This is a genomic window from Streptomyces sp. ICC4 (assembly GCF_003287915.1).
In the GTDB taxonomy this organism is placed as follows: domain Bacteria; phylum Actinomycetota; class Actinomycetes; order Streptomycetales; family Streptomycetaceae; genus Streptomyces; species Streptomyces tritrimontium.
The window spans coordinates 2,407,646-2,862,489 of record NZ_CP030286.1 but is presented as its reverse complement, the minus strand read 5'-3'; the positions used below and the strand labels follow the sequence as shown (position 1 = coordinate 2,862,489).

At 71.3% G+C, this 454,844-nt stretch carries 404 protein-coding genes, 2 tRNA genes and 24 pseudogenes (2 of these 430 running past the window's edge); 225 read left to right on the top strand and 205 right to left on the bottom strand.

Translation table 11 applies throughout. The annotated features are described in order from the left end of the window. The 7 genes and pseudogenes from DRB89_RS13310 to DRB89_RS13280 all read right to left on the bottom strand — a co-directional run. Positions 1–929, bottom strand: the 5' portion of a protein-coding gene (locus DRB89_RS13310; protein ID WP_239516117.1) for an alpha/beta hydrolase. The gene continues 226 nt to the left of window position 1, outside the view; 929 of the gene's 1,155 nt are visible here — the first part of the coding sequence; its start codon is at positions 927–929; its stop codon lies beyond the left edge, outside the window. A 10-nt stretch (positions 930–939) separates the two neighbouring features. Continuing rightward, positions 940–2,097, bottom strand: coding sequence for an alanine racemase (gene alr, locus DRB89_RS13305; protein ID WP_112447843.1), 1,158 nt, complete (start codon positions 2,095–2,097; stop codon positions 940–942). A gap of 121 nt (positions 2,098–2,218) precedes the next feature. Then, the gene (locus tag DRB89_RS13300) at positions 2,219–3,610 is read right to left on the bottom strand and encodes an NAD(P)H-hydrate dehydratase (RefSeq protein ID WP_112447842.1); all 1,392 of its coding nucleotides are present in this window, start codon (positions 3,608–3,610) and stop codon (positions 2,219–2,221) included. A 15-nt stretch (positions 3,611–3,625) separates the two neighbouring features. Then, a complete protein-coding gene (locus DRB89_RS13295) occupies positions 3,626–3,991 on the bottom strand; it encodes a holo-ACP synthase (RefSeq protein ID WP_112447841.1) in 366 nt (121 codons plus the stop codon). A 38-nt stretch (positions 3,992–4,029) separates the two neighbouring features. Next, the gene (glmS, locus tag DRB89_RS13290; protein ID WP_112447840.1) at positions 4,030–5,877 is read right to left on the bottom strand and encodes a glutamine--fructose-6-phosphate transaminase (isomerizing); all 1,848 of its coding nucleotides are present in this window, start codon (positions 5,875–5,877) and stop codon (positions 4,030–4,032) included. A 109-nt stretch (positions 5,878–5,986) separates the two neighbouring features. Beyond that, entirely contained in the window at positions 5,987–6,592 is a 606-nt protein-coding gene (locus DRB89_RS13285) for a hypothetical protein (protein ID WP_112463282.1), read from the bottom strand. Further along, positions 6,591–6,878: pseudogene (locus DRB89_RS13280) on the bottom strand (sugar-binding domain-containing protein); the annotation flags it as partial. The gene DRB89_RS13285 and the pseudogene DRB89_RS13280, both read right to left, overlap by 2 nt. Positions 6,879–6,934: 56 nt before the next feature. Between DRB89_RS13280 and DRB89_RS13275 the strand changes: the two are divergent. After that, a complete protein-coding gene (locus DRB89_RS13275) occupies positions 6,935–8,242 on the top strand; it encodes a hypothetical protein (protein WP_112463281.1) in 1,308 nt (435 codons plus the stop codon). Positions 8,243–8,971: 729 nt separating this feature from the next. Here the strand turns inward: DRB89_RS13275 and DRB89_RS13270 are convergent. After that, a complete protein-coding gene (locus tag DRB89_RS13270; protein ID WP_112448537.1) occupies positions 8,972–9,937 on the bottom strand; it encodes a pirin family protein in 966 nt (321 codons plus the stop codon). 111 nt (positions 9,938–10,048) lie between these two features. Between DRB89_RS13270 and DRB89_RS13265 the strand changes: the two genes are divergently transcribed. The 6 genes from DRB89_RS13265 (at position 10,049) to DRB89_RS13240 (ending at position 14,462) form a co-directional block, all read left to right on the top strand. After that, positions 10,049–10,399 carry a tetratricopeptide repeat protein gene (locus tag DRB89_RS13265; protein ID WP_112448536.1) on the top strand — a complete coding sequence of 117 codons (351 nt, stop codon included), beginning with the start codon at positions 10,049–10,051 and terminating at the stop codon, positions 10,397–10,399. Between the two features lie 160 nt (positions 10,400–10,559). Next, positions 10,560–11,765, top strand: coding sequence for a methyltransferase (locus DRB89_RS13260; RefSeq protein WP_204357703.1), 1,206 nt, complete (start codon positions 10,560–10,562; stop codon positions 11,763–11,765). A 90-nt stretch (positions 11,766–11,855) separates the two neighbouring features. Next, a complete protein-coding gene (locus DRB89_RS13255) occupies positions 11,856–12,620 on the top strand; it encodes a MerR family transcriptional regulator (RefSeq protein ID WP_239516116.1) in 765 nt (254 codons plus the stop codon). Positions 12,621–12,739: 119 nt separating this feature from the next. Then, positions 12,740–13,393, top strand: a complete 654-nt coding sequence (locus tag DRB89_RS13250; protein WP_239516115.1) for a DUF6230 family protein — start codon at positions 12,740–12,742, stop codon at positions 13,391–13,393. Continuing rightward, positions 13,384–13,812: a DUF6114 domain-containing protein gene (locus DRB89_RS13245; RefSeq protein WP_239516114.1), complete on the top strand. Its 429-nt coding sequence runs from the start codon at positions 13,384–13,386 to the stop codon at positions 13,810–13,812. The genes DRB89_RS13250 and DRB89_RS13245 overlap by 10 nt, the downstream gene beginning before the upstream one ends. Further along, a complete protein-coding gene (locus DRB89_RS13240) occupies positions 13,809–14,462 on the top strand; it encodes a hypothetical protein (protein WP_112448535.1) in 654 nt (217 codons plus the stop codon). Before DRB89_RS13245 ends, DRB89_RS13240 begins: the two co-directional genes overlap by 4 nt. 97 nt (positions 14,463–14,559) lie before the next feature. Here the strand turns inward: DRB89_RS13240 and DRB89_RS13235 are convergent, their stop codons facing one another. Then, positions 14,560–17,319, bottom strand: coding sequence for a penicillin acylase family protein (locus tag DRB89_RS13235; RefSeq protein WP_112448534.1), 2,760 nt, complete (start codon positions 17,317–17,319; stop codon positions 14,560–14,562). A 229-nt stretch (positions 17,320–17,548) separates the two neighbouring features. Between DRB89_RS13235 and DRB89_RS13230 the strand changes: the two genes are divergently transcribed. Further along, on the top strand, positions 17,549–17,848 hold the full coding sequence (locus tag DRB89_RS13230) for a DUF2087 domain-containing protein (protein ID WP_112453371.1): 300 nt from the start codon (positions 17,549–17,551) through the stop codon (positions 17,846–17,848). On the opposite strand, the gene DRB89_RS13225 is transcribed toward DRB89_RS13230, so the two are convergent. Together DRB89_RS13225 and DRB89_RS13220 are read right to left on the bottom strand one after the other, a co-directional pair. Further along, positions 17,821–18,585, bottom strand: a complete 765-nt coding sequence (locus DRB89_RS13225) for a phosphodiesterase (protein ID WP_112448533.1) — start codon at positions 18,583–18,585, stop codon at positions 17,821–17,823. The genes DRB89_RS13230 and DRB89_RS13225 overlap by 28 nt on opposite strands. A 76-nt stretch (positions 18,586–18,661) precedes the next feature. After that, positions 18,662–20,305, bottom strand: coding sequence for an MFS transporter (locus DRB89_RS13220; protein ID WP_112453370.1), 1,644 nt, complete (start codon positions 20,303–20,305; stop codon positions 18,662–18,664). A 103-nt stretch (positions 20,306–20,408) separates the two neighbouring features. Here DRB89_RS13220 and DRB89_RS13215 point away from each other — a divergent pair, with 103 nt between their 5' ends. Continuing rightward, the gene (locus tag DRB89_RS13215; protein WP_112448532.1) at positions 20,409–21,290 is read left to right on the top strand and encodes a helix-turn-helix transcriptional regulator; all 882 of its coding nucleotides are present in this window, start codon (positions 20,409–20,411) and stop codon (positions 21,288–21,290) included. A gap of 104 nt (positions 21,291–21,394) precedes the next feature. Here the strand turns inward: DRB89_RS13215 and DRB89_RS13210 are convergent, their stop codons facing one another. Then, on the bottom strand, positions 21,395–22,816 hold the full coding sequence (locus tag DRB89_RS13210; RefSeq protein ID WP_112453369.1) for an MFS transporter: 1,422 nt from the start codon (positions 22,814–22,816) through the stop codon (positions 21,395–21,397). A 222-nt stretch (positions 22,817–23,038) separates the two neighbouring features. Here DRB89_RS13210 and DRB89_RS13205 point away from each other — a divergent pair, with 222 nt between their 5' ends. Continuing rightward, positions 23,039–23,920, top strand: coding sequence for an NAD(P)H-binding protein (locus DRB89_RS13205; RefSeq protein ID WP_112448531.1), 882 nt, complete (start codon positions 23,039–23,041; stop codon positions 23,918–23,920). On the opposite strand, the gene aroB is transcribed toward DRB89_RS13205, so the two are convergent. The 6 genes from aroB to DRB89_RS13175 form a co-directional block, all read right to left on the bottom strand. Further along, positions 23,866–24,981, bottom strand: coding sequence for a 3-dehydroquinate synthase (aroB, locus tag DRB89_RS13200; RefSeq protein WP_112448530.1), 1,116 nt, complete (start codon positions 24,979–24,981; stop codon positions 23,866–23,868). The genes DRB89_RS13205 and aroB overlap by 55 nt on opposite strands. Beyond that, complete coding sequence (gene aroC / locus DRB89_RS13195) at positions 24,978–26,162, bottom strand: chorismate synthase (protein WP_112448529.1); 1,185 nt, start codon at positions 26,160–26,162, stop codon at positions 24,978–24,980. The genes aroB and aroC overlap by 4 nt, the downstream gene beginning before the upstream one ends. Before the next feature lie 83 nt (positions 26,163–26,245). Next, entirely contained in the window at positions 26,246–27,529 is a 1,284-nt protein-coding gene (gene aroA / locus DRB89_RS13190) for a 3-phosphoshikimate 1-carboxyvinyltransferase (protein WP_112448528.1), read from the bottom strand. After that, positions 27,526–29,628, bottom strand: a complete 2,103-nt coding sequence (gene tkt, locus DRB89_RS13185; RefSeq protein WP_112448527.1) for a transketolase — start codon at positions 29,626–29,628, stop codon at positions 27,526–27,528. The genes aroA and tkt overlap by 4 nt, the downstream gene beginning before the upstream one ends. 474 nt (positions 29,629–30,102) lie before the next feature. Further along, positions 30,103–31,266: a transposase gene (locus tag DRB89_RS13180; protein WP_239516113.1), complete on the bottom strand. Its 1,164-nt coding sequence runs from the start codon at positions 31,264–31,266 to the stop codon at positions 30,103–30,105. A gap of 137 nt (positions 31,267–31,403) precedes the next feature. After that, positions 31,404–32,642, bottom strand: coding sequence for a transposase (locus DRB89_RS13175; RefSeq protein WP_112448526.1), 1,239 nt, complete (start codon positions 32,640–32,642; stop codon positions 31,404–31,406). Between the two features lie 187 nt (positions 32,643–32,829). On the opposite strand from DRB89_RS13175, the gene DRB89_RS13170 reads away from it, so the two are divergent. After that, positions 32,830–33,465 (top strand): TetR/AcrR family transcriptional regulator, encoded by a 636-nt coding sequence (locus DRB89_RS13170; protein ID WP_112448525.1) that lies wholly within the window; start codon positions 32,830–32,832, stop codon positions 33,463–33,465. 147 nt (positions 33,466–33,612) lie between these two features. Further along, entirely contained in the window at positions 33,613–34,386 is a 774-nt protein-coding gene (locus DRB89_RS13165; protein WP_112448524.1) for a glucose 1-dehydrogenase, read from the top strand. A 125-nt stretch (positions 34,387–34,511) separates the two neighbouring features. On the opposite strand, the gene DRB89_RS13160 is transcribed toward DRB89_RS13165, so the two are convergent. Beyond that, positions 34,512–35,489, bottom strand: coding sequence for a ScbA/BarX family gamma-butyrolactone biosynthesis protein (locus tag DRB89_RS13160; RefSeq protein WP_112448523.1), 978 nt, complete (start codon positions 35,487–35,489; stop codon positions 34,512–34,514). A 206-nt stretch (positions 35,490–35,695) separates the two neighbouring features. Between DRB89_RS13160 and DRB89_RS13155 the strand changes: the two genes are divergently transcribed. Further along, a complete protein-coding gene (locus tag DRB89_RS13155) occupies positions 35,696–36,421 on the top strand; it encodes a ScbR family autoregulator-binding transcription factor (RefSeq protein WP_112448522.1) in 726 nt (241 codons plus the stop codon). Here DRB89_RS13155 and DRB89_RS13150 read toward each other — a convergent pair. The 4 genes from DRB89_RS13150 to DRB89_RS13135 are packed head-to-tail and all read right to left on the bottom strand — an operon-like array spanning position 36,395 to position 40,490. Next, positions 36,395–37,324 carry a 4'-phosphopantetheinyl transferase superfamily protein gene (locus tag DRB89_RS13150; RefSeq protein ID WP_112448521.1) on the bottom strand — a complete coding sequence of 310 codons (930 nt, stop codon included), beginning with the start codon at positions 37,322–37,324 and terminating at the stop codon, positions 36,395–36,397. The genes DRB89_RS13155 and DRB89_RS13150 overlap by 27 nt on opposite strands. Positions 37,325–37,337: 13 nt before the next feature. Continuing rightward, positions 37,338–37,850, bottom strand: coding sequence for an acyl carrier protein (locus DRB89_RS13145; RefSeq protein WP_112463280.1), 513 nt, complete (start codon positions 37,848–37,850; stop codon positions 37,338–37,340). Continuing rightward, positions 37,840–39,759: an anthranilate synthase family protein gene (locus DRB89_RS13140; RefSeq protein ID WP_112463279.1), complete on the bottom strand. Its 1,920-nt coding sequence runs from the start codon at positions 39,757–39,759 to the stop codon at positions 37,840–37,842. Before DRB89_RS13140 ends, DRB89_RS13145 begins: the two co-directional genes overlap by 11 nt. Before the next feature lie 38 nt (positions 39,760–39,797). Continuing rightward, positions 39,798–40,490, bottom strand: a complete 693-nt coding sequence (locus DRB89_RS13135) for an isochorismatase family protein (protein WP_112448518.1) — start codon at positions 40,488–40,490, stop codon at positions 39,798–39,800. 68 nt (positions 40,491–40,558) lie between these two features. On the opposite strand from DRB89_RS13135, the pseudogene DRB89_RS13130 reads away from it, so the two are divergent. Next, a pseudogene (locus tag DRB89_RS13130) lies at positions 40,559–41,182 on the top strand (LysR substrate-binding domain-containing protein); the annotation flags it as partial. A gap of 276 nt (positions 41,183–41,458) precedes the next feature. On the opposite strand, the gene pepN (DRB89_RS13125) reads toward DRB89_RS13130, so the two are convergent. Next, a complete protein-coding gene (gene pepN / locus DRB89_RS13125; protein WP_112453387.1) occupies positions 41,459–44,059 on the bottom strand; it encodes an aminopeptidase N in 2,601 nt (866 codons plus the stop codon). A gap of 138 nt (positions 44,060–44,197) precedes the next feature. Here pepN (DRB89_RS13125) and DRB89_RS13120 point away from each other — a divergent pair, with 138 nt between their 5' ends. After that, a complete protein-coding gene (locus DRB89_RS13120; protein WP_112453386.1) occupies positions 44,198–44,695 on the top strand; it encodes a DUF1203 domain-containing protein in 498 nt (165 codons plus the stop codon). A 73-nt stretch (positions 44,696–44,768) separates the two neighbouring features. Here the strand turns inward: DRB89_RS13120 and DRB89_RS13115 are convergent, their stop codons facing one another. Next, positions 44,769–45,797, bottom strand: coding sequence for an aspartate-semialdehyde dehydrogenase (locus DRB89_RS13115; protein ID WP_112448604.1), 1,029 nt, complete (start codon positions 45,795–45,797; stop codon positions 44,769–44,771). A gap of 376 nt (positions 45,798–46,173) precedes the next feature. On the opposite strand from DRB89_RS13115, the pseudogene DRB89_RS13110 reads away from it, so the two are divergent. Beyond that, positions 46,174–46,635 (top strand): annotated as a pseudogene (locus DRB89_RS13110) (M28 family peptidase); the annotation flags it as partial. Between the two features lie 112 nt (positions 46,636–46,747). On the opposite strand, the gene DRB89_RS13105 reads toward DRB89_RS13110, so the two are convergent. Together DRB89_RS13105 and DRB89_RS13100 are read right to left on the bottom strand one after the other, a co-directional pair. Next, on the bottom strand, positions 46,748–50,080 hold the full coding sequence (locus tag DRB89_RS13105; protein ID WP_112453385.1) for a S8 family serine peptidase: 3,333 nt from the start codon (positions 50,078–50,080) through the stop codon (positions 46,748–46,750). A 273-nt stretch (positions 50,081–50,353) separates the two neighbouring features. Then, positions 50,354–50,914, bottom strand: a complete 561-nt coding sequence (locus DRB89_RS13100) for a CGNR zinc finger domain-containing protein (protein WP_112448603.1) — start codon at positions 50,912–50,914, stop codon at positions 50,354–50,356. Positions 50,915–51,028: 114 nt separating this feature from the next. Here DRB89_RS13100 and DRB89_RS13095 point away from each other — a divergent pair, with 114 nt between their 5' ends. Further along, positions 51,029–51,487, top strand: a complete 459-nt coding sequence (locus DRB89_RS13095; protein WP_112448602.1) for a VOC family protein — start codon at positions 51,029–51,031, stop codon at positions 51,485–51,487. Next, positions 51,487–52,413, top strand: a complete 927-nt coding sequence (locus DRB89_RS13090) for a pyridoxamine 5'-phosphate oxidase family protein (protein WP_112448601.1) — start codon at positions 51,487–51,489, stop codon at positions 52,411–52,413. The genes DRB89_RS13095 and DRB89_RS13090 overlap by 1 nt, the downstream gene beginning before the upstream one ends. On the opposite strand, the gene DRB89_RS13085 is transcribed toward DRB89_RS13090, so the two are convergent. Together DRB89_RS13085 and pepN (DRB89_RS13080) are read right to left on the bottom strand one after the other, a co-directional pair. Continuing rightward, positions 52,389–53,348, bottom strand: coding sequence for a hypothetical protein (locus DRB89_RS13085; RefSeq protein WP_112448600.1), 960 nt, complete (start codon positions 53,346–53,348; stop codon positions 52,389–52,391). The genes DRB89_RS13090 and DRB89_RS13085 overlap by 25 nt on opposite strands. Positions 53,349–53,535: 187 nt before the next feature. Continuing rightward, positions 53,536–56,100: an aminopeptidase N gene (gene pepN / locus DRB89_RS13080; RefSeq protein WP_112448599.1), complete on the bottom strand. Its 2,565-nt coding sequence runs from the start codon at positions 56,098–56,100 to the stop codon at positions 53,536–53,538. Positions 56,101–56,210: 110 nt separating this feature from the next. On the opposite strand from pepN (DRB89_RS13080), the gene DRB89_RS13075 reads away from it, so the two are divergent. Then, the gene (locus DRB89_RS13075; protein ID WP_112448598.1) at positions 56,211–56,858 is read left to right on the top strand and encodes a DsbA family protein; all 648 of its coding nucleotides are present in this window, start codon (positions 56,211–56,213) and stop codon (positions 56,856–56,858) included. A gap of 15 nt (positions 56,859–56,873) precedes the next feature. On the opposite strand, the gene DRB89_RS13070 is transcribed toward DRB89_RS13075, so the two are convergent. The 5 genes from DRB89_RS13070 to DRB89_RS13050 all read right to left on the bottom strand — a co-directional run bounded on the left by DRB89_RS13070 (position 56,874) and on the right by DRB89_RS13050 (position 63,752). Beyond that, positions 56,874–58,253: a zinc ribbon domain-containing protein gene (locus tag DRB89_RS13070; protein WP_162688563.1), complete on the bottom strand. Its 1,380-nt coding sequence runs from the start codon at positions 58,251–58,253 to the stop codon at positions 56,874–56,876. Beyond that, positions 58,135–58,875 (bottom strand): hypothetical protein, encoded by a 741-nt coding sequence (locus tag DRB89_RS42855; RefSeq protein ID WP_162688562.1) that lies wholly within the window; start codon positions 58,873–58,875, stop codon positions 58,135–58,137. The genes DRB89_RS13070 and DRB89_RS42855 overlap by 119 nt, the downstream gene beginning before the upstream one ends. Positions 58,876–59,867: 992 nt before the next feature. Next, on the bottom strand, positions 59,868–60,524 hold the full coding sequence (locus DRB89_RS13060; protein ID WP_112448595.1) for a superoxide dismutase: 657 nt from the start codon (positions 60,522–60,524) through the stop codon (positions 59,868–59,870). A 194-nt stretch (positions 60,525–60,718) separates the two neighbouring features. Next, complete coding sequence (locus DRB89_RS13055) at positions 60,719–62,152, bottom strand: amino acid permease (RefSeq protein WP_112448594.1); 1,434 nt, start codon at positions 62,150–62,152, stop codon at positions 60,719–60,721. Positions 62,153–62,336: 184 nt separating this feature from the next. Further along, a complete protein-coding gene (locus DRB89_RS13050) occupies positions 62,337–63,752 on the bottom strand; it encodes an amino acid permease (RefSeq protein ID WP_112448593.1) in 1,416 nt (471 codons plus the stop codon). A gap of 284 nt (positions 63,753–64,036) precedes the next feature. Between DRB89_RS13050 and DRB89_RS13045 the strand changes: the two genes are divergently transcribed. Further along, a complete protein-coding gene (locus DRB89_RS13045) occupies positions 64,037–64,618 on the top strand; it encodes a biotin transporter BioY (RefSeq protein ID WP_112448592.1) in 582 nt (193 codons plus the stop codon). A 129-nt stretch (positions 64,619–64,747) separates the two neighbouring features. On the opposite strand, the gene DRB89_RS13040 is transcribed toward DRB89_RS13045, so the two are convergent. After that, entirely contained in the window at positions 64,748–66,187 is a 1,440-nt protein-coding gene (locus DRB89_RS13040) for an amino acid permease (protein ID WP_112448591.1), read from the bottom strand. Positions 66,188–66,406: 219 nt separating this feature from the next. Between DRB89_RS13040 and DRB89_RS13035 the strand changes: the two genes are divergently transcribed. Together DRB89_RS13035 and DRB89_RS13030 are read left to right on the top strand one after the other, a co-directional pair. Then, complete coding sequence (locus DRB89_RS13035) at positions 66,407–66,892, top strand: ribose-5-phosphate isomerase (protein ID WP_112448590.1); 486 nt, start codon at positions 66,407–66,409, stop codon at positions 66,890–66,892. A gap of 67 nt (positions 66,893–66,959) precedes the next feature. Then, positions 66,960–67,766, top strand: coding sequence for a DNA-formamidopyrimidine glycosylase family protein (locus DRB89_RS13030; protein WP_112448589.1), 807 nt, complete (start codon positions 66,960–66,962; stop codon positions 67,764–67,766). A gap of 82 nt (positions 67,767–67,848) precedes the next feature. On the opposite strand, the gene DRB89_RS13025 is transcribed toward DRB89_RS13030, so the two are convergent. Then, a complete protein-coding gene (locus tag DRB89_RS13025) occupies positions 67,849–69,084 on the bottom strand; it encodes a GNAT family N-acetyltransferase (protein ID WP_112448588.1) in 1,236 nt (411 codons plus the stop codon). Positions 69,085–69,200: 116 nt separating this feature from the next. On the opposite strand from DRB89_RS13025, the gene DRB89_RS13020 reads away from it, so the two are divergent. From DRB89_RS13020 to DRB89_RS13010, 3 genes are all read left to right on the top strand, one after another. Further along, positions 69,201–70,340 carry a PP2C family protein-serine/threonine phosphatase gene (locus DRB89_RS13020; RefSeq protein ID WP_112448587.1) on the top strand — a complete coding sequence of 380 codons (1,140 nt, stop codon included), beginning with the start codon at positions 69,201–69,203 and terminating at the stop codon, positions 70,338–70,340. A 163-nt stretch (positions 70,341–70,503) separates the two neighbouring features. Beyond that, entirely contained in the window at positions 70,504–71,331 is an 828-nt protein-coding gene (locus tag DRB89_RS13015) for an ABC transporter ATP-binding protein (protein WP_112448586.1), read from the top strand. Further along, positions 71,331–73,718: an FtsX-like permease family protein gene (locus DRB89_RS13010; protein ID WP_112448585.1), complete on the top strand. Its 2,388-nt coding sequence runs from the start codon at positions 71,331–71,333 to the stop codon at positions 73,716–73,718. Before DRB89_RS13015 ends, DRB89_RS13010 begins: the two co-directional genes overlap by 1 nt. 248 nt (positions 73,719–73,966) lie before the next feature. On the opposite strand, the gene DRB89_RS13005 is transcribed toward DRB89_RS13010, so the two are convergent. After that, entirely contained in the window at positions 73,967–74,440 is a 474-nt protein-coding gene (locus tag DRB89_RS13005) for a DUF4232 domain-containing protein (protein WP_162688561.1), read from the bottom strand. 190 nt (positions 74,441–74,630) lie between these two features. Between DRB89_RS13005 and DRB89_RS13000 the strand changes: the two genes are divergently transcribed. From DRB89_RS13000 to DRB89_RS12980, 5 genes are all read left to right on the top strand, one after another. Beyond that, positions 74,631–74,834: a hypothetical protein gene (locus DRB89_RS13000; RefSeq protein WP_112463277.1), complete on the top strand. Its 204-nt coding sequence runs from the start codon at positions 74,631–74,633 to the stop codon at positions 74,832–74,834. Positions 74,835–74,928: 94 nt separating this feature from the next. Continuing rightward, entirely contained in the window at positions 74,929–76,194 is a 1,266-nt protein-coding gene (locus DRB89_RS12995) for an NAD(P)-binding domain-containing protein (protein ID WP_112451836.1), read from the top strand. 13 nt (positions 76,195–76,207) lie between these two features. Beyond that, on the top strand, positions 76,208–76,498 hold the full coding sequence (locus DRB89_RS12990; protein WP_112451837.1) for a hypothetical protein: 291 nt from the start codon (positions 76,208–76,210) through the stop codon (positions 76,496–76,498). Between the two features lie 14 nt (positions 76,499–76,512). After that, positions 76,513–78,606 (top strand): SpoIIE family protein phosphatase, encoded by a 2,094-nt coding sequence (locus DRB89_RS12985; protein WP_112451838.1) that lies wholly within the window; start codon positions 76,513–76,515, stop codon positions 78,604–78,606. A 67-nt stretch (positions 78,607–78,673) separates the two neighbouring features. Next, positions 78,674–78,853, top strand: coding sequence for a hypothetical protein (locus tag DRB89_RS12980; protein ID WP_112451839.1), 180 nt, complete (start codon positions 78,674–78,676; stop codon positions 78,851–78,853). A 115-nt stretch (positions 78,854–78,968) separates the two neighbouring features. On the opposite strand, the gene DRB89_RS12975 is transcribed toward DRB89_RS12980, so the two are convergent. Then, positions 78,969–79,394, bottom strand: a complete 426-nt coding sequence (locus DRB89_RS12975) for a DUF6299 family protein (protein WP_112451840.1) — start codon at positions 79,392–79,394, stop codon at positions 78,969–78,971. A gap of 186 nt (positions 79,395–79,580) precedes the next feature. Between DRB89_RS12975 and DRB89_RS12970 the strand changes: the two genes are divergently transcribed. From DRB89_RS12970 to DRB89_RS12950, 5 genes and pseudogenes are all read left to right on the top strand, one after another. Next, a complete protein-coding gene (locus tag DRB89_RS12970; protein ID WP_112451841.1) occupies positions 79,581–80,204 on the top strand; it encodes a DUF4352 domain-containing protein in 624 nt (207 codons plus the stop codon). A 57-nt stretch (positions 80,205–80,261) separates the two neighbouring features. Next, positions 80,262–80,756, top strand: a complete 495-nt coding sequence (locus DRB89_RS12965; protein WP_112451842.1) for a DUF5949 family protein — start codon at positions 80,262–80,264, stop codon at positions 80,754–80,756. A gap of 200 nt (positions 80,757–80,956) precedes the next feature. Then, positions 80,957–82,152: pseudogene (locus tag DRB89_RS12960) on the top strand (RNA-guided endonuclease TnpB family protein). Positions 82,153–82,192: 40 nt separating this feature from the next. Further along, positions 82,193–84,274: a serine/threonine-protein kinase gene (locus DRB89_RS12955; RefSeq protein WP_343234846.1), complete on the top strand. Its 2,082-nt coding sequence runs from the start codon at positions 82,193–82,195 to the stop codon at positions 84,272–84,274. A 72-nt stretch (positions 84,275–84,346) separates the two neighbouring features. Next, the gene (locus DRB89_RS12950) at positions 84,347–86,329 is read left to right on the top strand and encodes a serine/threonine-protein kinase (protein WP_112449652.1); all 1,983 of its coding nucleotides are present in this window, start codon (positions 84,347–84,349) and stop codon (positions 86,327–86,329) included. 28 nt (positions 86,330–86,357) lie between these two features. On the opposite strand, the gene DRB89_RS12945 is transcribed toward DRB89_RS12950, so the two are convergent. The 3 genes from DRB89_RS12945 to DRB89_RS42850 form a co-directional block, all read right to left on the bottom strand. Further along, the gene (locus tag DRB89_RS12945; protein WP_112449651.1) at positions 86,358–87,611 is read right to left on the bottom strand and encodes a cytochrome P450; all 1,254 of its coding nucleotides are present in this window, start codon (positions 87,609–87,611) and stop codon (positions 86,358–86,360) included. 112 nt (positions 87,612–87,723) lie between these two features. After that, positions 87,724–88,935: a low temperature requirement protein A gene (locus tag DRB89_RS12940; RefSeq protein ID WP_112449650.1), complete on the bottom strand. Its 1,212-nt coding sequence runs from the start codon at positions 88,933–88,935 to the stop codon at positions 87,724–87,726. A 28-nt stretch (positions 88,936–88,963) separates the two neighbouring features. Further along, on the bottom strand, positions 88,964–89,683 hold the full coding sequence (locus DRB89_RS42850; RefSeq protein ID WP_162688559.1) for a CbiX/SirB N-terminal domain-containing protein: 720 nt from the start codon (positions 89,681–89,683) through the stop codon (positions 88,964–88,966). Between the two features lie 271 nt (positions 89,684–89,954). On the opposite strand from DRB89_RS42850, the gene nirB reads away from it, so the two are divergent. From nirB to DRB89_RS12860, 13 genes are all read left to right on the top strand, one after another. Further along, positions 89,955–92,738 carry a nitrite reductase large subunit NirB gene (nirB, locus tag DRB89_RS12925; RefSeq protein ID WP_112449648.1) on the top strand — a complete coding sequence of 928 codons (2,784 nt, stop codon included), beginning with the start codon at positions 89,955–89,957 and terminating at the stop codon, positions 92,736–92,738. Positions 92,739–92,888: 150 nt separating this feature from the next. Next, complete coding sequence (locus tag DRB89_RS12920; protein ID WP_239516112.1) at positions 92,889–94,310, top strand: MFS transporter; 1,422 nt, start codon at positions 92,889–92,891, stop codon at positions 94,308–94,310. A gap of 520 nt (positions 94,311–94,830) precedes the next feature. Further along, on the top strand, positions 94,831–96,111 hold the full coding sequence (locus tag DRB89_RS12910; protein WP_112449646.1) for an RNA-guided endonuclease TnpB family protein: 1,281 nt from the start codon (positions 94,831–94,833) through the stop codon (positions 96,109–96,111). Further along, positions 95,994–97,121: an anaerobic C4-dicarboxylate transporter gene (locus DRB89_RS12905; RefSeq protein ID WP_275432079.1), complete on the top strand. Its 1,128-nt coding sequence runs from the start codon at positions 95,994–95,996 to the stop codon at positions 97,119–97,121. Before DRB89_RS12910 ends, DRB89_RS12905 begins: the two co-directional genes overlap by 118 nt. 241 nt (positions 97,122–97,362) lie before the next feature. Continuing rightward, positions 97,363–99,633 (top strand): formate C-acetyltransferase, encoded by a 2,271-nt coding sequence (gene pflB / locus DRB89_RS12900; protein WP_112449644.1) that lies wholly within the window; start codon positions 97,363–97,365, stop codon positions 99,631–99,633. A gap of 109 nt (positions 99,634–99,742) precedes the next feature. Then, positions 99,743–100,570: a pyruvate formate-lyase-activating protein gene (gene pflA, locus DRB89_RS12895; protein WP_112449643.1), complete on the top strand. Its 828-nt coding sequence runs from the start codon at positions 99,743–99,745 to the stop codon at positions 100,568–100,570. An 83-nt stretch (positions 100,571–100,653) separates the two neighbouring features. Further along, a complete protein-coding gene (locus tag DRB89_RS12890) occupies positions 100,654–101,748 on the top strand; it encodes an MFS transporter (protein WP_112449642.1) in 1,095 nt (364 codons plus the stop codon). Beyond that, the gene (locus DRB89_RS12885) at positions 101,745–104,075 is read left to right on the top strand and encodes a molybdopterin oxidoreductase family protein (protein ID WP_204357779.1); all 2,331 of its coding nucleotides are present in this window, start codon (positions 101,745–101,747) and stop codon (positions 104,073–104,075) included. Before DRB89_RS12890 ends, DRB89_RS12885 begins: the two co-directional genes overlap by 4 nt. Before the next feature lie 6 nt (positions 104,076–104,081). Continuing rightward, positions 104,082–104,681 carry a 4Fe-4S dicluster domain-containing protein gene (locus tag DRB89_RS12880; RefSeq protein ID WP_112449641.1) on the top strand — a complete coding sequence of 200 codons (600 nt, stop codon included), beginning with the start codon at positions 104,082–104,084 and terminating at the stop codon, positions 104,679–104,681. After that, positions 104,678–105,349, top strand: coding sequence for a Rieske (2Fe-2S) protein (locus tag DRB89_RS12875; protein WP_112449640.1), 672 nt, complete (start codon positions 104,678–104,680; stop codon positions 105,347–105,349). The genes DRB89_RS12880 and DRB89_RS12875 overlap by 4 nt, the downstream gene beginning before the upstream one ends. Further along, the gene (locus DRB89_RS12870; RefSeq protein ID WP_112449639.1) at positions 105,346–105,714 is read left to right on the top strand and encodes a DUF6755 family protein; all 369 of its coding nucleotides are present in this window, start codon (positions 105,346–105,348) and stop codon (positions 105,712–105,714) included. The genes DRB89_RS12875 and DRB89_RS12870 overlap by 4 nt, the downstream gene beginning before the upstream one ends. A gap of 2 nt (positions 105,715–105,716) precedes the next feature. After that, positions 105,717–107,144, top strand: a complete 1,428-nt coding sequence (locus DRB89_RS12865) for a NarK family nitrate/nitrite MFS transporter (protein ID WP_239516111.1) — start codon at positions 105,717–105,719, stop codon at positions 107,142–107,144. Between the two features lie 198 nt (positions 107,145–107,342). After that, entirely contained in the window at positions 107,343–107,534 is a 192-nt protein-coding gene (locus DRB89_RS12860) for a hypothetical protein (protein ID WP_112448267.1), read from the top strand. A gap of 49 nt (positions 107,535–107,583) precedes the next feature. On the opposite strand, the gene mscL is transcribed toward DRB89_RS12860, so the two are convergent. The 4 genes and pseudogenes from mscL to DRB89_RS12840 all read right to left on the bottom strand — a co-directional run bounded on the left by mscL (position 107,584) and on the right by DRB89_RS12840 (position 110,891). Further along, complete coding sequence (gene mscL / locus DRB89_RS12855; protein WP_112448268.1) at positions 107,584–108,087, bottom strand: large conductance mechanosensitive channel protein MscL; 504 nt, start codon at positions 108,085–108,087, stop codon at positions 107,584–107,586. Positions 108,088–108,207: 120 nt separating this feature from the next. Further along, on the bottom strand, positions 108,208–108,639 hold the full coding sequence (locus tag DRB89_RS44440; RefSeq protein ID WP_112448269.1) for a hypothetical protein: 432 nt from the start codon (positions 108,637–108,639) through the stop codon (positions 108,208–108,210). Between the two features lie 83 nt (positions 108,640–108,722). Continuing rightward, a pseudogene (locus DRB89_RS12845) lies at positions 108,723–109,706 on the bottom strand (sulfatase-like hydrolase/transferase); the annotation flags it as partial. A gap of 138 nt (positions 109,707–109,844) precedes the next feature. Then, a complete protein-coding gene (locus DRB89_RS12840; protein ID WP_239516110.1) occupies positions 109,845–110,891 on the bottom strand; it encodes an NAD(P)-dependent alcohol dehydrogenase in 1,047 nt (348 codons plus the stop codon). 223 nt (positions 110,892–111,114) lie between these two features. Between DRB89_RS12840 and DRB89_RS12835 the strand changes: the two genes are divergently transcribed. After that, the gene (locus tag DRB89_RS12835; RefSeq protein WP_112451129.1) at positions 111,115–111,990 is read left to right on the top strand and encodes a helix-turn-helix transcriptional regulator; all 876 of its coding nucleotides are present in this window, start codon (positions 111,115–111,117) and stop codon (positions 111,988–111,990) included. On the opposite strand, the gene DRB89_RS12830 is transcribed toward DRB89_RS12835, so the two are convergent. The 5 genes from DRB89_RS12830 to DRB89_RS12810 form a co-directional block, all read right to left on the bottom strand. Further along, positions 111,973–112,386 carry a GNAT family N-acetyltransferase gene (locus DRB89_RS12830; protein WP_162688557.1) on the bottom strand — a complete coding sequence of 138 codons (414 nt, stop codon included), beginning with the start codon at positions 112,384–112,386 and terminating at the stop codon, positions 111,973–111,975. The genes DRB89_RS12835 and DRB89_RS12830 overlap by 18 nt on opposite strands. A gap of 356 nt (positions 112,387–112,742) precedes the next feature. Beyond that, positions 112,743–113,420 (bottom strand): ABC transporter ATP-binding protein, encoded by a 678-nt coding sequence (locus DRB89_RS12825; RefSeq protein WP_112451127.1) that lies wholly within the window; start codon positions 113,418–113,420, stop codon positions 112,743–112,745. Between the two features lie 80 nt (positions 113,421–113,500). Beyond that, entirely contained in the window at positions 113,501–114,994 is a 1,494-nt protein-coding gene (locus DRB89_RS12820; RefSeq protein WP_112451126.1) for an ABC transporter permease, read from the bottom strand. Positions 114,995–115,152: 158 nt separating this feature from the next. Beyond that, the gene (locus DRB89_RS12815; RefSeq protein ID WP_112451125.1) at positions 115,153–116,430 is read right to left on the bottom strand and encodes an Ig-like domain-containing protein; all 1,278 of its coding nucleotides are present in this window, start codon (positions 116,428–116,430) and stop codon (positions 115,153–115,155) included. Between the two features lie 115 nt (positions 116,431–116,545). Continuing rightward, positions 116,546–116,887, bottom strand: coding sequence for a hypothetical protein (locus tag DRB89_RS12810; protein ID WP_112451124.1), 342 nt, complete (start codon positions 116,885–116,887; stop codon positions 116,546–116,548). A 239-nt stretch (positions 116,888–117,126) separates the two neighbouring features. On the opposite strand from DRB89_RS12810, the gene DRB89_RS12805 reads away from it, so the two are divergent. Next, positions 117,127–117,426: a hypothetical protein gene (locus tag DRB89_RS12805; RefSeq protein WP_112451123.1), complete on the top strand. Its 300-nt coding sequence runs from the start codon at positions 117,127–117,129 to the stop codon at positions 117,424–117,426. Positions 117,427–117,632: 206 nt separating this feature from the next. On the opposite strand, the gene hutH is transcribed toward DRB89_RS12805, so the two are convergent. From hutH to DRB89_RS12780, 5 genes are all read right to left on the bottom strand, one after another. After that, positions 117,633–119,174: a histidine ammonia-lyase gene (gene hutH / locus DRB89_RS12800; RefSeq protein WP_112451122.1), complete on the bottom strand. Its 1,542-nt coding sequence runs from the start codon at positions 119,172–119,174 to the stop codon at positions 117,633–117,635. A 291-nt stretch (positions 119,175–119,465) separates the two neighbouring features. Continuing rightward, on the bottom strand, positions 119,466–120,584 hold the full coding sequence (locus DRB89_RS12795) for a GGDEF domain-containing protein (RefSeq protein WP_204358140.1): 1,119 nt from the start codon (positions 120,582–120,584) through the stop codon (positions 119,466–119,468). Positions 120,585–120,692: 108 nt separating this feature from the next. Then, the gene (locus DRB89_RS12790; RefSeq protein WP_112449891.1) at positions 120,693–121,475 is read right to left on the bottom strand and encodes an enoyl-CoA hydratase-related protein; all 783 of its coding nucleotides are present in this window, start codon (positions 121,473–121,475) and stop codon (positions 120,693–120,695) included. Between the two features lie 26 nt (positions 121,476–121,501). Next, complete coding sequence (locus DRB89_RS12785) at positions 121,502–122,680, bottom strand: adenylate/guanylate cyclase domain-containing protein (RefSeq protein WP_112449892.1); 1,179 nt, start codon at positions 122,678–122,680, stop codon at positions 121,502–121,504. 137 nt (positions 122,681–122,817) lie between these two features. Beyond that, positions 122,818–123,675 carry a biotin--[acetyl-CoA-carboxylase] ligase gene (locus DRB89_RS12780; protein WP_112449893.1) on the bottom strand — a complete coding sequence of 286 codons (858 nt, stop codon included), beginning with the start codon at positions 123,673–123,675 and terminating at the stop codon, positions 122,818–122,820. A gap of 117 nt (positions 123,676–123,792) precedes the next feature. On the opposite strand from DRB89_RS12780, the pseudogene DRB89_RS12775 reads away from it, so the two are divergent. The 5 genes and pseudogenes from DRB89_RS12775 to DRB89_RS12760 all read left to right on the top strand — a co-directional run bounded on the left by DRB89_RS12775 (position 123,793) and on the right by DRB89_RS12760 (position 127,921). After that, positions 123,793–125,023: pseudogene (locus DRB89_RS12775) on the top strand (RNA-guided endonuclease TnpB family protein). A 149-nt stretch (positions 125,024–125,172) separates the two neighbouring features. After that, on the top strand, positions 125,173–126,768 hold the full coding sequence (locus tag DRB89_RS12770) for an acyl-CoA carboxylase subunit beta (RefSeq protein ID WP_112449894.1): 1,596 nt from the start codon (positions 125,173–125,175) through the stop codon (positions 126,766–126,768). A gap of 22 nt (positions 126,769–126,790) precedes the next feature. Further along, positions 126,791–127,000, top strand: a complete 210-nt coding sequence (locus tag DRB89_RS12765; RefSeq protein WP_112449895.1) for an acyl-CoA carboxylase epsilon subunit — start codon at positions 126,791–126,793, stop codon at positions 126,998–127,000. A gap of 95 nt (positions 127,001–127,095) precedes the next feature. Then, positions 127,096–127,230, top strand: a complete 135-nt coding sequence (locus DRB89_RS45950) for a hypothetical protein (RefSeq protein ID WP_275431985.1) — start codon at positions 127,096–127,098, stop codon at positions 127,228–127,230. Positions 127,231–127,291: 61 nt separating this feature from the next. After that, positions 127,292–127,921 (top strand): nucleoside triphosphate pyrophosphatase, encoded by a 630-nt coding sequence (locus DRB89_RS12760; protein ID WP_112449896.1) that lies wholly within the window; start codon positions 127,292–127,294, stop codon positions 127,919–127,921. Here DRB89_RS12760 and DRB89_RS12755 read toward each other — a convergent pair. Continuing rightward, positions 127,902–128,426, bottom strand: a complete 525-nt coding sequence (locus DRB89_RS12755; protein ID WP_239516109.1) for a hypothetical protein — start codon at positions 128,424–128,426, stop codon at positions 127,902–127,904. The two genes, DRB89_RS12760 and DRB89_RS12755, sit on opposite strands and share 20 nt — an antisense overlap. Positions 128,427–128,893: 467 nt before the next feature. On the opposite strand from DRB89_RS12755, the gene DRB89_RS12750 reads away from it, so the two are divergent. Next, entirely contained in the window at positions 128,894–130,648 is a 1,755-nt protein-coding gene (locus tag DRB89_RS12750; protein WP_112449897.1) for a biotin carboxylase N-terminal domain-containing protein, read from the top strand. A gap of 103 nt (positions 130,649–130,751) precedes the next feature. Here DRB89_RS12750 and DRB89_RS12745 read toward each other — a convergent pair whose 3' ends face one another. Both DRB89_RS12745 and DRB89_RS12740 read right to left on the bottom strand, forming a co-directional pair. Beyond that, complete coding sequence (locus DRB89_RS12745) at positions 130,752–131,717, bottom strand: DeoR/GlpR family DNA-binding transcription regulator (protein ID WP_112449898.1); 966 nt, start codon at positions 131,715–131,717, stop codon at positions 130,752–130,754. A 175-nt stretch (positions 131,718–131,892) separates the two neighbouring features. Next, entirely contained in the window at positions 131,893–133,332 is a 1,440-nt protein-coding gene (locus tag DRB89_RS12740) for an NAD(P)H-quinone dehydrogenase (RefSeq protein ID WP_112449899.1), read from the bottom strand. 320 nt (positions 133,333–133,652) lie between these two features. Here DRB89_RS12740 and DRB89_RS12735 point away from each other — a divergent pair, with 320 nt between their 5' ends. The 3 genes from DRB89_RS12735 to DRB89_RS12725 all read left to right on the top strand — a co-directional run bounded on the left by DRB89_RS12735 (position 133,653) and on the right by DRB89_RS12725 (position 136,768). Further along, a complete protein-coding gene (locus DRB89_RS12735; protein ID WP_112449900.1) occupies positions 133,653–134,090 on the top strand; it encodes a gamma-glutamylcyclotransferase in 438 nt (145 codons plus the stop codon). Between the two features lie 170 nt (positions 134,091–134,260). Next, positions 134,261–135,067, top strand: a complete 807-nt coding sequence (locus DRB89_RS12730) for a purine-nucleoside phosphorylase (protein ID WP_112449901.1) — start codon at positions 134,261–134,263, stop codon at positions 135,065–135,067. A 39-nt stretch (positions 135,068–135,106) separates the two neighbouring features. Then, positions 135,107–136,768: a phospho-sugar mutase gene (locus DRB89_RS12725; protein ID WP_112453610.1), complete on the top strand. Its 1,662-nt coding sequence runs from the start codon at positions 135,107–135,109 to the stop codon at positions 136,766–136,768. A 161-nt stretch (positions 136,769–136,929) separates the two neighbouring features. Here the strand turns inward: DRB89_RS12725 and DRB89_RS12720 are convergent, their stop codons facing one another. Both DRB89_RS12720 and DRB89_RS12715 read right to left on the bottom strand, forming a co-directional pair. After that, on the bottom strand, positions 136,930–137,187 hold the full coding sequence (locus DRB89_RS12720) for a 4-oxalocrotonate tautomerase family protein (protein WP_112449902.1): 258 nt from the start codon (positions 137,185–137,187) through the stop codon (positions 136,930–136,932). Between the two features lie 42 nt (positions 137,188–137,229). Beyond that, positions 137,230–138,009, bottom strand: coding sequence for an SDR family oxidoreductase (locus DRB89_RS12715; RefSeq protein ID WP_239516108.1), 780 nt, complete (start codon positions 138,007–138,009; stop codon positions 137,230–137,232). A gap of 127 nt (positions 138,010–138,136) precedes the next feature. On the opposite strand from DRB89_RS12715, the gene DRB89_RS12710 reads away from it, so the two are divergent. Further along, complete coding sequence (locus DRB89_RS12710) at positions 138,137–139,045, top strand: LysR family transcriptional regulator (RefSeq protein WP_112449903.1); 909 nt, start codon at positions 138,137–138,139, stop codon at positions 139,043–139,045. Positions 139,046–139,084: 39 nt separating this feature from the next. On the opposite strand, the gene DRB89_RS12705 is transcribed toward DRB89_RS12710, so the two are convergent. Genes DRB89_RS12705 through afsQ1 form a run of 3 tightly spaced genes read right to left on the bottom strand, consistent with a single transcriptional unit; the run spans position 139,085 to position 141,856 of the window. Beyond that, positions 139,085–139,711, bottom strand: a complete 627-nt coding sequence (locus DRB89_RS12705; RefSeq protein WP_239516107.1) for a hypothetical protein — start codon at positions 139,709–139,711, stop codon at positions 139,085–139,087. Beyond that, positions 139,698–141,182: a HAMP domain-containing sensor histidine kinase gene (locus DRB89_RS12700; protein WP_112449904.1), complete on the bottom strand. Its 1,485-nt coding sequence runs from the start codon at positions 141,180–141,182 to the stop codon at positions 139,698–139,700. The genes DRB89_RS12705 and DRB89_RS12700 overlap by 14 nt, the downstream gene beginning before the upstream one ends. Continuing rightward, a complete protein-coding gene (afsQ1, locus tag DRB89_RS12695) occupies positions 141,179–141,856 on the bottom strand; it encodes a response regulator transcription factor (RefSeq protein WP_204358054.1) in 678 nt (225 codons plus the stop codon). The genes DRB89_RS12700 and afsQ1 overlap by 4 nt, the downstream gene beginning before the upstream one ends. Before the next feature lie 208 nt (positions 141,857–142,064). Between afsQ1 and DRB89_RS12690 the strand changes: the two genes are divergently transcribed. Beyond that, a complete protein-coding gene (locus DRB89_RS12690) occupies positions 142,065–142,772 on the top strand; it encodes a SigE family RNA polymerase sigma factor (protein WP_112463274.1) in 708 nt (235 codons plus the stop codon). A gap of 48 nt (positions 142,773–142,820) precedes the next feature. Here the strand turns inward: DRB89_RS12690 and DRB89_RS42845 are convergent, their stop codons facing one another. The 3 genes from DRB89_RS42845 to DRB89_RS12680 all read right to left on the bottom strand — a co-directional run bounded on the left by DRB89_RS42845 (position 142,821) and on the right by DRB89_RS12680 (position 144,890). Continuing rightward, positions 142,821–143,030, bottom strand: a complete 210-nt coding sequence (locus tag DRB89_RS42845) for a hypothetical protein (RefSeq protein ID WP_162688556.1) — start codon at positions 143,028–143,030, stop codon at positions 142,821–142,823. Positions 143,031–143,186: 156 nt separating this feature from the next. Beyond that, entirely contained in the window at positions 143,187–143,702 is a 516-nt protein-coding gene (locus tag DRB89_RS12685; protein ID WP_112449788.1) for a hypothetical protein, read from the bottom strand. A gap of 81 nt (positions 143,703–143,783) precedes the next feature. Then, positions 143,784–144,890 carry an NAD(P)/FAD-dependent oxidoreductase gene (locus DRB89_RS12680; RefSeq protein WP_112463273.1) on the bottom strand — a complete coding sequence of 369 codons (1,107 nt, stop codon included), beginning with the start codon at positions 144,888–144,890 and terminating at the stop codon, positions 143,784–143,786. Positions 144,891–144,971: 81 nt separating this feature from the next. On the opposite strand from DRB89_RS12680, the gene DRB89_RS12675 reads away from it, so the two are divergent. Next, positions 144,972–145,586 (top strand): TetR/AcrR family transcriptional regulator, encoded by a 615-nt coding sequence (locus DRB89_RS12675; RefSeq protein WP_112463272.1) that lies wholly within the window; start codon positions 144,972–144,974, stop codon positions 145,584–145,586. Then, the gene (locus tag DRB89_RS12670) at positions 145,583–146,563 is read left to right on the top strand and encodes an ADP-ribosylglycohydrolase family protein (protein WP_112448673.1); all 981 of its coding nucleotides are present in this window, start codon (positions 145,583–145,585) and stop codon (positions 146,561–146,563) included. The genes DRB89_RS12675 and DRB89_RS12670 overlap by 4 nt, the downstream gene beginning before the upstream one ends. A 35-nt stretch (positions 146,564–146,598) precedes the next feature. Here DRB89_RS12670 and DRB89_RS12665 read toward each other — a convergent pair whose 3' ends face one another. After that, complete coding sequence (locus DRB89_RS12665) at positions 146,599–147,393, bottom strand: aspartate/glutamate racemase family protein (protein ID WP_162688555.1); 795 nt, start codon at positions 147,391–147,393, stop codon at positions 146,599–146,601. Positions 147,394–147,583: 190 nt separating this feature from the next. On the opposite strand from DRB89_RS12665, the gene DRB89_RS12660 reads away from it, so the two are divergent. The 5 genes from DRB89_RS12660 to DRB89_RS12640 all read left to right on the top strand — a co-directional run bounded on the left by DRB89_RS12660 (position 147,584) and on the right by DRB89_RS12640 (position 153,997). Further along, entirely contained in the window at positions 147,584–148,774 is a 1,191-nt protein-coding gene (locus DRB89_RS12660; protein ID WP_112453401.1) for a glycosyltransferase, read from the top strand. A gap of 255 nt (positions 148,775–149,029) precedes the next feature. After that, positions 149,030–149,605: a DUF6643 family protein gene (locus tag DRB89_RS12655; protein WP_112448672.1), complete on the top strand. Its 576-nt coding sequence runs from the start codon at positions 149,030–149,032 to the stop codon at positions 149,603–149,605. A 96-nt stretch (positions 149,606–149,701) separates the two neighbouring features. Continuing rightward, entirely contained in the window at positions 149,702–150,526 is an 825-nt protein-coding gene (locus DRB89_RS12650; protein ID WP_112448671.1) for an MOSC N-terminal beta barrel domain-containing protein, read from the top strand. 222 nt (positions 150,527–150,748) lie between these two features. Then, positions 150,749–151,348 carry a hypothetical protein gene (locus DRB89_RS12645; RefSeq protein WP_239516106.1) on the top strand — a complete coding sequence of 200 codons (600 nt, stop codon included), beginning with the start codon at positions 150,749–150,751 and terminating at the stop codon, positions 151,346–151,348. Positions 151,349–151,537: 189 nt separating this feature from the next. Continuing rightward, complete coding sequence (locus DRB89_RS12640) at positions 151,538–153,997, top strand: right-handed parallel beta-helix repeat-containing protein (RefSeq protein ID WP_112448670.1); 2,460 nt, start codon at positions 151,538–151,540, stop codon at positions 153,995–153,997. A 45-nt stretch (positions 153,998–154,042) separates the two neighbouring features. On the opposite strand, the gene DRB89_RS12635 is transcribed toward DRB89_RS12640, so the two are convergent. Next, the gene (locus DRB89_RS12635; RefSeq protein ID WP_112448669.1) at positions 154,043–154,645 is read right to left on the bottom strand and encodes a GNAT family N-acetyltransferase; all 603 of its coding nucleotides are present in this window, start codon (positions 154,643–154,645) and stop codon (positions 154,043–154,045) included. 127 nt (positions 154,646–154,772) lie between these two features. Here DRB89_RS12635 and DRB89_RS12630 point away from each other — a divergent pair, with 127 nt between their 5' ends. Next, a complete protein-coding gene (locus DRB89_RS12630; protein WP_112448668.1) occupies positions 154,773–155,261 on the top strand; it encodes an SRPBCC family protein in 489 nt (162 codons plus the stop codon). A gap of 175 nt (positions 155,262–155,436) precedes the next feature. On the opposite strand, the gene DRB89_RS12625 is transcribed toward DRB89_RS12630, so the two are convergent. Both DRB89_RS12625 and DRB89_RS12620 read right to left on the bottom strand, forming a co-directional pair. Further along, positions 155,437–156,108, bottom strand: coding sequence for a hypothetical protein (locus tag DRB89_RS12625; RefSeq protein ID WP_112448667.1), 672 nt, complete (start codon positions 156,106–156,108; stop codon positions 155,437–155,439). 101 nt (positions 156,109–156,209) lie between these two features. Further along, positions 156,210–157,337, bottom strand: coding sequence for a PLP-dependent cysteine synthase family protein (locus DRB89_RS12620; RefSeq protein WP_112448666.1), 1,128 nt, complete (start codon positions 157,335–157,337; stop codon positions 156,210–156,212). Positions 157,338–157,566: 229 nt separating this feature from the next. Here DRB89_RS12620 and DRB89_RS12615 point away from each other — a divergent pair, with 229 nt between their 5' ends. Then, positions 157,567–158,118, top strand: a complete 552-nt coding sequence (locus DRB89_RS12615; RefSeq protein ID WP_112448665.1) for an ATP-binding protein — start codon at positions 157,567–157,569, stop codon at positions 158,116–158,118. Between the two features lie 219 nt (positions 158,119–158,337). On the opposite strand, the gene DRB89_RS12610 is transcribed toward DRB89_RS12615, so the two are convergent. Then, positions 158,338–159,540: an ROK family protein gene (locus DRB89_RS12610; protein ID WP_239516105.1), complete on the bottom strand. Its 1,203-nt coding sequence runs from the start codon at positions 159,538–159,540 to the stop codon at positions 158,338–158,340. A gap of 250 nt (positions 159,541–159,790) precedes the next feature. After that, positions 159,791–160,489, bottom strand: a pseudogene (locus DRB89_RS12605) (alpha-ketoglutarate-dependent dioxygenase AlkB); the annotation flags it as partial. A gap of 37 nt (positions 160,490–160,526) precedes the next feature. Here DRB89_RS12605 and DRB89_RS12600 point away from each other — a divergent pair. Both DRB89_RS12600 and DRB89_RS12595 read left to right on the top strand, forming a co-directional pair. After that, on the top strand, positions 160,527–161,273 hold the full coding sequence (locus tag DRB89_RS12600) for a maleylpyruvate isomerase family mycothiol-dependent enzyme (protein ID WP_112448662.1): 747 nt from the start codon (positions 160,527–160,529) through the stop codon (positions 161,271–161,273). A gap of 56 nt (positions 161,274–161,329) precedes the next feature. Continuing rightward, entirely contained in the window at positions 161,330–161,581 is a 252-nt protein-coding gene (locus DRB89_RS12595) for a DUF6332 family protein (RefSeq protein ID WP_112448661.1), read from the top strand. 75 nt (positions 161,582–161,656) lie between these two features. On the opposite strand, the gene DRB89_RS12590 is transcribed toward DRB89_RS12595, so the two are convergent. Together DRB89_RS12590 and DRB89_RS12585 are read right to left on the bottom strand one after the other, a co-directional pair. Then, entirely contained in the window at positions 161,657–162,658 is a 1,002-nt protein-coding gene (locus tag DRB89_RS12590) for a spherulation-specific family 4 protein (protein ID WP_239516104.1), read from the bottom strand. Positions 162,659–162,804: 146 nt separating this feature from the next. Next, a complete protein-coding gene (locus DRB89_RS12585) occupies positions 162,805–163,503 on the bottom strand; it encodes a TetR/AcrR family transcriptional regulator (protein WP_112448660.1) in 699 nt (232 codons plus the stop codon). A gap of 149 nt (positions 163,504–163,652) precedes the next feature. Between DRB89_RS12585 and DRB89_RS12580 the strand changes: the two genes are divergently transcribed. Next, positions 163,653–164,111, top strand: a complete 459-nt coding sequence (locus tag DRB89_RS12580; RefSeq protein WP_112453398.1) for a nitroreductase/quinone reductase family protein — start codon at positions 163,653–163,655, stop codon at positions 164,109–164,111. 71 nt (positions 164,112–164,182) lie between these two features. On the opposite strand, the gene DRB89_RS12575 is transcribed toward DRB89_RS12580, so the two are convergent. Beyond that, on the bottom strand, positions 164,183–165,442 hold the full coding sequence (locus DRB89_RS12575; RefSeq protein ID WP_343234698.1) for a geranylgeranyl reductase family protein: 1,260 nt from the start codon (positions 165,440–165,442) through the stop codon (positions 164,183–164,185). Between the two features lie 288 nt (positions 165,443–165,730). Between DRB89_RS12575 and DRB89_RS12570 the strand changes: the two genes are divergently transcribed. Both DRB89_RS12570 and DRB89_RS12565 read left to right on the top strand, forming a co-directional pair. After that, the gene (locus tag DRB89_RS12570) at positions 165,731–167,095 is read left to right on the top strand and encodes a dipeptidase (RefSeq protein ID WP_112448659.1); all 1,365 of its coding nucleotides are present in this window, start codon (positions 165,731–165,733) and stop codon (positions 167,093–167,095) included. Between the two features lie 148 nt (positions 167,096–167,243). Further along, positions 167,244–168,014, top strand: coding sequence for an MBL fold metallo-hydrolase (locus DRB89_RS12565; RefSeq protein WP_112453397.1), 771 nt, complete (start codon positions 167,244–167,246; stop codon positions 168,012–168,014). Here DRB89_RS12565 and DRB89_RS12560 read toward each other — a convergent pair. Both DRB89_RS12560 and DRB89_RS12555 read right to left on the bottom strand, forming a co-directional pair. Continuing rightward, positions 168,004–168,453: a hypothetical protein gene (locus DRB89_RS12560; RefSeq protein WP_112448658.1), complete on the bottom strand. Its 450-nt coding sequence runs from the start codon at positions 168,451–168,453 to the stop codon at positions 168,004–168,006. The two genes, DRB89_RS12565 and DRB89_RS12560, sit on opposite strands and share 11 nt — an antisense overlap. Before the next feature lie 37 nt (positions 168,454–168,490). Continuing rightward, positions 168,491–169,540, bottom strand: a complete 1,050-nt coding sequence (locus tag DRB89_RS12555) for an NUDIX hydrolase (RefSeq protein WP_112448657.1) — start codon at positions 169,538–169,540, stop codon at positions 168,491–168,493. A 193-nt stretch (positions 169,541–169,733) separates the two neighbouring features. Between DRB89_RS12555 and DRB89_RS12550 the strand changes: the two genes are divergently transcribed. Then, positions 169,734–170,720 carry a LacI family DNA-binding transcriptional regulator gene (locus DRB89_RS12550; RefSeq protein ID WP_112453396.1) on the top strand — a complete coding sequence of 329 codons (987 nt, stop codon included), beginning with the start codon at positions 169,734–169,736 and terminating at the stop codon, positions 170,718–170,720. 96 nt (positions 170,721–170,816) lie between these two features. Here the strand turns inward: DRB89_RS12550 and DRB89_RS12545 are convergent, their stop codons facing one another. The 5 genes from DRB89_RS12545 to DRB89_RS12525 form a co-directional block, all read right to left on the bottom strand. After that, complete coding sequence (locus tag DRB89_RS12545; RefSeq protein ID WP_112448656.1) at positions 170,817–172,115, bottom strand: aldolase/citrate lyase family protein; 1,299 nt, start codon at positions 172,113–172,115, stop codon at positions 170,817–170,819. Positions 172,116–172,298: 183 nt separating this feature from the next. Then, complete coding sequence (locus DRB89_RS12540; protein WP_112448655.1) at positions 172,299–173,273, bottom strand: electron transfer flavoprotein subunit alpha/FixB family protein; 975 nt, start codon at positions 173,271–173,273, stop codon at positions 172,299–172,301. Positions 173,274–173,364: 91 nt separating this feature from the next. Then, positions 173,365–174,150 carry an electron transfer flavoprotein subunit beta/FixA family protein gene (locus DRB89_RS12535; protein WP_112448654.1) on the bottom strand — a complete coding sequence of 262 codons (786 nt, stop codon included), beginning with the start codon at positions 174,148–174,150 and terminating at the stop codon, positions 173,365–173,367. A 201-nt stretch (positions 174,151–174,351) separates the two neighbouring features. Beyond that, the gene (locus DRB89_RS12530) at positions 174,352–174,897 is read right to left on the bottom strand and encodes a flavin reductase family protein (protein ID WP_112448653.1); all 546 of its coding nucleotides are present in this window, start codon (positions 174,895–174,897) and stop codon (positions 174,352–174,354) included. Between the two features lie 190 nt (positions 174,898–175,087). Next, the gene (locus DRB89_RS12525) at positions 175,088–175,387 is read right to left on the bottom strand and encodes a thioredoxin family protein (RefSeq protein WP_239516773.1); all 300 of its coding nucleotides are present in this window, start codon (positions 175,385–175,387) and stop codon (positions 175,088–175,090) included. Positions 175,388–175,807: 420 nt separating this feature from the next. Here DRB89_RS12525 and DRB89_RS12515 point away from each other — a divergent pair, with 420 nt between their 5' ends. Continuing rightward, positions 175,808–176,530, top strand: coding sequence for a lysophospholipid acyltransferase family protein (locus tag DRB89_RS12515; protein ID WP_112448651.1), 723 nt, complete (start codon positions 175,808–175,810; stop codon positions 176,528–176,530). Between the two features lie 97 nt (positions 176,531–176,627). Here DRB89_RS12515 and DRB89_RS12510 read toward each other — a convergent pair whose 3' ends face one another. Further along, entirely contained in the window at positions 176,628–177,791 is a 1,164-nt protein-coding gene (locus tag DRB89_RS12510) for an alginate lyase family protein (protein WP_239516102.1), read from the bottom strand. Here DRB89_RS12510 and DRB89_RS12505 point away from each other — a divergent pair. The 6 genes and pseudogenes from DRB89_RS12505 to DRB89_RS12480 all read left to right on the top strand — a co-directional run. Beyond that, positions 177,730–178,335: pseudogene (locus DRB89_RS12505) on the top strand (acetate--CoA ligase family protein); the annotation flags it as partial. The gene DRB89_RS12510 and the pseudogene DRB89_RS12505 overlap by 62 nt on opposite strands. Positions 178,336–178,382: 47 nt before the next feature. Next, positions 178,383–178,979 (top strand): DUF5998 family protein, encoded by a 597-nt coding sequence (locus DRB89_RS12500; protein ID WP_112453366.1) that lies wholly within the window; start codon positions 178,383–178,385, stop codon positions 178,977–178,979. Continuing rightward, on the top strand, positions 178,979–180,184 hold the full coding sequence (locus tag DRB89_RS12495; RefSeq protein WP_112448517.1) for a nucleotide pyrophosphatase/phosphodiesterase family protein: 1,206 nt from the start codon (positions 178,979–178,981) through the stop codon (positions 180,182–180,184). The genes DRB89_RS12500 and DRB89_RS12495 overlap by 1 nt, the downstream gene beginning before the upstream one ends. 192 nt (positions 180,185–180,376) lie before the next feature. Continuing rightward, positions 180,377–181,027, top strand: coding sequence for a thymidine kinase (locus DRB89_RS12490; protein WP_112448516.1), 651 nt, complete (start codon positions 180,377–180,379; stop codon positions 181,025–181,027). A gap of 139 nt (positions 181,028–181,166) precedes the next feature. After that, positions 181,167–183,194: a hypothetical protein gene (locus tag DRB89_RS42840; RefSeq protein ID WP_162688554.1), complete on the top strand. Its 2,028-nt coding sequence runs from the start codon at positions 181,167–181,169 to the stop codon at positions 183,192–183,194. A gap of 157 nt (positions 183,195–183,351) precedes the next feature. Continuing rightward, complete coding sequence (locus DRB89_RS12480; protein ID WP_112448514.1) at positions 183,352–183,540, top strand: hypothetical protein; 189 nt, start codon at positions 183,352–183,354, stop codon at positions 183,538–183,540. On the opposite strand, the gene DRB89_RS46325 is transcribed toward DRB89_RS12480, so the two are convergent. Further along, a complete protein-coding gene (locus tag DRB89_RS46325; protein WP_112448513.1) occupies positions 183,517–184,434 on the bottom strand; it encodes a very short patch repair endonuclease in 918 nt (305 codons plus the stop codon). The genes DRB89_RS12480 and DRB89_RS46325 overlap by 24 nt on opposite strands. A gap of 65 nt (positions 184,435–184,499) precedes the next feature. Here DRB89_RS46325 and DRB89_RS12470 point away from each other — a divergent pair, with 65 nt between their 5' ends. The 7 genes from DRB89_RS12470 to DRB89_RS12440 all read left to right on the top strand — a co-directional run bounded on the left by DRB89_RS12470 (position 184,500) and on the right by DRB89_RS12440 (position 196,575). Continuing rightward, positions 184,500–185,771 carry a DNA cytosine methyltransferase gene (locus DRB89_RS12470; protein ID WP_112448512.1) on the top strand — a complete coding sequence of 424 codons (1,272 nt, stop codon included), beginning with the start codon at positions 184,500–184,502 and terminating at the stop codon, positions 185,769–185,771. Between the two features lie 344 nt (positions 185,772–186,115). Further along, a complete protein-coding gene (locus tag DRB89_RS12465) occupies positions 186,116–188,698 on the top strand; it encodes a Z1 domain-containing protein (protein ID WP_112453365.1) in 2,583 nt (860 codons plus the stop codon). After that, a complete protein-coding gene (locus DRB89_RS12460; protein ID WP_112448511.1) occupies positions 188,695–189,708 on the top strand; it encodes a PD-(D/E)XK motif protein in 1,014 nt (337 codons plus the stop codon). The genes DRB89_RS12465 and DRB89_RS12460 overlap by 4 nt, the downstream gene beginning before the upstream one ends. Continuing rightward, on the top strand, positions 189,705–191,570 hold the full coding sequence (locus DRB89_RS12455) for a hypothetical protein (protein ID WP_162688553.1): 1,866 nt from the start codon (positions 189,705–189,707) through the stop codon (positions 191,568–191,570). Before DRB89_RS12460 ends, DRB89_RS12455 begins: the two co-directional genes overlap by 4 nt. After that, the gene (locus tag DRB89_RS12450) at positions 191,567–192,469 is read left to right on the top strand and encodes a hypothetical protein (protein ID WP_112448509.1); all 903 of its coding nucleotides are present in this window, start codon (positions 191,567–191,569) and stop codon (positions 192,467–192,469) included. The genes DRB89_RS12455 and DRB89_RS12450 overlap by 4 nt, the downstream gene beginning before the upstream one ends. After that, positions 192,469–193,242 (top strand): DUF6339 family protein, encoded by a 774-nt coding sequence (locus DRB89_RS12445; protein ID WP_112448508.1) that lies wholly within the window; start codon positions 192,469–192,471, stop codon positions 193,240–193,242. The genes DRB89_RS12450 and DRB89_RS12445 overlap by 1 nt, the downstream gene beginning before the upstream one ends. 372 nt (positions 193,243–193,614) lie before the next feature. Continuing rightward, a complete protein-coding gene (locus DRB89_RS12440) occupies positions 193,615–196,575 on the top strand; it encodes an ATP-dependent DNA helicase (protein ID WP_112448507.1) in 2,961 nt (986 codons plus the stop codon). Between the two features lie 483 nt (positions 196,576–197,058). On the opposite strand, the gene DRB89_RS12430 is transcribed toward DRB89_RS12440, so the two are convergent. The 10 genes from DRB89_RS12430 to DRB89_RS12390 all read right to left on the bottom strand — a co-directional run bounded on the left by DRB89_RS12430 (position 197,059) and on the right by DRB89_RS12390 (position 205,622). Further along, on the bottom strand, positions 197,059–198,354 hold the full coding sequence (locus DRB89_RS12430; RefSeq protein WP_112448506.1) for a serine hydrolase domain-containing protein: 1,296 nt from the start codon (positions 198,352–198,354) through the stop codon (positions 197,059–197,061). Next, a complete protein-coding gene (locus DRB89_RS12425; RefSeq protein ID WP_112448505.1) occupies positions 198,351–199,262 on the bottom strand; it encodes an HEXXH motif-containing putative peptide modification protein in 912 nt (303 codons plus the stop codon). Before DRB89_RS12425 ends, DRB89_RS12430 begins: the two co-directional genes overlap by 4 nt. A gap of 117 nt (positions 199,263–199,379) precedes the next feature. Beyond that, positions 199,380–199,523, bottom strand: coding sequence for a hypothetical protein (locus DRB89_RS43715; protein ID WP_167347301.1), 144 nt, complete (start codon positions 199,521–199,523; stop codon positions 199,380–199,382). Between the two features lie 113 nt (positions 199,524–199,636). Then, complete coding sequence (locus DRB89_RS12420; RefSeq protein WP_112448504.1) at positions 199,637–200,503, bottom strand: protein kinase; 867 nt, start codon at positions 200,501–200,503, stop codon at positions 199,637–199,639. Continuing rightward, positions 200,500–201,147, bottom strand: a complete 648-nt coding sequence (locus DRB89_RS12415; protein WP_112448503.1) for a hypothetical protein — start codon at positions 201,145–201,147, stop codon at positions 200,500–200,502. The genes DRB89_RS12420 and DRB89_RS12415 overlap by 4 nt, the downstream gene beginning before the upstream one ends. A 4-nt stretch (positions 201,148–201,151) precedes the next feature. Beyond that, positions 201,152–201,886, bottom strand: a complete 735-nt coding sequence (locus DRB89_RS12410; protein WP_112448502.1) for a hypothetical protein — start codon at positions 201,884–201,886, stop codon at positions 201,152–201,154. After that, positions 201,883–202,515, bottom strand: a complete 633-nt coding sequence (locus tag DRB89_RS12405; RefSeq protein ID WP_112448501.1) for a hypothetical protein — start codon at positions 202,513–202,515, stop codon at positions 201,883–201,885. The genes DRB89_RS12410 and DRB89_RS12405 overlap by 4 nt, the downstream gene beginning before the upstream one ends. Continuing rightward, positions 202,512–204,398: a radical SAM protein gene (locus DRB89_RS12400; RefSeq protein ID WP_112448500.1), complete on the bottom strand. Its 1,887-nt coding sequence runs from the start codon at positions 204,396–204,398 to the stop codon at positions 202,512–202,514. The genes DRB89_RS12405 and DRB89_RS12400 overlap by 4 nt, the downstream gene beginning before the upstream one ends. Before the next feature lie 39 nt (positions 204,399–204,437). After that, the gene (locus DRB89_RS12395; RefSeq protein ID WP_112448499.1) at positions 204,438–204,872 is read right to left on the bottom strand and encodes an NUDIX domain-containing protein; all 435 of its coding nucleotides are present in this window, start codon (positions 204,870–204,872) and stop codon (positions 204,438–204,440) included. Positions 204,873–205,025: 153 nt separating this feature from the next. Next, complete coding sequence (locus tag DRB89_RS12390; RefSeq protein ID WP_112448498.1) at positions 205,026–205,622, bottom strand: ATP-binding protein; 597 nt, start codon at positions 205,620–205,622, stop codon at positions 205,026–205,028. A 266-nt stretch (positions 205,623–205,888) separates the two neighbouring features. Between DRB89_RS12390 and DRB89_RS12385 the strand changes: the two genes are divergently transcribed. Both DRB89_RS12385 and DRB89_RS12380 read left to right on the top strand, forming a co-directional pair. Next, positions 205,889–207,256, top strand: coding sequence for a hypothetical protein (locus tag DRB89_RS12385; protein ID WP_112453364.1), 1,368 nt, complete (start codon positions 205,889–205,891; stop codon positions 207,254–207,256). 5 nt (positions 207,257–207,261) lie between these two features. Next, positions 207,262–208,092: a DUF1932 domain-containing protein gene (locus DRB89_RS12380; RefSeq protein ID WP_343234697.1), complete on the top strand. Its 831-nt coding sequence runs from the start codon at positions 207,262–207,264 to the stop codon at positions 208,090–208,092. Positions 208,093–208,315: 223 nt separating this feature from the next. Here DRB89_RS12380 and DRB89_RS12375 read toward each other — a convergent pair whose 3' ends face one another. After that, on the bottom strand, positions 208,316–209,770 hold the full coding sequence (locus DRB89_RS12375; RefSeq protein WP_112448496.1) for a NaeI family type II restriction endonuclease: 1,455 nt from the start codon (positions 209,768–209,770) through the stop codon (positions 208,316–208,318). Positions 209,771–210,012: 242 nt separating this feature from the next. Between DRB89_RS12375 and DRB89_RS12370 the strand changes: the two genes are divergently transcribed. The 3 genes from DRB89_RS12370 (at position 210,013) to DRB89_RS12360 (ending at position 211,852) form a co-directional block, all read left to right on the top strand. Further along, positions 210,013–210,300, top strand: a complete 288-nt coding sequence (locus DRB89_RS12370) for a hypothetical protein (protein ID WP_112448495.1) — start codon at positions 210,013–210,015, stop codon at positions 210,298–210,300. Between the two features lie 199 nt (positions 210,301–210,499). Then, positions 210,500–210,955, top strand: a complete 456-nt coding sequence (locus DRB89_RS12365) for a hypothetical protein (protein ID WP_204357702.1) — start codon at positions 210,500–210,502, stop codon at positions 210,953–210,955. Positions 210,956–211,012: 57 nt separating this feature from the next. Then, entirely contained in the window at positions 211,013–211,852 is an 840-nt protein-coding gene (locus tag DRB89_RS12360) for a transposase family protein (protein ID WP_112448493.1), read from the top strand. A gap of 48 nt (positions 211,853–211,900) precedes the next feature. Here the strand turns inward: DRB89_RS12360 and DRB89_RS12355 are convergent, their stop codons facing one another. Next, on the bottom strand, positions 211,901–212,269 hold the full coding sequence (locus DRB89_RS12355; protein WP_112448492.1) for a VOC family protein: 369 nt from the start codon (positions 212,267–212,269) through the stop codon (positions 211,901–211,903). A 661-nt stretch (positions 212,270–212,930) separates the two neighbouring features. Here DRB89_RS12355 and DRB89_RS12350 point away from each other — a divergent pair. From DRB89_RS12350 to DRB89_RS12320, 6 genes and pseudogenes are all read left to right on the top strand, one after another. After that, positions 212,931–213,734 carry an alpha/beta hydrolase gene (locus DRB89_RS12350; RefSeq protein ID WP_112446608.1) on the top strand — a complete coding sequence of 268 codons (804 nt, stop codon included), beginning with the start codon at positions 212,931–212,933 and terminating at the stop codon, positions 213,732–213,734. Then, the gene (locus DRB89_RS12345; protein ID WP_112446609.1) at positions 213,734–215,008 is read left to right on the top strand and encodes a SpoIIE family protein phosphatase; all 1,275 of its coding nucleotides are present in this window, start codon (positions 213,734–213,736) and stop codon (positions 215,006–215,008) included. The genes DRB89_RS12350 and DRB89_RS12345 overlap by 1 nt, the downstream gene beginning before the upstream one ends. After that, positions 215,005–215,331 (top strand): STAS domain-containing protein, encoded by a 327-nt coding sequence (locus DRB89_RS12340; protein WP_112446610.1) that lies wholly within the window; start codon positions 215,005–215,007, stop codon positions 215,329–215,331. The genes DRB89_RS12345 and DRB89_RS12340 overlap by 4 nt, the downstream gene beginning before the upstream one ends. Before the next feature lie 357 nt (positions 215,332–215,688). Then, entirely contained in the window at positions 215,689–216,342 is a 654-nt protein-coding gene (locus tag DRB89_RS12335) for a hypothetical protein (protein WP_112446611.1), read from the top strand. A 72-nt stretch (positions 216,343–216,414) separates the two neighbouring features. Beyond that, entirely contained in the window at positions 216,415–217,677 is a 1,263-nt protein-coding gene (locus DRB89_RS12330; protein WP_112446612.1) for a DUF6357 family protein, read from the top strand. Positions 217,678–218,182: 505 nt separating this feature from the next. Beyond that, a pseudogene (locus DRB89_RS12320) lies at positions 218,183–218,600 on the top strand (transposase); the annotation flags it as partial. Here DRB89_RS12320 and DRB89_RS12315 read toward each other — a convergent pair. The 7 genes from DRB89_RS12315 to DRB89_RS12285 form a co-directional block, all read right to left on the bottom strand. After that, positions 218,597–218,809, bottom strand: a complete 213-nt coding sequence (locus DRB89_RS12315; RefSeq protein ID WP_112446613.1) for a cold-shock protein — start codon at positions 218,807–218,809, stop codon at positions 218,597–218,599. The pseudogene DRB89_RS12320 and the gene DRB89_RS12315 overlap by 4 nt on opposite strands. A gap of 383 nt (positions 218,810–219,192) precedes the next feature. Further along, positions 219,193–219,603, bottom strand: a complete 411-nt coding sequence (locus DRB89_RS46320) for a DUF5655 domain-containing protein (protein WP_343234499.1) — start codon at positions 219,601–219,603, stop codon at positions 219,193–219,195. A 255-nt stretch (positions 219,604–219,858) separates the two neighbouring features. Then, positions 219,859–220,227, bottom strand: a complete 369-nt coding sequence (locus DRB89_RS12305) for a DUF3093 family protein (RefSeq protein ID WP_112446614.1) — start codon at positions 220,225–220,227, stop codon at positions 219,859–219,861. 111 nt (positions 220,228–220,338) lie between these two features. After that, on the bottom strand, positions 220,339–221,019 hold the full coding sequence (locus tag DRB89_RS12300) for a thioredoxin domain-containing protein (protein ID WP_112446615.1): 681 nt from the start codon (positions 221,017–221,019) through the stop codon (positions 220,339–220,341). A 7-nt stretch (positions 221,020–221,026) separates the two neighbouring features. Further along, entirely contained in the window at positions 221,027–223,090 is a 2,064-nt protein-coding gene (locus tag DRB89_RS12295) for a cytochrome c oxidase assembly protein (protein ID WP_112446616.1), read from the bottom strand. Continuing rightward, entirely contained in the window at positions 223,080–223,694 is a 615-nt protein-coding gene (locus DRB89_RS12290) for a copper resistance CopC family protein (RefSeq protein ID WP_112446617.1), read from the bottom strand. Before DRB89_RS12290 ends, DRB89_RS12295 begins: the two co-directional genes overlap by 11 nt. 84 nt (positions 223,695–223,778) lie before the next feature. Continuing rightward, the gene (locus tag DRB89_RS12285) at positions 223,779–224,453 is read right to left on the bottom strand and encodes a hypothetical protein (protein ID WP_112446618.1); all 675 of its coding nucleotides are present in this window, start codon (positions 224,451–224,453) and stop codon (positions 223,779–223,781) included. Between the two features lie 797 nt (positions 224,454–225,250). On the opposite strand from DRB89_RS12285, the gene DRB89_RS12280 reads away from it, so the two are divergent. After that, positions 225,251–228,559 carry a right-handed parallel beta-helix repeat-containing protein gene (locus tag DRB89_RS12280; RefSeq protein ID WP_239516100.1) on the top strand — a complete coding sequence of 1,103 codons (3,309 nt, stop codon included), beginning with the start codon at positions 225,251–225,253 and terminating at the stop codon, positions 228,557–228,559. Positions 228,560–228,648: 89 nt separating this feature from the next. Next, positions 228,649–229,842 (top strand): S8 family serine peptidase, encoded by a 1,194-nt coding sequence (locus DRB89_RS12275; RefSeq protein ID WP_112446620.1) that lies wholly within the window; start codon positions 228,649–228,651, stop codon positions 229,840–229,842. A 48-nt stretch (positions 229,843–229,890) separates the two neighbouring features. Here the strand turns inward: DRB89_RS12275 and eccCa are convergent, their stop codons facing one another. Further along, positions 229,891–233,898, bottom strand: coding sequence for a type VII secretion protein EccCa (eccCa, locus tag DRB89_RS12270; RefSeq protein ID WP_112446621.1), 4,008 nt, complete (start codon positions 233,896–233,898; stop codon positions 229,891–229,893). Positions 233,899–234,089: 191 nt separating this feature from the next. Between eccCa and eccD the strand changes: the two genes are divergently transcribed. The 9 genes from eccD to DRB89_RS12225 all read left to right on the top strand — a co-directional run bounded on the left by eccD (position 234,090) and on the right by DRB89_RS12225 (position 249,238). Beyond that, entirely contained in the window at positions 234,090–235,496 is a 1,407-nt protein-coding gene (gene eccD / locus DRB89_RS12265; protein WP_112446622.1) for a type VII secretion integral membrane protein EccD, read from the top strand. A 13-nt stretch (positions 235,497–235,509) separates the two neighbouring features. Then, the gene (gene eccB, locus DRB89_RS12260; RefSeq protein WP_112446623.1) at positions 235,510–236,991 is read left to right on the top strand and encodes a type VII secretion protein EccB; all 1,482 of its coding nucleotides are present in this window, start codon (positions 235,510–235,512) and stop codon (positions 236,989–236,991) included. A 198-nt stretch (positions 236,992–237,189) separates the two neighbouring features. Next, entirely contained in the window at positions 237,190–237,549 is a 360-nt protein-coding gene (locus DRB89_RS12255) for a hypothetical protein (RefSeq protein WP_112446624.1), read from the top strand. Positions 237,550–237,601: 52 nt separating this feature from the next. Further along, on the top strand, positions 237,602–237,931 hold the full coding sequence (locus tag DRB89_RS12250; protein ID WP_112446625.1) for a WXG100 family type VII secretion target: 330 nt from the start codon (positions 237,602–237,604) through the stop codon (positions 237,929–237,931). A 96-nt stretch (positions 237,932–238,027) separates the two neighbouring features. Beyond that, a complete protein-coding gene (locus DRB89_RS12245) occupies positions 238,028–238,528 on the top strand; it encodes a type VII secretion system-associated protein (RefSeq protein WP_112446626.1) in 501 nt (166 codons plus the stop codon). Between the two features lie 45 nt (positions 238,529–238,573). Then, positions 238,574–241,489, top strand: coding sequence for an AAWKG family protein (locus DRB89_RS12240; protein WP_112446627.1), 2,916 nt, complete (start codon positions 238,574–238,576; stop codon positions 241,487–241,489). 88 nt (positions 241,490–241,577) lie between these two features. Then, positions 241,578–242,081 carry a YbaB/EbfC family nucleoid-associated protein gene (locus DRB89_RS12235; protein ID WP_112446628.1) on the top strand — a complete coding sequence of 168 codons (504 nt, stop codon included), beginning with the start codon at positions 241,578–241,580 and terminating at the stop codon, positions 242,079–242,081. Further along, the gene (locus tag DRB89_RS12230; protein WP_112446629.1) at positions 242,078–242,398 is read left to right on the top strand and encodes a hypothetical protein; all 321 of its coding nucleotides are present in this window, start codon (positions 242,078–242,080) and stop codon (positions 242,396–242,398) included. The genes DRB89_RS12235 and DRB89_RS12230 overlap by 4 nt, the downstream gene beginning before the upstream one ends. A 6-nt stretch (positions 242,399–242,404) precedes the next feature. Then, a complete protein-coding gene (locus tag DRB89_RS12225) occupies positions 242,405–249,238 on the top strand; it encodes a hypothetical protein (RefSeq protein ID WP_112463268.1) in 6,834 nt (2,277 codons plus the stop codon). Positions 249,239–249,295: 57 nt separating this feature from the next. On the opposite strand, the gene alc is transcribed toward DRB89_RS12225, so the two are convergent. Together alc and allB are read right to left on the bottom strand one after the other, a co-directional pair. Beyond that, a complete protein-coding gene (gene alc / locus DRB89_RS12220; protein ID WP_112447897.1) occupies positions 249,296–250,408 on the bottom strand; it encodes an allantoicase in 1,113 nt (370 codons plus the stop codon). Positions 250,409–250,410: 2 nt separating this feature from the next. Beyond that, positions 250,411–251,754: an allantoinase AllB gene (gene allB / locus DRB89_RS12215; RefSeq protein WP_112447896.1), complete on the bottom strand. Its 1,344-nt coding sequence runs from the start codon at positions 251,752–251,754 to the stop codon at positions 250,411–250,413. 327 nt (positions 251,755–252,081) lie between these two features. Here allB and DRB89_RS12210 point away from each other — a divergent pair, with 327 nt between their 5' ends. Further along, on the top strand, positions 252,082–252,885 hold the full coding sequence (locus tag DRB89_RS12210) for an IclR family transcriptional regulator (RefSeq protein ID WP_112447895.1): 804 nt from the start codon (positions 252,082–252,084) through the stop codon (positions 252,883–252,885). A 110-nt stretch (positions 252,886–252,995) separates the two neighbouring features. Here DRB89_RS12210 and DRB89_RS12205 read toward each other — a convergent pair whose 3' ends face one another. Further along, positions 252,996–253,688: an ABC transporter ATP-binding protein gene (locus DRB89_RS12205; RefSeq protein ID WP_112447894.1), complete on the bottom strand. Its 693-nt coding sequence runs from the start codon at positions 253,686–253,688 to the stop codon at positions 252,996–252,998. Further along, on the bottom strand, positions 253,685–254,776 hold the full coding sequence (locus DRB89_RS12200; protein WP_112453293.1) for an ABC transporter permease: 1,092 nt from the start codon (positions 254,774–254,776) through the stop codon (positions 253,685–253,687). The genes DRB89_RS12205 and DRB89_RS12200 overlap by 4 nt, the downstream gene beginning before the upstream one ends. Before the next feature lie 134 nt (positions 254,777–254,910). Here DRB89_RS12200 and DRB89_RS12195 point away from each other — a divergent pair, with 134 nt between their 5' ends. Further along, positions 254,911–256,098 (top strand): sensor histidine kinase, encoded by a 1,188-nt coding sequence (locus DRB89_RS12195; protein ID WP_112447893.1) that lies wholly within the window; start codon positions 254,911–254,913, stop codon positions 256,096–256,098. Further along, positions 256,095–256,730 carry a response regulator transcription factor gene (locus DRB89_RS12190; RefSeq protein WP_112447892.1) on the top strand — a complete coding sequence of 212 codons (636 nt, stop codon included), beginning with the start codon at positions 256,095–256,097 and terminating at the stop codon, positions 256,728–256,730. The genes DRB89_RS12195 and DRB89_RS12190 overlap by 4 nt, the downstream gene beginning before the upstream one ends. A 20-nt stretch (positions 256,731–256,750) precedes the next feature. Here DRB89_RS12190 and DRB89_RS12185 read toward each other — a convergent pair whose 3' ends face one another. Then, on the bottom strand, positions 256,751–258,238 hold the full coding sequence (locus DRB89_RS12185; RefSeq protein ID WP_112447891.1) for a PLP-dependent aminotransferase family protein: 1,488 nt from the start codon (positions 258,236–258,238) through the stop codon (positions 256,751–256,753). A gap of 336 nt (positions 258,239–258,574) precedes the next feature. Between DRB89_RS12185 and DRB89_RS12180 the strand changes: the two genes are divergently transcribed. Together DRB89_RS12180 and aceB are read left to right on the top strand one after the other, a co-directional pair. Continuing rightward, on the top strand, positions 258,575–259,156 hold the full coding sequence (locus tag DRB89_RS12180) for a nucleotidyltransferase family protein (RefSeq protein ID WP_343234696.1): 582 nt from the start codon (positions 258,575–258,577) through the stop codon (positions 259,154–259,156). Between the two features lie 273 nt (positions 259,157–259,429). Continuing rightward, positions 259,430–261,049, top strand: a complete 1,620-nt coding sequence (gene aceB, locus DRB89_RS12175) for a malate synthase A (protein WP_112447889.1) — start codon at positions 259,430–259,432, stop codon at positions 261,047–261,049. A 100-nt stretch (positions 261,050–261,149) separates the two neighbouring features. On the opposite strand, the gene DRB89_RS12170 is transcribed toward aceB, so the two are convergent. Continuing rightward, entirely contained in the window at positions 261,150–263,090 is a 1,941-nt protein-coding gene (locus DRB89_RS12170; RefSeq protein ID WP_239516771.1) for a DUF262 domain-containing protein, read from the bottom strand. Between the two features lie 243 nt (positions 263,091–263,333). On the opposite strand from DRB89_RS12170, the gene DRB89_RS12165 reads away from it, so the two are divergent. Both DRB89_RS12165 and DRB89_RS44430 read left to right on the top strand, forming a co-directional pair. Then, positions 263,334–264,527: a GDSL-type esterase/lipase family protein gene (locus tag DRB89_RS12165; protein ID WP_239516099.1), complete on the top strand. Its 1,194-nt coding sequence runs from the start codon at positions 263,334–263,336 to the stop codon at positions 264,525–264,527. 59 nt (positions 264,528–264,586) lie between these two features. Next, a complete protein-coding gene (locus DRB89_RS44430) occupies positions 264,587–265,555 on the top strand; it encodes an MTH938/NDUFAF3 family protein (RefSeq protein ID WP_239516098.1) in 969 nt (322 codons plus the stop codon). Between the two features lie 39 nt (positions 265,556–265,594). On the opposite strand, the gene DRB89_RS12155 is transcribed toward DRB89_RS44430, so the two are convergent. The 8 genes from DRB89_RS12155 to DRB89_RS12120 all read right to left on the bottom strand — a co-directional run bounded on the left by DRB89_RS12155 (position 265,595) and on the right by DRB89_RS12120 (position 273,853). Next, a complete protein-coding gene (locus tag DRB89_RS12155) occupies positions 265,595–267,586 on the bottom strand; it encodes a hypothetical protein (RefSeq protein ID WP_112463267.1) in 1,992 nt (663 codons plus the stop codon). Positions 267,587–267,846: 260 nt separating this feature from the next. Continuing rightward, on the bottom strand, positions 267,847–269,256 hold the full coding sequence (locus tag DRB89_RS12150; RefSeq protein WP_112447885.1) for a nucleobase:cation symporter-2 family protein: 1,410 nt from the start codon (positions 269,254–269,256) through the stop codon (positions 267,847–267,849). A gap of 376 nt (positions 269,257–269,632) precedes the next feature. After that, the gene (locus DRB89_RS12145) at positions 269,633–271,036 is read right to left on the bottom strand and encodes an 8-oxoguanine deaminase (RefSeq protein ID WP_112447884.1); all 1,404 of its coding nucleotides are present in this window, start codon (positions 271,034–271,036) and stop codon (positions 269,633–269,635) included. A gap of 190 nt (positions 271,037–271,226) precedes the next feature. After that, positions 271,227–272,150 carry a factor-independent urate hydroxylase gene (gene pucL, locus DRB89_RS12140; RefSeq protein ID WP_112447883.1) on the bottom strand — a complete coding sequence of 308 codons (924 nt, stop codon included), beginning with the start codon at positions 272,148–272,150 and terminating at the stop codon, positions 271,227–271,229. 5 nt (positions 272,151–272,155) lie between these two features. Beyond that, positions 272,156–272,545 carry a hydroxyisourate hydrolase gene (gene uraH / locus DRB89_RS12135; RefSeq protein WP_112447882.1) on the bottom strand — a complete coding sequence of 130 codons (390 nt, stop codon included), beginning with the start codon at positions 272,543–272,545 and terminating at the stop codon, positions 272,156–272,158. Positions 272,546–272,553: 8 nt separating this feature from the next. After that, the gene (gene uraD / locus DRB89_RS12130) at positions 272,554–273,069 is read right to left on the bottom strand and encodes a 2-oxo-4-hydroxy-4-carboxy-5-ureidoimidazoline decarboxylase (protein WP_112447881.1); all 516 of its coding nucleotides are present in this window, start codon (positions 273,067–273,069) and stop codon (positions 272,554–272,556) included. A 152-nt stretch (positions 273,070–273,221) separates the two neighbouring features. Continuing rightward, positions 273,222–273,605 carry a helix-turn-helix domain-containing protein gene (locus DRB89_RS12125; RefSeq protein ID WP_112447880.1) on the bottom strand — a complete coding sequence of 128 codons (384 nt, stop codon included), beginning with the start codon at positions 273,603–273,605 and terminating at the stop codon, positions 273,222–273,224. Beyond that, complete coding sequence (locus DRB89_RS12120) at positions 273,602–273,853, bottom strand: thiamine-binding protein (RefSeq protein WP_112447879.1); 252 nt, start codon at positions 273,851–273,853, stop codon at positions 273,602–273,604. The genes DRB89_RS12125 and DRB89_RS12120 overlap by 4 nt, the downstream gene beginning before the upstream one ends. Before the next feature lie 126 nt (positions 273,854–273,979). On the opposite strand from DRB89_RS12120, the gene DRB89_RS12115 reads away from it, so the two are divergent. The 4 genes from DRB89_RS12115 to DRB89_RS12100 all read left to right on the top strand — a co-directional run bounded on the left by DRB89_RS12115 (position 273,980) and on the right by DRB89_RS12100 (position 278,331). Beyond that, entirely contained in the window at positions 273,980–274,813 is an 834-nt protein-coding gene (locus DRB89_RS12115) for a TIM barrel protein (protein WP_112447878.1), read from the top strand. A gap of 74 nt (positions 274,814–274,887) precedes the next feature. Then, on the top strand, positions 274,888–275,787 hold the full coding sequence (locus DRB89_RS12110) for a 2-hydroxy-3-oxopropionate reductase (RefSeq protein WP_112447877.1): 900 nt from the start codon (positions 274,888–274,890) through the stop codon (positions 275,785–275,787). Positions 275,788–276,031: 244 nt separating this feature from the next. Continuing rightward, positions 276,032–277,489 (top strand): catalase, encoded by a 1,458-nt coding sequence (locus tag DRB89_RS12105; protein WP_112453292.1) that lies wholly within the window; start codon positions 276,032–276,034, stop codon positions 277,487–277,489. A 503-nt stretch (positions 277,490–277,992) separates the two neighbouring features. Continuing rightward, the gene (locus DRB89_RS12100) at positions 277,993–278,331 is read left to right on the top strand and encodes a YciI family protein (protein ID WP_112447876.1); all 339 of its coding nucleotides are present in this window, start codon (positions 277,993–277,995) and stop codon (positions 278,329–278,331) included. Between the two features lie 325 nt (positions 278,332–278,656). On the opposite strand, the gene gcl is transcribed toward DRB89_RS12100, so the two are convergent. After that, positions 278,657–280,447 carry a glyoxylate carboligase gene (gene gcl, locus DRB89_RS12095; RefSeq protein WP_112447875.1) on the bottom strand — a complete coding sequence of 597 codons (1,791 nt, stop codon included), beginning with the start codon at positions 280,445–280,447 and terminating at the stop codon, positions 278,657–278,659. A gap of 256 nt (positions 280,448–280,703) precedes the next feature. Here gcl and DRB89_RS12090 point away from each other — a divergent pair, with 256 nt between their 5' ends. Further along, positions 280,704–281,690: a hypothetical protein gene (locus DRB89_RS12090; RefSeq protein WP_112463266.1), complete on the top strand. Its 987-nt coding sequence runs from the start codon at positions 280,704–280,706 to the stop codon at positions 281,688–281,690. A gap of 41 nt (positions 281,691–281,731) precedes the next feature. Further along, on the top strand, positions 281,732–282,226 hold the full coding sequence (locus tag DRB89_RS12085; RefSeq protein ID WP_112447873.1) for a glutathione peroxidase: 495 nt from the start codon (positions 281,732–281,734) through the stop codon (positions 282,224–282,226). A 127-nt stretch (positions 282,227–282,353) separates the two neighbouring features. Here DRB89_RS12085 and DRB89_RS12080 read toward each other — a convergent pair whose 3' ends face one another. Both DRB89_RS12080 and DRB89_RS12075 read right to left on the bottom strand, forming a co-directional pair. Further along, positions 282,354–284,060 carry an AMP-binding protein gene (locus DRB89_RS12080; RefSeq protein WP_112447872.1) on the bottom strand — a complete coding sequence of 569 codons (1,707 nt, stop codon included), beginning with the start codon at positions 284,058–284,060 and terminating at the stop codon, positions 282,354–282,356. A gap of 45 nt (positions 284,061–284,105) precedes the next feature. Next, positions 284,106–284,423 (bottom strand): annotated as a pseudogene (locus DRB89_RS12075) (crosslink repair DNA glycosylase YcaQ family protein); the annotation flags it as partial. 1,029 nt (positions 284,424–285,452) lie between these two features. On the opposite strand from DRB89_RS12075, the gene DRB89_RS12065 reads away from it, so the two are divergent. Further along, positions 285,453–285,824 (top strand): VOC family protein, encoded by a 372-nt coding sequence (locus DRB89_RS12065; protein WP_162688551.1) that lies wholly within the window; start codon positions 285,453–285,455, stop codon positions 285,822–285,824. A 301-nt stretch (positions 285,825–286,125) separates the two neighbouring features. Here DRB89_RS12065 and DRB89_RS12060 read toward each other — a convergent pair whose 3' ends face one another. Further along, positions 286,126–287,904 (bottom strand): hypothetical protein, encoded by a 1,779-nt coding sequence (locus tag DRB89_RS12060; protein ID WP_112448294.1) that lies wholly within the window; start codon positions 287,902–287,904, stop codon positions 286,126–286,128. 546 nt (positions 287,905–288,450) lie between these two features. Between DRB89_RS12060 and DRB89_RS12055 the strand changes: the two genes are divergently transcribed. The 3 genes from DRB89_RS12055 to DRB89_RS12045 all read left to right on the top strand — a co-directional run bounded on the left by DRB89_RS12055 (position 288,451) and on the right by DRB89_RS12045 (position 290,886). Next, on the top strand, positions 288,451–289,131 hold the full coding sequence (locus DRB89_RS12055) for a hypothetical protein (protein ID WP_112448293.1): 681 nt from the start codon (positions 288,451–288,453) through the stop codon (positions 289,129–289,131). 289 nt (positions 289,132–289,420) lie between these two features. Further along, positions 289,421–289,933, top strand: coding sequence for a hypothetical protein (locus DRB89_RS12050; RefSeq protein ID WP_162688550.1), 513 nt, complete (start codon positions 289,421–289,423; stop codon positions 289,931–289,933). 638 nt (positions 289,934–290,571) lie between these two features. Beyond that, a complete protein-coding gene (locus DRB89_RS12045) occupies positions 290,572–290,886 on the top strand; it encodes a hypothetical protein (protein WP_112448291.1) in 315 nt (104 codons plus the stop codon). Between the two features lie 208 nt (positions 290,887–291,094). Here DRB89_RS12045 and DRB89_RS12040 read toward each other — a convergent pair whose 3' ends face one another. The 3 genes from DRB89_RS12040 to DRB89_RS12030 form a co-directional block, all read right to left on the bottom strand. Next, complete coding sequence (locus DRB89_RS12040; protein WP_112448290.1) at positions 291,095–291,502, bottom strand: hypothetical protein; 408 nt, start codon at positions 291,500–291,502, stop codon at positions 291,095–291,097. A 333-nt stretch (positions 291,503–291,835) separates the two neighbouring features. After that, positions 291,836–293,740, bottom strand: coding sequence for a Dyp-type peroxidase (locus DRB89_RS12035; RefSeq protein WP_239516097.1), 1,905 nt, complete (start codon positions 293,738–293,740; stop codon positions 291,836–291,838). Positions 293,741–293,758: 18 nt separating this feature from the next. Beyond that, complete coding sequence (locus DRB89_RS12030; RefSeq protein WP_112448288.1) at positions 293,759–295,624, bottom strand: galactose oxidase early set domain-containing protein; 1,866 nt, start codon at positions 295,622–295,624, stop codon at positions 293,759–293,761. 344 nt (positions 295,625–295,968) lie between these two features. Here DRB89_RS12030 and DRB89_RS12025 point away from each other — a divergent pair, with 344 nt between their 5' ends. After that, a complete protein-coding gene (locus DRB89_RS12025; protein WP_204357689.1) occupies positions 295,969–296,805 on the top strand; it encodes a PhzF family phenazine biosynthesis protein in 837 nt (278 codons plus the stop codon). A gap of 918 nt (positions 296,806–297,723) precedes the next feature. On the opposite strand, the gene DRB89_RS12020 is transcribed toward DRB89_RS12025, so the two are convergent. Further along, positions 297,724–298,224, bottom strand: a complete 501-nt coding sequence (locus tag DRB89_RS12020) for a GNAT family N-acetyltransferase (RefSeq protein WP_112448286.1) — start codon at positions 298,222–298,224, stop codon at positions 297,724–297,726. 88 nt (positions 298,225–298,312) lie between these two features. After that, the gene (locus DRB89_RS12015) at positions 298,313–298,561 is read right to left on the bottom strand and encodes a hypothetical protein (RefSeq protein ID WP_112463265.1); all 249 of its coding nucleotides are present in this window, start codon (positions 298,559–298,561) and stop codon (positions 298,313–298,315) included. Between the two features lie 259 nt (positions 298,562–298,820). On the opposite strand from DRB89_RS12015, the gene DRB89_RS12010 reads away from it, so the two are divergent. Both DRB89_RS12010 and DRB89_RS12005 read left to right on the top strand, forming a co-directional pair. After that, positions 298,821–300,131 carry a recombinase family protein gene (locus DRB89_RS12010; RefSeq protein ID WP_112448285.1) on the top strand — a complete coding sequence of 437 codons (1,311 nt, stop codon included), beginning with the start codon at positions 298,821–298,823 and terminating at the stop codon, positions 300,129–300,131. Positions 300,132–300,166: 35 nt separating this feature from the next. Then, positions 300,167–300,970 (top strand): exodeoxyribonuclease III, encoded by an 804-nt coding sequence (locus tag DRB89_RS12005; protein WP_112448284.1) that lies wholly within the window; start codon positions 300,167–300,169, stop codon positions 300,968–300,970. On the opposite strand, the gene DRB89_RS12000 is transcribed toward DRB89_RS12005, so the two are convergent. Then, positions 300,952–301,623, bottom strand: a complete 672-nt coding sequence (locus tag DRB89_RS12000; RefSeq protein WP_112448283.1) for a MerR family transcriptional regulator — start codon at positions 301,621–301,623, stop codon at positions 300,952–300,954. The two genes, DRB89_RS12005 and DRB89_RS12000, sit on opposite strands and share 19 nt — an antisense overlap. Positions 301,624–301,844: 221 nt before the next feature. On the opposite strand from DRB89_RS12000, the gene DRB89_RS11995 reads away from it, so the two are divergent. The 4 genes from DRB89_RS11995 to DRB89_RS43705 all read left to right on the top strand — a co-directional run bounded on the left by DRB89_RS11995 (position 301,845) and on the right by DRB89_RS43705 (position 305,544). Then, positions 301,845–303,422 carry an NAD(P)/FAD-dependent oxidoreductase gene (locus DRB89_RS11995; protein WP_112453334.1) on the top strand — a complete coding sequence of 526 codons (1,578 nt, stop codon included), beginning with the start codon at positions 301,845–301,847 and terminating at the stop codon, positions 303,420–303,422. Then, entirely contained in the window at positions 303,419–304,408 is a 990-nt protein-coding gene (locus DRB89_RS11990) for an alpha/beta hydrolase (protein ID WP_112448282.1), read from the top strand. Before DRB89_RS11995 ends, DRB89_RS11990 begins: the two co-directional genes overlap by 4 nt. Continuing rightward, positions 304,405–305,289 carry an SDR family oxidoreductase gene (locus DRB89_RS11985; protein WP_112448281.1) on the top strand — a complete coding sequence of 295 codons (885 nt, stop codon included), beginning with the start codon at positions 304,405–304,407 and terminating at the stop codon, positions 305,287–305,289. The genes DRB89_RS11990 and DRB89_RS11985 overlap by 4 nt, the downstream gene beginning before the upstream one ends. Before the next feature lie 78 nt (positions 305,290–305,367). After that, entirely contained in the window at positions 305,368–305,544 is a 177-nt protein-coding gene (locus DRB89_RS43705) for a hypothetical protein (protein ID WP_204357688.1), read from the top strand. A 120-nt stretch (positions 305,545–305,664) separates the two neighbouring features. Here DRB89_RS43705 and DRB89_RS11980 read toward each other — a convergent pair whose 3' ends face one another. Further along, a complete protein-coding gene (locus DRB89_RS11980) occupies positions 305,665–308,970 on the bottom strand; it encodes a S41 family peptidase (RefSeq protein WP_112448280.1) in 3,306 nt (1,101 codons plus the stop codon). Positions 308,971–309,177: 207 nt separating this feature from the next. On the opposite strand from DRB89_RS11980, the gene DRB89_RS11975 reads away from it, so the two are divergent. After that, positions 309,178–309,768, top strand: coding sequence for a TetR/AcrR family transcriptional regulator (locus tag DRB89_RS11975; protein ID WP_112448279.1), 591 nt, complete (start codon positions 309,178–309,180; stop codon positions 309,766–309,768). A gap of 154 nt (positions 309,769–309,922) precedes the next feature. Next, positions 309,923–312,148 carry an MMPL family transporter gene (locus DRB89_RS11970; protein ID WP_112448278.1) on the top strand — a complete coding sequence of 742 codons (2,226 nt, stop codon included), beginning with the start codon at positions 309,923–309,925 and terminating at the stop codon, positions 312,146–312,148. A 126-nt stretch (positions 312,149–312,274) separates the two neighbouring features. Here DRB89_RS11970 and DRB89_RS11965 read toward each other — a convergent pair whose 3' ends face one another. Further along, positions 312,275–312,709 carry an SsgA family sporulation/cell division regulator gene (locus tag DRB89_RS11965; protein ID WP_112448277.1) on the bottom strand — a complete coding sequence of 145 codons (435 nt, stop codon included), beginning with the start codon at positions 312,707–312,709 and terminating at the stop codon, positions 312,275–312,277. A gap of 183 nt (positions 312,710–312,892) precedes the next feature. On the opposite strand from DRB89_RS11965, the gene DRB89_RS11960 reads away from it, so the two are divergent. From DRB89_RS11960 to DRB89_RS11940, 5 genes are all read left to right on the top strand, one after another. Next, positions 312,893–313,957 carry an energy-coupling factor ABC transporter permease gene (locus DRB89_RS11960; RefSeq protein WP_112448276.1) on the top strand — a complete coding sequence of 355 codons (1,065 nt, stop codon included), beginning with the start codon at positions 312,893–312,895 and terminating at the stop codon, positions 313,955–313,957. Position 313,958: 1 nt separating this feature from the next. After that, entirely contained in the window at positions 313,959–314,726 is a 768-nt protein-coding gene (gene cbiQ, locus DRB89_RS11955; RefSeq protein WP_112448275.1) for a cobalt ECF transporter T component CbiQ, read from the top strand. Positions 314,727–314,844: 118 nt separating this feature from the next. After that, positions 314,845–315,606, top strand: a complete 762-nt coding sequence (locus DRB89_RS11950; protein ID WP_112448274.1) for an ABC transporter ATP-binding protein — start codon at positions 314,845–314,847, stop codon at positions 315,604–315,606. A 64-nt stretch (positions 315,607–315,670) separates the two neighbouring features. After that, entirely contained in the window at positions 315,671–316,834 is a 1,164-nt protein-coding gene (locus tag DRB89_RS11945) for a serine hydrolase domain-containing protein (protein ID WP_112448273.1), read from the top strand. Positions 316,835–316,908: 74 nt separating this feature from the next. Next, positions 316,909–317,382 (top strand): YbaK/EbsC family protein, encoded by a 474-nt coding sequence (locus DRB89_RS11940; RefSeq protein WP_112448272.1) that lies wholly within the window; start codon positions 316,909–316,911, stop codon positions 317,380–317,382. A 68-nt stretch (positions 317,383–317,450) separates the two neighbouring features. Here DRB89_RS11940 and DRB89_RS11935 read toward each other — a convergent pair whose 3' ends face one another. The 3 genes and pseudogenes from DRB89_RS11935 to DRB89_RS44425 form a co-directional block, all read right to left on the bottom strand. Beyond that, positions 317,451–319,085 carry a penicillin-binding transpeptidase domain-containing protein gene (locus tag DRB89_RS11935; RefSeq protein ID WP_112448271.1) on the bottom strand — a complete coding sequence of 545 codons (1,635 nt, stop codon included), beginning with the start codon at positions 319,083–319,085 and terminating at the stop codon, positions 317,451–317,453. 166 nt (positions 319,086–319,251) lie between these two features. Beyond that, positions 319,252–320,928 (bottom strand): phospholipid carrier-dependent glycosyltransferase, encoded by a 1,677-nt coding sequence (locus DRB89_RS11930; protein WP_239516770.1) that lies wholly within the window; start codon positions 320,926–320,928, stop codon positions 319,252–319,254. A gap of 198 nt (positions 320,929–321,126) precedes the next feature. Further along, positions 321,127–321,602: pseudogene (locus DRB89_RS44425) on the bottom strand (hypothetical protein); the annotation flags it as partial. 11 nt (positions 321,603–321,613) lie between these two features. On the opposite strand from DRB89_RS44425, the pseudogene DRB89_RS11915 reads away from it, so the two are divergent. Next, a pseudogene (locus tag DRB89_RS11915) lies at positions 321,614–322,222 on the top strand (transposase); the annotation flags it as partial. 235 nt (positions 322,223–322,457) lie between these two features. Here DRB89_RS11915 and DRB89_RS11910 read toward each other — a convergent pair. After that, positions 322,458–322,955, bottom strand: coding sequence for a hypothetical protein (locus tag DRB89_RS11910; protein WP_112448237.1), 498 nt, complete (start codon positions 322,953–322,955; stop codon positions 322,458–322,460). 614 nt (positions 322,956–323,569) lie between these two features. Further along, complete coding sequence (locus tag DRB89_RS11905) at positions 323,570–323,767, bottom strand: hypothetical protein (protein WP_162688548.1); 198 nt, start codon at positions 323,765–323,767, stop codon at positions 323,570–323,572. Between the two features lie 651 nt (positions 323,768–324,418). Here DRB89_RS11905 and DRB89_RS42835 point away from each other — a divergent pair. From DRB89_RS42835 to DRB89_RS11895, 4 genes are all read left to right on the top strand, one after another. After that, positions 324,419–324,808: a hypothetical protein gene (locus tag DRB89_RS42835; protein WP_162688547.1), complete on the top strand. Its 390-nt coding sequence runs from the start codon at positions 324,419–324,421 to the stop codon at positions 324,806–324,808. Positions 324,809–325,008: 200 nt separating this feature from the next. Continuing rightward, positions 325,009–325,428, top strand: a complete 420-nt coding sequence (locus tag DRB89_RS42830; protein WP_162688546.1) for an STAS domain-containing protein — start codon at positions 325,009–325,011, stop codon at positions 325,426–325,428. Then, positions 325,425–325,595: a hypothetical protein gene (locus DRB89_RS42825; protein ID WP_162688545.1), complete on the top strand. Its 171-nt coding sequence runs from the start codon at positions 325,425–325,427 to the stop codon at positions 325,593–325,595. The genes DRB89_RS42830 and DRB89_RS42825 overlap by 4 nt, the downstream gene beginning before the upstream one ends. A 112-nt stretch (positions 325,596–325,707) precedes the next feature. Beyond that, positions 325,708–325,908, top strand: coding sequence for a hypothetical protein (locus DRB89_RS11895; RefSeq protein WP_112448234.1), 201 nt, complete (start codon positions 325,708–325,710; stop codon positions 325,906–325,908). Here DRB89_RS11895 and DRB89_RS11890 read toward each other — a convergent pair. Then, positions 325,905–328,061 carry a SpoIIE family protein phosphatase gene (locus DRB89_RS11890; protein WP_112448233.1) on the bottom strand — a complete coding sequence of 719 codons (2,157 nt, stop codon included), beginning with the start codon at positions 328,059–328,061 and terminating at the stop codon, positions 325,905–325,907. The genes DRB89_RS11895 and DRB89_RS11890 overlap by 4 nt on opposite strands. A gap of 502 nt (positions 328,062–328,563) precedes the next feature. On the opposite strand from DRB89_RS11890, the gene DRB89_RS11880 reads away from it, so the two are divergent. Beyond that, on the top strand, positions 328,564–328,767 hold the full coding sequence (locus DRB89_RS11880; protein WP_053726075.1) for a cold-shock protein: 204 nt from the start codon (positions 328,564–328,566) through the stop codon (positions 328,765–328,767). A gap of 229 nt (positions 328,768–328,996) precedes the next feature. Here DRB89_RS11880 and DRB89_RS11875 read toward each other — a convergent pair whose 3' ends face one another. Continuing rightward, entirely contained in the window at positions 328,997–329,188 is a 192-nt protein-coding gene (locus DRB89_RS11875) for a hypothetical protein (RefSeq protein WP_162688544.1), read from the bottom strand. A 244-nt stretch (positions 329,189–329,432) separates the two neighbouring features. Further along, a complete protein-coding gene (locus DRB89_RS11870; protein ID WP_112448230.1) occupies positions 329,433–329,708 on the bottom strand; it encodes an isoamylase early set domain-containing protein in 276 nt (91 codons plus the stop codon). 204 nt (positions 329,709–329,912) lie between these two features. On the opposite strand from DRB89_RS11870, the gene DRB89_RS11865 reads away from it, so the two are divergent. Next, on the top strand, positions 329,913–330,116 hold the full coding sequence (locus DRB89_RS11865; protein WP_112448229.1) for a hypothetical protein: 204 nt from the start codon (positions 329,913–329,915) through the stop codon (positions 330,114–330,116). Positions 330,117–330,384: 268 nt separating this feature from the next. Further along, complete coding sequence (locus tag DRB89_RS11860; RefSeq protein ID WP_112448228.1) at positions 330,385–330,843, top strand: STAS domain-containing protein; 459 nt, start codon at positions 330,385–330,387, stop codon at positions 330,841–330,843. On the opposite strand, the gene DRB89_RS11855 is transcribed toward DRB89_RS11860, so the two are convergent. Together DRB89_RS11855 and DRB89_RS11850 are read right to left on the bottom strand one after the other, a co-directional pair. Further along, positions 330,834–331,256, bottom strand: coding sequence for an STAS domain-containing protein (locus tag DRB89_RS11855; RefSeq protein ID WP_275435581.1), 423 nt, complete (start codon positions 331,254–331,256; stop codon positions 330,834–330,836). The two genes, DRB89_RS11860 and DRB89_RS11855, sit on opposite strands and share 10 nt — an antisense overlap. Positions 331,257–332,023: 767 nt before the next feature. Further along, positions 332,024–332,449: a hypothetical protein gene (locus DRB89_RS11850; protein WP_239516095.1), complete on the bottom strand. Its 426-nt coding sequence runs from the start codon at positions 332,447–332,449 to the stop codon at positions 332,024–332,026. A 124-nt stretch (positions 332,450–332,573) separates the two neighbouring features. Between DRB89_RS11850 and DRB89_RS44420 the strand changes: the two are divergent. After that, a pseudogene (locus tag DRB89_RS44420) lies at positions 332,574–332,726 on the top strand (DUF6131 family protein); the annotation flags it as partial. 179 nt (positions 332,727–332,905) lie between these two features. On the opposite strand, the gene DRB89_RS11840 reads toward DRB89_RS44420, so the two are convergent. Beyond that, a complete protein-coding gene (locus DRB89_RS11840) occupies positions 332,906–333,256 on the bottom strand; it encodes a hypothetical protein (protein WP_112448224.1) in 351 nt (116 codons plus the stop codon). Between the two features lie 182 nt (positions 333,257–333,438). Further along, a complete protein-coding gene (locus DRB89_RS42820; protein ID WP_162688398.1) occupies positions 333,439–333,684 on the bottom strand; it encodes a hypothetical protein in 246 nt (81 codons plus the stop codon). Between the two features lie 27 nt (positions 333,685–333,711). On the opposite strand from DRB89_RS42820, the pseudogene DRB89_RS11835 reads away from it, so the two are divergent. Continuing rightward, positions 333,712–334,071: pseudogene (locus DRB89_RS11835) on the top strand (Tn3 family transposase); the annotation flags it as partial. 424 nt (positions 334,072–334,495) lie between these two features. On the opposite strand, the gene DRB89_RS11825 reads toward DRB89_RS11835, so the two are convergent. Together DRB89_RS11825 and DRB89_RS11820 are read right to left on the bottom strand one after the other, a co-directional pair. Further along, positions 334,496–335,797 carry an alpha/beta hydrolase domain-containing protein gene (locus DRB89_RS11825; RefSeq protein WP_112448222.1) on the bottom strand — a complete coding sequence of 434 codons (1,302 nt, stop codon included), beginning with the start codon at positions 335,795–335,797 and terminating at the stop codon, positions 334,496–334,498. A 525-nt stretch (positions 335,798–336,322) separates the two neighbouring features. Further along, entirely contained in the window at positions 336,323–336,556 is a 234-nt protein-coding gene (locus DRB89_RS11820) for a hypothetical protein (protein WP_112448221.1), read from the bottom strand. 197 nt (positions 336,557–336,753) lie between these two features. Here DRB89_RS11820 and DRB89_RS11815 point away from each other — a divergent pair, with 197 nt between their 5' ends. Then, the gene (locus tag DRB89_RS11815; protein WP_162688543.1) at positions 336,754–338,016 is read left to right on the top strand and encodes a Vps62-related protein; all 1,263 of its coding nucleotides are present in this window, start codon (positions 336,754–336,756) and stop codon (positions 338,014–338,016) included. A gap of 175 nt (positions 338,017–338,191) precedes the next feature. Here the strand turns inward: DRB89_RS11815 and DRB89_RS42815 are convergent, their stop codons facing one another. Next, positions 338,192–338,332 carry a hypothetical protein gene (locus DRB89_RS42815; protein ID WP_162688397.1) on the bottom strand — a complete coding sequence of 47 codons (141 nt, stop codon included), beginning with the start codon at positions 338,330–338,332 and terminating at the stop codon, positions 338,192–338,194. Then, a pseudogene (locus DRB89_RS11810) lies at positions 338,332–338,591 on the bottom strand (helix-turn-helix domain-containing protein); the annotation flags it as partial. The pseudogene DRB89_RS11810 and the gene DRB89_RS42815, both read right to left, overlap by 1 nt. 447 nt (positions 338,592–339,038) lie before the next feature. Between DRB89_RS11810 and DRB89_RS11805 the strand changes: the two are divergent. Further along, on the top strand, positions 339,039–339,896 hold the full coding sequence (locus DRB89_RS11805; RefSeq protein WP_112448219.1) for a helix-turn-helix transcriptional regulator: 858 nt from the start codon (positions 339,039–339,041) through the stop codon (positions 339,894–339,896). A gap of 304 nt (positions 339,897–340,200) precedes the next feature. After that, positions 340,201–340,605 carry an STAS domain-containing protein gene (locus DRB89_RS11800; RefSeq protein ID WP_112448218.1) on the top strand — a complete coding sequence of 135 codons (405 nt, stop codon included), beginning with the start codon at positions 340,201–340,203 and terminating at the stop codon, positions 340,603–340,605. Between the two features lie 180 nt (positions 340,606–340,785). Here DRB89_RS11800 and DRB89_RS11795 read toward each other — a convergent pair whose 3' ends face one another. Further along, positions 340,786–341,001, bottom strand: coding sequence for a hypothetical protein (locus tag DRB89_RS11795; protein WP_112448217.1), 216 nt, complete (start codon positions 340,999–341,001; stop codon positions 340,786–340,788). 352 nt (positions 341,002–341,353) lie between these two features. On the opposite strand from DRB89_RS11795, the gene DRB89_RS11790 reads away from it, so the two are divergent. Next, positions 341,354–341,872 (top strand): hypothetical protein, encoded by a 519-nt coding sequence (locus DRB89_RS11790; RefSeq protein WP_112448216.1) that lies wholly within the window; start codon positions 341,354–341,356, stop codon positions 341,870–341,872. Positions 341,873–342,402: 530 nt separating this feature from the next. Continuing rightward, positions 342,403–343,110: pseudogene (locus DRB89_RS11785) on the top strand (IS110 family transposase); the annotation flags it as partial. A gap of 67 nt (positions 343,111–343,177) precedes the next feature. On the opposite strand, the pseudogene DRB89_RS11780 reads toward DRB89_RS11785, so the two are convergent. Further along, a pseudogene (locus DRB89_RS11780) lies at positions 343,178–344,566 on the bottom strand (PucR family transcriptional regulator ligand-binding domain-containing protein); the annotation flags it as partial. Between the two features lie 235 nt (positions 344,567–344,801). Here DRB89_RS11780 and DRB89_RS11775 point away from each other — a divergent pair. The 3 genes from DRB89_RS11775 (at position 344,802) to DRB89_RS11765 (ending at position 349,047) form a co-directional block, all read left to right on the top strand. Beyond that, entirely contained in the window at positions 344,802–345,629 is an 828-nt protein-coding gene (locus DRB89_RS11775) for an FAD binding domain-containing protein (protein WP_112448214.1), read from the top strand. Continuing rightward, the gene (locus DRB89_RS11770; protein ID WP_112448213.1) at positions 345,626–348,409 is read left to right on the top strand and encodes a molybdopterin-dependent oxidoreductase; all 2,784 of its coding nucleotides are present in this window, start codon (positions 345,626–345,628) and stop codon (positions 348,407–348,409) included. The genes DRB89_RS11775 and DRB89_RS11770 overlap by 4 nt, the downstream gene beginning before the upstream one ends. A gap of 83 nt (positions 348,410–348,492) precedes the next feature. Then, entirely contained in the window at positions 348,493–349,047 is a 555-nt protein-coding gene (locus DRB89_RS11765; RefSeq protein ID WP_112448212.1) for a molybdopterin-dependent oxidoreductase, read from the top strand. Here DRB89_RS11765 and DRB89_RS11760 read toward each other — a convergent pair. The 4 genes from DRB89_RS11760 to DRB89_RS11750 form a co-directional block, all read right to left on the bottom strand. Further along, a complete protein-coding gene (locus tag DRB89_RS11760) occupies positions 348,973–349,482 on the bottom strand; it encodes a hypothetical protein (protein WP_112448211.1) in 510 nt (169 codons plus the stop codon). The two genes, DRB89_RS11765 and DRB89_RS11760, sit on opposite strands and share 75 nt — an antisense overlap. A 613-nt stretch (positions 349,483–350,095) precedes the next feature. Continuing rightward, positions 350,096–350,230, bottom strand: coding sequence for a hypothetical protein (locus tag DRB89_RS45945; protein WP_275431891.1), 135 nt, complete (start codon positions 350,228–350,230; stop codon positions 350,096–350,098). 72 nt (positions 350,231–350,302) lie between these two features. After that, complete coding sequence (locus DRB89_RS11755) at positions 350,303–350,629, bottom strand: M24 family metallopeptidase (RefSeq protein ID WP_162688542.1); 327 nt, start codon at positions 350,627–350,629, stop codon at positions 350,303–350,305. A 439-nt stretch (positions 350,630–351,068) separates the two neighbouring features. Next, the gene (locus tag DRB89_RS11750; RefSeq protein ID WP_112448209.1) at positions 351,069–351,272 is read right to left on the bottom strand and encodes a cold-shock protein; all 204 of its coding nucleotides are present in this window, start codon (positions 351,270–351,272) and stop codon (positions 351,069–351,071) included. 618 nt (positions 351,273–351,890) lie between these two features. Here DRB89_RS11750 and DRB89_RS11745 point away from each other — a divergent pair. Continuing rightward, entirely contained in the window at positions 351,891–352,682 is a 792-nt protein-coding gene (locus tag DRB89_RS11745) for a hypothetical protein (protein ID WP_162688541.1), read from the top strand. Beyond that, positions 352,672–353,832 carry an XRE family transcriptional regulator gene (locus tag DRB89_RS11740; RefSeq protein ID WP_112448207.1) on the top strand — a complete coding sequence of 387 codons (1,161 nt, stop codon included), beginning with the start codon at positions 352,672–352,674 and terminating at the stop codon, positions 353,830–353,832. Before DRB89_RS11745 ends, DRB89_RS11740 begins: the two co-directional genes overlap by 11 nt. 56 nt (positions 353,833–353,888) lie before the next feature. Here the strand turns inward: DRB89_RS11740 and DRB89_RS11735 are convergent. Continuing rightward, positions 353,889–354,011: pseudogene (locus DRB89_RS11735) on the bottom strand (tRNA (adenosine(37)-N6)-threonylcarbamoyltransferase complex transferase subunit TsaD); the annotation flags it as partial. Positions 354,012–354,844: 833 nt separating this feature from the next. Between DRB89_RS11735 and DRB89_RS11725 the strand changes: the two are divergent. The 4 genes from DRB89_RS11725 (at position 354,845) to DRB89_RS42810 (ending at position 357,301) form a co-directional block, all read left to right on the top strand. Then, the gene (locus DRB89_RS11725; protein ID WP_239516094.1) at positions 354,845–355,615 is read left to right on the top strand and encodes an alkaline phosphatase PhoX; all 771 of its coding nucleotides are present in this window, start codon (positions 354,845–354,847) and stop codon (positions 355,613–355,615) included. Further along, entirely contained in the window at positions 355,549–355,908 is a 360-nt protein-coding gene (locus tag DRB89_RS45940) for a phytase (RefSeq protein WP_275431890.1), read from the top strand. The genes DRB89_RS11725 and DRB89_RS45940 overlap by 67 nt, the downstream gene beginning before the upstream one ends. Continuing rightward, positions 355,905–356,534 carry a phytase gene (locus DRB89_RS45935; protein ID WP_275432073.1) on the top strand — a complete coding sequence of 210 codons (630 nt, stop codon included), beginning with the start codon at positions 355,905–355,907 and terminating at the stop codon, positions 356,532–356,534. Before DRB89_RS45940 ends, DRB89_RS45935 begins: the two co-directional genes overlap by 4 nt. Positions 356,535–356,854: 320 nt before the next feature. Next, positions 356,855–357,301 carry a hypothetical protein gene (locus DRB89_RS42810; RefSeq protein ID WP_162688540.1) on the top strand — a complete coding sequence of 149 codons (447 nt, stop codon included), beginning with the start codon at positions 356,855–356,857 and terminating at the stop codon, positions 357,299–357,301. A 604-nt stretch (positions 357,302–357,905) separates the two neighbouring features. On the opposite strand, the pseudogene DRB89_RS46315 reads toward DRB89_RS42810, so the two are convergent. Next, positions 357,906–358,025, bottom strand: a pseudogene (locus DRB89_RS46315) (IS630 family transposase); the annotation flags it as partial. A 361-nt stretch (positions 358,026–358,386) separates the two neighbouring features. Here DRB89_RS46315 and DRB89_RS11710 point away from each other — a divergent pair. From DRB89_RS11710 to DRB89_RS11695, 4 genes are all read left to right on the top strand, one after another. Further along, positions 358,387–358,608 carry a helix-turn-helix domain-containing protein gene (locus tag DRB89_RS11710; RefSeq protein WP_343234822.1) on the top strand — a complete coding sequence of 74 codons (222 nt, stop codon included), beginning with the start codon at positions 358,387–358,389 and terminating at the stop codon, positions 358,606–358,608. Positions 358,609–358,673: 65 nt separating this feature from the next. Further along, positions 358,674–359,867 carry a site-specific integrase gene (locus tag DRB89_RS11705; protein WP_162688539.1) on the top strand — a complete coding sequence of 398 codons (1,194 nt, stop codon included), beginning with the start codon at positions 358,674–358,676 and terminating at the stop codon, positions 359,865–359,867. A 22-nt stretch (positions 359,868–359,889) separates the two neighbouring features. After that, a complete protein-coding gene (locus tag DRB89_RS11700) occupies positions 359,890–361,062 on the top strand; it encodes an exonuclease SbcCD subunit D (protein WP_112452746.1) in 1,173 nt (390 codons plus the stop codon). Beyond that, complete coding sequence (locus DRB89_RS11695; protein ID WP_112463264.1) at positions 361,059–364,070, top strand: SMC family ATPase; 3,012 nt, start codon at positions 361,059–361,061, stop codon at positions 364,068–364,070. Before DRB89_RS11700 ends, DRB89_RS11695 begins: the two co-directional genes overlap by 4 nt. 87 nt (positions 364,071–364,157) lie before the next feature. On the opposite strand, the gene DRB89_RS11690 is transcribed toward DRB89_RS11695, so the two are convergent. Then, on the bottom strand, positions 364,158–365,891 hold the full coding sequence (locus tag DRB89_RS11690) for a DUF885 domain-containing protein (protein ID WP_112450281.1): 1,734 nt from the start codon (positions 365,889–365,891) through the stop codon (positions 364,158–364,160). A gap of 48 nt (positions 365,892–365,939) precedes the next feature. Beyond that, on the bottom strand, positions 365,940–366,422 hold the full coding sequence (locus DRB89_RS11685) for an Lrp/AsnC family transcriptional regulator (protein WP_112450280.1): 483 nt from the start codon (positions 366,420–366,422) through the stop codon (positions 365,940–365,942). 60 nt (positions 366,423–366,482) lie between these two features. Between DRB89_RS11685 and DRB89_RS11680 the strand changes: the two genes are divergently transcribed. Next, on the top strand, positions 366,483–367,733 hold the full coding sequence (locus tag DRB89_RS11680; protein ID WP_112450279.1) for a PLP-dependent transferase: 1,251 nt from the start codon (positions 366,483–366,485) through the stop codon (positions 367,731–367,733). Here DRB89_RS11680 and DRB89_RS11675 read toward each other — a convergent pair. The 3 genes from DRB89_RS11675 to DRB89_RS11665 all read right to left on the bottom strand — a co-directional run bounded on the left by DRB89_RS11675 (position 367,678) and on the right by DRB89_RS11665 (position 371,912). Next, the gene (locus DRB89_RS11675; RefSeq protein ID WP_112450278.1) at positions 367,678–369,120 is read right to left on the bottom strand and encodes a GNAT family N-acetyltransferase; all 1,443 of its coding nucleotides are present in this window, start codon (positions 369,118–369,120) and stop codon (positions 367,678–367,680) included. The two genes, DRB89_RS11680 and DRB89_RS11675, sit on opposite strands and share 56 nt — an antisense overlap. 212 nt (positions 369,121–369,332) lie before the next feature. Continuing rightward, positions 369,333–370,934, bottom strand: coding sequence for an alkaline phosphatase D family protein (locus DRB89_RS11670; protein ID WP_204357802.1), 1,602 nt, complete (start codon positions 370,932–370,934; stop codon positions 369,333–369,335). Positions 370,935–371,072: 138 nt separating this feature from the next. Continuing rightward, the gene (locus tag DRB89_RS11665) at positions 371,073–371,912 is read right to left on the bottom strand and encodes an alpha/beta fold hydrolase (protein WP_112450277.1); all 840 of its coding nucleotides are present in this window, start codon (positions 371,910–371,912) and stop codon (positions 371,073–371,075) included. Positions 371,913–372,210: 298 nt separating this feature from the next. On the opposite strand from DRB89_RS11665, the gene DRB89_RS11660 reads away from it, so the two are divergent. Continuing rightward, entirely contained in the window at positions 372,211–372,969 is a 759-nt protein-coding gene (locus DRB89_RS11660) for a GntR family transcriptional regulator (RefSeq protein ID WP_112450276.1), read from the top strand. A gap of 125 nt (positions 372,970–373,094) precedes the next feature. Here the strand turns inward: DRB89_RS11660 and DRB89_RS11655 are convergent, their stop codons facing one another. From DRB89_RS11655 to DRB89_RS11645, 3 genes are all read right to left on the bottom strand, one after another. Further along, positions 373,095–374,252, bottom strand: coding sequence for an ROK family transcriptional regulator (locus DRB89_RS11655; RefSeq protein WP_112450275.1), 1,158 nt, complete (start codon positions 374,250–374,252; stop codon positions 373,095–373,097). A 120-nt stretch (positions 374,253–374,372) separates the two neighbouring features. Beyond that, complete coding sequence (locus DRB89_RS11650; protein ID WP_112450274.1) at positions 374,373–375,023, bottom strand: response regulator transcription factor; 651 nt, start codon at positions 375,021–375,023, stop codon at positions 374,373–374,375. Between the two features lie 4 nt (positions 375,024–375,027). Beyond that, complete coding sequence (locus tag DRB89_RS11645; RefSeq protein WP_112450273.1) at positions 375,028–376,227, bottom strand: histidine kinase; 1,200 nt, start codon at positions 376,225–376,227, stop codon at positions 375,028–375,030. Positions 376,228–376,335: 108 nt separating this feature from the next. Here DRB89_RS11645 and DRB89_RS11640 point away from each other — a divergent pair, with 108 nt between their 5' ends. Both DRB89_RS11640 and DRB89_RS11635 read left to right on the top strand, forming a co-directional pair. Then, a complete protein-coding gene (locus tag DRB89_RS11640) occupies positions 376,336–377,247 on the top strand; it encodes an ATP-binding cassette domain-containing protein (protein ID WP_112450272.1) in 912 nt (303 codons plus the stop codon). Between the two features lie 27 nt (positions 377,248–377,274). After that, complete coding sequence (locus DRB89_RS11635) at positions 377,275–378,024, top strand: ABC transporter permease subunit (protein ID WP_112450271.1); 750 nt, start codon at positions 377,275–377,277, stop codon at positions 378,022–378,024. A gap of 21 nt (positions 378,025–378,045) precedes the next feature. Here DRB89_RS11635 and DRB89_RS11630 read toward each other — a convergent pair whose 3' ends face one another. The 6 genes from DRB89_RS11630 to DRB89_RS11605 all read right to left on the bottom strand — a co-directional run bounded on the left by DRB89_RS11630 (position 378,046) and on the right by DRB89_RS11605 (position 384,091). Continuing rightward, positions 378,046–378,696, bottom strand: a complete 651-nt coding sequence (locus DRB89_RS11630; RefSeq protein WP_112450270.1) for an HAD family hydrolase — start codon at positions 378,694–378,696, stop codon at positions 378,046–378,048. Positions 378,697–378,762: 66 nt separating this feature from the next. Continuing rightward, on the bottom strand, positions 378,763–379,329 hold the full coding sequence (gene mug, locus DRB89_RS11625) for a G/U mismatch-specific DNA glycosylase (protein WP_112463854.1): 567 nt from the start codon (positions 379,327–379,329) through the stop codon (positions 378,763–378,765). Next, on the bottom strand, positions 379,326–380,759 hold the full coding sequence (purB, locus tag DRB89_RS11620) for an adenylosuccinate lyase (RefSeq protein WP_112450869.1): 1,434 nt from the start codon (positions 380,757–380,759) through the stop codon (positions 379,326–379,328). The genes mug and purB overlap by 4 nt, the downstream gene beginning before the upstream one ends. Positions 380,760–380,868: 109 nt before the next feature. Next, complete coding sequence (locus tag DRB89_RS11615) at positions 380,869–381,660, bottom strand: SGNH/GDSL hydrolase family protein (RefSeq protein ID WP_112450868.1); 792 nt, start codon at positions 381,658–381,660, stop codon at positions 380,869–380,871. A gap of 74 nt (positions 381,661–381,734) precedes the next feature. Then, on the bottom strand, positions 381,735–382,754 hold the full coding sequence (locus DRB89_RS11610) for a hemolysin family protein (RefSeq protein ID WP_112450867.1): 1,020 nt from the start codon (positions 382,752–382,754) through the stop codon (positions 381,735–381,737). Further along, the gene (locus tag DRB89_RS11605) at positions 382,751–384,091 is read right to left on the bottom strand and encodes a hemolysin family protein (RefSeq protein WP_112450866.1); all 1,341 of its coding nucleotides are present in this window, start codon (positions 384,089–384,091) and stop codon (positions 382,751–382,753) included. Before DRB89_RS11605 ends, DRB89_RS11610 begins: the two co-directional genes overlap by 4 nt. 209 nt (positions 384,092–384,300) lie before the next feature. Between DRB89_RS11605 and DRB89_RS11600 the strand changes: the two genes are divergently transcribed. After that, positions 384,301–384,726 carry a GNAT family N-acetyltransferase gene (locus DRB89_RS11600; protein ID WP_112450865.1) on the top strand — a complete coding sequence of 142 codons (426 nt, stop codon included), beginning with the start codon at positions 384,301–384,303 and terminating at the stop codon, positions 384,724–384,726. 73 nt (positions 384,727–384,799) lie between these two features. Here DRB89_RS11600 and bioD read toward each other — a convergent pair whose 3' ends face one another. From bioD to bioB, 3 genes are read right to left on the bottom strand one after another with little or no spacing between them, the layout of a single operon-like run. Next, positions 384,800–385,537: a dethiobiotin synthase gene (gene bioD / locus DRB89_RS11595; RefSeq protein WP_112450864.1), complete on the bottom strand. Its 738-nt coding sequence runs from the start codon at positions 385,535–385,537 to the stop codon at positions 384,800–384,802. A 1-nt stretch (position 385,538) separates the two neighbouring features. After that, positions 385,539–386,861, bottom strand: a complete 1,323-nt coding sequence (locus tag DRB89_RS11590; protein WP_112450863.1) for an adenosylmethionine--8-amino-7-oxononanoate transaminase — start codon at positions 386,859–386,861, stop codon at positions 385,539–385,541. Beyond that, on the bottom strand, positions 386,854–388,089 hold the full coding sequence (gene bioB, locus DRB89_RS11585; RefSeq protein ID WP_112450862.1) for a biotin synthase BioB: 1,236 nt from the start codon (positions 388,087–388,089) through the stop codon (positions 386,854–386,856). The genes DRB89_RS11590 and bioB overlap by 8 nt, the downstream gene beginning before the upstream one ends. A gap of 154 nt (positions 388,090–388,243) precedes the next feature. Between bioB and DRB89_RS11580 the strand changes: the two genes are divergently transcribed. Continuing rightward, positions 388,244–389,416 (top strand): 8-amino-7-oxononanoate synthase, encoded by a 1,173-nt coding sequence (locus DRB89_RS11580; protein WP_112450861.1) that lies wholly within the window; start codon positions 388,244–388,246, stop codon positions 389,414–389,416. Between the two features lie 43 nt (positions 389,417–389,459). On the opposite strand, the gene DRB89_RS11575 is transcribed toward DRB89_RS11580, so the two are convergent. Then, on the bottom strand, positions 389,460–389,690 hold the full coding sequence (locus DRB89_RS11575) for a DUF397 domain-containing protein (RefSeq protein WP_112450860.1): 231 nt from the start codon (positions 389,688–389,690) through the stop codon (positions 389,460–389,462). A gap of 13 nt (positions 389,691–389,703) precedes the next feature. Next, the gene (locus DRB89_RS11570) at positions 389,704–390,588 is read right to left on the bottom strand and encodes a helix-turn-helix transcriptional regulator (protein WP_112450859.1); all 885 of its coding nucleotides are present in this window, start codon (positions 390,586–390,588) and stop codon (positions 389,704–389,706) included. 198 nt (positions 390,589–390,786) lie between these two features. Here DRB89_RS11570 and DRB89_RS11565 point away from each other — a divergent pair, with 198 nt between their 5' ends. Further along, on the top strand, positions 390,787–391,236 hold the full coding sequence (locus DRB89_RS11565; protein ID WP_112450858.1) for an ATP-binding protein: 450 nt from the start codon (positions 390,787–390,789) through the stop codon (positions 391,234–391,236). Positions 391,237–391,313: 77 nt separating this feature from the next. Here DRB89_RS11565 and DRB89_RS11560 read toward each other — a convergent pair whose 3' ends face one another. Then, positions 391,314–391,703, bottom strand: coding sequence for a VOC family protein (locus tag DRB89_RS11560; RefSeq protein ID WP_112450857.1), 390 nt, complete (start codon positions 391,701–391,703; stop codon positions 391,314–391,316). Positions 391,704–392,006: 303 nt separating this feature from the next. Here DRB89_RS11560 and DRB89_RS11555 point away from each other — a divergent pair, with 303 nt between their 5' ends. The 6 genes and pseudogenes from DRB89_RS11555 to DRB89_RS11530 all read left to right on the top strand — a co-directional run. Further along, entirely contained in the window at positions 392,007–392,309 is a 303-nt protein-coding gene (locus DRB89_RS11555) for an urease subunit gamma (RefSeq protein WP_204357830.1), read from the top strand. Between the two features lie 14 nt (positions 392,310–392,323). Continuing rightward, positions 392,324–392,635, top strand: coding sequence for an urease subunit beta (locus tag DRB89_RS11550; RefSeq protein ID WP_030711524.1), 312 nt, complete (start codon positions 392,324–392,326; stop codon positions 392,633–392,635). Beyond that, positions 392,628–394,349, top strand: coding sequence for an urease subunit alpha (locus DRB89_RS11545; protein ID WP_112450855.1), 1,722 nt, complete (start codon positions 392,628–392,630; stop codon positions 394,347–394,349). The genes DRB89_RS11550 and DRB89_RS11545 overlap by 8 nt, the downstream gene beginning before the upstream one ends. 107 nt (positions 394,350–394,456) lie before the next feature. After that, positions 394,457–395,131: an urease accessory UreF family protein gene (locus DRB89_RS11540; protein WP_112450854.1), complete on the top strand. Its 675-nt coding sequence runs from the start codon at positions 394,457–394,459 to the stop codon at positions 395,129–395,131. A 429-nt stretch (positions 395,132–395,560) separates the two neighbouring features. Beyond that, entirely contained in the window at positions 395,561–395,788 is a 228-nt protein-coding gene (locus tag DRB89_RS11535) for a hypothetical protein (RefSeq protein ID WP_112446718.1), read from the top strand. Between the two features lie 62 nt (positions 395,789–395,850). Continuing rightward, positions 395,851–396,117, top strand: a pseudogene (locus DRB89_RS11530) (molybdopterin-dependent oxidoreductase); the annotation flags it as partial. A 7-nt stretch (positions 396,118–396,124) separates the two neighbouring features. Here the strand turns inward: DRB89_RS11530 and DRB89_RS11525 are convergent. Further along, positions 396,125–396,325, bottom strand: a pseudogene (locus DRB89_RS11525) (TOBE domain-containing protein); the annotation flags it as partial. Between the two features lie 254 nt (positions 396,326–396,579). Between DRB89_RS11525 and DRB89_RS11520 the strand changes: the two are divergent. After that, the gene (locus DRB89_RS11520) at positions 396,580–396,927 is read left to right on the top strand and encodes a DoxX family protein (protein ID WP_112446719.1); all 348 of its coding nucleotides are present in this window, start codon (positions 396,580–396,582) and stop codon (positions 396,925–396,927) included. A gap of 95 nt (positions 396,928–397,022) precedes the next feature. Here the strand turns inward: DRB89_RS11520 and DRB89_RS11515 are convergent, their stop codons facing one another. Further along, positions 397,023–397,835 (bottom strand): VOC family protein, encoded by an 813-nt coding sequence (locus DRB89_RS11515; protein ID WP_112446720.1) that lies wholly within the window; start codon positions 397,833–397,835, stop codon positions 397,023–397,025. 98 nt (positions 397,836–397,933) lie between these two features. Here DRB89_RS11515 and DRB89_RS11510 point away from each other — a divergent pair, with 98 nt between their 5' ends. After that, the gene (locus tag DRB89_RS11510; protein ID WP_112446721.1) at positions 397,934–398,539 is read left to right on the top strand and encodes an HhH-GPD-type base excision DNA repair protein; all 606 of its coding nucleotides are present in this window, start codon (positions 397,934–397,936) and stop codon (positions 398,537–398,539) included. 150 nt (positions 398,540–398,689) lie between these two features. Then, a complete protein-coding gene (locus DRB89_RS11505) occupies positions 398,690–399,166 on the top strand; it encodes a cupin domain-containing protein (protein ID WP_112446722.1) in 477 nt (158 codons plus the stop codon). Here DRB89_RS11505 and opcA read toward each other — a convergent pair. After that, entirely contained in the window at positions 399,112–400,047 is a 936-nt protein-coding gene (opcA, locus tag DRB89_RS11500; protein ID WP_112446723.1) for a glucose-6-phosphate dehydrogenase assembly protein OpcA, read from the bottom strand. The genes DRB89_RS11505 and opcA overlap by 55 nt on opposite strands. Positions 400,048–400,117: 70 nt before the next feature. Then, on the bottom strand, positions 400,118–401,698 hold the full coding sequence (locus DRB89_RS11495) for a helicase HerA-like domain-containing protein (RefSeq protein WP_112446724.1): 1,581 nt from the start codon (positions 401,696–401,698) through the stop codon (positions 400,118–400,120). Positions 401,699–401,786: 88 nt separating this feature from the next. On the opposite strand from DRB89_RS11495, the gene DRB89_RS11490 reads away from it, so the two are divergent. Beyond that, complete coding sequence (locus DRB89_RS11490; protein WP_112446725.1) at positions 401,787–402,083, top strand: type II toxin-antitoxin system VapB family antitoxin; 297 nt, start codon at positions 401,787–401,789, stop codon at positions 402,081–402,083. A gap of 232 nt (positions 402,084–402,315) precedes the next feature. Continuing rightward, complete coding sequence (locus DRB89_RS11485) at positions 402,316–402,969, top strand: LytR C-terminal domain-containing protein (protein WP_112446726.1); 654 nt, start codon at positions 402,316–402,318, stop codon at positions 402,967–402,969. Between the two features lie 123 nt (positions 402,970–403,092). On the opposite strand, the gene upp is transcribed toward DRB89_RS11485, so the two are convergent. Continuing rightward, positions 403,093–403,728, bottom strand: a complete 636-nt coding sequence (upp, locus tag DRB89_RS11480) for a uracil phosphoribosyltransferase (protein WP_112446727.1) — start codon at positions 403,726–403,728, stop codon at positions 403,093–403,095. Positions 403,729–403,953: 225 nt separating this feature from the next. On the opposite strand from upp, the gene DRB89_RS11475 reads away from it, so the two are divergent. The 10 genes from DRB89_RS11475 (at position 403,954) to DRB89_RS42805 (ending at position 410,965) form a co-directional block, all read left to right on the top strand. Continuing rightward, a complete protein-coding gene (locus tag DRB89_RS11475) occupies positions 403,954–404,895 on the top strand; it encodes a universal stress protein (protein WP_239516093.1) in 942 nt (313 codons plus the stop codon). Positions 404,896–405,007: 112 nt separating this feature from the next. Then, positions 405,008–405,181, top strand: coding sequence for a hypothetical protein (locus tag DRB89_RS43700; RefSeq protein ID WP_204357627.1), 174 nt, complete (start codon positions 405,008–405,010; stop codon positions 405,179–405,181). A 217-nt stretch (positions 405,182–405,398) separates the two neighbouring features. Beyond that, positions 405,399–405,968, top strand: a complete 570-nt coding sequence (locus DRB89_RS11470; protein WP_112446728.1) for a hypothetical protein — start codon at positions 405,399–405,401, stop codon at positions 405,966–405,968. A gap of 86 nt (positions 405,969–406,054) precedes the next feature. Beyond that, entirely contained in the window at positions 406,055–406,483 is a 429-nt protein-coding gene (gene tadA / locus DRB89_RS11465; protein WP_239516769.1) for a tRNA adenosine(34) deaminase TadA, read from the top strand. Between the two features lie 67 nt (positions 406,484–406,550). Next, positions 406,551–406,637: transfer RNA gene (locus DRB89_RS11460), tRNA-Ser, on the top strand. Between the two features lie 218 nt (positions 406,638–406,855). Further along, the gene (locus DRB89_RS11455; protein WP_112446730.1) at positions 406,856–407,146 is read left to right on the top strand and encodes a hypothetical protein; all 291 of its coding nucleotides are present in this window, start codon (positions 406,856–406,858) and stop codon (positions 407,144–407,146) included. A gap of 414 nt (positions 407,147–407,560) precedes the next feature. After that, positions 407,561–407,722, top strand: coding sequence for a hypothetical protein (locus DRB89_RS43695; protein ID WP_204357628.1), 162 nt, complete (start codon positions 407,561–407,563; stop codon positions 407,720–407,722). 432 nt (positions 407,723–408,154) lie between these two features. Beyond that, positions 408,155–409,042, top strand: a complete 888-nt coding sequence (locus tag DRB89_RS11450) for an RNA polymerase sigma factor SigF (protein ID WP_112453188.1) — start codon at positions 408,155–408,157, stop codon at positions 409,040–409,042. A gap of 245 nt (positions 409,043–409,287) precedes the next feature. Then, the gene (locus DRB89_RS11445) at positions 409,288–410,142 is read left to right on the top strand and encodes an RNA polymerase sigma factor SigF (protein ID WP_112446731.1); all 855 of its coding nucleotides are present in this window, start codon (positions 409,288–409,290) and stop codon (positions 410,140–410,142) included. 76 nt (positions 410,143–410,218) lie between these two features. Continuing rightward, entirely contained in the window at positions 410,219–410,965 is a 747-nt protein-coding gene (locus DRB89_RS42805; protein ID WP_162688538.1) for a hypothetical protein, read from the top strand. Positions 410,966–411,033: 68 nt separating this feature from the next. Here the strand turns inward: DRB89_RS42805 and DRB89_RS11430 are convergent, their stop codons facing one another. Further along, the gene (locus tag DRB89_RS11430; RefSeq protein ID WP_112446734.1) at positions 411,034–411,273 is read right to left on the bottom strand and encodes a hypothetical protein; all 240 of its coding nucleotides are present in this window, start codon (positions 411,271–411,273) and stop codon (positions 411,034–411,036) included. 122 nt (positions 411,274–411,395) lie between these two features. Here DRB89_RS11430 and DRB89_RS11425 point away from each other — a divergent pair, with 122 nt between their 5' ends. Beyond that, positions 411,396–411,836 (top strand): MarR family winged helix-turn-helix transcriptional regulator, encoded by a 441-nt coding sequence (locus tag DRB89_RS11425; protein ID WP_204357629.1) that lies wholly within the window; start codon positions 411,396–411,398, stop codon positions 411,834–411,836. Between the two features lie 14 nt (positions 411,837–411,850). Beyond that, positions 411,851–413,413 (top strand): annotated as a pseudogene (locus DRB89_RS11420) (MDR family MFS transporter); the annotation flags it as partial. A gap of 52 nt (positions 413,414–413,465) precedes the next feature. On the opposite strand, the pseudogene DRB89_RS11415 reads toward DRB89_RS11420, so the two are convergent. The 11 genes and pseudogenes from DRB89_RS11415 to DRB89_RS42800 all read right to left on the bottom strand — a co-directional run bounded on the left by DRB89_RS11415 (position 413,466) and on the right by DRB89_RS42800 (position 424,601). After that, positions 413,466–414,124 (bottom strand): annotated as a pseudogene (locus DRB89_RS11415) (TetR/AcrR family transcriptional regulator). Between the two features lie 192 nt (positions 414,125–414,316). Beyond that, a complete protein-coding gene (locus DRB89_RS11410) occupies positions 414,317–416,551 on the bottom strand; it encodes a glycosyltransferase family 39 protein (RefSeq protein ID WP_112446737.1) in 2,235 nt (744 codons plus the stop codon). Next, positions 416,551–417,816 carry a glycosyltransferase gene (locus tag DRB89_RS11405; protein ID WP_112446738.1) on the bottom strand — a complete coding sequence of 422 codons (1,266 nt, stop codon included), beginning with the start codon at positions 417,814–417,816 and terminating at the stop codon, positions 416,551–416,553. The genes DRB89_RS11410 and DRB89_RS11405 overlap by 1 nt, the downstream gene beginning before the upstream one ends. Before the next feature lie 25 nt (positions 417,817–417,841). Then, the gene (locus tag DRB89_RS11400) at positions 417,842–419,395 is read right to left on the bottom strand and encodes a HAMP domain-containing sensor histidine kinase (protein ID WP_239516768.1); all 1,554 of its coding nucleotides are present in this window, start codon (positions 419,393–419,395) and stop codon (positions 417,842–417,844) included. A 167-nt stretch (positions 419,396–419,562) separates the two neighbouring features. After that, on the bottom strand, positions 419,563–420,330 hold the full coding sequence (locus tag DRB89_RS11395; RefSeq protein ID WP_112446739.1) for a response regulator transcription factor: 768 nt from the start codon (positions 420,328–420,330) through the stop codon (positions 419,563–419,565). Positions 420,331–420,432: 102 nt separating this feature from the next. Then, positions 420,433–421,314, bottom strand: a complete 882-nt coding sequence (locus tag DRB89_RS11390; protein ID WP_112446740.1) for an amidohydrolase family protein — start codon at positions 421,312–421,314, stop codon at positions 420,433–420,435. After that, complete coding sequence (locus tag DRB89_RS11385) at positions 421,295–421,636, bottom strand: antibiotic biosynthesis monooxygenase (RefSeq protein WP_112446741.1); 342 nt, start codon at positions 421,634–421,636, stop codon at positions 421,295–421,297. The genes DRB89_RS11390 and DRB89_RS11385 overlap by 20 nt, the downstream gene beginning before the upstream one ends. A 113-nt stretch (positions 421,637–421,749) precedes the next feature. Next, positions 421,750–422,655 (bottom strand): DUF2797 domain-containing protein, encoded by a 906-nt coding sequence (locus DRB89_RS11380; protein ID WP_112446742.1) that lies wholly within the window; start codon positions 422,653–422,655, stop codon positions 421,750–421,752. A gap of 154 nt (positions 422,656–422,809) precedes the next feature. Next, positions 422,810–423,175, bottom strand: a complete 366-nt coding sequence (locus DRB89_RS11375; protein WP_112446743.1) for a PH domain-containing protein — start codon at positions 423,173–423,175, stop codon at positions 422,810–422,812. Between the two features lie 218 nt (positions 423,176–423,393). Continuing rightward, on the bottom strand, positions 423,394–423,852 hold the full coding sequence (locus DRB89_RS11370) for a hypothetical protein (protein WP_112446744.1): 459 nt from the start codon (positions 423,850–423,852) through the stop codon (positions 423,394–423,396). Positions 423,853–424,163: 311 nt separating this feature from the next. Then, complete coding sequence (locus DRB89_RS42800; RefSeq protein ID WP_162688537.1) at positions 424,164–424,601, bottom strand: hypothetical protein; 438 nt, start codon at positions 424,599–424,601, stop codon at positions 424,164–424,166. Between the two features lie 1,035 nt (positions 424,602–425,636). Here DRB89_RS42800 and DRB89_RS46310 point away from each other — a divergent pair. Then, positions 425,637–426,176, top strand: coding sequence for a nuclease-related domain-containing protein (locus DRB89_RS46310; RefSeq protein WP_343234503.1), 540 nt, complete (start codon positions 425,637–425,639; stop codon positions 426,174–426,176). Between the two features lie 67 nt (positions 426,177–426,243). Then, on the top strand, positions 426,244–427,038 hold the full coding sequence (locus DRB89_RS11355) for an NUDIX domain-containing protein (protein ID WP_112446747.1): 795 nt from the start codon (positions 426,244–426,246) through the stop codon (positions 427,036–427,038). Here the strand turns inward: DRB89_RS11355 and DRB89_RS11350 are convergent. After that, entirely contained in the window at positions 427,022–428,062 is a 1,041-nt protein-coding gene (locus DRB89_RS11350; RefSeq protein ID WP_204357987.1) for an XRE family transcriptional regulator, read from the bottom strand. The two genes, DRB89_RS11355 and DRB89_RS11350, sit on opposite strands and share 17 nt — an antisense overlap. Positions 428,063–428,487: 425 nt before the next feature. Here DRB89_RS11350 and DRB89_RS11345 point away from each other — a divergent pair, with 425 nt between their 5' ends. The 10 genes and pseudogenes from DRB89_RS11345 to DRB89_RS11300 form a co-directional block, all read left to right on the top strand. Continuing rightward, positions 428,488–428,844: a hypothetical protein gene (locus tag DRB89_RS11345; RefSeq protein WP_112446748.1), complete on the top strand. Its 357-nt coding sequence runs from the start codon at positions 428,488–428,490 to the stop codon at positions 428,842–428,844. 2 nt (positions 428,845–428,846) lie between these two features. Then, a complete protein-coding gene (locus DRB89_RS11340; protein ID WP_112446749.1) occupies positions 428,847–430,202 on the top strand; it encodes an FtsK/SpoIIIE domain-containing protein in 1,356 nt (451 codons plus the stop codon). A gap of 83 nt (positions 430,203–430,285) precedes the next feature. Next, complete coding sequence (locus DRB89_RS11335) at positions 430,286–430,471, top strand: hypothetical protein (protein ID WP_112446750.1); 186 nt, start codon at positions 430,286–430,288, stop codon at positions 430,469–430,471. Positions 430,472–430,542: 71 nt separating this feature from the next. After that, positions 430,543–431,187, top strand: coding sequence for a DUF2637 domain-containing protein (locus DRB89_RS11330; RefSeq protein WP_112446751.1), 645 nt, complete (start codon positions 430,543–430,545; stop codon positions 431,185–431,187). A 9-nt stretch (positions 431,188–431,196) separates the two neighbouring features. Then, positions 431,197–431,391 (top strand): mobile element transfer protein, encoded by a 195-nt coding sequence (locus DRB89_RS11325; protein WP_112446752.1) that lies wholly within the window; start codon positions 431,197–431,199, stop codon positions 431,389–431,391. A gap of 18 nt (positions 431,392–431,409) precedes the next feature. After that, positions 431,410–431,568: a hypothetical protein gene (locus DRB89_RS43690; RefSeq protein ID WP_112446753.1), complete on the top strand. Its 159-nt coding sequence runs from the start codon at positions 431,410–431,412 to the stop codon at positions 431,566–431,568. A 24-nt stretch (positions 431,569–431,592) separates the two neighbouring features. Further along, a complete protein-coding gene (locus DRB89_RS11315) occupies positions 431,593–431,934 on the top strand; it encodes a SpdD-like protein (RefSeq protein ID WP_112446754.1) in 342 nt (113 codons plus the stop codon). 90 nt (positions 431,935–432,024) lie between these two features. Next, on the top strand, positions 432,025–432,207 hold the full coding sequence (locus DRB89_RS11310) for a hypothetical protein (RefSeq protein ID WP_112446755.1): 183 nt from the start codon (positions 432,025–432,027) through the stop codon (positions 432,205–432,207). 5 nt (positions 432,208–432,212) lie between these two features. Beyond that, complete coding sequence (locus DRB89_RS11305; RefSeq protein WP_112446756.1) at positions 432,213–432,536, top strand: hypothetical protein; 324 nt, start codon at positions 432,213–432,215, stop codon at positions 432,534–432,536. 47 nt (positions 432,537–432,583) lie between these two features. After that, positions 432,584–432,889 (top strand): annotated as a pseudogene (locus DRB89_RS11300) (replication initiator); the annotation flags it as partial. A gap of 35 nt (positions 432,890–432,924) precedes the next feature. Here DRB89_RS11300 and DRB89_RS11295 read toward each other — a convergent pair. Further along, entirely contained in the window at positions 432,925–433,506 is a 582-nt protein-coding gene (locus DRB89_RS11295) for a DUF2510 domain-containing protein (protein WP_275435580.1), read from the bottom strand. A gap of 276 nt (positions 433,507–433,782) precedes the next feature. Here DRB89_RS11295 and DRB89_RS11290 point away from each other — a divergent pair, with 276 nt between their 5' ends. Beyond that, positions 433,783–434,262, top strand: coding sequence for an SsgA family sporulation/cell division regulator (locus DRB89_RS11290; RefSeq protein ID WP_112463261.1), 480 nt, complete (start codon positions 433,783–433,785; stop codon positions 434,260–434,262). A 35-nt stretch (positions 434,263–434,297) separates the two neighbouring features. Here the strand turns inward: DRB89_RS11290 and DRB89_RS11285 are convergent, their stop codons facing one another. Further along, complete coding sequence (locus tag DRB89_RS11285; protein ID WP_239516092.1) at positions 434,298–435,704, bottom strand: FAD-linked oxidase C-terminal domain-containing protein; 1,407 nt, start codon at positions 435,702–435,704, stop codon at positions 434,298–434,300. Between the two features lie 96 nt (positions 435,705–435,800). On the opposite strand from DRB89_RS11285, the gene DRB89_RS11280 reads away from it, so the two are divergent. Further along, entirely contained in the window at positions 435,801–437,357 is a 1,557-nt protein-coding gene (locus DRB89_RS11280; protein WP_239516091.1) for a tetratricopeptide repeat protein, read from the top strand. Between the two features lie 43 nt (positions 437,358–437,400). On the opposite strand, the gene hppD is transcribed toward DRB89_RS11280, so the two are convergent. Then, a complete protein-coding gene (gene hppD / locus DRB89_RS11275; RefSeq protein ID WP_112448142.1) occupies positions 437,401–438,552 on the bottom strand; it encodes a 4-hydroxyphenylpyruvate dioxygenase in 1,152 nt (383 codons plus the stop codon). Between the two features lie 133 nt (positions 438,553–438,685). Between hppD and DRB89_RS11270 the strand changes: the two genes are divergently transcribed. The 8 genes from DRB89_RS11270 (at position 438,686) to DRB89_RS11235 (ending at position 445,191) form a co-directional block, all read left to right on the top strand. Continuing rightward, positions 438,686–439,156 carry an Lrp/AsnC family transcriptional regulator gene (locus DRB89_RS11270; protein ID WP_112448141.1) on the top strand — a complete coding sequence of 157 codons (471 nt, stop codon included), beginning with the start codon at positions 438,686–438,688 and terminating at the stop codon, positions 439,154–439,156. Positions 439,157–439,186: 30 nt separating this feature from the next. After that, positions 439,187–439,834, top strand: a complete 648-nt coding sequence (locus DRB89_RS11265; RefSeq protein WP_112463260.1) for an ABC transporter permease — start codon at positions 439,187–439,189, stop codon at positions 439,832–439,834. A gap of 43 nt (positions 439,835–439,877) precedes the next feature. Continuing rightward, positions 439,878–441,119 carry a betaine/proline/choline family ABC transporter ATP-binding protein gene (locus tag DRB89_RS11260; RefSeq protein ID WP_112453319.1) on the top strand — a complete coding sequence of 414 codons (1,242 nt, stop codon included), beginning with the start codon at positions 439,878–439,880 and terminating at the stop codon, positions 441,117–441,119. Further along, positions 441,116–441,982 (top strand): ABC transporter permease, encoded by an 867-nt coding sequence (locus DRB89_RS11255; RefSeq protein ID WP_112448139.1) that lies wholly within the window; start codon positions 441,116–441,118, stop codon positions 441,980–441,982. The genes DRB89_RS11260 and DRB89_RS11255 overlap by 4 nt, the downstream gene beginning before the upstream one ends. After that, a complete protein-coding gene (locus tag DRB89_RS11250; protein WP_112448138.1) occupies positions 441,982–442,959 on the top strand; it encodes a glycine betaine ABC transporter substrate-binding protein in 978 nt (325 codons plus the stop codon). Before DRB89_RS11255 ends, DRB89_RS11250 begins: the two co-directional genes overlap by 1 nt. A 78-nt stretch (positions 442,960–443,037) precedes the next feature. Then, entirely contained in the window at positions 443,038–443,634 is a 597-nt protein-coding gene (locus DRB89_RS11245) for a helix-turn-helix domain-containing protein (RefSeq protein ID WP_112448137.1), read from the top strand. A 37-nt stretch (positions 443,635–443,671) separates the two neighbouring features. Then, the gene (locus DRB89_RS11240) at positions 443,672–443,896 is read left to right on the top strand and encodes a hypothetical protein (protein WP_112448136.1); all 225 of its coding nucleotides are present in this window, start codon (positions 443,672–443,674) and stop codon (positions 443,894–443,896) included. Next, positions 443,893–445,191 (top strand): MFS transporter, encoded by a 1,299-nt coding sequence (locus DRB89_RS11235; RefSeq protein ID WP_112448135.1) that lies wholly within the window; start codon positions 443,893–443,895, stop codon positions 445,189–445,191. The genes DRB89_RS11240 and DRB89_RS11235 overlap by 4 nt, the downstream gene beginning before the upstream one ends. On the opposite strand, the gene DRB89_RS11230 is transcribed toward DRB89_RS11235, so the two are convergent. The 5 genes from DRB89_RS11230 to DRB89_RS11210 all read right to left on the bottom strand — a co-directional run bounded on the left by DRB89_RS11230 (position 445,121) and on the right by DRB89_RS11210 (position 449,759). Then, positions 445,121–445,918: a S16 family serine protease gene (locus DRB89_RS11230; protein ID WP_112448134.1), complete on the bottom strand. Its 798-nt coding sequence runs from the start codon at positions 445,916–445,918 to the stop codon at positions 445,121–445,123. The two genes, DRB89_RS11235 and DRB89_RS11230, sit on opposite strands and share 71 nt — an antisense overlap. Before the next feature lie 137 nt (positions 445,919–446,055). Continuing rightward, the gene (locus DRB89_RS11225; protein ID WP_112448133.1) at positions 446,056–446,697 is read right to left on the bottom strand and encodes a helix-turn-helix domain-containing protein; all 642 of its coding nucleotides are present in this window, start codon (positions 446,695–446,697) and stop codon (positions 446,056–446,058) included. 516 nt (positions 446,698–447,213) lie between these two features. Beyond that, positions 447,214–448,998, bottom strand: a complete 1,785-nt coding sequence (locus DRB89_RS11220; RefSeq protein ID WP_112448132.1) for a DEAD/DEAH box helicase — start codon at positions 448,996–448,998, stop codon at positions 447,214–447,216. Between the two features lie 195 nt (positions 448,999–449,193). Then, on the bottom strand, positions 449,194–449,565 hold the full coding sequence (locus DRB89_RS11215) for a Fic family protein (RefSeq protein WP_112448131.1): 372 nt from the start codon (positions 449,563–449,565) through the stop codon (positions 449,194–449,196). Then, positions 449,562–449,759, bottom strand: coding sequence for an Arc family DNA-binding protein (locus DRB89_RS11210; RefSeq protein ID WP_112448130.1), 198 nt, complete (start codon positions 449,757–449,759; stop codon positions 449,562–449,564). Before DRB89_RS11210 ends, DRB89_RS11215 begins: the two co-directional genes overlap by 4 nt. A 96-nt stretch (positions 449,760–449,855) precedes the next feature. On the opposite strand from DRB89_RS11210, the gene DRB89_RS11205 reads away from it, so the two are divergent. Next, on the top strand, positions 449,856–450,296 hold the full coding sequence (locus DRB89_RS11205) for a hypothetical protein (protein WP_112448129.1): 441 nt from the start codon (positions 449,856–449,858) through the stop codon (positions 450,294–450,296). Here the strand turns inward: DRB89_RS11205 and DRB89_RS11200 are convergent. After that, a complete protein-coding gene (locus DRB89_RS11200) occupies positions 450,286–451,821 on the bottom strand; it encodes an MFS transporter (RefSeq protein ID WP_112448128.1) in 1,536 nt (511 codons plus the stop codon). The two genes, DRB89_RS11205 and DRB89_RS11200, sit on opposite strands and share 11 nt — an antisense overlap. 179 nt (positions 451,822–452,000) lie before the next feature. On the opposite strand from DRB89_RS11200, the gene DRB89_RS11195 reads away from it, so the two are divergent. Then, positions 452,001–452,072, top strand: a tRNA-Cys gene (locus DRB89_RS11195). Positions 452,073–452,224: 152 nt separating this feature from the next. Here DRB89_RS11195 and DRB89_RS11190 read toward each other — a convergent pair. From DRB89_RS11190 to DRB89_RS11175, 4 genes are all read right to left on the bottom strand, one after another. Then, positions 452,225–453,061, bottom strand: a complete 837-nt coding sequence (locus DRB89_RS11190; protein WP_112448127.1) for a hypothetical protein — start codon at positions 453,059–453,061, stop codon at positions 452,225–452,227. Positions 453,062–453,550: 489 nt separating this feature from the next. After that, positions 453,551–453,757 carry a hypothetical protein gene (locus DRB89_RS11185; protein ID WP_112448126.1) on the bottom strand — a complete coding sequence of 69 codons (207 nt, stop codon included), beginning with the start codon at positions 453,755–453,757 and terminating at the stop codon, positions 453,551–453,553. 90 nt (positions 453,758–453,847) lie between these two features. Beyond that, positions 453,848–454,699, bottom strand: coding sequence for a helix-turn-helix transcriptional regulator (locus DRB89_RS11180; protein ID WP_112448125.1), 852 nt, complete (start codon positions 454,697–454,699; stop codon positions 453,848–453,850). Between the two features lie 24 nt (positions 454,700–454,723). Further along, a protein-coding gene (locus DRB89_RS11175) for a DUF6879 family protein (protein ID WP_112448124.1) crosses the window boundary here: on the bottom strand, positions 454,724–454,844 show its 3' end. The gene runs 404 nt beyond the window's last position; only the last 121 of its 525 coding nucleotides appear in the window; its start codon lies beyond the right edge, outside the window — the gene reads right to left on this strand; its stop codon occupies positions 454,724–454,726.

Sequence of the window (454,844 nt, the reverse complement as noted above, 5' to 3'; positions counted from 1 at the left end):
ACGGTGACGGGGATGTCCGCGAACCGCTGGAGGGCGGCCGTCTTGTCGTGCGCCCCGAAGGCCGGATAGAACTCGGCGACCACGTCGATGGGGGTGCCCTCGATCAGCCGCTCGGCGAAGCGGGCCACGCCCGGGTCCACGTCGCGCGAGGCGAAGGAGTACATCTTGACCATGCCGGCGAACAGGTCGGCGGTGGCCCGCCGGCCCTTCTCCACCAGCTCCACCTGGGAGCCGAGCGCCTTGAGCACGCCGGGCAGGATCCTGCGCACCGCACCGAAGCCCACGGACGGCAGCCCGTACGTGACCTCGCCCAGGCGGCCGCTGGAGGTGCCGACCAGCACCACCCCGGCCACCCGGTCGCGGACGAGGTCGGGGAACTGGTCCGCCAGGCCCATGACGGTCATGCCGCCCATCGAGTGACCGACGAGGATCAGCGGGCCCTCGGGGGCGGCGGCCGCGATGACGGCCGCCAGATCGTGGCCGAGCTGCTCGAAGGTCACCGGCTCGCCGTCGGCCTGGGCGAGGCCGCGCGCGCTGCGGCCGTGGCTGCGCTGGTCCCAGTACACGGCGCGCACCAGACCGCGCAGGGCGGCGCGCTGGAAGTGCCAGGAGTCCTGCGCGAGGCAGTAGCCGTGGCAGAACACCACGGTCGGCTGGGCGGGGGCCTTGCGGCGCAGCCGGCGCCGCTTGCCCTCCTCGGGCAGCTCGTCGACCTCGTAGTACAGGGCGGTGCCGTCCTCGGCCCACGCGGTGCCGGGGGCGCCGCGCAGGGAGCCGTAGTCCCCGGTCGCGTCCAGGGCGAGGCGCGCCTTCATGCGCATGCCCCGCCCGACGGTGATCCGTTCGACCGCGACACCGGCCGCCGCGCCCGCGGCTATCACGCCGATGGCGGCGCCGGCCCAGCCGGCCTTGCGCCAGTTCTCGCTCACGCCGCCGTCCTCACCGAGCCGTCGCGGGACATCCGTTGCGGTACACCCGGGGCACTCTGGCCCCGATACGGGTGACGATCTCATACGCGATGGTGTCCGCCGCTCGAGCCCAGTCCTCGGCGGTGGGCTCGCCGTGCGTGCCGTCGCCGAAGATGACCACCTCGTCGCCGGCGCGGACGTGCTCGTCGCCGTGGAGGTCCACGACGAACTGGTCCATGGCGACGCGCCCGGCGGCGTACCGCGTCTTCCCGCCGAGGAGGACGGAGCCGCGGCCGGAGGCGTGGCGCGGGATCCCGTCGGCGTAGCCCGCGGGGATCAGCGCGAGGCGGGTCCGCGCCTCGGTCAGGTAGTGGTGCCCGTAACTGACGCCGTGCCCGGCGGGGACCTCCTTGACCAGGGCCACGAAGGCCTTCAGGGCCATGGCGGGCCGCAGGCCGAGCTGGGCGGAGGTGCCGAGCTCGGGAGCGGGCGAGACGCCGTAGACCGCCAGCCCGCAGCGGACGAGGTCGAAGTGGCTCTCGGGGAGGGTGAGGGTCGCGGGCGAGTTGGCGATGTGCCGGACCTCGGGCTCGACGCCCTCCTTCTCGGCGTACGCGAGCATGTCGCGGAAGGCGGCCAGCTGCGGCGCGATGGAGGGGTGGCCCGGCTCGTCGGCGCAGGCGAAGTGGGACCAGACGCCGGTGACGTGGACGGTTCCCTCGGCCTGGGCGGCGACGGCCGCGCCCACGAGCTCCGCCCAGTCGGCGGGCTGGCAGCCGTTGCGCCCGAGCCCGGTGTCCGCCTTGAGCTGGATCCGGGCGGTCCGCCCGGTGGCGCGGGCGGCGGCCCGTACCTCGTCCAGGGCCCACATGGCGCTGACGGACACGTCCACATCGGCCTCGATGGCCTCCCGCCACGGCCCGCCGGGGGTCCACAGCCAGCACAGGATCCGTCCGTCGATCCCCGCGGCACGCAGCGCGAGCGCCTCGTCGGGCGTGGCGGTCCCGAGCCAGGTGGCGCCGGCCTCCTGGGCGGCCTTGGCGCAGGCCAGGGCTCCGTGCCCGTAGGCATCCGCCTTGACGACGGCCATCAGCTCGGACCGGGGCGCCCGCTCGCGCAGTGCGCGCACGTTCTCCCGTACGGCGTCCAGATCGATCTCGGCGTACACGCGGGTGGGTGTCTCGTTCATCGCCCCCAGTCTCTCAGAGCCCGGCGCCGGGGGCCGTCCACGCCTCCACCCGCGCGGGCCGGGCACGATCCGTACCAGTGCTGTGGCCGGAAAGGCCCGGTGGACCCTTCCGGTCACAGCACTAGCCGCGCAGCACCTCGCGCCAGGCGGACGGCACCGCCTGCGCCACCTGCTGCGCCAGCAGCGGGCCTCCGGTCAGGCGGGCCGCCAGGCCGTGGAGGTACGCCGCCACCGCCCCCGCGTCCGGCCCCGACAGGCCCGCCGCCAGCAGAGAGCCCGCCAGCCCGGACAGCACGTCCCCGCTCCCCGCGGTGGCCAGCCACGGAGTCCCGGTCGGGTTCACCCGGACGGGGCGGCCGCCGCCGGGGGCGACCAGCGTCGTCGACCCCTTCAGCAGGACCGCCGCGCCGTACCGCTCCGCCAGCTCGCGCGCCGCGGCCAGCCGCCCCGACTCCACCGCCTCCCGCGCGACGCCCAGCAGCGCCGCCGCCTCCCCCGCGTGCGGGGTCAGCAGGGTCGGTGCCGTCCGCGCCCTCAGCACCTCGGGGTCCAGTCCGCGCAGCCCGTCCGCGTCCAGCAGGACCGCCACCGGCTCCGCCAGCACCCGGGTGCCGTCCTCGTCTCCCAGCCCCGGCCCGACCACCCACGCCTGGACCCGGCCCGGCCCGATCAGCGTCTCCGGGTAGCGGGCCAGCACGGCGTCCGCGACGGCCGCCGGTCCCACGTAGCGCACCGCGCCCGCGCCGCCCCGCAGCGCGCCCGCCACCGCGAGCACCGCCGCGCCCGGGTAGCGCGCGGACCCGGCGACGATCCCGACCACGCCGCGCCGGTACTTGTCGCTCGTCCGGGTCGGCTCCGGCAGCAGTGCGGCCACGTCCGCGTGCTGCAGGGCCTCGATGTCCGGCGCCGCGGGGAGGGCCAGCCCGATGTCCACCAGGTGCACCGCCCCGGCCAGCCCGGCCCCCGGATCGATCAGCAGCCCCGGCTTGTACGCCCCGAAGGTCACCGTGACATCGGCCCGTACGGCCGCCCCGGCCACCTCCCCGGTGTCCGCGTCCACCCCGCTCGGCAGGTCCACCGCGACCACCACCGCGCCCGCCGGGATCCGCTCCGCCAGCGCGGCCGCGGCCGGCCGCAGCCCGCCCCGGCCGCCGATTCCCACGAGCCCGTCCACGACGAGGTCCGCCCGCGGCGGCACGGCCTCGGCGAGGCGTCCGCCGGCGGCCCGCAGCGCGGCCAGCCCGCCCGCGTGCACCCGCGCCGGATCCATGGCCACCGCGGTGACCCCGGCCCCGCGCCGGGCCAGGCGCGCGCCCGCGTACAGCGCGTCGCCCCCGTTGTCCCCCGGGCCGACGAGCAGCACCACGCGCGCCCCGTACACCCGGGGCAGCAGCCGGGCGCAGACGGCGGCCAGTCCGGCCGCCGCCCGCGCCATCAGGGTGCCTTCGGGTAGCCGGGCCATCAGCTCGCGCTCGGCGGCCCGTACGGTCTCCACGCTGTAAGCAGTACGCATGTCACCAGCGTGCCGTCACCCCTCGGCGATCACCACAGCGGAGGCGATGCCCGCGTCGTGGCTCAGCGAGATGTGCCAGGACCGCACGCCCAGCTCGGCCGCCCGTGCCGCGACCGTCCCGGACACGCGCAGCCGCGGCTGCCCGCTGGCCTCGACGTACACCTCGGCGTCGGTCCACAGCAGTCCGGCGGGCGCGCCGAGCGCCTTGGCGAGCGCCTCCTTGGCCGCGAACCGGGCGGCGAGCGAGGCGGTCCCGCGCCGCTCGCCGCTCGGCAGCGTCAGCTCGGCTTCGACGAACAGCCGTTGCGCCAGGTTCGGCGTCCGCTCCAGCGCGGCGCCGAACCGCTCGATCTCGGCAACGTCGATCCCCACACCGATCATCACGACGACAGACCCACTTCGCTCACTCGCTCACTCGCTCACTCCACGGTCACGGACTTCGCGAGGTTACGCGGCTGGTCCACCTCGTTGCCCCGCGCGGTGGCCAGTTCGCACGCGAAGACCTGCAGCGGCACCGTCGCCACCAGCGGCTGGAGCAGTGTCGGGGTGGCCGGGATGCGGATGAGGTGGTCGGCGTACGGGACCACGGCCTCGTCACCCTCCTCGGCGATGACGATGGTCCGCGCCCCGCGCGCCCGGATCTCCTGGATGTTCGACACGATCTTGTCGTGCAGCACCGAGCGCCCGCGCGGCGACGGCACGACGACCACCACCGGGAGGTCCTTCTCGATGAGCGCGATCGGCCCGTGCTTGAGCTCGCCCGCCGCGAAGCCCTCGGCGTGCATGTACGCCAGCTCCTTGAGCTTGAGCGCGCCCTCCAGCGCCACCGGGTAGCCGACGTGCCGGCCGAGGAACAGCACGGTGTTCTTGTCGGCCAGGGACCGCGCGAGCTCCCGTACCGGCTCCATGGTCTCCAGTACGGTGTCCACGGCCGCGGCGATGTCCGACAGCTCCCGGATCACGGCCTGGATCTCGTCGCCCCACTTCGTGCCCCGGACCTGGCCGAGGTAGAGGGCGACCAGGTAGCAGGCCACCAGCTGCGTCAGGAACGCCTTGGTCGAGGCGACGGCCACCTCGGGTCCGGCGTGCGTGTACAGCACGGCGTCCGACTCGCGCGGGATCGTCGAGCCGTTCGTGTTGCAGACGGCCAGCACCTTGGCGCCCTGCTCGCGCGCGTGGCGCAGCGCCATCAGGGTGTCCATGGTCTCGCCGGACTGCGAGATCGCGATCACCAGCGTCCGCTGGTCGAGGATCGGGTCGCGGTAGCGGAACTCGCTGGCCAGCTCCGTCTCGCACGGGATGCGGGTCCAGTGCTCGATGGCCAGCTTCGCGATCATGGCCGCGTGGTACGCCGTACCGCACGCCACGATCACGACCTTGTCGACCTCGCGGAGCACGGAGTCGGGGATCCGCACCTCGTCGAGGGTCAGCAGGCCGCCCGCGTCGATCCTGCCCAGGAGGGTGTCGGCGACGGCCTTCGGCTGCTCGGCGATCTCCTTGAGCATGAAGTAGTCGTAGCCCCCCTTCTCGGCCGCCGAGGCGTCCCAGTCCACGTGGTACGCCCGCACGTTCGCGGCCGAACCGTCGAAGTTGGTCACCGTGACACCGTCGCGGCGGAGCTCGACGACCTGGTCCTGCCCCAGCTCGATCGCGGACCGCGTGTGGGCGATGAAGGCGGCCACGTCCGAGGCGAGGAAGTTCTCGCCTTCTCCAACGCCCACCACCAGGGGCGAGTTCCGGCGGGCGCCGACCACCACGTCCGGATCGTCCGCGTGCACGGCGACCAGTGTGAAGGCGCCCTGCAGCAGCCGGCAGACCTGCCTCATCGCCTCGGCGAGGTCCCCGGTGGCCGAGAAGCGCTCCGCCAGCAGGTGCGCCACGACCTCGGTGTCCGTCTCGGACTCCAGCCGGTGCCCGCGCTCGGCGAGCTCGGCGCGCAGCGCGGCGAAGTTCTCGATGATCCCGTTGTGCACGACGGCCACGCGCCCCGAATTGTCGAGGTGCGGGTGGGCGTTGACGTCGGTGGGACCGCCATGGGTCGCCCACCGGGTGTGTCCGAGCCCGGTGGAACCGGCGGGCATCGGGTGCCCGACCAGCTCCTTCTCCAGATTGACCAGCTTGCCGGCCTTCTTGACCGAGGCGAGCTCCCCGTCTGCGAGCACGGCGACACCCGCCGAGTCGTAGCCGCGGTACTCCAGCCGCTTGAGTCCGGCAATGACCACATCGAGCGCCGACTGCGCTCCCACGTAACCCACGATTCCGCACATAAGCCGCAGGGTACGCCTCAGTTGGCTCCTCGCCCGGTACCTGAACAAGACGAAAACCCCGCCCCGGCGAATGCGCCGGGGCGGGGTTGACGCACGTACGGGCGAACCGTCAGCCGAGCTTCTTGACCTGCGCGGCCACGACGACCGTCGGCTTGTCCGCGACGCCCGCCAGGCTCGAGGCGGTGTGGGTGGCGAGCGTGTTGCCCTTGCGCACGACGACGGTCTCGGACGTCACCTTCTCGCCCTCCACGTCAGCCTCCAGCGTGAGGGCGATGGCCTCGTCGCCGATGGGGGCGTCGGTGGACGTCACCTTCTCGATCTTGGTGGTCTCGCCCTCCATGGTCAGCGTGAAGCCCCCGGCGCACGCCGTGGCCGCGGCCTTGATCGCGGCGAAGGCCTCCTCCGCACCCTTGCCGTCATACGAGGAGAGGGTGACCGAGGTACGGGTGGCGCCGAGGGCCTCCAGCCCGCTGGCGCCTTCCTTCGGCTTGGCGACGGCCTTGGTCCGCGCCACGCCGAGGGCCTCGCCGACCGTGACCGTGCCCTGCGTCTTGACGACGGGCTGGCACGCGGCCTTGTCGCTGGCGGCGGCGCTGCCGATCGCCACCTCGGTCGACGGGACCGCGGCGAACTGGTGGTCGGCCAGCTCGGCCTGCGTCACGAGCAGGCCGGCCAGCTCGGCGTCCGTCTTCGCCTTCGCGGCCGGGGCCGCCACGCAGGCGGTCGGCGCCCACGGGGGTGCAGCGCTCGGCGAGGTCCCGGCCGAGCCGGCGGACCTACGGGTGAAGGGGGTGGGCCGACAACTCGGCGGCCACACCGGGCGAGGCGTAGTGCGCCCGCTGCACGTAGCTCAGCATGTCGTGGACGGTCGAGATCGCCGGCTCCCAGGACCCGATGGAGACGGCGGCGACCGTCACCTTGTCGAAGTACTCGAAGGCCCGCGCGATGCCCGTCTGGTGGCGCAGCGCGGCCGCCGTGGCCGGGTCGGGCAGCAGCATCGGGGGCCCGCCTCCGTGGTGCGCGTCCCGGTCACGGCGCCGGCCCGCAGGCAGGCGCCGTGACCGGGACGCGCACCACGGAGGCGGGCGGCGCGGCCACCGCGACCGCCGCCTCCACCGCGACCGCCACCGCCACCTCGACCGCGACCGCGACCGCCACCGCCACCGAGGCCGCGGAACCTGCCCCGCAGGCGGCCACGGAGCCGGAGGCAGCGGAACCGCAGGCCCGGCCCGCGGCCCGGCAGCCCGCCTCGGCCGCCGCCGTCCCGACCACCACCGAGGCGGCGGCCGCCACAACGGAAACCGCCACCTCCACCTCCACCAACGCCGAAGCCCGTACCGCGACCGAGTCGGCGGCCGAGACCCGACTCGCCACGACGACCCGCTCGGGCACCTCCGGCACGCGCGCCGCCCTCCTGCCCCCGGGGCGGCCCAACAAGCCGATGATCGCCGCGGCCGTCCTCGGCGGGCTGGTCCTCATCGGGTTGCCGTTCCTCATATCCGGCCCCGACGAGAAGCCCCGCGCCGCTTCCTCCGAGACTCCGGCCGGCAGCCCGCTGAACCCCGACGGCTCCGGCCCCGGGCTCGTACCCGGCGAGCAGCGGGTCTCCGTCCCGAGCCCCCCCGCGGTCGGCGGCGAGCAGCCCGGCGCGGCCCCCGGAACCACGGCCGGCGAGCCTGCGGGCAGCCCCCAGGGCTCCGGCGGCGGGGGCGAGGGCAGCTCCCCGGGAGGCTCGAACCACGCGGCGCCGGCCGGGGAGAGCCGTACGGACACCCCGGTGTCCCAGAACCCCGGACAGGTCCCTTCGAAGGGCTCGCCCGGCGGCAACCCGCCCGCGGCCGTCCCGGAGAACCGGCCCTCGGCCGTCACGTACTCGCACCTGATCGGCCCCGGCTGCGAGACCCCCGGGTTCGCCACCGGCGACTTCTACACCGACGGCAACGAGGGCTGGCGCAAGAGCTGGGACAGCACCAAGTCCTATGGCTGCAGCGGCTTCTATTACAGCCTCCCGATGTCCGGCAGTTCACGCTCGGACGGCATCTGGGCGCAGTGGAAGTTCACGACGGACAAGGTGCAGAAGGGTCGCTGCTCGGTCCAAGTGTTCGTTCCGAACGTGCGCGACCTCTCGTACGTCGGCGGCAGCCCGGCCCACTACACCGTCTACCGCTCGTTCACCCAGAAGTCGGGCGACGAGATCGGATCCTTCACGATCAACCAGCCCGCCTCGCTGGGCCAGTGGGTGTCCGCCGGGACCTTCTCGATCACGGACAACAAGATCTCCGTCGTCCTCGACAACCGCGGCAACGGCGCCGACAACCGCCACGCCGCAGCGGCCCCGGTGCGGGTCAACTGCACCGCGTCCTGAGGAGCCGGGAAGGCCGACAGCACGGGGTCCTCTCTCACCCGGCTACTCCGTGATACCGCATAGTGGTACTCGGTGCTACGCAGTACACGGGGGGATCGGAGAGGGGACCCCGATGGACGACCTGACGGAGATGCCGAAGGGCACGCTTGAGAGCTCGTAACACGATCATGAGTCGGGCTTGACCTCGCTAGGTCAACGAGCAGGTGAGACAGCTGATAAGTCGAGCCCCCCCATAGCCGCAGCCGTGCCCCCACACAGCGCCCGCCCCGCGGTTGGTACGTGGAGTGGCCGCCGGCGGACACTCGCTCATCATGGGACGCCTGTCGGCGTAACCTCCGCGGCTTCAACAACGCGCTTTGTTGACTGCCCACAGCGTCGCGCGCCGGCCTCCATGAGAGATGGGCAGCGACCCGCGGCCTTGAGGGAGAGGCCGCCTGAGGAGCTCGCAGCAGCCAAGGGGGGCCAGGGCCGGGGGGGCAGGGCGTGACCGGTCGCCTGCCGGGAGGCGCGCCCTGACTCCCCCTCGAGAAATCTAACTACTCGTCAGTAGAGTCAGCAAAGGGTCAGCATACGCCCGACCAAGCCTGACCACACCCTGACCCACATGCCACTCCGCTTCAAGATCAAAAAATCCCTCCAGGGTCCGCGCTGACTTCCGTGAGGCCTCTGGAAGCGGAACGACTTAGCAGCCGCCGCCTGCGGACCACCCCCCGATGACATTGACGCAGTTCAGCGCGTTCTCCCCCTAGGCTTCAAGCGAGTTGGCGGGAGTTCAGGCGCGGGGATCGGGGGGCCGTCGTAGCCCTTGACCTCGCCGTAGAGGGTGCCGTTCGTCCAGGCCTCGCGGAACTCCTCGATGTCCGCCTGGCTCCGGCCGATCCAGTTCCAGAACATCACGATCTCCTCCTCGAACGGCTCGCCGCCCAGGAGCATCAGGCTCGCGTCCGAGCTCGCGCGCAGGGGGAGGTCCGGGCGGCCGCAGCCGAGGTAGAGCATCGAGCCCGGGAGGAGCGGGACGCCGTCGACGTGGGCTTCGCCCGACATCGACAGGACCGCGTACTCGAAGTCCGGGTCCAGCGGGAGCCGGGTTTCCGTGCCCGCCGCCAGCGTCAGGTCCGCTCCGACGATCGGGCTGTACGTGGACCCCGGCGAGGTCGCCGAGTCCAGCGTGCCCAGGATGACGGTCGCCGCCAGACCCGGGGCGGTGACCTGCGGGAGCTCCGCGTGGTGCTGGAAGTGCGGGTCCACGTCGCGGTGGGCGTCGGGGAGCGCCACCCACAGCTGCGCGCCGTGCAGGAAGCGGGCGTGCGGGCGCGGGCTCTCCTCCGAGTGGCTGATGCCGCGGCCGGAGGTCATCAGGCCCAGCTCGCGCGGGCGGATCGTCGCCAGGCTGCCGACGCTGTCGCGGTGCAGCACCTCGCCCTCGTGGAGCCAGCTGACGGTCTGCAGACCCGAGTGGGGGTGGGGGGCCACCGCCATGCCGGGCTCGTCGGCGATGTCGTCGGGGCCGTAGTGGTCGACGAAGCACCAGGCGCCGACCATCCGGCGACCCAGGTTCGGCAGGAGACGGCGTACCTCGGTGGACCCACCGAGCTTGACGGTGCGCGGGCTCAGGAGCTCGCGTACGGGCTCGGCCACGACGAAACCGCGGCCGCCGCAGGTGGAGAGAGCGGGCTGGCGATCGAGATTGCTCATACGGCACAACTTAGTCCCGGCGCGGTCGCCGCGGTCAGTGGAATGTTCCTCGGGATCCCCGTGTTGGAGGGGCGGACAGAGCGACAGAGCCTCAACGGCGGAAGGGAACCGATGAACGCGCAGCAGGGCTACCTGGAGCACGGGACCGCGGCCGAGCGCTGGGACCGCGGCCTGCTCTTCTTCGAGGCCAAGGAGTACGCGAACGCCGCCCTGGTCCTGGACGGCGTGGCCGCAGAGGCGCCCGAGCTGCTGGCGCCCCGGCTGCTGCTGGCCCGTGCCTACTACCACTCCGCCCAGCTCTCGCGGGCCGAGCGCGAGCTGCGCGCCATCCTGGAGCGGTGGCCCGTGGAGGACTACGCGCAGCTGATGCTCGGCCGGACCCTGGAGCGCCAGGGCCGGGCCGCGGAGGCGGCGCCGCACCTGCGGATCGCCGCCGCGATGGCCGGGGATTTCCCCGAGTAGGTCCCGGGACGTCCCGGCGGTTCCTCGCCCCGTGGGGGGTCGTACAGCCCCATGCGGCCCCGTCCGGCCCCGTGCGGATGACGGGGTGGCACTCCGTACGCCGCTCCCCGGCCCCGCCCATGCGGGGCCGGGGCGGTCCCTCGGTTAGCCTGGGGGCAATATGAACCGTCTGACCACGCCCTTCGGCTCCTTCGAGCTCGCCCGCTTCCCCGAGGACCCGCGCGACCGGCTCTTCGCATGGGACGCCGCCGACGAGTACCTGCTGCGCCACCTCGAATCCGGTACGGGCGAACGCGGCCCGGTGGATCTGGCCGCCGCCGGCCAGATCACCGTGATCGGGGACCGGTGGGGGGCGCTGACGACGGCGCTGGCCGCCCACCACCCCACGCAGATCACCGACTCCTGCCTGACCCGTTCCGCCACCGCGGCCAACCTGGACCGCAACGGCATCGGGACGAGCAAGAGCACCGTGACGCTGCTGACCACGCAGGACGCGCCGCCGGAGCGGATCGACGTGCTCCTGGTACGGATCCCCAAGAGCCTGGCGCTGCTGGAGGACCAGCTCTACCGGGTGGCCCCGCACGTGCACGCCGGGACCGTCGTCGTGGGCACCGGCATGGTGAAGGAGATCCACACCTCCACGCTGCGCCTCTTCGAGAAGATCCTCGGGCCGACCAAGACCTCGCTGGCGGAGAAGAAGGCCCGGCTGATCTTCTGCACGCCCGGGAACCCCGGCGCCGCGCACCCCACGACCGCCGGGCCGTGGCCCGTGACGTACACGGCGGACCAGGAGGCCGGATCCGGCTCGGGGCTGACCGTCGTCAACCACGCCGGGATCTTCTGCGCCGACCGGCTGGACGTCGGCACGCGCTTCTTCCTCCAGAACATCCCGACCAACACGGACGGGGCCCGGGTCGTCGACCTGGGCTGCGGCAACGGCATCGTCGGCACGGCGGTCGCGGTGGCCGACCCGGACGCCGAGGTCGTCTTCACGGACGAGTCGTACCAGGCGATGGCCTCGGCCGAGGCGACGTACCGGGCGAACGTCAAGGGCAGGCTGGACCGCGCCGAATTCCTCGTCGGCGACGGCGTCGCGATGCTGCCGCCCGGCTCGGTGGACCTGATCCTGTGCAACCCGCCCTTCCACTCCCACCAGGCGACGACGGACGCCACGGCGCTGCGCATGTTCGCGCAGTCGCGCAAGGCGCTGCGGCCGGGCGGCGAGCTGTGGGTGGTCGCCAACCGCCACATGGGCTACCACACCCACCTGCGCCGGCTCTTCGGCAACAGCGAGGTCGCCGCGAGCGAACCGAAGTTCGTGGTGCTGCGGGCGGTCAAGCGGCGCGAGCAGCCCCGCCCCGCGTGATCCGCCGGTACGCCCGCCCCGCGTGACCTGCCGGTACGCCCGTCAGGTAACCCGCCGGTAGGTCCGCCTGTTCGTCCTACACTCGGCCGCGTGAGCAGTCAGGTGGATCAGGACAGGACCTCCGGCGGGCGCTACCGGCGGGAAGACGTGGCCCGCGCGGCCGGCGTCAAGGTGCGCAACCTGCGCTACTACCAGGAGCGCGGGCTGCTGCCGCCGCCGCGCCGGGAGGGCCGGATCGCCTGGTACTCCGACGACCACCTCACCCGACTGCGCCTGATCAGCGACCTGTTGGGGCGCGGCTACACCGTCAACGGCATCGCGGAACTGCTGGCCGCCTGGGAGCAGGGCGGCGGGATATCCCAACTGCTTGGCCTGGAGCGGGAGATGACCCGCGACTGGGAGCAGGAGGAGTCGGTCTCCATGTCCCGGGCCGAGCTGCGCGAGCTCTTCGGCCCGACGGCGTCCCCCGAGGACACCCGGCGGGCGGCCGAGTTGGGCTACGTGACGATCGACGGGGACCTCGTCACCCACCGCAGTCGGCGCCTCCTGGAGGCGACCGAGACGCTGGTGCGCGCGGGCGTGCCGCTCGGCGAGGTCCTGGACGCGGGTGACTTCGTACAGGCGCAGGCGGCCGCGGTCGCGGACCGGTTCGTCGCGCTGTTCCGGCAGCACGTGATCGGCCCGGAGGGGCTGGAACAGCTTTCGGCCACGCGGCTTCGGCACATCACGGAGGCGGTGGCGGCGCTGCGTCCGCTGGCCGGCGGGGTCGTGGCCGCCGAGTTCGCCCGGGCGATGGCCCGGCGGGTCGATGCCGAGGTCGCCGAGCTGCTGCGCACGGAGTCTCCTGAGGCGTAACCGGTCAGTAGGAGTCGGCCGAAAAGGTGCGCTCGAGCAACCTTGCCAACCCCCATTGGCACTCTTACATTCAACTCGTCGGTAACAACGGTGCACAGCCGATCACAAGGGACGATCTCATGGCAGATTCCCCGAAGTTACCCGGACCGCCCGGCGAGGGCGCCGACGCAAGAGCCGGTGGCGCGGGCCGCGTCCGCTGGCGCCGGTTCGCCGTCCTGACCGTCCCCGCCGTGGCCGTGACCGCCGGACTCGGCATCGCCCTCGCGCAGGGCGCGCTGGCCGCCTCCTTCGCGGTGTCGGGACAGCAGTTCAAGGTGTCGGCGAAGAGCCTGGAGGGCGAGGGCTTCGCGCAGTACGGCAGCGTCGACGTCAACGCCCGCGAAGAGCTCATCCCGGTGGCCGTCACCGCCATCAGGGAAGCGAAGCTCAACAGCCTCTGCCAGTCGGTGGTCACCACCCTCCCGATCATCGGCGACATCTCGCTCAACCTCACCGCCGGCCAGAAGACCCCCGTCGAGGCGACCAACCTCTTCGTCGACGCCACCCAGTTGTCCGGCGACGCGGTCTTCACCAACATCGAGATCGGCCGGGACGCCTCCACCCTCGACAAGGGACCGGCCGAAGCGGTGGGCATGCAGGACCTGTTCGCCCAGCAGGCCGACACGGTCAGCATCACCGACCTCCACCAGACGGCCTGGGCCACCAACGCGGGCACCTTCAAGCTCTCCGGTCTGAACATGAGCATCGCCAAGGGCAAGAAGGAATGCTTCTGAGCCGCTGGCGGCGGTGGCGGCGCGGCCGACCGTTCTGGGGCGGGCTCTTCGCCATCCTCGCCGGGGCCGAGATCTGCGCCCTCCCGCTGGCCCCCCTGAAGATCATGCTCCAGCAGGGGGTGGCGGGGATCCCGTCCGTCCTGATGGGCGTCGTCATGATCGTGCTCGGCCTCACCGCCTGGTTCTCGCCGGCCCAGCGCGCTCTGGCCGGCGTCCTCACCACTCTCATCGCCACCGCCGCGCTGGTCCTCTCGAACCTCGGCGGGTTCCTGATCGGCACCCTGCTCGGCATCCTCGGCGGCGGCCTGATGTTCGCCTGGCAGCCGTACGCCGACCGGCGGTCCCCCGCGGTCACCCCCACGACCGCACCCGTCCCCGCTCCCCCAACGCACCACGATCCCCAAGGAGCACAGCCATGAGCCGTACGCGTACCACCCTCGCGCTCGCCGCGGCCACCGCGGCCGGAGCCTTCTGCCTGGCCCCGCTCTCCGCCACCGCCGCGCCGTTACCCCTGGCCGGGTCGACCACCGTCACCCCGGCCGGGCACGCGTTCAAGGCCACGCTCAGTGGCAAGGCCACCCTCAAGGCCGGTTCGGTGACGGTGACTTGTACGGTCTCCGTCTCCACCGGCACGGTGCCGGCCGCACCCGGCAACAACAACCCGGCGGGCCCGGTCTCCTCCCCGATCTCGCCGCCCACCTACAGTTCCTGCACCTCCAGCATCCCGGGCGTGACCCCCACGGTCACCACCAGCGGTGCCTGGACGGTGTCGATGCAGAACGGCTCCCCCATCACCGCCACCATGAAGGTGCCCACGGGCGGGCTCGTCGTGCACACCACCGGGCTCGCGGTCTGCACGGTCACCGCGGCCCCCTCCGGCCCCGCGAACGTCAACGGGACCTGGACGAACGGCGCCCCGCCGAGCCTGACCTTCACCAACGCCTCGGTGCCGGTCACGGTCACCGGCGGGTTCGGCTGCCCGACCAGCGCGACCTCGTCCACCTTCAACGCCGTGTACAAGGTCACCGACACCACCAACCCGGCACAGCAGATCACCGTCGGCCCCTGACGCACCCCCGCACGAAGAGGCCCGCCGGCCCCGGAGCGCTCGCGTTCCGGGACGGGCGGGCCTTCGTGCGGCCGGCGGGCTTTCGTGCGCACGGGCCTCAACGGTGGGCGGGGAACTCCACCACCTGCTGGTAGGTCGGCCGGTTCTGCCAGTTGATCTGCGGGTGGGCCAGGCCGCCCACCGGGCGCTGCACGATCGCGTCCGCGCACCACTGGTTGCCCGCGGCGCAGGTCCCGTCCGCCGGATAGACGGCGGCGGGCGTGGCGGCGGCCGCCTGCTTCAGCGTCGCCGTCATGACGTCCCGGCAGCCGGCGAGCGAGCCGCCGCCGCAGTAGGCCCGGGCCAGCGGTCCGGCCACCGGGCGGCCGAGCACCGTGCGCAGGTCCTTGTCGGCGTAGCTCCACCAGCCGTACTGGAAGGCCGACCCGGCGTGCGAACCGGTGGGCCCGTGGCCCGCGTTGGGTGCCTCGTCCACGGTCAGGGAGGCGCGCAGGGCGTCGTACAGCGGGGCCCCGAGGCCGGGCTTGAACTCGGCCTCGACGAGCAGCGGCCACCAGGCGTCCATGATCCGGACGGCGTCCGCGTGCGCGTACGCCTTCGAACCGGGCGCGGCCTCCTTGCGTTCGGTGCCGGCCGCCTGCCAGGCGGACAGCTTGTCGATCGCGGCGCTCACGGCCGGGTCCGTGGCGGGCGCGCTGCGCAGCACGGCCAGCAGCTCGGGCAGCAGGTTCTCGGCGCGCAGGTCGGTGACGGCGGCGTCCGCCATGGCCTGGGTGAGCTTGGCCCGGGTCACGCCGCCCGCCGCGACGAGCGTCTTGACCCGCTGGTCGATGAGGTCGCCGCGGTGGACGGAGCCCATCCCGAAGCCGGCCGCGGAGTAGTCCTTGGCCTGCTTGTTGTTCCAACTGATGTAGTAGTCCTGCCCGATGGACTGCGGGTGCTCGGCGGGCGGGGTGTAGGAGGCGGTGTTGGCGGCCGGGTCGAAGCCCTGCCACTCGTACTGCCGCTTCGCGTGTACGGGGAGCGCGGCGTCAACGCCGGGCGGCCGGACCGGGTTCAACCCGCTGTTGTAGTAGGCCGCTTCGCGCGAGTCGGCGTAGAACCAGTTGAAGGCGTAGCCAATGCGCCGGGCCGCCTCCTGGAAGGTGCGGGAGTCCTTCACGTAGGAGGGGTCGTTCAGCATCTGGAAGCCGATGATCGAGTCGGCCTCGTGGCGGTAGGTGGAGCGCAGCGCGGTGTAGGCCACGGGCTTGCCCTCGACGGTCGCGCGGTGCGTGACGATGCCGTAGTGCGTGCGCCAGACCTGCATCCGGTAGGAGCCGTTCGGCGTGGAGTCGGCGACGGAGGACTTCCAGGCGTTGGTGTGTTCCAGCTTCTCCATGGGCGTGCAGGTGCCCCGGTAGAGGTAGGAGGTGCTCGCCTTGGTGGGGGCGCCGCCGCCCGGCTCGCACAGTTCGACGGCGAAGGTGTCGGTGATGTCCTGGCCGGCGGAGGTGGCGCTCCAGGCGTAGTCCTGGCCGCGGCCGAGCTGTACGTACATGCTGACGCCGGCGAAGGAGGCGCCGCGCGCGCTGATGCCGGGGCCCTGGAGCTCTTGGAGCATGAGGAGCTGGGGGGCGAGGTAGCCGGTCTGCGGTCCGAAGACGGCGACCGGGTGGCCGCTCGCGGTCTTCGATCCGGAGACGAGCAGGGCGTTGGACATGCTCGACTTCATGAGCTTCGGCGGGTTTGCCGCCGCGGCGGCCGTGGCCGCGCCCGTACGGTCGTACACGAGCTGTTCGGCGGTGACCGAGCCGGCGTCGGGCAGGGCCGCGCCCTGCGGGTTCGCGGGCTTCTGGGCGTAGGGGAAGCTCGAGCCGTCGTGCACGGTGAGCACGGCTTCCGGGTCCTCGCGCTCGCGGAAGGATTCCCAGACGCGGGTGCCCTCCTCCAGGCCGTACTTCTGCTGCGCGGACAGCAGGGAGAGCGCGGCCTGCACCTCGCCGCCTCCGCCGCCGCCGAACAGGCCGCCGACGACGGAGGCGAGGGCGATCAGGTCGGTGAGCTTGAAGGGCTGGATCTCACCGGCGTTGGTGATCGAGTTGATGTGCCCGGTCAGCACGTACTCGCCGGGGAAGTAGCGGCCGTTCTTGGACTGGACGCGGTAGGCGTTGATGCCGTCGATGTAGGCCTGGGCGTCCTCCATCGCGAGCCGCCCGCGCTCGCCCTCGGTGGTCCGGATCCGGTCCACCTGGGCCTGGAGGTCCGCCTCGGTGTACGGGGCCTGCGGCCAGAACTGCTGCTCCAGGCCCTGATTGGCGAGGGCGCCGCCCGCGAAGGGGGTGAGGTCGCCGCGGCCGACGTGCCGGAAGAGGTCCATCTGCCAGAGCCGGTCCTGCCCGGCGGCGTAACCGGCGCCGTAGGAAGTCCCGTAGCGGGTGGTTCCCTTGATGTGGGGGACCCCGGTCTTCTTGTCCCGGGTGATGGTGACGTCGGGGCGCGGGCTGGTGGTGGACTCGACCTGGTTGCCCGGGACGCCGAAGGAGGCATCGTTGAAGAACTCGTTGACCTTGGCGTCGGTGAGGCCGGGGTAGCCGGCCACCAGGGAGTCGTAGCGGGCCAGTTGGTCGGAGGCGTGGGCGGGCATGGTCCCGAACGCCTTGTGCGCGAGGATCTGGGCGAGGGTGGCGTTGCCGCTCTGGCCGGGCGGCAGGATGTCGGCGCACTGCTGTCCGCAGTAGTCGGCGATGGGCAGCGGCACCGGGGTGTCGGACCCGGCGGCCGGCGCGGCCGATGCGGCCGGGGCCAGCAGGGCCGCGCCGAGGGCGATGAGCGCGGCGGCCGCGGCTGCTTTGACGCGGGTGGTGGGGCGTCGCATACGTGCTCCTCCGTGGGGGGCAGGAACCGGTCACGGGGAGGGTACTGGCAGGTGCTACTTCTCAGTAAGATGAATGACCGTCACTTTTTGCCGGAGTGCGGCACGTTGAGGCATGTTGCGGCGGGGTGCGGCATATTGCGGCGGGGCGCCCTGGAGCCCGCCGCGCAGGAAGGCCTCCGGGGCGAAAATCCGTTGCCGAGGGGTGCCGGGGCGGGTGAAGCTCCATGACATGTCACAGAGCTCCGTAGAAACCCGTCCGCACGCACAACGAGGCGTCGGCGACCTCTTCACCGCCGGCGGCCGCCTCGCGGCCATCCCGCGCAAGGCGGCCCGCCGCGAGCAGTTGCTCGTCCACCTCGCCGAGACCCTCTTCGCGGCGGACCGCGAGTACACCGAGCCCGAGGTGAACCGGCTCCTCCTCACCGTCCACGAGGACTGCGCGGCGCTGCGGCGGTACATGGTCATCGCCGGTCACCTCACCCGGACCCGCGACGGCGCCGGCTACCGGCGGGCCACGACCACCCTGTAGTGCGTCGTCAGGCGCCCGTCCCCGCCGATGACGTGGAAGGCCACGGCGGGCGGCTCGTCGAGGTGGATGTACTCGCTGGCGCCGGACGCCGCCTCCCACGGGAGCCGGGTCGTGGACACCACGCCCGGCGCCACGAGCAGCGGCCGGCCCGCGAAGGTGGTCGCCGCGCCCGTGTGGGCGTGCCCGCACAGGAACGCGGTCAGGTGCGGGTGCCGGTCGACGAGCGCCGCCAGCCGCTCCTCGCCGAACTGCCTGATCCCGTCCACGTAGGGGATGTGCAGCGGGACGGGCGGGTGGTGGAAGGCGACCAGCACCGGCACCTCGCGCGGGGTCCCGGCGAGCACCCCGTCGAGCCAGGAAATCGTCGAGTCCTCCAGGTGTCCGCGGTGTTCGCCGGGGACCGACGAATCGCACACCGCGAGCACGAAGCCGTCGCCGCGCAGCACCTGGTCGACCGGGGCCCCTGACGGGCGCTCCTCCCCCAGCAGGCCGCGCCGGAAGGCGGCGCGGTCGTCGTGGTTGCCGGGGCAGGCGACCAGCGGGTGCCGCGAGCCGAGGGCCTTGCGCGCCTCCTCGTACTCCTCCGCGCTCCCGTGGTCCGCGATGTCCCCGCTGACGAGCACCGCGTCGAGGGCGTACGGGAGCTCCTCCAGGTATTCCATGACGGCGCGGGTGCGCTCCGCGGCCCGGCCGCCTCCGTCGAGGTGGACGTCGCTCAGGTGGGCTATGACGATCACGGGTGGTGGCTCCTTCGGTCCGGGCCGCAAAATCTATCGGCTCGCGGCGCCGGACCGGGCTGCGGAGAGGAGCGGTTCAGGCCGTGTTCGTCACCCGGTCGTTCGCGGACTCGCCGTGGATGTCGGAGCCCGGCTTGCCGGACGCCGGCGCGTCGGAGCCCGGCGCGTCGGAGCCCGGCGCGTCGGAGCCCGGCGCATCCGAGCCCGGCGCATCCGAGCCCGGCACGTCCGAGCCCGGCGCCTCGGAGCCCGACGCGTCAGGCGCCGACCTGGGGAGCCAGCGCAGGGCGACCGCTCCGAGTACGGCGTGCAGCAGGCCGGCCACCACCACGACGACGTGCAGGGCGGTGACGAACGCGGACTTCGCGTCCTGGGCCGCTGCCGCCGCGAGGGCCGGGAGCTGGAGGGTCTCGTCGAGGGTGGGAGCGAGGTCCGGGCCCTGGAGGCGGAAGAGCAGGGCGGCGAGGGAACCGAGGATCGCGATGCCGAGGGCGTTGCCGAGCTCGTTGCTGGTCTCGGCGATCGCGCCGGCCGAGCCCGCCCGCTCCGCGGGGACCGCCCCGACGGCGGTGTCCGCGACGACGCTGAAGGAGATGCCGTACCCCACGCCGGCGAGCGCGGTCGAAGCGACGTACCAGCCGATCCCGCCCGTGATCGTGGTGGGGAGCAGCAGCAACAGGCCGCCGGCGATGGAGAAGTGGCAGACGATGAGCGCGGCCCTCTTGCCGATGCGCTCGACGACGGCCGGTGTGACGATGCAGGCCATCGTGAGAACGGCCGCGCCGGGGAGCGCCAGGAGTGCCGCGTGCAGGACGCTCAGGTCCAGTACGGACTGGAGGTAGATGCCCGACAGGAACGCCGTCGCCGACCACGCGGCCAGCGGCAGCAGGCCCGTGATGATCGCGATCGTGAAGACCCGGTCGCGGAAGAGGGAGAAGTCGATCAGCGGGTGTTCGAGGTGCTGTTGGCGCAGGGCGAAGAACGTGAGCACCCCGATGCCGAGGAGCATCGTCGCGATCGCCAGGGCCGACACCCCGTCCGCGGCCAGGTGCTTGATCCCGTAGATCGTGAGCAGCAGGCCTCCGGCGGAGGTGACCACGCTGAGCAGGTCGATGCGGCCCGTCCCGGTCGCCCGGACCTCGCCGAGGAGGACCGGCGCGAACACCAGGAACGCGACGATGACGGGGAGGTTGACGAGGAAGACCGAGCCCCACCAGAACTGCCCGAGGAGGGTGCCGCCGACGATCGGGCCGATGGCGAACCCGGCGGCGAAGGCGGCCGCGAAGATCCCGATGGCCTGCGCCCGGCGCCGGGGGTCGGGGAACAGCTCGCTCAGCACGGCCAGCGCCGAGGGCAGCAGGGTCGCGCCGGCCACACCCATGAGCGCCCGGCAGGCGATGAGGAGTTCCGGGGTCGGCGCGAAGGCCGCTCCGGCGGACCCGAGTCCGAACACGGTCGCGCCGATCATCAGGAGCTTCAGCCGGCCGTAGCGGTCACCGATGCTGCCGAAGGCGACCAGCAGGGAGCCGACGGCGAAGCCGTAGATGTCCAGGATCCACAGTGCCTGGTCCGCGGTGGGTGAGAGGGCTTGGCTGATCCGCGGCATCGCCAGGAACAGGATCGATCCGTCCATGGAGACCAGGAGGACCGGTCCGAGGATCACCGCGAGCCCGAGCCATGCCCGCAGGCCGGGTGCGTTGTGCGCACGCTGTTGAGTCATGTTCTCGACGGTCCGGCACGGCGCGGCCGCCAGCCATCCCCCTGCCGTGGGTACACCCGACAGGTACACCCACGGAGCCGGCCGGCATCCTAGGCTTGGGTTCATGGAGAGCCTCGGAACGTTCCTCAAGAGCCGCCGCGACCGGGTCACTCCGGCTGAGATCGGCCTGCGCACCTACGGCACGTCCCGCCGGGTCCCCGGTCTCAGGCGTGAGGAGCTCGCCCAGCTCGCCGGAGTGAGTGCGGGCTACTACACTCGGCTGGAGCAGGGGCAGGCCGACGCCGCCTCCGAGCAGGTGCTCGACGCGCTCGCCCGGGTGCTCCGGCTCGATCAGGTGGAGACCGTCCACCTGCACAATCTCGCCCGGCAATCCGTGAAGCCCGGTCTGTGCGAACCGCCCCGTGAGGACCCCCACCCGCGCGTCCTCACGCTCCTGGCCTCCCTCGGCGAGGCCACGCCCGCGGTGGTACTCGGCAGGCGGGGAGACGTACTCGCGTGGAACCGCACCGGGCACGCACTCGTCGCCGAGCACATCCCCTACGAGGCACCACGGCACCCGCAGTCGCGTCCGTCGGTCCCGCGGATGTTCTTCCTCGATCCCCACACCCGCGACACGTACCGCAACTGGCCCGAGCTCGCCCGCGTCCACGTCGCCTACCTGCGGCTCACCGCGGGCCGGTACCCCACCGACTCCCGGCTCGCGGGACTGATCGGCGAACTCGCCATGGGCAGCGCCGACTTCGCCACGATGTGGGCCACCGGCGACGTCTCCGACTGCACCGTCGGGGTCATGGACCTGCAGCACCCCACCGTCGGCGCGGTGAACGTGGACTACCAGGTGTGGCTCCAGCCCGACAGCCCCGACCATCGGGTCGAGATCTACACCCCCAACGACCCGGCCTCCGCGGACGCGTTGCGCGTCCTGAACCAGCAGAGCGGCCGGGCCGCAGGGTCGGAGTCGACCGCACGGGCCGGACAGCGCTGAATCCGCGCGCGCTCCTCCCGTACGACGTCCGCGAAGGGGTGCGGCTTCGTACGGGAGGAGCGCGGCAGGTACGGCGGAGTACGGCAGGGAATGCGGGGACGCGCTCAGGACACGGCCTGCTCCTCCCGGCGCGGGAGCTCGGGCTCCCCGTTCCGCTCCTCGCGCGGCAGCCAGCGCAGCGCGAGGAAGCCGAGCGCGAAGGTGAGCGCGGCGGCGACGCCGATCGCCGCGTGCAGGCCGGTGACGAAGGCGTCCTTGGCCTGGGCGGCGGTCTCGCCGGAAAGGCCCGGGGTGGCCAAGGTCGTATCGAGGGTGCCCGCCGTACCGGGGCCGAGGAACCGGAAGAGGAACGCGGCGAGCGAGCCGAGCAGGGAGATGCCGAGCGCGCCGCCCAGCTCGTTGCTCATCTCCGCGATCGCGCCGGCCGAACCGGCCCGCTCCGGGGGCACCGCCGCGACGGCGGTCTCCGCGACCAGGCTGAAGGAGAGCCCGTAGCCGACGCCCGCGATGACGGTGGAGGCGATGTACAGCGCCGCACCGCCGGTGGTCCCGGTGAAGAGCAGCAGCAGGAGCCCGGCTCCGATGAAGAAGTGTGAGGCGATCAGTGCGGCCCGCTTGCCGATCCGCTCGACCACACCGGCCGTGCCGATGCAGGCCGCGGTGAGCACGGCCGCCCCGGGCAGTGCGAGGAACGCCGCGGTCAGCACGCTGAATCCGAGCACCGACTGGAGGTACACACCGCTGAGGTAGCCCGCCGCGGCCCAGGCCACCAGGGAGAGGAGCCCGGTCAGAACGGCGACGGTGAAGACCCGGTCACGGAAGAGTTTGAGGTCGAGCAGCGGCTCCTCTAGCGTGAACTGCCTGCGCACGAACCAGACCAGGATGGCGACGCCCGCGATGCCGGCGGCCGACTGCCCGGCCGAGAACCCCTCCGCCGCGAGGGCCTTGACCGAGTAGACGGCGAGCAGGATGCCGGCCGCCGACTGCGCCACGCTCAGCGCGTCCACTCGGCCGGGCCGGGCCTCGCGGACGTCCTTGAGGAGCTTCGGGGCGAACGTCAGGAAGACCACCACGACCGGGAGGTTGATCAGGAACACCGAACCCCACCAGAAGCGGTCGAGGAGCAGGCCGCCGGCGACCGGTCCGACCGCGAAGCCCGCCGCGAAGGTGGCCGCGAAGATGCCGATCGCCCGGGCGCGCTGCTTCGGGTCGGGGAAGAGGTTGCTGACGATCGCCAGCCCGGAGGGCAGCAGTGTGGCGCCGCCGAGACCCATCAACCCCCTTGAGGCGATGAGGAGTTCCGGGCTGCCGGCCAGCATGGCGCCGGCCGATCCGATGCCGAAGAGCATCGCTCCGCCGAGCAGGAACTTCAGCCGGCCGTGCCGGTCGCCGAGGCTGCCGAACGCGATCAGCAGCGAGGCCACCACGAAGCCGTAGATGTCGACGATCCACAGCGCCTGACCGGCACTTGGGGAGATCGCCCCGTTGATGCTCGGCATCGCGAGGTAGAGCACCGAATTGTCCATCGCCACCAGCCCGACCAGGCTGAGGACGAGGGTGAAGCCGAGCCAGGCCCGGCGGGGTGTGGTGCTGCGCGTGGTCAACGTACTTCCTCCGGGGTGAGTTCCGTCCGAAATCGGGGACACGACTGCTCAACAAAAAGCATAGGGTTCATTATTATCTTCTCGTGGTGGGCGCCCCCCGGACCAGATGTGGCTGGCCGCGGGGCCGGAGATGGGAGAGATGCCTTGCGTATTGCGCTGACAGGCGCGACGGGGACGGTGGGCGGCCAGGTGGCACGCCTCCTCTCCCCGCAGCATCACCTGCGCTGCCTGACCCGCTCCCCGGAGCGGGCGGCCCGCTTACGGGTGCCGGGCCTGGCCGTCGAAGCCGACCTGGACGACCCCTCCTCCCTGACGCGGGCGCTGACCGGGGCGGACGCGCTCCTGGTGGTGACGTTCGACCCGCTTCGGGCCGCTCATGACGAGCACGTCCTCGCCGCCGCCCGCCGGGCCGGGGTCCGACACGTCGTGAAGCTCTCGGCCCTCGCGGTCACCGATCCGCAGGCGCAGGACGCGATCACCCGGTGGCAGCGCGACTGCGAGGAGCGCGTACGCGCGTCCGGGATGTCCTGGACGCTGCTGCGCCCACGCGCCTTCATGTCCAACAGCCTGGGCTGGGCCCAGACCGTGCGCGACGGCGGTGTGGTGCGCACGCTGCACGGCGCTTCCCTGAACTCCTGCGTCGACCCCCGGGACGTGGCCGAGGCGGCGGCCCGTGCCCTGACCTCCCCGGAGTGCGCGGGACGGGCGTACGCGCTGACGGGGCCGAGCCCCGTGTCGGCCCGGCAGCAGGTCGAACAGTTGGGGGCGGTGCTCGGCCGTCCCGTACGGCATGAGGAGTTGGCGGAGTCGGAGGCCCTGGACGCCTGGGGCTCCCGCTTCCCCGCCGCACTCGCGCAAGCACTCCTCGAGAGTGCGAACCGGCAGGCCAAGGGGGCCAAGAGCGGAGTGGGCCACGGGGTGCGCGAAGCGATCGGCCGGGAACCCGGCACCTTCCGGGCGTGGGCGGGGCGTCACATCTCCGCCTTCCGTGTGGGGGAGCCCGAGAAGGCGCAGCCCTCGACGTAGGCGGTGTGCAGGACGGCCGGGTCGGGGCCCTCCAGTACGGCCGGCCTGGCGAGACCGTCGAGGACGATCAGGCGCAGCAGGTCGCCGCGGGACTTCTTGTCGATCCGCATGGCGGCCAGGAGCTCGGGCCACTGGTCACCGCGGTAGGCCACCGGGAGGCCCACCGACTCGAGGACCGCGCGGTGCCGGTCGGCGGTGGCGTCGTCCAGACGTCCTGCGGCGCGGCCGAGTTCGGCGGCGAACACCAGGCCGACGGAGACCGCCGCACCGTGCCGCCAGCGGTAGCCCTCGTTCTGCTCGATGGCGTGGGCCAGGGTGTGCCCGTAGTTGAGGATCTCGCGCCGGCCGGCCTCCTTGAGGTCCTGCGAAACGACTTCCGCCTTGACCCGGATCGCACGCTCGATCAGCTCCGCGGTGTGCTGTCCCGCGGGGGTGCGGGCGGCCTCCGGGTCCGCCTCGACCAGGTCGAGGATGGCCGGGTCGGCGATGAAGCCCGCCTTGATGATCTCGGCGAGGCCGGAGACGTAGTCCTCGACGTCCAGCGACTCCAGCGCCGCCAGGTCGCACAGCACCCCCGCGGGCGGGTGGAAGGCGCCGACGAGGTTCTTGCCCTCGGCGGTGTTGACGCCCGTCTTGCCGCCGACGGCCGCGTCCACCATGGCGAGGACCGTGGTGGGCACCGCGATCCAGCGCACCCCGCGCAGCCAGCCGGCCGCGACGAAACCCGCCAGGTCCGTGGTGGCGCCGCCGCCGATGCCGACGATCACATCGCTGCGGGTGAAGCCGGCCCGCCCCAGGGCCCGCCAGCAGTGGGCGGCGACCTCGACGGTCTTGGCCCCCTCCGCGTTCGGCACCCGGATGGCGACCGCCTCGTATCCCCGGGCGGCGAGATCCTCCCGTACGGCCTCCCCCATCGGGGTCAGCGCCACCGGGTGGATCACCGCGACCCGGTGCGCGGGCCCGACCAACGGGCCCAGTTCACCCATGAGTCGGTGCCCGACCAGGACCTCGTACGGGTCCGTCCCGGCGCTCGCCCCGACGGGGATGCGGACAACGGTCATGCGATCTCCAAGTTGCCCAGGAACCCGTGCACGTTGCGGCGGGTCTCGGCCGTGCTGTCGCCGCCGAACTTCTCCGCCACCGCGTCGGCGAGGACCAGCGCCACCATCGCCTCCGCCACGATCCCGGCGGCGGGCACGGCGCACACGTCCGAGCGCTGGTGGTGGGCGACGGCCGCCTCCCCGGTGCTGACGTCCACGGTGGCCAGAGCGTGCGGAACCGTCGCGATCGGCTTCATCGCGGCCCGTACGCGCAGGAGTTCACCGGTGGACAGTCCGCCCTCGGTGCCGCCGGACCGGCCGGAGGAGCGCCGGATGCCGTCGGCCGTCGGCACGATCTCGTCGTGGGCCCGCGAGCCCGGTACGCGCGCCAGGCCGAAGCCGTCGCCCACCTCGACCCCCTTGATCGCCTGGATGCCCATCAGCGCACCGGCCAGCCGCGCGTCCAGCCTGCGGTCCCAGTGCACGTGCGAGCCGAGGCCGACCGGCACACCGTGGGCGACGACCTCGACGACGCCGCCCAGGGTGTCTCCGTCCCTCTGGGCCCGGTCGATCTCGGCGACCATCGCCCTGCTCGCGTCCCCGTCCAGGCAGCGCACCGGGTCCGCGTCGAGCCGCTCCACGTCGTCCGGCGCGGGCACCAGCCCGTACGGGGCCTTCGCGGCTCCCAGCTCCACCACATGGCTGACGATCTCGATCCCCGCCGTCTCCTTCAGGTACGACCGGGCCACCGCTCCGAGCGCCACCCTCGCCGCGGTCTCCCGCGCGCTGGCGCGCTCCAGCACGGGGCGCGCCTCGTCGAAGCCGTACTTCTGCATCCCCGCGAGGTCGGCGTGGCCCGGACGCGGACGGGTCAGCGCGGCGTTGCGGGCCAGGCCCGCCAGTTCCGCGGGGTCGACCGGGTCGGCCGCCATCACCTGCCGCCACTTCGGCCACTCGGTGTTCCCCACCATGACCGCGACCGGGGAACCCAGCGTGAGCCCGTGCCGCACACCGCCGAGGAAGGTCACTTCGTCCTGCTCGAACTTCATCCGCGCGCCGCGCCCGTGGCCGAGGCGCCGCCGCGTCAGCTCGTCCACCACCATCCGCGTGGTGATCGGCACGCCGGCGGGCAGGCCCTCCAACGTCGCGACGAGTGCGGGGCCGTGCGACTCCCCCGCGGTGAGCCAGCGCAGTCTGCTCATCGTTTCCCTGCTCTCCTCTTGTCCTCATGGCCATGGGCGGTGTGCGGTGTGCGGTGGACGGTGGGGTGGACGGGCCGTTCCCGTCAGCGGCGCTCCGGCACCGCGTAGTGCGGGAAGAGCCGCGCCATCTCCTGGTGGAACCCGGGGAAGGTCTTGGTCACGCAGGACGGGTCGTCGAGTACCAGCGGAACCTGTGCGGCCAGCCCCAGGACGGAGAACGCCATGGCGATCCGGTGGTCCCGGTGGCAGGCGATGCGGGCCGGCCGCAGGGGACCGGGGTGGACGGTGACCGAGTCCTCCGTCTCGTCCACCCGGATTCCGCAGGCGCGCAGGTTCTGCGCCACCGCCGCTATGCGGTCCGACTCCTTGAACCGCGCGTGCCGCACGCCTCGGATGGTCAGCGGCGCGTCGGCGAGCGGGGCGATGGCCGCGAGGGTCATGAAGGTGTCCGAGATGTCACCCATGTCGAGGGTGAAACCGCCGCGCAGCCGACCGGTGCCCGTCACGGTGACGGCGGCATCCGACACCTCCACCTGTGCGCCCATCGTGCGCAGTGCGTCCACGAACCGCAGATCACCCTGGAGGCTCCGCGCGCAGAGACCCATCACCGTCACCCTGTGCTCCGTCGCGGCGGCCGCGGCGAAGACGTACGAGGCGGTGGAGGCATCGGGCTCGATGACGACGGCGGCGGGCCGGTAGCCGCCCGGCCGCACCTCGACCACGCCGTTCTCGGGTTCCCGGACGTCCGCGCCGAAGCGCCGCATCAGGGACAGCGTCATGTCCAGGTAGGGGCGGCTGACGGATCCCCGCAGGTCGGCCCGGACCGGACGCCGCATCAGAGGGGCGGCCATCAGCAGGCCGCTGAGGAACTGACTGCTCATGGAGGAATCCACCCGCAGCTCACCGCCCTCCAGACCGGTGGCCCGTACGGTCAGCGGGAGGCGACCCGGGACGGGGGCCTCCAGATGGGCACCGAGGTCGGCCATGGCCTTCATCAGCGGGCCCAGCGGCCGGGCCCGGAGCTGTTCGGAGCCGTCGAAGGTGAAGGTGCCCTCGCCCGCCGCGCTGAACGGGGGCAGGAAGCGGGCCGCGGTGCCGGCGTCCGCGCACCACACCTCGGCCGTGCCGACGGGGCCGCGGCCGTTGCCGGTCACGTCCCAGAACTGGTCGCTGGGACTGGTCTCGACCCGCACGCCGAGGCTGCCGAGGGCTGCCTTGAAAGCGAGGGTGTCATGGCTGACCAGAGGGGCCCACAGGGTGCTGGTGCCCTTCGCCGCCGCCGCCAGGAGCAGGGCCCTGGTGGTGATGCTCTTGGAGCCGGGGATGCGCGCGGTCAACGGGCGCAGCCGGGAGACTTGCGGCGTCATCGGCGGGCCGCCCTGTCCATGACGGTCTCCACCTCGGCGGCGATCGCCTCGGGGGTGAAGCCGAACTCGCGGAAGAGCAGCGCGCCGTCGGCCGAGGCCCCGAACCGCTCCAGGGACACCACGCGCCCCGCCTCGCCCGCGATGCGGTCCCAGCCCATGCCGATCCCGGCCTCGACCGTCACCCGCGCCCGCACGGCGGGGGGCAGCACCTGGTCCCGGTAGGAGCGGTCCTGCTCCATGAACCATTCCAGGCAGGGCATCGACACCACGCGGGTCGCGATGCCGCGCTCCCGCAGCAGCTCTTGTGCCGCGACCGCGAGGGACACCTCGGAACCGGTGGCCACGATCAGGGCTTGCGGAGCGCCGCCCTCGGCCTCGCGGAAGACGTAACCACCGCGGGAGACGAGTTCGTTGGGCGGGTAGACGGGCAGATCCTGCCGGGACAGCACGAGTCCGTGCGGGGCCGGGTCCGCGCTGTGCCGGCGCAGGATCTCCGCCCAGGCCGCCGCCGTCTCGTTCGCGTCCGCGGGGCGTACGACGTTCAGGCCGGGAATCGCGCGCAGGGAGGCGAGCTGCTCGACCGGCTGGTGGGTGGGGCCGTCTTCGCCGAGCCCGATCGAATCGTGGGTCCACACGTGGGTGACCGGGAGCCGCATCAGCGCGGCGAGCCGCACCGCGGGGCGCATGTAGTCGGAGAAGACCAGGAAGGTGCCTCCGTAGATGCGGGTCGCGCCGTGCAGCGCCACGCCGTTCATCACGGAGGCCATGGCGTGTTCCCTGATCCCGAAGTGCACCGTACGGCCGTACGGATCCGCCTGCGGCAGGGCGTTGCCCACGGGCAGGAAGGAGGAAGTGCTGTCGATCGTGGTGTTGTTGGACCCCGCGAGGTCGGCGGAGCCTCCCCACAGCTCGGGCAACAGCGGTCCCAGCGCGGCGAGTACGGTGCCTGAGGCCTTGCGGGTGGCCATGGTGCTGCCGGGCTCGAAGACGGGGAGCTTGTTCTCCCACCCGGTCGGCGGCTGCCCTTGGGTGATCCGCTCGTGCTCCGCGGCCCGACCGGGGTGGGCCTCGCGCCACCGCGCCAGCTTCCCGGCCCAGGCGGCGTGTGCGGCACGGCCGCGGTCGAGGGCCGTCCGGGTGTGCGCGAGCACCTCCCGCGGTACGTGGAACGAGAGGCCCGGGTCGAGTCCGAGGACCTCCTTGGTGGCGGCGACCTCCTCCGCGCCCAGCGCGGCACCGTGTGCGGCGGCGGTGCCCTGCGCGCGCGGGGCGGGCCAGGCGATGACCGAGCGCGCGGCGATCAGCGAGGGCCGCCCCCGTTCCTCCTTGGCCGCGAGGAACGCCTTCTGCAGGGCACGGGGGTCCAGGTCGCCGTCGGGCTTCGGCTCCACCCGCTGCACGTGCCAGCCGTAGGAGGCGTACCGCTGCGCGACGTCCTCGGAGAAGGCGGTGCTCGTGTCCCCTTCGATCGAGATGTGGTTGTCGTCGTAGAGCACGACCAGGTTGCCGAGCTTCTGGTGTCCGGCCAGCGACGACGCCTCGGCGCACACGCCTTCCTGCAGGTCGCCGTCGCCCGCGATGACCCAGACCGTGTGGTCGAAGGCGGAGGAGCCGGCGGGGGCCCCCGGGTCGTAGAGCCCCCGCTCGTAGCGGGCCGCCATGGCCATGCCCACCGCGTTGGCGACGCCCTGCCCCAGCGGCCCGGTGGTGGTCTCCACACCGGGGGTGTGGCCGCGCTCCGGGTGTCCGGGGGTGAGGCTGCCCCGTCGGCGGAACGCCTTCAGGTCGTCCAGGCTCAGCGGGTAGCCCGCCAGCATCAGCTGGACGTACAGCAGCAGGCTGGCGTGACCGGCCGAGAGCACGAAACGGTCCCGCCCCTCCCAGCCGGGGTCGGCGGGGTCGTGCCGCATGACCTTCTGGAAGAGGACGTACGCGGCCGGGGCGAGGCTCATCGCGGTTCCGGGATGTCCGTGCCCGGCGTGCTGCACCGCGTCCATGGCCAGGGCGCGGGCGGTGTCGACGGCCCGCTGGTCGAGCGCGCTCCAGTCGTCGGGGCGCTGCGCCGGCTGATCCGGTGCGGTCTGCGGTGGTGACTGCATGGGGTCTCGTCCCTACGGATTCGGCGGTCCGGGAGAACCGCGGGCTGGTCATGGGCGCTGCTCGGGGCAGCGCGGTCGAGAGGTGCGTGAGGTGCGTGAGAGGCGTGAGAGGGGTGTTCGGGGGAAGTCCCCTGCCCGGGGCCGGTCCTCGCCGCGGGCCACGCGGCGGCACGCAGCGCGCCCGAAGGGCCCGGCGATGGGGCGGCCCGCAACTGCTTCGGGCCGTTCCCCGGCTGCCCCTCAAAGCTATGGGGCCGACGGTCGCGTCCCAAGCCGGACTTCGACAACCAGTGCTGTGGCCGGGAAGGTTTGCCGGGTCGCGGTGTCCGGTGCGGTGCATCTCCCCCAGCTACCGCCGGGAGGGGCCCCCGGGCGGAGGACCACGCCTCGTACCGGACGTACCGGCGTGGTCCGACAACGCCGCGAGGTGCCGTGCCGGGCGCCGCGACCCGGTAGACCTTTCCGGTCACAGCACTAGCCCGCGATGCGGGGTCTTTGTTGGGGTTGGTCGCCGAGCACGGTGACGGCGTGGGCGATCGAGGCGAGCGTGACGTGCCGGTGCCAGCCGTTGAAGGAACGCCCGGTGAAGTCCCGGATGCCCACCCGGTCCGCGACGCCCGCGGAGTCCTGGGCCACCCTGTCCGTGAGCTGCCTCAGCCTGGCCAGATACTCCAGGGGGACCGTGGTGGAGTTGGACAGCCACAGTTCGGCCGGCCACCGGCCGCCGTACTCGCCCATTCCCATCAGCACCAGCTGTCCGTGTGGCAAACCCCTGGGGTACGACGGGAGTTCGACGCGGACGGCGGCGGCGAGGGACATGCCCTTCACGACGCCCGACAGGGGACGCCTCCCCGGGACCGGCCGCCGCATGTTCACGGCCATGGCCATGATCTGGTGCGCGGTGAGCGTGCTCTGCTCCCGTCCGGCCATGACGCGGTCCGTCACCGTGAGCGGGGTGTCCCCGCCCACCCTCGCCATGAACGGGGCGCGCGTGGTGGCGAGCGGCTCCAGGAGCGGCTCGGGCACCTCCTCCAGGTCGAAGATGACGGGCCGCACCGGCAGCCCCCATCCCCGCACGGTCTCCCGGGACGCCTCGACCGCGCATTCGTGCAGGCTCTCCGCGCCCGTTCCCTCCGGTATCGCCGCCTGGCTGCGCCGGGGATCGTCCACGTGCCACGAAGAGGGGAGCTGTAAGCGCCAGTTGACCGGCACGCTCGCGGATTCCGACGCCGCCCAGACACCGATGGCGCGCTGCGCGTTCAACGTCTGCCCGAGCGCCGGGGAGAAGTGCCGGCCCACCCCCACGGAGTACTGCCCGGCCTTGGGGATGGTCATGGGCCGCACCACCCACGCCCGGGTCGGCAGGGCGGCGTCCAGGGCGTCGGCCAGCGCCCGGCGGATGGGAACCCAGTCCCAGGTGGAGTCGCTGATGAAATGGTGCAGGTTCTGCTCGGACACCTGGCCTCCGAGCAGCTTCGCGATGTTGCGGATCGACTTGCGCCCCTGGATGGTCAGCAGACCGTTCAGATACTGCAGGCCTTTGCGGCGCTGATCGCTCCGGGGCAGTGAAGTGAAGACCCTGGAGGACAGCTCGGCGAGGATCATGTCCCGGGAAGCGGGACGGAGCGGAGCCGGCATGGCGTGACCGGCACGCACAACGGGCGGGTGGTGGTCAATCATCGGCTTCCTCACTGTTGCCCGAGGGCAAGACCCCCGGAGGGATCGGCGGCGGGGTGGCACGGTGTCCGGCTGGGCGGCGGCGGGGAGGGACGCGGTCATGCACCGGCGGGCCACCTCTGCGGCGCGCCCGCGAACCCCAGTTGGCGATAGAGGTAGGTGGCGGAGGCCAGCGTCATGTGGTGGTGCCAGCCGGGGAAGGAACGGCCCTCGAAGTCCAGGAGCCCGAGCTCGGTCTGGACGTCCCAGACCGCCACGTCGGTCAGGGCGGTGCGGTGCGCGATCCCCCGCACGGTGGTGGTCCGTGCGTCGCGGAGCGACGTGACCCAGAACCGGGAGGGCCGCTTCGGGACGGCGGCGACCTCCGCCACGAGCCGTTGGGGCTGGTTGGCGGCCGGCACCGTGGGACGGGGCGGAAGGAGGCGCACCGCGGTCGAGAACATCTGCGCCCGGCCGGGCGGCTCGGACATCGTCCGCCGGCAGTGGGCCGCCACGAAGGCCGCCGCGCCACTGACGGAGACAGCGGCCGGGGACGGGCCGGCCCCGCGGGGCGAGACCGGGATGAGCGGCTGTCCGGGCGCCACCTCGAGGACGAAGTCCCGGCCGCTCCTCGTGAGTTGCGCGGCCACCTGCTGGGCAACCGGGGCGAAGTCACGGCCGAGCACCAGGGGCACGGACTCGGCCACACCCGCGGCGGCGAACTGCTCGACCATCTCCAGTACGAGGGCCCAGGCGGGCCTGGGCGTCACCTCGTCCGGAATCCGCGCCCGACGGCGCCGTTCGGGGTCGTCGCACCAGGCGTCGTCGAGAAGGAGACGCCAGGCGACCGGGATGCTGCACCGGCCGCCGGAGAGGAACAGGCCGATGCCGACCTGACAGTTCACCCGGCGGCCGGTCCCCGGCAGGACGCCCGGACGAAGACCCACCGAATGGCTTCCCCGCTTGCGCAGCAGCACGGGCTTGGCCGTCCACACGGCATCGGGCAGCAGGTCCATGGCGATCCGGGCCAGCTCCACCCGCGCGGGCTCCCATTCCCAGGGGCTGGCGGAGATGAACTGCCGCAGAGCCTGCGGCGCGCTCTCGGGCAGGGCCAGCATCCGGGCCATCCGCCGCACCGTCTTGCGCCCCGGCGTGTCCAGCAGCCCTCGCAGATAGGCGTCCGCCCAGCGGCGCTGGTCGCTGCGGGGCAGATACCCGAAGACCCGCTCCCCGTAGGCGGTCAGGCCCTCCGGTCGCCCTCGCTGCGCGCGCTCCGGTGCGCTGAGCGGTGCGCTGAGCGGTGCGCTGAGCGGTGCGCTGAGCGGTGCGCTGAGGACCGCCGCGACGCGTGCAGACATGACTGGCTCCTTGATCGGTCCTGGCTGGCGGTGGTCGCCAGCCGCAGTAGAAACATAACCATCATTCTTATTCTTTTGAAGACCGAGGATGCCTTCTCGGTGCAAGTTCGTCAACTCGCCGTTGTGGACGGCGGATGAGCCGTGGACCGTATGAGGTCGATCAGCGAACAGAGAGCAGGAGGTCGCATTGGCGCCACACGGAGAAGGAAGGAGGCCGGCGAAACAGCAGGAGAGGTCCCTGCTGACGCGCGGCGCTCTCCTGGATGCCGCCGCACGGGAGATCGACAAGTACGGCTACGGCGGCATGGCCATGCATCGCATCGCAAACGAGGTCGGCGTCACGACGGGCGCGCTGACCTTTCACTTCCCCACGAAGGACCGGCTCCTCGCCGAGCTGATGGAGGTCGGGTTCGCCCGGATCCAGGAGCGGGTGGGCGAGGTGGCCCAACGCCCGGCGGCCCCGCTGCACAGGGCCCGTTCGCTCCTCCTCGCCCTGCTCGAACTGTTGCACCGCGACGTCTTGGCGCGCGCGGCCGTACGGCTCTCCGGAGAGGTCCCGGAAGCCGGAGACTGGTCGGAGTCCTGGTTCCAGCAGGCGCGCGAGATGTTCCGGAGCGCGGGAGAAAGAGGGCAGTTGAGGGAGGGCGTCACGCCGGAGGCGGTGACGGACATGGCCCTGCGCCTGATCACCGGGACGGAGGTGTGCGCCCGCGGCAACGACGCGCGGTCCGAGGGATCCGAGGCCGCCAGGGCCCTGTTCGCCCACCTCTGCGACCTGCTCCTGTACGGCATCTCGGCCATCCGCCCGCCCGGGGCGGGTTAGGGTCGGATCCCGCCCCGGCTCCCCCGGCATCGGCCACCCGCTGGCGAAATCACATAAGAACCATTATTCTTTTCCCTGTCGAGGGGGCCGCGTGACGATCGGCCCCCGAGGGTCAGAAGCGGCAATCCAGGGGGAGGGAAGCTCGACATGACGAGAGACACAGGCTTGCTGCGGGACCGGATCGTGATGATCACGGGGGCGTCCAGCGGAATCGGGGCGGCGGCCGGGCGCGTGTTCGCCGCCGAGGGGGCGACCGTGGTGCTCATGGCACGGCGCGAGGAGCGGCTGCGCGAGCTGGCCGCCGAGATAGCCGCGGCCGGGGGGCGCGCGGTGGTGGCGGCGGCGGATGTGACCCGGGAGGACGAGGTCGAACGGGCCGTCGCCGAAACGGTGTCCCGGTTCGGCCGGCTGGACGGGGCCTTCAACAACGCCGGTTACGCGACGTCCGGCAGCTTGTTGCACGAGACGGACACCGCGGTCTTCGAGCAGATCATGGCCGTGAACGTCCGGGGCGTGTGGAACTGCATGCGCCACCAGATCCCCGCCATGCTCGGCTCCGGCCGCCCGGCGGCGATCGTGAACACCTCCAGCGTGGCAGGGGTGTTGGCTACCGGAGCGTCCTCCGCCTATGTGGCGGCCAAGCACGCGGTCCTCGGGCTGACGCGGGCGGCCGCGGCCGAGTACGGCCTGCGCGGGATCCGGGTGAACGCCCTGGTGGTGGGCAGCACCCGCACCGAGATGATGGACCAGGTGCTCAAGGAGAACCCCTCGCTGGAGGAGGATTTCGTCGGGCGCTCGGTCCAGAAGCGGATGGCCGCACCGGATGAGATCGCGCGTGCCGCCGCCTGGCTGTGCAGCGATCAGGCCTCTTTCGTCACGGGCGTCGCGATGCCGGTCGACGGTGGCTGGACCGCCGCCTGACCTGCCCTCACGGCTCGGCTCACGGCTCGGCTCACGGCTCGGCTCACGGCTCGGCGGCCCGCCCCATCTCCGGGGCGGGCCGCCGTTTTCGTATCAGGCCGGCGGGATGCGACCCGCACGACCCCTCACCGCGGGAACGGGATGACCTCGCCACCGGTACCCACCGGGTCGGCGGGACCGGGGCCCGGCTTCCGGGCGAGCAGCACCGTCGCGGAGAAGCACACGCCACCGTTCTGCCACATCGTGACCACCGCACGCCGGTGGCCGTCCGAGTCGGTCGGCCGCGCCTCGATCCAGCACGGAGCGTCGAGTTCGACGTAGCGGAAGAAGGAGGACTCCAAGGCCGTCACGGACAGCGGGCGCTCGGAGGGAAGCGTCAACGCGGCCTGGCGGGACGCCTCCAGGAGGAGCAGGCCCGGCACGTGATCGAGCGGGTGGTCGAAGAAGAGGGGATCCTTGGTGTCCACCCGCAACCTCCACCGACCGAGCCCCACCACAGGGCTGAGGACGACGTCGCGGAGCCGGGCGCGCCCCAGGGCGGACGGCTCGATGGGGGCGGTGGGTGCGGCCGGCAGGGCGGTGACGGCATCGGGGGCGCCGCGCCCCGCCCGCAGCCGCTGGTAGACGGCCGGCGCCTGCACGGTCAGGCGGGTGGTGCACTCGGCGAGCAACTGCCCGCCCTGCACCACGGATATGAGCAGGGTCAGCGCGGACGCCCGCCCGCCGCGACGGGTCGACTCCAGGCAGGTGACGCGGAGTTCGAGCCCTCCGCTGCGGTCCTTCGGGACCAGGGCCGCGGGAGTCAGTTCGTATCTGAGGGTGTCCCAGAGCAGGTGGTGCCCCAGGGGGACGTCATACGCGCTGTGGCACAGCAGGGGTAAGCACTGGCGCACCGTCTCGGTGAGCAGGAGCGGGTCGAGCGCGGTCTGCCCGGTGGCGTAGTAGCCGTGCACCGCGGGCCAGTGGGCGGAGACGACGAACCCGTCGCTCCCGTCGGACCGCAGACCGGTCAGGAGCACTGAGCCGGGGCGGGCCTTGTGGACGAGCTCCCCCGCAACGAACATGAGGGGCGGAGCGAGGGCGGCTGTGGCGGTGCATGGCATGCGATTTCTCCCCCGGTGAAGACCTACGGGCACGAAGCGCACATGAACGTGCCGCGTCCCCACGCCGAAGTGGTCACATCGAACGAGGGCGGGCACAGAACACGCGGCGGGCGCACACGCCTGGACGGCGAAGCCCGTGAGAGATAAAATAAGGATGATTCTTTTTTTTGTCTAGTCTTTACTGGCTTGCCGAACGGAGCTCAGGCATGGAACGTCCGATGCAGGATCGCGCGCTGCGCACACGCGAGCTGCTCCTACGAGCGGCGGCAGAGGAGTTCGACGCGTCCGGGTACGCCGGCACGGGGCTCAACAAGATCGCGAAGCGCGCCGGGCTGACCGTGGGAGCGCTGTACTTCCACTTCGAGTCGAAGGAAGGCATTGCCAAGGCGGTCATGCAGTCGCAGCCCCAGAGCATCGAGCCGAGTCTCGACACTCAGGGGCTGCAGCGCATCGTGGACATCACACGGGTGTGGTCGCACCAGCTCCTGCAGGACCCGCTGCTGCGCGCCGGCGTGCGTCTCTCCGTGGAACAGGGCAGCTTCGGCGTCCACGACATCACGCCCTATCTGCAGTGGCGGGACATCATGGCGCAGTGTCTCTGTGACGCGCGGGACCGCGGGGAGCTGCTGCCCGGAATCGACCCGATGTGGGTGGCCGAGTTCGTCGTCAGCGCGTGTACCGGCGTGCAGTTGTACGCGCAGCTGGTGAACGGGCGCAAGGACCTGCCGGAGCGCACGGTGGAGATGTGGCGGCTGCTGCTCCCGGGGATCGCCACGCCCGGGACCCTGCCCCGTATCGATCTCTCCCTGCGGCGCGGCGACGAGTCCCACCCGGCGACGCCGTCCACCGTGACGCCGTCCACCGTGACACCCGACACCGCGCCGCCCGACACCGCCGGCGCGGAGTCAGAGGCCGGCGACCGGAACCGGTAGCGCCAGCAGCTCCGGTGCCTCCCGGCTCCAGGGAAAACCGCGGTGCAGCTGGAGAACGGACGACACGCCCGTGCCGGCGAGGAGTGCCACGGCCGCGAGCACTCCGGGCTCCGGCTCCAGCTCCAGGAACCGCCAGGGCAGCGCCCCTTCGGACTCGGGCGGCCTGAATCCCAGGACCCCGCGCTCCTCGTCCAGGGTGAAGGAGAAGCTGTCGAAGGGGAGTCCGAGGCCCAGCCCGCGCGCCTTGGAGTACGCCTCCTTCAGAGTCCACAGCCGCAGGGTCCGGCAGTCCCGGGTGCGGCCGGGCGCGGCCTGTGCCACCCAATCCCGCTCGTCCCGTGCGAAGGTCTCGATGATCGCGTCGAGCCCCTGCTCACCGCGGTCGACCCGCTCCACGTCCACCCCGATCCGGTGACTGCGCACCACGCCGAGCAGGTTGTGGCCCCCGGCATGGGACAGGTTGAAGTCCAACTCCGCACCGCCGCGCGGTAGTCCTGCGGTGGGTGGCCGCAGGAACGGCCGCCCGCGCTCAGAGCGCCAGATCACGGCTTCCGCCTCGGGCAGGCCGCTTTCCAGCGCGAGTACCCGCCGTACGAGCGCATGGGCCACCAGATACTGGCGCCGGTCCCGTTCGAACAGGAACCGGTCTGCGATCTCCTGCTCCTGTGCGTCCAGCCAGTGCCCGGCCAGGGTGACGGCGAGCCCGGGATCGAGCTCGTCGTTGGAGCAGAACCAGAGCTTGATGGGCTCGGTCCGCTCCGGCGCCGTGTCTGCCCCGCCGGACACCGCGACCGCGACCGGGCCGCGACCGGGTGTCCTTCGCCGCTCGGCGAGGAGCCACACGGCCTGCTCGCGCTCCAGGAGTCCGGCCTTGAACCGGGTGATTATCTCTCGTTCGTCCATCGTTGCCGCCCGTTCACGCCTGGTGAGGCAGCCGCGTGAGCGCCTCGTCCACGGAAAGCCGGTCCGCGCGCACCGCGTCGAGGAGCGCCCCCAGTTCTTCGGCGGCCCCCAGTTCTTCGGCGGCCGCCTGGTCGTCGGCGAGCGGTCGGCCGTCGGCGGGCCGGTGGCCGTCGCCGAGCCGTTGGCCGTCGGCCGCGGCCTGGTCGGCGGGGGCCGGCTCGGCGGACGCCACCCCCTGCTCCCTGATCCCCGCTTCGCGTGCCACGGGACCCGCGAAGGCCAGCGGAGTCGGTTGACCGAACAGCGAGGTGGCCTTGAGGGCGGTTCCGTAACGCGTGTTGACCACCGAGACGAACTGCACGGTCGCCACGGATCCGACGCCCAGCGAAACGAACGTCTGCCCGGGATCGATCAGTTCGGGCTTCACCCTGAGCACGTCGGCGAGCAGGTGCGTGACCTCGGCCACCACCGCGGCCGGCGCTTCGTCGGGAGTCGCGGTGGCGAGGGTCTGGTCTTCAACTGACATGGGTGGGCTCCAAAGCGTCCGTGCGGTGTGCGGCGGCCAGGCCCTCGAGGAGCGCGGCGATGACACCGGGGCCGTTCTGGGTCAGCACGGACTCGGCGTGGAACTGCATGGAGGCGAAGCCGTCGGCCAGCAGGCCGTGGACCTCACCGGTCTCGGGATCGCGGCTGACCCGTACCCGCCCGTACGCGTGATGGTCGAACCCGTCCTCCTCGGTGTGGGCGGCGAAGGTGTTGTAGAAGCCCACCCGCGCGCGCCCGCCGAACCAGTCGATCTCGTGCTGGACGCCCTGGTTGGGCACCGGCCTGCGGTGCAGCGGCAGGCCCAGGACGGTGCTGAGCACCTGATGGCTCAGGCACACGGCCAGGAAGGGCCGGCGCTCCGCGAGCAGCCCGGTGACGGCAGCCCGCAGATGGGCGATCTTGGGGTGGTCCACCTCGCGCGGATCGCCCGGTCCGGGGCCCAGGATCACCAGGTCGTGCCCGGCCACTTCGTACGGCTCGTCGAAGCGCCGTACCGTCACCTCGCACCCGAGGGAGCGCACCTGGTGGGCGATCATCTCGGTGAAGGTGTCCTCCGCGTCCACCACCAGGACCCTCTGCCCCGCCAGGGGCTGTTCCTGCCCGGTCTGGCTGCCCGGGTCGCGCAGCCAGAAGTCGGCGATCCGCTCGTTGCGCCCGTCGAGCGCCCTGCGGACCGCGGGGTGGGCGCCGAAGCGGGTGGGCTCGGGTTCGCCCAGTGCCGCGAGCAGCCCCGCGGCCTTGGCCCAGGTCTCGCGCACCTCGGACACGGGGTCCGAGAGGCGCACCAGGGTCGCGCCCGTCCCGATGCTCATCCGCCCCGAGGCGTCGATGTCGGCGGTGCGGATGAGGATCGAGGAATCGAGGGTGCGGCCACCCGCGGCATCGTGGCCGATGAGAGCGGCGATCCCGCTGTAGTAGCCGCGGCCGACGGGCTCGTAACGGTGGATCACCTTGGCCGCGCTCTCCAGCGGGGAGCCGGTGACGGTCGGGGCGAACAGCGTCTCGCGGAGGATGTCGCGGACGTCGCGATCGGTCGTGCCCTCGATGAAGTACTCCGTGTGCGCCAGGCGTGCCATCTCCTTGAGGTACGGGCCGGACAGCCGCGCGCCCGACGGGCAGACACGGCCCATCATCTTCAGCTCCTCGTCGACGACCATGTAGAGCTCATCGGTCTCCTTCTGGTCCTCGAGGAACTCCAGGACGCCGTCCAGGGAGGGGCCGGCCGCGGGATAGCGGTAGGTGCCGCTGATGGGGTTCATGACGGCCACGCCGCCGTGCACGCTGATGTGCCGCTCCGGTGTGGCGCCGACGAACGTGCGTCCGCCCGTGTGCACGAGGAACGTCCAGTACGCACCGGACTCGCGCTCCAGCAGCCGCCGGAAGACGGCCAGGGCCACCTGCCGGGAGAAGTCGGGCAGCTGCGCGACGTAGGAGCGCTTGATGACGAAGTTGGCCCCCTCCCCGGTACCGATCTCGTCCTTGATCACACGGCGCACGATGTCCGCGTACTCCTCGTCCGGGACGTCGAACCGTCCGTCGACGCACTTGACCGGCCCGTCCGGGAGCCGGGACAGGGTCGCGCCGAGCGGCACCGCGGCCTGCTCGCGTACGGCCATGGAGAGCAGCGACTCGCCGTCGGCGCGGGCCCGGAAGCCCCGCTCGGTGATCTGCCCGTACGGGACCATGACCAGCAGGTCGTGTCCCGCACCGGGCGCCGGGTCCTCGGCGAGCGGCAGGTCCTTGAGGGCGGCGACCTCGGTCACCTCGCCGAGGAGGATCTCCAGGGTGTCGGCCCCGGCCTGCTCCGGCCGGTGCAGCAGCGCGAAGTCGTCCGCGCGGCCGTCGAGGATCCGTGCCAGGAGGTCAGGTGTCTCACGTGCTGATGCCATGTTGTTCCTCGTCGGGTCAGGTGCTGTGGAGGGCGTGTTCACCGGGCTGCTCCGGATTCGCCGGGTTCCCCGGGTCCGGCGGGTCCGGCGGGTCCGCCGAGTTCGCCGAGGGCGGTCTTGGTCGTGAGCACCCGGCCGGCGCGCCGTGCGACGTAGTTCAAGGCGAGCCGGTGGTCGTCGGCGGAGAAGTCGGCCACGGCGTCGGCGACCAGGAAGGGCTGGATGTCGTTGGTGTACGCGTCCACGGCGGTCATCAGGACCCCGATGTGCGCGTAGACGCCGCAGACGATCAGCTGGTCGCGCTGGTGGAGGCGCATCCGCTCCAGGAGGTCGGACTGGTGGAAGGCGCTGTACCGCCACTTGGTGAACACCCAGTCCTGCGGGCGCGATTCGAGCCCGGGGACGATCCTGCGGTCCTCCGGTGTCGGGGTCATCCCCGGCCCCCAGAAGTCGCGGAGCAGACCGCGCTGCTCCACGGTCATGCCGCCGGGCTGGGCGGTGTAGGCCACGGGGACGCCCAGCTCGGCGCAGCGGTCCCGCAGGAGGGTGGCGTTGGACACGAGGGAGCCGCCGGGTTCGCCGGTGCGGGGGAACGGCCTGAGGAAGAACTCCTGCATGTCGTGCAGCAGCAGCACGACCCGGGCCGGGTCGGGCACCCAGCCCACCGTGTTGTCGGGGAGGTCCCCTTCCGCCGGCATGGGGTACGGCTCTACGGGGGGTATGTGAGGCACGGGTGATGGCGTCCTTCCGTGGTGAGTCGGTGACGGGATGCTCGGGATGTGGGGCGGGCCCTTATACGGGGGAGGTGCGGATCGGGGCCTTCTCCACCGCCGTGCCGGTGCTGGTGGTCCCCGCGGTGGCCGCCCTGCGGCTCTCGCACCCCGCGGTGGAGGTCCGCGTACGGGAGACCGAGGCGGCCGAGTCCTACGAGCTGCTGTCCGCCGGGGTCGTCGACCTGGCGCTGTCCCTCGCGGCCCACGCACCGACGGCCCGGGACGCCCGCTTCACCCGGACGACCCTGCTGGAGGACCCCCTCGACGTGGCCCTGCCCCCGGACCACCCGCTGGCGGGCGCGGCGGAGCTGCGGCTCGTGGACCTGTCGGGAGACCCGTGGATCTACGGCGGCTCCGGGCCCTGGTCGGAGATCACCCGCACCGCCTGCGAGGCGGCCGGGTTCGTACCCGAACAGGCGCACTCGGCGTCCGGGTGGACCGCGATCCTGGCCATGGTGGAGGCGGGCATGGGCGTGGCCCTGGTCCCCCGGATGGTGGCGAGCCGCGCCTCGGGCGTAGCCGTCCGCGTCCTGTCCCGCGACCGGCCCACCCGACACGTCATCGCGGCCCTGCGGAGCGGCTCGGAAGCCGCCCCGGCACTGGCCCACGTCCTGTCGGCCCTGCGCGCCATCGCCGACGGCCGGCCGTAGCCGTAGCCGTAGCCGTAGCCGCGGGGGCGGGCGGCGGCGGGGCCGCTGCGCGGGGCCGTCCCCTACCCGCCCTTCCACCGTTCCCCGGGCCCCGCCCGGACCCGGTCCTCACACGTCGGACGGGCTGAAGATGCCCTCCGGGCAATCCAGCACCGCGGGGCACGATCAGCCTCGCCGGCGTGTGAGGCGCGGGGGTCCGGGGGCCGGCTCCCGGCAGCGGCGCCGCACCCGCGGGACGACCGCGCTCCCACGGGTGCGGGCAGAGCCCGGGGGCCCTCAGACCCGAGCGGCAGCGGCAGCCGCGTCGGCCGCCTGGGCGGTCAGCGCGCGCTCGACGCCCGCGCGGGACTCCGAGACCAGGCGGCGCAGGGCCGCGTTCGGCTCGGCCGAGGCCAGCCAGGCGTCCGTCGCCGCGAGGGTCTCCGGGGAGACCTGGAGGGACGGGTAGAGCCCCACCGCGATCTGCTGGGCGATCTCGTGGCTGCGGGTCTCCCAGACCTCCTTGACCGCCGAGAAGTACTTCTCCGTGTACGGGGCGAGGAGCTCGCGCTGGTCGGTCTGGACGAAGCCGCCGATCACCGCCTCCTGCACCGCGTTCGGGAGCGAGTCGCCCTCGACGACCGAGGCCCACGCCTCGGCCTTGGCCTCCGCCGTCGGACGCGCCGCCCGGGCGGTCGCCGCGTGGCGCTCGCCCGCCGCCGTCTTGTCCCGCTCCAGCTCGGCCGCGACGGCCGGCTCGTCGGCGGTGCCCGTGGCGACCAGGCGCTCGAGGAACGCCCACCGCAGCTCGGTGTCGACGGCCAGGCCCTTGACCTCCGCCGAGCCGTCCAGCAGCGCCGACAGGTAGGTCAGCTGCTCCTCGGTGCGGGCCGTCGCCGCGAAGGCGCGGGCCCAGGCCAGCTGGTGGTCGCTGCCCGGAGCGGCCGCGCGCAGGTGCTCCAGCGTGGCCTCCGTCCAGACGGCCAGCCCCTGCTCCCGCCACGCCGGGTCGGCGTACAGGTCGACCGCCAGCTTCACCTGGCGGTGCAGCGACTGGACGACGCCGATGTCCGACTCCTTGCCGATGCCCGACAGGACGAGGGCGAGGTAGTCGCGGGTGGCCAGCTCGCCGTCGCGGGTCATGTCCCAGGCCGAGGCCCAGCACAGCGCGCGCGGCAGCGACTCGGTGAAGTCGCCCAGGTGCGCGGTGACGTTCTCCAGCGACACCTCGTCCAGGCGGACCTTGGCGTACGACAGATCGTCGTCGTTGAGCAGCACGACGGCCGGGCGGGTGCGGCCCACGAGCTCCGGTACGGCCGTCAGGCCGCCGTCGATGTCCAGCTCGATCCGGTCGGTGCGCACCAGCTTGCCGTCGGCCAGGTCGTACAGGCCGACCGCGATGCGGTGCGGACGCAGCACCGGCTCGCCCTTGGCGCCGGCCGGCAGCGCCGGGGCCTCCTGGCGGACGGCGAAGGCGGTGATGACACCGTTCGCGTCCGTCTCGATCTCCGGGCGCAGGATGTTGATGCCGGCCGTCTCCAGCCACGCCTTCGACCAGGTGGTCAGGTCGCGGCCGGAGGTCTCCTCCAGCGCGCCCAGCAGGTCGGACAGGCGGGTGTTCCCGTACGCGTGCGCCTTGAAGTACGCCTGCACGCCCTTGAAGAAGGCGTCCATGCCGACGTAGGCGACGAGCTGCTTGAGCACCGAGGCGCCCTTGGCGTACGTGATGCCGTCGAAGTTGACGAGGACGTCGTCCAGGTCACGGATGTCGGCCATGATCGGGTGCGTGGACGGCAGCTGGTCCTGCCGGTACGCCCAGGTCTTCATGGAGTTGGCGAAGGTCGTCCACGCGTGCGGCCACTTCGAGCCCTCGGCGTAGGCCTGGCAGGCGATCGAGGTGTACGTGGCGAACGACTCGTTCAGCCACAGGTCGTTCCACCACTCCATGGTGACCAGGTCGCCGAACCACATGTGCGCGAGCTCGTGCAGGATCGTCTCGGCGCGCACCTCGTACGCCGCGTCCGTCACCTTCGAGCGGAAGACGTACTGGTCGCGGATGGTGACCGCGCCCGCGTTCTCCATCGCGCCCGCGTTGAACTCCGGCACGAAGAGCTGGTCGTACTTCGCGAACGGGTAGTCGTAGGCGAACTTCTCCTGGAACCAGTCGAAGCCCTGCCGGGTCACGTCGAAGATCGCGTCGGCGTCGAGGAACTCGGCGAGCGAGGGCCGGCAGTAGATGCCGAGCGGGACGGACTGTCCGTCCTTGCCCTCGTAGGAGCTGTGCACCGCGTGGTACGGGCCGACGATCAGGGCCGTGATGTACGAGGAGATGCGCGGGGTGGGCTCGAAGCGCCAGACGTTGTCGGCGGAGGCCGCCGCCCCCTGCGGAATGTCGCGTGGGGAGTTCGAGATGACCGTCCAGCCCGCGGGGGCCGTCACGGTGAACTGGAACGCGGCCTTCAGGTCGGGCTGCTCGAAGCTGGCGAAGACCCGCCGCGCGTCCGGAACCTCGAACTGGGTGTACAGGTAGGCCTGCTCGTCGACCGGGTCGACGAAGCGGTGCAGGCCCTCACCGGTGTTGGTGTAGGCGCAGTCGGCGACGACGCGGAGCTCGTTGGCCCCGGCGGCGAGGTGGGCGAGCGCGATCCGGGAGTCCCGGAAGACCGCGGCCACGTCCAGGGCCTTGCCGTTGAGGACGACCTCGTGCACGGCCGGCGCGACCAGGTCGATGAAGGTCTCGGCGCCTGCCTCGGCGGACTGGAAGCGCACGGTGGTCACGGAGGGGTACGTGCCGCCCTCCTGCGCTCCGCTGAGATCGAGCTCGATCTCGTACGAGTCGACACTGAGCAGCTTTGCGCGCTGCTGAGCCTCTTCACGGGTCAGATTCGTGCCAGGCACGCGTTCATCTCCTTCGATGGTGACGGTGCCCGCCATCCTTCCACGCGGGCCGGGTCACCGCGTCGGAGTAATCCACGGGCGAACGCGATGTCCGATTTCCGCCAGCTTCGGCGGGTGCGGTCGCGCACCGTGGACTCCATGACCGCTCACACCGCGCTCCCCATCGCCCCGCCCGCCCTCGCCTCCCTGCGCGTCCTCGACGATGCGGGGCGGCCCTGTCTGCCGTACGAGGACACCGAGGGCGGCGCCCCCCTCCGCTGCTGCCTGCGCCGCAGTGCCCCCGGCGAACGGATCGCCCTCGTCTCCTACGCCCCGCTGCGCCGCTGGGCCGAGGAGACGGGCGCCGACCCCGGCGCCTACGACGAGCAGGGCCCGGTCTTCGTGCACGCGGCCGACTGCGGCGGACCCGCCGCGGCGGCCGGGCACCCCTTCGCCCACCCCGGGGCCCTGCGCACGGCCCGCCGCTACGACGCGGCGGGCCGCATCCTCGGCGGCCGGGTCCTGGCCCTCGGCGAGGACCCGGACGCGGTGATCGGGCAGGCGCTCGCGGACGCCTTCGCGGACCCGCGGACCGCTCTCGTGCACGTCCGCGCGGCCGAGTTCGGCTGCTACCTCTTCGAGGTCCGCCGGGGCTGAAGCCCCCTTCCGGACCGCCGAAGGGGCGGCGCCGTGCCGGCGCCGCCCCTTCGTGTCGTGCGTGCGCGCGGGATCAGCCGCGCAGCTCCTGCGCGACGAGCTCCGCGATCTGGACCGCGTTCAGCGCGGCGCCCTTGCGGAGGTTGTCGTTGGAGAGGAACAGCGCGAGGCCGTTCTCGGCGGTCTCGTCGACGCGGATGCGGCCCACGTACGAGGCGTCCTGGCCGGCGGCCTGCAGCGGGGTCGGGATGTCCGAGAGCTCGACGCCCGGGGCGTCCTTCAGCAGCTCGTAGGCGCGCTCGACGCTCAGCGGACGGGTGAAGCGGAGGTTGACCTGGAGGGAGTGGCCGGAGAAGACCGGCACGCGCACGCAGGTGCCCGAGACCTTGAGCTCCGGGATCTCCAGGATCTTGCGGGACTCGTTGCGGAGCTTCTGCTCCTCGTCGGTCTCGAAGGAGCCGTCGTCGACCAGGTTGCCCGCGAGCGGGACCACGTTGTAGGCGATCGGCCGCTGGTAGACCTTCGGCTCCGGGAACTCCACCGCGCCGCCGTCGAAGGTCAGCTGGTCAGCGGCCTCGGCGACCGCGCAGGCCTGGGCCTTGAGCTCGGCGACGCCCGCCAGGCCCGAGCCGGACACGGCCTGGTAGGTCGTGGCGATCAGCGAGACCAGGCCGGCCTCGTCGTGCAGCGGGCGCAGCACCGGCATCGCGGCCATCGTGGTGCAGTTCGGGTTCGCGATGATGCCCTTGGGGCGGTTCGCGATCGCGTGCGGGTTGACCTCGGAGACGACGAGGGGGACCTCGGGGTCGCGGCGCCAGGCGGAGGAGTTGTCGATGACCACGGCGCCCTGCGAGGCGACCTTCTCGGCGAGGGCCTTGGAGGTGGCGCCGCCCGCGGAGAAGAGCACGATGTCCAGGCCGGAGTAGTCGGCCGTGGAGGCGTCCTCGATGGTGATCTCCCGGCCCTCCCACTCGAGGGTCGAGCCGGCCGAACGGGCCGAGGCGAACAGCCGCAGCTCGTCCACCGGGAACTTGCGCTCGGCGAGGATGCCGCGCATGACTCCGCCGACCTGTCCGGTGGCTCCGACGATTCCGACCCTCACGGTGACTCCTCTTGGTACGTACGACGCGGGCGCGCGTGAAGCCATCATGCGTTCGACCCCACGAGCCTTGTCCAATCCATTGTCCGAGGAGCGGACGCTGTTCTCCGTGTGAACCCCCGTGACAACTCCGTGGCGGCCGTGTTGCATCCCCTCCGAGCACCCCTTTTGCCAGGTCGCGGCCGGTTACGGTCCGGTCTGTCGCGTCCGTAATGCGGACGTGCGTTCCGCACATCGAACTCGGGGAGAACCACCGTGCGCGCCATCCACCGCCGCCGCCGGTCCATACCGGCCCTCGCCGCCCTCGCGGCCGCCGCCGTCGCCGCACCCGTCCTGCTCACCGCCACGCCGGCGTCCGCCCATCCGCGCGAGGGCCGGGGGCGGCCGCGCCGACCGCGTGGTGGCCCTCGGCTCCCACCTGGACTCGGTCCCCGAGGGCCCGGGCATCAACGACAACGGCTCGGGCTCGGCCGGCCTGCTGGAGGTGGCCCTCAAGCTCGCGGACGAGGGCGCGAACAAGAAGGGCAAGGGGCCCGCCAACAAGGTCCGCTTCGCCTGGTGGTCGGCGGAGGAGCTCGGCCTGCTGAGCTCCGAGCACTACGTGGCACAACTGTCCGACAAGACGGGCGAGGGGGCCGGCCCGGCCGGCTCGGCGCAGATCGAGGCGCTGATCAACGGCCTCCTCGACCGGAAGGGCAAGCCCCACGAGGGCAGTGACTTCGACGGCCGCTCCGACTACGGCCCGTTCATCGCGAACGGCATCCCGGCCGGCGGCACCTTCACCGGCGCCGAGGGCATCAAGACCGCCGAGCAGGCCAAGCGGTACGGCGGCACGGCCGGAGCCCCGTACGCCGAGTCCCTGGGCTCGCTGGGCAAGTAGGCCCGTACCCGAGGGGGAAAAGCCCGAGGGGGCGGTGCTCTGTCGAGCACCGCCCCCTCGGTGTCCTACCGGGTTACGGGAGGACCTTCTCGATCTGCACGCTGCCGGTGCCGGCGGCGGTGCCGCGGGCGTTGAGCAGCTTGACCTCGCCGAAGAACTGACGGCCCTCCGGGGCCGCGCTGTTGACCAGCACGTTCGCGGAGACGGACGCCGAGGCGCCGTTGGCGAGGTTGACCTTCGCGGCCTCGTCGACCTGGACGGTGCCCAGGGCGGCCGAGTAGTAGACGTCGCGGTAGTCGTAGGTGGTGGAGCCGGACGGGATCGCGTAGCCGAACACCTCGATGGTGTACGTGCCCGCGGCCGGGTTGATGAGGCTCACGGCCTCCTCGGAGTCGCCGTCGGCGGAGGTGCCGACCTTGACGCCGTCCTTGTAGATGTCCAGGTCGAGGTCGGCGGCCGCGTCGGAGACGTGGCCGATCGCGATGTCGAGGCGGGAGACGCCCTCGCCGATCGTGACCTCGGTGGTCTGGGTCTCACCGGCGGCGATGGTCGGCTTGGCGACCTTCGCGGAGCCGAGCGGGCCGCCCTGGAGCTTGCCGCCCGAGATGGCCGCGCCGTCGTTCTTCACGGACCACTGGACCGGGGCCGGGGTGCCCTGCTTGACCTCGGGCAGGACCTTGACCGCGGGGTCGAAGACCGCGCCGAGCACGGAGACGTCCAGCTTGAACGGGTTGTCGAGCAGCGGCGACGTACGGCGCGACTCGACCTCGATCTCCCAGACGCCCGGCTGCGGGTTCGGGTACGACCGCAGGTCGGGGCGGCACAGGTTCGCCGGGTTGTCGTAGTTCGGGTAGCACTGGGTCGTCGCGCTGTCCTCGACGCCCACGCCGTACGGGTGGATCGAGATGAAGCGGGTCTGGCTGCCCGGCTTCAGACCGCCGAGGGCGACCTCGAGGGTCTTGGCGCCCGCCGGGACGGTCACGAAGTACGACTTGTGGCTGTTGCGCTGCACGGACGAGGTGTCCGAGTAGGCGAACGACGGCGTCGCCAGCGGCGTCGAGACGACGACGGTGGAGAGGATCTGCTTGTCGATGCCCTCGGTGAACGGGTCGTCGAGCTGCAGGATGCCGCTGTGGACGCCGGCCGACTTGGCCTTCGCCTCGACCTTGATGGTGACCGGCTTGTTCAGCGGCAGGGTGACGTAGTCGTAGTCGCTGAGGACCTTGAACGTGCCGTCGTTGTTGCGCCAGCTGAGCTTGTGCGGGGTGCCGTACTTGACGCCGGTGGTGCGCGTCACGACGACGTTGTAGACCTTCTTCTGGCCGACCTTCAGGCCGCCCTCACGGTCGTAGACGCCGGTGCCGAAGCCCGGGGTCTTCAGGAACTGGTCGATCGCGGTGTCGACCGGCGCCGAGACGGTGAACTCGTTGGCCTTCGCGCCGCTCTTGATGGACTCCCACGCGCCGGGGATGTTGATCAGACCGGCGCCCTGGGCGTGTGCCGGGACGTCGTCGATCTTCTTCGCGCTGCTGGTGAGCGCGATGCGCAGGCTCGCCGGGGTGAGGGCGATCTTCTGCTGCTTGGCGGCCGAGATCAGCAGGGCGCTGGCGCCCGCCGCCTGCGGCGAGGACATCGAGGTGCCCTGGAGCATGCCGTAACCGGCCGGCAGGTTGTAGCCGGCCTCCTTCACCGGTGCACCGGGCAGCCAGGTCTGGATGGTGTTGATCGACGCGCCGGGGGCGGTGATCGTCGGCGTGAAGCCGCCGTCCTCGCGCGGACCGCGGGAGGAGAAGGGGAACATGTTGTACTTCTTGGCCACGCCGGAGCCGTAGTTGGCCGCCCAGGTCTCCTTGGAGACCGCCGCGCCCACGGAGATGACCTTGTCCGCGAGACCGGGGTCGCCGATGGTGTTGACACCGGGGCCCTCGTTGCCCGCCGAGATGACGAGCTGGACACCGTAGGTGTCGATGAGGTTCTTGTAGAGCTCGGAGCGCGCGTTGTTGCCGTCGTTCAGCGCCGGCAGGCCGCCGATCGACATGTTGACGATGTCCACGCCGCGGTTGACGACGAGGTCGATCATGCCCTCGGTCAGCGCGATGTTGGTGCAGCCGCCGGACCAGGAGCAGGCGCGCGAGGAGACGACCTTGGCGCCGGGCGCCTCGCCGTTCATCGCGCCGCCGAACAGGCCGTTGGCGGCGGTGATGCCCGCGACGTGCGTGCCGTGCTCGGACTCGATGATGCCGACGTTGACGAAGTCGGCCTTCTTGCCGATCCAGTCACCGCCCAGCGGGTCCATCGGGACGTCCTTGCGGATCTCGATCACGAACGGGATGCGCTCGGCGACCTCGGTCGCCGGGTTGTCCGTGCCGAAGTAGCCGATCTGGTAGCCGTCCTTGTACGGCTTCATCGGCTCGTTGTTCGTGAAGTCGTTGTCCTGGTCGGTGTCGACGCGGACGGTCCCGGCGACCGGGTCGTAGAGCAGGCCGAACCGGTCGGTGGTGTCCCCGTCCCGGTTGACGTCGCCCTTCATGTCACCGTTGGCGGTGATCGACTCGGTGAAGCGGCTCCACTGGAACGAGCCCTCCGGAGCCTTCCAGCTGCCGCCGCCCGCGGTGAAGGTGCCACCGGTGACCGGGGTGATCTGGGCGCGCCAGGTGGCGTCGCCGTCGGCCAGCGGGTCGGTCGCGGTGACCCAGTCGACGATCTTGCGCTCGCCGGTGGTGGTCTTCTGGAGCGCGGGGTGGCCGAGGTCGACGCCCGAGTCCAGGACACCGATGGTCACGCCGCGGCCGTCGGCCTTCGGGTTCTTCTTGAGGAAGTCCAGCGCACCGGTCTCGAAGGACGGGTTGTACGGGTTCTTCGCCGGGGTGTTCTTGTCCGGCCCCGGGTACGTCTCGCCCGCGGTCTTCTTGGCCGTGCCGGTCTCGCGGTCCGCGTCCGGACGGGGGTCCGGCAGCTGGATCTCGTGGCGCAGGTCGATGCCGTGCACGGAGGACAGCTTGGCGGCCGCCTTCAGCGCGCCCTCGGCCTGGTCGGTCGGCAGGGTGGCGCGGACGTAGCCGAGCTTGTCGTACGTCTGGCCCACCGAGGCGCCCTGGACGGCGTCGAGCTGCTTGGCCACCTGCTGCGTCTCGCCGGGGGCGGTCGCCACCATGACGGTGACGGTCTTCTCGCCCTTGGACTTGGCTTCCTGCAGCAGCTCGACGTCGGCCGAACCGAGCTTCTGGTCAGCCGATTTGACCGCGGGGTTGGCCGTGGGGGTGTCGGTGCCGGTCGCCGCGAAGACGGGCATGGCGCCGGTGGCCACGAGGGCGGCCACCAGGCCGGCCGCGGCCGCGACGCGCACGGCGCGCCGGGTCGCGGGTATGCCGCTTTGCGGGGAACGAGCGGGGGAGTCGAGGGTCATCAGCATCCCTGGCTAAGTGAAAGATACGGTCCGGATTTCGGTGCCGGATGACCGGTCAGCCTCGCGCAAGTGACAGCTCTTTGGGGAGAGTTGTCACTGACCGAGACCTGAGGTGGCGGACTCCCGCCAGGGTGCCGGATACGCCAGAAGGTCCGTACCGGGGTGTTCCGGTACGAACCTTCGGGGTCAAAGATCTATTTGTAGACTTCCTGACCGGTCGGCGCCGCCGGGGTGTGCGCCGGTCTCAGATCGGGTGTGACAACTTCGGGGCGTTCAGCGCTCGCGCGTGCGCGCGTAATGGCGAGAGGCTTTCGCCCGGTTTCCGCAGGCCGACATCGAGCACCAGCGCCGGGTGCCGTTGCGCGAGACGTCGTGGAAGTGCAGGACGCACGTCTCGGAGGCGCACTTGCGGATCCGGCCGGGATCGGATCCCAGTAGCTCCAGGTAGTCGCGGGCGGCCGTCCAGGCCGGCCCCCAGGAGGGGTCGTCGAACTCGGCCCGCTCGCCGGGGCCTTCGGCGGTCAGGGTGGCGCGGATCCGCCCGTGGTCCAGGACGGCGTCGACCAGGGCGCGGGCGCTCCCGTCGGCCGGATCGGCGACGGCGCGGGCCAGGGACTCCCGGGCGGTGAGCAGGTGGACCAGGGTCGCGGCGTCCGCGCGGAAGCGGCCGGCCAGTCCGGTGCTCTCCAGCCAGACCGCGAGCCCCTCGACGCGGGTGAGTCCGAAGGCCCCGGCGAAGAGGTCGACGGGTTCGCCCTCCGCCATCCAGCGCGTGTTCAGCAGGTCCAGGGCCACCGGTTCGCCGGTCAGGGGTCGTGGGTCCGCCGTCGTCATGTACGCCTCCTCGCGCCGCTAACCCCTCAAGGGTACGTGAGCGGTTGACGGGCCCATGTCTAACCTTTAATCTCTCAGTAGAAGGTTAGATGTTTCCGAGGGAAGGAACCCGACATGACAGCCGTCACCAGCAAGCTGCGCACCGGCCACGTGGGGCTGAACGTCACCGACCTCGCCCGCTCGCTTGCCTTCTACCAGGGCTCCCTGGGCTTCGAGCTGCTCGGCGAGGGCAAGGAGGAGGAGCGGCGGTACGCCTTCCTCGGCCAGGACGGCGAGCTGGTCCTCACGCTGTGGCAGCAGGCGGAGGGCCGGTACGCGCCCGCCGCGGCCGGACTGCACCACCTCGCGCTCTCCGTCGACGGCATCGAGGAGGTCCGGGCGTACGAGGAGCGGCTGCGGAGCTCGGGCGTCGACTTCAAGTACGACGGGGTCGTCCCCCACGGGGAGGGCGCGGCCTCGGGCGGGATCTTCTTCCACGACCCGGACGGAACCCGCCTGGAGATCTCCGCGCCGGTCGGCGCCGAAGGCTCCGACGCCCCCACCACAGGGGCCCCGACCTGCGGGTTCTTCTAATGTCCGGGTACCACTGGGGTTCGCTGGCCGTGCAGGACCGGGTCGGCGTCCGCGAGCACGCCGTCCACGTGGGCCGCTCGGTCACCCCGTACATCAAGGACGTGGCCGCGGCCTTCCTGGAGCAGCAGCCGCACCTGGTCGTCGGCGCCGCCGACGCGGGCGGCCGGCTGTGGGCCTCGATGCCGACCGGCGCCCCCGGTTTCGTACGGGCCACCGGGCCGGACCGGATCGAGGTCGCCGGCGGGGTGCCCGAGGGGGATCCGCTCGCCGAGGCGCTGGCCACCGAGGGCACCCGGATCGGAACCATCTCCCTCGATCCGCGCACCCGGCGCCGGATGCGCCTCAACGGAACCGTGGCGTCGGCCCGGGGCGGGTTCGCGGTGGCGGCCGAGCAGGTCTTCGCCAACTGCCCCAAGTACCTCCAGAAGCGGCAGCCTGTCCGGCTCGCCGCCGAAGGAGCCGGTGTCGTGCGGCGCGGGGGCGCGCTCACCCCCGACCAGGAACGGGCCGTCCGCGCCGCCGACACCTTCTTCGTCGCCACCACCGCCGAGGAGGACGGGGCCGACGCGAGCCATCGGGGCGGAATGCCGGGCTTCGTGGAGGTGCTGTCCCCGACCGAGCTGGTCTGGCCCGACTACACGGGCAACACGATGTTCCTGACGCTGGGGAACCTGCTGGCCGACCCGCGGGCCGGGCTGCTGTTCCCGGACTGGGAGAGCGGGGCGCTGCTGCAGCTCAGCGGGCGGGCCGAGCCCGAGTTCGGGCCCCACGGGGAGCGGCGGGTCCGCTTCCGCGTCGACGCGGTGGTGGAGAGCTCGCACCCGGGGCGGCTTCTGTGGAGCGCCCCGGAGTACTCGCCGGCCAATCCGGCGCTGCCCGGGCCCCCTGTGCCGTGGCGGCCTCACCTGGGCAGTACGACCAGGTAGGCGGCGGGCTCGCGGTCCCCGGAGGCCGTGAGTGCGGTCCGCACGACCGCCGCCTGCTGCTCGGGCCAGTCGCGGAGCTTGCGCGGGGTGATGTGCAGGACGGTCACCCCGCACCGCTCCAGGGTCTCCCGCTTGCGGACCGACTCCGACCACTCCTCGTCCTCGCCCTGGCGCGGGGCGCGGGTGTCGATCTCCAGGGCGACCGCGTGCTCGGGCCAGTACGCGTCGACCCCGCCCAGGTGCGGGCCGCCGGGCAGCCGCAGGTCCACGTTCCAGACCGGCTCGGGGAGCTCGAAGCCCCGTACGAGCTGGTACAGCCGGTCCTCGGCGATGGCCCGGCCCTCCGCGAGCAGCGACTCGACGGCGTCCACGACGTGCGGCCGGTTCAGCAGCCGGGCCACCGTCAGCTCGCGCACCACGGCGGCCGGTTCGCAGTGCCCGCCGCGCACGGCCTCGCTGAGCAGGCGGCGGACCGTGCCGGCGTCGGAGAGCTGGGCTACGGCGTCGGCGACGGCGCGGGCCACCGGAGCGACCGGGAGCCCGGTGACCTCCATCGGGCGGGGCGGGGTGTGGGCCCGGACGATGCGGACCTGCCCGGTGGAGCGCAGCCGGCGGGTGTTCGGCACGAGGACGTCGATGTGCGGGAGGCCGAGCAGGGCGGGGGCGGAGGAGAACCGGTACAGCGCGAGGGCCGCCAGCCCGGTGATCATGGCTTCGTCGCCGCGCCGCCCCGCGTAGAGCAGCGCCGCGTGCAGCCGCTCCTCGCTGGTCGCGGGGCCGGAGTGGAGCAGGAACACCCCGGGCAGGATCTGCTGCCAGGCCCGCTCGGCGGCGTCGGAGGCCGAGACGCCGTGCTCGCGGAGCTGGGCCAGCGACAGCACGCGGGGGCGGTTGTCGGCGAGGTGGGCGAGGGGGAGGGGCGCGTTGTGGTTCATGACGCGGTGATTCCCTCAGGCCATGGCCTTGCTAACCCCTGTTACACGCTCGTCGACAAATCGGGACAAGCCGGGGCTAAAGTACGGGCGTTCGAATGCCGATACCGCCGTTCGCCTCCGGGACGCAAAACGCCGGCGGGGCCGGGGAAATCCGGCCCCGCCGGCGCGTGAAGCGCAGGCCAGAGGGTTACTTGCCCGCGCCGGCGGTCGCGTCGCAGTGCTGGGCGCGCAGCGCGCGGGCCAGGTCGTCCCGGGACTCCAGCACCAGACGGCGCAGGGCCGGCGGAGCCGACTCGTGCGCGCTCAGCCAGGCGTCGGTGGCGTCCACCGTCGCCCGGGAGTCCTGGAGCGCCGGGTACAGGCCCCGCACCACGTCCATGCCGATCTGGATCGACCGGTCCGCCCACAGCCGCTCGATGGCCGCGAAGTACGGCTGCGTGAACCCGGCCAGCAGGGCCCGCTGGGAGGGCTGCTGCATTCCCGCGATCGTGGCCTCGACCAGCGCGTTCGACAGCGCGTCCGACTCCACCACCGCGGCCCACGCCTGGTCCTTGACCGCCGCCGACGGCCGCGCCGCCAGGCAGCGCACCTGGTGCCGCTTGCCCGACGCCGTGTCGTCGCGCGCCAGTTCGGCGGCGAGGGCCTCCTCGCCGATCGCCCCGTGCGCGGCCAGCGGCAGCAGGAAGTCCCAGCGCAGCTCCTGGTCCACCTCCAGCCCGTCGATCCGCGCCGATCCGTCGAGCAGCCCCAGCAGCAGCTGGAAGTCGCCCTCGGTCGCGGCGCCCGCCGCGAAGAAGCGGGCCCACGTGAGCTGGTGCTCCGACCCCGGCTCCGCGAAGCGCAGCTCCTGGAGGGCGCACGCGGCGAGCACCTTGCCGCCCTGCTCCCGCCACTGGGGATCCGCGTAGTGGTTGACCGCCGTCCGCACCTGCGCGTGCAGCATCTGGAGCACGCCGACGTCGGTCTCCCGGCCCGAGTGGGCCAGGACGAGCGAGACGAAGTCCCGCGCGGGCATCAGCGCGTCGCGCGTCAGGTTCCACAGCGCGGACCAGCACAGCGCGCGGGTCAGCGGATCGGCCACCGAGCCCAGGTGCGTGCGCAGCGTGGCCAGCGACACCGGGTCGAAGCGGATCTTGCAGTAGGTGAGGTCGTCGTCGTTGACGAGCACGAGGGCGGGCTCCTCCTGCCCGGCCAGCTCGCCGACGACCGTCCGCGCCCCGGCCACGTCCGCCTCGGCCCGCGCGTAGCGCACCAGCGCGCCGTCCGCGTCCAGCCGGTACAGGCCCACCGCGACCCGGTGCGGGCGCAGCTCCGCGCCGTCCTGGAGCACCGCCAGCTCGGTCACCCGGCCGCCCGCGTCACAGGTCACCACCGGGGTCAGCGCGTTGACGCCGGCCGTCTGCAGCCAGGCCCGCGACCATTCGGCCATATCGCGCCCGGAAACCTCCGCGAGGACCGACAGCAGGTCGTCCAGCGTGGTGTTCCCGTACGCGTTGGCCTTGAAGTAGCGCCGCGCGCCCTCCAGGAACGCGTCCCGGCCCACGTACGCCACGAGCTGCTTGAGCACCGCCGCGCCCTTGGCGTAGGTGATGCCGTCGAAGTTCAGCTTCGCGTCCTCCAGGTCACGGATGTCGGCCGTGATCGGGTGCGTGGACGGCAGCTGGTCGGCCCGGTAGGCCCACGCCTTGCGGCTGTTGGCGAAGGTGACCCACGCCTGGTCGAAGCGGGTGGCCTCGACCAGCGCGAAGGAGCCCATGAAGTCCGCGAAGGACTCCTTCAGCCACAGGTCGTCCCACCACTTCATGGTGACCAGGTCGCCGAACCACATGTGCGCCATCTCGTGCAGGATGGTGTTCGCGCGCCGCTCGTAGGAGGCCTGCGTGACCTTCCCGCGGAAGATGTACTCCTCCCGGAAGGTCACCATCCCCGGGTTCTCCATCGCGCCCAGGTTGTACTCCGGCACGAAGGCCTGGTCGTACTTCCCGAAGGGGTACGGGTAGTCGAAGATCTCGTGGAACAGGTCGAAGCCCTGCTTCGTGACGAGGAACACCTCGTCCGCGTCGAAGTGCTTGGCCAGCCCCTTGCGGCAGATCGCGCCGAGCGGGATCGTCAGGTCCCCGCGCGCGTAGGTGTCCGTCACGTAGTGGTACGGACCCGCGACCACGCACGTGATGTAGGTGGAGATCGGCGCGGTCTCGGCGAAGCGGCGGGTCAGCCCCTCGCGGGACTCCTCGGCGCCGTTGCTCCAGACCTGCCAGCCCTCGGGCGCGGTCACCTCGAAGCGGTACGGGGCCTTGAGGTCCGGCTGCTCGAAGTTCGCGTACACCCGCCGGGCGTCGGCCGGCTCGTACTGGGTGTAGAGGTAGACCTCGCCGTCCTCCGGGTCCACGAAGCGGTGCATGCCCTCGCCGGTCCGGCTGTAGGCGCAGTTGGCGTCCACCACCAGGACGTTCTCGGGGGCCAGGTCCTCCAGGGCGATCCGCGAGCCGTCGAACACGGCGGCCGCGTCGAGCCCGCGCCCGTTGAGTGTGACCGAGTTCACCGAGGGGGCGATGAGGTCGGCGAAGGTCGAGACTCCCGCCGCGGCGGCCCGGAAACGGATGGTGGTCACCGAACGGAACGTCCGGGGGCCCTCGGCCGGTTCGGCCTCGTCCGCCGCGGACCTCAGATCGAGGACCACCTCGTACCCGTCGACGGACAGCAGTTCGGCCCGCTGGCGGGCCTCGTCACGGGACAGATTTTCTCCGGGCACGTGCACTCCTTCGTGCGTGATCGCGATACCTGAACGAATCCTCCCACGGGGGAATGCGTGTGCGGGCTGGCCGGTTGGCCAGGGAGGAACGTTCCGATCTGAGGAGAGACATGGCTGACACCCAGGTGCACGAGAAGACCCCTGTCGACTTCTGGTTCGACCCGCTCTGCCCCTGGGCCTGGATGACGTCCCGCTGGATGCTGGAGGTCGAGAAGGTCCGTGACGTCGAGGTCCGCTGGCACGTCATGAGCCTCGCCGTGCTGAACGAGAACAGGCTCGACGAACTGCCCGAGCGCTACCGCGAGATGCTCGGCCCCAAGGGCTGGGCCCCCGTGCGCGTGGTCGTCGCCGCCCAGCAGAAGTTCGGCAACGAGGTCACCGGCAAGCTCTACACGGCGATCGGGACCCGCTTCCACAACGAGGGCCAGGGCCCGACCCGCGAGGCGATCGTCGAGGCGCTGGCCGAGCTCGACCTGCCCGCCGAGCTGATCCACTACGCCGACTCCGACGAGTACGACGAAGTGCTGCGCGACTCGCACAACGACGGCATCAACCGGGTCGGCCAGGAGGTCGGCACCCCGGTGATCTCCGTTCCCGGCGCCGACGGCGAGGAAGTGGCCTTCTTCGGGCCGGTCGTCACCCCGGCCCCGCGCGGCGAGGCCGCGGCCCGTCTGTGGGACGGCACCCTGCTGGTCGCCTCCACCCCCGGCTTCTACGAGATCAAGCGCACCCGCACCCAGGGCCCGATCTTCGACTAAGACTTGATCCGCAATTCACCAGAGGGTGAGCTGTGGACTGCACGCGGTGCGGGGACCGGGCTTTCCGGCGTGGCCACGCGAGCGTGACTCATCCGGGGTCGCTCGGTGCCGCTGTCCGGCGGTTCGGGGAGCAGGGGTCTCACGGCGTTGCTGCCGTGGGACTGCCACGCGACCCGGCCGCCGGAGCGGTTTCGGGCTCGGTGTGGTTGACTCCCGCAGCGCTTCTTCCAGCGCTTGTGCGTAGGTGATCTGTGCGTGCCGGGACATGGCGGTGTCCAAGTATGCGGTCGTGGGGTCGTCTACGTCGGTGAAGCGGACGAACGCGGCCAGCGCGGCGGATACGAGGTCCCGCTTGCCGGTGAGGCCGCACGCGGTGCACTTGTGCTCACGGTCCCGCAGGCTCTTGCGTACCCGCTCACCGCACAGACAGTGCTGCGACAGGGCCGTTGACCAGGTGGAGGCCCGGACCAGTCGACCACCGGCCGCCTCGCACTCCACTTTGAGGGCCGAGATCAGCATGCCCGGCGTGGTCTGTGACAGGCGCTTGCCCCACAGCCGGTACCAGGTGCGGATGTCGCAGTCCTCGACCACGAGTACGGGACCGTGGGCGGCGATGATCTCCCGGGCCACCAGGCGGGCGCGGTGACGGCGGTGCTCGGCGATGCCGACGGCGTGTTCGACCTGGCGGGCCCGCTGCTCCCGGTAGTTGGCGGAGAGTCGGTCACGGCGGAACGCCTGCTTTGGCACTCCATCGGACCGGGCAACGCGGGCACCACCAGGAACGTTGACCGTCTTCGGCTTGAGGCCATGCGCCTTCCTCCGGGCGGCGTGCTTGGCCTGCTTCTTCGACAGGCCGTACTGCGCGGCGTTCGTCGCCCGGCGGGAGCGCTCCAGCGCCCGCGCACGGTCCCGCCGCTTCTTCGCCTGCCTCTCCAACAGGGCCTGCTCGGTATCGGTGAGCGTGATCTCGGTGGAGACGGGCTTGCCGTCGGTGAGGGCGGCGGGGAAGGAGACGACGGAGAGGTTGGAGACGTTGCCGTCCACCCCGCCGATACGGTCGAGCTGGACGGCGCGGTCACGCATGGCCCGCACGCTGGGCGCGGTGTATCCGGGAGCAAGGATCATGAGGTGCGCCTCATACACCCAGCCGCCCGGCGCACCGGCCTTGCGGCGGCGGATGAGGTCCACCTTGTGCCAGCAGCCGGGGTGGGAGAGGAAGTGCCGCACCCGCGTCCACTGGCCGGGCTGCTGCGGGATGCGTACCGGAAGTACGAGATCACCACGGGCACTTTCGGGTCCTCCGGCGAAGACGACGGCGAGGGGGCCGGTGTGGTCCCACCACGTCGCCTTCCGAGTGGCGGGCTTGCCCGAGGCGGTGACCTTGCCCGTGGGCACGCGGACATCCGGGATCGTGGGCTTCGGCATCAGGCGGGGCTGCATCAGCGCGTGCCGGCCGCCGTCGGTGTAGGCCGTGGAGTGGCCGTGGAGGGTGCCGACCAGGCGGAAGGTCCCATTTGTTCTCGGTGGTGTGGGATCGGGCGCGGCCGGGGATGCGGGTGAAGTCGTGCCAGTTGCCGATCTTCGGGCGGCCGAAGCGCTGGCCGGTGGCGTCGGGGAAGAGGTGTCGCTGTACGCCGGTCCACACCGCATCGGCCATATGCATGGCCAGGGCCTTGGAGGCGTGGTGCTTCAGGTGCCCCGATTCCTCCACATGCTTGTACGCGCAGCACTCCAGACCCTCACGGGACAAGCCCAGGCGCTGCCCTACGACCTTCGCCCCCTGCTCCTCCCGCTCGCGGTACGCGGCCCAGTAGGCGTCCACCTTGGCGCGGGCATCCAGCTGGACGGCACGCTTGACCGACCACATCGCCCCGAACAGCTTCTCCAGCCGGGCGAGGTCGGCGGGATCGGTGACGGCCAGCGGCAGCACCATCACCGACACGATCCCGTCGTCTGGCTTGGTCCACTTCGGGGCCTTGTTCTTCCCCCGGAACTTCCTCGGCTGGGCAGCCTGCATCACCGTCACCTCCCCTCACTAAAATAGCTGCCTTACGACACAGTGCGTGAGCAGTTCAAGCAAGTCACAGGTCACCGACTGGCAATCGGCGACGGCACATACCGCAGCGCTCCCGAAGTCATCACCTCAAGATCGACGCCGCCTGAATTACGGAACACCTCTTAAGTAGTCCGGAGAGTCCTCCGGAGGGCTCCTCCCGGGAGGCGGGTGTCCCCTTCCCCCCTTAACGTCCCCCTATGGGGACCAGCCCGACGCACGAGAGCATGCGCGAGGAACCGCTCGGCCGCAGCGGCGGCCGGGCAGAGCCCGGGATACCGAACGACAACGCAGCGCACGCCGGCCTGCCCGCACGCCCCCGAGACCGGGTGCCGCGGGCAGCTTGCGTGGTGGTGCCCCCGCTGTGGACGGCCCTCGGGCCGCGGTGCGTACCCCGCTGTCGGGGAGCTCGTGTGGGTGGCGCGGCTGCCGGTGATGCCGCCCTTCAGGCGGGAGTGCAACGCATTCTCGAACCCGAGCTGCGAAGGGCCGGTTTGCGCTACGCTCAGTTCCGGCATCGGCGATAATCAAGCTGATATCACCCAGCAGTACGGCCGCCGGATCGGCGGTTGCAGGACGTGGAGCCTTAGCCGTTGGGCAGGCTGCGAAGCGTCAACCACCCAGCGGGCCGTACACCGGCCCGACTGGGAGTCTGTTCCACAAACGGGGCAGAGGAGATCAACGCTTCCAGGTGCACAACGCTGGAGCCTTCATTGCGGGGAATCCGAGTTCGGTCCCCATTTGCGCGCGAGGCCCGGCTCCACGAGCCGGGCCTGGCCAGCGACTTCACGGCTGCTCGGCGAGGCCGACCGTATGGTGGATACAGAAGGCCCCCGCGAGTCACGTCCTCGCGGGGGCCTTCTGGTGGACACGCCCCCGGGGTGAAAGTTGAGAAGACGATCACGAGACCCGGGGGCACCTCCCAGCGGTAGCTGGGGGAGGGCTGGTGGCGCCGATCAGCCCTTGGCGGGGATCAGCAGCGGGGTGTTCGCCTTGGCGTCGGCGTAGCGCTTGGCCACGTCCTGCCAGTTGACGACGTTCCACATGGCCTCGATGAAGTCCACCTTCTGGTTCTTGTACTGAAGGTAGAAGGCGTGCTCCCAGGCGTCGAAGACGAGGACCGGGGTGCTGGCCACGCCGACGTTGCCCTGGTGGTCGTAGATCTGCTCGACGATCAGGCGGCCGCTGACGGGCTCGTACGCGAGCACGCCCCAGCCGGAGCCCTGCGTCGCGGAGGACGCGAAGGTCAGCTGCTTGCGGAACTTGGCGAAGGAGCCGAACGACTCGGTGATCGCGTCGGCCAGGTCGCCCAGGCCGTCGGCCGCGGTGGGCTCGCCGCCGCCCTCGCCGGTCTTCGGGCTGGCCATGTTGTGCCAGTAGATGCTGTGCAGGATGTGCCCGGAGAGGTGGAACGCCAGGTTCTTCTCCAGGCCGTTCAGCGCGCCCCAGTTCTCCTTCTCGCGCGCCTCCGCCAGCTGCTCCAGCGTGTTGTTGGCGCCCGTGACGTAGGCCGCGTGGTGCTTGTCGTGGTGCAGCTCGATGATCTGCGGGTTGATCACCGGCTCGAGAGCCGCGTAGTCGTAAGGAAGCTCAGGCAGCGTGTAGATGGCCATGCGTGTTATCCGGTCCCCTCAGCGAGCCAACTGCTTATTGCAATCAATGCGCAACTGCACGCTAGCAGTATCTATTCCGCAGCTCACATAAGGGTTGCCTCTCTTGCGGGGACCTCCGCAACGCCGGAAGCCGGGCCCGTGCGATCGCACGGGCCCGGCTTCCGGGAGGTGTTCCGGGGGGTGTTGAGAGGGGGCTACGCCGCTTCGCGCGCCGCCGCCCGGCGCTGCACGGCGTAGCCGGTGGCGGCCAGCGCGAGGGTGAGGCCGCCGGTGAAGACGAGCTGGATCCGGGTGTCCTCGCCCAGGGCCATCAGGACCAGGACGCCGACGAGGCCGGCGACCGCGACCCACGTCAGATAGGGGAAGCCCCACATCTTCACGACGAGCTTCTCGGGGGCCTCGCGCTCCGTGCGGCGCCGCAGCACGAACTGCGAGACGGCGATGAAGCCCCAGACGACGAGGATGACGCCGCCGACCATGTTCAGCAGCCAGGCGAAGAGGGTGTCCGGGTACCAGTACGACAGCAGCACGGTGACGAAGCCGAAGCCGGAGGAGGCGAGCACCGCGCGGCGCGGGACCCGGCCGGTGAGCTTGCCCAGCGCCTTGGGGCCCTGGCCGCGGGCGACCAGCGAGTAGGCCATGCGCGAGGAGCCGTAGATGTTCGCGTTCATCGCGGACAGCAGGGCGATCAGGATGACCACGTTCATGACCTGGCCGGCGTTCTCGATGCCCAGGTGGTTCAGGGTGGCCGCGTACGGGCCGTCGGCGGTGACCGCCGGGTCGTTCCACGGCAGCAGCGTGACGATGACCAGCATCGAGCCGACGTAGACGATGGCGATCCGCCACATGGTGGTCTTCACGGCCTTGGCGACGCCCTTGACCGGATTCTTCGACTCGGCGGCGGCGATGGTCACCGTCTCCAGGCCGCCGTAGGCGACGACGGAGGCGAGCAGGCCGACCAGCAGTCCGTCCACGCCGTTGGGCAGGAAGCCGCCGTCGTGGAGCAGATTGGCCGAGCCGGGGGAGTCGGTGCCGGGCAGCACGCCCATGACGGCCAGCACGCCCAGGCCCAGGAAGAGCCCGATCGCGCCGATCTTCAGGGCGGCGAACCAGAACTCGAACTCGCCGAAGTGGGAGACGGCGGCCAGGTTCGAGCCGCAGAACACCGCCATGAAGACCAGCACCCACATCCACGAGGGGGTGCCCGGGAACCAGCCCGTCATGATGTGCGCCGCGCCGATCGCCTCGATGGCGACGCCCACGCACAGCAGCGTCCAGAACATCCAGCCGGCCGTGAAGCCCGCCCACGGGCCGATGGCCCGGTCCGCGTGCACCGAGAAGGAGCCGGAGGCCGGGTTCGCCGCGGACATCTCGCCGAGCATCCGCATCACGAACATCACGAGCAGGCCGGACGCCGCGTACGCGAGCACGATCGAGGGGCCGGCGGCCGCGATGCCGGCGCCGGAGCCCACGAAGAGGCCCGCGCCGATGACGCCGCCGAGGGCGATCATCGAGAGATGGCGCTGCTTGAGTCCGTTGCCCAGGGGCGAGGATCCGTCAGCCGGCCCCTCGGTGGTCGCGGGGTCCGCGCTCTGCTGCTCGGGCGGGGTCAGGGTGCTGTGGCTCATGGGAGTGGTGCCTGTCCGGTGTGCGGGTGGACGGGGTGAGGTGCCCCAGTCTGCCCATCGTCCGTTTATCGGACACTTACCGTCCAGCATCCGGACACCCGGTTCACGGGACGTGATCATCCGTCCGCACACGAGAACGGGCCCGGGACGAAGGTCCCGGGCCCGTTCCGACACATCGGCTCCGTCAGGGCCGCTCGGCCCGGACTGCCCGGCCCTCCCGGACCTCCCGGATCCACGCCACCAGCAGCACCGCGCCCGCCGCCCCCGAGGACCACAGCAGCTGAGGGCGCGCCGAATCGTCGAACAGCATCAGGACCAGCACGGTGGCCATCGCGATCAGCGCGGCCCACGTCGCGTACGGGAACAGCCACATCGGCAGCGTCAGCCGCTCCGGCATCTCCCGCTCGATCATGCGGCGCAGCTTCAGCTGTGAGACCGCGATCAGCGCCCACACGAAGATCAGCACCGCGCCCACCGCGTTGAGCATGTAGAGGAAGATCGTGTCCGGCCACAGCAGGTTCAGCACGACCGAGACGAACCCGAAGGCCACCGAGGCGAAGACCGCCCGGCGCGGCACCCCGCCGCCCGACACCTTCAGCAAGGACCTCGGCGCCTCGCCCCGCTCCGCGAGCGAGAACACCATGCGCGAGGACCCGTACAGGTTCGCGTTGAGCGCCGACAGCAGCGCCACGAAGATCACGACGTCCATGATCTGCCCGGCGTGCGCGATGCCGATCGAGTCGAGGACGGCCACGTACGGGCTCTGGCCCGGGGCCAGCGAGTCCCACGGCAGCAGGGTCACGATGACCAGCATCGAGCCGACGTAGAAGAAGAGGATGCGCCACACGGCGCTGCGCACCGCGCGGGCCACGGACCTGGCCGGGTCGTCCGACTCGGCGGCCGCGATGGTGACGACCTCCAGGCCGCCGAAGGCGAAGACGACGGCCAGCATGCCGGCGACCACACCGCTCGCGCCGTTCGGGAAGAAGCCGCCCTGGCCGGTCAGATTGGCCATGCCGACCGGGTCGGTGTCCGGGAGGAAGCCGAAGACGGCCAGCGTGCCGAGGATCAGGAACAGCACGATCGCGCCGACCTTCAGGGCGGCGAACCAGAACTCGAACTCGCCGAAGTTCCGTACGGCGGCCAGGTTGCTCACGGTGAAGACCACCATGAAGACGAGCACCCAGACCCACTGGTCCACCGAGGGCAGCCAGCCGTTCGCGATCTTCGCCGCGGCGGTGGCCTCCACGGCCAGCACCACGACCAGCAGGAACCAGTACAGCCAGCCCGCCGAGAAGCCGGCCCAGCGGCCGAGCGCCTTCTCCGCGTAGACGGAGAAGGAGCCGGAGGCGGGCATCGCCGCGGACATCTCGCCGAGCGCGCGCATCACCAGCATCGCGAGGACGCCCGCGAGCAGGTACGAGAGGATGATCGCGGGACCGGCGATCGTGATGCCGGCTCCGGAGCCGACGAAGAGCCCGGCGCCGATCACGCCGCCGAGGCCCAGCATGGTCAGGTGGCGCTGCTTGAGGCTGTGGCTGAGGGGCTCCGGAGGGAGCCCGCCCGTGCCGGAGGGCGGTTCGGGCAGGGGGTCGCGCATGAGGGGTGCTCGTACTCTCTGTGGCCTGGCGGCGGTGGGGGCTCCGCGACAGTTGGAGGGACCCTACAGTCTCCCCGGAGAGCACCCATCCGTGCAAAACGGACGTGTTATCGGTTCTGGCTCGTGATGCGGATCACTTCAACTCGGGTGTGAACCAGTGGGTTTGTTTACTCCCCACCAAACCGGGGAGTGCGGCTTTGTCCCGGGCGACGCTGATGCGGCCGCGGACCCGGGACTAACGTCGGTGATCGTCCTGTCGACACCAGCCTCCCGCGGAGTCCCCGATGAGCACTGCTTCCGTATCCTTCCGGCCCGGCGCCGTCCTCGCCGACCTCCTGCCCGCGAGCCGCGTCCGCGACATCGCGTTCGTCGCCGGCGGGGCCGTGCTCACGGGCCTGGCCGCGCAGATCGCCGTTCCCGTCCCCGGCTCCCCGGTCCCCGTCACCGGGCAGACCTTCGCGGCCCTCCTCGTCGGCTCCGCCTTCGGCGCCCGCCGCGGCTTCCTCTCGCTCGCCCTCTACGCCCTGGTCGGCATGGCCGGCGTGCCGTGGTTCGCGGGCGGCACCTCCGGAGCGGGCGGTGCCTCCTTCGGCTACGTGCTCGGCATGCTGCTGGCCGCCACCGTCGTCGGCGCCCTCGCGCGGCGCGGCGCCGACCGCTCCGTCCCGCGTGCGGCGGGCGCGATGGTGCTGGGCTCCGCGCTGATCTACGCCGTCGGCGTCCCCTACCTCGCGCTGGCCACCGGGATGTCCTTCGGCGCGGCCGTCGCGGCCGGCCTGACCCCGTTCCTGATCGGCGACGCGCTCAAGGCCGCACTGGCGATGGGCCTGCTGCCCGCCGCGTGGAAGCTCCTCCGCCGCGGCTGACCGCCCGGACCGCGCACAGCAGCCCCGGACCGCGAGCGGCGGTCCGGGGCTGCTGTCGTCGTGCGGCGCCTGCGCGCCCGCGTGCCTGCGCCCGCGCCGGGCGCGCAGGCGCGTCCGCGCCGCCCCCGCTTACGCGGAGAGGCGGGCGGCGGCCTTGCGGCGTACGTCGCGGACCACGCCGATGACGATCACCACGGCCGCCACCAGCAGCGACAGCAGGACGGTCTCGCGGTTGTCCTTGTCGTAGACCATGTAGCCCAGGACGAAGGTGATCATCGCGGCGGTGGCCCAGGTCAGGTACGGGAAGAACCACATCTTCACCGTCACCTTCTCCGGGGCCTCGCGCATCAGGATCCCGCGCATCCGCAGCTGGGTCAGGCAGATGACCAGCCACACGAACAGCGCGATGGCGCCCGAGGCGTTCAGCAGGAAGCTGAAGACCGTGTCCTTGAAGGCGTAGTTGAAGTAGACGGCGGCGAAGCCGAAGACCACGGAGCCCAGGATCGCGGCCGTCGGCACGCCGCGCTTGGTCACCTTGGCGAAGGCCTTCGGCGCGTCACCGCGCTCGCCCAGCGAGAACGCCATGCGGGAGGCGGTGTACAGGCCCGAGTTCAGGCAGGACAGCACGGCCGTCAGCACGATCACGTTCATGATCTGGCCGGCGTGCGCGATGCCGATCGAGTCCAGGGCGGCGACGTACGAGCCCTTCTCGGTGATCGACTTGTCGTTCCACGGCAGCAGGGTCAGCACGATGAAGATCGAGCCCAGGTAGAAGACGCCGATCCGCCAGATCACCGAGTTGGTGGCCTTGGTGACCGCGCGGCGCGGGTCCTCGGACTCGCCGGCGGCCAGTGTGACGATCTCGCTGCCCATGAAGGAGAAGACGACCATCAGCACACCGGTGAGGACCGAGCCCCAGCCGTTCGGCATGAAGCCGCCCGTGTCGGTGAGGTGGGCGAAGCCCGCACCCGGGTTGTCCGAGCCCGGCAGCACGCCGAAGACGGCCAGCATGCCGATGACCACGAAGCCGCCGATGGCGACCACCTTGATGCCGGCGAACCAGAACTCGAACTCGCCGTACGAGGCGACCGAGCCGAGGTTGGTGACCGTCAGCACGGCCATCACGATCAGCGCCCAGGCCCACTGCGGGACGGCCGGGACCCAGCTTTCGAGGATGACGGCGCCGGCGGTGGCCTCCACGGCCAGGACCACGACCCAGAAGAACCAGTACAGCCAGCCGATGGAGAAGCCGGCCCAGCGGCCGAGCGCCCGGTCGGCGTACGCGGAGAAGGACCCGGAGTTCGGGCTGGCGGCGGCCATCTCGCCCAGCATCCGCATGACGAAGACGACCATCGCGCCGACCAGCGCGTAGGAGAGCAGGATGGCGGGGCCGGCCTTGGCGATGCCGCCGCTGGAGCCGACGAAGAGGCCGGCGCCGATGACACCGCCGATGGCGATCATGGACAGGTGGCGGTTCTTGAGACCGGCCTTGAGACCGTCGGAGGGCTGGGCCGAACCGGGTTCACCGGTCGGGTCGCCTGCCTTCTGAAGGGTCGTCGTGGAACTCATGGACGGATCCTTAGGTTCTCGGGTTGCGAGCCCGGGCATTCAAACCTGAGATGAACGCAGGGCGGAAGACCCCAGTCCGGATCGTTGCGAGGGGACGAACGTCCGGGACTTCGGTCCCACCGTGTCCCATCTGCGTCCTTTGGGTTTACTTGAGCTTGAGAAGTGACTTACGCGACACCCGCTGCCGCCCGGCGGGTGCGCTCGTGCCACACTCGATCCATGCGCGTGTACCTCGGATCCGACCATGCCGGCTTTGAGCTCAAGAACCACCTGGTGGACTGGCTCAAGAACAACGGCCACGAGCCCGTCGACTGCGGGCCCCACATCTACGACGCGGTGGACGACTACCCGCCGTTCTGCCTGCGGGCCGCGGAGAAGACGGCCGCGGACGCCGGCTCCCTCGGCATCGTGATCGGCGGCTCCGGCAACGGCGAGCAGATCGCCGCGAACAAGGTCAAGGGCATCCGCGCCATCCTCGCGTGGAGCGTCCAGACCGCCGAGCTCGGCCGCGAGCACAACAACGCCAACGTCATCTCCGTCGGCGGCCGCATGCACACCCAGGACGAGGTCGTCAGCTTCATCGACGCGTTCCTGAAGACGCCGTACTCCGACGAGGAGCGCCACACCCGCCGCATCGACATGCTCTCGGCCTACGAGCAGACCGGCGAGCTCCCCCCGATCCCGGCGCACCACCCGCAGGGCTGATCCCGCTTCCGGCCGCGTCGCCTCCAGGGGCGGCGCGGCCGGTTTTTCTTTTCCGAGGAGTACCGCCGTGCCCGAGGGGCATACGATCCACCGCCTCGCCCGGGACCACACCGAGCGCTTCGCCGCCCGCACGGTCCGGGTGAGCAGTCCGCAGGGCCGGTTCGCCGAGAGCGCGGCCCTGCTCGACGGGCGCGAGCTGGAATCCGCCGAGGCGCACGGCAAGCACCTCTTCCTGGAGCTCGGCGACGCCTGGGTCCACATCCACCTCGGCCTCTTCGGGAAGCTCGGCTTCGGCCCCGCCCCGGCCCCGCCCGCCACCGAGACGGTCCGGCTGCGGCTGCTGAACGAGGAGCACTACGCCGACCTGCGCGGACCCACCGCCTGCGCCCTGATCGACGAGGGCGAGAAGAAGGCGATACACGACCGGCTCGGCCCCGACCCGCTGCGCCCGGCCGACGACCCCGACCGCGCCTGGGCCCGGATCTCCCGCTCCCGCACCACCGTCGCCGCCCTGCTCATGGACCAGAAGGTCGTCTCGGGCGTCGGCAACGTCTACCGCGCCGAGGTGCTCTTCCGGCACGGCATCGACCCGTACCGCCTCGGCAAGGACCTGACCCGCCGCGAGTGGGACGCGATCTGGGCCGACCTGGTCCTGCTCATGCGTGAGGGCGTGCGCAACAACCGCATCGACACCGTCCGCGACGAGCACCTGCCCGAGGCCATGGGCCGCCCGCCGAGGGTGGACGACCACGGGGGCGAGGTGTACGTCTACCGGAGGGCGAACATGCCCTGCCACATCTGCGGGGGCGAGATCCGCACCGCCGGTCTCGCCGCCCGCAACCTCTTCTGGTGCCCGGGCTGCCAGGCCCGCTAGGCCAGGGCCAGGGCCAGGGCCAGGGCCAGGGCCGGAGGCAAGGCCAGGGCCAGGGCCCGGGACGGCCGGGGCCGCGGGGCTCCTAGAACCCGTGCGGCAGCCACGGGGCCACGTCCCCCGCGAAGGCCCGCGAGGCCGCCGCCAAGGCCCCCGCCCGCACCTCGCGCACCCGGCCGGCCGCGGCGAGCGAGGCCAGCGAGACCCCGCCCAGGTAGGCCGAGCCGAGCTCCCGTACCGACAGCTCCAGGTCCGCCGGATCCTCCGTCCGGGTACAGGCGGCGGCCCCGTCCGCGCCGACGGCCAGCCGCCAGCGCCCCGCGTTCCACGGGCAGAACGCGTCCTCGACCTCCAGCACCACGTCCACCGCGGCCCCGTACGTCCGCGCCCGGAGCGCCGCCGGCAGGTCCACGAGCCGCACGTGCAGCGCGTCGCGCCGGCGCACCTGGGCCCGCCGTTCGTCACTCACCAGGTGCAGCACCGGATCGTCCACGGGCCGCCCGTACGCCCTCACCCGCCAGGCCAGGTCGATGTCGAAGAGGTAGCGCCACAGCGCCGCGTACGCCGCCGGATCCAGCGCGTTCAACTCGCGCACCTGGACCTTGCCGTCCGAACCGGTCTGCTCCCAGTCGGGCTTGACGTGATAGCGGGCGTAGCCGACGACCTCGCCGTCCACCCCCTCGGCCACCACGCACTTCAGCGGGGAGCCGCCGCCCCGGCCCGCCGGCGGGTCGAGCACGCCCTGCTCCTCCCAGCCCGGCTGCCGGGCCGGCATCCCCGGCCGCCGCCCGACCAGCATCGCGTAGACCCGCTCGCAGTCGGCCAGCGCCTTGCGCGGATCGACGAGCCGCAGGCGTACGTCGTCGGTCCCCGGCGGCACGGAGAGGCGTACGCGCGTGGTGTCGATGTCGACGGACACCGCGTACGTGGCCGTGCCGTAGCCGAAGCGCCCGTAGATCGCCGGATCCGAGGCCGTCAGCACGGCGAGCGGTTCGCCACCCGCACGGATGTCGTCCAATTGGCGCCGCATCAGCGAAGTCAGCACGCCCCGCCTGCGATGGGTGGGGGAGACGCCGACCATCGTGACGCCGCCCGCGGGAACGAGGGCCCCGCCCGGCACGGACAGCCGGAAGGAGAAGGCCCCGGCCGATCCCACGCACGTCTCGCCGTCCCAGACGCCGAGGGATCGTTTCGTCTCCGTCAGGGACTTGTACAGGTCCCGCTCCTCGGGGGACTCGGGCACCCCGCCGAACGCCAGTTCCAGGTGGTCATACCAGACATCCCACTCATCAGCCTGCAATACGCGCGTCTCAAGAGCCATGCGGCCATCCTTACCAGGGCAATCCGTCCCGGTCGATCTCTTTTCGGTCGCCGATGGACCCATCTCCGGGGGTACCCCTGCGCGCGCACAGCCAGGATGGATAGGGTCCCGAAGCAATGGCCGGAGCACGTGTGGAGACCCTCCTGGCCCGGACGCGCATGCTGTCGCACCGGGCACGCACCGCCCTGCGCAAATCCGCCGTCGACTACTTCCGCGGCGACGCCTCCGATTGGCTCGCCTTCGGCGGCCTGCTGCTCACCATCCCGGCCATCGCCTGCGGCACGCTGATGCTGCCGGTGTGGTTCTCCCCGTCCGCCCTCGTCCTGCCCATCGTGGCCGGCGGCCTGCTGCTGCGCCCCGCCAGCCTGCTCGCGCTGTACGCGGCCTCCGCGGCCGCCCTCATCGTCGAGGCCCTCGTCCTCGGGCCGTACACCCAGGGCCCGGCCCGGGTCACGCCCGGCACCGTGCTGGTCGTCGCCGCCTGCGGGTTCTTCGGACTGGTCATCGCCCAGTTCCGCAGCCGCGTCGGCGTGCCCTGGCGGCGCGGCGGCACCATGCTCTTCGACCTGCGCGAACGCATCCGGGTCCAGAGCAAGCTGCCCTCCCTGCCGCGCGGCTGGCACCGCGAGATGGCCCTGCGCCCGGCCGGCGGCCAGTCCTTCTCCGGCGACTTCGTCGTCGCCGCCCGCACCAACGGCGGCCGCACCCTGGAGATCGTCCTCACCGACGTCTCCGGCAAGGGCATGGAAGCCGGCTCCCGCGCCCTGCTGCTCTCCGGCGCCTTCGGCGGACTCCTCGGCGCCCTGCCCCCGCACGGCTTCCTGCCCGCCGCCAACGGCTACCTGCTGCGCCAGGACTGGGACGAGGGCTTCGCCACCTCCATCCACCTCGTCCTGGACCTGGAGAGCGGCGACTACGAACTCCTGTCCGCCGGCCACCTGCCCGCGCTCCAGCTCTGCGCCGGCACCGGGCGCTGGCAGGAGGTCTCCGGCGACGGCCCGCTGCTGGGCGTCTACGACGGCGCGGAGTTCGAACCCGCCCGGGGCAACCTGCGCCACGGCGACGTCCTGATGCTCTTCACCGACGGGCTCGTCGAGACCTCCGAACGCGACATCAGCGAAGGCATGGACCGACTCACCGGCGAGGCCGACCGGTACGTCGCCGCCGGCTGGGAGGGCGCGGCCTGGCACCTGATCGAAAAGGTCGCCAAGGACGTCAACGACGACCGCGCCCTGCTGCTCATCCGCCGGGACTGACCTGCCGGGCGGCAGGCCTTGGTGGGGGAGGCGCGGTGGGGCGTGGTAGGGGAAACCCCACCACACATGCGCCAGGTCCCGTCATGGTCCCCGCCACCGCTCCCTCCGTAGCGTCGAGACCGTCACCACACAGGCAACGACGCACAGCGGAAGGCGGCACACCATGGGGTTCCGGCGGACCAGACGACAGGCCGAACGACAGGCCGGGCAGCGGTCCACGCACGACGCCGCCCCCGCCGTCGAGCTGCGCGGCGTCCGCAGGCAGTACGGGCGCGGCTCCGCCGCCGTCCACGCCCTGCGCGGCATCGACCTCGGCCTGCCGCGCGGCACCTTCACCGCCGTGATGGGCCCCTCCGGCTCCGGCAAGTCCACCTTCCTGCAGTGCGCCGCCGGACTCGACGTCCCCACCGCGGGCTCCGTCCGCCTCGGCGGCACCGAGATCACCGGCATGAACGAGAACCAGCTCACCGAGCTGCGCCGCAGCCGCCTGGGCTTCGTCTTCCAGGCCTTCAACCTGCTGCCCTCGCTCACCGTCGAGCAGAACGTCCTGCTCCCCATGCGCCTCGCCGGCGGACGCCAGGACCACGGCCGCGCCGCCGACCTGCTCGACCGCGTCGGCCTCGGGGGCAAGGGCCGGCGCCGCCCCGCCGAACTCTCCGGCGGCCAGCAGCAGCGCGTCGCCATCGCCCGGGCGCTGGTCACCCGGCCCGACGTGATCTTCGCCGACGAGCCCACCGGCGCCCTCGACACCACCACCGCGGCCGAGGTCCTCGGCCTGCTCCGCTCCGCCGTCGACTCCCTCGGAGCCACCGTCGTCATGGTCACCCACGACCCCGGCGCCGCCGCCCACGCCGACCAGGTGCTCTTCCTCGCCGACGGCCTCATCACCGACCGGCTCCCGCGCAGCTCCACCGCCGCGATCGCCGCCCGGATGACCGCCCTCACCACCGGTCCCACCACCGGTCCGGTGCTCGCGGGAGCGGCCGCCTGATGGCCCCGCGCCCCAACGGCCTGGCCCGCGCGGCGCTGCGGCTGCGCCCCGCCGCCTTCGCCGGCACCTTCGTCGCCCTGCTCATGACCGTCGCCATCGTCTCCGCCTGCGGACTCCTCCTGGAGTCCGGCCTCCGGGCGAGCACCCCGCCGACCCGGTACGCCGAAGCCCCCGTCGTGGTCGCCGCCGACCAGCGGGTCACCCTGCGCGTGGGCAGCGGCGAGGGGGCCTACGACGTCTCCGCGCAGGTCCCCGAGCACGCCCGGGTGGACGCCGCGCTCCTGGACCGGCTGGCCCCGCTGGGACGGGCCGTGCCCGATGTGGCGTTCCCCGTACGGGACACCGCGGGCGCCCCCGGCCCGGCCTTCGACGCGTACGGCTGGGGCTCCACCGCCTTCAGCCCCGCGCAGCTGCGCGCGGGCCGCGCCCCGGCCGCCCCGGGCGAAGTCGTCCTCGGCGGCGGACCCGCCTCGGACGGGGACGGCCGGGTCACCCTCGACACCCCCGCCGGACAGCGGGAGTTCCGGGTCGTCGGGCGCACCGACCGCCCCGGCGCCTGGTTCTCCGACGCCGAAGCGCGCGCCCTCTCCGGACACCCCGGAACCCTCGACGCCATCGTGGTCTTCGGGGCCGACGCCGAACGGGTCCGGGCCGCCGTGGACGGCCGCGCCCAGGTCCTGACCGGCGCCGACCGCGCCATGGACCCGCAGCTCGCGGGCGCCAAGGAGATGCTGGCCGGCCTCGGAGGCTCCTTCGGCGGCATCGCCACCCTCGTCGCCGTATTCACCGCCGCGGGCACCGTCGCGCTCTCCGTCGGCCAGCGCTCCCGCGAGTTCGCCCTGCTGCGCGCCGTCGGAGCCACCCCGCGCCAGATCCGCCGCACGGTCGCCACCGAAGCCCTGCTCGTCGCACCCGCCGCGGGCGCACTGGGCCTCGTACCCGGCATCGCGCTCGCCTCCTGGTGGTTCGGACAGCTCAAGGAGAAGGGCGCCATCCCGGCCGCCGTGGACCTGACCATCGGCTGGATCCCCCTGGTCAGCGCGGTCGGCATCGGAATCGTCACCGCCCTGCTCGCCGGCTGGGCCGCCGCCCGCCGCCCCGCCCGCATCCGCCCCGGCCAGGCCCTCGCCGCGGCCGCCGTGGAACGCCTCGGGCCCGGGTGGATCCGTACCCCGCTGGGCCTCGCCGCCGTGGCCGGGGGCACCGCGTGCGCGAGCCTGGCCGCCACCAGCAGCGGGCCCGACGCCGCCAACGCCGCGCTCGGCGTCGTCATGCTCTTCATGCTCGCCGTCGCGCTGCTCGGCCCGCTGATCGCCCGCGCCTGCGCCGCGCTCTTCGGACTGCCCCTGCGGGCCGCGGGCGCCGCCGGCTCGCTGGCCGCCGCCAACTCCCGTACCAACGCCCGCCGCCTCGCCTCCGCGATCACCCCGATCGTGCTCGCCATGGCCTTCTCCTCCACCCTGGTCTTCCTCCACACCAGCCAGGACCGGGCCGTGAGCCGGCAGCAGGAGGCCGGGCTGCTCGCCGACCACGTCATCACCGACCCGCACGACACGGACCGGGCGGTCGCGGCCGGGGCGGTCGCGCTCACCCGCACCTCCGTCCTCGCCGTCGTCGGCTCCGGACCGGAGCGCCTGATCCACAGCGCCTCCGCCCAGGGCGTCACCGGGGACATCACCACCGTCGAGGACCTGGGCGTGCTCTCCGGGGACCTCGCCCGGCTGGCGCCCGGCAAGGTCGCCGTCGACCGGACCCTGGCCGACGCCGACCGCGCCGCCGTCGGCGACCGCATGGACCTGCGCCTCCCGGACGGCACCCGCACCACCCCCGAGATCGTGGCCGTCTACTCCCGCGGCCTCGGCCTCGGCGAGATCACCCTCCCCGCCGCCGACCTGGCCGGCCACACCACCGCCGGCCGCCCCACGGAACTCCTGGTCCGCGGTCCGCTCCCCACGGGCTTCGGCCCGGCACTGTCCGCTTCCGCCTGGACCGCCGAGCGGAGCATGGAGCGCGAGGTCAACGCCTGGGCCAACACCACCATGGCGGCCGTCCTCGGCGGCTTCGCGGCCGTCGCCGCCGCCAACACCCTGGTGATGACCGTCCTCGACCGCCGCCGCGAACTGGGCATGCTGCGGCTGGTCGGCTCCACCCGCCGCCAGGTGCTGCGGATGCTCCGCTGGGAAGCCCTGCTGGTCAGCGGCGCCGGCGTCACCCTCGGCTCGGCGATCGCGCTGGCCACGCTGATCCCGCTGACCAGGGCCGTGACCGGCACCGGCCCGTACGTCCCGCCCGTCGTCTACGTCTCCTTCGTGGCCGCCGCAGTGGCCCTGACCCTGGCGGCCACATCCCTCCCGGCCCGAGGCGCCCTCCGCGGCCCCCGCCCCTGACCGCCGCCGGGCGGATCCCGCCGGCGTTAGGGGCGCGGAGCCGGGGGCGGAGCCCCACAACCCCCGGGCGCACCCCGGACTCCAACGGGCCCGACCCGGCCCGGGAAACACTGAAAGGGCGGGGAGGGCCAAGCCCCGCCGCCCGGCCCACAGGCCCGGACCGCCGGCCCGAACCGGCGAAGCCACTGCCGGCCCACCGGCCCGGACCGGCGGAGCCACCCGCCCGGACCGGCGGAGCCACCGGTAGGTCACCGCCCGGTCGCCCCCCAAGCCCCGATCCCGAGCTTTCCGGTGTTCCCGAGATCCACCGACTGCTTCACCCGCAGTTCCAGCCGCGGCGCGCCCGGCCGTGGCGTGACCAGGAGCCCCCAGGCCTCCGCCGCCGGGACGTCCGGCTCCGTGAGCAGGTTCCGCCACACCAGCAGCACCTCGGCCGCCTGCCCCGGTCGGAGCGTCACCTTCCCCGGCGGGGCCTCCGCCCCCGTGGGGGAGGACGTGATCCCGGCCGCGCCGTGGCCGACCGACACCCCCCGCACCGGGGCGTTCGCCCTGTCCAGCAGCTCGATCTCCGGGTAGCCCTCCAACTCGTAAGGCTGATCCCCGCAGTTCACCAGCTGCACCGCCCCCACGCGCAACCCCATCGCCGCGTTCACGAGCCCCTCGGAGAGCCGCACCCCGCCCTCGGGACACGCGTCGGCGCGCGGGACCTGCGTCGGACGCACCCCGGCCGACACCGTCGGCCCCGGCGCCCGGGCGGGCGCGGGCGGCGCCTCGCACCCTGCTGCCCCTGATACACATCTGACGCTGCCGCGGATCCTCCGGGGGGGGAGGCGGGGAGCGGTGGGGGGGGGGCGGAGGGTGGAGATCGGGCAGGGGGCACCGGTATGGTTGGAGACCAAGGAGCCACGGCCGTTGCTGGCGACGATGGCGGCGTTCCTGGGGCGGGGGGCGGGGAAGGCCGGGCGGCTGCTGCGCGGTGTTCCCGAGCACGGCCGCCGCAAGGCCCGCGCGGTGGTCCGCGCCCCGCGCCAGCGCGGCGAGCAACCGGCCGGAGCTGCCTCGCGGCCGGCTCCGCCGGAGGCGCCGGCCGAGCCGGACGAACTGGTGACCCGGTGAACCCGGTGCACCGGTGCCGGGTCTGACGACAGGTCCGGGGACGCCGGCAGGGGTACACGAACCATGAGAGTGGAGGGACAGAGCGGTGACGCGGATGGACGATCTCGTGGTGGTCGGAGCGGGGCCGTACGGGCTCTCGATCGCCGCCCACGCGGCCGGTGCGGGGCTCGGGGTGCGGGTGCTCGGGCGGCCCATGGCCTCGTGGCGGGACCACATGCCCGAGGGGATGTACCTGAAGTCGGAGCCGTGGTCCTCCAACCTGTCCGCGCCCGGCGGGCGGTACACGCTGGCCGAGTACTGCGCGGGCCGCGGCATCCCCGCGGAACACGGAACTCCGCTCCCCATCGGGACGTTCAGTGCGTACGGGCTCTGGTTCGCCCGGCACGCCGCACCCCCGGTGGAGGAGGCGACCGTCATGGAAGTCACCCCGCAGGGCGAGGGTTTCCGGATCCGCACCGCCGAGGGGCCGCCCCTGCTCGCCCGGACCGTCGCGCTGGCCGTGGGGGTCATGCCCTTCGTCCGCTACCCAGACGCGCTGCGGGAGCTGCCCGCGGGCCACTACTCGCACAGCAGCGGCCACGGCGACCTGGCCCGCTTCGCCGGCCGCGAGGTCGCCGTGCTCGGCGCCGGGCAGGCGGCCCTGGAGACCGCCGCCCTGCTCGCGGAGAACGGGGCCCGGCCCTGCCTCGTCGCCCGGCGCGCCCGGCTGAACTGGAACACCGTGCCGCAGCCGCTGCGCCGGCCCCCGCTGCGGGCCCTGCGCGCCCCGCACAGCGGCCTGGGCACCGGCTGGCGCAGCTGGGCCTGGTCGGAGCTGCCCTGGGCGGTGCGCCGGCTGCCCGCGCCGACCAGGGAGCGGATCGCGGCGACCGCGCTGGGCCCGGCGGGGGCCTGGTGGCTGCGGGAGCGCTTCGAGCGGCGGGTCCCGGTCCTGCTCGGGCACCGGCTGCACCGGGCGGCCGCGGCCGGTGAGCGGACCCGGCTCGGCCTGACCAACGCTGCCGGGGAGTCCGTCGTACTGGACACGGCGCACGTGATCGCGGCGACCGGGTTCGCCCCGGACCTGGCCCGCCTGGAGCTGCTCGACGCGGGGCTGCGGGCATCGCTGGCCACCGTGGGGCGGAGCGGGACGCCGGAGCTGAGCCCGGGCTTCGAGTCCTCGTGGCCCGGCCTGTTCTTCGCGGGGCTGCTGACCGCTCCCTCATTCGGCCCTTCCATGCGATTCGTGCACGGTGCCGGCTTCACGGCGGGGAGACTGGTGTCAGGAGTCCGCGAGCGGCTGGGCGCCGGCGGCCCGCGGGCGGGTTCCCGCGGCGCGTTCCGGGCCGACAGGGCTCCGGCGGCCGGGCACAGAGCGTGAGAAGGGGTCCGCGATGAGCGCTGAGCGAGCACAGGGCCGCGGCTGGGTGAGGATTCCCGCCAGCCGTGCGGAGCAGCCCGGCACGGCGCGGGCGGCCCCCGCGCACCCGCAGGCCCCGTACCAGAGCGCCCCGTACCAGCAGACTCCTTACCCGCAGGCCCCGTACCAGGGCACCCCGTACGACCCCTCGACGATCTACCTCTCCCTCGTCAAACGCTGGCGGGAGGCCGGTCGCACTCTTCCGGGGCATCCTGACGAGGAGTGGGAGCGGCTCATTTCCCAGCCGTGCTGGCCCGGTCGTTAGGCGGTGTGACTCTCGTGGCAGCGGCGGAGCGACGCGACAAGCGGCCGGAGAGCCGTGCGACCCCCCTCACCGGCCCCGGTGAGCGGCTCGCGCTCAACGGCATGGGCAGCTTCGAGTGGGACCTCACCGCCGGGACGATGGTCCTGGACGAGGCCGGGATGGCGGTCTTCGACCTGGATCCGGAGGTGTTCGACCAGACCCCCGAGGGCCTGGGCCTGCGGATCCCGCAGGACGACTCCGAGCGGCTCGCGGAGACCGTGATGGCGGCGATCAGCGCCGGCGAGGAGACGTACGGCCAGTACTTCACGGTGCGCCGGCGCGACGGCCGCGACCAGTGGACGCACACCCAGGGACGGGTGATCCGGGACGAGGAGGCGCGGCCGGTACGGATCGTCGGCATCGTCCGTGACGCGACGGCCGAGCTGGCCCACCTCACGGTGCTGCGCAAGCTCGAATCGGCGCGCGCCCAGCAGGCCACCATCGTCCAGCGGACCACCGAGGCCCTGTCGCGGGCGGTGACGGTCGACGACGTCACGGCCGCCCTGACGGGCGCGGGCGCGCTGGAGCGGCTCGGGGCGGACGGACTGGCCCTCGGCCTGGTCGAGGGCGGCACCATCAAGATCATCGCGTTGAGCGGGGAGTCCCTGGAGATCCTCAGCGAGCGCAGGTTCACCCGGCTGGACGGTTCGCTGCCGCTGTCCCGGGCGGTGATCACCAGGAAGGCACGTTTCGTCACCTCGCTCGCCGCGCTCTCGGACGAGTTCCCGCTCCTCGCCGACTACCTGGGCCGCATCCGCTACGACGCGGCCGCCTACCTGCCGCTGATCGCGCAGGCCAAGGCCATCGGCGGGCTGGTGCTGTTCTACCGGCACCGCACCGACTTCAGCCCCGAGGAGCAGAACCTGTGCCTGGGCCTGGCCGGCATCGTCGCCCAGTCGCTCCAGCGGGCCCTGCTCTTCGACCAGGAGCGGGAGTTCGCCACCGGCCTGCAGGCGATGATGCTGCCGCGCCGGATCCCCGACATCACCGGCGGCGAGATCGCCGTGCGCTACCACTCGGCCTGGAGCGGGCGCGAGGTCGGCGGCGACTGGTACGACGTGATCGCACTGCCCCGCGACCGGGTCGGCATCGTGGTGGGCGACGTACAGGGCCACGACACGCACGCCGCCGCCATCATGGGCCAGCTCCGCATCGCCCTGCGGGCGTACGCGGGCGAGGGGCACCCGCCGTCCACCGTGCTGGCACGGGCCTCGCGCTTCCTCGCCGAACTGGACACCGAACGGTTCGCGACCTGCATGTACGCGCAGGTGGACCTGGAGACCGGAGGGGTACGGGCGGTTCGCGCGGGCCACCTCGGCCCGCTGATCCGGCACACGGACGGGCGAACGGGCTGGCCCAACGTGCGCGGCGGCCTGCCGCTCGGGCTGGCCACGCTCTTCGAGCGCGAGGAGTTCCCCGAGACCCGCCTCGACCTGGTCCCCGGCGAGACGCTCGTGCTGTGCACCGACGGCCTGGTGGAGGAGCCCGGCACCGCCATCACCCAGGGCATGGAGGCCCTGGCCCACGCGGTCCGCAGCGGCCCCCAGGAGGCCGGGGCGCTCGCCGACCACCTCTCCGACCGGCTGTGGGAGCGCTGGGGCTCCGGCGACGACGTCGCCCTGCTGGTGCTGCGCCGGGCCCCCGACCCGGGCACCCACCGGGCCCCGCGCATCCACCAGTACGTCCACCAGGCGGACCCGGAGGGGCTCTCCGAGGCCCGCTACGCCCTGCGGCAGGCGCTGCGCGACTGGGGCATGCCGGAGCTCGCCGACGACGTGGAGCTGGCGGCGGGAGAGCTGCTGGTCAACGCCCTGCTGCACACCGACGGCGGGGCGGTGCTGACGATGGAGGTGCTGCCGGAGCCGGTCCGGCGGATCCGGCTCTGGGTCAAGGACCGCTCCAGCGTGTGGCCGCGCAGGCGCACGCCGGGGGAGTCGGCGACGACCGGGCGCGGGCTGCTGCTGGTGGACGCGCTGGCCACGCACTGGGGGGTGGAGTCCCGGGGCGACGGCAAGGCGGTGTGGTGCGAGTTCGACGCGGCGGGCAGCGCCGCCCGGAGCGCGCCGTGACCGCGCGCTCACGCCGAGTTGTGGGGCGGGCGGTGCGGGGTGATGATGCCGCCATGGAACGGATCTCGTGGATCTCACCGTGCGCCGCCTGAACAGGCGTGCGGTGACGGGCGCCCTGGCGCTGCTGCTGTTCGCCGCGGGCGTGCCCGCGGTGGTGGACTGGACGACCGGCCGTCCGCACGCGGACCCCGGGTGCCAGACGGTGGCCTTCATGTCGATGACGGGCGTGGCGCCCGAATGCCGCTGACCGGCGGCCCGGGCCGACCTGCGGCCCGCGCTTGCGCCCGGCCGCTGACCGGCGGCCCGGGCTGACGCCCGGGTCCCGGTAGCGGCGGCTACCGGACCGTGGGCGGTCACCGGGCTTACCGGTGGTCGGCCACCCAGGCGTCCGTCTCGTCCCGAGCGACCGTGTCGACGGCCCGGGGCAGCAGCCCGCCGTTGAAGTGGATCTCCTGCAGTTCCGCCACGGCCTTCGCGGAGCCCTCGTGGAGTCCGAGGTCGAACCCGGGCTTGCTGCGGGCCGTCCACTGGTGCACCTGGTCGTCACAGACGGCGTCACCCGCCCCGATGCCGAGGCGGACGTCGTCCTGGACGAGGGTCGCCTTGATCTGAATCGCTCCCCCGGGTGACGCCTGCCGGCAGTGGTAGGTGCCGGAAAGAGTGACCGCGCCGTCCGCGCCGATGTGGACGCGCGACTTCACGGAAATGCCCTGATCGAAGACGGTGGCCTGCGCGGGGGCGGTGAATACCGCCGTGGCGGCCAGCGCCGAGAGTGCTGTCAGGGCCATGCGGGGGGCGTGAATGCGCACTGTTCCTCCGGGTCGGTCACGGGTGACGGGAATCCGCCGGAACGCATTGTGCTGGCATATGGAGGGCAATGCGTTCCGTGTGCTCGTGTCGGTGTGTGCAATTGCCCGCTCGGGCGCGTGAGACTGGCCGGAATACATCCCCGAAGATCCCCGAAGGGATCCCGCATGCGTCGCTCCGCTTCCGCTTCCGCTTCCGCACTCACCGCCGCAGCCCTCCTCCCGCTCCTGCTGTTCGGTGCCACGGCCTGTTCCGGCGCCCCCGAGGGGGCCGCCGTCGCCCCCGCCGCGGTGCCCGCCGTACCGGTGGACGACGGTGCTCCGGGCGCCGGGGACGATCCCGGAGCCGACCGGGAGGGGGCGGTCCGGGCGGCTTCGAAGGATGCCCATGTGGGTGACTCCGTACGGGTCAGGGGCCGGGAGGTCGGCCGTCACCTGCAGGTGGTGCTGAACGCCTACGTCGACCCCGCGGTCTCCGTGGAGAAGAACTTCGCCCCGGCGGCCGGCAAGCGCTGGGTGGCCGCCTCGATGTCGTTCGTCAACGTCGGCGGCGCCTCGTACGGGGCCCTCGGGCGCATGTGGGCGCTCGACGGCGCGGGGAAGCGCCACGCGGTGGTGCCCACCGGGGAGCTCACGACCGGCAAACCGCTCGTCTTCGATTCCCTCGCGGTCGGTGAGCGGGCTGAAGGATGGGTGGTGTTCGAAATTCCGGAAAACACGCGCATCGTGCGGCTGCAGTACCAGGACGCGAACATGCAGGCGAATTCCGGAGGTGGATTCTGGGCCGTCTAGCCCGGCCGGGTGAAACGCCGTCAAAGGGCCGGGGGCCGGACCACTAAGGTGCGGCGCATGACTTCTACCCAAGCCGAAATCGACCGCTCCAAGCTCGGCACCCTTTCGGTGCTCGCGTGGATCGGCGACCCCGAAGAGGCCCACGACATTCCCTACCTCCTCGCCTACATCCTCGGGGACGGCCCCGACGGACCGGAGGCGAGCGAGGCGGCGGCCCGCGGGCTGCTGGAGGAGATCGGCCTGCCCATCGGCGACGTGGTGATGGACGGCGTCCGCAACCCGGCCGGCTTCCCGGTGCAGATCCTCCTGGAGGGCAACCAGATCGCCCTGACCCTGCCGGGCATGAACGCGAAGTGCATCGCCCCGCCGGAGTGGGTCAAGGCGGCGGACGACAGCGGCCAGGCGTACTTCCTCTTCGCCACGCGCGCCTGGCCCGAGGCGGCCCCCGGCCTGCCCGTCGCGCCGGAGACGCTGCAGGCGTTCGCGGGCGACGAGTCGGTGCTCACCGGCAGCGCCCACGCCGTCCTCGCGGTACGCCGCCTGCAGCGGTAGGCGTACGCGATCAGCGGCCCCCGCTCCGGCCGCCGGGCCCCCAGCCCGCCCGGTGGCCGGTCCGTGTTTTCCGGGGTGCCGACGGGATCCCTAATGGCGGCCGAAGTCCCTTGGTATGCGGCGGGGTTGGCCCCGGGGGAGGATCGGTGTCCTGACCAGCAGGATTGATCTTCACCTGGTGTGCCTCTAGTTTGTGAGCCATGACATCCCCTCACGTGAAGCGGGCGTTCAAGTACCGCTTCAACCCGACGGATGCGCAGGCGGCCGAGCTGTCGCGCACCTTCGGGTGTGTGCGGAAGGTCTACAACCTGGCGCTCCGGGCCCGCACGGAGGCATGGGCACGTCAGGAGCGGGTCAACTACAACGCCACTTCCGCGATGCTGGCCGGATGGAAGAAGACCAAGGAGCTGTCCTACCTGTCCGAGGTCTCTTCGGTTCCGTTGCAGCAGACGCTTCGGCACTTGCAGGTCGCCTACACCAACTTCTTCGCGAAGCGGTCCCAGTACCCGCGCTTTAAGTCGCGGAAGAAGTCCCGCAAGTCCGCCGAGCCCACGGCCTCCGCATTCCGGTTCCGGGACGGGCGCCTTACTCTCGCCAAGATGGCGGAGCCGCTGGACATCGTGTGGTCGCGTCCGCTGCCAGAGGGTGTCACGCCGTCCACGGTGACCGTGTCGCAGGACGCGGCCGGACGCTGGTTCGTGTCGATGCTGTGCGACGACCCGACCGTCCAGCCGCTGCCCGCGCTGGAAACCGCCGTTGGCATCGACGCCGGTATCAGCGCACTGCTGACCCTGTCGACCGGGGAGAAGGTCACGAACCCGAAGTTCGGACAAGCCGACCGGGCCCGTCTCGCGAAGGCACACAAGACTCTCGCCCGTAAGGCCAGGGGCGACGGCGCCAACTGGCGCAAGGCCCGCGTCCGGGCCGCGAAGGTGTACGCGCGGATCGCCGACCGGCGCCGTGACCACCTGCACAAACTGACCACCCGACCCGTGCGTGAGAACCAAACGCTCGTGATCGAGGACCTGACCGTGCGCAACATGGTCAAGAACCACAGCCTCGCCCGCGCCATCTCCGACGCGGCGTGCGCGAGATGCGCATGATGCTGGAGTACAAGGCGGCCTGGTACGGGTGGAACCTGGTCGTTGTCGACCGCTGGTTCCCCTCCTCCAAGTTGTGCTCCGCCTGCGGCACCATCGCATCGAAGATGCCCCTGAACGTCCGCACGTGGACGTGCGACTGCGGGGCGGCCCACGACCGCGACGTGAACGCGGCGAAGAACATTCTGGCGGCCGGGCTGGCCGTGTCAGTCTGTGGAGCCGGTGTAAGACCTCAACGGAATCATCCGGGCGGGCAGTCGGCGACGAAGCAGAAACCCCCACGGCGCGAGCCGTAGGAATCCCCTCCCTTGAGGGAGGGGAGGATGTCAAGGTTCAATTCCGTGCGAGAGAGACGCAGCCCGTGTTCCCCGGCAGATTCGAGTAGCGCGCATGGTCGAGCCCGTGGGACCCGCAGATCCCCGAAGCATCGGCCCGTACCGGCTGGAGGGCCGGCTGGGGGCGGGCGGCATGGGGCAGGTCTATCTCGCGACCTCACCGGGCGGCCGCAAGGTCGCGGTGAAGGTGATCCGCCCCGAGCTGGCCGACGCTCCCCAGTTCCGGGCCCGGTTCGCCCGTGAGGTCGACGCCGCGCGTCAGGTGGGCGGATTCCACACGGCCCAGGTGGTGGACGCGGACCCCGAGGCGGCGGCTCCCTGGCTGGTCACCGCGTACATACCGGGCCCGACCCTGCAGCAGGTCGTCGCCGAGAACGGCCCGCTCGCCCCGGACGCGGTCCTGCGGCTCGGTGCCGGTCTGGCCGAGGGCCTCGCGGCGATCCACCGGTGCGGGCTGGTCCACCGTGACCTGAAGCCCGGGAACGTGATCCTCGCCGAAGACGGCCCCCGCATCATCGACTTCGGCGTCGCGCACGCCCCGGGAGCCGAGGCGATGACCCGCACCGGCACGGTCATCGGCACCTATGCCTACATGTCGCCCGAGCAGATACGCGCCGACCGGGTCTCGCCCGCCAGCGACGTGTTCGCACTCGGCTCGGTCCTGGCCTTCGCCGCCACCGGCCGCAGTCCCTTCGACGCGACGACCGTGCCGGCCATCGTCCACCGGGTCACCGGCGAACCTCCCCTGCTCGACGGACTCTTCGGCCGTCTGCGTGACCTGGTCACCGTGTGCCTGGCCAAGGACCCCGCCGGCCGCCCGTCCACCGCCGAGGTTCTGGCCCGGCTCTCGGTCACCGGCGGCAGCGGCACCGGCAGCGGCACCGGGCCGGCACCCGGTGTCCCGTTCAACGACCTCCCCACCGCACCGGGTTCCGGGCCCGCCGCCCCGCCCGCCGCCGCACCCGGGGCCTCGCCCACCACCTCGCCCGTCGTCGCCGAGGCCTCCGCCAGGACCCTGCCCCGGCGCACGCTGCTCTTCGGCGGGCTGGCCGCCGGTGCGACGGCCGCCGCCGTCCCCGCGTACTTCCTGTGGCGGAGGCCGGGCACGGACCCGGATCCCGGCAAGCCCGTGGCGCGCCTCGCGGGCCACGCCAACGAGGTCGCCTGCCTCGCCTTCGGCCCGGACGGCAAGACCCTGGCCAGCGGCAGCGACGACGACACGGTGCGGCTGTGGGACGTGGCCACCGGCCGCACGATCACTACGTACCGGGGACACACCGACAACGTCATGTCCCTGGCCTTCAGCCCGGACGGTCACACGCTGTACTCCGGCGGCTCCGACAAGACCCTGCGGCGCTGGGACCTGCGCACCGGCAGGCCGATGAGCGTCGTCGCCTCGTACGACGGGGAGTACGACTACGTCGGCTCCCTGGCTGTGAGCCCGGACGGTGCGACGCTCGCCGTGGGCGTCGGGGCCAGGGCCGAGCTCGTGACGGTTTCCACCGGTCGCGCCTTCGCCACCCTCACCGGGCACGGCGGCAGCGTCAACGACATCGCGTTCAGCCCGGACGGCAAGATCCTCGGCAGCGTGGCTTCCGAGACGGGCGCCAAGATCTGGCTCTGGGCCACCGACACCGGCCGCCGGCTGGGGACCCTCACCGGCGAGACCAAGGACCACTTCAACTCGGTGCAGTTCAGTCCGGACGGCAAGACCGTCGCGGGCGCGGGTCCCGGGGTCCAGGTGTGGGACCTGGCCACCGAGCGCCTCACGGCCACCCTCACCGACCCCCATCCGTACGTCTCCACGGCGGCGTACCACCCGGGCAGCGCGGTGATCGCGGGGGCCGGAGGCGCGCGCGAGCCCAACACGGACGACCAGACCGGCAAGACCGTCAGCCTCTGGGACGTGTCCACCGGGAGCGTCACCAGGACCCTGACGGGCATCATGCCCAACTCCCTGGGCGACACCTACATCTCGGCGGTGGCCTTCAGCCCGGACGGCAAGACTCTGGCGGCGAGCCTCAACCAGGTCGCCAGCTCCGACGAGTCGGGCCACTCGGTCCAGCTCTGGAAGCTCTCCTAGTGCGGTCGCCGCACCAGCCCTCGCCGCTCCCCGGCTCGACCGGGGACCCGGCCTCTCCGACGGAAGGCATCCATGGACGCGTTGTTGCCCGGCGATCCCCCCTGGGTGGGTCCCTACCGGCTGGAGGGGAGGCTGGGTGCGGGCGGTATGGGCGTGGTCTACCTCGCCACCTCGCCGGGGGGCCGCAACGTCGCCGTGAAGCTCATCCGGCCCGAGCTGGCCGCGACCCCGCAGTTCCGCGTCCGGTTCGCCCGTGAAGTGGACGCCGCCCGCCAGGTCGGCGGGTTCCACACGGCCCAGGTGGTGGACGCGGATCCCGAGGCGGCCGCTCCCTGGCTGGCCACCGCGTACATACCGGGGCCGACCCTGCAGCAGGTCGTCGCCCGGGGCGGTCCGCTCGGCGCCGATGCGGTTCTGCGGCTCGGTGCCGGTCTGGCGGAGGGGCTCGACGCGATCCACCGCTGCGGCCTGGTCCACCGTGACCTGAAGCCCGGCAACGTGATCCTCGCCGAGGACGGCCCGCGCATCATCGACTTCGGCATCGCGCGCGCCGTGGACGCCAGTTCACTCACCGCCACCGGGTCGGTCATCGGTACGTACGCCTACATGTCGCCCGAGCAGATCCGTGCCGACCGGGCCGGTCCCGCGAGTGACGTGTTCGCGCTCGGCTCGGTCCTCGGCTTCGCCGCCACCGGCCACAGCCCCTTCGGCGCGCCCACCCTCCTGACGGTGGTCCAGCGGATCCTGGACGAGCCGCCCGCGCTCGACGCCCTCGACGGGGAGCTCCGGCTCCTCCTGGACGCCTGCCTCGCCAAGGACCCGGACGACCGGCCCCGCGTCCCGGACCTCCCCGCCCGGTTCGCGGGAGCCCCCGAGAGCGGGGCGGCCGCGGGCCAGACCCGGCCGGCGGTTCCGGCGACGGCCCCCGCCTCCGCCGCGACTCCGCCCCCGACGCAGGCCGCGACGGTGAAGGATCCGGCCGCGCGGGCGGATCCGTACGCCGCCACGCGCACGGGTCTCGCCCCGGCGACGCCCGCGACGCCCGTGGCCCCCGGGCTGTCCGCCCCCGCGCCGTCCGCCCCCGGGCCGGCCGCGGCCCGGGTGTCGCGGCGCACGCTGGTGTTCGGCGGCCTCGGGGTCGTCGCCGCGGCCGCGGCGGTCGGCGTACCGCTCTACCTGAGCCGGGACGACAGCTCCCTCGAGGGCCCCTCCGGCATGCGTGCGCTCGCGTTCAGCCCCGACGGCGGGACGCTGGCCGCCGCCAGCCCGGACGGAACGATCTGGCGGTGGGACATGCCCAGCCGGCGCAGCACGGTCACCCGCATCGAGATCGCCCACTACGTCCAGGCCAACGCGTTCAGCCGGGACCTCAGACTCCTCGCGAGAGCGGAGGAGAACCGGATCCAGCTGTGGGACGTGGCCACCGGTCGTAGCGCGGGCACCTTCACCGGGGCCACGTCGTACGACCTCCAGGAGGGCTTCTTCGCCTCCGTCGCCCTCAGCCCGGACGGCAGCACGCTGGCCGGGAGCAGCGGCAAGGGGGTGTACGTGTGGGACGTGGCCTCGGGCCGCGCCCACGACGTGCGCGACGGTGTGAAGCGGGGGCCGACGGCGTTCGGCCCGGACGGCGGCCTGCTGGCCGCCGGCGCCCCCGTCCAGGTGCGGCGGATGCCCGGCGGCCAGACCGTGGCCGCGCTCGCCGGCGAGCCGAACGATGTCGCGGAGTTCGCGGCGTTCAGCCCGGACGGCCAGATCCTGGCCGTCGCGCAGAGGGACTACACGGTGCGGCTGTGGAACGCCGCTTCCCAGCAGGACATCGCCGCCCTGGACCGCCACCGGTCCGTGATCCTGGCCCTCGCGTTCCACCCGGGCGGCCGGATCCTGGCCAGCGCGGACCGGGACGGGAAGGCCTTCCTGTGGGACACGGCCTCGGGATCGACCACCGCGGAATTCACCAGCGACGACACCATCGAGGCGGTGGCGTTCAGCCCCGACGGCAAGACCCTCGCGGCGGGACTCGACACCGGCACCGTCCGCCTCTGGGACGTCCCTTGAGGGTCCGCGCGGGGACTTCGCCTTCGGCCTAAGGCTGCTCGAACGCGAAGCGCAGCGAGCGGACCCGGTTGTCGAAGCTGGATCCCGCGAGATCGGGCAGGCCGACCGCCCGCAGGCCGACCGGGCGGGTCAGCAGCTCGCGGAAGAGCGCCTTCATCTCCACCCGGGCCAGGTGCGCGCCCAGGCAGAAGTGCGGTCCGCCGCCGCCGAACCCCAGGTGGGGGTTGGGGGAGCGGGTGATGTCGAAGGCGTCCGGGTCGGGGAAGACCGCCTCGTCGCGATTGGCGGAGGCGTAGTACAGCACCACCTTGTCGCCGGGAGCGAACAGGTGCCCGCCCAGGGTGTGTTCGGCGACGACCGTCCGACGGAACTGGATGATCGGCGTGGAGTGGCGGATCATCTCGTCCACCGCGCCGTCCGCGTGCGCCTCGAAGTCTTCGAGCAGCAGGTCGCGTTGGTCCGGGTTGTCGGTCAGCAGGGTCAGGCCGTGGGTGATGGCGTTGCGGGTGGTCTCCACCCCGGCCACCATCAGCAGCGAGAAGAAGGCGCCGAGCTGGCGGGCTCCCAGGGCCTGTCCGTCCACGTTCGCGGTGACCAGCGCCGAGATCAGGTCGTCCGTCGGGTTCTTGCGCCGCTCGCGCCCGATGCCCGCCACCATCCGCTGCATCCTGGCCAGGGCCCGCAGCCCGCGCCCGGGCATCCGCAGCCGGGCCGCCAGGCCCCGCTCCACGCCGATGTGCTCGGAGGCGTGGTTGACGCGGTCGGCGATCTCGGCGCGGTGGCGCTCCGGGATGCCCATCATGTTGCAGATGACCTCCAGGGGCAGCCGCGAGGCCACCGCCGAGACGAACTCGTCCGGCCGCGCGTCCAGTACGTCGTCCACGATGCGCGCCGCCACCGCGTGGATGTCCTCCTCGGCCGCCGCCAGCAGCCGGGGCGTGAAGGCCCGCTGCACGATCTTGCGCAGCTGCGCGTGATCGGGGCCGTCCAGATTGACCATCGAGTCCCCGAACAGCGCCCGCACCCACCGGGCCGGCTCGGGCGTGGTCACCCCGGGCGCGCTGGCGAACACCTTGGGGAGCCGGCTCGCCTCCTGGACGTCCGCGTGCCGTACGAGGGCCCAGTGCCCGGCCCCCTCGGGGACGAACACGGGGGCGTCCAGGGCCCGCAGGCGGGCGAAGGCGGCCAGCCGGTGGGCGGGCGGCGCCTGCCAGAAGGCGGGATCGGCCAGTTCCCCGCCGGGGTCGCCGCCCGCGCCGTGCCGTTGTGCCGGGAGTGTCATGGCCTGCCTCCAGTTGCGACGCGTCTTCCTGCGCTGGAGAACGGCGGGGGCGGCGCCGGAGTGACGGTCCGGCGCGGCGCCGTTGCCGGGGCTCCGACCCGGACCCCGCGCCTCACCCGCCGGCGGGGCCGGATTCGGCGGGACCGGGCGGGGTGTGGGCGGCCAGGACCGTGCCGACCACGACCGTCGCCGCCGCGACCAGGCCCGCGTACAGGACGGCGTACGGGCCCGCCCAGGTGCAGGCGAGCACCGCGAGGGCGGAGAGGGGCAGGGTCAGCTGCTGGGCGGGGCCCCGCTTGAAGTGGCGGGAGTGCAGCAGCCAGACCATCAGCAGGAAGACCGCCGTGGCGACGGTGACGGAGGCGTTCGCGGCGAGCTGTGAGATGTGCATCCCCCAGACTCCGTCCGGGGGGACCCCCAGGCCGACCGCGTGCTCGACCGCGACCTCGATGCCCGCGCCGATCGCCGCGCCCGAGGCGAAGATCAGAAAGTGCCCGTAACCCCACGGGATCGCCTCCCGGTTGGAGGTCAGGTGCTCGTGCATCGGCACCGCGAAGTAGATCCACCAGGCGGCGAAGACGATCAGCAGCCCGCCGCCGGCGATGGGCAGCAGTTCGCCCAGGGCCTCGTGCTCGTCGAGCGCCGACTTCACGGCCACCGTGCTCGCCGAGATCGTCTCGCCCAGCACGATGATCGTGAACAGGCCGTACCGCTCCACGATGTGGTGGGCGTGCCACGGCGTCTGGTGACCGTGCTCGGCCACCACGGGGACCAGCAGTTCCGCGACGACCAGGATCAGGAACAGCCAGCGTTTGGCGCCGTCCGGGGCGAACAGCAGCGCCACCCAGCCGGCCTGGCAGACGACCAGCCCGGCCGCGTACTTCAGGGCCGCCGCCCGGGCCGCGCCGCGCTCGCCGGCGGCGGCCCGCAGCCACTGGGCGGTGAGCGCGACGCGCATGATCAGGTAGCCGATGACGGCCGTCGTCCAGTCGTCCTGGTCGAAGGCTCGGCTCACGCCCGCCGCGTAGACGAGCACGCCGGCGATCTGGACGAGCGTGGCGATCCGGTAGGGCACGTCGTCGCAGTCGTAGGCGGAGGCGAACCACGTGAAGTTCATCCACGCCCACCACACGCCGAAGAAGACGAAGAAGTAGCTGACCACGCCGGTGCCGGGATGGCCTTCGGCCAGGGCGTGCACGAGGGCGGCGCCCGCCTGCGCGATCGCGACGACGAAGCAGAGGTCGAAGAAGAGTTCCAGCGGGGTCGCGGCGCGGTGGCCCTCGTCCCGGCTGCGGGCGGTCATGGGTACGTAAGCCAGAGCCATGCCGTCCAGGACAGCAGTCCCGCGGGGCTCAGCAGGCGAGGCGCGCGGCCCTCAGGGCCCGTGTGCCCCGGGCGGACTCGTACCTCCCGATGACGAGCCGGGCCAGGCGCGGATGGTCGGCCAGCGGCTCCGAGACCGTCCAGGCGGCCGAGCCGTTCAGGGCGTGCGTGAAGCGTCCGGGGGCCAGCAGGTGCGCGGCCACCGCGATCCGGCGGTACCCGGCGGCCTGGAGGGAGGCCAGCGCCTCGGGGACGGTCGGCCCGGCGGAGGTGAGGTAGGCGGGGAGCACCGGGACGGGCTCGGGGCCCTCGTGCTCCAGCAGGGCGGCCAGCTGGGCGGCGCAGGTCCGGGTGCCGGCGTTCCCGCCGGGGCGCGAGGAGCCCGCGCCGGCCACGACCACCGCGTCGGCCCGGGTGTAGGGGCCGCGGCGGCGCTCGGCCTCGCGCAGCCGGCCGAGCAGGGCGACGGCGATGTCGCGCTCGCCGCTGAGGCCCTCCGTGAGCACGCAGCCGGTGCCCTCCAGGACGGCGGGGATGTCGACGCGGCGGTGGTAGCCGTCGCCCAGGAGCAGCGGGACGACCACCGAGCGCGGGTGCTCCCGTACGACCTCGGCCAGCGAGGGGCGCTGCACGTCGAGGTGGCCGACGAGCGCGTGGACCCCGCTGAGGGCCTCGATCGCGGCGGTCAGGCGGCGAGAGGTCGCGGCGGCGGCCGGGGCCGCGCTGCCGTGGACGGCGAGTACGAGCATGTGGTCTGCCTCCCTGGTCCCGCCCGGGTGTCCTCCTCCCACGCTAGGCCCGCCGGGGGCCGGGGGGAGCCCGGCCAAGGACCTGCGTCGCAGGTCAGAGGTCCTGTGCGGAAGAGGCCGCTCTCCCCGGACCGAGGGGCCCTTTTCGGACGTCCGGGGCTGTGGAGCGGACCTACCGTCGAAAGGTCGGAATACAAGCACGCGTGAGGTCCCCCGGCCGTCCCGGCCCCCGGCGACCCGCGCGGCTCTAGGGACACACGGAGTGAGATCCATGGGGCAGACGCTGGTTGTCATCGGCCACGGCATGGTGGGACACCGCCTGCTGGAGGCGCTCGCCGAACGCGACGCACTCGCCGACCCGGCCCGCCCCGAGCGCGGCGGCTGGCAGGTCACCGTCCTCGCGGAGGAGGACCGCCCGGCCTACGACCGCGTGCACCTGTCCGCGGCCTTCACCGGCTCCACCGGCGAGGAGCTGTCCCTGGTCGCTCCCGGGTTCCTGGAGCGGCACGGCATCGACCTGCGGCTCGGCGACCCGGCCGAACTGGTCGACACCGCCGCCCGTACCGTCACCGCCCGCTCCGGCGACGTGCTGCGCTACGACGCGCTGGTGCTGGCGACCGGCTCCTACCCCTTCGTGCCGCCGATCGACGGCGCCGACGCGGAGGGCTGCTTCACCTACCGCACGCTGGACGACGTCGCGGCGCTGACCGCCTACGCCGCGGAGGAAGGCTCCCGCACCGGTGTCGTCATCGGCGGCGGACTCCTCGGCCTGGAGGCGGCGGGCGCGCTGCGCACGCTCGGACTGACCACGCACGTCGTGGAGTTCGCGCCCCGGCTGATGCCCCTGCAGGTGGACGACGGCGGCGCGGCCGCCCTGCGGGCCACCATCGAGTCCATGGGCGTGGCCGTGCACACGGGCGTCGGCGCGGCCGGCGTGCAGATCCACCCCGACGGGCGGGCGCAGGCGCTGCGGCTGACCAACGGCGAGGAGATCGGCTCGGACGTCGTCGTCTTCTCGGCCGGCGTACGTCCGCGCGACCGCCTGGCCCGCGAGTGCGGCCTGGCCGTGGGCGACCGCGGCGGCGTCGTCGTGGACGCCCACTGCCGCACCAGCGACCCGTACGTCTACGCGATCGGCGAGTGCGCGCAGACCGTCGACGGCAAGGTGTACGGGCTGGTCGCGCCCGGCTACCAAATGGCCGAGACCGTCGCCGAGGCCCTCGCGGGCTCCGGCGAGCTGACCTTCACCGGGGCCGACACCTCCACCAAGCTCAAGCTGATGGGCGCCGACGTGGCCTCCTTCGGCGACCCCTTCGCGCCCGAGGGCCGTGACGGGGCCGTCTCGGTCGTCTTCTCCGATGCCCGCGAGGGCGTCTACAAGAAGCTCCTGCTCGGCCCCGACGGCGCGCTGCTCGGCGGCATCCTGGTCGGCGACGCGGAGGCGTACGGCTCCTTGAAGCCGCACGCCGGCCGGCAGCTGCCCGCCCCGCCGGAGGCCTTCATCCTGCCGTCGACCGAAGGCGTGGCACTGCCCGGCGCGGACGCGCTGCCCGACGACGCGGTGGTGTGCAGCTGCCACAACGTCACCAAGGGGCAGGTGCGCGACGCGGTGGTCGCGGAGTCCCTCACCGACATCGGCGGCGTCAAGAAGTGCACCAAGGCGGGTACGGGCTGCGGCGGCTGCATCGGCACGCTGCAGGCGGTGCTGGACGCCGAACTGTCCGCGGCGGGCATCGAGAAGCCGCGCGGGCTGTGCGAGCACTTCACCCTGACCCGGGCGGAGATCTACGAGAAGATCCGCACCGAGCGCATCCGCGGCTTCAGCGAGCTCCTGGAGACCTACGGGGAGGGCGGCGAGGGCTGCGCCGTCTGCAAGCCGGTCGTCGCCAACGTGCTGGGCACCCTGGCCCCGGACCTCGGCATCGGGCACATCCTGTCGGGCGAGCAGGCGGCCCTGCAGGACTCCAACGACCTCTTCCTCGCCAACCTCCAGAGGGACGGCAGCTATTCGGTCGTCCCGCGGGTCGCGGGCGGCGAGATCACGCCCGAGCAGGTCATCGCGCTGGGCGAGGTGGCCCGGGACTACGGCCTCTACACGAAGATCACCGGGGCGCAGCGGATCGGGCTCTTCGGCGTCAGGAAGGAGCAGCTGCCCGACATCTGGCGGCGGCTCGGCGGCGCCGGATTCGAGTCCGGGCAGGCGTACGGGAAGTCCCTGCGCGCGGTGAAGTCGTGCGTGGGAGCGCGCTTCTGCCGCTTCGGGCAGGGCGACTCGATCCAGCTGGCCATCGATCTGGAGCTGCGCTACCGGGGCCTGCGCACCCCGCACAAGTTCAAGGGCGGCGTCTCCGGGTGCCTGCGCGAGTGCGCGGAGGCGCGGGGCAAGGACATCGGCGTCATCGCCACCGCCAACGGCTGGAACCTCTACGTCGGCGGCAACGGCGGAGCCACTCCGCGCCACGCCGACCTGCTGGCCTCGGATCTGGACACGGCCGAACTGTTCGCGCTGATCGACCGGTTCCTCATGTACTACGTCCGCACCGGCGAGCGCCTGGAGCGCACGGCGGCCTGGCTCGAGCGGCTCGGCGGGAGCGCGGCCGGGCTGGAGCACCTCAAGGAGGTCCTGATCGAGGACTCGCTCGGCATCTGCGCCGAGCTGGAGGCGCAGATGGAACGCCACGTGGGCGCCTACGAGGACGAGTGGGCCGCGGTCCTGGAGGACCCGGCGGCGCTGGAGCGCTTCGGAACCGTGGACTTCGGGACGGCGGCGGGAGCGGCCGCGGCGGACGCGCTGGAGCCGGGCCGCGGGCGCACCGCGGTGCTGGCGGACGGCACGCAGGCCGCGGTCTTCAAGGACCGCGCGGGCGAGGTCTACGCGGTCGGCAACCGGGACCCCTTCTCGGGCGCCGACGTCATCGCCAACGGGATCATGGGCTCGCGGGGCGGGGTGCCCGTCGTGGCCTCGCCGATGCACAAGCAGGTCTTCGACCTGCGCACCGGCATCTGCCTGGACGACCCCGAGGTGTCCCTGCCGCTGGTGGAGCTCCGGCCGTAGGGCCCTGCGGGCGCATGGCCAACGCACTGTGGGCGACGGGACCTTGTCCCGTCGCCCACAGTGCGTTGGCCTCTGATGCGCGGGGCGGCGGAAGCGGACGCTGAATAGGTCAGGACCATCAGCAGAAGATCCCAACGTTCAGGACACGCCATGAGTTCCGCCCAACAGGACGTGCGCGCGGCAAGCGGGCGCGTGCAGGCGCCCGATCCGGCGCAGTACCGCCCCGGCCGCACGATCACGGAGTGGACGCCGGAGGACCCGTCCTTCTGGCAGTCGACCGGAAAGAAGGTCGCCACCCGCAACCTGTGGATCGCGGTTCCGGCCCTGCTGGTGGCCTTCGTGGTCTGGCAGGTCTGGAGCATCACGGCGACCAACCTCAAGGACGTCGGCTTCGGCTTCTCCCAGTCGCAGCTGTTCTGGCTGACGGCCGTCCCCGGCATCACGGGCGGCAGCGCCCGCATCGTCTACACCTTCATCGGCCCGATGATCGGCCAGCGCCGCTTCACGGCGGTCTCCACCGTCGTGCTGATCGTTCCGCTGCTGTGGCTGGGCTTCGCGGTGCAGAACCCGGACACCTCCTACGGCACGATGGTCGCCATCGCCGCGCTCTGCGGCATCGGCGGCGCGAACTTCTCCTCCTCGCTGGCCAACATCGGCTTCTTCTACCCGAAGCAGGAGAAGGGCAACGCGACCGGCATCAACGGCGGCCTCGGCAACCTGGGCGTCTCGGTGGTGCAGCTGCTCACCCCGATCCTGATCACGACCTCGGTCCTGGCGATCGGCGCGGGCCAGAAGAAGGCGAACGGCTCGGAGATCTACCTCCAGAACGCGGCCTTCGTCTGGGTCCCGGTCCTGATCGTCCTCGCCGCCGTCGCGTGGTTCGGCCAGAACGACCTGAAGGTCGCCTCCACCCCCTTCAGCCAGCAGAAGATCATCTTCAAGCGCAAGCACAACTGGGTGATGACCTGGCTCTACGTCGGCACCTTCGGCTCCTTCATCGGCTTCGCCGCGGCGCTCCCGCTGCTGATCAAGACCACCTTCCCGGCGTACTCCGTGGCCACCTATGCCTGGATGGGCCCGGCCCTCGGCGCGCTGGCCCGCTGGGCCGGCGGCTGGATCGCCGACAAGTTCGGCGGAGCGCGGGTGACGATCCTGTCCTTCGTGGGCATGGCTGCCTCGATCATCGGTGTCATCACCTTCCTCCCAGCCGGTTCCGACCAGGGCTCTTTCCAGGGCTTCTTCCTCTGCTTCCTGTCGGCGTTCTTCTTCTCGGGCATCGGCAACGGCTCGACCTTCCGCCAGATCCCGGTCATCTTCCGCGGCCAGCACCTCAAGGGCCTGACGGAGGGCACCCCGCAGTACGCGAAGGCGCTGAAGCAGGCCGAGATCGAGTCGGGCGCGGTGACCGGTTTCACCGCGGCCATCGCCGCCTACGGCTTCTTCTTCATTCCGGCGATGTTCGCGAACTTCGCCGTGACCAGCGCGATGTGGGGCTTCGTCGGCTTCTACGCCAGCTGCGTCGTCGTGGCCTGGTGGTTCTACGCCCGCCCCGGCGCGGAAGCGCCCAGCTAACCGGTGCTCCCGGCTGGTCAGCCCGGGTGTGGTGCGGGGCCGCTGCGCGAGCGGCGCCCGCCTGCGCCCGGGCTTCCCGGGGTCCGGCCCCGGACTCCGGCCCGGGCCTGTGACCCCCTGCGGCGCCGTTGCCGGGGCCAGCCCCCGGACCCCCGCTCCTCAAACGCCGGAGGGGCTGGATTGCTGGTGGCGCGCCGCACTGGAACACCGCACAGACTGGATGTCCTCTTCGCGATGCTCCGCGACGGCACCTTCTGCGAACCCCGCCTGGCCAGTCCCTTGACCGCCGTCTCCCGTCAGGCGTCACTGCGGTGAGGAGTGGGGTCCGCCTCCAGAACAGCCAGCAGCTCCGAGAAGCGCCGGTCCTGCGAGGTTCCCGCAGTCAGTTCGCTCAGCTTCCGCTGGTACTTGGTGACGAAAACCAAGTGAACGTGCAGCTTGTGGACAACATGACGTCTGGTCCGTACATCAGGATGAGGGTTCCAGCGCGGTGACATAAACCCCTGCTAGGTTCCGGATTGTGAGTCAAGACGCCCTGACAAAGCGGCAGTTCGGGCACCGGGCCCGGCTCGCGCTGTCGCCTGCCGGGGTTCGCAAGGCGGATGATCAGGCGCATGCGGCCCGCACCATGTGGAACCTGCTGCACGCCTGGTGGCAGATGATGCCGAAGGAAGAGCGGACTCTCGGACATGCGGACGCCGCGATCCGGCAGGCCCGCGAGGACATCGACTTTCTCGCTGTTCTTCCCGCGCAGGCCGCGCAAGCGGTGTTGAAGACCTATTTCCAGGCGTGGAGGAACTGCTGGGACGGCCGCGCCGACGCCCCGAACTTCAAGGGCCGGCTGCGTACGGTGATGTCCGTGGATGTCCCGCAGGGCCGGGACCTGAACATCACCCGGGTGCACCGCCGCTGGGGCATGGCCAACCTGCCGAAGATCGGCCGGGTCCGTTTCCGTTGGACCAAAGACCTGCCCGTGGGTAAGCGCGCCAACGCGGAGAACCGGATCACCGGGGCGCGGCTGATCAGGGACGCGCTCGGCTGGCACATCGCCTTCCGCGTCCAGACATTGGAGGGCAAGCCCCAGCCCCACCAGGGGCCAGACGTCGGCATCGACGTGGGCATCACCGTGCCCATCGCTCTCTCTGACGGTGAGACGTACGGGCACGGTGAGTGGCTGACCGGCAAGGAGCAGGTGAAGCTCCTGCGCCTGGAGCAGCGTGCCGCGCGACGTAAGCAGCACCGCAAGCCCGGCGAGCGCACCAGCGGCAGGCTGCACCGCACCTACGACCAGATCGCAGGACTCCGCGCGAAAGCCAAGCGCCGGGCCCTGAACTGGCAGCACCTGACGACGACCGTCATCGCCCGCGCGTACGGCACGGTCGTGGTCGAAGCACTCACCATCACGAACATGGTCAAGTCGGCCAAGGGAACTGTCGAGGCGCCGGGGAGGAACGTCGCCCAGAAGTCTGGGCTGAACCGCTCCATCAGCGGGGAAGCGTGGGGCCGGACGGTCGCCATGCTGGCGTACAAGACCGCCCAGTACGGCGGCGCCCTGCACAAGGTCCCCGCTCCCGGCACCAGCCTGCGCTGCTCGGCGTGCGGCTTCACCACGCCCGGCAGCCGGGAGTCCCAGGCCGTGTTCGTGTGCAAGAACCCGGACTGCGGCTGGTCGGGTAACGCCGACTGGAACGCGGCTCGCAACGTCTTGTACCTGTACCGGATGGGCCTCGCGCTCATCCCGGCTGCCGGGAGGGCAGTCGTCAGGCGCGCCAAACGCGTCAAGCCCGCTGCCGCAAGGTAAGCAGGAATCTCCCGGCTCCAGCCGGGAGAGCACTTCAACCCCTGCTCCCCGTGATCCACGACGTGGCCCGCGAAGGCGGCATCCGCCCGGAGCGGCCCATCGCCGTCTCCTCCATCGCGGCCACCTTCGGTATCACCGCCTCGCCCGTCTCCGCCGCCATGGCCGCCATGATCGTGATGTTCGACGGCGACGGCTGGGACCTGCCGAGGATCATGGCCGTCGCCGTGCCGGCCACGCTGCTCGGCGTGCTCGTCGCCGCCACCGTGCAGTCCCGCGTCGGCAAGGAGCTCGGGCAGGACGCCGAGTACCTGCGGCGCCTGGCCGCCGGTGAGATCGAGGCCCCCGCCCCGGCCGAAGCCGCCCCGCCGCTGCGGCCGCGGGCGCGCTGGTCGGCGTACCTCTTCCTCGGCGGGACCGTCGCCGTCGTCCTCAGCGGTCTCTGCCCGGCGCTGCGGCCCGAGACCGCCAAGGGGCCCCTGTCGATGCCCGCCACCATCGAGATCCTGATGATGGCCGTGGCCGCGCTGATCCTGCTGCTGTGCAAGGTCGACGCCAAGCGGATACCGGGCACGGACGTGGCCAAGTCAGGGCTCGTCGCCGTCATCGGCGTCTTCGGGCTGTCGTGGCTCGGACTGTCCTTCATCGGCGCCAACGAGGCCCGGATCACCGGCGCGCTCGGCGGGGTCGCGCAGGACCACCCCTGGTTCTTCGCCATCATGCTGCTGCTCCTTTCCGCGCTGCTGTTCAGCCAGGCCACGACCACCAAGGCGCTGATGCCCCTCGGGCTCGCCCTCGGTATCCCGGCCCCGCTCCTCATCGCGATGTGGCCCGCCGTGAACGGCTACTTCCTCCTCCCCACCTACGGCACCTTCATCGCGGCGATCAACTTCGACAGGACCGGCACCACCCGGGTCGGCCGCTTCGTCGTCAACCAATCCTTCATGCTGCCGGGCCTGGTCACGACGTGCGTCGCGGTATCCACAGGCTTCGCCCTGGTTCAGATTGTCTGACCGGTCGGGCCCTCCCGTAGGGGTCGTGCGCGGTCCTCCCCGAGATTCTTGTGAAAGCTTTCACAAGCGCACTAGGGACCTTTGGCCTGCTCAAAGTGCCAGGTCAACGGGGATGGGGGACCCTTGGGGTCGGGGATGAGGGGACTTTCGGGCCCCAGCTCAGGACCAACGCGGCGCCAAATGATCGATCAAAAGGCGTGCAATGGATACAAGCAATGAGGCGACTCGGAAGGTGCGGGCGATGACTGCCACCCCTGCGGAAACCACGAAGAACGGCGAGGCCTGGAACGGCTTCAAGGGCGGTCTGTGGCGTGACGCCATCGACGTCCGCGACTTCATCCAGCAGAACTACACGCCGTACGAGGGTGACGACACCTTCCTCGCCGGCCCCACCGAGCGCACCACCGCCGTGTGGAAGGCGATCACGGACAAGTTCCCCGAGGAGCGCGAGAAGGGCGTCTACGACGTCGCGTACGACATCCCGTCGTCGATCACCGCGCACGCCCCCGGCTACATCGACCGCGACAAGGACCTGATCGTCGGCCTCCAGACGGACGCCCCGCTCAAGCGCGCGATCATGCCGTACGGCGGCTGGCGCATGGTCGCCGGCGCCCTGGAGACCTACGGCTACCCGGTCTCGGACGACCTGGAGAAGGTCTTCACCGAGTACCGCAAGACCCACAACGCCGGTGTCTTCGACGCGTACACCCCCGACATCCGCGCCGCCCGCAAGGCCGGCATCGTGACCGGCCTGCCGGACGCGTACGGCCGCGGCCGCATCATCGGCGACTACCGCCGCGTGGCCCTCTACGGCGTCGACCGCCTCATCGCCTTCAAGAAGGAGGAGAAGGAGGAGATCAACTCCCTCCCCGCGGGCAACCGCTCGCTGGAGGAGACGATCCGCCTGCGCGAGGAGCTCTCCGAGCAGGTCCGCGCCCTCGCCGAGCTCAAGGCGATGGCCGCCTCCTACGGCTACGACATCTCCGGCCCGGCCACCACCGGCCGCGAGGCCATCCAGTGGCTGTACTTCGCGTACCTGGCCGCCGTGAAGGAGCAGAACGGCGCGGCCATGTCGCTCGGCCGCACCTCCACCTTCATCGACGTCTACCTCCAGCGCGACATCGAGGCCGGCCTCCTCACCGAGGAGCAGGCCCAGGAGCTGGTCGACGACTTCATCATCAAGCTCCGCATCGTCCGCTTCCTGCGCACCCCGGAGTACGACGAGCTCTTCTCCGGCGACCCCACCTGGGTCACCGAGTCGATCGCCGGCATGGGCGAGGACGGCCGTCCGCTGGTCACCAAGACCTCGTTCCGCTACCTCCACACCCTCTACAACCTCGGCCCGGCCCCCGAGCCGAACATGACGGTCTTCTGGTCGCCCCAGCTGCCGCAGGGCTTCAAGGAGTTCTGCGCCCGGGTCTCGATCGACACCTCCTCGGTGCAGTACGAGTCCGACGAGCTGATGCGCCCGCGCTTCGGCGACGACACCGCCATCGCCTGCTGCGTCTCGGCCATGCCCGTCGGCAAGCAGATGCAGTACTTCGGCGCCCGCGTCAACGTCGCCAAGACCCTGCTCTACGGGATCAACGGCGGCCGCGACGAGAAGTCCGGCGCCCAGGTCGGCCCGGCCACCGGTGCGATCACCTCCGACGTGCTGGACTACGACGAGGTCATGGCCAAGTTCGACGAGCAGATGGAATGGCTCGCCGACACCTACGTCCACGCCCTGAACGTCATCCACTACATGCACGACAAGTACGCCTACGAGCGCATCGAGATGGCGCTCCACGACCGCGACGTGCGCCGCACCATGGCCTGCGGCATCGCCGGCCTCTCGGTCGCCGCGGACTCTCTGTCGGCCATCAAGCACGCCAAGGTCACCGCGGTGCGCGACGAGACCGGCCTGGTCACCGACTACACCATCGAGGGTGAGTACCCGGCCTTCGGCAACAACGACGACCGCGTCGACTCGATCGCCGTCTGGCTCGTCGAGGAGTTCATGAAGAAGGTGCGCAAGCACCCGACCTACCGCGAGGCCGAGCACACCCAGTCGGTCCTGACCATCACCTCGAACGTGGTCTACGGCAAGAAGACCGGCAACACGCCGGACGGACGCCGCGCGGGCGAGCCGTTCTCCCCGGGCGCCAACCCGATGAACGGCCGCGACACCCACGGCTACGTCACCTCGGCGCTGTCGGTCGCCAAGCTCCCCTACGAGGACGCCGAGGACGGCATCTCGCTGACCAACACCGTCACCCCCGACGGCCTGGGCCGCACTCCCGAGGAGCGGATCAAGAACCTGGCGGGCGTCCTCGACGGCTACATGGCGGTCGACGGCTTCCACATGAACGTGAACGTGCTCAACCGCGACACGCTCATGGACGCCATGGAGCACCCGGAGAACTACCCGCAGCTGACCATCCGCGTCAGCGGCTACGCGGTGAACTTCGTCCGCCTCACGCGCGCTCAGCAGCTCGACGTGCTGAACCGCACCTTCCACGGCTCTCTCTGACCCTCACGGGAGACCACGAGCACGCGCGGCCCGGGGCCGGCCCTCACCCGGCCCCGGGACCGCGCGTCACCAGATCAGTCCACGGAATCTGGAAGCTGGAGCACCTGCCATGACCGTCCTCTTCGGTACGAGCCTTCCCGTCGGCCACGCCAACGCCATCAGCGTCAGCGCCGGCCAGACTCCCGCCGCCGCCGCGACCCAGCGGCCGAGCGAGGGCACGGTGCACTCCTGGGACCTGTCCACCGGGGTCGACGGCCCCGGGACCCGGTTCGTCACCTTCCTGTCCGGCTGCCCGCTGACCTGCCTGTACTGCCATAACCCCGACACCATGCGGATGCGCAACGGCAAGCGCACCTCGGCGGACGACGTCATCGCCGAGGCCCGCAAGTACACCAAGTTCATCGCCGCCTCCGGGGGCGGCGCCACCATCTCCGGCGGTGAGCCGCTGCTCCAGCCCGTCTTCGCGGGCGAGCTGCTGCACCGGATGAAGAACGACCTCGGGCTGCACACCGCCCTGGACACCTCCGGCTTCCTCGGGGCCCGCGCCACCGACGCGCTGCTGCGCGATGTGGACCTGGTCCTGCTGGACATCAAGTCGTGGGACCGCGAGACCTACCGGCACGTCACCGGCCGCCCGCTGGAGCCGACCCTGGACTTCGCCCGCCGCCTCGCCGACCTCGGCAAGGAGGTGCACCTGCGGTTCGTGCTGGTGCCGGGGCTGACCGACGCCAGGGAGAACATCGAGGGCGTCGCCGCCTTCGCGGGCACCCTCGGCAACGTCTCGCGGGTCGACGTACTGCCCTTCCACAAGCTCGGCGAGGGCAAGTGGGAGGCGCTCGACATGAAGTTCACCCTCCACGACACGCCGTCGCCGACCGCCGGGCAGGTCGCCGAGGCGAAGGCGATCTTCGCCGCGCAGGGACTGAACGCGGTCTGAGGCGCCGGGGCCGCCACCCGTACGGCGCACCGATGAGCTCTACATAACGGGCTTAATCGGTACAGACCACCTAGCGTGGTGCTGTGTCCGAGCCCTCAGATGTCATCGACGCCGCGCCGCCCCCACCGGCGCCCGAGACCTCGCCGCCCGCCGGGCGGTCCGTCACCGCACGGGCCACCCTGGCCGGCACCGTCGTCTCGCTCCTCCTCATCATCGCCATCGTGCTCGGAAGCCGGCTGCTGCGGGACTTCGACTCCGCCCTGCTGCCGTACGCCGTCGCCACGGTCTTCCTGGCCTTCGGCGTGGCCTACCGGTACACGGTGTGGGTCTCGGCCCCCGGAGCCCGACGCCTCTTCAAGAAGGGCTTCGGCAGTTTCTTCTCGGCCGACAACTTCCGCAAGGCACCCACCGCCCTGCCGAAGATGATCGCCACCTACCTCGGATTCCAGAAGTTCCTCGGCGCCCGCTCCCGGCCCCGCTGGATCGCCCACCAGCTCATGTTCTGGGGCTGCCTGCTCGCCGCGGCGATCACCTTCCCGCTGACCTGGGGCTGGTTCACCTTCACCGGGGACAGCGCGACGGGACCCGGGTACGAGATGCGGATCTGGGGCATCAAGGTCCTCGGCTTCGACTCGCTGAACATCCTGGGCTGGCTGATGTTCCACGGCCTCGACATCGCCGCCGTCCTCGTCATCCCCGGAGCCTCGTACTTCCTGTGGCGCCGGATGAAGGACCGCGGGGCCATGACCGGCCAGCGCTTCGCCTACGACCTGCTCCCGCTGATCTGCCTGATCGTGATCTCCGTCACCGGTCTGCTGCTGACCTTCTCGTCGATCTTCCTGCACGGCGGCGGATACGAGTTCCTCGCGATCCTGCACATGGTGTCGGTGGTGTTCACCCTCATCTACATCCCGTTCGGGAAGTTCTTCCACATCGTCCAGCGCCCGGCCGCCGTCGGCATGCAGCTCTTCAAGTACACGGCCCGCCAGGACGAGCAGATCTTCCTCTGCAAGCGCTGCGAAGAGCCCATCGACACCGCCCCGTACGTGGAGAACCTGCGCGGCACGATGAAGGACCTGAAGCTCGACTTCGACGCGTGGGCCGAGTACTGCCCGCGCTGCAAGCGCGTCCTGCGCGGCAGCGCCTACCTGACCCACGTCAAGAAGGGGTTCAAGTGACCGCGACGGACCCCGCCAAGGCCGCGTCCCGGCCCGTACCCATCTCCATCGACCCGGCCATCGCCCCGCCCGGCACCCGCAACTTCCGCGACGCCGGCGGCATCCCCGCCGACAAATGGCACGCCGACCAGAACGGCGAGACCCTCGTCCCCACCCACTGCTGCTTCTGCGGCGTGCAGTGCGGCATGTACCTGCGCGTCGACAAGGGCGGCAAGGTCTTCGGCGTCGAGCCCCGCAACCACGACATCAACCGGATGCGGCTGTGCCCCAAGGGCATCAACGCCTACCAGCAGGTCAACCACCCCGACCGGCTGACCGCGCCGCTGATGCGGCGCACGCGGGACGAGGAGTTCAAGGAGTGCTCCTGGGACGAGGCACTCGACTTCACCGTCTCCGAGATCCGCCGCATCCAGGGCGCCCACGGCAACGACGCCTTCGGACTGCTCGGCGGAGCCAGCCTGTACTCCGAGAAGACCTACCTGGTGGGGAAGTTCGGCAGGGTCGCCCTCAAGACCCGCCACGTCGACTACAACGGCCGCCTGTGCATGGTCAGCGCCGCCGGCGCCAACAAGCTCGCCTTCGGCATCGACCGGGCCGCCAACCCCTTCTCCGACATCCTCCTCACCGACTGCCTGCTGATCGCCGGGTCGAACGTGGGGGAGTGCTTCCCCGTGATGACCCAGTACATCTGGGGCGCCCGGGACCGCGGGGCCTCGCTGATCGTGGTCGACCCGCGCGAGACGGCCATCGCCCGCACCGCGGATGTCCACGTCGCCATCAAGCCCGGCACCGACTCGGCCTTCTTCAACGCCGTGCTCAACGTGATCGTCGGCGAGGGCCTGACCGACGAGGCCTACCTCGCCGCGCACACCACCGGCTGGGACGAGGTCAAGAAGACCGTCCAGGACTACCCGCCCGCCCGGTCCGCGGAGATCTGCGGCGTCCCCGCCTCGCAGATCGTCCAGGTCGCCCGGATGTTCGCCGGCGCGGACAAGGCCATGGCCTTCCACGCGCGCGGGGTCGAACACCACTCGCAGGGCGTCGAGAACTGCCTGTCCATCATCAACGTGTGCGTGGCCACCGGAAACCTCGGCAAGCCCGGAGCCGGCTACGGCACCATCACCGGCCAGGGCAACGGCCAGGGCGGCCGCGAACACGGCCAGAAGTCCGACCTCCTGCCCGGAGGCCGCTCCATCATGAACGAGGAGCACCGCCGCCAGATCTGCCAGATCTGGGGCATCGAGGAGTCCGAACTCCCGCTCGCCGGCACCTCCATGATGGAGATGGTCTGGCAGATGCAGCGGAGCGAGATCCGAGGCCTCATCGGCATCTGCAACAACCCCTTCGTCTCGCTCCCCAACTACGCGACGGTCAAGCAGGGCTACGACACCCTCGAGTTCCACGCGCAGTTCGACTTCTTCCTCTCCGAGACCGCGAACAACGCGCACGTGGTCTTCCCCGTCACCGTCTGGGCCGAGGACGAGGGCGTCATGGCCAATACGGAGGCCCGCGTCGTCAAGCACAACAAGGCGCAGGAGCCGCCCGCCGGGGTCCGCACCGACACGTGGGTGATGTGCGAGCTCGCCCGCCGGCTCGGCGTCGGCGACAAGTTCGACTTCCCCGGCTCCCGGGAGGTGTTCGAGGAGCTGCGCATCGCCTCCGCCGGCACGGTCAACGACTACTACGGCATCACCTACGAACGCCTCGAGGAGACCGGCGGGATCATGTGGCCCTGCCCCTCCACCGACCACCCGGGCACGCCCCGGCTGTTCGAGGGCGGCAAGACCTTCCACCCCGACGGGAAGGTCCACATGCAGGTCGTCGAGTGGCACGCGCCGATGGACCCCTACACCGAGGAGTACCCCCTCTCCCTCACCACCGGCCGCACCGTCGCGCACTTCCTCTCCGGCAACCAGACCCGCCGCCTGGGAGCCCTCGTCGAGCAGACCCCCCGCCCCTGGGTGGAGGTCCACCCCTCGCACGGCTTCAGGAACGGCGACCCCGTACGGGTGGTCACCCGCCGGGGCAGCGAGGTGTTCCCGGCGCTGGTCACCGAGGCCATCCGCCCCGACACGGTCTTCATCCCCTACCACTGGCCCGTCCCGACCTCGGCGAACGCCCTGACCATCGACGCCCTCGACCCGCGCTCGAAGATCCCCGAGTACAAGGTCTGCGCGGCGCGCATCGAGGCCGCCGAGCGGGTCGACGAGGTCCCCGCGCCGCCCACCGCACCGGGCCACGAGGCCTATCCGGAGACCCAGGTCTCCCGCACCGACCCCCTGCCCCCCACGTCCCCGCAGGGCCGTGGCACGGCGGAGAGGAGCTGACCCGCCATGATGGGCCGCACGATCTTCATCGACCCGGGTCGCTGCATCGGCTGCCAGGCCTGTGTCTCGGCCTGCCGCGAGTGCGATTCGCACCGCGGCAAGTCCATGATCCACCTGGACTACACCGACCCCGGCATGTCCGTCGCCTCCCTCCCGAGCGTCTGCATGCACTGCGAGGACCCGGTCGCACCCTGCGCCGAGGTCTGTCCCGCCGACGCGATCCTGGTGACCGCCGACGGAGTGGTCCAGCAGGCCGACACCACCCGCTGCATCGGCTGCTCCAACTGCGTCAACGCCTGCCCCTTCGGCATTCCGAAGATCGACCTCCAGGCGAAGCTGCAGATGAAGTGCAACCTCTGCTACGACCGCACCGCCTACGGCCTCGCCCCCATGTGCGCGACCGTCTGCCCGACCGGCGCCCTCTTCTACGGAACCCTCGAAGAGCTCCAGGCGGAGCGCCCCGGGGTGCAAGTCGCCGACTCCTTCGTCTTCGGCGACGTCGTCGTCCAGACCGGCGTGGCCATGGTCGTGCCCGCCGACAAGGTCCAGTGGCCCGTCCCCGGCGGCCTGCCCGTCGTAGAGGTGAATGGAGTGGACGTGCGATGAGCGTCACCGAACAGCCCCCTCCGTACCCGGGTCAGGGCCAGGACGACGGCGCGGCCGCCGACGCCGCGGTCGAGCAGCTGCGCGACCGGATCAGCGCCGACTCCCTCACCACCCGCCGCGACTACCTGCGGATCGTCGCCACCGTCTCCGGCGGCCTGGCCATCGGCGGTGTCGGCGTCGCCGCTGGCATCCTGCACCGGCACGGCGACAGCGAGTCCCTGCCCGCGCCCAAGAAGGTCAGCGACGCGCTCGCCCCCGGCCAGTCCGTGGCCTTCCGCTTCCCCGGCGAGGACGACCGGGCCCTGGCCGTGCGGCTCGGGGACGGCTCCCTGGTGGGCTACTCCGCCGTCTGCACCCACCTGGCCTGCGGCGTGCTGTGGCGCGAGGACCGGGGCGCCGACGGCGAGCTGTACTGCCCGTGCCACGAAGGCGTCTTCGACGCCCGCACCGGCGAGGTGACGGCTGGCCCGCCGCCGCGCCCGCTGCCCAGGATCTTCCTGACCGAGCAGGCCGACGGCAGCGTCTGGGCCGTCGCCACCGCCCGGTCGGGAGAGCCGGCCAAGGACGCGCTCTGCCGGCAGTTCGGCGAGGACCATCCGCTGGAATCAGCCAGTGTGCGCTGCCCCGGGGCGGGCCGCCCCGGAGCCCCCGAAAGGAGGCCCACATGAGCGAGGCGCCGCTGCCTCCCCGCCCGGAGTACCACCCGGGCAGTGCCGAGCCCCGGCTCAACCGCCCGGTGCGCGAGAGGTACCCCCAGATCCGCTCCACCAGCGGGTACGGGGACCCCCGGATCCGGCACACCGGCCCGGGCCCCGGAGCCGGCACCGAGCAGGAGCCCGAGCGCTCCTCGAGGCTCAACGCGCGGCTGGTCCTGGCCCTCACGGTCGTGATCGGCCAGCTCTGGGCGCTCACCGTGACCGTCAACGAGTGGATGAAGGGAAACACCGGCACGGCCTGGTGGGGAGCGGGATTCCTGATCCTGTCCTTCCTCGCCGTGATCGGACTGTGGCTCCTCGACCCGAAGGACCGGTAACCATGTCGATACCCACGCCCACCCCGCCCAAGGTGCGCTCGCACCGCGCGGAGAGCTACAAGCCGGGGGCCACCATCGCCGACTGGCGGCCCGAGGACGAGGGGTTCTGGCAGTCCACCGGGCACCGGGTGGCCCAGCGCAACCTCTGGGTCTCCATCCCGGCCCTGATGCTCGGCTTCGTGGTCTGGCAGGTCTGGTCGGTGACCGTGGTCAAGCTGAACGACGTCGGCTTCGGCTTCTCGAAGTCCCAGTTGTTCTGGCTGACCGCCATCCCCGGTGTCACCGGCGGCACCTTCCGGATCCTGTACACCTTCATCGGGCCGATCTTCGGCGAGCGGAAGTTCACCGCGTTCAGCACGATCATCCTGGTCGTGCCGATGCTGTGGCTGGGCTTCGCGCTCCAGGACTCCGGCACGCCCTACTGGGAGCTGGCGCTGATCGCGGCCGTCTGCGGCATCGGCGGCGCGAACTTCGCCTCCTCGATGGCGAACATCGGCTTCTTCTTCCCCAAGCGGGAGAAGGGCAGTGCCAACGGCCTCAACGGCGGCCTCGGCAACCTCGGCGTGAGCGTGGTCCAGCTGGTCGCCCCGCTGGTGGTGACCGCTGCCATCCTGGGCGCCCCGGCGGGCGGCCCGCAGCACGACGGGAAGAAGAACACCGACATCTGGCTGCAGAACGGCGCCTTCCTGTGGGTGCCGCTGCTGGTCATCATGGCCCTGCTCGCGTGGTTCCTGATGAACGACCTCAAGGTGGCCGCGGCCCCCTTCAGCCAGCAGAAGATCATCTTCAAGCGCAAGCACAACTGGCTGATGACCTGGCTCTACGTCGGCACCTTCGGGTCCTTCATCGGCTTCGCGGCCGGCCTGCCCCTGCTGATCAAGAACAACTTCGAGGCGCAGGGCTACCAGGCGACCACCTACGCCTGGATCGGCCCGTTCATCGGGGCGCTCACGCGCTGGGGCGGCGGCTGGCTCTCGGACAAGATCGGCGGAGCCAGGGTCACCATCCTGTCCTTCATCGGCATGGCGGCGGCCCTGGTCGTGGTGATCTTCGCGCTGCCGTCCGGCGGCCAGGAGGGCGACTTCTGGCCCTTCTACATCGGCTTCCTGGTGGCCTTCGCCTTCTCCGGCCTGGGCAACGGCTCCACCTTCCGGCAGATCCCGGTGATCTTCCGGGACCAGCACATGAAGCAGGCCGAGGGCATGGGACCCGAGGCGCAGGCCGCGGCGCTGAAGCAGTCGGAGATGGAGGCGGGCGCCGTCACCGGCTTCTCCTCGGCCATCGCCGCCTACGGCTTCTTCTTCATCCCCGCGATGTTCGCGGCCATGGCCGTCACCAACGCGCTGTGGATCTTCATCGGCTTCTATGCCACTTGCCTGGTGGTGTGCTGGTGGTTCTACGCCCGCAAGGGCGCCGAGGCTCCCAGCTAGTGCTGTGACCGGAAAGGTTCACCGGGTCGCGGCGCCCGGCACGGCACCTCGCCGCGTTGTCGGACCACCGAAGTACGTCCAGTACAAGCGGCGGCCCTCCGCCTTGCGATGCACCGCACCGGACACCGCGACCCGGCAAACCTTCCCGGCCACAGCACTAGGCGGGGCCGGTGGCGGGGGCGGCCGTACCCTGGAGGCATGAGCGACGCCCCCGCCACCGAACCGCAGGACCCGAAGCCCAGGCCGAAGCCGAGGCTGGTCTTCGACGACCCGCTGGACCAGCAGTCCTCGGACGACACCGACCGGGGCTGGGGCGAGCGGCCGCCCGCCGGCGGAAGCGCGGCCGACCTGGCCCGCTTCCTCGACGAGAAGCCGCCGCACCACGTCTGAGCCGACGCCCCGGCAGCGGCCGGGCGACCGGCCGCTGCCGGCGGACCGGCTAGAGCCGGGGGCCGGGGGCGCCGTAGGACGGGGCGCCGCCACCCGTGCCGCGCTGGGCGACCAGCTCGTCGCGGATCTCCTTGAGGACCTCCAGCTCGGTGATCTCCATCGTCTCCTGGACGCCTTCCTTGGCCTTGCGGCGCGCTTCCTGCCGGGCGAGGTACTTCGACATCGGCAGCACCATGAGGAAGTACACGACCGCCGCGGTGATCAGGAAGGTCAGCGCGGAGTTGAGCACCGAGCCCCAGAGGAGCTCCACGCCCGTCGGCTTGCCGTCCGCGCCGATCCCGCAGGGATCCTTGATGCAGCTCTTGTAGGCATCCAGACTCTGCGTGCCGGCGAGCCCGATCACCGGGCTGATCAGGCCCTTCACGACCGAGTTCACGATGTTCGTGAACGCGGCGCCGATGACCACGGCCACCGCCAGGTCGACCACGTTGCCGCGCATCAGGAAGGTCTTGAAACCCGCCAGCACGCTCACCTTCTTCTTCTCGCTCACCACTGAGCCTTTCTTCGCATCTGCCGAACATGGAGCCAACGGTTCCGAAAGCTACGGCAGTCCGGGCCCGGCGTGTCCAATCGACCCCCGTCTCACGGTGACTTGACCGTACGTCTGCACGAATCAACACAGCGTCACCGCCAGTCGGGACACGGCGCCCGCCCCCACGAGAGAGCGCGCGGTTTCCCGGGGCACGGACAGGACGACCAGGGCCCCGCCGTCCCCAACGCCCTTGTCCGGATCGGGTACTTCGGAGACCCGGGCCCCGGCCGCCACCACCCGCGGCGGCTCGCCGCGCTCCGCCGCGACGACATCGACCCGGTCGCCGGGGCGCAGCAGCCGCACCGTCGCCGCGTCGGCGATGCGCACCGGAGCCGACACCAGCCGCACCGCCGCCGCGGGCGGCGGCTTCGCGGAGGGCGGCGCGGAACCCCGAGAGGCCTGGGCCTCCGTGCCGCCCACCGCCAGCACGGCCGCCGCCACGGCCAGCCCGGCCGCGGCGCCGCGCCGCCGGCGCCGCACGGCCCTGCGCAGCCGGTCCCCGCCCCGGCCCACGCGAAGCGGGGGGAAGTGGGGAACGGCCGCTGTACGACCTCCTGCCCACCCTCGCTGAACTGGCGGGCGCTGGTGGTGCCGGGCGCGATGCGGCCCGGGGACCAGGCGATCAGCGGGACGCGTACGCCGCCCTCGTAGAGGTTCCTCTTGTAGCCGCGCAGCGGGCCGTTGGCGTCGAAGAGGTCGGGGTTCACGCCGCCCTCCTCGTGCGGGCCGTTGTCGGAGGCGATCAGGACCACGGTGCGCTCCGCGATCCCCAGCGCCTCCAGCCGGTCCACGACCGCGCCGACCTGCGCGTCGAGGAGGCTGATCTGCGCCGCGTGCGCCTTGTTCGCCTGGGTCCACGACTGCGAGGCGTACGCGCCGATGTCGGGGACCTCGCTCGGGGCGTGCGGCAGGTTGGGGGCGAGGAAGAGCAGGAAGGGGTCGGCCCCGGCGGCGCGGGCGTCGATGAAGTCGAGGGCGCGCGCGGCGATCGCGTCGGGGGCGAAGGTGCCCGCCGGGACGGTCTCCTTGGCGTCGTTGTGCCAGAGGTAGGCAGGGTGGTACTGGTGGGCGTGGCTGTGGTCGATGTACCCGTAGAACTCCTCGAAGCCCCGCGCGCCCGGGTGGCTCGGCTGGTCCCCGGCCTCCGGTCCGAAGCCCCACTTGCCGAACAGGCCCGTACGGTAGCCGCGCGCCCGCAGCACCTCCGCGAAGGTGGTGTCGCCGGCGCCGAGGCTGCCCTGGCCGCCGCTGGAGGGGTTGGCGCGGACGGCGGCGTGGCCGGTGTGCAGGCCGGTGAGCAGTGCCGCCCGGGAGGGCGCGCAGACGGCGGCTGCGGAGTAGGCGTCGGTGAAGCGGAGCCCCTCGGCGGCGAGCCGGTCGATGCGCGGGGTGGAGATCAGCTTCTGGCCGTACGCGCCCAGGTCCCCGTACCCGAGGTCGTCGGCCAGGACCACCACGAGGTTCGGGGCCGGCGCCGGCGGCTCGGCGGCGGCCGCCCCCTGGGGCCGCGCCAGCTGCGGGAGGGCCGCGAGGCCCGCGGCGGCGGCGGATCCCGCGATGAAGTGGCGGCGGCTGGGCATCTCGAACTCCCCGGTGGCGAAAGGCTGGTGGGAAGATCGTCCGCCCGGGCGGCCGCCGGGACCATGCACGGGGCGTGAAAAGCGTGTGACAGCCCCCGGGCGTGCGCCCGCGGGCTGTCGGGGAGAGCGCCGGGACGGTCAGATGGTCGAGGTGTCGATGACGAAGCGGTAGCGGACGTCGCCCGCCTGTACGCGCTCGTACGCCTCGTTGACCTCCGCGGCCGCGATCACCTCGATGTCCGAGCCGAGTCCGTGCAGCGCGCAGAAGTCGAGCATCTCCTGCGTCTCGGCGATCCCGCCGATCATCGAGCCGGCCAGCGTCTTGCGGCCGCCGATGACGGAGAACAGGTTCAGCGAGACGGGCTCCTCGGGGGCGCCGACGTTCACCAGGGCGCCGTCCACCTTCAGCAGCCCGAGGTAGGCGTCGAGGGCGAGCGGTGCGGAGACGGTGGACACGATCAGGTCGAAGCGGCCCGCCAGCTCCTCGAAGGTGGTCTCGTCGTTCGTGGCGTAGAAGTGGTCGGCGCCGAGCCCCAGCCCGTCCTCCTTCTTGCGCAGGGTCTGGGAGAGCACGGTGACCTCGGCGCCGAGGGCGTGGGCGATCTTGACGCCCATGTGGCCGAGGCCGCCGAGGCCGACGATCGCGACCTTCTTGCCGGGGCCGGCCTTCCAGTGCCGCAGCGGGGAGTAGAGGGTGATGCCGGCGCACAGCAGCGGGGCGGCGATGTCGAGGGCGAGGCCGTCGGGGATGCGGACGGTGTAGTTCTCGTCGACGACCACGTGGGTGGAGTAACCGCCGTACGTGGGCTCGCCGTTCTTGTCGAGGGCGTTGTACGTGCCGGTCATGCCCTTGGCGCAGAACTGCTCCTGCCCGGCGAGGCACTGCTCGCACTCGCGGCAGGAGTCGACGAAGCAGCCGACGCCGACGCGGTCGCCGACCGCGAACTTGGTGACGCCCGGGCCGACCTCGGTGACCACTCCGGCGATCTCGTGCCCCGGGACCATCGGGTAGATGCCCTCGCCCCAGCCGTCGGTGACCTGGTGGATGTCGGAGTGGCAGATGCCGGCGAACTTGATGTCGATGAGGACGTCGTGCGTGCCGACCGGGCGGCGCGGGACGGTGATGCGCTCCAGCGGGGCCTTGGGGGCGGGAGCGGCGTAGGCGGCGACCTGGGTGACGGACACGGTGGGGCTCCTCGGAAGACTGCTGCGAGTGACTGCGGTGTGCGAGTGACTGCGGTGAAGGACTGCGGCGCCGGGCGGCGCACCGCTCGTTCCTCGGTCACCAGCATGCCCTCGCGGGCCGCGGCGACCCATCCCCCTGTCCTGCCTAGGACTGGCGAACCTACCCTTGGCGGGGTCAGGCACAGCCCCCCGGCCTGTCCGCGCACGCGGCGATACTGGGGTAATGGACCAGCTTGATCAGCGAGCCGAGCTCGGCGAGTTCCTGCGATCCCGGCGCGCCCGGCTGCGCCCCGAGGACGTGGGCCTGACCGACCACGGCCGTCACCGCCGGGTCCCCGGCCTGCGCCGCGAGGAGCTGGCGCAGCTGGCGGGGGTCTCGGTCGCCTACTACACGCGCCTTGAGCAGGGCCACGGGCAGAACGTGTCCGCGGAGATCCTCGACGCCATCGCGCGGGCGCTGCGCCTGGACGGCACCGAGCACGCGCACCTGAGCCGGCTGGCCGCCCCCAAGCCCCGCAGGCGCCGCCAGGCGGCGCGCCCGCAGCAGGTCCGCCCCGAGCTGCGGACGCTGCTGGACGCCATGGAAGGCGTACCGGCGTACCTGGTCGGGCGGCGCCAGGACGTCATCGGCTGGAACCGGCTGGCGGCCGCGGTCTTCGGCGACTTCGGGGCCCTGCCCGCGCAGGAGCGCAATCTCGTACGGCTGGTGTTCCTGGACCCGGCGACGGCCGAGCTGTACGCGGACTGGGAGTGCCGTGCGTGCGAGGTCGTGAGCAATCTGCGGCTGTACGCCGGCCGGTACCCCGATGACGAACGCCTGACGGCCCTGGTGGGCGAGCTGTCCGTGAAGAACGAGGAGTTCCGCCGGCTGTGGGCGGCCCACACGGTGGCGGACGACAAGACCCACGGCCTCAAGCGGCTGCGCCATCCCCTGGTCGGCGAGCTCCTGCTCTCCTTCGAGACCCTGGCCCTGCCGGACGATCCGGCGCAGTTCCTGGTCACCTACCACGCGCCTCCGGGCTCCCCCTCGGCCGACGCCCTGCGCATGCTCTCGTCCTGGTCGGCGCCGGCGGCCCCCGCCTCAGTCCTGGAGCTGTAGCTGTAGCTGTAGCTGTAGCTGTAAGTAGCCGTGTGCGCGTTCGCGCCGGTAGCCCAGGGCCGCGTTGACCGCGAGCATCGGGGTGTTGTCGTCCGCCACCGAGGTGGCGATGGTGCGCAGGTCCGGGTGGCGGACGGCGGCCTCGGCGAGCATGCGGAGCTTGACCGCGCGGCCGAGGCCGTGGCCCCGGTGGGCGGGGACCACCACGGTGTCGTACTGGAGCGCGCGCGGGCCCGCCGGGTCGGGGAGGACCAGTTCCGTGTAGGCCGCCACCTCGCCGTCCGGGGTGACGGCGGCGACCGTGGTCAGCGCGCCTCCCCGGTCCAGGATCTTGCGGTGGTTCGCGTGCAGGCGCTCCGCCGTCCAGGTCTGGATCCGCTGGTCCAGGTCCCCCATCGGCGCGTCCTCCATCGCCCTGTGGGCGACGGCCACCGCCGGCGCCCACGCGTCGGGGACCAGTCCGGGCCAGCAGAACAGCTCGTAGCCGCGCGTCCGGCCGGACCGTCAGCTCGTCCAGGAACGCGGTGTGGTCGTTGCCGCCGTCCGTGAACAGGACCAGCGAGGCGACGCCGTCCTCCGCGGCCCAGTGCACCGAGCGCCCCCGCGCCGAAGGCACCCGCAGCGCTCCGGCCACCTCCGTCCGGGAGGGCGGCGGCACCTGCGGCAGGTCGGCCGTCCGGGCGGAAGCCAGGACGGCCCACCAGTGGTCGACCTCGGTGTCGGTGGGGGGTGCGGAGAGCGCGGCGGTGCGCTCAGGCGTTTTCGGTGATCGTCACCCGGCCGCGCCGGATCGTCGCCACGCGCGGTGCCCGCTTCGCGAGCGCGCTGTCGTGCGTGACCATCACGAAGGTCAGGCCGTGCTCCTTCCACAGCCCTTCGAGCAGGTCCATGACCTCGTCGCGCATCGATTCGTCGAGGTTGCCGGTCGGCTCGTCGGCGAGCAGCACCTTCGGCCGCTTCACCAGGGCCCGGGCGATGGCCACGCGCTGCTGCTGGCCGCCGGACATCTCGCCGGGCAGGTGGCCCATCCGCTCGCCGAGGCCCACGGAGTCCAGTGCCTCGGCGGCCCGCTCGCGGCGTTCGCGCGCCTTGAGGCCGAGCGGAACCAGCGCCGTCTCGACGTTCTCCTGGGCGGTGAGCGTCGGGATCAGGTTGAAGGACTGGAAGACGAAGCCGATGTTCTCCGCCCGGACCCGGGTGAGGCGGGCCTCGGAGACGGTGGCGAGGTCGAGCCCGTCGAGGACGACCGCTCCCGCCGTCGGCCGGTCGAGGGCGCCGAGCATCTGGAGCAGGGTGGACTTGCCGCCGCCGGTGGGACCCTGGATGACGAGCCGGCCGCCGTCCTCGATGGTCAGGTCCACGCCGGCCAGCGCGTCGATGGATTCCTTGCCGCGCCGGTAGCGCTTGGTGACACCGGTGAGTTGGTACATCTCGTTCCTTCGCTCGCTCAGAAGTTCGTACGGTCGGCCCGCGCGGGCGGGCGGCCCCGCCGGCCCGCGGGGCGGGCGGGCTACTCGACGCGGCGCAGGGCGTCCGCCGGCCGCAGCCGGGAGGCGCGCCAGCCGCCGAAGCCGCCCGCGATCAGCCCGCCGGCGACGGCGAGGGCGACGGCCAGGCCGATCGTGGAGAACGAGACGGGCGCGGTGAGCGCGATGTCGAGGGCCTTGCCCGCGCCCTGCCGGGCGGAGCGCATCATGCCGCCGCCTCCCGCGCCGCCGCCGGCGCCGGCCCGGGCTCCGCCGCCCGCGAGTTGCGCGGTGAGCTTCGGGCTGATCGCCGTGATGGCGTAGGCGGCCGCGAGCCCCAGGCCGATGCCGAGCGCCCCGCCGATCAGGCCGTTGACCAAGGCCTCTCCGGCGACCTGGCCGGTGACGCGGCCGCTCTTCCAGCCGAGCGCCTTGAGGGTGCCGAACTCGCGGACGCGCCGGGAGACGGCGGAGGAGGTCAGCAGGCCGGCGACGAGGAAGGCCGCCAGGAGGACGGCGTACGAGAGCCAGGTGCCGACGGTGGAGGCGAGGGAGGCGGCGGTGGAGAGCGAACCGGAGACCGTGTCGGCGAGGTCGGCCGAGGTGGTGACGGTGGTGTCCGGGACGTTCTTCTGGATGGCCTGCTTCACGGAGCCGATCGCCTGGGAGTCCTCGGCCTGGACGTAGACCGTGGTGATCTTGTCCGGGGTCCCCGCGAGGGTCTGGGCCTGCTTGAGCGGTACGTAGACGTTGGCGGCCGCGTCCCCGCTGTCGGCGGTGGCGATGCCGATGACCTTGAACTTGGCGTTCTTGACGGTGACTTCGGAGTCGACGGCCAGCTTGTTCTTCGTGGCGTAGGCGCTGTCGACGACCGCGACGGCCGCGTCGGTCTCGCCGGCCTGGAAACCGCGGCCCGAGGTGATCTCGGAGGTGGTGAGCGGGCCCAGCTCGGGCTTGGTGACGTCCGTGCCGTACACGGAGAAGGAGTTGACGTCGAAGTCGGCGCCTCCGCCCTCGACCGTGCCGCCCGCACCGCCCGTGGCGCCGCCCGTCGCGCCCGGCTTGGTGGCGCCGCCGCTGCCCGCGGCGCCCTCCGCCCGCTTGAACTCGCCGCGCTTGAACTGCCCGTTGACCTTCATCACCTGCAGACTGAGCCCGCCGACGGCCTGGGCGACGCCCTCCTGGCCGGACACCTCGCCCACGGTCGCGGCGTCGAGCGTCTCGAAGCCCTGCGGCATGACGAGGTCGCTGCTCTGCTCGGCCCCGGCGTTCGCGTCGCCCTCGCCGTTCGCGTCGAACTGGAACCGGGGCCGGGCGGCGGCGCCGTCCTCGCCCGGCGGGGCCTGCGCCTTGGTGACGGTCATGTCCGTCCCGAGGCCGTAGAGCGACTGGAGGACCTTGCCCTGCGCCTGAGCCATCCCCGCCGAGACCGAGGTGACGACGATGACGAGGGCGATGCCCAGGGCGAGTCCGGAGGCGACGACGAGCGCCGCCTTCCTGCGGCGGCGCAACTCGCGCCGGAGGTAGGTGAAGAACATGCGGCGAACCTAGGCAGCACCCCTGATCGCCGGATAAGCCGCCGATAAGAGTCGGATGAGAACGCGAACTCACAGGCCACGCACAGACGGACGGCGGGGAGCCCCCTGGCCGGGGCTCCCCGCCGTCCGTCGCGGGGTTCAGCTGTCGGGTCGGCGCGTCAGACGGCCGCGCCCGCCTTCCAGTCCGCCCAGCTCATGTTCCAGCCGTTGAGTCCGTTGTCCGGCTTGATGGTCTTGTCCGGGGAGTTGACGACCGTGACGACGTCTCCGATGAGGGAGTTGTCGTAGAACCAGGCCGCGGGCTGGTTCGGGTCGTTCGCACCCTTGGCGTCGTTCAGACCGACACAGCCGTGGCTGGTGTTGACGCTGCCGAAGATGGAGTCCGAGCCCCAGTAGTTGCCGTGGATGAAGGTGCCGGAGTTGGACAGCCGCATCGCGTGCGGAACGTCCTTGATGTCGTACTCGCCCTTGCCGTCATCGTCCGTGAAGCCGACGGTGGCACCGTTCATCCGGGTCTCCTTGAACTTCTCGGAGATCACCATCTGGCCGTTGTACGTCGGGTTCGCCGGGGCGCCCGCCGAGATCGGGATGGTCTTGAGGACCGCGCCGTCCCGGGTGACCGTCATCTTCTTCGACTTCGCGTCGACGGTGGAGACCTGGCTCCTGCCGATCTTGAAGGTGGCGGTCTTGTTCTGGACGCCCTGGATGCCGGGGCCGCCCGCGACGCCGTCCAGCGCCAGCTTCAGCGTGACGGTGGAGTTCGCCTGCCAGTACTTCTCCGGGCGGAAGTCCAGGCGCTGCGCGCTGAACCAGTGGCCCACGACTTCCTGGCCGCTGGTGGAGGTGACCGTGATGCCCGCCTGGACGGCCTTCTTGTCCTTGATCGGCTTGTTGAAGGTGATCGAGACCGGCATGCCCACACCGACGGTCTTGCCCTCGTCCGGGATGAAGGAGCCGACGAAGCTGTTCTCCGGGGAGATCGTGGTGAAGGAGGCGTTCTCGTGCGCCTCGCGGCCCGCCTCGTCCTTCGCGGTCGCCGACAGCGCGTACTTGGTCGAGCGCTTCAGCGCGCCGTCCGGCTTCCAGCTCTTGCCGTCCGCGGCGATCTTGCCCGGCACCGCGGTGCCCTCGTTGCTCTTCAGCTCGACCAGGGTGAGCGTTCCGTCGACGACGGCCACGTTGGCCGCGTCGTTCAGGCCGACGTTGGCGGCGCCGTCCTTGGGAGTGATGGTTATTCGCGCCTTGGAGGCGTCCTTGGCCGCCGCCGCGTCGACATCGGCCTTGGCCGACGCCTCCCCGTTGGCCTTCGGCGCATCCGTCCCGCCGTCACCCGCGTCGTTGCACCCCGCGAGCACCAGTACGCCACCGAGTACGGCGGATATGGCCACCAGGGCCTTTCTCCGTCGCTTGCTGTCCGTCCTCACACGCCACTCCATCGTTGCCGGAACCCCGTTCCCCGGGCAGGGGGGCACGCCCCCCTGCCTCGTCCTGACAACGCGTTGACGCCCCGGGCCGCATCCACATTCCCTTCGAATGTGGTCAACCCCACCGTCAGACGCTGTCAGCCTCTTCGTCGATGTCCCCATCTTCCTCGTCCAGGTCCCACTCCATGGACTCGGGGTCGTATTCCACGGGCTCGCTGCTCCAAGAGGCCTGTGCGAGCTCCACTCCGGGGATTTCCGCGACGAGGTCGGTGGGGTCCACCAAGTAGGCCAAAGCCTCCGATTCGTCCTCCCGGACCGCCGCCTCCGCGTGGCTGCGCTCTTCGTCCGGCATGAACTCGTCGGCCTTGATGTGCGCGAGCGCGGCTCCGGTGAGCGCGTCCACGTCGGGTACCTCGAGTACCAGATCCACCCGAAGGCGTACGTATCGTGATGTCTCAGAAGGGTTCATATGACGGAGGGTAATCCCGCGCAATCCCCGGCTTTCCCACGACCCGCCCCTTTCCCCGACATCAACGCTCCCCCGAACGGGCCGATTTCCCCCCGGATTCGGTAAATGACCATTAAACGCCGATATGACAATCCACCCTTCCCCAGCAGGCTCTTCCCGACCGGGCTGAACCCCGGAGCGCTCCGGAGGTACCATCACCGGACACGGCCAATTCGCTGCTGCACAAGGGGGATCGCACCGTGTCCGCACGTCGATCAACACTCACCGCTCTCGGAGCGACCACCCTCCTCGCCGCTCTGTGGTTCGTCCCCTCGGCCAACGCCACCGCCCCCGAGCACGCGCAGGGCTCCGCCTCCGAGTCCGCGGCCGGGAGCTCCCGGTCCCAGGCCGCGGCGGCCCTGGCGGCCGACGGCGCCTCCCTCTCGCTCGCCGACACCGGCGGCGTCGAGACCACCCCGTACCTGCTCGGCGGCACGCTCTGCCTGGGCCTCGGGGCCGGCTTCGTGGCCTTCTCGGTACGCCGCTCGCGCGCGCTGTAGCACCGGCGCCAACGCCGGTCCGGGCCCCGGTTTCCCCGGGCCCGCGTCTCCGCGTCCCGCGTCCCCGCGTCTCCGCGTCCCCGCGTCTCCGCGTCCCCACGTCTCCGCGTCCCCACGTCTCCGCGTCCCCACGTCTCCGCGTACGACAAAGGGCCGCGGTCCGGGGTGATTCCCCGGGCCGCGGCCCTTTCGCCGTACGGCGCGACTCAGGCCAGGCGGCCGGTCACGGATTCCACGGCCTCCACGAGCGCGCCCGACCGGACGAACGCGTCGGCGGCGGCCAGGTCGGGGGCGAGGAAGCGGTCCGGTCCGGGCCCCTCCACACCCGCCGCGCGGGCGGCCGTGATGGCGGCCCGGCTGGCCGGCGCCGGGGTGAGTCCGTGGCGCAGCTCGATGGCGCGGGTGGCGGCGTACATCTCGATCGCGACGATCCGGGTGAGGTTGTCGACGGCCGTACGGAGCTTGCGCGCCGCCGACCACCCCATGGAGACGTGGTCCTCCTGCATGGCGGAGGAGGGGATCGAGTCGGCGGAGGCCGGGACCGCGAGCCGCTTCATCTCGCTGACCAGGGCGGCCTGCGTGTACTGGGCGATCATCAGGCCGGAGTCCACACCGGCGTCGTCCGCGAGGAACGGCGGCAGGCCGTGGCTGCGGTTCTTGTCGAGCAGCCGATCGGTGCGGCGCTCGCAGATGGAGCCGAGGTCGGCCGCGGCGATGGCCAGGAAGTCCAGGACGTACGCGACCGGGGCTCCGTGGAAGTTGCCGTTGGACTCCACGCGCCCGTCGGGCAGCACGACCGGGTTGTCGACGGCGGCGGCCAGCTCGCGCGAGGCGACGAGGGCGGCGTGCGCCATGGTGTCGCGGCCCGCGCCGGCGACCTGCGGGGCGCAGCGCACGGAGTAGGCGTCCTGGACGCGCGGGGCGGACTCCTCCTGGAAGTGCCCGGTGAGCCCCGACCCCGCCAGGACGGCGGCCATGTTGGCGGCGGAGGCGCCCTGGCCGGGGTGCGGGCGGATGGCGTGCAGCTCGGGCTGCAGCACCTTCTCGGTCCCGAGCAGCGCCTCCAGGGTCAGGGCGGCGGTGATGTCGGCGGAGGTGTACAGCTTGCCGAGGTCGGCGAGGGCCATGACCAGCATGCCGAGCATTCCGTCGGTGCCGTTGAGGAGGGCGAGGCCCTCCTTCTCCCGGAGCTCGACGGGGACGATCCCGGCTTCGGCGAGCAGCTCGCCGGCGGGCCGGACGGTCCCGTCGGGACCCTCCGCGTCGCCCTCGCCCATGAGGGCGAGCGCGCAGTGCGAGAGCGGGGCGAGGTCGCCGGAGCAGCCGAGGGAGCCGTACTCGTGGACCACGGGGGTGATCCCGGCGTTCAGGACGTCGGCCATGGTCTGCGCGACGGACGGCCGCACGCCGGTGTGCCCGGAGGCGACGGTCTTCAGCCGCAGGAACATCAGTGCGCGCACGACCTCGCGCTCGACGCGCGGGCCCATGCCGGCGGCGTGCGAACGGACGATGTTGCGCTGGAGCTGCGCGCGCAGCTCGGGGCTGATGTGCCGGGAGGCGAGCGCACCGAACCCGGTGGACACCCCGTAGACGGGCTCGGGCTTGGCGGCGAGCGCTTCCACGATCTCCCGGGCCCGGCCCAGCGCGGCGACGGCCTCGCCGGAAAGCTCGACGCGGGCGTTGCCCCGAGCGACGGCGATCACGTCCTCGGCGGTGGTCCCGGACGTTCCCACCACGACAGTGTGCATATCCATATTCAGCACCCTACGGACTGAATCCCTTCATGTCACCCCTCCTTCACGCACCCCCCGCACGCCTCGACCCCGGCGGGGCCTCCCCTCCTTCACGCACCCCTCGCACGGCTCGGCCCCGGCGGGCCTCCCCGGCTTCGCGGCGCTGCGCCGGACTCCGTCCGGCGGGGGCCAGCGGGGCCGGGGGCCTCAGCCCGCCGCGCGTTCGCGCCCGGTCCGGGCAGCGCCCGGGCACCCTCAGCCCGTCCGGCGCTTGAGGACGGGGACGGGGCAGCGCCCGGGCCACGGCTACGCGCGCCCCCGGAACCGCCGCCGCTCCCCCGGCCCCCCGGGCTTCGCGTCCGCCAGCCGGACCACCGCCGTGTCGCGCCCCGCCACCACCGGCTTCAGGGACCGCGCCGCCTTCGCCTTGTACTGGGCCGCGTCCGCCAGCCGGAACAGCCGCCGCGAGGACTTCACCGGGCCGATCGGATCCCCCGTGGACGCGACCCCGCAGGCGACCCCCTCGCCCAGCTCCAGCTCGGCGGCGCGCAGGCACACCTCCTCGGTGACCCGGACCACCTCGTCCGCCGAGGGCCCGACGCTGACGAGGCAGAACTCGTCCCCGCCCAGCCGCGCGACCAGCGAGCCCGGGAGCATCGCCCCGCACAGGCTGAGCACCGAGCCGAAACGTTCCAGCAGGCGGTCGCCCATCGCGTGCCCGAGGGTGTCGTTGACCTTCTTGAGTCCGTTCAGGTCGCAGACGACCAGACTCACCACGGTCGCCGCCGCACTCCTGCGGTGCTCCTCCAGCGCCTCGTCGAGCCGCATGTCCACGGCCCGCCGGTTGGCCAGCCCGGTCAGCGGATCGGTGAAGGCGAGCCGCCGGGCCTCCTCCAGCCGGTCGTTCTGCGCGAGCCCGGCCGCGACCACCGCCGCGAGGACGGTCGCGAACTCCGCGTCGTCCTCGTCGAAGTCCGGCAGGCCCTCGTCCCGGGCCACGTACAGCTCGCCCCAGGCCCGCCCGCTCAGCACGATCGGCGCGACCACGCACGTCCCGCGCCCGCGCCCGCGCAGCGCCTCGCCCCGGCGGCCGGGGCGGTCGCCGACCGCGCTCTCCACCCAGGCGTGGGGCCCGCCCCCGCCCGCCCAGCGCTCGTGCAGGAACTCGGTGATCTCCGGGAAGTCGTGCACGGGGTACGACTCGTCCTCGGGGAACTCCTCCTCCCCGGCGCGGCGCTCCCCCTCGTTCACGAGCACCCGCAGACGCCCCCGCTCCCGCTCCCACGCGGAGATCGCGGCGAACGACCCGTCCATCGCCAGCCGGGCGCCCCGCGCCGCGGCCCGGACACTGTCCCGCGGCGCGCACGCGGCCGCCATGGCCTGCGCGAGGCCCACAACGGCTCGCAGCCGCCCGTCAACACCCATCACACCAGGTTAGGGGGTTTGTCCGATTTAGTGACAATTGGCGCGACTTTGGGTACGACCAAGATCACTCGCGGTCACGACCGGAAGCCGCGCGGACGGGCGCCGCGGTCAGACCCCCGGCCACCGCGGCGTGCGCTTCTCGTTGAACGCCGCCACGCCCTCCGCCCGGTCGCCGGAGAAGGCCGCCGACCGCCACGCCGCGTCCTCGATCTCCAGCCCGGCCGTCAGGTCCATCCCGTGCCCGAGCCGCAGCGCTCGCTTCGCCGCCCGCAGCCCGACCGGGGAGTTCGCCGCCATCCGCCCGGCCAGGGCGAGGGCCTCCTCGCGGGCCGAACCCGCCGGGACCACCGAGTCCACCAGCCCCAGCGCGAGCGCCTCGGCGGCCTCCACCCGGCGGGCGGTGAAGATCAGCTCCGCGGCCCTGGCCGCACCCACCCGCCGCGGCAGCAGCTGCGTCCCGCCGCCGCCCGGGATCACGCCGACCGAGACCTCCGGCAGTCCCACCACCGCGGTCTCGTCGGCCACGATGACGTCGCAGGCGAGCGCCAGCTCGAAGCCGCCGCCCAGCGCGAACCCGTGCACCGCCGCGATCGTCGGCATCGGCAGCTCCAGCACGCCCCCGTACGCGCCGCGCGTGGTCGGCCGCTGGCGCACCAGCTCGGCGTCCGACAGCGAGTTGCGCTCCTTGAGGTCCGCGCCCACGCAGAACGCCCGCTCGGCGGTGGAGGAGAGCACGACGACCCGTACGGACGCGTCCGCCGCGAGCGAGGCGCACGCCGAACCGATGGCCCGCGCCATGTCCGTGGACACCGCGTTCATCGCCTTGGGGCGGTCCAGGACCAATTCGGCGACCCCGCCCTCATGCCGGCGTACAGCCACGAACTCAGACACAGGGCGACCCTCCCGGTTAACGAACGTTATCCGGGGATCTTAGGGCTCCGGCGCGTCAGCGACCAGGGCTCCACCACGCCGAGGCCGCGCACCGGGCGCTGCCACATCGGCTGGAGCGCGAAGCGGTACGCGCCGCCGCCCTCCTCGGCCTCGGCCTCCTTCTCGGAGACCGGCGCCGCGCCCGTCCGGCCGAGCTCCTCGGCCATCGCGCCGTCCACCAGCACCGCGTCCTTCGGCGCTATCGAGGTCAGCCTGCTCGCCAGGTTCACCGTGGTCCCGAAGACGTCGCCCATCCGGGTCGTCACGGTCCCGAAGGCGATCCCCACGCGCAGCTCCGGCATCTGCGGATCGGCGCCCATCGTCTCTATCAGCCGGAACGCGATCTCCGCCGCCGTGGCCGCGTCGTCGGCGCAGTACAGCACCTCGTCGCCCAGGGTCTTGATCAGCCGGCCGCCGTGCGCCGCCACCAGGTCCGCCGCCGTGGTCTCGAAGGCCTCGACGAGCTCGCCGAGCTCCTCCTCCTCCAGCCGGCGCGTGAGGCGGGTGAAGCCCACCAGGTCCGCGAAGCCCACCGCGAGCCGCCGGTCGACCATCTCCTCGTCGTCCGCCACCTGCACGACCCGCCCCGTCGCGGCCGCCAGCTGGCGGCGCCACACGTAGACGAGGAACTCCTCCAGCTCCGGCAGCAACAGCTCGACCAGCGGGTACGTGACCTCCGTACGGGTCATTCCCGGCTCCGGCGGCTCCGTCAGCCCCTCCAGGAAGGAGTCGATCTGCCACTCCGCGAGCCGCGCCGTGGTCTGCCCGGTGGACCGCGCCACCTGCACCGCCATCGGCTCGCTCAGCAGCCCGGCCTCGACCAGTCCGGCGAGCCGGCGCAGCGCCAGTACGTCCGCCTCCGTCAGGGCCTTGGCCTGGCCGATGTCCGCGAAGCCCATGGCCCGCCAGAAGCGGGAGGCGAGCTCCATCGAGACACCGGCGCTGCGGGCGGCCTGGAAGGGGGTGTACCGGCGCTCGGCGCCCAGGATCAGCTGCTCCAGGCGGATGGCGAGCGGGTCGGCCGTCGGCTGGGCCGTGTGGTCGACCTCGTGGTGGGGAGTGTGCTGGTCGCGGCCGATCGGGGTGGCGTGGACGCCCGAGCCGACGGCACCGGCCGCCGCCGTCCCGGAGGCGGACGCGTTGGACTGAGGGTCGTCGACGGTCAAGGGCCGCCTCCTGTCCATATCCGTGCGCACTGCCGAACCGGTTGATCACCGTGAGGACCGGGATCGCCTAAACCATACGGCAGGTGTGCCGTAGCTCACTCCCCCGCTCCGTCACCCGGGACCGGCCGCCCGGCGGGCTACCGGACCGACCGCAGGTGCACCACGTCCCCTGCCCCCACGGCCTCGTGCTCCCCTTGCGCCGTCCGTACGACGAGCCGCCCGTCGGTGTCCACCGCTTCGGCCGTACCGGTGAGGGTGCGCCCGCCGGGCAGCTCGGCGCGCACGTGCCGGCCGAGGGTCGCGCAGCCCGCGGCGTACGTCTCCTGCAGACGGCTGGCCGCCGGGTCGCCGCCGGCCGCGCGCCAGTCCCCGTACCACTGCTCCAGCGACCGCAGGACGGCCTTGAGCAGCGGGTCCCGGTCGGTGACGGAGGCCTTGGCCAGCATCAGCGAGCCGGCGGTGTCCACCGGCAGCTCCTCATCGGTCAGGGTGACGTTGAGCCCGATCCCGACGACGACCCCGTCCCCGACGCGCTCGGCGAGGATCCCGCCGGTCTTGCGCTCCTCCCCGTCCACGGTGACCAGCAGGTCGTTGGGCCACTTGAGGGCGGTGTCCACCCCGGCGGCCCGCGACAGCCCGGTCGCGACGGCCACCCCGGCCAGCAGGGTCAGCCACCCCCACCGCTCCTGCGGCACCTGCGGCCCGGGCTTGAGCAGCACGGAGAAGAACAGTCCCGAGCGCGCGGGCGCGACCCAGCTCCGGTCCAGCCTCCCGCGCCCGGCGGTCTGCTCCTCGGCGACCAGGACGGCCCCCTCGGGCAGCTTCCCGGCCCGGGCGGCCAGATCGCTATTGGTGGACCCGGTGGACCCGACCACCTCCAGCGAGGTCCACAGCCCCTCCCCGGTCACGAGGGCCCGCTGGAGCGCGGCGACATTCAAGGGCGGCCGGTCCAGGCTCGACCAGCGGCCCGCGGAAGCATCTGACGGCATCAGCATTCCCCTTGCGTGAAAGCCCCGGCCTTCAGACCGGGGAGGAAGCGCATCATCGGGCCGGAGACCCGCCGCTCCGGCGTCTCGCCGTGTGACGCTTTGACCCGGGCTTGCGTTCGGATCATGACCGTCCCTAGCTTTCAGGCCGTGGGGAGTTCTCCGGTGAAACGGGCATTCAAGTTCCGCGTTCACCCTACCGACGCGCAGGCCAGAGAGCTGTCACGGACGTTCGGGTGCGTGCGAAAGGTGTACAACCTGGCACTCGCGGCCCGCGCCGACGCGTGGACCCGCAGTCGTCCGATGAGCTACTCACAGACCTCCGCGCTGCTCACGACGTGGAAGCGAATGCCTGAGCTCTCCTATCTGGCCGAGGTGTCCTGCGTTCCCCTCCAACAGGCCCTGCGGCACCTCCAGAGCGCCTTCGCCGGATTCTGGGCGAAGCGGGCGCGATATCCGCGGTTCAAGTCCAAGCGGAGATCACGCGCCTCGGCCGAATACACGCGCTCCGCGTTCCGGTACCGCGACGGCCGACTCACCCTCGCCAAGGTGCCCGGTCCGCTCGACGTCGTCTGGTTCACGCCCTCTGCCGCAGGACACCGAGCCGACCACGGTCACAGTGTCCCGAGACCCCGACGGCCGCTGGTTCGTGTCGCTCCTCTGCGAGGACACCCCGTCACCGCCTCCCCCCACGACACGAGCCGTGGGAATCGATCTCGGAATCGCCGCACTCGTGACGCTGTCGACGGGCGAGAAGATCCCCGGCCCCCGGTCCGAGCGTGCGGACAGGGACCGCCTCGCCCGTGCGCAGCGATCCCTGTCCCGGAAGGAGAAAGGCAGCGCCAACCGGGACGAGGCCCGGATCCGCGTCGCCAGGATCCACGCCGGATCGCCGACCGCAGACGCGACCACCTGCACAAACTGACGACTCGACTCGTGCGCGAAAACCAAACGCTCGTGATCGAGGACCTCGGTGTCCGCAACATGCTCAAGAACCACAGGCTCGCCCGCGCCATTTCGGACGCGGCCTGGCGTGAGCTTCGCAGGATGCTGGAGTACAAGGCGGCCTGGTACGGACGCACACTGATCGTCGTGGACCGGTGGTTCCCCAGCTCGAAGCTGTGCTCGGCCTGTGGTGCCCTCGCCGCCGCGATGCCGCTGAACGTCCGTGCGTGGACCTGTGAGGGCTGCGGGGCCGTTCATGACCGGGACGGCAACGCCGCCGTCAATCTCTTGGCCGCCGGGTTGGCGGTGTCTGCCTGTGGAGCGGACGGAAGACCTTCCCGGGGACCCTCCCGGCGGGCGGTCCGCGGTGAAGCAGGAAGCCCGCCCACGAGGACGGGACGCGATCCCCTAAGGGGGACCGTGAGGCCAAGCAAGCCAGATTAGGTGTGTCAAACGCCGCACTGCCGAGCGCCATGCCCGCCGATACGCTACGCACCAGTAGCTAGTAGTAGTCATGTAATTGAGCAGGCCGTTGACACCACGCAGGGAGCCGCGACCCCGATGCCACAACCGTCAGAGCCGATCGACATGCACACCACCGCGGGGAAGATCGCGGATCTGCAGCGCCGCGTCGAGGAAGCCACCCATGCCGGGTCCGGGCGGGCGGTGGAGAAGCAGCACGCCAAGGGCAAGCTGACGGCGCGTGAGCGGGTGGCGCTCCTGCTGGACGAGGGGTCCTTCGTCGAGCTCGACGAGTTCGCCCGGCACCGGTCGACGAACTTCGGGCTCGAGAAGACCCGCCCGTACGGGGACGGCGTCGTCACCGGCTACGGCACCGTCGACGGGCGGCCCGTCGCCCTGTTCTCGCAGGACTTCACCGTCTTCGGCGGAGCCCTCGGCGAGGTCTACGGCCAGAAGATCATGAAGGTGATGGACTTCGCGCTGAAGACCGGCTGCCCGCTGGTCGGCATCAACGACTCCGGCGGCGCCCGCATCCAGGAGGGCGTCAGCGCGCTCGGCATGTACGGCGAGATCTTCCGCCGCAACGTCCACGCCTCCGGCGTGATCCCGCAGATCAGCCTGGTCGTCGGGCCCTGTGCCGGCGGAGCCGTGTACTCCCCCGCGATCACCGACTTCACGGTCATGGTCGACCAGACCTCGCACATGTTCATCACCGGCCCGGACGTCATCAAGACCGTCACCGGCGAGGACGTCGGCTTCGAGGAGCTCGGCGGGGCGCGGACGCACAACAGCACGTCCGGCGTCGCCCACCACATGGCGGGTGACGAGAAGGACGCCATCGAGTACGTGAAGTCGCTGCTGTCCTACCTCCCGTCGAACAACCTCTCCGAGCCCCCGGCCTTCCCCGAGGAGGCCGACACCGAGGTCTCCGACACCGACCGCGAGCTCGACGTGCTGATCCCGGACAGCGCGAACCAGCCGTACGACATGCACAAGGTGATCGAGCACGTCCTCGACGACGCGGAGTTCCTGGAGACGCAGTCGCTGTTCGCGCCGAACATCCTCACCGGCTTCGGCCGCGTCGAGGGCCACCCGGTCGGGGTCGTCGCCAACCAGCCGATGCAGTTCGCCGGCTGCCTGGACATCGACGCCTCCGAGAAGGCCGCCCGCTTCGTGCGGACCTGCGACGCCTTCAACATCCCGGTGCTGACGTTCGTCGACGTGCCGGGCTTCCTGCCGGGCACGGACCAGGAGTACAACGGAATCATCCGGCGCGGCGCGAAGCTGATCTACGCGTACGCCGAGGCGACCGTCCCCCTCATCACCGTCATCACGCGCAAGGCCTTCGGCGGTGCCTACGATGTGATGGGCTCCAAGCACCTCGGAGCCGACCTGAACCTCGCGTGGCCGACGGCGCAGATCGCCGTCATGGGCGCGCAGGGCGCGGTCAACATCCTGCACCGGCGGGCCATCGCCGAAGCGGAGGAGGCGGGCAACGCCGAGGAGACCCGCGCACGGCTCATCACCGAGTACGAGGACGCGCTGCTGAACCCGTACACGGCCGCCGAGCGCGGTTACGTCGACGCCGTGACGATGCCGTCCGAGACCCGGGCGCACGTGGTGAAGGGGCTGCGGCAGCTGCGCACCAAGCGGGAGTCCCTGCCCCCGAAGAAGCACGGCAACATCCCCCTCTAGCCGGCAGCACGAGGAGCGCGCAGTGGTGATCAAGGTCGTCAAGGGGAATCCGACCCCCGAGGAGCTGGCCGCCGCACTGGCGGTGGTCCAAGCGCGCGCGGCGGCGCTGGCAACGGCGGCGCCGGGCGCGGAGCGGGTGGCGGACGCGTGGGCGGCGCCCGGCCGGGTGGCCCGGCGGACGCTGCCGCGGCCCGGTCCGGCCGCGTGGGGGCGCACCCACTGGCCTGCCTAGGCAGGCCGCCCCAGGCGAAGATGGCGTGAACGGACCGTGGCGCCTGAGTACCCGTACTCAGGCGCCACGGGCGTTCCCGGGGCCAGGATCGGGGCATGCTCTGGTCAGACCCGAAAGACGAGCCGCCGAAGGACATGCGCGAGGCCCAGGCGATGGTCCGGCGGATGACGGTGATCGTCGTCATCGCGATGGTCGTCGTCGTGTACGTACTGGGCGTGGGCGGGTTCTGAGGGCCGCCCCGCGAACCGTCCCGCGAACCGTCCGCCACCCGCGGCCCGGGGCCGCCCTACGATGGCGGGCATGACTGCCGAACACCGCCCCGAGGCCCGCCACGCGCTCGTCCTCGCCTCCGCCTCGCCCGCCCGGCTGAACCTGCTGAGGCAGGCCGGGCTCGCCCCGCACGTGATCGTCAGCGGCTTCGACGAGGACACCCTGAACCACGACGAGCCGGCCGAGCTGGCGCTCGCGCTGGCCGAGGCGAAAGCGGCCGTCGTGGCGGCCCTGGACGAGGCCGCGGGCGCCCTGGTGATCGGCTGCGACTCCGTGCTGGAGCTGGACGGCGAGGCACTGGGCAAGCCGGCGGACGCCGAGGAGGCCACGGCCCGCTGGAAGTCGATGCGCGGGCGCGCCGGGGTGCTGCGCACCGGGCACTGCGTGATCGACACGGCGACCGGCCGCCAGGTCTCGGCCACGGCGTCGACCACGGTCCGCTTCGGCGAGCCCACGGACGCGGAGGTGGCGGCGTACGTGGCGAGCGGCGAGCCGCTGCACGTGGCGGGGGCGTTCACCCTGGACGGGCTGTCGGCGCCGTTCATCGAGGGCATCGACGGGGATCACGGCAACGTGATCGGGATCTCCCTGCCGCTGCTGCGCTCCCTGCTCGCGGAACTGGGTTTCTCGATCACCGACTTGTGGGCTTGAAGTCCCCGAAGTCCCCGAGCAGCGGGTGGCCCGGCGGCGTGTCCTGGACATCGGGGCCGCCGCCCGCGGCGCCCGGACCTCCCGCGTCCGCGGCACCGTCCGTGCCCGCGGCACCGTCCGAGCCCGCTTCCTTGGCCGCGTAGAGCATCAGGCTGGCCACCAGCAGGCACAGGATCGCCATCATCACCCCGAACGCGGCCCAGCCCACCAGGCCGACCACGAGCGCGCCGAGCACCCCGTGGGTGATGGCGGCGGTGATCAGGAGCATGCGGGCGAAGGCTCCGGGGGCCCGGTCGCGGACCGCCGCGACGACCAGGAAGACGGCGCAGAGCAGCAGGAAGCCGCCCATGCCGGCGCCCATCGCGTAGGTGGCCTTGGACATGACGTCCGGATCCATGCCCGCGATGGACATCGACTGGTTCGCGGTGGTCCGGCCGAGGACGAGGTGGACGAAGGCGAGCACCGCCCCCTCCACGACGAGTACGACCGCGGTCGCTCCGGCCACGGATCTCCGCAGCACCACGCCACCCACACCAGCCACGACGCCCCCATCCCCCACAGGCACATGCCTGTTCGACGCCTGGAGGCTACTAACGGGTAATCCTGCCGACAAGGGGCCGGGACCGCTTCGTTACGGTGGGGCTCCCACCCGGTGGCCGCCCGGCGTCGGCGCGGCGTCGGCCCGGCGTCTCCCCGGTATCCGCACGGCGGCCACGCAAAGATTGAATGGGCCGTTCGTAGGGACTCGACAAAGAATCACCCGGGCCCGCTGACCTGGCGGACAGAGACCAGGGACGCGCGGCAGGGTTACTGTGCAGTCGGGGATCCCCCTGACGTGGGGCGCCGCATGGGGTTTTTCGACTCCAGTCAGACTCGAATCACACTGTGTGTGGGCAAGGTCACCTCTGGGGAAGGGTCGAAAGGCCGTGTGGGCTGTCCCTAAACTCAGCTTGTTTCAAGGAGGGAGCCATCGTGCGCAAGGTGCTCATCGCCAACCGTGGCGAAATCGCAGTCCGCGTTGCTCGGGCCTGCCGGGATGCCGGAATCGGGAGCGTAGCCGTCTACGCCGATCCGGACCGGGACGCTCTGCACGTCCGCGCGGCCGACGAAGCTTTCGCGTTGGGCGGTGACACCCCGGCCGCCAGCTACTTGGACATGTCCAAGATCCTGCAGGCCGCAGCCGATTCCGGTGCGGACGCCATCCATCCCGGATACGGCTTCCTCTCCGAGAACGCCGACTTCGCGCAGGCCGTCCTCGACGCGGGCCTGACCTGGATCGGCCCGCCGCCGCAGGCCATCCGCGACCTCGGTGACAAGGTCGCCGCCCGCCACATCGCGCTGCGCGCCGGTGCGCCGCTCGTGGCCGGCACGCCCGATCCGGTCTCCGGTTCGGACGAGGTCGTCGCCTTCGCCAAGGAGCACGGCCTGCCGATCGCGATCAAGGCCGCCTTCGGCGGCGGCGGTCGCGGCCTGAAGGTCGCCCGCAACCTCGAAGAGATCCCGGAGCTCTACGACTCCGCCGTGCGCGAGGCCGTCGCCGCCTTCGGCCGCGGCGAGTGCTTCGTCGAGCAGTACCTCGACAAGCCGCGGCACGTGGAGACCCAGTGCCTGGCCGACTCCCACGGCAACGTGGTCGTCGTCTCCACCCGTGACTGCTCGCTGCAGCGCCGCCACCAGAAGCTGGTGGAGGAGGCTCCCGCGCCGTTCCTGAGCGAGGCTCAGAACGCGGAGCTCTACGCGGCCTCGAAGGCGATCCTGAAGGAGGCCGGCTACGTCGGCGCGGGAACCGTCGAGTTCCTCGTCTCCGCCGACGGCCTCATCTCCTTCCTCGAGGTCAACACCCGCCTGCAGGTCGAGCACCCGGTGTCCGAAGAGGTCGCCGGCATCGACCTGGTGCGCGAGATGTTCCGCATCGCCGACGGCGAGGAGCTCGGCTACGGGGACCCGGTCCTGCGCGGCCACTCCTTCGAGTTCCGCATCAACGGCGAGGACCCGGGCCGCGGCTTCCTGCCGGCGCCGGGCACCGTCACCAAGTTCAACGGCCCGTCGGGCCCGGGCGTCCGCCTGGACGCGGGCGTCGAGACCGGCTCGGTCATCGGCCCCGCGTGGGACTCCCTGCTCGCCAAGCTCATCGTCACGGGCGCCACCCGCGAGCAGGCCCTGCAGCGGGCGGCGCGCGCGCTGGCCGAGTTCGAGGTGGAGGGCATGGCCACGGCCATCCCGTTCCACCGCGCGGTCGTCGCCGACCCGGCCTTCACCTCGAACCCGTTCACGATCCACACCCGCTGGATCGAGACCGAGTTCGTCAACGAGATCCCGGCGTTCGTGGTGCCCGCCGCGGACGACACCGAGGACGAGCCGGGCCGCGAGACCGTGGTCGTCGAGGTCGGCGGCAAGCGGCTGGAGGTCTCCCTCCCGTCCTCGCTGGGCATGACCCTGGCCCGCACCGCGGCGGCCGGCGGCGCGAAGCCGAAGCGCCGCGCGGCGAAGAAGTCCGGCCCGGCCGCCTCCGGCGACACCCTGGCCTCGCCCATGCAGGGCACGATCGTCAAGGTCGCGGTCGAGGAGGGCCAGCAGGTCAACGAGGGCGACCTGATCGTCGTCCTCGAGGCGATGAAGATGGAACAGCCGCTGAACGCCCACCGCTCGGGCACGATCGTGGGGCTCTCGGCGGAGGTCGGCGCATCGCTCACCTCCGGCGCGACCATCTGCGAGATCAAGGACTGACGTCCCGCCCTCAGCACGAAAACGCCGGCGGGGCTGGACACATCCAGCCCCGCCGGCGTTTTTTCAGCAACGGCCCCGCGCGCACCCGCGCCGCGTCACAGCACTAGCGACGCCGCATGTCCGCGACCCGGGCCCGCTCGCCCGCCGCAGCCACCTGCTGCTCGTGCAACGACCCCGCGCTACGCAGCTGCGCGGTCGGCCCGCCACGCCGCTGCACCGGCAGCGGCGATTCCCGGCGCGGCCGCCGCCCGGCCATCCCCTCGCCGGATCCACCGCCGGAGGCACTCGCTCCGCCGGCCACCGTGATCTGCACGCCCTGGTCCGCCAGCGCCTGCAACTCCGTACCGGCCCGGTCGTCGTGCGGTGGCGGCTCGTCCGTCACCAGCCGCGTGATCACGTCCGTCGGCACGGTCTGGAACATGGTGTCCGTCCCGAGCTTCGTGTGGTCGGCGAGGACCACCACCTCCGCGGCGGCCTGCACCAGCGCCCGGTCCACGCTCGCGGAGAGCATGTTGGACGTGGACAGCCCGCGCTCGGCGGTCAGCCCGCTGCCGGACAGGAAGGCCCGCGAGACCCGCAGGCCCTGGAGGGACTGCTCGGCACCGCTTCCGACCAGCGCGTAGTTGGACCCGCGCAGGGTTCCGCCGGTCATCACCACCTCCACCCGGTTCGCATGGGCCAGGGCCTGTGCGACGAGCAGCGAGTTGGTGACCACGGTGAGTCCGGGCACCCGGGCGAGCCGGCGGGCCAGCTCCTGGGTCGTGGTGCCCGCGCCGACGACGATGGCCTCGCCCTCTTCGACGAGACCGGCCGCGACATCGGCAATGGCGGTCTTCTCCGCCGTCGCGAGATGGGACTTTTGCGGAAAGCCGGATTCCCGCGTGAAACCGCCCGGCAATACCGCACCGCCGTGCCGGCGGTCGAGGAGTCCTTCTGCCTCCAGTGCCCGCACGTCCCGCCGTACGGTCACTTCGGAGGTCTGGACGACGCGGGCGAGCTCCCGGAGCGATACCGCTCCGTTGGCCCGCACCATTTCGAGGATCAATTGGCGACGTTCTGCAGCGAACACGAAACTGACAGTAACCCCAACGACCGTCTGCTTTCAGCTCCTTGCGCCGGAATTCCGAAGTTGTCCATACCGTGAGCCGACTAGTGGTATACGCGGTCGGCCCGTCGCGCACTTGCTCCGCGACGGGCCGACCGTCTGCTCCAAAACCCTTGCGCACAAGGGTCGTTATCGGTGTTTACGCCTCGTCGCCGGACTTGCGGGTGTGCAGCTGGCGGGCGGCCTCCGCGATCGAACCCGACAAGGAGGGGTACACGGTGAACGCGTTTGCGATCTGCTCGACCGTCAGGTTGTTGTCGACGGCGATCGAGATCGGGTGGATGAGTTCGCTCGCGCGCGGCGAGACGACCACGCCACCGACGACGATCCCGGTGCCGGGGCGGCAGAACATCTTCACGAAGCCGTCCCGGATGCCCTGCATCTTGGCGCGCGGGTTGCGCAGCAGCGGGAGCTTCACGACCCGGGCGTCGATCTTGCCGGAGTCCACGTCGGCCTGGGTGTAGCCGACGGTGGCGATCTCGGGGTCGGTGAAGACGTTGGAGGAGACCGTCTTCAGGTTCAGCGGGGCCACCGCGTCGCCGAGGAAGTGGTACATCGCGATGCGCCCCTGCATGGCGGCCACGGACGCCAGCGCGAAGATCCCGGTCACGTCGCCGGCCGCGTACACGCCGGGCGAGGAGGTCCGGGAGACCTTGTCGGTCCAGATGTGCCCGGACTCCTTGAGCTTGACCCCGGACTCCTCCAGGTTCATGCCGGTGGTGTTGGGCACCGCGCCGACCGCCATCAGGCAGTGCGTGCCCGTGATGACCCGGCCGTCGGAGAGGGTGACCTCGACCCGGTCGCCCACGCGCTTGGCGGACTCGGCGCGGGAGCGGCCGATGACGTTCATGCCGCGGCGGCGGAAGACGTCCTCCAGCACGGCGGCGGCGTCCGGGTCCTCGCCGGGCAGCACGCGGTCGCGGGAGGACACGAGGGTCACCCGGGAGCCGAGTGCCTGGTAGGCGCCGGCGAACTCGGCGCCGGTCACGCCGGAGCCGACCACGATGAGCTCCTCGGGGAGCTCATCGAGGTCGTAGACCTGGGTCCAGTTCAAGATCCGCTCGCCGTCGGGCATGGCGTCGGGGATCTCGCGGGGGTGCCCGCCGGTCGCGATGAGCACGGCGTCGGCGGTCAGGATCGTCTCGCTGCCGTCGGCGGCGGTGACGATGACGTCCCGCGTGCCGTCGATGCCCTGCGGGCCGCCGAGCTTGCCGCGGCCCCGTACGACGCGGGCGCCGGCCCGGGTGACGGAGGCGGTGATGTCGTGCGACTGGGCGAGCGCGAGGCGCTTGACGCGCCGGTTCACCTTGCCGAGGTCCACGCCGACGACACGCGCGGCCTGCTCGATGTGCGGGGTGTCGTCCGCGACGACGATCCCGAGCTCCTCGTACGACGAGTCGAAGGTCGTCATGACCTCGGCGGTCGCGATGAGGGTCTTGGAGGGCACGCAGTCGGTGAGCACCGACGCCCCGCCCAGACCGTCGCAGTCCACGACGGTCACCTCCGCGCCGAGCTGGGCCCCCACGAGGGCCGCCTCATACCCGCCTGGTCCGCCGCCGATGATCACGATCCGGGTCACGAAAACTCCGCCTCACGTCTACCCGGCCGGCTGCCGCCCCGGCCGGGGCTTCCGGGGGTCTCCCCGGGGGATGCATTCCGTGCCCCATTGTCCCGCACGCATCAAGGTGCTTCACCCCCAGCCCGCCGTACGGGCGGCGGGCGCGGCCCCGGCCCGCCCAAGGCCAGGCCAGGGCCCTGCCCGTACGCGACGGGGTCCGCCGGTGCCCGGGCGCCGGGCCCGCCGCGCCGCCCCGGGGGCCGGCGCCCGTCCGCCCGGGGGCCGGGGCCCCGTCCGGCCGGGCACGCGACGGAGGCCGCCCCTCCCGTACCCTCGACCCCATGTCGCTCTACGCCGCGTACGCCGGCAACCTCGACCCGCGGCTGATGACGCGCCGCGCTCCGCATTCGCCGCTGCGCGGCACGGGCTGGATCAACGACTGGCGGCTGACCTTCGGTGGCGAGCAGATGGGCTGGGAGGGCGCGCTGGCGACGATCGTCGAAGCACCCCGCCACCAGGTCTTCGTCGCGCTGTACGACGTCGCCCCGCTGGACGAGGACTCCATGGACCGGTGGGAGGGCGTCGGGCTCGACATCTACCGCCGGATGCGGGTGCGCGTGCACACGCTGGACGGCGAGGAGGCCGCCTGGGTGTACGTCCTGAACGGCTACGAGGGCGGCCTGCCCTCGGCCCGCTACCTGGGAGAGCTCGCCGACGCGGCCGAGTCCGCGGGCGCCCCCCACGACTACGTGATGGAACTGCGCAAGCGCCCCTGCTGAATCCAGCCCCGCCGGCGTTTGAGGCGCGGGGTCCGGGGCGGAGCCCCGGCAACGGCGCCGCACCGCCCACCCCGACGGGGACAATTCGTCGGAAACGACAAGGCAACGATCCGAACACCGTGAGCTGCGCCATCTACGCGCGTAGGCGAAGAGGGGCTACGCTCTTCCGCGTGAACGCATCTGTTACCGACCCCTTCGCCGCCGCCGACGCCGCAGCCGCCCGACTCCGCGAGCTGACCGGCGCCGAGACCCACGATGTCGCCCTCGTGATGGGCTCCGGCTGGGCCCCCGCCGCAGAGGCGCTCGGTGCGCCCGAGGCCGAGTTCCCGGTCACCGACCTGCCCGGCTTCCCGCCCCCCGCCGTCGAGGGCCACGGCGGCAAGATCCGCTCGTACAAGATCGGCGACAGGCGCGCGCTGCTCTTCCTCGGCCGGACCCACTACTACGAGGGCCGCGGCGTCGCCGCCGTCGCCCACGGCGTGCGCACCGCCGTCGCCGCCGGCTGCAAGACCGTCGTCCTGACCAACGGCTGCGGCGGTCTGCGCGAGGGCATGAAGCCCGGTCAGCCCGTGCTGATCAGCGACCACCTCAACCTGACGGCCACCTCGCCGATCGTCGGCGCGAACTTCGTGGACCTCACCGACCTGTACTCGCCGCGCCTGCGCGCGATGTGCAAGGAGATCGACGAGACCCTCGAAGAGGGCGTCTACGTGCAGTTCCCCGGCCCGCACTACGAGACCCCGGCCGAGATCAACATGATCCGCGTCATGGGCGCCGACCTGGTCGGCATGTCCACCGTGCTGGAGGCCATCGCCGCCCGTGAGGCCGGCGCCGAGGTGCTCGGCATCTCGCTGGTCACCAACCTGGCGGCGGGCATCTCCGGCGAGCCGCTGAACCACGAAGAGGTGCTGCAGGCCGGCCGCGACTCGGCCGCGCGCATGGGCAAGCTGCTGACCCAGGTCCTCGCCCGGATCTGACCGAGCGACCCGACCGACCGACGAGAGGTAGTGCAGGACGTGCAGGACGATCTGATCGCACGGGCCCAGGCCTGGCTGGCCGAGGACCCGGACCCGGAGACGGCGGACGAGCTCGCGAAGCTCATCGAGACGTCGGCGGACGCCGGGGTGGCGGCCGAGCTCGCGGACCGCTTCTCCGGCATGCTCCAGTTCGGCACCGCCGGGCTCCGCGGCGAGCTGGGCGCGGGCCCGATGCGGATGAACCGGAACGTGGTCATCCGGGCCGCGGCGGGCCTCGCGGCCTACCTCAAGGCCCAGGGGCACGCCGGCGGCCTGGTCGTCGTCGGCTACGACGCCCGCTACAAGTCGGCCGACTTCGCCCGCGACACCGCCGCCGTGATGATCGGCGCCGGGCTGCGCGCGGCCGTCCTGCCCCGCCCGCTGCCGACGCCCGTCCTCGCCTACGCCATAAGGCACCTGGGCGCCGTCGCCGGCGTCGAGGTGACCGCGAGCCACAACCCGCCCCGGGACAACGGCTACAAGGTCTACCTCGGCGACGGCTCGCAGATCGTCTCCCCGGCCGACGCCGAGATCGCCGCGCAGATCGACGCGATCGCCGCGCTGGCCGACGTACCGCGCGCGGACAGCGGCTGGCAGGACCTCGGCGACGAGGTCCTGGAGGCCTACCTGGAGCGCACGGACGCCGTCCTGACCCCCGGGTCCGCCCGGGGCGTGCGGACCGTCTACACGGCCATGCACGGCGTCGGCAAGGACGTCGTCCTGGCCGCCTTCGCCCGCGCGGGCTTCCCGGCCCCGGTCCTCGTGGCCGAGCAGGCGGAGCCGGACCCGGCCTTCCCGACCGTGGCCTTCCCGAACCCGGAAGAGCCCGGCGCGATGGACCTGGCCTTCGCGACGGCCGCCCGGGCGAACCCGGACATCGTCATCGCCAACGACCCGGACGCCGACCGCTGCGCGGTGGCCGTCCCGGACGCCGCGTCCGCCACCGGCTGGCGGATGCTGCGCGGCGACGAGGTCGGCGCGCTGCTCGCCGCCCACCTGGTGCACAAGGGCGCCACGGGCGTCTTCGCCGAGTCGATCGTCTCCTCCTCCCTCCTCGGGCGGATCGCGGAGGCGGCGGGCCTGGGCTACGAGGAGACCCTCACGGGCTTCAAGTGGATCTCCCGCGTCGAGGGCCTGCGCTACGGGTACGAGGAGGCGCTCGGCTACTGCGTGGACCCCGAGGGCGTCCGCGACAAGGACGGCGTCACCGCCGCCCTGCTCGTCGCCGAACTGGCCTCGGAGCTCAAGGAGCAGGGCCGGACCCTGACCGACCTGCTGGACGACCTGGCGATGGCCCACGGGCTGCACGCCACCGACCAGCTGTCGGTCCGCGTGGAGGACCTGTCGGTCATCGCCTCGGCGATGGCGGCGCTGCGCGCGGAGCCCCCGGTCTCGCTGGCGGGCCTGCGGGTCGCCTCGGCGGAGGACCTGAACCAGGGCACGGCGACGCTCCCGCCCACGGACGGGCTGCGCTACTACCTGGAGGGCGACTACAAGGCCCGGGTGATCGTGCGTCCGTCGGGCACGGAGCCGAAGCTGAAGTGCTACCTGGAGGTCGTGGTCCCGGTGGCGGAGGCCTCGGACCTCGAACCGGCCCGCGCGCGCGGCCGGGAAGTGCTCGACGCGATCAAGAAGGACCTCGCGGCGGCGGCCGGCATCTGACTTTCCCCGTGCCGCTCGCACGGCTCGGCCCTGGCGGGCCTCTCCGGCTTCGCGGCGCTGCGCCGGACTCCGTCCGGCGACCCGTCGGCACGACGTCGGCCCCCGAGTCCCGACCGGCCCCGGACCCATTGGTCCGGGGCCGTTCGGCGTTGCCGGGGCGGTCAGCCGGCGTACGGGTTGAACGGCGGCGCCGGGGCCGCCGGCCGCGCGGCCCGGGTCTGGGCGCGGCGGCGGTACTCCGCGGTCGGCAGGCCGCCGACGCCCCAGCTCTCCAGGTCGACCTCCTCGATGACGACGAAGGTGGTGGCGGGGTCCTTGTCGAGGACGTCGACCAGCAGGCCGGTGACCCCGGCGATGATCTCCGCCTTCTGGGCGGCGGTGGCACCCTCGCGGGTGATCTTCACATTGACGTACGGCACGGTGCGGGTCCTCTCGGGATGCGGGGAGCGGGGGCGGGGCGTTCAGGAGCGGCCGGTGACATGGCCGCCGTCCACGCGCAGGACGTGGCCCGTGACGAACTCCGCGTCCGCGAGGTAGAGGACCGCCTGCGAGATCTCCGCGACCTCGCCGACCCGGTTCAGCAGCGCGAGGCCCCCGTACGCGTCCACGTCGGAGCCCTCGTGCAGCGGCGTGCGGACGATGCCGGGCGCCACGAGGTTGACCCGGATGCCGTCGGCCGCGAGCTCGGCCGCCAGGCTGACCGTCAGCCCGTGCACGCCGGCCTTGCTCGCCACCGGCGCCGAGGCCGGGAAGCCGGCCAGGCCGTGGTCCACCAGGACGGTGCCGATGTTGACGACTCCGGCGCCGCGCCCCTGCGCGCGCACCGCCCGTACGAAGGCCTGGGTGGTGAGGTAGGTGCCCTTGAGGTTGTGGGTCAGGAAGCCGTCCAGCTCCTCCTCGGTGACCTCGGTGAAGGGCTTGGACTCGAAGGTCCCGGCGTTGTTCACGAGGACGTCGACGCTCCCGAAGCGGTCGAGGGCGGTCCGGACGAGGGCCTCGCCGGTGCCCGGGTCGGCGATGTCCCCGGCGACCCAGGCGGTGCGCTCCGGGCGGCCGAGGACGGCCGCGGCCTTGGCGAGGCGGCCGGCGTCGCGACCGTTGAGGACGACGTTGGCGCCCCGGTCCAGGAAGGCGCGGGCGATGTCCAGCCCGATGCCGCTGGAGGAGCCCGTGACGAGGGCGGTACGGGTGCCGTGGGCGGCGGCGCTGTCGGTCATGGCGTCGGTCATGGCGTCGGACATGGTTCGGGTGCCTTTCGTATCCGACCGGTTGGTTCACCGATCGGCGCTTCTCGCTGACACCAGAAACGTATGACCGTTCAACTCATCACACCACGACCGATTTTGAAGCATGTGATAATCCACGGTTATGGATGTCGACCTGCGCGACCTGCAGCTCCTGGAGGCGATGGCCGAGAGCGGCTCGCTGACCGCCGCCGCCTCGCGGCTCTTCGTGAGCCAGCCCGCCCTCAGCCAGCGCCTGACCCGGCTGGAGGACCGGCTGGGCATGCGGCTCTTCGAGCGCGCGGGCCGCCGCCTGGTCCCGAACCCGGCCGGCCGCAGGATGCTCGTCGCCGCGCGCCACGTCCTCGGCGAACTGGAGTCGGCCACCCGCGACCTGCGGGACATCCGTGACGGCAGGGACCGCCGGGTGCGCTTCGCCGCGCAGTGCAGCACCACCTTCCCGTGGCTGCCCCCCGTGCTGCGCGCGTTCCGCGAGCGGGAGCCGGACACCGAGGTGCGGATCGTCACGGTCCCCGACGACGCGCCGATCCCGGCCCTCCTCGCCGACCTCGTCGACGTCGCCCTGGTCACCAAGCCGGACACGCAGATGGACCGGGTGAGCCTGCGCCCGCTGTTCGAGGACGAGATGGTGGCCGTGGTGCCCGCCGGACACCACTGGGCGTCCCGCACGCACGTGACGGCCCGCGACTTCACGGGCGTGGACCTGGTCCTCTACGACGTCTACGACCAGAGCCGCATCCCCTCGGAACCGCTGCCGATCCCGCCGGGCGCCCGGCCGGCCCGCATCACCACGATGCCCCTGGTGACCGACCTGGTCATCGAGATGGCCGCGGGCGGGCAGGGCGTGGCGATCCTGCCGAACTGGGTGGCCGCGCCGTACGCGTCCTCGCACGGCCTCGCCCTGGTCCGCATCGGGGCCCGGCCCTTGACCCGCACCTGGTTCTGCGCCACGCGCCCCGGCCCCCTCCCGCCCCACCAGGCCGCCTTCGTGGAGGAACTGACGGCCTGCCTCACGGGCCCGCGCCTCCCCTGAAGCCGGCCGGACGGGGCCCCGCCGTCCGCCGGCGGCGCCTCAGGAAGGCTTCGGGAGGACCACGTCGCCCAGCGTCGGGACCGCCTCGGGCCGCGAGCGGACGGCGTCACTGCACTCCCACGCCCTCGGCGGATCCGAGTCGGGCCCGCCCAGCACCACCGGTCCCGGCCCCGCGGACACGGCGTCGCTCGAAGAGAACGTGCACACGATCTGCGACAGCGCCACCGGCGGCAGGTCCTCGGGCTTGCGGCTGAGCCGCACCGTGCCCGCCGGGTCGCCCGCCCTCGGCGCCACCGCCAGCAGCCCGGCCGGCACCTCGGTCGAGAAGCCAGCTTCCCGCTCCTCCGCCGAGGGCTCCCGCTGCAGCGCCTCCAGCAGGGCCTGGCCGACCAGCACCATCGCGTCCCGGGACGGCCTCTTCTCCGGGACCGGGACCAGCCGCTCGACCCCGACGAGCTGGGCCCCGCAGACCAGTTCCACCGTGGCCCGGATGCCCTGCACCCCGCTCGTCCCGGCCGGCGTGGCCGCCGGGGTCTTGCACGACACCCGCGAGGGGGCCGCGCCCACGTCCACCGGAACGGTGGTCGCCCGGATCCCGCACCCCGGCAGGGCTCCCAGCGCGAACAGGCCCAGGGCCGCCAGCGCGGCCGCGCTACGCCTCGTCACCGGCGATCACCTTCCCCACGTCCACGGGCAGCCGCAGCGTGAACAGCGCGCCGCCCTCCGCCCCGTTCTCCGCGGTGATGTCGCCACCGTGGATGTGCGCGTTCTCCATCGCGATGGACAGGCCCAGACCGCTGCCGTCCGACTTCGGCCGCGAGGCGCTCGCCTTGTAGAACCGGTCGAAGACGTGCGGCAGCACCTCCTCGGGGATGCCCGGCCCGTTGTCCCGTACCGCCATGACCAGCCACTCCCCCTCCACCGTGATGGAGACCCGCACCGGCGACCCGCCGTGCTTGAGCGCGTTGCCGATCAGGTTGGCCAGGATCACGTCGAGGCGCCGGGGGTCGAGCCGCGCCACGATCCCGCGCTCCGCGTCGAGTTCGACCGCGTCGAGCCAGGCGCGCGCGTCGATGCACGCCGTGACCTGGTCGGCGACGTCCACGTCGTCGAGCACCAGGCGCGCCGTTCCCGCGTCGAAGCGGGTGACCTCCATCAGGTTCTCCACCAGGTTGTTCAGCCGCCTGGTCTCGCTCACGACCAGCGCCACCGCCGGTGCGATCATCGGATCGAGGTCGTCGACCTCTTCCTCCAGCACCTCGGCGACCGCCGTCAACGCCGTCAGCGGCGTGCGCAGTTCGTGGGACATGTCCGCGACGAACCGCCGGCTGGACTCCTCCCGCGCGCTCATGTCGGCGACCTTCTTCTCCAGCGCCTCGGCCGTCTTGTTGAAGGTGTGCGCCAGATCGGCGAGTTCGTCCGTTCCCGACACCTCGAGCCGGTGGTCCAGCTCCCCCTCGCCGAGCCGCCGCGCCGCGTCGCCGAGCCGCTGCACGGGCTTGAGCACCGTACGGGCCGCCGCCTGCGCCAGGAGCGCGGAGCCGAGCAGCGCGAGCCCGGTGGCGATGGTCAGCGACCAGGCCAGGGCGTTGAGGTCGTCGCGCTCCTGGGCGAGGGACTTGTACATGTAGCCCGTCGGCCCGCCGCCCACGATCCGGGTGCCGCCGACCAGGTACGGGTTGCCGTGCGGCTTCGTCCGCTGCCAGTACATGTGGTACTCGGCGTCGTTGGCCGAGGTGGTCTTCTGCCGGTCGTCGACCGCGTGCTGCAGCGCCTTGGGCACGTCGGCCAGCGAGAAGGCGTCGGGACCGGCCGCGCCGGACACCTTGCGGCCGTCCCCCAGCTCCTCGACCAGCAGGACGCTGTAGCCCGGGCTGCTGCCCGCCATCATCTCGGCGGTGTGCTGCAGCTCGTCCTGCGTCGGGTCGGCCGGCAGCGAAGCGGCCCGGTTCTGCATCTCCTGCCGGAAGTCCCCGAGGGCGGCGTCCTGGGTACGGGTCAAAACCGCCTCGCGGTTGAGCCAGTACGCGATCCCGGACGCGGAGACCGCGGCCGTCAGGGCGACCAGCGCGAACACGACGAGGAGCCGAAGCCGCAGGCTGGTCCAGCGCCGGCCCGCGAACAGGGCTTTGATCACTGAGGGGAGTCCAGTCGGTAGCCGACGCCCCGGACCGTGCGGATCAAGGTGGGGGACGAGGGCACTTCCTCGACCTTGGCGCGCAGCCGCTGGACGCAGGCGTCCACGAGGCGCGAGTCGCCGAGGTAGTCGTGCTCCCAGACGAGCCTCAGCAACTGCTGGCGGGAGAGCGCCTGGCCGGGCCGGCGGCTGAGCTCCAGGAGCAGCCGCAGCTCGGTCGGGGTGAGCTGGAGGTCCTCGCCGTTCTTCGTCACCGTCATGGCGGACCGGTCGATGACCAGCGAGCCGAAGACGGCCGAGTCGGTGGACTCGCGCTCTCCGCGGCGCAGCACGGCCCGGATGCGGGCGTCGAGCACCCGCCCCTGGACGGGCTTGACGACGTAGTCGTCGGCTCCGGACTCCAGGCCGACCACCACGTCGATGTCGTCGTTGCGGGCCGTCAGCAGGATGATCGGCAGCTGGTCGGTGCGGCGGATGCGCCGGCACACCTCGAAGCCGTCGATGCCGGGCAGCATCACGTCCAGCACGATGAGGTCCGGCCGCTGCTCGCGGAGCAGTTTCAGGCCGTCCTCGCCCGTCGCCGCGGTGGCCACACGGTGGCCCTGGCGTGACAGGGAGAGTTCGAGGGCCGTGCGGATGGCGTCGTCGTCCTCGATGAGCAACAGGAAGGGCACGGGCTCATTCTGTCCCATCGCCCCTCCGGACTTCGACCGCCCTGCGTCCCCAATCCCGGGCGGGGGTCCGGGAGGGTGCCGGCGGCGGGCCGGCCGGGACCCGGCGGGACCCTGTGACAGGCCTGTGACAGTCGAAGGACACCTCGGTTATGTCGGGCGGGCAGTCTTCTAGCAACGAAGAGACAGACTCCACGACGGGGGGCGCGAGATGAGCACGCTGCACAGCACCACGACCAGCGCGGTTGTCACGCGGCTGCACGATGTGAACCGCCGGACGGCCGTCCGTACGGCGACGGCCCCTTCCCGGCGGCCGGCGCACGTGGTGGCCATCGACGCGAAGACCTACGAGCGCCCCTCCGTTCCCACGCAGCGCACGGCGAACCCGTCCTGCGACTCCGAGGCCGAGTTCACGGCGTACGTCCAGGAGCGCCGGTCCGCCCTCTACGCGACCGCCTTCCACCTGACGGGCGACCGCTACGAGGCCGAGGACCTGCTGCAGACCGCGCTGTTCTCCACGTACCGCGCCTGGGACCGCATCAGCGACAAGGCGGCCGTCGGCGGCTACCTGCGGCGCACGATGACGAACCTGCACATCAGCGCCTGGCGCCGGCGCAAGCTGAACGAGTACCCGACTGAAGAGCTCCCGGAGACGGCCTCGGACACCGACGCGATGGGCGGTACGGAGCTGCGCGCGGTGCTGTGGCAGGCGCTCACCCGCATCCCGGAGCCGCAGCGCACGATGCTGGTGCTGCGCTACTACGAGGGCCGCACGGACCCGGAGATCGCGGAGATCCTGGGCATCAGCGTCGGCACGGTGAAGTCGAGCATCTGGCGCTCGCTGCGGCGGATGCGCGAGGACGAGGCGCTGAGCTTCGGCCGCGACGAGGCGGAGTCCTTCGAGGACCTCGTCGCGTAGTCCCCGCCGAGGCGCGGACACACAGACCAAGGGGCCAGGGGGCCCGTCCTACGGGGGTGGGACGGGCCCCCTGGCCCCTTGGTCGCTGAGGTAGAGCAGCACGCCGGAGAGGGCGGCGAGGGCGGGGCGCGCCAGCCGCTCGGCCCACCGCCGCGCGGGGGACTCCGGGGAACGGGTCACTGATTCCGCTTCCGCTTCGGGCCGGCTGACGGGCTTCGGGGGCTCGTTTCCGGCCGCGCGGGTCGCACTGCTGCTCATCTGGCGGAGTGTACGTCCCCGGCCTGTGCCGGCGGACGGCCCGGCGGGTGGTGCGTCGGGTGATGCGTCGGGTGGCTCGCAGCCCGGGTCGCAGCCCGGGGCGCCGGGTCGGTGCCCGGGCCGGTGCCCGCGCTCGGGTCCCGGCCCGCGTCCGGATCAGTGGGCGAGGGACCGCAGATGGGTGCGGATCACGAGGACCGCGTTCGCGGCGTCGTCCACCGTGACGGTGAAGAGCTTGCCGTCGCCGAGCCTCAGCTCCACGCCCTCGCCGCGCCGCACGATGACGGCGGTGCCCTTCTCGGGGCGCCAGCGGTAGCCCCAGCCGCCCCACTGCTGGGGGGTGATCCGGGGGACGAACTCGGCGGAGGCCACCTCGGCGAGCCGGATCTTCCGGCGCGGCACTCCGATGTGGCCGCAGCGCACTTCCACCGCCTCCGCGTCGACGGTGACGGCGACGTGCACGAAGGCCAGGGTGCCGAAGAGGATCAGCAGGCCCGCGGCGAGGCAGCCGATCACCGCCATGAGCAGCGCGACGATGCCGACGTCCCCGGCGTGGTCCACGGCCAGCTCGACGCCGAGGGCGAGGCAGGCCGCACCGGCCGCGGCGAGCAGCCACTGCACGCGGTTGGAGGCCCGGCCAGTCCAGAGCGGACCCGGGGGGTGAACCGTCATGTGTAGCAGCGTACTCACGTTCCCCCCGCACGCCACCGCCCTCGCCCGCCCGGGTCCGGCGGCGAGCCGCGGACCACCCCCCTAGCTGGGGAGGAGGCCGACGAGCGCGTCCCGCAAGGCCGGGCGGCGGGCCGTCATGAAGCGGTGCAGGGTCCTGGAGCCGAGGGCCACCCGCTGGGCGCTGCGGCGGCGCTCACCGTCGTACGCGCGCAGCGCGGCGGGCAGGCCACCGGGTCCGTGGGCGGCGACGGCCCGGGCCAGCGCTTCGGCGTCGAGGAGCGCGGTGCACGCGCCCTGGCCGAGGTTCAGGGTCATGGCGTGCGCCGCGTCGCCGACCAGCGCGACGGGCCCGTGTCCGGCCGTGCGGGTGAAGGAGGGCAGCGCCGGGTGGAGGTGGCGCATCGGGTAGCGGATCCAGGTCTGCGGGTCGGTGTCGGCGAGCACGCGCGGGATCGGGTCGTGCCAGTCGGCGAAGGCGGCCCGCAGTTCCCGCGCGGTGGTGGCCCCGGGGACGGTGGCGTACCAGTTGGTGCGGCCGGGCTCGACGGGGGTCATCCCGAAGAAGCGGCCGCGGCCCCAGGTCTCGCCGTAGACGCCGGTCTCGAATCCGGCGATGCCGATCCAGGCCGCCTCGGCGAGCTCGCGCGGGGCGCTGGCCGCGCCGAAGCGGGCGGCGCGGACCGCACTGTTGATGCCGTCGGCGCCGACGAGCAGGTCGGCGCCGCCCGGGGCCCCGGGATCGTAGGGGCACCCGTACGCGATGTCCGTGCCGCCGAGCCGGTCGAGCTCGGCGAGCAGCGCGTCGATCAGGTGGGGGCGGGACACGAGGAGTTCGGGCCGGCCCGCCTTGCGCTCGATCCGCTCGAGCGGGAGCGCGGCCAGCACCCGGCCGTCGGGACGCCGGATCCGCGCGTCCCGGTACGGGACCGCCCGCTCCCGGAGCGCGGCGCCGAGACCGAGCCGGTCCAGGGCCGACTGGGCGGTGGGGTGGATGCCGAAGGCGGTTCCGTAGCGCTCCGGCGCGGCCCGGCGCTCGAGGACGGTCACCGTCCATCCGGCGCGGCGCAGGCCGATGGCGGTGGCGAGCCCGCCGACCCCGGCGCCGACGACGAGCGCCGAGCCCCCGTCCGAACCGGCGTCCGAACCGGCGTCCGCTCCCGCTTCCGCACCCGCCGCACTCGTGTCCATGGCGCACCCCTCACCCCGTCACCAACCACCACAGCCGTGGTGCTACACCTGTGGTACCACGGACGTGGTTAGGCTGGCAACGTGAACCAGGACCGAAGGGACCGGCTGCGGGACGCGGCCGTCGTGGTGCTCGCCGGGGCGGGCGGGCGGGGGCTGACGCACCGGGCCGTCGACGCGGCGGCCGATGTGCCGCTCGGCACGGCCAAGAACTACTTCCCGACCCGGGACGCCCTGCTGCGCGCGGTCGCCGAGCGCTGCCTGGAGCGGTACCGGGCCCTCGCCGGACTGCTCGCGGGCTCCGGCTCCGGACCCGCCGACCGGGCCGCGCTCGCGGCGCTGCTCGCCGGACTGCTGCGCGACGCGGCCGGGCCGGGGAGGCCGCGGGTCGTGGCGTACCTGGAGCTCCAGGCCGAGGCGACCCGGCGGCCGTGGCTGGCCGCGCTGCTGGACCCGATCGCGGCCGCGGACTTCGCCGCGTACGGCCATCTGCTGCGCACCGCCGGACTGCCGGCCGGGCCGGAGCGGGCGAGCGCCCTCACCCTCGCCCTGCACGGCGCGGTGTCCCACCTGCTGACCGGGGCGCCGGACACGCTGGCCGCGGCCGGGCTGGACGACCTGGACTCCTTCGCCCGCGGCCTCCTGGCCCGTGTGTGCCCCGAACCCCACGAACACGACGAGCACGAGGAGCACTCATGACCACGCGGCTCGACCGCGCCGTCGGAGCAGTCATCGGCTCGGCGGCCGGCGACGCGCTCGGCGCTCCCTACGAGTTCGGCCCCGCCGGGCAGCTGGCCGCGCGCGGCCAGGAGATGTGCGGGGGCGGCGGCTGGGATCCGGGCGAGGCGACCGACGACACGCAGATGGCGGTGCTGGTGGCCGAGTCCCTGCTGGAGTGCGGCGGGCTCGAACTCTCCGACGTCTTCGGCCGGTTCCGGCGCTGGGCGGCGGGCGACCCCAAGGACATCGGTCTGCAGACGGAAGACGTGCTGACGAACGGCGAGCCCTGGAACCTGGCCGCCGCCCTGCACTTCCAGATCAACGCGCGGGCGGCGGGCAACGGTTCGCTGATGCGGGCCTCGACCTCGGCGGTGTACTTCGCCCCGTCGGGGCGGGAGTCGACCATGGACGCCGCCCGGCGGATCGCCGCGCTCACCCACGGCGACCGGGCCGCCTGGGAGGGCACGGCCGTCCTCCATGAGCTCGTACGCGTGGCCCTGGACGGGGACGATCCGCTGGCGGCCCTCCCGGCGACGCTGGAGGAGGTGCACCCGAAGCACCGCGAGCGGTACGCCCGGGTCCTCGCCCCGGACTGGCACCCGGACCTGGCCACCGAGTTCAACGGCGCGGTCTGGCCCTGCCTGGGCTCGGCGGTGTGGGCGCTGCGCACCACGACGGGCTTCGCCGAGGCCGTACGGGCCGCCGTGGACCTCGGCGGTGACACCGACACGGTGGCGGCGGTCACCGGCGTCCTGGCCGGGGCCCGGTACGGCCGGGCGGCGGTTCCGGAGGCCTGGACGGCACCGCTGCACGTGCCCCTGCCCGGCTTCGGGAACCGTGTCCTGGACGCGGCCGACCTACAGGACCTGGCCCGGCGCCTCGCGGAGGCCGGAGCGGCCCGGGTGGCGGCGGACGGGGCGGACCGGGCGGACGGGGCGCACTGGGCGGACGGGTGACCGGGTCGCACTGAGCCGGGACGCCCGCAGCCGGGTCATCCCCGGACCGCTGCGCTCCGGCCGGCGAGGAGGCGGCCCTCGGCGTATCCGAGGGCGGCCCCGGGAAGCGCGCCGGGGCGGCCGCTGAGCAGGACGGTCAGGCCGCCGGTGCGCGGCAGGCCGGGCTCGGGCCGGGCGCCGAGCCGGCGCAGCGCCTGGACGGCGACGGGCTCGGCGGAGCCGTGGAACACCAACGCGGCGCCCCCGGTGCGGCGGTCCAGGGCGGCCCGGATCGCAGCCTCGACCAGCTCGTAGTGCGTGCAGCCGAGCACCACGTCGGTGACGTCGGCCGGGGTCAGCGCGGCGGCCGCGGCGACGGCCCGTACGACGGCGGCCTCGTCCCCTGCCTCCACGGCGTCGGCCAGACCCGGGCAGGGCACCTCGGTGACGCGCGCCCCGTCGGCGAAGTCGCGGATCAGGCCCCGCTGGTAGGGGCTGCCGGTGGTGGCCGGGGTGGCCCAGATGGCCACGCGGCCCCCGGCGGCCGCGGCGGGCTTGATCGCCGGCACGGTCCCGATGACGGGGATGCCGGGTTCCAGCTCGGCGCGCAGCGCGGGCAGTGCGTGCACGGAGGCGGTGTTGCAGGCGACGATCAGCGCGTCCGGCCGGTGCGCGGCGGCGGCGCGCGCGACGGCGAGCGCCCGGCCGGTGAGGTCCTGCGGGGTCCGCGGCCCCCAGGGCATCCCGTCGGGGTCGCAGGACAGCACCAGCTCGGCGTCCGGGCGCAGCCTCCGCGTCGCGGCGGCCGCCGCGAGGAGGCCGATGCCGGAGTCCATCAGGGCGATCTTCACCTCGTCACCTTAATCGATGCCCCGACCCGGCCCGGGGCGGCGGCACCGCGGGCTCCGCGCACCCGCGCGCCGAAGACGGCCGAAGACGGCCGCAGACAGCCGAGGACAGCCGAGGACAGCGGTGTTCCGACACGTCACGTCCGGCGATTCCCGGCACCGCACGCCCGGCCGTTCCCGGCACACTGCCGGAATGGGTCTCCTCCTCGCCGCGGCCTGCGCGGCGCTCGTCGTCTGGCTCTGGCTCACCTTCGGCCAGGGCATGTTCTGGCGGACCGACACCCGGCTGCCGCCCCGGCACGCACCCGCGCACTGGCCGTCCGTCGCGATCATCGTCCCGGCCAGGGACGAGGCGCAGGTGCTGCCGCTGAGCCTGCCCTCGCTGCTCGCGCAGGACTATCCCGGCGAGGCCGAGGTCGTCCTCGTGGACGACGGGAGCACGGACGGCACGGCCGACCTCGCCCGGCGGCTCGCGCTCGCGCATCCCGGGCTCCCCCTGACCGTCGTCTCCCCCGGCGAGCCCGGCCCCGGCTGGACCGGCAAGCTCTGGGCGCTGCGCCACGGCATCGAGTACGCCCGTACCGCGCACACCTCCCCCGGCGGCGCTCCCGCCGAGCCCGACTTCCTCCTCCTCACCGACGCCGACATCGCCCACGAGCCCGACAGCCTGCGCGAGCTGGTCGCCGCCGCGACGACGGCCGGCCTCGACCTCGTCTCGCAGATGGCCCGGCTGCGTGCCGTCGGCGTCTGGGAGCGGCTGATCGTCCCCGCTTTCGTGTACTTCTTCGCGCAGCTCTACCCCTTCCGCTGGATCAACCGTCCGGGCTCCCGCACCGCGGCCGCCGCCGGCGGGTGCGTCCTGTTGCGCACCGGGGCGGCCGTGCGGGCCGGGGTGCCGGACTCGATCCGCCAGGCGGTCATCGACGACGTCTCGCTCGCCCGCGCGGTCCAGCGCACCGGCGGGCGGATCTGGCTCGGCCTCGCGGAGCGGGTGGACAGCGTGCGCCCGTACACCTCCCTCGCGGACCTGTGGCGGATGGTCTCGCGCAGCGCCTACGCGCAACTGCGCCACCAGCCCGCGCTCCTGGCCGGGACGGTGGCCGGGCTGGCCCTCGTCTACCTCGTGCCGCCCGCCGCCCTGTTCGCCGGACTGGCCGCGGGCCGGCCCGATGTCGCCTGGGCCGGCGGCCTGGCCTGGCTGCTGATGACCGCCACCTACGTGCCGATGCTGCGCTACTACCGCCAACCGCTCGCGCTCGCGCCGCTGCTCCCGCTCACCGCGCTGCTCTACCTCCTGATGACCCTCGACTCCGCCGTGCAGCACTACCGCGGACGCGGAGCGGCATGGAAAGGCCGTACCTATGCCCGCCCCGGCGACGCCTGAAACCGGTCGTCCCCACCCGAAACCATGTCATCCGAGGTCACCAGTTTGTGACTCTCTGTCAGGACGCCGCGGGACGCCTCCGGCCCCGCACCCAACCGGTGAGTACGAGTAGGCGCAAGACGGGGTGGAAGTGACGAATCGTGCACGTGAAGAAGAAGTGAAACCTGTGGCCCTGACCTGCGAATATGCAGGTCAGGGCGGTGTTGGGGGCACCTCGCTATGGACCCGGTGAAGTCGTGGGCTTAACTTAGGTCCATGACCTCCCCCCGCTCCACTTATGGCGGCGGTTACTACTCCGCGCCCTCCTTCCCGGACACCCCTATCTACGACTCCCTCGTCGCCGAACGCGGCACTCCGCAGATCGCCCCGATCCGGGTCCCGGCCGCCTACGACTCGCCGAGTTCCGGCTACTCGAGCGGTGGGTACCTCCCGGCTCTGCCGTCCGCCCTGCCCGCGCTGCCGGCCGCGCTCCCGCCGGCCGTCTCGCAGCAGCACGGCCAGGTCCCGGCGTACGGCTACCCGTACCAGCAGCAGTCCGCTCCGCAGCCGATGCCGCAGATGGCCCAGATGACCCAAATGGGGCAGATGCAGCAGCCGATGCCGCTCCAGCAGGCTCCCGCGCCGTACATCCCTCAGCAGCAGTTCGCGGCGCGCACGGGTTACGTCCCGCAGCCCCAGCCGCAGCAGCCCCGCCCGGTCGCCACGGGCACCGGCTACGAGGCGATGCGCCCGGCCGCGCCGCGTCCGATGCAGGCGCAGCCCGCGCCCGTCCCGGCCGCCTCGTACGAGGACCCGTACGGCCGTCCGTACCAGCAGGGGCGCGGGTACTGACCGGCGCGCTCGCGGCGAGCGCTCCGACGAACGCTTCGACGAGGTCGCCGTGGAGGTCCCGGCGGAAGCACTGAGGGCGAATGGCAGTATGCCCTCATGTCGAAATTGCACGTCCGGGCGCTCCACGTCCACCCCGTGAAATCGGTGGCGGGGACGGCTCCCCACGAGGTGGCCGTGGAGCCCTGGGGTCTGGCAGGAGACCGCCGGTGGGCCGTGGTGGACGGCGAGGGTGCGGTCATCACCCAACGGCAGCAGCCGAGGCTGGCTTTGGCGAGCGCCCGTCCGCTGGGGGGCGGCGGGATCGCGCTGTCGGCACCGGGCATGGCGGACCTGACGGTGGAGGTGCCGGAGCCGGGGCCGCTGGAGCCGGTGGTGCTCTTCGGCAAGAAGGTCGAGACCGTGGCCGCGGCGAGCGCCGCGGCCGACTGGTTCACCGCGTACCTCGGGGTGCCGGCGCGCTTGGCGCACTTGGACGATCCGGCCGGCCGGCGGCCCGTGGATCCCGCTTACGCCCTGCCCGGGGAGACCGTGAGCCTGGCCGACGGCTACCCGCTGCTGCTCACCACCCTGGCCTCGTTGGACGCGCTCAACGAGCTGATCTCCCAGGGGGACCATCCGGACGAGGGTCCGCTCCCGATGAACCGCTTCCGCCCGAACGTGGTGGTCTCCGGAGCCGAGGCGTGGGCCGAGGACGGCTGGCTGCGCATCGCGATCGGCGACGCCGTCTTCCGCGGGGTGCGCGAGTGCGGGCGCTGCGTGGTCACGACCACCGACCAGGTGACGGCGGCGCGCGGCAAGGAACCGCTCAAGACGCTGGCCAGGCACCGGCGGATCGGGAAGTCGCTGGCTTTCGGGCGGCTGCTGGTGCCGTTGCGCCTCGGCACGGTTCGCGTCGGCGACGAGGTCCGCGTCCTGGAGTGAGGGCCGGTGAGCCCACCCGGAATGACACCTTCGGGGGGCTCTCGCTAATCCCTGGAACCAACCACCGTGAACTGCCCGTTGGATCATTCGAGACGCGTGCGCCGCACCTGGTGACACATGTCTCGCGAGTCCCGGAATGCGCTCGACCAGGGCATGCGGGAGGGTAGGACCAGACAGGCGGAGACTGGCACAAGTTGGGGGAGCCGGACCGTGCGGACAGCAATGGGTGTGTGGCGTTGGCGGCTCAATCCGCTGCGCCGCAGGACTGATTTCATCGAGGCGTGGGTGGCGTTCGCCGCCGTGGTGTGCGTCCTGGTCGTGGCGCCGGCCGTCGGCTGGGCCGCGGGCGTGCGGGTGGACGGCACGCTGCAGCGGGCCGCGCGCGAACAGCGGCACGAGCGCTACCTCGTACCGGCGGTGGTGGTCCGGCCGGCCCCGGAGCCGGCCGCGGGGGCGGCCACCGATCCGGGGGCGCAGCGGCAGAATCCGCAGCGTTCGCAGATCGTCGCGTCGTGGACCGCGCCCGACGGCAGCAGCCACCAGGGGACGGTTCCGGCCGCGGAGGAACCGCCGCACCCCGGGGAGCGGTTCCGGATATGGACCGACACGCACGGCCGGCTGGTGGGGCAGCCGCTGGACCCGGCGTCGGCGAGTTTCCACGCGGGGGCCGCGGGCCTCGCGGCCGCACTCGTGATCGCCGCTCTGGTGGAGACCGTTCGCCGCCTTGTCGTACGAAGGCTCATGCATCGGCGGTACATGCGGCTGGACCGCGCGTGGGCCGCGGCGGGACCGGACTGGGGCCGGGCGGGCGCGGGCAGCTGACCTGGCAACTCACCGGCCCCGCGCGCGCTACGGTGGAGCGGACCGGAGCACGAACGGCCCGGTACGCCGAGGGACCGGCGCGCACGGACGGCACACACCGGGCGGCACACACCGGACGGCACACACCGGCCGGTCCGCGCCGGCCGGGACAGTCAGACGCGAACACGAGGGTGGGGGCACGACAGCACCATGGCTCAGGGCACGGTCCAGGTGACGCACGGCGGGACCTCGCGGTGGCGTCGCCGCTCCGGGGATTATCCGACGCTGACGGCCGCGCTCGCCGCGGCGGGCGACGGCGACGTCCTGTCCATCGCGCCCGGCACCTACCGGGAGAACCTGGTGCTGCGGCACGCCGTGACCCTGCGCGGGCCGGAGGGCTCGGTGGGCTCGGTGCGGATCGCGCCGCTCGACGGGGTCGCGCTGACCATCCGCGCCTCGGCCGTCGTCCAGGACCTCCACCTGGAGGGCCAGGACCGCACCGCGCCCGCGCTGCTCGTCGAGGACGGCTCCCCCGAACTCACCGACCTGCGGGTGAGCACCCGATCGGCGGCCGGCATCGAGGTCCGCGGCAGCGGGGCCCGCCCGCTGGTCCGGCGCTGCACGGTGGAGAATCCGGCCGGGGTCGGAATCGCCGTACTGGACGGCGGCGGCGGGGTGTTCGAGGAGTGCGAGGTGGTGGCCGCCGGGCAGACCGGGGTCTCGGTGCGCGGGGGCGGCCGCCCCCGGCTGGAGCGCTGCCGGATCCACCACGCCACGGGCGCGGGCATCGGGGTGACCGGCGACGGTTCGGGCCTGGAGGCCCTCGGCTGCGAGGTCTACGAGATCAAGGGCGCCGGCGTGCAGATCGCCGCGCGGGCCACGGCCGTGCTCACCGACTGCTCGGTGCACCGCACCACGGCCGACGGGGTCACCCTCGACACGGACGCCGTGCTCACCCTCGCCGGCTGCGACATCCACGACATCCCGGAGAACGCGGTGGACCTGCGCTCCCGTTCCGTGCTGACGCTCAGCCGCACCACGGTCCGCCGCTTCGGCCGCAACGGCCTGTCGGTGTGGGACCCGGGCACCCGCGTCGTCGCCGAGTCCTGCGAGATCCACGACAGCACGGGCGACTATCCCGCCGTCTGGATCAGCGACGGCGCCAGCGCCTCGCTGGACTCCTGCCGCGTGCACGACGTACCGGACGCGCTGTTCGTCCTGGACCGGGGTTCGCGCGCCGACGTCGTGGACAGCGACCTCTCCCAGGTGCGCAACACCGCCGTCTCCGTGAGCGACGGGGCCACCGCCCAGCTCGACGACTGCCGGATCCGGGAGGCGGCGACCGGGGCCTGGTTCCGCGACCACGGCAGCGGCGGCACCCTCGCCAACTGCACCATCGACTCCGTCCAGACCGGTGTGATCGTCACCAAGGGCGCCGATCCCGCGCTGGAGCGGTGCACGGTCAGCTCTCCCGCCGAGGCCGGGTTCTACGTCTCGGCGGGCGGGCGCGGCACCTTCACCGCGTGCCGGGTGACGGGCAGCTCCGGCTTCGGGTTCCACGTCATCGACGGCTGCCGCACCAGCCTGAACCGCTGCCACACCGAGCGCTGCGCGCGCGGCGGGTACGAGTTCGCCGAGGACGGCCCGGTCGCCGAGGAGTGCACGAGCGACGAGTCGGGTCCCCGCCTCGCCGCGCAGTCGGCCTCCGGCGCGGGGGCGGCGGCCTCCGGTGAGCGCGCGGGGATCCGTACGGTCTCGGCCGCGCAGAGCCCCGTAGGACCCTCGGCGGCGGAGCGGACGGCGCTGCCGGCCCAGCGGCCCGCCGACGAGGCGGACCCGGCCGGCGACGGGACGGCGACGGGGCGCGGTTCCGGCGAGGTGCTGGGGCAGCTCGACGCGCTGGTGGGCCTGGACAGCGTCAAGCGCGAGGTCCGCGCGCTCACCGACATGATCGAGGTGGGCCGCAGGCGCCAGCGGGCGGGCCTCAAGGCGGCCTCCGTCCGCCGCCACCTGGTCTTCACCGGCTCCCCCGGCACCGGCAAGACGACCGTGGCCCGGCTGTACGGGGAGATCCTGGCCTCCCTCGGGGTCCTGGAGCGCGGACACCTGGTGGAGGTCTCCCGGGTGGACCTGGTCGGCGAGCACATCGGGTCCACCGCGATCCGCACCCAGGAGGCCTTCGACCGGGCGCGCGGCGGGGTGCTGTTCATCGACGAGGCGTACGCGCTGGCTCCCGAGGACTCCGGCCGCGACTTCGGGCGCGAGGCCATCGACACGCTGGTGAAGCTGATGGAGGACCACCGGGAGGCGGTGGTGGTGATCGTGGCCGGGTACACGGCGGAGATGGACCGCTTCCTGACCGTCAACCCGGGGGTCGCCTCGCGCTTCTCCCGGACCATCACCTTCGGGGACTACGGGCCCGAGGAGTTGCTGCGGATCGTGGAGCAGCAGTCCGAGGAACACGAGTACCTCCTCGGCGAGAAGACCTCCGAAGCGCTGCTGGCGTACTTCACGGACCTGCCCAAGGGGCCGGCCTTCGGCAACGGCCGCACCGCCCGCCAGACCTTCGAGTCGATGGTCGAGCGGCACGCGGGGCGGGTGGCGCAGCTGTCGGAGCCGAGTACGGAGGACCTCACCCTGCTGTTCCCGGCGGACCTCCCGGAGCTCTGACGGGGCGCCCGCGCACAGCGCGGGTGGCCCGTCAGAGCCAGGCGCTCACCGCCCGGAGCCCGGGCGCAGGTCCCGGCGCATGCACACGCGGGGCCAGCGGTCGAGGCCGTGCACGGCCTCCCGGTCGCGGATGTCGCGCAGACCGGTCCCCAGGCCGCTGTCGTCCAGGATCCGGAAGCCGCAGCGGGCGTAGTACGGGGCGTTCCACGGGACGTCGGTGAAGGTCGTGAGCGTCAGGGCGGGGGCGCCCTCGGCCGCGGCCCGCTCCGCCAGGTGCTCCAGCAGTGACCGCCCGATGCGGCGGTGCGCGCGGTCGGGATGCACCGACACCTGCTCGACGTGCAGGTTGCCGTCGACCCGGTCGGCGATGAGGTAGCCGACCGGAGTGCCCTCGCCCGTCCCGTGGGCCGCGCCCGTGCTGTCGGCTGTGACCGTCCCGTCGGTCGCGCCTGTCTCCTCGGCCGTGCCCGTCCCCTCGGCCGCGACCCAGACCAGGCCGGCCCGCCGGTAGCCGAGGAGTTCCTCCAGTGGGAGCGGTTCGTCGTCGGCGATCTCCGGCATGCCGATGGCCCGGAAGCACTCCCCCGCGGCCCGCTCGATGTCCTGCAGGAGGGACAGTTCGTCGATGTGCGCTGCTCTGATAAGCATGCACCGCATTGTCCCGGCCGGGGCCGGGTCCGCGAAACGGCTCGGACACCCCGCCGGGGACATCTGACGGACCGCCAGCTAGGGTGGCAGCCCGCCGGATGCCCGCCGCAACCCTGGGAGTTACGCCATGGCCCGCCGACTGCGCCCCGTGGGGCTGGACTTCATCGAGGACGCCCCCGTACGCCTGGCGTTCGCCGCCCGGATCACGGCGGCACCCGAGACCGTGTACCGGGCACTGGCCGAGGAGCTGGAGGGCTGGCCGAGCTGGTTCCGGGCGGTCACCCTGGCCCGGCCGACGCACGGGGGCGCGGGGCGCGAGATCAAGCTGATGGGCGGGGTCCGGTTCCAGGAGACGATCATGGCCGCCGATCCGGAGCAGCGCTACGCGTACCGCGTCGACGAGACCAACGCCCCGGGCATGCGGGCCCTGTTGGAGGAATGGCGGCTGACCCCCTCCGGCTCCGGAACGCACGTGAGGTGGACCTTCGCGACGGACGGGACGGCCCCGTACCGGTTCGGCGTCGCCGCCGCCCGCCCGGGCCTCGGCCACTCCTTCCGCACGGCGGTCCGCGCGCTGGACCGGCGGCTGGCGGAGCGCAGCGGGGCGGACCAGTAGCGGATCAGTAGCGGATCACTGGCCGCAGGGGCCTCGGCCGACGGTCACGTCGACCGCAGGGTTCGCTTCGGCGAGGTCCCCGTGGCCGCCGGTCCGCCTCTGGGGACGGACAGGGAGAGGTGGCCGGCGCCCAGGAAGTTGGCGATCGACACCAGCGCCACGGCCCTGTCACGGATCAGATCGCGGGGTGCCGCGCGGCCAGGTCCCCGTAGCCTCCCGCCGACCAGACCCAGGTCCGGAACTCCTGCAGGCCCATGGCCCGTTCGCCGGCGAAGTGGACCGTGCCGCACCGGCCGCAGTACCAGCCCTGCGCCCAGACCCGGTCGGCGGCCGCCCGTCCCGGTTCGGTCCGGCGGCGCCAGACCCGTACGGTCCGGCCGGCCGTGACGATCATGGCGACGCCCACCAGCAGCGAGACCCCGGAGAGCACTCCCACCCACGTCTGGGGCGGGTCGACCACGAAGTGGCCGCCGCCGGCCTCGGCGACGAACCGGGTGGCCGCCCCGCGGTCGAACCACTTCCCCTGGACCGCTCCCCAGATGAACGTGCCGATCGACACGAGGACGAGGACCATGCCGAAGCAGCCCGTGGCGCCGTTGGCCGGCGCCTCCGGGGCGATCGCGAGGGCCTCGCCCAGCGCCGAGTTCACCTCGCGGGTCGTGACCTTGTGGTCCTCGCCGCCCCCGCTGTCCTCCCGGAGCTCGGCCTTGGCCCCCAGGTACGCGGCGGGCACGCCCAGCACCTGGTCCTCCCGGCCGCACCGGGGGCAGGCCAACGACCGCTCCCCGGGCGGTGCTTCGCCGCCACCACCGCCACCGACGCCGACGCCGTCCGTGATCTCCGCCATGGCTCCCCGCCCCCGTACCCGCGCCGCGCCGCACGGTGCCGCGCCGTGCCCAAAGTCCGCACAGCGTAGCCAGCGGACCGGGGCCCGGCCAGAGGAAACCTTTACGCAGAGGGCTCGCGCCACACCCCGGTCGCCAGCATCGTCTCGAGCGTCAGCGCGTACGGCGCGAGGTCGAGCCCCTGCGCCGCGACCCACGCGTCGGAGTAGTACTTGTCCAAGTAGCGGTCGCCCGGGTCGCAGAGCAGGGTGACGACGCTGCCGGTGCGGCCCTCCGCCACCATCTCCGCGATGATCTTCAGCGCGCTCCACACTCCCGTACCGGTGGATCCGCCCGCCTTGCGGCCGATCACCGTCTCCAGCGCGCGGCACGCCGCGATGCTCGCCGCGTCCGGGACCCGCATCATGCGATCGATGGCGCCGGGGACGAAGCTCGGCTCCATCCGCGGCCGGCCGATGCCCTCGATGCGCGATCCGCAGTCGCTCGTCGCGTGCGGGTCGCCGTTGGTCCAGCCGTCGAAGAAGCAGGAGTTCTCCGGGTCCGGGACGCAGATGCGGGTGTCGTGCTGCATGTAGTGCACGTAGCGCGCGATGGTCGCGGAGGTGCCGCCGGTGCCGGCCGTGGCCACGATCCACGCGGGCTCGGGGTAGCGCTCCAGGCGCAGCTGCTGGTACATCGATTCCGCGATGTTGTTGTTGCCCCGCCAGTCGGTCGCGCGCTCCGCGTACGTGAACTGGTCCATGTAGTGACCGCCGGTCCGGGCGGCGAGCTCCGCGGCCTCCTCGTACATCTTCATCGAGTCGTCGACGAAGTGGCACTCGCCCCCGTGGAACTCGATGAGCCGGCACTTCTCGGGGCTCGTCGTCCGCGGCATCACGGCGATGAACGGGACGCCGATCAGCTTGGCGAAGTACGCCTCCGAGACCGCGGTGGAGCCGGACGAGGCCTCGATGACGGGGCGCCCGGGGCGGATCCAGCCGTTGCACAGGGCGTAGAGGAACAGCGAGCGGGCGAGGCGGTGCTTGAGGGAGCCCGTCGGGTGCGTGGACTCGTCCTTGAGGTAGAGGTCGATGCCCCAGGCCTCGGGGAGCGGGAAGCGCAGCAGGTGGGTGTCGGCGGACCGGTTGGCGTCGGCCTGGACCTTGCGGACGGCCTCCTTCAGCCAGGCGCGGTAGTCCGCGTCGCTGCGGTCGACGTCGATGGTCGTTGCGGTCGTACCGGTGGTGCTCATGCGCCGTGCTCCTTCGTACTTCCCGATGTCCCGAGTGTTTCCAGGGGTGCGTATCGCCACCGCCCGCTTTCGCAATGTACCCCGCTCACCTGCACAAACAGTCACTTTGGGTATCCATGCGAATCCCTTTCGATCGCATTCGGTTGCACACGGGCGCACAGTGGGTGACCCTGGGGAGGTGTCACCGAGGGTGCAGCACCCGTAACACTGATGTCGGGGAGTCGCAGCCGTGATCAGTCATTCCCGCAGGCACTGCGTGGTGGAACTGCAGGCCCTGCCCTTGCGGATCGGACAGATCCGCCGAATCGTTTCCGCACAGCTGCGCCACTGGCAGCTCGATCCACTCATCGACCGGGCCGCACTCGGTGTGACGGAGCTGCTCAGCAACGTGCACCGCCACGCGCAGCCGGACAAGACCTGCACGGTCGAGATCGAGCTCCGCCTCGGCCGGCTGACGGTCTCCGTCTACGACAGCGATCCGCGCCTCCCGGTGCTCCGCGCCGTCGAGGCCGGATCCCTGGAGACCTCCGGACGCGGGCTCGCGCTCGTGGAGGCCGTCAGCGAGGCATGGGGGGCGCGGCAGCAGGCCGACTGCCCGGGCAAGGTGGTGTGGTTCTCCCTGCGCGCGGCGCCGGGACCGGCCGCGCCGGCCCGCCACCCGGTGATCCTGGCCGACAGGCCCGTACGGGGACCAGCGCCGGCCCCGCTCGTCGCGGTCACCCCCGAGCCCGTCTCCGCCGCCCTGTCGGCGGCGGCGCCGGTCGGCGCGCGGCCCGGGTAGGGGGTGTGTCTCGGGGTCTCCGTGGAAGAAGGAGCGGGCTCTGGTGCGTGCGATCGCAAGGCGCCGGGATGTCCTGGTGGCGCGGAGCTACTCGGACATTGCGGCAACGCGGCGAGCGTGCGCGCCAGAGCCCGCGACGCCACGGAGACCCGAGACACACCCCCTCAGGCTCCGCCCGGCCGGAGCGCTCCCGCGCCGCCCGGCGGGGCGGGCGACCGGTCAGGCCGCCGCGCCCAGGGTCCCGAGCGGGTCGTCCAGGACGGGCTGCCACGCCAGCTCGGCGGCGCCGACCAGGCTGTTGTGGTCGAGCGTGCAGGGCAGGATCGGCACGCCTCCGCTGCGCCCCCACAGGCTGCGGTCCGCGACCACCGCGCGCAGCCGCTCGGGGTCGGCGTGGAGCAGTTCGCGGTGGAGTCCGCCGAGGATGATCCGGTCCGGATTCAGGATGTTCACCAGGCCCGCGAGGCCCAGCCCGAGCCGGTCGATCAGTTCCTCCACGGCCGCCCGTACGCCCGGATCCGCGGACTCCTCGCGCAGCAGGTCGCGGGCCTGCTGGAGCAGCGAGACCTCGGGTCCCGGGGTGCGCCCGGCAGCGGTGAGGAAGGCCAGCGGATCGGCCTCCACGTCGAGGCAGCCGCGACTGCCGCAGTGGCAGGGACGCCCCTCCGGATTGACGGTGAGGTGGCCGACCTCCAGGGCCAGGCCCGAACTCCCGCTGTGCAGGCGCCCGTCCAGGACGAGCGCCCCGCCGACACCTCGGTGCCCGGTGGCCACGCACAGCAGGTGCTGCGCGCTGCGGCCGGCGCCGTGGCGGTGCTCGGCGAGCGCGGCGAGGTTGACGTCGTTGCCGGTCAGCGCCGGGCCGTCGATGCCGGCGGCCTTCACCTGCTCGGCGAAGATGGCCCGGACGGGGGAACCGGCCGGCCAGGCAAGGTGCAGCGGGTTCAGTGCCGTGCCCTCCGGTTCAGCGACCGCCGAAGGCACCGCGAGCCCGGCTCCGATGCAGCGCCGGCCGGTCTGCGCGAGCAGCGCGGCCCCGGCTTCGACGACCGCGCCGAGCACCTGCGCGGGGTCCGCGGAGACCGGCACCCGGCCGGGCGCGGTGGCCACGATCCGGCCGCCGAGGCCGACCAGGGCGGCCCGGAAGCCGTCCGAGTGCACCTGCGCGGCCAGTGCCACCGGGCCGTCCTCGTCCACGGAGAGCCGGTGCGAGGGGCGGCCCTGGGCTCCGCCGGCCCCGCCGGGGCGGGAGTCGACGCGGATCAGGCCGAGCGCCTCCAGTTCCGCGGCGACGGCTCCGGCGGTGGCGCGGGTGACGCCGAGTTCGGCGGTGAGGACGGCGCGGGTCGGGGCCCGGCCGGTGTGGACGAGCTCCAGCGCCGGGCCGAGCGCGCCGCGACCCCGCTCCAGCTTGGTCCGCACGGAGCCGGCGTACGCGACCGGGGCCGGGGCCACGGCCGGGGCGGTCGACGCTGCCGGTGCCGGCGCGGCCGTCCCCTCGGTCCTGTCCGTACCGTCAGTCCTGGCCGTCCCCTCGGCCCTGGCCGTACCGTCAGCCCCGTCGGTCCCAGCGGACACCGTGGTCACATCCCCCACCCGCGGCGGGGCCCCGTTGCCGTTCATGACAGCGATCCTCGCATGATCGGAGCCCCTGGGACGCCGCCTGCCGGCCGAGCCCGCCGACCCGGAGTGTGATGTTCAGCCGCCCGGTCAGCCCGAGGCCGGGCGGAGCGGTCCCGGGAAGGACCTTCGGCACCCCGTGATAGGCCCGTCGGACCGGTCCGCCGAAGACGAACAGATCCCCGTTGCGCAGCTCAACGTCCCGATACGGACGCCCTCGCGAGGCCGTGTTTCCGAAGCGGAAGAGGCATGGATCACCCAGGCTGAACGAGACCACCGGGGCCTCGGAGCGCTCCTCGGCGTCGCGGTGCATGCCCATGCGGGAGTCGCCGTCGTAGAAGTTGACCAGCGCGATGTCGTAGGTGTCGTAGGTGCCGCAGGTGTCACAGGTGCCGTACGCGGAGCCGGGGCCCGGGGCCTTCCCGTACGCGGCGGTCACGGCGTCCCGCCCCAGCCGCGCGAGCCACTCGGGCATCGGCTTGACCGGCGTCCCGTCCCCGTCGACGGCGGTGGGCGCGTACCCGTACGGATACCAGTGCAGCCCGAGGCACACCTGCCGCGCGGTCATCGTGCCGCCGCCCGGCGTGCGCACGGTGCGCAGCCCGGCGGGCGGCCGGGCCCAGGCGCGGCAGGCGTCCACCAACTCCCTCTGCAGGGAGGGTTCCAGCCAGTCCGGCAGGTGCACGGCGCCCGGAGCGACCTCGGTCCGCTCGCGCGGGAAGAGCTCGCCCGCGAAGAGTTCCCCGTCCATGCCCTCCATTGTCCGCCCCTGCTGGCAGACTCCCGCCATGGAGATCACCGACTACGTGAAGACCGTGGCCCGCGAGGGCGAGGCGCTGGCCGAGGCCGCCGAACGGGCCGGTACGGACGCCGTGGTGCCCACCTGCCCCGAGTGGCGGGTCGCCGATCTGCTGCGGCACACCGGTTCGGTGCACCGCTGGGCCACCGGATACGTGGCGGAGGGCCGCAGCGAGCGCGTGCCGCTCCCGGTCGCGCCGGAGGTGGCGGGCGCGGAGCTGCTGGCCTGGTTCCGCGAGGGCCACGCGGCGCTGGTGCGGACGCTGGCCGGGGCGCCGGCCGATGTGGAGTGCTGGACCTTCCTGCCGACGGCCCCGCCGTCGCCGCTGGCGTTCTGGGCCCGGCGCCAGGCCCATGAGACCACCGTGCACCGGATGGACGCGGAGGCCGCGCTGGGCAGGGCGTTCGGGGCGGTGCTGCCCGGGTTCGCGGAGGACGGGGTGGACGAGCTGCTGACCGGTTTCCACGCGCGGCCGAAGAGCCGGGTGCGGACGCCCGAGCCGCGGGTGCTGCGGGTGCGTGCCGCCGACACGGGCGCGGTGTGGACCGTACACCTGTCCACGGGGCCGGCCCGGACGGTGCGGGGCGAGGTGGAAGGGGAGGCGGCCGACTGCACGCTCGCCGGCGAGGCGGCCTGGCTGTACACGGCGCTGTGGAACCGGGTGCCGCTCACCGGGCCGGGTGTGACGGGTGACGCGGAGCTGGCCCGGCTCTGGGCGGAGACGGCCGGAATCTGAACGGCGGCCCGGCGCCGCCCTTGTGGCGGTGCGCCACACGCTGTGACACTGCGCGCATGGGGCGACGCAGTCAGGCGGACCGGGACGCGGTCACCATCGAGATCGTCTACGCGTTCGTCAGCGGCGGCCTCGCGGCCGCGCTCACCTTCGCGGCGGTGTACGGCCCGGCCCTGGCCTTCGACCTCTCCCCCGGCACCGGCCGCACCCTGGCGGCGGCGGGCGGCGCGCTGGCCGGCACGGTCTTCCTGCTCCGGGTGACGCACCTGCTGTGGCGCTTCTCCCGCCGCCCGGAGAACGACGGCCGCTAGGCCTGTCGTCGAAGTGGGGCCCGGGCCGCGACGGCCGGGGTCGCGACAGCCGGGCCCGCGATGGCCGGGGTCGCCTCAGCCCAGGGTGGACGCGTACGCCGTCTGGGAGCGGAACTTCCAACCGGGCCGCGCGTTCCAGGGGTTCGGCATCTCCGCGCTGGTGGCGTAGGCGTAGCCGGCTCCGCGCTCGAAGGCGGTGCGCAGGGTGGCGCGCATCGCGGCGGCGTCCGGGACGTCGTGGACGAGGTGCCAGAACGCGGTGCCGCTCGGGTCGAGTTCGGCGCCCGCGCGATAGCCGGTGAGGCCGTTGAACACGTTGCCGCCGAGCCAACCGCCGCCGGTGTACGCCGCGTGGGTGTCCTCGTAGGTGACGAAGACGTCGGCGGTGCGGTGGCCGGGCTCCAGGTAGCAGTCGGCGATGGCCGTACCGGGGTTGTTGACGACCAGGTCCGGGGTGCCGGGGGCGGCCGCCTCCATGGTGTCCTGGACGTAGCGGCGCAGTTCCGCGTAGTGGTCGCGGGTGGCATTGGCCGGGCCGCAGTCACGGCTGACGACGTCGAAGAAGATGCCGTCCACATGGAGGCGGCCGTCGGGAGTCTTCAGGTAGTTGTCGACGGAGGCCTTGACGGCGGCGGCGTCCCGGTTGCCGTGGTCGGTGTGGACGTAGCCGAGCACCTTGGTCTTCTCGCCGGTGGCGGTGGTCCCGGCGCGCAGGGCGTCGGCGCGGGCCCGCCAGGGGGCGTCGAACGGGGAGTCGCCGTTGCCCGGGTTGAGGACGACGACGGAGGCGGCCGGGCCGGTGGCCGTGAGTTCGACGAGCATCGGGTCGTCGGCCCAGACGTAGGCGGGTACGGCTATCTCCAGGCCCCGTACGCCCGGTCTGCGGGGTGTCGGGATCACTTGGGGGGCCGGGGCCTGGTCCTGACCCCGGGTCACGGTCTCGGCCTGGGCCGGTGCGGGGGCGGCGGTGGCCGACGGGGCCCGGCCCGAGCTCGCCGAAGCGGTGACGGCGGGCGCCGGCGCGGCCAGTAAGAGGGTCGCGAGGACGGCGTAGACGGCCTTCGCGGCACGGGTCATGACTGCTCCTCGAGCGACGACGGGACGACGGGGCGGCGCGACGACGGGGGCGCGACCCGAGGAACACTAGACGGACCGCCGGGCCCGCCAGAGCCGAATCCTCTGCTTCGGTATGAGGAACTGACAAGCGAACAATCGCGGCCCCGTCACACGGCGGACAGCCCCACTCCGTGCGCCAACTGCCCGGCGGCGTGCGCGAAGAACGCCTCCCGGTCCTCGACGACCCGGGCGAACTGGCCGAACACCTCGAAGGAGACCAGCCCGAAGAGCTGCGCCCAGGCCGCGACCAGGGCGGCGGCGACCTCGGGGGGCAGCCCTGCGGCGAAGTCCTCGACCATCCGGACGGCTTCGGGGCGCAGCTCGGCGGGGAGCGGCGGGAGGGCGACGCCCCGGCCCTCGTAGGCGGCGCGGACGATGCCAATGAGGGCGTTGCCGACGCGCGAGGCGGGGCCGATGGTGTCCAGGGGTGCGGTGTAGCCGGGGACCGGTGAGCCGTAGATGAGCGCGTACTCGTGCGGGTGCTCCAGCGCCCAGGCGCGGACGGCCTCACAGACCGCGATCCAGCGCGCGCGGGGCCCGGAGCCGGCGGCGAGGGCCCGGGCGTCGACCGCCTCGGCGGCGGCGCCGACGCTGTCGTAGGCGTCGACGATGAGGGCGGTGAGCAGCTCGTCGCGGCTGGGGAAGTAGCGGTAGAGGGCGGAGGAGACCATGCCCAGCTCGCGGGCGACGGCGCGCAGCGAGAGCTTGGCCGCGCCCTCGGCCGCGAGCGCGCGGCGCGCCTCGTCCTTGATGGCGGCGGTGACTTCGATGCGGGCCCGCTCGCGGGCCCCTCGCACGGTGCTCATGGACGTCAGTGTGGCACGGAGCGAGAGCAGCGCCCAAAAACTGGATCACCGATCCATTCAGAGAGCACTGCTCTTGCTTTGGATCGCCGACCCGTGCACACTGATCTCAAGCGAGAGCAGTGCTCTCCCACATATCCTCGGAGGCCGTCATGAACGCGTCCAAGCCGTACTACATCCAGGCCGGCCCGGTCGGTGTCCGCTTCAACGCCCTCCTCGGCAAGCTCGCCCGGATCGGCATCAGCCTGGCCGGTACGGCCGAGCTGTCGGTGCGCGGCCGCACCTCCGGCCAGATGCAGCGGATTCCGGTGAACCCCCACACCCAGGACGGCGAGCAGTACCTGGTCTCCGCCCGGGGCCACTCGCAGTGGGTGCGCAACATGCGGGCGGCGGGCGGCGGCGAGCTCCGGGTGGGCCGCAAGGTGCGCAGCTTCACCGTCACCGAACTCACCGACCCCGCCGAGCAGGCCGTGGTCCTTCGCGGCTACCTGAAGAAGTGGGGCTGGGAGGTCAACCGGTTCTTCAACGGCGTCACCGCGGACTCCTCCGAGTCCGAGCTCCGCGCGGCCGCGGCCGACCACCCGGTCTTCCGCATCACGGTCACCGGCTGACCGGCGACAGCGACCGTCGACGGCCGACAGCCGTCCGCTGACCGCCGTCCGCCGTCCGCCGTCCGCCGGTCTCAGCCCCGGGCCCCTCCCTGATCGGCGCCCGCGCCCGCAGCCTCGTCCGGGCCCGGGCCCCCGCCCGCGCCCTCGCCCCGGCTCCGCGCCTGCCTGGCGTCGAGCAGGTGCAGCGCCTTGCGCGCCAGCGGGTACGTACGCACCATGTCGGCCAGGGTCATCGAGCCGCGCGTGATCCGGGCGAAGGCCAGCCAGGCCGGCCGGAAGCCGGTGATCACCGCGTGCAGGAGTCCCGGCTTGGCCTCGAAGACCGTCAGCATCCGCTTGCCGACGCCCATCTCCACACCCAGCCCGGCCTTGACCGCGAAGGCGTAGTTGAGCGCCTGGCGGCGCGCGTCCACCGCGTCCTGCGCCTCGGAGACCTTCACCGCCCACTCCCCGGCGAGCCGGCCCGAGCGCAGCGCGAAGGAGATGCCCTCGCGCGTCCACGGCTCCAGCAGCCCGGCCGCGTCGCCGGCGACCAGCACCCGGCCGCGCGAGAGCGGCGAGCCCGGCTTGCGGCAGCGGGTCAAGTGCCCCGAGGAGACGGCCGGTTCGAAGCCGGCCAGACCCAGCCGGGCGATGAAGTCGTCCAGGTACCGCTTGGTCGCGGCGCCCTCCCCCTTCGCCGAGATGACCCCGACGGTGAGGGTGTCGCCCTTGGGGAAGACCCAGCCGTAGCTGCCGGGGAGCGGGCCCCAGTCGATGAGGACCCGGCCCTTCCAGTCCTCGGCGACCGTGGCGGGCACCGGGATCTCCGCCTCCAGGCCGAGGTCGACCTGGTCCATCTCGACCCCCACGTGGGCGCCGATCCGGCTCGCGCTGCCGTCCGCGCCGACCACGGCCCGCGCCAGCACGGTCTCGCCGTCGGCCAGGACCACGGCGACGGTGCGCCGGTCGGGCACGGAGGCCCCGTGCTGCTCGACCCGCGCCACGGCCGTACCCGTACGGACCGTCGCGCCCGCCTTCTCCGCCTCGGCGACCAGCGCCGCGTCGAACTCGGGCCGGTTGATCAGGCCGAACAGCATCTGCTTGGAACGCCGCGTCCGGGCGAACTTCCCGTCCAGCGAGAAGGTGACCGCGTGGATGCGGTCCTTGAACGGCAGTACGAAGCCCGGCGGCAGGGCGTCGCGCGAGGGGCCGATGATGCCTCCGCCGCAGGTCTTGTACCGGGGCAGTTCCGCCTTCTCCAGCAGCAGGACGCGCCGCCCGGCGGCCGCCGCCGCGTGCGCCGCCGAGGACCCGGCCGGCCCGGCCCCGACCACGACCACGTCCCACACCTCGCCGGTCCCCCCGGCCACCTCCGCGTCCGTGTGCTCGGCGGCCTGTCCTGCCGCCGCGTCGCGTACGTCGCCGTTGTCGCTCTCGTCGCTGCTCACGATGTGCTGCTGCTCCTGATCCTGCGGTTCACGCCGTTGCTCCGATGCCGGGGAAATCCTACGGCGCGAGACCGCCTGCCCCGTTGTGCGAGGATCGAGACAGTCTTTCGCCGTACTCCGCATACGCCCACCCCGCGAATGCGGGACGCGTACACGTACACCAACGTCGCACCCAAGAGGAGCGTGCCCATGCCGTCTCATCCGATCGCCGAGACCGTCGCCTCGCTGATGCCCCGCGCCAAGCAGGAGCTGTCCGAGCTGGTGGCTTTCCAGTCGGTGGCGGACTGGGCACAGTTCCCCAAGAGCGAGAGCGAGGCCGCGGCGAACTGGGTGGCCGACGCGCTGCGCGCCGAGGGCTTCCAGGACGTGGCGCTCCTCGACACCCCCGACGACACCCAGTCGGTGTACGGCTACCTGCCCGGTCCCGCGGGCGCGCCGACCGTGCTGCTGTACGCGCACTACGACGTGCAGCCCCCGCTGGACGACCCGGCCTGGGTCTCCCCGGCCTTCGAGCTGACCGAGCGCGACGGGCGCTGGTACGGGCGCGGTACGGCCGACTGCAAGGGCGGGTTCATCCTGCACCTGCTCGCGCTGCGCGCCCTGAAGGCCAACGGCGGTGTGCCGGTGGGCGTCAAGGTGATCGTCGAGGGCTCGGAGGAGCAGGGCACGGGCGGTCTGCAGCAGTACGCGACGGCCCACCCCGAACTGCTGGCCGCCGACGCCGTCGTGATCGGCGACGCGGGCAACTTCCGCAAGGGCCTGCCGACGGTCACGGCGACCCTGCGCGGGATGGCCCTGCTGAAGGTCAGGATCGACACCCTGGCGGGCAACCTGCACTCCGGCATGTTCGGCGGCGCCGCCCCGGACGCGATGGCCGCGCTGATCCAGCTGCTGGCCTCGCTGCGCTCGGCGGACGGTTCGACCACGGTGGACGGGCTCTCCTCGGACACGGTGTGGGAGGGGCTCCAGTACCCGGAGGCCGACTTCCGTGCCGACGCGAAGGTACTGGACGGGGTCGAGCTGATCGGCGGGGGCACCATCGCCGACCGGCTGTGGGCCCGGCCCGCGGTCACCGTGCTGGCCATCGACTCCCCGCCGCTGGTCGGCGCGACCCCGTCGGTGCACGCGAGCGCGGGCGCGCTGGTGAGCCTGCGGGTGCCGCCGGGCGTGGACACGGCGCAGGCCATCAAGCTGCTGGAGGCGCACCTGGTGGCGCACACCCCGTGGCAGGCCCGCCTGGAGCTCGAAGTCGTCGGCCAGGGGCAGCCGTTCCAGGCGGACACCGACAGCCCGGCGTACGCGTCGATGGCGAAGGCCATGGAGGCGGCGTACCCCGGCCAGGAGATGCAGATCAGCGGCATGGGCGGATCGATCCCCCTGTGCAACACGCTGACCTCGCTGTACCCGGACGCGGAGATGCTGCTGATCGGGCTGAGCGAGCCCGAGGCGCAGATCCACGCGGTGAACGAGAGCGTCTCCCCGGAGGAGTTGGAGCGCCTCTCGGTCACCGAGGCACTGTTCCTCGTCAACTACGCCGAGTCCAAGCGGGCCTGACGCCGGCCGGCGGATCCTGCCGGCGGTCGACCGAAGACCGCCGGCAGGATCCGCCGGGGGTCCGCATGGGGTCCGCCGGGGGCGAACTCCGCTTCCGGCGTATCGCCGCCCTCCGCGGGATCGGCCCGGTTACGTTCGGGGGATGGACCTGGATCTCGTCGAAGTCATCCCCGAACGGCTCCACATGCTCCGCTTCCGCATCGGCCAGGCCTATCTCTGGCGCGACGGGGCGGACCTGACCCTGATCGACGCGGGCCACGCCGAGTCGGCGGCCGCGATCGAGGACGCCATACGCTCCCTCGGGTTGCGGCCCGAACGGCTGGAGCGGATCGTCCTGACCCACTGCCACCGCGACCACGTCGGCGCGGCGGGCGAACTCGCCGCCCGCTGGGGCGCGCAGGTGCTGGCGCACCGGCTGGACGCACCGGTGGTCCGCGGCGAGCAGCCGGTCCCCGAGCCGGTGCTGCTGGACTGGGAACTGCCGCTGTACGCACACGGCTTGACGGTGTCCGAGGCCCCGCCGACCCGTGTGGACCGGGAGCTCTCGGACGGCGAGGTACTCACCTTCGGCGGCGGCGCCGTCGTCGTCCACTCCCCGGGCCACACCCCCGGCAGCATCGCGGTCCATCTGCCCGCGCACGGAGTGCTGTTCACGGGTGACTGCGTCGCCGGAGTCGGCCGGGTGATGCTGGGCGTCTTCAACGTGGACCGCGCCGAGGCCGTCGCCTCCTTCCGCCGGCTGGCCGGGCTGTCCCCGTCGGTGGCCTGCTTCGGCCACGGCGACCCCCTGACCGAGGACACGGCCGCCACCCTCCGCTCGGCGGCGAAGGCGACCGACGCAGCCGCGACGGAAGCCCCGGACGCCCCGGACGCGGGCTCCTCCGCCACGGCCGCCTCCGGCCCGCCGGTCACAGCCTGAACAGCACTCCGCGCCATGTCCAGCCCGCGCCGATGACCGCGGCCCGCAGGGGGTTCCTCATCTCCCGCGGGTCGACGCGCAACGTCTCGACCCGGCGGCGACGGCCGTCCGGCCCCCGCTCGTACGTCCACTGCCGCGACACCGTCGTCGTCGGCCCCCGGCCGTACTCGCGCGTCACCCCGTCCCACTGCTCGTCGACGGCCCGTACCTCGCGCCGCGCCGGGACCAGGCGCATCCGGGTCCTGAGCCTCAGGTCCAGCCCCCGGACGTGCCACTCCGCCACCAGGTCGGCGCGCTCCCCGGGCGTGCCCTCGCGCACCGCGTACGGCACGCCCGGTCCGTTGATCGCGAGCAGCACGGTGCGTACCGCCGCCGCGGAGAGCGGTGCCGCACCGGCGCGGGGACCGCTCGTGCCGGTCAGTCTGTCGAAGAGGCCCATCGGATCATCCTAGGGAGGGACTCCGCGGAGCCCGGGGTCACACCCCCTGGGGGACCGGCCGGCCCGCCTCGAGGTACGCCGCGCGGCCCCGCTCCCGTGCGCGCAGGGCCCATCGCAGCCGCTCGTACCGGACTTCCGGGAGGAGGTGCGCCGCCTCCTCCTCCGTCACGAACCTCCACGCCCGCAGCTCCGGCCCCGGCAGCCGCAGCCGCCCGGCCTGCGCCGCCGGCAGCCGGCCGCCGTCGAAGAGCAGCCGCAGTCCCCCGTACCCCGCCGGGGGCGCCGGCGGCTCCCAGTCCACGACCAGCAGTTCCGGGGCGTGCTCCAGGACGAGGCCCAGCTCCTCCTCGACCTCCCGCATCCCGGCGCGGGCCGGTGCCTCGCCCGCCTCGACGACGCCACCCGGGAACTCCCAGCCCGCCTTGTACGTCGGATCCACGAGGAGCACCCGGTCCTCGTCGTCGAAGAGGAGCACCCCGGCCGCCACCGTCTCGCGCGTCGGCTGCGGGGTCTGCACGATGTCACAGGCCGGGGCGGCGCCGGTGCGTACGGCCTCGGCGATCCGCTCCGCCGTCTCCCGGACCGTCAGGGCCCCGTTGTCGACGACGTGGGCGTCGGCCGTCAGCCAGCCCAGCGCGTGCTGGTAGACCGGTATGTGGTCGTAGGCCCACTGCCGCACCCGGAGGTCCACTTCCCGCGGCGCCCCGGGCTCCTCCCGCGTCGCGATCCGCTCGCGCAGGATCGTTTCCGCCGGGGCCAGCAGCACGTGCCGCACCGCGATCCTGCGCGCCGCCAGCCCGCCGAAGATCTCGTCCCGGTACTCCTGCCGCAGCAGGGTCATCGGCACCACCAGGACGCCGCCCAGCTCCGCGAGCATCGCCGCCGCCGTGTCCACGACGAGCCGCCGCCACATCGGCAGGTCCTGGTAGTCGGAGACCTCCGCGAGGCGCTTGCGCGGCAGCAGCACGCGCAGCGCGTCACCGATGAACTCCGGGTCGAACAGGGTGCTGTCCGGCAGGAGCCCGGTCAGTTCCCGGGCCGTGCTGCTCTTCCCGGCGCTGAAAGTGCCGTTGATCCAGACAATCACGTCTACCCCTCTCCCGATGCCCCCAGTGGCTTGCCCGCACCACCCTGCCACGGAAACCCCGCTCCCCCGCCGAGTGCTTATCCTCAAGGTCACAGGCCTGTCCGCGCCGCCAGGGCGCCCGACCCACCGGAGGTTCCCCACCGTGCCGCACACCCGCCGCCCGATCGAGCCCCGCTACGGCAACCGGCCGACCATGAAGGACGTGGCGGCCCGGGCCGGCGTGGGCCTGAAGACGGTGTCGCGCGTGGTCAACGGCGAGCCGGGGGTCACACCGGACACGGAGAAGCGGGTCCAGGACGCCATCGACGCCCTCGGCTTCCGCCGCAACGACAGCGCCCGCGTGCTCCGCAAGGGCCGCACCGCGACCGTCGGCCTCGTCCTGGAGGACCTCGCCGACCCCTTCTACGGGCCGCTCAACCGGGCCGTGGAGGAGGTGGCCCGGGCGCACGGCGCGCTGCTGATCAACGGCTCCAGCGCCGAGGACCCGGACCGCGAGCGGGAGTTGGCGCTCGCGCTGTGCGCCCGCCGGGTGGACGGACTCGTGGTGATCCCGGCCGGGGACGACCACCGCTATCTCGAGCCGGAGATCCGGGCCGGGGTGGCCACGGTGTTCGTGGACCGGCCGGCGGGCCGGATCGACGCGGACGTCGTACTGTCCGACAGCTTCGGCGGCGCACGGGACGGGGTGGCCCACCTGATCGCGGGCGGCCACCGCCGGATCGGCTTCATCGGCGACCACCCGCACATCCACACGGCGACCGAGCGGCTCCGGGGCTACCGCGCGGCCATGGAGGACGCAGGCCTGCCGGTCGCCGGGTCCTGGGTCTCCCTCGGCCCGACCGCCCCCGACCGCGTCGCGGCCGCCACCCGGTCGATGCTGTCCGGCCCGGAGCCGGTGACGGCCCTCTTCGCCGGGAACAACCGGGTGACGGTCACGGTCGTACGGGTCCTGGCGGCGCGGCCCGGCCGGGTGGCGCTGGTCGGCTTCGACGACTTCGAGCTCGCCGACCTGCTGCGCCCCGGAGTCACCGTGATCGCCCAAGACGCGGCGGCGCTGGGCCGCGTGGCCACGGACCGCCTCTTCCAGCGCCTGGCGGGCGCCGACCTCCCGCCGGCCCGCATCGAGCTCCCGACCCGCCTGATCCCCCGCGGCTCGGGCGAAATCCCGCCGGGCTCCTGACGCGTCGGGTGCCGCCGGGCGCCGAACGCGCCGCAGCCCCGCCCGGGATCGTCCGGGCGGGGCTGCGCAGGCGCTGGGGCCGGGGCGGACCGGGGGTCAGGCGGTCGCCGTCAGGGTGGCCGAGCGGCGCGGGATGGCGAAGGCGTCGAGCTCCGCGCGGGTCAGGCCGGTCAGGGCGGTGACCTCCTCGGCGCCGACGGCGCCGCAGTCGAGGCCGCGGACCAGGTAGCCGGCCAGCGCCTTCGCGGTGGCGGGCTCGTCCATGACGTCGCCCTCGATCTTGGCGACGTACGCCTTCAGGCGCGCGGCGGCCGTCTCGAGGCCCTCGCGGTAGAAGACGAAGACGGCCGCGTAGCGGGTCGGCAGGTGCGCCGGGTGCATGTCCCAGCCCTGGTAATAGGCACGGGCCAGGGCGCGCCGGGTCAGGCCGTAGTGCAGCTTCCAGGCCTCGTGGACGTGCTCGGTGGTGCCGATCGGCAGGACGTTGGTGGAGCCGTCGGAGACGCGTACGCCGGTGCCGGCGGCCGCGACCTGCATGATCGCCTTGGCGTGGTCGGCGGCGGGGTGGTCGCTCGACTGGTAGGCGGCCGAGACGCCGACGCAGGCGCTGTAGTCGAAGGTGCCGTAGTGCAGGCCGGTGGCGCGGCCCTTGGAGGCCTCGATCATCCGGGCGACCGCGGCGGTGCCGTCGGAGGCGAGGATGGACTGGCTGGTCTCGATCTGGATCTCGAAGCCGATCCGGCCCGGGCGCAGGCCGCGGGCGGTCTCGAAGGCCTCCAGCAGCTGCACGAACGCCGTGACCTGCTCGGGGTACGTGACCTTGGGCAGGGTCAGGACCAGACCCTCGGGCAGGCCGCCGTGCGCGAGCAGGCCGGAGAGGAAGATGTCGGTGGTCCGGATGCCGCGGTCGCGGACGTTGGACTCCATGCACTTCATGCGGATGCCCATGTACGGGGCGTTCGTGCCGTTGGAGAACGCTTCGGCGACGAGACGGGCGGCGCGGGCGGCGGCCTGGTCCTCCTCCTCGTCGGAGCGGACGCCGAAGCCGTCCTCGAAGTCGACGCGGAGGTCCTCGATGGGCTCGGAGGCGAGCTTGGCGCGGACGCGGTCGTAGACCGGGACGGCCAGCTCGTCGGAGATGCCCAGCACCTTGGCGAAGGTGGCGGCGTCCGGGGCGTGCTCGTCCAGGGCCGCGAGGGCCTGGTCGCCCCAGGAGCGGATGGTGTCCGCGGCGAAGACGTCACCGGGCACGTAGACCGTGTGGATGGGCTGGCGGGTGCCGGGGTCGCCCGGGTAGTGGCGCGCGAGTTCCGCGTCCACCGGCTTGAGGGAAGCGCTGATGCCCTCGCTGACCGCGCCTGCGAGGCTCGTCGCCACCTTCTCCTGCTGACCCATCGTGCACTCTCCTCTTTTCCGCTTCACGGAATCTTAGATCCGCATTACAGAATTTAGTCACGGGGTTCCACTCCGTCAATGGTCCCCCCGCCGTCCTGGACAAACGACTCGGGGCCGTGCGGTGAGAAACACCACACGGCCCCGGAGACCACTTACCCGCAGGTCAGCGCCTGCGACAGGGATCTAGCCCTTGCGCGCCTTGATCTCGTCGGTCAGCTGCGGGACGACCGCGAAGAGGTCGCCGACCACGCCGTAGTCGACGAGGTCGAAGATCGGAGCCTCGGCGTCCTTGTTGATGGCGACGATGGTCTTCGAGGTCTGCATGCCGGCCCGGTGCTGGATCGCGCCCGAGATGCCGGAGGCGATGTACAGCTGCGGGGAGACCGACTTGCCGGTCTGGCCGACCTGGTTGGAGTGCGGGTACCAGCCGGCGTCGACGGCCGCGCGCGAGGCGCCGACGGCCGCGCCGAGGGAGTCCGCGAGCGCCTCGATGATGTGGAAGTTCTCGGCGCCGTTGACGCCGCGGCCGCCGGAGACCACGATCGCGGCCTCGGTCAGCTCGGGGCGGCCGGTCGACTCGCGCGGGGTGCGGGAGGTGATCTTGGTGCCGGTGGCCAGGGCGCCGAAGGTGACGGCGAGCGCCTCGACGGTGCCGGCGGCCGGGGCGGCCTCGACCGGGGCCGAGTTCGGCTTCACGGTGATGACCGGGGTGCCCTTGGAGACCACGGACTTGGTGGTGAAGGACGCGGCGAACGCGGCCTGCGTCGCGACCGGACCCTTGTCACCCGCCTCGATGTCGATGGCGTCGGTGATGATGCCCGAGCCGATGCGGACGGCCAGGCGGGCGGCGATCTCCTTGCCCTCCGCGGAGGACGGGACGAGCACGGCGACCAGGGAACCCGCGGCGGACACGGCGTCGTACGCGGCCTGGAGCGCGTCCACCTTCGGTACGACGAGGTAGTCGGAGAACTCGGGGGCGTCGGCGGTGAGGACCTTGACGGCACCGTGCTCGGCGAGCACGGCGGCGGTGGCCTCGGCGCCGGCGCCGAGCGCCAGGGCGACGGGCTCGCCGATGCGGCGGGCCAGCGTCAGCAGTTCGAGGGTGGGCTTGCGGACGGCGCCGTCGACGTGGTCGACGTAGACGAGGACTTCAGCCATTGGGGGATGCTCCTGCGCATGCGAAGTAGGTCAGGGGGCGTAGTGAGAGGGCCGAAGCTCTTGGACGAGCTTCCGGCCGGCCAGGCTGTGCCTAGATGAACTTCTGCTCCGCAAGGAAGCCGGCCAGCGACTTGCCGCCCTCGCCCTCGTCCTTGACGATCGTTCCGGCGGTACGGGCCGGGCGCTGGGTCGCGGAGTCGACCGCGGTCCAGGAGCCCTCGAGGCCGACCTCGTCGGCCTCGATCTCGAGCTCCTCGAGGTCCCAGGACTCCACCGGCTTCTTCTTGGCGGCCATGATGCCCTTGAAGGACGGGTAGCGGGCCTCGCCCGACTGGTCCGTCACCGAGACGAGCGCCGGGAGGGAGGCCTCCAGCTGCTCGCTCGCCGAGTCGCCGTCGCGGCGGCCGGTCACGACGCCGCCCTCGACCTTGACCTCGGACAGGAGGGTGACCTGCGGGACCCCCAGGCGCTCCGCCAGGATCGCCGGGAGGACACCCATGGTGCCGTCCGTCGAGGCCATGCCCGTGATGACCAGGTCGTAGCCGGCCTTCTCGATCGCCTTGGCGAGCACCAGCGAGGTGCCCATGACGTCGCTGCCGTGCAGGTCGTCGTCCTCGACGTGGATGGCCTTGTCGGCACCCATCGACAGCGCCTTGCGCAGCGCGTCCTTCGCGTCCTCGGGGCCCACCGTCAGGACCGTGATCTCCGCGTCATCGGCCTCGTCGGCGATCTGCAGCGCCTGCTCCACGGCGTACTCGTCGAGCTCCGACAGCAGGCCGTCGACGTCGTCGCGGTTGACGGTCAGGTCCTCGGTGAACTGCCGGTCGCCGGTGGCGTCGGGCACGTACTTCACACAGACAACGATCCTCAGGCTCACGCCGGCTCTCCTACCGCATCGACATTTCTGGTACCGCCTTGCTCAGGCAGCATAGGCGCCATCTCGGAGCCACCCCTTAAGGGGCGGCCCGTGCCCCAAAGGGGATGTTACTCGTCAGTACACAGCGGGGGCCGCCAGGTTGCAAGGGCGGCGGGCTGTGATCTGGCCAACGCCTCCGCAACCCACCCCAACAGGCACGATTCAGTCGCGCAACGCGTTGAAGCGCCCTTGGTGGTACAACAGCGGACGGCCCTGCCCGGCCGGGTCCCCCAGAGCGTCTCCCGCCGGGTCCCCGGCCACCGCCTCCGCGATGATCACCCGGTGCTCGCCGGCGGGCACCCGCGCCACCACCCGGCACACCAGCCAGGCCAGGACGCCCTCCAGCACCGGGACCCCGTGCGGCCCGGGCGCCCAGTCGGTCGCCGGACCGAAGCGATCGGCCCCGTTCCGCGCGAACAGACCGGCCAGTTCCCGCTGGTGCTCGCCGAGTATGTGCACGCCGAGGTGGTCGGAGTCCCGTACCGCGGGCCAGCTGGAGGATCCGGTGCCGATGGTGAACGACAGGAGCGGCGGGTCGGCGGAGACCGAGTTGAGCGAGGTCGCGGTGAAGCCCGCCGGCCGGCCGCCGCTCTCGGCGGTGATCACGGCAACGCCCGCCGCGTGCCGGCGGAACACCGAGCGCAGCAGGTCGGGCGAGCCGGGCAGGCCGGTGCCGGAACGGGGAGGGGGAGCCGTCGGAGCAGTCACGAGGGGAGTCCCCGTCGGTAAAGCAGGAGTTCATACCGCATGTCGCCAGCCTGGCGATCACCCGTGTACACAGTCAAGCCGCAGCGGACAGATGTAGGGCGCGTCACGCTGCGTGCGGGCGCGCGCACCGGCGCTCCGGCCGCCGCGGGGAGTGCCTCGGGTCGCACCTCGGGGAGCGCCTCGGCGCGGGTCATACGGCGGCTCCCAAGGCCGCGATCACGTCGGCCTTGCGCGGCATCCCGGCCGCCCGCCGCACGATCCGGCCGCCCGCGTCCAGGACGAGGACCGTCGGGGTCGTCTCGACGCCCAGCGCCCGGACGAGGTCCAGGTTCTTCTCGGCGTCGATCTCGATGTGCGCCACGCCTTCGACCATGGCCGCGACCTCGGCGAGGATCCTGCGGGTGGCCCGGCAGGGCTGGCAGAAGGCGCTGGAGAACTGCACCAGGCTGGCCCGCTCCCCCAACTCCGCGCCCAGTTCCGCGGCGCCCAGCCGCGGCCCGCCCCCGCTCCGGCCGTCCCGCCGGTGCCGTTCGTCCGCCCCGGCCGGCTCGTTCCGCTCGTGCACCCCGTGCACCCCGTGCCCTTCGTGCCCGTGCCTCTTCGTGCCCGTGCACGCGTGCTCCCGTCGCCGCCGTAGTCCTGCCCGCGCAGGTCCGCGGACCCGCGTCCACACCCGCTGTCGTACGTCCGCTCGTACAACGCACTCGTCCATCATCCCGGTCCGTTCGTACGCTGATCCGAGCGCCCCGCGCGTGCGCCGCATTCCCGGCGTGACGAGAATCTCGCCGGGCACGGGCGTCTGGGCTGGCCTGCGGCCCGCGTATGGGGCACGATCCCCATGGCCGCGTACCTACGCTGCCGTAACTTCCGGCCGGGAACACCTCCAGGCAGAAAGCGGGGTCTCCCCACCATGGCTGAGCTCGTCTACCCCCCGGTGATCGGCGCCGCACACACCTTTTTCCGCGCCCTCGACGTCCGCATCGACATGAAGGGCACCGAGAACATCCCGCGCAAGGGCGGGGCGGTTCTGGTGTCGAACCACATCGGCTACCTCGACTTCATCTTCGCCGGGCTCACCGCGCGCCCGCAGAAGCGCCTCGTCCGCTTCATGGCGAAGGAGTCGGTGTTCCGGCACAAGGTGTCCGGCCCGCTGATGCGCGCGATGAAGCACATCCCGGTGGACCGGGCGCAGGGTGAGACGGCGTACCAGCACGCGCTGGACTCGCTGCGCTCCGGCGAGATCATCGGTGTGTTCCCGGAAGCGACGATCTCCCAGTCCTTCACGCTGAAGAGCTTCAAGTCCGGTGCGGCGCGCATGGCGCAGGAGGCCGGCGTCCCGCTGATCCCGGTGGCCCTGTGGGGCACGCAGCGCCTGTGGACCAAGGGCCGCCCCAAGGACCTCAAGCGCAGCCACATCCCGGTGACGATGCGGGTCGGCGAGCCGCTGGAGGCTCCGTCCGACCAGTACGCCGGCGCCATCACCCGCCGGGTGCGCGAGCGGGTGCAGGAGCTGCTGGACGCCGCGCAGAGCGCCTACCCGGCCCGGCCCAAGGGTCCGGAGGACTCCTGGTGGCTGCCGGCCCACCTCGGCGGCACCGCGCCGACGGCGGCCCAGGTCAAGGAAGCCGGCTGAGCCCTCCCACACGCGTGCGGCCCCGCCGGGTGGCGGGGCCGCACCGTGCCGGTACGACCGGCGGCGCCGGCCGTACCGTTCGTACCGGGCGCGGCCGTCAGTTCGGGTTGTCCGCGTGGGTCAGCGTCTCCCACGCCTCGAAGTGGTTCTCGGTGCCCGCCGGGCGCCGGCCCTCGGTGAGCCTGCGGGTGTTCTCCATCGTGACGCCGAGCCGGGTGTGCAGGGCGTTGTAGCCGACCTCGGTGGCCGGCCCCAGGCCCTTGGCCAGGCTCCCGCCGCAGAGCGAGGCGGGCACGGCCTCGCCGAGCTCGTACTTGGCGTGGAAGCCCAGCGCGTGCCGGAACCGGTCCTTGAACTCCGGGTAGAGGTCCCGCCCTTGGATGCGCGAGGTCTCCGCCACGTGCATCGTCGCCGCGATCCCCATGCCGGTGTGGCCGAAGTCCCGGCAGGTCTCCTGCGCGAGACCGTCCGTGAAGGTGCTCTGGCCGTGCCAGTAGTCGATCAGCTCGCTCCTGGTGTCGATGGTGGAGCGCGGCGGGTACTTCGGCTGCGGCCCGTCGGAGGCCAGGTAGAAGTAGGCGGGCACCCGCCCGAGGTAGACCGCCATCGCCTTGTCGTAGCTCGCGCGGTCGTCGAGGTGGACGGAGATGCCGACGGCCGCGTCCATCATGATCAGTTCCCAGTTGCCGTTGCTGTTCGGCCGCCCGCCGATCACCTCCGGCAGGTAGACCTCGCGCAGCATGGTCGCGAAGCGCCCCTGGTTCGGCCAGCCGCCGGTGTAGGCGTGTTTGACGATCTCGGCGGCGCGCGGCCAGGTGGAGCCCGCCCAGCCGCTCTGCAGCGGGGCGTTGCTGTTCGTGTGGTCCTTGATCCGGGCTGACCAGGCGTCCATCAGCTCGATCGACTTCTTCGCGTAGCGGTCGTCGCGGGTGACGTACCAGGCGAGCGCGTCGGTGTACGCGGCTATCGCGTCCTCCCGCTCGTCGGTGCATCCGAGGTTCGGGTTGGAGTAGGAGCCGCATTCGACGACGGCCCGCGGCTTGGGGGTCCGGGACAGCGAGCCGTAGCGGCTCGCCAGCATGTCGTCGAACGCCGCCTTCCACGGCTGCTGCCCCGCCTGCACCTTGGCCCGTACGAAGTCCAGCTGGGCACGACTGTTCAGGACTCCGGGGTGTCTTGAGGGCCACGGGGTATCCGAGGACCCCGACGCCGCGGTCCGCGCCGCCGGGGTCCTCGGATACCCCGTGGCCCTCAAGACCACCGCCCCGCACCTGCGCCACCGCGCCGACCTCGGGGGCGTCCGCCTCGACCTCACCACCGAGGCCGAGCTGCGCCGCTCCTACGAGGAGCTCACCCACGCGCTCGGCAAACCGCAGGAGCTGCTCCCCGTGGTCCAGTCGATGGTGCCCCGGGGCGTCGACACCGTCATCCGCTCCGTCATCGACCCCGCCGCCGGCGCCGTGCTGTCCTTCGGCCTCTCCGGAGTCGCCTCCGAACTCCTCGGCGACACCGCCCACCGGCTCGTTCCCGCCACCGACCGGGACGCGGCGGGCCTGATCCGGTCCATCCGCACCGCCCCGCTGCTCTTCGGCTGGCGCGGCAGCGCCCCCGTCGACACCCCCGCGCTGGAGGAACTGCTCCTGCGCCTGTCCCGCCTCGTCGACGACCATCCCGAGGTGGTGGGGGTGGTCCTGGAGCCCGTAGTCGTCGCCACCGAGGGTCTGTCCGTGCTCAGCGCGACCGTCCGCGTCGCCCATCCGCCCGCCCGCGGCGACCTCGGCCCGCGGACCCTGCCCAGCTACTGAGGTCCGGGGCGGCCGGAGTGACCCGTACGGGCCTTAGGATGGACCTCATGGCGAAATCCGGTACGACGACCCAGGGGCTGCGCACGGCGATCGAGCGCAGCGGCTACTACCCGGCCCTCGTGGCCGAGGCCGTGGAGGCCGCGGTGGGCGGCGAGCCGATTTCGTCGTACCTGGTCCACCAGGAGACGACCTTCGACTCCAACGAGGTGCGCCGGCACGTCACGGTGCTGGTCCTGACCGGCAACCGCTTCATCGTCAGCCACACCGACGAGCAGGCCGCCGACGCCGGATCCCCGTCCCCGTACGCGACCACCTCCACCGAGTCGGTCAAGCTGTCCGGCATCTCCTCGGTCGTGCTCAGCCGCGTCGTCGCCAACCCGGAGTCCTACACTCCCGGCACCCTGCCCCGCGAGGTCGTCCTGACCATCGGCTGGGGCGCGGTCTCGCGCATCGACCTGGAGCCCGCCGCCTGCGGCGACCAGAACTGCGACGCCGACCACGGTTACACCGGCAACTCCACCGCCGACGACCTCAGCCTGCGCGTGAGCGAGGCGGGGGACGGCCCGGAGGCGGTCCGCCAGACCCTGCTCTTCGCCCAGGCGCTCAGCGAAGCGACGGCGGCGACGTCCACCCCCGCCCGCTGATGGCCCACTCCGCCGCCCAGAGCTGGCAGGACGAGCCGGAACTGCTGGACCTCAGCGGTGCCCCTGTCCCGGAATACGGCACCGGCTCGCTCGCCGACCTGCTGCCCACCCTCGTGGCCGGCCAGGGCGTACCCGGCTTCGAGGCCGCGATCACCGAGCTGACCCCGGCCGACCGGAACTGCGTGTTCCTGGTCGACGGCATGGGCTGGGAGCAGATCAAGGCCCACCCGGACGAGGCCCCGTACCTCACCTCCCTGCTCGCCACCTCGCGCGGCGGCACCGGCCGCCCGATCACCGCGGGCTTCCCGGCGACCACCGCCACCTCGCTGGCCAGCGTCGGCACCGGCCTGCCGCCCGCGCGCCACGGACTGCCCGGCTACACCGTGCGCAATCCGGCCACCGGCGAACTGATGAACCAGCTCCGCTGGCACCCGTGGACCCAGCCCAAGGCCTGGCAGCCGTACCCGACCGTCTTCCAGCAGGCGGACGCGGCCGGTGTGGCCACCGCGCAGGTCTCCTCGCCGGCCTTCCAGACCACCCCGCTCACCAAGGTCGCGCTGAGCGGCGGCACCTTCCTCGGCCGGATGACCGGCGAGGAGCGCATGGACCTCGCGGCCGAGCGCCTCGGGGCCGGCGACCGCTCGCTCGTGTACACGTACTACAGCGAGCTCGACGGCGCCGGCCACCGGCACGGGGTCGACTCCGACGCCTGGCGCGGCCAGCTGATGTACGTCGACCGGCTGGTCCAGCGGCTCGCGGAGCAACTGCCGCCGCGCACCGCGCTGTACGTGACCGCCGACCACGGCATGGTGGACGTCCCCTTCGACGAGGACTCCCGCATCGACTACGACGACGACTGGGAACTGGGCGCCGGCGTCGCCCTGCTGGGCGGCGAGGGCCGCGCCCGGCACGTGTACGCCGTACCGGGCGCCGAGACCGACGTCCTGACCGTGTGGCGCGAGGTGCTCGGCGACCGCTTCTGGATCGCGAGCCGCGAGGAAGCCCTGGAACTGGGCTGGTTCGGGACACCGGGGGAGTGCGACGAGCGCGTCCTCGGCCGGATCGGCGACGTCGTCGCGGCCGCCCAGGCGGACGTGGCGATCACCGCCTCCCGGGCCGAGCCCAACGAGTCGGCGCTCGCCGGCATGCACGGCTCCATGACCCCGGCCGAGCAGCTCGTCCCGCTGCTCGAGATCCGCTCCTGACACCCGGTTCCGTCCGGCCCCTCCCCCTCACGCCGACCCATCGAAAGGTCCTGTACTCCCCATGCCCGAGCTGGTGTTCTTCTCCGGAACGATGGACTGCGGAAAGAGCACCAACTTGCTGGGGAATCCGCCATCTCCCACTGGGGCCGCCGACCCCACGGTCTGCCCGCCCCGAAAGGTCACCCTCCTCTGATGTCCGAATTGGTATTTTTCTCCGGCACCATGGATTGCGGGAAGAGTACTTTGGCGCTCCAGATCGGACACAACCGTTCGGCCCGCGGGCTCCAGGGCGTGATCTTCACGCGCGACGACCGCGCGGGGGAGGGCAAGCTGTCTTCCCGTCTTGGCCTGGTGACGGAGGCGGTCGAGGCCACAGAGGGCATGGACCTCTACGCGTACCTCGTGGACCAGCTCTCCAAGGGCGGCAGGGTCGACTACGTGATCGTGGACGAGGCCCAATTCCTGGCTCCCGACCAGATCGACCAGCTCGCCCGCATCGTGGACGACCTCGACATGGACGTGTTCGCCTTCGGCATCACGACGGATTTCCGCACGAAGCTCTTCCCGGGCTCCCAGCGCCTGATCGAGCTGGCGGACCGGATCGAGCAGCTCCAGGTCGAGGCCCTGTGCTGGTGCGGCGCCCGCGCCACCCACAATGCCCGCACGATAGACGGCGAGATGGTGGTCGAGGGCGCGCAGGTCGTCGTCGGCGATGTGAACCGCCCGGCGGGGGAGATCGGTTACGAGGTCCTCTGCCGCCGCCACCACCGCAAGCGGATGACCTCGTCGGCGGCCCACGCGGGCGCTCTCTCCCCGGACGTCCTCCCGGTCAACCACGCCTGACCGTCCGCCTCTGTGCGGCGCTGGCGCCTATCGGGCCTGCAGCCCAGCCGCCAGGCTTGAAGCACATCCCTTGGCGCCGCCCGCAGTAGTCTCCGAAAAGCGTGCGCCGCGGCCACAGATGCAGTGGCATCCTGCGTTCGTGGACACAGAATTCCCCGAAAGGCTGGGCAACTTACCTCCCGGTGCAAGTCAGGCGGCCCGGGCCGTCTTCCGAAACCTCGGATTCCCCGAATCCTCGAAGGATACGGATGCCCTCGGGGAGGAGGCCACCGTTCCTATGACCTCCTCGCAGTGGCGGGCTGTACTCGCCGACGCAGAGCTTGCCGGAAGATGGCAGGAGATGCGGGCAACGGCACTGGAGGTGGCCTCCACGGCGTCGACCTCCGGGCGATCCGCTGGCAAGAGGCTTCCAGCGCTTGCACGGCGACTCCGTGCGGCGTCCAACGAGATGGTTGCGATTTGGAACGACGTTTCCTTGTTCGCGCCCCCCAGCAGCGTCACCGAAGAACGCCGCATGGCAAGGGACATCGCAGTCTCAAGCCATGGGATGGCCTCTGCGGTGATTGCCTGTCTGGAGCTGGGGTGGGACGCTTCTCACTGGTCGGCGGCGTGGGAGTGCGCCGTTGAAACGGATGCCAATGTACGCCGACTCGAGGCCTCGCAGGCCACACCGGTGGATGCGAACGAGGACCTGTACCAGCGAACACTCGGACTCTCATCGGCAGAGATACAGCAGGGCGAGGGGTTGGCGGGGCGGGCCCGACTCGCAGCGGCCTGGTCACGGGATCCCAACGGGCTTGATCGCCGATTGCGCCAGCAGATGGGGCATCTGATCGGTGGCTCCCAACTCCTTACGGGCAAACTACGACAACATCTCGCTGCACTGGCCGTGTCCGGTCAGCCGTTAACCGCGCATCGTGCCGCGCGTCTGGCACGCGACCTCGTTGCGGACAAGCTGATGGAAGATCCACAGCTTGCCTATGCAGCGATTTCCCGACACGTCAAACGTGAACCCTTGATGCTGTCCGCATACCGCGGTCAGACATCGGCGTGGGAAGGCTACTTGCGTGCCACGTCCGATGAGAAGCAGATGCGCCCAGTCGCAGACTTGTACAAGGTCGTCGTCGAAGGCGACGTCAAGTGGACTGCGGCCGTGGTCCTCGACTTGCTGGGCAGGGCGATCCCAGCCGCGCACACCCTTGCGGCTGTACGAGACTCGTTGAATGCCGAGGCCCATCCCCTCTGCCTGACGCTGGCCTCGGTGATCAGGCCGGAGTGGCGGAATGCAATCGCTCACGAGGACTACCACTGGGACCCGATGCACTCCACGCCCGTACTGGGCGGCCGACCGGTCAGCCTCGATGAGCTACTCCACACTGCTCGTACCGCCCGCACTGTCTGTCAAGGATTCGAGCATGGTGTCGCTGTGGCATACGCCCAGCACGCCCAAGCCGGTCACCACGATGAGCAGGAACCCAACGAGGTCACAAGAACCCTGGAGATGCTTCAGGCGATCGGTGAAGCCGGCCAGCCGGTGTTGGACGTGCAGCGCCAGGGCACGTGCATGCGACTGGAGGTGCCGGAGCTTTCCATCGAGACGCTGCGAACCTTGTTCCGTGCCCTGCTCAGGGCCTCGCTGGCAGACGAGAGCATCGCTCGTTGGGAGGTTCGACAGAATGCCGATCGGCCGATGCTCTACGTCGATCAGACTGGCGTCCAGGCAGCCCTACGGCTCGCCGAGGACCTATGGGAGGCGGCCGATCCGCTTCCATTCGCAGAGCTCCCCTTGCTCGCGAACGCCATGGTCAACTCAGGGGAGACTCATGAGGTGGCTGCACGGACGGTCCTAGCCATAGCCGCAGCCCATGCAGTCGGGGAGCGCAATCGCTTGGCTGCGGAGCTCGCCTGCGGCCGGCCGGGCGCGAAGCATGAGCTGCTGTGTACGGTGCGGCGCATCTGTCATGGCACCGAGGAAGCGTCGCGCCTTCTCGGTGATCCAGCGGGGCGCAAGCTGATCACTTTCGCCAGGGTTCTCGCCGGCGAGTGCCAACGCCTTGAGAGCGCAGCTCCTCGGTCTCTTGTGCACGAGATGGCTCCCGCCGACCGCGCCCTGACGCGGTACGCTCCAGCGCACGTGCCATGGATCAAGCCTTCCGTGGGCGTCTGAGTGGAACGTGCCTTGGTGTGGCCTCCCATTGCTGCAGCACTGAGGCTTCGCCCGGTCCCTGACTTCCCCGGCTCCGTGCGCTGCGTCAACGTTCGATACCTGGCGCACGGCGTGGAAGGCCGGGGCGTACCGTCGCGGGGCATGGCATCCTGGTCCGGTGATCAGGGAACCCGCAGAGGCGCAAATCCGAGAAGACGGCACCGTCGAACTACCCATGGGCATCCTCGCCGAGGCTGGCCTCACCACGGGGGTCAGGGTCCTTGTCTACAGCGACGGTGACGGCAGGATCGTGCTCCGCAGGGAGGCCGACGCAATCGAGGACCTACTGAACGGCCGTCCGCTCTGAAGGGGCTGCGCGCGCTCCCCGGCCGTCTGCTTTGACGAGTGCTTGCTGGACGAGCTCAGCAGCGTCGGCCGGAGGTGTGTGTTCCCACACACGGACTACCTTCCAGCCCGCCTCGGTCAGGAGCCGGTCCGTCTCTTTGTCCCTCCTGGCGTTGCCCTCGATCTTCTTACTCCAGAAGTCGCGGTTCGTCGCTGGGATCGACCCATGTTCAGGGCAGCCGTGCCAGTAACACCCATCCACGAACACCGCGACCCTGGCCTTGGTGAACACGACGTCCGCCGTTCGACGCAGATGCGGGAGGGGTTTGGCGGCCACGAGGTAGCGGAGTCCGGCCCTGTGCAGCAGTGACCGTAGTCGCAGCTCCGGCTTGGTGTCCCGGCTCCTGTTGGACCGCATCGAGGCGCGAGTCGCTGGCGAGGACGCCCATGATCCTGCTGTGTCTTCCCCGACAAGGAGCCCTGTCTCCCCCGCAAGCCTCCACGCCTCCCGTAGGTTGGCCGATCGGGTCGGGAGGTCGACCTCCCCTAGGTGCAGTCGCTTTCGCCGCCCTTCCGACGTCCACTGCAGGCTTGCCGACACCCGTCCCGTCCTGCGGGACGGCGTCAGAGTCACATGCGCCGCTCCCCTTCGCCCCTCACCCACATCCACGAGGCGGTTGGACGCCCCGCCGGCCGCCCGGTCCTGTTCCCGCGAGCGCTGTGTCCTGGTCAGCCCCGGTCGCGGACGCCACGAGCGAGGAGGTGCCTCACTACTGCGGGTAGGAGTTCCCCCCTTGGGCGTTCCCGTCGCTGCATCGTGCTCGACATTCGTCACACACGGACGGTACGACGTGGAAATCACCAGGTCATGCCTCCGTGAATTGCGACTTAGAGGGGGCCGGCGCAAAGAGGACATGAGTAGTATCCTGCTCCTGTCCTCTGTCCGTTGTCAGGCGCGACCGGGCCGGCTAGAGTTCGCCTATGACCCTCGCACTACCCGACAGTGACTATCCGGACAAGCTCCTCAGCGGCCTGAGCGCCCCAGGGCTTCCTCTCCGGACCATCGACCTGTTCGCGGGGTGTGGGGGACTCACCCAGGGATTCGCGGACGTCCGGCGCGGGGGACAGGCGGTCTACGAGCACGTCGCCGCAGTCGAGCTCGACCAAGCCGCCGCGGCGACGTATGCGGTGAACTTCGGTGCGGACGTCCACCAGGGGGACATCGCCGACTGGGTCATGAGGGCGGAGGGCATCCCCGAGGCGGACGTCGTTTTGGGTGGGCCGCCGTGTCAGGGGTTTTCTCAGCTCGGAAACCAGGACCCGACCGACGAGCGCAACCAGTTGTGGCGGCACTACCTGACCGTCGTGTCCCGGGCCAACCCCAAGGCCTTCATCATGGAGAACGTCGAGCCGTTCAGGCGTTCCCCAGAGTTCCAGTTCCTCGTCGACGAGACGCGTCCGGGCGGGAAGCTGTCCGAGTATGTCCTTCATCACGAGGTCATCAACGCGGCGGACCATGGTGTACCGCAGCGACGGTTGCGCACGATCCTCGTCGGTGTCCGTAAGGATCTTCGGGTGGGGCAGGGGGCAACTGAACGCGTCGGGGACGTCTCTGAGCTGGAACTGCAGTCTCTTTTGATCCCCCAGCCCTCCCCGGCTCAGCAGAAGACGGTGTGGGAGACGATCTCGGGCCTGGTGCTCCAGAAGACACTCCGGGAGCTGCCTGGACGTTGGGAGGAGGTCAACGGCAAGCGCATCGCCGGACGCTTCACGATGGCCGAGCTCCACCTCCGCCGCAACGGGATCACCGACCGGTCCATGGAGCGATACAGGGCGATCCCCGAAGAGGGGAACCGCTTCAACCTCCCCGACGAGCTTCTCTCACCGTGCTGGAGGAAGCACAAGACCGGATCCGCGGACGTTATGGGGAGACTCTTCCGGGACAAGCCCTCCGTCACCATCCGCACGGAGTTCTTCAAGCCCGAAAAGGGGAGGTACCTGCACCCCTGGCTCCACCGTCCCATCACGCACCTCGAGGCGGCCCTGTTGCAGGGTTTCCCGATGGACTTTGAATGGTGTGGAAGCCGCAACCAGATCGCACGGCAGATCGGTAACGCCGTCCCCGTCGGCCTCGGGCGCGCGATCGCCGAGCACCTGGCACCACTGTTGCTGGCCCAGCGAAGTGGGCCCGCCAGCCAGCCGATTCGCGCACCTCGTTCCCGCGGGGGAAAGCGAAACCTCGCTGCCGTGTAGGCGGCTATGGCGGGCCCGCCGCCTTGCTCGACCGGCCAGGCGTCGCCCTCATTTCCGGCCATGAACAGACAAGCGCCCCAGATCCCACAGTTCGGTCACGCCCCGCGAGGACGAGCATCGGCGGGATAAAGTGCCATGTGAACCACCACGTACCATGCGTGACCGCATGGAGTGCCCGTAGGTGAGGTGTGGGTCTCCGACGGTCCCTGGGTCCGTCGCCCCTACCCAATCCCCGTCCTGGCCTCCGCCCGTGGCCCCGTGCGTACCCATGGAGGCTCAGTTACGGATGGATCGTCGACGCCCGGACGCAAGCGGCGTCCGGCGCCGGGGAAAGGGTGGGGACCTTGAACGAGTTCGACGACCAATATGAGGCGTTCCGCCGTCTCATCAAGACGCACACGCCCGAGCAGGCATTGGCGACGATCAAGCTCTTCGGCATGGAAGAGGAGTTGGCCAGGCGGATCGCCGAACGCCATCAGCGGGAGACCATAGAGGTCCGCGACAAGCGGGAGCCCGGATCCGTCGTCCGGAACAACCGCGAGACCTGGTATGTGGGGCCGCAGGACGATGACCGGTGTTGGCCTGCCCTGCGTGACCTGCTGGGTAAGCAGTCGTGGAGCGACGAGAGCGTCCGTGACCTGGACGCGGCGTCCACCAAGGTCGTCTCCATGCTCGACCACCCTATGGCGGGGGAGTTCTCTACCAGGGGCCTCGTCGTCGGGTACGTGCAGTCGGGCAAGACGACGAACTTCACCGCGCTGATTGCCAAGGCCGCAGACTCGGGATACAAGTTCTTCATCGTCCTTGCGGGGGTTCACAACGGTCTGAGGCGTCAGACCCAACTCCGCCTGGAGCGGCAGCTCGTGGAACCCGTCATTGACCAGTGGCACCCCCTGACGGCACGGGAGGGGGACTTCGAGCCGCCAGCCGGCAACCCGGCCGCGTTCTTCGGTGACAAGAGCCAGCAGCACGTCCTGTGCGTGATCAAGAAGAACGTGCCTCGCCTCAAGAAGCTGAAGGCCTGGCTCGAGAAGGCCCCCGACTACCTACGCAACTGCCCGACTTTGATCATCGACGACGAGGCCGATCAGGCCAGTGTCGCCTCTAAGAGCACCAATCCCCTGATCAGGGAGATCATCGACCTCTTTCCCCGTGGGGGATACGTCGGCTACACCGCGACGCCGTTCGCCAACCTCCTCATCGACCCCGCGGCTAAGGACCTGTACCCCGAGGACTTCGTCGTGAACCTGCCGAAGCCCCGAGGCCACTTCGGCACGGAGGTGCTGTTCGGACGAGAAGCTCTGGATGGTGAGGATCCCGAGGACGTGCCGGACGGGTACGACATGATTCGCAGCGTTCCCGACGACGAGGTGTCCCTCGTCCGGCCTGGGCGTGGCGAGATCGAGGGTTTCGTCCCCGAGGTCGACGGCGCCCTTCGCACCGCGGTGCTCTACTTCTGGCTTGTGACGGCCGCCCGACGGGTGCGACGTCACGGCACCCCCCACTCGACGATGCTCGTCCACACCAGTGTGAGCACCCTGGTCCATGAGAGCTTCAAGGCCCCGCTGGAGGCGTTCCGCTCCCGGATTGCGGGGAAGATCGTGGATGCCGACGCTGCACTCTTCGCCGAACTCAGGGATCTCTGGGATGCGGAGACGGCTCGAGTCCCGGGCACCGAGCCGGACCTGGGAGAGGATCCGGTGCCCTTCGACGCACTCCTCCCGAAGCTGGGCGGCGTTGTGGACGACTGCCGCATCATCATGGACAACTCAAAGAGCGTGGAGCGGCTCGACTACGAGACCGGGCCGGTCGTCGCTATCGCGGTGGGCGGTAACACCCTCTCCCGCGGACTCACCCTGGAGGGTCTGGCGGTCAGTTACTTCGTACGAGGGGCCTCGACGTACGACAGCCTGCTTCAAATGGGTCGTTGGTTCGGTTTCCGCGAAGGATATGCCGACCTACCGCGCATCTGGATGACTGACGAGCTGCGGGACTGGTTCCGCCACATCGCCACCGTCGAGTCCGAGATGCGCCGGGACATCGACTTGTACATGGTCGAGGATAAAACGCCCACCTCGTTCGCAGTCCGCCTGCGCAACCACCCGGCGCTCCGCATCACCGCCCCCGCAAAGATGCGAGACGCGGTGAAGGTCGGCGCGTCCTACGGCGGGCAGCGGGTCCAGACCCGCTACTTCCGCTCCCACGATGCAGCGTGGCTCCTGGGTAACCGTGAGGCAGCCCACGCACTCGTAGACAACTCCTTGCGCATTGCGGGAGCCAGGCACGAGGAACGGGGCTCAGAGGGTCGGCACGTGCTGCGGAACGTCCCCTATGACCTGGTCCTGGATTTCCTGGAGCGATACCGCTTCCACGACAAGTCGATGGAGTGCGATGCGAAGCTCTTGCGGACCTACATCGAACGTCGGGTGCGGGCGGCCGGCGGCGGTGCACTGAAGCGGTGGAACGTGGCCGTCATCGGAAATCCGCTGAGCGGCGACACAGACCGCCGCTACGAGTTCGCTCCCGGTATCGCCGTAGACCGTGTCGTGCGTGCCAAGCTGCAGACGAGCGGACATGACGCCGCGGACATCAAGACCCTCATGAGCCGTCGCGACGCCGGTGTGGACCTTGACCTCACTGGCCTCTCCGAAGTTACGGAGGCCGCGCTCAAGGTTGCCCGTCGTACCCAGTCCCCGGATACGGCCCTGCTCACCCTCTACCCGATCGACGCCCTGTCGCCATCGCCCGCCAACCGAGCCCTCCGCTCCCCGCTCGATGCCGTCGATCACGTCATCGGCGTCGGATTGGTGTTCCCCATGCCGCGCGGCGAGGACAGCAAGGTCGAGTGGTACAGCGCGGACCTGTCCTCCGTGGAGGACGATGAAGAGGAGGACTTCAGTCTTCTCTTCGACGAGGACGACCGGTGAGCGGCACGGACCTGCGGGTCGTCCTGGACCACCACTGGGCCGAACTTGCTTCAGCCCCAGTACGTGCCGAGGTCGCGCTCAGGGTCTCGGAGCTACCGGTAGTCACCGACTACGGGGCGATCTCCGCAGCCATGGACGTCGACGGGCTGCGACATCTACTGATCCCCCTCCGAGGGCGCCAGAACATCCCCACGGGCCGCATCGGCGGAGCTCTGCGGGTTTCCGAACGGGCGCTCCAGGACGACAGTGCCTACGGGCGATTCGCTGACGTCGTTTGCACCAGACGCGACCTCGACGATGTCTTCACCGGCCTCTGCGGCGACGTACTTGTGGCCCTCGAGGCGGACGGTCAGCGCCCCTACCGCACCACCCTTGCCGTGGTGAACCGGTGGCGACAACTTTTCAGCGGGGGCCTCCGAGGACTGACTGTCGCGGAGGAAGTGGGCCTGGCCGGCGAACTACTCGTGCTGCTGCGCCTACTCCGAGACGATTCCGCCGCCATACGCCACTGGGTCGGCCCCGAAGGGGCGCGCCACGACTTCACCGATGGAATCCGCGCCGTCGAGGTGAAGAGCACTCTTGCCGTGTCTGGACGGCGTACCTTCGAGGCCCACGGACTCGACCAGCTCGAACCCCCGCAGGACGGTCGACTGTTCCTGGCGTGGCAACGTTTCGAACGGCGACCCGACGGGCGAACTGTGCGGGAACTAGTTGCCGAGGCCGGGCAGCTTTGTGACGATGAGTCAGAACTCGTGGACCGACTCTCCCGACTCGGATACTCGTTGTCACAGACCGATCAGAGCACCGAATCCCGGCTGGCCCCTGTCGAGTCACGCTGGTACGTGGTCGACGAAGACTTCCCCCGCCTGACCGGGGTAACCCTCGACGGCGCAATCCCGGACGGTGTTTACGACGTGCGCTACACAGTGGACCTGGCCGGCGTCCGATCCGCCCCGCTGGACGAAGAGGCCGTCGACACCCTCATCTCCGAGATGGGGGGCTACTCGTGAGCGCGTACGGCGCCCGCTGGCTCTCCGAACCCTACGGGCCGGGCGGTGGAGGAGCGGCCGAAGGAGCGCTCAGGAACCTCGACGCCACGGAACTCGATCCTTTGACGCTGCTCGTTCGGGAGTCGGTCCAGAACAGTTGGGACGCACGTACTGGCGCCGGGCCCGTCGACTATCGAGTCGAGCTCCGAACGCTCGGGCCGAGTGAGGCTCCGGTGTGGCGGGACCTGCTGTCCGAGGGCGTACCGCGGGCCGATCATCTGAGGCTCCGTTCCTCTTTGGCACGTTCGGTTCTGCGCATCCTCACGGTGACGGACACGGGAACCCGGGGGCTGGGAGGACCGACCCGGGCCGATGTTGCGAAACCCGGAGAGTCCGACTTCGTGTCGTTCGTCCGCAAGATCGGCAGTTCGAGAGACATGAACGGCAGGGGTGGTACCTACGGGTTCGGCAAGGCCGTCTTCCATCTCATCTCCGCCGCCCACACCGTCCTCGTCCACACCCGCTGCCGGGTCGGCGACAGGCTGGAGACCCGCCTCATCGGATGGGCGGTGCACGAGAGCTACACCACCGACGTGTCCGGCGCGGCCAATTCCTACACGGGTCGCCATTACTGGGGGAAGCCCACTGGCGGATATGTAGAGCCCCTCGTGGGCGACGAGGCCGACGAGGTTGCCCGCCGGTTGGGTCTGCGACCCTTCCCTGAGGGCGGTACGGGCACCACGGTTGCCGTGGTCGACCCCGTGTTCGTCGAGCGCGGGGACGATGAGGCGATGCGCTGGATCTCCGAGGCGATGCTCTGGAACCTCTGGCCCAAGATGCTGCCGGAGGGTGGGGACGCGCCGATGCGCTTCAGTGTCCTCCACGAAGGCCGCACCGTTCCGGTGCCCCGGCCCTCGGAGACCCCCCACCTACGCCCATTCGTCTGGGCGTTCGACGATATGAGTCATGTCGTGGAACACAAGTCGATGCGACGTAACCTCGGGCGGCTCGGAATGCGGAAATTCCTAGCCCCCGTCGGCCCGATCTCCGCTGCCGCGCGAGAGGTCGGCCTGGGTGACCGCTTGCACCACACATGCCTGATGCGTCCAGTGGACCTCGTAGTGAAGTACCTCGAGGGTCCGCCCTTCTACGAGGAACACGGAGGGTACGCGGCGGTGTTCCGCGCGGATCCGGAGATGGACCGCGTGTTCGCGGCTACGGAGCCGGCCACCCACGACGACTGGCTGGTGGACAAACTCCAGGACGTTGAAGAGCACCGACTTGCCAAACACGCTCTGCGGAAGATCTCGGACGCGATGAAGGAAGCGTCCGGCCCCGCTTCGGTCGTCAACGAGGCTGGCGAGGGTGTCTCCCTGGCGGGGATGAGTCAGTTGCTCGCCGGTCTCATGGTCGGCACCGCAGGGGAGGGTGCGGCGGCGATCTTCCCCACCACCGGAGGGGCCTCCGGTGGTGGGGGTCGTGCCGGTGGCGCAGGCGGGTCCGGCGCTGCCACGGCTGGGCAGCCTGGACGCCCCCGTGGCAGGCAGCGAGTCGTCTACCTGGGAGACCCGGTACACGACGTGCTCGACGGACAGGCCGTGATCGTCCAGCGGTTCACCCTGCCGGACCTCGGTGCGCATGTCGTCCACGGGAGGCCGGCCGTCGCCCTCGGTGAAGGACAGGGAAGTGAGGCAGAGCCTCCATTGGGTGCTTCGACTCCCACGGTGTTGGGATGGCGTTCTCAGTCGGGAGTGATCACCGAAGGCCGCACTCTCTCCACGGAGGGTGGTGACGGGGCTGTCTGGTCGCTCGTCGTCAGACCGGCGCCCGATACGGTCACCGAGCTCGTAGTCGTGGCCGATCAGGGACAGGTGAGTATATGAGCCGCCGCGCCTACCCCTATCGCATGGCCGCCCCGGAGAGCGTGTCGATGAGCGGCTGGTCGCTCAAGTCCGAGGACGGCGGAGCGGTGCCACTGCCGTCCTCCATCCCGGACTGGGATTTCCAGAGAGACCTCGCCCTCGAGACCGTCCTCGGTGTCGACTTGGACGAGGTCCGGATGTCGGCTGCCCTCCCCTCGGAGTCCGAACTCGCTCTCACCGTCGTATGGAGCGCTTCCGGAAGCGGTATCCGAAGGCTTGCCGACCAGGTTCCGGTGCATGGCACTGGCAACAGGTCCGTTCAGCTGGCCTTCCTGGTGGCCGGGCGCAATAGCGGCGGGGTGCTCACCGTCGAGACTCAACTCGTACTGGCGAAAGGCATAGAGAACCCCGATCCGACCGGCCCCCGACGCGCGGGCTCCATTCTGTGGCGCCACGAAGTTCGGGTACGGCTGCAAGGGGACGCCTCGCAGTTCCCGATGGCGGTAGTCGACTTCAAGGAGGCGGGCTATCCGGAAGACGCCCCTTGGTACCTGGACATCAGCCCCAACCTGGAGGCAGCGACGATGGGCGCCGTCGTCCTGCTTGTGAACAGCAACGCTCCCACGGCGTTGAACGCGCTGCGTAGAGCAGACAAAGCGTCGTACGCGGAGCGCCTCATTCAGTCGGCCCTGCGACAGGATGTTGTGCGCCTGATGGTCGAGCACGCCCTCTCGGACGATGAGCTGACGGACGACTCGGTGTTCGAACCCGACACTCTTGGGCACATGCTCCTCGGCCTAATCCGCACCTATCTGCCGGGCACGACCTTGGCCTCGCTGCGCACGATGCGCCGCAGCGACCCGGCGCTCCTGTCCGCTCGGGTCCAGCACGCCGTCGGCCTCTTCAAGAAGGAGTCCTAGTGGCGTACCTGTACCCGCGCCTACTCCCGAAGGCTGCAGTATCGCTACGGGAGGAGTGTCTCGAAAGGACCGTGGAGGAATTGCGCGGACGGGCAGACGTCTCCCATCCCGCCGTGTTCTACGCCGCTACGGGAGGCATGAGACTCCCACAACAGAGGTTGAGGGCGCTTCGACAGTCCGTGGTCGGGTGCGCCATCGACCGAGGCTATCCGGCGCCCCCGGCGAGACGCCAGGCTGCGGCCTTTGACATCGCTAGTGCGGAGATACTCCATCGCGAGTCGGGGATCATCCCCGCCGAGGCCGTTGCGGGCGACATGTGGGCATTCCTGTCGTTGGTCGTCATGCCCGATGTGGCAGCGTGGCGCTTCCCTGACCTTCACCGCGACCGGGTCCTTGGAACCGACGTCACCCGGCACGTGTTCGGACGCCTGTGGTGGCGGGCGCACCTCCTCCACGACGAGGGCGCGGACCGAGAGGACCTCTACGCCGCGTTGTCCGTCCTCGGCGAGGCCGCCTTCGACCAGATCTACGCCCGACGCACGTCGATCGGCGGAAGCCCACACCTGGTCAGGGCGATCGTCAGGACGTGGGAGGTAGTGGACATCGCTCACGGTGGCGTCGGGGAACGCGACCTGCTTCGCGACTTCCTTAAGCGGGTGCGCAGGCTCAACGCCTTCATGTCCTTCGACTCGCTGCCCGAGGAGGTGCTGGACGGGGAACTCAGTGCTCTCGTAGAGGAGTCCCTGCGTGCCATGACGGGGGACAACACCTAGGAGAGACCGCTTCCTTGGCTGATGTGGCCAGTATCCGGCATGGGCCAGACCGCGCGGATGAGTCGATGACGGGCTGGACGACGCGCGCGGCAGCCCCTTCCGCACCTACCAGCAGCGCGCCGCCGGGCAGCCCGTCGCTCTCCTGCAAAGTCCTCCGCTGTCCGCGCAGCTCGCCGAACCTGGTGCTGTTCAAGGCCTTGGCGTCGAGGTGGCTCCTGGGGCGGGAGGGGATGGAGTCGTGGTCGGAATCTGCGGACGGCGCCGGCAGCCCGCTCGCTTCTGTCCAGTGGATTCTCACTTCGAGGGCGATTGTCAGACCCACCTGGCAATGTGACGTGTGACTGGTTGTCCGTCAGGAAGTGGAGTGCGCAGATGGATGTGAAGCAGGCGCTCGGTGAGTGGCTCACCCCCGATCAGCTCCCGGCTGCGATCGCTGCGGACGCCGAGATTCTCGCGCTCGCCGGCGCTGGGTCGGGTAAGTCGCGGACGCTTGCTGCTCGAGTGGCGTTCCTGGTGGCCTCTGGCGCCGCTCCGGAGTCGGTGGTGGCCTTCACCTTCTCGGACAAGGCAGCGGAGACGATCAAGAATCGCGTGGCAACCGCGCTCAAGGTGTGCGGCATGGACCCGCTCCTCGTGGGTGGGATGTACATCGGAACGATCCATGCCTGGTGTCGTCGTGTACTCGGTGACATGGATGCGAAGTACCGACAGTTCGACGTGCTGGACGCGATGCAGTTCCAGGTCTATCTGATCTCTCGCTACCCGAAGCTCAACATCAATCCCCTGCGAGACCAGCGCCTCACCAACGCAGGCAACCGGCGCGGATACTTCGAGACGCTCATGCAGGTCAGCCGCGCCTGGCAGATGATGAACGACGAGCTGCTCGATCCGGCGCAGATCGCAGCTGAGGACGGTGCCTTGGGTGAGACCCTGGACCGGCTGCGAGGTCAGATGGAGCATGACAACTTCATCGACTTCTCGCTCATGCAGCGGCTTGTGGTTGAGGCGCTCGAAGGCGATGACCCTGGAGTGGGCCAGGCACTCGGGCCTCTGCGGCATGTGCTGGTGGACGAGTACCAGGACGTGAACGTCGTTCAAGAACGACTGATCGAACTCATGCATCGGGACTCCGAGACTCTGTTCGTCGTGGGTGACGACGACCAGGCGATCTACGGGTGGCGGGGCGCAGACATCACTAACATCTTGGAGTTCGACCAGCGGTATCCGAACGCGGCGGTGTATAAGCTGCTGACCAACTTCCGCTCCACGTCGGCCATCGTCGAGGCTGCTGGTGGTTTCGCTGCCCAGGAGCTGGGTGCAACGCGGTTGCCGAAGCAGCTGACCGCAGCAGTGGACCGTGACCCCCGGGAGGTCGCCGTGCTGCGATTTTCCAATCGTGTCGAGGAAGCGGCCTTCGTCGGCGACCGGATCAAGGAGCTGCTCGGTACCGCCTACGAGGAACCGGATGGCACCGTACGAGGGCTGACCCCCGCCGACTTCGCGATCCTGATGCGCTCGACGAACCAGCCCGAGGGCGACGGTACCAAGCGGCACACGGCGTTCATCCGGGCCCTTGACGCACGGGGTATCGAGTACGCGCTCAATGCCGGAGGTCAACTCTTCGACCGGGTTCAGCCGGCAGCGGTTCGGAGTTCCTTCGAGCTGTTGCGCGATGGGTCCCCCGACCGCACCCAGGCGGACGGTCTGTTCCACTCCGAGCTCTCTGCAGCGTTCCCGTGTGCCGATCTCAACCGCCTCCGGAAGGTCTTCGCCGACTGGGGCCGTCGCATCCACGCCCCTGTGGGGCCCGGCATCCCCCGACAGCGGCTCTTTCCGCAGCAGCTGCTGCATGACCTGTTGGAGGCCCTAGGTGTCGCCTCTAGCGGGTTCGGCGACGGTGTCATGGCGGACCTGGGGACCTTCAGCAAGATCCTCACGGACTTCGAGTCGGTCTACGTATCGATCGACGGCAAGGGCCGGTTCGGTGAGCTCCTCAACTTCCTGCAGAACGTCGCCGGCGATGGGTACGAGACCGACAACCAGATGATGGCACGCCCGGATGCCGTAACCGTCTCCACCATCCACAAGGCCAAGGGCCTCGAGTTCCCCGTCGTGTTCGTTGTGGACGTCGAGGCTGGTCGCTTCCCGGGGAAGCGCCGATCCTACGACGGCTGGATCCCTGCCGCCCTTGTGCAGCGGGCGATCACCAACGGTAGCTACCAAACGGACAGGCCGGATCAGGCGCGCCTGTTCTACACCGCGGTCACTCGCGCCGAACGCTTTCTCTACGTCACCGGCTCCGAATGGCTGCCCGGCGGCAGGCGCCCGGCGAAGGTCTCCCCGTACACGGCTCTGCTGTCGCACACAGAGATCCGTGACGATCTCCTTGATCCGTCCGCGCCGCCCCGCGTGATGCCCCCGCCGGCGATTCCGCGCAGGCGCGGAGACGAGTCGGTGCTGCCGACCACCTACTCCGAGATCCACACCTACATGCGATGCCCGCACGCCTACAAGCTCAGCGTGGTGCACGGTTTCGCACCACCCGTTCCAGAGCTCTTCGGCTTCGGGCGTGCGGTCCATGCCGCGGTGGGGAAGCTGCACCAGCTCTACAAGGACCAGGCGCCCAGCCCTGTTGAGGCGAGGCTCGTGGCCGAGGAGATGTTCCACCTCAAGCACGTCGCCCCAAGCTCCGACCCGGTCAACCGTCCCGGCGCGTACGAGCGGGCTCAGCAGAAGTCGGCGGACATCGTGTCCGACTACGCGGACAAGTACGCCAAGGACTTCGAGCGTAAGCGCCAGATTGAGCTGCCCTTCGAGGTCCCCGTGAATCGTGCGGTGATCTCTGGGGCCATCGACCTGCTGCTGAGCCTCGATGACTCGGACAAGATCCGTGAGGCCTCAGTGGTCGACTTCAAGACCATGAAGGGTGGCCCCGAACCGGTTAACAACCCCGATCTGAACTGGGAGGACCTCTCCCTGCAGGTGCAGCTCTACGCTCGTGGTGCGGATCTGGTCCACGGGTTGAACGCGCGGACTGGTGCAGTGCACCTCCTCAAGGACGGTCAGCGAGTGTCGGTCCCGGTCGACGGCGTAGCGGTGGACGCAGCGGTCGCCAACGTGGAATGGGCGGTCGATCGGATCATGGAGGGGGACTTCCCTCAGCGTGCTTCAGGGAGGAAGTGTGGGGCTTGCGACTTCGCCCAGCTCTGCCCGCAGAGGGTGGACCCGTTCGCTGCGCAGGATGAGCCGCCCGCCCTGCACCTTCCGGATGGGGATGGCGGCAAGAGGTTCCTCAAGGTCGCTGCCATCTCGCAGGTCGGGCCACAGCACTAGAGGGACCGTGCAGCGCCCATGGGGGCGTTGATTTCGATCGGTGAGTGCCTGCGTTTCGTCTGTTCGTGAACGCAGGCACTCACCTTCGGTTGGGTGACGGCCTTAGGCGGGGTGACTGGGCTCGACACAGGCTCGCTGAGGGCGTGGGCGGGGAACTGCGGGCCCGTCTCTGAGGCGGACTGATCGCCACACCCGCTCGTGGAGTTCGGCGATGCAGGGGCTGCACGCGAACATCGGGGCCTGCATGCCCGCGATGCTCGCGGGTCCTATCCATAAGACGCGGGTCCAGCGTTGTCCGCAGTACAGCCAGCAGACGCCGTCGATCCATGGGTTTCCGTCGTCGGTCTGGGCGGGCGCGGGCAGACCGTTGCTGGCGAACGAGGCCACCCCAGGAATCACCATGTGGTCAGACATCGGGAGTCTCCGGTTCGATCTTCTGCCAGCCGGTGAGGCGGGGGCGGGAAGTAGGTTCGTGGTGGGTGGCTACTGGCGGATGTACGTGAGTCCTGGGGCGCGGTCGAGGTCGAGGGTGAAGCGGTCGACCTGGTCCGTGCTGCTGGACACGGTGAGGGTGTAGCCATTGCCGGTGTAGATGCCCGGCCCCGTCGGGGTGAGCTGGTCCCTTGTTCCTCGGCGCCACAGGTGGAGGGCGCCGGCGCTGCGGGTGAGTCGCAGGCTGCCGGGGGCCTGGGTGCAGGTGAAGGTACCGAGCTCTGTCCGCTGGACGTAGTCGTTGAGTGTGGGCTGGTCTCGTACGGCAGTACTCGGGGTTTGCGCCAGGGTCGCGGTGCGGAGGAGGACTTCCTTAGGGGCCAGCATCGGCTGCTTGTGGAGGTCCCGGAGGATGGCGGCGCTGATGCGGTCGGCCGAGAGCTCGGCATTGTTGGACAGGGAGACCACGCGTAGCCCTGACGCTTCCACGTGGGCAGCGGCGGAGAAGCCCTGTTCGTGGCCGTAGTGGAAGACGGCAGTGCGGCCGGGGCGGGCGTCGGCGTAGAGCCCGGGGCCGTAGAGATAGGGCTCGTGGTCGCTGGGCTCGTAGTCGACAGCTTCCTGCCAGGGGAGTTGGTGGGGGTGCTGCCAGCGCTGGTGGAGGCGGGTGAGCCAGCAGTCGAGGTCGCCGACGGTGGTCCATAGGGTGCCGGGTCCGGGCAGGGTGACCGGCGTTTCCGTGTGCTGCCAGCCGTGGTGAGTGGCCTGGTAGGCGGATGCGGATCCGGGGATGACCTGGTGGGGGTCGCTCTTGAAGTGGGTGGCGTCCATGCCGAGCGGGCCGAAAATGCGGTGCCGGGCGAGGTCGGGCAGCGTGGTGCGGTGGACCGTTTCGAGGATCTCTGCCAGGAGGAGGTAGTTGGTGTTGCTGTAGAGGAAGCGGCCTTCGGGGACGGCGCGCTGGTCCTGCCGGTAAGCGAGGGTTCGCAGGTCGTCGGCCGTGTAGTGGTCGAGGTCCCGGAAGCCGGCGAGGGAGAGCAGGGACTCGGCATCGCGTATGCCCGAACGGTGGGTGACCAGGTCCGCGACAGTGACATCGCTGATCTTGAGTCGGGGCAGCAGGTCCGCGGCCTGCTGGTCCAGGCGCAGGAGATCGTCATGCGCGGCGAGCAGGATCAGGTGGGCGGTGATCTGCTTCGCGACCGAGCCGACGTTGAAGGTGGTGTCCGGTCCAATGGGCAGTCCGTGTTCGAGGCTGGCCAGACCGGTGTGCAGCAGAGCGGGCTCTTCGCCTGACCGGTGGACCAGCAGGGACAGGCCGGGCTCCTCGTTGCGGGCCGCGTTCACAGGGCGAGGGCCTGGTGGTGGGCGGCAGCGAGGCGGTGGCGGAGTCCGTCATCGCTGATCAGCTCCAGAGCGCGGGCATGGTCGGGTGCGGTGTCGGCGAGGAGGCTTCGTTGCTGGTCGAGGTAGGCAGCTAGGAACCGGTGAAGGTCTCCCTTGGTGCTGTTCAGCGCGTGCGCGGTGAACAGCATAGTGAGCGGGAACGCCCAGCAGGCGTGGAGGAAGCCGAACGCCGGCCGTGTTGTCTGCTTCCACGGGGAGTGGAAGTGCGCGGCGTCGCTGATCTTGCTTCCCGTTGCCGCGAGGGCGTCGTTCAGCCAGTTGTGTCCGGCCTCGTGGATGAGGTCGCGGGCCAGGATGACCGGGTCGTCGACGTGGTCCATGAAGACCGTGCCGGGCAGGCGGCTGATGGTCCAGCTGTCGAGGATCTCGCCGAGGCTCTTGGTCCGCAGCAGGCACAGGACGACGGCGTGCGAGGCGAGTAGATCGCGGAAGCCCGCTCGTGCGGCGCTGGCGTACGCGTCGGCCGCGAGGCTGAGCAGGTGGGGCTGGGCCGGCTCGGTACCGGGGCCCAGGACGTAGTAGGGGGTCTCGGAGATCGCGGATCGGGGCAGGTCGGCGAGTGCGGGTGCCACGACCATGCGTGTGCCGACCGCGGTAGGGATGGAGCTGGTGGTGGCCCCAGCGTCGGGATGGGCGACGTACCAGTCGAAGGTCGAGGCATCGCCGGCGTGGGCGGCTGCTTCGGCTCCTTCGAGGGCGTGATGGGCCAGGCAGTAGTCGGCCGCAGTACTGGTGCTGGACTGAGGCGGCTGGGCTTCGGGGCGGATGAGCGCGTGGATGCGCTGCGTCCGCTCGTGGTGCAGGCGGTCGATCGGCGGGAGGCCGAAGAGGTCGGCGAGGGTGTGCACGAGGCGGCTCTCCTGTTCGGTGGTGGGTCTGGGTCTGGGGCCGGGCCGCAGGTGCTGGTAGCCCGGCCCCAGGTGTGTTCACCGGCGGCGCTCAGAGCGCCGGGCGGCTGTGGGTGTTCAGGCGGTGGTGGTCTCCGCCTCGGCCGCCGGCCAGCCCTCGGCCGAGACGCTGGAGGTGTGGGCGGTGGTACGGACGGTCTCGTCCTCGCCGCGCAGGTCCTCGACGTTGGCGAGGAAGTCGGCGATGCGGTCCTGGTTCATGGGGTGTTCCGCCTTTCGGTCTCGTTGGCTTCGGCTTGTTCCACTTGCTCGGCTTTGGGGCCGGATTCGGGGCGGAGATCTCGCCCTGGGCATGAGGGGCTCCCTCGTGTTGGTCAGCGCAGCTGCAGGTCGGCCGCGGTGCGGAGCGCGGTGCGCAGGTCGTCCATAGAGGGGCGGTCGTCCGCGTCGTCGGAGAGTGCGGCGGTCACGACGCCGCGCAGGGGCTCCGGGATGAGGGGCAGGTTCATGCGGCCGGCCAGGCGGGGGATGTCCCCGCACAGGTAGCGGTAGACGAGGACGGCGAGGCTGAACACGTCGGCTGCAGGGGTGGCTTCGTGGTAGCCGGTGAGGTATTCCGGCGGCCAGTGGACCTCGGGGCCGCGGTGTTCAGGCCCGCGCGGGGTGGACCGGCGGCGGGCGGCTCCGAGGTCGGTGATCAGGCCCCGGTCCTGGTCGATGAGGATGTTCTCCTGGTAGACGTCGCGGTGGACGATCCCGCGCTGGTGCAGATTGTCCAGGCCGTCGGCGACGTCGGTGAGGATGCTGAGGCCCTTCCCGGTGTCCTTTGACGAGGTCATGAAGGCCCGGAAGTTCCCGCCGTCGCAGTGCGGCATGGTGTACCAGTCGAATCGCTCCGAGCTGCCATGTTCCAGCAGCGGGACGATGTGATCAGTTGCTCCTGCGGCGGCGGTCAGCTCCGCTTCGTGGCGAAAGTCTTCACGGGTGAGAGCGCGTTCGGTCTCGGTCATCTGCGCGTACCAGTAGAAGCCGTACGCGGCGGGCTTCTCACTGGGGTCGAGCTCGGCCAGGACGTGGTTGCTGCCGAAGCCCGCCTTCAGCACGACATCCTCCTGGCCGGGGCGGTTCGCTCTGACGAGGGTGCTGGCTCGCGTGAACGCGAGGAGGTCGCTGATGTGCCAGCCGTCCGTGCGGAGCTGATCGAGTACCCAGGCTGCGGGATGCATCGAGTGCAGGTTCATCGGCTCGCTTCCTTGTGCGGGGCCGCGGGGCTGTCGGCCGAGCGGAGGTCCTCCATGCAGGCGTCGACCAGGGCTTCGAGGTCGGCATAGGTCGTGCAGGCGTGCTTCAGCACGGGAAGACCGGTGGCCTTGGTCCAGGCGTCTACGGCCTCGTTGTAGAGAGCGGCCAGCCGGGTGGCGGCCTCGGCCTGTTCGGTGAAGCGCCGCTTTGTGGCACGTCGCATGATGCGGGCGTGGCAGATGGCGGGATCGGTGGTCAGCAGAACGGTCAGCTGCGGTCGGGCCCGGGTTTGCTCGGCGAGGCGCTCGACGTACGCGTCGACGGGCTGCCCGTGGAGCAGGGCGAGCAGGCAGGCGGTGGAGAGGGTGAGCCGGTCGGCGAGGACCGGGCCCTCGGTGAGGGCGACGGCGATGTTGAAGCGGGAGTGCAGGGCCAGGTCCTGGGCGGCGGCCTCGATGGCCTCCTGCTCGTCTCCGCCGTGCCCGGCCCGCAGGCGGATCAGCGTGCGAGTGGCCGGGTGGGAGAGCCAGGAGAACTGGCCGATGTGACTGAGGGGGATGCCCTCGGCGTGGGCGGCGGCCAGGAGCCGGTCGCGGAGGGTGCTCTTTCCGGCGCCGGCTATGCCTTCCAGGGCCAGGAGCACGTGCTCACCCCGCCGTGGTGGGCTCGGCGATGAGCCAGCTGATGAACTTGGCGACCCGGCCCGCGGTGACCGGAAGGGTTCCGTGCGCGAGCTGGGAGCCGTATAGCAGGGCGGTACCGGGCGCTGGGGCGACGCTCCAGCGGGTTCGGGGCATCTGCTGGAACCAGGTCGCGGAGTTGTCGGCTCCGTCGTAGGTCAGCCACATGCCCTCCGCGTAACCGTTCGGAGCGGCGTCGGGGGCCTTACCGTTCCACAGGCGGTCGCTGGAGGCGGTCTCGACGTAGAAGTCGCCTCCGGCGTCGGCCTGGGTGATCACGACGCTGATGCCGGCGATCTGGCGGGGCCAGGCGAGCGGGTCGGGGGCGATGCCGTCGAGGTGGCTGGTGATGTGCTGGCCTACGCCGTACTCGACGTATGTCCACGGCCGGCAGAGGGTGATCGCGGGCATGACGCGGGCGAGCGCCGGGCGAGCGCGTTCGAAGGCGTCGCCCAGGAGCTTCTCGGCGGCCGGGGGGATCGAGGGGATCTCGACGCGTCCGGCGGGCTCGTAGACGGCCATGGCCTGTTCGGGGCTGTGGCCGGGGATTTCATGGATGGAGGTACGGCGCTCGTCACCGAAGCGGCTGGTGCCGCCGCTGGTCAGGACGTCGTTCATCAGGTCGGCGAGGTGGGTCCGCTCGGCGTCGCTGAGGAAGTTCTCGATGCTTCCGACGCCGACGGTCTCGGCTATGTGGATCACTTCGTGGTTCCCCCTTGCTGGAGCACGCGGTGGATGTCGTTCAGGTCCGTGCAGTGGTTGAGCCAGCTGACGACCGGGCTGCGGGTGGTAGCCAGCGGGTCCTGCCATAGGGCGAGGAGCTCTCCGGTCAACGGCAAGTCGCCGCTGTCGGGAAGTAGGCCGGCGTCAGCTGTCTCGGCCTGGGCCAGGGCGCCGCACGAGGCCCCGTGCTGCTGGGTGAAGACGAGGGCGAGACGGGTTGCGGCCGTGGTGCCGCAGGCCCGTACGAGGGGGTCCGGAGGCAGCGGCAAGCCGTACGAGCGGTGTTCGGTGACTGTCCACGCCTGGGCGATGGCGGCGCCGGAGGCTGCGATGCGGCAGGTCGCGCAGCACCGGTGGTCGGATTCCGGGCAGAGGCGGAGATGCTCGCCGAGGGTGGTCGCGATCTCGTCGAGGACTGCCCAAGCGGTCCTGGCCAGCACGGTCCCGACGTCTGGCTGTCGGTATCCCGCGGTGTTCTTGTGGTTGCAGCAGGACTCGCCCGCTCTGGGCTGCTTGCTGGAGGAGAGGGCGGGTTCGATGAACAGGGTGTGGAAGTAGGCGATGCGTCCCAGGAGCTGGTGGAGGGTGACCGCGTCGCCGGGCTTCATCGCAGCACCCCCTCGGGGGCTTGCGGCGACACCGGCAGCGGGCAGACGCACGCGGATTCGGCCTTGGGGCGCTCGGCGTCGAGGGCTGCGGCCAACACAGCGGTGGCCTCGTTCAGGCGGGCGAAGTAGCCGTCCCACCCTTGACCGGAGCCGGGGTCCAAGCTCAGGTCGAGGACCGGGGTGGTGGTGCCCGTGATCTCGCAGGTGAGCTCCGAGCGACCGACGTTGACCTCGATGCCTGCGGGGAGGAGGGATCTTGCGAAGGTGGCAGCCCGGCACAGTGCCGCAGCAGCGCGGGCGTACTCCTGGCGGTCGCGGGGGAGGAGCCCGATGCGCAGACCCGTTGGGGCCAGGTCCACGCCGGTGTACTGGTGGCCCTGGCAGCTGTCGTACGTGACCAGCCCCCAGGCTCGGGTGACCGTGTCGACCAACGGCCAGACGCCGGGTTCGATGGCCGCCTGCCACATCGGGTGGGCTGGGGTCAGATCGTCGGCCTCGTGGATACCGGCGAGGCCCACGGTGTTGATGTTGCCGTGCTCGCTGGTGTGCAGCCTCACCGCGCCGTGGGCGAGGTCGCGAGCATCCCAGCTGGTCAGGAAGGCGTTCACGTCGCGCATGCTGTTCGGGGTGCGCGGGCGCCAGCGCAGGGTCTGGCACCAGGTGCCGGCGGGGTGCGCGGGCTGGGCCAGCAGTGCGGCGACGCCGTCGATCATCCGCATGCGGTAGTCGCAGTACGCGTCGCGATCGTTGGCCGGGTCCTGGCGCCAGCGGGTGGCGATGCACCCTCCGCCGCAGGTGGTGCGGTAGTCGCAGGTCGTGCACTTGTCCATCAGGGCTTTGCCCTGATTCAGGAGGAACAAGTCCTGCTGGGCGCGGACCACCTCGTGCTCGTCGGCTGTGGACTCCAGTTGGGTGAGGCGGGCCTGTGGCCAGGGCAGTTCGTCGCAGCTGCCGAGGCGGCCATCGGGGTAGAGGGTGAAGACGTGGTCGCACTTGAGGTCGGAGAAGTGGCAGAACCCTGTCGGCAGACCCCGTAATCGCCGGATCGTGGAGACGGCCGGTTCGAGCTTGATGCGGGCGAAGTGCCCGGCGGTGATCCAATGGGCGGTGGCGGCAAGGACGAACTGGGCGTACTCGTCGGGATGGATCGCCCAGGCCGGGCCATCGGCCGCGTTCACGGCAGCCTGTTGAAGCAGTCGGCTGGCCGATTTGCGTCTGCTCGGCAGGGCCGTGGAGCGGCGGATCGTGGAGTCGAAGCAGGGTACGAAGCTGATCGCGTTGACCGAACCGAAGCCGGCGAGGTGGTCCAGCACCTCTTCGGCGCGGTCCAGCACCGCCGGGGTCACCGCGGCGATCACGCCGACGCTCCGGCCCCGCTCCGCGAGCAGGTTCAGGGCGGCGGCGACGCGCGGATACACGGGCTTGCCGTCGTAGCCGACGCGCCAGGCGTTGCCCTGGGCGTCACCGTCGAGGGAGATACCGATCTGGAGGTCAGGGCAGAGGGTGTCGAACATGTCGAGCCAGTCGGCGTCGAGCAGGACACCGTTGGTCTGCAGGCTGACGCGGACGACCTGCGGCAGGCTGGCCAGCTCAGCGAGGATCTCGCCGATGTGCTCACGCCCGGCCGTCAGGGGCTCGCCGCCGTGGAGTTCGACGGCGAGCTTGCGGCCCTTGAAGATGTCGGCCAGGCGCCTGATCTGGTCGGCGCTTACCCTGGCACCCCCAGGGGCCTCCTTACGTTTCTCGTAGCAGTAGAGGCAGTCGATGTCGCACGTCTCGCCGCGCGTCTTGACGATGACCGACACCGCGGTGCCAGTGTCATCGGCGTTCAGGCTCCGGTAGAGCCCGTCGATCGTGTGGCGTTGTTCTGTGCTGAGGTTCATCGGCTGCCCCCTCCTATGCTGCCGTGACCGGATGACTGGCTAGTCGGACAGGCGCCCCAGCAGGGCGCCCTGGCCGGACTGGAGAATGTGCGCGGCCTCCAGCGGGATCCAGAAGCACTCGAAGTGAGTCGGCTCCTGCTCGCCGTCGTGGTCCTCCTGGCTCATCCACCGCTCCGGGGTCGGCTCGGTGAGCTCCAGGTGGAATACGTGCCGGTGCTGGATCTCGAACCGGTACGGGCTGATGTCGTACGCGGTCTCGCCGAGCTTGCGGACGATCTTGAAGTCCGACAGGCCGGTCTCCTCGCGGGCTTCGCGCAGGGCGGCGGCCTCCGGGGTCTCACCTGGGCGGATGCTGCCCGCGGGGACCTGGATGCCGACCTCCTCGTAGGAGTAGTCGGTGTGGCGGAACACCAGCAGGCGCCCGTCGCGCACGACGTAGACGAGGACCTTTTCCTTCGTGACCTTCTCGGGCATTACGAAAACCTCCACTTGGCACAGAAGCTGACTCGTGGGGCCGGCCCGGTAGAGGGCCGGGGACTGTTTGTCCCGTGGTCGACCGTGATCGGCCGGTGTCCTGGGGAAGCCCACGAGTCTAGGCCCCCCAACTTGCCGTCGAATCAGCGTTATTCAGTCGAGCAGCTGGCCGACACGGGACCTATCGGCTGCTGGGGCCGCGGTCCGACGCCTGGCCCTCGTGCGGGTGTTCGATGACGAGCCCGCTGCCGATGGGCGAACCCTCGTCGCCGCTCGATCAGCCACTTCGGCGGCGTGGCCGGAGAGCAGTTGCTGATCGCGACTGCTGCCCCGATCCGCCCTTCGATCACCCGCACTGCTGGGCAGATCGAACTCCGCCCAGCAGCGCTTGCCCGTCGCAGTCAGATCAGCACCGTGGCGGTCGGCGAGCACGGATACGAGATACAGGCCGCGCCCGGACTCGGAACTACCGCTCAAGGGCTCCGGCCGCGGCAGCACCTTTGTAGCGTCATGCACCTCGACCACAAGCACAGGCCCCTCCTGGCAGACACTGACGGTGACCAGCCCCGACGTGGTGTGGCGCACGGCGTTGGTAATCAGCTCACCAGCCGCCAGCTCGATTCCGTCCAGTGCCTCCTCGTCGAGCCGTATGCCCCAAGAACGGATGCCGGCGACGACGTGGTGTCGTGCCTGCTGGGCGGCGGCTGCCGTGCGGGCGACGGTGAACGCGAGCTGGTGGTGCGCTGCCATGAGCGGGCCTCCTGGGCTGCCTGACTTGCGTAACCACGGCGGAGACTCGGCCTCGCAGGGCCGCTGTCTTGCCGGGGCGAAGATGAAGTGTTCCCGGCGGCTCCCGCCTGAACGAGGCCCTGAGCGGCGCCGAACGCCGTCCTTTCGTGCCTAACCGATGTCTATTCGCTGTCCACCTGGAATTTCTGGACAACAGATCTTCGATCGGCGGCTGTTGATGTCTAGCGTGGATGTCGGACAAGGACCCCCAGCACGAGGGAGCGGCTGTGCAGCCATCAGGACCGACCCTCTTCCAGACTCTGATCAACCAGCGGGGCTGGCAGGATTACCAGGTCTTCAAGCGGCGCTACGAGCAGGCGGCCAAACAGTTAGCCGAGCTGGAGGGGCCGCCATCGATCGCGACCGCGACGATCGAGAAGCGGCAGTTCTTCCGGTACGCGCACGGCGAGGTCCGGACACCGCAGACCGTCGGCCGCCGCGTCCTCGAGTTCATGTTCCCGGGCCTCCCGGCCGCCCGACTCCTCGGGCCTGCGGAGCCCAAGCCGACGGCCTCGCCGCACTACCCGGCGGCTGACGACCGCAACGCAGTGGATCCATCCGAGTACGGCCTTGAAGACGTGGTCATGGCGGCGGCGAATGAGTCGGCGCAGTTCGCGGCCAGGGCAGAGAGCAGCAACGTGGGACCGCACACGCTGGAGCAGCTGGAAGCTGACATCCGCCGCCTCGTCATTACGTACCCCAACCGGCCCGTCGGGCCACTGTTCCGCGAGGTACGTGCCCTTCGTGACCGTGCCTTCGAACTCCTCGAAGGACGTCAGCCACCGCGGTACACCAGCGACCTCTACGTAGGTGCCGGCGTCCTGTGCGGCGTACTCGCGAATGCCAGCTTCGACCTGGGCCGCTACGGCGCCGCCGAAACACAGGCACGCACCGCCTTCCTATTCGGCGAGCTCGCCGGCCACAACGGACTGCGCTCCTGGGTACGCGGACTCCAGGCACTCATCGCGTACTGGGACGGCCGCCCCGTAGACGCCGTACGCCTCGCCGACTCCGGAAGCGCGTTCACCCCCGAATCCGGCACGGCGCAGATCCGGCTGGAGAGCATCAAGGCACGCGCCTATGGCCAGCTCAACCGGGGCAGCGATGCCATGGCCTCCCTGAGCGCCGCCGACCGCCTGCGCGAGCGTCTCGTCGAAGGGGACGAACTGCCCGGCGGAATGATGGCCTTCCCCGCCGAGAAGCAACTGTTCTACTCCAGCAGCACGCACCTCTGGCTTGCCGGCACGCAGCACCTCAGCGACGCCGAGGCCCGCGCCGACGAAGCGGTGGAGATGTTCCAGTCCGCGCCGCCGGAGCAGCAGAGACTCGGCGAGATGTCCCTGGCCCGCATGGACCTGGCCATGGCGCGGCTGGGCCGAGGAGACATCGACGGGGCCGCGACGCAGATCCACGCTGTCCTCGGGGTCAGTGCCCGGCGCCGCACCGAGAGCGTCGATCGCCGGCTCGGCCACTTCAGCCGCCAGCTCGCGCTGCACCCCGGGGCCGGATCACCTGCCGCGATCGGCCTCCGTGAGGTGATCATTGCTCATCAGGAACGCATGCCCGCTCAGCTCCCGCCAGGAGGCAGCCCGTGACGACCATGACCCTCTTGCACCCCGGCGCCATGGGCGCGGCCGTCGCCGCCCAGGCCGTCAAGGCAGGCCACGAGGTGCTGTGGGTGCCGGAAGACCGCAGCGACGCCACCCACCGGCGCGCGAAGGAAGCCGGCGCCACCGCATGTGACTCGCTCGGCGAAGCGCTGGAACGCAGCGAGATCGTCCTGTCGATCTGTCCTCCGCAGGCCGCCGAAGACGTCGCTGCAACGGTTGCTGGCCACGCCTTCACCGGGGTGTACGTGGACGCCAACGCGATCAACCCCAAGCGCATGCAGAGAATCGCGGAGGAGATCAGGCCGGGCGCCATAGTCCTAGATGGGGCGATCTTCGGCCCGCCGCCTGGTGGCCAGAGGGCTGCTCGTCTCTACCTGGCCGGCGAAGCCCAGGCCGTGGATACGATAGAGCCCCTCTTCAGGGACACTGCATTGCACGTGCGCCGCGCGAGTGGAGGTGTCGGCTCCGCCTCCGCGCTGAAGATGGCGTTCGCCAGCTACCAGAAGGCTGCCCGAACCCTCGCCGGCGTGGCCCACGCGCTGGCAAATGCACACGGCGTCGGCGACGAGCTCACGGCCGAGGCGCAGATGATGGCGTCCAACATCCTCTCCGATCCCGGATACCTGCCGAGCGTGGCCGCACGCTCCTGGCGCTGGGCCCCCGAGATGGAGGACATCGCCAAGACCCTCCTCGAGGCTGGGTTGCCCGCGGACATGGCCGAGGCCGCGGTGGCGGTGATGTCGCGCTGGGAAGGAGACAAGGACCAGTACGACTTGAACCTTGCTGACGTGCTGGCCCACTTGCGGAGTAAGGGTGATTGAGCAGCGGCCAGGTCTGACCCCGGATGCAGGTCGAGAGCGCCCCCTCGTCGTCCATGAGGCGAGTGGACGGGTGTGAAGCCGCGCGGCGGAGGGACGACGGTTCCCGGTCGTCAAGGTCGAGCTTGGTGCATCACAGACGGCTACCGCTGTACATGCCGAAGTACTCGCTGCGAGCGCTCCGCCAAGCACAGCGACAAGGGGGCCGTGTCGAACATGTTGGGCATCACCACTCCGACGCCGGGAGAGGACTCGGCTCGTCATCCGGCTTCGCCAGCCTCCAATGCGTACCGGAGAGGAGAACCGATCGTCCTGCGCCTTCGTCGTCTTCCGTGGTAGGCGCCAGGCGAACGCTGACCCACACCCCCTTCTCGGGAACCGGCAGCCCCAATGTCCTGGCGATCTCCGGATGGGAGCTCTGGTGGCTAAGGATGAGAATGCCCTCCGCCGCCAGCGCTCTGCGGGCGTCTCGCACTCTCTTCGGCGCGTCCTCCTGCCTCGCGACCGTGGCGACGACCGTACGAGTCACCGGTTGGCGCTGCGCCACGCGGAACAGTTGGTTCACGCGGCGCTGTCCGGATGCTTCAGCGAGGATCGCGCGCACCTCGTCGTCCGGAAGCCGATCAAGGATGTTCACAGGCAAGAGGACGTCTCGATGGATCCATTCGATCGCCTCGTGACCCGCACGGCTCAGCGTCCGCTTACGGTCCCGGCTCCCAAAGGGCCTTTGCAGCAACTCTTCCGTCGCCCTCACCACTCCGAGGCTCCACGATCCCTTGCGGTGGTCGATCCGGACCAGAAGGCAAAGGCCGTCCTCCGTTTCCGTGGGGATCGTCCAGTTGGCAGCGGCTGTGATCTTGAGATCCACATCGACCCCGGCGATCCGAAAGTCGAGCTTTCGACCGGGCTCGAAGTGGAAGTGGTGACGCATCAGGTTCTCCACGAGCTGCCCCGACATCGTCTTCTCTGCCTTGCTTAGGTCCTCCCAGCGATACCGGCCTGTGTGTGCCCCGTCGAGCAATCGCTCCACAGCCTGCTCGATGACAGCCGCCATACGGCGCCCGTACGGGTCGAGCTTCAGGAGTTCCTCCCGTACCACTGCCACTTCATCGCTGCCGGGGATCCGTTCCGGCTCGGGCTGCGGCTGCCCTTCTCCACCAGGTGCCGGGGATGACCTGGCAGCGGCAAGCAGTCCTTCTAGTGCTGTGATCCGCTGAGCTGCCTCCCGAGCAGACTGCCGTGCTGTATCCCGCTCGCCGATCGCCTCCCGCAGCCTGCGCAGCAAGTCGGTGTGTTCGTCATCGCGGGAGTTCGTGCGCGCGTCGAGATCGGCCTCGGCCCGCTCCTTGGCCTGGAGGGCCAGGCCAAGGGCTGAGCTGGTCTTCAGTAGCTGCTCCTGCACTCGGACCAGTTTCGCGAGGTGGGCGGTGCAGTCCTCACCCCTGTGCCCGTCGGGCTCGCCTGGGGAGGGCGGCCGCCATGCCACCTTCAGCAGCGAACGAGCCCTCTTGTTGGCCTTGACCGCCTCGGCCTCGTCCCTGACGCATGCGTCGACCACGGCCTTGACCAGACCCCTGTGGTTCTTGAGGTCGGTGCCCCTCAGCCGTCGGTGCAAGGTCGACAGGCCTGGCTTCGCGGCGTCGCCCACCCTGTCGGGCAGTAGGACGTGCAGTTGCTCCACCGACAGGCCAGCACCGTCCCGAAGGGTGCGCAGGAATATGACGAGTTGATTCTCTGCATCAGACTCTCCGCACGGAACGCCAGGTGGACGCCCGCCGCGTTGTTGTGATCGCCCTGACATCAGCCCAGTTCTCTCGGTAACAGTCGTGTTCTCTCTGATGGAACCGAGAAAATGCTACCGGGATGACCAACATGGCGACACTCTGATTCCGTCACTCACGCCACAAGAGGAGTCCAGCCGCCATGCCCCAGCGCTCGCCGTCCCCCCGCCGCTCCATGTACGACTTCGCAGCCCTCGTGGCCGTGCTGGCCACGGGAGTGGCCCTCGTTGCGCTCGGTGTCGCACCCGAGTCGCTCGCCGCAGTGACCATCGCGCTGTCGGCTCTCTACTCGACATGGCGCGTGGGACACGTTGGCCGGCCTTCCGAGCTGGACTCCGGGCCGGAGAGGCAACTTGAAGACGAGAGCGGCCGTGACCCGGTGGCCGAACTGGCCCCGGAGGAACGGGATCACTCGCAGCCTGCCCCCTGAGGCAACGGGCTCCGCACGACTGGCCCATCGAACAGTGAAGCTGCGCCATCTTGAAGTAGCTGGTCAGGGTGCTGGTGTGACGCCGGTTCGGGGTGCTCGTGCTGGTCGTGGGCGGCAGTCTGGGGTGTAGATCGTTGGGCAGGGGCGGGTTTGCGGATTCCCGTCCGTCGTCGCGGGTGCCGCTCCTACGCTCCGGCGCATGATGGATCCCGAAGTGCTGGAGCGGATCGCCGCGCGGCGTGCGAAGTTGGACGGGCTCGAAGAACAGCTGGTCAAGCAGCTGTCGGAGGTACGGGCTGAGCGGGATGAGCTCGCCGTGGCCGAGCGGGTGTGGCAGCGGATGAATGAGCAGCTCGCCGACGAGCGCATGGAGGCCGGGTCGCCGGTCGTCCAAGTGGCGGGTCGGGCGGTGCGGCTGGTTCCGGATCGTGCGCCGGGGTCGGCCGAGTCTGCGCTGCCGGCGGAGTACCAGCGCATCCTGACCGCCGTGCGGCAGGCCGGCGGCCCGGTCTCCACCCGGCAGATCGGCGAGGTACTGGGCTTGGACAACGGGGTGAGGGGCAAGCTGGAGCCGCTGCGCGGGAAGCTCACGAAGCTGGCCGACCGCGGCTGGCTGCACAAACGCCCAGACGGGAAGTTCACCACCCGCGCGTGACCAGGCCGCACAGCGACGGGGCGTAACCGAGGTGCCCCCGGCGGCTGTTGGAATTGTGTGACGAATACCAGAAAGCACGCCGGGGACGCCGTGTCCCTGGTCTACCAGTATCGCCTGCCGCTGTCCACGCACACCCTGACCTACCTCGCCGACCTGCTGCGCCGCCATCTCAAAGCGATACGGTCGAGGTGGCGGACACTGCCACCTGGGAAGACCGCTGTGATCGTCCTGGCCGTACTGCGGCACGACCAGCGCCTGGCCGACATGGCCGGCGGGAACGACATCTCCGCCACCACCGTGCGCCGCTGGCGGGACGAGCTGATCGGCCTGCTGGCCGCAAAGGCCCCACGCCTGGACCGCGCCCTGAAGAAGATCGCCCGGCGGGGCGGCGAGGCCGTCCTGATCGACGGCACCCTCATCCCCACCCAGCGCCGCACCGGGAAGGCGAACCGGCCGAACTACTCCGGCAAGCATCACCGTCACGGCCTGCACGTCCTCGCCCTGACCGACGAGAAAGGCCGGCTGATCTGGATTTCCGCTGCCCGGCCCGGCCGCACCCACGACATCACCGCCGCCCGCCGCGACCACCTGCTGGCCCACCTGCGCGCTGCCGGCCTCGGCGCCCTGGCCGACCTGGGCTTCCTCGGCCTGGACGACGATCCGGACAACCCCGTAGTCGTCACCGGATTCAAGGCCACCCGCGCCCGCAAGCTGACCCCCGGCCAGAAGGACGCCAACCGGGCACTTGCCGCCGGACGCGTCCCCGTCGAACGCGGCTTTGCCCACCTGAAGAACTGGCGGATCCTCACCAAGCTCCGGACTGACCCCGCCCGCGCCACCCACCTATTTCGCGCGCTGCTCGTCCTGACGAACATCGAGGCCATTACCGGCGATTGATCTCTACCGCAGGTAGCCCACGATCAGCACATGCCCCCGGGAACCGCGTCACCGGGCCGGGATCGGCTGAGTGAGGTTCACCGGGTTGCCGTCGGGGTCCTTAATGTGGGCGACGCGCTGTCCCCACGGCATGTCGTTGGGGCCTCCGCTGACCGAGCCGCCGAGCGCCTCCACCCGGGCGAGCGTCTCGTCGACGTCGTCGACACCGATGCTGAGCAGGATCCGCGACGCCGCCCCGGTCCCCGGGTCCGCCTTGGCCACCAGCCCGAGGTCGGTGTCGCCGATGCGCAGGCCGAGGTAGAAGGCGGCGCCTTCCTCCGGTACCCGGAAGATCTCCTCAGCGCCGAACAATTCTGTATAAAAGACGAGCAAAACGTCCTGGTCGGCAGTCAGGATCACGGGCTGGATGGTGGACATGGCACTCCTGTCGAGAACGGTCGTGTCGCTGGGTAGACCGTTCGAGGACGGTGAACTCATCGGCGAAACCATCCCGCCGGACGATCGACAACACAGACTGCCACCCACGACCAGCACGAGCACCCCGAAACGAGGTCACGCCACCCCGCTGACCAGCCACTTCAAGATGGCGGAGCTTCAGTGTGTGTTGTGGCTCCGCCAACCGCCGGCGCCAGCCTCGGATACTCGGCCCCAGTGTGACCACCGCTATCGGCGATGCTGGTGTTGCTGGCTTACAGGAGGCGCAGCTGCTGCTGCGGTCCGGGGAGTACGGGCCGGGTGAGGAGGAGTTCGCTCGCCAGCGGTGGTCGAGCGTAGGCGGGCGGCTTCGGCGCGGGGGTTGGGGGCGGTCTCTTATACCGATCTGACGCTGCGGACGAGCGACTCGGTGTAGAGACCCAGCCCGGCTTCACCTGCCGCAGCAGCCTCCCCCGGACCACCGCGCCCACACGCGTGCCCAACCCCCTCCAGCGGGCCTCCGCGATGCTCGGCACCCCCATCACCGCCTGACCGGCAGGCCGGGCGGCCGGGCGGCCGAGGGCATAGGTGAAGGTCGCGGGCAGGGTGTGGGGCGATCCGAGAGACTCGGGGTAGGCGAGCAACTCCTGGGAAGCAGCGGTATATGGACATCAAGCGCAGGAACAACGTGACCGTGACCGGCAATCCGCAGGGTCGGACGGTGGTATTGGCGCACGGATTCGGCTGTGACCAGAACATGTGGCGGCTGACCGTACCCGCACTGGCCGGTGACTACCGGGTGGTGATGTTCGACTACGTGGGCTCGGGCCGCTCAGACCTGTCCGCGTTCTCAGAGGGCCGTTACAGATCCCTGGACGGCTATGCCCGGGACGTGGTGGAGGTGTGCGACGCGCTCGACCTGCACGACGCGGTGTTCGTGGGGCACTCGGTCAGCGCGATGGTCGGTGTACGGGCAGCGGGGATGGCTCCGGAGCGTATCGGGGCGCTGGCGATGATCGCTCCCTCTCCCCGGTACATCGATGACGAGGGCTATCGGGGCGGTTTCAGCGCGCAGGACATCGACGAGCTCCTGGAGTCGCTGGAAGCGAACTATCTGGGCTGGTCGGCGGCGATGGCGCCTGTGATCATGGGGAATGCGGAGCGGCCCGCGCTCGGTGAGGAGCTGACGAACAGCTTCTGCGCCACCGACCCGGACATGGCGCGCGTCTTCGCCCGGACCACGTTCCTGTCCGATTCGAGGGACGAACTGGGGGACGTGAGCGTGCCGACGCTGGTGCTGGAATGCACCCAGGACGCCATCGCGCCCCGGGAGGTCGGCGCCTTCGTCCACAAGGCGATCCCCGGCTCGACCCTGATCACCCTTGATGCGACCGGGCATTGCCCGCACCTGTCCGCTCCCGAGGCCACCAACGAGGCGATCACCGGGTTCCTGGCAGGCCTGCGTTGATGTGCCCCACCGGGCAACAGCCCGACCCGCACGGCGCGGACGAGGAGGAAACGTCGGACGCGGCGTTCGCCGGCCTCCTGGAAGACAGTGCCGAGGAACTGTACGAGAGCGCACCGTGCGGGTACCTGTCCACGCTGATGGACGGCACCATCGCCAAGATCAACACCACGTTGCTGGACTGGCTCGGCCTCCAGCGGGACGCGGTGGTGGGCCGGATGCGGTTCACCGATCTGCTGACCGTGGGCGGCAAGCTCTACCACGAAACCCACTTCGCGCCGCTGCTGCGCATGCAGGGCGAGATCGGCGGCGTCGCTCTTGAGATCAGACAAGCCGATGGTGTCCGGATGCCCGTGCTGGTCTCGTCCGTGGTCAAGCGCGGAGCCACGGGCGAGCCGCTGCTGATCCGCACCACCGTCTTCAACGCCCGCGACCGCCGCGCCTACGAGGTGGAACTCCTGCGGGCCCGCAAGACGGCCGAGGACGCGCTGAGACGGGCGGAGATCGACCGGGCCCGGCTGCAGGACGCCCTCGCGGTACTCCAGCGGTCGCTGTTGCCCGACATCCTTCCGGCCATCCCCGGAGTGGAGACGGCCGCCCACTACCGCACCGCGTCGCCCGACCGGCTCGGCGGCGACTTCTACGACGTCTTCCCCATTGACGGCCGGCGCTTCGCGTTCTTCCTCGGTGACGTGTGCGGCAAGGGCCCCCAGGCCGCCGCGGTCACCTCGCTGACCCGCTACACCCTGCGCGCTGCCGCCCTGCACGACCCCGACCCCGTGTCCGCCCTGTCGACGCTCAACAGGGTGCTCCACGAGCGCTACAGCGGCGGCGACCCCCGCTACTGCACCGCCGTCTTCGGCATTCTCGAGCCCGCCCTCACGACGGGGCACGTCGCCGTCGTCCTCGCCTCGGGCGGCCATCCGCCGGCCCTCCTCCTGCGCGCCGACGGCACGGCCGACTTCCTGGCAACCCCGGGCGGCCTCCTCGTCGGCATCCTGCCGGACGCGCACTTCACCACCGCCGGCACCACGCTCGCCCCCGGAGACACCCTCCTGCTCTACACCGACGGACTCACCGAAGCCCGCACCGGCGAAGGTCGCACCTCCCTGTACGGGGACGAGGCCCTGCACGCCTTCGCCACCGGCCACGCCGGCAGGTCCCCGGACGCGATCATCGAGGCCCTGACCGGTCTGCTGGATGGCTTCGGCAACGGCCTCGACGACGACACCGCCCTCCTCGCCCTCGGCGTCCCCACGACGAAGAACCCGCGATGACACCGCTGAAGATCACCACCCGGAACTCGCCGGCCGGCCCCGTCATGCAGATCATCGGCGAACTCGACTACACCACCGCCCCCGACCTGCGCGACGTCCTCGCCGCGCTCCCCCTCGAACCGGGCCGACTCCTCGTCCTGGACCTCGCCCGCATGGAATTCTGCGACTCCAGCGGCATCAGCGCACTGATCGCCGCCCGCAATCACGTACAGGCCGCCCAAGCCGACATCGCACTCGCCGCCGTCCCCGCCCACACCCTGCGCGTCCTGCGCATCATCGGCCTGGACCAGGTCTTCCGCCTCCTGCCCGGCACCGGGTCCTGACCGCCAGGAATCCGCGCGGAAAGACGCTCCGGCGAGCTCCGGGTGGCGACCGTCGGCCCCGGCGACGGCAGCGGCCGCGGCGAGGTAGCGGCCCTCGGCGGCAACCCGGTCCGGTGATCGTGAGGCTGCGGCCTGCCCGATGATCCTGGCAAAGCTGACCCCACCCGGTCACACATGGGAGACGCCAACCCTCCGCAGCAAGCCCCTCGGGCATCCTCGCCGCTCGCCCTGGGGGCGCGCCTTCAGCGGCTCCGGCGGGAGTTGCGGAGCTGGCTGTTCGTCGGCGATGAACGGCAGGTCCGTCCGCTCTGATTCGCCTACGCTGGTGGAGCCAGCACACGTGAACGAAGGACGCATATGGCTCGCCCCTACAACCCCGGACCGAAACAGTTCGTCTTCGCTGTCGGTGATGGCAACGACCAACAGGTCTCCGTGGGCGACCCTCAAGAAGCCTACGTAGCGTTCTCCGCGTTCTTCCGTGGCCGGGATTCTGACACCTACACCATCAATGACGAACCGTCGGGGCAGAGTTTGGTACTCATGCCCGGGCAAGGTGTGATCTCCCGGATCAAAGACGCGGACCAACCCCGGTCGGAATACCTCCAGGTCGACAGGGGCAATCGCTACCTTCCGAGCGCGATGCTGTTCTTCGAGAACGGATATGCCGGCCTCGACCGCTTCGGCCAGTGGTTCCCCGACCTCGCCGACCTCGACGCGTCACCGGAGACTCGCGGTGCCGCCCGCGCCGCCACGTTCACGACGGAAGCAGCGGCGATCGAAGAAGTCGCTCGGATCTGGGCGGATTCGGGCTGCGTGGACCCGAGCGACCAGTACTACGTCTTTTTCGACTCGCATGACGTCGACGATGACCGAGCCGAACGAGCCGAACTGCTCAAGTTGATCGAGTTCCTCGGTATCGAACGGGTCGACGCCCCGGCCGAGGCCGCCGGGGGCGAAGTCTGGGTGCGCACCGACCGACGCCTCGACGTCGAATGCGCACGGTGGTCGTGAACAGCTGGTGCGGGGCGGTGCCGCAACAACACCGTGCTGCCGGCCCGTGCCGTTCCGAGAAGGACTGAGTCCATGAGAGACATCGTTTTCACCCGCCAGAGCGGCTGGATCCCGAACGTGATCCGCGAGGACGGCGAGCTGAAGCTGATGCTCGGTGCCGGGGCCGACGCCAACCACGAGCCTCGCACGTTCACGTTCCCGATCAGCGAAACCCATCTTGCGGTGATCCGGGAGGACCTGGCCAGGCACCTGCTGCTGTGGAGTGCGGCTCTTCCGCTGTGCGACGCCGCCGGAACCCGGGGCCGGCTCGATGAGAACGCCGCCGTCGCACTCCTGGACCCGATCCTCCTTGCCGGGCCCGCGGACGTCGACGCGCTCTTCCGGCGCATCCCGTGGGACAGGAGCCGGCTCATCGCCCACGGGGCGGACATCGGTCTCCTCGAGCGCGGTCAGGTATGCGCGGCGATGCGCGCGGCGACAGAGACGTCAAACGGGAAACGAGCTCAGGAGTACCACGCGGACCGCCGTCGCGCCGAGCGCGGAGCAGTACTCGGTCCGCTCGACGCCGCGATCCTGAGGTACACGGGCCAGTATCTGCACGGCGCGACGGTTCCGAGGCGGATGCCCGATGCCGTCGACCCCGCACTGCTGCCCGCGGTCATGCGGGTGATCGCCACCGCGGAGCAAGCGTGCGCCGGGATGCGGATCGGCCGCGATCCGCGACGGGGAAAACGCGCCACGGACAAGCGCGACTGGGATCGGATGGAGACGACGGTCGGAGCGGCCGTGCGCCGTGCACACCCTGAGCTCGTCGATGACGCGGTGCGTACCGTGAGCTTCCTGATGTGCTCGGAGGCCGCGGACCGCTCCAGGAGCACACCCATGGAGGATGACGAGGAAGCTGCCGGCCACCGCGCCGACTTCGGCGGGAGTGCGAGGAAGACGGTCCTGTCGTTCACCGACGACAAGGGCGTCGAGAAGAAGTGGCTACGGGACGGTCCCCGCACTGCCGCCGCGGAGTTCTGGGAGTTCGTCGGCGATCGCTCTGCCGCGGACAACGAAGTGTTCACCATCGAGGACGAGGAGATGGGCGAAGGGATACAGCTCCACTTCTACGCGGACTCCCTCGCCCGGATCACGACGCTGCGCGAGGGGACGGGCAGGTCGGATCCGGAGTACCGGGTCGAGTACAGCCTGGTCGACGGGATCGGCGGGTACCGGAAACTGGTGAGCGCCTTCGTCCGCGGCGGCTGCGCCGCACTCGAACAGCACGGTCCCTGGATGTCGGATGTCGCCGAGTTCGAGCGCGCCCGTCGGCGGCGCGACGCCCGTTAGTCCCAGCGGGAGCCCGCGCACTGGGCGTTGTCCGCCCTCATGTTGATGCGCGGTGAAGGACGCGGACTGCCTTCACGACGCCGGTCGTTCGGTTGGCGCTGCAGCGGTGCTTCAGCAGCAGGCGCCGTCCCCTGAGGTTGGCCACGGCCTGCTCTTGCTCTCCGAGACAGCAGGTCAGGACCGGCCCCCTGCCCACCCTAGGCAGCCGCCGAATGAGCACCTTCGACCACAAGGTCGTCGACGGCTTCATCCGCACCATGGAACGCAACGGCGCCGGCCTCGCCACCCAGTCCAACGCCTTCGAGAAGGTGAAGTCGGTCCTCCTCGACGCCTACCGCCCTCGGCACCTATACCGAGAACCCCGTCCTGGGCGTCAAGCCCCCGCAGTACGACCCCGAACGCGCGGTCATCCCCTCCCCCGCCCAGCTCCGCGACATACGCACCGCCGGCGCCGACCGGTTTCTCCTCATCGCCGACCTCATGAGCGGCTGCGGCAGGTCGCGACGGGCAAGGGATCGGCTCCCTGCACCGCCGTCACCGGGCCGCCGAGTTCAAGAAGTTCCTGGCCAAGGTCGACAAGGAGGTGCCGGAGGACCTTCAGGTCCACCTGATCCTCGACAACTACGCGACCCACAAGACCCCCGACATCAAGAAGTGGCTGCTGACGCACCCTCGCTTCCACCTGCACTTCACACCGACGAGTGCGTCGTGGCTGAACCTGGTGGAACGGTGGTTCGCCGAGCTCACGCAGAACACTCAAGCGCGGAGTCCACCGCTCCGTCCAAGCCCTCGAACTCGACATCCGGACCTGGCTCGCCGCCTGGAACGACCAGCCCAGGCCCTTCGTCTGGACGAAGACCGCCGACGAGATCCTCGACAAAGTCGCCGCCTACTGCCACCGAATCTCTGACTCAGGTCACTAGACGACAACCTTCAGATTGATGGCGGACGCCTTGCCGTTCTTCTGGTTCTCCTCGATCTCGAAGAGAACCTCTTGGTCATCATCGAGGGTGTTCAGACCTGCCGCCGAGACTGCGGACATGTGAACGAAGATGTCTTGGTCACTGCCCTCCGGCTTGATGAAACCGAACCCCTTGGTGGTGTTGAACCACTTCACTCGTCCTCGCTGCATGCGTCCATACGCGCCCCTGCGGACGATCACGAAACACACTCGAATGGGTGTATGACTGAGGGCTGGTCGCCGCTGGCCACACGCGGCTCGGACAGCTGACACGCAGACAGCCACCGTCACGCTCCGATGCGCAGACCGAAGGGCTACTGCCTGAGTGAGACCCCGCCGAATCCCCCCTCGGCGGGGTCTCACCATGCACCGACGAGAGCCGGGTGCAGCATCCGAAAGCCAGAGGGAACAGGGGCCTCCTATATCAGCGGTTCCACGAATTCAGAATTCCCGAATTCACCGCATCATGGAAGGGCACCGCCACCCTTGTCCGCACCACGAAAGGCCGACGCTGGTAACTGAACCACAACTCGACACCGCTGGCCGCCAAGCGATCACGCAGCCTCGTAGACCTGCCGCAGTAGCGGCTCCACTCGGCGGAAATCACGGTCCGTGCGCAGTCGGACTTCAAGATCGCCCGTTCCGTGGTGGCCGATCTCGCTGACATCCCGGGTGAAGCCGGGGACGAGGTCGACCTCCTTGGGTGACAGGCGAAGGGTCACGACGACTTCCTGCTGGTGACCGTGGCTGACGCAGGCGAAGTTCCGCAGCGTCCGGTACGCCCGGTACGCCCGGTACGGCTTGCGGTCTATCCGGCTGGCGTCGTCACCAAGCCCTAGGCGCAGCTCCTCCAGCGCAGCCCTCAGGTCAGGGCCATCGACGCTGGCCGGCGCCCTGTCCGCCGATGCCGCCCTCCGCTGCCGGCGGTCGCTTCGGACCGCTCCGTCGGCGACGACGGAGGTCACCGGCTCAAGGGCCAGGAGGTCGCTGCCGAAGTAGCTGCAGCGGACCAGGTCGATGCTGCGGCGGATCTCGCGGACGGCGTGGACGTCGTAGCGCGTGAAGTCCTCCGCGACGCAGACCAGCCTGGGCGCGCTCCACAGGACCTGGGCCGCGGCTGCGGCCCCGAGTCGGTTGCGGACCAGGTGCTGGAACTCCGCCTTGTGGTCGACGAGCCACGACAGTTAGAAGAGTCCCTGCGTGATCACCTGTTGACTGAACTAGTGGCGGAGTTTCCGCAGGTCAGTGACCTGGTGCCGGAAGCGTCGTTGAGTCGGCCATGGAGGCATCGCGAGACCTCGCGGCCCTGTCTGTCCCTCCAGGACGTGCACCTCGCCCAGCGCGCTGAGGGGAATCCGAGCATCGTCGGCGACCAGCAGGTCGCTGGTGACGCGGATGCGGGAGGATCCCTGGGCGCTGACCCACATGCAGGCGATCAGGGTGCCGACGGCCAATCCACCGAGGGCGGCGAGTCCCCCGTAGGGCATGACGATGAGCGCCATGGAGAAGCCGACCGCAACGGCGATCAGCCACCAGGTCCTGGGGGCGGTCAGCCGCTCGTCATAGGTGAGCGGTGCGGGTGAGGTCATGGGGACAGGTCCTCGCTCGTGCGGGTGGAGTCGGTGGCCGGGCAATGGGTCACAGGGGCAGGAAGGCCTCGTCGATCAGCTGAGCCAGTTCCGGCCCGTCCTTGGTGCCGCTCATTGCGCGAGCCGTTCGTCGATCAGCGCCTTGAACGCCTCGTAGGTGCGGGGCGTCTGGATCCGCCGGCCGTCGAGGAAGAAGGTCGGGGTGCCCTGCACATTCAGGCCCATGCCGTCCCGCTGATCGGCTTTGACCCGTTCCTCGGTGGCCGGGTCCTTCACGGCCGCGTCGTACTTCTGCATGTCGAGGCCGAGCTGCTCGGCGTAGCCCCGGAACACGTCCGCCTGGGAATTCTGCGACTCGCCCCACTCTTTCTGGGTGGCGAACATCTTCTTGTACATGTCCTCGAACTTGCCCTGCTGGGCGCTGGCTTCGACGGCGACGGCCGCGGCGCGGCTGTTGCGGTGGCCGGGCAGGGGGAAGTAGCGGACGACGAAGGTGACCCGGTCGCCGTACTCCTGGCGGAGCTTTTCGACCGTCGGATGGACAGCTCCGCAGGATTCGCACTCGAAGTCGAGGAACTCGACGAGGGTCATTTCGCTGCGCTGCGGGTTGGTCAGCCTGTGACTGTCCGCACGTACGGCCTGGGCCTCGCCTACTGCGGGCAGGGACGGAGCTGCCGAGGCCGGGTCGTCCGGCTTGACCAGCAAGAACGTAGCGAAGGCGACTCCCAGTGCCGCCAGAACGGCGGCGAAGGCCAACAGGTTCTTCTTCAGGTTCTTCTTCAGGTTCGTCATGATTCCTCTATGGGGTGGGGTCTTCGGCCGGGCTGTCCCCACGACCGGTGGGCGTGGCTGCCTGCTGCAGGCGGCGGTCGCGGGCGTGGAGGCTCGCCAGGTACGCGTTGTAGGCGGCCAGCGGGTCGCCGGAGTCGCCGCGGTCGATCTGCCGGTCGACTCGGCGGGCCTCTCGACGGTCGGAGCGAACCCACTGCGCGGCGAGGATGATCGTGGTGATCAGGACGGGGATGTCGCCGGTGGCCCAAGCGATCGCACCGCCGTTGTACTGGTCCTCGGCGAGGGACGGCCCCCAGGTGCGGCCCACCGCCTCCCACCAGCGGGCGCCGATGATGCCGGTGGAGCTCATCACGGAGATGCTGAACCACGAGTGGAACGGCATGGTCAGCATGAGGACGAACAGCCGGCCCAGGTGAGGCGGGCGGCGTGGGCCCGGATCGACGCCGATGATCACCCAGAAGAACAGCAGACCGATGGCCAGGAAGTGGATCAACATGGCCGTGTGACCCAGGTGGCTGCCCATCAGGGTCTCGAACCATGAGGTGGAGTAGACGGCGAAGGCGCTGCCGATGAACAGGATGCCGGCCACGGCGGGATGCGAGATGACCTTCACGTAGCGGCTGTGCAGCAGCCACAACAGCGCCTCACGCAGACCGGCCGTCTCGCCCTTGCCGGCCGTCGGCAGGGTTCGCAGGGCCAGGGTGGCCGGGGCGCCGAGGACGAGGAGGATCGGCACGGTCATCGCGAGGATCATGTGTTGGCCCATGTGGACGCTGAACATGACCTTGCCGTACACGGCGAGGCCGCTCATCGTCGCGAGGACCGTGACCGCCAGGCCGAGCATCCAGGCGATGGTGCGGCCGACCGGCCACCGGTCACCCCGTGCGCGCAGCCGGAACACGCCGACGAGGTAGAGCGCGGCGGCCGCGCCCGTTCCGAAGGCGAAGACGGGGTCGAAGTGCCACTGGGTGAACAGGGGCGTCCAGGGGAAGTCGCCCAGCGGAGGCGGCATCGGGAACCCGAGCAGCTCCTCCGCCGGGGACGGCGAGCCGCTGCCGGCGCCGGGTGCCGGCGTTCGGGACAGAGCGACGGCCAAGCCCATCGCCGCCGCCATGACCGACAGCTCGCCGATGGCCAGTCGTACGAAGGGCCGACGGGTGCCGTCGTTGAGGGCCCCGAGGGTCCGGCGCCGGTGCCACCAGCCAATTCCGCCCAGGAGCAGCAGGGCTGCCGACTTCACCAGCACCATCCGCCCGTGGGCGGAGCTGAACCAGACGCTCGACAGGGGCACTCGCACCAGGGCGTTGACCAGGCCGCTCGCGGCGACCGCGAGGAACGCTCCGCCGGCCAGCGGACTGAACCGCCGTGCCGCCACGGCGGCTCCCTCGGCCCGCCGCAAGGCCGCGACCAGGACGAACACCAGCCCGCCGACCCATACGGCGACCCCCGCCACGTGCAAGGCGAGGCTGGTGACGGCCGCGTCGTGGTTGGTGGAGGCAGCGGAGTGCCCCGTGAACGCGGGCGGCAGCACCGCCGCGACGGCGAGGACGAGCGCGACCCGCGCCCACCGGACGGTCGTCACACCCGGGCACAGCGTCGCCATGACCAGTCCGGCCGCTGCCATCACCGCGTACGCGCGGCCCTGCGCCGAGGCGAGGGCGAAGTCGGCCACCATCGCCGGGTCCAGCACTTCGGCCACCGGCCGGGCGAACAGGTCGGACAGGGTGAAGACCAGGAGCGCGGCAGACGAGAGCGCCCACAGCCCGGCGGCGAGCGCCGCCCACGTCAGGTAGCGCATCCGTGAGCGGCCCAAGTCGCGGCCGCCGGGCAGCAGGACGCCGGCCAGCAGGAGAGCACCCACCGTCGCCACCGAGGTGATGTCCACGACGGTGCGCGAGAGGGGAAGACCCCAGGAGGTGAGCGGGCCGGCATCGTCGATCCCCGGCACCCGCTGCGCTGTGGCACCGGCCGCCCACATCGCCACCACCGTGACGCCGACGGCCAGGACGGCCGAGGCGGCAAGGATCAGCGGCAGGCGGACCGCTCTCCGGAGCACGAGATCAGCCGACACGCTGTGCCCTCCGGCGCACGATGAAGACGGCGGCACCAGCACCAGCCCCGGCCACGATCAGCCCACCGGCGATCACCGTGGTGCTGACGCCGCCCGCTGAGGAAGACGCCGTGCCGCTGACCGTGGGCGAGGGGCTGGCGGCCATGGAGTCGCCGGATGCCGCAGGCGGCGCGGACGGCGCGGACGGCGCCGGATCCGGTGTGGCTGTGGCCACCGCCTGGACGGTGAAGCTGTAGGAGCCGGACACCGGGTGGCCGTCGGCCGAGACGACCCGGTAACCGACGGTGTACTTGCCCGACGGCAGGCCGGGCTTCACCACCAGGGACGCGCTCTTGCCGTCGACCAGTGGGTCCCCGGTGCCCGCCGGACTCCCGTCCGGCGCCGTCAGGGCGACCTTGGCGTACTCCTGCGACATCTCGTCGCTGAAGGTCAGCCGGATGCCCGGCGGCAGGGCGTCCAATGTCGCGCCGTCGGCCGGCGTGCTGGAGGTGAGGTCGGTGTGCGCCGAGGCGGCCGGTGCCCCGGCCCACAGGAGCAGGCCGCTCAGGGGTACGACGAGGGTGCGAGTCGCCGCACGGGCGGCACGCCTGGAGAAGGAATACATGCGAAGGGAGGGATCTCTCTGTGCTCCCCGGACCAGCCGGAGCAGGGAACGCCGACGCCCGCGGACGGCCCCTTCACCTGGCCGTCAGGACAGGCAGAGACCACCGCCGGGCGACAGCCCGGTCGTCGAGAGAGGGGCACGCCACATCGGAGCGCGCCCGCACCTGGGTGGTGCTCGCCCGGGGTGTAGGCGGACCACGAGCGCGGACGGCGGCATCGCGCTGGTCTCCAGGTCGCGCAGAGCTGCCTTCGGTCCGTTGCCGGCGTGCAGGTGCGGCCAGACGAACATGAGCAGGGCGCGCAGCGCCTCCAGGGCGGGCCTGCCGCGCCACAAGAGCCGTTCGGTCAGCCCGAACAGCCGCGCGGCGAGCACCAGCATGACCAGGTGTCCGGCGAGGAAGACCTCCGGCGGAACTCCGGCCGCCGAGACATGCTCGACCAGAGTCACGGGATCCTGCGACCCGGTCACGGCCGCGCAGGCACCTGGCAGCGCGTACGCCGCGTGGTAGGCCAGTTGGGCACCGGCCAGCGCCGCCATGAGCTGGCCGTCGGAGAGCTTGTGCCGAGTCAGCAGCACCGCACCGGGCGCCGCGATCGCGGCCATCCCGAGGAGCACGGCCCAGCGCGGCATGTGTCCCTGCGAGAGGAGGTGGCCCAGCAGTGGCAGCAGTACGCACAGTGCCGCGAGGGCGCCGGCGCGCAGGCCGCGCACCACTCCGCGGGCCGGCGAAGGCGGCCGCGACGAGAGGATGGCGGACATGGCTGCTGCACTTTCGGGGAGACCGGTCGGGGTCGGCCCCTGAGACTCGCGAAGAGCGCCACGGGCACCCGCAGGGTATCCCGGGACCCCTGGCGTGCTCGCACCCGGACCCCGTTCTGTCCGTGGAACCGGGACACCACAGGTCTGCGACGCACGGACTCGTCGACTGGCTGGCCGATGCCTTCGAAGCACCGGCCACGGACACGGCATCGGTACGGTTCGCGCTCGTCGACGGAGCGCCGGCCCTGACCGCCCCCGTCCAACTGGCGGAGTACTTCCCCGTGGTGGTAGGCCAGCGGCGGACGGTGACGTCATCGCGGGACGGATCCTCGACGAGGCCGCGGACCTGCTGGTCGAGAGCACGGCCGCGCTTCGACCGGCGCACGGCGAACCGTTGGTGATGGCGGGAGGGTTACTCGGTCCGCGAGGCCCGCTGCTGGAGCGCTTCGCGGTTCGCGTGTCCGCCCGGGGCCTGTCCCCGTACCCGGTCGCGGACGGCCTGGAAGGTGCGGTCGTACTGGCCCGCCGGACGGGCTCGCGTACAGCGGGACCCTTCCGTGACGCCGCCCTGTCCACCGTGGAGGGGGCACACACCTGATCCGCGCGGTCGACACCCGGCGGCCGCAGGGCGGGACGACCCGTCAGACAGACCCCGTGGCCGCTTGTTTCCGGCCGAGGGCGGTAGCGGCCCGTCCGCCCCAGCAGGCATGATGGGCACATCAGTTCCACACGCCCCGGAAGCGACCGGACGCCGCCAAACAGCGGAAACGACGTCGGGGTGCCCGGGAGGTCAGAACGTGTCACGCCAGCTGCTCACCGTCGCCCAGGACGGGACGGGCGACTGCCGCACCATCTCCGAGGCGCTCCGCGCGGCCCGTACCGGAGCTGTGATCAGCATCGCCCCCGGACGCTACGAGGAGAGCCTCACGCTCGTCACGTCGCTGACGCTGACCACCACGGAGGGCCGCGGCACCGTGGAGCTGGCGCCCCGCCAGGGCTCGGCCCTCATCATGGCGTGCGATTCGGCCATGGTGAACTCCCTCGTCCTGCGCGGCCACGACGACGAACTGCCCGTCGTGGACGTCGCCCGCGGGCAGCTCCTGCTCGACCGGTGCGACGTGTACGGCGCCTCCTGGGCGGCCCTGTTCGCCCGCGGCGCCGGCTCGCTGGCGATCCGCCAGTGCCGGATCGAGAACCCCCAGGGCGCCGGAGTGGTGTCCACCTCGGCGGCGGAGAGCCTCCTGGAGGAGTGCGTCGTCGAGCACCTCGGGACCTCCGCCGTGGTCGCCGGCGAGCAGGGCAGGATCTCCGTGCGCGCGGGGCGGCTCCGCGACGCGCGCGGCAACGGCGTCCTCGCGAACGGCCGCGCCCGGGTCCTGGTGGAGGACTGCGAGATCTCCGCCGCCGACAAGCCCGGGGTGGCCGCCGAGGAGGAGAGCACGGTCACCGTTTCGCGGTCCACCGTCACGGACTCCGTCGTGGGCGTGTTCATGAGCACCAGCGGCGCGACCGTCCTGGAGGACGTCACCGTCCGGAACACCACCGGTCACGGGTTCGTGGTCGGCGCCGGCTCCGCGCCGACCCTGCGGCGCTGCCGCACGGACCGGACCGCGGGGCACGGACTGCTGGTGACCGAGCGCAGCCGGGGGGTGTTCGAGGACTGCGTGTTCACCGCCGCCCGGGACGCCGCGGTCCGCGTCACCGACTTCTCCTCGCCCGTCCTCACCGCCGCCGTGGTCCGCGACGCCGAGGGGACGGGGGTCCTCCTGGACGAGGACTGCGCCGCCGAGATCGACCGGCTGGAGGTGGTCGGCAGCGGCCAGGGCGGCGTACTGATCCGGTCGCGCGCCAATCCCCTGCTGCGGCGCAGCACCATCGCGCGCTCGGCGGGCCACGGCATCGAGGTGCTGGCGGACGGCCGGGGACGGCTGGAGGACTGCCTGGTCGAGGAGTCCGGGGGTGCGGCGCTGCACGTGTCCGGGCACGGGAACCTGTACGTCGGACAGGGTCGGCTGCGGACTGCCAAGGGCCCCGGCGTGCAGGTGGGCGCGCTCGGCGCGGTGATCCTGCGCGACACCGAGGTGGACGACTGCCTGGGCGCGGGCATCCGGGTCGAGGAGCGGGGCGAGCTGACGGCGGCCCGGTCCCGGGTGCGGGGTGCGGGCGAGCACGGGGTGCTGGTCGCGGCGGGCGCCCGTACCTCCCTGAGCGCCTGCGAGGTGACCGGTTCGGCCGCCGACGGGGTTCGTGTGGAGGGCTCCGACCCCGTTTCGGTGATCGGCTGCACCCTGCGGGACAACAAGGGCAGCGGGCTGCGCCAGGCCGTTCCCGGCGACCGCCTGGCGGTGGAGCAGCTCACCAGCGCCGGCAACGGCGCCCCGGACGCCTGGGGCAGCGCCGCCGACGCGCAGGCGGCCGGCGACGGCCGGCTGCCGGGCGGTGCGGCCGTCGTCGCCCCTGCCGAGGCGGAGGCGGAGGGCGGCGCGGCGGCGGAGCTGCGGTCCTTGATCGGCCTCGACGAGGTCAAGGAGCAGGTGCTGACCCTGATCAACCTGAACCGCATGGCGCAGCGCCGGGCCGGGCTCGGCATGCCCGCGCCGCCGATGAGCCGCCATCTGGTCTTCGCGGGCCCGCCGGGCACCGGCAAGACCACGGTGGCCCGGCTCTACGGTTCGATCCTCGCCTCGCTCGGGGTGCTGCGCTCGGGCCATCTGGTGGAGGTCTCCCGGGCCGACCTCGTCGCGCAGATCGTCGGCGGAACGGCCATCAAGACGACGGAGACCTTCAAGAAGGCGCTCGGCGGGGTGCTGTTCATCGACGAGGCGTACACACTGCTGTCGGACTCGGCGGGGTCGGGAGCGGACTTCGGCCGGGAGGCGATCGACACCCTGGTCAAACTGATGGAGGACCACCGCGAGGACGTCGTGGTGGTGGCGGCCGGCTATCCGAAGGAGATGACGGACTTCCTCGCCTCCAACCCGGGTCTGGCCTCGCGGTTCACCCGCAGCGTGGAGTTCCGCGACTACTCCTCGGAGGAACTGGTCACCATCGTCGAGCGGATGTGCTCCGCGCACCGCTACGAGCTGGACGGGGAGGCCCGCCCCTCTCTGCACGCGTACTTCGAGCGGATCCCCCGCGACGCCGGTTTCGGCAACGGGCGCACCGCGCGGAAGGTCTTCGAGGAGATGGTGGACCGGCAGGCGTCCCGGCTCGCCACCCGCGGCGACGTCGACGAGCGCGATCTGGCGCTGCTGACCGCCGAGGACGTGGGCCTGCCCGCGGCCGCCGCGGCCGGGGAGGACCAGGACCCGCTGCTGCGGCTGGACGCGCTGACCGGTCTGGCGGCGGTCAAGCGCGAGGTGAGCGACCTCGTCAACCTGCTGGCGACGGCGCGGCGCCGGGCCGCGGCGGGGCTGCCGGCCCCCAGGATCAGCAACCACCTCGTCTTCGCCGGCCCGCCCGGTACCGGCAAGACCACGGTGGCCCGGCTGTACGGCGAGCTGCTGGTGTCCCTGGGCGTGCTCCCGCGCGGGCAGCTGGTGGAGGTGGCGCGGGCGGACCTGGTGGGCCGCTACATCGGGCACACCGCGCAGTTGACCAAGGAGGTCTTCCAACGCGCGCTCGGCGGCGTCCTCTTCATCGACGAGGCGTACACGCTGACCCCGCAGGGCTCGGGCGCCTCCTCGGACTTCGGCCAGGAGGCGGTGGACACCCTGCTGAAGCTGATGGAGGACCACCGCGACGAGGTGGTGGTGATCGTCGCCGGCTACACGGAGGAGATGGACCGCTTCCTGCACTCCAACCCGGGTCTGGCCTCACGCTTCGCCCGGCACGTCGAGTTCCCCGACTACTCCTCGGACGAGCTCGTCACGATCGTGCGCCAGAACGCGCTGGAGAACGGCTACGAGTGCGCCCCCGGCGCGGCTTCGGCGCTGCGCGCGTACTTCGAGTCGATCCCGCGCGGCCGGACCTTCGGCAACGCCCGGCTGGCCCGCCAGACCCTGGAGGCCATGATGACGCGGCAGGCACGCCGGCTCAGTGCACTCGCGGCGCCAAGCCTGGACGACCTGCGGCTGTTGCTCGCCGAGGACCTGCGGGAGCACTGAGCGGGAGCACCGAAGCGGCGGGCCCGGCCCGTACCCGACCGAGAAGAAGCCCCGTCCCCCGCAGGGCGGGCCCCGACCGAGGACCTCCCATGCGTCGCCGTACCCGTCTGCTGTTGTGCACCACCGTTCTCGCTGCGCTGGCCGGTCCGGCGCCCCTCGCGGCGGCGCGGGTCGCCAACGACGGCCCGACGACGCTGCCGGGCGTGCCCGACGTACTCGCTTCCGGCCAGGGCTGCACCACGGTGCCGGGCAAGGACACGGCTGCGGCTCCCTGGACCCGGGGCGCCCTGGGGCTGGAGCAGGTGTGGCGCCTGTCCCGGGGCCGCGGGGTGACGGTGGCGGTCGTCGGTACCGGGGTGAGCGACGCGCCGGCCGTGCTCGCGGGCCGGGTCCGGGTACTGGGCGACGCGGGCCGGGACTGCGTGGGCCGGGGCACCTTCCAGGCCGGCCTGGTCGCCGGGGCGGCGCTGGCCGGCCAGGGGTTCTCCGGGGTGGCGCCGGAGGCGCGGATCCTCGCCGTGCGCGGCACCGGGGAGCGCGGCGAGCCGGACGCGGCCCGGCTGGCGGCCGGGGTGCGGGAGGCGGCCGAGGCAGGGGCGGGCGTCATCACGGTGACCGCGCCGCTGGACGGCACCGACCCCCGGGTGGTGGAGGCCATGGCGGTGGCCCGGGCGAAGGACGCCCTGGTGATCGCGCCCGCCGCGGCGGACGGTCCGCCGCCGGGAGGGGGCGATCCGCAGCCCGCCCCCGTGGCTCCGGCGCAGGCGCTGGCCGTGCTGGACACCGGGCCGCAGGGGACGAGGCCGGAGTCCGCGCCGCCCTTCCGGCACGCCGACCTGTCGGCACCGGGCGGCGCCCTGGTGGGGCCGGGCCCGGTGGGTAACGGCAAGTGGACCGGCTCGGGCGCCTCGATGGCCGCGGCGGTCACGGCGGGCACCGCGGCCCTTGTGCGCGCCTACCACCCCGGTCTGAACGCGGAGGGGGTGCGCGGGGCGCTGCTGGCCGGCGCGTATCCGGGGGACCTGCCCGCGCTGGACCCGTACGGGGCCGTGTCCGGGGTCGCCCCCGGTACGGCGGCCCCCGCCGAGGCGGCGCGCGTGGACCCGGTCAGCCTGCCCGAGGCGCCGCGGACGGCGGGGGCGCGGACGACGGCCCTGCTGGTGACGGCCGTCGCGGGCGGGACGGTGCTGCTGGTGGCCTTCCTCGCGGTGGTCCTGCCGCGCGGCCGCAGCCGCGGCTGGCGGCCGGGCCGGCTGGACGACCGGGGCACGTCTGCCAGGTAGCCAAAAGCCGGGGCGCCCGACGCCGGGGGACGGGCCGGCGTACGCGGCTCACTGCTCTTCGGAGCCCTCCTCCCCGGGGTCGGGCAGGGCGAGGTGGACCAGCCGGGTCTTGCGGCGTACGACGCTCTGGGCCCGGCCCGGCGGCAGAATGCGCGGCTTGACGCTGTCGAGGAGGTAACCCTCCGACGGCGGGCAGGACAGCAGCAGCGCCGACGAGTTGACCTCGTTCATCTTGCGGACGAGGGGGTCCGTCCGGCCCGCGCCGGTGGAGGCGCGGGCAACGATCATGTGCAGGCCGATCTCGTGGCCGAGCGGCAGGTGGGCGAGCAGCGGTTCGAAGGGGCCGTCGAAGGCCGAGCCGACCATCTCGTAGTCGTCGACGACGACGAACAGGCGCGGCCCGTTCCACCAGTCGGCGCGGCGCATCCGGGCCGGGGAGATGTCCTCCCCGGGGAGCCGGTCGGCCATCGCGCGGGCCACGCCGTCCACGTACTCGCGCAGCGGGTCCGCGGAGACGGCGTGCCCGAGCCGGTACTCCTCGGGGATGGCCTCGACCAGGCCCCGGCGGTAGTCGACCACCAGGAAGCTCGCCTCGTCGGGGCTGTGGGTGGCCATGATGCGCTGGACGAGCAGCCGGAGCGCGCTGGTCTTTCCGCTCTCGGTGTCTCCGACCAGGTAGAGGTGCGGGCTCTGACGGAAGTCGTGCCAGACGGGGGCCAGTTCGACCTCGTCGAGGCCGATCGCCACTCGCAGCGGGTGGTCGGAGGCGGGGAGTTCGGCGGCGGGCAGCTGGGTGGGGAGCATGCGCACCTGCGGCGCCGGAGGCGCGTCCCAGCTCTCCGCGACGGCCTCGACGAGGTCGGCGAGGGCCTCCGAGAGGTCCTCCGCCTGCTCCTGGCCGTCGATCCGGGGCAGGGCCGCGAGGAAGTGCATCTTGTCGGGGCTCAGGCCCCGGCCCGTGGTGACGGGTACGGTGGCGGCCTTGCGGATGTCGATGGCGGAGTCCATGGGGTCGCCCATGCGCAGTTCGAGCCGGGTGCCGATCTGGTCGCGCAGGGAGGCGGACACGTCCACCCAGCGCGAGGTGGCGATCACGAGGTGGACGCCGTAATTCAGTCCCCGGGAGGCCAGTTCGCCGAAGATGCCGAGGTCGTCGAAGAGTTCGCTGCGGACCGTGGACCAGCCGTCCACGACGAGGAAGACGTCGCCGAAGGGCTGGTCGGCGAACTCGCCGGCCGCGCGCCGCCTGCGGTAGGTGGACATCGAGTCGATGCCCTCCTCCTGGAAGAACAGCTCGCGCCGGCCCAGCAGTGAGGTGACCTCCGCGAGGGTGCGCGAGATGCGCTCCCGGTCCAGGCGGCCGGCGACCCCGCCGACGTGCGGGAGGCCCGCGAGCGAGGAGAGCGCGCCGCCGCCGAAGTCCAGGCAGTAGAACTGCACTTCTCGGGGGGTGTGGGTGAGGGCGAGGGAACAGATCAGGGTGCGCAGCAGGGTGCTCTTGCCGCTCTGCGGTCCGCCCGCGACGGCGACGTGGCCCCCGGCGCCGGAGAGGTCGACGGTGAGCAGGTCCCGTACCTGCTCGAAGGGGCGGTCGACGAGGCCGACCGGCACGCGCAGCCGCCCGCGGTCCGGGGAGCCGGCGGTCGTGAGGCCGAAATCGGGGTCCGGGGTCAGCGGCGGCAGCAGGGAGTCGAGGCTCGGCGGGGTGTCGAGCGGGGGCAGCCACACCTGGTGTGCGGGCGGTCCGCTGTCGCGCAGCCGGTCCAGGGCGAGGCCGAGCAGGCTCGTCCCCTCAGTCTCGGGCTCGGGCTCGTTCTCCGGGTCGGGTTCGGGGGCGAGCGGCAGGGTGTGGGGCACCACCCACTCGGTACCCCAGGGGACGACCTGCCGGGCGATCTGCTCGCGGCGGACGCCGCGGCGGGGCGCCTTGTACGTACCGGACACGTACGCGGCGCGGAAGCGGGTCAGGGCCTCGACGCCGCTCTTGAGATAGCCACTGCCGGGCTGCGAGGGCAGGTGGTAGGCGTCGGGCACGCCGAGGACGCCGCGGCTCTCGATGGCGGAGAAGGTGCGCAGGCCGATGCGGTAGGAGAGGTGGCCCTCCAGCTGGTTCATGCGGCCCTCCTCCAGCCGCTGGGAGGCGAGCAGCAGGTGCACTCCGAGCGACCGCCCGAGCCGGCCGATCATGACGAACAGCTCCATGAAGTCGCGGTGCGCGGCGAGCAGCTCGCTGAATTCGTCGACGACGACGAACAGGCTGGGCAGCGGCGCGATCTGCGCACCGGCGGCGCGGGCGCGCTCGTACTCCAGGAGGGAGGCGTGGTTGCCGGCCTTGCGCAGCAGTTCCTGGCGGCGGATCAGTTCGCCGTGCAGGGCGTCCTGCATGCGGCCGACGAGGGCGACCTCGTCGGCGAGGTTGGTGATGACGGCGGAGGTGTGGGGCAGTTCGTCCATTCCGAGGAAGGTGGCGCCGCCCTTGAAGTCGACGAGGACGAAGTTGAGGGTCTCGGAGGAGTGGGTGAGTGCCAGGCCGAGGACGAGGGTGCGCAGCAGCTCGCTCTTGCCGGAGCCGGTGGCGCCGATGAGCATGCCGTGCGGGCCCATGCCGCCCTGGGCGGACTCCTTGATATCGAGTTCGACGGGGGTGCCGTCCTCGCCGACGGCGATGGGCACCCGCAGCCGTCCGCGGCCTTCGACGGCTCGCTGGGGCTGGCCCCAGAGGCGGGCGGGCTCGTGCCGCCGCAGGTCGGGGATGCCGAGCAGGGCCGTCAGTTCGGTCTCGGCGACGAAGGGCTCCGAGGCGGTGACGCCGCCGCCGAGCCGGTACGGGGCGAGGCGCGCGGCCAAGGCGCGGGCGGCGGCCGGGCCGAGGCTGTCCGGGCGACCCAACAGGGTTGCCTGTTCTTTGCGTTCGCGATCGGTGCGGACGAGGTGCAGGCCCTCGTCGTCCAGGCGCAGCCGCAGGGTGCCCCGGGCGGCCTTCCAGGCGAGGGCCCCGCCGAGGTCCACGAGTACGGTGTTGCGGTAGCCGGGTCCGGTGACACGGTGCCCGGAGGGCACGGCCCCGCCGTCCACCACGACCACGGTGAAGGGCTCGTCACGGCCCGGCGGGGTCTCCGGGTCGAACGGCGGCCGCTGGGTGAAGTCCGCGCCGAGCAGCTCCTCCAGCGCCTGGAAGTCCGCGGCGGCGAGCCGGGCCTGACCCGCGCCGTCGCGCTGGTAGCCGTGCTGGGCGTGAGGGAGCCACTTGAGCCACTCCCACGCGGCGCGCCGCTCGTCGCTGACGCACAGCGCGATGTTCAGCTCCTCCGGCGCGTGGAAGGTGACCAGTTGGGCGAGGAGCGACCGCAGCAGGGCCCGGGACCGCTGCCCCTCCTCCCCGCCCCCGTCGCCGCCTTCCTCCCGGATCACCACGCGCGACCAGGCGCGCAGGTACAGGGCGATGGGCTGGTCGGGGACGGTTCCGTAGGCGCGGATGAAACTGCGCAGCGCGTGTGCGGCGAGCGGTTCGAGGTCCTCGACCGGCTTGGTCGCGAGGGGGGTGAGCCGTGTGGCGAGTTTCTGGTCGCCGACCGCCACCCGCACCTCGGCGAAGTCGTCGTCGGAGGGCCGGCGCTCCCACTGCCGGCTGGTCCCGGCCAGCGCCCACAGGGCGGCGGGCTCGGGGTGGCGCCAGGCCAGCGCCTTCTGCTGGGCGCCGACGGTGACGCGGATCTTGCGGCGCATCTGGGCCAGGTAGCGCAGGTAATCGCGTCGCTCACCCTTGAGTTTGCGTTTGCGTTCACCCGCACTGCGGATCAGCTGCGCGCCGATCATGGCCACGGAGGAGAGCAGCATCAGCCCGATGGCTATGTAGCTGAACGCGGTCGCCTGGCCGGGACGCAGGAACATCATGAGCATGCCGAGGGAGGTGAGTCCCATCGGCAGGTACGTCCACATGGCCGACGTGTTCGGTTCCGCCTCCGGCAGCGTGGGCGGCTCCTGGAGGCTGAGTTCGCCCTCGGGCATGTCGGGACCGCGGCGGCGGGCGGGCCGACGGAACAGGACGGTGCTCACGCTGGTGTGTCTCCTCGGGCTCGGCGCGTCCGGCCCCCGCCCCCCGTGCGGTGTCGCGGGGGACCGGGGACCGCTCTCCGCGCCGGGTGACGGCGGAGGGCCAAGGGTGGTCTGTGACCTGCTGTGTTGGTCACGGTAGTGTGCACTACCTCCCTTTGGTACCCCGGCCCCTGGATAGGTGCTGCACCGTCATGACTGAAACTCCGGGCATATCGAGCCCCGGCCTGTGCCGACTCACGGTGAGGACACCGCGGCGCCTGCTCGACCTCGCGGTGCCGGTCGACGTTCCACTGGCCGACCTCCTGCCCACGCTCCTGGACCACGCCGGCGAGGAACTCCCCGAGCAGGGAATCGAACACGGCGGCTGGGTCCTGCAACGCCTCGGTGGGGAACCGCTGGACGAGGAGAGCACACCCGAGGCGATGTCCCTGCGCGACGGGGAGACCCTCCATCTGCGTCCCCGCACCGAGGCATTGCCCGCGATCCACTTCGACGACCTCGTCGACGGGGTCGCCAGCACCATGCGCGGGCGCCCGCACGGCTGGGACGCCACGGCCGGCCGCCGGCTGCTGCGGACGGCGGGCGTCCTGCTGCTGGCCGCCGGCTGGGTCGTGTGCGCCCTGCCCGGAGGCAGCGGGCCGGCCCGGGCCGCCGTCGCCGGCATCACGGGACTGCTGGTCCTCTTCGGCGCCGCCGCGGCCTCCCGCGCGGTCGGGGACTCGGCCGCCGGAGCGGCTCTGGGCGTCTTCGTGGCGCCCTACCTGGCGCTGGCCGGCGCCCTGCTGCCCGTCGGCGAGGCCGACGGCGGCGGGCAGTTGGGCGGTGCCCGGCTGCTGGCCGCGTCCGCCGCGGCCGCGGGCGGCGCGGTGCTGGCCGTGGCCGCGGTGGCGGCCTTCGTACCGCTGCTGCTGTCGGTGGCGGTGGCCGCACTGGCTGGGGCGGTCTGGGGGACGCTGATGCTGACGCTGGACGTCGGCCTCGGGCCCGCGGCGAGCGTGGTGGCGGTGTTCGCCGTGGCCGTCGGCGGGCTGGTCCCCGGATTGGCCTTCCGGCTGTCGGGGCTGCGACTGCCGATCCTGCCGTCCAACGCAGAGGAGTTGCAGGAGGGCATCGACCCGCACCCCCACGAAGGGGTCGTCGGCCGCACCGCGCTGGCCGAGGAGTGGATGACCGCCCTCTACGCGGCCGTCGGCCTGGTCTGCGCCATGGCCCTCACCGCACTGCTGCTGGACGACCCGGGCACCCCGGCCCGCGTCACCGCGGGCGTGCTCAGCCTGCTCCTGCTGCTGCACTCCCGGCCCATCGGGAACGTCTGGCAGCGCCCGGCGGTCTTCCTGCCCGGCCTGTACGGGCTGGTCCTCGCGGCCCTCACCGGCGCGTCCGCCCTCTCCCCCGGCAACCGCCCGGCGGTGCTCGCGACCCTGCTGGTGCTGGCCGGGGTGGCGCTCGTCACGTCCTGGACCGTGCCCGGCCGCCGCATCCTGCCCCACTGGGGCCGGGCCGGGGACATCCTGCACACGTGCGCGGCGGTCGCGCTGATCCCGCTGGCGCTGTGGGTGCTCGGCGTCTACGGCGCCCTGCGCTCCATTTCCGGCTGACGGGGGGAACGACATGCAGTCCAGGAAGGACCAGGTCCAGGCCCACATGTTCGTCATGGGCCGGCTGACCAGTGGCATGCTGCGGCAGGACCCGGACGCCCCGGAGAGCCCGGTCGGCCGCACCAATCGCGGCCTGGCCTGGGGCATCGGCCTCGGCGTGGTGCTCGTCGTCGGCTTCGTGCTGTTCGGGCTGCTGTCCCCGGCCGGCACCAAGTCCTGGCGGACGGCGAACGCGCTGATCGTGGAGAAGGACACCGGAACGCGCTACTTGTACCTCGACGGGCGGCTCCACCCGGTACGGAACTACGCCTCGGCCCGCCTCATGTCCGAAAACCGGCTGAGCACCGTCACGGTGTCCTCGGCGTCCCTGCGCGGCGAGCCGCACGGCACCCCGGTCGGCATTCCCGGCGCCCCGGACTCGCTGCCCGAACCCGGCGACCTGGAGAAGGGCTCCTGGCAGGTGTGCGCCGACGAACCCCGCCAGACGGGTCCGGACGGCACCGGCCGCACGGCCCGCACCTCGCTGCGCCTCGGCTTCGCCTCCGACGGCGAGGCACCGGGGAACCAGCGGGCGCTGCTCGTCGCCGGCCCCGACGGGGTCCGGCACGTGCTGTGGGGGGACCGCCGGCTGCGGATCGGCGGGCACGGGGCCCAGCAGGCGCTCGGCTATTCCGGCGCCGTCCCCACCGCCGTCTCGGCCGCCTTCCTGGACAGCCTGCCCGCGGGCGCCGACCTGGCCGCCCCCGAGATCGAGGGCCGCGGTACGGATGCGGGCACGGTCGGCGGCGCGGCCGCCCGGGTGGGCCAGGTCTTCACCCTCTCCTCCCCCGGCACCGCGCAGCAGTACTTCCTGCTGGAGGCTGCCGGACTGCGCCCGCTCTCCGCGCTCGCGGCGGCCCTGGTCCTGGGCGACGACCGCACGGCCGGTCAGGCGTACCCGGGCCGCGTCCCGGCGGCGCTGGCACTGAGCGCCGACGAGCTGACCCGCCGGCAGGCCCCCGCCGGACAGGGCGGATCGGACCCCGCGGACTGGCCGGCCGGCGCCCCGGCCGCACTGGCCCTGACCGCCGGCTCCCAGCTCTGCGCCCAGATCCAGCCCGAGGGCACCGCCCCCCGGATCCGCATCGCCCTGGTACGCGAGGCGGGGAGGGTCCCGGACCCGGCTGCGGGACCGGAGATCGCGCGGGCCTGCCTGCCGGTGGACGGGATCGCGGTCCGCCCGGGAGGCGGGGCGCTGGTACAGGCGCTCGGCGCCGGTGGCGGCGTACGCGGCACCACGACGTACCTGGTCACCGACGTCGGCGTGAAGTACCGGCTGCCGGACGCCGCCGCGGTGGAGCGGCTGGGGCTGAAGGGCGGGCACGCCCAGGCCGTGCCGTCGAGGCTGCTGGACATGCTGCCCACGGGCCCGCGGCTCGACGTGGACACGGCGATGGGCCGTCAGCCCGCGGCGGGCGCCGGAGGTTTGAAACCGGCCGACTCCCCCTGCGAGTGAACCCGCGGCGGAGTTTCACCATCCTCCTCGGTGGTGACCGGCCGTTCTCGCGTCCGGACATCAGAGGAAGCTCAAAAGACGACTCCCCTCGTTGCAGCGCCCATACAAATGTTCTTACCATCAGCCGACACGCGGACGGGTTTCGCACCCGCTCCGCTCCCCGTCCCCATGGCCGCGCGCCAGACAAGGAACACCATCATGGCGACTCCGCCGCCTCCCGGTAGCACCCAGACTTCGGACCAGAGCGAGAACCAGCGCGGCTACAACGCCCTCCAGCAGGCCAAGACGGGCGTGGAGAGGGCCCAGACCGACGTGAAGACGGTCATGGACGGCCTGATCAGGGCCTACGGCGGCGCCGACGGAGCCGCGTTCCAGGGCCTGCTCAACGAGTGGAGCGGCCAAGTGGACCTGATCACCCGGAGCATGGGCGAGATGATGCAGACGCTGACCGAGACCGGGCAGGCGCAGTCGCGCACCCAGGGCCAGATCAACGACTTCATCCAGGAAGCCAAGCGCTCCTCGATCTCCCAGGGAGCCCAGAACCGGCTCAACCCCTGAGCCGGCAAGCCTCCGTCACCTCTCCGTCAGCCCGCCGCCCGAGGAGCCCCGCATGTCCGACTTCTATTCCAACAAGACCGACGGCGTCATCCACGTCCAGTACCAGCACGTCGACCGTGCCGCAGAGGACATGCGGATGCAGACGACCGCGATCCAGAACACCGTCAAGGCCCTCAACGAGGAACTGGCCGGCCTCCGCGGCGCCTGGCAGGGCCAGGACGCCGCCGTCTACGGCCAGAAGCAGACCGACTGGAACACGGCCTCGGACGGCCTCGGCGCCATCCTCGCGAAGCACAGCGAACTGCTGAACATGATCAGCGAGATCTACAAGAAGCACGAGAACCGCAGCGCCGACCAGTGGAACAACGTCCGCATCCGCTGACCCGCCCCGACGGCGCCGCCGGCCCCGTCCGGCGGCGCCGGGACGTACCCGCAACCCCGCCCAGCCGCCCAGCCGCCCAGCCGCCCGGGAGTGACCATGGCCGACGGTACCGATCTGTCCCATCTCGACAAGGACAGTCTGGAGAAGTTCAGAACGGACAGCCTCGACGGGATCGCCGCCTTCGTCGCGCGCCTCAAAACGCTGACGAGCACGGGCCAGGAGGCGGGCCCGATCGCTTCCATGGAGTCGCTGGCCAGAACGATGGGGAACCTTGCCACCCCCTTCATGACGACCCCCCCGCGGTTCGGCAGGCTGGGGACCAATGACGACAAAGAAGAGACACCGATAGACGGGACGCCGCTCGTCAAGTTCATGGGGTCCACCTCCACCTCGCTGGCCGCGATCCTGACCAAGCAGAGGATCCTCTTCACCGAGATCGACGACGAACTGATTCAGACGATCAAGGAACTGGGCGATGCCCAGAGCGAAAGCCTCGACGGCATAACCGGGGCGGACTTCCTCGTCGACTGGAAAGACGTCAACCAGGCCTTCACGCCCGACAAACCCGCGCCCCCGCCCTCACCCTCGACCACCTGACCGTCCCACCACCCGTCGCGTTCCCCGGAAGGGCCCCTCTCCGCCATGGCAACACCGCCCCCACAGAACCCGACCCGGTGGGAATACGTCGTCGGACAACTCACCGGCTTCGCGGGCGGCAAGCGCGAGGACGTCGGGAAGGTGGGGAGCACCGGCGACCAGACCGTTCCCGGGACCGGCTGGCTGAGAGCGCACCCCAAAGCCCTCCCGCTGCTGAACGATTCCGAAGGCAATACGGAGAGCCTCCCGAACGTCGAGACCAAAGGTCCCGAGCGGGTCATCAAGTTCTACGACATCGCCCACAAGACCAACGGGGTCGAAAAGTACTGGGAGATCACACTGGGTGTTCCCTGGAACGAGGGCGGCAACGACTTCAGCAACAAGGGGAAGGCCGGCGCCTACGACTGGGGATACGGCGAGGCCCTCAAGTCCTTCATGGACAACGGAACCACCGCGAACCTGGATCTGGGATATGTGGGCGTCAAGGCCGTTGACGAGAAGGACTGCGTACAACTGGCCACGATCATGGACACGGCGAAGTCGTTCGACGAGGTGCGCACCTTCTTCATCGACTACCAGAAGAAGATCGAGACCTGGTCGAAGAGCCTCGGCGGGGACGACGCCGCCTGGAAGGGCTCGGCGGCGGATGTCTTCCGTACCCTGATCCAAGGACTTGACCTCGGGTACAAGGACCTCGGCGAGGAGCTCACCGCGAACCGGGGCATAGCCAGCGTGAAGCTGGGAAACCTTCCCGCCGTCGCCTCGGACACTTCGACCGGCCGAGAGATCCTGCGTTGCGCGAAGGCCATCCACGATGCCGCGACGAAGCTGCACGAGACCTGGGAGACGTGGTCGTTCTCCAGCGAGACCCAGCCCGCCACCTTCACGCCGACGCACTTCCTCGACCTGGAGATCGACAAGGTCGTCAAGTACATCAACAGCGAGAACATCCAGAAGGTGACCCTGGACGCGCCGAACAACAAGCTCGTACAGGGCGAAGGGTTCTCCATCTACTACGAGCCGTTCGGCGACCTGACCCAGAAGGAGGCCTGGCAGAAGCTCGCACAGCAGGCCTACCTCGGCTGGGTGGCGAACCTGCTGAGCCTCGACACGGTCGCGCTCGCACAGGCCAGCGCGCTCAACAACGCCTTCGCCGACCTCAAGTACGCCACCAGCTCCTTCACCTTCAACCCGGGCTTCACCGACCTCGCGACCAAGTACGCCGAGAACACGGCGAAGAACAAGCAGAAGGAGCTGGACGAGAAGGGCGGGGGCGACGGCGGGGAGAAGCCGCCGCCGAAGCTCGACCCGAACGGCATCGGCGGTGGCGGCGGCATCGGCGGTGGCGGCGGCATCGGCGGTGGCGGCGGTGACAAGAAGGGCAAGGTCCCCCCGCCCACCCTGGACCTCAACAACCCCGGCGGCAATCTGGGCAACGGCGGCAAGCCGCCGCCCACGCTCGGGATCAACCCGCCCGGGCTCGGTCTGGGCAACAGCGTCCGCAACCCCGACGGTTCCGTCACCGTCCGCAACCCCGACGGTTCGTACACCACGACGTACCCGGACGGACGCCAGGAGAAGACTCCCCCGGGCTCGCCCCCGCCGTTCCTCGGGATCAACCCGCCCGGCCTCGGTACCGGTCACGGGACCGCTCCGCTGAAGACGGTCAAGGGCCCGGACGGCAGCACCACCGCGTACAACCAGGACGGCTCCCGGACGGTCACGCACAAGGACGGGACCACCACCACAATCGGCCGCGACGGCACGACCACGACGGTGAACCCGGACGGCTCGACGACCGTGCTGCACAAGGACGGTAGCGAGACGGTCAGCTACCCGGACGGGACCAAGACCACGATCCGCCCGGACGGCAGCGCCGTCACGCAGTTCAAGGACGGCTCGACGCAGGTCCGTGCCACCGACGGCACCTTGACCACCACCGATCCCGAGGGCAACAAGACCGTCAACCGCCCGGAGGCGGGGCAGACCGTTCACAACCCCGACCGCTCGACCACGACCTTCAACAAGGACGGTTCGGCCACGACGGTCCACACCAACGGGACCAGGACCACCGTGAGTCCGAACGGAACGGTCACCACGATCGACCCCGACGGCACGAAGACGGTCTCCCACCTCGGCAGGAACACCTCGACCATCGAGTACGCGGACGGTTCCGTGGCCAAGGTGGACAAGGACGGCACGGTCGTCACCACCTACAAGGACGGCACCTCCACCAAGCTCGGCCCGGACGGTACCTACACGACCACCGAGCCGGACGGGGACAAGAAGACCGAGCACCTGAACCCGCTGGGCGGGAACGCGGGCGCGGAGACCAAGCACAACCCGGACGGCTCCACGACCACGAAGTACCCGGACGGCACGGTGGACCAGAAGCTCCAGGACGGCGGCCACAAGATCACCTACCCGGACGGGCGGACGGTCACCACGGACGCCGACGGCCGGACGGTCTCGGTCACGGGCGGCCCGACGGGTCTGGGCCCGAACGGCTCCTCGGGCAGGCTCAGCGACTTCGACTACTACGACTACCCGGACGACTACCGGAAGTCGGGGTCCTCCCTGTCGGGCGGCGGCTACGGCTCGGGCGGCCCGTCCGCGCCGACCCCGCTCGGCGCCAACCCCCTGGGGCACACCCTCACCCCGCCCCCCGGCGCGGGTACGGGTACGACCGTCCCCGGAGAGCGCAACCGGGCGTCCGCGCTCAACGAGGCGGCGGCCACCCGCGGTCGCGTCGCCCAGCTCGCCGCCGAGGAGGCCGCCGCGCTGCGCCGGCCGGCCACCACCTCGGGCGGGATGCCGATGATGCCGCCGATGGGCGGCGGCATGGGCGGCGGGGGCCAGAGCACGCAGAGCGAGGAGCGCGAGCGCGCCACCTGGGTCAGCGAGGACGAAGACGTCTGGGGCACCGACGAGGGCGGCGTCTCCGCGGTGATCGGGCGGTGAACCCGGCCGGTGGGAAAGCCGTCGAGGGACGAGGGACGGTCTCCGACCGCTCCCGGTACGCAGCACGCGAACGAGGAGGGACGCAGGGATGAGCAATCCCCTGGAAGAACGGCTGGCGGAGGCGCTGGCGGAGTTCGAGGAGACCCGGGGCCGCCTGGACGCCGCCGCGGCGGAGGCGGCCGCGATATCCGTGACGGTCACCGCCAAGGACCGCGCGGTGGAGGCGACGGTCGGGGCTCAGGGCGAGCTGACGGGCCTGCGCTTCCCCACCTCGCGGTACCGCACGATGGCTCCGGCGGAGCTGGCGAACGTGGTGATGACCACCATCGCCTCGGCCCGCGCCCAGGCCGCCTCCCAACTGCTCGACGTGTACCGGCCCTTCGGGCCCATTCCCGGGCTGTCCGCGGACGCGCCGGGCGGCTTCGGGCCGGTGGACTGGGAGGACCTGTTCGCGCCGCTGCGCGAGGACGCGGACCTGGTGGTCCCCTCCTCCCGCTCGGCCACCGCCTCTTCTTCCGGCGGGGCCCTGCTGGACGAGCTGGTGGACGACGAGGACGGCGGGACGGGCACGGCGGCGGGGGCGGGCCGGTGAGCGAACTCGACGTCGACAGCGAGGGCCTGGACAAGAGCGGCCAGGCCGTGAAGGACGTGGGCAGCGTGCTGAAGGTGGCCCGCGACGAGTACATGGACAAGATCACCAGCTATCGCGGCTGTTGGGGCACGGGCGAGTTCGGCGAGGCCTTCGCCAAGAAGTACTACCAGGGCCTCGGTCCCGTCGTGGACGGGACCGCGGCGCTCGTCGAGGCCCTCGAAGCGAGCGGCCAGAGCCTCGGCGACACCTCCAAGAAGTTCAAGAAGACCCAGCAGGACGTCATCGACCACGTCAACAACCCCACGAAGAAGCGCTGAGCCTCCATGTCGCTGCAGTTTCCCCCCGAGTGCGCCTGGCTGTTCGCCGCCCTGACCGGTGAGATCCCTCCGGACGGTGACGAGGACAAGCTGTTCGCCCTCGCCGAGGCGCACAAGGGGCTGCACGGGAAACTGAACGGTGAGGTCCAGCAGCAGGTGGCCGACGCCCTCGGCTACACGAAGAAGAACTTCGAGGGCAGCGCCGCCGAGATGTACCAGGAGGCGATGAAGTCCTTCCTCGGCGGCCAGAAGGGGCTCGACTACTTCAACTCCGTGACCGAACAGGCGGAGTTGATCGCCTCCTTCACCCGCAAGAGCGCGACCCAGCTCCAGTACACCAAGTACATGATCATCGCTCAGCTGGTGGAGCTGCTGGTCGAGGCCGCGGTGGCATTGGCGCTGTCCTTCTTCTTCGGCGCGTCCATCGGCGCGTACCTGCAGAAGCAGGCCATCGTCCGGCTGATCATCCGCACCCGGCTGGGGCGGATGATCGTCGCGCTGCTGATGCACGAGATCATCAACGTCGGCATGGGCGTGGTCATGGACGCGCTCAGCCAGTGGACGCAGCTGAACCAGGGCACCCGCGACGAGTGGGACAGCGAGCTCACCAAGAACGCGGCGCTCTCCGGGGCCGTACAGGGCGCGCTGGCGGGTCCCTTCCAGGCCCTGGGCGGCCTGTTCAGCAAGCTCCTGTCGAAGATGTTCGGCGACGACGCCGGACGGAAGATCGGCAAGCAGCTCGACGACGTCCTGCCGCCGCCCAAGGGCCTCGGCGACGGCGCGGGCAAGAACCTGGGCAAAAAGGGCGGCGACCTCGCACTGCCCCCGCCCAAGCCCAAGGCCGGTGACGACGTCGCTCCGCCGCCCCCGCCCAAGCCCAAGGCGGGCGACGACGCCACCCCGCCTCCGCCGCCCCCGAAGACGGGCGACGTCCCGAAGCCGAACACGAACAAGGACCTGCCGCCCCCGCCGCAGTCCTTCGGCAAGGACATGACGGACATCTTCCGCAACCGGCTGCCGGGCACCGCGGGCCCGAACCCGGAGAAGGCGGCACGCAACTTCATCAAGGACGTCGGGGACGCCTTCGAACGGCGCTTCGGTGGCGCGGAGGCCCGGGAGGCCGGCCGGCAGTGGGCGTCGACCCTGCTCATGGCGACCGGGCGCAAGGAGCTGCCCGACGCACTGGGCGACGCGCTGAAGCCGATCTCCAAGCACCTCGACGACGGGGCGATGAAGGCCCTCACCCAGGGCACGGCGGACGCGATGGGCCAGAGCGTCCTGCAGTCGATGAGGGGCGGGGCCGTGCGCGGCCTGTTCGAAGGTGCCCACGCGGCGGTCTCGGAGGGCACGTACAACCTGATCTTCTCGGACGAGCACACCTTCAAGACGTCCGGGCTGACCTTCGGCTCCGGCATCGTCGAGGGCCGCTTGGGGCACCTGCTGGAGACCGGCGGCGAAAAGCTGGGGATGGGATTGCGCGGCTCCCTCGGAATGGACACCCCGGACTTCGGCCACGGCGGGGGCAGTGGGAGCGGCGGGTCGTCGGGGCTCACCGACGACATGCCCGACCTCGCGCTGGACGAGTTCTTCGCGGAGCCGGACACCGGCGGCCTCACCGGCGACATGCCCGACCTCGGCCTGAACCGGCTCTTCGCCGAGACGGACGACGACCTCGAATACCTGGACGTCGACGAGGACCCGGACTACCTCGCGGGCGAGGGCGGCCCGTCCGGGGCCGGCCGGGACACTCCGCAGGGCGCCCCGATTCCGGTCGCCACCACCTCGGCGCCGGCCCCGGGGGCTGGCCAGGGGGCCGGCCAGGGCGCGCCCGGCGGCTCCGCCGCGACCGCGGCGAACACACCGGCTACGGCGAACAACCCGGCCGGCGCGAACGGTCCGGCCAACTCGACCTCCCCGAACGCCACCGGGCAGAAGGCCGCGGGCGACCCGGCGTCCCCCACGGTCTCCGCCACCGACGGCGACACCGCTCCCGCGAGTCAGCCTGCCGGTCTCGTCACCGAGAGCGGAGCCCGGCCGGACGAGGACGGCTCCCCGGCGAACGAGGACGGCGACGCGGCGAACCGACCGGCGACGGACGGGAACACGGACGGCCCCCGCCCCTCCACCGAAAGCGGCACGCAGGCCTGGGAATCCACCGCCCTCGACGACGACGGCACGACCGTGCCGGAGCGCGTCGAACAGAACGGTTCCGCCGCCGCGCATGAAAACACCCCGGGCACCCCTGTCACCACCACGTCCACACCCACACCCACACCCACGTCGATGTCCACGTCCACTGTCGATGCCGCCCAGCCCCAGGGAAGGCTCGCCGCCGACCCGGGGACCGTGGCCTGGGACACCAGCCGGTCCCCCCGGCGCCCGGACGCGGAGACCGAGACCGACACCGGCCCCGTGTCGGAGCAGGAGGGTCCCGCGCCCTCACCCACCACCCCGGTCCCGCCGCCCGCGCTCGGGCCCGCCGAGGATCTGATGTTCCTCACCCAGCCCCACTACGCCTCCGGGGACCAATTCGGCATCGCGGCCGCCCTCATCGCCGACAAGAACCTCTTGGTCATCCTGACGTACGAAGACCCCACGGACAGCGGGAAGGCCGAAGGCATCCGCGCGTTCTACAAGGCCTCCGGAATTCCGGAGAACCGCATCCACGTCGTCATGACGTCCGAGCGGCTGAAGGTCATAGACGTAGAGGCCGAAAAGGGTCCGGTCCGGATCAAGCTCACCAAGAAGAACCAGCTCGGTGTCGGAGACGCCACGAAGCGCGTCGGCCAGGATTTCAGCACCGATCTCCGCACAAAGCTCCGCAAGGGCTGGAACGTCGGTCCCGACGCGGAGCGGGACGCCGCCCTCACCACCTGGCTGGACCGCAAGGGCGTCACCCTGCAGGACGGCGACAAGGTCGCCGTCCTGTGGTCACGCTTCAGCGGCAAGAAGCGTGAAGTGCACATCGAGCACGACACCAGCTACCTCGGCATCGCCCAGATGATCGCCGGGCTCGGCGACATGAAAGCCGTCCTCATCGTCGGCGACTCCGGCCACACCCCGGCAGGCAAGGCCAAATACCAAGCCATAGCCGACTACTTCAACACCGGCGCCCTCCCCGGCGTCAAGGGCGGCACCCGACCCGAAGGCTTCACCGCACAGGTCGCGGACCTCACCGAATTCTGGAAGGACCAGTCCGTCCACACCTGGAACGGGCACACCCGCACCGGCCAGTTCCAACTCTTCGACCACCTCGCCCGCAACGCCACCACCCGCCACCTCGGCTTCCGCAGCGGCAACCTCGAAGCCATGGCCCTCATGGGTTTCGACGTCCGCTACCTCGAAGAACCCAACAGCGAAATGGGCGGCGCCCGGATGGCCGTCTGGCATGCGGACCCGACGGTCACCGCCAGGTCCGCTGACGGCACGAACCGTACGACCGACGGTGGCCTGGCCCCCGGCTACGAGCGCCTCATCGTCACCCACTCCCCCACCCGCTCCGGACAACACCAAAAGGACCTCCCCCTCGACATCCGCAAGGACGCCCAGAAGCACGCCGACTGGCACCGCGACGACAAACTCGCCAAACACCTCGCCCTCACCGAAACCAACGACGAAGCCGCGCTCTCCCGGCCCAAGGGCTTCACCGACGAAGACCTCGCCAACATCGACGCCTACCTCCGCCACGGCGACCCCGGCGCCGGCCTCCGCCCCGAGTTGAGAGCGCGAGTCGCGGACATAGCGTCCGATGCCGCGGCGCAGGCGAAGAGGATCGACGACCTCACGAAGGAGATCGCGGCCACCGACAAGGCCATCCAGAAGGCGCGGGGCAACACGAACGGGACTCCGGGAACCTCGCAGAGCACGCCACCTGCCGCCACAACCTCCACCTCGACCACGGCCACACCCACGGCCGAAGCCACAGCCACAGCCACGGCCGAAGCCACAGCCACGACCACGGCCTCGGCCTCGGTCGCGAGGATCGTGGCGCAGCACGAGCGCAAGAGGACGGCGTTCCAGCAGAGCCTCACCCAGAGCCAGGAAAGACTGCTGCAACGCCAGACCGAGTTCGCCGAACTCTTCTCGTCCGAGGCGGGCCACGAACGCCTGTCCGTCCTGCGCGCCCGCAACATCCACGCCCAGTCCGCGACCCACCTCCTCAACGAACCGGAGCAGCAGCAGCCGAACCCGGCGGACACCGCCGAAACCCCGGAGTCCCGTCTCGCCCCGGCAGACGCACCCGACTGGACGACCAGCCAGGCGCCGGGGTCCCGGCCGCAGCGCGGCGGCTCCCGGGGCGACGGTGCCCACCGCGGTCAGGACTCCGGCCGGGGCGGGAACGCGAGCGGCCGAGGGAGCGGTCGAGGAGGAGCCGCGAGCAACCGCGGCGGCGCCGCGCACCCGGTCACCGTGAGCAGCGGCACCGGCACGCCCGCCCGCGGCGGCGGACCGCAGCCGGGGCGCGGAGGCCAGCCCCCACGCGGCGGTGGCGGCAACAGGGGTACGGGCGGTACGAACCCCACCCGGGGCAGCTCCACGACCTCGTCCCGCGGCGGCAACCCCTCGGTCCGCGGCAGCGGCAGCCCCTCGGTCCGCGGCGGCCGCGCGCCCCGCCCGGCCGCGCCCGCCCCGGTCCCGGCCCCCGACGTGACCACGATCGCGTACGGCAACGACCTCTTCGCCACTCTCATCAACCAACAAGGGCAGGGGCAGGGACAAGGACAGGGCCAAGGGCAGGGCACTCTGTCGGCCTCGGAATACCACGCCCGCGTTCTCCGGAGCGTCACCGGGGCACACCCCACGTCCTACGTCGTCAACGCGATCGTCGGCCACCGGACGATGGCGGAGCCGGGCAGGCTCCAGGAGTTCGTCGACTCCGTCCTCGACGGCCTGTCACCCGCCATGCGCGAGCGGGTCGCGATCGTCGTCGGCGTCAACCATCAGGTGCGCGAAGGCGACGCCGCCGCCGCCCGGTTGCTCGACGACGCGATCGCCGAGGGTACGGCCGGGGTCAACTCCCCGGTGCCGCTCGCCGTGGTCGCCACGCCCCTCCACCCCGCGTCGAGCTTCGCCTACGGCACCGCCCGGAACGCCGCGCTGACGAGCACGGCCACGCGACGGGCGCTGCACGGACTCCTCGACCGCGACACCCACCCGTACGTGTCGTTCATGGACTTCGACGCCTACCCGCACACCACCTCCTCCGGGCGACACGTCTTCGATCACTTCGAGGCGCGGCTCGGCTTCGGGCGGGCGGTGACGGGCTCCGAGAGCCAGGGTCTCCTGCCGCCCCTGCGGCCCCTGCTCATGTCCGGCGGCTACCGGATCCCGCCCACCGGCGACCACGCCGGGCGCTCCCGGCTGGCCGCGGAAACGCTCGGCCGGTGGCAGGAGAGCAACGACGCGGCCAAGGACCCCAAGGCCCGGAAGGAGTCCGATCTGGGTCCGGCGCCCACCGATGTCAGGGCACGGATCGAGGACTTCGACCAGGAGATCCGGCACGACATGCGGGCTCGGGGCAGGATGGCCGCCCTGGCACCTTTCATGCCCTACTCCCCCGAGCCGAACCTCTTCGTCGACGGGCCGGCGACCCTGGTCAGGGCCGAGGAGGGCGAGTTCGACCTGGTCCGGTTCGGCCCCGGAGGGGCGGAGTTCAACGGTCTGGCGAACAGCATCATGCGCCTGGCCGCTTCGGAGATCCGGACGAACGACACGTCCGCCGGACCGGACGTCTCCCTCCCCGCTCCCCCCGCGGACCCGAACGCGGCCGTCACGAACCCGGCCGCTCCGGCGGCAGACCGCACCATGCGGGGGCGGCGAGGGTGGACACCGGGGCTCCAGCGGCAGGAGGAGGTGGAGGCGTCGGCGGCTCGCACGGGAGCGTTCACGCTACCGGACCATGATCGGCCCGGTCGAGGGGTTATCCCGGCCGGCGGACACCCCGCCGGCCGGCTCGGACGGCCGGCTCGGACGGGCGGCTCAGAAGGTGCCGAAGGCGGCGCGTCCCTTCGGGCGGTAGGTGTGGATGGCGGTGCCGCTCCCGGTGGTGCGGGAGCCGAGGAGCTCGTACGCCGTGGGCAGCGCGCCGGTCGGGAAGAGGCGGCGGCCCGCGCCCAGGAACACCGGGAAGACGAGCAGGTTCAGCTCGTCGACCAGGTCGCGCGCCAGCAGCCACTGGGCGAGCGCCCCGCTGCCGTGCACCTGGAGCTCGGTGTCCCCCTCCAGCGCGTCCTTGGCCCGGACGACCTCGGCCTGGAGGTCCGCCCCGTCGATCACGGTGGCCGGGCCCCAGGCCGGTTCCTTGAGCGTGGTCGAGGCCACGTACTTGGGCAGCCGGTTCAGCCCGGCCGCGACCGGGTCGGCCGGGTCGTCGTGCTGCGGCCAGTACGAGGCGAAGATCTCGTAGGTCCGCCGCCCGAGCAGGAACGCCCCGGCCCGGTCGAAGACCTCGGTGACGAACTCCCCCATCCCCTCGTCGGCGAACGGCACCAGCCAGCCGCCGTACTCGAACCCGCCGCTGGGGTCCTCGTCCGGCCCGCCGGGGGCCTGCATCACGCCGTCGAGGGTGAGGAAGGTGGTGAGGGTCAGCTTTCCCATGGTTCCGCGCTCCTTGTTCGGTCGTCGTGCGGTCGTCCTTGCACCGGTTCAGACTCCCGGGACGCCCGGGACTCATCGGTGCGGCGCGCGCGAACGCCCTGCCCGTTTCTGCCGGCGGGTCAGGCCGGCCGGCGGCCGTCCTTCACGAGGTCGCGGCTCGCGATCTCGCCGGGTGCGCCCCTCCGGCGGGCGGGAACGCCGCAGGGGCGCACCGGCAACCGGTGCGCCCCTGCGGGCTGTTGAACGCGCCCGGGGGTGTCGGCCCCCGGGGCGGTCAGTGTGGGGCGGGAGTGGGTGGCGTCAGCCGCCCAGCTCCTGGTGACGGGCGGCGTGCGCGGCCGCGCCGGCCTCCGTCAGGGCGCCGTACAGGCGCAGGCGGGAGAAACCGCCGTCCGGGAAGATGTCGATGCGCACGTGCGTGCCGACCGCCGGGGCGTCGAGCACGAAGCGGTGGTTGGTGTCGGGCTGCAGGCGGGTGCGCGGCAGGAACTCCGTCCACTCGCCCTCCTCGCCGGTCTTGACCGACAGCGAGGCCCAGCCGGCCGAGTTGCCCTTGAGGTACGCGGTGTCGATCTCGACGGCGCGGATCTCGGACTCGGCGACGAGCTGGTAGCGGATCCAGTCGTTGCCGTTGTCACGGCGGCGGGCGGTCTCCCAGCCGTCGTCCATCTTGCGGGAGCGGCCCGGGTTGATGGTGTTGGTCGGCGGGGAGTAGAAGCGGTTGGACGCGTCCTGCACCGAGCCGCCGTTCTCCAGCGCGACCACGTCGAAGGTGCCGAGCGCGGCGAGCCACTTCGGGTCCGTGCGGACCTCGCCGTAGACGCGCAGGCGGGCGATGCCGCCGTCGGGGTGCTGGTTGACGCGCAGGTGCGTGAAGCGCTGCTCGACGCTCACCTCGAAGCCGTTGGCCGCGTGGCCGCCGACCGGGGTGCGCTCGACGAGGGTCGTCCACTTGACGTCGGCGGAGAGCAGTTCCTCCTCGGTCGGGGAGCCCGCGACCGAGGTGCCCTGCACGGAGACGGCCTGCGGCATGTTGCCGCGGAAGTGGGCGGTGTCCACGACGATGCCGCGGATCACGCCGGGGGCGCCCAGGCGTACGAGCGCCCAGTCGTGGTCCTCGGCGGTCGGCCAGGGCTGGGTGGCGGAGATGCCGCGGCGGCGGCGGGTCTCCCAGCCGTCCATGACCTTGCCCTTGTGGCCGAAGTCCTCGGGGTCGAAGTGCGCGGCCTCTTCGATGAGCAGGTTCTCGCGCTGGGCGAAGAACTCGTCGTTGGCGGCGATGACACCGGCGCCGAGCGCACGCGCCGCGAGGTTCGCGAACTGGGTGAACGGGAAGTCCGCGGTGCGGTAGTCCGCGTACGGGTCGCCGCCTCCGTACGGGTTCGCGTTACCGGTGAAGGATTCAATCGCCACAGTCAGTTCTGCCTTTCGAGGAGTCGGCCGGTGGGCTCGGACGGGGTGCCGTGGTCGGCGATCTGCGCACCGCGCAGCCAGGTGGACTTCACGACGCCGTGCAGGGTCTTGCCCGCGTACGCCGTGACCTGGTTGCGGTGGTGGAGGTGGGCCGGGTCCACGGTGAACGTTTCTTCGGGGGCCAGGACGGCGAAGTCGGCGTCGCGGCCCACCTCGATCGCGCCCTTCTGCGCCAGGCCGGCGAGAGCGGCCGGGGCGGCGGACATCCAGCGGACGACGTCCTCGAGGGTGCGGCCGCGCTTCTTGGCCTCGGTCCAGATCGCCGGGAGGCCCAGCTGGAGGGAGGAGATGCCGCCCCACGCGGTGGCGAAGTCGCCGGTCTTCAGGTCCGCGGTGGAGGGCGAGTGGTCGGAGACGATGCAGTCGATGGTGCCGTCGGCGAGCGCGTCCCACAGCAGGTCCTGGTTGGCGGACTCGCGGATGGGCGGGCAGCACTTGAACTCGGTGGCGCCGTCCGGGACTTCCTCGGCCGTCAGGGTGAGGAAGTGCGGGCAGGACTCGACCGTGATCTGCACGCCCTCGGCCTTCGCGGCGGCGATCAGCGGCAGCGCGTCGGAGGAGGACAGGTGCAGGACGTGGACGCGGGCGTCTCGCCGCTTCGCCTGGTCGATCAGGTTCTGGATCGCGGTGTTCTCGGCGTCCTTGGGGCGGGAGGCCAGGAAGTCGGCGTACTTGGGGCCCGGGTTCTGCGGCGCGGACTCCAGGTGGTGCGGGTCCTCGGCGTGCACGATCATCAGGCCGCCGAAACCGGTGATCTCGGCGAGCGAGGCGGCCAGCCGCTCCTGGTCGAGCTCCGGGAACTCGTCCACGCCGGAGGGCGACAGGAAGCACTTGAAGCCGAAGACGCCGGCGTCGTGCAGCGGGCGCAGGTCCTTGACGTTGTCCGGCAGCGCACCGCCCCAGAAGCCGATGTCCACGTGCGCCTTGGTGCGCGCGACCTCCTGCTTGACCACCAGGTTGGCGGTCGTGGTGGTCGGCGGCAGCGAGTTCAGCGGCATGTCGAGGATGGTGGTGATGCCACCGGCCGCCGCGGCGCGGGTGGCCGTCCAGAATCCTTCCCACTCCGTGCGACCGGGGTCGTTCACGTGGACGTGGGTGTCGACCAGGCCGGGAAGGAGCACGTCGTCGCCGAAGTCCTCCAGCCGGGCACCGGCCGGTACGTCGACCTCGTACGGCAGCACGGCCGCGATCTTCCCGCCGGCGACGGCCACCGAAGCGGCGCGCGTCCCCTCGGGGGTGATGACGCGCGTCGAGCGCAGTACCAGTTCCACAGCCAGGTCGGACACCGGAACCTCCCCATCTACTTCCACAGAGCGAAATTCAACGTTCTGTTGACGGAGTCTTCCCGTCGATGCGGAACCAGTCAAGAGCGCCCGGACGGACCACTGACCCGCCCGTTCCGCAATTGGATGTTTCCACAGGATGGAATTAAGATTTCACTATGCAGAATGTAGCTACCACCACCAGGGACTGGGCAGGTAACTTCCCGAGGACGTCCGCCACCAGGACAAACCGCCTCTGACCGGCGGGGACGGCATTGCCCCGGCTCTAGGGCCGACGCCGACCGACCGGTAGGCTGCTTCCTTGCCTGCCAGCACCGAAAGGACCGCGCCGTGCCGACGTCCAGCGCCAGCACCACCGACGACTCCACCAAGCCCGCCGCCGCCAGCGGTGGCGTCCAGTCCCTTGAGCGCGCCTTCGATCTGCTCGAACGCATGGCCGACGCGGGGGGCGAAGTCGGCCTCAGCGAGCTCTCCGCCGCCAGCGGTCTGCCGCTGCCCACCATCCATCGCCTCATGCGCACCCTCGTGGCGTGCGGCTACGTCCGGCAGCAGCCCAACCGACGGTACTCCCTCGGCCCCCGGCTGATCCGCCTCGGCGAGTCCGCCTCAAGGCTGCTGGGCACCTGGGCCCGCCCCTACCTCGCCCGCCTGGTCGAGGAGACCGGCGAAACGGCGAACATGGCCCTGCTCGACGGGGACGAGATCGTCTACGTCGCCCAGGTGCCGTCCAAGCACTCCATGCGCATGTTCACCGAGGTCGGCCGCCGCGTGCTGCCGCACTCCACCGGCGTGGGCAAGGCTCTGCTCGCCTACACCCCCGCGGACGAGGTCCGGGCCCTGCTCTCGCGCACCGGGATGCCGGCCGCGACCGAGAAGACCATCACCACGCCCGAGGGCTTCCTGGCCGCCCTGGAGCAGGTCCGCAAGCTGGGCTACGCGGTCGACGACAACGAGCAGGAGATAGGAGTCCGCTGCCTCGCGGTCTCCGTGCCGAACTCGCCGACCGCCGCCGCGATCTCCATCTCCGGCCCGGCCGGGCGGGTGACCGAGGCGGTCGCCGAGTCCTTCGTGCCGATCCTGCAGGGCGTCGCCGCCGAGCTGTCGGTGGCCCTGCAGAGCCAGAACCCGGCGTAGGCCCTGGCCGGGCGGTAGACGCGGAAAGAGCCCGGCGCCCCCTGGTGGGGGCGCCGGGCTCTCGCGTCCTCCCGGGCCGCCGGCCGCGCGGGGCTCCGTACGGGCGCCCGTCAGGCCGCCGGCGCGGGCTCCGCGCCCTGCGTCAGACGGCCGTCGGTCATGGTCGCCGTGGCGTCCATCCGCTCCAGGTGCGCGTGGTCGTGGGTGACCAGCACGGTGGCGGTGGAGCGCTCCCGGGTGAGGGTGACGAGCAGGTCCAGGATCGCGGCGCCGCGCTCGTGGTCCAGGGCGCTGGTCGGCTCGTCCACGAGCAGCACGGCGGGCTCGTTCATCAGGGCGCGGGCGATGTTGATCCGCTGGCGCTGCCCCCCGGAGAGCTGGTGCGGCCGCCTGTCGGCCTTGTCCGCCAGACCCACCGCGTCCAGCAGCTCCAGGGCCCGCCGGCGCAGGGCGCGCGCGGGGCGGCCGTTGATGTGCGCCATGACCTGGAGCTGTTCGGCGGCGGTGAGCGAGGCCAGCAGGTTCGGCTGCTGGAAGACGATGCCGATCTTCTCCCGGCGCAGGGCCGACTTCTCGGCCGCCCCCAATTTCGCGGTGTCCTGCCCCGCGACGACGACCCGCCCCGTATCGGGCGTGACGAGGGTGGCGGCGACCGCGAGCAGACTGGACTTGCCGGAGCCGGAGGGGCCGATGACCGCCGTCAGGGTGCCCGCCGGCACCTCCAGGCCGACCGCGTCCAGGGCCGTGAGCCGGCCGTCGCCGTCCGGGTAGGTGAGGGTGACGTCGGATACGAGCAGGGTCATCGGGCACTCCCGAGAGCGGTCAGGGGGTCTACGGCGGTGATCCGCCGGATGGACAGGGCCGCGCCCAGCGCGCCGAGCGCGATCATGACGGCGGCCGGGACCAGCACCGTGGCGGCGTCGAGCACGAAGGGCACGGCGCCGCCGCTGATCAGGGCGCCGAAGCCGGCGGCGAGCGCGGTGCCCGCGCCCGTGCCGAGCACCAGCATCACCACGGCCTGCCCCAGCGCGTCCTTCAGGAGGTACGGGGTGGAGGCACCCAGTGCCTTCAGCACGGCGACGTCCCCGCTGCGCTGGATGGTCCACACCGTGAAGAAGGCTCCTATGACGAGCGCGGAGATGGCGAAGAGGAACCCCCGCATCAGCTGGAGCGAGCCGTTCTCCGAGGTGTAGGAGCCGATCGCGCTCAGCGCCTCGTCCACGGTCTGGGCCCTGGTGCCGGTGGCCTCGTCCCCGGCCGCCCAGTCCACGTCGCCCGCCGCGTCCAGGGCGACGACCGTGGCGAGGGTGTCGATGGAGGTGCCGGGGTTGCCGACGCGCTGCCAGTCGTTGAGGTCCGTCCAGACGACCGGGGTGTGGCTGTGGGACGCCGTGCCGGAGACGGCGGCCACCGTCAGCTCCAGCGGGCCGATCTTGAGCTTGGCGCCGGCCTTGAGCCCGCCGAGCTCCTCGGCGGCCTTCTCGCTGAGGACCGCCCGCCCCTGGGTCAGGCCCTTGTCCCGCGGGCCCAGCCGGCCCGCCGGATCCACGCCGAAGACCGACACCGCAGCGGTGCGCTCACCCGAGACGGCGTTGGTGGTGCGGATGCCCAGCGGCTCCGCCGAGGTCACCCCCGGCCGCTCCCGCCAGCCCAGCCAGGCCTTCTCGGGCACCTGGGAGTTGGTGAAGGAGACCTTCTGGTCCCCGGCCGGAGCGGCGAAGGCGAGGCGGGTGGTGGCGGGCAGACCGGTGATGGCCGAGATGTTCTCCCGGGCCAGGCCCGCGGTGAGCCCGGACAACAGGCCGACCAGCAGCGTGATCAGCAGTACGACCGAGCCCATCAGGGCGAAGCGGCCCTTGGCGAACCGTAGATCTCTCCATGCGACGAACATGTTCCCCACCTTGGTCTTCCGCGTGGACACAAGGCATCGCGCCACAGTAGTAATCCTCGTATCCAAGGACCCACGCGGACATCGAACTTTTGGTTGACCGGGGCCGCCGGACCCGGACTTACGCTGGTCAGGCCATGACTGCTCCCCGCACCCTGACCCCGGTCTCCCGCGTCCTGCGCCTGTGCCTGCACGCGCTGCTCTTCGGCCTGCTCGCGCTCGCCGCCGGACGGGCCGTCGCCGACTCCAGCCCGCGCGCGGGCTGGGTGGTCGCGGCCTGCGCCGTGCTGGCCGCCGTGTACGTGGCCGGCGTACTGGCCCCCGTGGTGCACCGCTCGGCGCGCGCCGGGGCGGTGTGGCTGGCCGGGCTCTGCGCGGCCTGGGCGGGGCTGCTCGTGGTCTCCCCCGACGGGCTGTGGATCGCCTTCCCGCTGTACTTCCTGGAGCTGCACCTGCTGCGGCTGCGCTGGGGGGTGACGGCCGTGGCCGTCACGGCCTGCGCGGCGATCGGCGGCTTCCTCGCGCACAGCCGGTCGGTGACGCCCGGGGCCTTCCTCGGGCCGCTGCTGGGCGGGGCCGTGGCGGTGGCGACCGTACTGGGCTACCAGGCGCTGTACCGGGAGAGCGAGCGGCGCCGCGAGCTGATCGAGGAGCTCATCACGACGAGGGCCGAGCTGGCGGCGGCCGAGCGCTCCGCCGGGATCCTGGCGGAGCGCGAACGCCTCGCCCGGGAGATCCACGACACCCTGGCGCAGGGGCTCTCCTCCATCCAGCTGCTGCTGCGGGCGGCGGAGCGCAGCCTGCCCGCGGACTCGCCGGCCGTGGCGCACATCGGCCGGGCCCGGGAGGCCGCGCAGGACAACCTCGCCGAGGCGCGGCGGTTCGTACGGGCCCTCACGCCTCCCGACCTGGAGCACGGTTCGCTGCCGGCCGCGCTGGAGCGACTGTGCTCGGGGGCGCCGGGCCCGCGGGTCCGGTTCTCCCTCAGCGGCACGCCCCGGCCCCTGCCCACGCCCTACGAGGTGGCGCTGCTGCGGATCGCGCAGTCGGCGCTGGCCAATGTGGTGCGCCACGCGGGCGCGGGGCGCGCCGAGATCACCCTGACCTTCATGGACACCTCCGTGACGCTGGACATCGTCGACGACGGCAAGGGCTTCGATCCCTCCTCGGCCTCCTCCGCCCCCTCGGGCGGGGGCGGCTTCGGCCTGCCGGCGATGCGCTCGCGGGCCGAGACCCTCAGCGGCCTGTTCACGGTCGAGTCCTCCCCCGGCCAGGGCACCGCCGTGGCCGTCACCCTGCCCTTGCCCGCGGAGGCACTGTCATGACGATCCGGCTCCTCCTCGCCGACGACCACCCGGTGGTCCGGGCCGGGCTGCGCGCGGTGCTGGACACCGAGCCGGACTTCGCGGTGGTCGCGGAGGCGGCGACGGCGGAAGCGGCCGTGGAGATCGCCGGCCGCGCCGGGGTGGACGTGGTCCTGATGGACCTCCAGTTCGGCCCCGGCCCCGGAATGCACGGCTCGGCGGCCACGGCGCTGATCACGGCTCGGCCCTCGGCTCCCCGGGTGCTGGTCCTGACCACGTACGACACGGACGCGGACATCCTGGCGGCGGTGGAGGCGGGCGCCTCGGGCTACCTCCTCAAGGACGCCCCGCCGGAGGAGCTCGCGGCGGCGGTCCGCACGGCGGCGGCGGGCCAGTCCGCGCTGGCCCCGGCGGTGGCGCTGCGCCTGATGGACCGCATGCGCACGCCCGCGGAGGCCCTGACCAAGCGGGAGCTGGAGGTCCTCCAGCTGGTCGCGGACGGCCTCTCGAACCAGCAGATCTCCAAGCAGCTCTTCCTCAGCCAGGCCACGGTCAAGTCCCACCTGGTCCACATCTACGCCAAGCTCGGCGTCGACTCCCGCACCTCGGCGGTGGCCGCGGCCGCCACCCGCCGCCTGATCCGCACGCCGTAAGCCCCCATCCCGGGGGCGGCCTACGCCACCCAGTACGGGCGCTCCACCGACGAAGGCAGCGGGACGCCGTCGTGGAAGGCCGCCGCGAGGCGGCGCACGCCCTCGTCCAGCCGGTCCGCCGGCAGGGAGTACGGGATCCGCAGCCGGTGCTCGAAGGTCCCCGGGTCCACCCCGAAGCGGGCGCCGCGGCCGATGTGCACCCCGGCCCGCTCCGCCCGTTCCGCCAGCGCGGAGCTCACCGGCTCGCCGAGGTCCACCCAGAGCGAGAGGCCGCCCGGGGGCAGCTGCCAGGACCATTCCGGCGTGTGCCGCTCCAGCGAGGCCACCAGCGCCGCCCGCTGTTCGCGCAGCTGCTCCAGCCGCCCGGGCAGCGACCGCTCCAGGCCCTCCAGCAGCGGCAGGGCCACCAGCTGGTCCAGTACCGACCCGGTCATGTCGCTGGCGACCCGTACCGCCGTCAGCTCCGTGATCATCTTGGCGGTGGCCCGGACCCACCCGACCCGCAGCCCGCCCCAGTGCGTCTTGCTCAGCGACCCGATGGTCACCACGTGCTCGGCCCCGCCCCTCGCCGCGAGCGAGGCCAGCGGGGCGGGCGCGGGCACGTCGAGGGCGATGTCGGCGATGGTCTCGTCCACCACCAGCCAGGTCCCGGTCCGCCGCGTCGCCTCGAGCAGCCGCACCCGCTGCTCCCGCGGCATCAGCGCGCCCGTCGGGTTGTGGAAGTCAGGGATCACGTACGCCAGCCGGGGGACGGTCTGGCGCAGCGCGGACTCGGCGATCTCCAGGTCCCAGCCCGCGTCGGAGACGGCGATCGACCCGGTGCGCAGCCGCGCGTGCCGCAGGGCGTCCAGCGCGTTGGCGTAGGTCGGGTTCTCGGTCATCACCCGGTCCCCGGGCCGGCACAGCAGGCTCACCACCAGCGCGAAGGCGTGCTGCGCGCCCGCCGTGACGAGGATCTGCTCCGGGCGGGTGGCGAGCCCGCGCCGGGTGAACCGGTCGGCGACGGCCGTGCGCAGGTCGGGCAGCCCGAAGGGGTGGTAGCCGGGACTGCGGGCGAGCTCCGGGAGCCTGGACCCGGCCCAGGCCAGCGCGTCGGTGAGGCTGCCCTCGGGGGCGCCCATGGCGGCGATGGCGAGGTCGATGCCGGGGTCGCCGTCGGCGCTGTAGCCGCCGGCGCCGACGAGGGCGTGCGCGCCGACCGGGCGGTGGCCCTCGGGGAGCTCGGTCCAGGTGCCGGAGCCGCGCCGGCTGCGGACGTAGCCGCTCTCGCGCAGGAGGTCGTAGGCGCCGGTGACGGTGGCCCGGCTGGCGCCGACCGCTTCGGCGAGCTCGCGTTCGGCGGGCAGCCGGACGTGCAGGGCGATCCGGCCGTCGAGGATCAGGGTGCGGACGGCGTCGGCCAGGGACCGGTAGCCGGGGCGTGCCAGTACCTCCGCCGGGAGCAGGGCGGCGAGCTGGCGGCTGCCGAGCATCCTGTCCGCCGTATGGACCACTCGCCCGTTTGCCATGCCAACCTCCCTCGATTGGCTCTGCCCGCCAGGCCAATCCAAGTCCAGACTCGCTGCATTGGCCCCCGATTGGCAAGGAGATGCCGCGATGTTGACCGACCGTGACGAACGGGCCCTGATCGCCGCCGCCCAGAACCGGATCGCCGAGCCCCTGCGGGTCGGGGCCGCGCTGGCCGCCGTGGGACGCCTCCTGCGGCGCGAGCGGGGGCAGGGGAGGGGGCCCGAGCGAGAATCGGTGGCATGGCACCCCACAGCGGCACGCACGAGCAGCACGAGTACCAGCAGCAACAGCACCGGCACCGGCCCGCGGCGGAAGCGGTCGGCTCCGCTCCCCCGGTGATCGCGGGCCTGCTCCTCGCCGCCGGCGGCGGACGACGCCTGGGCGGCCGCCCGAAGGCCCTGTTGACCTACCGGGGCCGCCCGCTGGTGGAGAACGCCGTACGGGTCCTGCGCGAGGCGGGCTGCGGCCCGCTCCACGTGGTGCTCGGCGCCTCGGCCGCGGAGGTGCGCGAGCGCGCCGACCTGAGCGGATGCGTGGTGCGCGAGAACCCGGACTGGGCCGAGGGCATGGGCTCCTCCCTGCGGGTCGGCCTCGCCTCGCTGGCCGGTACGGGCGCCCGCGCGGCCCTGGTGTCCCTGGTGGACCAGCCGGGCATCGGACCGGAGGCGGTGGCCCGGGTCAGGGCGGCCTACCGCTCCCCCACGAGCCTGGTGGCGGCGGCGTACGGGGGCGAGCGCGGGCACCCGGTGCTCTTCGGGGCGGACCGGTGGCCGGACATCGTGGCGACGGCCACGGGCGACAAGGGCGCACGGGTGCACTTGTCGGCGCACGCGCAGGAGCTCACGCTGGTCGAGTGCGGGGACGTCGCGGAGCCGTTCGACATCGACACCCCGCCCGACCTGGCACGACTCGCTTGAGCCGGACTCGCGTCCGGCCTCAGCGGGGCGTGACCGCGATGGCACTGAGGGCCACCACCGAGCGGATTCTGTCGACTCAGAGAATCTCGACATCAACAAACCATTGAACTTCCACCATGAGGAAATTACTATCCACTGGTCAGAAGCGCCCTGAACCCCCAGACGGCGCCCGCGACCGTATTCCGGAACTCTCCACACCCGACGGCACTGCGTGCCGTCCAGCGCGAGCATTCCCCGCGGCCGCCAGGCACCGCCGCTGAAGGAGTGACAGATATGTCCGCACCAGCGCCGTCATCGCTGGCCATCGTCGACGCCGAGCCCCTGCCCCGGCAGGACGAGGTCCTCTCGGACGCGGCTCTCGCCTTCGTGGCCGAGCTCCACCGGCGGTTCGCCCCCCGCCGCGCCGAGCTCCTCGCCCGCCGCGGCGTGCGCCGTGCCGAGATCGCCCGCACTTCCACCCTCGACTTCCTCCCGGACACCGCACAGGTCCGCGAGGGCGACTGGAAGGTGGCGCCGGCCCCGGCCGCGCTGAACGACCGCCGTGTGGAGATCACCGGTCCGACGGACCGCAAGATGACCATCAACGCCCTGAACTCGGGCGCCAAGGTCTGGCTCGCCGACTTCGAGGACGCCTCGGCTCCCACCTGGGAGAACGTCGTCATCGGCCAGCTCAACCTGATCGACGCCTACGAGCGCCGCATCGACTTCACCGACGCCCGCACCGGCAAGGCGTACGCGCTGAAGCCCGCCGAGCAGCTCGCCACCGTCGTGATGCGCCCGCGCGGCTGGCACCTCGAGGAGCGCCACCTGCGCTTCGAGGACGGCCCGGCGTCCGGCTCGCTCGTCGACTTCGGCCTGTACTTCTTCCACAACGCCAAGCGTCTGATCGACCTCGGCAAGGGCCCGTACTTCTACCTGCCGAAGACGGAGTCGCACCTCGAGGCGCGCCTGTGGAACGAGATCTTCGTCTTCGCCCAGGACTACGTCGGCATCCCGCAGGGCACGGTCCGCGCGACCGTCCTGATCGAGACCATCACCGCCGCGTACGAGATGGAAGAGATCCTCTTCGAGCTGCGCGACCACGCGGCGGGCCTGAACGCCGGCCGCTGGGACTACCTCTTCTCCATCGTCAAGAACTTCCGTGACGGCGGCGAGAAGTTCGTCCTGCCGGACCGCAACGCGGTGACGATGACCGCCCCGTTCATGCGCGCCTACACCGAGCTGCTGGTCAAGACCTGCCACAAGCGCGGCGCGCACGCCATCGGCGGCATGGCGGCCTTCATCCCGTCCCGCAAGGACGCCGAGATCAACAAGATCGCCTTCGAGAAGGTCAAGGCCGACAAGGACCGCGAGGCCGGCGACGGCTTCGACGGCTCCTGGGTCGCCCACCCGGACCTGGTCCCGATCGCCATGGCCTCCTTCGACGCGGTCCTCGGCGAGAAGCCGAACCAGAAGGACCGCCTGCGCGAGGACGTCCACGTGGCCGCGGGCGAGCTCATCGCCATCGACTCCCTGGACGCGAAGCCCACCTACGACGGCCTGCGCAACGCGGTCCAGGTCGGCATCCGCTACATCGAGGCGTGGCTGCGCGGCCTCGGCGCCGTCGGCATCTTCGGCCTGATGGAGGACGCGGCCACCGCCGAGATCTCGCGCTCGCAGATCTGGCAGTGGATCAACGCCGGCGTCGTCTTCGAGAACGGCAAGCTCGCCACCGCGGACCTGGCCCGCGAGGTCGCCGCGGCCGAACTCGCCGCGATCCGCGCCGAGGTCGGCGAGGAGGCCTTCACCTCCGGCAAGTGGCAGCAGGCCCACGACCTCCTCCTCCAGGTGTCCCTGGACGCGGACTACGCCGACTTCCTCACCCTCCCGGCCTACGACCAGCTCGTCGGCTGACCACCCGCTTCCGACTGAAACGCACAGCAGCCGGAAACCGGCGGCGCCCCCGGAGCCCACGGCTCCGGGGGCGCCGTCATGCGCGCCGCGTTCTTGCCGGCTACGCGGCGCGGGCTCCCGCGATGTACCCGCTCAGGGCTTCGGCCGTGTGGAACACCCGGTAACCGCACGACTCCAGCGCCGCCCGTACGCCGGGCTCCGGCTCGAAGACCAGTACGACGGGGCTGCCCGACTCCTCCTGGAGCCCCCGCGGCCAGACCGCCGCCGCGATGGTGATCACCTCGCCGGTGTCCGGGTCCGCCACCTCCGCCTCGGTGTCCGGAGCGGCCAGCCCGGCCTCGGCGACGATCCGGAGCAGCAGCGCCAGCCCGGGGGCCTCCTCCTCGGAAGCCGGCCGCGCCGCGTCCGACCCGGCCGCGGGGCCCTCCCCGGGCGGGCCGGACTGGGCCGGCACCAGGGCGACTTGGGTGGAACCGTCGTGCAGCGCGTTCAGGAACCCGTTCGCGGCGGTGGTGAGCAGCTCCCGGCGGGCCTGGAGGAAGGCCGGGTAGTTCTCGACCTTCCACAGCTCCCGGTCCAGGGGGATCCACTGGCTGGCGAGCACCCCGGGATTCCTGGCCTCGGCCTCCTCCAGGTACTCGGCCGGATCCTTCGCGCTGATCTTCAGGTTGCTGTCCTGGGTGAGGAAGCAGAAGTTCGCGACGGCGTTGATCTGGACCTGGCCGTATCCGTGGTCGCGCAGGCGGGCCTTGGGGAAGATGTGGTGCACCTGGAGCGAGGCCATCTTGCCGAGCATGTTGTGCTTCAGCGGGACGCCGGTGATGAGGTCCCGGGCGCCGTGGACGCGGGAGAGCATGTAGAGCAGCGGGTAGAACCGCGCCCCGATGGTGTACCCGTCGAAGTCGTCCGGGCGGATGTCGAGGTGGCCGCGGCTGCGGCGCAGGGCCGCGATGAGCTGGTCGACGCCGCCGCCCTCGCCTTCGAGGGCGTGGAGGTCCTGGTTGAGGGTGGTCTCGACCGAGGCCGCGTGGCGGCCCCACAGGAAGCTGTGGACGTACCAGAAGAGCAGCCGGTCGCACGTCCTGGCGTCGGGGAACGATCCGCCGCTCAGATGCAGCAGCCGGGTCATCACGGGGAACGCGGCACGGCCGCCGAGCACCCGGTCGTGGTCCAGGCCCAGCCGTCCGCCGAGGACGTCCAGGAGGTGGGACACCGCGTGCTCCGTGGACTCCAGCCCCACCTTGAACTGCGCGACGCCGACTTCGTCGAGTTTGGCGAACTGCGCCTCGCCCGTCAGCACGGCGTTGGCATTGCGCAGGAGCCAGTCGAGTTTGAAGTCGAATCCCGCCTCCGCCCAGTACGCCAGGGCGGCGTTCATGGTCGGCCGCGCGTCCGGCCAGAAGGCGCAGATCCTGGCGAGCGCGAGATCGCCCTTGGAAAGCTTGGTGCCGCCGGAATTCACCTTGTTGAAGATGTCGACGACGACCTCGATGGTCTTGTCCTCGCCGGTCACGTCCTCGATGTGGACGTGCCGCTCCTTCATTTGGAGGATCTTGCTGAGGCGTCCGTGGTACGTGCCGAAAAGGTCCTGTCCCACGCCCGTGGCCTGCACGATCGCGAACAGCCCGTCGATTCCCGTCGCGAACAGGCCCGTTACGTCGACCCAGCAGGGATCGACCTTCATCTTGGCGGGCGCGTAGAACTCGAACGTCTCGGTCTCGACGTTGAAATACAGTCCGGTGAAGGCCTCTTTCCTGCCCTCGAAGAATTTCGGGGGCCGGCCGCGCGTCACCCCGTACAGGGTGGTGACGCGCTGCTGTCCGTCGAGTAGCAGCTGGATCGCCCCGCCCTTGCCCGACACCCCGCCCCGGGTGTCCGCCGTGGCGGCCTCCGTGCTCCAGGTCAGAAAACTGCCGACCGGGTACTGCCGGTACATCGAGTGGAAGAACGCGCGCACTTGGTCGCGGGTCCACACGTAGCCGCGCTGGAACTCGGGAAGGGCGATGTCGCCTGAGTCCACCTTGTCCAGGATCTGATACATCTGCACCGGCTGCCCCCACCTGTTCGGCTTTCTGTCGAGAAAATCTAACAGCCGCCGGAGGCCGCTGTTCCGGGCCGAACGACCGACCGGTTGTTACTTGTTCGTAACTTGCTTGTACCTAGCGGTAACAACGCACGGGGTGGGACCTTTCCGATTGCCACCGGCCGGAGGTAACCCCCACTTACCCCGCCATGCACCGGAGTTGTTCCCGGCTCCCGCATGGCCGACCGCAGGAGTTCCGCAGTGATCGGATTCCGCAACGACAGCACGAACCGGGCCGCCCGCAGTCGAGTGCGACGACTGGCCGGGTTCGCGATGGCACTGCCGCTCGCCGCCGGGGCACTGGTGGCCGGCGGGGCCGGGACGGCCGTGGCCGGGCCCGGGAACGGACCCACCGCCGCGGTGTCCATGGGCGACAGCTACATCTCCGGCGAGGCCGGGCGCTGGAAGGGCAACAGCCTGACCAACAGCGGCAGTCGGGGCGGCACGGACCGGGGCTGGGTGAGCGGCAGCACCTACGACCCCGGCAAGGTCTACGGGGCCACGGCCGGCGGCTGCCACCGCTCGGACTCCGCCGAGGTCAGGAGCGCCGGCGCCATCGCCGACGTCGCCGTCAACCTGGCCTGTTCCGGCGCGACGTCGCAGAACGTGTTCCGCGCCTCCCACGGCGGTGTCGCCTTCAAGGGCGAGGCCCCGCAGGCCGACCAGCTCGCCGCCGTCGCCGCGAGCAACAACGTCAAGGTCATCGCGCTGTCCATCGGCGGGAACGACCTCGGCTTCGCCGACATCATCAAGGAGTGCGCGTACGACTTCATCCTCTGGAACTCCTACTGCCACGACGACCAGCAGGAGGGCGTGAACGCGAAGATGGACGCCGTCATGGCGGACGTCGGCAAGTCCGTGGACGAGGTGCGGGCCGTGATGCGCGGCGCCGGCTACGCCGACTCCTCGTACCGGATCGTGCTGCAGTCCTACCCGTCGCCGATCCCGCGCGGGGCCGAGAACCGGTACACGCAGAGCGACTGGAGCCGGCTCAACACCGGCGGATGCCCGTTCTGGAACAAGGACTCCGACTGGGCGCGGGACTCGCTCGTGCCGCAGATCGCCGGGCGCCTCAAGGCGGTCGCCGCCGCCAAGGGCGCGCAGTTCCTGGACCTGAAGGACATGATGCAGGGCCGCGAGGTGTGCGCGAAGGCGAGCAAGCTGGTGACCTCCTCGGTTCCGGCCTCGGCGAAGACGAGCGAGTGGGCGCGCTGGATCGACAGCAGCGAGACGCAGGGGCTGATCCAGGAGTCCATGCACCCCAACCACTTCGGCCAGCTGGCGGCCGGCCGCTGCCTGGCGCTGGTCGTCGCGCAGCCGGCGAGCAGCGGGTTCGGCTGCAAGAACACCGCCGGCGGGGACCAGACCGGCATGTACCTGACGCCCACCTCCTGACGGGCTCCCGCCCCTAATTCGAATGATCGGGGCCGCCGCGGGCTGGCATGCTCTCAGGCATGCCAGCCCGTACCGCGCGTCCCGCCCGCCCTGCCCGGCCCAGCCTCTACATCTCCGTGGACATCGAGGCGGACGGGCCCGTCCCCGGGCCCTACTCGATGATCAGTTTCGGGGCCGCCGTGGCGGGGCGGCAGGACGGGGCTTCGTATACGGCCGCCGATCCGGAGCGGGACACCTTCTACCGGGAGTTGCGCCCGATCAGCGAGGCGTACGTGCCGGAGGCGCTCGCCGTGAGCGGACTGGACCGCGACCGGCTGGTCCGCGAGGGCGCCGACCCGGCCGCGGCGATGACGGAGTTCCGCGCCTGGGTGCGGGAGGTCTCGGCCGGGGCGCAGCCGGTGATATGCGCCTACCCGGCGTCCTTCGACTGGACCTTCCTGTACTGGTACTTGATGAGCTTCGGCGGCGACAGCCCCTTCGGGCACTCGGGCTGCATGGACATGAAGACCCTCTACGCCGCCAAGGCCCGCGTCCCGCTGCGCGCCGTCGTCAAGGGCCGCATGCCGCGCGAGCTGCTCTCCCGGCGCCCGCACACGCATCACGCGCTGGACGACGCGATCGAGCAGGCCGAGCTGATGAGCAACCTCATGCTGTGGGTCCCGCCGGCCCGGTCCCCGCTGGTCACCGCGCTCGCCTGGGGCCGCATGGAGGTCGAAGGGCTCGCCCCCGGCAAGGACTTCGTGCTGTACCCGGGCGGCGGCCGCGCGTGGGACTGGGCCGTGCACGGCACCCGGCACGAGCCGGGCATCCAGCCGGCGGACGTGCGCGAACTCCTCGACCGGGGCTGTACGGAGGTCGTCCTGAGCCGCGGCATGGAGCTGCGGCTGCACACCATGCCCGAGACGCTGGACCTGCTGCGGGGCGCCGGGGTAGAGGTGCACGTCGAGGAGACGGCCGCGGCGGTCGCCCTGTACAACCGGCTGGCCGCGACCGAGCGGGTCGGCGGGCTCTTCCACTCGACCTGCTGAACACTCGACCCGCTGAACACCCCGGCGCCCGCCGCCGGCTCACGCCGCCAGGTCCGGCAGGAGCTCGCGCAGCGGCGTACGGGCGCCCGACGCGTAGGACGTCCGGAAGGCCTCCGGGGTGAGGCGGGCGCGGACCACGCGCTGGGCGCGGGGGGCGGAAGCCGCGGGCGGCCGGGTGCGGGAGACCGCGCCGAGGAGGCGGGCGGCTTCGGCGTAGCGGCCCTGGTCCGCCTCCAGTTCCGCGAGGAGTTCCACCGAGAAGGCCTGCCCGAGCCGGTCGTCGAGCGCGATCTGGGTCCTCAGCGCACGCAGCAGTTCGGTGCGGGCCAGCGCCGGGCGGCCCTCGCGGCGCTGGACCAGGGCGTGGGCGTAGCTCACCCAGGCGCGGGCCCACAGATCGGCCGGGGCGTCCGGCGGCCCGTCCTCGACCGGAACGGACGCCGGGTCGGTGTGGGCCACGGCCATGGTGTGCGCGGCCGCCAGCGCTTCGCGGCCGGGTCCGAAATCGGCATCGGGATCGGGATCGGCCGGAAGGAGTTCGAGTCCCTCCAGGTACTCCGCGGCGGCCTCCTCGTAGCGGTCCTCCCACAGCGCGATGGTGCCCCTGACGTGCGCGAGGTAGGCCAGGCAGGTGTCCTCGCCCTCCTGTACGGCCGCGGTCCACGCCTCCACCAGCAGGGGATCGGCGCCGTCCGCCTCGCCGAAGCTCGCCACGAGCCACGCGGCGAGCCACAGCGCCCGGGCGGGCCGGGGCGCGGGGTGCAGGGCCAGGGCCCGTTCCAGGTGCCGCCGCCCCTCCGCCACCATCCCGCACGCGGACCACAGGAACCACAGGGAGACCGCGATCTCCAGGGCCGCGCCCGGGCCGCTGGCGGAGAGCGGGTTCATGGCCGCGCGCAGCTCGGGGAGTTCCCGTACGGCCAGGGCGCGCGCCTCGCGCTGCGCGCCGGCGCGCCACAGCCGCGCCGCCCGCTCGGCGAGGACCCGGCAGCGCTCGTGGTGGCGCCGGGAGGTGGCCGGGCCGTCCCCGGCGGGGCCGTGCGCGAGCAGCCGGCCCGCGTACGCCCGTACGGACAGCGGCAGTCGGTAGCGGCCCGGTCCGGCGTCCGCCAACAGGGCGGGGGCCAGCCGTTGCAGGGCCTCGACGGCGGTGTCCGGGGTGAGCGCCCCGAAACCGCACACCTCGGCGACGGCCGCCCGGTCGAAGGAGCCGGCGAAGACGGAGAGCCGCTCCCAGAGCAGCCGCTCGGCGGGCGGGGCGAGCCGGTGCGAGCGTTCGGCGTCGACCCTGGTGCCGCGCCCGGCGCCGCCCGCGAGGAAGGCCAGCGGGTCGGAGCCGAGTCTGCGGAGCGCTTGCGCGGGCGCGTACTGGTGCGCACGCCCCGCCGCGAGCTCCAGTGCTCCGGGTATCCCGTCGAGTGCCCGGCACAGCGCGCCCACGGCGGCGGCGTTGCGCTCGGTCAGCTCGAAGAACGGGTCGGCGCCGCGCGCCCGCTCCTCGAAGAGCCGGACGGCCGCGTACCCCTCGATGCCGGCCACCGGGAACCGCTCGGCGGGGTCCGGCGCCGCTTCGCCTGACGGCACCGCCAACGGGGGCACGGCGAGCACCGCCTCCCCGGCCAGGCACAGCCTGCGCTGCGAGGTGGCCAGAATGCGCAGTTCCGGGAGGCGCCGGAGCAGTTCGGCCACGAGTTCCGGGCCGGTTTCACCGAGCTGTTCGCAGCCGTCGAGCACGAGCAGCGCCCTGCGTCCCGCGAGCCGGGCGCCGAGCTCGCCCTCCCCTTCCGCCCAGTGGCGCTCGGGCAGGGCCGCGAGATCCACCCAGACGGCGTCGGGCCCGCTGCGGGCGGTCAGCGTGCGTACGGTGCGCACGGCGAGCCGGGTCTTGCCGATTCCGGCCGGGCCGGTGAGCGTGACCAGGCGTTCGGCGGAGAGCATCGAGGCGAGGGCGGCCAGCTCCCGCTCCCGCCCGATGAAACTGGACAACTCGGCGGGCACCGCCTGGCGCATGCCCGAGCCGGCCTCCCCCACACGTCCTCCCGCGATCCGATCCGTGCGCGCAACTTGCGTCTCTCAACAGTTGAACGCACAAACAGAGATGATCGGGTCATCATCCCGCCATCGCGCCACCGACCGGGAGAACCGCCAAGGAGAGCATACGAATTCGGCCATCTCCACCATCTCCGCCATCGACACCACGGAGGGGCACGCGCGCGCGGCGGTGCGCACGTCAACCCCGCAGTGGGTGACGTGCGCACCGCCGCTCCGCGCACCGGCCGGGCAGAGCCCGGTCAGTGCACCGGCACCGGGTCCGCGGCCTGGGCCGCGCCCTTCTTGGCGCCGAGGTGGTTGAAGGCCAGGTTCAGCACGATGGCCACGACGCAGCCGGTGCTGATGCCGGAGTCGAGGACGACCAACAGGTCCTGCGGGAAGGCGTGGTAGAAGCCGGGGGCCGCGATCGGGATCAGGCCGATACCGAGCGCGGCGGCGACGATCAGGGCGTTCTCGCCCTTCTCCATGGCCGCGCCGGCCAGGGTCTGGATGCCGCTGGCGGCCACCGAGCCGAAGAGGACCACGCCCGCGCCGCCGAGGACCGGCAGCGGTACGACTCCGATGACGGAGGCGGCCATCGGGCACAGCCCGAGCAGGATCAGGATGCCGCCGCCGGCCGCGACGACGAACCGGCTGCGCACCTTGGTCATGGCGACCAGGCCGATGTTCTGCGCGAAGGCGCTGCACATGAACCCGTTGAACAGCGGGCTGACCGCGCTGCCCAGGGCGTCGGCCCGCAGGCCGCCCTCGATGGTCCTCGCGTCCGCCGGACGACCGACGATCTTGCCCAGCGCGAGGATGTCGGCGGTGGACTCCGTCATGCACACCAGCATCACGATGCACATGGAGACGATCGCGGCGACCTGGAACTGCGGGGCCCCGAAGTGGAACGGCGTCGGGAAGCCCACGACGTCCGCGTTCACGACGGCGTCGAAGTTCGTCATCCCCAGCGGCAGCGCGATGAGCGTGCCGGCCACCAGTCCGAGGAGGATGGAGATCTGCTGGAGGAAGCCGCGCAGGAACTTGCGCATCACCAGGACGATCGCGAGGGTGGCGGCGGCCATGGCGATGTTCTTCACCGAGCCGTAGTCGGTGGCGGTGCGGTTGCCGCCCTGGGACCAGTTGAAGGCCACCGGGAGCAGCGAGACGCCGATCAGGGTGATGACCGTACCGGTGACGACCGGCGGGAAGAACCTGACCAGGCGGCCGAAGTAGGGGGCGGCGAAGAAGCCGAGGATGCCGGCGACGACGATCGCGCCGAAGATGATCGGGATGGCGTTGTCGCCCTCCCCCTTGCCTATGGCGATCATCGGGGTGACTCCGGCGAAGGAGACGCCGTTCACGAAGGGGAGTTTGGCGCCGATCTTCCAGAATCCGAGCGTCTGGAGGAGGGTGGCGATGCCTGCGGTGAAGAGGGAGGCGCCCATCAGGAAGGCGGTCTCGGTGGCGGAGAGGCCTACGGCCGGGCCGACGATCATGGGCGGGGCCACTACACCCGCGTACATGGCGGCTACGTGCTGGAGACCGCTGGTGAACATTTTCAGCGGTGGCAAGGTCTCGTCGACCGGGTGTTTCACCCCGGGGTCGCCCGCGACCTGTGGTACTGCGACTGCGTCTGCGTCTTTGCGAAACCTGGGCGCCTGGGCCACGGCTTCCTCCGAACTGTTTAACACGTCGGCAGGGACGTGATGTGTCTGGGAGGTGATGCGAAAGCTGAGCTGTGCGAGTCGAGCCTGTATGGAGTTGTGGGTGCTGCGGGGTGCTGCGAATGCTTGTCCCAAGGGGTGCGGAAACGGTTCGCCCGAGTCGTTCCACGCGGAGAGCCAAAAGCGGAAAGCGGAAAAAGAGCTGGAGGTGCCGTGGCGAGGTGTCGTACACGGGCTGCGGGGCCAGTGGCACGAGTCACCGGCCCCGGGGCGCCTTCGGGAAAACCCTCGGGCGCTACCCGGGAACGGCTGCCGCGGACCCCGCTCGGGTCCGCGGCCGCCGGCCGGGGGCCGTCCCCCCCAGCCGGACTCCGTGGGATCAGGCCTGCGCGGAGATCCGCGCGAGGCGCTGGGCCTCTTCCCGGGTGGACACCGCGATGGCGTCCTCGTCGGCGAAGAGGAGGCGGTTGTTCTCGACGATCTGCTTGCCGTTGACCAGCGACAGGGTCACCGGGGCGGCCGCACCGAAGACCAGCGCGGTGACCGGGTCGGCGATCGAGGAGTGCAGGAGCGTGCTCAGGTTCCACATCACCAGGTCGGCGCACTTGCCGACCTCGAGCGAGCCGATGTTGTCGGCGCGGCCGAGGACCTGGGCGCCACCGTACGTACCGAGGCGCAGGGCCTGGCGCGCGTTGAGGGCGCGCTCGCGGTGGACCGGGTTCAGGCGGTTGATGAGGAGCGCGTTGCGCAGCTCGGTGTGCAGTTCACCGGACTCGTTGGAGGCGGTGCCGTCCACGCCGAGGCCGACCGGGACACCGGCGGCGAGCATGTCCGGGACGCGGGCGATGCCGGCGGCCAGACGGGCGTTGGAGGACGGGCAGTGCGCGACACCGGTCTTGGTGCGGGCGAACGCGGCGATGTCGGAGTCGTTCATGTGGACGCTGTGCGCCATCCACACGTCCTCGCCGAGCCAGCCGGTCGACTCGAAGTAGTCGGTCGGGCCCATGCCGAACAGTTCCTTGCAGAACTGCTCTTCCTCGACGGTCTCCGAGCCGTGCGTGTGCATGCGCACACCCAGGCGGCGGGCCATCTCGGCACCCTGCTTGAGCAGTTCGGTGGAGACCGAGAAGGGGGAGCAGGGGGCGACGGCGACCTGGGTCATCGCGTCGAAGGAGGCGTCGTGGTACTTCTTCACCGTCGCCTCGGTGTCCGCGAGCGCACCCTCGAGCGTCTCGACCGCGTGGTCCGGCGGCAGACCGCCGTCCTTCTCGCTGCGGTCCATCGAACCGCGGGCGAGGGTGAAGCGGACGCCCATCTCGGACGCGGCGCGGATGATCGAGCCGGAGAGGTCGCCGGAGCCCTTGGGGAACACGTAGTGGTGGTCCATGGCGGTGGTGACGCCGCCCTTGGCCATCGCGGCGAGGGAGCCCTGCGCGGCCGTGTACGTCATCTGCTCGTCGATGCGCGCCCACGTCGGGTACAGCGCGACGAGCCAGTTGAACAGGTTGTGGTCGGTGGCCAGACCACGCGTGATCCACTGGTAGAAGTGGTGGTGGGTGTTGACCAGACCCGGGGTGACGAGGTGACCCGTGCCGTCGATGCGGCGGACCACATTGTCGAGGTTCTCGGGGGCCTTGCCCGCGCCGATGGCCTCGATCTTGTTTCCTGCGACGACGACGTAGCCCGAGGCGTACTCGGTGTCGTTCGCATCAACGGTTGCAATCGCACAGTTCTCGATGACGATGCGCTCTACGGCGCTGTCATTGGCTGCCGATGCTGCCATGGGACTTCCTCGTGCTTTCAGTGGCGGTGCGGGCACGGCAAAACCCAGGGGATTTGAGTGCCGGAGCCGGGGGCCTTGACAGCTGACAGTACTGCCGCCCCGCGTGGTGCGTCCGGGTGCCGATTCAGGAAGTTGAAGGGTGTCGCACCGCCCCGGGGCCACTGCGGAGCCCCGGGACGCGCGTGCCGCATCAGAGGTTGGTCATGTCCACGGGGATACGGGCGTCGACGCCGTCGCGGAGGACCGTCGCCTCGATCAGACCGTACGGGCGGTCCGCGGCGAAGTACACCTCATTGTCGTTCTTGAGGCCGAAGGGCTCCAGGTCGACGAGGAAGTGGTGCTTGTTCGGGAGCGAGAAGCGGACCTCGTCGATCTCCGAACGGTGGTTGATGATGCGCGAACCCATCTGGTACAGGGTCTGCTGCAGCGAGAGGGAGTAGGTCTCCGCGAAGGCCTGGAGCATGTGCTTCCGGGTCTCGGCGTAGGACTTCTCCCAGTTGGGCATCCGCTGCTCGTCATCCGACCAGGCGAAGCGCCAGCGAGCCGAAACCTGGGTCGCCAGGATGCGGTCGTAGGCCTCCTTCAGGGTCGTGTACTTGTCCTTCACGTAACCCCAGAACTCGGAGTTCGTGGAGTTCATGACGACGAGGTCCTTGAGGCCGGAGATGACCTCCCAGTTCTTGCCGTCGTACGTGATCTGGGTGACCCGGGTCTCGCCGCCGTTGCGGAGGAAGGAGTGGTTCACCTCGTCGGAGCCGATGAACTTGGAGTTGGCGTCCGAGGTGGCGATCCGGGACCAGGAGTACTCCTCGATCCGGATGCGCGCCTTCTGGATCGGCTCCTGGCTGTTGACGAACCAGCGCGCCAGGTGGATGCCGAACTGCTCGGCGGACTCGATGCCGTACTCCTTGGCGAACGCGTACACCGTGTTCTTGGTGGTGTCCGTCGGCAGGACGTTGGCGTTCGAGCCGGAGTAGTGGACGTCGTCCATGTCACCCGAGAGGGCGACCGAGACGTTCAGGTCCTTGATGTGATGGGTGTCGCCATCCCGCGTGATCTTGACTACGCGGTTCTCTGCTTTGCCGTACTGGTTCTGGCCGAGAATCGTGGGCATGTCTGCTAGCTCCCTCGGTAAACGGAGTAGCCGAACGGGTTGAGCAGCAGCGGTACGTGATAGTGCTCGCCCGGGTTCACCGCAAAGGTGATGGTGACCTCCGGGAAAAACGCACCGCTGTCCCTTACGCGGGGGGCGTCCTGCTGCGCCTCGGCTTGCTTCATTGAGAAGTACGTCTCGGTCTCGAAGTCGAGGCGTACGTGGGTGGTGCCCTCCGGCAGAGCCGGCAGGTCCTTGCAGCGCCCGTCCACATCGGTGGCGGAGCCGCCCAGGGCCGCCCACTCGCCGCCCGGACCCGTACGGGCCGACAGGGAGATCGCGACGCCTTCGGCGGGCTTTCCGATGCTGGTGTCCAGGATGTGCGTGGACACCGACGCGGTGGTCTCAGTGCTCATGCTCGGTCTTACGCTCCTTCTGCGGATTCCACGAGGCGGGTCAGGCGGATCCGGTTGATCTTGACGAGCTCGCCGCGAGCGATTTCCCGCTCCTGCTCCGGCGAGTTGCCGATCCGGACCTTGACCGCGTCCCGCATGAACTCACCGGTCGCACCGGTGGCGCAGATGAGGAAGACGTGGCCGAACTTGTCCTGGTAGGCCAGGTTCAGTTCGAGGAGCTCGGTCTTGAGCTCCTCCGGGGCACCGGCCATGCCACGCTGCTCGCGGGCGGAGGTCGGGTCTCCCGGCTTCGGCCGGCCGATCGGCGCGTGGCCTCCCATCGCCTCGGCCAGGTCCTCCGCGGTGAGCTCGGCCATGGCGGCCTCGTTCGCGGAGAACAGGGTGTCGGCGCTGGCGAAGGGACGCTGGGCGAGCAGTTTGCTCCCCCACGCCGAGCTGGCGCACACCTCGTGCAGTTCGGCCGTGGCCGCGCTGTCGTCCAAGGTGTTGAACCGGGTGAGACCCGGGGTCGGACTCGAAGTCACGGTAGGCCTCCGTGGCCTTGTTGCTTTGACGGGCTGGGCATAGCTAACGCCTTCGACAACACGGCGTCAACACTTTGTTGAAACTTCCCGTACACAAAAGCCGCCGCCCGGGTGAATAGGGCGGCGGCTCGTCACCGTGGGTCAAGCGGGTCTTACTCTTGGTTGTTTTTGTTCGGGTTTTCCCGGTTCAAGTAGTTGTAGACCGTGAAACGGCTTACGCCCAGGGCTCCCGCGACCGTCTCCACGCCGTGCCTCACGGAAAAGGCGCCGCGTGCCTCGAGTATCCGCACGGTGTCCTGCTTGGACTTCCGGTCGAGCTGCGACAACGGTACGCCGTGCCGGCGCTCCAGCGCCGCCAGGATGTGGTCCAGCGAGTCGGAGAGCTGCGGCAGCCGTACGGCCAGCAGGTCCTGACCCTCCCAGGCCAGCACCACGTCGTCGGGCTGGGCCAGCGCGGGATCCATCAGCTCGCCGCCCATCGCGTCCACCAGCGGCTTCACCGCGGTGACGAACGGGTGGTCGCGGGGCTCGGTCATGGCGTCTCCTCCCGCACCACGTTGACCTGGAGCGAGACGCGCGTCGCTCCGGCCTCCAGCGAATCGCGCAGCAGCGCGGTGACCGCGGTCAGCACCTCGGCGGCCTCCCCCTCGGCGGTGTTGCCGAACGGGCCGACGTCCACCGCGTCCAGCTGGGCCTTCTGGATGACCTCGCGAGCGGCCACGGCATGGGCAGGGGCCTCTTCGAGATCGAAGGGCTCGGTCGTGAACTCCACTCTCAATCGCACGCGGCTCAAGCTACCCCGCAGTCCGGACTTTTCGGCAGTCGGTACTTGACAAGTGAGACACCGGGCTTGCAGTCTTCCATCAGGCAGAAACTAACTTCCGCAATACGGAAGGAGCGCACACCCCTCATGGGATACACGGACCAGCGCTTCGATGTAAATCTTTCGATCCTCTTCACGGAACTCCCGCTCCTGGAGCGTCCCGCGGCAGCCGCCGCAGCGGGCTTCACGGCGGTCGAGCTGTGGTGGCCCTGGATCGAGACCCCCACCCCCGCCCAGGCGGAGCTCGACGCCCTCAAGAAGGCTCTTGAGGACGCCGGCACCCAGCTGGTGGGCCTGAACTTCTACGCCGGCCAGCTGCCGGGACCGGACCGCGGTGCGGTGTCGGTTCCCGGTGAGGAGTCGGAGCGCTTCAACGCCAACATCAACGTGGCGGCGGACTTCGCCGCCTCGGTCGGCTGCAAGGCGCTGAACGCCCTCTACGGCAACCGCGTCGAAGGCGTGGACCCGGCCGTTCAGGACGAGCTCGCGCTGAAGAACCTGGTCGTGGCGGCTCAGGCCGCGGACCGCGTCGGCGCGATCCTCCTGATCGAGACCCTCAACAAGCCCGAGTCGCCGCTCTACCCGCTGGTGAGCGCCCCGGCCGGCATCGAGATCGTGGACAAGGTGAACGAGGCCACCGGCCTCGGCAACGCCAAGTTCCTCCTCGACCTGTACCACCTGGCGATGAACGATGAGGACCTCTCCGAGGTCATCGAAAAGTATGCCGCCAAGACCGGGCACGTCCAGATCGCGGACAAGCCGGGACGAGGTGCCCCCGGCACCGGTGAGCTGCCCCTCGAAGAGCTGCTCGACCAGCTCCAGAAGGCCGGCTACCAGGGCTTTGTCGGTCTCGAGTACAAGGCCGCCGACGCCGCCGCCTCCTTCGCGTGGCTGCCCGCCGAGGCCCGCGCCGCGAAGTAGGCGGAAAAGTCCGGGCGAACAGCCAGGCACCTGACGAACTTTTCGTACGAAGCATTAAGAGAAGGACCCTCATCATGAGCAACCCCGCTGCGCTCCCGTCGATTGCATGGGTCGGACTCGGAATCATGGGCTCGCCCATGGCCGAGAACCTCCTGAAGGCCGGCTACTCGGTCACCGGCTTCACGCTGGAGCAGGACAAGCTGGACCGCCTCGCCGCGGCCGGTGGCTCCGCCGCCGGTTCGATCGCCGACGCGGTCAAGGACGCCGACGTGATCATCACGATGGTGCCCGCCTCCCCGCAGGTCGAGGCCATCTCCTACGGTGAGAACGGCATCCTCGAGAACGCCAAGTCCGGCGCGCTGATCATCGACATGTCGTCGATCACCCCGCAGACCTCGATCGACCTGGCGAAGAACGCCGCCGCCAAGGGCATCCGCGTCATCGACGCCCCGGTGTCCGGTGGCGAGGCCGGTGCCATCGAGGCCGTCCTGTCGATCATGGTGGGTGGCGAGCAGGCCGACTTCGACGAGGCCCTGCCGGTCCTCGAGGCCCTCGGCAAGACCATCGTCCTGTGCGGTCCGCACGGCTCCGGCCAGACGGTGAAGGCTGCCAACCAGCTCATCGTCGCGGTGAACATCCAGGCGTGCGCCGAGGCCGTCGTCTTCCTCGAGAAGTCGGGCGTCAACCTCGAAGCCGCTCTGGACGTCCTCAACGGCGGCCTGGCCGGCTCCACGGTCCTGACCCGCAAGAAGAACAACTTCCTGAACCGCGACTTCAAGCCCGGTTTCCGGATCGACCTGCACCACAAGGACATGGGCATCGTCACCGACGCCGCCCGCAACGTCGGTGCGGCCCTCCCGGTCGGCGCGGTCGTCGCCCAGCTGGTCGCCTCGCTGCGCGCCCAGGGTGACGGTGGCCTGGACCACTCCGCGCTGCTGCGCGCGGTCGAGCGCCTCTCCGGCGCCCAGATCTGAGCTTCGCTCTGATCGGCGGCCCGTTCACCGGGCCGCCCCCCTCCCCGCTCGCGGGGACCTGAGTTTCCGGATGGTGCCGGTGCTGACACCTGTCCTGTCGCGCCCAAGCGCCGGCACCGTCCGGATCACCTCTCCTCCATCTTTCTTTTCAACAAACTGTTGACGTCAGGTTCATACCGAAATTAGTCTGTTCCGCATGACGGAAGACGATTTCCGTCAGCAGTTCCCCGTACGGAAGGTCACCATGTCGAAGCGCACGCTGACGACCGAGTCTGGCGCCCCGGTCGCCGACAACCAGAACTCCGCTACCGCCGGCGTCGGTGGCCCGCTCCTGGTCCAGGACCAGCAGCTCCTCGAGAAGCTTGCCCGGTTCAACCGCGAGCGCATCCCGGAGCGTGTGGTGCACGCCCGCGGCAGCGCCGCGTACGGCCACTTCGAGGTGACCGACGACGTCACCGCGTACACCAGCGCCGCGTTCCTGAACACGGTCGGCAAGAAGACCGAGACCTTCCTGCGGTTCTCCACCGTGGCCGACTCGCTGGGTGGCGCGGACGCGGTCCGCGACCCGCGCGGCTTCGCGCTCAAGTTCTACACCGAAGAGGGCAACTACGACCTCGTCGGCAACAACACCCCGGTGTTCTTCATCAAGGACCCGATCAAGTTCCCCGACTTCATCCACTCGCAGAAGCGCGACCCCTTCACGGGCAAGCAGGAAGCGGACAACGTCTGGGACTTCTGGGCGCACGCCCCCGAGGCGACGCACCAGATCACCTGGCTGATGGGTGACCGCGGCATCCCCGCGTCGTACCGCCACATGAACGGCTACGGCTCCCACACGTACCAGTGGACGAACGAGCAGGGCGAGTCCTTCTTCGTCAAGTACCACTTCAAGACGAACCAGGGCATCCGCTGCCTGTCGGGCGAGCAGGCCGCCGAGCTCGTCGGCTCGGACGCCAACTCGCACCAGACCGACCTGCTGCAGGCGATCGAGCGCGGCGTGAACCCGAGCTGGACCCTCTACGTCCAGATCATGCCCGCCGCCGAGGCCGCGGACTACCGCTTCAACCCGTTCGACCTCACCAAGGTGTGGCCGCACACGGACTACCCGCTGCAGCGTGTCGGCCGCCTGGTCCTCGACCGGAACCCCGACAACGTCTTCGCCGAGGTCGAGCAGGCCGCGTTCTCCCCGAACAACTTCGTCCCGGGCATCACCGCCTCGCCGGACAAGATGCTCCAGGGCCGCCTCTTCGCGTACGCCGACGCCCAGCGCTACCGCCTCGGTGTGAACCACACCCTGATCCCGGTCAACGCCCCGAAGGCCACGAAGGCCGACAACTACGGCCGCGACGGCGTCATGGCGCTGCGCAACGGCTCGCGCCACGACAAGAACTACGAGCCCAACTCGTTCCAGGGTCCGGCCGAGACCGGCCTGGCGCTGGGCGCCCCGAAGGCCGTCTCCGGCTACACGGGCACCCACGAGGCCCCGGCCCACACCAAGGACGACGACTTCTTCCAGGCCGGTGAGCTCTACCGCCTGATGTCGGAGGCCGAGAAGCAGCGTCTGGTGGCGACCATCGCCGGCGGCCTGTCTCAGGTCACCCTCGAGGACGTCATCGAGAAGAACCTGGCTCACTTCCACGCCGCGGACGCCGACTACGGCAAGCGCGTCGAGGAGGCCGTCCGCGCCCTGCGCGACGCCTGAGCCACACAAGCTGCACCGGGATCCTGACGGGAGGTCAGGTTCCGGGTGCCGAGCCCACACTGCGGACCCGGATGAGGGGTGGTACGCGGTGAGGGCAGGACGAGGACCGTGGCGAGCGAGCGAGCCAGTGCGGTGGTAATGGGTTCCGAGGCCCGTCTCTTGACCTGAGGGAGACGAAGCCGGAGTTCTCGTCGCCGTTCGCCACGGTCCCAGCCAATCACTCCTCTATATATAGGGGCCACGCACAGAGTCCCCTGCATGCGGAGGAACACCTCCCCCACCCTCTCCGCCCGGCGGTGCGAACGTCCTGTCGCGCCAGCCTCGTACCGTCGGGCGGTAACAAGCAGCACACACTCAAAGAGCCGAGTCACGGACGGTCCCGTGACTCGGCTCTTTGGCATGCCCGGGCGATGGCGCGGGCGCACCGGACCTTCCCGGTCACAGCACTAGCGTGAGGGCGGCCGGGGGGGGCAAAGGCCAAGGGGGTCATGAGGGAGCCATGTATGGCGCGGTACCTGATCTCGTTCGATGACGGCGCGATGACCTTCCCCGCGGAGGAGCTGTCCGAGGTGGCCGAGGCCTCGCTGGCGGTGGTCCGGGAGGCTCGGGAGGCCGCCGTGTGGGTCTTCGGCGGTGGACTGGAGAGGCAGCGGGCGAGCGTCGTGGCCACCGATGGGACCGTCACCGACGGCCCGTACCCGGAGACCAAGGCGGTCCTCGGCGGGTTCTCGGTCATCGATGTGCCCTCGCGCGAGGACGCGCTGGAGTGGGCTGCCAAACTCGCTGCCGCGTGCCGCTGTGCGCAAGAGGTCCGGGAGATCTTGCCCGACCCGACCGCCTGAGGTCCGGGGGAACGCCCCGGCGGGGCCGGGCGGCATCGGACGCGCCCCTGACCGGGTCCGGGCGGACGGGCCGCGGTCCGCCATGAGGCGGCCGCGAAGACGGCCGTGAAGGCGGCACCGTGAAGGTCGCCGCGATCGTCGGCCGGATCACCGTCGTCGTCGTCCGGATGCCCTGAACGCCGGCCTCCTGCGGCGCGTTCCGTGGCGCGTTCCGCGGCGCGGGACGCCTCCGGGACCTGTGCCCCGGATGGCACGCGGAACGGCCCCCGTTCCTCCTGGAGGAGGGACGGGGGCCGTTCGGTGGTGCTAGACCAGCCTGATGGGACTAGGCGGACAGCGTGTTGCGGATCGCGGTCGGGGCGTGCTCCAGCTCGGTCGCGATCTCTTCGAACTCGGTGACGTCGCTCATGTCGACCGTCTTGCTCATCGAGATGTTGGTGATGCGCTCGAGGATGGCCTCGACGACGACCGGGACCTGGTACTCCTGGGCCCACTTCTTGGCCGTCTCGAAGGCCTCGCCCAGCTGGTCCGGGTCGGTGACGCGGATCGCCTTGACGCCCAGGCCCTCGGCGACCTTGACGTGGTCGACGCCGTAGACACCCAGCTCGGGGGCGTTGATGTTCTCGAACTCGAGGTTGACCTCGAAGTTGATGCCCAGACCGCCCTGCGCCTGACGGATCAGACCCAGGTAGGCGTTGTTCACGAGGACGTGGACGTAGGGGACCTTGTGCTGGGCGGCGACCGCCAGCTCCTCGATCATGAACTGGAAGTCGTAGTCGCCGGACAGGGCGACGATCGGGGTCTCCGGATCCGCCGTGGCGGCACCGATCGCGGCGGGGATGGTCCAGCCGAGCGGGCCGGCCTGGCCGCAGTTGATCCAGTTGCGCGGCTTGTAGACGTGCAGCATCTGCGCACCGGCGATCTGGGACAGACCGATGGTGGTGACGTAGCGGGTCTCCGGGCCGAAGGCCTTGTTCATCTCCTCGTAGACGCGCTGCGGCTTCATGGGGATGTTGTCGAAGTGCGTACGGCGCAGCAGCGTCGCCTTGCGCTCCTGGGCGGAGGCGGCCCAGGCGCCGAAGTCGGGCAGCTTGCCCTCGGCCTTGAGCTCCTTCGCGATCTCGATGAAGAGCTCCAGGGCCGCCTTGGCGTCCGAGGCGATGCCGAAGTCCGGGGCGAAGATCTTGCCGATCTGGGTCGGCTCGATGTCGACGTGGACGAACTTGCGGCCCTTGGTGTAGGCCTCGAGGTTGTAACCGGTGTGGCGGTTGGCCCAGCGGTTGCCGATGCCGAGGACGAAGTCCGACTCGAGGAACGTCGCGTTGCCGTAGCGGTGCGAGGTCTGCACACCGACCATGCCGGCGGCCAGCGCGTGGTCGTCCGGGATGGTGCCCCAGCCCATGAGGGTGGAGATGACCGGGACGCCGGTCAGCTCGGCGAACTCGACCAGCAGGTCGGAGGCGTCGGCGTTGATGATGCCGCCGCCGGAGACGATCAGCGGGCGCTCGGACTCGAGCAGGAACTGAAGGGCCTTGCGGGCCTGGGCGCGGGTGGCGGCCGGCTTGTAGACCGGCAGCGGCGCGTAGGTCTCGGGGTCGAACTCGATCTCGGTCAGCTGGACGTCGATCGGGAGGTCGATCAGGACCGGGCCCGGACGGCCGGAGCGCATCAGGTGGAAGGCCTCCTGGAACACGCCCGGAACCTGGGCGGCCTCCAGAACGGTCGTCGCCTTCTTGGTGACCGGCTTGGCGATCGAGGCGATGTCGACGGCCTGGAAGTCCTCCTTGTGGAGCTTCGCGACCGGAGCCTGACCGGTGATGCACAGGATCGGGATCGAGTCCGCGATCGCGGAGTACAGACCGGTGATCATGTCGGTGCCGGCCGGGCCCGAGGTGCCGATGCAGACACCGATGTTGCCGGCCTTGGCGCGGGTGTACCCCTCGGCCATGTGCGAGGCGCCTTCGACGTGGCGGGCCAGCGTGTGTGCGATGCCGCCCACGTTCTTGAGCTCGCGGTAGAACGGGTTGATCGCAGCACCGGGAACGCCGAACGCTTGTTCGACACCCTCAAGCTTGAGGATCTCCACTGCAGCGGCGGCGGCTGTCATACGAGGCATCGAGTTCTCCTGCGGGTCTGGCGGTCAGGCTTTTCCGTAATCCGGAAGTTTTGTTCTGCTATACGGAACAAGCTAAGCGGCGACTCCGCACACGTCAAGGCGGTACGGCAGCCCGGAACCCACCAAAAGCCGCGTCTCGGTCGGTGAGTTGTACGAAAGACCAGGGCTCGACTGAAAATCGAGGGTCTGGCCGCCTCCGCGGTGGCGGGTGGTGGAGCATGGCCGTACGCACAGCGACGGAGGGGGTCCGGTTCTCATGGCGGATGCGGTACCGGTGCGCTGCCCGGCGTGCCTGCGGGAGAACGACTACGTCACCCCGGTCTTCCCCTGCGCCTGCGGGACCCCGGTCATCCCGCCGCTGGACCTGGCGGCGCCACCCCAGGAGCTCACCCACCGCACCTGGTCGGAGGGGTGGGTGACGGTGCGCTGCGGATCCTGCGGGCGGGAGAGCGACTGGCCGCACCCGGAGGTCGGGTGCGGGTCCTGCGGGACGGTGGTGCTGATTCCCGTGCACCCGCCGGCAGCGCCGCTGCCGCCCGCGGCGCCGGCGGTGCCGGTCGTGCCGGTCGTACGAACGCCGCCCCAGGGGCCGCAGGGGTCCCCCGCGCAGCTTTCGCGGGAGTCCGCGGGCGGGGAGGTACGGACGGACCCGCCCGCGGGGACCGAGCCCGGAGGGCCGGCCCCGGAGGGCGGCGGGAGCAGCGGGAGCTCCGGGAGCCGCCCCGCTCCCCAGGACCGGGGCTCCGGTCCGGGCGCGGGTCCGGGCGCGGGCTCCGGTCCGGGCGCGGGTCCGGGCGCGGGCGCGGGACCGGGCGCGGGCGCGGGACCGGGCACCGGACCCAGCCGGCCGGTGCCGCGCCCCGCCTTCCGCCCCGTGACCATCCGTACCGCCCGGGACGCGGTGGCCACGGCCGCCCTGTACCTGCGCTGGCTCGGCTTCCAGGACGTGCGCCAGCCCGACGGCCGGCCCATCCCCTCGGCGGCGGTGGACCTGCGGGCCCCGGGCCTGGTCGCCCAGGTGGACCCGACCACGGCGCCGGCCGGGCTGCGGGCCGTGGAGTGCGTCTGGCTGAACGGGCTCACCGCCTCCGCGACGAGCGTCTACTTCTCGCTCGCCGGATACACCCGGGAGGCGCGCACGCGCGCGGACGAGCTGGGGATACCCCTCTTCGTCATGGACCTCACGGGCATGCCGCAGCCGGTCAACGACCCGGCGGACGGACTCGTCGCGGCAGGGGCCTAGGCTCGGGGGGTATTGCCTGCCTTTCTGCCGAGGAGAGCTTGATGAGCCTGTACGACATCCCCCTGACCACCCTGTCCGACGAGCCCACCAGCCTCGGCGCGTACAAGGGCAAGGCGATCCTGCTCGTGAACACCGCCTCGCAGTGCGGCCTCACCCCCCAGTACTCGGGTCTGGCCCGGCTGCAGTTCACGTACGAGGAGAAGGGCTTCACCGTCATCGGCGTGCCCTGCAACCAGTTCGGCGGGCAGGAGCCGGGCAACGCGGACGACATCCAGACCTTCTGCGCGGCCGGCTTCGGCGTCACCTTCCCGATGCTGGAGAAGTCCGAGGTCAACGGTGAGAACCGGCACCCGCTGTACCAGGAGCTGGTGAAGATCCCGGACGCCGAGGGCGAGGCCGGGGACATCACCTGGAACTTCGAGAAGTTCCTCATCTCCCCGGCCGGCGAGGTCGTGGGCCGCTTCCGCCCGCGCACCGAGCCCGAGGCCCCCGAGGTCATCGAGGCCATCGAGGCGCTGCTCCCCGCCTCCGCGTAGCCGCCGCCGGTACGGGGTCGCCTCCGCGGGGCCGCCGCCGGTACGGGGTCGCCTCCGCGGGGCCGCCGCCGGTACGGGGTCGCCTCAGCGGGGCCGCGCGCGCGGCCCCGTACCGTACCGCCCGGGCTCAGGTCAGCTCCGCCTCGTCGTACTCCGCCGCCGAGCCGGCCGCGGTGAGCTCCCGCAGTTCCACCCGGCGGATCTTCCCGGACACGGTCTTGGGGAGCTCGGCGAATTCGATGCGGCGGATCCTCTTGTAGGGGGACAGCACAGCGCGGGAGTGCGCGAAGAGCACGCGGGCCGTCTCCGGCCCGGGCTGCCAGCCCGCGGCGAGCGTGACGTACGCCTTCGGGACGGCGAGGCGCAGCTCGTCCGGCGCGGGGACGACGGCGGCCTCCGCCACGGCCTCGTGCTCCAGCAGGGCGCTCTCCAGCTCGAACGGGCTGATCTTGTAGTCGGAGGCCTTGAAGACGTCATCGGCCCGGCCCACGTAGGTGAGGTACCCGTCGGCGTCGCGCGAGGCGATGTCGCCGGTGCGATAGAGGCCGCCGGCCATGGCCTCGGCGGTGCGCTCGGCGTCGTCGCGGTAGCCGGTCATCACCCCCGCGGGGCGGGGGCCGAGGGCCACGCACAGCTCGCCCTCGTCGGCGGACTCCTTGCCGCTGACCGGGTCGAGCAGCACGATCTCGTAGCCGGGGGCGGGGCGGCCCATCGAGCCCGGCTTGACGGGTGCGCCGGGGAAATTGCCGACCTGCAGGGTGGTCTCGGTCTGGCCGAAGCCGTCGCGGATGGTCACCCCCCACGCCTCGCGGACCTTGTCGATGACCTCGGGGTTGAGCGGCTCGCCCGCGGCGACGGCCTCGCGCGGCGGGGTGCGGAGCAGGGTGAGGTCGGACTGGATCAGCATCCGCCACACGGTGGGCGGGGCGCAGAAGCTCGTCACGCCGTGCCGGTCCATTTCGGCCATCAGCCGCTCGGGGTCGAAGCGCGCGTAGTTGTGGACGAAGACGGTGGCGCCGGCGTTCCACGGGGCGAAGAGGTTGGACCAGGCGTGTTTGGCCCAGCCGGGCGAGGCGATGTTGAGGTGCACGTCGCCGGGGCGCAGCCCGAGCCAGTACATGGTGGACAGGTGCCCGATCGGGTACGAGGCGTGCGTGTGCTCGACGAGCTTGGGCCGGGCGGTGGTGCCCGAGGTGAAGTACAGCATCAGCGGGTCGGTGGCGAGGGTCTCGCCGTCCGGGGTGAAGTGGCAGTCGGTGTCGTAGATGTCCTCCAGCCGCCGCCATCCGGTCGGGGCCTCGGGCCCGGCCGCGATCCGGGTGTACCCGCCGGGGACCCCCTCGAACTTGGCCGTGTCCTCGGCCCGCGCGATGACGTGGCGCACTTGGCCCCGCTCCACGCGGTCGCGCAGGTCGGCGGGGCCGAGGAGCGGGGTGGCGGGGATGACGACGGCCCGCAGCTTCATGGCGGCGAGCATCACCTCCCACAGCTCGCGCTGGTTGCCGAGCATGACGAGGATCCGGTCGCCGGCGGCGACGCCCTGGGCGCGCAGCCAGTTGGCGGCGGAGTCGGAGCGGTTGGCCATCTCCCCGAAGGAGACGCCCCGGCTGGTGCCGTCCTCCTCGACGATCCGCAGGGCGTCGGTGCCGTTCCCGGTGGCGATGTGGTCGAACCAGTCCAGGGCCCAGTTGAAGCGCTCGGGGCGGGGCCAGGTGAATCCGGCGCGGGCGGCTTCGTAGTCCCCGCGGCGCTCCAGGAGGAAGTCGCGCGCCGCGAGGAACCGGGCGGTGGCGTCTGGATTCACGTACGGCGCGTGCGCCGTGTTCTCGGTCATGTCAGGCATCGTGCCGTGTCGGGTACGGGGGTCACCAGAGCGGCGTCAGCCGCGGATTGACCCGAAGCGGACACGGGCGCCGGCGGTGGGCTCCGCGTCCTCGGCCATGGCGGCGAGGAGGGCTTCGCCTTCGGCGACGATCTCCTCCTCCTGCCGCGCGGAGACGGGGGAGAACAGCTCGACGGTGAGCGCGGCGCCGTCCGCCTTCCAGAGCCCGGCGAGGAAGCCGTCGAGGAGCAGGGTGCAGTGGGCCTGGTTGCCCGACCAGGTGCGCCCCTTGAGCTCGGGGGCGATGACGCGGGCGCGGTCGGCGTGGGAGAGGAGCAGGTTGTCGAACTCGGGGAGGAAGCGCGGCGGGGCGGGGGCTAGGACGGGGCAGGCGCCGATGAGGGAGGCGCCCATCTCTACGGCGGGCCAGTAGACACAGACGACCAACGCGGCCACCGCCCGCAGCCGCAGGGCCTCCTGCGCCGACGGCGACAGATGCCGTGCGTCCCCCACCAGATCGCTCACACCCAGCTCAACGACCCAGAACCCGAACCGTTTCTGATCAATAGCTGAGCGACTCGGCGAGCGAGCTCGGCGTTGGAGAATCCCGCTTCCCTGATCACCCCCGCGAGAAGCCGGTTGACTAAACGCTCCGGAGGTCGTTCCGTCATCAGCTCCAAACGGTGCGAATTTAAACGGGTATCCCACGTTTCCACCGAAGCCCTGCCCACGGATCTACTCGCCTGGCGGAACTCGAACGAAGCCATCGGTCCAGCCGTCCTCATCGAGCTGGCAGCCGCTTCGTCACCAGAAAGGTCCCCAGGTTCCTGCTGTGATGCGAACTCGACACTCCCATCGTTGCAGCCCAGGCGGCACCTTTCGCTGCCGAACCGTCAGATCGCACTATTCCGCTGAATAGCCAGGGCCAACGGCCATCGGAGGTTGTGAACATTCAGCCGGCGGGCCGATCCCGACTACGGTCAATTCCACGTCGTGTGCGTCGCGGTGGAGGGGATCCCAGAGAAGCGTGCCGCCAATTCGCCGTGTAACTGGCAGCGCGGCGGGTCAATTCCCGCCGACCGGTAGGACTGTGTCCCGCTGCGGCTGCCCATGCGCAACGGACGGCAGTGAATCTGAATCGGTGTGAACTCGGCCTGGTTCGAATACTGTTCGCGTCCGGCTGTGCCACTGTGCGAAGGTGATCCAGGTGTCGATGCCTGCTCAGCTTGTGGTGTTTCAAATACCCTGGATGGCGCGCGCCTTTCTGTTGCGGTCGACAGGGGCTTGTCCGGGGCGTATGTTGGGTTTTTGTTGGACTCGATGATCCGTGCCGGATTACACGGGCGTGGATCCTGCCAATCCTGAACGAAGGCGGCAGTGATGCGCTACGCGGGAACGACTCTCATGGTGAATGACGTCGAAGCGGCGGTGAGTTTCTATTCAAAGGCATTCGGGCTCGAACCGCTCTTTGCGGACCCCGACGGAACTTTCACCGTCATTTCCAACGGAGCAACGGGCTCCACGACGGAAGCAGGTGTGCTCCTTACCGTCGAGCACTGGAGCAAGATCGACGACTTCGCGGCTCCTGGCCCCACCAACGGGTTCCGCATCGGGTTCGATGTCGAGGATGCGGAAGCGGCATACAAGCGCGCCATCGATGCCGGGGCGACCAGCGCGAAGGAGCCGACGGTACGGCCCTGGGGGCAGAAGATCGCCGCGGTCTTCGACCCCAACGGCGTGATTGTCGAACTCGCTGAGCCGACCGAGTACAAGTAGAGCGACCAGCGCCGACGAGGCGGCTTGCGGCCCTGCAGGCTGGGCGTCTCGCCTGACGTGGTGACGCTGCGCGTTCCGAATCAAATGCGGGGCCATCGAGTAGGCGTCGCCCGTGCACCGAAGACGTGGTGGCCGAGGCCTTCTACGCCACCGACTTCGGCCTGTGCCGCCTACGCGCTCACGAACTACACCATGTTCAGCACCGACGGAAAGCCCGTCGACATGGCAGCCAACGCCTTCGGCTGGCTGGGACAACTCGACCCGGACAGCCAGCGCCAGGCGGCCTGGTGACTTCGTGACGTCATGGGGAGGGGACGGTGATGGGGAGTTCGGCGGCGAGTGTGCGGGTGGCATCCACGTGGAGGAGCGCTGGGGCGGCTGCCCCAGGTGTGGTGGGGCGGGTGGTCACGGCCAGGGAGAGCGGGCGCCGCCTGTTAAAGGGGAAACCGGTGGCGGCCGGGGTGCCGGTTGTGCAGTCGTGGCACAGGGCGAGGCTGCCCGGCGGTGTGGGCGCCAGGGTGCGGATGTCGGCAGTTGCTGTGTTCAGGACGGCGGAGGTGGTGGTCAGGCGGGCGGCGAAGCCGGTGGTGGCCGGGAGCGGGGCGAAGCGGGCGGGGTAGCGGGCCGGCTCGCCACTTGTGCGGTCGGGGATGCGCAGGTGGGTTCCGACACTCAGGCGGGCCACGGCGGGCGGGCGGTGGCCGGCAAGGGTGCTCAAGGACACGCGGACTCGGAGGTATCGGCGGCCATCCGCTAGGAAGGCGACCGGGAAACCGTTGAAGGATCCGCCGTAGAAGGTGCCGGTGGAGCCGTCGGGACCGGTGAAGGACCATGGGCCGGCAGGGTTGGCGGAGGTGGCGATCTGCCATGTCGCACCGGCCAGGCCGCCGTCGGTTCCCGCGAGGGCGGTGGTCAGGCCGTAGATTCCGGCTCCGGGCGCTGTATCGACGGTGGCGGAGGTCCACTGGCCGTGGGCGGCGCGGGCTTCGAGGTCGCCCAGGCTTACGGTGAGCGGGGCGACGCCGTCGATCTGGAGGGCACCGATCAGCGGCGTCGAGCCCCTGACGGTCGTGACCTGCACGGTCAGGAACCCGGCGTCCTCGCCGGAGGCCGGGACGTCGGTGCCGACGGCCACGGATACGGCACGGTTGCAGCTACCGGTGGTCCTGTAGGGATCGACGGTGACGGGGGCCGCGGTGCCGACTGTGAACTCCATGGCCGTGCTCTGCAGCAGCGGCACGCACAGCAGACCCAGGGTCGTCAGGAAGAAACCGCGGGCCTGGGCCGTCGTACCGGCGGCCAGGGGAAAGCGGTAGACGACCGGTTCATGCGTGAACACTCCCCTCCCGGCGCGCAGGGTCTGCATGAGGGCCGGCGGGATTCCCGGGGGCATGCTGGGGTGGTTCATGAACACGACACCGACGGGGGCGGTTCTGATCGCGGTACCGGTCAGGAAAGGGCTGGGCGGGTCGTCGTCGGCGGCCCAGTCCAGTTGGGTGTCGTCCGTGGTGGTGATCTGCGGGCCGGCCGCGTTGATCCGGTACAGCGGCGCCCGCAGCGGAGCCGGCGGAGCCGGCGCGGCGGGGGCGGGATTGTCGAGGTAGACGCACAGCCCGGTGGAGCCGCCCGGAGCCAGTGTGCCGCGCAACTGCACGCGCATGACCGCCTGGAGGCTGTCGGCGCTGACCACGCGGGAAGCCAGCAGGCGGCCGTCGTCGGCCACGGCCCTCAGTGAGCCGAACGGGACAGGGCCGGTAGGGCCGAGGAGCGGCACCACCAGGTCGGCCAGCGGATCGCTCACCCCGACGGGCAGGGGGCTGGTGAGCTTCGCGCACCGGCGCGCTTTCCAGGCCGCGTCCCACCAGCCGCCGACGGGGACCAGCTGCCCGCTTGCGTCGACCGCGCTGCCCTCGAAGGTGCCGGCCTGCCACGCGGAGGTCTTGCCGGTACCGGATGAGAAGACGACATCGGTCGCCTGGCTGTAGGAGTACACCGACCAGCCGGCCGCGGGTGAGACAGTGGTGGCCGCCCGCCTCAGACTGGCCGTCTCCGCCCGCGCCGGGCCTGTCGGGACGCCCACCAGGATGAGGACGCAGGCCAGTACCTGAAGCCACAGTCGCCGTGCCCGGCACAGGGCACGGCGGGCGGGTGAAACACTGGCACGGTCACGCACGTCGGTGGCACACCTCTCTGAGGGCGGAAGCCCTGCACGTCCTCCCGGAGATGCATCTCATCAGATGGTGTGATGAAAGCCCGTCAGGTCAAGTGGCGTGTCGCCTCCTGAACGCGGTGTGACAGAGACCGGCGGGAGGGCGCCGCGGCAGCACGCGGAAGGACCCCTGGATTCCGGGGCGCGGTATCCGGTATTCCGGAGTACTCGGCGGGCGGGTGCCCCGGTGGGCTCACGCGCGGCGCGCGGTGCGTCCGGTGTAGCGAAGGGGCTACAGGCTGAGGTGCGGACCTTCGGCAACCGGGTGAGAAGGAGAACGCTCCCGCGCGCGTAGAGGCGCTCGGCGGTGCAGGCTGGGCCCGACCGGCAGACGCCGACGATGGGAGCAGCATGCGATCACTACGGGGAGCACGGTCTCCGGGAGCAAAAGGGCGCAGGATCTCAGGGCGCGGGGCCGTGCTGGTGGCCCTGTCCCTGCTGATCGCGACACCTGCGGCGGCGGCGGTCACCTTCAACAACTACATGTCGGGTACGTTCGAACCGCAGGAGGCGTGTTTCACCAAGGTCGCGGGCAGCGACACCAGCCCGGCCGGCTCGACAGCGGTGCCCAGGGTCCAGCTCGACCCCAATGCCACCGTGACCACCACCGCCGGCACGACCGTCGTGCAGGAGGCCATGTACGTCGTGGGGTTCGCCGGTGACACCACGCTGTTCCGCGACGCCGTACGGTTCGTCAACGGCTGTGACTACGACATCGACCTCCTCCTCCGCGTCGAGACGGACCCCGCCGGGAGGGGCCCGCTGACCGGCAACTGGTCCGACCGCAACGTGAAGGTCTACCTGTCCACCCAGCCGGCCCAGGTCACCGCACCGTTCTCCAACGCCGCCTGGGACCAGTCCCCGCTCAACCTGGCCAACGCCGCCCCGAGCCCCGGCGACAGCGCCGGAGCCGCCGGACGGGTCATCAACGCCACCACCGGGACCGTACGCGTACCGGCCGGACAGCAATTCCAAGGCGGTGTGAGCGTCGACTTCGGTACGAGCGCCCACGGCGCGAGCACCGTCTACTGGACCGCGGTTGCCACGAAGGCGCCCACCACGTCCACCAGAGAGAAGGCACCCGACCACAAGGAGTGAACCGGCAGCGGCCACCCATGCCCCCTTTCGTGTTGATCTGACGGCCCGCCCGCGTCGTAGCCCCCGCCACCAGCCGGTCGGGGGCTACCGTCGCGGGCAGGTTCGATCAGCATCCGCGCCGACGACGGGAAGGGGGCGACGTCGGGGTGCACAACGGGACTGGCCGACAACCCGTTCACCCAACGCCGCCTCGGCCACAGCACGATCCGGTCGGCGCCAGGTGTCGCGGCGGGGCCTCCCGGGCTCTGTCGGCCCCAGCACCCCGTAACACCGTCAAGGCCGCAGCGGGATGACCACGGCACGCATGGTCCAGCCGCCGGCTCAAGCGGACCCGATCGGGCCGCAGGGCAACTACGCGGCCTTCGTCCGCAGCGCGACAGCCGCCGCCATCACGCTGCTGGCCGTCAAACTCGCCGCAGAACTCATCCCCGTACTCGCGCAAGGCGTCAACGTACGCATCGGCACCTGGGGCCACATCCTGCCGCGCCTTGAACTGGACATGAGGCCGGACGCGTTCGCCGACCTGCTGGCCACCTCAACCCTGGCCATGGCCGTCACCGCCACTGCCGCACTGGCCCTGACCCTCTGCCTGACCCGCTTCCCGCCAGCTATCACCGCGGGCTGGTGCCTCGGCCCGCCCATCACCCTGCTCACCCAGCTGGCCGAGCTCGCCCGCGACGACATGGCCGGGCCCTGCACCGCACAACCCCAGCTCGCCTGGACCCTGTACACCTCCGGCACCGGCATCCTGCTGGCACTCCTATGGCTCGCATCCCTGCGACGCCCGGCATCCCAGCCCTGAGACCAGTCGGCCCGGAAGTGTCAGCACTGCCATTCGTACTCGTCTTCCTCGCTCTCCCAGCCGGCCGCGTCCGGGGCGTCCAGCAGGCCGTCGGCCTCGCCTTCGCTGAACTCATCAGGTTCCACGGGCCCAGCATCTCCCGAGATGGCGCCAACGACCCGGCCGCGCTCGGGACCTGCGTATGTGTCACCGGGGTGGAGCGGTACGCATCCCAGCCTCAGCCGACGCCGTAAATCCTGCTACCCAGCGCGTGAGCGAGGGCCAGGGCGTGCGCATGGCGAGGTGAGAGGGCTCACGGTCGTTCGAATCTTCGAAGAAGGGGAGTGAGGTGTCCGGTCTGGGCGGTACCGGGCGGGGATCTGGCGAAGAAGTGCGGGACCGCTTCACCCCTTGCGAGGCCCGGGGATCAGCGGCTCGAAGTTGGTCCGGAGATGGCTCAGAGTGCTGATCTGGAGCGTCGTGGGCGAGTCGAGGTTTATTGGATATTGCTCATACTTGAGGGGGAATCACAGCCTCCGCGGTGGTTCGCCAGGGATTTGGTGGGCAACTCTGATCTCGCGACGTCGTCACCACGAGACCGAGGCGGTCGGCCAACTGCCTTGGAAACAGCCGCACTTCTGGTTCCTGGAGGAATTCACATGGCAAGCATCCGTACCGCCCGCGTCATCGCCGCCGTCGCAGCCCTTCCGCTCGCCGCCGCCCTTTTCACAGGCGTGGCCCAGGCGGACAACGGCGCCTTCGCCAACAACGGATCCAACGCGAGCGTGGCCAGCATCATCGGCAGCGGGGTGGGCGGCCACAACTTCGGCAACTCCTCCACCTCCCAGCAGGTGGCCACCGGCTCCGGCGCGTCCAATCAGAGCAACACCGCCCAGGTGAACGGGTCCGCCTTCACTGCGATCGACCAGTCCAACACCAACGTGGCGGTGAACTTCTACCCCTGGTGGTACTGACCGGACCGCGGCCCTGGGAGGGGCTGCGGACAGGGGCGAGGGGATGAGTGGGTGACTGCCTGTGCGACGGGACTGGCTGGGGTCCCGTCGCACAGGCAGTTCTGCGCCCGGCTTCGCACCCCACCGGAGATCAACTGCGGGCGCCCGGGGCTGTCGCGGCTGGATGACCACATCGTCCTCGTCGGTCATTGGCCGGCGGGGTGGTTGGTCAGGGCGCAGGAACGGCGCCGAGCTCGGGGACATCCTCGCCGGTGTGCTCGGTCCACCAGCTCGCGAACACCGACCGGTGACAGTACAGATCGGGCTTCTTCGCCAGCTGTTCGAAACAGAGCAGGACAAGCAGCTCGTTCTCATCGGCGCCCAGTTGGCGGAGCAGTTCCCGCGCGCTGTCCCGGATCGCCTCGACCCCCAGGCTGTCCAGTTTCTGGAGGTAGACGGGGGCGAACCGCTCCAGCGGCCACGTGATCTGTTGCCGGTCGGGGAAGAGCAGCGGCCACTTGCTGGTCCCGGGCAGGGGGTAGGTGAGGCGATACCTCGGGTATCCGTTGGAAATCCGGACCGGTACTCCGCCCGTGGTGGATTCGTATTCGGGGAATGAGCAGGTGGCAAACGGCACGGAGCGGCCTCCTCGCGGTCCTACGCAGGCCGGCGTCGGCCCTTGGGGGGCATGGGCGAGCATCAGCTCGGCATCGCAGCCCCAGCCGGGTTGGCGTTCCGTCCGGCGGCACCTTCGTGACGATAGCCCTCGGCCGCGCTCGTCGCATGTCGGCAATCCGGCGACGTCGTCGCGTGGAGTTCCCCCTCTGATCTGGACTGCTTCCTCCGGGACCCATACGTCCCAGTATCAACCTGTCCAGATCAGAGGGGGAACTTCAGAACCGGAGGTCCCCTCGTTACCGCGCAGGAGCGGTATCGAGGGGACCTGGGGTTTGGCGCGGGTAGTGCTGTGTCAGTGCGCCGTGCCGGTCTGCCAGAGCAGGGTGCCGTCGCCGGCGTAGATGGCCACGTTGCCGTCCTCCTGGATGTGGAACCTGGAGTCCGCGTTGCCGCCGACGGTGCGGGACCTCCACACGCGCTGGTCGGCCTTGTTGTAGATGACGAGGTTGCCGTCCTCCTCGAAGGCGAGACGTACGCCGCCCTGGCGCGCGGTGTTCGATTCCCAGCGGGACGCGTTCTTCTCGTCATAGACGACGAGATTGCCGTCCGGCTCCAGGACCAGCCGGGCCTTCGCCGTGGTGACCGGGGTCGTGATGGTCCAAGGGGGGTAGACGATGGCGGTGCCGTTTTTGCCCAGCTGGCCGATCCCGCCGCGACCGCCACCGCCCTGCTGGCCGCCGCCCATGCCACCGCCCGGTTGGCCACCGCCCATGCCGTCGGTTGTCAGTTTGCCTTCGGCGAGGAGTGCGATGGTGGTGAGTGAGGGGGCGAAGGCGTAGACGGCTCCTTCGGTGCGTACGAATTGCTGGAAGCTGAGGTTTTGGCCGTTGAATCTGACGGTGGTGTCGGGGCCGACCATGGCGTCGCGGCCGACTGGCGGTTTGCGGTCCAGGGGGAAGCCGGCGTTGTTGATCCAGCTCTGCTGGATGAACTCGAACTGGCGTACCAGGTCGGACTGGTAGGTGATGAGGAGCAGGCCGCGGGCGGCGTCCGCCCCGTGGCCTCCGCCGGCCGCGGGGTCGAAGGGCCGGCCGTAGGGGATGCCCCGCCGCATGATCCGTCGGCTGTCGAGCCCGTCCAGTCCCTCGAACGGCTCGGGCTCCTCGCCGGGCCTGAGCGCCAGACCGTCGCGGGGGTTGGTCTTGCGCAGGTGGGACCACAGGGGGGTGAGTTCCCCTTCGAGGTCGTTCTTGTAGCTGATGTCGTTGTCCGACGCGGCTTCCGCGTCGTTGGGTGAGTCCGCGAAGGGGCACTTGGTGATCGGGGTGCCCGAGGTCCAGCGTCCCACGACGCGGGCGGCCAGCCATTCCTCGGTGGCCTCGGGGGGGACGGCCTTGGCCTTCTTCAGTTCCTTCAGCCGTGCCCGGATCTGCGCCCACCAGCTGGGGACGTCCTGGCCCAGGCGCCGTACGACGTGGAAGGAACCGTTGCTCGCCCATGGCGGCAGGTCGTTGGGGCGTCCGCCGACCCTCTCCTCACCGATGACGAACTCACCGGCCGGGATGAGCCGGGTGCCGGGGTGCCCCTCCTCCCATTGCGGGTTCTTCGGATCGGGCTTGTCGAAGCCGCGTACGGCCGGCTCGCTGACGCCGTCCTTGAAACCGAAGTGCTCCTTGCCCCGGCGGGTCCCCTCCAGGGTCGCCCCGTCCTGCTCGAAGACGATCGACAGCCGGTGCATCGCGGCTTCCTGGCGCTCCTGGCTCAAAGCCGCGCGCAGGTCCTCGATGCGGTCGGCCGCGATGGTGAGCACCGCGTGGACCGGCTGCTGCCCCTTGCTGTTGCCGAAGAGCCAGTTCTCCGGGGAGTTCTCCTCCCCGAGATCAAGTACTCCCGCTCGTGCCGGGTGAGCCGGGCCCTGGGCGAACGCACCGAGCGTGCTGTCCTCGGGCGCCGGCGGATACAGCTCCTTGCCCACCAGCTCCTTCATGCCCGGATAGGTGAAGCTGACACCGCGCCAGGTAGCGGTGAGGTTCTTGGGGTCGTCCCCGCCCGAATTCTTGCGGGCACGGCTGAACTCGGCGTTGAACGTCGCCACCTGCCTGGTCGTGGCGATCCGCGGCCGCAACCGCTTCAACCACGTCCGCGCCATGTTCTGATCCCCGAACCTCAGGAACAGCAACTGCATATGGTCCTTCTTGAACCCGGCCAGGATGTCACCCTGAATCTCCCTGCTCTCCCGCAAAGGCAGACCGGTCATCGCTGTTGTCGTCACTGCCTAACTCTCCGCTCCGAGCTGAATCCACTTGGCCATGCTGGGCACGCCCTCCTCGTTGAGCAGGAAGAGCATGTAGAAGCCGGGCGGGGCCGCGGCTGCCGACGGCGGGGCCTGCAGTTCGATCGCCCGGCCGCCGCGGCTCTTGATCCGCAGCTCAAGGTGGCGCTGGCTGGTGTTCACCGAGTGCGTCGCGGTCGTGGGCGCGAGCAGGACGGCGCGCTTGACGTCGTCGGGTGTGCTGCTGAACACCACCCACTTGCCGTCGTAGGCGGGCGCGCTGGACGTCATGGACGACAGGTCGGGGCGACTGCCGTTCTTCAGGTAGGCAGGCTCGTAGATCTCGATGCTGCCGTTCATGTCGTCCTTGATGTTCGGGTCGTTGGCGATCTGCTGGAGCTCATCACCCGTGATCATGATCCGGCCGTCGGGCATGACCACCGCGTTGGAGTGGTAGCCGCGCGGCAGTCGCTGGACCGGGCCGAGCCTCCAGTCGCCCTCCGCGTTCCGCGTTTCGATCTGGCGGTACTTCAGGTCCGCGTTGGGGTTCTTGTCGCCGTTGCCGTAGTCGCGGATGTCGAAGGCGCCATTGACAGTGAGCAGGTCGCCGTCCGGGAGGAGGAGGGTGTTGTCCTGCGTACGGCCGAAGGCCCGGGGCGAGGCGGTCTTCCACTTGCCGCCGGAGAGCTGGTACGTGTTCGGGTCGTCCCGGTCCCCGCCGAGGATCAGTACGGAGTCCGGGCCCCTGAACCCGCCGGGCAGCGGAACCGCCGAGCCGTAGTTGCGGAATTCGGCCTTGTCGGGCCGCGCGGGCAGGTCCGACCGGGTCTCCTTGACCGGGTCGAAGAGCCACTGCTGGTCGCGGTTGCGGCCGAGTCCGTAGATCTTGCCGTCGCGCAGCGAGAACAGATGCGGGTAGTCCCTCTTGAACGGGGCGTCCACCTTGAACCGGTCCACCGGGACGTCTCTGGGGATGTCGGTCGTGCGCGTCGGGGACAGACGGCTGCCGGGACCCATTTTGGCCGGGAAGCGCTCCACGATCGGGGTGGGAGTGCCCCAGCCGAGCTCGGACTGCCCGGACATGATCAGCTGGCGGCCGTCGGCGCCGGTGACGACCGACGGGTACCAGCGGCCGACCGCCATGTCCTCGTTCATCGCCCATGTCTCGGTCCACGGGTCGAAGACCAGCGACAGCTTGGCGCCGGTGCCGCCGTTGCCGCCGAGGTTGCCGCCGAACACCCCGAGCATGCCGTTGGGCAGGAACGAGTGTCCGGCGCAGAAGAACGGCGCGGGGCGTGAGACGTTGAGGCCGTCCGGCATGTTGACGGACGGCGGCGTGACCTTCGTGAACGCGGCCGGTCCGGTACCCAGCGCCGGGTTCCACAGGTACGCGCGGCCCGCGTTCTCCTTGCCGATGATCTGGGTGGGCGCGGGCTCCTTCGTGGGATTGGTCTCGATCCGTTCGAAGGAGAACAGCAGCACCTTGCCGGTGGGCAGCTGGGCAATGTGGGCGGCGAAGTCGGGAGAGTCGAAGTACTCCTTGAACTCGCCGAATTCCCTCGGGTCGAAGGCAGCGTTCGCCGCTGCCTGCGATTCGGTGAGCGCCTTGAGGCGCGCCGTGCGGGTGGTCTGCGGATAGTCGTCGAGGGCTTGGGCCAGCTGCCGGGTCGTGGCGTGGGCCTGGGCGTGGTCCTTGCCGAGGACCGTCGCCTCGTCGGGCTCGACGTCGGCCTTCGCCCCATGGCCGTCGTGGACAACGGCAGCCTGGTCGTGCGCGACGGACGGCGCGGCGGACAGAAGGGTTGTGCTGGCCAGGGCGGAGATGACGGCACAGGCCGAGATCACCGCAGACAGTCGCTTGCGGGACATTGGGCTCCTCGTAGCGGGGGACACTGTGATCGCTGACAGTGACAGATGACCACAAGGAGTGACAATGCGCACGTAAGTACGGCGAGTGCACGGTCAGGCCCACCCGTGTGGGCCGCTGGGAAGCCGGCTTGTTCGCGGCCTCGCGCGAGCCGGGGCGGGCGACGTTGCACTTGTGCCGACCGGGCATTCTTCTGCCGAGCGGGTGATCGTCTGGTCGGCCGTGAATATCTGTGGGGCGCGCGGGCAATCACGGGTGGGCGACCCGGCCGGTTGTCCCTGGGACGGGAGAGACGTTCCGAGAGCTGCTGTTGCCCCGAGGCTCCGCGGCCGCGTCGACTGGAACGGTGCCCAACGACAACCCCAGGGAGAACCGCGTCATGCCTGCTCCTGTACCCCCCATTGGCCCTGCCACCGACGTCGACAGCATCCCGGTCCACGTCCTGAGAGTGTTCACCGACGAGGAAGGCGGCTTCGGCAACCCGCTCGGTGTAGTGCTGCACGCCGAGGGCCTGGATTCCGACCGCCGACAGCGGATTGCCGCCGAGCTCGGCTACAGCGAGACGGTCTTCGTCGACGACCTCGACCGAGCGCGACTGCAGATCTTCACTCCCGCCGTGGAGGTGCCCATGGCCGGCCACCCACTGGTGGGCATCTCCTGGATGCTGACCGAGGTGACCGGCCGTCAGCCCGAGGTGCTACGGCCGGTCCACGCGTCAGAGGTGACGACCTGGCGTGCCGCCGACGTCACCTGGATCCGCGCCCGGCTCAGCGACGCTCCGCCGTGGGAACACATCCAGTCGGCTGACGCGGCGGCCGTCGAGGGGCTTCCGTCACCTGCGGCGCCCGAGTACGACGCCACCCAGATGAGCTTGTACGCCGACAACTGGGCGCCCGTCCTGCCCGTCGCCGTCGAGAACGGTGTGCCGCCCCTCGCTCCTGGCACCGGATACCTCGATCGACATGATCGCGACCGCCGACATCGGCGCGTTCGTCGCAGGCTCCCTCCTCCATCCATCCCAGGGCCTGCGGGTCAGGTCCGTCGCCGGACCGCAGCGGTACTCGCCCCAGGACATCGCCTCAACGCTGGCCGAGTTGACCGTCTTCAGGGCGTCCCCGATGGAGTGGCACCCCTGAGGACCATGAGAGGCCATCCGATCCGGCCCCCGGAATGCCGTGCTTGATCGCACGCCGTGCGCGGGAACGCCATTGCCGGATCACTCAAGGGTGATGGGACCGTCGGGTAGCCAGCCGTCGAGATAGCCGTCAACCAGGGTTGCGGTGGTGTCGAGATACGGTTCCCGCAGGAGGGGGCCGAGGGATGCGCGCGGTGTCCACACCGCAATCCGGTCGGGCCGACCGGCCCGGACAGGACCCCCAGGTGGGGAAGGGCCTGCGCGGGCAATGAAGACGTGCTCCTCCACGCGAGCCAGGAACGTGCCCGCCGGTGGAGGCGCCCAGCGTCGCCCTACGACGGTTCCCCATCGCATGTCCCGATCGCCGAAGCGGCTCGCCGCGAGCCGGGCGGCCGCCTGGCTGTACGGCTCCAGCGGCTGGACGGTGCACTGCGGCAGTGCCCATCGCCATGGCGAGGAAGCAGGCTGGGGAAACAGCGCAACCCGCTGGGCGTCGTCGATCGCGACAAGGGTGACAAGGCGGCTGAAGCGAGGAGCGGGAAGGCGCATAGGGACAGCGTCGTCATCGGCTGCACAAATAGCCACCCGGGCGGGCCGGACGGGCGCTGTCACGCCCTGGTGAGGCCCCTTCGGAGTTCAACGAGGTGATCACTGCGCCCTGACCCTTCGTCTCGCGGCTGGACAAGCGCGGGCAAGGCTTACGTGCATCTGGCATCTACCTGGGAAATCGCATTTCCGGGACTGGGAAGCCCGCTCGGAACCTCCGTGTATCCCCAGCTCACCCCCACCCGCGAACGGCCCACAAACGACAGTTCGCGAGTAGCTCTCGTGGACGTCATGAGATCCCGTCCGGTCGGAAGACCGGGCGGGATCTTCTGCGTTCCCGGACGTCCGGCCGGCGGGCCCGTGCACCGGTGCGGAGTTCAGAGCGCGGTCTGAGGTCCGGCACCGGCACCGGCCGGCGGGCTACGCGGGGTTCAGCGGCTTCGTCATGCAGCGGCTGGAGTCGTGGAAGCGGTAGTGGCCGAACTTGGCCGCCGCCATGGCGTAGCCCTCGGAGAGGTAGAGGGCGATGGCCTCCGGCTGCTGGTCGCCCGTTTCCAGGACCATGCGGACGCGGCCGGCCGCGCGGGCGTCCGCCTCCAGGGCGGCCAGGATGCGGCGGGCCAGGCCCAGGCCACGGGCCTCGGGCACCACGTACATGCGCTTCAGCTCGGCGTCGCCGTCCGCGTAGCCCTCCTCGCCCTGCTCCTGGCCGCGCCAGCCGCCGCTGGCTATCGGCGCGCCCGAAGCGTCGTAGGCGAGCAGGTAGAGGCCCCTAGGCGGGGCGAACATCGCGGGGTCGAGGAAGGTGACATCGCCCTCGCCCTCGTAGCGCTCCTGGTACTCGATCTGCACTTGGTCGTTGAGCTTGACCGCGTCCGGGTGGTCGTACGACACGGCGCGGAGCTGGATCTCCTGAGACATCCGAACATCGTACGGAACACGCCCGTGTGATGCGGCCCGCGCCGAGGCTCAGGCCAGCGCACAGTGGGCACCCCTCGGGGGTCGCGTGCTACTTGCCCTTGAGGATTTGATCGACGCGTCCAGTCGAGAGGCTGAGTTGCTCGCCGATCTCTCGCAGCTTGAGTGTCTTGCGTAGCTCGGTCACCTCGTCCGCGCGGATTTTTCGCAGGTCCGCTTGTCCGTCCCGAAGGGCACCAAGGAGTTCGGTTGCGGCGACGGCACGCCCTACCCCAGCGGGCATGGCGCGCACGGCTTCGATGGCCGCTCGGAGCAGAGCGGCAGGGGCCTTTGTGTCCATGTCATAGATTCTAGCCCCCTTGAATATTTTTCTAGGGCTCTATAAAGTGGTCGCCCGGGAGGGTGTCGCGAGGGAGCCGACGCGACGTGAGTCTCAGCAAACAAGGGAGGGGCGCACATGATGCGTGCACTGGTCCGCCATCGAGAGGGCCGGCGGAGCGAACCGGGCGGGGTCGGCTGGTGACGGCACTGGCCGACGTCGAAATCCCTGACGGCCCGCCCAGGCTTGAGCCCTACGTCGGCTACATCCGGGTCTCGACGTGGAAGGAAGATCGGCAACCCAGCAGGTCGACGCCCGGACGGCAACCGGCCGCCTCCAGCGGGGCATCCTGTTCGAGTTCGCGGCCTACGAGTCCGACAAGCTTGGCGAGCAGTGGCGCGAGACTCACGATCACCGCCGCTACAAGCTGGGGCTTCCCGCGACCGGCCGGCCCCGCGCCGGCTACGTCTGGCATCCGCGCCGTCTGCCCGACGGAAAGGGCGGTTGGACGGTCCAGAAAGAGCGGTATGAACCCGGCGGTGGTGGCGACGGGGCCGCGTACGCGGAGGCATACCGCCGGTACGTCGGAGGCGCTTCGTACTACGCCCTATGCGGTTGGCTCAACACGCACGGGTACCTGACCGTGCGAGGCAACCCGTGGAGCGTCCAAGTCCTCACGCGCTACATGGACTCCGGATTCGCGGCTGGCCTGCTCCGCGTGCACGACACGAAATGCACCTGTGAGCACACCAACAACTGCCCGAACCACATCTTCATCCCCGGCGCCCACGAGGAACTCATCGCGCCGGAGCTGTGGCAGCAGTACCAGGAAGAGCGAGCGAGGAGGGGGAGGAGAATGCCACCGGGCTCCGTCAAACCGCTGTACCCACTCACCAACCTTGCCAAGTGCGATCACTGCCGTGGTACCGCACCGGTGGAGTCGGGGGAGCGCAAGGGGTTGGACGGACGGAAGCAGCTCATCCGTGGGTACTCCTACTGCTGCGGCCGACGCTCGGTAACGAGCACGCACGGGTGTTCCGGCTTCTGGGTTCGACGGTCCATCGTCGAGGCCGACCTGTACGACTGGATCGCCCGCGAAGCCGCGGCCGGATTCGACGCCGCACCGGCCGTCCCGCATCAGCGCCCGACGGAGCAGGACGACAGAGTGCGGGCAGCCAAGGAACGTGTCCGCTTGCAGACCACGCTCGACAAGCTCGCCGCAGGCCTCACTCGGCTGCGCGCCGATCACGCCATCAACCCGGACGACTACGCAGAAGGAGAGTACGAATCGGCCCGTGACCGTATCAAGGAGCAGCAGAACGTCACGACCGCCCTCCTCGAAAAGGTCGCCGGAGCCGAGGCAACCCCCGATCGAGCAGACTTCGAACCGCTGATCTTCGGACTGGCGCAGGAGTGGGACAGCCTCCTGAACGCTGAAAAGAACGCCCTGCTCAAACAACTCGTTCGCCGAGTTACCTTTCGCCGACACGACGGAGGGGACGTCGTAGTGGCCATTCACCCTCTGTGGGAACCGGACCCGTGGGCCGGCGGCGATGAGACGTCCAGCCTTGCAGAGGCCCCCGAGGGGTAGGCTGCTTCCGTTTTGTGCGATGTGGGGAGCATGTCTTGATCACTGTGACGTCCGTGAATGTGAATGGGATCCGCGCCGCCGCCAAGAAGGGGTTCTCCCCGTGGCTGGCCGGATCGGACGCCGACGTCGTCTGCCTGCAGGAAGTGCGGGCCGAGGAGGGGCAGATTCCGCAGGAGGTGCGGGAGCCCGAGGGGTGGCACACCGCGTTCGCGCCGGCCGCCGCCAAGGGGCGCGCCGGGGTCGCGCTCTACACGCGCCGGGAGCCGGAGCGGGTGCAGGTGGGATTCGGGAGCGCGGAGTTCGACGACTCCGGGCGGTACCTGGAGGCCGACCTGCCGGGCGTCACCGTCGCCAGCCTCTACCTGCCCTCCGGCGAGGCCGGGACCGAGAAGCAGGACGAGAAGTACCGGTTCATGGCGGAGTTCCTGCCCTACCTGCGGGACCTCAAGGCGCGGGCCGCCGCAGACGGGCGGGAGGTCGTCGTCTGCGGCGACTGGAACATCTGCCACCGGGAAGCCGACCTGAAGAACTGGAAGACCAACCGGAAGAACGCCGGCTTCCTGCCCGAGGAGCGCGAGTGGCTCGGCGAGGTGTACGACACCGCCGGGTACGTGGACGTCGTGCGCGGCCTGAACCCCGACACCGAGGGGCCGTACTCCTGGTGGTCCTACCGCGGGCGGGCCTTCGACAACGACGCCGGCTGGCGCATCGACCTCCAGGTGGCCACGCCCGGGCTGGCCGCCAAGGCCGTCAAGGCCTTCGTGGAGCGGGCCGAGACGCACCCCGAGCGGTGGTCCGACCACGCCCCCGTGACCGTGGTCTACGAGCTCGGGGTCTGACCGGGGGGCTGCGCCGGCCGCGGCGGGCGCAGCCGGTCCATCGCCATCGTGAGCTCGGCCTCGACCACGCTCTTGGCCAGGGGGCGCAGCCGCTCGACCGCCTCCTCGGAGATGTGCGCGGAGATGAGCTCCGCGAACAGCACCGCCATCGCGTCCGCGTGCTCGCGCACCCGGCGGCCCGCCTCCAGGACGGCCGCGAGGGGCACGCCCTCGCGGACCAGCGCCGAGGAGACGTCGAGCAGCCGGCGGCTGACGTGGACGATCTCCTCGCCGTCGGTGGCGAGGTAGCCGAGGTCGAGCGAGGCCGCCAGGTTCTCCGGGGTGACCTCGCCCTCGAAGTAGTCGGCGAGGGCCTCGGGCGACAGCCGGACCGGGGTCTCCTCCGACCAGCCCATGCCGAGCAGCTCGCCGAGCTGGCCGACGTCGCGGCCCTTCTCGAAGGCGACGGTCAGCTCGGCTATTCCGCCCAGGGTGTGGCCGCGCTCCAGCAGGGCGGCGACGGTGCGCAGCCGGGCCAGGTGGTGGTCGTCGTACCAGGCGATGCGGCCCTCGCGGCGGGGCGGCGGCAGGAGCTTGCGCTCCCGGTAGAAGCGCAGGGTGCGTACGGGTATGCCGGCGGCCTCGGCCAGCTCCTCCGTGCGGTATTCGCGCACTGTGGTCCCTGCTCCCGTTGATCGCGCTGCGTCCTGCGCTGCGTCCTGCGTCGCGTTGTCCGGCACGTGCGCAGCCTAGGGCTTGGGGCCGTACCCGCAGTAACTTTCCCGGCGCGACCCCTACCCATGAGTACGGAGCTGCTCTACTCTCCCGATTGTGCCAGTGATTGCTGGCAACGTGACAACGTGGGCATCCGAAGGCGGCGGGCATGGGCGGTGGCATGGACGGGCGCGAGCACGTACGAGTGGCGGTGATCGGCTCCGGATTCGGCGGGCTGGGCGCCGCGGTGCGGCTGCGGCGCGAGGGGATCACGGACTTCGTCGTCCTGGAGCGCGCCGATTCCGTCGGGGGCACCTGGCGCGACAACAACTACCCCGGGTGCGCCTGCGACGTGCCGTCCCACCTCTACTCCTTCTCCTTCGCTCCCAATCCGGACTGGCCGCGGACCTTCTCCGGGCAGCCCGCCATCCGGGAGTACCTGGAGCACGTGGCCGACACCTTCGGGCTGCGCCGCCACATCCGCCTCGAGCACGAGGTGCGGATGATGCGCTGGGACGCGGACGAGCTGCGCTGGGAGATCGAGACCTCCGGCGGGGACCTCACCGCCGACGTGGTCGTCTCCGCCACCGGGCCGCTGTCCGACCCGAAGATGCCGGAGATCCCCGGGCTCGCCAAATTCCCCGGCAAGGTCTTCCACTCCGCCCGCTGGGACCACGACTACGACCTGCGCGGCAAGCGCGTCGCAATGATCGGCACCGGCGCCTCCGCCATCCAGATCGTGCCCGCGATAGCCCCGGAGGTGGAGCGCCTCACGCTGTTCCAGCGCACCCCGCCGTGGGTGATGCCGCGCACCGACCGGGCGATCTCCTCCGTGGAGCGCTGGCTGCACCGCCAGCTCCCCTTCACCCGGGCGGCGCGCCGCGGGCTGCTGTGGGGGCTCCGCGAGCTCCAGGTCAGCGCCTTCACCAAGCGGCCGAACCAGCTCGGGCTGATCGAGTCCCTCGCCAAGGCCAACATGGGGCGCTCGATCAAGGACCCGGCGCTGCGGGCCAAGCTGACGCCCTCGTACCGTATCGGCTGCAAGCGGATCCTGCTCTCCAGCGAGTACTACCCGGCGCTCGCGCGGCCCAACGTGGACCTGGTCGCCTCCGGGCTGAAGGAGATCCGGGGCTCGGTCCTGGTCGCCGCAGACGGCACCGAGACCGAGGCCGACGCGATCGTCTTCGGCACCGGCTTCCACGTCACGGACATGCCGATCGCCGACCGGGTGGTGGGCGCGGAGGGCAAGACCCTCGCGGAGGTGTGGAAGGACGGGATGCAGTCGCTGCGCGGGGCCACCGCGGCCGGCTTCCCGAACTGGATGACGATCATCGGTCCGAACACCGGGCTCGGGAACAGCTCGATGATCCTGATGATCGAGTCCCAGCTGAACTACATGGCCGACTACATGCGCCAGCTCGGCGTCCTGGGGGGCCGGGTCGCGCTCGCCGCCAGGCCCTCGGCCGTCAACACCTGGAACCGGCAGGTCCAGGCGCGGATGGAGCGCACCGTCTGGAACACCGGCGGCTGCACCAGCTGGTACCTGGACGCGCAGGGGCGCAACACCACCGTCTGGCCGGGGACCACCGGGGAGTTCCGCAAGGAGACCCGGAGCGTGGACCTGGGCGAGTACGAGGTCGTACGCCATCGGGAGCGCGAGGCGGTCCCGGTGGCCGCCGCCCCGGCCAAGGCCCCCGCCAAGGCCCCCGTCAAGGCCCCGGCCGAGACGCCCGCTTCCGCCGGGGAGGGCGCCGCGTGAGCCGCCTGACGCACGTCACGGCCGGGCCCTACGCCCCGCCGGCCGCCCGCCGCGAGCTGGTCGCCACCTCCGCCGACGGCTCCCGCCTGCACGTCGAGGTGCATGGCGAGGACGGGGCTCCGGCGGTCGTGCTCGCGCACGGCTGGACCTGTTCCACCGCCTTCTGGGCCGCGCAGATACGGGCCCTGGCCACCGGTCACCGGGTCATCGCCTACGACCAGCGCGGCCACGGGCGCAGCCCGGCCGCCGCGGGCTACAGCACCACCGCCCTCGCCGACGACCTGGTCGCCGTCCTCTCCGCCACCCTCGGACCCGGCGAGAAGGCCGTGGTCGCGGGCCACTCCATGGGCGGGATGACGATCATGGCCGCCGCCGGCCGGCCGGAGTTCGCCGAGCACGCCGCGGCCGCGCTGCTGTGCAGCACCGGCAGTGGCCGGCTGGTCGAGGAGGCGCTGGTCCTGCCGATCCGCCCCGGGCGCGCGAGGACCCGTATCACCGGGGCGGTCCTGGGATCCCGGGCACCGCTGGGTCCCGTCACCCCCGTCGGCAAGGCGGTGCTGAAGTACGCCACGATGGGCCCGGGCTCCGCGCCCGACAAGGTCGAGGCCTGCGCCCGGATCGTCCACTCCTGCCCCACGGCCGTGCGCCACGCGTGGTCCGCGGTGCTGGCGGGGCTCGACCTCGGGGCGGGGCTGGCGGCCCTGACCGTACCCACCGCCGTCATCGGCGGCACGAACGACCGGCTGACGCCGATCGTGCACGCCCGGGGGCTCGCGGCCGCGCTGGCGAACTGCGTGGGGCTCACCGAGCTGACCGGCATGGGGCACATGACCCCGGTCGAGGCTCCGGAGGCCGTCACCGAAACCCTGCGCGGGCTCGTGGCGCAGTTCGTCGGTCCTCGCCCCCCTGTCGGTCAGCCCGGCGTCGGTCAGCCCGGCGTCAGTCAATCCAGTGTCAGTCAGCCCGCGAAGGAGAAGACGCCGTGAGTGCTCGCAGGAGTCTGGAAGGCCAGGTCGCCGTCGTCACGGGCGCCGCCCGGGGGGTCGGCGAGCTGCTCGCCCGCAAGCTGTCCGCGCGCGGGGCGAAGGTGGCCCTCGTCGGCCTGGAGCCCGAGGCCCTCAAGGAGGTCTCCGAGCGGCTGCACACCGAAAGCGACCACTGGTACGCGGACGTCACCGACCACGAGGCCATGGCCCGGGTCGCGCAGGAGGTCAAGCAGCGCTTCGGCAAGGTCGACATCGTCGTCGCCAACGCGGGGGTGGCCGCGGGCGGTCCCTTCGGCGACTCCGACCCCGTCGCCTGGCGCCGGGTCATCGAGGTCAACCTCATCGGCGGCGCCGTCACCGCCCGCGCCTTCCTGCCCGTGCTGATGGAGAGCCGCGGCTACTTCCTGCAGATAGCCTCGCTCGCCGCGATCACCCCGGCGCCGATGATGACCGCGTACTGCGCCTCCAAGTCCGGGGTCGAGGCCTTCGCCCACTGCCTGCGCGCCGAGGTCGGCTACAAGGGCGTCAAGGTCGGCGTCGGCTATCTGTCCTGGACCGACACGGACATGGTGCGCGGGGCCGACCAGGACGAGGTGATGCGCGAACTGCGCCAGCGGCTGCCGTGGCCCTCGAACCGGACCTACCCGCTGGGGCCGGCCGTCGACCGGATCGTGGCGGGCATCGAGCGGCGCTCCCCGCACGTGTACGCGCAGTGGTGGCTGCGCGGCATGCAGGGGGTCCGCGGGTACCTGCCCGGGATCATCGCGACGGTCGGACAGCGCGAGATGAAGCGGTTCGAGCCTCGACTGGCCAGTGTTTCCAAGGGGCTTGTGGGGGCCGGCGGGGCGGCGGACGAGCAGGAGCGCACCCAGAGCCGCTGACCGGAATGCGAGGAATGTTCGTCTGTGCAAGCCTGGTCGGGTTCCCGTTGACGAACACCGCATCAGGAGTGAGGACACATGGGCATCAGGGACCAGTTCCAGGACAAGGCGAAGGACCTCGCGGAGCGGGCGAAGGCCGCGGCCGCGGGCAAGCAGGACGAGGCGTCCGAGCGCACGTCGCAGGCCGTGGACCGGGCCAGGGAGCAGGCCGGGGACAAGCCTCGCGACACCTTCGACGAGAATTTCGACAAGTAGTGACGAGCAGCGACCAGTAGCGCTACTGAGCGACAGTCGAGGGGTGCGACCCGCCGTTCCCGGGCCGCACCCCTTTCGCATGCCCCGCGGCGGCAGCTTCGGGGGCATGCGCCCGCGGGATCAGCCCCGCGGCGGCAGCTTCGGCCGCCGCCGGTCCGGTACGTCCGTGTAGCCGGGCGGCACCGCCGCCGGATCCTGTTCCAGCAGCTCCAGCGCCAGGTTCACGGCGTCGTCCATCTGCGCGTGCCGTCCCTCGGCCCAGTCGAGCGGGGTCCGCAGGATGGGCAGGTCGGGCTCCACGCCCTGGTTCTCCACCGACCAGCCGTACTCGGGGAACCACGCCGCGTTCATCGGCACCGTGATCACGGTGCCGTCGCCCAGGGTGTGCCGGCCGGTCATGCCGACGACCCCGCCCCAGGTGCGCTGGCCGATGACCGGGCCGAGCCCCAGCAGCTTGAAGGCCGCGGTGATCATGTCGCCGTCGGAGGAGGTCGCCTCGTCGGCCAGCGCCACGATCGGGCCCCGGGGCGCGTTGGAGGCGTAGGAGACCGGCTGCGCGTTGCGGGTCAGGTCCCAGCCGAGGATCGAGCGGGTCAGCTTCTCCACCACCAGCTCGCTGATGTGCCCGCCCGCGTTGCCGCGCACGTCCACGATCAGCGCGGGCTTCGACATCTCCGCCCGCAGGTCGCGGTTGAACTGCGCCCAGCCCGAGCCGCCCATGTCGGGGATGTGGAGGTAGCCGCACCGGCCGCCGCTGACCTCGCGGGCCACCGCGCGGCGCTTGGCCACCCAGTCCTGGTAGCGCAGCGGACGCTCGTCGATCAGCGGCACGACCGCGACCCGGCGGGCGCGGCCCTGTCCTTCCGCGGGCTCGAAGGTGAGCTCCACGGTGGTGCCGCCGGCCGCCGACAGCAGCGGGTACGGCCCGGTGACCGGGTCGACGGGCCGGCCGTCGACGTGGGTGAGGACCGCGCCCTCCCGGATGCCGGTGCCCGCGAGCGGGGAGCGGGCCTTGGAGTCGGAGGACTCGCCGGGCAGGATCCGGCCGACGACCCAGGCGCCGTCGCGGGGGAAGAGGTTGGCGCCGAGCAGGCCGATGGCCCGCTGGTAGTGCGGGGGGCCCTCGTTGCGGCGGGCGGGGGAGACGTAGGCGTGCGAGGTGCCGAGCTCGCCGAGGACCTCGCGCATCAGGTCGGCGAACTCGTCGGGGGAGGCGACCCGTTCGACCAGGGGTCGGTACTGGCGCAGTACGCCGTCCCAGTCGATGCCGCACATCTTCGGCTCCCAGAAGTACGCGCGGATGAGCCGCCCGGCCTCCTCGAAGGCCTGGCGCCATTCGGCCGCCGGGTCCACCTCGTGCAGGATGCGCCGCAGGTCCAGGTAGACGGTGGAGTCGGTGTCGCCCGACTCGGTCGCCGGGACCGCGCGCAGGTCCCCGTCGTCGTTGACGACGAGCCGGGTGCCGTCGCCGCTGACGGCGAACCAGTCCAGTCCGGAGGCCAGCTCCGTCTTGCGGGCCTTGGTGAGGTCGAAGTACTCCAGGGTCGGCTTGCCGCTGGTGTCGGCCGGATTGGCGAAGGTCTCGCCGAGCGCGCCGGAGATCGGCCAGCGCAGCCACACCAGCCCGCCGCCGTGCACCGGATACAGGGCCGAGTACTTGGACGCCGACACCGGGAAGGGGGTCACCCGGCTCTCGAGCCCCTCCACCTCCACCGTGACCGCGCCGTCGGCCGCCTCCGCTTCCCCCTCGACCGGGTCGAGCCCGCCCGCCGCCGGGCGGCCGTCGGGGGAGAAGGCGAAGGGCGAGGGGGTCGCCGAGGAGAGCGGCACCAGGTACGGGCGGCAGCCCAGCGGGAAGGACAGGTCGCCGGTGTGGACGTCGTACACGGGGTCGAAACCGCGCCACGACAGGAAGGCCAGGTAGCGCCCGTCCCGGGTGAAGACGGGGTTCTCGTCCTCGAAGCGGCCGTTGGTGACGTCCACGACGGTGTGGGCGCCGGGTCCGGAGATCCGGGCCATCTTGATCTGGCGCAGCGAGCGGCCGATGCCCGGGTGCGACCAGGTGAGCCAGCAGCCGTCGGGGGAGAAGGCGAGGTCGGTGACGGGCCCGTTGTCGGACCGGATCAGCTCGCTGGCCTCCCCGTTGGACTCCTCGGTTGCGTCGATGAGCAGCAGCCGCCCGTCGTTGGAGGCGATCGCGAGCCGCTCCCCGTCCGGATCGGAGAGCAGCTCCAGTACGCGGCCCAGCGCGCCGGAGGCGAGGCGGCGCGGCTCCCGGTCCCCCGAGGCCCGGGGCAGGTAGGCGATCTCGATCGCGTCCTCGCCCTCCGCGTCGGTCACGTACGCCACCTGCCCGCCGCTGCCGAGCATCTCGGGCAGACGGACCCGTACGCCCGGGGTGTCGGCGATGGTGCGGGCGGGCCCGTCGCGGTGCGTGAGCCAGTACAGGCTGCCGCGCACGACGACGGCGCTGGCCCGCCCGGTGGCGTCGACGGAGAGCGAGTCGACGTGGCTGGCGGCCGGGACCTGGTAGCTGCGGCGCCCCGCGCGGGGGCCGCCGAGGCGGACCTCCAGCTTGCGCGGGGAGGCGTCGGGGGCCAGTGAGTCGACGAGCCAGATGTCCCCGGCGCACTGGTAGACGACGCGGCGGCCGTCGCTGGAGGCGTGCCGGGCGTAGAACTCCGCGTGGTCGGTGTGCCGGCGCAGGTCCGTGCCGTCGGGCAGGCAGGAGTAGAGGTTGCCGATGCCCTCGTGGTCGGAGAGGAAGGCGATCCGGCCCTGCACGAACATCGGGGAGTCCAGGTGCCCCTCGATGCCCTCCAGCAGCCGCTCGCCGTGCAGCCAGAGCCGGCCGGTGGCGCCGCCGCGGTAGCGCTTCCACGCGGCGGGCTCGTGCGGCGGCTTGCCGCTGAGCAGCAGGGTGCGCCGCTCGGCGCCGCCCTCCGCGCCCGGACCGCCCGGGGCGTCGTCGTGGACGGCGATGTCGGAGACGGGGCCCCAGGGGAGCCGGCCGCCGGGGCTGCCGTCGGTGGGCAGGCTGTAGGCCCAGGAGAAGTAGGAGAAGGGCTGCCCGTGCGAGGAGACGGCCAGGATGTCGCTGCGGCCGTCCTTGTCGGGCGGGGTCCAGCCGCAGACCCGGGTGTCGGTGGAGCCCCAGTAGGTGAGGCGGCGGGCCGGGCCGCCCGACACCGGGGCCAGGTGGATCTCCGGGTCGAGGCTGCGCCAGGTGGTGAAGGCGATGTGCTTGCCGTCGGGGGAGAAGCGGGGGTGGCCGACCCGGGTGCGGTCGACGGTGATCCGCCAGGCACGGCCCGCCGGCGCTCCGGGGGGAACCAGGGGTGCGACCCAGAGGTCGTCCTCGGTGGCGAAGCACAGCACATCGTCGTGGAGATGGGGGAACCGGAGGTACGCCGCGTCGTGACTCACCCCCCAATGCTTTCCGTGCCGAGGGGGGCTGGCAACTCGTACAGGTGATCCATGCGCGTGTCGCGGGGGCGCCCGGAGGCGTTCAGCGGGTGACCGACACCACTGCCCAAGCGAAACGGAACGGTTTCGTTTCGCTTGACAGGGGGGTATGGTCTATCCGTACGAAACAGTTTCGTTCGGATGGAACGGTCGGGAGGAGGCGCCGAGATGGTCGAAGAAGTCATGTCGCGCCGCAGCCGGATCACCCCCGAGCGGGAAGCCGAACTCCACGGGGCGGTCCTCGACCTCCTGCGCGAAGTCGGCTACGAGGCGCTGACCATGGACGCGGTCGCCGCCCGTACGAAGTCCAGCAAGGCCACCCTCTACCGCCAGTGGGGGAGCAAGCCCGAGCTGGTCGCGAAGGCTCTGCGCTGCACCCAGCCGGTCTCCCTCCGGGAGATCGACACGGGCAGCCTACGCGGGGACTTCGGGGTCATGATCGAGAACTCCGACGACGCCCAGATGGCGAAGGACACCGCGCTGATGCGGGGCCTGACCCATGCGGTGCACGAGAGCCCCGAGCTCCACAAGGCGCTACGGGAATTGCTGGTCGACCCGGAGATCACCGGTCTGCAGGCGATGCTGCAGCGGGCGGTGGACCGAGGCGAGATCGCCCCGGACTGTCCGGCCCTGCCGTTCGTCCCGCACATGCTCATCGGGGCGTTCATCGCCCTTCCCCTCATCGAGGACCGGTCCGTCGACCGGAGCTTCCTCGGTGACTTCATCGATGCCGTGGTCCTCCCCGCCCTCGGCGTCTGATCCTCCCCACTGCTCCCCGCCGTCCCCGCTGTTCCGCCGAGGCGTCCCCGCGCCCGAGCTCGATTCCTGCTGCTCCTGACACGCCGCTCTCGTCGTCGGACCGGCATTCCATGCCCTGATTCCATCCCACGACCCGAACGGGAGAACCACCGACGTGGCCACCTTCCTTTACCGACTCGGCAGGGGTGCCTTCCGGCGCCGTCGATTCGTCGCCCTCCTCTGGGTGGCGCTGCTCTTCGTCGCAGGCTTCGGCGCGGCTTCCGCGTCCGCACCCACCTCAGGCTCGTTCTCCATACCCGGCACGGAGGCCCAGAAGGCCTTCGACCTGCTGGACCAGCGCTTCCCGGGGATGGCCGCCGACGGCGCCACCGCCCGCATCGTGATCAAGGCCCCGGCGGGCGAGAAGGTCGACTCGGCCGCGGTCAAGCCGCAGGTCGAGAAGATGGTCTCCGAGCTGAAGGACGGAGTCGGCCGGGACCAGATCGCCTCGGTCGCGAACCCCTTCGAGGCGCAGGCCGTGAGCCAGGACGGCTCCACCGCCTACATCAGCGTCAAGTACAAGGTCAGCTCCATGGAGCTGACGGACCCGACGCGTGAGGCCCTCAAGGAATCCGGCATCGAGGCGAAGGCCTCCGGCCTGAACGTCCAGATCGGCGGCGACGCCCTGATGGCGACCCCCGAGACCGGTTCCGGCGAGATCATCGGCATCGCCATCGCCGCGGTCGTCCTGGTCATCACCTTCGGCTCGCTGATCGCGGCCGGGCTGCCGCTGCTGACCGCGCTGATCGGCGTCGGCATCGGCATCTCCTCCATCACCGCGCTCGCCAACGTGCTGGACCTGGGCTCCACCACCTCCACCCTCGCGATGATGATCGGCCTCGCGGTCGGCATCGACTACGCGCTCTTCATCGTCTCCCGCTACCGCTCGGAGCTCGCCGAGGGCCGCGAGCGCGAGGAGGCCGCGGGCCGGGCCGTCGGAACCGCCGGCTCCGCCGTCGTCTTCGCCGGTCTGACCGTGGTCATCGCCCTCGTGGGCCTGGCCGTCGTCAACATCCCCATGCTCACCAAGATGGGCGCCGCCGCGGCCGGCACCGTGGTCATCGCCGTCCTCGTCGCCCTGACGCTGGTCCCCGCGCTCCTCGGGTTCGCCGGCAAGAAGGTGCTGCCGGCGGGCGCGAAGTCCAAGCTGTTCGGCAAGGGCAAGCCGGTCGCCGAGGGCGCCGAGCAGAAGCCCAACGGCGGCACCCGCTGGGCCCGCTTCATCCTGCGCCGCCCGGTCATGGTGCTGCTGGTCGCGGTCATCGGCCTCGGCGCCGTGGCCATCCCGGCCGGCAAGCTGGAGATGGGCCTGCCGGACGACGGCTCCCAGCCGGTGTCCACCACGCAGCGCCAGGCGTACGACCTGCTGTCCGAGGGCTTCGGCCCGGGCTTCAACGGCCCGCTGATGGTCGTCGTGGACGGCGACAAGGCGCTCGCGGACCAGACCGCCGAGCGGATCAAGGGCCTGGAGGGCGTGGCCGCGGTCACCCCGCCCGCGCTCAACAAGGAGGGCGACGCCGCCGTCATCACGGTCGTCCCGAAGGACCGCCCGTCCTCCGAGCAGACCGAGGCGCTGGTCCACGAGATCCGCGACGGCAGCGGGGACGAGGTCCTCGTCACCGGCGCCACCGCGATGAACATCGACTTCTCGCAGAAGATGAACGACGCGCTGCTGCCCTACCTGGCCCTCGTCGTCGGCCTCGCCTTCCTGCTCCTGATGCTCGTCTTCCGCTCGATCCTGGTCCCGCTCAAGGCGGCCCTCGGCTTCCTGCTCTCGGTGGTCGCCGCCCTCGGCGCCGTCGTCGCGGTCTTCCAGTGGGGCTGGCTCGGCTCGCTCTTCGGGGTGGAGCAGACCGGTCCGATCATGTCGATGATGCCGATCTTCATGGTGGGCGTCGTCTTCGGCCTGGCCATGGACTACGAGGTCTTCCTGGTCACCCGCATGCGTGAGGCGTACGTCCACGGCGAGCGGCCGGGCCAGGCCGTCGTGACCGGCTTCCAGTACAGCGCCCGGGTGGTCGTGGCCGCGGCCGTCATCATGATCGCGGTGTTCTCGGGCTTCATGGGCGCCACCGAGCAGATGGTCAAGATGATCGGCTTCGGCCTGGCCATCGCGGTCTTCTTCGACGCCTTCGTCGTCCGGATGACCATCGTCCCGGCCGTCCTCGCGCTGCTCGGCCACAAGGCCTGGTGGCTGCCGAAGTGGCTCGACCGGATCCTGCCGAACGTGGACGTGGAGGGCGAGAGCCTGCGCAAGCACCTCGGCGAGTCCGCCGACGGCGCCGACGGCTCCGACGGCTCCGAAGGCCCGGACAAGGACCGCGAGCTGGTCAACGTCTGAGCGTCCGAACGAAGGACCGGCCCCGCACCTCACCGGTGCGGGGCCGGTCCCGTTTCCGGTCCCGGTTCCGTTTCCGGTTCCGTCTCCGGTCCCGTCTCCGTTTCGGGCGGACGGCCGGGGCTCCGCCTAACGGGTGGCGGCGGGCGAGGGCGCGTACGCCCGGCGCAGGAAGCGGCGCAGCGCGGCGATGTCGAACTGGACCACCGCGACACCCTCGGGGGAGTGGAACTCGACGACGGCCTGGACGCGCCCGCAGGGCCAGACGCGCACGTCTCCGGTCCCGGTCGGCGCCTGGAGGCCGGCCTCCAGGAGGGCGCGGGGCAGGACCCACTCGTTGTCCGTGCCCTCGGGGGAGAGGTCCGCCGGGAAGACGATCCGGACGGCCAGGGGCTCGGTGGGGACGAAGCGCAGGGAAACCGGAATGGTCCGGTAGAGCGGGTCATCGGTGATCACGCGGGCGCGCACCCGCTCCTCGACGAAGGGCGCGGTCGCCGTGGCGGTGGACCCGCCGGCGGCCGTGGCGGTCGGGCCGGCGGGTGGATTCTCGGCGGTGGCTGACATCGACAAGACTCCTCGAATCGGAACATATGCGTCCGTATTGCCCCCAGCCTCGCACATTCCCACGAATCCGCGCGGGTCTATTTGTGACGCTGACGCTCTTGCCAACCGTTTGCAATTGGGCACTATTCTTAAACGGTTAAAGACTTTGTCAGTTCAACGGACCGCAGGAAGCGGAGCAAAACCATGCATGTGCCCGACGGCTTCATCGATGCCCCCGTCTCCATCGCCGCAGGTGTCGCCGCCGCCGGAGCCGTGGCGGTCAGCCTCCGTGGCGCCCGCCGGGAGCTCGACGAGCGCACCGCGCCGCTCGCCGGCCTCGTCGCCGCCTTCATCTTCGCCGTCCAGATGCTGAACTTCCCGGTCGCCGCCGGCACCAGCGGCCACCTGCTGGGCGGCGCGCTCGCCGCGATCCTCGTCGGCCCCTACACCGGGGTGCTCTGCGTGTCCGTCGTCCTGCTCATGCAGGGCCTGCTGTTCGCCGACGGCGGCCTGACCGCCCTCGGCGTCAACATCGTCACCATGGGCGTCGTCACCGTGGTCGTCGCCTACGCCGTCTTCCGCGGGCTGGTCAAGCTGCTGCCCGACAGCCGCCGCTCGGTCACCGTCGCCGCCTTCGCCGGAGCCCTGCTCTCGGTGCCCGCCGCGGCCGCCTTCTTCACCCTCCTCTTCGCCCTCGGCGGCACCACGGACGTCCCACTGGCCAAGGTGTTCGGCGCCATGGTGGGAGTCCACGTCCTCATCGGCATCGGCGAGGCCCTGATCACCGCCGCCACCGTCGGCGCCGTGATCGCCGTCCGCCCCGACCTCGTGCACGGCGCCCGCGGCCTGTCCGCCCCGCTGAAGCTGCGCGTCGGCGGCGAGCTCGTCGACGCCCCGGCGGCCCCGGCGCCCGCGGCCCCGGCGGCCCTCGCCGCCCGCTCCACGAAGCCCGTGTGGATCACCGGCCTGGTCACCGCCCTCGTGCTGGCCGGCTTCGTCTCCTACTACGCCTCCGCCAGCCCCGACGGCCTGGAGAAGGTCGCCGCCGACAAGGGCATCGACCAGAAGGTCACGGAGCACGCCGTCGCCGACTCCCCGCTCGCCGACTACGGCGTCAAGGACGTCTCCGACGCCCGACTCTCCGGCGGCCTCGCCGGCATGATCGGCGTCGGCGCGACCGTCGCCGTGGGCACCGGCGTCTTCTGGACCGTCCGCCGCCGCCGCAGCGCCGACCTCACGGCCGCCTCCACGGCCGTACCGACGGCCTGACATGGGTGCGGGCCACGCCCACAAGCTCTACCGGCACGGGCACTCGCCGGTCCACGGCCTGCCGCCGCACTGCAAGCTCGCCGCGACCTTCGCCTTCGTGATCGTCGTCGTGTCCACACCGCGCGAGGCCGTGTGGGCCTTCGGGCTCTACGCCGTCCTCCTCGCGGCGGCGGCCGCCGTGGCCCGGATCCCGGCCGGCTTCCTGCTGCGCCGGCTGCTGATCGAGGTGCCCTTCGTCGCCTTCGCCGTCCTGATGCCCTTCGTGGCCGAGGGCGAGCGGGTGGAGTTCCTCGGCATGTCGCTGAGCGTCTCCGGCCTCTGGGGCGCCTGGAACGTGCTGGCCAAGGGCACCCTGGGCGTGGCCGCTTCCGTACTCCTCGCCTCCACCACCGAACTGCGGGCCCTGCTGCTGGGCCTGCAGCGGCTCAAGCTGCCGCCGCTGCTCGTGCAGATCGCCTCCTTCATGATCCGGTACGGCGACGTGATCAGCGACGAGCTGCGCCGGATGTCCATCGCCCGCCGCTCCCGCGGTTTCGAGGCGCGCGGCATCCGGCACTGGGGCGTCCTCGCCAAAACGGCCGGCGCCCTGTTCATCCGGTCCTACGAGCGCGGCGAGCGGGTCTACCTCGCGATGGTCAGCCGCGGCTACGCGGGCTCGATGCCGGTGATCGACGAAGTCGCGGCCACGCCCACAGAGTGGGCGCGCGCCTCTGCGCTCCCTTTGACAGCACTGGCCGTCATGCTGACAGCCGTCTGTCTGATCGGGTGACTCCTCCGCCTGGGGCGGCTTCTCACTTGCCTCCGAGGAGGCGCATGACGGCCAAGCCCTGACCGCTGCTGGTGCAGGTGACCCATCGTAGTGGAATCAATACCGTGAGGAGAATCAGATGGACGCTTTGAAGGTGCCGGCCTCCCTGGAGGTCTCCGGCCTCGCCTACGCCTACCCCGACGGCCACCAGGCCCTCTTCGGGGTCGACCTGACCGTCGGGCACGGGGAGCGGGTGGCGCTGCTCGGCCCCAACGGCGCCGGCAAGACCACCCTGGTGCTGCACCTCAACGGCATCCTGACCGGCGGCGTCGGCACCGTGGCCGTGGCCGGGCTGCCCGTGGAGAAGCGCAACCTCGCCGAGGTCCGCCGTCGGGTCGGCATCGTCTTCCAGGACCCCGACGACCAGCTCTTCATGCCGACCGTGCGGGAGGACGTGGCCTTCGGCCCGGCCGCCGCCGGAATGCGCGGAGCCGAGCTGGAGCAGCGGGTGCGCGAGGCGCTGGAGCAGGTCGGGATGGCCGCCTTCGCGGACCGGCCTCCGCACCACCTGTCCTTCGGGCAGCGCCGCCGGGTCGCGGTGGCGACCGTGCTGGCCATGCGCCCCGAGATCCTCGTGCTCGACGAGCCGTCCTCCAACCTGGACCCGGCCTCGCGGCGGGAGCTCGCGGACATCCTGCGCTCGCTGGACGTCACGGTGCTGATGGTGACCCACGACCTGCCGTACGCGCTGGAGCTCTGCCCGCGCGCGGTGATCCTCAGCGAGGGGACCATCGTGGCGGACGGGCGCACCCAGGACGTGCTGTGCGACGAGAAGCTGATGCGGGCACACCGGCTGGAGCTGCCCTTCGGCTTCGACCCGCGTTCTGTGTCGGTGGCGTAGGCGTAGGCGTAGGCGGCACAGGCGGCGGTGGCATAAGCGCGGACCGCGGGTTGTTGGACCGCCCGTGAACGTCAACATCCAGGGTGAGGTGGCGGAGGGCTACGAGGCCGTCCGCGAGGCCTTCGTACGCAACTTCGAGGCGCTCGGCGACCGCGGCGCGGCCGTGGCCGTCTACCGCGACGGGCGGCGGGTCGTGGACCTGTGGGCCGGTACGAAGGACGCGGACGGCACCGGGCCGTGGACCGCCGGCACCGCGCAGGTGGTGCGTTCGGCGACCAAGGGCGTCGCGGCGGTGGTCCCACTGCTGCTGCACCAGCGCGGACTGCTGGACCTGGACGCGCCGGTGTCCTCCTACTGGCCGGAGTTCAAGGCGGGCGGCAAGGAGCGGGCGCTCGTGCGGGACCTGCTCGCGCACCGTGCCGGGGTGCCGGCGCTGGACCGGGGGCTGACCCCGGCGCAGGCGGTGGACGGGCACTCGGGCGCGCGGGCGGTCGCCGGGCAGCGGGCCTTCTGGGAGCCGGGCAGTGCGCACGGCTACCACGCGCAGACCTTCAGCTGGCTGCTGTCGGAGCTGGTGCTGCGCGTGACGGGGGAGTCGCTGGGGCAGTGGCTGGCGCGCGAGGTGACCGGGCCGCTGGGGCTGGACTTCTGGATCGGCCTGCCGGACGGGGAGGCCCCGCGGGTGGGCCGGGTCGCGCCGGTGGAGGCGCCGCAGTCGGCGGGAGCGCTGAAGCTCAGGCCGCGCAGGAACGTTTCGGAGGCCTACGCGGACCCCGGGTCCCTGACCCGCCGGGCCTTCGCGGCGATCGATCCGCTGCCGGACGAGAACGCCCCCGAGTACCGCGCGGCCGAGCTGCCCGCGTCGGCGGGCATCGGCACGGCGCGCGCCCTGGCGGGCCTCTACGCCGCGCTGCTGTCCGACACGCAGGACGGCGCGCGGCTGTTCGCGCCGGACACCACCGCCCTGGCGGGCCGCGAACTGTCCGCCGGCCCGGACCGGGTGCTGGTGGTCAACACCCGCTTCGGCCCGGGCCACATGCTGCACGGCCCGGCCTCCCCGCTGCTGTCCCCGGCCTCCTTCGGCCACCCGGGCCGCGGCGGCTCGCTGGCCTTCGCGGACCCGGAGGCGGGCATCGGCTTCGGCTACGTCACGAACGCCCTGGCCAAGTCGGTCACGGCCGACCCCCGGGCCCAGGCCCTGGTCCGGGCGGTCCGCTCGGCGCTCTAGTGCTGTGACCGGGGGCGGGTTCCGCCCCGGGGAAATCCGGTGTCCGGTACGGGGTCCCGCGTTAGCGTGCCCGTATGACGACCACCGCACATCCCCTCTTCGCCGAAGCCCTCGCCTCCCTGGGCCTGGCGCCGGACGTACGGAGCTTCCCCGACGGGACGCGGACCGCCGCCGACGCGGCCGCCGCCATCGGGTGCGAGCTCAGCCAGATCGTGAAGTCACTGATCTTCGCGGCCGACGGGGTGCCCGTCCTCGTGCTCATGGACGGGGCCTCGCGGGTCGACGTCGAGGCGGTGCGCCGGGAACTGGACGCCGGCGCCGTGACCCGGGCCGACGCGGCGCTGGTCCGCGAGACCACGGGCTACGCCATCGGCGGGGTCCCGCCCTTCGGCCACCGCACCCGCACCCGCGTCCTGGCGGACCGCTCCCTGCTCGTCCACGAGGTGGTCTGGGCGGCCGCCGGGACCCCGCACACGGTGTTCCCGATGGCCCCGCGCGAGCTGATCGCCCACGCGGGCGCCGACCTGGCCGACGTACGGGAGCGCTGACCGGGGCGCTGACGGGCGCGCTGACCGGGTGCTGACGGCGCGCTGACGGGAGCTGACCCGGGCGGGGCTCAGCCCGCGTTCAGCACCGCCGCCACGATCGGGCCCGCCGCGTCGACGCCGTGGCCGCCGCCCTCGACCATCGCGGCGGCCGCGACGTCACCGCTGAAGCCGGTGAACCAGCTGTCCGGGTTCTGCGCGCCGTCGACCTCCGCCGAGCCGGTCTTCGCGCCCTTGTCGGAGCCGCCGACCGAGGCCATCGCACCCCGGGCCGTCCCCTCGGTCGCCGTCAGCTTCATCATCCGCACCAGTTGCGCCGTCACCGACGGCTTCATCGACCGGGTGGCCTTCGCGAGCGTGCGCCCGTCCAGCGAGGACTTGACGACGACCGGCTGGCGGAACACCCCGGTCCGGGCCGTCGCCGTGATCGAGGCCATGGTCAGCGGGTTCATCTGGACCTCGCCCTGCCCGATGTACGCGGCGGCCGCCGACGGCCCGGTGGCCGGCGGGACCTTCCCGTCGACGGTGGGCACGCCGACCTTCCACTCGACGCCGATGCCGAAGACCTCGCGGGCCTCCTTCGGCAGCGCGCCGATGTCGTTGACCGGCTTGATCTGCTTGATGAAGGCGGTGTTGCAGGACTGCGCGAAGCTCGTGGAGAAGGGCTCGTTGTCGAGCTTGAAGCCCTTCAGGTTCTTGAAGGTCCGGCCTTCCCACGACACGTCGGCCGGGCACTCGGCGACCTTGTCCGCCGACACCAGGCCCCGGTCCAGCAGCATCGCGGCGGTCACGATCTTCATCGTGGAGCCCGGTGCGCGGGCACCGCTGATGGACGCGGGGAAGCCGTCCCCGCGGTGGTCGGCGAGGGCCAGGACGTTTCCGGTGCTGGGCTGCACGGCGACGACCGAGGCCTGCGGGAACTTCAGGACCGCCTTCTCGGCCGCCTCCTGCACATCGGCGTCCAGCACGGTCTCGATCCGCCCCGGGGTGCCCTCGGCCAGCGTCAGCAGGCTCCGCTTGGGGGCGTCCGCGCTGTCCGGCTGGATCCACAGCTCGGTGCCGCTCGTGCCGCCCAGCTTCTCCCCGTACGTCGCGCGCAGCTTGTCGAGCACCGCGCGCAGCGAGGGGTACTTCTCGGCCGTCAGCTCCTTGCCGTTGCGGTCCACGGCCTTGACCGGCGGGTTGTCCGGGGTGCCCCCGCGCAGCCGGTCGCCCTTCTGGAGCTCCGGGTGGATCACCGAGGGCTGCCAGTCGACCAGCGGCAGTCCGGTGGTGTTGCCGCGCACCACGGTGAGCTTGGACTCGTAGGCCAGCGGCTTGGTGACCCCCGCGAGCGTCACCTCGGCGGCGACGGAGTACGTCACCGTGGCCCCGGTCTGCGCACCGGGGGTGATCACGGCCTTGGCCACGCCCGCCGCGCTCTTGTAGTCCCCGACGGCGGCCTGCGCGGCCGCAGGGTTGTTCGTCAGGTCGGCGGCGGCCCGGGCGTCCCCCGACGCCCACGCGGCCAGGAAGGCCGCGGCGGTCCGCGCCGCGTCCTTGTCGCTGACCGGCCCCGTGCCCTTGGCCGGCGCCGACGGTCCGGACGCGCTCTTGCTCTCGCTCGCGCCGGCGTCCCCCACCAGCGCGTACACCCCGTACCCGGCTCCGCCCAGCATCGCGAGGAACACCCCGCCGATGATGGCGCCCTTGGCAGCCCCGTTCACTCCACAGTCCCCGTCCCCCGTACGACGGCCCCTTCCCCGACCGCTGAACGCGTTCAAAGGGCCCTTGATGCAGACCCTACGTCGAACGGACGCACGGGAGACGGCCTTGTTACCGGACCGGAACATGCCCCGTTCGTGGGCGCCGGGCCGCCCGGCGGCCCGGCCCCTAGACCCAGGTGTCCAGCCACATGCGGTTTCTCCACGAGTCCATCGGGATGGACTGGCCCGTGTAGATCGGCCAGAAATAGATGAAGTTCCAGACGATCAGGAGCACCAGGACGCCCGCCGCCACCGAGCCCAGGGCGCGGCGGCGTTCCGAGGAGCCGGCCGGGCCCAGCAGGGCGCCGATCATCATGGCCACCGCCAGGCACAGGTACGGGACGAAGACCACCGCGTAGAAGAAGAAGATGGTCCGCTCCTGGTAGTTGAACCAGGGCAGCAGGCCCGCGCCCAGCGCGCACGCGATCGCGCCCGCCCGCCAGTCGCGGCGGAAGAACCACCGCCACAGCACGTACAGCAGCGCGAAGCAGCCCGTCCACCACAGCAGCGGGGTGCCCAGCGCCAGCACCTCGCGCGCGCACTTGGCCGTCTCCGTCGCCGGGCAGCCGTCGGTGCCGGGCGACGGAGACTCGTAGAAGAAGGAGACGGGACGGCCCAGGACCAGCCAGCTCCACGGGTTCGACTCGTAGGTGTGGCCCGAGGTCAGGCCCACGTGGAACTTGTAGACCTCCGTCTCGTAGTGCCACATGCTCCGCAGCCACTCCGGCAGGAACGACAGCGAGCTGTGCTGGTCGTTCTTGGCGGCCCAGTCCCGGAAGTACCCGCCCTTGCCGTTGTCGGGGGACAGGATCCAGCCGAGCCACGAGGCCACGTAGACCGAGACCGCCACCGGCACGGTCGACAGGAAGGCCGGCAGCGCGTCCCGGCGCAGCATCGCCGCGTACGGGGAGCCCGCGCCGGCGGTGCGGCGCGCGGCCGCGTCCCACAGCACGGTCAGGACGCCGAAGAAGGCCAGCACGATCAGGCCGTTCCACTTCGTGCCGAAGGCCAGGCCCAGGCACACCCCGGCCAGGAGCCGGTACGGCCGCCAGCCCAGGCCCAGCGTCTCCGCGATCCGCGCGTCCGGACGGGTCCGCCCGTCCCCGTCCACCGGGAGCGCCGCCGCGAGCCGGGCCCGCGCCTTGTCCCGGTCGACCACCAGCGCGCCGAAGGCGCCCAGCACGAAGAACATCAGCACCAGGTCGAGCAGCGCGGTGCGGCTCATCACCAGGTGCAGGCCGTCCACGGCCAGCAGCGTGCCCGCCAGGCAGCCCAGGAACGTGGAGCGGAACAGCCGGCGGCCGATCCGGCACAGCATCAGGACCGACAGGGTCCCGAGCAGCGCGGTCATGAAGCGCCAGCCGAAGGGATCGAAGCCGAACATCCACTCGCCCAGGCCGATCACCCATTTGCCGATCGGCGGGTGCACGACGTAGCCCGGGTCCAGGGGGAGGGAGACCCCGTTCGGGTTGGCGAGGACCGACTTGTCGATGTCCTTGGGCCAGCTCGCCTCGTACCCCTGGCGGATCGTGGCCCACGCGTCCTTCGCGTAGTACGTCTCGTCGAATATCACCGCCTTCGGGGTGCCCAGGTGGGCGAACCGCAGCACCCCGGCGACCAGCGCCACCAGCAGCGGCCCGGCCCACGCCAGCACCCGCTGCCAGTTCTCCGCCGCGGCCGGCGCGACCCCCAGCTGAGCCCAGAGCTGCCCGGACGGCTTCGCGTACGGGGGCACAAGCCGGGTGCGCACGTCCGACGGCCGCTTCGCCGGGTCGGCGGGCGGCGCGTAGCCGAACCCGCGCAGGCGGCGCAGCCAGGCCGACGGCTGGTCGGCCCGCCCGGGGCCGGGGTCGGGCTCGGCCGAGGGGGCGGGCGAAGCACGCGAAGCTCCTGGCGGACACGGGTGATCTTGGTCGAGAACCCGTCTACCAGGAGCTTCGTCGTTCCGTACAGCCCACACCGACCAACACCACAGCCCCACCGTCAGGTTGAAAAGGGCTCACTGGTAGTAGCCCGAGCGCGACATGCCCAGGACCCGGCATATCCGCTGCACGCCGAACTCGGCGCGGTAGGCGGAGATGAAGTCCCAGCGGCCGGTCATGCCCTCATCTCCTTCGCGAAATACTGGGCCGCCCGCCGCAGGATCTCCCGCTCGAGCTCCCACTCCTTCTCGGCCTTGCGCAGCCGGCCGAGCTCCGCCCGCAGCCGAACCAGCTCCTCATCCCGGCCTTCGGCCGCCTCGCCGCCAAGGGCGGGCCCGCGGCCGGCCTGCTCGTCGGCCTGCCGCACCCGGCTCCGCAGCGTCTCGCCGGTCACCCCGACATCCGCCGCGACCGCCGAGTACGTACGCCGGCCAACGGCCGCACGCCACAACGCGACCGCGTCGTTCCTGAACTCCTCCGGATACGGGGACCTACGTCCACCAGGACACCCTTCCTCGGACCCACAAGATCCATTGTCAGAGTGTCCACACCCCAGGGGTCACCTCACTGCTGGTCGCGGCGTACTGGCGGACGAACTTGACGATGCGACAGCTCGCCCCGCTGTTCGGGGTCTCGAAGTCGGCGGCGGACCGCATCATCGACCATCTCGGGCCGATGCTTGCGCTCCAGCCCCGAAAGCGGTTCGCCAAGGACACCGTGCTCATCGTGGACGGCACCCTGGTCCCCACCCGCGACCACACCATCGCCGCGCAGTCGAAGAACTACCGGTACTCCACCAACCACCAGATCGTCATCGACGCCGACACCCGCCTGGTCGTCGTGGTCGGCCGGCCGCTTGCCGGAAACCGCAACGACTGCAAGGCCTGGGAGGAATCCGGCGCCAAAGCCGCCGTCGGCAGAACACTCACGATCGCCGACGGCGGCTATCCCGGCACCGGACTCCTCATGCCACACCGCCGGCGCAAAGGCGAAGACCTGCCCGACTGGAAGCAGGAACACAAGAAGTCCCACAAGCAGGTCCGTGCACGCGTCGAGCACGTCTTCGCCCGCATGAAGACCTGGAAGATCCTCCGCGACTGCCGCCTCAAAGGCGACGGCGTCCACCACGCCATGCTCGGCATCGCCCGACTGCACAACCTCGCCCTCGCCGGATAGGCCAGCGGATCACACCGCGACTGACCCTGCCCAGGACGACCCGAAGATCATTTACGGGACAACCCTTAGGCATCGCCGACATCCTGGGACAAGCACGCGATCAAAGACCCGGACATGCTGCCGCCAGCCGCCCGCAGCGCCCTCCTGATCGCCCGCGCCTACCTCACCAGCCGCGCCAACCGCGCCAACCGCGCATGAGCACCCTGTCCAGGCTCGTGTATTCCACTCTGCCCAGTCAGGCTCTGGCCTGGAACTTTGCTGCGCTCGGGTTGCTCGTGTCGATCGCGTCCGACACCGTCAGGTAGCTGCTGCTGCAGAGTCCGTCTTGCTTCCTACTTTTGGCGACGAACAATGACGAGTGGTATTTCATCGTCACGATGCGGCCGCTCGCGTGAACTCTCCACTCTACGTAGTCGCCTTTGTCGACGAACCGCCAACGGCAGCTTGACGAGCCGTAGGGCCGTAGGTAGTCGCCGCTCACGTCAAGCCAATACTTGTCGTAATGGCTGCCGGAGAACTGCAACCTGCAGGTGTACTCCCCTTTTTCCTCCTCCACATCGTGGAAGAGGAAGCGCTGCGAGGCGGGAGAATTTGGGGTCTTGCTGCTGAACAGCAGGTACGACGCGTAGGTCATTTCGCCGGAGGAGTCGTCACGGTAGTCGCACCCGATGACGTCCTGGCCGCTCCTCCACGGATTACTGAAGTAGCGAATCTCATTGTTCTTGGGAGCCACAGGCCAGGCCTTTCTGTGTTCCGGACGCCTTCGTCCGGAGGGGTAACCGCACCGAGGGCGCGCAAGCCTTAGCCGCACAGGTGCTGGCGCCCCGCGGCACGCTGCCTGAGTCCACCAACGTCGCCGCAGACCCGCAGGCCGCCGTAACCACCGACTTACGGGGCGACGACGCACGCCCTGCGGAGCTTTCATCTTCGGATCAGACTGCGGCCGGTGCCACATCAACACTTTCCAGCCGAACATGAAATCGCCGGATCCGCACCTTTGATCAGACTGATTGGACCTGTACTCGGGGACACACACTCCCTTCCAGCCATGCCCCCAGTCCGCAGCTCCTGCTTCGTCGGGGACCGGGCACGTCGCCGGCCGGCCCGGTCACCTCACCCGCGATGACGAAGTGTGGCTTCGACGGTGACATCACCAGCAGTGATGGGTGTCGCGGCCTGCCGATGCGGGTTCAGAAACAAGCTCACGGGCTGCCCGCCTTGCTCGCACCGCTCCGGCACCACGACCGACTGGCGTAGGCCGGGCCTCATGGTTGCCGCGGTGATGATGGAACCTGGGGACTTGCCCCGCTCGCGTCGTCCCACCGTGATCAGAACGGCACCGCTGCGTCAGAGGATGACGTTGAAACTCTGCAGGTTGCCATCGGCTCCTGAACTGCGGGGCATGTCGCAGTCGTGGAGATCAAGCATGTCCAGGAATAGCGCGAGCTCACCGGGGTCCGTTGCGTGCGAGGCCAATTTCTTCTTGGCGGCGTGGCGTTGGAGGCTAGTGCCGGTGAGGACGGTGTCGTCGTGCTCGTGGTCCATGAAAGCTGATCCGACCATGCCTGCCCGGTTCGCGCAGCACGGCCCTTGGCCGTCCGACGGCAGCGGACAAGCCAGTCGTCCATCCTGCGTCGAACCCTTGGTCCTGCGGTTCGCTCTCCCCGCTCTGAGGCCGGCGACGTGACGGCAAGCCCCAGAGCGGGGGGCGGTGAGCCGCAGCCGACCTTTCCCGGGACGACCAGGCCCTGCCACTTCACAACAACCGGTGTCATGCCGACCGTCCACCGCGCCGAGCCGACGGAGGCGATCACCCGGATGCCGACGGCGCACCGCTGCCGGCTGCCCGCTGCTCGCCCGTCTGACGCTCCTGACAGGCGGCTCGGAAGCAGTCGCGATGCGCTGCGGCCCCGAACCAAAGCAGTGGTTCGGGCTGCGGTGCGTCCGCGGTCGGAGGCTGGGGCGGATCGGCTCCTGCTGGGCCTAGACCAGACCCGGGCCATCCGGCGCGGGCCTCTTCGCCGTCGATCCGCCTCGCTGCCTGGTGGAGGTCAGATGCCGATGTCGCGGCCGTAGTACTGGCCGAGCTGGTCGCGGTAGGCCGCCGTACGCGAGGGCGCGGAACCCGTGGCGCTGGTTCACCGGAAAGGCGGGCCCGGCCGGCAGCACACCGGCCGGGCCCCGGAATCGAGTCCCATGCCCCAGCCCGGCCTCGCAGAAGCCCACATCCTCCTCGCCCGCCACCCCGACCACAGCAGCGCCGTGACCGCCACCCTCACCGGCCCCGAGTCCAGCCGGCACCTCGCGGAAACCGCCCTGTCCAGCCGCGGCTTCCGCTGGGTCGACCTCATGACCCTCGTCCTGGCCCGCATCGACCACGAAGAGCCCTACTACGCCGACCAGGCCGCGCGAGCCCTGCGCATCGAGGGCGCGACGGTGGAGATCACCCCGTCGCTCCAGGAGGAGATCGACACCGAGTGGACGTACGGCAACTACCCGATGCCCTACCTCGATCGGGACGAGATCCGGGAGGTCAGCGCCGAAGCCTGGCACGCAGCTCACGCACCGGCGGAACCCGTCAGCTGATCCGTCTCGTCACGAGCGCGGCACCCTGGCGGCCTCCGTGGGGTGACGTCCCGGAGCGTCGATACCGGTCGCGCCGCAGGCGCCTGACTGCCTCATCTGGGTGGATTCTTTCCCCCTGTCGTGGATCTGTGCTGGTCAGATGGGGTGAAAGGGTGGCGTGGCTCGTGTCCCGGCGCCGGGCGGGCGGCGTTGATGGGGATGTGAGTAGCTCAAGCATCGCCCCGATACTGCCCGCCGCCCTCGCGCCGCTGGTGGCCCCTCCTGCCGTGCACGACTCGGGCGCGGACACCGCGCCCGGGGTCATAGTCGTCCACTCGTGCACCACTCTCGGCGCGACCCTGGTCGTTTACCTCAGCGGCGAGATCGACCACTTCAGCGCCGCCCCGCTGCGGGCTGTCCTGGCCTCGGCGGCCGCCGACGGCTACACCGGCCTCGTCCTCGACACCTCCCGGGTCACGTTCTGCGACTCCGGCTTCCTGGCCGTCCTCGAGTGGTGGCCCCGGCACGGACGCCGCCTCAGGCTCACGAACCGCTCCCGCGCAGTGATGCGTCTGCTGCACGCCGCCGCGTCGGCACAGCAGCCGGCCCGGCCGGCCGCGCTGAGGGTGGCCGCGTCATGACGTTCGTACTCCTGACCTGCACCCCGATGCTCGCCGCCGTCCTTCTTCTGCGCTGGGAGCCGCGCGAAACACGGCACCGCCGGCCCGGACCGCCGCCTCAGGCCGCACCCCGCAGGACCCTGATCCACTGCCACCTGGCGCCCCCACTCCTGTGCTCCACGGCGTAGACAAGGGCAGGAGTGGGGCCTGCGTCAGCCGCAGGCCCCACCCCTGCACCATCCCGGGGGAATCGCGCCTGGCGCGGGTAACCCCGCGGGGCGCGCAGGCGTTGAACCCCGCATGACCACCACGACGACGAGGCGGCTCACCCCCGCCACCGGCGTCCGGCCGGGCGGCGGAGAAACGGTTCACCGCCCCGGGCTGGAGCCGATCTTCACCGAACTCGCGCAGCGGTGGGAGAGCGCCGGACGCCTCGTCCCGGGCCGGCACGACGAGGAATGGGCCATCCTCATCCGCCGCTACCCCTGGCCCCGCCCTTAAGGGGCGGGGATCGGCGCGTGTGGTTGGCCGGTCAGGCCGTCGTCCCGCGCCTCGTCGGCGGGCGGGTGGGGTCGCACGTGGGCGATGACGAGGGCGACGTCGTCGGCGGCGTCGGGGTGGCGTAGCGCGGCCAGGAGTCGGTCGCAGGTCGCCTCCGAGGGGAGGCTGGGATCGGTGAGGAGGCTGAGGAGGAGGCCCAGGCGGTTGTCCAGGGCGTCGTCGCGGGTTTCGACGAGGCCGTCGGTGTACATGACGAGCCGGTCGCCTGGGATCAGGTCGAGGACGCTGGTCTCGAACCGGGCGCCGCCGAGGCCGCCTGCGCCGAGCGGAACGCCGGTGGGCAGGTCGAGCAGTTCTGGTGCCTGTCCTGCGCGGATGAGGACGGGGGGCAGGTGGCCGGCGAGGGCGATGCGGCAGCGGGAGCGGTGCGGGTCGTAGGCGGCGTAGACGCAGGTCGCGATGGTCTGGTCGAGTCCGGCGGTGATGTGGTCGAGGTGGCGCAGGACGCGGGCCGGGTCGAGGCCGAGTTCAGCCAGCGTGCGGGTGGCGGTGCGCAGTTGTCCCATGGTGGCGGCGGCGTGGACTCCGTGTCCCATGACGTCGCCGACCACGAGGGCGGTCATGTCCCCGTTCTGGGGGATCGCGTCGAACCAGTCGCCGCCGATCCCGCTGGCCGCTGCCGCGGGCTGGTAACGGTAGGCGATCTCCAGGCCGGCGGCCTGGGGAGGGGGGTGCGGCAGAAGGTGGCGCTGGAGGGTGAGGGCGGTGCCGTTGGCGTGCTGGTACCAGCGGGCGTTGTCGATCGCGATGGCGGCGCGGGTGGCCAGTTCGCTGGCCAGAGTGACGTCGTCGCGGCTGAAGGGGAGTGGATTGCGGGCGCGCACGAGGCCAAGGACGCCGAGGACCTGGCCGCGAGCGGTCAGCGGCACGGCCAGGTACGAGTGCACGCCCTCCTCGGCGAGGACTACTGCAGCGGCCTCGTCGCGTGCGATGTACGCCAGATCGGGGCGCGTGACGTGCGCCATCAAGACGGGACGCCCGGTGCTCACGCAGCGCGTGACCATACGGTCGACCGGATAGGTGGCGCGCTCGCCCACCGGGTCAGCCGCGTGGACGACGTCCGTCTCGTAGGCCGCCTCTATGGCCAGGGCCCTGAAAAGAGCCTGGTCCGACGCTGGGCCGCGCCCCGTCGTCGTGCCGCCTTCCAGAACGGATTCGAGGACGTCGACCGTAGCGACGTCGGCCAGGTCGGCCACGACCAGGCCGGCAAGTTCGCGGGCCGTGCACGCCAGGTCCAAGGTGGTGCCCACGGTGACGGACGCCCTGGCGATCAGGTCCAGGCGCCGGCGTGCTTCGGCGGCCTCGGTGGCCGCGCGGTGGCGGTCGGTAACATCCACCACCGACAAGGCGATACCGATCACCCGCCCGCCGGGATCCTCCAGCCGGAAGTACGAGCCCGACCAGGCATGCTCATGGTCCGGGTCGGCGGGGGTACGCCCGATGGCGAACTGGTCCAGCAGGGGTACGCCGGTCTCCAGAACCTGCTGCATGGAGGCTTCGATCACCTCGGTGTTCAGGAACGGCAGTGCCTCGCGGACGGTGTGGCCCAGGTGCTTCTCGGCGGCCAGACCGTTGATCCGCTCCAGCGTCGGGTTGACCAGGACGTAGCGCAGGTCGGTGTCCAGCACCGCGAGCCCGAGCGGGGACTGCGCCACCAGCCGCACCGACAGCGCCAGGTCCCGCTCCACACCGCGCAGAACGGCCTCGTCGCAGGCGATCCCCAGGGCGTACACGCCCCCCTGCTCGTCGAGCAGCCGCATGTTGTGGAACTCCACCAGCCTCGTGGAGCCGTCCTTGTGCCGCACGGGGAACACCCCGGCCCAGGAACCGCCCCCCGCCATGACCTTGGCGAACAGTTCGAGAACCAGGTTGACGTACTCGTCGTCGACCAGCAGCTTGGCCGCGTACCGGCCCAGCGCCTCCTTGGCGGACCAGCCGAACAGATCCTGGGCCTGAGGGCTCCACAACGTGATCCGTCCCTCAGCGTCCAGCACCACCGCGGCCACGCTCAGCACATCCAGCAGACCGCCGGGCTCGGAGGGAACCACTCCCATGGGGCCGGGCCCGGCCCCGAACCCCTCGGACGCGACCATGACCGGACCTCCTCCTTCACCCACTGCGGCGGCCTCGGTCCGACCATCCGGTCCTCCGCACGCCCTTGTCGCCCGTCCTCTCATCCTCCTCCCGCCCCGCCCGGGCGGCAGCCTCCGCCAGCGGCTGCCGGGCGGACAGGACCCCAGGGCGGAGGCGTGCGGAGGCCGCTGCCCGGTGGAGGTGGCGCGTCAAGAGCGGCCCGCCCACGAAGCCCGCCCGGTCTGCTCTGCAGGGAACTCGGATCTCCGCCTCAGCCTCCACGTCGGGAGCAGCGACACATCCTGACTGAACGCCCGCGAACCACGGCGTAGGAGTGTTCTCGTGGTACGAGTAGGACGGCCGGTGTAGCGTCAGCGGCAGCTGTCATGGTTCCGAAGTACCGGTCGCCCGTGAGCGCAACATTCATGGGCGATTTTGCTGTTCACAGTCTCTGAGGACCAGGGCGATCACCTCCGGCTCCCGCACGGTGCGGGACCGATTCCTAGTCCCCTTGGAGGACACATGGCCACCGGAACCGTGAAGTGGTTCAACGCAGAAAAGGGCTTCGGTTTCATCGAGCAGGAGGGCGGCGGTCCGGACGTCTTCGCCCACTACTCGAACATCGCCAGCTCCGGCTTCCGCGAGCTTCAGGAAGGCCAGAAGGTGAACTTCGACGTCACCCAGGGCCAGAAGGGCCCCCAGGCGGAGAACATCACCCCCGCCTGATCCTTTGCCTCCTTCACGGAAGCCGCTGCATCTGCGGCGTCCACCGTGTGAAAGCCCGGCCGGGTCGTAACTGCCGGCCGGGCTCTTTCAAAGACCCCCGGTGCGGCCCCTTCCAGCCGCTGTACCCCACCCCGGAGGAGTCCTCGCGGCAGCGACACACGCTCCCGGGCTGCCGGAGCGGCATAACGTGATTGGGTCCGCGCCCGGGCGGGTAGGCCCGAAAGGCCGCTCAGTCCTCCCGGCCCTCCAGGAGCCGCTTGCGCAGGTACAACAGTGCCGCGGTGTCTGCGACCTCGGCCAGCTCCGTCAGCAGGGCCCGGATCCGGCGGTCATCACGCGCGTCGACCGCCTCAACGATCCGCTCGACCGTCTGCCTGGCCTGCGGAGCACCGCCCGCCGAATCGCTCCACTCGTGCGTCATCCGCTCCCCCTTTGCCCCCGCCACAGGTCACCGCCCCAGCAGAACACAGCCCAGCATCCCGGGCCGAAACCGGCGCCTGCCGACGTCAGCCGCCCCAGGCCGTCGGGCGATACAACGCGGCCCCCTGACGCTGGGCGTGGAATCAGCGGGCCGCCAGCGCCGCCTGCCCGTGGGGTGTGGGGCGTCGGCGTGTGTTGTCGGGTTCAACGGCACAGGCGGCCGCGGGTCACGCCGGTTGGGTTGATCAGGTGTGCAGGCGGCTGTTGGGGCCTTCCTGGTCGCCGGCGCTCTCGTCGTTGAACCAGTAGTCCCCGGCGGCCAGATACCGGAAGGAGTGGGTGCTCTCGGATGGCAGCTCGACCGTGACAGCCCGCTTGCCGTCCTTGCGGGGCTTCAGGGTGTGGACGCCGGGCTGCCAGTCGTTGAAGTCGCCCACCACGCTGACCGGGCCGGGCGGGGTGTCGGCGGGCAGGATGAAGGTGACCTCGGTGCGGTCCTTGCGCAGCGTGCGCTCCAACATGGCGGTCGGCTCCTGATGGCGTGGGCGGGCGGGGATCGCGCTCATCCTCGGCGCCGCGGGCCTGGTCCGCGTTCCGACGCCCCGCCCCGGCGCACGGCGTCACCCCTGCGCCACGATCCGTAGCCGGAATGGTGCGGATCGTGACTGTCCGTGTGAGCGTGAGGGAGAGGAATCCCTGACCCCACGCATCAAGGAGTCGCCGTCATGGACGGTATGCAGGACAAGCGCCAGGAACCGGGCAAGGGCCGCGAGGAGCAGGAGCGCCTGCGCCACCCGGGCCAGGATCCCGTCCACCCCGGCGCCGGCCAGGAGGAGCGGGGCAAGAGCCCCGAGGAGCTCAAGCGGCGCCGCCAGGACGAGATGACGCGCGAGCGCGACGAGGACGAGCCGCGCGACGACGAGCTCTGAGCACGGCAGAGCCGTCCGCCCACGCACGCAGGACCCGGCCGGGGCCCGTAGTCACCATCACCCCGGCCGGGTCCTGTCATGTGCCCGGCCAGGGGCCGGCCGCATCACCCCGCTAGTGCGGGGCGGCCCGAACGGTTGCCAGCAGTAGCCTGCCCGGCCGGGCTTGCGGCCGGAGTCGGGTCAGGGCGAGTATCGAAACGGGCCATCACCCCGGCACGCCGGGGGCCGGCCACGCATCAAACCGCTCATGGTGGCGAGGTGAGAGGGCATGCAGGGCGACTTCCACATCACGATCCGGCGCTACGGGCCGACCCTGCACCTCACCCCGGCAGGAGAGCTGGACCTGGACACCGGCCCGGCCTTCGAGCAGGTGTGGCTGGCCCTGGACGACCAGGTCGCGGTGGTGGCCTGCGACATGCTCCGACTGACGTTCATCGACGTCACCGGCCTGCACCGCCTCCTCGGCCTCGCCGCCCACATCCACACTCGCGGCATCGCCTTCTTCGCCTACAACTGGCAGCGCCAGCCCCTGCGGCTCCTGGACCTCACCGACCGCCTCGACCAGGCCCGGCCGGGCACAGGCAACCGCCTGGCGCCAACCCGAATACTGCGCCGCACGCTCCGCCAGGCGCAGGCGCAGGCACCGGGCCGTGCCTCGCACCCGGCGAGGGCCGGCCACCGGCCGCCTGCTCTCCCCGCCGGCGATCTGCCGTCCCGCTACAGGTGAGGAAGAACGTCCCCGAAGTCCGCGAAACTCTCGCGCCGGGCTCGTTCTTCGATCAGGCGGCGGAAACCCGCCAGAGCGAAGCGGTCACCGGTGGACGAGCCACCTCCCGGCATCCCGGCGACCTGCGCCATCAGCCGCTGGGGCTGGGGCTGCCAGCCGACGACAAGAACCCGCAGGCCCAGGCACTCCGCCCGCCGGTGCAGGTCCAAAAGCAGCAGCAGGCCGGCGGAATCCATGAACACCACACCGTGAACATCGATCATGAGGACCCGCTCCTGCACGGTGACCTGATCCAGTGCCTGCTGGAGAACCGGCGCGGCTGCCGCGTCGAGTTCCCCGCTCACGCCGATCAGGAACGTGCTCCCACACCGCTGGACCTCCGTGGTGGTCAATACGGGCTCCCTTCCTTCCACTGCCCCGGGGCCGTACCCCAGAAGCCCTCATCCTGGCCCCTGCCTCCCGGCAGCCGGTACGAGGCGCGCCAGACAAACCGCCTGGCCAGGAAAGGGGTGTGTCCATCGCTCGCGCAGGACAGGAAGGCCCGCAGCCGGCCCCCACGGCGGAAAACGCGCCGTCACGGCCCCGACTCCGCGCCCGGCGTCGGAGCCCTCCCACGTGGTGAGCGCCGACGCCGGGCGGCCGGGTCGCGCTCGGTGACATGCCAAGGCAACCGCGTCCGCCACCGCCTCGCCGGTGCCGAGTTCACCTTTGAAGACGCGCGGTGTGGACCGCAACCCTTCCAGCCCGGGGCGCTCACGGGTACGGGTGATCGCGGGTCCAGCAGCCGTGCTTCGTCCGAGGGCGGCCAGTATCAGCAACGGTTGGATCTCGAATTGCCCCCTGCCAGTGGCTCGATGCCGTCTGCACCGTTGTCCGGATATGGACGCTCAAAGCACGCTGTTCGCGCAGGCACCACTCAATGGCGACCACTGGCGGGACGTGCTGGTGCACGGCGACGAATACGGGGGGCGTCTGGAGCTGCGGCAGCTTGACGAGCCGGGCGTGGGGGGGCGTCCCGGATCGGTTGGTCCTGCTGGCCGGAAGAGCTCGCAACTGGATGCTGGCCTTGTCCGTAGTCACCGTCGTGTCAGCGGCACTTGCCGTGGTGTCGAACTAACAGGCCGAGGACCGCGCTGTTGATCCGAGGAACGCGCGGCTGCGGGATGCGGGAAGCGGTGGCTCATCGGGGGGCGGATCGGTGACCGAACCAGTGTCTGCCTCGGTGGGCGCCCGGTCGGTCGGGGTTGTGGCCCGTCTGCTGTGCTGCCGCCTGCGCGCGGGCGTCGTCGCGTTGGTCGATCAGGTCTTCGCGTTCGCGGTCGACCACGGCCTGCTCGCGCCGTGACTGCCTCTGTCCGTGGCGTGCGGCGCTGCCGCGGCGGGCGGTGCGGCGGGCTCCGGCAAGGAGCATGGCCAGTCCGAGCAGGGCGGCGGCTCCGACGATGATGCCGTAGAGGAAGAGCGTGCCGGTGGAGCCGGTCACGTGGTAGCCGAAGACAGAGAATCCGCCGGTGAGGTCGTGTGCGCTGCCGGCGTTGGCGAAGACACCAGCCACGCCGACGACGAGTGCGGCAATGAGGATGATGAGCCCGAGGATGACGAACATGACGCGCTCCAGGGATCTGCTGCTCCCTCCACGGTAGGACTGGCCTGCCCGGGAAGCCACCGCCACGGGCCGGACCCACTCTGGAAAGAAGGGGAACTGACTCAGTCCGCGATCGGAGGACATCGTGATCGCCCTCGGAGTCATCCTGCTCGTCGTCGGCTACGTGGCCGGCATCGCCATCCTGTGGACCATCGGGATCGTCCTGGTCGTCATCGGCATCATCCTGTGGATCCTGGGATCTGTTGGACACGCCATCGGCGGACGCCGGCACTACTGGTATCGGCCCTGGGCCCGGCGCGCGCCGGGCCGCCCGATCGTTCCTCATACGATGCGACGTCGAGCAGGGCCTCAGGCGCAGTATGTCCCGCGGCTCTGTTCCGTCCCAGGAGGCATCACGTCATGACCCTCAAGGGCGCCCCTACGGGGGCGCCCTTGAGGCGTATCTCTACCAAAGGCCTACAGGAGGCTGACGAGGCTGAGGGTGAGAGAGGTGTCGTCTTCTTGCTTGATCGCCATGTTGGTGGGGAAGCCCTCGGTCTTGCGGTAGGTGACCTTCTTGCCGTCGAGGCTCCAGCGCAGGTACAGAGAGCCGTTCGCGACGTACTGGTGTGGCCAGTTGATCTGCTGTGCTGCGATCTGGGCCACGATCTCCGCGTCCGCGGGGTTCAGGTCGGGCACGCTGAGGACCCTGGAGGCGGTGTCGGTGGACTTCAACTCCAGCGGTTCCAAGTTCCACGGGATGACCTTCAGGGTGTAACCGTCGGCGTCGAGGCCGTCAGCCGTGAACCGGATGTTCGCCTTGGGCATGCCAAACTCCTCTGGTCATGAAATCCGCGCATTGGGCTGCCAGCGGCTTGCGGCGGCCCCTCACCGGCCAGAGTGCCGGTAGTACGAGCCTGCCGTGTCTGGAACATCGGAGTCCGGGACAAGATCACCCTTCAGTGGGTACAGCAGCACGAAGATGGCTGGTCCACATCTCCTCCGAAGGCCTACGAGAGCTCTTCCACGTTCTCTGCGAAACCGTCTTCCTCGGTGGGGGTTTCCGGTCCGCTGCGGTAGTGGTAGGCGGCGCCGCTCGCTGCCGCCACGGCCGCTACCCCGCCTGCCGCCGCACCGCTGATGACAGCTGTGCTCTCGGTACCGTCCTCGGTGGAGTTGTCGCCGGCGTCAGTACCGTCTCCGGCGCTGCCCTCTTCCGGGAAGTCGATGAACGGGCCCTTGATGCCGTCAGACATAACGCCTCCGTAGGGCAGATGGGCAAGCAGCTCAGCGTCCAGGAGTCCCGCCACACCCTCGCCCGGGACATCTGCCACGGCAAGCGGGGCACCATCCACCAGGCATACCGGGACGGCATGGAGGACCAGCTCGGCTCGCTGGGACTGGTGTTGAACGCCGTCGTGCTGTGGACGACAAAGTACATCGACGCCGCGGTCACCCAGCTGCGCGGCGAGGGCCACGAGATCAGCGACGAGGATGTCGCCCGCCTGTCCCGGCTGAAGTTCAAGAACCTCAACGTCCTGGGCCGCTACAGCTTCACCCCCTCCACCCCGCCCCAGGGCCTGCGCCCGCTACACGACCCGGACGCCCCTGAGCTCGACGACGACGAAGACGGCGCCGAGTAGACAGCCCCCGGAAGCCGGATCGGCCCTGGTGCCGTCCCACGGGGGGAGGGCGACACCGGGGCCGACGGTTCAATCACCGGTATGGGGACCGCCCGCGGCCACCGTCCACTCCCGTACGGCCTTCTTCGAGACGCTGGGCGACCGCCGCAACTCCGCCCGCAGCTATGCAACCGCGGCGGCGGCTCTTGCCGCGCGGCTTGTTGAGGACCTTGACTTTGCGCTGCGGGGTTGCCCCTCCGGGCCGAGCCGCGCAAGGGAGTGGCCACCATGAGGAATCACGTCTTCCCCGGCACGGAAACGGCAGCCGCCCCCGTACGTCCTGGCGGACAGACGAGGGCGGCTGTACCTGTCCGGCGGTGGAGCGCCGGTGGGTGGACGGGCGGAGAGCGTATGCATCACCGTCCGGGTGGACGCGGTCGGGGGCTCAGCGGGCCGCGGCCGCGCAGGGCTGGATCGCAACGAATTCGGTGTAGTGGTCGCGGTAGGTCTCGGTGAACGTCAGCGGCGGGCACAGCTGTACCCGCCGGCGCATGTCGGCGGCGTCCTCGGGCAGGATGTAGCGGGCCTTCTGGTAGTCGCGGACCTTGGCGGCGAATGCCTTGGCGTAGGCCTCGTGAGTACTGAAGCCGAGTTGCTGTACGGTGCGCACGTTGTCGTAGCTGCCGACGAAGCCGGAGATGTAGCGCGCCTCGCCGAGTTCGACGAATGGCAGCCGGGGCACCGGTCGGCCGGTGCGGTCCTCGGTGATTGCGTTGCCGATGGCGTCGCGGACGATGGTGCCGTTCTGAGTGCGCAGCTGCGTGCTCGTCGGCGGCTGAGATCCCTTGCGGACCCAGTCGTGCCCCTGCAGGAAATGTGCGCGCAGCGCGGGTACGAAGGAGGCCGGTGTCGTCTGCCTCACCGGGAACGGCAGGTCCAGCGGCGCGTCCAGCGGATCCGGGATGTGCGGACTGCCCGCGACGACGTAGAAACGGTAGCGGTTCAGGGCGACGCCTCGGTCGGTCAGGTTCGTGGAGTCGTCAGCTTCCGAGTTCACGATGACGATCTTGCCGTCGAAGCGGCCGGCGACCAGGTCGGCCTGCGGGTCGAAGCCCTCCGTGGTGATCGGCACTGCCAGGTCGAACACGCCAGCGGCGGCACCGGAGCGAACGAGGCGAAGGATGGGGTACGAGCTGTCGGAAAAGCCCGTGACGTACTTACGGGACACCTTTCCGACCATCGAGCGGCCACCGGAGGAGAGCGCCTTGGCGAAGTCGGTGATGATCTCGTCGTCGACCCTCGCTCCGTCCTCCTCGATTCCTCCCTCGATGAACGTGCCGGGGACGGACGGGTCGAGGATGCGGTTACCGAGGGTGCTCCAGCCGACGCCGACGTGTACGAATCCGCGGCGGAACAGGAAGTCCTTGCCGAGATAGACGTTGAGCGTGCCGAGGCCCACCACGAAGTGCGGAGGCTCCACGAGCACGGTGCCGTTGGAGCGGTGCGGCTCGGCCGGGGCACTGATCCGGTAGGGCACCCGGAACCGGCCGGTCGACGTCCAGCCTTCGAACACTCCGTCGTACTGGACGTAGCGGATGCCGCCGTACGACCCGAGGGCCGTGGTCGTCGGACGGCTGAGCCGGTCCTCGGTCCCGTTCTGCGGGGGGTCGGCAGCGTCGTGGGGGGCCGCGACCGACTCGGGGTGACGGGGGACGGCCTGGGCGCCTGTTGCCGACAGGGCCGGCATGAGTGCCGCCAGCAGCAGTGCCCACAGCCCGAGCCACCTCCGACGAAAGACCGCCGACTGCGGGAGAGGGTGGGAAGGACCGGCCGGCCGGTCGGGTTGTGACCGCCGCGGAAGTGTGACCGGGCCGTTGAATCGCAACCACTGCCAGAACATCGGGTGCTCCTCCTTGTAGGCCGAGAAGCACTCATCCGGTGCTCCGGCACTGGAGCCAGCCGACCACTCCCGGTCCGGTCCGGCCTACCGGCCTCGCCCAACGGAGCGAGCTGCTTCCCCCGTGTGGGCGTGCCCCAGCAACCACGGCCCCCACGCCGGGCGGGAATCGAAGCTGGTAGCGCTGGGCCATGTTCTTGATCACGATGCGAGGCCGTACACGTCGGTCCAGGACGCCAGCCACTCGCGGGCCCTGGCACGAGCGGCATCCCGTCGTCGCAGGAGTCCTCGCCTCACACCTCACACCCTCACACCGCACCGCGCCCACCTGGGGAAACGGGCTGTGTGCCACACAGGAGCACCGGGGTGACTTGCCTACAGGACCGCACGGTGGAGAACGCGGCGGTCCCCGGACATCGCGTAACGGCGGGCGGCGAGGCCGTTCTCGATGGTCTCCCCGATCTGCTCGCACAACCGGGCGAGGACGTCGGCCGCGTCGGTGTCGGACAGGTACGCCGGGGCGACTTCGAGCATCAGCTCCCCGACCTGGTGGGTGTGGGCGGCGAGTTCGTCGACCAAGCGGCGCAGCTCGGTGAGCGCGGAATCCACAGACGGACCGACGGGGGGCGGTAGCGGTGCGCAAACCAGCCCGATGATCTTCAGCCAATATCTGGCGTATGTCCGAATTCCCCGCTTCAGCGGTTCGTTGATTCGCTAACGTCACGTGAGCAGCACGTCACGTTGAGTAGCTGTCTTTCGGGATGGACATATGCGGATCCCCGGAACCGGGGACAGGAAGGCGTGGAATGACTGAGAAGTCGAAGGCTTTCGGGGAACTCACTCTCGCGTACACGGACAAGTTGACGTGGTGCTGGGACGACGAGGATTCGGGCGGTAAGCACTGGGTGAGTTTCTGGCAGCCTGTCGCGCCGGAAGGGTTCAAGGTTCTGGGCACGGTCGCCATTCCGGCCTGGGGCTCCGCGAACCTCAACCCGGGCACCCCGAACGAGAAGATCAAAGACCACGTGGTGGCCATGGTCGTGAAGGAAACCCCGGGTGTCCCGTCGGCCACGGGCAAGCCGCCGCTGGCCTCGCCGACGGACTACGAGAAGGTGTGGAAGGACTCCGGCACCGGAACCAAGTACAAGGGCATGATCTGGCGTCCCATCCCCCCGAAGGGCTACGTCGCGATGGGCTGCGTCACCCCCAAGGACTCCTACGACAAGCCGCCGCTGGACGCGGTGGTCTGCGTCCGCGAGGACCTCACGTTCGGCTCCAACGCCAAGTGGCTCTACAGCGACGCCGGAGCCGGCGGTAAGGAAGACCTGTCCGTCTGGCGGAACGTGGTCCCCCCGTCCTACGTCGACAACACCGACGGCCGGACGCGGGCACTGATCGCCCCGAACACGTTCGCGGCGCACAATGCGTACAACCAGCCGCAGTGGTTGCCGGAGATGCGGGTGCTGTGTCTGCCCATGCCCGTTGAGGAGCCCGTACGGAGCCCTTACCCCGAGCTGACCGACCACAGCCAGCCCGCGAGCAAGACCCCGGAGGTACCGGCCAACGCGGTCTGGGTGCCGTTCACCGCCATCACCGACACCGCCAAGTCCACACCGTGGAAGCTGGAGAACTCCCCCTTCTACAAACTGGAACGCAAGGCGGCGTGGTCGCTGGTCCGCCACCTGAACAACAACACCCAGATCGTGCAGAAGGTCACCGAGGCGGTGACCCTGGGCGTCGAGAAGGAACAGGTCTCATCGTTCACGGCCGCGGTGGGTGTCGCGTTCACCGCGACGGCGGGCGTCAGCAGCGGATTCGCCAGCGCGGAGGTGTCCACCACCTACAGCCTGGAACTCGGCTTCGGAACGTCGACCGGGTTGAAGGAGATCGAGTCCCGGCAGGTCACCAAGGAACTCTCCGCGCCGCCCGGCACGGCCGCCGCCGTGTGGGTGGGCAGCAGCACCATCCAGGTCGTCCGCGCCGACAACACCCGCGTCGGGCCGCCGGTCACCTTCAAGGGCGAGACCGACCACTACGACCAGTACCCCGACACGGCGCCGTCCTCATGAGGCTCTGACACCGCCCGTACGGCTGCGCCCCCGCCGATCGTCGGCGGGGGCGCAGCCGTCCCTGCGGGTGCCTGGGGCGGCGGGAGCGAGCGCGAAATCTGTCCGCCCCTGGTGAATCCTGCGGCACCCAGTACGCATGCCAACCCGGCACGCATCCACGCCTACTCGATCCGCGTCAACACGCCGATCCAACAGGGAAGTCGTTGTAGCCGAGCGGCGCCCAGACGCGGGCGGCGTAGGCGTCGCGGACCCAGGCGGCGTGCAGCGCCAGGGAGCGGCGGAGGGCGCCCATCGCCTCGTGCAGCCCAGCCGTCATCCCCGGTCCCACCCGATCCGCTCCGCGATCACGTCGCCGGCATCGTCGGGGTCTCCCGCAGCAGTTCCCGGATCTGGACCTCGACCGCGTCGACCGCCGAGCCCTTGACCGCACGCTCGTACTTCGGCGGCCGGTCCGTGGCCAGAGCCCGCTTGACCGTGTTCCTCGAGATCCCCAGATGCCGGGCGATAGCCCGGATCGGCATCCGCTCGGCCCGATGCAGCCGGCGGATCTCTGCCCAGTCCTCCACGAGGATCACCCTTCCCTCCTGACCTTGATCACCAATGCCAGAGCCAGATGAAGATCACCAAGTGGGTCACTTTTGATACGCCGTCAGAGGGGCCGAGTCCAACCGTCGCCGAGAGCCCCGGAAGACGACAGCCTGGAGCCCACTCTTAGCCGACGCGCGCCTGGGGATGCTGAGGGAAGACGCCGCCAGAATGCACGCCCCCACACCCCCAGCCCGGGCGGCACGCCGCAAGGCGGCCAGTCGTTGCCTTCCCTCCGCAGGAAGCAGTCCCCTCCGGGAAGTGGGCCTGCCGCGGCTGGCTGCTCGTCGAGGGCTACCTGGGTGAGCCCGGCTCGCGCCAGGTAACGCCGCGCAGGAAGACTCGTTGATCATTTCTGCACGGCGAACGCGTTCGCCCGGACTTGGCCGTGGCCTCCCATGGCTGGTAGAGGGTCCCGAGCCGGAGGTAGAGCGCCCGTGGCGGTGAACGGAAACCCCACCGTCAGAAGACGCCGGCTGGGCGCGGAGCTGCGCCGGCTCCGCCTGGCCAGTGGCCTGACGAGTACACAGGTTGCAGAGCGACTGCTGATCTCCCAGCCCAAGATCAGCCACCTGGAGAACGGCCGCCGTGCCATCAAGCCCCGCGATGTGCGGGACCTGTGCGGCCTCTACGGCGTGACCGACCAGCAGGTCATCGACTCGTTGATGCGGATGGCCTCTGAATCGGACCGGCAGGGCTGGTGGGTCGCCTTCGGCGAAGTCCCCTACGCCGTCTTCATCGGCCTGGAGACGGAAGCCTCCTCCATCCGAACCTACGAGCCCCTGGTGATCCCCGGCCTCATGCAAACACCCGCCTACGCGGCCGCCGTCATCGCCGAAACGATCCCGCAGGCCACGCCCGAACAGATCGCCACCCGCCTTGAGGTACGGCTACGCCGTCAGCACCGGTTCCACCACCCGGCACGCCCCTTGAGCTTATGGGTGGTGCTCGACGAATCAGCACTGCGCCGTGTGGTCGGCAGTCCCGCCATCATGCGCGAACAGCTTGAACACCTGAGCTCCCTCAGCACCCAGCCGTACATCACCGTGCAGGTCCTCCCGCACGGCGTGGGAGCCCACCCGGGGATCTCGGGGCAGTTCTCCCTCCTCCACTTCACGGACGCTCCCGGGGCGGGGACGGTGTATCTGGAACGGTTCACCAGCGACCTCTACCTGGAGAAACGATCCGACGTCGAGCGCTACAGCGGCATGTACGAACACCTCCAGGCCCAGGCCCTGGACCCGGACAGCACCCGCCAGTTCATCACCCGCGCCACCGAGATCCACACCGGGTAGCGGGCGCACACCTCCCGAGCGTGCTTGACCCCCGCTGGCCAACCCGGAGTCAAAAGCATGGCCATCTAGGAATCCACACACCTCGCCCACCTGCGAACTTCCCGGGCTCGCTGGCCAAGCGTCGATCAACGTCTCATTTTTGTGACTTTGGCTCCTATTCGGCCCCTTTGGTGCGATCGAGGGCACAGCCGCTGCTGTCCAGGCCGGTGTGGGAGCGCCAGCGAGCCGCGTACCGGTCCAGGGGACCGCCGCGCCAGGATGAGGAGCCCCGAGGGCCCGGCGTCCCGGGCGGAAGGAGAGCGCATTGATCACCACGAACGTCCAGCGTTACGGCACGGTCCTGGTCAGCGTCACCGGGGCACTGGATGAGGACGCGGGCGCGGCGCTCCAGCGGGCGCTGGACGACGTCACCGCCGGCGAGCGGGACCTCATGGTCGACCTGCACGGCGCGATGTCCATGGACGCTGACGGCCTGCTCCACCTCCTGGCCCTGCATCGGCGGGCCGAGAGCCTGGGCTTGCGCGTCCTGGTCGTCGGCTGGCAGCCCCCGCCCCAGCAGTTCATGGCCGATGTCGCCGGCATTCGCGGTCGCGGCTCGGCCACCGGCGAGCGGTACGCCGTGGCGGGCTTTCGCCGGCTGATCGAGGAGCGGGCGCAGCGCGCACGCGACCTCTCGGATTTCGGTGCAGGCTGGCTGTCCGGCGTCTAGTGCTGTGGCCGGGAAGGTTTGCCGGGTCGCGGTGTCCGGTGCGGTGCATCGCAAGGCGGAGGACCACGCCTCGTACTGGCCGTACCGGTGTGGTCCGACAACGCGGCGAGGTGCCGTGCCGGGCGCCGCGACCCGGTGGACCTTTCCGGTCACAGCACTAGCGAGGCCCGATTCTGTTCCTCACACGGACGGTTCCCACTCCTCGGGGCCGGCGCCCCGCCACTCCACGAAGTCGGGGTCGGTGAGGTCCACGTCCTCGGCGTTCTCGAGGCCGGCCTCGGCGAGGAAGACGCAGATGTCGGCCGGGCGGTGGGCGACCCCGATGGCGGTGCCGTCGTAGCGGACCCGGCGCCACCCCTGTGCGTCCGGCGGGTAGACGATCAGCTTGGCGGCCATGCGCCCAGCCTCCATCCCGCCCACGCACGCGGCACCCGTCGGCGCCCGAACGGGTGACGTCCCTCGGCCTTCGGCGGCCGGCGCGTGGGGTGGAGTCCTCGCCCGTCAGCCGACCTCGCGGTCCGGCGGGGTGCGCGGCGCTGGTCGCGGCCTGCACGGTGGGGTGGAGGTGGAGGTGGAGGACGGTGTCGGCGCCGGTCATCTCCAGGAGCCGTTGGAGCTGGTTCGGGGGTGCCGCAATACGGAGCTCGGCCAGGGCGCGGGCCTGCAGGAGAAGGTTCCAAGGACGCCGTGTCGGTCTCACCGCGAAGGACGCCCTCGCGGGTCCGGCAGGTCTGAAAGGATCCTCGGCATGCTGATCAACCAGGGCTCGGCGGCCCGCCTCGATGACGCAACTCCGTGGAACGGCCTGTACGAGCAGGCCGCCGAGAAACAGAACGACCTCGTCTCGGAGGTGCGCACCGCGGTCGACTACGGCATGGACGACCCCGAGGATTCGGTGGAGATGGCCTGCGCTGCGGCCGAGACCGCTGGGGCCGTGGTTCAGGCCCTGGAGAGCCCGTGGGCCCTCTATACCCCGCAGGACGCAGCGACGGTCGCCTCGGCGCTCTTCGTCCAGCTCCAGCACAGCGCCGACGCGCTTCTGGAGCTGCGGCGGTCGGTCGGACGGATCGTGGAGCGCGGCGAGGCCGACCTGGTCGCCCCGGCCGGCGCCGGGCAGCCGGCGAACCTGGGCGATGCCTTGGAGACGCTGCAGTCGCTGTCCGACACGATCCGCGGCCCGGTCGCCCGGCATGCCTCCACCACGGTGCGCGCCCTTGAAGCGTCCCGAGTTCGGCCTCGGTTCCGACCGATGCCCACCAGACCGTAGTGGCCGTGGCGGCCCTGCTCGCGGAGCAGCACGAGGGGGAGGTGACGCTGAACACCCACCATGAGGAAGGCGACTACGACCCGGCGACCGACGGCGGGTTCGGATGCGGCTGCGACGTCACCATCCTTGACGCCGATGAGGTGTACAACTTCCACCGCGGCGACTCGGAATGGTCGGTCACCAGGGACTCGGGCGGCCAGGAGCTGCCCGACGGTTACACCGTCTTCGACACCCATGAAACCTTGAGCACGTCCCTGAAGACCGCCCCCCCGTTATGTTTTTCGCGGTCCTGCAATGGGGCCGCTGGCCTCCGGGCCCGGTATGACTGTGTCCCCTCTGTCGCACGGATGACCTGGGGGTGGCGTCGCCGGGCCTGTGGGGTGCCGTCGGAGACGCTGATGAGAGACCCGGCCACCGTCCGGTCCGGCGCAATGCCGGGCAGTACGCGGGCGGCAGGTCTGCATAACGTGGATGCGCGAGCACGGTGCCACCGCCGAGGCCGGCACGGTCAACCACCCTGGAGAGGTGCGATGTTAGACACCCGCAATGTGGGCGTCTTCCTGGGCATGGACGTCGGCAAGACAGCTCACCACGGCCATGGGCTGACCCCGGCGGGCAAGAAGGTCTTCGACAAGCCGATGCCCAACAGCGAACCGAAACTGCGGGCCGTCTTCGACAAGCTCAAGGCCAAGTTCGGCACCGTGCTGGTGATCGTGGACCAGCCAGCCTCGATCGGGGCTCTGCCGCTGGCCATCGCCCGCGACGCGGGCTGCGAGGTCGCCTACCTGCCCGGACTCGCGATGCGACGGATCGCCGACCTCTACCCGGGAGAGGCGAAGACCGACGCGAAGGACGCGGCGGTGATCGCGGACGCGGCCCGGACCATGCCGCATATCCTGCGGTCGCTGGAGCTGACCGACGAGATCACCGCCGAGCTCACGGTGCTGACCGGTTTCGACCTGGACCTCGCCGCCGAGGCCACCCGCACCAGCAACCGGATACGCGGCCTGCTGACCCAGTTCCACCCGTCGCTGGAGCGCGTGCTCGGGCCCCGGCTGGACCACCCCGCAGTCACCTGGCTCCTCGAACGCCACGGATCCCCGGCCGCTTTGCGGAAAGCCGGCCGCCGCAGACTCGTCGAACTCATCCGACCGAAGGCGCCGCGGATGGCCGTCCGGCTGATCGATGAGGTCTTCGACGCTCTCGACGAGCAGACCGTCATCGTTCCCGGCACGGGTAACCGCAGCGCAGCGCCGCGTACAGGTCGACCTTGTGGTCGAGGCGGGTGAGGTCCCGGCCCGTGAGCACCTCGACCCTGTCGATCCGGTAGTGGACGGTGTTCACGTGCAGGTGCAGGGCTTCCGCCGTGCGCGTCCACGAGCAGTTGTTGGCCAGGAAGACCTCCAGGGTCTCGCGCAGCATCCCGTCCCCCAAGGCCCCCAGGATCCGGGCCGCGAACACCCTTCGCACCTCGGGCGGAACCCCTGCCAGCAGTTCCGAGAGGGTGTCCAGCTGCTCGACCCCGCGCACCGGAACCGACATATCCGCCGCCCTCAGCGCGTACCGGGCCTGGCTCAGTGACACGCGCAGCTCCTCGGCTCCGGCGGCCTGCGCGCCGACGCCCAGGCGCAGGTCCGCCTCCGAGGCCCCGCACGCTAGGAGCAGCGGCCACACCGAGCGGAGCTGAGCCGTCGGGTCCGCCTCCGCGCTCGGGGCCTCGGACAGCACGGCAGCCGTCCCGCCCACTGCGTGCGGGATCCCTTCGAGGTGCGCCAGCGCCTCGGCCAGGGCGTCGCCGGAGGTGGACGCGACGACGCGGTACGGGCCACCCGGCGGCAGTCCGGCAGCGACGAGGGCCTCCTCCAGCGCCCCGAGGTCGATTGAGCCCTCCCCCTCCAGCAGTGCGAACAGCTCCTCGCTCGCGACCCGGACGGCGGCGGCTCGGCGGGTCTGCCCGTCGCGGTACTGGGCGAGGATCTCGGCGATCTCGTGGAGCACGCGCGGAGGGGCCGCGTCCGGGTCGGGGAGGTGCAGGTGCCAGGCATCGTACGGAGTGCTCTCGGCCTCGATCCGCAGCCAGACCCCGCCCCGCGCGGGGGCGGACACCGCCCGCCCGGCGGGCAGCTCGGGGGCGGACGGGGTGCGGGCGACCGTGCGGCCGCTGGCGGTGAGCAGGTAGCCGCTCACCCGGCCCAGGTGGGCGCAGGCCCGGTCGAGCAGTTCGGCGGGGCCGGCCCCGCTCTCCAGGAGCCGGCTCAGTTCGGCGCGCACGTTCTCGGGGAGTGCGAAGGTCCGGGTGGGGCGGCGGCTGAGGTCGCCCCACTGGCGCAGGTACACGGCCTCGGTCACGGCCCGGAAGCTGGTGGTCGCGGGCACGGCCGCGATGGGCACCCGGTGGGCGCGGCAGGCGGCGACGAGCTCGTCGGGGACCCGGCCGTGGGTCTCCTCGCCGGCCAGCAGGGCGGTGGCCCCGGCTTCCGCGAGGGCGGCCACGAAGCGGTCCGCCTTCGCCGGATCGCCCTGCGACCACCACACCAGTCCACTGAGGACGAGTTCCCCGGGCCCCAGGAAGCGCCCCGGGTCCTCCAGGTCAGTGGCGGTGACCCCGCTGATGTCCTGGCCGAGAAGTGGTTCCTCTCCCCAGAGCAGGGTGAGGCCGAGATTCTCGGACTGGAGCAGGTCGAGGACGTGCATGGCAGGGACTCCTTGCGGTGGGCGGTGCCCCACATTCGCTAGGTGAATACGAGGATGGCCATCGTAAATGCAAGCGCAAGCGGCCAGTTAGCCTCTTGGTTGATCGTCCAGAACCGTGGGCCGCGACGCTGTGCGATTCCGTGGCGGGGACCAGTCGTTTCGACCGCGTCGCGTTGCTTCACTGGCGGGTAGCCGCGGTTCTTCGCCGTCGGACGAGAAAGGCTGGTGGCTGGAATTGGATCTCAACACGGTGCTCGACGTGCGTGACGCGCGCCGCCGGGAGCCCTGGCGTCCGGGTGACGCCTGGCTCGGCGGCGGCACGTACCTCTTCTCCGAGCCGCAGCCGCACATCCGCCGTCTCGTCGACCTCTCCCGGATGGGCTGGCCGCCCCTGTCGTGGCAGCCCGACGGCTCCGTGGACATCGCCGCCACCTGCACGATCACCGAGCTGTCCCGCTTCGGCCGGACCCTGCCCGCCACGGCCGCGCCGCTCTTCGAACAGTGCTGCCGGGCCTTTCTCGCCAGCTTCAAGATCTGGAACATGGCGACCGTCGGCGGCAATCTCTGCAACGGCCTCCCTGCCGGCCCGGTGATCTCCCTCACCGCCGCCCTCGACGGCACCGTCCTCCTCCAGGGCCAGGACGGCGCCACCCGCCGCCTGCCCGTCACCGACTTCATCCGCGGAGCCGGCGTCAAGGACCTGCGCGACGGCGAGCTGCTGCGCTCGGTGCGGCTGCCCGCCCGCGCACTGGACTCCCGTACGGCCTTCCGGCAGGCCTCCCTCTACGGTCTCGGCCGCTCCGGCGCCCTCGTCATCGGCGCCCACGACCCCCAGGACGGCTCCCTCGCCGTCACGGTCTCGGCCGCCACCACCCGCCCCTTCCGCTTCTGGTTCGCGCTGCCGCCCACGGCGGCCGAGCTGCGCCGGGCGATCGACGACACCGTCCGGCCCGACGAGTGGTACGACGACATCCACGGACTGCCCGCCTGGCGACGGCACATGGCGCTGCGCCTGGCGGAGGAGATCCGCCGCGAACTCACGGCCGAGGAGGTCTCCCGATGAGCTACGAGATCGAGATCAACAAGCAGCGCTTCGAGGACGAGCCCCGCTCCGGCCAGTGCCTGCGCACTTACCTGCGCGAGCACGGCTGGTTCGGCGTGAAGAAGGGCTGCGACCAGGGGGACTGCGGCGCCTGCACGGTCCACGTGGACGGGCAGCCGGTCCACAGCTGCCTCTACCCTGCGGTCCGGGCCGAGGGCCGCGCCGTCACCACCGTCGAGGGCCTGTGCTCTCCCGGCGGCGAGCTGCACCCCGTCCAGCAGAAGTTCCTCGACGCCCAGGGCTTCCAGTGCGGCTTCTGCACCGCTGGCTTCCTGATGACCACGGCCGCGCTCCAGGCCGAGCAGGGCACCGCCCACGACGACGGCAAGCTGGACGACCTCCCCCGCGCCTTCAAGGGCAACATCTGCCGCTGCACGGGATACCGCGCCATCGAGGACGCCGTACGCGGCGTGAAGCACACCGAAACCCCCGAAGCGGGCCAGGCCGTCGGCAAGTCCCTGGGCGCCCCCGCCGGCCCGCAGGTCGTCACCGGAACCGCCCGCTACACCTTCGACGTCGAAGTCCCCGGCCTGCTCCACATGAAGCTGCTGCGCTCCCCGCACCCGCACGCCCGCATCGTCTCCATCGACACCACCGACGCCCTCCAGGTCCCCGGCGTGCACGCCGTGTTCACCCACCACGACGCCCCCGACCGGCTGTATTCGAGCGCCCGTCACGAGCACCCCACCGAAGACCCGATGGACACCCGCGTCCTGGACGACGTGGTCCGCTTCGTCGGCCAGCGCGTGGCGGCCGTGGTCGCCGACAGCGAACAGGCGGCTGAGGAGGGCTGCCGCCGCGTGGTCGTCACGTACGAGGAACTCCCGTACGTGATCGACCCGGAGGAGGCCATGCTGCCGGGCGCCCCCGTCATCCACCCCAAGGGACCCGAGTCGGGCATCTTCCGCGCCGAGAACAACGTGTGCGGCGAGATCCACAACACCCTCGGGAACATGGAGGAGGGCTACGCGCAGGCGGACGTGGTCTACGAGGAGACCTTCCAGACCCAGCGCGTGCAGCACGCCAGCCTGGAGACCCACGGCAGCGTCGCGTACTTCGAGCCAAAGGAGGACGGCTCCCCGGGCGAGCGCATCACCGTCCGCTCCTCCACCCAGGCGCCGTTCCTGACCCGGCGTGCGCTGTGCGCCCTCTACGACCTGAACGAGGACGAGGTCCGCGTCGTCGCGGGCCGCGTGGGCGGCGGGTTCGGCGGCAAGCAGGAGATGCTCACCGAGGACATCGTGGTCCTCGCCGCCCTGAAGCTGCGGCGCCCGGTGAAACTCGAATTCACCCGGGCCGAGCAGTTCTACGGGGCCACCACCCGCCACCCCTTCAAGATCACCATCAAGATCGGCGCCAAGGCCGACGGCACCCTCACCGCGCTGCGCATCCGCGTGGTCTCCAACACCGGCGCCTACGGAAACCACGGCCCGGCCGTGATGTTCCACAGCGTCGGCGAGTCCTTCGCCGTCTACAAGGCGCCGAACAAGCAGGTGGAGGCGTACTCCGTCTACACCAACGGCGTACCGGCGGGAGCCTTCCGCGGCTACGGCCTGGGCCAGGTCCTCTTCGCCCTCGAATCGGTGATGGACGAGCTGGCCGTCCGGCTCGGCATGGACCCGCTCGCCCTGCGCGAGAAGAACGTCATCGGCCCCGGAGACCCGATGGTGACCCCGATCGGCCACGAGGAGGACCTCTTCATCGCCTCGTACGGCATGAAGCAGTGCATGGACGTCGTCCGCAAGGCCATCGCCGAGGACCGCAGCCACCAGGACGTTCCCGAGGGCTGGCTCACCGGTACGGGCACGGCGGTCGCCATGATCGCGACCGGACCTCCCGGCGGCCACTACGCCGACGCCCGGGTCAGCCTGCTGCGCGACGGGACGTACGACATCGCGGTCGGCACGGCCGAGTTCGGCAACGGCACCACCACCGTCCACAAGCAGATCACCGCCGGAGCCCTGAACACCACCGTCGACCGCATCGCCGTCCGCCAGTCCGACACCGACGTCGTGCGCCACGACACCGGCGCCTTCGGCTCGGCCGGCACGGTGGTGGCGGGCAAGGCCGTGATGCTGGCGGCGGGATCCCTCGCGGAGCGGCTCCAGACCTTCGCGGCCCGCCACACGGGCATCGCCCGGCACCTGTGCACGCTTCAGGCCGAGGCCTTCGACTGCGCCGGCCGGGTCCTCACCCTCAAGGAGCTGTACGAGGCCGCGTACGACACGGGCAAGCTGGAGGAGATCGCCGCCGACGGCCACTGGGGCGGCTCCCCGCGCTCGGTGGCCTTCAACGCCCAGTGGTTCCGGATCGCCGTCGACCCGGACACCGGCGAGATGAAGATCCTCCGCTCCGTCCACGCGGCCGACGCGGGCAAGGTCATGAACCCGATGCAGTGCCGCGGGCAGGTGGAGGGCGGGGTCGCCCAGGCCCTGGGCGCCACCCTCTTCGAGACCGTACGGGTGGACGGGCGCGGGGAGGTCACCACGGCCGCGTTCCGCCGCTACCGGCTCCCGCAGTACGCGGACGTCCCGCGCACCGAGGTCCACTTCATGGAGACCTCCGACGCCATCGGCCCGCTCGGCGCCAAGTCCATGTCCGAGAGCCCCTTCAACCCGGTGGCCCCCGCCTTCGCCAACGCCCTGCGCGACGCGACCGGGATCCGCTTCACCGAGTTGCCGGTGACACGCGACATCGTCTGGCAGAAGATTCACCAGAAGATGCAAGGTAGGAACGAATAAATATGCCACACCTGCAGGTTGCATCAAGCACTCAAACTTGCAGATGAGGTTCCGGAACGAACGACCCCGGGCATGACCTACGCATGACCAAACTCATGCTGCACGGAGACCTGGACCACCCGGCGACCCTGAGCGTCGCGGACCTGCGGGACTGGACACAGCACCGGGCCGAGGTCACCTTCGACTGCGCGACGAACGGCCCCCAACACCACGTGTTCGAGGGCCCCTTGCTGCGCGACGTGGTCACGGACGCGGGACCGGCGTTCGACGCCCGGCGGAGAAAGGACCGAAGCCGCTTCCTGCTCGCGATCAGCGGCGGGGACGGACACCACACCGTCCTGTCCTGGGCCGAACTGGACGCCGACTTCGGCGGCGCCCCGGTCCTGCTGGCCACCCGTCTCGACGGGGAGAACCTCGACGAGGCGGGCGCGCAGCTGGTGGTGCCCTCGGACCGGTGCGGGGCGCGCTACGTCAGCGCCGTCACCCACGTGTGGTTCGGCGCACTGTCACCGCCGAGCCTAGCTAGGGCACGCCTCGCGCCAGTCGGCGTCGCGGCGGCGGCTTCAGCAGCCGCCGCAGTTGTAGAAGGTCACGTCCCAGTGGTTGCCCTCGTCCGCGTAGACGTTGCCGGCCCCTGACTTCCACTGCGGGGCGCCATCGCCGCGCACGCCGATGTAGGTGAAGGTGTTCTTGACGTAGTTGCCCAGGCAGGAGGTCTTGCCGAAGTCCAGCTTGTAGCCGTTCCAGTGCGAGTAGGTGCCGCCCGCGTGCCCGACCTCGGTGCCACCGGTGACGTTCAGGCCGCAGCCGCTGGCGCCCTTGAGAGTCTGTGCGCCCTGCGCGGTCGCGAGGTTGAGCTGCTCGAAGGACGTGCAGCTCGGGTTGTTGCGGTTCGAGCAGCCGCCGGACGAGGACCAGGTGATACCGGAGTTGCGGAACATGGAGGTCGCGGTGGCGTGGCTGACCTTGGTGGCCGCACTGGCTTCGGTGGCGCCGCCCAGGACGCCGACTCCGGGGGCGAAGAGCGCGCCGAGGACGACGGCGAGGGCGGTGAGGACGGAGCGGAGTTTCATCGGAAGGGCCTCCTGCTGATGACCGTGACGGTTGGGACGGCGGTGCAGGCGGAACGGAGGTGCCGATCGAGCAAGGGAGATGCTGCCGCAGGTCTACGCGCGTCCGCCAGAGGGCGTCGGGTACTTTCCGGCGACGTCCGGCCGAACTCCCCCTACTTCTCGATGCGGTTGCGGTGGGCGACGGCCAGGAAAGAGGCAGACCCTTTCCCCGACCGGCCGTCGCTCAGGCGTCGGCCGGGCGGCGCGGTTCGCGGCGCATCGACCACAGGTCGGGCCGCCGCCCGGGAGTTGGACTTCTCCCAGCACCCAGTTGGGGCCTGGATGTGGCCGGCGGCGGAGAAGGAAGGCGGCGTAGGCTCAGCGCGCAGCAAGGCGGTCCACGACCCGCCCAAGTGGCTGCCGTCTCCCTCAGGGGCGGCCTCACGTGGCCCGCGGTGCGGGGTCGACCGTGACCAAGCTGCGCTGGGGGCCGGCTATCGCGCAGCTCCTCCACTGCCCGGACCGCAACAACCGAGGTCGCCACACCGCTTGACCATCCGCCGTCACACAGCGGGCTGCGCACCGTACCAGGTGCCCGGCCTCGCACCCTCACCGTCGCGCGATGACGGCGGGGTCAGACCAGGTCAAGGAGCTGCTTGAACGAACCACCGAAGCCGCGGTACTCGTCGACCAGCCGGACCTCCAGAATCCAGTGGGCGTCTGGGCCGACGAAGGAATCAGATTGTAGACCGGAGGAGCCGATGGCCAAGGCCTGACCGCACATGCGGCCGGTCTACCAAGTACCCAGCGCCCAGCTCGACTTGGCGGCCAGGGCCCGCACCTAGGCGTGGAGCTGCCTGCCGGTGATGCCGTCATCCCTGAGGAACGCCTCACGGGCTGCCACGCCCACCCTGGCCAGGTCTTCGACGAGCTGATGCCTGCCCGGGTCGTCACCGAGGACGACGGTACGAGCGAAATCCGTCTCGTGCCCGGCGAGGAGCGGACCGAGATCCACCACGACGATGTCGTCCTCGCCGATCACGCGGTCCGGCGGTTCCTGGCTGGACGAAAGCACGGTGTGTGGCCCGGAGCGGACCATCGCCATCCGCTGCACTTCCACCAGCCGCAGGGACCGCAGACGCATGTCCATCCGGTCGGGTGCCACCATCACGCCGTACCTCTTCCTGCCGATCTGCCAGCGAAGGCGCACGACCACGTGCGACTGGAACCCTCACCCGCATCGGCCGACGAGGCGGAACCGACCTGCAGCGCGCTGGGACGGCGAAGAGCCATCAGCAGTCCACACCCTCGCTCCCCGAAGGGCAGTGGTCGTCCCACCAGTTCCCGCCCCCGGAACGAGACCCCGACCTGGCGATACCTATGAACCGCCACCTGTGGCGTGCCTCTCGCACTCGCTGATGTACCCCGCAGTGTTACGTGACTGCGCGGCGATGGACGTCGGCCGTCCCCCGCCAGAGGCTCCCGTCCAGCGACCGGAACCGACTCATGGGTGCATTACAAGAGCCCGGCCCGCAAAACCGGGCCGGCCGGGCTTTCATCCGGCAACGCCACTGACACAGCAGCACGCCGTTAGGACAAGGGAAGGCTCAGGCGGGGGTGATGTTCTCCGCCTGGGGGCCCTTCTGGCCCTGAGTAACGTCGAAGTTCACCTTCTGACCTTCCTGAAGTTCACGGAAGCCGGAGCTGGCGATGTTCGAGTAGTGGGCGAAGACGTCCGGGCCGCCGCCCTCCTGCTCGATGAAGCCGAAGCCCTTTTCCGAGTTGAACCACTTCACGGTTCCGCTGGCCATGTGTCCTCCAAGGGACTCGAAATCGGTCCCGCACCGTACGGGAGCCGGAGGTGATCGCCCTGGTCCTCAGAGACTGTGAACAGCAAAGTCGCCCGTGAACGTGCGCTCACGGGCGACCGGTACTTCGGAACCATGACAGCTGGCGCTGACGCTACACGGACGGTCCTGTTCGCACCACGAGATCAGCCCGCGCCGTGAACCCAGCCGCTCTCGACGTGCCGCCTCCGCCGGGCGGCGGCCCACACGCCGCAGCCCTGGGGGCCTGCCCGCCAGGCAGCCGCTGACGGAGGCACCGCCCCGCCCGGGCGGGGCGGGAGAAGGATGGGAGGAGCGCCGACACGGGCGAGTGAGGGGCTGGAGCACCGGGTCCGAGTCCCGCCTCAGTGGGTGAAGGAGGTCCGGTCATGGTCGCGTCCGAGGCGTTCCGGGCCCAGCCCGGCCCAGCGAGAGTGGTTCCCTCCGAGCAAGGCGGTCTCCTGAGCGTTCTGAGCGTGGCCGCGGTGGTCCTGGACACCGCAGGGGCGGATCACGTTGTGCAAAATAGTGGAGACAAACTAAAGTAGCGAGCGTGTTCTTGTGCTTCATTCGGAAGTGCTTCATCGGGAAGGACCGGTGAACGTGAACCACGCACAACCTCCTTGGACTGTAGACCTGTTCGGCAAGGACCGGGTCGACCTCGTACGCGACCGTCTCGGCCAAGCGCTCGTCGACATGCAGGAGAACGCTCGCGCCGCTCAACACGAGGGCGATGTCGAGAGCAACCACCCCTACGGCTGGACCCGTTGGCCCGGTTCGTACCGCCAGGTGGCCCGTCAGTTCGAGGACGTCGAAGGGGCGACAGTCTTCAAGCCGAACGGCTTCCCCTTCAACCTCGTCCACCTCGAGCGTGGGCTGCTCTACCCGTTCCGCTTCGCGACCGAGGACATCAGCGTCCACCAGGCGAAACTGCCCTCCGTTGGCCCGTTCGTCCGCGAGCTGTTCACCTTCGCCCCCGAGCCCCGCCAGGCCGCGCTCTTCGACGACGCGGATCTCGGCCACGGCCCTGTCGAGGTGCGACCCAAACTGGCGGCCCTCCCCGAAGGCACCCGTCTGGTGCTGGTCCCGTACGCCTGTAACCCCCATGGCCTGCTCAAGCCGTACTGGGGCGTGGCCTCCCTCCTCGACGATCAGGGCAGTCTCGACTGGGTCGTCGCACCCGAACCCCTGCCCCTGCCTGCGACGCCGACCCGGCGTAGGCTCAGCGCTGTTCCACAGCAGGTCGCGGCGCCGGAGCACGTCAGCTTCGACGCGGGCGACCAGCCCGTGCCGATCCTGTTCGCGCGGCCGGACGTGGAGGAAAAGCGGGATGTTCCGCCCATGACCGAGCCGGACCCGATCGAACCACTTGCCCACGAGGACGATGAAGACTGACCAGCCCCTGCTGCCCGGCATTGCAGAGCGCGGTGTGAGTCCGCGCGCCGTCTACGACGCCTTCGACCCGGTACGCCTGACTCAGGCCAGGCGCCTCGCGGGAATGACGAAGAAGGACGTGGCAGAGCACCTCGGCGTGACGCCCGCGGCAGTGGGTCAGTACGAGACGGGCGTGGCCAAGCCCCGCCCGGATCTCCTCCCGCGGCTCGCCGCCGCGCTCGACGTGCCGCTGCCCTTCTTCATCGCCGGCCGGCCCAGCAACCGGCTCGATGCCTCCATGGCGTACTTCCGGGCCTTGCGGAGCACGCCCAAGGCGCAGCGTGAACGCGCCCTCGCGTTCGCCGAGCAGGTGTGGGAGCTGACGTACGCACTGGAGAAGAGGGTCCAGCTCCCGCCCGTCGACCTCCCGGGCTTCGCAGGCGGGGAGGTCCACCCCGGGATCGATCTGCCTCGCGATCCGGCAGCGGCCGCGCGCGAGTTGCGGAAGCGCTGGAACCTCGGAGACGGACCGGTGACCCATTTGGTCAGCCGCATGGAAGCCCACGGCATCGTGGTGGTCCTGCCGGCCGCGGACGAGGCGGCTCGCACCGTCGACGCCTTCTCCTCCCGCTCGGCCCGTCCGGTGGCGATCCTCACGCACAACCGCACCGACGACGTGTACCGCCACCGCTTCACCGCAGCACACGAGCTGGGTCACCTCGTCCTGCACAGTGACGCCACGGGCGACAGCAGGCAAGAACGCGAGGCCGATGCCTTCGCCGCGGAATTCCTGACCCCGGCGGCCGGCATCGCACCGCTACTCCCTCGGCGCCTCGACCTGACTCAGCTCACCGAGATCCGCCGGGTCTGGGGGGTCAGCGTCGACTCGCTCATCTACCGCTGCCGCGAGCTGGGCATGATCTCCGACGCCACCGCGAGCCGCGGGTATCAGCGGCTGCGCGCGCTCGACGGCCAGCCCGGCTTCACCGCGGAGCCGGTCGATGGCTTCCCCGGTGAACAGCCCGCTCTGCTGACACAGGCATACGAACTCGCTGAACGCGAGAAGGGCCTCACCATCCCTCGCCTGGCCGATGAGTTGGGGTGGCACCCCGCCCATGTCCGCCGGCTCCTGGGCTCACCCGACAGCAGGCCGGTTCTGCGCATCGTTTGACACCCACCAGTCGGAGACACCTCTGAATCCACCGCGCGGCCAGGCGGCAGCAGGCCTCGCGCCGCCCTGTCGATCGCCGGTCCGCCCGGATAGGGCAGGCCGAAAACCCGCGCGACCGTGTCGAAGCACTCCCCGGCCGCATCGTCCACGGTGTCCCCGAGGTGCAGGATCGGATCGCGTGCTTACGCTTCGCAAGACAGGGCCCGCCCACAACAGCCAACTGCATCGGCGAACCTGCACCTGACCCGCCGCGAGGCCCCCGTGAGATCCGCTCGCCGGCATGCGAAGAACCGAAGGCGTGGGACGACCAATTCTCCCCTACGCCGCCCGAAATTCAATCGCACACGGGCTCCTCGGCACCCCGGGCATGTTCACCGACTACACAATTCCAGTCCGGAAGATGTGCGGCCTGAAGCCGGTGCCATCCAGGTATTCCGCTCCCGAACTGATCGGACCGCTTGTCTAAGTCAGCACGAACCAGCACGGGGGCTCGCCATCAACGCTTGCCACGCTAACGCATGGCGCCCCCTGATCCACCAGTCACCTCAGATCACCCCGGAAATTGGAGGTCAATTCTTACTACGCCGAAGCACCTCGGCCACAGCGGCACGCCCGGCTCGTGCACGCAGGTCATAGAGAGTGTTCGGAGAGGGAAGGTCAGAGCGCGGGTCACATACAGGCCGGCTTGGTCGCCCAACGCGAAAATGGGTGCCTCTCGCAGCAGGGTCACAACCTGATGCGAGAGGCCCTTCGCGACCGGTTCAAGGATCGCCACGCACTCCACGTGGTGGGTCACAAGAATCAGATCCAGCGAGAACAGGTGGAAGATAACCGCAGGTCAGGGCCTTGCAGAGGTGGCCTCGCGACATAAGCGACGTGCATTGTGGGCGCTATGTGCGTAGACGTGACGCCGGTCTGCTGCTCGGGACCGGCCTGGAGAGCGGTCGGGTGGGGCCTTCCCCTGACACCGCCAGGGCGAAGCAGGTGGCCGCAACGGAGAGCACAGCGAGGAGTGCGACGCGGTGCCACCGGCAAGGCCGGCCCGGACGAGGGCAACCCCTGCAAGGGCAACAAGCACGGCCACATCCTGGAGCTCGACGAGCACCGCTCTGACGCCGCCGCCAAGACCTTCCGCGGGCGCCTGATGCTGGTCTGTGGCAGCCCCGCCGGCCCCTCGGCGTACTTCGCGGGCTACGACAAGTCCCAGGTCAGCGCCATCTCCGGCCCGGACACCATTGCCTTCGACGAGCACGGCAACCTGTGGCTCGCCACCGACGGCGGTGCCCTCGGCTCCAACGACGGCCTCTTCGCCGTCCCGGTCAAGGGCCCGGAGCGGGGTCACGTCAAGCAGTTCCTCACCGTCCCCAAGGCCGCCGAGACCGGCGGCCCGATCGTCACGGGCGACCGCATCCTCATCACCGCCCAGCACCCCGGCGAGGCCGACGGCTCCACCACCGAGAACCTCGCCTCCCACTGGCCCGACGGCCCGGGCGGCATCCCGCGCCCGTCAGTCGCCACCGTGTGGAAGAACCGGCACCGAATCCTCGCCAGGCCGCGTTCACGCGGCCCGGGCGGTCGGCCGCAGCCGGTTCAACTCCCGTTCACACCACGCTCGCAACACTTCCCTACCCTCCCCCTGTCCAGCATTCGCAATGGAAGGGAAACCCGGTGTCCTTCGCCGTTTCTGTCCGTACGGCCGCCCTTCCCGCTGTCGCGTTGGCTGCCCTGGCCATACCGGCCGCGCCCGCGCACGCGGCCTCCGTCTCCGTCACCGCGAGCGTAGAGACCGCGCCGGTCTCGCACAGTGGGGACGCCGCCGACGACCCGGCGAGCTGGGTCCACCCGACCGACCCCGCCAAGTCCGTGGTCGTCGCCACGGACAAGAAGGGCGCACTGGAGGTCTACGACCTGTCCGGCACCAGGATCCAGCGGATCGCCGGCGACTACGGCAACAACGTCGACCTGCGCGGCAACATCGTCGTCTCCGCGGACGACGAGGCCGCCGGCGGCAACGGCGCCATGCACATCTACCGCATCGACCCGGCGACCCGGCGACCCGGCAGCTCAAGCGCCTGAAGGACGTACCCACCGAGGTCACCGCCCACGGCATCTGCCTCTATACCTCCCCGGCCTCCGGGAAGCTGTACGCCTTCCCCAACTCCACCTCAGGCCGCGTCGAGCAGTGGGAGCTGGCCGTGAACGGCGACTCCGTGACCGCGACCTCTGTACGCCTGTGGGACGCGGGATCCGCCGTCGAGGGCTGCTACGCCGACGAGACCACCGGCAAGCTCTACCTCGGCGAGGAGGACGTCGGCGTCTGGGTGTACGGCGCCGAACCCACCGCCGGCACCTTGCGCACCAAGCTCGACTCGACCGGGGCCGGCGGCCACATCACCGCCGACGCGGAGGGCATCGCCGCCGCCGGCAACCGCATCTACGTCTCCTCCCAGGGCAGCGACGACTTCACCGTCTACGACCGCACCACCCGCGCCTACGTCGGCCGCTTCTCCGTCGCCAACGGCACCGCGGCCGACGACTGCGAGGACACCGACGGCATCGACGCAACCGCCGCCAACCTCGGCCCGGCCTTCCCCCAGGGCGTCTTCATCTGCCAGGACGGCTCCAACGGCACCCCGGGCAGCAGCGGTAACCAGAACTTCAAGTTCGTCCCGCTCCAGCGCATCACCGCGCACTTCGCCTGAGCACCGATGATCCGCCGGCCCGGGCAGCGTACGCGCGGCTCGGGCCCCTGCCATGTTCTCAATGGCCGTTGGCCCCAATCGCACGCGCCAGGCCATCCGACCCAGGCATGCCCATCACCCAGACTTCTGCCCTCTCACGGAACGCACGGATCGAAGTCGGCTCCGAGAGGGTAGCCGGCCCCTTCGCGGTAGCTATTCGGCCGGAATCCTGCCCCTCTTCGGCCGGTTCGCGTCACGCCTCACCCTCGCACGCCTTCGCTGACTCGCCCCACTCAGAGGGCAGTTGCAGTCGGGGCTGCGGAATCGGCTACGATCACGGCATGATTACGGCGCGGTCACCCATCGGTGTTCTGCGGACCCAGGTGTCCACTGGTCCGCTGCGCGCCCTTTGGCTGACCCTGCTGATGCTCGGCCTGGTGTACTCACACGGCGTCAGCGCCGAGAATTCTCCGCACCACTCCACCGGCCCGTCCATGGCAGTATCGAATTCCAGCCATGCACCTGCCGATACCGTCGAGATTTCGCAGGCTGCGGTCCAGTCCCCTGCAGTGGTGAATGAAGTCGCCGCAGAATCGTCGGAACATCCGGCCGAGCAGTGCATGCCTGGACAGTCACAACAGGGTGCTGCCGCGCAGATTGCCTGTTCGGATGTTCTCGGTGATGGCATGTGCTGCGGTCAGGTCTCGCACCAGTCCCCTGCGACCGGCAACCGGGCGAACTCTCCGTCCTCGGCGGCCTCAAGAGGGCCGGCGGTCCTGCGGATCTAGGTCTTGGGTCTCTCCTCAAGCTGGTCGACACCCCGTTGAACTCTGTGGCTGAAATCAGCCGCCATCTTCGGTGCGTCCGGTGGAATCGGACCCCCCGCACCCATACGGTTCATAAATCTGAACGGGACTGTCGACGGCACCTCCCCGACCTGATCGATCTCTGTCTGCTTCCTTCTTCGGAGTTAACGAGAAGGGGCACCGCACGGAGGAACTGTGCCGTTCCACCCTCTCAAGATTCTCTGCGCTGCAAATGGTCGAATGCGGAGCGCGCTGGCCGTCTGCATTCTCACCGCGGTGACGATCACTTCCATTATCTGCGTGGTCCATCCTCAGGCAGCCGGACACTCTCACAGCGAGACGCTCGCGCCACCCCACCACCGGACCGCCGAATTCACAGGCGAAGCACCCCAGGTGCCCCACTCTGCTGAACTCTGCGTTCCGGCCGGGCGCTCCCTGACTGAGGGGCAGCAACCAGCGCCCGCTCAATCCCCGGCCGCCGCTATCCCCATCGCGGCCAGCGTCGCCATTGACCTACCGCCGGCCCAGCACCGGCCGGTTCTCAGACGTTTGGCAGCCAATGCGGGGCGCTTCACGCTCATATTGATCAGAAACTCAAAGGGTTCTCGTTCAGGACGTAGCGGACGTGCGGGCCGCCGAAGTAGCCGCGGACGATGTGTGGTTGACGCTGGCGTCTGTGGAAGAATCTGCGGGTTTCGGCGGCGAGTCCACCAGCGCGGACACCGCCAGCAACCGCGCGGCCTCCTGCGCATCCGGCGACCAGGCCCGCGCATCCCCCACCAGATCACTCACACACCGTCAACGAGCCTGAACTCAAAGCGTTTCGGATCAATATCACTCGATCCGTGAATTCGTAAATCCCAGATTTTCCGGATCATTGGATCTGTTCGCAGTGGCTGTGCTTGGCGGTGGAGCCATGCGGATGCATGAACCCGACTGGTTGCCCACAGCTGCTGTTGGATCCATGCGCCATGTTCGACGTGGCGAGGCTTGTCTCCCATCGCTCGATGGCGGTTCGGCGAGTTGCATGGACCCTTGGGTGCAGCATATCTCCGGCACTCGGATGAATGATGGTGGATATTGTGGCTGCCCGGAATATTGGAGATGGAGTGCCGGGAGGAAGTAATCGACTCCTCACGCCTGCAGAGGTTGCCGGATGGCTAAAAGTGAGCGAGGTAACAGTCAAGAACAAATATCGAACCTGGGGAATTGAAGCGCAAAAGGTCGGGCGCCTGCTCCGGTTTCGAGAGCGCGATATCGTGGCTTATCTCGATTCGCGGTATGGCTAAATAGCTGTGTGGGCCACAGGTGGACAGGGGGCAAGGTTTTGGCGGCGGTGTTCCAAAAATGCAAGGTGGATGAGAAGAACCATAATTTCCCATGCGAAAAGGTGCGGTTTGGGCATTCCTGGACCGTTCGATACCGGGAGCCGGGAGGTCGAACGGGGCGGCAGCGGGAGAAGACCCTTCCTTCTAAGCGGGAGGCGGCAGATTACGGTGTGAAGGTCGAGAATGACAAGCGTGAACATGTTTATCTGGATCCCGATGCCGGGAAGATCCTCGTCAGTGTGTATGCGGTCGATTGGTTGGCGCGCCGAGCAATTAAAGATACCACCAAGCAGAATTATGCCCGATTCTTCAGACTCCACCTGATTCCTCATCTTGGCTCGAAGTCGTTGATTAGCGTCACGGCCCGCGATGTTGAAATTATGTGTACTGCCATGGTTGAGCGGGGTCTCTCGCGTAGAACTGTCTATCATTCGATGATGGTTCCGCTGCGGTCGCTATTCAACTCCGCAGTTAACGAAAAGCGAATACCTGAATCGCCAGTGGCTCGTGCCGCGCTACCGAAGGTTAAGACCAAGCGGGTTGACGAGAAATCTCTTCCGGATGGCAAGGCGGTCATGTCCGTTGCGGGGGAGATCCGCCCAGACTGGGCAATCTCCATCTGGCTGATGGCGGGTTGCGGTCTGCGAATTGGTGAAGTCTTGGCCCTGCGGCATGCGGATTTCGAGGGGGGGACAGTTAGGCTCCGTCGTCAGTTCGTGAGACTTCAGCGGGCCGGTGTATATGTAGCCGAGCTGTCGCCGCTGAAGGCTCGTGAAGAGGGCGAGTGGCGCGATGTGCCTGTTCCTCCCTCTGTCTTGGATGCTGTAAGGCGGCATGTAGACAAGCACGGCCTCGGTCGCGACGGCTATCTCATGCACACCCATCAGGGTGGCGAGGTGCTGGATTCGAACTACCGGATCGACTTCCGGAATGCGGTCAAGAAGGCTGGCTTCGGCGATGAATCCTGGACGGCCCACACACTGCGGCATTTCTTTGCCAGCAGCGCCATCGCCGGCCGCGTGTCGCTGCTGGAGGTTTCCCGATGGTTGGGGCACGCCACGATCCAGATCACCGCTGACATCTATGGTCACCTGACCCCGGACGCCGGTGGCAGACTGAGGTCTGTGATGGATCAGGTGCTGACTGGCGTTAGCGTGGTTGGTGCTGACCACGGCGCCCGTGCTGGTTCGGTGCTGGTTTCGGAGGCGGAGGAACGGTAAACGTGCAGGTCGGAGCGATATCTTGAGGATTCTGCACACCTCCGACTGGCACCTGGGGCGGTCCTTCCACCGCGTGAACCTGCTCGGCGCCCAGGCCGCCTTCATCGACCACCTCGTGGAGACCGTCCGCGAGCACGAGGTCGACGCCGTCCTCGTCGCCGGTGACATCTACGACCGGGCCGTGCCCCCGCTGCCCGCCGTCGCCCTGTACGACCAGGCCCTGCACCGGCTCGCCGACCTCGGCGTGCCCACCGTGATGATCTCCGGGAACCACGACTCCGCGCGCCGCCTCGGGGTCGGGGCCGGGCTGATCGGCCGCGCCGGGATCCACCTCAGGACCGACCCCGCCGGGTGCGCCGACCCCGTGGTGCTGGCCGACGTACACGGTGACGTGGCGCTGTACGGGCTGCCGTACCTGGAGCCCGCACTGGTCAAGGACGACTTCGGCGCCGGCAAGGTGAGCCACGAGGCGGTCCTGGGCGCGGCCATGGACCGGATCCGGGCCGACCTGGCCGGCCGTGCTCCCGGAACCCGCTCGATCGTCCTCGCCCACGCCTTCGTGACCGGCGGGCAGGCCAGCGACAGCGAGCGCGACATCGCCGTCGGCGGGGTCGAGGCCGTGCCGGCCTCCGTCTTCGACGGGGTCGACTACGCCGCCCTCGGCCACCTCCACGGCTGCCAGACGATCAACGAACGGGTCCGCTACTCCGGTTCCCCGCTCGCCTACTCCTTCTCCGAGACCGACCACCGCAAGACCATGTGGCTCGTAGAACTGGGACCGGAAGGGGAGATCGCCGGCGCCGAACGCGTCGACACCCCCGTGCCCCGCGGCCTCGCCCGGGTCCGGGGGCCGCTGGAGGAGCTGCTCTCCGAGAGCGCGTACGCCCGGTACGAGGACTGCTGGCTGGAGGCCACCCTCACCGACCCCGTCCGGCCCGAGGACCCCATGGCCCGGCTCGCCGCCCGCTTCCCGCACACCCTCAGCCTCGCCTTCGACCCCGAGGGCCGCGCGCAGGACGGGGCGGGCAGCTACGCGCAGCGCCTCAAGGGCCGCAGCGACCAGGAGATCGCGGAGGACTTCGTCACCCACGTGCGCGGCGGCGGCGGTTTCGCGGACGAAGCCGAACGGGCCGTGCTCCAGGGCGCCTTCGAGGACGTCCGGGTGGACGACGGCCGGCAGGAGACCCACCGATGAGGCTGCACCGGCTGCGGATCACCGCCTTCGGCCCCTTCGCCGAACCGCAGGAGATCGACTTCGACGGCCTCTCCGGCGCCGGGATCTTCCTGCTGCACGGCCCCACCGGCGCGGGCAAGACCTCCGTCCTGGACGCCGTCTGCTACGCCCTCTACGGCTCGGTCCCCGGCTCCCGCCAGGCCCCCGGCACCAGCCTGCGCAGCGACCACGCGGCCGCTGACACCCCGACCGAGGTCACCCTCGAACTCACCGCGGGCGGGCGGCGCCTGGAGATCACCCGGCGCCCCGAGCAGGACCGGCCCAAGAAGCGCGGCGCCGGCACCACGAAGGACAAGGCGCAGAGCTGGCTGCGCGAGTACGACGGGGAACACTGGCGCGCGCTGAGCCGTTCCCACCAGGAGATCGCCGAGGAGATCGAGCAGCTGCTCGGCATGAGCCGCGAGCAGTTCTGCCAGGTCGTGCTGTTGCCCCAGGGGGAGTTCGCGCGCTTCCTGCGGGCCGACGAGGTGGCGCGGGGCCGGCTGCTGGGCCGGCTCTTCGACACCCGCCGCTTCGCCGCCGTCGAGACCCTGCTCGGCGACCGGCGCCGCAGCGCCGAGGCCAAGGTCCGCGCCGGTGACGAGCGGGTGCTGCACACCGCCCAGCGCCTCGCGCAGGCCGCCGGGACCGCGGCCGACCTGCGGGCCTGGCCGCTGCCCCGGCACCAGCCGGGCGACCCCGGGCTCGCCGGTGCGATCCGCGCCTGGGCCGCCGTCGCGCGCTGCTCCGCCCGGGAGCGGCTCACCGTCGCCGAGTACGCCCTCGCCGCCGTCGAGGGGCGGTACGCCGCGGCCCGGCGGGCCGCCGAGGACGCGCGGGAGCTCGACCGGCTGCAGCGCCGGCACGCCGAGACCGCCCGCCGCTCGGCCCTGCTCGCCGAGGCCGCCCCGGAGCGCGAGCGGGTGCGCGCCCTGCTCGACCGGGCCCGGCGCGGAGCCCTCGTCGCCCCCGCCCTGGAACTGCGCGGAGCCGCGGCCGGCGCCCACATGGCCGCCGCGCATGCCGAGTCCGTGGCCCGCGCGGAGCTGCCGCCGCAGCTCGCCGAGGCCGGCGCCGAGCAGCTGGCCGCCGTCGAGCAGCGGCTGCGCGAAGACCTCGGAGCCCTCGGGGCCGCCCGCCGCGCCGAGCAGCGCAGCGCCGAGATCGGCCGCGAACGGGCCGACCTGGAAAGGGAGTCGCGGGCCGCCGAGGAGCAGCAGCAGGAGACCGCCGAGTGGCTCGGCCGCTGGGAGGCCACCCGGGCCGCGCTGGCCGGGCGCGCGGACGCCGCCCAGCAGGCCGCGACGCTGGCCGAGCAGCTCGCCGGCAAGCTCGAACCCGCCCGGATGCACCTGAACGCCGCCCGGCGGCGCGACGCCCTGGACGCCGACGCCGAGCGGGCCTCGGGCGAACTGCTCACCGCCCGCGAGGAGTCGACCTCGGCCCGGGAGCGCTGGCTGGAGCTCAAGGAGACCCGGCTGCGCGGGATCGCCGCCGAGCTGGCCGCGGCCCTGGTCGAGGGCGAGCCGTGCACGGTGTGCGGGGCCGCGGAGCACCCCGCTCCCGCCCGCCCCGCACCCGGCCACGTCGACCGGGCCGCCGAGGACGCGGCGCACGCCCGCTTCGAGGGGGCCGAGGAGCGCAGGGCCGGCGTCGAGCGCAGACTGGCCGCCGTCCGGGAGGCCCGCGCCGAGGCCGCTGCCGCCGCGGGCGAGGCCACCACCGCCGAACTGCTGGACCTCACCTCCGAGCTGAGCTCCCGCCACGCCGAGGCCCACGCCGCGGCCGCCGGACTGCACACCGCCCGCGAGCGGCTCGCCCGCGCCGAGCGGGAGCACGCCGTGCGCAGCTCCGACCGGCTGGAGGCGGAGGTCCGGGCCGGCGCGCGGGCCTCCCGCCGGGAGGGCCTCGACCGGGAACAGGCCGCGCTGGAGGCGGAGCTGGCCCTGGTACGGGCGGACGCGCCCAGTGTCGCGGCCCGGGCCGGGGTGCTCGAGGACCGGGTCCGCATGGTCACCGCCGCCGCAGCCTCGCTGCGGAGGGCCGAAACCACCGCGGCCCGGCTGAAGGAGGCCGACGACCAGCTGGCCGACGCCGCCTTCAAGGCCGGCTTCGACACCACGGAGGAAGCGGCCGACGCCGTCCTCCCGGAGTACGAGCGCACCGCGCTCCAGCGCCGGGCTGACGCCTGGCAGGCGGAGGAGGCCATGCTGGCCGACCGCCTCGGCGAGGGCGACACCGCCGCCGCGGCGGCCCGGCCCCCGGCCGCGCCGGAGGAGGCCGAGGCGTACGCCGCCCGGGCCGCCGCGAAGCTGCGTACCGCGGGATCCGCCGTGGACGCGGCCCGGGTGCGGTGCAAGGACCTCGACGGGCTCTCCCGGCAGGCCGAGCAGGAACTGCGCGCCCTGGGCCCGCTGCGCGAGGCCTACGACCGGGTGGCCCGTCTCGCCGGGCTCACCGCGGGCACCTCCGCCGACAACGAGCGCAAGATGCGGCTGGAGGCGTACGTGCTGGCGGCCCGGCTGGAGCAGGTCGCCGCCGCCGCGACGGTGCGGCTCCTGCGGATGTCGGGCGGCCGCTACACCCTGGTCCACTCCGACGCCAAGGCGAGCGGACGCGGCCGTTCCGGGCTCGGCCTGCACGTGGTCGACGCCTGGACGGGCAGCGAGCGGGACACCTCCACCCTGTCCGGCGGCGAGACCTTCTTCGCCTCGCTCGCGCTCGCGCTGGGCCTGGCCGACGTGGTCACCGACGAGGCGGGCGGCATGCGGCTCGACACCCTCTTCATCGACGAGGGCTTCGGCAGCCTGGACGACCAGGCGCTGGACGAGGTGCTCGACGTCCTGGACTCGCTGCGCGAACGCGACCGCAGCGTCGGCATCGTGAGCCACGTCGCCGATCTGCGGACCCGGGTGCAGGCCCAGCTGGAGATCGTCAAACAGCGCGGCGGCTCGGTCGTGCGCCACCGCGCGGCCGCCGGGACGGGCTGAGGCCTTCGCGCCGACGGGCGGTGGACGGTCCGGACGCCCTCCCCGGAGGGGGCCGGCCGGACCGTCCGCGCGGCGGGCACCGGGGGCTCAGAGCTTGGACAGCTCGTCCACCAGGTCGTCGAGGCCCAGCGAACCCTGGGACAGCGCCGCCATGTGCCACGCCTTCAGGTCGAAGGAGTCGCCGTGCGCGGCACGGGCGTTGTCGCGGCCCAGCAGCCAGGCGCGCTCGCCCAGCTTGTAGCCGATGGCCTGGCCCGGCATGGAGAGGTAGCGGGTCAGCTCGCTCTCGACGAAGTCCGCCGGCCGGCCGCTGTGCAGGCCGAAGAACTCCTGCGCCAGGTCCACCGTCCAGCGCTCGCCCGGGTGGAACGGGGAGTCCGCCGGGATCTCCAGGCCCAGGTGCATGCCGATGTCCACGATGACCCGCGCGGCGCGCATCATCTGGCAGTCCAGGTAGCCCAGGCGCTGTTCGGCGTCCTTGAGGTAGCCCAGCTCGTCCATCAGCCGCTCCGCGTACAGCGCCCAGCCCTCGGCGTTGGCGCTGACCAGGCCGACGCTGGCCTGGTAGCGGGAGAGCTGGTCCGCGACGTGCGTCCACTGCGCCAGCTGGAGGTGGTGGCCCGGAACGCCCTCGTGGTACCAGGTGGAGACCAGGTCGTAGACGGGGAAGCGGGTCTGGCCCATCGTCGGCAGCCAGGTGCGCCCCGGACGGGAGAAGTCCTCCGACGGGTTCGTGTAGTACGGGGCCGCCGCGCCGCCCGGAGGGGCGATCCGCGACTCCACGCGCTTGACCCGCTCGGCGAGCTCGAAGTGGGTGCCGTCGAGGTTCTCGATGGCCTCGTCCATGAGGCCCTGCAGCCAGGCCTGGACCTCGTCCACGCCCTCGATGTGGGTGCCGTGCTCGTCCAGGTGGCGCAGCGCCTCCCAGGGGCCGGCGCCCGGCAGGATCTTGGCCGCCTCCTGCTTCATCTCGGCGAGCAGCCGGTGGTACTCCGACCAGCCGTAGGCGTACGCCTCGTCGAGGTCCAGGTCGGTGCCGTTGAAGTAGCGCGACCAGCGGGCGTAGCGCTCGCGGCCCACGGGGTCGGGCTGCCCCTGGACGGCGGGGGCGTACACGTCGCGCATCCAGTCGCGCAGTTCCACGACGGCGGCGGTCGCGGCGGCCGCGGCTTCGTCGAGCTCGGCGCGCAGGGCCTGGGGGCCGCCCGCGGCGAAGCCGGCGAAGAAGCCGCCGGCCGGCTCGCCGTCGGCGCGGTCGGCGCGGTCGGCGCCGTCCTCGCCGGCCCAGCCGGTGAGCTGCTCGATGAAGGTGGCGGTGGGGCGCGGGCTGCCGAACAGCCCGCGGTCCAGGCCGAGCGCGAGGCACTCGCGGTAGCCCGCGTAGGCGGCCGGCACGGCGCGCAGCCGCTCGGCGATGGCGGCCCAGTCCTCGTCCGTGTCGGCCGGGGTCAGGGTGAAGACCTCGCGGACCGCGTGCGCGGGGGAGTGGATGTTGCTGACCGCGCGCAGGTCCTCGTCGGCTTCGTGGACCGCGAGTTCGGCGGTCAGCCGCTCGCGCAGCAGGCGGGCGCAGCGGCGTTCGACATCGCTGTCGGCGCCCGGCTGCCGCTCGGCGGCGTCCAGGAGGGCGAGCGTGGCGCGGGAGAGCCCGGCGGCCGCGGCGCGGCCCGCGGGGGAGAGGTCCGGGAGCTTGCCGGAGCTTTCGGCGACACCGAGGTAGGTGCCCGTGATCGGGTCGATGGCGATGAGCTCGTCGACGTAAGCGTCGGCGACCTGGCGGGGCAGCCGTGCGGAACCGTTGCCGGTGAGGATGTCTGACATGTGGACATCTTCGTATGCGGGAAGGGTCCGCGTCATCACCAACCGGCCTCAGCCTGCTGACGTAGGGGGGAGCAGGGGTCCGCAGTCCCACTCCTGGAAGATCAACCTGGTTTCCACGCGGGCGACTTCCCGGCGCGAGGTGAATTCGTCGAGGACCAGCCGCTGGAGCTCGCCGGGATCGGAAACGGCCACGTGTACGAGGTAGTCGTCGGGCCCGGTCAGGTGGAAGACGGCCCGCGAGGCCGGGAGCGAGCGCACGCGCTCGACGAAGGGGCCGATCAGCTCGCGGCGGTGCGGGCGCACCTGGACGAGGAGCAGTGCCTCCAGGCCGCGCCCGAGCTTGGCCGGATCCAGGCTGAGCCGGTTGCCGAGGATGATGCCGGAGCGGCGCATCCGGGCGACCCGGTCCAGACAGGTCGACGCGGCGATGCCGATCTCGGCGGCGAGATCGCGGTACGTGGTCCGGGCGTCGTTCTGCAGAAGCCGCAGAATCTGCAGATCGACCGGGTCCAGTGCGACAGATTCGGACATTGGCCGAACGTAGCACGGGGTTTTCCCGCCAAGGCCGATCAGCTGAGCACAGTACGGCCCATGGAGACGAACGCCCCGACCGTACGACGGTCACTGGCCACCGAAGCGGTTCATGCCGGACGCGAGGACCTCGCCGGGCTCGGACTGCACGCGCCTCCGCTCGATCTGTCGACGACGTACCCGTCGTACGACAGTCGGGCGGAGGCCGCCCGCATCGACGAATTCGCCACCACCGGAGCCCGGCCCGAGGGCCCGCCGGTGTACGCCCGGCTGGACAACCCGACCACCGCCCGGTTCGAGACGGCCCTCGCCCGGCTCGAAGGCACGGAGAGCGCCGTCGCCTTCGCGAGCGGGATGGCCGCCCTGTCCGCCTGCCTGCTGGTGCGCGGGATGCAGGGCCTGCGTCACGTGGTCGCCGTACGGCCCCTCTACGGGTGCAGCGACCACCTGCTGACCAGCGGGCTGCTGGGCACCGAGGTGACCTGGGTGGACCCCGCGGGCATAGCGGACGCCATCCGCCCGGACACCGGTCTGGTCATGATCGAGTCGCCCGCCAACCCGACCCTCGCGGAGATCGACCTGCGCGCCGCCGCGCACTCCTGCGGGGAGGTGCCGCTGCTCGTCGACAACACCTTCGCGACGCCCGTCCTGCAGCGGCCGGCCGAGAGCGGCGCCCGGCTGGTCCTGCACAGCGCCACCAAGTACCTCGGCGGCCACGGGGACGTCCTCGGCGGGGTCGTCGCCTGCGACGAGGAGTTCGCGCGGCAGCTGCGCCAGGTGCGGTTCGCGACCGGCGGGGTCCTGCACCCGCTGGCCGCGTACCTGCTGCTGCGCGGGCTCTCGACCCTTCCCGTACGGGTGCGGGCGGCCTCCGCGAGCGCCGCCGAGCTCGCCCGGCGGCTCGAGGCCGATCCGCGCGTCCTGCGGGTGCACTACCCGCGGATCGGCGGCGCCATGGTCGCCTTCGAGACGGCCGGCGACCCGCACGAGGTGATCGCCTCGGTCCGGCTGGTCACCCCGGCGGTCAGCCTGGGCAGCGTCGACACCCTCATCCAGCACCCGGCCTCCATCAGCCACCGCATCGTGGCCGAGGGGGACCGCCACGCCTCGGGCGTGAGCGACCGGCTGCTGCGCATGTCGGTCGGGCTGGAGGACGTGGACGACCTGTGGGCCGATCTGGACCAGGCGCTGGACCGGGCGACGGCCCCGGCGGCGGAGCTCACTGGTGTGAGCGCTGTCGGCGCTGTCGGTGCCGTCAGTGCTGGGTACGGGGCTGCGCGCGCGGAAGCTCGTACGGCAGCCGGGAGCTGACCGGGGTCGCGTCCAGCCGGGCCGTGATCACCAGGGTGCCCTCCTCGATCTGGTAGTCGAGGGGGAGGCCGAGGCCGCGCATGGCGGCGACCATGCCGGTGTTCGAGGCCTGGGTGACGGCGTACACGCTGTCGCACCCGGCCTCGACGGCCATCCCGATCAGCCGGCCGAGCAGCTCGGTGCCGATGCCGCGGCGCTGCCAGTCGTCCTCGATGAGCAGGGCCACCTCGGTCTCGTCGCCGTCCCAGAGCAGGTGGCCCAGGGCGACGAGCTTGCCGGACGCGGTGGTCGCGGCGAGGGTGCGGCCGAAGCGGGGGCTCAGCAGGTGGCCGAGGTAGCGGTCGGCGTCGGCGACGGGGCCGTGGTAGCGCAGGGACAGGGTGCGCTCGGAGCAGCGGTCGTGCATCGCGCGGGCGGCGGCCTGGTCGGAGCCGTCGGCGCGGCGGACGGTGATCTCGTTGCCCTCGGGCAGGGTCAGCACGTCCTGGCTGCGCGGGACGCGCGGGCCGAGCCGGGCGTCGAGCTCGACGAGCGCGCGGGCGCGGGCGAACTCGGTCGGGGTGAAGGGGAGGTAGGGCCGTTCGATGGTGATCGCACCGCCGGAGGGGTCGCGCAGCCGCATGACCGTGGTCTCCAGGACCCCCTCGACGGGCGCGTCGGCGCCCGCGTTGGGCCGGCCGGAGAGGGTGGTCGCCGGGATCGAGTGGATGGTGCAGCGGCCGAGCAGCTGGCGCAGGGCGAGCGGCAGTTCGGCGGCGTCCAGCGCGGTGCGCGTGGCCAGGCCCAGGACCCGGGTCGGGGTGTCGACGAGGTCGTGGGCGTCGGCCCGCTCGATCCAGGTGCTGTGGCCGCCGGCCCCGGCGATGGCCCGGGTGAGGTCGGCGGAGGGCAGCTGCTGCGGTGCGCGCAGCAGGAACTCGTCGACGGTGCCGCCCTCGGGGAGCGGGTGCGTCTGGAGGGTCAGGATGTCGACGCCGCTGCGGGCGAGGGCCGTGCAGAGGGCGGCGAGGCTGCCGGGCTGGTCCTGCACGGTGGTCCGCATCCGCCACAGGGAGGTGGTGGGCGCGGCGTCCGTGGGCGCGGCGCCGGAGGGCCGGGCGACGCCCGTCGGGCCGGTCCCCGCCTCGTCCGGACCGGCGGGTGCGGAGTCCGTGGGCGGGGGCGCATGGCTGTGGCGCCGTGCCCACCAGGTGTGGAAGGCCGCCGTGACCAGGAGCGCGACCGCCGAGGCGACGAGCAGGACAGGGCCGCGCGGACCGTGCACGACGAGATTGGCGATGGCGTCGGCCACCGCGACGGCGCAGAAGAGGGCGGCGAGCTCGACGAGGTCCCGGCGCCAGTGGTGGCGGTGGGAACGCTGGGCGGGGGCAGTGAGGGGCTCAGTCATGCAGACCACTGTGACGCAGGGGTGTTGCGTGATCACGAACGATCTGTGACCGACTGGTTAAGGATCCATCTGGCCGATTTCGCCCTGTTTTCCGGCTCATTTCAGATGTAAGGGCGAAGGACGGGGTCAGGGGCGGTTGGAGGCCGTCGCCGGGGCCGCCGCCGGGCCCGTCGCGGGCCCGGCGAGGACCGGGCCCGCTGCCGGATCGTCCGCTACTGCCCCACCCGTCCGGGCCGGAGCGTCCGTGTGAACAGCACACCGCCGCCCTGGCGCCGCAGCCGCACGGTGAGCTCGCCGCCGTCCCCGTCGATCTCCACCTCGCCGTAGTACGGCGGGTTCTCGGACGGCGACATGTTGGCGAAGGGCGCGGACTGGACGTACGCCGTCTCCGGGCCGAAAGTGGCGTCGAGCCGGCCCGCGGGGAAGCCGCCCGCGCCGATGGGGCCGGATACGAACTCCCAGAAGGGCGCGAAATCGGTGAAGGCGGCCCGCTCGGGCGCGTAGTGGTTCGCGGCCGTGTAGTGGACGTCCGCGGTGAGCCAGAGGGTGCCGGTGATGCGCTGGTGCTTGATGTGGCGCAGCAGTTCGGCGATCTGCAGCTCGCGGCCGAGCGGGGCGCCGGGGTCGCCCTGGGCGACGGCCTCGAAGTTCGCCGCCCCGTCCGCCACCACGATGCCCAGCGGCATGTCGGCGGCGATGACCTTCCACGTGGCGCGGGAGCGCGACAGCTCCCGCTTGAGCCAGGCCAGCTGCTCGGTGCCGAGGATGCCGACGGGGTCGTCCGTCTGGCGGCCGGGGGAGTTGGCGTTGCGGTGGGTGCGCATGTCGAGGACGAACACGTCGAGCAGCGGGCCGTAGCGCATCACCCGGTACATCCGGCCCTCCTCGCGGCCGCCGCGCAGGTCGGTGACGGGGAAGTACTCGCCGAAGGCCCGGCGGGCCCGGCCCGCGAGGGTGTCGACGTCCTTCACGGTGTAGCGGGGGTCGTCGAGGATCTGCCCCGGGTACCAGTTGTTGCGGACCTCGTGGTCGTCCCACTGGGCGAGGACCGGGACCTGGGCGTTGAAATCGCGCAGGTTGCGGTCGAGGAGGTTGTAGCGGAAGTTGCCCCGGTACTCGGCGAGGGTCTCGGCGACCTTCGCCTTCTCCTCGGTGGTCACGTTGGTCCAGAGGGTGCCGTCGCGCAGCGGGACGGAGGCCTGGAGGGGCCCGTCGGCGTAGATGGTGTCCCCGCTGAAGAGGAAGAAGTCGGGGTCGCGCAGCCGCATTTCGTCGAAGACGCGGTAGCCGCCGAGGTCCGGGTTGATCCCCCATCCCTGGCCCGCGAGGTCCCCGGACCACAGGAAGCGCACGTCGCGGCGGCGGGAGACGGGGGTGGTGCGGAAGGTGCCGCGCACGGGGTCACCGGTGCGGCGCGGGTCGTCGGGGTCGGCGAGGACGACGCGGTAGTGGACCTGCTGGCCCGGCGGGAGCTCGCGCAGGGCGGCGGTTCCGGTGAAGTCGGTGCCGGGGCCGAGCAGCGGGCCGCGGTGGCGGCGCACGGCGTAGCGGAACGACTCGCTCGGGGAGGTCTCGACGTACATCCGCGCGGGCCGGTCGGAGCGCGTCCAGACGGTGGCCGAGTGGGCGGTGATCTCGCCGGACTGCACGCCCCAGAGGGCGTTCGGGCGCCCCGAGCGGACGAAGGCGGGGGCGGTCGCCGCGTGGGCCGGGGCGGTGAGGGCGCCGGACAGGGCGCTGGACAGGGCGAGGCCCACGGGAACGGCGAGGGATCCGCCGAGCAGGGAGCGTCGGGTGTACGGCAGGGGTGCCATCGGTGCGTCTCCAGAGGCCGGCGGGGACGGGCCGGACCAGTGTGTCGCCGTACACCGGCGGCACACCGGACCGTCCGCGTCGCGCACGCGAACCGTGCGTGAACACTGGCGCGCGGGCGCTGGCCGTCCGTCAGCCGGTCACCCCGGGCGGCGGACCGTGTCCAGGATGACGCGGGCGACGAGTGCCGGGTCGTCGTGCATCGGGACGTGCCCGCAGCCGGGGAGTCGCACCAGGCGTGCACCGGGGATGGTGTGCTTGGCGCGTATGCCCTGGCGGCGCAGGAGCAGCCGGTCGCGGCTGCCCCAGGCGATGGTGACGGGCAGGCCGGGCAGATCGTGGTCGAACCGTACGGAACCGCCCGCGGCCAGGGTCTCCTCGAAACCGGTGGCGTCGCGCAGGGCCAGCGTCTCGGCGACCACGGCGTCGGGGGCGCGGCGGCCGGGGCGCGCGTAGATGGTGCTGGTGAGCGCGGCCCGGCCGGCCGCGCTGCGGGAGAGGCGCTCCACGGCGGGGCGGGGCAGCGCGGTGGCCCCGGCGCGCATGGCGCGGAGCGCGGCGAAGGCGTAGCGGCGCTCGCCCTCCGTCCAGAACCCGGCCGGGGAGAGCGCGGTGACCGAGCGGGCCAGCCCGGCGCGGCCCATCTCGAGCGCGAGCAGCCCGCCGAGGGAGTTGCCGGCGACGTGCGGGCGCTGGACGCCGAGCGCGGCACAGAGGGCGCCGAGCGCCGGGGCGACGGTGCCGAGGTCGTACGGAACCCCGTGCGGCAGGGGCTCCGAGGCCCCGAAGCCGGGCAGGTCGACGGCGATCACGTCGTACTCGGCGGCCAGGACGTCGGTCACCGGGTGCCAGGCCTGGAGGTGGTGACCGATGCCGTGGAGCAGCAGGAGCGGTTCGCCCGCGCCCTTGCGTTCGTAGGCGGCGGTGGTGGTCCGGGGGCCCAGCGGCGAATCGATCGTGAAGGAGACCGTGGCGGTCATGCTGCTCCTCGTCGGGGTCGGGCGGCGCGTGTGAGACGGGTTGTCAGTAGTGTCTCCCGCCACCATTACCGCCCGGTAGCCCCTGGCCATAAGACTTCGTCTTCGCCGTGGCCCGCGAACATCCCGTGAACGGGTTGCTACATATGCCCGATCTGCCCGACAAAGAGGCGAGCATTGGTCTTGACCAAGGGGGTGCGCCGTCCTATCGTCGCAGGGATAGTGCAGGAACCTTTAATAAACAAAGGCGCGGAACTGCCGCTGGAACACGGCGATTGCGGCGATTGCAGGAGGAGTCAGGGTGGGGACCACACAGCTCGAATCGGTGCCGGAGCCGAAGTACTGGCACCTCAAGACCGTCCTCAGCGAGGCGCTCGACCAGGATTTCGCCGTGGGCGAGGTCCTGCCGAACGAGCGTGAGCTCGCCGCCCGCTTCGGCGTGGCCCGCGCGACCCTGCGCCAGGCCCTGGAGCAGCTGGAGCTCGAAGGCCGCCTGCAGCGGCGCCGCGGAGTCGGCACCACCGTCGCCCCGCCGCGCGTGGGCGTGGACGTCGGCGGCGCGCAGCACAGCTGGCCCGGCGAGAGCACCGACGGCTGGGAGCCCGTGGACGCGGTGGAGGCCGCACCGGCGGCCGCCGTCCTGAAGCTGCTGGGCACCGCCGCCGGGGAGATGGTCCTCGCGGTGCGCCGGACCCGCGTCGAGCAGGGCCAGGTCGTCGCGGCCGAGATGCTGTACGTGCCGGCCGCCTCGGTGCCCGGACTGTCCGCGATCGACGCCCCGGCCGGTCCGGCGCGCGCCCGGGCCGTCATGCGCGAGCTGCAGCGGCTCCCGCTCGACGGGCAGGACCGCTCCGTGGAGCTCGGCTCCGCCCGCGCCGACGACGCGAAGGAGCTGGACCGCCTGCCCGGCGCCCCGGTCCTCCTGGTCACCACCCGCTACTTCACGGTGGAGGGCACGGCGGCCGTCTCGGTGGCCACCTACCGCGCGGACACCTGCCGCCTCACCTTCGGCGACTCGGGCGACGTCCAGATCACGCACGACGCGCGCGTCGCGTCCTGACCCGCTGACGGCGGCCCGTTCGTACGTTCTCGGGAGCCGGGGGCAACGCCCCGCGCGGTCCCGGACCGGCGGGGTCCCACCGGCGGGGTCCGAACCAGCGAGGTCCCGGACCGTCCCGGAGGGGGTCAGCGGCGGCGCGTCGTGACGGTCTTCTCCACGGCGAACAGCTCTTCCTCCACGTGGTCCAGCGCCAGTCGCAGCGCTCCCGTGGCCACCGCCGCCTCGCCCAGCAGGGACAGCGCCACGCGCGGCGGGCGCAGGCAGTACCGCTCCAGTTCCCGCCGCAGGGGGTCCAGTACCCCGTCCATCCCCGCTGCCCAGCCGCCCACCACGACCAGCTCCGGGTCCATCGCGAGGACCAGCGCCGCCACGTCGTGGACCAGCCGCTGGATGAACCGCTCGACCGCGGCCACCGCCCGCTCGTCCCCGCGCTTGGCCATCGCGAAGACCTCCGCGACCTGCCGCTCGTCCAGGGGGTGCAGCGGTTCGCCGGTCGTCGACAGCAGCCGCTCGGGCGTGACCTCGCGGCCCAGCAGGTGCAGCGCGCCGATCTCACCGGCCGCCCCGCCGAAGCCGCGGTGCAGGCGGCCGCCGATCAGGGAGCCCGCGCCCGGGCTGAGTCCGGCCATCACGAAGACCATGTCGTCGGTGTCCGTCGCGGCACCCTTCCAGTGCTCGGCGACCGCCGCGGCGTTGGCGTCGTTCTCCACCTGGACCGGGCACCGGAAGGAGCGCCGCAGCCGCTCGCCGAGCGGCAGCCCGGTCCAGCCGGGCAGGGCCGTACCGAGGCGCACGGTGCCGTCCGCCTCGACGATGCCGGGGCTGCCCACGCCGACCGCGCGGAGGGAGTCCCTGGGGACTCCGGCCTTGCGCAGCAGGTCGGCGACCGCGCTGCGGACCCGGTCCAGCCGTTCGTCGGCGGACGCCGTCTCGGCGACCTCCTTGGTGCCGGCGCCGATGACCCGCCCGTCCAGCCCGGAGAGCAGCACCGCGATGCGGTGCGAGCCGATCTCCACGCCGAGCAAGTGCCCGGCTTCCGTGCGGAAGCGGAACCGTCTCGCGGGCCGCCCCTGGCGCCGAGCGCCTTCCTCCGCACCGGCCTCGACGACGAGCCCGGTGGCGATGAGCCCTTCGACGACGCCCTCGACGGTCGGCCGGGAGAGCCCGGTCACCCGAGTGAGGTCGGTGAGGGTCGGAGATTCGGCCGCGCGCAGTGCCCGCAGCACGACGGCGGAGTTGATCCGCCGGAGCAGAGAGGGGTCCCCGCCGGTCAGCTGACCCAACGTGTTTCCTCCCAGCTAGCGAGCTTGTCAGCCGGATCGTACTGCGGACCCGGTCCGACGGCGAGAAGCAGCCCCCCATCGGCCGGAATCCGCTCTTCCTCTCGGATGTGCCGGCAGCGGTCAGGCAGGAGCGACGAATCCCGATTCGTAGGCGGTGATCACGGCCTGGGTCCGGTCCCGCGCGCCGAGCTTCGCCAGGATCGCGCTCACGTGGGACTTCACCGTCTCCGTCCCGACGATCAGCTCGCGGGCGATCTCGATGTTGGTCAGGCCCTTCGCCATCAGTCGCAGGACGGCCTCCTCGCGCTCGGTCAGGGCGGCCCGCTCCACCACCTTGCGGGCCTGCCGGTTCCCGTACTCGGCCGCCAGCGCCCGCACCGCCGCGGGGAACAGCAGCGTCTCACCCTCCGCCACGAGCCGGACCGCGTGCACGATCTCGGACGGGCGGGCCCGCTTCAGCAGGAACCCGTCCGCGCCGGCCCGCAGCGCCTGGTAGACGTACTCGTCGTTCTCGAAGGTGGTGACCACGAGGATCTTCGGCGGCGAGTCCACGGTCCGCAGGACCGCCTTCGTCGCCTCGATCCCGTCGAGCAGCGGCATCCGGACGTCCATCGCCACGACATCCGGGCGCAGTTGCCGCACGAGCGGGACCACCGAAGCCCCGTCGGCGGCCTCGCCGACGACCTCGATGTCGGGCTGGGCGTCCAGGACGGCGCGCAGACCCGCACGCACCAGGGGTTCGTCGTCGACGAGCAGTACGGTAACCGGCATCCGGTCAGCGTATTCGCTCCAGCGGGAGCCGTGCGCACACCCTCCAACCCCCCTTGTGCAGACCGGTCTCGACCTTCCCGCCGAGCAGTGCGGCCCGTTCCCGCATGCCGCGCAGCCCGTTTCCGCCGCCGGCCGTCACGGTGGGCCGGTCGGGCAGCGGATTCGTCACCTCCAGGTCCAGCCGGTCGGCGACCACACCGATCCGGACGCGTACCGGCACGGGGCCGCAGTGCCGCAGCACATTGGTGAGCGCCTCCTGGAGGATCCGGTACCCCTCCTGGGTGACGGGATCCGGCAACTGCTCGAGCGGGCCGATCAGTTCCGCGTCGACGGTGGCGCCGGAGGCCCGCGCGGATTCGAGCAGCCGGTCGGCCTCCGCCAGCGTCGGCCGCTGGGAAGGCCGCCGGCCGGACTCCCGCAGGACGAGCAGCACCCGCTCCAGGTCCTCCAGCGCCGCCCGCCCGGTCTCCTCGATCGCGCTCAGCGCGCGGTCGGTGAACTCCGGGTCGCCGGCGGCCCGTGCGGCCCCGGCCTGGACCACCGCCACGGTCAGCGCGTGACCGATCGAATCGTGCAGCTCCCGTGCGATGCGGGTGCGCTCCAGCAGCTGCTCGGTACGGGCCTCCAGCGCGGTGAGCCGCTCCGCGGACGAAGGGCCCAGCAGCCGACGGGCGATGGAGGTGACCAGGTCACCCAGCAGGATCACGATGACGATCAGCAGCACGAGGGGCACGGGAGCCAGCGGCCACGCCGCCCAGGGCGGCGGGGTGAAGGGCAGCACGCTGTCCTCGGTGAGCGAGCCGCCGACCGCGACACGGATCAGATCGACCGTGATGACGGGCAGCCAGACGCTGGCGAGGAGGGTGACCCCCGAGAGGACGAGCCGTATCTCCAGCCACACCAGCGTCCGCCAGCGATCGCTCCACCTCTGGGACGCCACGGTGCTGAAGCTGCCGACTTCGGCGTCCTCGCCCCTGTCCTTGTCCCCGTCCTTGTCCTGCGGCGCCAGCAGGAACTGGGCCTGGAGCCCCTCGGCCAGCCGCATCCAGGGCAGCAGCCCGAGCGGTATGACGAAGACCAGCGGCATCCACGGAGCCTCGGGCCCTATGAACATCCACACGGCCAGCATGAGCACGGGCACACACAGGTGCACCCAGCGGGAGTAGGTCACGGGGCGGAGAGCGGCGCGGAACAGTCGGTGCATCCCCTCATCGTGGCAGTCCACGGTTGTGCGGCGGCTCCCCCACGTGGGGGAGAGAGAACCCTCGCTTGGGGGAGGAAGAGGGGTGGGGCCGGCGGCGAACCTTGAGGCATGAACAGCATCGAGATCCGAGAACTGACCAAGGAGTTCGGCCGCACCCGGGCGGTGGACCACCTCACCTTCGATGTCATGCCCGGCCGGGTCACCGGGTTCCTGGGGCCCAACGGCGCCGGGAAGTCCACCACGATGCGACTGCTGCTGGGGCTGGACCGGATCACCTCGGGGACGGCCACCATCGGGGGCCGCCGGTTCACCGAACTCGCCGACCCCCTCCACCGGGTGGGCGCCCTGCTCGACGCGCAGTCGGCGCACGGCGGCCGTACGGCCAGGGACCACCTCCGCTTCCTCGCGGCGGCCAACAGCATCCCCATGAGCCGGGTGGAGGCGGTCCTGGAGCAGTCGGGGATGGCCTCGGCGGCCAAGCGGCGGATCAAGACCTTCTCACTGGGCATGCGTCAGCGCCTCGGCATGGCGGCCGCGCTGCTCGGCGACCCCGGTGTGCTGCTGCTGGACGAGCCGACCAACGGGCTCGATCCCGAAGGCATCATCTGGATCCGCGAGCTCATGCGCGACCTGGCCGCCGAAGGGCGCACGGTCCTCGTCTCCAGCCACCTGATGACCGAGACCGCCGCCCTCGCCGACCACTTGATCGTCCTCGGGCAGGGCAGGCTGCTGGCCGACACCTCGATGGAGGACTTCATCGACGCCCGCAGCACGCCTCGGGTACGCCTGCGCACCGCCGATCCGATCAGGCTGCGGTCGGCCCTCGCCCGGGACGGATTCGAGCTGGTCACCGCCGACGGCGGGCGGTGGACCGTGGAGGGCATACAGGCCGAGGACCTCGGTGCGATGGCCGCCCGTGAAGGCATACCGATGCTCGAACTGGTCGATGAGCGGGCTTCGCTGGAGCAGGCCTATCTCGATCTGACCGCCGAACACGCCCAGTTCGCCGCCACCCACTGACACGAACCCCTCCAAGGAGGCTTCCCCATGAGCACCGCTCTGCCCACCGTCCCCGTCATGCACTCGGAATGGATCAAGATACGGTCCCTGCGCGGCACCTTCGGGGCGCTGATGGCCGTATTTCTCGCCACCGCGGGGATCCAGACCCTGACGGCCGTGCTGATCGGCGACACGGAGGCCGGCAGCCTGGGGGACGATCAGCTCCTCGCGGCCTTCTACGGAGTCAACTTCGGCCAGATCGCCGCCTTCGCCTTCGGCGCGACGGCCCTGTCCGGCGAATTCCACAACGGGGCCCTCCGCACATCGTTGACCGCGGTGCCGAACCGCGCGCGGTTCTACCTGTCGAAGATGACCGTGGTCGGCGGACTCGCGCTCGTGGCCGGCCAGTTGGCCGGGCTGGCCACCTTCGTGGGCGGGCAGGCGTTCATGGGGCCCTACGCGCTGGATCTGGGCGGCTCGGGGACCTACCGTGCGATCTTCGGCTGTGGCCTGTACCTCACGCTGATGACCTTGCTGGCCGCCGGACTGACGGCGGTGCTGCGCAGCGCGACGGCCGTCCTGAGCCTGCTCATACCTTTCGTGCTGATCGTGTCCTTCGTGCTCGGTGCGGCTTCCGAGGGCGTCGCCCGGTTCCTGCCGGACCGTGCGGGCCAGATGGTGATGCGGATGGAGTCGCAGGGCGGCCTCGGCCCGTGGACCGGCCTCGGGGTCCTGGCCCTGTGGGCGCTGGTCGCGGTGGCCGGCGGCTGGCTGGCGGTCCGGCGCCGGGACGCCTGACGCCGCGCAGGTCGGCGGCGGTCACCCCTCGGCGATGAGGGCGGGGAGTGCGCGCATGTCGTGGAAGACGACGGTGCCCGGACCTTCGAGCTGCTCGGCCCGGGTCAGCCCGCCGGCGTAGCCGAAGGCCCTCATCCCGGCGGCGCGGGCCGCCTGGACGCCGGGCCTGCTGTCCTCGACGACCACACAGGCGGCCGGGTCGACGCCCATCCGCCGGGCGGCGTGCAGGAACAGGTCCGGGGCCGGCTTTCCGCGGGAGACCTCGGTGGCGCTGTGGATGCGGCCCGCGAAGCGTTCGTAGAGTCCGGTGCGGCCGAGGGTGTGGCGCATCTTCTCGTGCGAGCCGCTGGAGGCGACACAGGTGGGCAGGCCGATCGCGTCGAGCGCCTCGGGAAGCCCGTCGACGGGGGACAGCCCGGTGTCCACCGCCTCCCGGTGGAGCTCTTCGAACCGCTCCGACCAGAGGGCGGCCGTCTGCGGGCCGAGCCGTGCGGAGATCTGTTCGCGGATGGAGGCACTGGAGCGCCCGATGAACCGGTCGACGACCTCGTCCTCGGTCAGCGGCCAGCCGAGCTCCGCACCCAGGGCGACCTGGACGCGGGCGGCGATCCGTTCGCTGTCGACCAGGACCCCGTCGCAGTCGAATATCACGAGTTCAATCGGCTTGATCATCCCGGGAGCATAGGGGGATCCGTGATCACGCGCGTCGCGGGCCCGACAAGATCCGAAGGAGACGGCCTAGGCGGGAGGGGGGAGCTGGGGGAGATCGGGGGACTCGGCGGCCGCTCGGAGGCGGGCGTACTCGTGGGACATGGACTCGGCGGTCCAGTGGGCGTTGAGGCCGCTGGGGTTGGGCAGGGCCCAGACACGAGTGGCTCCGATGGTGCGGTCCTGGGGGCCGATCCGGGCCTTCCGCTCTCCGAACGCCGTGCGATAGGCGGTCACTCCGACCACGGCCAGCCACTGGGGGCGCAGGAGTTCGACCTTGGCGGTCAAGATGCGGCCGCCCTCGCGGATCTCCTCGGCGCTCAGCTCGTCGGCGCGGGCGGTGGCCCGGGCCACGACGTTGGTGATGCCGAGGCGGTAGCTCAGCAGCTCCTCCTGCTCCGCCGGGGCCAGGCGGCGCGGGGTGAAGCCGGACAGGTGCAGGACCGGCCAGAAGCGGTTGCCGGGACGGGCGAAGTGGTGGCCCGTGGCGGCGGAGAGGAGGCCCGGGTTGATCCCGCAGAAGAGGACGCGCAGACCGCCCGCGACCACGTCCGGGAGGACGCGGTCACGGGCGGCGTTCAGCTCTTCGGGGGTCAGAGGATCGACCCGGGGGTGTAGGCCGCGGCCTCCGGGTGCTCCTTGGTGATCTGCTCGATGCGCGCGACCACCACGGCGACCTGGTCGCCGGCAGCGCCGGTGAAGGACAGCTTGTCGGCCATCAGGGCGTCGAGCTGGGCCCGGTCCAGCGGCATCCGCTCGTCGGCGGCCAGCTTGTCGAGCAGCTCGTTGCGCTCGGCACCCTGCTCGCGCATGGCGAGGGCGGAGGCCACCGCGTGCTCCTTGATGACCTCGTGGGCGGCCTCGCGGCCCACCCCGGCGCGCACCGCGCCCATGAGGACCTTGGTGGTGGCGAGGAAGGGGAGGTAGCGGTCCAGCTCGCGGGCCACGACGGCCGGGAAGGCGCCGAACTCGTCGAGGACGGTCAGGAAGGTCTCCATCAGGCCGTCGAGCGCGAAGAAGGCGTCGGGCAGCGCGACCCGGCGGACCACGGAGCAGGAGACGTCGCCCTCGTTCCACTGGTCGCCGGCCAGCTCGCCGGTCATCGACGCGTAGCCGCGCAGGATGACCATCAGGCCGTTCACGCGCTCGCAGGAGCGGGTGTTCATCTTGTGCGGCATCGCGGAGGAGCCGACCTGGCCGGGCTTGAAGCCCTCGGTGACCAGTTCGTGGCCGGCCATCAGGCGGATGGTCTTCGCGATCGAGGACGGGGCGGCCGCCAGCTGCACCAGGGCGGTGACCACGTCGTAGTCGAGCGAGCGCGGGTAGACCTGGCCGACGGAGGTGAAGGCCTGGCCGAAGCCGAGGTGGGAGGCGATCCGCTGTTCGAGGTCGGCCAGCTTGGAGGCGTCTCCGCCCAGCAGGTCGAGCATGTCCTGCGCGGTGCCGACGGGGCCCTTGATGCCGCGCAGCGGGTAGCGGCCCAGCAGGTCCTCCAGGCGCCCGTAGGCGACCAGCAGCTCATCGGCCGCCGTGGCGAAGCGCTTGCCCAGGGTCGTCGCCTGCGCGGCGACGTTGTGGGAGCGGCCGGCCATGACCAGCTCGGCGTGCTCGCCGGCCAGCTTGCCCAGGCGGGCGAGGACGGCGACCGTACGGTCGCGGGCCAGCTCCAGCGAGAGCCGGATCTGGAGCTGCTCGACGTTCTCGGTGAGGTCGCGCGAGGTCATGCCCTTGTGGACGTGCTCGTGGCCGGCGAGGGCGTTGAACTCCTCGATACGGGCCTTCACGTCGTGCCGGGTGACCTTCTCGCGCTCCGAGATGGAGGCGAGGTCGACGGTCTCCAGGACACGCTCGTAGTCGGCGAGGGCCTCGTCCGGGACCTCGATACCGAGGTCCTTCTGGGCGCGGAGCACGGCGAGCCACAGCCGCCGCTCCAGCGTCACCTTGTACTCGGGGGACCACAGGACGGCGAGCTCCGCGGAGGCGTAGCGGCCGGCCAGGACATTGGGGATGCGGGGCTTGGCAGTCACGTGGATGGATTCTACTTGGACCGCCGCTGTGCGTTTACGCAGGTAGGGGCCCCACCCGGGATTGTGGGTTGCTACGAGAACCGGCGAGGGGAAGACGGGCCCCGCGGGCCTACGGCAGCCGCTCGCCGGCCGGAGCCCCGTGGGGCGCCAGGTCCGGGCGCTTGGCCGGGCGGCCGTCCCCGCTCGAGCGGCCCGTCAGGCGGCGGCCGACCCAAGGGAGCAGGTGGCGGCGCGCGAAGCTGAGGTCCTGTGCCCGGCGCGCGGCCCAGCCCGGCGGGACGGCCGCGGAGAGCTCCGCGCGCCAGTCCTCCTCGGGAGGCAGGCCCAGGGCCTGCCAGACCGCCTCCGCGACCCTGCGGTGGCCCTCGGCCGTCAGGTGCAGCCGGTCCACGTCCCACATCCGGGGATCGCCGAGCACGCGGGCCCCGTACAGGTCGACCACGACGGCTCCGTGCCGCGCGGCGAGCTCCTCGACGATGACGAAGAGCTCCTCCATGCGCGGACGGAAACGTTCCATCACCGGCCCGTCGCGCCCCGGGGAGCGCATCAGCACCAGCGTCCCGCACGAGGGCGCCAGCAGACCGACGGCCTCCTCGAGGTGCGCGCGGACCCGGCCCATGTCGACCTTGGGCCGCAGGGTGTCGTTCAGCCCGCCGACCAAGGCCACCACGTCCGCGCCCATGGCCGCGGCCACCGGCGCCTGCTCCTCGGCGATCTGCCCGATGAGCTTGCCGCGGACCGCGAGGTTCGCGTAGCGGAAGCCGGGCTCGCGCGCGGCCAGGCGGTCGGCGAGCAGATCGGCCCAGCCCCGGTAGGAGCCGTCGGGGAGCAGGTCCGACATGCCCTCGGTGAAGGAGTCGCCGACCGCGACGAAACTGGTGTAAGACGCATTCATCTCCATGGCGGGAGCGATGCTACCGCGCGGTACTCCGGTCCCGCAGGCGGGGCCGGGGCACCGGCGGGGCCGGAGTCGCGCTACGCGGCGGCGGGCCTGCCGAACAGCTCCCGCAGCACGTCCTCCATCGTGACCAGGCCCGTCATCGCACCGTCGGGCCCGAGTACCGCCGCCAGGTGCGTACGGCTGCGCCGCATCGCGGTCAGCACGTCGTCCAGCGGGGTCTCCGCCCGCACCTGGGCGATCGGCCGCAGCGCGGAGACCGGGAAGGGATCGTCCCGCTCCGCTACGCCCAGGGCGTCCTTGACGTGCAGGTATCCCAGGATCTGGTGCTGTGCGTCGATCATCGGGAAACGGGAGTACCCCGATTCCGCGGACAGCTGCTCCAGCCCGGCCGGCGTGATGCCCTCCCGGGCCGGGACGACCCGGTCCGCCGCCAGCACCACATCGGTCACCGGCCGCCGCCCCAGCTCCAGGGCGTCGTGCAGCCGCTCCCTCGCCCGGCCGTCGATGAGCCCCGCGTCACTGGAGTCCTTGACGATGCGGGCCAGCTCGTCGTCCGAGAAGCTCGCCGCGACCTCGTCCTTGACCTCGACCCGCAGCAGGCGCAGCAGGGCGTTGGCGAAGGCGTTGATCGCGAAGATCACCGGCCGCAGCCCCCGGGTCAGGGCCACCAGCGGCGGGCCCAGCAGCAGGGCGGTCCGCACCGGTTCGGCCAGCGCCACGTTCTTCGGCAGCATCTCGCCGAAGAGCATGTGCAGGTACGTGGCCAGGGCCAGCGCCACCACGAAGGAGATCGCGTGCGTCAGCCCGGCCGGCACCCCGAAGAAGTCGAACGCGGGGGTCAGCAGGTGCGCGATGGCCGGCTCGGCCACCACGCCCAGCACCAGGGTGCACAGGGTGATGCCCAGCTGGGCCGCCGCCATCAGGGCCGACACGTGCTCCAGACCCCACAGGACGGCGCGCGCCCTGCGGTCGCCCTGCTCGGCGTAGGGCTCGATCTGGCTGCGCCGGACCGAGATCAGCGCGAACTCCGCGCCGACGAAGAAGGCGTTGACGACCAGGGTCGCCAGGCCGATCAGCAACTGGACGGCGATCATCGGGTCTCCTCCGTACCGGGGCCGCCGGCGGGCCCGGCGGGCACGTGCAGCAGCACCCGCGCGGCCCGCCGCCCGCTCGCGTCCACCACGTCCAGGCGCCAGCCGTCCAGCTCCAGGCTGTCGCCGACCACCGGGATCCGCCCCAGTTCGGTCGCCATCAGTCCGGCCAGGGTTTCGTACGGGCCGTCCGGCACGCGCAGCCCGATCCGCTGGAGCTGGTCGGTGCGGGCCGAGCCGTCCGCGGAGTAGAGCGCGCGCCCGGCGTCGTCCTCCCCGGCGGGGGCCAGGTCGGGGGTCTCGTGCGGGTCGTGCTCGTCGCGGACCTCGCCGACGACCTCCTCGACGATGTCCTCGAGGGTGGCCACGCCGGCCGTGCCGCCGTACTCGTCGATGACGACGGCCATCGTCTGCTTGCCGGACAGCCGGTCCAGCAGCCGGTCCACGGTCAGCGACTCCGGTACGAGGAGCGGTTCGCGCAGCAGCTGCGAGACCGGGTGGCGGTGGCGCTCCTCGGCGGGCAGCGCCAGTACGTCCTTGATGTGGACGGTGCCGACGACGGTGTCGAGGCTGCCCCGGTAGACGGGGAAGCGGGAGAGGCCGGTGGCGAGCGTCGCGTTCGCCACGTCCTCGGCGGTGGTCTGCACGTCGAGGGCGGTGACCTGGACGCGCGGGGTCATGACGTTCTCCGCGGTCAGGTCGGCGAGGTTCAAGGTCCGCACGAACAGCTCGGCGGTGTCCTTCTCCAGGGAGCCCGCCCGCGCGGAGTGGCGGGCCAGGGCCACCAGCTCCTGCGCGGTGCGCGCCGAGGCGAGCTCCTCCGCCGGCTCCATGCCGAACCGGCGGACCATGTGGTTCGCCGTGGTGTTCAGATGGCTGATCAGGGGCTTGAAGGCGCGGCTGAAGACGCGCTGCGTGGTGGCGACGCGCTTGGCCACGGCCAGCGGCGAGGAGATCGCCCAGTTCTTGGGCACCAGCTCGCCCACGACCATCAGGACGACGGTCGACAGGACGGTGCCGAGGATCAGGGCGGTGGAGGACGCGGCGCCGGCGGACAGCCCCATCGCCTCGAAGGGGCCCTTGAGCAGGGCGGCGATCGAGGGCTTGGAGATCATGCCGATGACCAGGCCGGTCACGGTGATGCCCAGCTGGGCGCCGGAGAGCTGGAAGGTCAGGCTGCGGACGGCGGCCAGGGCGCTGTCGGCCCCGCGCTCACCGCGCTCCACGGCCCGCTCGAGCTCGCTGCGCTCGATGGTGGTCAGCGAGAACTCGGCCGCGACGAAGACTCCGCAGGCAAGGCAGAGCAGCAGGGCCACGACGAGCAGGAGCACTTCGGTCATCGGTCGTTCACCTCCGTCCCATGATCGGCCAGGAGGAGGGGTGCCGCGCGATGTCGCGAACGGGAAATAAGGGGACTGGGAGGCTCGCCCATGGGCGGACGCTCACACCTTTCGTTTCAAAGAGGAACCGTTGGCTACAGGGTAAAGGAAGAGCAAAGGGATCGGATCATTCTTTTGGCGGAGCGCACCGTGCGTGATGGGATCCCCGTATGAATGATCTTCGCATCGAGCCCGCTGCTGCGGCCGATCTCGCCGCCGTCCTCGACTTCTGGAAGTCCGCCGCCGAGGGCACGAGTATCAGCGACGACCTCGACGGCGTCGAGCGCCTCCACGCCCGCGACCCGCAGGCGCTGCTGCTAGCCCGCCGCGAGGGCGAGCTCGTGGGCACGGTCATCGCAGGGTTCGACGGCTGGCGGTGCCACCTGTACCGGCTCGCGGTGCACCCGGACCACCGCCGCCAGGGGATCGGATCCGCTCTGCTGGCCGCCGCGGAGGAGCGGTTCAGGGCGCTCGGCGGGCGGCGGGCCGACGCGATGGTGCTCAACCGGAACGACCGGGGGCAGCGGGCGTGGGAGGCCGCCGGCTATCACCCCGAGGACCACTGGACGCGCTGGGTCAAGCCGCTGGACGGGTGACCCGGCGCGCCGGCCAGGCCGCATGCCGGGCCCGACCGTCACGCCGGCCCGGACATCACGCACGGCCCTGCCGTCACGTCGGCCAGGCGGCCAGGAACGAGTCGGCCGACCAGCCGCCCGCCAGGACCGGGGCCAGCCAGGAGGGGGCCGCCGCCCGGAAGGCGGCCGGATCCCACGAGGCCGCGCCCGAGGGGATCGCGCCGAGGAGGGGCAGGCCGGAGACCGACGGGAGGTCGGCCAGGTTGCAGCGGGCCGCCAGCCCGGGCTCCGCGGGCCAGCTGCCGATCACCACGCCGAGGGCGTCGAGGTCCCGGGCCCGGAGGGCTTCCGCGGTGAGCGCGGTGGAGTTCAGCGTGCCCAGACCCGCCTGGGCCACGACCAGCGTCGGGGCGCCGAGCAGCCGGGCCGCGTCGGCCAGGGTGTGGCCCTCCTCGTCGAAGCGGACCAGGAGGCCGCCCGCGCCCTCGACCAGGACCAGGTCGTGGGAGAGGGCCAGGCGGCGCGCGGCTTCCGCGATCCGGGCGGGGGAGAGCGTCGGGAGGCCCGAGCGGCGGGCCGCGGTGTCGGGGGCCAGCGGCTCCGGGTAGCGGGCCAGTTCCACCGCGGTGACGGCGGAGCCGGCCAGCCGCACGGCCTCCGCGGCGTCCCCGGCCTCGTCCGGACCGACCCCGGTCTGGGCGGGCTTGAGGACGGCCACCGAGCGGCCGGCGGCGAGCGCGGCCGCCGCGATCGCCGAGGTGACGACCGTCTTGCCGATCTCCGTGCCCGTCCCCGAGACCACGATCACGGAGGTGTCGGAGGTGTCGGACATGTCAGCCCTCCTTCGCGGCCGCGAGCACGCCGCGGCAGATGCGGGCCACGTCGGCGTCGCCGGTGACGAACGGCGGCATCGTGTAGATCAGGTCCCGGAACGGGCGCAGCCAGACGCCCTCCCGCACCGCCGCCCGGGTGGCGCTCGACATGTCGACTTCGTGGTCGAGCTGGACCACGCCGATCGCGCCGAGCACGCGTACGTCCTTGACCCCGGGCAGGGCGGCCGCCGGGGCCAGGCCCTCGAGGAGGCCCGCCTCGATGCGCTTGACCTCGCGCCGCCAGTCCTGGCCGAGGAGCAGGTCGATCGAGGCCAGGGCCACCGAGGTGGCGAGCGGGTTGCCCATGAAGGTCGGCCCGTGGGCCAGGACGGGGACGTCGCCCCGGGAGATGCCGTCCGCCACCCGCGGCGTGCAGAGCGTCGCGGCGAGGGTCAGGTAGCCGCCGGTCAGCGATTTGCCCAGGCACATCACGTCCGGGGTGATCCCGGCGTGGTCCGCCGCGAACAGCGCGCCCGTGCGGCCGAAGCCCGTGGCGATCTCGTCCAGGATCAGCAGGACGTCGAACTCGTCGCACAGCTCGCGCAGGACGCGCAGGTGGCCCGGGTTGTGGAAGCGCATGCCCCCCGCGCCCTGGACCACCGGTTCCACGATGACCGCCGCCAGTTCGTCCGCGTGCGCCTCGACGAGGGAGCGCAGGTGGGCGACGTAGGCCGGGTCGACCGGTGCGTCGAACCCGCTCGGCGGGGCGTCCGCGAAGAGCTGGCGCGGCAGGATGCCCGACCACAGCTCGTGCATGCCGCCCTCGGGGTCGCAGACGGCCATCGGCTGCCAGGTGTCCCCGTGGTAGCCGCCGCGCCAGGTGAGGAGGCGGGTCTTGGCGGGCCGGCCCACCGAACGCCAGTACTGGAGGCACATCTTCACCGCGACCTCGACCGAGACCGAGCCCGAGTCGGCGAGGAAGACGTGCTCCAGGCCGGCCGGGGTGATCTCGACGAGCTTCGCGGCCAGCCGGACGGCGGGCTCGTGCGTGAGCCCGCCGAACATGACGTGCGCCATGCGGCCGAGCTGGCCGGTCACCGCCTCGTTCAGGGCGGGGTGGTTGTACCCGTGGATCGCCGACCACCAGGAGGACATGCCGTCGACCAGCTCGTCCTGTCCCTGGGAGGGCTCGGCGAGCCGCAGCCGGACGCCCGCCGCGGACGCGATGACCAGGGGCTCCTGGCGCCCGGGCATCGGTCCGTAGGGGTGCCAGACGTGCTGCCGGTCCAGCGCGAGCAGTTCGGCGGCCGGCAGCGCGTCGGGCGAGTGGTGCTGATCAGGCATTGGGAGCGAGGTCCGTTCCCGCGCCGCGGCGGCGTACGGCCACCAGTCCGGTCCGGACCTCGCCCGCCTCCGCCTGGGCCGGTACGGGGGCCTCGTGCCCGGCGTGCCCCGAGCAGCCGCCGCAGGCAGAGCCGCAGCCGGCCCCGTCCGCCGGGGCGGAGGAGCCGCAGACCGAGGCGCCGGAGCCCTGCGAGCCGCAGCCCCCGGCGGGCTCGGCGACGTCGGAGCGGTGCGCGGGAAGGGTCGACGTACCGGCGCCCTCCACCTCGAAACCGGCGTCCGCGATCATGTCGAGGTCGGCCTGCCCGGCCTGGCCCTCACTGGTCAGGTAGTCGCCCAGGAAGATGGAGTTGACCAGGTGCAGGGCGAGGGGCTGCATGGTGCGCAGGTGCACCTCGCGCCCGCCCGCGAGGCGGACCTCGACGTCGGGGCAGACGAAGCGGACCATCGCGAGGATGCGCAGGGCGCGCTGCGGGGTGAGGTTCCACTCCTTGGCCAGCGGGGTGCCCTCGAAGGGGATCAGGAAGTTGACGGGCACCGAGTCGGGGTCCAGCTCGCGCAGCGAGTAGACGACGTCGACGAGGTCCTCGTCGCTCTCGCCCATGCCCGCGATCAGACCCGAGCAGGCCGACAGGCCGGCGGCGTGCGCCTTCTGCACCGTGTCGACCCGGTCCGCGTAGGTGTGCGTCTTGGTGATCGCGCCGTACGTGGCCTCGGAGGTGTTGAGGTTGTGGTTGTAGGCGTCCGCGCCGGCGTCCTTCAGGCGCTCCGCCTGGCCGTCCGACAGCAGGCCGAGGCAGGCGCACACCTCGATGCCCTCGTTCTGCTCCTTGATGGCCTCGATGGTCTTGCCGACGCGGTCCACGTCCCGGTCCGTCGGACCGCGCCCGCTCGCCACCAGGCAGACCCGCTTGGCGCCGCCGGCCACACCGGCGGCCGCGGCCTGGGAGGCCTCCTCGGGCTTCAGCCACGTGTACTTGAGGATCTCGGCCTTCGAGCCCAGTCGCTGGGAGCAGTACGAGCAGTCCTCGGGACACAGTCCCGACTTCAGGTTGACCAGGTAGTTGAGCTTGACCCGACGCCCGAACCACTGGCGGCGCACCTTGCCGGCGGCGGCCACCACGTCGAGCAGTTCGTCGTCAGAGGTCGCCAGCACGGCGAGTGCCTCTTCGCGGGTCGGCAGCTCGCGCCGCAGCCCCTTGTCCACGAGGGTGTTCAGCAGGTCCATGACGCCGATCCTGGACCACGTGACCACTCCCGGCCAAGGAGGGATCGAACAACATGGCCGGAACGGAGTGTGTGTATCGCCACACCTGGCACTCGAGTCACGGCGGCTAGGGTCGGGCAGGTCTGTGGACTGCCGACAAACGCGAGGACCGCCGATGCCCCAGAACACCCCCGCCCCCGCGGACGTCTTCTCCTGGATCGACGACGCCGAGCGGGCCCGGGAACACGCCGGACTCGTCCGGACGCTGCGCCCCCGCCCGGCCTCCTCGCCGCTCCTGGATCTCGCGAGCAACGACTACCTGGGGCTGTCCCGGCACCCCGAGGTGGTCGGGGGCGCCCGCGAGGCGGCCGAGCGCTGGGGCGCGGGGGCCACCGGGTCGCGGCTGGTCACCGGGACGACCGAGCTGCACGCGGAGCTGGAGCGAGAGCTCGCCGCCTTCTGCGGGTTCGAGGCCGCGCTGGTGCTCTCCTCCGGATACGCGGCCAACCTCGCCGCCGTCACCGCGCTCAGCGACCGGGGCACCCTCGTCGTCTCCGACGCGGGCAACCACGCCTCGATCGTGGACGGCTGCCGCCTCTCGCGCGCCGAGACCGCGGTCGTGCCGCACTCCGACCCCGACACCGCGGCCAAGACGCTCGCCGCCCACGAGGGCCGGGCGCTGCTGGTCACCGACTCGGTGTTCTCGGTCGACGGGGACGCCGCCCCGCTCGCCGCCCACGCGGAGGCCTGCCGGGCCGCGGGCGCGGCCCTGCTCGTGGACGACGCGCACGGGCTCGGCGTCCTCGGCGAGGGCGGCCGCGGGGCGCTGCACGCGGCCGGGCTCGCGGGCGCGCCCGGGGTGGTCGCGACCATGACCCTCTCGAAGTCCCTGGGCAGCCAGGGCGGGGCCGTGCTCGGCCCGGCCAAGGTGATCCGGCACCTCGTCAACACGGCCCGGACCTTCATCTTCGACACGGGGCTCGCCCCGGCCTCGACGGGCGCCGCGCTGGCCGCCCTGCGCCTGCTCGGGCGGGAGCCGGAGCGCGCGGACCGCGCCCGCCGGGTGGCCGCCGACCTGTACGGGCGGCTCACCGCGTCCGGCCTGACCGCGGCCCGGCCGGACGCGGCCGTGGTGTCGGTGCGGGCCCCGTCGGCTTCGGCGGCACTGCGCTGGGCCGCCGACTGCCGCGAGGCGGGTCTGTCCGTGGGGTGCTTCCGGCCGCCGTCGGTACCGGACGGCATTTCCCGGCTGCGGCTGACCGCGCGGGCTGATCTCACGGGGGACGAGATCAGCCGTGCCGTGGAGACGATCCTGGGGACCGCTCCGGCCGGAGCCACGGAGCTCTAGGCGGAGCCGCGGGAGCGGGTGCGCCCGTACGTCCGCCCGGGGTTCAAGGTGCCTGGCTCCCCACGTCGGCTCGCACGGAGACGAGGAAGCCTTCCCAGGCCGGCCCGGTGAAGAGCACGGCCGGGCCGTCCGACCGTTTGGAATCGCGGACGGCCAGCAGGCCGCCCCCGAGGACGGCCGTTTCCACACAGTTGTTCATTCCGGTACTGCGGCTGCTCCGCAGCCACCGCGCGCTGTTCAGAAGTCCGCCGGTGGATAAGGGGGTTGCGGACACGGGGGGTGCCTCCTTACGCGTCGTCAGCGAGGGCGCTGATCAGATCCGACGAGTCGCGGGGCGGGAGGGCGTGCGCCTGGATGGTGCGGAACGCGGCGCTGTACGCCTCAAGGTCTTCCTTCCGCTCCAGATAGAGGCTACTCGTCAAATGGTCGAGTACCACCACATCCAGATCGGCGATGTTCGGAAATGAGAAAATTACGAACGGTCCGGTCAGGCCGAGATGTCCCCCCACGCTGAACGGCAATACCTGCAACCGCACTTGGGGCAGCGCGGACACCTCCACGAGGTGCCGCAGCTGCTCCGCCATCACCCCCGGACCGCCGATCTTCCGCCGCAGCACCGCCTCGTCCAGCACGGCGCTCAGCTCCAGCGGCGGATCCGTCCGCAGCACGCACTGGCGCGCCAGCCGTACGTCGACCAGCGCGTCGACCTTGGGCTCCGGCAGCCCGCCCAGCGCGGCCCGGGTCACCGCCCGCGCGTACTCCGGGGTCTGCAACAGCCCCGGCACCACCGAGAGTTCCACCGTCCGGGCGGACCGGGCACCCGCCTCCAGGCTGATGAAGTCCCGGTACTCCTGCGGCAGCAGCCCCCGGTAGTCGTGCCACCACTCGCGCCCCCGCCCGGTGTCGTCCCCCGGGGCGGGACCCGCCGCGGAGGCCGAGAGCGCTTCCAGCAGCGCCCGCTGCTGCGGGCGCACGACGTCCCCGTAGGCGTCGAGCAGCAGCCGGATGTCCTCGACCTTGACGCCGCTGCGCCCCGTCTCGATGCGGCTGATCTTCGACTGGTGCCAGCCGACGAGCCGGGCCGCCTCACCGCTGGTGAGTCCGGACCGGTCGCGTAGGGAACGCAGTTCCTCGCCGAGCTTGCGTCGGCGCACCGCGGGACCGTGCTGCACATCCGCCTCCTTTCACCCCGGCACAGGTCGCACCAGTCTGCCGTCCGAATACGCTCTTCCGTAGCAGAGTTCACCGCATTGAGCGACAGATATATGCATATCTTGGGGGATCGGCAGAAACGACGGGACGATGGGTGGCACTCTGGCGTCCAGCACAGATCCGGGGCGATTCGCCCCGGTGGGAAAGGGACCGTCGCCATGGCAGATCACCAGGAAGCATCCGTCACTCTGCCGAGCGATCCCGCCTCGGTCGCGGCCGCCCGGCGATACGTCGCGGAGGTGCTGGACGGGTGGGGGCTGACCGAGGGCACCGACGCGGCCGACAGCGTCCGGCTGATCGTCTCGGAACTCGCCACCAACGCCGTACAGCACACGTTCGGCCAGTCGCCCACCTTCACCGTGGACATCCGCCTGGAGCGCGAGGAATGGCTCCGCATCGGAGTCACCGACAGCCACCCGCGCTGGCCCAAACGCCTGCCGGCGGCCGTCCAGCAGGACAACGGCCGGGGCATGGTCATCATCCGCTGGCTCACGGCCGAGGCGGGCGGCCGGCTCTCGGTCAGCCCGACCGAGGACGGCGGCAAGACCGTGTGGATCGCCCTGCCCTGGGCGGCCGGGACTCCGGCGAGGACGACCACGGCCCTTTGAGGCCGGTCAGCCCGTAGCCCGTCAGTACCTCAGCCGGTCAGTCCCTCAGCCGGTCAGTCCCTCAGCCGGTCGGCCCGTCAGGCTCCGGCGCGCTCCGACACACTGCGCTCGATGCACAGTTCGTTGCCCTCGGGGTCGGTCAGCGTGACCCAGCCGGTGCCGTCCTCGCGGCGGTGGTCGCCCTCCACCTTCGCGCCGAGCCCGATGAGCCGCTCCACGTTCTCGTCCCGGGTGCCGGTCGTCGGCTGGATGTCCAAGTGGACCCGGTTCTTGACGGACTTGCCCTCCGGGACCTTGATGAAGAGCAGCCCCGGGACCCCCGGCTGCCCCGGCACGAGCAAGATCTCGGGGTCGTCCGCGAGGTCGTCCGGGTGGATCGGGAAGCCGGTGACGGCGGACCAGAACTGCGCCAGCGCGTAGGGCTCCCGCGCGTCGAAGGTGATGTGGTGGACGGGGTTCAGGAACATGCGGCTCCTCATCGGCGGCTCCGTATACGGAACCGGGCCGGGGCGCGCCCGGAGTTGAACCGGGTACCTCCCCGAAACGTGGGTTAACTCAGCGGAAAAGCGCGGCCCCTAGCGTGGCGGCCACGTTCCTTCCGCCAATGATCACCCATGAGCCGGTAAAGCGGTGGTGGTGGGGACGGCAAGCCTTTCTCTGCGTAGGGCAAGACTCGCTTGGCTCGGATACGTGCAGGTCAACAAAGTGTTGACGGACCGTAGGGTCGGCCCGCGCGATGTTGGCCATGTCCCGGAAGCTTGGTGATTGCTGTGCAGTTGACACCCCACGAGCAGGAACGACTGCTCATCCACGTGGCCGCCGACGTGGCCGGGAGACGCAGGGCGCGCGGCGTCCTGCTCAACCACCCCGAGGCGATCGCCCTGATCACCTGCCACATCCTCGAAGGCGCCCGCGACGGCCGGACCGTGGCCCAGCTCATGGCCTCCGGACGCACCGTGCTCTCCCGCGAGGAGGTCATGGAGGGGATACCCGAGATGATCCACGACGTCCAGGTCGAGGCGACCTTCCCGGACGGCACCAAGCTCGTCACCGTCCACGATCCGATCGTCTGAGAGCGGGTACCCCCATGATCCCCGGCGAAATCGCCTACGGGGACGGCCCGGTGCGCCTCAACGAGGGCCGGCCCGTCACCCGTCTCACCGTGCTCAACGCCGCCGACCGGCCCGTCCAGGTCGGCTCGCACTACCACTTCGCCGAGGCCAACCCCGGCCTCGACTTCGACCGGGCCGCCGCCCGCGGACTGCGGCTCGACATCGCCGCCGGCACCGCGGTCCGCTTCGAGCCGGGCATCCCGGTCGCGGTGGAACTCGTACCGCTCGGCGGGCTCCGCACCGTACCCGGACTGCGCGGGGAGACCGGAGGGCCGCTCGATGGCTGAGATATCGCGCCAGGTCTACGCCGACCTCTTCGGGCCGACCGCCGGTGACCGGATCCGGCTCGCCGACACCGACCTCTTCGTGGAGATCGAGCGGGACCTCGCCGGCGGCCCCGGCCGCGCCGGGGACGAGGCGGTCTTCGGCGGCGGCAAGGTCATCCGCGAGTCCATGGGCCAGGCCCGCACCACGCGCGCCGAGGGCGCCGCCGACACCGTCATCACCGGCGTGGTCGTCCTCGACCACTGGGGCATCGTCAAGGCCGACCTCGGCATCCGCGACGGCCGGATCTGCGGCATCGGCAAGGCCGGCAACCCCGACACCATGGACGGGGTGGATCCTGCGCTCGTCATCGGCCCCGAGACCGAGATCATCGCGGGCAATGGGAAGATCGTCACGGCCGGCGCCGTCGACGCGCACGTCCACTTCATCTCCCCGACGGTGATCGACGAGGCCCTCGCCTCCGGCGTCACCACCCTCGTCGGCGGCGGGACCGGACCCGCCGAGGGCACCAAGGCCACCACCGTCACCCCCGGACCCTGGCACCTGGCCCGGATGTTCGCCGCGCTGGAGGCCCACCCCGTCAACATCGGCCTGCTGGGCAAGGGCAACACCATGTCCCGCGAGGGCATGTACTCCCAACTGCGCGGCGGAGCACTCGGCTTCAAGCTGCACGAGGACTGGGGGTCCACCCCCGCCGTCATCGACGCCTGCCTCACCGTCTGCGAGGAGACCGGGGCCCAGGCCGCCATCCACACCGACACCCTCAACGAGGCCGGTTTCGTCGCGGACACCCTCGCCGCCATCGGCGGGCGGACCATCCACTCGTACCACACCGAGGGCGCGGGCGGCGGGCACGCCCCCGACATCATCACCGTGGTCTCCGAGCCGAACGTCCTGCCCAGCTCCACCAACCCGACCCGGCCGCACACCGTCAACACCGTCGAGGAGCACCTCGACATGCTGATGGTCTGCCACCACCTCAACCCCTCCGTGCCCGAGGACCTGGCCTTCGCCGAGTCCCGGATCCGGCCCTCCACCATCGCCGCCGAGGACGTCCTGCACGACCTCGGGGCCATCTCGATCATCTCTTCCGACGCCCAGGCCATGGGCCGCGTCGGCGAGGTGGTCCTGCGCACCTGGCAGACCGCCCACGTGATGAAGAAGCGGCGCGGGTTCCTGCCCGGGGACGGCCCCGCCGACAACCACCGGGTCCGCCGCTACGTCGCCAAGTACACGATCAACCCCGCCGTGGCCCAGGGCCTGGCCCGCGAGATCGGCTCGGTGGAGACCGGCAAACTCGCCGACCTGGTGCTGTGGAACCCCGCCTTCTTCGGCGTGAAGCCCGAACTCGTCATCAAGGGCGGCCAGATCGCCTACGCGCAGATGGGCGATGCCAACGCCTCGATCCCCACCCCGCAGCCGGTGCTGCCCCGCCCGATGTTCGGGGCGTACGGGCGCGCCCCCGGCCTGAACTCGGTCAACTTCACCGCCCAGGCGGCCCTCGACGACGGACTGCCCGAACGGCTCGAACTGGGCAAGGAGTTCGTCGCCATCGAGAGCACCCGCAAGGTGACCAAGGCGGACATGCGCAACAACGACGCCATGCCGAGGGTCGAGGTCGACGCCGACACCTTCACCGTCACCATCGACGGAGAAGTGGTCGAGCCGGCGCCGGCCACGGAACTTCCCATGGCCCAGCGCTACTTCCTCTTCTGATGACAGGGGTCTCTTCTGATGGGCAGGGTTCCGACGGCCAGGGTTCTGACGGCCAGGGTTCTGACGGCCAGGGTTCTGACGGGCAGGGTTGCGGCGGGCGCGGCCCGGTGAGTCTCGCCGCCCTCCTCGTCCTCGCCGACGGACGCTTCCCCGCCGGAGGCCACGCGCACTCCGGCGGGGCCGAAGCCGCCTGCCGGGCGGGCCGCATCCACGACGCCGCCACCCTCGAGGACTTCTGCCGCGGCCGACTGCACACCGCCGGCCTCGTCGCGGCCGCCCTCGCCGGAGCGGCCGCCCTCGGGCTCGACCCGGCGGCCCTCGACGAGGCCGCCGACGCCCGGACCCCGGTGCCGGCGCTGCGCGCCACCGCGCGCAGGCTCGGCCGGCAGCTGATGCGCGCGGCCCGGGCCACCTGGCCCGCCGCCGAACTCGACTCGCTGGCCAGGGCGTTCCCGCGCGGGGTGCACCAGCCCGTCGTGCTCGGGGTCACGGCCCGGGCGGCGGGGCTCGGGGCGCTCGAGGCCGCGCAGGTGGCCGCGTACGAGAGCGTGAGCGGGCCGGCCACCGCCACCGTACGGCTGCTCGGGCTGGACCCCTTCGAGGCGAGCGGGGTCCTGGCGCGGCTCGCCCCCGAGCTCGACTCCGTCGCGGCGCACGCCCGGCGGTGCGCCCAGCGGGCCCGACTGGAGGGGACTGGGGTCCTGCCCGCCGCCTCCTCGCCCCTGCTGGACATCGCGGCGCAGGCCCATGCCGACTGGCCGGTACGCCTCTTCGCCTCCTGAACCGCCTCCTGAACCGCCGTCCGAACCGCCTCCTGAACCGCTTCCTGAACCGCCTCCCGCACCCGCGGCCCGAGCCGCCGCCCCTGATCCGCCCCTGATCCGCCCCTGATCCGGCCCCGAGCCACCCCCCAAGGGAACAGGCCAGTCCCCGAGCCGCCGGCCGCACCCGCACCCGCACAGGAGCCGCCCTCCGAGCCCGAGCCCGAGCCCGCGGACGGGCCCCCGCCCGTACGGGAGACCCCCGCGCCGGCCGAGCTGTCTCCGCTGCCCGCCCCGGAGGAGGTCATCCCCTCCCGACGCGCGGCCGCCAAGGCCCTGCTCGGGCGGCTGCGCCGCATCGACCAGCGGCTCCTGCTCGGCGCCCGGGACATCGACCGGCTCGCCGGGGCCGTCGAGGCCTGGCTGGAGCGGGGAGCCAGCCTGGAGGCCGTGACCGTGGCGCTCACCGCCGGCCTGCCCGAGCGGCCCCGCAATCCGGCCGGGCTGGTCGCCTACCGGCTCACCCACCAACTGCCGCCGGTCGCCGAGCCGATCCCGCGCGAGTTCACTCACGCGCGGCCGCACCCGATCCAGACCTGCGATACCTGCGACAAGACCTTCCGCGCCCCCAGACCGGACGACGACTGCCCCTGGTGCGTCGCGAGAGCCGCGGCCTGATCGGAATCTGCCAGGCGGAAACGACGGCATTCCACACAGTTGCGGCTCATATCAAGCTGGCCTTCGACGCCCGCCGCCGCAAGGACCGTTCGCGCTACCTGATCGCGGTGAGCGGCGGGGACGGGCACCACTCGGTGCTCTCCTGGGCCGAGTTGGACGCCGACTTCGGCGGCAGCCCGATGCTGCTGGCGACCCGCCTCGACGGTGAGGACCTCGACGAGGCGGGCGCGCAGCTGGTGGTCCCCTCGGACCGGTGCGGGGCGCGCTACGTCAGCGCGGTCACGCACGTGTGGTTCGGCGCGCTGTCCCCGCCGGAACCGGGTGTGTAGCGGCGGATCAGACGGTCGCGAGGCTGATCTCGGTGGACTTGATCAGCGCGACGACGGGGGAGCCGGCCGCCAGGCCGAGCGCCTCGACGGCGTCCTTGGTGATGGCGGCGGTCAGGCCGCCGCCGTTCACGTCCACCTTGACGGACGCCATGGCGCCGCCGGCGGCCACGTCGACGACGGTGCCGGCGATCTGGTTGCGGATGCTCAGGGTCATGACGGGTTCGACCTCTTACGTGGACGCTCGTACGGCCCGGGTGGAACCGCACGAGATCGACGCCATGTGCCGCCCGGCCGACGTGCGTTCAAGACCTCGCAGCCGCGAGCCGCAACCACTCGGGCGGCTCGCCGATGCGCCCGGAAAAAGAAATTCCCGGGTTCCTGTCACACCTGCCGGGCGGCGCGGGTCAATGCGGTGAGGGGCGAACACAGCGCCCCCGCCCCGCCTTCCGAGGAGCACCTCTCATGAACACCGCCGCCACCGTCGTCGCCGTCCTCGCCGCCGCCATGTCGGGCTTCTCGGGCTACTCGCTGCTGCGCCGCGCCCCGTGGGTCGTGGAGGCAATGGAGGAGTACGGGGTCCCCGCGGCCTGGTGGACCCCCCTCGGCGCGGCGAAGGCCGCCGGAGCCGCGGGCCTGCTGATCGGCCTCTTCGTCCCGTTCATCGCCGTCGCGGCCGGCATCGGTCTGGTCCTCTACTACACCGGAGCCGTGGTCACCGTGATCCGTGCCCGCTCGTACAAGCACATCCCCTTCCCGGTGCTCTACATGGCTCCGGTCATCGCGGCCTTCGCCCTGGGCTTCGCCGCCTGAGCGGCCTCAGCCCCCTCAGCCCCCTCAGCCGCTTGAGCCGCCTGAAGACCGGCCGGGGCACGGCCCGCGCCCCGCCCGGTCTCCTGGCGGGCCCGCTACGCGAACTTCGGCATCTCACCGACCGTCGTCGCCATGTCGATCACCGCGAACGCCGCGCCCTGGGGGTCCGTCAGCGCCGCGAAGCGGCCGAACGGGCTGTCCATCGGGCCGAAGTGGAGCGCGCCGCCGCCGGCCTGGGCCTTCGCGACCGCCTCGTCGCAGTTCGGGACTCCGAAGTAGACCTGGACGTAGGACGGGATCTCCGGCGGGAACTCGTCACCCATGCTCATCCGGCCGAGCACCGGGTTCTCGGCGCCGCCCAGGCTGAAGACCTTGTAGTCCATCCCGGCCATGTCCGGGTCGCTGCCGGCCTCCATCTGCTGCGCGCCGTAGGGGAAGACCTGCGGCAGGAACGCGTCCGGCTTCGCCACGTCGCGCGAGAACACCTCCGCCCACGCGTACGCGCCGTTCTCGCCGAGCTTCTCGAAGCCCTTGTGCTCGCCCGGCTGCCAGACGCCGAAGACCGCGCCGCTCGGCTCCTTGGCGATCGCCATCGTGCCGAAGGCGCCGACCTGCATGGGCTCCATCAGCACCTCCCCGCCCGCCGACTTGATCTTCTCGGCGGTGGCCGCCGCGTCCGGCGAGGCGAAGTAGAGACACCACTGCGACGCCCCCTCCGCCCCCGGCATCGGCGGGACGACGGCCGCGACGGCCTTGCCGTCGGAGTAGGCCTGCGTGTAGTTGCCGTACTCGCTGCTGGACTCGCCGAACGTCCAGCCCAGCACATCGGAGTAGAAGGTCTTCGCGCCCTCCACGTCGGAGAACATCGCGTCCACCCAGCAGGGTGCGCCTTCCGGGAACTCAGCCATGATCGATCGACTCCTGTGTCGCCGTATCTGTCGCTCTCACGCTAGGCGCGGGGTCTGACAACCGCGCGGGGAGCGCCACCGCGCGGGACCCTGGAGGCATGGACAAGGACAAGGACCCGGCCGTCGTCATCCGACTCGCCCAGCAGCCGGAGGCGGACGAGCTGCTCGGCCGCAGCCCGCTCGCCGCGCTCGTCGGGATGCTGCTGGACCAGCAGGTTCCGATGGAATGGGCCTTCTCGGGGCCGTACACGATCGCCCGCCGCCTGGGCTCCGACGATCTGGACGCGCACGCGATCGCCGCCCGGGACCCGGACGCCTTCGCGGCGCTGCTCTCCGAGAAGCCGGCCGTGCACCGCTACCCGGGATCGATGGCGAAACGGGTCCAGCAGTTGTGCGCGTACCTCGTGGAGCACTACGACGGGGACGCGGCGGCCGTGTGGGCCGGCGTGGGGACGGGCGACGAGCTGCTCGGACGGCTCAAGGCGCTGCCCGGCTTCGGGGAGCAGAAGGCCCAGATCTTCCTCGCGCTGCTGGGCAAGCGGTTCGGGGTGCGGCCCAAGGGCTGGCGGGAGGCGGCCGGCGGCTACGGCCCGGCCGGCGTCTACCGGTCGGCGGCCGACATCACGGGGCCGGAGTCGCTGGCCAAGGTGCGGGCGCACAAGCAGGAGGCCAAGGCGGCCGCGAAGGCCGCCAAGGGGGCCTGAGAAGGGGCCTGAGAAGGGGGTCTGAAAAGGGGGCCTGAAACCGGTCAAGAGGGCTCCACCCAAACGGAATTGACTGATCCGGGATCTGGTCCCGCGGTGCTCCCGCTCAGCTCCCGCGCATTGTCAGACCCGGCGCGTAGGATCGTGATCATGACCGAGAACCTGGCCCGCGCCGCCACCGCCGAGACCATCACCGACGGCCCCGGCAGCCTCATCACGCTGCTCACCGACACCCCGGAGCTCACCTGCAACACGGCGACCTTCGAGGTCGGCGCTGCCGGTGCCCCCGTGCACTTCCACACCAAGGCGACCGAGTTCTTCCACGTCACGGAGGGCCGGCTCGACGTCCTCGTGGGCGAGGAGATACACACCCTCGCCAAGGGCGACTTCCTCGCCGTGCCGCCCGGCGTGAAGCACGCCTTCGCCCCGGCCGCGGACAGCACGGCCGAGGTCTTCGTCGGCTTCACCCCGGGCATGGCCCGCTTCGACTACTACCGGCTGCTCGGCCGCGTCCGGGCCGGCGAGGCCACGGTGCAGGACATCATCGACAGCCAGCCCGTCTACGACAACCACTACGCCGAGAGCGACGCCTGGGCCGGCCGCCTGAAGCGCAGCGCCGAAGCGTAGACCTCGTCGGCGTCGAGCCTGCGCAGCTCCTCCGCTATGAGCTCCGCGCTGCTGCGGATCTTCAGCGCCACCTTGCGGTCGGGGCTGCCGGGCAGCAGCAGCGTGGCCAGGACCCCGTTCGGGCGGTCCACCCGGATCTCCCCGCCCGTGGTCTCCAGCCGGACACCGGTGATCACCGGCCCCTCGGTGGCCACGCGCGCCACGGCCACCCCGAGCCGGTCCTCCAGCCAGCGGGCCAGCAGCTCGGCGCTCGCGTTGCCGGGCTCGCTCTCCACCGCCGCGCCCGTCACCGGGAGCGGCTTCTGGTCCAGGGCGGCGGCGAGCAGGGACCGCCAGGGCGTCAGGCGGGTCCAGGCCAGGTCGGTGTCGCCGGGCTCGTAGGCGCCGGCCCGTACGTCGAGCGCCGCGACCGGGTCGACGGCCGCCTCGGCGTCCGTGATCCGCCGCTGCGCGAGGACGCCCAGCGGATCCCGGCCCGGCGCGTCCGGGGCGTCGGCCGGCCACCACGCCACCACCGGGGCGTCCGGCACCAGCAGCGGGAGCACCACGGAGCCCGCGTGCTCGGTGAGCGACCCGTGCAGCCGCAGCAGCACGACCTCTCCGGAACCGGCGTCGGCTCCGACGCGCAGCTCGGCGTCCAGGCGGTTGGGCCGCAGCCGGTGCGAGCCGCGCGCGGTCCGCTTGATCACCGCGATGATCCGGCAGGGGTGCTCGCGCGAGGCCTCGGAGGCGGCCCGGACCGCGTCGTAGGCGTTCTCCTCGTCGGTGGCCACGAGGAGGTTCAGGACGAGCCCCATGGTGGGGCTCCCTATGGCCCGGCGCGCGTCGAGCATGGCCAGGTTGACCTTGCTTGAGGTCGTATCGGTGAGTTCGGTCCGCATGGTCCGAGTCTCGCAGCCCCGGCAGCCCCGGCGGTACGGGTTCCCCGGGGCACGTCGGTCGGGCCGGAGCTCAGCGGCGCCTGCGGGCCGTCCCGAAGATCGACCGGGAGATCTCCCGGCCCAGCTGCGTGCCGATCGAGCGGGCCAGGGAGCGGAACAGCCCGCTGCCCACCACCTGCTCCGCCAGGGAGGGGTCCGGCTTCGGCGCGTTCCGGGCGGCCTTCTCCGCCTCCTTCGCCTGCTTCTCGGCCTCCGCCGCGGCGGCCGCGGCCTCGGCCTCCGCCTCCGCCGCCGCCTGCTCGGCGCTGATCTTCTCGTACGCCGACTCGCGGTCGACGGGCTCCGCGTAGCGCGAGTACAGCAGGGAGGACTTCACGGCCTGGTCCAGCGCCGCCGCGTCGATCGGCCCCATCAGCGACTGCGGAGCCCGCAGCCTCGTCGCCGCCACCGGGGTCGGCGCCCCGTTCTCGCTGAGCACGGTGATCACCGCCTCGCCCGTGCCCAGCTGCGTCAGCAGCTCCTCCAGGTCGTAGGCGGAGTTCGGGAAGGTCTTCACCGTCGCCTTCAGCGCCTTCGCGTCGTCCGGGGTGAAGGCGCGCAGCGCGTGCTGCACCCGGTTGCCGAGCTGCGCCAGCACGTCCGCGGGCACGTCCTTCGGGGTCTGCGTGACGAAGAAGACGCCGATGCCCTTGGACCGGATCAGCCGGACCGTCTGCGTGATGGCCTCGAGGAAGGCCTTCGAGGCCCCGTTGAACAGCAGGTGCGCCTCGTCGAAGAAGAAGACCAGCTTGGGCTTCTCCAGGTCGCCGACTTCCGGCAGGTCGGTGTACAGATCGGCCAGCAGCCACATGAGGAAGGTGGAGAAGAGCTGCGGTTTGTCCTGGACCGCCGGGAGCTCCAGGACGGAGACCAGTCCGCGCCCGTCCGCCGCCGTTCGGAGGAATTCGCTGGTGTCGAATTCCGGCTCCCCGAAGAATTCCGCCGCGCCCTGTTGCTCGAAGGCGGTCAGCGCCCGCAGGATCACCCCGGCGGTCACCGTGGACAGTCCGCCGATGCCCTTGAGCTCCGCTTTTCCCTTGTCGGAGACGAGGAAGGCGACCACCGCCCGCAGGTCCTTGAGGTCGATCAGCTCCAGGCCCTTGGCATCGGCGTAGTGGAAGATCAGCCCCAGGGACTGCTCCTGCGTCTGGTTGAGCTGGAGCACCTTGGACATCAGGACGGGCCCGAAACTCGTGACGGTGGACCGCAGCGGGATCCCGGGGCCGATGCCGCCCAGCGAATAGAACTCGCTGGGAAAGCCCGTGCCCCGCCACTCCTGGGCCACGTCCGCGGCCCGCTGCGCGACCTTCTCGTTTTCCGCGCCGGGCGCGGAAATGCCCGAGACGTCGCCCTTGATGTCCGCCAGGAACACCGGAACGCCGTTGGCCGACAGTTGTTCGGCGATGAGCTGGAGCGTCTTGGTCTTGCCCGTACCGGTGGCTCCCGCGACCAGTCCGTGCCGGTTGAGCATCGACAGCGGAATGCGGATCTGGAGCTCCGGAAGGCAGGCTCCGTCCCAGAGCAGGGCCCCCAGATCGAGCGCTGGTCCGGTGAAGGCGTACCCGGCGGCGATCTGGCCGGCCGGGGACGCGGGGGCGGTGCTCTGGCTCATTTATCACTCCCGAAATAGCGCTATTCGCCACCTTTGCACCGTCATCGCAAGGCTGCGCCCGCAGGCCCCTGCCCGGTAGGCTTTCCGTGTGATCTTCAAGCGCATCGGAAATAGGCGGCCGTACCCCGACCACGGCAGGGAAACCACCCGGCAGTGGGCGGATGTCGCCCCGCGTCCGGTCCGGCTCGACCAGCTGGTGACGACCAAGGGCCAGCTCGACCTCGAAACGCTGCTCGCCGAGGACTCGACCTTCTACGGCGACCTCTTCGCCCACGTCGTGAAGTGGCAGGGCGACCTCTACCTGGAGGACGGGCTGCACCGCGCCGTCCGCGCCGCGCTCCAGCAGCGCCAGGTCCTGCACGCGCGCGTCCTCGAACTGGGCTGACCCGCACGAACGGGCTGACCCGCACGACCTGGGCCGACCCGCACGACCCGCACGACGCGCCACCGACACACCGGCGCCGCGCCGCCCCGCCGGGTCCTCGCGCTGCTCTCGCCAGCGCTGAAGGGCCCCCTCCGGGTGCCGGTTGCGTCCCGGTTGCGCCTTTCGGGTCACCCTTGCCCTATCAACAGATGATTCAGTGGGCATCGGCAGCGGTCGGCATTACGCTGCGCACATGAGCATGCTCACACCCCCTGGCATGGGCGGAAAATACCGCGTCACGGGAGCGGCTTACCCCCGCATGTCCCGCCCGCGGCGCCGCCGCCGGATCGTCCTCATCGTGCTCGGATCGATCGTCGGGCTCGCCCTGATCGGTTACGGGGCCATGCAGCTCATCGACGTGTTCCGCGGAGACACGAACAAACGCAACACGGCTGCCGCCGCCAAGGACTGCGCCACCCCCGCCCCCAAGGCGGGCGCCGCGGCCGCGGCCGCGTCCGCCGCACCGCAGGTCGCGCTCCCCCAGCCCGGCCAGATCACGGTCAACGTCTACAACGCCACCCCGCGCGCGGGTCTCGCGAAGGCCGTCGGCGACGAGCTCAAGAAGCGCGGCTTCGTCATCGGCCAGGTCGGCAACGCCCCCGCCGACTTCGACAAAAAGGTCCCGGACGCCGGGATACTGGTCGGCTCGCCGAAGACCGACAAGGCCGCCTTCTCGGTCCTGGGCGCCAACCTGGCCGGCGCCGCCCACCAGACCGACGCCCGCGAGGGCGCCGACATCGACCTGATCCTCGGCGACGCGTTCAAGGAGCTCACCCCGAAGGCGGACGCGGACAAGGCGCTGGCCGCCCTGGCCAACCCCCAGCCCGCACCCGCCAAGAAGTGCTGACCGCCTGATCGCCTGATCACCCGAGCGCCCGAGCGCCTGAGGCCTGGAGCCCGAGGCCTGAGACCCTGGAAACACCGAACGCCCGGACCCCGCGAAGGGGCCCGGGCGTTCTGGTCGTCCGGGCTATTCGGCCGAGCCGTACATGCGGTCGCCCGCGTCGCCCAGCCCCGGCACGATGTAGCCGTGCTCGTTGAGCCGCTCGTCCACCGCGGCCGTCACCACCGTCACCGGCGTGCCCGCGAGCTCGCGCTCCATGACCTCGACGCCCTCGGGCGCGGCCAGCAGCACCACCGCGGTCACGTCGTCCGCGCCGCGCTTGATCAGCTCCTTGATCGCCGCGACGAGCGTGCCGCCGGTGGCGAGCATCGGGTCCACCACGTACACCTGGCGGCCCGAGAGGTCCTCCGGCATGCGCGTCGCGTACGTGGAGGCCTCCAGGGTCTCCTCGTTGCGGACCATGCCCAGGAAGCCCACCTCGGCGGTCGGCAGCAGCCGGACCATGCCGTCGAGCATGCCGAGCCCGGCGCGCAGGATCGGTACGACCAGCGGGCGCGGGTGGGAGAGCTTCACACCGGTGGTCGGGCCGACCGGGGTGACGATGTCGGCCTGCTCCGTGCGCACGTCCCGGGTGGCCTCGTACGCGAGCAGGGTCACCAGCTCGTCGGCGAGGCGCCGGAACGTGGCGGAGTCGGTGCGCTTGTCGCGCAGCGTGGTGAGTTTGTGCGCCACCAAGGGGTGATCGACGACCTGCAAACGCACAACATCCTCCAAGACTCAGCTGTCGGGTCCACCTGCGCCCGCTGCCTGCGGCCCCGCGACCTGCGACCCCGCTACCTGCAAAATTGGTCGCAACCGCGCGACCCACACCCAAAAGGCTACGCGCTGTGCCCGCCCCTTCGCGCCCGAAGCCCGCGCCCGAAGCCGCGCCCGAGGGCGCCAAGGCCTGGAGATGCGCCCCGGCCGGACCCCGACCACGATTGACGGATGACCAACCCCATGGTGATCGCGGCCGTCGACGGATCCGAGCACAGCCTCAAGGCCCTGGAGTGGGCGCGGGCCGCCGCCGTGCGGCACGGCACCGGGCTGGTCGTCGCCCACGTGCTGCCCGACAGCGTCCAGCTCTACGCGGCACGCCGGTCCTCCCTGCACGACGCCGGCGAGCCGGAGGACCTCGCCGACCCGGTCAGCGAGCGGATACGGGCCCTCCTGGCCGCCCGGGGCCCGCTGCCCTCCGAAGTCCGCTACGAGTCCCTGGAGGGCTCCGTGCCGGATGCCCTGCGGAGCGTGGGGGCGCACGCCAGGATGCTGGTGATGGGCTCGCGCGGCCGGGGCGGCTTCGCCGCGCTGCTGCTCGGCTCGAACAGCCGCGCCGTGGCCACCAGCGCCGCGTGCCCGGTGGTCGTGGTCGCCCACGAGGCCCGCGGCGTGGAGGTGGCCGCCCAGCCCTCGGCCGGCCGGGTGGTGCTCGGGCTGCACGCCTCGGAGACGCCGGACGACGTACTCGACTTCGCGTTCACGGAGGCCGCCGCGCGGGCCACGACCCTCCAGGTGGTGTCGGCGTACGCCATTCCGCCGTCGCCGACGATGGTGATCGACAGCCCCTTCGCGGTGATCCCGCCGGAGATGCTGGTGGGGGAGGACGAGAACGCGGTGCCGGCCGAGCGGGAGATGCTGCGCTCCCAGACGGAGCGGCTGGCGCCCTTCCGCGCCAGGTACCCCTCGGTCCCCGTCGAGCAGGCCGCCGTGCCCGGGGACGCGGCGGGACGCCTCGTCGCGACCTCGAACTCGGCCGCCCTGGTCGTCGTCGGCCGCCACCACCCGCGCCGGCACATCGGGTCCCTGATGATGGGCTCGGTCGCGAACGCCGTGCTCCAGCACGCGCACGGACCGGTGGCCGTCGTTCCCTCTTTGTCGGAATCCGACTGAATTACGCCGAACGAGCACCTGGTCGTGACCGAGGGTGGCATCAAAAGGCCGGTCCGAGGGAAGGTGGGGTGCGGGGGGCGGACCGGACCGGACCATCCAGGGGCGGTGACCCATGCCCGATGACGACCACGAGACACCGGAGACGACGGCACAGCGCAGAGCCCGGCGCGCGCAGTTCCTCCGCGACCTGAACGAGGCCCGGGAACTGCGCGACCGTGTCCAGCCCAGACGGGCCCGAGCGGCCCGCATGCGCCAGCAAATGCGCATGCGCACCTTCCGCTGGTGAGCCCTCCGGGCCGCTCCCGACGGGCCTCGCCGGAACCCCGAACAACACGCGCGGCCAGCGCCACGGCGCGGAAGACCTCTCGCAAAGCCTCCGTTTCTGCCACGATGCCGATTGGGCGGGGCACGGAACGGCGAGCACGACGGCCGTTCCACTCCCCACCCACCTCCGGCCGGGGGGACCTCCAACCGGCACGCCTATGACCAGTGGGAGAGTCACGGTGTATTTCGCCGCACTGCTCGCGCGCACCGAAGACGGGTGGGAAGCGAGCGACCTGGAACTCGACGACGTCGAGTCCCTGAGTGATCTGATCGATCTCGCGCGCTCCGCCGCTGTCGACGACGACACGGTGGTAGCCCTCATCGAACAGGAGGACGCCTGGTTCGGGGTCGTCCGCGTGGACGGCGAGGAGGACCCGCGCTACTTCGTGTCCGCCGCCTCCGCCGCCTCACGCAGCTCGTACGGATCGATGCTGACCGACGAGCTGCTCGGCAAGGACGACGAGGACGACGAACTCGACGAGTTGGACCTCGACGGCACCGAGGACGGCGAGGACGAAGCCGTCTCCTCGTACTCGGACGACGGTCCCGATGACGAAGGGGAGGACGACGACACGGACGAAGAGGTCCGCGCCGGCGCCGAACCGGTACCTTCCGGCCCGCTCGGCGACCCCAGGCTGCTCGACGACCTCGGGGTCAGCCACAAACAACTGATGACCCTCGACGGGGACGCGCTCTCGGAGATCGCCGACTCGCTCGGCGCCACCGAAGTGCTGGAGGGCGTGCGGTAGTGGTCTCCGCGCACCACCCCCACCCCCACCCCCACGGCACCACCACGCACGCACCCGATCCCGTACGGGACCCGTGGCGGGACTCCATGCGCCTGGCGCTCCAGGAGGCCGCCCGGGCGGTGCCGGCCGGCGACGTGCCGGTCGGCGCCGTCGTGCTCGGCCCGGACGGGAAACTCCTCGCCACCGGGCACAACGAGCGCGAGGCGACCGGCGACCCCACGGCGCACGCCGAGGTACTGGCGCTGCGCCGGGCGGCCGCCGCGCTCGGGGAGTGGCGGCTCCCGGGGTGCACCCTCGTGGTGACCCTGGAGCCGTGCGTGATGTGCGCGGGCGCGCTCGTGCAGTCGCGGGTGGCCCGGGTCGTCTACGGGGCGTCCGACGAGAAGGCGGGCGCGGCCGGCTCGCTGTGGGACCTCGTGCGCGACCGCCGGCTCAACCACCGGCCGGAGGTGATCGCGGGCGTGCTCGCGGGGGAGTGCGCGCGGCAGCTGACGGACTTCTTCCGCGCGCTCTGACTCCCCCGGTCCACTTCCGAGGGTATGGATTTCAGAGCACGGGTCTCCTTGGGCTAAGCTCTCTCTCGGTAGCGTGTCCGAGCGGCCGAAGGAGCACGCCTCGAAAGCGTGTGATGGTGCAAGCTATCCGTGGGTTCAAATCCCACCGCTACCGCTCTGATCGAGAGCCCCCGCCCCGCAAGGGTCGGGGGCTCTCGGCGTTCTCCGGGGCTCGCGGGGCGTCGGGCGCCCCTTGTTCGCCCCTCGTGCGCCCCGGATCCGCCCCGGATCTGTCCCGGATCCGGCACACCTCCGCGGCCGCGACCGCGCTTCCTTGTCTGCCCTCCGGGGGACACCCGCGTGACCGCCCGCCCGCTCGGCCGTTGTCACGGCATGACCAAGACCCAGCGCATGCTCGCCGCCTTCGCCCTCGCGGGGGCCGCCGCGGGCCTCGCGGCTCCCGCCGCCTCCGCCGCCCCCATCGCCCCGCTCACCCTCCCGGACCTGCCGACGGCGGCCCCGGGCATGCCGGAGGGTGCCACGCCGTCTTCGGTTCAGGAGATCGGCGGGCAGGTCGGCGGCGGCCTCAACCAGCTCAACCAGCTGATGGAGCTGCCGAACCAGCTCGCGCCCGTGATCGCCCCGGTCCAGCCGATCACGGACCTGGCCGGCGGCCTGGAGTAAGCGGCCCGAGGCACCCCGAGCGAGGGGTCCGGGGCAGGAGCGGCCCGGCACGGACGGCGGACAACGCGAAGAAGGCCCCGACCGGAGTCGGGACCTTCGACGGTTGGGACGGGGGAAGTGGCATCGGGGGGACAAGCCACTTCCCCCGATGAGGACGGAACCTGCCAGTCCAAGCCGCAGTCAGGGGGGAAGCTTGCGGCTCGGACCCCGCAGTGAGGTCCTGTCCCTCGCTCACCGATTTCCTGCCAGAACCGGTGGGCTTGTCTTCAATCCTGCGCCCCCCGGAAGGCTCGGCACACCGACAAAAGGCCCGGACCGCCGGGTCATTGGTCCTTAAAGGGCAGGTGAGGGTTCGAACACGACCCGTTAGACTCCACCGACCTTGCAGGACCGGTTGGGGAGGCCGACGCCCACGTGGAAACCAAGAAGCTGATCTCGGGCGCCCTCGTCGTCTTCGTCCTCTTCATCATCATCACGCAGCCGGTGAAGGCCGCCGACATGGTCCAAATAGGCTTCCAAGGAATCTCGGATGCCGCCACGGCGATCGGCGAGTTCATGACCGAACTGGTGCGCTGACCCCGTACGCTGAAGCGGTTTCCGGACTTCCCGGCCCCCCACTCCGACGGGTGGGGGGCTTTTTGCGTTCTCAGGCATGGACATGATGTCCCGATATGCCCAACTTGCCCTCAACACGTGGTTATACGGTGCTTGCACACAGTGCACATGTCTTGTGATGCTATGACCGCTTTTGACGGATGAATCGATGACGTGACGTGAAGGGGTGGCGTGACCGTGCCGGCCAGTACTGCGCCTCAGGTGCCACCCCAGCAGGACCCTCAGCAGGAGCACCCGCAGGAGCCGCGCCACGGCTCACCGCAGGCCCCGGCACCGGCCCCGCTGCAGACACCGCCCCAGGGCCCGATCCACGGGCTGACCCAGACCCCACCGCAGGCCCAGCCACAGAGCTCGGGCCAGAGCTCGGTCCAGGCCCAGAGCTCGGTCCAGGCCCTGCCCCAGCCGCAGCAGCCGCAGCCGCAGGCCCAGGCCCAGGCCCAGGCCCAGGCTCCCGAGTCCCACGTACCGCCCCAGCACGAGGCGCCCGAAGAGCCCCCGGCGGCCCCGAGACCGCAGAGCCGGGGCGCCGACACCCGGGCCCTCACCCAGGTCCTGTTCGGGCAGCTGAAGGACCTGCAACCGGGCACCAGCGAACACACCCGGGTGCGCGGGGCCCTCATCGAGGCCAACCTCCCCCTCGTCCGGTACGCGGCCGCCCGCTTCCGCAGCCGCAACGAGCCGATGGAGGACGTCGTCCAGGTGGGCACGATCGGGCTGATCAACGCGATCGACCGGTTCGACCCCGAGCGCGGGGTGCAGTTCCCGACCTTCGCGATGCCCACGGTCGTGGGCGAGATCAAGCGGTACTTCCGCGACAACGTCCGCACCGTCCACGTCCCGCGCCGCCTCCACGAGCTGTGGGTCCAGGTCAACGCCGCCACCGAGGACCTCACCACCCTGCACGGCCGCAACCCGACCACCCCCGAGATCGCCGAGCGGCTGCGCATCGGCGAGGACGAGGTGCTCTCCTGCATCGAGGCCGGCCGCAGCTACCACGCGACCTCACTGGAGGCCGCCCAGGAGGGCGACGGGCTCCCGGGGCTGCTCGACCGCCTCGGCTACGAGGACCCCGAGCTGGCCGGGGTCGAGCACCGCGACCTCGTACGCCACCTCCTCGTACAGCTGCCCGAACGCGAGCAGCGGATCCTCCTCCTGCGGTACTACAACAATCTGACGCAGTCGCAGATCAGCGCCGAGCTCGGCGTCTCCCAGATGCACGTCTCGCGGCTGCTCGCCCGGAGCTTCGCCCGGCTGCGATCCGCAAACAGGATCGAGGCTTAACCGGATCGGGTGGAGATCGTTCTACGCGTTTCCTGACAGACCGGCAGTTTCCCGCCCTAGAGCAGGCCTATCGTGTTCTGTCGCTGGAGATACATGTCGACATGGCGCTACAGCGTGTTGCCGACATGTGACATTCTGCTGGAACCGCGTTTGCCGCAGCCCCGCCTCCGGTATTCAGGTGGAGGCTGCGTTCCTCCGACGGGCGCGCAGAGAAGCGCGACCGTCCGCGACCTCAAGGGGGTGGCATGTCCGTAGACCAGGGCAGCTCCAAGGTGCTCACGCTCGTCAAGCAGCGTGAAATGCCGGCAGTGTCCCACCGCTCGGAAGCCATCGACACCCGGATCGACACCCGCACCCTCTCCCGCTCCCTCTTCCACCGACTTGCCGCGCTCGAAGCGGACAGCCCGGAACGCACGTACGTACGCGACACCCTGATCGAGCTGAACCTCCCGCTCGTGCGGTACGCGGCAGCGCGCTTCCGCAGCCGCAACGAGCCGATGGAGGACATCGTCCAGGTCGGCACGATCGGCCTGATCAAGGCCATCGACCGGTTCGACTGCGAACGCGGCGTGGAGTTCCCGACCTTCGCGATGCCGACGGTCGTGGGCGAGATCAAACGATTCTTTAGGGACACCTCCTGGTCCGTGCGCGTCCCGCGCCGGCTCCAGGAGCTGCGCCTGGCCCTCACCAAGGCCAGCGACGAGCTCGCCCAGAAGCTCGACCGCTCGCCGACCGTGCCGGAGCTCGCCGCCGTGCTCGGGGTCTCGGAGGAGGACGTCGTCGACGGCCTCGCCGTGGGCAACGCCTACACGGCCTCCTCGCTCGACTCGCCCTCTCCCGAGGACGAGGGCGGCGAGGGCTCGCTCGCGGACCGCCTCGGGTACGAGGACACCGCGCTGGAGGGCGTCGAGTACCGCGAGTCGCTCAAGCCCCTGCTGGCCAAACTCCCGCCCCGGGAGCGCCAGATCATCATGCTGCGGTTCTTCGCGAACATGACGCAGTCGCAGATCGGCGAGGAGGTCGGCATCTCCCAGATGCACGTCTCCCGGCTGCTCACGCGCACGCTCGCGCAGCTCCGCGTCGGCCTGATCGGCGAATAGCCCGCTGCCCGCTGCTCGCTGCGGCAATCCGCCGCACCGGCTTCCCAATTGACGCAGCGTCAGGAAAACTGCCGGGATGCGAAAGGCATCCCAGTCAGCCGCCCTGATCGCCCTGTGCGCCACGGCCGCCGCCGCCCTGACCGGCTGCGGCGGCCCGGCGCGCGAGGGCTACGTCGCGGTGGGCGCCGTGGGCCCCGGTGCCGAGCGGGGGGCCGGGGCGAACGTGGCACCGAAGGGCGGGATCGAGTTCCAGCCCCTGCCGTCGGCCGCGGGCGGCTCCTCCGCCTCTTCCGACACGTCCGCCTCTTCCGACACGTCCGGCCCTTCCGCCGGTACGCCGCCCGGCGCCCCGGGGGCCCGGCCCCCCGGCGGCTCCGCCCCGGGCGGGGGCGCGGCCACCACCCCCGGCAACCCCGGGGCCGCGCCCGGTACGAGGTCTCCCGGCAGCCCGGGCACCGCCCCCGGCGCCGGGGGCGGGTCGTCCGCGAAGCCGGGTACGACACCGGCCGCGGCCACGCCTGCGAAGCTGGGCGTCGGCGCGCCCGTCCGCAGCGCGGCGGCGGAGCGCTGGTGCGAGCAGGTCACGGTGTCGTTCACCAACACGGGCACCACCGCGGCCCGTTCGGGCACGGTCAGCTTCGCGACGCACATCATCGGCGCCCTCGGTGTCGACTGGGCCACCATCACCACGACCCAGCCACTGCCCGCCCCGATCGCGGGCAGCACGACGAAGACGCAGACCTATCGGGTCTGCGTCGAGTCCTGGCGCGTCCCCCTGGGCATGCACATCGAGACCCGCAAGGTCACGGCCGCCTGGAGCTGACGCCCGGGCGCCCCGGACGCGAGCCCGGCCTCAGAGCGCGAGCCCGGCCTCAGAGTGCGAGCCCTGCCTCAGAGTGCGAGCCAGGCCACCACGGCGATCAGGACCACCGCGGCGATGCCGACGCCGATCCACAGGCCCGCGCCCGGTCCGGACTTGCGCGCGGCGCGGTTCTGCATCCGCGAGCCCGGCACCGTCGGCGCCGGAACCGGCTCGTCGACGAACGCCCGGAACATCTGGGTGCTGCCCGCGGGGTCGTAGTCGCCCTCGGGGGCCGGTGAGTTGTGGTTCGAGTTGTGATTCGCAGCCATGCGCAGGACCCTAGCCGGTTTTCCGATTCCTTTACCGCCCAGGTCCCCAATTCATTTGCCTGTAACAACCATCTGATTCTATGGTTGCCCGAAGCAACGAGATTTGGAGGGGAGGCAGCCGCATGACCACGTCACCCGCCACGCGCTACGCGGAGCTGGCCCGCCAGCTGACCGGCATCGGCGCCGTCCGGCGCGACCTCGCCCGCACCCTGCCCGCCGACTGCCCGCCCGGCCCGGCGGCCGTCCTCACCGTGCTCGACCGGCACGGCGAGATGCGGCTCGGCCGCCTCTCCGAGTACCTGGCCATCGACATCTCCGTGACCAGCCGGCACGTCGCGCACACCGCCGACCGCGGCTGGATCACCCGCGACACCGACCCCGTCGACGCCCGCTGCCGGATCCTGCGCGTCACCCCGGCCGGCCGCGCGCTCCTCACCGAGCTCGCCACCCGCCACACCAGCGCACTGGAGAAGGCCCTGCCCGACTGGTCCGACACGGACATCGACCACCTCAACATCCTGCTGGCCCGACTCCGATCGAGCTTCACGCTTCCAGACAGCTAGACCGAAGGAAACACATGGCTACGACCACACCCACCGGTGTGCGGGGAGGCGGCCGGTCGGAGGCCACGTCCGACAGCACTCCCATGACCCACCCGCAGATCATGAAGGCGCTCTCCGGGCTCATGCTCGGCATGTTCGTGGCGATCCTGTCCTCCACGATCGTCTCCAACGCCCTGCCCCAGATCATCGGCGACCTCGGCGGCACCCAGTCCTCCTACACCTGGGTGGTCACCGCGGCACTGCTCTCGATGACGGCGACGACCCCGCTGTGGGGCAAGCTCTCCGACCTCTTCAGCAAGAAGCTGCTCGTCCAGATATCCCTGGTGATCTACGTCCTCGGCTCGATGGTCGCGGGCATGTCCCAGAACACCGGGATGCTCATCGCCTGCCGCGTGGTCCAGGGCATCGGCGTCGGCGGCCTCTCCGCCCTCGCCCAGATCGTGATGGCCGCCATGATCTCCCCGCGCGAGCGCGGCCGGTACAGCGGCTACCTCGGCGCGGTCTTCGCCGTCGCCACCGTCGGCGGCCCGCTGCTCGGCGGGGTCATCACCGACACCAGCTGGCTGGGCTGGCGTTGGTGCTTCTACGTCGGCGTCCCGTTCGCGGTCATCGCGCTGGTCGTGCTCCAGCGGACCCTGCACCTGCCCGTCGTCCGGCGCGAGGTCAAGGTCGACTGGCTCGGTGCCTCGCTGATCAGCGCGGCCGTCTCGCTGCTGCTGATCTGGGTGACCCAGGCCGGCAGCTCCTACGCGTGGATCTCCTGGCAGACCTGGGCGATGACGGGCGGCGCGGTCGCCCTCGGCCTGCTCTTCGTCCTCGTCGAGTCCCGGGCGAGCGACCCGATCATTCCGCTGCGCCTCTTCCGCAACAAGACCATCAGCCTGGCTTCGGCAGCCTCGCTCTTCGTCGGCATCGCGATGTTCTCGGGGACCGTCTTTTTCAGCCAGTTCTTCCAGTTGGCCCGTGGCGAGTCCCCCACGATGTCCGGGATCCTCACGATTCCGATGATCGGCGGGCTGTTCGTCTCCTCCACCGTTTCCGGTCAGGTGATCACCAAGACCGGCAAGTGGAAGGCCTGGCTCGTCTCCGGCGGCGTGCTCCTGACGGCCGGCCTCGGCCTGCTGGGGACCCTGCGGTACGACACCGAGTACTGGCACATCGCGGTCTTCATGGTGCTGACCGGCCTCGGCCTCGGCATGATGATGCAGAACCTCGTCCTCGCCGCCCAGAACCAGGTGGCTCCCGAGGACCTGGGCGCCGCCAGCTCGGTCGTCACCTTCTTCCGCTCCCTCGGCGGCGCGATGGGCGTCTCCGCCCTCGGCGCGGTCATGGCCAACCGGGTCACCCACTACGTCCAGGACGGGCTCGCGGCCCTCGGCCCGAAGGCCGCGGCGATGGGGCACGGCGGCACCGCCGGGGGCGGGATCCCCGACCTCGACAAGCTGCCCGCGCCGTTCCGCACGGTCGTCGAGTCCGCGTACGGGCACGGCGTCGGCGACGTCTTCCTCTACGCCGCCCCCACCGCGCTCCTCGCGCTCGTGCTGGTGGTGTTCATCAAGGAGGTCGCCCTGAAGTCGAAGCCGGCGGCCCACGCCCCGACCGCGACCGAGTGACCCCCCGCCCGCGGCCTTACGGGGCTGCGGGCGCGGCGGGCCGGACGTGTGCCTCGATGCCCGCGATCAGGACGTCGAGCGCCAGGCAGAACTCCCCGTCGGGCGGCCGCCGGACCGTGCCGCCGCAGCCGTGCAGGAACTGCGAGACGGCCAGATGGGCACCGGTCCGCGCGGCGTCCGGCAGGCCGGTGGCGTCCAGCAGCCGCTGCAGGGCGGCGTCGAAGTCCCGGGCGTGCGGGCCGATGTTCGGATGCGCGGCGGTGAGCGGAGCCACCCACGGGTGCTCCACCACCAGCCCCCGGTAGCCGCGGGCCAGAACGCGGAGCCGGCCCGGCCGGCCCTCTCCCGGCGCCCCGGGAAGCCGGAGAAGCCGGAGAAGCCGGACGAGCTCGCCCTGGGCGCTGTCCAGGGCGAGCTCGAGCAGATCGTGCTTGGTGTCCACGTACCAGTAGAGGGACATCGCGGTGACCCCGAGCCCGGCGGCGAGCCGCCGCATGGAGAACCGGGCCAGTCCCTCGGCGTCGAGCAGCCGCACCACCTCGGCGGTGATCCGCTCCCGGTCGAGCCCGGAGGGGGCCTCACCGCGCCGCCTGGCGGGGCGGCGGGCCGTGCGGCGGGCCGTGCGGCGGGCCAGACACTGGTCCGGGCCTTGCCGGGATCGGCCGCGGTCACCATGGAGGCACCCTCCTCACGACACGGGATCGGCCCGAAATGCCCGGTCCGCCCCCCTTGATGCTAGTGCTGTGACCGGAAAGGTCCACCGGGTCGGCAAACCTTCCCGGCCACAGCACCAGGGGGTGTGTTCGGCGCGGCGTCGGTGAAGCGCGGGGGCCGTGCCCCGGCGGGGTCCGACGGGTGGCGGGGTGTTCAGGACGTCGCGGTGGCGGGCGCCGTCAGGTCGTAGAAGGTGGCTCCGCCGACCGTGGACGCCGTGAAGTTGGCCTTGACCCAGGTCTCGATGGCACTGCTGGTGCCGCCGCCGGGTCCACCGCCGCCCCGGGCCGCGGTCGCGGCCTCGCCGGTGCCTTCCTGCGCGCCGCCGGCTGCCGCGCTGCCCTGGCCGATGAAGTAGTGGATCTTCCCGGACTCCACGTACGCCTTGAACTGCTCCAACGTCGGCGAGGGGTCGCTGCCGTTGAAGCCGCCGATCGCCATCACCGGTTCGCCCGAGGCCAGCTGGTAGCTCGCCGCGTTCTGCGAGCCGACGGCGGCCGCGGCCCAGGTGTACGCGCCGGCGCCGGCCCGCAGCGCGGCCGTGGCCTCGGCGCTCGTCTTCGTCCCGCCGAGCAGGCCGCCCATGCCGCCGCCCATGCCCCCGCCCGTGCCGCCGGGGCCGCCGCCGGTCCGGGCCGTCCGGCCGCCGTCGCCGGGCTGGTTGCCGCCGGGCTGGCCGGTACCGGGCTGGTTGCCGTCGGGGGCCTGGCCGCCGGGGGCCTGCCCACCCGGTACCTGGCCACCGCCCTGGGGCGTGCCCTGCGGTGCGCCACCGCCCGGCATCTCGAAGACGCGCATCCCGGCGCCGCCCGGGCCGCCGCGGCCGCCCGCGACCGCGGGACCGGCCGTGACGATCGACCCGGTGTGCGGGGTGGTCATCGTGGTCAGGCAGTACGCGAGGGGTCCGGCCAGGGCCGCGGCCAAGCCGACTGCCGCCACGCCGAGTGCGCCGCGGCGGCCCAGCCGCGCCGCGAACGGCAGCAGGAGTGCGCTTCCGAGTCCGGCGGCGAGCAGCCCCCAGCGCAACCACGGCACGTACCCGGCGGAGCGGCCGAGCAGCACGAACGCCCAGTACGACGTGATCACGAGGGTGCCGGCCAGGGTGAGGGAGGCCGCCCGGCTGCCCCGCTCCTCCCACAGGACGGCGATGCCCATGCCGACGAGCGCGGCCACGAACGGGGCCAGGGCGACGGTGTAGTACTCGTGGAAGATGCCCTGCATGTAGCTGAAGACGAGTCCGGTGATCAGCAGGGAGCCGCCCCAGGCGAGGAAGGCCGCGCGGGCCATGCCCTCCAGGGAGTCGGTGGTCCGGCGGGCCCGCCAGGTGACCGCGAGCCCGGCGACGAGCAGGATCAGGGCGGCGGGCAGCAACCAGGAGATCTGGCCGCCGATGTTGGACGAGAACATCCGGTCGATGCCGGTCTCGCCCCAGCTCATCCCGCCACCGCCACCGCCGCCACCACCGGGTCCGCCCGTGCCGGCCGCGCCGCCTTCGAGGGCCGTTCGGGCGCCGCCGCCTACGCTGCCGGTCTCCTCGCCGTTGATCCGGCCGAGTCCGTTGTAGCCGAGGGTCAGCTCCAGGAAGGAGTTCGTCTGCGAGCCGCCGATGTACGGGCGGGAGGCGGCGGGCCACAGTTCGACGATCGCCACCCACCAGCCGCCGGCCGCCACCATCGCGAGCGTGGCGAGCAGCAGCTGCCCGAGGCGCCGGCGCAGCCGGGTCGGCGCGCAGACGGCGTACAGCACGGCCAACGGCGGCAGGATGACGAAGGCCTGCAGGGTCTTGGTCAGGAAGGCGAAGCCGACCGCGACCCCGGCCCACACCAGCCACTTGGTGCGCGCGCCGTCGAGGGCCCGGAGCACGCAGTACACGGTGACCGTCATCAGCAGGGTCAGCAGCGCGTCGGGGTTGTTGAAGCGGAACATCAGCGCGGCGACGGGCGTGAGCGCGAAGACCGCGCCGCTGATCAGGGCGGCCGCCGGCCCGAACTGGCGGCGGACGGCGGCGTAGAGGACGGCGGCCGTGGCGACCCCCATCAGCGCCTGGGGCACGAGGATCTGCCAGGAGCCGAGCCCGAAGAGCCGGACGGACAGCATCATCGGCCACAGGGCGGCCGGGGGCTTGTCGACGGTGATGGAGTTGCCCGCGTCGGAGGAGCCGAAGAAGAAGGCCTTCCAGCTCTCGCTGCCCGCCTGGACGGCCGCGGAGTAGAAGGAGTTGGCGTAGCCGGAGGAGCCCAGGTCCCACAGCAGCAGGGCGGCCGTGGCGAACAGCAGCCCGGCGAAGGCGGGGCGCTCCCACCGGGGCCGGGCGGCGTGCGCCCGGACTGCCCGGGCGGACGGGGTGGGCGGGGCCGGCGGGTGGAGCGGCAGTGCTGCCGTGGTCATCAGGAGTGGTCCTTCGCGGGAGTGGCGCGCCGTTCGGGAAAGACCCAGGCGCGGAAGAGCAGGAACCGCAGCACGGTGGCGGCGAGGTTGGCGGTGACCAGGACGGCCAGTTCGGTGCCGTGCGCCGGCCGGCCGCCCGCGGCCGCGAGCGCGGCCAGCGATCCGCTGGTCAGGGCGAGCCCGATGCCGAACACCACGAGCCCCTGGGCCTGGTGGCGCGCGGCGCGCTCGCGGCCGCGGACGCCGAAGGTGAGCCGACGGTTGGCGGCGGTGTTGGCGACGGCGGAGAACAGCAGCGCGGCGGCGTTGGCGAGCTGGGGCCCGGCGGCGGTCCGGGCCGCGGAGTAGAGCAGCAGGTAGAGGAGCGTGGACAGGGCGCCGACCACGCAGAAGCCCAGGAGCTGGCGGGCGAGTCCGCGCGGGACCCCGGGCAGGGCGGTGCGGTCGCGCGGGTCGTCGCCGAAGGGGCGGGCGAGCCGGTCGAGGGGGAGCGCGCCGACGGCCAGCGCCCGCCCCACCCGCCAGACCCCCTTGAGGTCCTCGGCGGCGGTGCGGGCGATGTGGACGGTGGAGTCGGGGTCGTCCACCCAGTCCACCGGCACCTCGTGGATCCGCAGTCCGGCCCGCTCGGCGAGGACGAGCAGTTCGGTGTCGAAGAACCAGCCGGAGTCCTCCACGAGCGGCAGCAGCCGGGTCGCGACCTCGCGGCGGATGGCCTTGAAACCGCACTGGGCGTCGCTGAACCGGGCCGACAGCGAGGAGCGCAGGAGCAGGTTGTAGGCGCGGGAGATGAACTCCCGCTTCGCTCCGCGGACCACGCGGGAGGACCGGGCGAGGCGGGTGCCGATGGCGAGGTCGGAGTGGCCGGAGATCAGCGGGGCCACCAGCGGCAGCAGCGCGTTGAGATCGGTGGAGAGGTCCACGTCCATGTACGCGAGCACGGGCGCCTCGGAGTCCCCCCACACGGTGCGCAGGGCCCGGCCGCGGCCCTTCTCCTCCAGCCGGGTGCTGCGCACACCGGCGACGGAGGCGGCGAGGTCGGCCGCGACCTCGGGGGTGCGGTCGGTGCTCGCGTTGTCGGCGATGGTGATGCGGAAGGGGTACGGGAAGGTCCGGGTGAGGTGCTCGTGCAGCCTGCGCACGCAGGGACCGAGGTCCGTCTCCTCGTTGAAGACCGGGATCACCACGTCGAGGACGGGCTCACCCGGTACGGGCGCGAGGGGCGCGCGCACCGGGAGGGCTCCGGGAGAGGTGTCGGTTGGCATGCTCCGACCCTCCCGGCCGGGGCTGTCACCGCTGTGTGCTGACCCTGTGCCCTGTCTGTGAGTCCGGGCGGCCCGGGACGAATGGGGCCGGGGCCTTGATCAGGGCCGGGGCCGGGGCCGGGGCGGCGGGGAGGCGGACCTCGAAGGAGGTGTGGCCCGGGGTGCTGTGGACGTCGACGCGGCCGCCGTGGGCCCAGACCACGGCCTGGACGATGGCCAGGCCGAGGCCGGTGGAGCCGGCCGACCGGGAGCGGGAGGCGTCGCCCCGGGCGAACCGCTCGAAGACGTGGGGCAGCAGCGCGGGCGGGATCCCGGGGCCGTCGTCCTCGATCCGGAGCCGGACGGCGGATGTTTCACGTGAAACACGAGCCGTGACGGTCGTGCCGGGCGGGGTGTGGGTCCGGGCGTTGGCCAGCAGGTTGACCAGGACCTGCTGGATGCGGGCCGCGTCGGCGTGGACGGGCGCGGGCTCGTCGGGAAGCTCCAGGCGCCAGTGGTGCTCGGGGCCGGCGACCCGGGCGTCGCTGACCGCGTCCACGACGAGCGGGGCCAGATCGGTGTCCTCGGTGGACAGCGGGCGGCCCGCGTCGAGCCGTGCGAGCAGCAGCAGGTCCTCCACCAGGCCGGTCATCCGGGTGGCTTCGGACTCGATCCGGCCCAGCGCGTGCCGGGTGTCGGGGCCCGGCTCTTCCCGGCCCCGGCGGGTCAGTTCGGCGTAGCCGCGGATCGAGGCCAGCGGGGTGCGCAGCTCGTGGCTGGCGTCGGCGACGAACTGCCGGACGCGGGTCTCGCTCTGCTGGCGTGCGGTCAGGGCCGAGGAGACGTGGCCCAGCATCCGGTTGATGGCGGCGCCGACCTGCCCGACCTCGGTGCGGGGGTCCGCCTCCGCGTCGGGGACCCGCTCGTGCAGGGCGGGCTCGCCGCTGTGCAGGGGGAGCTCGGAGACCCGGGTGGCGGTGGCGGCGACCCTCCGCAGCGGGCGCAGGGCGACTCCGACCAGGGCCTGTCCGGCGAGGGAGGCCGCGATCAGCCCGGCGAGGGTGACGCAGACCTCCACCGCGATCAGGGTGTGCACGGTGGAGTCGACCTCGGTGAGCGGGAAGCCGAGGACGATGCTTCCGTCGGGCGCGGTCAGCACCCGGTAGCCGCCGAGTCCGGGCAGGTTCAGCTCGACCGGACCGCCGGGACGGCCGGGACGGCCGTTGGCGGCCTTGCGGGCGGCCCCGGCGAGGACCGAGGCCTGCTCCGGGGTGAGGGGCGGGTGGCCGCCGGAGCCGGAGCCGGAACCGCCGATGGCCGCGCTCCGCTCGCTGCGGACGCTGTCGATGACCTTCCCCGAGGCGTCGAGGCGGACCCCGGTGGCCCCCAGCGGGGACCCGGGGCCCATGACGACGCCGAGGTTGTTCTCCCGGGCGGACTTGCCCAGGTTGGGGCGGCTCGCCATCTCGACGGAGACGCGCAGCTGTTCGTCGACCTTGTCGACCAGGTACGAGCGCAGGGCGAGGGTGGTGACGGTGCTGATGGCCGCGCCCACGACGGCGATCAGGACCACCGCCGAGACGACCAGCCGGGTGCGCAGGGACCAGGGCCGCCGGCTGCGGCGGGGGCGCCGGGGGCCGCCCGGGCGCGCGGGGCGCCCCGGCCTGCGCGGACGGCGCCGCAGGAACGGGGAGCGCGGGAAGGACGGGGAGGACGGGGAGGACGGGGAGGACGGATCCTCCGCGGTACGTGTGGAGTCGAGCGCCACTACTCGGCCGGCTTGATCAGGTAGCCGGCCCCGCGCCGGGTGTGGATCATCGGCGGAAGGCCGGTTCCGCCCTCCAGCTTCCGCCGGAGGTAGGAGATGTAGAGCTCGACGACGTTGGCCTGGCCCCCGAAGTCGTACGACCACACGCGGTCCAGGATCTGCGCCTTGCTCAGCACCCGGCGCGGGTTGCGCATCAGGTACCGCAGCAGCTCGAACTCGGTGGCGGTCAGGTGGACGTCCTGGCCGCCCCGGGCCACCTCGTGGCTGTCCTCGTCGAGCCGCAGGTCTCCGACCTGGAGCACCGAGCCGCCGCGCGCGGCCTGCGCCGCGCCGGAGCGCCGGACCAGGCCGCGCAGCCGGGCCACGACCTCCTCCAGGCTGAACGGCTTGGTGACGTAGTCGTCGCCGCCCGCCGTCAGGCCCGCGATGCGGTCCTCGACCGAGTCCTTCGCGGTCAGGAACAGCACCGGGACCTGCGGGATCTCCCGGCGCAGCCGGCCGAGGACGGCCAGTCCGTCCATATCGGGAAGCATGATGTCGAGGACCACGACGTCCGGCTTGAACTCCCGCGCCGCGCGTACCGCGCCCGCCCCGTCGCCCGCGCTGCGCACTTCGCAGCCCTCGTAGCGCAGGGCCATGGAGAGCAGTTCGGAGAGGGCGGCCTCGTCGTCCACGACGAGGACCCGGCAGGGTCCGCCGTCGGGCCGTACGAGGGCCGTGGGGTTGCCGGTGGACGTGGACGCGTGGGAGGTGGTCGTCGCAGTCATGCGTTCACGCTGGCCGCCGCCTCTGAGAGCGTTCTTGCCTGAACCTGTGAATTACCTGAGAAACCGGGCGCACGAGAGCCCCGCCCGCGGCGGCCCCGCCCCTCAGTCCAGGTGGAAGAGCCCGGCGGCGTTGTCGTGGCAGACGGCGCGCAGCCAGGCGTCGCCGAGGCCGAGCCGTTCGAGAGCCTCGAGCTGGTGCTCGTAGGGGTAGGGGATGTTCGGGAAGTCGGTGCCCAGCAGGATCCGGTCGCCGAGGCCGGCGAGCCGGCCCCGGTCCTGCGGGGGGAACCCGCTGAACTGCTCGGAGAAGTCGGTGAAGGCCATCGTGGTGTCGAGGCGGACCTCGGCGTACCGGTCGGCGAGGTCCAGGAAGTCGGCGTACTCGGGCATCCCCATGTGCGCGACGATCAGCGGCAGCCGGGGGTGGCGGGCCAGCAGCCGGGCGATCGGCTCGGGCCCGGTGTGCTTGCCCGGGACGGGCCCCGAGCCGCAGTGGACCACGGTCGGGATCCCGGCCTCGGCGAGCAGCCCCCACACCGGGTCGAGCCGGTCGTCGGTGGGGTCGTACCCGCCCACCTGGAGGTGTGCCTTGAAGACCCGGGCCCCCGCCTCCACGGCCTGGCCGACATACGCCGCCACCCCGTCCTCCGGGAAGAAGGTCGCGGTGTGCAGGCAGTCGGGGGTGCGGGCGGCGAAGTCCGCGGACCAGGAGTTGAGCCAGGCGGCCATGGCCGGCTTGTGCGGGTAGAGCATCGCGGTGAAGGCCCGGACCCCGAACTCCCGCAGCAGCGCGACCCGCTGCTCCTCCTCGTGCCGGTAGGTGATGGGCCACTCGACGCCGGTCAGCGGACCGACCGCGTCGAAGTAGTCCCACACCTTGTCCAGGACCCGCTCGGGCATGAAGTGGGTGTGTACGTCGACCAGTCCGGGCACGCCGAGCCGTTCCCGGAAGACGCGGACCGCCTCAGCGGTCTTCGCGGACAAAGCCGTGGCTCCGCTCGACGGTCGCGACGTGCAGCGTGTAGCTCTCGTACCAGTCGGCACGGCCCTGCCGCATGGCCGCCTGGTGCTCCAGGTCCCGGCGCCACACGGCGAGGGACTCGTGGTCCCGGAAGTAGCCGACGGTGATGCCGAGTCCGCCGGGGGTGCGCGCCGACTCGTAGCCGAGGAAGCCCGGGTTGGAGCTGACGAGCTCGGTCATCCGCTCGAGGGTCTCCGGGTAACCACCGTCGTCGGCGGTCCGGACACTGGTGAAAACACTCATCACGTACGGCGGTTCGAAGGCCTGCACAGGCTGGATGCTCATGCCCACCACCCTCTGCGGCCCGGACCTGGCATGTCCACCGGAAAACGTCCCGGGAGGCCAAAGGGATCCAAGTTTTGACCTTGGACCCAGCAGCCCGTGCTGGTCAGGCCTGGTCAGAACAGCCCGTCCTGCGCGCCGGCAGCCTCGGGCGCCGCCGGCGGGATCCCGGCGGTCGGCACCTCGCTGCGTGCCCCTTCGCCCGGCGCCACCAGCTCCCATCCGGCGAGCAGCCGGGTGTCCACGACCAGCCCGTCGGCGAAGTGCAGATCGGGACCCGCGGCTCCGGCCAGCCGCCCGGAGACCGTCCCCCCGGACACCATCTCGGTGATCACCCGGTCGGGGGCGGGCAGCGCACCGAGGCCGAAGGGGTCCCCGTGGTCGATCACCTCGCACTCCAGCCGCCCCAGCGACTCCGGCCACCCCTCCAGCGCGGCCGCGCGCGCGTGCAGCCCGGCGACCTCCGCCGCCCGCTCGGACCGCGGCGGCAGGTGGCCCCGTACGGCCCGCTTGCGCGCGTAGGCGATCCGGTCGGGCACCCCGAGCGCGGCCCGCAGCAGCTCTTCCGTCCGCCGTGCGGCCATCAGCGGGCCGCGCCCCAGCCAGGCCCAGGTCACCGCACCCTGCTCCAGCAGCCGGGCGGATCCGCGTTCCTCGGCGGTGATCCCCACCTTGAGCAGTCCGGGCCCGAACCACGCGAGGTAGACCCGATAGGTGCGCGGATCGGCCGCGTTGGTGTCGGCGGCCACCGAGAAGGACCGGTCCAGACGGGCGCAGTCGGGGCACTGCGCGTTCCCGACCCGCCCGGGCACCGTCAGGGCCGTCGGGCACGGCGTCCGCCGGCCGGCCCGCCGGACGCCGAGGCAGTGGCGCTCCCCCCGCGCGGCGAAGGCCAGCTGCTGCCCGTACGTGAGGACGCTGCTGCGCTCCGCCCCATCCGGCCGGCCCTGCGGACCTTGCTGCCACCACCCGATGGCCGGCCGTCCGTCGCTCCACCGGATTCCGGTGCACCACCAGCTCACAGCGGGAGCGGCCGCTCGAAGAAGGCGCACTGGACCAGTGCCCCGCCGGTTTCCTTCACGCGGTCTTCCTCCCACCCTGGTGATGTCGACGACGGGCCTCCCCCGCCCCTGGCCGGGGGCGCCCCGACCTGTCCGGCCCAACCAGCCCGTCCGGCTACCGGGTGACGAACTGCGTCAGGATCGCCTGGACCTCATAGATGTCGACGCCCTTGGTGAAGGTCTTCGATATCGGCTCGGCGGTTCCGGAGAGCCATATCTTCAGCTCGGCGTCGAGGTCGAAGTGCCCGGCGGTCTCCACCGAGAAGTGCGTGATGCTCCGGTAGGGAATCGAGTGGTACTCCACCTTCTTCCCCGTGATCCCCTGCTTGTCGACGAGCACGAGCCGCCGGTCGGTGAACAGGATGGTGTCGCGGATCAGCAGATACGCGGCATGCACCTGCTCCCCCTGCCCCAGCAGCCGCGCGTAGTCGCGGTGCGCCGACGCCGGATCCACTGCGTGTGCGTTCCCGAACAGTCCCATGAGGGTCCCCCCTGCCTTCCCGGTGAATCGATCCCGATCGAGCCCACGGCCCCGATCTCCACGAACCGTATCCGGGTCCCACACCACCCCGCGTCCCCCGCCGGAGCCATCTCCCCCTGTGGCTCCCCGGAGCCAGCCCTCCTCCCCGAGGAGGAGGAAGAGGAGGAGGAACGAAGAGGGACGGAGGGCGATCCGGCCGGGCGGGGGGCGCTCGAGGATCAGTCGCAGCGCTCGACGGTTTCCGGCCGCAGTCTCAGCTCCTGCACCTGATAGCAGTCCGAGTAGACGGTGGCGATGACGGCGCCGCACGCGCACACCAGGTTGGGCCCCCATTCCCCGTCCATCCCGCAGCAGTAGCCGCGGCGCATGGCCGGGTCCGGGTGGGGCTCCAGGCCTATGCCGTCGCCCGGGTGGAGTACGGCGGTGCCCCGCGGACCGGACTCCACCAGCAGCCCGGACGGCCCGTCCAGTACGTACGGCGGTCCGGACGGCTCTGGGTCGACGGCGAACGCACCCGGGGCCATCCGCACGATCGGTCCGTCGCTGTGGCCCTTCGCGTCCGAGGGCGACGCCTGCGGCCGGTACCAGCCGTCATCCGTGTCCGGGTCCGGCAGGGGCCGCTCTGCGAGGGCGGGCGTCACCGCACGGCGGCAGGCGCGGCACCGGAAGACCGCCATCGGGGCACCTCGCTTCCTCGGCCCGCGCGAAGGGGCCCTCACATCCTCACGGCACGGGGCAACGCAAGAGGCCCCCCGGTGAACCGGGGGGCCTCTTGGGCTGTGCACTCGGCAGGATTCGAACCTGCAACCTTCTGATCCGTAGCTCTAGCCAGATCGGTCAGCGACGGCCATACCGGCCGCTTCGAGGCCCGGGACGGACGCTATAGGACACTACCGGCTGCTGTGGTTGCGGTACTCCGCTGCTGTACTGCGTACTGCTAGAGCCTAGGTTGACAAAGCTCTCAGCTCGCACGCCTGACCTAACGCGACTACTTCTTTCCCACAACGCTTCCAATGAAGGCCATAATGCCGATAATGACAGCATAGAAAAGGAAGAAGAATGCGCCTGCCGCTATCCCAGGAAAGGCCATGAGCTTCTCTTCAGATTGCAACCCGTCCCAAATTGCACCCTTTTGTGTGACCATCAGGGCGCCAACGCCCCCGACCGCGGAGAGCACGCCAAGGATGGCAAGGAATACCCCGCCAGTAGCTACACCGAAAATAAAAAGCACCACGCCGCCCGGCACTGCAGAAATAGCGAACAGCCTGATGTTCTTATGCAGTTCCTCCCGGGCATAGATCCCGTCTACCTTCTTATTCGGGTCTAGACCCCTCCGCCACCCACATACACAAATCTCATTCCGCAGCATCTGATTTTCGCAGGCTCTGCATGCCACCCGCCTCGGCTGCTGGACGTTCTCTCCCACCGGTTGATCAGGCATTGGGCTCGCCTCGCCTCGCCTAGCTCACCGTAGAGGATCCACTTCCATCTGACCTCTGATCGGCATCGGGTGCAAACTCGCAGGCGGCGCCAGTCAGAATGCACCCCGCTGTCATCCCGTCTGCCGTCGTCCCACACGGAGTGGTAGCAGGGCAGTCGCCAGGGGCCCAGGTGGAGCGCCCCGCTGGACGAACGACCTGGGCCCCTGGCGGCTGGTCTGCTACGGCTTGCCCTGGGACGACGGCAGACGGGATGACAGCCCCCCACCCCGAACCACAACGAAGCCGCGGTCGCACGACTGGCCCCCGCATCCCAGAGTCAGAGCGCCCCCGCCGGAGGCATCCGTCCTGACATGCGGTTCACCGCTCAGGCCAGGCTCATCCTGCCCATCAAGTCCTTAGCCATTGGCGCGCGGCCGGCGCCCCGGGCTGGAGCGGGGCGCAGACAGGAGCGCAGGCCCGGGGCGACGGGCGCGCGACGCCGCCTTGGCGGCGGAAGCGCCCTTGATGAAGTAGGGAAAGTTTGACCCCACTCCGCTCTGGCCTGGGACCCGTAGGCATCCGTCACCGCTCAGACCTTGACCCTTGGCCCTCTTGTGGGGGCGTGATTCGGCTGGTCCCATGGCCTTCGGGGCAGGACGTGACTGGGGGCAGCCGTGAGCGAACTGAGGGTCGCCAGGTGGAAGAGGCATGGACAGGATCGGCTCTACGTGAACTTGCCGGACGGTACAGCCGCGGCGTGGGTGGACCTCCGCACTGGCAAGGTGACTGTCCTCCTCGAAGAGCATCGGCGTGCGGCTCTGCGACTGCTCCAGCCTCACCTCACCGGAGAAGCTCCGTCCCCAACGCAGCCACCGAAAGCGCAGCCACCGAAGCCGCCTACGGGTGTGAAGCCCATCGGATCGCGGCCTACGCCAGTCGTACGGCCGACGTTACCGACCCTGACGACACCTGATGATCTCGCCCTCAACCGTCCGGGGGCCGAACTGCTTTCTCTCATTGCGGCCAAGGGGCCAACGCCCATGCAGCGTGCATTCGCTCGCCTGCTGCGCAGGAAGACCGAATGGGACTCCTGGTTCAAGGGGTTGGCCGGTGAGCGGAAGGTGGGAGCCGAGCTCGAACGCTTGACGGCCTACGGCTGGAAGGTTCTGCACTCCCTTCCGCTGACGCGGGGCGGGGACATCGACCACATGCTTATCGGCCCTGGCGGGGTGTTCACCATCAACACCAAGAATCATCCCGGCAAGTCGGTGTGGATTGGGGACACCATGGTGAAGATCGACCATGGGCCCGCGCGGCCTTACGTCGTCAAGAGCCGTGCCGAGGCGGAGCGCGCTCGAACCGTCCTGGCGAGTCACTGCTCGTTCCCGGTACCGGTGGAGCCAGTCTTGGTGTTCGTTGGGGTGAAGGAGCTACCAGTCGTGCCCACCCAGCTTGCGGTCCGCATCTACAGGGAACGAGAGGTAGCGGCCCTGGGTCCGCTCACAGGGAAGCTCTCTCCTGAGCAGGTGGATGAGGTGTACGCCGTTGCCCGTCATCGCAGGGCATGGCTCGGACCGTAGTCAGCAGGTGCCTCCGCTGACTACGCTGGTGCGGTCCAGTCAATGAGCAGGGGAGTGTGCTGAAGGCATGGGGCCGAAGTCGGAGCGGGTGTACCGCACGATTCGTGAGTGGATCGCGACAGGAAAGTACCCGCCCGGGGCCAAGCTCCCGTCCGAGCGAACACTCTCAGAAGACCTTGAGATCGGTCGTACGCAGCTTCGGCAGGTCCTCGCGAAGCTCATCGCCGAGGGTGTCCTCGAAGTGTATGGACGCAGCTCCTACCGTGTGCCGGACCGCTCAGTGTCTGTGACCACTCCTCCCGACTTGGAGCGGTGGCAGATCCACGGTGAGCGGACTGTGTACGACAACCGGTGGGTGAAACTGACGCTCGCCGACGTTGAGCCTCCTGGTGTCGAGCGCTTCGAGCACCATGTAGTGCGGCTCCACCACGTGGCGATCTCCGCTGTTCTGGATGATCAGGACCGGGTTCTCATGCTGTGGCGGTACCGCTTCGTCCCCGACTCCTTCGGCTGGGAGCTGCCTGGCGGCATCGTGGATCCGGGAGAAGACCCCGCCACGACCGCACTCCGCGAGGTGGAGGAAGAGACCGGCTGGCGGCCCGACGCCCTTGAGCACGTGGTGACGTACCAACCCATGGTCGGCATGGTGGACTCGCCTCACGAGATTTACGTGGGGAGAGGCGCGCAGCATGTTGGCGAGCCCACCGACCTTGAGGAAGCGGGATACGTCGCATGGGTGCCTCTCGCCGACATTCCTGAGCTCATGGCTCGGGGTGAGCTGATGGGCTCCGGGACGCTGGTCGCCCTCCTCCACGTGCTGGCCTCTCGTGCGGCCGGCGCGCCGCCTACAGCTGCTGCGTGAGCTGCTCGATCCGGCGGCGCTGTCGTACAGATCCTGTGCGGTTCGCCAGTAGGCGAGCCTGCTGAAGGTGCTCGCGTCCCTGGTCGTACTCGCCTCGGGCGAGATGTGCCTGAGCCAGGTCGCATCGAAGACCCGATGCGGCTCGGATGAATGTCGGATCCAGGGCACCAAGCGCGTCGTACAAGCTGTCGACCGCGTCATCGTCGCCGAGCAGGGCTAGGGCATTGCCTCGCCACCGTCTCAGATGGCCGTGGTTCAGGAAGATGCTCAGCATGTCGGGATCCCTGGCTTCCTCTCCGCCCGGGAGCCATCGCGCGGCTTCGTCCAAAGCTCGACGGCAGTCGTCCGCCAATCCCGCCTTGGCGCAGATCTCGGCCTCTGCCGCATACAGCCATGCCTTCAACCGCGGGGACAGGTGCGTGCCGCCCACTCGGATGGCGTCACGGACCAACTCGACGGCGGTGGCCGGCCGCCCGGCATCACAGAGCACGTATGCCTGCTCTGCGGTGGCGTGAGCCAGGTACATGGGCTCGCCCGCCTCCTGGGCTGCCCGCTTACCTAACTCGTAGTGCCTCCAGGCTCGCTCCACCGCTCCGGAGTCGAGGGCTTGCCATGCAGCGAGTGTTGCCGCGCCCGCGAGAGCCCGTGCTACTGGACGCCTGGTCTCCGGCAGTACGGCGAACGTGAGCGCGTCCTCAAGCGTGGACAAGTGCCCTGTCATCTGGTCGACAAGGTTCGCTGCTCCCATCTGGCGATCCACGGTTCGCAGTAGTTCCGTTTGGTCCATGAAGGTCTTCACCATGGTGAGACTGACGCTGCGAGCCGCGTCGATACGGTTCACCAGTTCGTCATACCCATCGGCCTCGGGTGCCGCCGAACTGGTTCGCCGGCCTTGGAGCTCGTCGTCCGTGATGCCGAGCAGGGCCCGCAGGACCTTGCCGTACCGCTCGGAAATAGGACGCCTGCCGTTCTCCCACTCCGAGACGTAGACATGCAGGCTCGCCGTCGAAGCGACCGTCAGCACGTGCTGGCGCGCGTACCGCTCGATCTCTCGAACCAAGCGTTCCTGTGACCACTCTCGTGCATGCCGCGCTGTTCGAAGTCCGTTCGTCACGTGCACCGCCCTGCATGTGATTTCTGAGCCGTGAAGGCAGCATGCCTCACATCGATGCAGGTGGTCAGGGGTTAACCCGAACTGGGTTAACCCCTGTTGGCTACCGGGCTGTTGGGGCTTGAGGTTCTCTAGGAGTGCCGCAGGAAGTCGAGTTGAGAAGTCGGCTCGCGGCAACGCTTGACATCTGGTGCGCACCAGATGCAACCTATTGGTGCGCACCAGTTGGGAACCGAAGGGCCCGTGGCTGGATGACCCGGGCCAACGTCAACGGAACGGAGCGGCGACCCACCGCCAAGTAGCCCGCCGCTCCCACCCCTCTGAAAGGGAGTTCAATCATGCGTCAGATTCCCGTCGACACCGCAGCCGCCATGGTGATGGTCGCCCAACCTCCGGCCGTGAAGATCAAGGACCGTCGGACCGGTGAGATCGCCACCGACGCCGAGACCGGCGCCCAGATGATGACCGTGGACGTGCTCTTCGCCGCCTACGGGGAGGCTGAGGTCTTGTCTGTGTCCGTGCCGGCGCCTGGTATCTCGGGTGAGCTGGTCATGGGTACCCCGGTCGCGCTGACCGGTCTGGTGGCCCGGCCGTGGGAGAACGAGTTCAACGGGCAGAAGCGCCACGGCATCAGCTTCCGCGCCGTCGCGGTGACCTCCCTGACCGCCGATGTCTCGAAGCCGAAGGCTGCCTGACCGTGAACGCCTTAACGGTCACGCTCCTGGTCCTCGTCACCATCGCGCTCGTACTGCGCTGGCGGCGCCCGGCCTGGTACTGGTTGACCTTCGGGGTCACCTTCGCTGCCCTGCGGGTCCTGGTCCGCTACCGGTCGGTGATGGAAGCCTGCGGGCTCACCGTCCCGCCCTCGCGGTGGCGCCTGGCCCTCGCCCGGTGGTCCGACCGCCCAGTCCCCGAGTCCCGGGGGCCGCGAATCCTGCGGATGCGGCCAACTCGGACCGGGCTGGTCCTGCGGCTCAGGCTCCGGCCCGGCCAGGATGCCTACGACGTCGCCGCCGCGACGGACCGACTGCGCCATTCCTTCGCTCTGCACAACGTGAGTGCCCGGGAGGTCAGGTCGTCGGTGATCGAGCTGCGGATGACCGGGTACGACGTCCTCAAGCGGGTGCAGATGCCCGCCCCGCGCGACGACAAGCCGATGAGTATCCCGGTGGCCCTGCGGGAAGACGGCGAGATCTTCCGCCGCGACTACCTTCAGGTGCCCCATGCCCTGAACGTCGGGGCCACGCAATCCGGAAAGTCCGTCTACATGCGCACCCTGGTGGCCGGCCTGGCCACTCAGCACGTGGCCCTGGTCGGGATCGACTGCAAGAACGGCGTGGAACTCGCACCACTGGCCCGCCGCTTCACCGCGCTCGCCGACAGCCCCGAGACCGCCGCCGATCTGCTGGCCGAGCTCGTCCGCTACATGGCCCGCGTCTACGAGATCATCCGGCGCGAACAGAGGATCAGCTCCGACACCCCGGACGCGGAGATCACCGCCAACATCTGGGACCTGCCCAAAAACCTGCGCCCCGTCCCCGTCGTACTCCTGGTCGACGAGGTCGCAGAGCTCGCCCTGTGGGTCACCAAGGAGGAGGAGAAGCGGCGGGATCAGATCATCACCGACCTGGTCCGCCTCGCCCAGCTCGGCCGCGCCGCCGGCATCTACCTGGAAATCTGCGGCCAAAGGTTCGGCTCCGAACTCGGCAAGGGCATCACCATGCTCCGCGCCCAGCTCACGGGACGTTCCGCCCACCGCGTCAACGACGAGACCTCGGCGAACATGGCCTTCGGGGACATCTCCCCGGACGCAGTCCTCGCCGCGGTCCAGATCCCTACCGACCGCCCTGGTACGGCCGTGGTCGGTGACTCCTCCGGCGGCTGGGTCCGGATCCGTACCCCGCACACCACGCTCCGCCAGGCCGTGAACGTCTGCAACGCGAACGCCCACCGCACGCCGGACATCGGCGAACTGGCGCCCTTCCGGCCCGTACTGCCCGCCCCCGTGCTGACCGGCAAGGTCCGGCCGAAGCCCACCGCGGCCAGCGTCTGATCCTCCCTCTCGCTCCACCGGTCGGCGTGACCGCACCACGCCAGGTCCCTACCCCTCTCATGCCCAAAGCAGGAGTGATCCTCATGGCCACCGCGAGGAAGACCACCACCCGCAAGCCCGCCCCGGCACCGTGCCCCGACTGCAACGGCAGCGGCGAGACCGCCGAAACCGTCCGCGTCGGATCCCGCCGGACTGCCCGCGAGACCGCCGACCGTCAGGCCGCTCTCTGCCTGACCTGCTTCGGCACCGGACAGGCCCCGACCACCTGAACCGCCAGGACCGGGCGGCCGGCCAACTGTCCCGCCCGGCCCCGGCTCCAACCCTGGAAGGAGTAACCCCGATGCTCGCCAAGCCTCGCCCGGACGCCGTTCTCGTTCAGGCCGTGATCGCTGGGGCCCTGTCCTTCGCCCACCTCCACGACCTCGCCGAAGCCGCCGGACAGACGGGCTGGAAGGCCTGGGCCTACCCGGTCAGCGTGGACCTGCTCCTCGTCGCCGCCTGGCGCCGACTCCGGCTCCTGAGGGACGCCGGGGAACCAGTCCGCTCGGCCTGGACCTGGTTCACCGTCGCCCTTGCCGCGTCGCTGGGGGCGAACGTCGCCACCGCCGGACTCCTCGACCTCGGGTCGGTGCCCGCCTGGCTTCGGATCCTGGTCGCCGGATGGCCCGCCCTCGCCTTCCTCGGCGGAACCCTCCTCGTCCACCCCACCCCGACCCCCGCCGCGGCTCCCGCGGTGGAACCGGCCCCCGCGGTCATCGAACGCGACACCGCACCTGAACCCGTCGCCGAGCCGGAGCCAGTCCCGGCTCTCCCCGCACCCGAACCGGTGTCGGTGCCCGTTCCGGCCCCACTGGTCGAGCACGCCCGGAAACTCGCCGCCGATCATCTGGCCCGCACCGGCAGCCCGCTCGACACCGACACCCTGCGCGCTCGCCTCGGTGTGCCGGCCGCCATGGCCGCCGCCATCACCGCCCAACTCGCCTGAGGAGACCCGATGCCTGCCCCGGACCGCTTCCACTCGCTCATGCAGATCGGCCCCGTCCAGATCGGCACCTACCGCGACCGCCACGGCCGCACCAAGCACGCCGCCGTCTGCACCACCGACGGATGCGGCTGGTCCGTCACCAACTACACGACCAGCACCGCCGCCCAGCTCGCCGCACGTTCCCACCGCTGCCGCGTCAGCTGACCCCGGAAGGCCACCGTCATGGACGTCCCGCTCTGGCTCGCACTGATCGTCGTCGGCGCCCTCGGAATCAAGCTGATCCGCCCGCCCTGGTGGCTCGTCGCCGTGATCCTCCTCGGCGGCTACCTCCTCGCGGACAGCCTCCTCGCCCCCGTCATCGACAACGCCATCACCAAGTAACAAGCCTTCGAAGGGAGTACCGCCATGATCCGCCCGAAGATCCCGGTCAACCCGCTCCCGACCGGCCTCGTCATGCCGCTTGTCCAGTCGACCACGGATGCCACGGTTGAGCCGCACCACGGTGCCGTCCCGGCCTGCGGCTGCGACCACACCGCGACCCCGGCCGCCAAGCAGCCTCGCGTCCAGCTCCCCGCCGTCCGCCTCACCCCGGCCGGCCTCGTCGCCGCCGTCGCCGGTGGAGCCGGACTCGTCCTCGTCGTCGGGGCGGTCCTGGTCTCCATGCTCCTGGCCGTCGCCATCACCGGCGCCTCGGTCGCCGTCTGCGCCGTCGTCCTGCGCTCGCTGCTCAACCAGAACCACCGCTGACCGGCCCCGGGACGGCTTTCACCGCCAAGTTTCCGCCGTCCCGGCGCCGTACTCCTGCCCGAACCAGCCGATCCGGAAGGAAGCACCATCATGAACCAGAACGCCTTGGGACAGCTCTGCCCGAACTGCGACGGCCATGCCTCCGTCGCGATCACCCTCGGCGGCCGCGACCGCACCGGCCACCTGCGCACGATCACCGCCCACTGCCCCGCCTGCCACGGCACCGGCAAGCGCCTCGCCCGCCGCATCGTCGTCACCTCGGCCGCGCGGTGACCGCCATGCTGACCGACACCGACCTGACCAACCCGCTGACCACGCAGACCGCCGTGTTCGTAGCCCTCGCTCAACTGGCCGAACTCCACCCGGACCTGCCCGGCGCCTACATCACCACCAGCCAGATCACGCCCACCGAGGCACACGTTCTCCTCGACACCCCGGCCGATCTCGAAGCCTGGCGCCTGGCCACGCACACCGACGCTCGCGATGTGCAGCTCGCCAACCTCAAGAGCGACCGGCAACTCCTCTTCACCGCGCCTCTCGGCCGGATCACCCTCCGCGTCTACACGGTCTTCGCCCCTGCCCCCGCGGTGGTGACTGCGTGACCAACACCGCGACCCTCGCGGACCTGGACCCGGCCACCATCAGCGACATGCTGAAGGTGGCCGGGGCTCCCGGTTACGCACGCTGGGAAGACCAGATCCACCGAACGGGCGGCTGCTCCGACCCGATCCACATCACCGGCTGGACCCTCGCCAAGGACAAGGCGTCCGGCGAGATCCTGCACCACTACTCCACTGAGAACGAACCCGGCGCCCGCCTCCGCATTGCCTGCGGCAACCGCCGCGCCTCCCGCTGCCCCGCATGCGCCTGGACCTACGCCGGAGACACCTACCACCTGATCCGCGCCGGACTAGCCGGAGACGACCGCCGAGACATCCCCGCCACCGTCCGCGACACTGTCTCTTCTACCCATTCGACCCTGCCGACGACCTACCCTGTATAGATCTCGGGGGCCGCGCTGACCGGGGAGCGGGCCGACAGGATGCCGACGCCCTCCGGCGCCGCGGAGCCGGACACCCGGGCGGTGACCGGCGTACGGGCCAGCGAGATCCCGGACGGACGGGCGGCGGCCCCGGCGGCGGGAGCGGCGGGAACTGCGGGAGCGGGAACGGGAGCGGCGGTGGGAGCGGCAGCGGCGGCCGGCTCGTTGCCCCAGGACACCCGGTGGTCGCGCGGCCCGCCGAAGCCCGACTGGTGGAGCGGGTCGGCCTGCCACGCCGCGGCCGCGGCCACGAGGTCGGCCCCCGGCTCCGCGTCGCGGGCGCGCTCCGCGCCGTGCCACGGCAGCGGATCGGGTTCTCGTTCCGGTTCCGGTTCGGGCTCGCGCAGCAACTGGCTCACGCCGGTCTCGTCGAGGAACACCGGACCCGTCTCGTCGGCCGCGACCGCGGGGCGGCTCGTACCGGGAACCCAGTTCAGGCCGTTCCAGAACCTGACGTACCCGGGGATGGACGGATCGGGGTAGTAGCCCTCGCGGGCCGCGTGCTCGCCGTCACCAGGGGAGGCCGTCAATGTCCCCAACTCCGATCGTGGCTTGAGGCTTGTGCAGGTGTGGACCATAGCCAAGAACCGCCCCCCGGCAGGTCCGGTAACGGGAGAATCCAAGCCTTCGGGCGAACGCCGCCCCGTACGCGCGATTCCGGTCACCCGACAGAATTCGGCCAATCGTCAGATTGCCCCGCGAAGTCGCGTCATACCCGGGCACTTCGGCGCTCTCTCCGGGCGTGGGGCCGGTTCGCGGTCCCGCGCACCGCCCGGGTACGCACCCCGCACCGAAGTGAGGCCGTCATGCACCACCCCGTCATCGAGCGCGAGCTGGAACTGAAGCTGGTCCTCTCCCCCGAGCGCAGCATCGCCGTCCCCGCCCGGCTGCTCTACCTCACCGACGACCCGTACGCCGTCCACATCACCTTCCACACCGGCTCCAGCACCCCGGTCAACTGGACCTTCGCCCGCGAGCTGCTCGTCGAGGGGGTGTTCCGCCCGTGCGGCCACGGCGACGTGCGGATCTGGCCCACGAAGGTCGACCACAAGGCCGTCCTGTGCATGGCGCTCAGCTCCCCCGACGGCGACGCGCTGCTGGAGGCCCCCGCCGCGTCCGTGTCGGCCTGGCTGGAGCGGACCCTGCGGATCGTGCCGCCCGGCACCGAGGCCGACCGGCTGGGCCTGGACGCGGCGCTGGCCGAGCTGCTCGCCCCGACGCCGGCCGACGACCTGTGGATGCGCGACCCGTGGCCGTCGGACGAGTCGGCCGACGGGGAGCTGTGAGGAGCCCCGCCCGGGGCCGTCGGGTGTTGTCCGGCTCAGAACAGCTTGCCCGGGTTGAGCAGCCCCTCCGGGTCGAAGGCGTGCTTGACGGCGCGCTGCATCTCCAGCCCCACCGGGCCGAGTTCGCGGGCGAGCCAGTCCTTCTTCAGGACGCCGACCCCGTGCTCGCCCGTGATGGTCCCGCCCAGTTCGAGCCCCAGGGCCATGATCTCCTCGAAGGACGCGCGGGCCCGCCGGGCCTCGTCCTCGTCGGCCGGGTCGAAGCAGACGATGGGGTGGGTGTTGCCGTCTCCGGCGTGTGCGCAGACTCCGATGAGCAGGTCGTGCGCACGGGCGATGGCGGCGGTCCCGTCGAGCATCTCGGCGAGCCGCGAGCGCGGTACGCACACGTCGTCGATCATCGTCGCGGGCCGCAGGGCCTCCAGTGCGGGCAGGGCCATCCGCCGGGCCTGGAGGAGCAGCTCGGATTCCGCCGCGTCCTCGGCCGGTACGACGGCGCTCGCCCCGGCGGCGGTGCACAGCGATCCGACGGCGGCCAGGTCGTCCGGCGCGTGCGGGGTGTCGAAGGCGACGAGCAGCAGGGCTTCGGTGGTCTCGGGCAGGCCCATCTTGCCCAGGGCGTTGACGGCGCGGACGGTCGTGCGGTCCATCAGCTCCAGGAGCGAGGGCGTCAGGCCCGCCTCCATGACGGCGCAGACGGCTTCGCAGGCGGCCGCCGCCGAGGGGAACTCGGCGGCGAGCGCGAGCTGGCGGGGCGGGGCCGGGCGCAGGGCGAGGACGGCCCGGACGACCACGCCGAGGCTGCCCTCGGAGCCGACGAACAGGCGGGTGAGGTCGTACCCCGCGACGCCCTTGGCGGTGCTGCGGCCGGTGCGCAGGAGCCTGCCGTCGGCGAGGACCACGTCGAGGCCGAGCACGTACTCGGCGGTGACCCCGTACTTGACGCAGCACAGGCCGCCGGCGGCGGTGCCGATGTTCCCGCCGATGGTGCACGACTCCCAGCTGGAGGGGTCCGGCGGGTAGCACAGGCCCTGCTCGGCGACGGCGCGGGACAGGACGGCGTTGACGACGCCGGGTTCGACGACGGCGATCCGGTCGACGGTGTCGATCTTGAGGATCCGGTCCATCTTCACGAGGGAGAGCACGATGCAGCCGTCGGAGGCGTTGGCCGCGCCCGACAGGCCCGTGCGGGCGCCCTGTGGGACCACGGGGACGCGTAGGGCGTGGGCGGTGCGCAGGACGTGCTGGACCTGTTCGGCGGTGCGGGGCAGGACCACCGCGGCCGGGGTGCCCGCCGCGCAGAAGCTCGCCATGTCGGTCGCGTAGGAGGCGGTCACCTGGGGGTCGGTGAGCAGGGCCCCGGGCGGGAGGCCTTCGAGGAGCAGCGCGTGGAGCCGCCGGTGGGGCGAAGCGTGGAGCGGTGCGGAATCGTCGTCAGCCATGGGGCCAGCGTGGCATCCGGGGCCATCGGTGTGAACACGCCCGCGATGCTCTTCGGACACCTCCGCGAACTCTTCATATTGACGCACAGTGACCCCATGGACCCTATGCGTGAGGCCCCCGTCTCCCAGGAAAGGCAGCGGCAGGCTGCCCCGCCCGTGACCTTCACCGGCCGCAAGACGCTCGTGGCGGCGGCGGTCGCGGTGGTCCTGATCGCCGGGGCCCTGCTGATCCGGCCGGCCCGCGCGGGCGACGACGCGCGTCCGCCCGGGCCCAGCGAGCGGGCCCGCACGGCGGTCGGGATGGGCGCCCCGGTGGCGGCGGTGGACCTGTCGGCGCTGGTGGCGGACCGGGAGAAGTGGGTCGCCGAGCACGCGGACGACGAGGCCTCGTGGGCGGTGCTCGGGTCGGCGTACCTGGAGCAGGCGCGGCGGACGGCCGACAGCGGCTGGTACCCGAAGGCGGAGAGGGCGCTGAAGCGGTCGCTGGAGCTGCACCCGGCCGAGAAGGGCAACTTCGACGCGATGACGGGCATGGGCACGCTGGCCAACGCCCGGCGGGACTTCGGGACGGGCAAGCGCTGGGGCGAGCTCGTACGGGCGCAGGCGCCGAAGCGGTGGACGGCGTACCCGGTGCTCGTGGACGCGTACACCGGGCTCGGGGACTACAAGGCGGCCGAGAAGGCGATGGAGCGGCTGGTGGACCTGCGGCCGGGCCTGGTGGCGTTCACCAGGGCCTCGCAGGTCTACCGCGACCGGGGCTGGCGCGAGGACGCGACCATGTCCATGGAGCACGCGGGGGGCGCGGCGAAGTCGCCGGCGGAGAAGGCGTACGTGCTGTTCCGGCTCGGGGAGCTGGCGTGGGAGCGCGGTGACGAGGCCGAGGCGCTGCGCCAGTACGAGGCCGCGTTGCGGACCGATCCGGCGCAGGCGCAGGCGCAGGGTGGACGGGCGCGGGTGCTGGCGGCGCTGGGGCGGGGCGGGGAGGCGGTGCGGGACTACCGCATGGCGCTGGGCCGGGCGCCCTCGGCCGGGCTGGCGCTGGAGCTGGGCGAGCTGCTGGAGTCGCTGGGCCGGGGCGAGGAGGCGAAGGCGGTGTACGACGGCATCCCGGCGCAGGCGGCCCGCAGCGGGGTGAACGAGGAGCTGGTCCTCGGCCGGTACGAGGCGGACCACGGCGACGCGGCCGCGGCGGTGCGGCGCCTGACGGCGGAGTGGGCCCGGCACAAGAGCGTGCAGGTGGCGGACGCGCTGGGCTGGGCGCTGCACAGGACGGGCGACGACCCGGCGGCGCTGGAGTACGCGAAGAAGGCCACGGAGCAGGGGCTGCGGCTCGCGGAGTTCTCGTACCACCGGGCGCTGATCGAGCGCGGCCTGGGCGACGAGGCGGGGGCGCGGCGGCACCTGGAGGAGGCCCTGCGGACGAATCCGCGGTTCTCGCCGGTGCGGGGGCCGCTGGCGAAGGATGCCCTGGCGTCGATCGGCCGGCCGGCGGCGGGCGGCCCGGAGAACATGCAGCCGACGACGCCGTGGGTGGCCCCGGAGCTCCCGAAGGCGGCCAAGCCGGCCGCCAAGCCGGCCGCGAAGGCCGCCAAGCCGGCTGCGAAGCCGGCCGCCAAGCCGAAGCCGGGCACGTCCGGCGCCGCCGGCGCGTGAGGCGTGCGACGGCCGGGGGCAGGGCCCCCGGCCGGCCGCGGCCTTACAGGTTGCCGCGCTTCTCCTGCTCGCGCTCGATCGCCTCGAACAGGGCCTTGAAGTTGCCCTTGCCGAAGCCCATGGAGCCGTGGCGCTCGATCATCTCGAAGAAGACCGTCGGGCGGTCCTGCACCGGCTTGGTGAAGATCTGCAGCAGGTAGCCGTCCTCGTCGCGGTCGACGAGGATCTTCAGCTCGCGCAGGATCTCGACCGGGACGCGCGTCTCGCCGGCCCACTCGCCGAGGGTGTCGTAGTAGGAGTCCGGGGTGTTCAGGAACTCCACGCCGGCGGCCCGCATCGAGCGGACCGTCGCCACGATGTCGTTCGTCGCGAGGGCGATGTGCTGGACGCCGGCCCCGCCGTAGAACTCCAGGTACTCGTCGATCTGCGACTTCTTCTTCGCGATCGCCGGCTCGTTGATGGGGAACTTCACCTTCAGGGTGCCGTCCGCGACCACCTTCGACATCAGCGCCGAGTACTCGGTCGCGATGTCGTCGCCCACGAACTCCTTCATGTTCGTGAAGCCCATGACCTTGTTGTAGAAGGCCACCCACTCGTTCATCCGGCCGAGCTCGACGTTGCCCACGCAGTGGTCGATGGCCTGGAAGGTGCGCTTGGCCGGGGGCTCGACGATCGGGGAGGCGGAGACGAAGCCGGGCAGGTAGGGCCCGGTGTAGTCGCCGCGCTCGACCAGGGTGTGGCGGGTCTGGCCGTAGGTGGCGATCGCCGCCAGCCGCACGGTGCCGTGCTCGTCCTTGAGCTCGTACGGCTCGTCCAGGCCGCGGGCGCCGTGCTCGACGGCGTACGCGTAGGCCGCGGCCACGTCCGGGACCTCGATCGCGAGGTCGACCACGCCGTCGCCGTGGTCGGCCACGTGCTCGGCGAGGAAGCGGCCGCGGTCGGTGGACGCCTTGATGACCGAGGTGAGGACGAAGCGCGCGGCGCCGTTGGTCAGGACGTAGCTGGCCGTCTCTCGGGTGCCGTTCTCCGGTCCGGAGTAGGCGACGAGCTTCATGCCGAAGGCCGTCGAGTAGAAGTGCGCGGCCTGCTTGGCGTTGCCCACGGCGAAGACGACCGCGTCCATGCCCTTGACGGGGAAGGGGTCGGCCTTGGCGGCGGTGCGCGGGACGGTGGCGAGCGGCTGGGTCTCAGTCATGACGGCAGAGTCCCGCCGTTCCACAAGCTGCGCAATAGTTTCCATTTCTGCTGTACAGGCTGACCAGCTACAGCCCAGGATGGCTGGAATATCTGTGCACTATGACCACCGACCGACCACCCCGGAGGTACCGATGGGAATCGACGAACTCGACGGGCGGCTCATCGTCCTGCTCGCCCGCGAGCCCCGGATCGGGGTCCTGGAGGTCTCGCGCCGGCTCGGCGTGGCCCGCGGCACCGCGCAGGCCCGCCTCGACCGGCTTCAGTCGAACGGAGTCATCCGCGGGTTCGGCCCGCAGGTGGATCCGGCCGCCCTGGGATACCCGGTGACCGCCTTCGCCACGCTGGAGATCAAACAGGGGCAAGGGGCCGACGTACGGGCTCACTTGGACGGGGTCCCGGAGGTGCTGGAGCTGCACACCACGACCGGTCACGGGGACATGCTGTGCCGGCTCGTGGCGCGCTCCAACGCGGACCTTCAGCGGGTGATCGACCGGGTTGTCGCGTTTGATGGGATTGTTCGGGCTTCGACAGCGATTGTCATGGAGAATCCCGTGCCCTTGCGGATCATCCCTCTGGTCGAACAGGCGGCCGAGGACGACTGACCCGCGGAAACGACGGTGAGGTGACGTGGCGTGAGTTTCTGGGCCTACCTGTCCAACCGCCACCAGCAGCTCCTCACCGACGCCTTCCAGCACGCCAGCGCCGTCTTCCAGTGCATGGTGATCGCGACCCTGCTCGGCATCGCCATCGGCGTCCTCACCTACCGCAGCGGCTGGGCCGGGAACCTCGCGGTCACCTCCACCTCCACGGTGCTGACCATCCCCTCCCTGGCCATGATCGGCCTGCTGATCCCGATCGTCGGCCTCGGCGTGGCGCCGACCGTGATCGCCCTGACGCTCTACGGGCTGCTGCCGATCGTCCGCAACTCCATCGTGGGGCTGCGCGGGGTGGACCCGGCCCTGGTCGACGCCGCCAAGGGCATCGGCATGTCCCGCGCCGCCCAGCTCCTGAAGGTGGAGCTGCCGCTCGCCTGGCCGCCGATCCTGACCGGCATCCGGGTCTCCACGCAGATGCTGATGGGCATCGCGGCCATCGCCGCCTACGCCTCCGGGCCGGGCCTCGGCAACGAGATCTTCCGCGGGATCGGCTCGCTCGGCAGCGCCAACGCCATCAACCAGGTCCTCGCCGGGACGCTCGGCGTGGTCATCCTCGCCCTGCTCTTCGACGCCGCCTACGTCCTGCCCGGCCGTCTCACCATCCCGAGGGGAATCCGTGTCTGAGCCGTCCGAGAGCCCGCAGGCCCCCGCCGCCCCCGCCGCCCCGGTGGCGGCCGCCACCTCCGGCGCCGCCATCCGGCTGGAGAACCTCACCAAGCGCTACCCGGGCAACCCGAACCCCTCCGTCGACGAGGTCTCGATGGAGATCAAGGCGGGCGAGACGGTCGTCTTCGTCGGCCCCTCCGGCTGCGGCAAGTCCACCACCCTGAAGATGATCAACCGGCTGATCGAGCCCACCTCCGGCCGCATCCGCATCGGCGACGAGGACGTCACCGACATGGACCCGGTCAAACTGCGCCGCAAGATCGGGTACGCGATCCAGTCCTCCGGGCTCTTCCCGCACATGACGGTCGCCGAGAACATCGCCCTGGTCCCGAAGATGACCGGCTGGTCCAAGTCGCGCGTCAAGGACCGGGTGGAGGAGATGCTCGACCTGGTCGGCCTGGACCCGCGCGAGTTCCACGGCCGCTACCCGCGCCAGCTCTCCGGCGGCCAGCAGCAGCGCGTGGGCGTGGCCCGGGCGCTCGCCGCCGACCCGCCCGTCCTGCTGATGGACGAGCCCTTCGGCGCCGTCGACCCCATCACCCGCGACCACCTCCAGGACGAGCTGATCCGGCTCCAGCACGAGCTGCACAAGACGATCGTCTTCGTCACCCACGACTTCGACGAGGCCATCAAGCTCGGCGACCGGATCGCCGTCCTGCGCGAGCGCTCGCACATCGCGCAGTTCGACACCCCCGAGGCGATCCTCACCAACCCCGCCGACGACTTCGTCTCCGGCTTCGTCGGCGCCGGCGCGGCCCTCAAACGGCTCAACCTGACCCGCGTGCGGGACGTGGAGATCGCCGAGTTCCCGACCGTGTCCGTGGACGACCCGCTCCAGCAGATCTTCAACACCCTGCGCGCCGGCCAGGGCAACGAGCTCCTGATGCTGGACCGGCGCGGCCGCCCGTACAAATGGCTGCGCCGCGGCGACCTGATGCGTGCCAAGGGCTCGCTGGCCCGGGCCGGACAGCTCGTGCACGACACGGTGACCCGGGACGCGACCCTGCACGACGCCCTGGAGGCCGTCCTCACCGACAGCGGCGGGCGGGTCGCCGTCACCGGGCGGCGCGGCGAGTACATCGGGGTCGTCGACATGGAGACGCTGATGAACTCGGTGCACGAGATGCTGGAGGCCGACCGGCTGACGGCCGCCGAGCACGCGCACGACCTCGAGGAGCTGCGCCACCACCGCACCGACCGGGACCTGGAAGGACTGCGGGACGACGGGTCGGACGGATCATGACCCCGCGCAACCCCGTCTCCCCCGAGCGCCCGCCCGGCGAGCACGAGGTCAAGGGCCACGTCTTCCGGGATCCGGAGCTGGCCGGGGCCGCCGATGCGGCGGAGCCCCCGCCGCCGGCCGCCCGCCCCGAGCGGCGCCTGACCTGGACCCAGCTGGTGACCCTGCCGACCGTGCTGGCGCTGGTGCTGCTGGCCACGTACCTGTGGATCACCAACACCACCCTCGACACGATCGCCGAGAACTCCCTCAGCGACGGCAACGTCGAGCTCCGGCTGTGGCAGCACATCCAGCTGACGGCCATCTCGACCTTCTGGGTGCTGGTCATCGCGATCCCGCTCGGCATCGCCCTCACCCGGGGCGGCATGAGCCGGGCGGCACCGCCGGTCACCGCGATCGCCAACATCGGCCAGGCCACCCCGGCCATCGGGTTGCTGGCCCTGCTCGTCATCTGGCTCGGCATCGGCCCCAGGACCGCGATCATCGGCATGGTGGCCTACGCCGTCCTGCCCGTGCTGTCCAACACCGTCGCCGGGCTGCGTCAGATCGACCCGCAGCTGGTGGAGGCCGCGCGCGGGATCGGCATGTCCTCCACGGGCACCCTGCTGAAGGTGGAGCTGCCGCTGGCCGTCCCGCTGATCCTGGCCGGCGTACGGACGGCCCTCGTCCTGAACGTCGGCACCGCGACCCTGGCCACCTTCGGCGGCGGCGGGGGCCTGGGCGACCTGATCACCTCCGGGATCCAGACCCAGCGGATGCCGGTGCTGGTGCTGGGCTCCGTACTGACCGTGTCGCTCGCGCTGTTCGTGGACTGGCTCGCCTCGCTCGCCGAGACCGTCCTGACCCCGCGCGGGCTGGAGGTGTGATGGGCCGGCTCGCCGTACGGACGGCCGCCGCGGGCTGCGCGGCCCTGCTGGCCCTCGCGGGCTGCGGCCTCAAGAGCGGGTCCCCGATGGTGGACGACGTCCTGCCGGGCTCGGTCGGCCAGGGAGAGCCGCTCAAGGGGGCCTCGCTCACGGTCACTTCGAAGAACTTCAGCGAGAACATCGTGCTCGGCCAGATGATCGGCCTGATCTTCAAGGCGGCCGGCGCGGAGGTGCTGGACCGCACCAACCTGCCCGGCTCGATCAGTGCGCGCGAGGCGATCGTGCAGGGCGACGCGGACGCCATGTACGAGTACACGGGCACGGCCTGGATCACCTACCTGGGCAACGACAAGCCGATCGAGGACCCGTACGCGCAGTGGGAGGCGGTGCGGGACGCGGACGTCAAGAACGGCGTGGCGTGGCTGCCGCCGTCCACGCTCAACAACACCTACACGCTCGCCATCAGCAAGAAGAACAACGCCAAGTACGGGCTGAAGACGATGTCGGACGTGGCGAAGCTGTCGCAGGAGGACCCGTCGGCGGTGACGGTGTGCGTGGAGAACGAGTTCGCCTCCCGCGAGGACGGACTGCCGGGCATGGAGAAGGCGTACGGGATGAAGATCCCGGCGGGCAACGTCATGAAGATGGACGCCGGGATCATCTACACCCAGGTCTCCAAGTCCGATTCCTGCCTGCTGGGCGAGGCGTTCACCACGGACGGCCGGATCAAGGCCATGGACCTGGACACCCTCGCCGACGACCGGCACTTCTTCCCCAACTACAACGCGGCGCCCGAGCTGCACGCGAAGACGCTGGAGAAGTACCCGGTGATCGCGAAGCTGTTGGACCCCCTGTCGAAGCGGCTGACGACGGAGGTCGCGCAGCAGCTCAACGCCAAGGTGGACGTGGACGGGCAGGACCCGCACGAGGTGGCGAAGGAGTGGCTGGTGGCGGAGGGCTTCATCAAGGAGGGCTGAGGTCCGTACGAGTGGATGCAAAGAAGTAGTTGCAAAGAAACCCTTGCACAGACTCCTTTGCAACTCTACGGTTGAGGCATGCCCGAGAAGAACGCCGATTCCCCGAAGCCCGCCGAGCCGCAGGTCCGCAAGCTCGATGCCCGCTCCCTGCGCGGCCTCGCCCACCCGCTGCGCATGCGCCTGCTGGGCTCCCTGCGCCTGCACGGGCCGGCCACCGCCTCCCAGCTGGCCGAGCAGCTCGGGGAGTCGAGCGGGGCCACCAGCTACCACCTGCGCCAGCTCGCCGCGTACGGGTTCGTCGAGGACGCCCCCGAGCACGGCAAGGGCCGCGAGCGCTGGTGGCGGCCCTCCCAGGACGGCACCTCGTTCGACGAGGCGCTGATCTACGACACCGACCCCGCCACGCGCGGCGCCGCGGAGGTCTTCCTGTCCGAGATCGTGAAGATCCACGAGCAGGAGCTGTCCGCCTGGCTGGGTGACGCACCCAACTGGTCGGTCGATTGGCGGCGGAGTTCCGAGCTCAGCGACTTCTCGCTCCAACTCACCGCCGAACAGAGCCACGAGCTGATCCTGAAGGTCCACGACCTGATCAACAGCTACCGCGACCTGCCGTCCTCGGAGGGCACGGAGACGGTCCGTTTCCACACGCACGCCTTCCCGGTCCGCACCAAGTAGCCGCCTCCCCACCCCCTTTCACAGAAGGAGTCCTGCCGTGCACGCCTTCACCCATGCCCGCGAACACGCCGTCCGCACCGCCGAGCTCGCCGCCGAGGCCGCCGCCTGGCACCTCGCGCACCGCAGTGCCGCGCCTGCCGCCGGCTCCCCGCCCGCGCTGCCCGCCCTGCGCAACCGGCTGGGCGAGGCCCTGGTCAGCGCGGGCATCCGCCTGATGGAGTCCGCGCACATCCACGCCCGCGTCAGGCGGCACGCCGTATGAGCCGCCGCCCCTTCACCGCCGTCCTCATCGCCAACACCATCTCGATAGCCGGGAGTTCACTGACCCTCATCGGCGTGCCCTGGTTCGTGCTCCAGACCACGGGCAGCGCCGGCCGGGCCGGGATCGTCGCCTTCTGCGCCACGCTGCCCGTCGCCGTGGCCGCCCTCGTCGGCGGTCCCGTCATCGACCGGATCGGCCGCCGCCGGGTCTCCGCCGCCTCCGACCTGATCTGCGGCCTGTCCGTGGCGGCGATCCCGCTGCTGCACTACGCCGGACTGCTGGAGTTCTGGATGCTGTGCGCGCTGATGGCCGTCGGCGGCCTCGTGCACACCCCCGGACTGGCCGCGCGCTACGTCATGCTCCCCCACCTCGCCGAGCACGCCGGCACCACCGTCGCCCGCGCCGCCAGCCTCTACGACGCCGTCTCGCGCGGAGCCCGCATGCTCGGGGCCGCGCTGGCCGGCGTACTGATCGCCACGGTCGGCGCCGAGTCCGTCCTGCTCCTGGACGCGGCCACGTTCGGGGCGTCCGCGCTGCTCGTCGCCGTGTTCCTGCGGGGGCTGCCGTCCGCCGAGCCGCAGCGGTCCGCCCAGAAGGTGTCGCTGGCCGGCTACCGGGCCGAACTCGCCGAGGGCTGGCGCTTCCTGGCCCGCGCACGGCTGCTGCTCGGCATCACCCTGATGGTGATGATGACCAACGGTCTCGACCAGGGCTGGTCCTCGGTCCTGCTGCCCGTGCACGGCCGCGAGGCGCTCGGCGGAGCCACCGCGCTCGGCCTGATGGTCGCCCTCTTCGGCGGCTTCGCACTGCTGGGGGCCCTGCTCTACGGGGTGTGGGGCGAGCGGTTCCCCCGCCGGACCGTCTTCGCCGCGGCCTTCCTGCTGTGCGGAGCCCCCCGCTACGCCGTCGCCGCCTTCACCGACACCCCGCTGCCGCTCGCGGTGACGATGGCGCTGTCCGGGCTGGGCGCGGGCGTGCTCAACCCGATCCTGACCACGGTGATGCTGGAGAAGGTGCCCGACGTGCTGCGCAGCCGGGTCTCGGGCGTGACCCAGGCGGGCTGCGAGCTGACGATGCCGCTGGGCGGGCTGGCGGCCGGGCTGCTGGTCGACGGGTTCGGGGTGGGCCGGGCGCTGCTGGTGTTCGGCGGGGTGTACTTCCTCGTCACGCTCTCACCGCTGCTCTTCCCCGTCTGGCGGGGCATGGAGGCGCCCGTGTCCCGGATCAGCAGGACGGAACCGCATCGCCCTTCTGCAGAGCCCGCAGCGCGTTCACCGCATCCGTCAGCGAAGTGACGGGGACCAGCCGCAGCCCCTCGGGGAGCTCGGACTTCGCGTCGGAGCACTCCGCCGCCGGTACGAGGAACACGCTCGCCCCGTCGCGCCGCGCGGCCTGGGTCTTCAGGGCCACGCCGCCGACCGCGCCGACCTCGCCGTCCGCGCTGATGGTGCCCGTACCGGCGATGGTGCGGCCGCCGGTGAGGTCGCCGCCGCTGCCGTTCCCGTCGAGCTTGTCGACGATGCCGAGGGAGAAGAGCAGCCCGGCGCTCGGGCCGCCGACGTCGGCGAGGTTCAGCTCGACCTTCACGTCCTTCGGGTCCTTGTGGAGGAAGCCGAGCGCGGCCTCGGAGGCCGTCGACTGCGACTTCGTCATCTCCTCCAGGTTGTGCTCCTCGATCTCCTCGTCGCTTCCGCCCGACGGGTACACCGCCTCGCGGGGCATGACCGCACGGCTGGTGTCGAACCAGTCCCCGAGCAGGTCGGGGAGGGTGACGGAGGTGGAGGGGCCGGTGGCCTGGATGGTGGTCATCCGCAGCTGGCCCGTGGTCTCCCGGGTGGGTGCTCCCGTGACCGTGATGACCGGCTTGCCGTCGCGGGAGCCGAGCACGTCGGCGGTGAGGCCCGGCTGCGCGACCACGAAGGGCAGCGGAGCGGCGGCCGCGACGGCGAACAGCGCGAGGACGGGCACGGCGCAGACCGCGAGGGCGGCGGGACGCGGCAGACGTGTGAGGCGAGAGAGCACCCGGCCAATCTAGCGCGGCCGTCCGGCAACGGGTCGGGCCGCGCCCCCTGAGGGGACGCGGCCCGGTCCTGACGTACTTCTGGCCCGGCTTCACGCCGGGCTTGTGCCCGGCTTCCGCCCGGCTGGTGCCCGGCGGTTCAGCGCAGGGCGTCGGCCACCTCTCGGGCGGCGTCGACCACGCGCGGGCCGACCCGCTCGGGCACGGCGTCCGACAGCATGACGACGCCCACGCTGCCCTCCAGCCCGGTGATCCCCACGAGGGGCGCGGCGGCGCCGCTGGCACCCGCTTCGAGCTCGCCGTGGGTGAGCGTGTACCCGGGCTCGATGAGCGTGCCCTGACGGGCGGCCAGGATGGCCCGGCCGGCGGCCCCGCGGTCGAGCGGGTGGCGGAAGCCGGCCCGGTAGGCCACGTGGTAGTCGGTCCAGGTCGGCTCGACGACGGCCACGGCGAGCGCTTCGGTGCCGTCGACGAGGGTCAGGTGCGCGGTGGCGCCTATGTCCTCGGCGAGCGAGCGCAGCGCGGGCAGGGCCGCCTCACGGACCAGCGGGTGCACCTGTCGGCCCAGGCGCAGCACTCCGAGCCCGACGCGGGCCCGGCCGCCGAGGTCACGGCGGACCAGGGCGTGCTGTTCGAGGGTGGCGAGGAGCCGGTAGACCACGGTGCGGTTCACACCGAGGCGGTTGGAGAGCTCGGTGACGGTCAGACCGTGGTCGGTGTCGGCGAGCAGTTTGAGGACGCGCAGTCCTCTGTCGAGAGTCTGGGAGGTTTCCGCGGTCACGACGCCTCTCCCTCTTTCGGTGGGCGGCGGTGACTCTCTGGGGATAGCGCCGCCGGTCCCTCGGCGACGCACGGAGAGGCCGCCGGTAGCGGCCATGGCACCGGCTGCGCTCCCGCAGCGGCGCTGCCACGGGGCGTTCGATGCGGGGACACTAGCGAGCAGGTTCGCTCAGCGGAAGGGCTCGTCCAGAATCCGGGCGCCTGCTGCCGGTTTATGCCGGTTGTGAACGCGGATCGCTGTCAATTCGTGACCTCCCGGGGCCCTCGGACCCCGGCGCCGCCGACCGCCGGCGCGGGGTCCCGTACCGCGTGAATCCACCGCGAAACGGGGCCCGTACGAAAGTCCACAAAGACCCCGTTTCGATTCCTGGAGAAAGACCCACAGGAGACCCGCGGAAGACTCGCAGAAAACCCGCGGAAGGCTTTACGGAAAGCCTGTGGAAGACCCGCGGAAGGCTCCTGAAAAGCTCCCGAAAAGCTCGCGGAAAGCTTGCGGAACCCCCTGCGGGAAAATGCCTCAGCGCATCCGAGTGGCCCATTCCTGGACCTTTTTGATCCGCTCCCGCAGCTGCCCGGCCGTCGCCTCCGCGCTCGGCGGTCCGCCGCAGACCCGGCGCAGCTCGGTGTGGAGCACCCCGTGCGGTTTGCCGCTCTGGTGGACGTACGCGCCGACCATGGTGTTCAGCGACTTGCGCAGCTCCAGCAGCTCCTTGTGCGAGACCACCGGGCGCCGGTCGGCCGGCAGCTCCAGCAGGTCCGCCTCCGTGTCCGGCTTGCGCCGGCTGTGCGCGATCTGCCGCGACTGCCGCTTCTGGAGCAGCATCTGCACCTGGTCCGGCTCCAGCAGTCCCGGGATGCCGAGGTAGTCCTGCTCCTCCTCGCTGCCCGGGTGCGCCTGCATGCCGAACTCGGCGCCGTCGTAGAGCACCCGGTCGAAGACGGCGTCGGACTCCAGCGCCTCGAAGGACATCTGCTCCTCGTCGCCGGTGTCCTCGTCCTCCTGCTTGTTCGCCTCCTCCATCTCCTTCTCGGAGTCGGCGTACGGGTCCTCCTCGCCCTGCTTCTTCGGCTTGTCGAGCACGTGGTCGCGCTCGACCTCCATCTCGTTCGCGAAGCCCAGCAGGTAGGGGATGGTCGGCAGGAACACCGAGGCCGTCTCGCCGCGCCTGCGCGAGCGCACGAAGCGTCCGACGGCCTGCGCGAAGAACAGCGGGGTGGAGATGGTGGTGGCGTACACGCCGACCGCGAGCCGGGGCACGTCGACGCCCTCGGACACCATGCGGACCGCGACCATCCAGCGGTCGTTGCTCGCGGCGAACTCGTCGATCCGCTTCGAGGCGCCCGTGTCGTCGGACAGCACGACGGTGGCCTTCGTCCCCGTGATCTCGCGGATCAGCTTGGCGTAGGCGCGCGCCGAGTCCTGGTCGGCGGCGATGACGAGCCCGCCGGCGTCCGGGATGCCCTTGCGGACCTCGGTGAGCCGCCGGTCGGCGGCGCGCAGCACGTTCGGCATCCAGTCGCCGCGCGCGTCCAGCGCGGTGCGCCAGGCCTGGGAGATGGCGTCCTTGGTCATCGGCTCGCCGAGGCGTGCGGCGATCTCGTCGCCCGCCTTGGTGCGCCAGCGCATGTTGCCGCTGTAGGAGAGGAAGATGACCGGCCGGACGACGCCGTCACCGAGCGCGTTCCCGTAGCCGTAGGTGTAGTCGGCGGAGGAGCGCCGGATCCCGTCGTTGCCCTCCTCGTAGGCCACGAAGGGGATCGGGTTCGTGTCGGACCGGAAGGGCGTGCCGGTCAGCGCGAGGCGCCGGGTCGCCGGGTCGAAGGCTTCGAGGCAGGCCTCGCCCCAGGACTTCGAGTCACCGGCGTGGTGGATCTCGTCGAGGATGACCAGGGTCTTGCGCTGCTCGCACCGGTTGCGGTGCAGCATCGGCCGCACGCCGACACCCGCGTACGTGACCGCGACCCCGTGGTAGTCCTTGCTCAGCGGGCCCGCGGAGTAGTCCGGGTCCAGCCGGATCCCTATCCGGGCGGCGGCTTCCGCCCACTGCTTCTTCAGGTGCTCGGTGGGCGCGACGACGGTCACCTGCTGCACCACGTGGTGGTGCAGCAGCCATGACGCGAGCGTCAGCGCGAAGGTGGTCTTCCCGGCGCCGGGGGTGGCGACGGCGAGGAAGTCGCGCGGCTGGGTCTCCAGGTACCGGTCCAGTGCACCCTGCTGCCAAGCTCGCAGGGCGCTGGCGGTACCCCAGGGCGCACGGCCGGGGAAGGCGGGTGAGAGGTGGTGGGAGGCGGTAGTAGTCACGGTCTCCGGTTCGGGCTCTCGGCGGCGTATCCACCCACGTGCAGCGGTACGGGCAGCGGTGCGGACACTGGTACGGGCAGTCGTACGTAGGACAACCGGGCCACCTTACCGGCCCGGGCCCGCCCCTCGCGGAGGGACAGGCCCGTGACCTCGGCCCGTGCGGCGAGCGTCACATTCCGCGGGACATTCCGCGGGTCAGCGAGCGAATCGCGGGAGCTGCGCGGCGATCTTGGGCACGTCCAGCGAGCCCTGGCACACGTCCAGCACGAAGCGTTCGGCCTCGTCCACGTCGAAGCCGGCGTCCAGGGGGTGGCCGTTCACGTGCAGGAAGACCCAGGTCGCGTACCAGGCGATGCGCTTGTTGCCGTCCACGAGGCTGTGGTTGCGCGCGAGCGACTCCATCAGGGCGGCGGCCTTCTCCCAGATGTCCGGGTAGGCGTCCTGACCGAACACGCTCGACCGCGGGCGCGCGAGCGCCGAGTCGAGCAGCCCGTAGTCACGTACCTCGCTGGTCCCGAGCCGCTCCGCGAGGTTCAGCACCTCGGGCAAGGTCAGGTAGCGGGTCACGCAAGCCTCCGGTTCAGCTCACCGCTGACCTTCAGGACGTGCTCGGCCGCTTCGTCGAACAGCCGGGAGTGCTCGTTTACGGCTCTCATCACCGCCTCGTGCGCGAACGACTGCATGCTGCGGCCTTCAGCCTCCGCGCGCTCGCGCAGGGCGTCCAGCTCTTCTTCGGTGAACCTGACGTTGAGACCGGCCATGCGCCGATGGTACCGCGCGGTACCGCGCGGTACCAGCCGGTGTCAGTCGACTTTCAGCACGGTCCGCCACCACGGGGGCCCCGTACCCTCGGCTCCATGTCACGCCGTCCGAGGAAACCCCGCCTGCTGGTCACCGAGGGGCGTTCCTACCTGTGGACGTTGCGCCACGGCCACCCCAAGGACGAGGCGGGCCGGCCCGCGGGCTGCCGCCAGACCCTCACGCTGTTCGCACTGCCCGCCGGCACCGGCGGCCCGCTGCGCATCGTCTTCGCCCCCGGGCCGGACCGGTACGTCCCGGGCGGTGCCCCCTTCGGCTCCGGAGACGTGGGCCTCGTCCGGGGCCCGGACCTGAACCTGCACGAACCGGGCGCCGTACGGGCCCTGCTCGACGCGGCGCTGGCCCGCGGCTGGCAGCCGGAGGCACGGCAGGGGGAGCAGGCGCGCCGGCCGGTCGAGATGGACGGCTGGACCCTGCTGGAGGCGGCGGCAGCCGCGAAGGCGGAGGCCGCCGATCCCGGGGGTCCGGTCAGGCCTTGACGGTGTCCTCGGCTCCGGCACCGGCACCGGCTCCCGCCTCCGCCGCGGCTGCTGCTGCGGCTGCGGGGCCGGCTCCCGGGGCGGGGTCCAGGCGGGTCGCCACCCAGGCCCCCACCAGCGCCACGCAGGCCATCGGCAGGAAGACCACCACGAACGCGGCCGGGTGCGAGGCCCCGCCCCCCTCCGCCACGGAGTGCGCCGCGCCCACCGCTCCACCGCCCAGCGCGGCGAACGCCGCGCCGCCGGCCGCCAGCAGCACGACGTTCGCCAGCGCGTCCGAGATCTGCAGCGAGGCGGAGTTGGCCCCCGCCTCCGCCGGCGCCGACAGCTTCAGCAGCAGCACGCTCGTGGAGCCGATCACCAGGCCCATCCCCAGGCATCCCAGCGCCCACACCAGCGCCAGCGTCCACACCGGGACCCACGCGACGAGCACCGCCGGCGCCCCCGCGATCGCGGCCGCGACGAAGACCATGCCCAGCACCATCAGCCGGGTCCGGTACGGCGCCATCCGGCCCTTCGACTGCACCCACGAGCCCGCCGCCCACGTCACCCCGCCCAGCGCGAGCGAGAACCCGGCCAGGGTCGGGCTGAGCCCCCGCTGGGTGACCAGCATCAGCGGTACGAAGCTCTCCGCCGCGATGAACGACCCCGCGGCCACGCCCCGCAGCAGCACCACCGACGGCAGCCCGCGCCGCGCCAGGTAGGTCCCGCGGGGCAGCAGCCCGAGCACGGCGGGCACCAGCAGGGCCGCCCCCGCCAGCCCGGGCAGCAGCGACAGCCACTTCAGGTCCTGGGCGGCGTACTGGAGCAGCCCCGCACCGGCCGAGATCCCGAGCGCGAGCCGGATCCGGCGCCGGTCGAACGCGGCGGGCGGAGCCTCGGGGTCCACCGGCCCGGAGGCGGTCCGACGGATCGCCGGCAGGGCCACGGCCAGCGGTACGAAGACCAGCGCGGGTATCCCGAGGAAGACCCAGCGCCACCCGAGGTGCTCGGTCACCGTGCCCGAGGCCAGCGGTCCGACGATCGAGGGCACGACCCAGCTCGCGGCGAAGGCCGCCATGATCGCGGGCCGCAGCCGCTCCTCGTAGGCCCGGCTGACGACCACGTACAGGGCGACGATGACGAGCCCGCCGCCGAACCCCTGCACGGCCCGCCCGAGCACGAAGATCCACATCGCGCCGGCGGTCCCGGAGAACACCAGCCCGGCGGCGAAGCCCACGATCCCCACGGCCAGGGGCCGCAGCGGCCCCTGCCGGTCGGCCCACTGCCCCGAGAGGACCATGCCGAAGAGGCTGGTCGTGAAGTAGGCGGAGAAGGCGAAGGCGTAGAGCCCGATCCCCTCCAGCTCCCGGGCGGCCACGGGCATGGCGGTCCCGACGGCGGTGGCCTCGAAGGCGATCAGGAAGATCACGGAGATGATCCCGATGCTGAGCGTCCGGTAGGCGGGCCCCATGATCCCGCCCTCGCCCTGCGGGCGGGCGGGTATCGGGGCGGGGTCGGGGGCTCGCTGCGGGAGGACGCTCATCGCCCCAGCGTAAGGTGCGTGGCCCGGTATCGACCCTGTCAATAAGGTGGATCCCGCCTCGGTCCCCAGCCCTAGGTCATACGGCGGACTGTGAACGCGGCATGGCAGTCGCGTTGCACCCGCCGCGCATCCCTTCCCCACCCGCCGACGCCCTCGTACGGTCATGCACATCACCACCCAGCCGTGTGCCCGAGTGGTTGAGGGACTCGCCTGCAAAGCGAGTTACGCCGGTTCGATTCCGGTCACGGCTTCTGATGGCCCGACCAGCCAAAACGGATGGGCGGCACCCCACACGGGGTGCCGCCCATTTGGCCGTTCGTCTCAGTTTCCGTCTCAGTTGCGCCAAGAGCACGCCCCCACCGCCGGGTGGGGCAGGCCGGCCGAAGGCAAGCGGCGGCAGGAGCTACGACTGGATGGCTGGCAACTCACCCGGCACATTGATAGTGAAGGTCGGCTCCGGTAGCTGCTCCCCACGCTGCCTGGAGACCCAGTAGATACGCCTTCGGGGTGGCTGGACTTCGTACTCCAACAGGTCCGCCCCAGAGTCACCCGGAAGACTGCTGGCAGCCACGACCCACAGTCCTTGGCGTTCTTCCACTGGCCGGACGGGGCACCCGGTCAACTCAAGGTCCCACGCGTCAGTCACACCGTTGTCGCGGCCATCATGGACAGTGATGCTTCCCTCTACTCGGTGGGGTAGTGGGCGCCCCGCCTGTTGCGCTTCGTAGTTCTCCGAAAGCTCCTTGATGGTGAAGTCCTTCTGCAAGAAGAGACGACGAACCCGCTGCTCAGGGAACAACAGGCTGGAGCCCGCCGCGGTCGGCCTCTGCTCAACCGCGACGTACAAGTCACCCTGGCAGTCGAGAGTGACATGAGATTGAGCGTGGTTCTGCACCTCGATGCATGCCTGGAGGACGATTCGCTCTTCCTGCATGGCGGGGAAGTGCCACTCGTACCCGTTAGGCCACGGGTTCACCGGCATGCCGTGGGGCGTCCAGGCGAGCGGTGGCCACGGCACTTCGTGGATTCGGACACTGACAGTCGGCGCCTGCCCGTCCAGCCGCGTACGGGCCGCGTCCAGCGCTACAGCTTGAGAGGCAATGAGGGCCTGATCGGCAGTGGCAAGAGCCTGTTGTGCCGTCCCAAGAGCACGGCGAGTGAGAATCGACCGCCAGGTGACCGCGAAGAAGGCGGCCGCTGTGGCAGTCGCGGAGAGCGCGGTCCAGAAAGTGTCGGACATGGCTGGTGATTTTCGTACTCACCGGCCCGTGGCGCCAGTCCGCTGGTCCGGGCGATGCTCGAACGCCTCGGTGGTTAACTGGCCCGTGGGCAGCCGCAAAAGCGGCTGCCCTGGACGTAGTTCAGTTGTGCGGGCTCTCGTCACCAGATACGTGGGCCGAGCAACCGTGCCGTGAACGCGGTCCAGGCCCTGGGCGACAGGTACTGACCAGCGGCCGAGCACGCACACTAACGGTGGGTGCGGAAGACCCCATCTCTTCCACACCCGCCCGTCACGGAATCCATTTCTCCAGGTGACCACCCGAGCAGTCGGGACACGGGACCTTGAACGTGCGGCGGCAGGTCACGCAGCCAGTGAACCCCGCGCAGTCTGGGCACCAGACGGCACGCCACCCGGCGCAGTAACCGCAGCAGCTCGTGGGATGACCCACAGGCTTCGGCTTCGCTGCTGGGCGCTTCTGTCCCCGCTTGGGTTGCGCGGGGGTCGCCATCAGTGGCCGATCGGGTGACGGCGAATGAAGATGTTGCAGTCGGTCACGGTGGTCCAGTCGCCGCCCGTGTAGGCCCGGTCTCGCGCCGCCACCAGCTCGACGCAGCCAGCGCAACCCTCCACCGGATCGGGGTCCGGCTCCAGACGGAGCGGCAGCTCCTCCATCATCGCTTGGTAGGTCCTGGGTTCTTTCCTCGACTGGGTCATGTCCGACTCCTCGCGTCGTCTACTGACGACAACGCTAGGAATTGATCATGCCCAGGCCCAAGAGAGTTCTACGCAGTTGCACGCGACTTCTTAGCCCAGCGCCGCGAGGGCGGTAGCCACGCACGCACGAGCATCCGAGCCGTACACGGCCAGGTCTCGAAGATCCCCGAAGGCCCTCATGTACATGCCCACTTCGCTGGGCGCGGTGAGGGTCACCTGAGCGGTGAGAAGTTCCACATGCACCCGCTCGTCGTCGAAGATGTCGAAGGTCTCCAGGGTCCACATGCTTCGCTCACTGGCCGCGAAGGGGATCACGCCGACCGAGACAGCGGGCAGCGACATGACCGACAGCAGGTGTCCGAGCTGACCGGCCATGCACTCCGCGTCGCCGATCTGGTACCGCAGGACGGCTTCCTCGATCAAGAAGATGAAGCGGTGCCCAGCCCCCTGGAGGACGTGGGCTCGCGCCATCCGGGCAGCCACGGCTTCGGGGATGTCTCTCGGTGCTCGGTGGAACCTCCCGATCACGCCCAGCAGGGCAGATGCGTATGCCGGCGTCTGGAACAGGCCGGGCATGACGTGCGAGGCGTAGCCGCGATGAAGCTTGGTCCGCTCGTACAGCGGGACGCGGGACTCCTGGAGACGCCGCAGGCCTGTTCGCTGGAGACGCTTCCACTCCAGGTACATCGAGTCAGCCGTGCGCGAGGTGGCGATGATGTCCGGAGCCTGGTCGTCGGCACCACACCCAGCGCACCAGTCGCGGATGTCCGCGTCGGCCGGGGGCGTGATCGCGTTCTCGATCCGCGACACCTTGGACTTGTGCCAGCCGCAGCGTGCCGCCAGCTCATGCCCTTTCAGCCCAGCGTCGAGGCGGACCTCCCGCAGACGTGCCGCGACGGCCTTGCGTGCGTTCTCGACGCTGGATGACTGGTAGCTGGGCATGGGCTGGCGGAGGGCTGACGCGGGTCAGACCGTGAACTCCTCGTGGGGTGTGGAACGGTCCCAGACCGACTCGAACGCGTCGGCGCACATCTTGACGACCTCGGGGTCGTCGTTCAGCTCGTGGCCCACGAACGACCCGTCGCCG

Coding starts and splice junctions, on each gene's coding strand:
- alr (WP_112447843.1), bottom strand. CDS start 2,097: ATGAACGAGACACCCACCCGCGTGTACGCCGAGATCGATCTGGACGCC.
- DRB89_RS13300 (WP_112447842.1), bottom strand. CDS start 3,610: ATGCGTACTGCTTACAGCGTGGAGACCGTACGGGCCGCCGAGCGCGAG.
- DRB89_RS13295 (WP_112447841.1), bottom strand. CDS start 3,991: ATGATCGGTGTGGGGATCGACGTTGCCGAGATCGAGCGGTTCGGCGCC.
- glmS (WP_112447840.1), bottom strand. CDS start 5,877: ATGTGCGGAATCGTGGGTTACGTGGGAGCGCAGTCGGCGCTCGATGTG.
- DRB89_RS13270 (WP_112448537.1), bottom strand. CDS start 9,937: ATGAGCAATCTCGATCGCCAGCCCGCTCTCTCCACCTGCGGCGGCCGC.
- DRB89_RS13265 (WP_112448536.1), top strand. CDS start 10,049: ATGAACGCGCAGCAGGGCTACCTGGAGCACGGGACCGCGGCCGAGCGC.
- DRB89_RS13260 (WP_204357703.1), top strand. CDS start 10,560: ATGAACCGTCTGACCACGCCCTTCGGCTCCTTCGAGCTCGCCCGCTTC.
- DRB89_RS13250 (WP_239516115.1), top strand. CDS start 12,740: ATGGCAGATTCCCCGAAGTTACCCGGACCGCCCGGCGAGGGCGCCGAC.
- DRB89_RS13245 (WP_239516114.1), top strand. CDS start 13,384: ATGCTTCTGAGCCGCTGGCGGCGGTGGCGGCGCGGCCGACCGTTCTGG.
- DRB89_RS13240 (WP_112448535.1), top strand. CDS start 13,809: ATGAGCCGTACGCGTACCACCCTCGCGCTCGCCGCGGCCACCGCGGCC.
- DRB89_RS13235 (WP_112448534.1), bottom strand. CDS start 17,319: ATGCGACGCCCCACCACCCGCGTCAAAGCAGCCGCGGCCGCCGCGCTC.
- DRB89_RS13230 (WP_112453371.1), top strand. CDS start 17,549: ATGTCACAGAGCTCCGTAGAAACCCGTCCGCACGCACAACGAGGCGTC.
- DRB89_RS13220 (WP_112453370.1), bottom strand. CDS start 20,305: ATGACTCAACAGCGTGCGCACAACGCACCCGGCCTGCGGGCATGGCTC.
- DRB89_RS13215 (WP_112448532.1), top strand. CDS start 20,409: ATGGAGAGCCTCGGAACGTTCCTCAAGAGCCGCCGCGACCGGGTCACT.
- DRB89_RS13210 (WP_112453369.1), bottom strand. CDS start 22,816: ATGGACAATTCGGTGCTCTACCTCGCGATGCCGAGCATCAACGGGGCG.
- aroB (WP_112448530.1), bottom strand. CDS start 24,981: ATGACCGTTGTCCGCATCCCCGTCGGGGCGAGCGCCGGGACGGACCCG.
- aroC (WP_112448529.1), bottom strand. CDS start 26,162: ATGAGCAGACTGCGCTGGCTCACCGCGGGGGAGTCGCACGGCCCCGCA.
- aroA (WP_112448528.1), bottom strand. CDS start 27,529: ATGACGCCGCAAGTCTCCCGGCTGCGCCCGTTGACCGCGCGCATCCCC.
- tkt (WP_112448527.1), bottom strand. CDS start 29,628: ATGCAGTCACCACCGCAGACCGCACCGGATCAGCCGGCGCAGCGCCCC.
- DRB89_RS13180 (WP_239516113.1), bottom strand. CDS start 31,266: ATGCCGGCTCCGCTCCGTCCCGCTTCCCGGGACATGATCCTCGCCGAG.
- DRB89_RS13175 (WP_112448526.1), bottom strand. CDS start 32,642: ATGTCTGCACGCGTCGCGGCGGTCCTCAGCGCACCGCTCAGCGCACCG.
- DRB89_RS13165 (WP_112448524.1), top strand. CDS start 33,613: ATGACGAGAGACACAGGCTTGCTGCGGGACCGGATCGTGATGATCACG.
- DRB89_RS13160 (WP_112448523.1), bottom strand. CDS start 35,489: ATGCCATGCACCGCCACAGCCGCCCTCGCTCCGCCCCTCATGTTCGTT.
- DRB89_RS13155 (WP_112448522.1), top strand. CDS start 35,696: ATGGAACGTCCGATGCAGGATCGCGCGCTGCGCACACGCGAGCTGCTC.
- DRB89_RS13150 (WP_112448521.1), bottom strand. CDS start 37,324: ATGGACGAACGAGAGATAATCACCCGGTTCAAGGCCGGACTCCTGGAG.
- DRB89_RS13145 (WP_112463280.1), bottom strand. CDS start 37,850: ATGTCAGTTGAAGACCAGACCCTCGCCACCGCGACTCCCGACGAAGCG.
- DRB89_RS13140 (WP_112463279.1), bottom strand. CDS start 39,759: ATGGCATCAGCACGTGAGACACCTGACCTCCTGGCACGGATCCTCGAC.
- DRB89_RS13120 (WP_112453386.1), top strand. CDS start 44,198: ATGACCGCTCACACCGCGCTCCCCATCGCCCCGCCCGCCCTCGCCTCC.
- DRB89_RS13105 (WP_112453385.1), bottom strand. CDS start 50,080: ATGACCCTCGACTCCCCCGCTCGTTCCCCGCAAAGCGGCATACCCGCG.
- DRB89_RS13100 (WP_112448603.1), bottom strand. CDS start 50,914: ATGACGACGGCGGACCCACGACCCCTGACCGGCGAACCGGTGGCCCTG.
- DRB89_RS13095 (WP_112448602.1), top strand. CDS start 51,029: ATGACAGCCGTCACCAGCAAGCTGCGCACCGGCCACGTGGGGCTGAAC.
- DRB89_RS13090 (WP_112448601.1), top strand. CDS start 51,487: ATGTCCGGGTACCACTGGGGTTCGCTGGCCGTGCAGGACCGGGTCGGC.
- DRB89_RS13085 (WP_112448600.1), bottom strand. CDS start 53,348: ATGAACCACAACGCGCCCCTCCCCCTCGCCCACCTCGCCGACAACCGC.
- DRB89_RS13075 (WP_112448598.1), top strand. CDS start 56,211: ATGGCTGACACCCAGGTGCACGAGAAGACCCCTGTCGACTTCTGGTTC.
- DRB89_RS42855 (WP_162688562.1), bottom strand. CDS start 58,875: ATGCAGGCTGCCCAGCCGAGGAAGTTCCGGGGGAAGAACAAGGCCCCG.
- DRB89_RS13060 (WP_112448595.1), bottom strand. CDS start 60,524: ATGGCCATCTACACGCTGCCTGAGCTTCCTTACGACTACGCGGCTCTC.
- DRB89_RS13055 (WP_112448594.1), bottom strand. CDS start 62,152: ATGAGCCACAGCACCCTGACCCCGCCCGAGCAGCAGAGCGCGGACCCC.
- DRB89_RS13050 (WP_112448593.1), bottom strand. CDS start 63,752: ATGCGCGACCCCCTGCCCGAACCGCCCTCCGGCACGGGCGGGCTCCCT.
- DRB89_RS13045 (WP_112448592.1), top strand. CDS start 64,037: ATGAGCACTGCTTCCGTATCCTTCCGGCCCGGCGCCGTCCTCGCCGAC.
- DRB89_RS13040 (WP_112448591.1), bottom strand. CDS start 66,187: ATGAGTTCCACGACGACCCTTCAGAAGGCAGGCGACCCGACCGGTGAA.
- DRB89_RS13035 (WP_112448590.1), top strand. CDS start 66,407: ATGCGCGTGTACCTCGGATCCGACCATGCCGGCTTTGAGCTCAAGAAC.
- DRB89_RS13025 (WP_112448588.1), bottom strand. CDS start 69,084: ATGGCTCTTGAGACGCGCGTATTGCAGGCTGATGAGTGGGATGTCTGG.
- DRB89_RS13020 (WP_112448587.1), top strand. CDS start 69,201: ATGGCCGGAGCACGTGTGGAGACCCTCCTGGCCCGGACGCGCATGCTG.
- DRB89_RS13015 (WP_112448586.1), top strand. CDS start 70,504: ATGGGGTTCCGGCGGACCAGACGACAGGCCGAACGACAGGCCGGGCAG.
- DRB89_RS13010 (WP_112448585.1), top strand. CDS start 71,331: ATGGCCCCGCGCCCCAACGGCCTGGCCCGCGCGGCGCTGCGGCTGCGC.
- DRB89_RS12995 (WP_112451836.1), top strand. CDS start 74,929: ATGGACGATCTCGTGGTGGTCGGAGCGGGGCCGTACGGGCTCTCGATC.
- DRB89_RS12990 (WP_112451837.1), top strand. CDS start 76,208: ATGAGCGCTGAGCGAGCACAGGGCCGCGGCTGGGTGAGGATTCCCGCC.
- DRB89_RS12975 (WP_112451840.1), bottom strand. CDS start 79,394: ATGGCCCTGACAGCACTCTCGGCGCTGGCCGCCACGGCGGTATTCACC.
- DRB89_RS12970 (WP_112451841.1), top strand. CDS start 79,581: ATGCGTCGCTCCGCTTCCGCTTCCGCTTCCGCACTCACCGCCGCAGCC.
- DRB89_RS12965 (WP_112451842.1), top strand. CDS start 80,262: ATGACTTCTACCCAAGCCGAAATCGACCGCTCCAAGCTCGGCACCCTT.
- DRB89_RS12950 (WP_112449652.1), top strand. CDS start 84,347: ATGGACGCGTTGTTGCCCGGCGATCCCCCCTGGGTGGGTCCCTACCGG.
- DRB89_RS12945 (WP_112449651.1), bottom strand. CDS start 87,611: ATGACACTCCCGGCACAACGGCACGGCGCGGGCGGCGACCCCGGCGGG.
- DRB89_RS12940 (WP_112449650.1), bottom strand. CDS start 88,935: ATGGCTCTGGCTTACGTACCCATGACCGCCCGCAGCCGGGACGAGGGC.
- DRB89_RS42850 (WP_162688559.1), bottom strand. CDS start 89,683: ATGCTCGTACTCGCCGTCCACGGCAGCGCGGCCCCGGCCGCCGCCGCG.
- nirB (WP_112449648.1), top strand. CDS start 89,955: ATGGGGCAGACGCTGGTTGTCATCGGCCACGGCATGGTGGGACACCGC.
- DRB89_RS12920 (WP_239516112.1), top strand. CDS start 92,889: ATGAGTTCCGCCCAACAGGACGTGCGCGCGGCAAGCGGGCGCGTGCAG.
- pflB (WP_112449644.1), top strand. CDS start 97,363: ATGACTGCCACCCCTGCGGAAACCACGAAGAACGGCGAGGCCTGGAAC.
- pflA (WP_112449643.1), top strand. CDS start 99,743: ATGACCGTCCTCTTCGGTACGAGCCTTCCCGTCGGCCACGCCAACGCC.
- DRB89_RS12880 (WP_112449641.1), top strand. CDS start 104,082: ATGATGGGCCGCACGATCTTCATCGACCCGGGTCGCTGCATCGGCTGC.
- DRB89_RS12875 (WP_112449640.1), top strand. CDS start 104,678: ATGAGCGTCACCGAACAGCCCCCTCCGTACCCGGGTCAGGGCCAGGAC.
- DRB89_RS12870 (WP_112449639.1), top strand. CDS start 105,346: ATGAGCGAGGCGCCGCTGCCTCCCCGCCCGGAGTACCACCCGGGCAGT.
- DRB89_RS12865 (WP_239516111.1), top strand. CDS start 105,717: ATGTCGATACCCACGCCCACCCCGCCCAAGGTGCGCTCGCACCGCGCG.
- DRB89_RS12860 (WP_112448267.1), top strand. CDS start 107,343: ATGAGCGACGCCCCCGCCACCGAACCGCAGGACCCGAAGCCCAGGCCG.
- DRB89_RS12835 (WP_112451129.1), top strand. CDS start 111,115: ATGGACCAGCTTGATCAGCGAGCCGAGCTCGGCGAGTTCCTGCGATCC.
- DRB89_RS12830 (WP_162688557.1), bottom strand. CDS start 112,386: ATGGGGGACCTGGACCAGCGGATCCAGACCTGGACGGCGGAGCGCCTG.
- DRB89_RS12825 (WP_112451127.1), bottom strand. CDS start 113,420: ATGTACCAACTCACCGGTGTCACCAAGCGCTACCGGCGCGGCAAGGAA.
- DRB89_RS12820 (WP_112451126.1), bottom strand. CDS start 114,994: ATGTTCTTCACCTACCTCCGGCGCGAGTTGCGCCGCCGCAGGAAGGCG.
- DRB89_RS12815 (WP_112451125.1), bottom strand. CDS start 116,430: ATGGAGTGGCGTGTGAGGACGGACAGCAAGCGACGGAGAAAGGCCCTG.
- DRB89_RS12810 (WP_112451124.1), bottom strand. CDS start 116,887: ATGAACCCTTCTGAGACATCACGATACGTACGCCTTCGGGTGGATCTG.
- hutH (WP_112451122.1), bottom strand. CDS start 119,174: ATGCACACTGTCGTGGTGGGAACGTCCGGGACCACCGCCGAGGACGTG.
- DRB89_RS12795 (WP_204358140.1), bottom strand. CDS start 120,584: ATGGGTGTTGACGGGCGGCTGCGAGCCGTTGTGGGCCTCGCGCAGGCC.
- DRB89_RS12780 (WP_112449893.1), bottom strand. CDS start 123,675: ATGCTGATGCCGTCAGATGCTTCCGCGGGCCGCTGGTCGAGCCTGGAC.
- DRB89_RS12770 (WP_112449894.1), top strand. CDS start 125,173: ATGCCACAACCGTCAGAGCCGATCGACATGCACACCACCGCGGGGAAG.
- DRB89_RS45950 (WP_275431985.1), top strand. CDS start 127,096: ATGCTCTGGTCAGACCCGAAAGACGAGCCGCCGAAGGACATGCGCGAG.
- DRB89_RS12760 (WP_112449896.1), top strand. CDS start 127,292: ATGGCGGGCATGACTGCCGAACACCGCCCCGAGGCCCGCCACGCGCTC.
- DRB89_RS12735 (WP_112449900.1), top strand. CDS start 133,653: ATGTCGCTCTACGCCGCGTACGCCGGCAACCTCGACCCGCGGCTGATG.
- DRB89_RS12715 (WP_239516108.1), bottom strand. CDS start 138,009: ATGTCCGACGCCATGACCGACGCCATGACCGACAGCGCCGCCGCCCAC.
- DRB89_RS12710 (WP_112449903.1), top strand. CDS start 138,137: ATGGATGTCGACCTGCGCGACCTGCAGCTCCTGGAGGCGATGGCCGAG.
- DRB89_RS12690 (WP_112463274.1), top strand. CDS start 142,065: ATGAGCACGCTGCACAGCACCACGACCAGCGCGGTTGTCACGCGGCTG.
- DRB89_RS42845 (WP_162688556.1), bottom strand. CDS start 143,030: ATGAGCAGCAGTGCGACCCGCGCGGCCGGAAACGAGCCCCCGAAGCCC.
- DRB89_RS12685 (WP_112449788.1), bottom strand. CDS start 143,702: ATGACGGTTCACCCCCCGGGTCCGCTCTGGACTGGCCGGGCCTCCAAC.
- DRB89_RS12680 (WP_112463273.1), bottom strand. CDS start 144,890: ATGGACACGAGTGCGGCGGGTGCGGAAGCGGGAGCGGACGCCGGTTCG.
- DRB89_RS12670 (WP_112448673.1), top strand. CDS start 145,583: ATGACCACGCGGCTCGACCGCGCCGTCGGAGCAGTCATCGGCTCGGCG.
- DRB89_RS12660 (WP_112453401.1), top strand. CDS start 147,584: ATGGGTCTCCTCCTCGCCGCGGCCTGCGCGGCGCTCGTCGTCTGGCTC.
- DRB89_RS12655 (WP_112448672.1), top strand. CDS start 149,030: ATGACCTCCCCCCGCTCCACTTATGGCGGCGGTTACTACTCCGCGCCC.
- DRB89_RS12650 (WP_112448671.1), top strand. CDS start 149,702: ATGTCGAAATTGCACGTCCGGGCGCTCCACGTCCACCCCGTGAAATCG.
- DRB89_RS12645 (WP_239516106.1), top strand. CDS start 150,749: ATGGGTGTGTGGCGTTGGCGGCTCAATCCGCTGCGCCGCAGGACTGAT.
- DRB89_RS12640 (WP_112448670.1), top strand. CDS start 151,538: ATGGCTCAGGGCACGGTCCAGGTGACGCACGGCGGGACCTCGCGGTGG.
- DRB89_RS12635 (WP_112448669.1), bottom strand. CDS start 154,645: ATGCTTATCAGAGCAGCGCACATCGACGAACTGTCCCTCCTGCAGGAC.
- DRB89_RS12630 (WP_112448668.1), top strand. CDS start 154,773: ATGGCCCGCCGACTGCGCCCCGTGGGGCTGGACTTCATCGAGGACGCC.
- DRB89_RS12625 (WP_112448667.1), bottom strand. CDS start 156,108: ATGGCGGAGATCACGGACGGCGTCGGCGTCGGTGGCGGTGGTGGCGGC.
- DRB89_RS12620 (WP_112448666.1), bottom strand. CDS start 157,337: ATGAGCACCACCGGTACGACCGCAACGACCATCGACGTCGACCGCAGC.
- DRB89_RS12600 (WP_112448662.1), top strand. CDS start 160,527: ATGGAGATCACCGACTACGTGAAGACCGTGGCCCGCGAGGGCGAGGCG.
- DRB89_RS12595 (WP_112448661.1), top strand. CDS start 161,330: ATGGGGCGACGCAGTCAGGCGGACCGGGACGCGGTCACCATCGAGATC.
- DRB89_RS12590 (WP_239516104.1), bottom strand. CDS start 162,658: ATGACCCGTGCCGCGAAGGCCGTCTACGCCGTCCTCGCGACCCTCTTA.
- DRB89_RS12585 (WP_112448660.1), bottom strand. CDS start 163,503: ATGAGCACCGTGCGAGGGGCCCGCGAGCGGGCCCGCATCGAAGTCACC.
- DRB89_RS12580 (WP_112453398.1), top strand. CDS start 163,653: ATGAACGCGTCCAAGCCGTACTACATCCAGGCCGGCCCGGTCGGTGTC.
- DRB89_RS12570 (WP_112448659.1), top strand. CDS start 165,731: ATGCCGTCTCATCCGATCGCCGAGACCGTCGCCTCGCTGATGCCCCGC.
- DRB89_RS12560 (WP_112448658.1), bottom strand. CDS start 168,453: ATGGGCCTCTTCGACAGACTGACCGGCACGAGCGGTCCCCGCGCCGGT.
- DRB89_RS12550 (WP_112453396.1), top strand. CDS start 169,734: ATGAAGGACGTGGCGGCCCGGGCCGGCGTGGGCCTGAAGACGGTGTCG.
- DRB89_RS12545 (WP_112448656.1), bottom strand. CDS start 172,115: ATGGGTCAGCAGGAGAAGGTGGCGACGAGCCTCGCAGGCGCGGTCAGC.
- DRB89_RS12540 (WP_112448655.1), bottom strand. CDS start 173,273: ATGGCTGAAGTCCTCGTCTACGTCGACCACGTCGACGGCGCCGTCCGC.
- DRB89_RS12515 (WP_112448651.1), top strand. CDS start 175,808: ATGGCTGAGCTCGTCTACCCCCCGGTGATCGGCGCCGCACACACCTTT.
- DRB89_RS12500 (WP_112453366.1), top strand. CDS start 178,383: ATGGCGAAATCCGGTACGACGACCCAGGGGCTGCGCACGGCGATCGAG.
- DRB89_RS12495 (WP_112448517.1), top strand. CDS start 178,979: ATGGCCCACTCCGCCGCCCAGAGCTGGCAGGACGAGCCGGAACTGCTG.
- DRB89_RS12490 (WP_112448516.1), top strand. CDS start 180,377: ATGTCCGAATTGGTATTTTTCTCCGGCACCATGGATTGCGGGAAGAGT.
- DRB89_RS46325 (WP_112448513.1), bottom strand. CDS start 184,434: ATGTCCTCTTTGCGCCGGCCCCCTCTAAGTCGCAATTCACGGAGGCAT.
- DRB89_RS12470 (WP_112448512.1), top strand. CDS start 184,500: ATGACCCTCGCACTACCCGACAGTGACTATCCGGACAAGCTCCTCAGC.
- DRB89_RS12450 (WP_112448509.1), top strand. CDS start 191,567: ATGAGCCGCCGCGCCTACCCCTATCGCATGGCCGCCCCGGAGAGCGTG.
- DRB89_RS12440 (WP_112448507.1), top strand. CDS start 193,615: ATGGATGTGAAGCAGGCGCTCGGTGAGTGGCTCACCCCCGATCAGCTC.
- DRB89_RS43715 (WP_167347301.1), bottom strand. CDS start 199,523: ATGAACCAGGACCGCATCGCCGACTTCCTCGCCAACGTCGAGGACCTG.
- DRB89_RS12420 (WP_112448504.1), bottom strand. CDS start 200,503: ATGAACCTGCACTCGATGCATCCCGCAGCCTGGGTACTCGATCAGCTC.
- DRB89_RS12405 (WP_112448501.1), bottom strand. CDS start 202,515: ATGAAGCCCGGCGACGCGGTCACCCTCCACCAGCTCCTGGGACGCATC.
- DRB89_RS12400 (WP_112448500.1), bottom strand. CDS start 204,398: ATGAACCTCAGCACAGAACAACGCCACACGATCGACGGGCTCTACCGG.
- DRB89_RS12395 (WP_112448499.1), bottom strand. CDS start 204,872: ATGCCCGAGAAGGTCACGAAGGAAAAGGTCCTCGTCTACGTCGTGCGC.
- DRB89_RS12390 (WP_112448498.1), bottom strand. CDS start 205,622: ATGGCAGCGCACCACCAGCTCGCGTTCACCGTCGCCCGCACGGCAGCC.
- DRB89_RS12380 (WP_343234697.1), top strand. CDS start 207,262: ATGACCCTCTTGCACCCCGGCGCCATGGGCGCGGCCGTCGCCGCCCAG.
- DRB89_RS12370 (WP_112448495.1), top strand. CDS start 210,013: ATGCCCCAGCGCTCGCCGTCCCCCCGCCGCTCCATGTACGACTTCGCA.
- DRB89_RS12365 (WP_204357702.1), top strand. CDS start 210,500: ATGATGGATCCCGAAGTGCTGGAGCGGATCGCCGCGCGGCGTGCGAAG.
- DRB89_RS12355 (WP_112448492.1), bottom strand. CDS start 212,269: ATGTCCACCATCCAGCCCGTGATCCTGACTGCCGACCAGGACGTTTTG.
- DRB89_RS12350 (WP_112446608.1), top strand. CDS start 212,931: ATGGACATCAAGCGCAGGAACAACGTGACCGTGACCGGCAATCCGCAG.
- DRB89_RS12345 (WP_112446609.1), top strand. CDS start 213,734: ATGTGCCCCACCGGGCAACAGCCCGACCCGCACGGCGCGGACGAGGAG.
- DRB89_RS12340 (WP_112446610.1), top strand. CDS start 215,005: ATGACACCGCTGAAGATCACCACCCGGAACTCGCCGGCCGGCCCCGTC.
- DRB89_RS12335 (WP_112446611.1), top strand. CDS start 215,689: ATGGCTCGCCCCTACAACCCCGGACCGAAACAGTTCGTCTTCGCTGTC.
- DRB89_RS12330 (WP_112446612.1), top strand. CDS start 216,415: ATGAGAGACATCGTTTTCACCCGCCAGAGCGGCTGGATCCCGAACGTG.
- DRB89_RS12315 (WP_112446613.1), bottom strand. CDS start 218,809: ATGCAGCGAGGACGAGTGAAGTGGTTCAACACCACCAAGGGGTTCGGT.
- DRB89_RS12305 (WP_112446614.1), bottom strand. CDS start 220,227: ATGACCTCACCCGCACCGCTCACCTATGACGAGCGGCTGACCGCCCCC.
- DRB89_RS12300 (WP_112446615.1), bottom strand. CDS start 221,019: ATGACGAACCTGAAGAAGAACCTGAAGAAGAACCTGTTGGCCTTCGCC.
- DRB89_RS12290 (WP_112446617.1), bottom strand. CDS start 223,694: ATGTATTCCTTCTCCAGGCGTGCCGCCCGTGCGGCGACTCGCACCCTC.
- DRB89_RS12285 (WP_112446618.1), bottom strand. CDS start 224,453: ATGTCCGCCATCCTCTCGTCGCGGCCGCCTTCGCCGGCCCGCGGAGTG.
- DRB89_RS12275 (WP_112446620.1), top strand. CDS start 228,649: ATGCGTCGCCGTACCCGTCTGCTGTTGTGCACCACCGTTCTCGCTGCG.
- eccD (WP_112446622.1), top strand. CDS start 234,090: ATGACTGAAACTCCGGGCATATCGAGCCCCGGCCTGTGCCGACTCACG.
- eccB (WP_112446623.1), top strand. CDS start 235,510: ATGCAGTCCAGGAAGGACCAGGTCCAGGCCCACATGTTCGTCATGGGC.
- DRB89_RS12255 (WP_112446624.1), top strand. CDS start 237,190: ATGGCGACTCCGCCGCCTCCCGGTAGCACCCAGACTTCGGACCAGAGC.
- DRB89_RS12250 (WP_112446625.1), top strand. CDS start 237,602: ATGTCCGACTTCTATTCCAACAAGACCGACGGCGTCATCCACGTCCAG.
- DRB89_RS12245 (WP_112446626.1), top strand. CDS start 238,028: ATGGCCGACGGTACCGATCTGTCCCATCTCGACAAGGACAGTCTGGAG.
- DRB89_RS12240 (WP_112446627.1), top strand. CDS start 238,574: ATGGCAACACCGCCCCCACAGAACCCGACCCGGTGGGAATACGTCGTC.
- DRB89_RS12235 (WP_112446628.1), top strand. CDS start 241,578: ATGAGCAATCCCCTGGAAGAACGGCTGGCGGAGGCGCTGGCGGAGTTC.
- DRB89_RS12225 (WP_112463268.1), top strand. CDS start 242,405: ATGTCGCTGCAGTTTCCCCCCGAGTGCGCCTGGCTGTTCGCCGCCCTG.
- DRB89_RS12205 (WP_112447894.1), bottom strand. CDS start 253,688: ATGACCCTGCTCGTATCCGACGTCACCCTCACCTACCCGGACGGCGAC.
- DRB89_RS12200 (WP_112453293.1), bottom strand. CDS start 254,776: ATGTTCGTCGCATGGAGAGATCTACGGTTCGCCAAGGGCCGCTTCGCC.
- DRB89_RS12195 (WP_112447893.1), top strand. CDS start 254,911: ATGACTGCTCCCCGCACCCTGACCCCGGTCTCCCGCGTCCTGCGCCTG.
- DRB89_RS12190 (WP_112447892.1), top strand. CDS start 256,095: ATGACGATCCGGCTCCTCCTCGCCGACGACCACCCGGTGGTCCGGGCC.
- DRB89_RS12185 (WP_112447891.1), bottom strand. CDS start 258,238: ATGGCAAACGGGCGAGTGGTCCATACGGCGGACAGGATGCTCGGCAGC.
- aceB (WP_112447889.1), top strand. CDS start 259,430: ATGTCCGCACCAGCGCCGTCATCGCTGGCCATCGTCGACGCCGAGCCC.
- DRB89_RS12170 (WP_239516771.1), bottom strand. CDS start 263,090: ATGTATCAGATCCTGGACAAGGTGGACTCAGGCGACATCGCCCTTCCC.
- DRB89_RS44430 (WP_239516098.1), top strand. CDS start 264,587: ATGCCAGCCCGTACCGCGCGTCCCGCCCGCCCTGCCCGGCCCAGCCTC.
- DRB89_RS12145 (WP_112447884.1), bottom strand. CDS start 271,036: ATGGCAGCATCGGCAGCCAATGACAGCGCCGTAGAGCGCATCGTCATC.
- pucL (WP_112447883.1), bottom strand. CDS start 272,150: ATGCCCACGATTCTCGGCCAGAACCAGTACGGCAAAGCAGAGAACCGC.
- uraH (WP_112447882.1), bottom strand. CDS start 272,545: ATGAGCACTGAGACCACCGCGTCGGTGTCCACGCACATCCTGGACACC.
- DRB89_RS12125 (WP_112447880.1), bottom strand. CDS start 273,605: ATGACCGAGCCCCGCGACCACCCGTTCGTCACCGCGGTGAAGCCGCTG.
- DRB89_RS12115 (WP_112447878.1), top strand. CDS start 273,980: ATGGGATACACGGACCAGCGCTTCGATGTAAATCTTTCGATCCTCTTC.
- DRB89_RS12110 (WP_112447877.1), top strand. CDS start 274,888: ATGAGCAACCCCGCTGCGCTCCCGTCGATTGCATGGGTCGGACTCGGA.
- DRB89_RS12105 (WP_112453292.1), top strand. CDS start 276,032: ATGTCGAAGCGCACGCTGACGACCGAGTCTGGCGCCCCGGTCGCCGAC.
- DRB89_RS12100 (WP_112447876.1), top strand. CDS start 277,993: ATGGCGCGGTACCTGATCTCGTTCGATGACGGCGCGATGACCTTCCCC.
- gcl (WP_112447875.1), bottom strand. CDS start 280,447: ATGCCTCGTATGACAGCCGCCGCCGCTGCAGTGGAGATCCTCAAGCTT.
- DRB89_RS12090 (WP_112463266.1), top strand. CDS start 280,704: ATGGCGGATGCGGTACCGGTGCGCTGCCCGGCGTGCCTGCGGGAGAAC.
- DRB89_RS12085 (WP_112447873.1), top strand. CDS start 281,732: ATGAGCCTGTACGACATCCCCCTGACCACCCTGTCCGACGAGCCCACC.
- DRB89_RS12080 (WP_112447872.1), bottom strand. CDS start 284,060: ATGACCGAGAACACGGCGCACGCGCCGTACGTGAATCCAGACGCCACC.
- DRB89_RS12065 (WP_162688551.1), top strand. CDS start 285,453: ATGGTGAATGACGTCGAAGCGGCGGTGAGTTTCTATTCAAAGGCATTC.
- DRB89_RS12050 (WP_162688550.1), top strand. CDS start 289,421: ATGACCACGGCACGCATGGTCCAGCCGCCGGCTCAAGCGGACCCGATC.
- DRB89_RS12045 (WP_112448291.1), top strand. CDS start 290,572: ATGGCAAGCATCCGTACCGCCCGCGTCATCGCCGCCGTCGCAGCCCTT.
- DRB89_RS12035 (WP_239516097.1), bottom strand. CDS start 293,740: ATGACCGGTCTGCCTTTGCGGGAGAGCAGGGAGATTCAGGGTGACATC.
- DRB89_RS12030 (WP_112448288.1), bottom strand. CDS start 295,624: ATGTCCCGCAAGCGACTGTCTGCGGTGATCTCGGCCTGTGCCGTCATC.
- DRB89_RS12020 (WP_112448286.1), bottom strand. CDS start 298,224: ATGTCTCAGGAGATCCAGCTCCGCGCCGTGTCGTACGACCACCCGGAC.
- DRB89_RS12015 (WP_112463265.1), bottom strand. CDS start 298,561: ATGGACACAAAGGCCCCTGCCGCTCTGCTCCGAGCGGCCATCGAAGCC.
- DRB89_RS11995 (WP_112453334.1), top strand. CDS start 301,845: ATGGACGGGCGCGAGCACGTACGAGTGGCGGTGATCGGCTCCGGATTC.
- DRB89_RS43705 (WP_204357688.1), top strand. CDS start 305,368: ATGGGCATCAGGGACCAGTTCCAGGACAAGGCGAAGGACCTCGCGGAG.
- DRB89_RS11975 (WP_112448279.1), top strand. CDS start 309,178: ATGGTCGAAGAAGTCATGTCGCGCCGCAGCCGGATCACCCCCGAGCGG.
- DRB89_RS11965 (WP_112448277.1), bottom strand. CDS start 312,709: ATGTCAGCCACCGCCGAGAATCCACCCGCCGGCCCGACCGCCACGGCC.
- DRB89_RS11960 (WP_112448276.1), top strand. CDS start 312,893: ATGCATGTGCCCGACGGCTTCATCGATGCCCCCGTCTCCATCGCCGCA.
- cbiQ (WP_112448275.1), top strand. CDS start 313,959: ATGGGTGCGGGCCACGCCCACAAGCTCTACCGGCACGGGCACTCGCCG.
- DRB89_RS11950 (WP_112448274.1), top strand. CDS start 314,845: ATGGACGCTTTGAAGGTGCCGGCCTCCCTGGAGGTCTCCGGCCTCGCC.
- DRB89_RS11940 (WP_112448272.1), top strand. CDS start 316,909: ATGACGACCACCGCACATCCCCTCTTCGCCGAAGCCCTCGCCTCCCTG.
- DRB89_RS11905 (WP_162688548.1), bottom strand. CDS start 323,767: ATGGACCACGAGCACGACGACACCGTCCTCACCGGCACTAGCCTCCAA.
- DRB89_RS42835 (WP_162688547.1), top strand. CDS start 324,419: ATGCCCCAGCCCGGCCTCGCAGAAGCCCACATCCTCCTCGCCCGCCAC.
- DRB89_RS42825 (WP_162688545.1), top strand. CDS start 325,425: ATGACGTTCGTACTCCTGACCTGCACCCCGATGCTCGCCGCCGTCCTT.
- DRB89_RS11895 (WP_112448234.1), top strand. CDS start 325,708: ATGACCACCACGACGACGAGGCGGCTCACCCCCGCCACCGGCGTCCGG.
- DRB89_RS11890 (WP_112448233.1), bottom strand. CDS start 328,061: ATGGTCGCGTCCGAGGGGTTCGGGGCCGGGCCCGGCCCCATGGGAGTG.
- DRB89_RS11880 (WP_053726075.1), top strand. CDS start 328,564: ATGGCCACCGGAACCGTGAAGTGGTTCAACGCAGAAAAGGGCTTCGGT.
- DRB89_RS11875 (WP_162688544.1), bottom strand. CDS start 329,188: ATGACGCACGAGTGGAGCGATTCGGCGGGCGGTGCTCCGCAGGCCAGG.
- DRB89_RS11870 (WP_112448230.1), bottom strand. CDS start 329,708: ATGTTGGAGCGCACGCTGCGCAAGGACCGCACCGAGGTCACCTTCATC.
- DRB89_RS11865 (WP_112448229.1), top strand. CDS start 329,913: ATGGACGGTATGCAGGACAAGCGCCAGGAACCGGGCAAGGGCCGCGAG.
- DRB89_RS11860 (WP_112448228.1), top strand. CDS start 330,385: ATGCAGGGCGACTTCCACATCACGATCCGGCGCTACGGGCCGACCCTG.
- DRB89_RS11850 (WP_239516095.1), bottom strand. CDS start 332,449: ATGTTCGTCATCCTCGGGCTCATCATCCTCATTGCCGCACTCGTCGTC.
- DRB89_RS11840 (WP_112448224.1), bottom strand. CDS start 333,256: ATGCCCAAGGCGAACATCCGGTTCACGGCTGACGGCCTCGACGCCGAC.
- DRB89_RS42820 (WP_162688398.1), bottom strand. CDS start 333,684: ATGTCTGACGGCATCAAGGGCCCGTTCATCGACTTCCCGGAAGAGGGC.
- DRB89_RS11825 (WP_112448222.1), bottom strand. CDS start 335,797: ATGCCGGCCCTGTCGGCAACAGGCGCCCAGGCCGTCCCCCGTCACCCC.
- DRB89_RS11815 (WP_162688543.1), top strand. CDS start 336,754: ATGACTGAGAAGTCGAAGGCTTTCGGGGAACTCACTCTCGCGTACACG.
- DRB89_RS42815 (WP_162688397.1), bottom strand. CDS start 338,332: ATGACGGCTGGGCTGCACGAGGCGATGGGCGCCCTCCGCCGCTCCCTG.
- DRB89_RS11795 (WP_112448217.1), bottom strand. CDS start 341,001: ATGGCCGCCAAGCTGATCGTCTACCCGCCGGACGCACAGGGGTGGCGC.
- DRB89_RS11790 (WP_112448216.1), top strand. CDS start 341,354: ATGCTGATCAACCAGGGCTCGGCGGCCCGCCTCGATGACGCAACTCCG.
- DRB89_RS11770 (WP_112448213.1), top strand. CDS start 345,626: ATGAGCTACGAGATCGAGATCAACAAGCAGCGCTTCGAGGACGAGCCC.
- DRB89_RS11765 (WP_112448212.1), top strand. CDS start 348,493: ATGACCAAACTCATGCTGCACGGAGACCTGGACCACCCGGCGACCCTG.
- DRB89_RS11760 (WP_112448211.1), bottom strand. CDS start 349,482: ATGAAACTCCGCTCCGTCCTCACCGCCCTCGCCGTCGTCCTCGGCGCG.
- DRB89_RS11755 (WP_162688542.1), bottom strand. CDS start 350,629: ATGGTGGCACCCGACCGGATGGACATGCGTCTGCGGTCCCTGCGGCTG.
- DRB89_RS11750 (WP_112448209.1), bottom strand. CDS start 351,272: ATGGCCAGCGGAACCGTGAAGTGGTTCAACTCGGAAAAGGGCTTCGGC.
- DRB89_RS11740 (WP_112448207.1), top strand. CDS start 352,672: ATGAAGACTGACCAGCCCCTGCTGCCCGGCATTGCAGAGCGCGGTGTG.
- DRB89_RS42810 (WP_162688540.1), top strand. CDS start 356,855: ATGATTACGGCGCGGTCACCCATCGGTGTTCTGCGGACCCAGGTGTCC.
- DRB89_RS11710 (WP_343234822.1), top strand. CDS start 358,387: ATGATGGTGGATATTGTGGCTGCCCGGAATATTGGAGATGGAGTGCCG.
- DRB89_RS11695 (WP_112463264.1), top strand. CDS start 361,059: ATGAGGCTGCACCGGCTGCGGATCACCGCCTTCGGCCCCTTCGCCGAA.
- DRB89_RS11690 (WP_112450281.1), bottom strand. CDS start 365,891: ATGTCAGACATCCTCACCGGCAACGGTTCCGCACGGCTGCCCCGCCAG.
- DRB89_RS11685 (WP_112450280.1), bottom strand. CDS start 366,422: ATGTCCGAATCTGTCGCACTGGACCCGGTCGATCTGCAGATTCTGCGG.
- DRB89_RS11680 (WP_112450279.1), top strand. CDS start 366,483: ATGGAGACGAACGCCCCGACCGTACGACGGTCACTGGCCACCGAAGCG.
- DRB89_RS11675 (WP_112450278.1), bottom strand. CDS start 369,120: ATGACTGAGCCCCTCACTGCCCCCGCCCAGCGTTCCCACCGCCACCAC.
- DRB89_RS11670 (WP_204357802.1), bottom strand. CDS start 370,934: ATGGCACCCCTGCCGTACACCCGACGCTCCCTGCTCGGCGGATCCCTC.
- DRB89_RS11665 (WP_112450277.1), bottom strand. CDS start 371,912: ATGACCGCCACGGTCTCCTTCACGATCGATTCGCCGCTGGGCCCCCGG.
- DRB89_RS11650 (WP_112450274.1), bottom strand. CDS start 375,023: ATGCCGGTTACCGTACTGCTCGTCGACGACGAACCCCTGGTGCGTGCG.
- DRB89_RS11645 (WP_112450273.1), bottom strand. CDS start 376,227: ATGCACCGACTGTTCCGCGCCGCTCTCCGCCCCGTGACCTACTCCCGC.
- DRB89_RS11640 (WP_112450272.1), top strand. CDS start 376,336: ATGAACAGCATCGAGATCCGAGAACTGACCAAGGAGTTCGGCCGCACC.
- DRB89_RS11635 (WP_112450271.1), top strand. CDS start 377,275: ATGAGCACCGCTCTGCCCACCGTCCCCGTCATGCACTCGGAATGGATC.
- DRB89_RS11630 (WP_112450270.1), bottom strand. CDS start 378,696: ATGATCAAGCCGATTGAACTCGTGATATTCGACTGCGACGGGGTCCTG.
- DRB89_RS11615 (WP_112450868.1), bottom strand. CDS start 381,660: ATGGAGATGAATGCGTCTTACACCAGTTTCGTCGCGGTCGGCGACTCC.
- DRB89_RS11610 (WP_112450867.1), bottom strand. CDS start 382,754: ATGATCGCCGTCCAGTTGCTGATCGGCCTGGCGACCCTGGTCGTCAAC.
- DRB89_RS11605 (WP_112450866.1), bottom strand. CDS start 384,091: ATGACCGAAGTGCTCCTGCTCGTCGTGGCCCTGCTGCTCTGCCTTGCC.
- DRB89_RS11600 (WP_112450865.1), top strand. CDS start 384,301: ATGAATGATCTTCGCATCGAGCCCGCTGCTGCGGCCGATCTCGCCGCC.
- bioD (WP_112450864.1), bottom strand. CDS start 385,537: ATGTCCGACACCTCCGACACCTCCGTGATCGTGGTCTCGGGGACGGGC.
- DRB89_RS11590 (WP_112450863.1), bottom strand. CDS start 386,861: ATGCCTGATCAGCACCACTCGCCCGACGCGCTGCCGGCCGCCGAACTG.
- bioB (WP_112450862.1), bottom strand. CDS start 388,089: ATGGACCTGCTGAACACCCTCGTGGACAAGGGGCTGCGGCGCGAGCTG.
- DRB89_RS11580 (WP_112450861.1), top strand. CDS start 388,244: ATGCCCCAGAACACCCCCGCCCCCGCGGACGTCTTCTCCTGGATCGAC.
- DRB89_RS11565 (WP_112450858.1), top strand. CDS start 390,787: ATGGCAGATCACCAGGAAGCATCCGTCACTCTGCCGAGCGATCCCGCC.
- DRB89_RS11560 (WP_112450857.1), bottom strand. CDS start 391,703: ATGTTCCTGAACCCCGTCCACCACATCACCTTCGACGCGCGGGAGCCC.
- DRB89_RS11550 (WP_030711524.1), top strand. CDS start 392,324: ATGATCCCCGGCGAAATCGCCTACGGGGACGGCCCGGTGCGCCTCAAC.
- DRB89_RS11545 (WP_112450855.1), top strand. CDS start 392,628: ATGGCTGAGATATCGCGCCAGGTCTACGCCGACCTCTTCGGGCCGACC.
- DRB89_RS11520 (WP_112446719.1), top strand. CDS start 396,580: ATGAACACCGCCGCCACCGTCGTCGCCGTCCTCGCCGCCGCCATGTCG.
- DRB89_RS11515 (WP_112446720.1), bottom strand. CDS start 397,835: ATGGCTGAGTTCCCGGAAGGCGCACCCTGCTGGGTGGACGCGATGTTC.
- DRB89_RS11510 (WP_112446721.1), top strand. CDS start 397,934: ATGGACAAGGACAAGGACCCGGCCGTCGTCATCCGACTCGCCCAGCAG.
- DRB89_RS11505 (WP_112446722.1), top strand. CDS start 398,690: ATGACCGAGAACCTGGCCCGCGCCGCCACCGCCGAGACCATCACCGAC.
- opcA (WP_112446723.1), bottom strand. CDS start 400,047: ATGCGGACCGAACTCACCGATACGACCTCAAGCAAGGTCAACCTGGCC.
- DRB89_RS11495 (WP_112446724.1), bottom strand. CDS start 401,698: ATGAGCCAGAGCACCGCCCCCGCGTCCCCGGCCGGCCAGATCGCCGCC.
- DRB89_RS11485 (WP_112446726.1), top strand. CDS start 402,316: ATGAGCATGCTCACACCCCCTGGCATGGGCGGAAAATACCGCGTCACG.
- DRB89_RS11475 (WP_239516093.1), top strand. CDS start 403,954: ATGACCAACCCCATGGTGATCGCGGCCGTCGACGGATCCGAGCACAGC.
- DRB89_RS43700 (WP_204357627.1), top strand. CDS start 405,008: ATGCCCGATGACGACCACGAGACACCGGAGACGACGGCACAGCGCAGA.
- tadA (WP_239516769.1), top strand. CDS start 406,055: ATGCGCCTGGCGCTCCAGGAGGCCGCCCGGGCGGTGCCGGCCGGCGAC.
- DRB89_RS11455 (WP_112446730.1), top strand. CDS start 406,856: ATGACCAAGACCCAGCGCATGCTCGCCGCCTTCGCCCTCGCGGGGGCC.
- DRB89_RS11445 (WP_112446731.1), top strand. CDS start 409,288: ATGTCCGTAGACCAGGGCAGCTCCAAGGTGCTCACGCTCGTCAAGCAG.
- DRB89_RS42805 (WP_162688538.1), top strand. CDS start 410,219: ATGCGAAAGGCATCCCAGTCAGCCGCCCTGATCGCCCTGTGCGCCACG.
- DRB89_RS11430 (WP_112446734.1), bottom strand. CDS start 411,273: ATGGCTGCGAATCACAACTCGAACCACAACTCACCGGCCCCCGAGGGC.
- DRB89_RS11425 (WP_204357629.1), top strand. CDS start 411,396: ATGACCACGTCACCCGCCACGCGCTACGCGGAGCTGGCCCGCCAGCTG.
- DRB89_RS11410 (WP_112446737.1), bottom strand. CDS start 416,551: ATGACCACGGCAGCACTGCCGCTCCACCCGCCGGCCCCGCCCACCCCG.
- DRB89_RS11405 (WP_112446738.1), bottom strand. CDS start 417,816: ATGCCAACCGACACCTCTCCCGGAGCCCTCCCGGTGCGCGCGCCCCTC.
- DRB89_RS11395 (WP_112446739.1), bottom strand. CDS start 420,330: ATGACTGCGACGACCACCTCCCACGCGTCCACGTCCACCGGCAACCCC.
- DRB89_RS11385 (WP_112446741.1), bottom strand. CDS start 421,636: ATGAGCATCCAGCCTGTGCAGGCCTTCGAACCGCCGTACGTGATGAGT.
- DRB89_RS11375 (WP_112446743.1), bottom strand. CDS start 423,175: ATGGGACTGTTCGGGAACGCACACGCAGTGGATCCGGCGTCGGCGCAC.
- DRB89_RS11370 (WP_112446744.1), bottom strand. CDS start 423,852: ATGGCGGTCTTCCGGTGCCGCGCCTGCCGCCGTGCGGTGACGCCCGCC.
- DRB89_RS46310 (WP_343234503.1), top strand. CDS start 425,637: ATGCAGCGTGCATTCGCTCGCCTGCTGCGCAGGAAGACCGAATGGGAC.
- DRB89_RS11355 (WP_112446747.1), top strand. CDS start 426,244: ATGGGGCCGAAGTCGGAGCGGGTGTACCGCACGATTCGTGAGTGGATC.
- DRB89_RS11345 (WP_112446748.1), top strand. CDS start 428,488: ATGCGTCAGATTCCCGTCGACACCGCAGCCGCCATGGTGATGGTCGCC.
- DRB89_RS11335 (WP_112446750.1), top strand. CDS start 430,286: ATGGCCACCGCGAGGAAGACCACCACCCGCAAGCCCGCCCCGGCACCG.
- DRB89_RS11330 (WP_112446751.1), top strand. CDS start 430,543: ATGCTCGCCAAGCCTCGCCCGGACGCCGTTCTCGTTCAGGCCGTGATC.
- DRB89_RS11325 (WP_112446752.1), top strand. CDS start 431,197: ATGCCTGCCCCGGACCGCTTCCACTCGCTCATGCAGATCGGCCCCGTC.
- DRB89_RS43690 (WP_112446753.1), top strand. CDS start 431,410: ATGGACGTCCCGCTCTGGCTCGCACTGATCGTCGTCGGCGCCCTCGGA.
- DRB89_RS11315 (WP_112446754.1), top strand. CDS start 431,593: ATGATCCGCCCGAAGATCCCGGTCAACCCGCTCCCGACCGGCCTCGTC.
- DRB89_RS11310 (WP_112446755.1), top strand. CDS start 432,025: ATGAACCAGAACGCCTTGGGACAGCTCTGCCCGAACTGCGACGGCCAT.
- DRB89_RS11305 (WP_112446756.1), top strand. CDS start 432,213: ATGCTGACCGACACCGACCTGACCAACCCGCTGACCACGCAGACCGCC.
- DRB89_RS11290 (WP_112463261.1), top strand. CDS start 433,783: ATGCACCACCCCGTCATCGAGCGCGAGCTGGAACTGAAGCTGGTCCTC.
- DRB89_RS11285 (WP_239516092.1), bottom strand. CDS start 435,704: ATGGCTGACGACGATTCCGCACCGCTCCACGCTTCGCCCCACCGGCGG.
- DRB89_RS11280 (WP_239516091.1), top strand. CDS start 435,801: ATGGACCCTATGCGTGAGGCCCCCGTCTCCCAGGAAAGGCAGCGGCAG.
- hppD (WP_112448142.1), bottom strand. CDS start 438,552: ATGACTGAGACCCAGCCGCTCGCCACCGTCCCGCGCACCGCCGCCAAG.
- DRB89_RS11270 (WP_112448141.1), top strand. CDS start 438,686: ATGGGAATCGACGAACTCGACGGGCGGCTCATCGTCCTGCTCGCCCGC.
- DRB89_RS11255 (WP_112448139.1), top strand. CDS start 441,116: ATGACCCCGCGCAACCCCGTCTCCCCCGAGCGCCCGCCCGGCGAGCAC.
- DRB89_RS11250 (WP_112448138.1), top strand. CDS start 441,982: ATGGGCCGGCTCGCCGTACGGACGGCCGCCGCGGGCTGCGCGGCCCTG.
- DRB89_RS11245 (WP_112448137.1), top strand. CDS start 443,038: ATGCCCGAGAAGAACGCCGATTCCCCGAAGCCCGCCGAGCCGCAGGTC.
- DRB89_RS11235 (WP_112448135.1), top strand. CDS start 443,893: ATGAGCCGCCGCCCCTTCACCGCCGTCCTCATCGCCAACACCATCTCG.
- DRB89_RS11210 (WP_112448130.1), bottom strand. CDS start 449,759: ATGGCCGGTCTCAACGTCAGGTTCACCGAAGAAGAGCTGGACGCCCTG.
- DRB89_RS11205 (WP_112448129.1), top strand. CDS start 449,856: ATGTCACGCCGTCCGAGGAAACCCCGCCTGCTGGTCACCGAGGGGCGT.
- DRB89_RS11200 (WP_112448128.1), bottom strand. CDS start 451,821: ATGAGCGTCCTCCCGCAGCGAGCCCCCGACCCCGCCCCGATACCCGCC.
- DRB89_RS11190 (WP_112448127.1), bottom strand. CDS start 453,061: ATGTCCGACACTTTCTGGACCGCGCTCTCCGCGACTGCCACAGCGGCC.
- DRB89_RS11185 (WP_112448126.1), bottom strand. CDS start 453,757: ATGACCCAGTCGAGGAAAGAACCCAGGACCTACCAAGCGATGATGGAG.
- DRB89_RS11180 (WP_112448125.1), bottom strand. CDS start 454,699: ATGCCCAGCTACCAGTCATCCAGCGTCGAGAACGCACGCAAGGCCGTC.